The following is a 456814-nucleotide window of genomic DNA, read 5'->3' as shown; positions in this document are numbered from 1 at the left end:
ACGCGGGCGTCGTCGGAGTCGGGCAGCCGCCAGTGGGCGCACAGCACCCGCGAGACGCCGAACTCCTTGATCAGGTCCGCCATCCCGTCGAGGTTGCGCGGCGCGGGCCGGCCGGCGCGGTAGGTCGCGCGTGCCAGCGCGTCGTAGAGGTCGCGCGGCTCGCGCACGGGCGTGGTGATGATGATCGGGTTACGCATGAAGCGGGTGTGGGTCTGGGTCATGGCAGGTTCAGGCGTCCGGGATCTCGCAGAAGGATTCGTAGTGGTCGGCGGTGTAGTACCAGGTCTCCGGGTCCTCGGCGGGGTCGCCGCCGGTGACGATCCGGCGCGCGCCCCGGTGGTCGAGCCCCGGCGTGTCCACGGTGTACTCACGGTAGTGGTCGCGGTCCTGATCCGGAAGTCGCCCCTCGTAGTTGCCGAAGCGCGTGCCGTCGTTGTCCGGGTGCTCGAACGGGCCGCCGGCGCGCACGTCGGCGACGGTGTCCGCGGCCTCGTCCGGCAGGGTGTCCAGGGGGCAGGTCTCCATTGCCGACGTCCCGTCGGTCCCCGTGGCGCGCGGAGTCGCCGTGGCTGCGCCGCCGCCGTGGCCGGCGGCGGTGGTGGAGGCGGGCTGTGCGCCGTCGCCGGAGCCCAGGTCGATGCCGAACCAGGCGGCCGCGACGGCGACGGCGAGGCCGGCGGCACCGGCCAGCCAGCCGGTCGAGGAACGTCGAGACATGGCGATATCTTTACACACGCACCCCGCGGTTCCGGCATCCGGCCCGCGCACCGGGCGGGCGCGCGCCCGGGTATCCTCGGGTGCCATGGGTAAGGGACGGATACCGGAGCGCGACATCCAGGCGATCCGGGAGCGTACCCCCATCGAGGAGATCGTGGGGGAGTACGTGCAGCTCAAGCCGGGGGGAACGGACTCGCTGAAGGGACTGAGCCCCTTCAAGGACGAGCGCACCCCGTCCTTCCACGTGCGCCCCAACCGCGGCTACTACCACTGCTTCTCCACGGGCAAGGGCGGTGACGTCTTCTCCTTCCTGATGGAGATGGAGCACCTGACCTTCCCCGAGGCGGTCGAGGTGTGCGCGGAGAAGATCGGCTACCAGATCAACTACGAGGGCGGCTCGCCCGGCCGCCGCGAGGAGCCGGGCACCCGCCAGCGCCTCATCGCCGCGAACAAGGCGGCCCACCAGTTCTACCGGGAGCGCCTGGAGACCCCGGAGGCCGCGCCGGGCCGGGAGTTCCTGCTGGGCCGAGGCTTCTCGCGCGAGCACATCTACGGCTTCGAGTGCGGCTACGCGCCGGGCGGCTGGGACACGCTGACCAAGGAACTGCTGCGCCGCGGCTTCGACTACAAGACGCTCGAGGCGGCGGGGCTGTCCAAGATGGGCCGGCGCGGGCCGATCGACGCGTTCTCGCGCCGGCTGCTGTGGCCGATCAAGAACATGTCCGGCGACGTCATCGGATTCGGGGCGCGCAAGCTCTTCGACGACGACCGCATGGGCAAGTACATGAACACCCAGAACACGCTGCTCTACGACAAGTCGAAGGTGCTCTTCGGGCTGGACCAGGCCAAGAAGTCCATCGCCGCGGGCCACCAGGCGGTGGTGGTGGAGGGCTACACGGACGTGATGGCCATGCACGCCGCCGGGGTGAACACGGCCGTGGCCGCCTGCGGCACCGCCTTCGGCGAGGAGCACCTGCGCATCCTGCGCCGGCTGATGCTGGATGACAGCTACTTCCGCGGCGAGCTGATCTACACCTTCGACGGCGACGAGGCCGGCCAGAAGGCCGCGATGCGCGCCTTCGCCGGCGACCAGAAGTTCACCGGGCAGTCCTTCGTGGCCGTCGCCCCGGACGGGATGGACCCGTGCGACCTGCGCCTGGCCAAGGGCAACTCCGCGGTGCGCGACCTGATCGCGGACCGGGTGCCCATGTTCGAGTTCGTGGTGCGCTCGCTGCTCTCCCAGTACTCGCTGGACACCGTCGAGGGCCGCCTGCAGGCCCTGCGCCGCACCGTGCCCGTGGTCGCGGGCATCCGGGACCGCGCGTTGCAGACGGAGTACGCCCGGCAGCTGGCCGGCTGGGTCGGCTGGTCCGACACCGACGACGTGCTCGCCCAGGTGCGCGCCGAAGCGCGCCGCCCCAAGCAGCAGGAGCAGCCGCACCGCGCGCGCCGCTTCGAGAACCAGGAGCCGCAGGCCGTCCCGCAGGTGCCGGAGGTCCCGGCGCCGAACCCGCGGGACCCGGTGCTGTGGCCGGAGCGCGAGTCGCTGAAGCTGGCGCTGCAGTACCCGGAGCTGGCGGGCGCCTACTTCGACGGGCTGGACCCGGAGACCTTCCGCCACCCGGCCTACAAGATGGTGCGCGAGGCCGTCCGCGAGGCCGGCGGCTGCGAGCACGGCGCGGCCGGGGTGGACTGGATCGCCGCGGTGGCCGACCGGATGACGGATCTGGGCGGGCGCTCGCTGGTCTCCGAGCTGGCGGTGGAGGACATCCACGTCGACCCGGAGGAGCTGGCCCACTACGCGGACGCGGTGCTCTCGCGGCTGCAGGAGGTGCGCGTGGGCAACGAGATCGCGCAGCTGAAGGGGGAGCTGCAGCGGATGCGGCCCAGCGACGACGAAGTGACCTACAACTCGATGTTCGCGGACCTGGTGGCCCTGGAGCAGGCGCGCCGGGACCTCAACGACCGGGCGTTCCGCACCACCGGGCCGTTCGACCGGTGAGGGGCCGGGGATGGCCGGCCTGGCTGGTCGGGCCTAGTCCTCGTCGGGTTCGAGGACGGTGGAACCGTCGTCGCGGCGGAGGTTCTTCACCTCGCGCATGCGCGGGTTCGGGTCGAGCCGGTTCGCGATGGCCTTGCGCGCGGAATTGACGGCGGAGCGGGTGACCGGGGAGTTGACGGCGGTCTGGTAGCCGCGCTTGATCTGGTCGAAACGCTTGCGGCCGGCCTTGGTGCCGAAGACGTATCCCGCGGCGGCGCCGATGACGAACTGGATCATGTGGTGGCGGTTCCTCGCTGATGGTCGACGGTGGGGTGCGACCGCAAGTCTAACGGGTGGCGCCCCGCGGGGTGCGGGGCCCGCTAGCTCTCGCAGGCGACGCCGTCGCCGTCGCGGTCGAGCTTGCTCGCGTACTGGGGACTGCCGGCGAGAATGTTGGAGTAGCCGGCCGCGCGGGCCTCGGAGCAGTTGGCGAAGCCGCCGACCGCGGCGGGGGCCGGAGCCTCGTAGGCGGGTGCGGGCGGTTCGTAGGCCGGCTCGGGTGCCACGTAGGCGGGATCGGGCGCGTCGGCGTCGCCGAGGTCCGCGAAACCGGCGCGGACGACGTTGTCGGTGGGCTCCTCGACGGCGGTCTCGGCCGTGGGCTCGGGGGTCTCCGACTCCTCCGAGGTGGTGGGCTCGGTGGTGATCGTGGTGGCTTCGGTGGACGAAGTGGCGGTCGCCGAGGGCGAGGTCGAAGTCTCGTCCGCCGTGTATTCCGTGCCTACATCATCGGGGACGAGGGCAACGGCCACGGCGAACAGCGCGAAGCTGGACAGGGTGACAAGTCCCCAGTGTCGTTTCAGCTGCGGGGCTCCGACTGCGGCGGCGCGCCGGGACCGCAACTCGTGGATCGTGAACCATGCGCCGGGCAGTACGAGTGTGAGTCCAACGAAAAAGTTCGGCAGCCACTGCATGTGCACACTGTCGATGATGGTGAAGGTGCCGAAGGCCAGCGCCGCGGCGGCCAGGAGTTTCTTCCACAGGGGGGTGTGCCAGTTGGTTTGCACCGGTTTCCTTTCCGGAGGCCAGGCCGGAGTATGCCTGGAATATAAATATTTCTTACATTATAACCCACTGTGCGGTTCCTGGATAGAGTCTGTGTTTCCGAATCGGCAAATAAAAAGCCCGGCCGCCTGTTCGGGAACAGGCGGCCGGGCTTCTTCGTGAGCTCCCCCAACTGGGCTCGAACCAGTGACCTTTCGATTAACAGTCGAACGCTCTGCCAGCTGAGCTATAGGGGATCACGTTGCTCTCGGCAACGGAGAGTTACTATAGACGTTGGCTCGAAAGGCGGGCAAATCAGCAGGCAGAGACGTTATTCGGGGCTCGTCAGGACCAGCCGTGACCGGGGGTGAAGCGCATGCGCAGCGCCTCGTCGACGGCCGAGTCGGGGGAGTTGAGGTCGGCCACGCGCATCCAGGACATGTCGACGTGGTCCGGGGTGATCTCCGCCAGCGCGTAGCCGTGCGCGTCGAGGTCGACGTGCTGGATGTGCGGGTTCTCGTGGCGCAGCACGGACTCGGCCGCGTGGGACAGCGCGTTGTCCACCGGCAGCTTGAGCATCTCGTCGACGTTGGGCGCCGAGATCGACGAGCAGATCAGCTCCGCGCCGATCTCGTGGCCGTCGTGGCGCACGGAGTGGGCCCACTCGGAGTGGATGTCGCCGGTGACGAACAGGATGTTGGGGTCGATGCCGTCGAGCACGTCGAGCAGCCGGTCGCGCTCGGCCGAGTAGCCGTCCCACTGGTCGCCGTTGAGCGGCAGGCCGTCCCCGGTCCGGCCCGAGAGGAAGTCCGCCACCGAGGAGGTGTCCGGGTTGTCGCGCAGCCCCAGCAGCGTCATCGGGCTGAACATGATGGAGTTGCCCATCACCAGCCACCGCGCCTTCGAGCCGCGGGCCTGCTCGGCGACCCAGCCGAACTGCTCGGAGCCCATCATCGTCTCGTTGAGGTCGCCGGAGATCCAGTCGCCGAAGCTCTGCTCCTCGTCGCGGTAGGTGCGCAGATCCATCATCGTCAGGTCCACCAGGTCGCCGAAGGCGAGCTTGCGGTAGAGCTTGCCGCCGGCGGACGGGCTCGTCGCGCGGATCGGCAGCCACTCGTAGTAGGCCTGCATCGCGGCCTGCTGACGCGCGACCCAGCGGCCCTCGGCGCCCTCGGTGTGGTTCTCCGCGCCGTCGCGCCAGGCGTTGTTGGCCACCTCGTGGTCGTCCCAGACGACGACCCACGGGCAGGCGCCGTGCGCGGCCTGGAGGTCGGCGTCGGTGCGGTAGGTGCCGTAGCGGATGCGGTAGTCGGCCAGGTCGAGGATCTCGTGGGCCGGCTCGTGGTTGCGCACCGCGCCGCGCTTGCCCACGTACTCGCCGCGGCCGTACTCGTAGATGTAGTCGCCCAGGAAGATGACCAGGTCGATCTCACCGGCGCGCGCCCGGGCGGAGATGTCGCGGTAGGCGCTGAAGAAGCCCGACTCCCAGTTCGCGCAGGAGGCGACCACGGCGTTGAGCCGCTCGGTCTTCGTCCCGGCGGCCGGGGCGGTCCAGGTGCGCCCGACGGGGCTGGTCTTGCCGGCGTGCTCGCCGTCGGCGACCCGGAAGCCGTAGAAGTAGACCGTGTCCGGCTCCAGCCCGGTGGCGTCGACGTGGACGGTGTGGTCGATGGCCGCCGAGGTCTCCGCGGTGCCGGTGGCGACGACGTCGGAGAGCTCCTCGTCGCGGGCCACGGTCCACTCGACGGTGACCGGGTCGCCCACGCCGGAGCCGGGCAGGGCCTCCGGGGTCGGGGTCACGCGCGTCCAGAGGATGACGGCGGAGTCGGTCGGGTCGCCCGAGGCGACACCGTGGCCGAACGGGATCTCGACGCCGGGGTTCTCGGTGGGCTCGAGCTTCTGGGAGGAACCGAAGAACTCGTCGACGGAGCTGCCGGAGCTCTGGGCGTGAGCGGGGTGGCCTGACCGACCACACCGACACCTGCGGCGACGGCGGAGGCGGACAGGAATTTACGACGGGAATACTGCGACATGCAGCTCATCGTGGGCCCGCCGGGGGAGCCCCTCAACCGGGGCGGAACAGGTGAAGAAAGAATTCACCGGGATTTCACTGCGGGGTCATTCCCGGTAGAAAACCAAGGTCAGGACGCCAAGTCAGGGACATCCCGGGGTTGACCGGGGAGCCCGGGGCCTCCACGTTGTCGACGCGCAGCCAGGTCATCGCCACGGCCTCCGGGGTGATCGTGGCGACCGCGTAGCCGTGGGAGTCGAGGTCGACGTGGCGCACGTCGGGGTTCGCTGCGCGCAGCCGGGCCTCGGCCGCGCGCGAGAACGGAGAGTGCGCCGGCATGCGCAGCTTGTCGTCGACGTTGGGCGCGGAGACGGAGGAGCAGACCAGCTCGGCGCCGATCTCCCGGCCCTCGCAGGTGATCGAGTTCGCCCACTCAGAGTGGATGTCGCCGGTCAGGAAGAGCACCGGGGTGTGGTCCTCGGCCAGCTCGCGCAGCAGACGGTCGCGCTCGGCGGCGTAGCCGTCCCACTGGTCCAGGTTCATCGGCACACCCGCGGCCGAGCGGGCCCCGAGGAACTCCGCGACCACGGCCGTCGCGTCGTCGCGGCGCACCTCCGCCAGGTCGAGCGGGGCGATCATCACCGAGTTGCCCATGACGTTCCAGCGCGTGTGCGAACGGTCCAGCACCCCGCGCACCCAGTCGAACTGCTCGGCGCCGAGCATCGTGGCCTCCTCGCGGGCGGCCGCCAGACCCCGGTAGCCGGGCGGCTGGTCGCGGTAGGTGCGCAGGTCCATCATCGTCAGCTCGACCAGGTCGCCGAAGGTCAGGCTGCGGTAGAGGTGGCCCTCCCGCGAGGGGCTGGTCGCCCGGATGGGCAGCCACTCGAAGTAGGCCTGCATCGCAGCGTCCCGACGCTCGGGCCACGGCCCGTGCGCCCCCTCGTGGTGCGCGTCCGCGCCGTCGCGCCAGGCGTCGTTGGCCAGCTCGTGGTCGTCCCAGACCACCACCCACGGGCAGGCCGCGTGCGCGGCGCGCAGGTCCGGGTCCGTGCGGTAGTGGCCGTGCCGGATGCGGTAGGCGGTGAGGTCCGTCAGCTCCTCGGCCGGCTCGTGGTGCCGGGTCACCCCCGTCTTGCCCGGGTAGTCGCCGCGGGCGAACTCGTAGATGTAGTCGCCGAGGAAGACCACCACGTCGATCTCGCCCCCGCGCGCCCGCTCGGCCATGTCGCGGTAGGCGCTGAAGAAGCCGGACTCCCAGTTCGCGCAGGAGGCCACCGCCAGGCGCAGCGAGTCGAGCGGCGCGCCGGGGGACGGCGCGGTCCACGTACGTCCCGTCGGGCTGACCGCGCCGGCGAACGCGCCGTCGTCGATGATGAAGCGGTAGTAGTACACGCGCGCCGGGGCCAGGCCCCGCGCGTCGACGTGGACGGTGTGGTCGACGGCGGCCGAGGTGTGCGCGGTGCCGGCGGCGACGACGCGGGTGAAGTCCTCGTCCTCGGAGACCTGCCAGGCGACGGTGACCGGGACGCCGACCCCGGAGCCGGGCAGGGCCTCGACGGAGGGGGTGACCCGGGTCCAGAGAATGACCGAGTCCGCCAGCGGGTCGCCCGAGGCCACGCCGTGGGCGAAGGGGACGTCGGCGGGGATGTCGACCTCGAGCGGGCGCGGGCTCGCCCCGCCGCGGACCGCGTCGGCTTCGACGGCCATCTTCCCCGCGCCCAGCGCACAGGCGATGCCGGTGCCCGTGATCGCCGCCGACTGCAGGAAGCGGCGGCGGGGCAGCGGGCGCGGTGCGTGGCTCACGTCTGCACACCATCGCCCCGGTCCCGGGGCACTGCAACCGGGGCGGCGGAAGTTGGGCGAGGATTCACCGGAGTTTCAGGTGCCGGTCGTTTTCCGGGCCGCGGGGCGGCGCCGATATACTGCCCGCGGGGCTATAGCTCAGTCGGTCAGAGCATCAGACTCATAATCTGTCGGTCGCGGGTTCGAGCCCCGCTGGCCCCACCACTTCATGTCCCCCGTCCATGACGGGGAAATTGTTTTCCTCTGTGATCTTCGCGTGGCACGTGTTAACGTTGTGACCGTCTCAGCCGAAATAGAGGCGTGACCCATGTCCGCTCCAGCTGGCGCCCAGGTGCGTCCGGGGAGCGGTCACCAGCACGAGACGACGAGGTGGCAGATGCGAAAGACCGTTGACCAGAAGAAGCGCCGTGGCGGCATGCGCCGCGCGTTCGCCGCGACCGCGGCGGGCCTGATGGCGGCCGCCGGGGCCCTGGCGGCCGCGCCGACGGCCTCCGCGGCCCCGGGCGGCGTGGGCTACGTCGCTTTCGGCGACTCCTACGCGGCCAACCCGACCATCGGCGAGCAGCTCGCCGGCTTCACGCAGCCCGACCGCTGCGGCCAGGGCGCCGACGCCTACCCGGTGCGCCTCGGTAACAAGCTCGGTATGAGCACCGCCAACGCGGCCTGCAACGGCGTGAGCATCAACGGCATGGCCGGCCCCGGTCTGGGCTTCACCGCCGACCGCGCCGCCGCCCGCGGCCAGCTCGGCGACAACACCCGCCTGGTCACCATCACCGTCGGCGGCGCCGAGGGCTGGAACCTGGCGCTGGCGGACCGCCGCGACTTCGGCGTCACCAACGGCGGGGACTTCCTGAACTACCAGGAGTTCGTCAACCGCATGCGCGGGCCGCTGAACACGATCCGCCACCACGCCCCGAACGCGCGGACCCTCTTCGTCGGCTACCCGGCCGTGGGCAACGACCGCGGCGAGGTCTGCCTGATCAACGCCGACGTCCCGCCGGAGCTGGGCACCCCGAACATCGCCGCGCCCGTGCCCACCAACGCCACCGGCTTCCTCAACAAGCTGGACAACATCGCCCGCGACGCCGCCGGCGAGCTGGGCTACGAGTACGTCGAGACCCGTCGCGCCGGCACCGACACCTGCGCGCCCACGCCCAACCGCTGGGTCCACGGTGTGCTCGACAGTCAGATGCAGCAGATGACGTTCCACCCGTCCGACAACGGCAACGAGGCGATCGCCCAGATCACCGCGGACCACGTCCGCTAGTCACCCCGCCGGCACCTCCCGGCCCCGACACCGCCCGTGGGCTCCCCGAGCCCGCGGGCGGTTGTGCGTGTCGCGGGGAAAGGGAGGGGCGGGGCACCCGGGGTCAGGAGCCCTGTTCCGGGATCATCCCGAGGATCGCCTCGGTCAGCGACGTCCGCTGCTCCGGGGTGAGGGAGTAGAGGTGGGCGTGGTCGTGCAGCCACAGCCCCTCGGCGGCCAGCAGCACCAGGTAGGCGGAGTCGACCGCGGGGTCGGAACCGACGTCCTCGGGCGCCGGCGACCAGCGGCGGTCGACCTCGCGCCAGACGTTCTCGAAGTCGGGGTGGCTCGCCGCGTCCAGCTGCACGAGCAGATCCGCCCGTGTCGCCGAGCCCGAGAGGGAGAGCACCAGCGCGCGCAGCCGCGCGGTGGGGGAGACGTCCGCGGCGGGGGCGCCCGCGGCGTCGACAAGCTCTCTCTCCCACTCCTCGGCGAGATGGCGGTGCACGCCGAGCATCAGCTCGTGGCGCGACGGGAAGTGGTAGATCAGCCCGGACTTGCTCACCCCGGTGGCCTGGGAGAGCGAGTCGTAGGTGACCGCATCCAGGCCGTCGGCGTCGATCATCTCGACGGCGGTCTCGAGGATCTGCTCGCGCTTACTCGGCCTCACGGGCCTCGACCTCCTTCGGGTTTCCGGCGAAGCACCAGGCCGTAACGGCGGCCGCGACGAGCGCGATCACCGCGGACAGGCTCAGGACGGTCAGGTAGGACGAATCGTAGGCGGCGGTGGCGGCCTCCGCGAAGACGGGGTGGTCCACGCCGTGGTTGACGTCGTGGGCGACCTCGGCCGGCGCGCGCAGCGCGTAGATCGCCGGCATCAGCGAGCCGAGGACCGAGACGGCCAGCAGGCTGCCGAACTCGTAGGAGACGGCCTCGACGGAGGAGGCCATGCCCGCCCGGGAGAACGGCGCGGAGCCGACGATGGCGGTCGAGGACACGCTCATCACGCTGCCGGCGCCGAAGCCGGTGACCGCCAGGAAGCCGGCGAAGACCCACAGCGGGGTGTCGCCCATCGTGAGCACGGCGCCGGCGACACCGACGGCCATCAGCAGGAAGCCGCCGGTGATCAGGGTGCGGAAGCCCACGCGGTGCAGCACCGAGCCGCCGATGACGGAGGCGGGGATCGCCGCGACGGCGGCGGTGGCCACCAGCAGGCCGGCGTCGAGCGGGGAGAAGTCCGCCGAGATCTGGAAGCGCTGGGTGGTCAGCAGCTCCGCGCCGGCGAGCGCGAACATCGCGCCCACTGCGGCGACGGCGCCGCCGGAGAACATGCGGTTGCGGAAGATCGAGGCCTCCAGCAGCGGCTCACGGCCGGCCGCACGCAGCGCACGCTGGCGCACGGCGAAGGCGGCACCGCCGACCAGGGCGCAGACGACGGCCGCGGCGATCAGCCAGCCGGAGCGCGCCGGGTTCGCTGACTCCTTGATCGTCATGACCAGGCCGACCATGGCGACCAGGGCGAAGGCGGAGGAGACGGCGTCCCAGCGCTTCTCCGGGCGCGGCATGTTCGGCGGGCCGATCAGCAGGGTCGCCACGATGATCACGACGGCCACGGGCACGTTGATCAGGAAGACCGAGCCCCACCAGAACATCTCGAGCAGCAGCCCGCCGAGGACGGGGCCGGCGGCGGCGCCGACGACGGAGACCGCGCCCCAGATGCCGATGGCGGTGTTGCGCTCCCGGGGGTCCGGGAAGGTCACGCGCACCAGCGCCAGGGTGGCCGGCAGCATCGCGGCCGCGCCCAGGCCCAGCACCGCGCGGGCGGCGATGAGGAACCACGCGGAGGGGGAGAACGCCGCGGCCAGTGAGCCGACCGTGAACAGCGAGACGCCGATGAGGAAGATCAGCCGGTGGCCGATCTTGTCGCCCAGCGTGCCGGTGCCGAGCAGCAGCCCGGAGAGCACGAGCGGGTAGGCGTTGATGATCCACAGGCCCTGCAGCTCCGTGGTGTGCAGCTCGTCGCGGAGGACGGGCAGGGCGGTGTAGAGGATCGAGTTGTCGGCGCCGACGAGGAAGAGCCCCAGGCTGATCACGGCGAGGAAGCCCCAGCGCTGGGCGGGGGTGGTCGTCTGTGCGGGCGTGGTGCGCTTCGTGGTGTTCGTCGGGGTCGTCGCGTTCATCGCGTCCGGCGCGGTGTTCGTGGTCGTCATTTCCTTCTCCTGGGACTTCACCTTCTGAGTCGGGTTGATGTGTTGACGGCGAGTAACTGTAACAAACGTTCGGTACAGTTGTCGACGCGGCCCACCGCCCCGTGAGCGGGGACACGCGCCGCTACGATGGTGACCATGAGCCTGCTGCACCCGTTGGAGAACTGGCCCGTCGACAACCTCGCCGCCGCCGTCACCGACGGTGAGACGGTGCTCGCTGAGACGGGTGACACCTCCCGTGTCTTCGAGCTGGCCAGCGTGACCAAGCTGCTGTCCGCCTACGGGGTGCTCATGGCCGTCGAGGAGGGCGTCTTCGAGCTCGACACCCCCTGCGGGCCGGAGGGCTCGACCGTGCGTCACCTGCTCGCGCACGCCTCCGGCGTCGGATTCCGCGACCCCGAGCCCGAGCGGGCGGTGGGGGAGCGGCGCCTCTACTCCTCGGCCGGCTTCGAGATCCTCGCCGACGCGGTGGGGCGGGAGACCGGCATCGAGTTCCCCGACTACCTCGCCGAGGGTGTCTTCGAGCCGCTGGGCATGTCCGCCACGGAGCTGCACGGCTCGGCCGGCCACGGCGCCGTCTCGACGGTCGCGGACCTGACCGCCTTCGCCGAGGAACTCGCCCACCCGAGGCTGCTGGCCGCCGAGACGCTCGAGGAGGCGTTCAGTCCGCAGTTCCCCGAGCTCAACGGCATGGTGCCGGGCTACGGCTTCCACAAGCCCTGCCTGTGGGGCCTCGGCTTCGAGATCGCCGACCGCAAGTCGCCCCATTGGACCGGGCCGGACATGCCGCGCGAGACCGTCGGGCACTTCGGCATGTCCGGCACCTACCTGTGGGCCGTGCCCGCCGTCGGGCGCTTCGCTGACCTGCCCGGCGCCGGCACCGCCATGGTCGCGCTGACCGACCGCCGCTTCCAGGACTGGGTCAAACCACTGTGGGAGCGCACCAATGAGTACATCTGGCAGGAGCTGCAGCGCGGGCGTTGAGCGGCCGGGGCGGCGCGTGTGAGGGGCGCGGGCGCCGCGTGTGAGTGACACGCCGCGCCGCACAGGCGCGCACCAGCGTTCACACGAGTCTCAAGTGGCACTTGAGTAAACGGGGGATCAAGTGTCACTTGACTGTTGCCGCGCCACGGGGATGCCCCGGACAATCGGGGCACACGACCGGTACGCGAGATCGTTGGGGAAGACGAACCTCGTCTTGCGCCGCAGACGCGGCGTTCCACCGGACATGTGAGGGGACATCCCCGTGACAATGATGATGACCGCACCGTCGACGTGCCGGCACCGCCCGGCCGACGCCCCGGTGCCGCTCGTCCACGCCGTGCTGCGCATCGCGGGCATGCCCGTGCGCCTGCGCCGCGACGTCGAGGCGCTCATGGTCGAGCACCTGCCCACCCAGGGATCGTGGGTGGCACCCGGCACCGACCCGCTCGAGGCCGACTGGTGCACCCGCTGGCGCCGCGAGGGCGCCGGACGCACCGGCTGCCGTCAGGTGCTCACCGCGCCGGCCGCCGAGCTACGCGCCTTCGACCGTGCCCTGCGTGGGCTGGCCGAGGCCGCGTCCTTCGACGCCACACTCACCCGCGCACGCTGAAGGGCCGCCGCGGCCGGCGGCCCGCTGAATTTAATCGTCCGTCGGGAACGGCTCGTGGAAGGAGCCGTCGCCGAACGGGTCGTCCCAGCGCTCGGCGAGCTCGGCGATCGAGTCGATCATGGCGGTCGGCCGGTAGGGGTAGCGGCCGACCTCGGCGTCGTCGGAGATGCCCGAGCGCACCAGGATCGTGCGCATGCCGGCCTCCAGACCGGACTTGACGTCGGTGTCCATGCGGTCGCCGATCATCACGGTGCGCTCCGAGTGCGCGCCGATGGTGTTGAGCGCCGAGCGCATCATGATCGGGTTCGGCTTGCCGATGTAGTAGGGCTCGCGGCCCGTCGCCGCGGTGATCAGCGAGGCGACCGCGCCCGTGGCCGGCAGCACGCCCTGCGGGGCCGGGCCCGTGACGTCCGGGTTGGTGCAGATGAAGCGGGCGCCGCCGCGGATCAGGTTGATGGCGGTGGTGATCGCCTCGAAGGAGTAGGTGCGCGTCTCGCCGAGCACCACGAACTCGGGGTCGACGTCGGTGAGGATCCAGCCGGCCTCGTGCACGCCGGTGGTCAGGCCCGCCTCGCCGACGACGTAGGCGGTGCCGCGCTCGGACTGGCGGTGCAGGAAGTCCGAGGTCGCCGTCGCCGAGGTCCAGATGCGCTCCGGGGGCACGTCCAGGCCCTGGGCCAGCAGGCGCGCCGAGAGGTCGCGCGGGGTCTGGATGGAGTTGTTCGTCAGCACCATGAAGTTGACGTCGTTGTCCACCAGCGCCTTGAGGAACCGGTCGGCGCCGGGGATCATCTCCCCCTCCTTGATCAGCACGCCGTCCATGTCGCTCAGATACGAGATGTGAGATGTCATGTGACCATTGTGCCCCGAACGGCGACGCCGCGCGCACCCGTGGGGTACGCGCGGCGTCGGAAATCACTGACCGGGAAGGTGGCGGCCTGCGTTACCTGGCGGGGGCCAGCTTGGCCAGCTCGGAGTTGATCGCGTCGACGGAGGCCTTCGCGTCGCCGAGCAGCATGTCCGTGTTCTCGTTGAAGAACAGCGGGTTCTGCACGCCGGCGTAGCCGGAGCCCATCGAGCGCTTGAACACGATGACCTTCTCCGCGTCCCAGACCTTGAGCACGGGCATGCCCTCGATGGGGGAGCCGGGCTCGTAGGCGACCGGGTTGACCGTGTCGTTGGCGCCGATGACCAGCACCACGTCGACGTCGCCGAAGTCGTCGTTGACCTCGTCCATCTCGTGGACGATCGGGTAGGGCACCTTGGCCTCGGCCAGCAGCACGTTCATGTGGCCCGGCAGGCGGCCGGCGACCGGGTGGATGGCGAAGGTGACGTCCACGCCCGCCTTGCGCAGCGTGTCGGTCAGCTGGGCGACCGGGTACTGCGCCTGGGCGACGGCCATGCCGTAGCCGGGGGTGATGACGACCTTCTTCGCGCCCAGCAGCGCCTGCGCGGTCTCGGCCACGGTGGTCTCCGTGTGCGTGCCGTAGTCGTGCTCGGCTGCCGTGGCCGAGCCGGTGCCGAAGCCGCCCAGGATCACGGCCGCGAACGAGCGGTTCATCGCCTGGCACATGATGTAGGACAGGTAGGCGCCCGAGGAGCCGACCAGCGCGCCGGTGATGATCAGCAGCGGGTTGGCCAGCATGAAGCCGGCGGCCGCGGCGGCCCAGCCCGAGTAGGAGTTGAGCATCGAGACCACCACGGGCATGTCGCCGCCGCCGATGGCCGCGACCAGGTGCAGGCCCAGCAGCAGCGCGAGCACGGTCATCACCGCGAGGCTGACCACCGCGGGGGTGGACCCGCCGTCACCGGCGATGAACAGGCCCATGCCGACGAGGCTGACGACGATGACCGTCAGGTTGAGCAGGTTGCGCCCGGGCAGGGTCAGCGGGGCGCCCTTGATCTTCCCGGAGAGCTTCAGGTAGGCGATGATCGAGCCGGTGAAGGTCACCGCGCCGATGAAGATGCCCAGGTAGACCTCGCCGAGGTGGAAGGACTCCATCTCCGCGGAGACGTCCTGCGGGTGCAGCCAGGAGTTGAAGCCGATGAGCACCGCCGCGAGACCGACGAAGGAGTGCAGCAGCGCGATCAGCTGCGGCATGCCGGTCATCTCGACCTTCTTGGCCATCGGCACGCCGATCAGCGCGCCGACGAGCATGGCCACCGCGATGAGCAGCAGCGTGGTCATCGCCGAGCGGTACTCGCCCGGGTTCTCGTGCGACTGCACCAGTGCCTTGGCCACGGTGGCCACCAGCGCGACGGTCATGCCGGTCGCGCCGAGGGTGTTGCCGCGCTGGGCGGTCTCGTTCCTGGACAGGCCCGCCAGCGCCAGGATGAACAGCACGGCGGCGACCAGGTAGGCCAGGGTGGTGATCCGCCCGGTCCAGTCGGACAGCGCGGTGGTGGTCTCGGACGTCGTGGCGCCGAGTGCGTAGAGGACGTGGGTCATCTCAGGCCTCCTGCCGGAACATGGCGAGCATGCGGTGGGTCACCGTGAAGCCGCCGAAGATGTTGATGCTGGCGATCACGATCGCGATGAACGCGAGGACCGAGACCGCGAGGTTGGCCGAGCCGACCTGGAGCACCGCGCCGACGAGGATGATGCCGGAGACGGCGTTGGTCTCGCTCATCAGCGGGGTGTGCAGGGAGTGGGTCACGGCGGTGATCACGTAGAAGCCGACGACGACCGCCAGCATGAGCACCAGGTAGTCCGCGGAGACCTCCGCGGGGCTGGCCAGGACCAGTGCCACGCCCAGCAGGCCGCCGAGCCAGGCCCACCAGCGGTGCGGCTTGCTTTCCGACGCCTCGTCGGCCGCACCGTCGCCGGCACCTGCGGCGTCGGCGGCCGGGGCGGGCCTCGGGGCGGCGGAGACCTTCACCGGGGGTGCGGGGAACAGCGTGGTTGCCACCGGGGCGCCGGCGCCGGAGGCGCCGTCGCCGTTGGCCGCGGCGTACGCGGCGACGGCGCCCTGCGCGGCGTCGTCAAGCTCTTCCTCACCCGCGGTGACCTCGGGGCCGCGGGTGGAGGCGGTCAGGGTGATCTGGCGGACGATCTCGTCGCCGAGGTCCAGGATGGCCCGGCCGTCCTTGTGCGGGGTGATCAGCTTGAACAGGTTGACCACGTTCTGGCCGTAGAGCTGCGAGGCCTGGCCGGGCAGGCGGCCGGCGAGATCCGTGTAGCCGATGATCGTGACGCCGCCCTCGGTGACGGTCACCTCGCCGGGCACGGTCAGCTCGCAGTTGCCGCCGTTGGCGGCGGCCATGTCCACGATCACGGACCCGGGCTTCATCGCCGCGACGTCGGCGGCCGTGAGCAGCACCGGGGAGGTGCGGCCCGGGATGTTCGCGGTGGTGATCACGATGTCGGCGGCGGCCGACTGCTCCGCGTAGAGCTTCGCCGCGGCGGCCGCCTGGTCGGCGGTCATCTCCTTGGCGTAGCCGTCCTCGGACTTCTCGGCGGCCGCGGGGATGGCGACGAACTCGGCGCCCATCGACTCGACCTGCTCGGCGACCTCGGGGCGCAGGTCGGTGGCTTTCACCACCGCGCCCATCGAGTTCGCCGTGCCGATGGCGGCCAGACCCGCCACGCCGGCGCCGATGACGTAGACGGTGGCCGGGTCGACCTTGCCGGCCGCGGTGACCTGGCCGGTGAACAGGCGGCCGAAGTTCGCGGCGGCCTCGATCACGGCGCGGTAGCCCGCGATATTCGCCATGGAGGAGAGCACGTCCATCGACTGCGCGCGCGAGATGCGCGGCACGGCGTCCATGGCCAGGGCGGTCAGGTCCGCCGCGGCCAGCTGGTCGATGAGCTCGGCGTTGCGGCGCGGGGCCATCCGGGCGATGAGCGTGGCACCCGGACGCATCCGGGAGCGGTACTCGGCCGGCGGGGTGTCCAGGCACGTGACGATGTCGGCGGACCAGACGTCCTCGCCGGTGAGGCGGGCGCCCGCCGACTCGTAGGCGGCGTCGGTGTAGGCGGCCCGGGCGCCGGCGCCGCGTTCGACGTCGACCTCGAATCCGAGCTTCACCAGCTTTCGCACGGTGTCCGGGGTGGCGGACACCAGCGGCTGATCGGGATCGGGCTCCCGCGGGATTCCGATGCGCATGCGTTCTCCTTGCGTTCGCGTCTTGTCGCTCCGACGCGGCGCTTGATGTCAGACGACCGCGTCTCACCTGGGAGTATATGCCGGTGTCGTGAACGAAAATAGTAGGGGGACGAGGAAGTGAGCGCGCTCACGCAGGCTCGGGGGCCGCCCGCGGGACACGTGCCCGGTTCGGGGGCGGGCCGGGCACGGTGGAGGGGGTGCGTGGTGCCCGACGCCGTGTGGCCGGTGGGTAGTACCACGGGGGTCGGGGTTTTCGGGTGGTCCGGTGGTCCGCGGGCTACTCGGCGGGGGAGCGGTGCTCGGCCAGGTGGTCCAGGCCCTCGCCGACGTTGCCGAAGCCCGCGACCGTCTTGTCCGCCAGGCGCACCCCGAAGGTCTCCTCCGCGCGCACGGTCAGCTCGATCAGGCTCAGCGAGTCCACGCCCAGGTCCTCGCGCAGGCGGGACTCCCGGGTGACCTCGCCGGCCTCGACGCCGGCGACGTCCTCGACCAGCGCGGCGAACTCGGCGAGCAGGGGATCCGCGCCCGCGCGCGGGTCGGCCTTGGCCTGCGCCTTCGCGGACTTCTTCCCGTCGCCGGTCGAGGTGGCGGCCGCGCCCTCGGCGGCCTCGCCGGAGTCGTCGGCGTCGAGGGGCACCTCCGTGTTGAACTTCGCGGCCAGCTGCGCCGCCAGATCTCCCATCGCGGTGCGTCCTCCTCGGTCTGCTGCGGGTTCTCCCGGGCGGGGTCCACCCGGGCGCGGGGTCTTCCGCGCGTCGAACCCCACTGTACGGGGCGCAGGCGGGCGGGTTCGGTCGGGTTGGGCCGGGTGCGGTCGGCAAAATGTGGACCAAGTTCGCCGCGCCCCCGCGTTTGCCCAGGACAGATCCGGCCGGACGGAAACTTGGTCCACATTTTGTCGGCTGCGGGGGACGGCGGCTGCGCAGGTAAGATCTCCGGTGATGCAACTGCTAGACAAGACGATCGCGCTGACCCGCTCCTGGGCGCTGCGCCTGACCCCCGGCGGGCGGCGCCGCATCGCCCTCGAGCACGGTGCGCTGCACTCCCACGACCGCCGCCCGGGGCTGACCGACGTCACCGACTCCGGCTTCGCCGCCTCCTCCGACGGGATCATGGTGCGCTGGGAGACCACCGGGCCCGCCGCCGACGAGCCCGCGCGCGCGACCGTGCTCTTCCTGCACGGCTTCACGCTGGCGGGCGACTCCTTCTACCTGCAGGCCGAGCACCTGCGCGAGAGCCACCCCGACGTGCGCTGCGTGTGCCCGGACCTGCGCGGTCACGGACGGACCGGCAAGACCGACCCCGACCTGTGCACCGTCGACGGGCTCGCCGACGACGCCCTGGCGGCGCTCGCCGACGCCGACCACACCGGCGCCCCGCTGATCCTGGTCGGCCACTCCCTCGGTGGGCTGGCCGTGTTCAACCTGCTGCGGCGCGCGCCCGCGGAGGTCCGCCGCCGCGTCGCCGGCGTGGTGGTCGTGGCCACCTCCATCGAGGCGCTCTCGGACCAGGGCGTGCCGCAGCTGCTGGCCTCCCCGGCCGCCGACGCCGTCTACAACGCCGCCGAGGCGAGCCCCGAGGAGGCCGAGTGGCTGCGCGAGGAGGTCACCAAGATGATCGCGCCCGGCCTGGCCGTCGGCGTCTTCCGCCGGCCGACGGACTACGAGCTCATCGAGTTCCACGCCGCGATGATCCACGAGACCCCGCTGGAGACCTTCGTCGGCTTCTTCGACTCCCTGCAGAGCCACGACGAGCTCGAGGCCGGCCCGGCGCTGGCCGGGGTGCCCGGCTTCGTGATCACCGGCACCGGGGACGTGGTCACCCCGGGCGAGCAGGCGGACCGCATCCAGGAGGTCTGGCCCGAGGCGAAGCGCATCGACGCCTTCGGCTCCGGCCACATGGTCGTCCTCGAGGCGCCGGCCGTGGTGAACAAGGCCCTCGACGTGCTCGTCGGGGCCCTGCCGGAGCGGCGGGCCCCGGCGAAGTAGACCGGCCCGCGCCCTATCCGTGCCCGCCGCGGCCGGCGGAGACCAGCTGCAGCGAACTGGTGGCCAGGGTGCCGACCACGGTCACCAGCGGGCGGCCCGGCTCCGGGGCGGCGACGTCCATCGTCGAGGACGCCCCGCCCAGCTCGCGGGCGCGCAGCACCGCGCGCGCCCCGCGGGGCACCACGATCTCGACGCGCGAGCCGACGACGTCGAGCTCGACGACCGCCGAGGGCGCCTCGAAGTACGCCTCGGACATGTCGAGCAGCAGGTGCGAGGCGCGCACCTGCCAGCGCGAGTGCACCGGCACCGTCCACGCACCCGCACGTCGCACGGACCGGGGCGGAGGCGCGGGCGTCGGAAATCGCGCCGCAGGACGCGCGGGGTCGAGCGCCGGCGCCGCGGCACGGGTGGGGATGCCCAGGCAGGCGTCGATGTAGGCCGCGCGCGAGGGCACGCCCGGGCCCGGAAAGCCGCCGCCGGGGGCCGGCGGGTACAGCGCCGCGGGCGGGACCGGGCGGCGCGGCGGCGGGGGCGGGGCGATGTAGCGGGCCCAGATGGCGCCGAGCTCGGCGGCGTCGTCGGTCTCCCAGATCCGGGTGACCACGCGGTCGAACTCGGCGATGTCCAGCCGACCCGCGCCCACGGCGCGGGTCAGCGCCTGCTGCATCCGTTCGCGCTCCCGGTCGGAGGGGCGCTGTGGGTCGAACTCCATGGGATACAGCTTAGGGCGAAGTCCCTAGGCCCGGGTCGGGTCGTCCAGGTGGAACTTCTCGGCGGCGTCGGCGGCCACGCGCACGTCGATCTCGCCCTCGCGGGCCAGGCCGGCGAGCACGGCGACGACCACGCTGGGCGCGTCCGTGTTGAAGAAGCGGCGCGCGGCCGGGCGGGTGTCGGAGAAGCCGAAGCCGTCGGTGCCCAGCACCGTGTAGTCGCCCGGCACGAAGGCGCGGATCTGCTCCTGCAGGTCCGTGGCGAAGTCGGAGACCGCCACGTACGGGCCGGCCGCCTTCTTCAGCTGGCTGGTGGCGAAGGGCTCCGGGGCCTTCTCCGCCGGGTGCTGCAGGGCGTGCTTGTTGATGCGCGCGCCCTCGCGGGCCAGCTCGACCCAGGAGGTCACCGAGAAGATGTTGGCGCGCACCGAGTACTCGGCGGCCAGGATCTTCTGCGCCTCCAGGGCGGCCTGCATGCCGATGCCGGAGGCCAGGATGGAGGCCTCGTGCTCGGCGCCGTCCGCGCCCTCGATCCCGGAGCCGTCCGAGTAGCGGTAGATGCCGCGGTGCAGGCCCTCGACGTCGAGGTCCTCCGGCTCGGCCGGCTGGTGGGTCGGCTCGTTGTAGATCGTCAGGTAGTAGATGACGTTCTCGCCGCCGTCCGGGCCGTACATGCGGTCGATGCCGCGGTGGACCAGGTGGGCGATCTCGAAGGCGAAGGCCGGGTCGTAGGAGACCACGGCCGGGTTGGTCGAGGCCAGGACCTGCGAGTGGCCGTCCATGTGCTGCAGGCCCTCGCCGGTCAGCGTGGTGCGCCCGGCCGTGGCGCCCAGCAGGAAGCCGCGCGCCATCTGGTCGCCCGCCGCCCAGATCGAGTCACCGGTGCGCTGGAACCCGAACATCGAGTAGAAGATGTAGATCGGGATCATCGCCAGGCCCTCGGTGGCGTAGCTGGTGCCCGCGGCGATGAAGCTGGCCACGGAGCCGGCCTCGCTGATGCCCTCGTGCAGGATCTGGCCGTCGGTGGCCTCGCGGTAGGACAGCATCAGGTCGTGGTCGACCGGCACGTAGTTCTGGCCGTGCGGGTTGTAGATCTTCAGCGTCGGGAACCAGGAGTCCATGCCGAAGGTGCGCGCCTCGTCCGGGATGATCGGCACCAGGCGCTCCTTGAGCGTCTTGTCGCGCATCAGGTCCTTGAAGGTGCGCACGGTGGCCATGGTGGTGGCCACCTCCTGCTTGCCGGAGCCCTTGCGCGCGCTCTTGAGCTTGTCCAACGGCGGGACCTCGAGCGGCTCGTACTCGGTGCGGCGCTCGGGCAGGTAGCCGCCGAGCTCCTTGCGGCGCTCCTTCATGTAGCGGATGACCTCGTCGTCCTCGCCGGGGTGGAAGTACGGCGGCAGGGTCGGGTCCTTCTCCAGGTCCGAGTCGGAGATCGGGATGTCCTGCTTGTCTCGGAAGAGCTTGAGGTCGTCGAGGGTCAGCTTCTTCATCTGGTGGGTCGCGTTGCGGCCCTCGAAGTTGTGGCCCAGCCCGTAGCCCTTGATGGTGTGGGCGAGGATGACCGTCGGGCGGTCCTTGGTCTCCATCGCGCGCTTGTAGGCGGCGTAGATCTTGCGGTAGTCGTGGCCGCCGCGGCGCAGCGCCCAGATCTCCTCGTCGGTCATGTCCTCGACCAGCTTGAGGGTGCGCGGGTCGCGGCCGAAGAAGTGCTCGCGCACGTAGGCGCCGTCGTTGGCCTTGAAGGTCTGGTAGTCGCCGTCCGGGGTGGAGTTCATGATCTCCACCAGGGCGCCTTCCTTGTCCTTGTCCAGCAGCTCGTCCCACTCGCGGCCCCAGATCACCTTGATCACGGACCAGCCGGCGCCGCGGAAGAAGCTCTCCAGCTCCTGGATGATCTGCGTGTTGCCGCGCACCGGGCCGTCGAGGCGCTGCAGGTTGCAATTGACCACGAAGGTCAGGTTGTCCAGGTTGTTCAGCGCGGCCTGGTGGATGGCGCCGCGGGACTCGGGCTCGTCCATCTCGCCGTCGCCGAGGAAGGCCCACACGTGCTGCTGCGAGGTGTCCCTCAGCCCGCGGTTGTGCAGGTAGCGGTTGAAGCGCGCCTGGTAGATGGCGTCCAGCGGGCCCAGGCCCATGGACACGGTGGGGAATTCCCAGAAGCCCGGCATGCCGTGCGGGTGCGGGTAGCTGGGCAGTCCGCCCTGGGGCCGGGAGACCTCCTGGCGGAAGCCGTCGAGGTCGTCCTCGGTCAGGCGGCCCTCGAGGAAGGCGCGGGCGTACATGCCCGGGGAGGCGTGGCCCTGGAAGAAGACCTGGTCGCCGCCGCCGGGGTGGTCCTTGCCGCGGAAGAAGTGGTTGAAGCCGACCTCGTAGAGGGGGGCGGCGCCGGCGTAGGTGGAGATGTGGCCGCCGACCCCGATCTCGGGGCGCTGGGCGCGGTGCACCATGATCGCGGCGTTCCAGCGGATCCAGCGGCGGTAGCGCTTCTCCACCTCCTCGTCGCCGGGGAACTCGGGCTCGGAGGTGGTGGGGATGGTGTTGACGAAGTCGGTCGACAGCATCGGCGGCAGCGGCACGCGCTTGGCCGAGGCACGCTCGAGCAGGCGCAGCATGAGGAAGCGCGCACGTTCGGGGGTGGCGTGCTCGAGCAGACCGTCGAGCGAGTCCATCCACTCGCGGGTCTCCTCCGGGTCGGAGTCGCTGAGGTAGGAGGCGACGCCGTCGCGGATGATGGCGAAGTTGGTGTCGTCGGCGCGTGAGCCGCCGAGGGGGCTGTCGGCCATGGGTTTTCCTCTTTCGGGTTTGGTACAACCTATTCGCCCCGAGCCTAGCGATTCCTCGCGCGCGGGCGCGGGAGCGAGCTCCGGGGGTGATGCGGGTGGGGCGCACCGGGCGTGTGGTGTTGCGGACTCTGCCGATCGGGGGTTCAGCCTGTATCCTGCGAGAAAAGACATTCCGCCCGCGCCCCGGCACGTCCGCGGTGTGGGCTCAACCACAAAGGAAGGATCTTCAACGGTGGCCGACGAGTACGCCCGCCAGCTCGACATCACCCGCGGGCAGGTCGTGCAGGAGGTGGGCTGGGACGAGGACGCCGACAGCTCCATCTCAGAGTCAATCGAGAGTGTTCTGGGGGAGAACCTGCTCGAGGACGACACCGACGAGATCTGCGACGTGGTGTTGATGTGGTTCCGGGACGAGGACGGCGACCTGGTCGACGGCCTGGTCGACGCCGTGCGTCCGCTCGACGAGTCCGGCCGCGTCTGGCTGATGACCCCGGCGACCGGGCGTCCCGGCGCGATCGAGACCGGCGTGATCGCCGAGTCCGCGCAGCTGGCCGGCCTGGTCCAGACCGCCTCGGAGCGCCTCGGCGACTGGCAGGGCTCCTGCCTCGTCCAGCGCGGCTCGACCCGCAAGTAGGGCGGGAGGGGCCCGTGTTAATCTCGACGGGTCCTTTCAGGCGCCCCTAGCTCAGTTGGGAGAGCACTCGGTTTACACCCGAGCGGTCGGCGGTTCGAGTCCGTCGGGGCGCACCAGTTGAACGCCTAGAACCGTTCCTCGTCGCGGCGGGCGAACTTCGCGTAGTCGTCGTGGCGCGCCCCGCCGTAGCGGTCCGCCACGCTGCGCGAGTGCTCGTGCGTCTTCGTGTCGGCCGGCGGCTCCGAGAGATCGTCGTCGTCCCAGAGCATGTCGTTGAAGCGCGCGCGTGCCCCGCGCCGCGTCCGCTTGCCGACGTCGCGCCCCTCGCCGTCGCCGCCGTCCGCACCGTCGGCGTCCGGGCCTGCGCCTGCGGCGCCGGCCATCTCGGACTCCTCGTCGTCGACGCGGCGGCGTTCCTTGAGCTCGGCCCAGATGAAGTAGCCCAGGCCGGCCGGGGCCATGATGCCGAAGGCGATCCACTGCAGTCCGTAGGACAGGTGCGAGCCGCGGTCCAGCTTCGGGATCGGCATCGGATTGAGCACGCCGGGCTGGTCCTCGTCGGACAGTTGCACGAAGTCCCGGCCCAGTTCCACGTCGGTGGCCTGCGAGATCTGGCCGGTGTCGATGCCGTAGACCTGCAGGTGGCCCTCCCCCTCCATCGGCGCGCGGTCCGGGGTGGCCTCGTTGCGCCGGGCCACGGCGGTGACGGTCACCTCGCCGTCGGGGGCGGCGGAGAAGTCGGGGACCTCGGCGCCGCGGGCCTGCTGCCAGCCGCGGTTGACCAGCACGAGGCGGCCGTCGTCCATCTGCAGCGGGGTGAGCACCTGGACGGAGGGGGTGCCCTCCACCGGGCGCATGCGCAGCACGGTCTCGGCGTCGGGCACGTAGTGCCCGGTCACCGTCACACGGCGCCATTCGTCGTCCTCGGCGACGGCGCCGTCGGCGTCGAAAATCTCGTCGTAGGGCACCGGGTCGGTGTGGAAGGCGGTCTCGATGCGCTCGTTGCGCTCGCCGATCGCCTCGTTCTTGCCCAGCTGCCAGGGCGCCAGGAAGGTGAAGGCGAAGTAGGAGAAGGCGATGATGAGCACGGCGGCGAGGAACCACCCGGGCTTGAGGAAGGCCGAGAGGGCGGAGCCGCGGCGGCGTCCCCGCGGCGTCTTTCGGTCACTCGTCGTGCTGCTCACGGTCCCCGAGCCTACCCGGGGTACGCGCCCGCCCCGATTCCGAGGCGGCTCAGTCGTCGAGGCGGGCGCGGGCCCAGTCGAGGATGCCGGGCACGGCCGCGGTGATCTCGTCGTAGGTGACGGTGAAGCCCTCGGGCCCGCCGTAGTAGGGGTCGTCGACGGACGCGTTCTCGTCCGCGGCGGGGTCGAAGGAACGCAGCAGGCGGATCTTCGACGGTTCCGCGCCGCGGGCCTTGAGCTCGGCTCGGTGGTTGGCGGCCAGGGCGACGATGAGGTCGGCCTCCGCGTCCGCCGGGCCGAACTGGTGGGCCCGGAAGTCCTCCGAGTCGTGTCCGTGGGCGGCCAGCTCGGCGCGGGCGCGGTCGTCGGCGTGCTGGCCGATGTGCCAGCCGCCGATGCCGCAGGAGTCGACGCGCACGCGGTCCGCGAGCCCGGCCTCGGCGAGGGCGTCGCGGGTGATGATCTCCGCCATGGGGGAGCGGCAGATGTTGCCGGTGCACACGAAGGAGATGTGCAGGGGCTTCTCATCGGGTGTGGTCATGGACGATCCTCTCCAGGTCAGCGGGGTCGGCGGCGACGGCGTTGGCGTGGGCGCGCTCGGCGTCGGTGCCGTAGCCCCAGGCCACGGCCACCGAGTCGATGCCGAAGGCGCGCGCGCCGTCGAAGTCGTGGATGCGGTCGCCGATCATCAGCGCCGGCGGGTTCGGGCCCTCGAGCCCGAGGTTGGCCAGGGTGTGCTCGAGCACGGCGGTCTTGGTGCGCCGCGGCCCGTCCTCCTGGGCGGCGCCGAGGAAGTCGATGTGGTCGAGCAGGCCGAAGTGCTCCAGGGTGATGCGGGCGAAATGCTCGCCCTTGGAGGTCGCGGTGGCCAGCACCAGGCCCTCCTCGTGCCAGCCGGCCAGCAGCTCCGCGACGCCGGGGAAAGGGCTGGCCTCAAGCCACCCGCCGCCGGCGGCGTAGTCGAGGTAGGCCTTCAGGCCCGCGGGCACCTGCTCTGCGGGCACCCCGGCGGCGGCCAGCGTCTCCTCCATCGGGGGACCGGCGATGCCGGCGAGGAAGGCCTCGTCCGGGTGCGGGTGGCCCAGGGTGTCCAGGGCGTGCAGGAGACCGGCGCGCACCCCGGGGAAGGTGTCGACCAGGGTGCCGTCGAGGTCCAGCAGCAGATGGCTCACGCGTCTCACGGGTCTCCAGCATGGCAGAAACCCCACGGCGGCGTCGTTCGGGGCGGTCGCGGGGCACCGCTAGACTGGCCACGGAATCCGGAGGGCCGCCCGGAACGGACGGGCCGGCCGAGGACACAGACAGGGAGGACGCAGACCATGGCGACCACGGCAACCGTCGAGACGATCCGCGCGGTCCTCGACGAGGCCTACCCGCCCCGGCTCGCCGAGAGCTGGGACCGGGTCGGCCTGATCTGCGGCGACCCCGGGGCGAAGGTGGACAAGGTCGCCTTCGCCCTCGAGTGCACCCAGGAGGTCGCCGAGCGTGCGGTGGCCATCGGCGCGGACATGCTGGTGGTCCACCACCCGCTGCTGCTGCGCGGGACGAGCACCGTCGCCGCCGACACCCCCAAGGGCAAGGTGCTGCACACCCTCATCCGCGGCGGGGTCGCGCTCTTCGCCGCCCACACCAACGCCGACTCCGCCCGCCCCGGCGTCAACGACCGCCTCGCCGAGCTGCTCGGGGTCCACCCCGGCGCGCCGATCGTCGCGGCCGAGGACGCCGGCGGCGCGGCCCTGCTCGACCACTGGGGCGTGCACGTGCCGCCGGCGGACCTGAAGAAGGTCACCGACGCGCTCTTCGCCGCCGGTGCCGGCGAGGTCGGCGACTACTCCCACTGCGCCTTCGCCGTCGAGGGCACCGGGCAGTTCCGCCCCGAGCAGGGCGCCGACCCGACCGAGGGCGAAGTCGGCGAGCTCCACTCCGCGGAGGAGACCCGCGTGGTCTTCACCGCGCCGCGGGCGCGCAGGCGTCAGCTGATCACCGCGCTGCGCGCCGCGCACCCCTACGAGGAGCCGGCCTTCGACATCGTGGAGATGGCCCCGACCGGCGACCCGGAGAAGCTGCCCGGCCTGGGCCGCGTCGGCGAGCTCGACCGGCCGATGCCGCTCAAGGAGTTCGTCCAGCGCGTGGCCGACCGCCTGCCCGAGACCGTCTGGGGCGTGCGCGCCGCCGGCGACCCCGAGCGGATCGTGCGTCGGGTCGCCGTCTCCTCGGGCGCCGGCGACAGCTTCCTCGACGCCGTGCGCGGGCTCGACGTGGACGTCTACGTCACCTCGGACCTGCGCCACCACCCCGTCGACGAGTACCTGCGCGCCGGGGGCCCGGCCGTGGTGGACACCGCCCACTGGGCCAGCGAGTTCCCCTGGACCGGCCAGGCCGCCGAGCTGATCGCCGGGCGCACCGGGGTGGCCACCGAGATCATCGGCCTGCGCACCGACCCCTGGACGCTGTCGGCGCACCCGGCAAACCCGGAAGCCTAGGCCCGGGCCCGCGCCGGACTGGACCGGCAGGTAACCCAAGTAATTCCAAGTATCCGAGAAACCCACAACCCGCAGAAAAGGACCACACTGACCGTGAAACTCGACCCCGCCGCCCAGCAGCGTCTGCTCCAGCTGGCCGATCTCGAGCGCCGCATCGCCGCCGGCGGCGACGCCCCGCAGCAGACCGAGGAGGACAAGGAGCTGGCCAAGCTCACCGAGCGCCGCAACCGCGCCCAGCGCTCCGCCGCCTCGGCCAAGCTGGCCGTCACCGACATGGAGGCGGAGATCCTGCGCATCCAGGAGGACGAGCGCCGCCTGCGCGCCCGGGAGCGTGACGACAAGCGGCAGCTGACCGCCGAGACCGACAAGGAGAAGCGCCGCGACCTCGAGCACGACCGCTACGCGGCCAAGTCGCGCATCGCGGACCTGATGGGCGAGCTCATGGAGTGCCACAACGAGGTCCACGCCCTGCGCGGCAACTACGACCGCCAGGTCCAGGACCTTCAGGAGCTGGAGAAGAAGGTCGCCGAGGCCGAGGCCGCCGCCGGCGCCGCCCCCGCCCCGGAGGACCCCTCGGCCCGCGTCGACGAGCTGCGCGAGGGCCTCGACGCCGAGGTGCTGGCCGCCTACGACTCGCGGCGCGCCGAGAACAACGTCGGGGTGGCCCGCTTCAACGGCCGCTCCTGCTCCGGCTGCTACATGGTGCTGCCCGCCGCCGACCGCTCGCGCATCGCCGCCGCGCCGGCCGATGAGCTCCCCGAGTGCCCGAACTGCGGCACCTACCTCGTGCGGGGCGTCGCCTGATGGCCGCGGACCTGCTGCGGGTCCAGGCCGACGGCGGCTCCCGGGGCAACCCCGGCGTGGCCGGCTGCGGCTCGATCGTCTCCGACCCCGCCACCGGTGCGGTGCTGCGCCGCATCGCCTGGGTGGTGGGCAAGAAGGCCAGCAACAACGTCGCCGAGTACCAGGGCCTGATCAACGGGCTTTCCGCCGCCGCCGAGCTGGGCGCACGGGCCGTCGAGGTGCGCATGGACTCCAAGCTCGTCGTCGAGCAGATGTCCGGGCGTTGGAAGATCAAGCACCCCGACATGAAGAAGCTCGCCATGGAGGCGAACCGCATCGCCGCCGGCTTCGACTCGGTCAGCTACACCTGGGTGCCGCGCAAGGAGAACGCCGAGGCCGACGAGCTGGCCAACAAGGCCATGGACGCCGCCAAGGCCGGCCACGCCGTCGGCGAGATCGCCGCGGAGTCCACCGGCGGGGCCGGGGCGGGGGAGCAGCCCGCGCCGGAGGGGGCCCCCAGCGGACCCGAGCGCTGGCGCGCGCCGGGCGGGACGACCACCCGCCTGATCCTGCTGCGCCACGGCCAGACCGCCTACTCGGCGGCCGGCTACTACTCCGGGCACGCCAACCCGGCCCTGACCGAGACCGGCCGCAGGCAGGCCGCCGCGGCCGCCGAGCTCATCCGCGCCCGCGGCGGGATCGACGCCGTCGTCTGCTCGCCGCTCGAGCGGGCCCGCGAGACCGCCCAGTTCTGCGCCGACGCCCTCTCGCTCGAGGTGGACGTCGACGAGGGCCTCATCGAGGTCGACTTCGGTGACTTCGAGGGCCTGACCTTCACCCAGGCCCACGAGCGCGCGGGCGAGGTCCACACCGACTGGCTGGCCGACCCCACGATCGCCCCGCCCAACGGCGAGTCGCTGGCCGACCTGCACAAGCGCGTCTCGCGCTGGCTCGACGGCGTGCTCGAGAAGTACGCCGGGCAGACCGTGCTCGCGGTCTCGCACGTCAACCCGATCAAGTCCGTGCTGGCCAACGCGCTCGGCGGCGACGCGCACACCTTCGGCCACGTCTTCCTGGACCTCGCCGGGGTCTCGGTGGTCGAGTTCACCGACGGCGCCGGAACGGTGCGCGCCGTCAACGTCACCGGCGGCCTGCCGCGGTGAGTGGCGCGCGGCGTCGGAAATTGACGACGTCGCGTCGCGCCGACGTCGCGCGCAACCGCCCCCGGGTGCGGCGCGCGGCGTCGGAAATTGAAGAAGAAGTGGGGCGAATGAGCCGGCCGGTAAGCCGGATTCTGTCGTCCCCCGCCTGACGGCGGGGGCCGCGGGAACCATCCATCTGGGTCGACCGTCGCCGGCCGCCTCAAGCAGCTACCTGCGGACTCGGGCGAGCAGCCCTCGAACGTCCGCTCCCGGCCCACCCGAAGGTGGGACCTCGGTGCCTTGCTCCCGGTGGGGTTTACCTGGCCGGGCCAGTCACCTGACCCGCCGGTGCGCTCTTACCGCACCCTTTCACCCTTACCGCGCCGGCGAACCGACGCGGCGGTCTGCTCTCTGTTGCACTGTGCCCTCGGGTCACCCCGGGTTGCCGTTAGCAACCACCGTGCTCTGCGGAGTCCGGACTTTCCTCGACGTGTGCGCCTGACCGGTGAAACCGGCCGGTTCGCTGCGCCGCGGCTCCCGTGGGCCGACTCATTCGCGGTGAACCAGAGTACCCCCGCACCCGGCCGCGGACCGCATCCGGGGCTCGGGGGCGCGACGGCACAGGTGAGGCGGGCCTTCCCGCGAAGGGTTTGCGGTCATTGTGCAAACCCTTTACCATTGCGCCGTACGCCGGTTTGCGCTCATTGTGCAAACCCCTCCATCGGCTGCAAGAGGCGGCCGTGGGGGAGGGCAGGACCGGGTAACCGACTTTTCCGAGAAGGACACGCATGTCGAAATTCCTCTACAAGGTGGGCCGCACGGCCTACCGACTGAAATGGCCGTTCCTGGCCGTGTGGCTGATACTCCTGGTCGCCGTGGCCGGGCTGGCCGGAGCCTTCGCCAAGACACCGTCGGACAGCTTCAACATCCCGGGCCTGCAGGCCGTCGAGACCCAGGAGAAGATGCAGGAGTACTTCCCCGAGGCCGGCGACGCGATCAACGAGCCCACCGGCTCGGTCGTCATCAAGGCCGAGGACGGAACCCTCGCCGACCCCGAGAACTCCCGGGCCGTCGACGCGCTGATCGAGGATCTGCGCGACACCGGTGCCCTGCACGAGACCGAGGACCAGCCGATGGTCAACCCGGTCATGGCCGACGCGGGCATGCGTCAGCAGATGACGCAGCAGCTGTCCGCCCAGGGCGTGCCCGAGCCCAAGATCGAGAAGGACATCGCCGCGGTCAGCCCGTTGAGCCCGGACAAGACCACCGGCACCATCCGGGTGGCCTTCGACGCGGAGTCCTCGATGGACATCCCCTCCGACGAGCTGCACAGCGTCATGGACGTGCTCAACGAGCACAACGGCCAGGACGGCCTCGAGGTCTCCTACAACGGCAACGCCTTCAACGGCGAGCGTGAGCTCGACATGACCTCGGAGCTGATCGGTCTGGCCGTGGCGGCCCTGGTCCTCCTGGTCACCTTCGGCTCCATGGTCGCCGCCGGCATGCCGCTGGTCACCGCCGTGGTCGGCGTGGCCCTCGGCGTGCTGGGCGTGCGCCTGTGCACCGCCTTCTCGACCGACATCAACGAGATGACTCCGACGCTGGCCTCCATGATCGGCCTGGCCGTCGGCATCGACTACGCGCTGTTCATCACCTCGCGCTTCCGCAACGAACTGATCGCCGCGGCCGGCGCCTACGACACCGACCCCAAGGGCGTGGCGAAACTGCTGCGTGGGCTGAGCAGGGACCAGCGCGCGCACGCGATGGGTGTGGCCACCGGCACCGCGGGCACCTCCGTCGTCTTCGCCGGCACCACCGTGCTCATCGCCCTGGCGGCGCTGTCCATCATCAACATCCCGTTCCTGACGGCGATGGCCCTGGCCGCCGCCGCGACCGTCGCCATCGCCGTGCTGGTCGCCGTGACCTTCCTGCCCGCCCTGCTGGGGCTCATGGGCACCCGTGCCTTCGCCGGTCGAGTGCCCGGGCCGAAGGTCCCGGACCCCGAGGACGAGAAGCCGACCATGGGTCTGCTGTGGGTGCGCAAGGTCCGCGCCCACCCGTGGCTGGCGCTCGGTGCCGGCGTGATCGTGCTCGGCCTCCTGGCCATCCCGGCGGCCAACATGCGCCTGGCGATGCCTACCGACGGCTCGGCGACGCTGGGCTCGCCGCAGCGCACCGCCTACGAGACCACGTCCGACGCCTTCGGCGACGGCCGCAACGCCCCGATGATCGCGCTGGTCGAGGCGCCGGAGGACGAGGGCGCGGACGCGGATGCCACCCAGAAGAACATGGCCGTCTACGGACAGGCCGTCGAGGACTTCTCCCGGATCGACGGCGTGGAGAACGCCCAGATCGTCGGCGTCTCCGAGAAGGGCGATGCCGCCCAGGTGCTGATCACGCCGACCGGTGGCGCCACCGACGAGGAGACCTCGCAGACTCTGGTGGACCTGCGCGCCCACGAGGCGGACTTCCACGGGGAGACCGGTGCCAGCTACGGCATCACCGGCGCCACCCCGATCTTCGACGACATGTCCGAGCGCCTCGCCGACGTGCTCATCCCCTACATCGCCATCGTGCTGGTGCTCGCCTTCCTGGTGCTCATGCTCGTCTTCCGCTCGATCTGGGTGCCGCTGATCGCCGCGCTCGGCTTCGGGCTGTCGGTGGCCGCGACCTTCGGCGTGACCGTGGCTCTCTTCCAGGAGGGCTGGGGCGGCATCGTCGAGGACCCGCAGCCGCTGCTGAGCTTCCTGCCGATCATGCTCATCGGGCTGGTCTTCGGCCTGGCGATGGACTACGAGGTCTTCCTGGTCACCCGCATGCGCGAGGGCTACCACCGCGGCAAGACCGCCGGCAACGTCACCGCCAACGGCTTCAAGCACGGCGCCCGCGTGGTCACGGCCGCCGCACTGATCATGACCAGCGTGTTCGCGGCCTTCGCCCTGCAGGACATGCCTTTCATCAAGACCATGGGCTTCGCTCTGGCGGCGGCCATCGTCTTCGACGCCTTCGTGGTGCGCATGATGATCATCCCCGCCACGATGTTCCTCCTCGGCGACCGAGCGTGGTGGCTGCCCAAGTGGATCGACCGCATCCTGCCCAACATCGACATCGAGGGCGAGGGGCTCAAGGACCTCGAGCCGCCGGTGGCGGCCTCCGAGGACGCTGCCGGGGCGGGCGAGGGCAAGCCCGGCGACGGTGGCAGCACCGCGGTCTCGGCCGGGGACGGGGGCACCGGCCAGCGCTGACGTTGTTACGCCCGCGTAGTATTGATGGTCACGTAAAACGGGCCCGGAGACGGGCCGGAGGAGGAGAACCGGCATGGCCGGACTGTGGGAGACCAAGAAAGCCGCGACGCGCGCCGCGATCATCGAATCGGCCGCACGCATCCTGTTCGAGCGCGGCACCGAGGCCCTGACCGTCGCGGCCATCGCAGAGGAGGCCGGCGTCTCGCCGCGCACCTTCCACAACTACTTCTCCTCCCGAGAGGACGCGCTCCTCGAGTACGTCGTCGGCCAGGTCACGCTGCTCATCGACGAGCTGCGCGGCGCCCCGAAGGATCAGCCACTGCTGGCGGCCCTGGAGGAGGCGACCGTCTGCGGGCTGACCGCCCGCGAGGGTGAGCCGGGGCCGCTGTCCGCGATCGTGCGCGTCAGCGAGGTGCTCAACTTCTCGCTGCCGGAGGATGCGCGCGTGCGTGTCCGCGAGCAGGTCGAACAGCCGCTGCTGGCCCTGGTCGCTGAGCGCGACCCGGAGCTGCCGGAGCTCGAGGCCCGCGTGCTCATCGGCGCCGCCGGTGCCGCCGCCGGCGCGGCGGCCCACACCTACACCGACCTGATCGAGGCCGGGAAACCGGCGGACCCCAAGCAGCTGGTGCGCCGCGCCTTCGCGATGCTCGGCTCGATCCCGGTGTAGGAAGGCCCGCCCGGCCCGGACACACCGGCGCCCGGTGTCACCTCCGCGTGGAGTGGCACCGGGCGCTCTCGTCTGTGCCGGCTACCTACTTCTCGGCGGCGTCATCCTCGAGCGCCGCCGGTGATCCGGAGCCCAGCTCGACGACGAGCGGGGAGCCCGTGGCGGCCCCGGTGAGCTTCGCGGCGAATTCCTCGACGCTCAGCGCGGACTCGCCCTCGGCGGGGAGCACCGCCAGGGCGGCCTCGTCGGTGGCCAGGCAGCAGACACGGGCCACACGTGCCCCGGCCGAGCGGGCGGCCGCCGAGACCCGGCCCGGCTCCGGGGCGGCCGAGTAACGCGAGGCCTGGTCCAGGTCGGACTCGGCGAGCAGCTCCAGGGCGTCGTCGACGTGCCGGGAGCGCAGGGCCGCGCCCAGGCGCAGGGCGCGGGCGGTCTCGCGCTCCCAGAAGCCCAGCCACTCGCGGGCCTCGTCGGTCTCCGGGGTGCCCTCGGTGCCGTGCACCTCGTGGACGGCGTCGAGCCAGTCGGCGGTGCGCGCGTTCGCGTCCGGCAGCCGGCGCAGCGAGTCGGTGCCGAAGGCGTGCGTGGCGTGGTCCAGGAAGCGGCGACGCGCCCGCACCACGGGAACGCCCTTGCCGCGGCGGGCGGGCGCGCCCGCCTGGTCGGCGACGACGACCGCGGTCAGCCCGCGGCTGAAGGGGGAGACCACCGGTGCGGCCGAACCGTCCGAGTAGTCGATGACCGTCAGGGAGTCGGCACGCCCGCGCAGCGCGACGGTGTGCCGGGCCCGCATGGCAGGAACCTCGGAGAACGTCGCCACACCCTGGGTGCAGGCCTCGGCCAGCTTCGCGCGGCCGGGCACGTCGTCGACGGCCTGCGCGTCGAGCGAGTGCAGCGTGAGGGCGAGCGCGACGTCGGCCGCCGAGAGCGCGCCGAGTCCGGCGTCGGCCGGGATGTCGGAGCAGACGGTGACGTCCAGCCCGGAGGTCTCGCGGGGGATCTGCTGGCGGTGCAGCAGGGTCCAGGCGACCCCGCCGAAGCGCACCGCGATGCCGCCGGAGGGAGCCGGCGGCTCGATCTCGCGGCCCTCCTCGTCGATCTCCGGCTCCTGCTCGGCGGCGAGCTTGTCCAGGGTCTCGAAGTCGGTGGCGTCGGTGACGGTGCCCTCCGGGCCGGTGTACTCCACGGTGACCTTGCCGTCACTGCGCGGGCTGACGGCCAGGCCGGCGCGCAGGACGGAGGTGGCGAAGACGACCGCGCCGCCGTAGTAGTCGGCGGCCTCGCCGAGCACCGGGAAGGTCCCCGGCGCCGAGGCGGTCGCCCGCGGGGCGGAGCCGGTGCGCGCGGTGTGGCGGCGGGCGGCCTCGGCGGCGAGCTCGGCGCCGCGCGGGTCGGTGCTGGTGAAGTCAGGTTCGTGGGACATCTACGGGGGAAGCCTCCGGGAACGGCGGTGGGGGTCGGGCCGTCCATGAGGCGGCGCCGGACCGGGACGGGTCCACTCTAACCGCGGGTAGGCTGGCGGCGGATCAACCCCGACGGAAAGGATCAGCCATGGCCGCCCAGGACGACAAGTTCTACTTCGATCCCGCCACCGGCGAGGTCACCCAGGGCAAGACCGGTTCCTGGGAGAACCGGATGGGCCCCTACGACACCGAGGCCGAGGCCCGTGAGGCCCTCAAGACCGCCGCCGAGCGCAACGAGGAGTTCGACGAGCAGGACAAGGCCTGGGAGGGCGAGGAGGACTGACGCGGAAACGCCGGCGCGCATCACGGGGGAGCGGGCGCGCCGGCGTCGGGGACCAGTCGGCTGAGCGTCAGCCGGCGATCGACTTCTTGAAGCGGCGGTAGGCCTTGCGGGTCTTGTCGCGGCGGGCGTCGGCCTGCTCGGCGACCTCGCCGAAGCGCTGCATCTCCGCCTGGTAGAGCACCCCGTAGCCGAAGGTGTCCACGCCCCGGCGGGCCGCCTGGCGGGCGCGGCGGTGGATGACCGCCGCGGTGTCGTCGGCCACGGCCGCCTGGCCGAGCACGGCGACCAGCTTGCCGGCCTGCTCCTCGAGCCGGCTGCCGCGGTAGGGGGTCAGGCGGCGGGCCAGCGTGGCCGCGGTCTGCAGCGTCTGGGTGGCCACGAGCATCTCGCCGAAGAGCTGCGCGAGCTCACGGTGCGTGCCCGCCGGGTCGTCGATGGTGTCCAGCGCGTCGCGGCGCAGGTTGCGGAACTCGATGTAGGCGCGCTTGATCTCGCGGACGATGATCGCCGTGGCCTTGATCCGCTCGGCGCGCTCGGGGGTCGGCGGGGCGGAGAGCACCTCGTCGAGGTCGTCGAGCACGGCCAGGTAGTCCTCCGACTCCAGGGCCGCGACGACGCGACCGCGCGAGCGGGTCAGCCGCGAGCGCGTCGCCTGGGTCAGCCTGCCCGGGGCGTCGTCGCCGACCAGGCCGGTCTGGTCCTCGTCGAGGAGCAGGCGCATGCGCTTGTCCACCTCGTGGGCGCGGTCGGCGTCCTCGAGCACGCGTGCCAGCGCCGCCAGACGTGCGGCGTCGTGCAGCAGGTGGTCCAGGCGCTCGTCGCCGGCCTCGGAGTTGACGAAGAGATCGGCGAACAGGCTGATCAGGCTGCGGATCTCGCGGGTGGCGGTCAGCATGTCACGCATCGCCGAGGCCCGGCCGGTGCGCGCGCCGGGATCGGCGGCCAGGAGACGGCCGCGGGCCTCGACGAGGGCGGTGAGGATGCCCGCGAAGGGGTCGTCCTCGGCGTTCGGGCTCTCGAACTCGGTCGGCCGCGGCGGCACCGGCGCGGTCTTCATGGTGGAGCCGAGGGCGCGCACCAGCTTCGACGGCGAGTCGGAGACGCGCGCGCCCACGCTGGCGAAGACCTCGGTGCCGGACTCGAGCACGCCGCGGCCCACGGCGGTGCCCGCCGTCTCCGAGGTCAGCTCGAGGTCCCACTCGCGCCAGGAGGTCGTCTCCCCGCCCTCGAGGAGCGCCTCGGCGTCGACGCGGTCGTCGCAGAAGTGGGCCACGGGGTGGCCGTCGGGGCCCAGGAGCACGGACTCGCGGCGGTGGTTGTCCACCTCGGCGACCGGGACCAGCGGCTGGGCGCGCACGATCGCGCGCACCCGCTGGACCAGCGAGTCCGGCACGGTCTCACCGTCGGGCGACTCGTCGAGCGCGGCGCCGATCTCCATGCGGCCCTCGCGGCCGGGCAGCTTGAGGTGCCAGCCGTCGTCGTGGCCGCCGGTGCGCCGGCGCAGGGTGATCTTCTCGCGGGCCAGGCGCAGGTCCGGGGTGTCGAAGTAGAGCGCCTTGAGGAAGTACTCGTCGGTGTCGCCGACGAGGTCGATCTCCGCGATGCGGGTCAGATCCGGCACCTCGGTCGCGGCCGGGGCCGCATAGGTCTGTTCGATCTCCAGGAAGGTGCTCACCTCAGCACCCACCACCTTTCCCGTCTCATGCGTGCGTCTGAATCTGAGTTCTCCGCCTCCGATGTTAGCGGCCCGGCGGCCCGCCGGCCCCGCCGCGCTCAGGCCGCCCGCGTGGACCCCGCCCCGGAGCCGGGGACGTCGTCCGGGACACCGCCGGGCAGCGCGTGCGGTCCGTGCACCCCGGCGGAGTCGCCGCCGAGCCGGCTGCGCTCGGCCGCCCGCCAGCCGTCGAGGTAGCCGGCGGAGTCCCGCGCGGACAGCGACATCGTCGACGTCTGCGGGAAGGCCTCGGTGCAGGCGTCCTCGGCGCGCCGGGCCCGGTCGGCGAGCACCGGCAGGGCGGCGGCGGTGTCGCGTCCGTCCACGGTGGCCTCCACGGTCACCTGCTTCTCGGCCTCGGCCAGCAGCTCGCCGATGTGGCGGGCGTAGGAGACCTGGAAGGAGCGTCGGTAGGCGGAGGTGGCCCGCCGGGCCGCGGCCGCCCGCGCGCCCGGGCCGGTGGTCATGAAGTGGGCGCGCTGCCGGTTGAGGCTGGCGAAGAGGTCGACGACGTGGTCGAGGTCGTCCGGGGCCCCGAAGACGGCGACGATGCCGCAGCGGTGCACCAGCACACACCGGCAGGAGCTCGCGGCGGCGACGTTGACCAGCAGCAGGAACTGGTGGCGCACCCAGGGCGAGTCCAGGTAGACCCGCGCCTCGGCGACCGCGGGGCCGTCCCCGCCGGAGCCGCCCGACCCGCCGGCACCACCGGAACCGCCGGCGTCGATCGAGTCGATCAGGTGGCGCCGGCGCAGCCGGTGGGCCGCGGCCGTCAGCGACTCGGCCTCGGCCGGGTAGTTCGTCGAGGCCGCCTTGTCCAGCAGGGCGCGCACCCGCCGGGCGATCTTCTCGGCGGCCGGGGAGAGTCGCCCGCCCGAGGGGGCGGTCGGCGCCGCGCCCAGGTGGACCTGGGTGCGCGTCAGCGCCAGGCGCAGGTCCTCTAGCGCGGGAACGCTCAGCTTCGGCTCGGCGACCGGTTCGACCTCGCGCAGCCACAGCTCGCGCATCGGCCAGGGCACCTCGACGCCGAGGTTGCCCGCGGCGACGAAGCAGAGGTGACCGACCTGGGGCCCGCACAGGTGGCGCAGGTCGCCGGGGCGCCAGCCGCGCGCCGCCGCGTCGCGCACCGCGTCCAGGCAGTCCTCCCACAGCCGCCAGCGGTAGCGGTCCGCCTCGTCGAAGAGGCCGGAACCGCCCAGGGGATCGAAGGGGTCGAAGGGGGAGGAGTCGAAAGAATCAGAGAAGGAGTCGAAGAAACCGGTGGGGTCGAAGTCGGCGGTGTGGTCCGTGTCGTCCGTGTGCATTTCTGCCTCGCTCGGGTGTTCGGTGGAATGTGCGGACAAGCCTCATTGAACTGCACGGGCGTGACATGCCACCCCCATGTGTTCGAACGGTGACGGGAACGCGTCGCGCACGCAGGCGCGACGTCGTCAAGCGGCCACCCCCGCGCACCGGGGGCCAGTAGGGTGGGGGACATGGACAGCCAACAGGAATTCGTGCTGCGCAAGGTCGAGGAACGCGACGTCCGGTTCATCCGGTTGTGGTTCACCGACATCCAGGGCTACCTGAAGTCGGTGATGATGTCGCCGTCCGAGCTCGAGGGCGCCTTCGAGGAGGGCGTGGGCTTCGACGGCTCCTCGGTCGAGGGCTTCGCGCGCCTCTCCGAGGCCGACACGATCCTGCGTCCGGACCCCTCGACCTTCCAGCTGATGCCCTTCGACCGGGACCAGCCGGAGATCCGGGCGGCGCGGATGTTCTGCGACATCTCCATGCCGGACGGCCAGCCCTCGCTCTCGGACCCGCGCCAGGTGCTGCGCCGCCAGGTGCAGTCCGCCGCGGCCGACGGCTTCGACTGCATGATCTCCCCGGAGATCGAGTTCTTCCTGCTCAAGCTCCCCGAGGGCCGCCTCGACCAGGCGCTGCCCACCGACAACGGCGGCTACTTCGACCAGGCCAGCCAGAACGAGGTGCCCAAGTTCCGCCGCGAGGCGATGGTGGCGCTCGAGTCGATGGGCATCGCCACCGAGTTCTCCCACCACGAGACCGCGCCCGGCCAGCAGGAGATCGACCTGCGCCACGCGGACGCGCTGACCATGGCGGACAACATCATGACCTTCCGCTACGTGGTCAAGCAGGTCGCCACCGCCAACGGGGTGCGCGCCAGCTTCATGCCCAAGCCCTTCAAGGCGTTCGCGGGCTCGGCGATGCACTCGCACATGTCCCTCTTCGAGGGTGAGGCCAACGCCTTCCACGACCCGGACGACGAGTTCTCGCTGTCGGTGACGGCCAAGCAGTTCATCGCCGGCATCCTGCGCCACGCCCCGGAGATCTCCGCGGTGACCAACCAGTGGGTCAACTCCTACAAGCGCATCATGTTCGGCAACGAGGCGCCCACGGCCGCGACCTGGGGTGTCTCCAACCGCTCCGCGCTGGTGCGCGTGCCCACCTACCGGCTGACCAAGGAGGAGTCGCGCCGGGTCGAGGTGCGCAGCATCGACGCCGGCTGCAACCCCTACCTGACCTACGCGGTGCTGCTCGGCGCGGGCCTGAAGGGCATCCGCGAGGAGTACGAGCTCGAGGACCCGGCGGAGGACAACATCTCGCTGCTCTCCCGCCGCGAGCGCCGCGCGATGGGCTACGTCGACCTGCCGCGCTCCCTGGACCACGCGCTGAAGAAGTTCGAGTCCAGCGAGCTGATGGCCGAGATCCTCGGCGAGCACGTCTACGAGTACTTCCTGCGCGCCAAGTGGGACGAGTGGCACCGCTACCAGGAGCAGATCACCTCCTGGGAGCTGTCCCGCCTGCTGGACTACTGAGGGAGGTCTTCGCGCAGATGGCGACCGAACGCGCCCGCACCCCGCGCGCCGCCGTGCTCGGGCTGACCGGCCCGCACGCGACCGAGGACCTCGCCGACCTCGGCTGGGACGACGGCGCCCACAACGACCTGCTCTGGGCGATGGCCGGCTGCGGCGACCCCGACCTCGCGCTCAACACCACCGTGCGCCTCGTCGCCGCGATTGCCGACGCCGCGGGTGACGCCGATGCGGCCCCTCCCGCGGGCGTGGACAGCGCCGGCGCCGCCGGCGCCCGTGAACTGACTGAGGCCCTCGCCGCCGACGAGGCCCTGCGCGTGCGCTTTTTCGCGCTGCTCGGCGGCTCGGCCGCGCTCGGCGACCACCTGGTGGCCCACGCCGCGCGCTGGCGCGAGCTGCTCGGTGAGCTGCCCGACCGCGCCGAGATGCTGCGCTCCATGCTCACCGCGGTCGACGCCCGCCCGGCCGAGTTCGCCGAGCCCGCCGCCGACGGGCGCGGGGACCCGGCCGCGGAGAGCCTGGAGACCGCCGGTACCTACCGCGCCGGGCTGACCGGACCGGAGGCCGGCCGCGCGCTCAAGGTGGCCTACCGCGACCTGCTCACCCGCGTGGCGGCCCACGACCTTGCCGGAACCTACCCGACCACCAAGCGCCACCCCGGCGGTCCCACCCTGCCGTTCACCACCGTGACCGGCCTGCTCAGCGACCTCGCCGACGCGGCGCTCACGGCCGCCCTCGCCGTGGCGGTGGCGAGCGTCTTCAAGGACGCCCCGCTCGACGGGCGCCTGGCGGTGATCGCCATGGGCAAGTGCGGCGCGCGCGAGCTGAACTACATCTCGGATGTCGACGTCGTCTTCGTCGTCGACGAGGTCACCCCGAAGCTGACCCGCCTGGCCGGCGAGTTCGCCCGCATCGGCTCGAAGTGCTTCTTCGACGTCGACGCCAACCTGCGTCCCGAGGGCCGCTCCGGCGCGCTGGTGCGCACGCTCGACTCGCACGTGACCTACTACAGGCGCTGGGCGGAGACCTGGGAGTTCCAGGCGCTGCTGAAGAACCGCCCGCAGACCGGCTACCTGCCGCTCGGCGAGGACTACCACGAGCAGCTCGCCCCGATGATCTGGGCGGCCAGCCAGCGCGACGACTTCGTCGACGACGTCCAGGCCATGCGCTCCCGCGTCCTCGAGTCGGTGCCCGCCGACCTGAAGGACCGCGAGCTCAAGCTCGGCCGCGGGGGCCTGCGCGACGTCGAGTTCGCGATCCAGCTGCTGCAGATGGTCCACGGCCGTTCCGACGAGTCGCTGCGCACCACCGCCACCGTCGACGCGCTCGGCGAGCTGGTCCGCGGCGGCTACGTCGGCCGCGAGGACGGCCACGACCTGCGCGACGCCTACGTCTTCATCCGCACCCTCGAGCACCGCCTGCAGCTGCACCGGCTGCGGCGCACCCACACCCTGCCGGAGCCCGGCGACCAGGACGCCTGGATCTGGCTGGCGCGTACGGCCGGCTTCGCCCCGGACGCCGACGGCGACTCCGCCGACCACCTCTCCCACGAGCTGCGGCGGGTGCGCCGGCTCGTCTCTGAGCTGCACTCGCGCCTGTTCTACCGCCCGCTGCTCAAGAGCGTGGTCACGCTAACCGTCGACGCGCTCAAGCTCTCCCCGGACGCGGCGAAGCTGCAGCTGGGCGCGCTGGGCTACAAGTTCCCGGGCCGCGCCTTCGAGCATCTACAGGCCCTGGCCGCCGGCTCCACGCGCAAGGCGAAGATCCAGGCGCTGCTGCTGCCGACCCTGATGGACTGGCTGGGCGACACCGCGGACCCGGACTCCGGCCTGCTCAACTACCGCAAGCTCTCCGAGGCCGCCTACACCCGCCGCTGGTTCCTGCGGCTCCTGCGCGACGAGGGCGTCGTCGGCCAGCGCCTCATGCACATCCTGGGCACCTCCCAGTTCACCGCGGACCTGATCATCGCCAACCCGGACATCGTGCGCATGCTCGGCGACGGGGCCGCGGGCCCGAAGCTGACCGACACCTCGAGCGAGACCGTCGCCCGCTCCCTGGTCGCCGCCTCCAAGCGGCACGCCGACCCGGACCGCGCCATCGGGGTCGCCCGGTCGCTGCGGCGCACCGAGCTGGCCCGCATCGCCGCGGCCGACCTGCTCGGCTTCCTCGACGTCCCCGAGGTGTGCCGGGCGCTCTCCGCGATCTGGGAGGCGGTGCTCGACGCCGCCATCCGCGCCGAGGTGCGCGCCCGGCTGGCCGCCGACGGGGCCGAGGAGCCGCCGGCGCGCATCGCCGTGATCAGCATGGGCCGCCTCGGCGGCGCGGAGCTGGGCTACGGCTCGGACGCCGACGTCCTCTTCGTCGCCGAGCCCGCCGCGGGTGTCGACGACGCCGAGGCCGTCAAGTGGGCCGTGGAGGTCTGCGACTCGATGCGCGCCCGGCTGGCCAGACCCTCCCAGGACCCGCCGCTGGACGTCGACCTGGGCCTGCGCCCGGAGGGGCGCAGCGGCCCCACGGTGCGCACGGTGGAGAGCTACCGGCGCTACTACACGCAGTGGGGCGAGGTCTGGGAGACCGTCGCACTGCTGCGCGCGGCCCCGGTGGCCGGCGACCCCGAGGTCGCCCGCGCCTTCCTCGAGGTCATCGACCCGGTGCGCTACCCCGAGGGCGGGGCCTCGCAGGCCACCCTGCGCGAGGTGCGCCGGATGAAGGCCCGCATCGACGACGAGCGCCTGCCCCGCGGCGCGGACCGCAGCACCCACACCAAGCTGGGTCGCGGCGGACTGACCGACGTGGAGTGGACCGTCCAGCTGCTCATCCTCGAGCACGCGCACGAGTGCCCGCGGCTGCACAACACCTCCACCCTGGAGTGCCTCGAGGTGCTCAAGGAGGAGGAGATCCTCGACGCCGCCGACGCCGACCGGCTGCGCGACGCCTGGATCGCGGCGACGCACGCGCGCAACGCCCTGGTGCTCGCCCGCGGCAAGCGCATCGACCAGCTGCCCCAGCCGGGCCCGCAGCTGGTGGCCGTCGCCGCGGCCGCCGGTTGGGCGCCCAACGAGTACCAGCAGTTCCTCGAGGACTACCTGAGGCGCACCCGCCGGGCGCGCAAGGTGGTCGACCGCGTCTTCTGGGGTGAGGACACCCTCGAGCCCTAGCGCGGCCGCCTGGAGCGGGGCGCCTCCGGGGCGGGGTGGGGGAGGACCCTGATCTTTCCCCGGTCGTCCGCTCACCGGCTGCCGGGGACTCCGGGCGCGGATACGCTCGGGTGCATGAGCCTCTCTTTGACCGTGGACCTGAACACCGCGACCCTCGCCGACCTCGAGGCGCTGGTCGCCGCCGCCCGAACCGCCGGGGTCTCCACCGGAGCCTCGGTGACCCTCGACGGCGACTCCCAGACGCTGACCGTCGTCGCCGACCAGCCCACCTCGGCCACCGGCTCCGCGCGCCACGCGGAGCGCCCGGGTGACGGGGAGAACTCCCGCGAGTTCCCGACGCTGACCGCGGACAACATCGGCGGCGTGGGCGAGGCCGCCGTGCGCAGCGTCATCGACATCCTCACCGGCCGCCAGGAGCCCCCGCGCCGCTGAAGTGCGGAAGTAGATTACCGCCTAGTCGTCGGACTGCTCGATGAAGCGGACCTCGCGGCCGGTGCCACCGGCCGGGGCGGCCGGGGTGCGGCGCGAGACCGCGATGCGCGATCCGAGCATGCCGATCACGCCGATGACCATGATGACCAGGAGCGCGATCCAGCCAACCTGGAAGTCGGCCCAGGTGTAGTCCTGGTGCCCGCCCGCGGAGTGGTCGAGCAGGAAGCCCATCGCCTCGGCGGCGACCATCGTGGCGACGAAGCCGCCCATGTTGCCCAGGCCGGTGCCGGTGGCGACCGCCTCACGCGGCATGCGCTCGCGGACGTAGTCGAAGCCGAAGTTGGACACCGGGGTGGTCGCGCCGAGCATGACGTTCATCAGGATCGCCGCGGTGAACCCGCGCGGGGCGTCGGAGGAGAACAGGTAGATCCAGAAGGCGAAGCTGACGGCCACCGCGATGAACACGGCGATGTCGCGGCGTGCACCCATACGGGCGGAGACCATGCCGTGGAACGGGCCCGCCAGGATGATCACGATCGTGTTGACCGTCAGGGCGGTACCGGCCTGGGCGCCGGAGAGGCCCATGCCCAGGGTCATCAGCGGCACACCCCACAGCAGGGTGAAGGTGGCCTGCGGGACCATCGAGGTGAAGTGGATGAAGAAGGCCTGCCAGCACACCGAGCTGGTGATCACGGCCTTGATCCGGGTCCGCAGCGAGGGGCCGTGGGCCTTGGTGCCGTCGGCGTCCTTCGGGCCGTGGGCGTCCTCGACCGGGTCGGGGCTGTCCGAGACGGCGACGGCCGCGGCCAGGCCGACCAGGACGGTGACCGAGCCCAGGGAGACGAAGGAGACGACCCAGCCGTCGCCGACCAGCAGCGCGAGGAAGGGCACGGCGGAGACGAACTGGCCCAGCTGGCCGAGGCCGGCGGAAAGCTGCGCGAACACGGGGGCGTGGCGCATCGGGAACCAGTAGGGCAGCAGGCGCATGACCGAGAGGAACGCCGTCGCGTCGCCGCCGCCGATGAGCACGCGGGCGATGATGGCCACCCAGTAGTTGGCCGTGACGCCCAGCAGCACCTGGCCCAGGCCCATGATCAGGGCGCCGGCGATGAGCAGGCGGCGCGGCCCGAACCGGTCGATCAACAGCCCGGTCGGGATCTGGGCGGCCGCGTAGACACCGACCTGAACGGCGGTGAAGACGGCGATGCGTGAGGCGTCGACCTCGAAGCGGTCGATGGCCTCCACGCCAGCCACACCGAAGGAGGTGCGGCTGGCGATGGCGGCGATGTAGACGGAGACCGCCGCACCCCAGACGATGAGGGCGCGGGCGGTGATCTTCTCTCTGGGGTGTGGACGGGTCCGGTTTTTCGCGGTTGTTTGTTGATCGGTCACGGTTCAATCACACTAGACCTTGACATCAGACGACAGACGCTTGGGGTGGCGGAAACGCTAATTGCCGCGCTCGGCGGGTATAGGTGTACCGAATATATCCCGCAGAGCATGAGTCTGCCGGGGGATCGTCGGGGCCAGACGGGGGAGTGGCGGAGGTTTCGTCCGGAAGTGTCGTGGGGGACGTGTTGTCCTGGTACCTTGTGACCCAAATAACTGCAAGAATATTAATACGTGGTTGCTGAGCGATGGTGCCGTCACGTCGGTGTCGGTTTACCGGAGCGGTGGGTTCGCGCTCACGGCGGCCGCGGGTTCATCCCCGGTGACGGGGAAGAATTCGCTCGACCCTGCTGAAAGGAAGGCCGGAGATGGCCCACTACAACCTCTACGAGTCGATCGGACTGGACCGCCGATGGTCCAGTGATCAGTTGGCGGCGGAGATATCGCGTCGTCTGGGCACGGGGATGGTCGGTAACCCAGGAGGTGCCGACGAGCTGCGGGTGGCGCTCGGCATCGTCGCCGACCCCTCGCGGCGTGCCCGCTACGACGCGATTCTCGACGACCCGGGGCACCCTGATCTGCGGATGGAGGATCTGCGGCGGCTCGCCTTCGGGGAGGCCGGCGGCGAGTCCGCCCCCGGTGTCGGCGGCCAGTCCGCTCCCGGTGGCGGATGGGAGGCGCGCCACCCGCAGGGCGGGGCCGGGCAGCCCCGGCAGCAGTGGTCGCAGCAGCCGCAGCAGCCTGGGGCCACAGACTGGTCAGGTCGCGACCGGTCCTCGTCCGCGGGGGACGCGGCCACGGCGACGGCGGCGAAGCCCCGCAAACGGCGGGCGATGTCCTGGCGCTCGAAGCTCTTGGCCGTCGCCGTGGTCCTGGCGTTGGTGTGCCTGCTCGTCATCGGGCTGATCCTGTGGATCGCCCGAGGCGGTGGCTCCGATGGCGGCAAGCCGGTGAAGATGACGGAGAAGCTGGTCTCTCAGGAGACGGACCGGGACCGCGTCGACTGGATCAACGAGAACTACGACGAGCAGCTCATTGCGGATTGGCGCGGCGAAAAGAACGCCCTGGACGCCGAGGATCTCAATGAAGATTACACCGAATATGTCGGTGACGGATCCGCCGTCGTCGTCGCGGACACGGATATCACGAATCTCACGAATCTCCTTTTCAAGGTCGACGGCGAGTCGTACATGGAGGCCGCCGAAACCGCGACCGGGGTGACCGAAATTCACATGGTCGGAGTGGGCGAGAGCGAAGACGGGGCGCCCGAGGCAATGGTCAGTTTCGGGAAAAAGGACGGCGAATGGTATCTCCTCGACATCGAAAAGGCCGTGGAAGGGCCGCTCTAGGCCGGTGGTGACCGGACACTCATGCGCCGGATTTGTCAGCAATCCCAAATAACCCCCTTTGTCCTTCGAGAGGAATTCCTGAGATGGCCCACTACAACCTCTATGAGTCGATCGGGCTGGACCGCCGGTGGTCCAGTGAGCAGCTCGCGGCGGAGATCTCCCGGCGCCTGAATAGCGGAGAGGCCGGCAACCCCGGCGGTGTCGATGAGCTGCGGGTGGCGCTCGGCATCTTCGCCGACCCGGCGCGGCGTGCGCGCTACGACGCGATTCTCGACGACCCGTCTCAGTCGGACCTGGGTATCAGCGGTCTGCGGCGGCTCGCCGCCGGGGACGCGGTCGGCCAGATCGGCCCCGGGGGCGGGGACGCCGCGCCGGGTCAGCCCGGACAGTCCCGGCAGCCCCGGCAACCGCAGTACGTGGGGCGGCCGTGCGGACAGCAGACTGAGTCTGTGGGGCAGAGCTCCGGTGCGGAGAGCGACAGGCCCCGGGGCGGGCGCAGCGGGTCCTGGCGCACGAAACTCCTGGTCGCCGCCGTGGTCGTCGTGCTGGTCTGTCTGCTTGTCCTGGGGTTGGTCCTGTGGGTCGCGCGAGGCGGCGGCTCGGGCGGCGGCAAGTCGGAGAAGTTGGCGGAGGAGCTGATCGCCCAGGAGACGGACCGCGACCGGGTCGACTGGCTCAGGGAGCACTACGACGAAGAACTGGCGCGCGACATTCAGGGGAAAGTCGCCGTCGTCCCGGACGCCGACGCGGTCAACGATCAGTATGTCGACCTGGCCGGTTCCGGTTCCATCGACATCCTCGGGGTCGAGGATTACGGTCCGTTCCTCAATGTGTCCCTGAACGTCGGGGGTCAGCCGGGGATGGAAGGTTTCGAATCAGAGTACGGGGTCACCGCCTACGACGTGGTGGGGCTGGGGGACGCTTCCACCGGTGAGCTCGAGGTCGTGCTCATCTTTGGGGAGAGGGACGGGGAATGGCGGTTATTCTCCGCGAGTGCGCCCGGGGAAGTCGGCTTCGGCGACGATTCCTCGGGTCTGCTTTTCTGACGGTTTCACGTCCAGGAGACACCCCGTCTTCGTGGGCTGACTGCCGCCGCGCGCTGCGACCGGATACTCGAGGGCTCGGACCAACCTGAGCTTCGCGTCGGCGGCCTCAGTACTTTCGCCCGGGGGTGGCGGTAACCCGGCGAGCGTCTGCATGCGTGGATTGTGACCGCGTGAGCTGTTAACCTGTGGCCCAAATCAAATTCCGCTGAAAATCTCCGACGTCCCCACTGTGGGGAGGACTCCGCACGCGGCAGGACATCGCGCCGGCACGGCCTTAGCGTCCGTAGATGTCAGCTCCAATGAACAACGCACTGCCCTGAAGGGAGAGCCGTCGATGGCCCACTACAACCTCTATGAGTCGATAGGGCTGGATCGTGCCCGACCCAGCGAGGAGCTTGCGGAGGAGATCCGGCGTCGGCTGAACGCCGGGGACACCGGCAACCCGGGTGGCGCGGATGAGCTGCAGGTGGCTCTCGACATCTTCTCCGAGCCGAGCCGGCGTTCGCACTACGACACGATTCTCGACGACCCGGATCAGCCCGAGCTGCGCATCAGCGGCCTGCGCAAGATCGCCGCCGAGGGCGGCTCCGGCGCTGCGGAGGCGGCCGGTGCCGCCTCCGGCAACGGTTCCGGGGCCGGCTCCACCGTGAGCCCGCAGGAATCGCAGCAGGATCAGCAGCAGGCCGCGTCGGGGCAGTTCCCGCAATTTGGCCAGTACGGCCAGCCGCAGCCGGGTCAGTACCAGCAGTTCGCCCAGCCTCAGGCGGGCCAGCAGTTCGGGCAGGCGCAACAGGGCCAGTACGGCCAGTTCGGCCAGCCGCAGCCGGGCCAGTACCAGCAGTACGGCCAGCCCCAGCAGGGCCAGTACGGCCAGTTCGGCCAGCCGCAGCAGGGGCAGTACCAGCAGTACGGCCAGCCGGGGCAGCAGCCCCGGCAGTCCGCGGTCGCGGGGGCGAAGAACGCCTTCTCCGGCGTCGGGCAGAAGCTGTCCGGAGCGACCGGCAACCTCAAGGGCGAGTACGCGCGCTCCTCTGGCAAGGCGATCGCCGTCACCGCCGTGGCGACTGCGTTGGTCTGCCTGCTCGTCTTCGGCCTGGTGTGGTGGCTCGTCGGCGGCAGCGGCACGGGCGGAGGCAAGCCCGTGAAGATGGCCGAGGAGTTCATCTCCAAGGGCACCGACCGGGACCGTGTCGACTGGCTCAACGAGCACTTTGACCCCGACCTGGCGGAAGACCTGTTCGGGGGAGAGGGCGGATGGGAGGAATCCCCGAGTTCCGAGGACTTCAACGATGTCTACACCGACGCCGTGGGGGCCGGATCGGTCCAGGTCGTCGGTGACGGTGACTATGGTTCTTCGATGAATCTCATGGGGTCGGTTGACGATAAGACGTTCATGGAGGCTGTCGAATCAGAGACCGGTATCACCGCGCTGCATGTGGTCGGTGTGGGTAACGGTGAGACCGACGTGCCCAAGGCCTGGCTGATGTTCGCTCAGGTGGACGGCGACTGGCGCGTACTTTTCCCTGCGGAGGCTCAGGAGGCTGACGACTTGGAGGACGTCATCGCCTTTTAGCTTCAGGGGATGCGCGTTCCCAGGCTGGTACCTGAGGGGACGGGGCGCGTGCTGATCTTGCGGCATTCGACTGCTGACCGGCAGCACAGATTTAGAGTCGCCTGCGCTTTCCGCCCTTTCAGAGGTGGGGACAGTTCCCCGTACCGGGAGGATTCCGGCCCGTCGGTTCTGTAAATTCCTGAAAAGCCAGTCCAAATGAATTGCTTGAATCTTTGAAAGGATGGCCAACGATGGCCCACTACAACCTCTATGAGTCGCTCGGTCTGGACCGAGCCAAGCCCAGCGAGGAGCTGGCGGCGGAGATCTCCCGTCGGCTGAACGACGGCGACACCGGGAACCCGGGTGGCGCGGATGAGCTGCAGGTGGCTCTCGACATCTTCTCCGAGCCGAGCCGGCGTGCCCGCTACGACGCGATCCTCGACGACCCGAGCCAGCCCGAGCTGCGCATCGGTGGTCTGCGCCAGATCGCGACGGAGGCCGGCGGCCCCGCCGCCGAAGACCCGCAGGGGCCGTCGCAGGATCCGCAGATGGGGCAGCAGCCCGCGTCCGGACAGTTCCAGCAGTTCGGCCAGCCGCAGCCGGGCCAGCAGTTCGGCCAGCCGCAGCCGGGCCAGCCGGGCCAGCAGTTCGGCCAGCCGCAGCCGGGCCAGCCCCAGCAGAGCCAGCAGTCCGGTTTCTCGGGGCAGGCCGCCACCGCCGCCGCCGGCGCGAAGAAGGCTTTCGCCGACGCAGGCGAGAAGCTCTCCGGCGCCTCCGAGAACCTCAAGGGCGAGTACGCGAAGTCCTCGCGCAAGGCGATCATCGTCACCGCCGTCGTGACGGCGGTGGCCTGCCTGCTCGCCTTCGGGCTCTTCTCCTGGATCACCGGTGGGTCCGGAGGCGACAAGCCCGTGAAGATGGCCAAGGAGTTCGTCAAGAAGGACACCGACCGGGACCGCGTCGACTGGATCAACGAGCACTTCGACGCCAGCTTCACCGAGAAGCTGACCGACAACGAGTACGACGCCGAGGAGCTCAACGACTACTACACGGACTTCGTCGGTGTCGGTTCCGCCGACGTCCTCGAGGACGTCGACTACGGCGCGTACCGGGAAGTCACCATGACCGTGGACGATCAGCCGTTCTTCGAGACCGCGGAGTCCGAGGCCGGGATCACCGAGGTGCACAGGGTGTCCGTGGGGGACAAGGACTCCGGTGTGCCGAAGGCCTATCTCACGTTCCTGAAGCGGGACGGCGACTGGTACTTTGCGAACGTGAACAAGGTCCGTGAAGCCGATGCCCTCTCCGGCAGAATCGACTAGGGTACCGCGCCGTATCGGCCTCTGAGCACCCTTAATCCAGAAAGTGACGGCCACGCATGAGCACGCACGACTACTACCGCAGCCTCGGGCTTGACCCCGCGGCCGACTCGGCGAGCCTGGTCCGGGAGATCGGCCGGCTCGAGTGGGGAGCCGACGCCCGCCGGCCCGAGCGTGCTCAGGAGCTGCATCAGGCCCGTCACATCCTCGGCGACCCCGACCGCCGCGCGCGCTACGACGCGCTGCTGGCCGAGGAACGCCGCCGCGCGGCCGCGCCCCGGGGCGGTGCCACTGCGGCCGGCGCGACGGCAGCGGGCGCAACGGCTGCGGGAACGCCTGCGGGCCAGGTTGCCGCGACCAACTCCTTCGCCGCGGCCCCACCCGCGCCGCACACCTCGCCCGCCCCGGAGCAGGAGAAAAACGAGGAGAAGAAGGAATCCAAGCGCCGCGGGCTGCTGCCCGTCATCGCCGGCACTGCGCTGGCCACCGCGGCCGTGTGCGCGCTCATCGGCGCCGGCGCCTGGTGGGCGACCGGCAGTGAGAGCGGCGGCGACGGCGAGACGGCCGCATCGGAGACGGTCACGGAGACGGTGACCACCACGGCGTCGCCAAGCGAGGCGCCGGACGACGCGCGCCTGGGTGAGGTGCGCGCGCTCGCCGAGGAGTTCGTGGGGCTGCGCGAACGCGATCAGATCGAGGGCTTCATCCGCGCCCACGGCGTGCCCAACCAGTTGGACAAGCAGGTCGACCACCACCTCGGCGAGGACAAGGACTTCTCGCCGGAGGCCGTCTTCGGCACGCCCGAGCCGAAGGTGCTCGACGTGGTCGACGCGACGCCGAACTTCGCCACCCGCTACGCCGTCGAGGGCGTGCCCGCGGCGCAGTCGCTCGCCGACCACGGCGTGACCGCGCTCTACCTGGTCACCGTCGGCAACGCCGGCAACGACCAGGAGACCGCCTCGCTGGCCTTCATGGAGCGCGACGGCGGGCTGCAGTACATCCGGGTCGGCCGGCCCGCCCAGACGTTCACCCCCGAGGACATGGACCACGTGTTCAGCGAGGACGGCGACCTCGGCGCCGTGGAGTTCTAGAGTCACGCGACGACGGCGGGCCGGCGACGCCGCCCGCGGAAGGACAGAGAAGGAAGCATGAGTCAGCAGGGATGGGGCCGCGGGCCGCAGGCCGAGGACGGCGGACCCGACGAGTGGCACAACACCACGCCGGCCCAGGACGCCCCGCCGACCGTGCAGGGGCCCGTCACCCCGCCCGAGGACCAGTTCGCCCGTGACCTGCGCGAGCGCGGCACGGTCATCCTGGACAAGATCGGCGAAGGCGGCATGGGCCGCATCTACCTCGGCCGCGACGAGAACCTCGACCGCAAGGTCGCCGTCAAGCGGCTGATCGAGGAGGTCGGCTCCGACGATGAGAACCGGCGCCGCTTCCAGCAGGAGATGCGCACGCTGGCCAAGATCAACCACTCCGCGGTCGTCGACATCTACGACGGCGGCGTGACCCCGCACGGCGAGGCGTACTTCACCATGGAGTACATCCCGGGCACCAACCTCAACGACCAGATCCGCAGCCGCAAGGAGTGGGACTCGCCGTTCACCGTCGCCGAGACGGTGCGGCTGCTGCGCCCCATCGCCGGCGCCCTGGACCACATCCACACCCGGATCAGCCCGCCGGTGATCCACCGCGACGTCAAGCCGGGCAACATCCTCATCCCCGGCGGCCGCGGGCGCGACGTGGCCAGCATGCTCACCGACTTCGGCATCAGCCTGACCCCGGAGTCGACCCGGGTCACCCAGCTCTCCGCGATCATCGGCACCGATGGCTACCTGGCGCCCGAGCTCTACCCGGGCAAGGAGGCCGGCCGCCAGGGGGTCATCCACCCGCAGCCCTCGGCGAACACGGACAACTACGCGCTGGCGCTCATCGCCTTCGAGATGCTCACCCTGGTGCAGCTCAAGGACACCATGACCCAGTCGCAGTGGCTCTACGACCGCAGCTTCCCGGACATCTCGGAGCTGCGCTTCGCCGAGAAGGAGGAGCCCCACCGCGAGGCCGTCCGCGGCGTCCTCGAGCGCGCGCTCTCCCAGGTCCCGGCCCGGCGCTACAGCAGCGCCGTCGAGTTCATCGACAACCTGGCCCGCGCCGGCGCCCAGGGCGGCGACTCCGCCGGCCAGCGCCGCTCGCGCAGCCCGCGTGCCTACCCGCCCCAGCACGACGTGCCCACCCGCATCGAGCCCGCCGTCGCCCCGGGCACCCGACCCGCGCCGACCGCGCCCGCGGCATTCACCGGCACCGCCCAGGCCGTCGGCCAGCCGCGGCGCAGGAGCGGCGCCGGAATCATCGCCGGCATCGCCGCGGTGGCGGTGCTGGCCGCCGGCGGCGTCGGCGCCTGGTGGGTCCTCTCGCACCCGAAGTGGTCCGGGCAGGACCGCTCCGTGGCCGCCGCCTTCGACAACATCACCGGCGAACGCGAGGGCCGCGGCGACTGGTCCGAGGTCAGCTGCCACAGCGCCGCCCCGGACGAGGGGCAGGCCGCGAAGATCGTCTGCTCCGGCGACGGGCTCGGCGTCACCCTGGCCGACTACGGCGACCAGAACACCCGCGACCGCTACGTCGAGGGCGAGGCCGTGCAGCTGGGCAACGACCAGTGCACCGTCGACGTGGTCGACGTCGACACCACCGACGGCAGCGCGTACGTGATGCTGCCGGGTGCGGAGCGCTCCCGCTTCCTGGCTATGGTGTGGGGTGACCGAGCCGACTCGATGAAGAACAGGATCCCCATATGCTGAGCAGCCAGCCCGCCGGCACGGAGAGCGCCGGCTCTCCGCTGCTGCGACTCGATGACCTGATCGGCCAGTCCACGGTCGTCGAGGCGCCGCAGGAACTCATCGTCGGGCGTGCCGGCAACTTCGTCGTCGGTGAGGACGACCAGTTCCTGCACCGTCGCCTGCTGCACTTCTGGTGCAGTGCGAACCAGTGGATGGTCAAGAACGTCGGCAGCCGCGTGCCCGTGGACATCGAGCCGCGCAGCCGCGGCAGCTTCGCGCGCACCGACCTGGGCCCGGGCGCGCAGACCCCGTTGGCCCCCGGCGCCTCCGCCATCGTCTTCTCCACCTCGGAGCGCACCTACGAGCTGCACGTCGACGTCTACACCCCCGGTGTCCACGGCCCCCGCTCCACGTACACGCCGGACACGGCCACCGCGACCGTCGGCAAGCACGTGCCCAACCAAGAGCAGCTCAAACTGATGCAGGCGCTGGCCGCGCCCCTGGCGCGCCAGCCCGGCACGGACGACTCCGCCATCCCGGACGTGGCCACCGTCGCCCGGCAGCTCGGCTGGACGGAGAAGAAGGTCAACTCCAAGATCGACTACCTGTGCCGCAGCATCGAGAAGTCCGGTCCGCCGATGCCCAAGCCCTACCGCATCTCGCTGGCGCGCTACGCCTACGAGATGGGCTACCTCAGCTAGCCCGGGACACAGAGACGCCGACACCCCGCACCGGATCCGGTGCGGGGTGTCGGCGTCTTTCCGGCAGGCGCTGGGCCGGGCCCGGCCCCCGGACGTGTGCCGGGCGGCTCAGGCGACGGCCCGGTCCGGGGCCTGCAGATGACTACTGGGCGTTGTGGTCCGAGGTCCCCTTGTCGTCGCCCTCGGCGACCTCACCGGAGACCGGCTTGGCGTCGGAGCCGCCGCGCTGCTGCGGCTGCTCGTAGAAGCCGTACTGGCCGCCCTGCTGGCCCTGCGGGGCGCCGTACTGGCCCTGCGGGGCGCCGTACTGCTGGCCGCCGTACTGGGCCTGAGGGTTGCCGTACTGCTGGCCACCGTACGGCTGGCCCTGCGGGCCGCCGAACTGCGCCTGCGGGTTGCCGTACTGGCCCTGCGGGCCGCCGTACGGCTGACCGCCGAACTGCGGGCCGCCGAACTGCTGCTGGGTGAATCCACCCTGCGGGTTGTACTGGCTGGCGCCGCCGGCGGCGCCGATGCGGTTCTGGAAGCCCTCGGTGTTGCTGCCGTAGGCCATGTCCCAAGACTGACCGCCCGCGGAGGCGGAGTAGATGATCTCGTTGGCCTTCTCGCGGAACTCCTCCAGGGTGGAGGCCTCGACGAAGGAGACGGTCGCCTCGGTGGTGCCGCCGCCGTTGTTGGTGATCTCCAGCGAGGAGAGCACGCTGTTGGCGGACAGGAAGCCGAAGATGAGGGCGAGCAGCAGCATCATCAGGGCGGCGCCCACGGACTCCTCGAACATGTTGATGGAGCCGAAGAGGAAGCACACGGCGACGAACGCGAAGAGGAGCAGGGGACCGACCTTGACCGTCCTGCTGGTGGTGGTGCCGGCGATGGCACCGATGGGCATCGAACGCTCCTGGAAGCCCATCGGGATGATCCCGAGGAAGGAGTTCGGGGCCTTGATCAGCAGGCGCTTGTTGGTCACCAGCATGGTCGACCTCAGCCAGTAAAACAGGAGGTTGGGGCGGAAGTCCCGGGCGTACAGGCCCTGCTCGCCGGGGGCGAGCTTGATGTTGTTGCTTACGCTCATATCGAGTCCTTTCGAGGTCGTCTTCGCGCGTCTGTGCCGTCGCGGGGCACAACAGCTGTCATCTCGTTGAAAACAGACTGAGTAGGAGTGTAGAGGGTGGTGCTTATCCGGGCGAACGGGCTACGGAACGGTCCCCACGTTGCGCCTTCACCGCGCCGCCCGCCTAGGGGTGCCGTCGCGGCGAACCACTAGACTCGGTGACGTGAAATACATCTCCACGCGTGACGCCTCCCGCACCCCCGCGACCTTCACCGACATCCTGCTCGGCGGCCTGGCCCCGGACGGCGGCCTCTACCTGCCGGCCGAGTACCCGCAGGTGGACGCGGAGACGCTGGAGAAGTGGCGCGCCCTGCTCACCGGGGACGGCTACGCGGCGCTGGCCGCGGAGATCCTCAAGCTCTTCGTCGACGACATCCCGGCCGCCGACATCGAGGCCATCACCGCGCGGGCCTACCGCACCCCCGTCTTCGACGACGAGGAGATCGTGCCGGTCACCCCGCTCGACGACGGCGTGCACCTCGGCCACCTCTCCCAGGGCCCCACGGCGGCGTTCAAGGACATGGCCATGCAGCTGCTCGGCGAGCTCTTCGAGTACGAGCTGGCCCGCCGCGAGACGACGCTGAATATTTTGGGCGCCACCTCCGGCGACACCGGCTCGTCCGCCGAGTACGCCATGCGCGGGCGCACCGGGATCCGCGTCTTCATGCTCACCCCGGCCGGGCGGATGACCCCCTTCCAGCAGGCGCAGATGTTCGGCCTGGACGACCCGAACATCTTCAACATCGCCCTCGACGGCGTCTTCGACGACTGCCAGGACGTGGTCAAGGCCGTCTCGGCGGACGCCGACTTCAAGGCCCGTCACCACATCGGCGCGGTCAACTCCATCAACTGGGCGCGCCTGATGGCCCAGGTGGTCTACTACTTCTCCTGCTGGCTCAAGCTCACCGACGGCCCCGGCCAGAAGGTCTCCTTCTGCGTGCCCACCGGCAACTTCGGCGACATCTGCGCCGGTCACATCGCCCGCCAGATGGGCCTGCCGATCGACCGCCTGATCGTGGCGACCAACGAGAACGACGTCCTCGACGAGTTCTTCCGCACCGGCCGCTACCGCCCGCGCTCCTCGGCGGAGACGCAGGCGACCTCGAGTCCGTCGATGGACATCTCGCGCGCGTCCAACTTCGAGCGCTTCATCTTCGACTTGAACGGCCGCGACGCCGGGCTCACCGCCGAGCTGTTCGGGCGACGTGTGCGCGAGGGCGGCTTCGAGCTTGACGACGCCGCGGTGCGCCGCGCGGCGGACGAGTACGGGTTTGCGTCGGGTTCCTCCACGCACGCCGACCGCCTGGCGACCATCCGCGAGACCCACGAGAAGCTGGGCGTGATGCTGGACCCGCACACCGCCGACGGCGTGCACGTCGCCCGCGGGCTGCGCGACGAGATCGACTCGCCGATCGTGTGCCTGGAGACGGCGCTGCCGGTGAAGTTCTCCGAGACGATCCGCGAGGCCACCGGGCTCGAGCCCGAGGTGCCGGAGCGTTTCGCCGGGATCATGGACGCCGGGCGGCACGTCACCGACATGCCCAACGACGCCGAGGCCGTCAAGAAGTTCATCGAGGACTCGATCGCCGCCCACGACGCGCGGTAGCGGCAGGGCAGGCGGCGTCCGGGCGGGTCGGTGGACCCGCTGCGGGGCGCGGCGGGCCCGTAGCGCCGCTGCCTGCGGGGTCCGCGAAGCCCGCGTGGGCGGGCGCGCGCCCCGGTAGGGTGGGCTGCCTGAAGGCCGCCGCGACGCGGCCGACGTCAAGCGAAGAGGAGAGGCGAGACCATGGCGCAGGAACGATTCGCAGGCCCGGAGTACTTCACCGAGTTCGACCCGGAGCGCTTCGCGGCGCAGCTGACCGGTGGGCTGCTCGGCCAGGACGAGCCCGAGACGCAGAACCCGGAGACCGCGGAGGGCGCGGGGGACGCCGGGGCCGCTGAGGAGTCCGGGGCCGATGGGGAGGCCGGCGCCGCGGAGTCCTCGGACAGCTCCGACGGCGAGGTCCGCGTCGGAGCCGACGGCGAGGCCCGCGTCAGCGGTGAGGACCGCGACGACTCCGGCGAGGCCGAGGTCGAGGACGGGGAGCGCGCCTGATGGCCCGGCACAAGGACACCGGGGCACTTGCTGATCTGCTCAGCGGGCTGGCCGCCGATGTCGACGGGCTGATCGGCGCCGTCGTCGTCGAGCTGTCCGGCTCCACCCGCCTGGCCGGCGGGGGAGAGGCCGAACCGGCCGCCGACGCCGTGGCCGCCCTGGCACGGGCGACGACGTCGGTGGCGCTGAGCACGGGAGCCGGCGAGCGCGTCGGGACAGAGCCGGGCGCCCCGGAGGTGCCGGAGCAGACGGTTGACGCCCTGGTGCGTGCCGGCGACCGTCTCACCCTCGTCGTACCGGCCGGCCGCGAGGTCGCCCTCGGCGTGGTGGTCGAGGCCGCGGCCGTGGACCCCGCGGTGCTGCGCTGGGTGGTCGCCCGGCACCTCGAGCAGACCCCGCTGGCCGAGGCCGCGGAAGCTGAGCTGGCCGCCGCCCCCGCGCGGGACCGGAGGGAGATCCCGCCGGCGGGGGAACCCGTGCCTGCACCGGGTGGTGACTACGAGTTCTCCGTGCCCCCGCGTCTGGATGAGGTGCATCCCACTGAGGAGGATTCGACGAAGGAGCCGTCGGGGGAAGAACACGAGACTGAATCCACGGCGCCGGTGAACTCCGGGTGGGGAACCGCGGGCGAGGCCCAGGGGAACGCGACGCCGCAGGTTGCGGCGGAGGAGAGCACGCCTGCTGCGGGCGGTGACGGCGCGCGGCTCGTCGAGCCCGAACCGCTGACCGAGCAGCGCGGCGAAAAATTCGACTTCGAGAGCTGGCTGGCCGACTACCGCGCCGGCGGCGAGAAAGAGGACTGAGCACGAATGGGAACTCCGGACTTCGTCGTGGAGCTGCGCAAGAAGATCGGGCACGACCACCTGTGGATGCCCGGTGTGACCGCGATCGTGGTGCGTGACGTGCCCGCGGGCGCGCCGCTGGGGGCGACGCCGAAGATCCTGCTGGTCAAGCGTTCGGACAACGGCCAGTGGACGCCGGTGACCGGGATCGTGGACCCCGGCGAGGACCCGGACGTGGCCGCGATCCGCGAGGTCAAGGAGGAGACCGGCCTGGACGCCAAGGTCGAGGCGCTGCTCGGCGTCGGTGCCGTCGGGCCCACCGAGTACCCCAACGGGGACCGTGCCAGCTACATGGACACCTGCCTGCGTCTCTCGGTCCCCGAGGACGCCGAGCCGGTGGTCGGGGACGAGGAGTCCACCGAGGTCGGCTGGTTCGAGGCGATGCACCTGCCGGTCACCAACCCGCGCCTGCGGATGGCGTGCGGCGACGCGGTGGCCCAGCTGCGCCACCCCGAGGGTTTCGAGACCCGGATCGGCTGGCACAAGCGCGGTCAGCCGGGGCGTACCGCCTACTGAGGCGGGCCCGCGTACCGGGACGGGCTCACGGCGGGGGTGCCGGGGCCGGCGAACCGGAAAGGTCGCGCATCGGGTGCGCCCGTCCTGCTCGCACGGGCGCGTGGATGATTCCTCGTTCTGGCCGCGCCATTTCGGGTCGGACCATTTAAGATAAGCGCACGGCACTGAATTTCGCGGTCCCCCTGCGGGGACCGTGTCCGTGAACCTCCGTCTGCGCAACGAAAGGTCCGAAACCATGGCGCGTAAGCACCTGTCCCGCACACTGGCCGGCGTGATCGCGGCGAGCGCGATCATCGCCGCCCCGACGGGCGTCGGCGCGACCGCCGTGGTGTCGGCCGAGGAGATCAGCGGTGCGGTGGGCGCCGGGGCGCAGGACGCCGGGAAGCCCTCGGCCGCCCCTGAGCCGGTCAGGTACGAGGATCTCCGGAAGGGCCCGGACACCGAGCGCCCCGAGCTGACCGTCGAGAAGGACACCCCGGCCGCGGAGATCGTCGTCAAGGTCGCCGGCGTGGAGAAGGGCGACTGGGTCGCCTTCAGCTACTTCCTGGACGAGGAGAAGGACGCGGAGGGGAAGGCCCCCGAGCACAACGTGCTCAGTGACGAGGACGAGGCTGCGCGGGCCGAGGCTGCACAGAACAGCGAGGGCATTGAGCCGGCCGGCACCTGGTGGCAGGCGGGCGAGAAGAACGAGATCCGGCTGCCGGCGGACAAGCTGCCGGAGACCGGCAAGTACACGCTCGTCGCGCAGGGGGCCAAGGACGCCGAGGCCCCCGAGCGGGAAAAGGCGGTCGGCTGGCACGAGGTGACCGCGGAGGAGCTGCCGGAAGTCCCCCGTGAGTCGGAGCCGAACACCCCCGACCCCGTCGCGCCGGGTTCCACCACGCCCACGACGACCACCGGGGAGGACGGTGGGGTCACCCCGGGAACCCTCGACGGCACCGTCGGGGCCATCCTCGAGATGTTCGGCACCGCGGTGGACTTCGGCCAGGAGATCAACTCGGCCCAGTCGCCGGAGTCCACCGCGAACTCGACGAAGAGCTCCAGGTCGACCGCGGCGAACGCGCCGGGTGACGAGACCCGTGCGGAGTCGACCTCCGGCGGCTCCGACCCGCAGGAGCCGGAGCCCGGCCGCGCCCGTGCGACCTCCGGCGGCTCGACGTCGGGCGGTCCGGCCTCCGGTGGCTCGAACTCCAACGGCTCGGCCTCCAGCGGCGCGGGCTCCAAGTCCTCGGGATCCGGCTCGAAGGCCGCCGCTAAGTCGGGCAAGTCCTCGAACTCCGGTAAGTCGGGCAAGTCCGGTAAGTCCGCCAAGGCGACGAAGGCGAAGTCCGGCAAGTCGACCAAGGCCGAGAAGGCCGGCTCCAAGCCGGAGAAGGCCGCGAAGAACCCGGTCGAGACCACCGACGAGCTCAAGAGCTCCAACGCCCACGGCGTCAAGGGCGCCCTCGAGGGCGACCGGATGCTGCTGACCGTCCCGGAGGCCGAGGCCGGCGACTGGCTCTACGTCTACGTCTTCAGCGACGACAAGGCCCCGGAGGGCCTGGGCTGGATGAAGGTCGACAAGAACAAGCAGATCAGCGTCGACACCTCGGACCTGGGGCCGGGCGTGCACAAGTTCGCCCTGGTCAACGAGGACGACAAGCTCGTCGGCTGGAACGGCGTGCAGTTCCCCGACGAGGCACAGGACGGCGCGGCCGAGAAGAACGTCGCCCCGCAGGCCGAGTCCGAGGTCATGATGGGCGCGTCCGACTGGTCCCTGATCGCCGGTTCCCTCGGCATCGTCGCGCTCTCCGCGTTGGGCGCCTTCGTCTGGTGGCGCACCCGCACCCTGGGTTAGCACCCGGCCCCGCCCGGTTCGGTCTGGTCCGACCCGGGCATCATCTTTCCCGCCGACACCGCGATCCCGACGCACAACCCACAACCAAGGAAACGAAAATGTACCGCTCAACAGGATGACTCCGCACCTCCGTCCCTCCGTCGCCCTCGGCGTCGTCACGGCGTCGCTCACCGCGGCCCTCACCGGCCCCGTCACCGCCGTGGCCTCGGCGGCCGAGGCGACGGCCTCGCCGGAGGGGATCCTGGCCGCGGACGGGGCCGGTCACTTCCCGGTGCTGGGGCTGACCATCGGTGCCTGCATCCTTGTCGTGGGCCTGGCGGCCGTGGCCGCGTTCGTCTACATCAAGCGCCGCGAGCTGCAGGCCGCTGAAAAAGCCGCGGCAGCGGAGCCTGACGGCTACCCGGCCGAGGAACTCGACGGCTACCCGGCCCCGGAGGACGGCGCCTACTCCGACGCGCACCCCGACGAACACCCGGGCGCCCACGGTTGGGCCGCCGAGGGCGGGGCGAGCCGCGTCGTGCCGCGCGACCCGGACACGACCCGGTTCGACAGCCCCGACGGGCGGTAGCGCGCCGGAACGCAGACGCGCGACGGTCCCGCGGTGCAGTGCACCGCGGGACCGTCGTCAATTTACCGGGGCTCTAGCAGTCGTAGTAGAGCTCGTACTCCAGCGTCGTCGGCCGCTGGCGGGCCGGCTGGATCTCGGTGTCGTACTTCTCCCGGATGTAGGTGTCGATGAGGTCCTCGGTGAAGACGTCGCCGTCGGTGAGGAACTCGTGGTCCTCGGCCAGGGCGTCGAGCGCCTGGGAGAGCGAGGCCGGCACCGTCGGGATGCCCGCGGCCTCCTCCGGCTCCAGCTCGTAGAGGTCCTTGTCCACCGCCTCGCCCGGGTCGATGCGGTTCTTGATGCCGTCCAGACCCGCCATCATCATCGCCGTCAGACCCAGGTACGGGTTGCCCGAGGGATCCGGCGCGCGGAACTCGATGCGCTTGGCCTTCGGCGCGGAACCGGCGGCCGGGATGCGGATGGCCGCCGAGCGGTTGCGCTGCGAGTAGGCCAGGTTGATCGGCGCCTCCGAACCCGGCACCAGGCGGTGGTAGGAGTTCAGCGTCGGGTTGGTGAACGCCAGCACCGCGCTGCCGTGGGCCAGCAGGCCGCCGATGTAGTGGCGGGCGGTCTCGGAGAGCCCGCCGTAGCCGTTCTCGTCGTAGAACAGCGGCTCGCCGTCCTTGTAGAGCGCCTGGTGGGCGTGCATGCCGGAGCCGCCGTCGCCGTCGAGGGGCTTCGGCATGAAGGTGGCCGAACGCCCGTTGCGCTTGGCGGTGTTCTTGACCACGTACTTGAACTTCTGCAGGTCATCGGCCGCGTGCAGCAGGGTGTTGAAGCGGTAGTTGATCTCCTGCTGGCCGCCCGAGCCGACCTCGTGGTGGGCGCGCTCGACGTCGAAGCCGATCTGCTCGAGCGTCTCCGAGATCTCGTCGCGCAGGTCCTGCAGGTGGTCGTAGGGGGCCACCGGGAAGTAGCCGCCGTTGGTGCGCACCTTGTGGCCCAGGTTGCGCGAGCCGTCCGGGTTGTGCTCCGCGCCGGTGTTCCACCAGCCCTCCTCGGACTCCACCTGGTGGAAGGAGGCGTTGGTCTGGGTGTCGTAGCGCACCGAGTCGAAGATGTAGAACTCCGCCTCGAGGCCGAAGGTGCAGGTGTCCGCGATGCCCGTGGCCGTAAGGTGCTCCTCGGCCTTGCGCGCGATGTTGCGCGGGTCGCGGGAGAACGGCTCGCGGGTGAACGGGTCGTGGACGAAGAACTGCATGTTCAGCGTCTTCGACTTGCGGAACGGGTCGATGACCGCGGTCGACAGGTCCGGCAGCAGCATCATGTCGGACGCCTCGATCGAGGTGTAGCCGGCGATCGAGGAACCGTCGAAGGCCACGCCGTTGTGGAGCGACTCCTCCGAGATCTGGTCGGCCGGCACGGACAGGTGCTGCTCGATGCCGGGCACGTCGGTGAAGCGGACGTCGATCCAGTTGACGTCGTTGTCACGGATGTAGGCGATGAGTTCTTCCGGTGTGGAGAAGTTCACGGTGATCAGTGCCCCGGTCGGGGGCTGCGTTCCTTTCGGGAAGCGTCGGGTGCAGGTGTGCTTATATCCACAGGCTAATGATGCGCGCCGGGCGAGGCCCCCGGTCGGGTGTGACGGGGCCTCACCCGGCGGGCGGGGAACGGGCCTCAGGAGAGGACCGGGTTCTCCCAGAGGTTGAGCTTGGTGCCGATGCCCTTCTCGAGCGCGTGCTCGTAGAGGTCGTGGGCCCACGCGACGTCCTCGACGGGCATGCCGCCGATGGAGTAGCAGAAGATCTGCTCGTCGTTCTCGCGGCCCGGGGCCTTGCCCTGGGCGATGTCGCCCATGTTGACCAGCTTCTCGGCCGGCAGCGTGCCCTCCTCGCACATGTCCCACCAGCGGTTGCCGGGGATGCCCAGCAGCTGCTCGTAAGTGACGTCCGGGCCGTTCTCGTGGAACCACTCGCGGTAGAGGCCGTCGAAGTCGAGCACCAGGTTGGCCTCGTCGGAGGTGATGAAGTCGTCGTCCAGGCGGGCGGCGGCCGGCATGAGCAGCAGCGCGCCCGGCTTGATCCACTCGCGCTTGAAGTAGGGGAAGCCCGACGGGCCCTCGTCCGAGGTCGACGTGCCGGCGATGACGATGTCCGAGCCCTCGATGGCGGCCTGCTCGCTGTCGACGATCTCGACGGCGACGTCCGGGAAGTTCCCGCGGAACCAGTCCGCCGCCCGCTTGGTCGAGCCCTCGCTGCGGCCCTTGATCTTGACCTTGTTGATCGACGGGCGCTGGGAGACCGCGGCGGCGAAGATCGTGCGGCTCATGACGCCGGGCCCGATCACGCCGACGGTCTCGGCGTTCTCGACGGCCAGGTGCCTGACGCCGACGCCCGGCACGGCGCCGGTGCGGTAGGCGGAGAGCAGGTTGGCGGACATGATGGCCTTCGGTGCGCCGGTGACGGCGTCGTTGAGCACGAAGACGTGGATGGAGCGCGGCAGGCCGTGCTCGCGGTTCTCCACGTTGGAGCCGTACCACTTCACGCCGGCGCTGCGGAAGCGTCCGCCCAGGTAGGCGGGCATCGCCATGAAGCGGCGGTCCGGGCCGTCGGCCGGCATGCCCTCGTGCTCGGGGTTCGCGGGGAAGTTGATCTGGGCGCCGTGCGAGTTCGCGGAGGCACCGGCCATCCGGTAGTCGCCGTTGGCCAGGAGGATCAGGACCTCCTCCATCGCCGACACGCAGGCCGCGGAGTCGGTCACGCCGGCCTCGATCATGTCGGGCTCGGAGAGGTAGAGGAAGTCGATGCGGGGAGCTTCGGGGAATCCAGAGGTCACGCGATAACTTTCCGTGGGTGCGGCAGGGCGCGACGCGCCTCGGCCGGGGTGTTATCCGGCTCGGCGGGGTCTCCGGTTTCCGGGGCAGCGCCTGCTCGGGCTCTCACCCGGGGCGCGCCCCGTCGGCCGTTCGGCGCGTGGCGTCCCTGCCTGATTGGCTAGTTCGTCCGCCGGACGATCTCTCAACCGCCGTCATTCACGTTAACGCATAAATCCAGTACACGTTTGTGAAAATTCGCTGATCGGGCGCTAACCCCCTGTTGAGGCATGAAATATATGCATGGTGAACGTATACCCATTAACGGGGGTGATTGGGCGTATCCGGCACCCTGGGGCGGGTTCAAACCCCGGGGGCGGGAGGGGTGATCGTGCTGAAACCGGCCCCGCGGCCCGCTTCGGGCGATAGGCTGTTGGCCATGCGTATCGGAATTATTGGCGCCGGCGCGGTCGGCGGCCTGTTCGCGGCCCGGCTGGCGGAATCGGGCGCGGACGTCGCCGTCGTCGCCCGGGGCGAGACCCTGGAACGGATCAACGGCGAGGGACTCACCCTCATCCACGGCGGCGGGGAGCTGACGGTCCAGGTTCCCGCGGCCGAGAGCTTCGACGAGCTCGGCGACGTCGACGTCGCCGTGCTCGCCACCAAGGTGCTGCCCGGGCAGGAGAAGTTCCCCGGCGTGCCCGAGGGGGTGCCGGTGGCGCTGACCCAGAACTCCGTCGAGGTCCCGCACCTGGCCGCCGATGCCTTCGGCGCCGGGCACGTGTGGCCGGGCGTGGTGCGCGGCTTCATGATCCACCGCGGCCCCGGCGTGGTCGAGCTTGCCGACGGCCCGTTGAACTACCACGTGGGTACCTTCGACGGGGAGCCCGACGAGCGCGTCGACGCACTCGCGCGCCTGCTCACCGACGCCGGCATCCCCGCCAAGGTTTACCCGGACATCTGGGTCGACGTGTGGACGAAGGCCATGTTCGTCACCCCGTTCGGCGCGCTGGGCGCGGCGGCCGAGCGCCCGCTGGGCTACGTGCGCACCGAGCTGCGCGACCAGTACACCGCGCTGCTCGAGGAGGCCGCGCGTGTGGCCTGGGCCAGCGGGGTGGACCTGCCCGACGACGCGGTGGCCCGCCAGCTGGGCTTCGCCGACTCGCTCGACGCGGAGGCCACGACCTCGATGCAGCGCGACTACCTCGCCGGACGAGTCAACGAGCTGGACTCGCAGGCCGGGGCCGTGCGCCGGCTCGGGGAGCGGTACAAGGAGCCCACACCGCTCTTCGACCAGCTGCAGGGAATCCTCGAGGCGCGCTTCGGGCGTGACTGAGGTTCTTCGCCGAGGCTCCGTGCCGGCGCGCGGGGCACCGGCCCCGCCCCCTCACGCAAACCGCGCGAGGTAGCGCCCCGTCGCCGAGTCCGCGTTCGCCGCGACGTCGCGCGGCGTGCCCTCGGCGACCACGCGCCCGCCGTCGGAACCCGCGCCCGGGCCCAGGTCGATGACGTGGTCCGCGCGCGTGATCACCGCCGGGTTGTGCTCGACGACGATCACCGTCGCCCCGGCGTCGACCAGCCGGTCGAAGAGTCCGACCAGCACGCCCGCGTCGGCGACGTGCAGGCCCGTCGTCGGCTCGTCGAGGACGAAGAGCGTGGCCTTCTCGTTGAGGTGCGAGGCCAGCTTGAGCCGCTGCCGCTCGCCGCCCGAGAGGGTCGTCAGCGGCTGCCCCAGGCGCACGTAGCCCAAGCCCACATCCACCAGATAGCCCGCGATCCGTGCCGCGGCCGGCACGCGGTGGTCGGCGTCGGCGAAGAACCCCGCGGCCTCGGCGGCCGGCAGGTCGAGGACCTCGGCGATGTCCAGCCCTCCGAAGCGGTGCTCGAGCACCGCCGCGTCGAAGCGCCGGCCCTCGCAGACCTCGCAGGGCACGTCCACGCCCTGCATGAAGCCTAAGTCCACGTAGACCACCCCGGCGCCGTTGCAGTTCTGGCACGCGCCGTCGGAGTTGGGGGAGAAGAGCGCGGGCTTGACCCCGTTCTCCTTGGCGAAGGCCTTGCGGATCGGGTCCAGCGCCCCGGTGTAGGTCGCCGGGTTGGACCGCCGCGAGCCGGAGATGGGCGACTGGTCGACCCACACGGTCTTCTCGTCCGGCTCGATCGCCGCCAGCAGCGAGGACTTGCCGGAGCCGGCCACGCCCGTGATCGCCGTCAGCGTCCCGCGCGGCACGTCCACGTCGAGGTCGTGCAGGTTGTTCGTCGCCGCCCCGCGGATCTCCAGCACCCCGTCGCCGGGGCGGCACTCCGCGTCGGCCTTGAGCTCGTAGCCGACGTCCATGTGCCGGCCGGTGACGGTGTCGGCGCGGCGCAGCTCGTCGACGGTGCCCTCGAAGACGATCTCGCCGCCGGCCGAGCCCGCGCCCGGGCCGAGCTCGACGACGCGGTCGGCGATCTCGATGGTCTGCGGGCGGTGCTCGACCACCAGCACCGTGTTGCCCTTGTCCCGCAGTCTGAGCAGCAGCGTGTCCAGGCGCTCCACGTCGGCCGGGTGCAGGCCCGCGGTGGGCTCGTCGAAGACGTAGGTGACGTCGCTGAGCGCGGAGCCGACGTGGCGGATCATCTTGATGCGCTGCGCCTCGCCGCCCGAGAGCGTCGAGGCAGGCCTGTCGAGCGTGAGGTAGCCCAGGCCGACGGTGACGAAGTTGTCCAGCGTCTCCCGGATCGCCCGCACCAGCGGAGCCGAGGACGGGGCGTCGAGCCCGCCGAGCCACCCGGCGAGCTCGCGGACCTCCATCGCGCACAGCTCGGCGATGTTCTTTCCCGCGATCCGCGACTCGAGCGCGTGCGGCGCCAGGCGCGTGCCGCCGCAGTCCGGGCAGGGCCCCATGGTCACCGCGCGGTCGACGAACTCGCGCATCGCCTTCTGCAGCCCCGAGCGCTCCTTGGTGAGCACCGACTTGGTCAGCTTCGGGATCAGCCCCTCGTAGGTGGAGTTGTGCCCCAGGTAGTTCATCCGTCGCGGCTCGGCCCACAGCAGCAGGTCGCGCTGCTCGTCGGTGAACTCCCCGACCGGCACGTCGGTGGGGTAGAGGCCGGAGTCGGCGTACTGGCGCAGGCTCCAGGAGCCGGGCTTGTAGCCGGGCACCTTCACGGCGCCGTCGTCGAGGGAGAGCGCCGCGTCCACCACCTCGTCGACGTCGAACACCCCCGCCCAGCCGGTGCCCTCGCACGTCGGGCACATGCCACCCGTACGCCGGAAGTTCTTCAGCACCTTCTTGCGCCCGCGGGCGTCGGTAATCGCGCCGCCGCCGCTGACGCTGGGCACGTTGAAGGAGTAGGCGCCGGGGCCGCCGGCGTTGGGCTCGGCGATGTGCGAGTAGAGCACGCGCAGCATCGCGGTGACGTCGGTGGCCGTGCCGACGGTGGAGCGCGGGTTGGCGCCCAGCTGCTCCTGACTGACGACGATCGCGGTGGTCAGCCCCTCGAGCGCGTCGACGTCCGGGCGCGCGAGCGTGGGCATGAAGCCCTGCACGAAGGTCGAGTAGGTGTCGTTGATCAGCCGCCGCGACTCGGCGGCGACGGTGTCGAAGACCAGGGAGGATTTCCCGGAGCCGGAGACCCCGGCGAAGACGGTCAGGCGCCGCTTCGGGATGTCCAGGCTGACGTGGCGCAGGTTGTTCTCGTTGGCTCCGCGCACAGAAATGAGGTCGTGGGCGTCGGCGGGCTTCGCGGGCTCATTCACCCGCGCGAGCCTACCGTCGCGCCACGACCTCCGCGCGCCGTCTAGCAGTCGAAGTACATCTCGAACTCCTGCGGGGTCGGCCGCAGGCGCACCGGGGTGATCTCGTTGTCGTACTTGTAGCTGATGTAGGTGTCCACCAGGTCCTCGGTGAAGACGTCGCCTTCGGTGAGGAACTCGTTGTCCTCCTCGAGGGCCTTCAGCGAGGCCTCCAGCGAGGTCGGCGCCTGCGGGATGGACTTGGCCTCCTCGGGCGGCAGCTCGTAGAGGTCCTTGTCCACCGGGGCGTGCGGCTCGATGCGGTTCTTGATGCCGTCGAGGCCGGCGAGCATCATCGCGGCCAGGCCCAGGTACGGGTTGCCCGAGGGGTCCGGGGCGCGGAACTCGATGCGCTTGGCCTTGGGGTTGGAGCCGGTGATCGGGATGCGCACGGCCGCCGAGCGGTTGCGCTGCGAGTAGACCAGGTTGATCGGGGCCTCGAAGCCGGGCACCAGGCGGTGGTAGGAGTTCAGCGTCGGGTTGGTGAACGCCAGCACGGCCGGGGCGTGGGAGAGGATGCCGCCGATGTAGTAGCGGGCGGTGTCCGAGAGGCCCGCGTAACCGGACTCGTCGTGGAACAGCGGCTTGCCGTCCTTCCACAGCGACTGGTGGGCGTGCATGCCGGAGCCGTTGTCACCGGCGAGCGGCTTGGGCATGAAGGTCGCGGCCTGGCCCATGCGGTGCGCGGTGTTCTTGACGATGTACTTGAAGGTCTGCAGGTCGTCCGCCGCGTGCAGCAGGGTGTTGAAGCGGTAGTTGATCTCCTGCTGGCCGCCGGTGCCAACCTCGTGGTGGAAGCGCTCGATGTCGAAGCCGGAGTCCTTGAGCACGCGCACCATGGCGTCGCGGGCCTCGGTGGTGCGGTCGTACGGCGGCACCGGGAAGTAGCCGCCCTTGACGCGGGTCTGCTGGCCCAGGTTCGGGGTGCCGTCCGGGTTGGTCTCCTCGCCGCGGTTCCACCAGCCCTCCTCCGAGTCGACCTCGAAGAAGGCCTTGTTGATCTCGGTGGAGTAGCGCACCTTGTCGAAGAGGTAGAACTCGGCCTCGAGGCCGAAGCTGCAGGTGTCGGCGATGCCGGTGGCGGCCAGGTACTCCTCGGCCTTGCGGGCGACGTTGCGCGGGTCGCGCGAGAACGGCTCGCGGGTGAACGGGTCGTGGACGAAGAACTGGATGTTCAGCGTCTTCGAGGTGCGGAACGGGTCGATCTTGGCCGTGGCCAGGTCCGGCAGGAGGTTCATGTCGGACTCGTCGATGGTGGTGAACCCGCGGATCGATGAGCCGTCGAAGGCGAGGCCCTCCTCGATCGCGTCCTCGTCGAAGAGGTCTGCGGGGATGGTGAAGTGCTGTTCGACACCGGGGACGTCGGTGAAACGGACGTCGACGAACTCGACCTCCTCGTCTTTGATGAACTTCAGGACGTCTTCGGTCGAATTGAAGGCCACGGTCTCTCCTTGCCAGGGATGTTCTGCGCTCTGCGGCGCAGGGCGGACGGTTCGTGGGCCCGAGTATAGGGGGTTAACTGTCGCGCGACTAAAAATTCTTCCGTCCGCGACGGGCTCACCCGTCCAGGGTATCGCGCGAACGTCGCGCACGGGGCACCGGCCACCCCCGCGGTTTCGGGCGTGCATTAGCCTGGTGGGCATGACTCAACCGCGCCGCAGCTGGCTCGACGGGCCGGCGATCCCCTCCGAGTACGAGAGCGAGTCCCGCGTCTCCGCCTACCCCGGCGAGCTGCTGGGACTGCCGGAGCACGGCCCGGGCGCCCTGGCGAGCGTCACCCGCCGCGCGGGCGGCGTGCTCATCGACTGGGTGATCTGCTGGATCCTCGGCGGCTTCACCCACATGTTCTCCGAGTGGCTGGGCACGGCGACCTACACCTACCTGTACTTCCTGCTGCTCGGCTTCGCCTCGTGCCTGTTCTTCGCGCGCACGCCCGGCCAGGCGGTGCTCGGCATGGGCGTCGCGCGCGTCGACGAGCCCGGCCAGCGCGTCGGCCTGTGGCGCTCGGCGGTGCGCGTGCTGATGACCGGCACGATCTTCCTGGCCGCCATGGTCGACTCCGACGGGCGCGGCGTCCACGACCGCGTCACCGGCACCGCGGTCATCCGCGGCTAGGCGTTCGCAGAAAAGATTGACGACGTCGCGCGGCGCGACGTGGCGAAGACCCCGCCGGGGGAGTGCTTCTCCCGGCGGGGTCTCCGTCTGTCTGGGGCCGCGTGAGCGGCGGACGCGCGTTACTTGTTCTTGTTGCGCTCCTGGGCGCGGCGGGCGCGGCGGTTCATGCCCGAGACCTTCGCGCCCTTGGGCAGCGGGCCCTTGGGCAGGCCGGCCATCGGGTTGGCCCCGGCGCCGTGGTTGTCCATCGCCTCGATGCGGGCGTTGATGGGGTAGACGTCGTTCTTCTTGTAGTTGCGCGGCAGCTTGATCATCTCGCGCTGCAGGCGCTTGAGCGGCACCTGGCCCTCGCCGTCGCCGACGAAGAGCTCGTAGACCGGCACGCCGCCGACCAGGCGGTTGAGGCGGCGCTTCTGCTGGGCCATCAGCGGCTTGAGGCGGTGCGGCTCGCCCTCGCCGACGAGCACGATGCCCGGCACGCCGACGACGCGGTGCACGGCGTCGAGATGGGTGGTCATGGCCACCGAGGTCTTGGTGAACCAGACGACGCCGACGGTGTTGCGCATGTTCTCCAGCGCCCAGCCGGCGGCGCCGGGGGAGTCCTGCGCCTTGTCGTAGACGGAGCTCTCGATGCGGCGGGTCATCACCCACAGCGCGGCGAGGACGCCGAGCAGCAGGCCGATGACGAGCATGAACCACCTGCCACCGGTGAACGAGCCGATGACGAAGAGCAGCACCGCCGGGACGACGACGGCCAGCAGCATCAGCGGGATCAGCCACTTGTCCTGCTTGCGCTGGATGTTGAAGGCCTGCCACAGCTGGGTGACGTTCTGCCTGCGCTTGGCGCGCTTGGCCTTCGACTCTTCCTTCTTCGCCGCCTTGTCCGCGGCCTTCTTCGCGTCTGCCATGCCCTCAACAATAGGGGATGGGCCCCGGCGCGAGGCCGGGGCCCATGGTCCGCGGGTTAACCGCGGGATCAGGCGCGCGCGTGCGCGTGGCGGCGCGACTCGGCGGAGACGACCGTGGAGTCGGCGTCCTCGGAGGGGCCGTACTTGTCCAGCAGGGTGCTCGCCTCCTGGGCGGTTGAGCCCTGCGAGGTCTCCTTGAGGTGGCTCAGGTTCTCCGGCAGCTCCAGGCCACGGGCCTCCATCGCCTGGGCGTAGAGACGCCCGGCGCGGTAGGAGGAGCGCACCAGGGGGCCGGACATGACCGCGCCGAAGCCCATCTCGTAGGCGGCGTCGGAGTAGGCGACGAACTCCTCGGGCTTCACCCACCGGTCGATCGGGTGGTACAGCGGGCCCGGGCGCAGGTACTGGGTGATGGTGATGATGTCGCAGCCGGCCGAGTGCAGGTCGCGCAGGGCCTCGATGACCTCGTCGTAGGTCTCGCCCATGCCCAGGATCAGGTTGGACTTGGTGATCAGCCCGAAGTCGCGGGCGGCGCGGATGACCTCCAGCGAGCGCTCGTAGCGGAACGCCGGGCGGATGCGCTTGAAGATGCGCGGCACGGTCTCGACGTTGTGCGCGAAGACCTCGGGGCGGGCCTCGAAGACCTCGGCGAGCAGGTCCGGCTTGCCGGAGAAGTCCGGGGTGAGGTTCTCCACGCCGGTGTGCGGGTTGAGCTCGTGGATCTGGCGGACGACCTCGGCGTAGAGCCAGGCGCCCTCGTCGGGCAGGTCGTCGCGCGTGACACCCGTGATCGTCGAGTAGTTCAGCTTCATGTCGCGCACGGACTCGGCCACACGGCGCGGCTCGTCGCGGTCCAGCGGCTCCGGCTTGGCGGAGTTGATCATGCAGAAGTCACAACGCCGCGAGCAGTTGGCGCCGCCGATCAGGAACGTCGCCTCGCGCGACTCCCAACACTCGTGGATGTTGGGGCAACCGGCCTCCTGACAGACGGTGTGCAGCTCGGCGCCCTGGACACGGTTCTTCATGTCCTGGTACTGCGGCCCGTTCTTGACCTGGTTGCGGATCCAGCGGGGCTTGTGCTCGATCGGGGTCTTCGAGTTGCGCGCCTCGATGCGCAGCAACCTGCGTCCTTCCGGTGCTGAAGTAGTCACGGACTCAACCTTACATATTTGTGGTCATGGTCAACATCGCCCCTCGCGTCAGTGGTGCGCGCGGTGGGCGTGGTTGCGGTGCGGCAGGCCCTTGGTGGGGTCCGGCGCGGATCCGAAGGAGTGGTCGGCCACGCGCAGCCGACCCTCGAGAGCGTCGACGAGGTCGCCGAGCAGCGGCTCGGTCATCTCCTCGACGCTGACGTCGCGGCCCAGCTCCTCGGAGAGCGTGGTCACCCCGGCGTCCCGGATGCCGCACGGGACGATGTGGTGGTAGTACTCCAGGGTGTTCGAGCAGTTCAGGGCCAGCCCGTGCATGGTCACCCCGTGGGTGACACGGATGCCGAGGGCCGCGACCTTCCGGTCCGGCCGGTGCAGCGAGGCACCCGCCCCGTCGCCGGCCGCTCTCGCCTCCGGTGCGGCCGCACTCCCGGGTGCGGATTCGTTCCCCTCCGGTGCGGGGGCGTCAGCGCCCGCACCCGTGGTGAGGATCGTGCCCGGCAGCGCGCCGGGTTCGGTGGAGACGTGCCCGCCGGCGTCGTCGGGGTCGGCGGGCACCCACACCCCCGAGCGGCCGTCGATGCGGCCCGCGCCCGGCACGCCCACGCGGCGCACCGTCTGGATGAGCGCCTCCTCGAGGCGGCGCACGTAGTCGACCACGTCGACGGGGTCGGCCAGCTCGATGATGGGGTAGACCACCAGCTGTCCCTCGCCGTGCCAGGTGATGCGCCCGCCGCGGTCGACGTCGATGACCGGCAGGCCGTTGTCGGGCAGGTCCTCCGGCTGCGTGCGCTTGCCGGCGGTGTAGGTGCTCGGGTGCTCGAGCACGAGGATCACGTCGCCGATCTCCCCGCGGTGGCGGGCGGCGGCGAGGTCGGCCTGCAGGTGCCAGGCCTCGAGGTAGTCCACCGTGCCGAGCCTGCGGATCTCCGGCGGCTCGGAGGAGGAACGGATGGAGCGGTCGGCGGGGAAGAACGGGTCACGTGGCGCGGTCATGATGTGTCTCAGGTTACGCGCAGGGCCCGACGCCGACGGCGCCGGGCCCTGCGGGGCAGAGGGTCGGGGAAGGCGTTACTCGACGCCGTTGTTGGAGGCGTAGGTCGCGGCGTCGACGAGCTCGCCGACCTCGTCGACCTCGACCTCGTAGAGCCATCCCTCGCCGAACGGGTCGTCGTTGATGACCTCGTAGTTGTCGTGCACGTCCTCGTTGACGGCGGTGACGGTGCCGGTGACGGGCGAGTAGAGGTCGGAGACCGACTTGGTGGACTCGATCTCGCCGCAGGGCTCGCCGGCGGTGACGGTGTCGCCGACCTCGGGCAGCTCGGCGAAGACGACCTCGCCGAGGCGCTCGGTGGCCACGGAGGTCACGCCGACCTTGACGGTCTTGCCCACCGCCTCGTCGGCGGCGGCGTCGATCCACTCGTGCTCGGCGGAGTAGGAGAAGTTCTCGGGCAGGGAGCTCATGGGAAAACCTTTCTGGTGGTGCCTGGAGGCAAGCTTATCGGTGCGCGGGCGCTCAGTTGCGCTTGCGGGAGTAGAAGGGGGTCTCGGCGACGGTGAAGGGGTACTCGCGGCCGCGGATGACCATGGTGACCTCGGTGCCGGGCTCGGCCAGCCCACGGTCGATGTAGCCCAGCGCGATCGGGTGGCCCAGGGTCGGGGAGGGCTGGCCGGAGGTCACGGTGCCCACCTCCTCGCCGTCGGAGTTGACCACGGTCGCGCCCTCGCGGGCGGCGCGGCGCTGCCCGGAGGTGAAACCGACGAGCACCCGGGCGGGCGGCGCGGCGTCGACAAGCACGCGCCCGAAGAAGTCGCCCTCCTTCTTCTTGCTCACCAGCACGCCGAGCCCGGCGGCCAGCGGGGTCACCTCGCGGGAGAGCTCGTGGCCGTAGAGCGGCATGGCCGCCTCGAGGCGCAGCGAGTCGCGCGCGGCCAGGCCGCAGGGGGTCAGCCCCTCGCCGCCGGCGGCGACGGCCGCGTCCCAGACCTTTTCGGCGTGCTCGGCGGGGAAGATCAGCTCGAAGCCGTCCTCGCCGGTGTAGCCGGTGCGCGCGACCAGGACGTTTTCCACGCCCGCCACGGTCAACGGCACCCCGGCGTAGTAGCGCAGCTCGGCGACGGCGGCGTGGTCGGCCTCGGCCACGAGCCGGCGCACGATCCCCTCGGAGTCCGGGCCCTGCACGGCCACCAGGGCCGTCGCCTCGGTCTCGTCGGCGATCTCCACGTCGAAGCCCTCGGCGCGCTCGGCGAAGGCGGCCGCGACGTGCGGGGTGTTCGCGGCGTTGGGCACGACGAGGAACTCCTCCTCGCCGAGGCGGTAGGTGATCAGGTCGTCGATCACGCCGCCGTCGGCGTCGACGACCATGGAGTACTTCGCCTTGCCGACCTTCATCGCCGAGAGCTTCGAGATGAGCGCGTAGTCGAGGAACTCGGCGGCCTGGGCGCCGCGCACGCGCAGCTCGCCCATGTGGGACAGGTCGAAGATGCCGGCGGCCCCGCGCACGGCGCGGTGCTCGTCGAGCTCGTTGCCGTACTTCAGCGGCATCTGCCAGCCGCCGAAGTCGGTGAAGGTGGCGCCCAGCTCTTCGTGCCGGGAGGCCAGCGGACTGTGCTTGGACTCGGTCATTGCTCTCCTCGTGGTGGTTCGGGTGGGTCGGTGCGCGTCAGGCCTCGGCGTCCTCGTCGCCGGAGACGTCGAAGGCCTCCGGCGGCGGGCAGGAGCAGACGAGGTGGCGGTCGCCGTAGGCCTCGTCGATGCGGCGCACCGGCGGGAAGTACTTGTCGCGGTACAGCGAGTCGACCGGCCAGGCCGCCTGGCGGCGGGTGAACGGGTGCGGCCACTCGTCGGCGCCCACGGCCGCGGCGGTGAACGGCGCCTGGGCCAGCACCGACTCCTCGTGGGAGACCTTGCCGTCGATGATCTCCTGGATCTCGGCGCGGATGGAGCGCATCGCGGTGATGAAGCGGTCCAGCTCGCCGAGGTCCTCGGACTCGGTCGGCTCGACCATCAGCGTGCCGGCGACCGGGAAGGCCAGGGTCGGCGCGTGGAAGCCGTAGTCGACCAGGCGCTTGCACACGTCGGCGGCCGTGACCCCGGAGGCGTCCGTCAGCTCGCGCAGGTCCAGGATGCACTCGTGGGCGACGAGCCCGGAGGGGCCGGTGTAGAGCACCGGGAAGGACCCGTGGAGCTCCTCGGCGACGTAGTTGGCCGCCAGGATCGCGTGCGCGGAGTTGCGCCGCAGGCCCTGGGTGCCGCTCATGGCCAGGTAGGCCCAGCTGATCGGCAGCACGCCGGCGGAGCCGAAGAGGGTGCCCACCATCGGCACACCCTCGTCGACGGCGGCCGGGCCCACCCCGGCGGTCGTCGGGTCGGTCGGCAGGAAGTCGACCAGGTGCTCGGCGACGCCGATGGGGCCCACACCCGGGCCACCGCCGCCGTGCGGGATGGAGAAGGTCTTGTGCAGGTTCAGGTGGCTGACGTCGCCGCCGAAGCGGCCCGGGCGCGCGATGCCCGACAGCGCGTTCATGTTCGCGCCGTCGATGTAGACCTGCCCGCCCACGCCGTGGACCAGGTCGCAGACGTGGGTGACGTTCTCCTCGAAGACGCCGTGCGTCGACGGGTAGGTGATCATGATCGCCGCGACGTGCTCGCCGTGCTTGTCCAGCTTGGCCTTCAGGTCCTCGACGTCGATCGAGCCGTCCTCGGCGCTGTCGACCACGACGACCTTCAGGTGCGCCAGCGCCGCCGAGGCCGCGTTGGTGCCGTGCGCGGAGGAGGGCACCAGGCAGATGTCGCGCTCGTGGTCGCCGCGCGAGACGTGGTAGCGGCGGATGGCCAAAAGCCCCGCCAGCTCACCCATGGAGCCGGAGTTGGGCTGCAGCGAGACCGCCGCGTAGCCGGTGATGTCCACCAGCCAGCCGGTCAGCTCGTCGATGAGCGCCTTCCAGCCGGGCGTGAAGCGCGCCGGGGTGTAGGGGTGGACGTTCGCGAAGCCGGGCCAGGAGATCGCCTCCATGCCGGCGGCCGGGTTGAGCTTCATGGTGCACGAGCCCAGCGGGATCATCGTGCGGTCCAGCGCGAGGTCCTTGTCGGAGAGCCGGCGCAGGTAGCGCATCATCTGCGTCTCCGAGTGGATGGAGCGGAAGATCGGGTGCTCCAGCGTCGGCGTGGTGCGCCGCAGCGACTCCGGGATGCTTGCCGACGTCGCGTCCGCCCCCGCGGCGGTTCCGGCACCCTCGGCGCCGTCCCCGGCGCCGTCGCGCGGCGACGGCGCGCCAAAGGCATCGGCGAGCACCGCGACGTCGGCAATCGTGGCGGACTCGCCGAAGGAGACGGCCACGGCGTCGTCGTCGAGCGGGCGCACCAGGTAGCCGGCCTCGGCCAGGGCGTCGGTGACGGCGTGGGCGCGACCGGGCACCTCGACGGTCACGGTGTCGAAGAAGTCGGCGTGGCGCACGGTGGCGTCCTCGGCGGCCTCGATCGCGGCGGCGAAGGCGACCGCACGGGCGTGGACGTCCCCGGCGATGGCCTTGAGCCCCTCGGCGCCGTGGTAGACGGCGTACATCGAGGCGGTCACGGCCAGCAGCGCCTGGGCGGTGCAGATGTTGCTGGTGGCGCGCTCGCGGCGGATGTGCTGCTCGCGGGTCTGCAGCGCCAGGCGGTAGGCGGGCATGCCGGCGGCGTCCTTGGACACGCCGACCAGGCGGCCGGGCATCTTGCGCTTGAGCTTGTCGGTGACCGACATGAAGCCCGCGTGCGGTCCGCCGTAGAAGAGCGGCACGCCGAAGCGCTGGGAGGAGCCGACGGCGATGTCGGCGCCCAGGGTGGCCGGCGACTCGGTCAGCTGCAGGGCCAGCAGGTCGCAGGCCAGGGTGACCAGGCCGCCGCGGCCGTGCATCTCCTCGATCGCGCCGCGCGGGTCGACCAGGTCGCCCTCGGTGCCCGGGTAGGCGATCACGGAGCCGGCCCAGCCCTCGCCGACCAGCGGGGCCGTCGCGTCGCCGACCTCGACCTCGAGGGCCAGGGCGCGGGCGCGCTCGGCGGCCACGGCGAGCACCTGCGGGTGCAGGCGGGAGTCGAGCAGCACGCGGGTGCCCTTGCGCTGGGCGCGGGCCATCAGGCCGACGGCCTCGGCGACGGAGGTCGCCTCGTCGAGCAGCGAGGCGTTGGCCACGGGCAGGCCGGTCAGCTCGGAGACCATCGTCTGGAAGTTGAGCAGGGCCTCAAGGCGGCCCTGGGAGATCTCCGGCTGGTAGGGCGTGTAGGCGGTGTACCAGCCCGGGTCCTCGAGCACCCCGCGGCGGATCACTGGCGGGGTCAGAGTGTCGGAGAAGCCCTGGCCGTAGAAGGCGCGCAGGACCGTGTTGGCCTCCGCGTAACCGCGCAGCTTGGCCTGGGCGTCCGCCTCGGAGAGCGGCTCGCCGATCTCCGGGACCGTGTCGGAGTTGTCGCGGCCGACGGCCGCGGGCAGGGCCGCACTGATCAGCGCCTCCAGGTCCGGTTGGCCCACCGCGGCCAACATCGCCGCGGTCTCCTTCTGGTCGGGGCCGATGTGGCGGGAGGTGTAGGCGCTTGTCATGGCGGTCTGAGGGCTCCTTCGCGACGTGCGGTGACGCGCGCCGGGCGGACCGGACGGGCGGACCCGACGGCCCGCGGGGCGCGGCGTCGTGTGGACTGGTCCGAATTCTACCGCCGTGGAGTGTCACCGGGAGCACGTTTCAGTCACGGGTGTGGGCGCGGTCCCGGTGTGCGGTCGGGCTTTCCGCCCCGTGCGCTGGGGCGGGGACGCCGGGCGTCGTGGGGTGCGCCGTGTGCGGGCGCCGGGCACGGGGCACCCGGGTGTGGGGGAGTGGCGGGGCGGAGACGCGGAACGCCCGCCGGGGACGCGCCCCTCCGAGGTGGGGGCGGTCACCCGACGGGCGTCAGGTGCCTCGCGCGGGGGCGCCGGTGGGCGCCGGCCGCGCGGTGCGGTGGATCAGAGGTCGAGGTCGCCCTCGAAGTCCGCGGTCTCCAGGCGGTCCTTGACCGTGGTCATGAACCGGCCGGCGTCCGCGCCGTCGACCAGCTGGTGGTCGTAGGTCAGCGGCAGGTAGGCGACCTGGCGGATCGCGATGGAGTCCAGGCCGTCGTCGGAGACGACCACCGGGCGCTTGGAGATCACGCCGGTGCCCATGATGCCCGCCTGCGGCGGCACCAGGATCGGGGTGTCGGTCAGGGCGCCCTCGGAGCCGATGTTGGTGATGGTGAAGGTGCCGCCCGACAGGTCGTCCGGGCGCAGCTTGCGGTTGCGCGCGCGGTCGGCGATGTCGACGATGGCCTTCGCCAGCTCCGGCAGGCTCAGCTTCTCCGCGCCGTGGATGACCGGGGAGAGCAGGCCCTGCTCGGTGTCCACGGCGATGGAGAGGTTCACGCCGTCGTGGTAGGTGATCTCCTTGGTCTCCGCGTTGTAGGACGCGTTGACGTTCGGGTGGGCCACCAGGGCCTCGACGACGGCCTTGGCGAAGAACGGCAGGTAGGTCAGGTTGACGCCGTACTTCTCCTGGAAGGCCGGCTTGCTGGCCTTGCGCAGCGCGGCCACGTCGGTCATGTCGACCTCGTGGACCTGGGTGAGCTGGGCGGTCTGCTGCAGGGCCTCCACGGTGCGGGCCGCGGTGACCTGGCGGATGCGGTTGGCCTTCTGGGTGGTGCCGCGCAGCTTGGCCTTCTCCGGGTCGACGGACTTGGTCGAGGCGGCCGAGCCCTTCTTCTCCGGCTTGGCCTCGCCGGCGTCCTCGCCGCCCTCGGCGGCGGCCAGCACGTCCTGCTTGCGGATGCGGCCGCCGATGCCGGTGCCCTCGACCGTGTTCAGGTCGACGCCGTGCTTCTCGGCCAGCTTGCGCACCAGCGGGGTGACGTAGGGGACCTTGCCGGAGGTGGCGGACTTCTTCTCGCCCTTGTCCTCCTCGGTCTCCTTCGCCTCAGCCTTCTCCTGCTTCGGCTCGTCCTTCTCCCCGGACTTCTCCGCCTTCGGCTCCTCCTTCTTCTCCTCCTTGGGTGCCTCCTTCTCCTCGGGCTCCTCGGACTTGTCGTCGTCGGAGTCATCGGAATCGTCGGAGGCCGGGGCGGCGTCGGCGTCGCCGACGCGGGCGATCACGTCGCCGACGTCGACGGTGTCGTCCTCCTCGGCGAGGATCTCGAGCAGGGTGCCGGAGACCGGGGAGGGGACCTCGGTGTCGACCTTGTCGGTGGAGACCTCGAGCAGCGGCTCGTCCTCCTCGACGGTGTCGCCGACGTTCTTGAGCCACTGGGTGATGGTGCCCTCGGTGACGGACTCGCCGAGCTCGGGCATGGCGACGTCGGTGGCGTCGCCGGAACCGGAGGACTTCTTCGGCTCCTCCTTCTTCTCCTCCTTGGGCTCGTCCTTCTCCTCGGGCTCCTCGGACTTGTCGTCGTCGGAGTCATCGGAATCGTCGGAGGCCGGGGCGGCGTCGGCGTCGCCGACGCGGGCGATCACGTCGCCGACGTCGACGGTGTCGTCCTCCTCGGCGAGGATCTCGAGCAGGGTGCCGGAGACCGGGGAGGGGACCTCGGTGTCGACCTTGTCGGTGGAGACCTCGAGCAGCGGCTCGTCCTCCTCGACGGTGTCGCCGACGTTCTTGAGCCACTGGGTGATGGTGCCCTCGGTGACGGACTCGCCGAGCTCGGGCATGGCGACGTCGGTGGCGTCGCCGGAACCGGAGGACTTCTTCGGGGCCGGCTTCCCGTCGGCGTCGTCCTTGCCCTCGGACTTGTCCTCCGCGGGCTCCTCCTTCTCCTCGGCCTTACCGGAGTCGTCGGAACCGGAGGGCTCCTCGCCCTCCTCACCGATGACGGCGATGACGTCGCCGACGTCGACGGTGTCGTCCTCGTCCGCCTTGATCTCGAGCAGGACGCCCGCGGCCGGCGACGGGATCTCGGTGTCGACCTTGTCGGTGGAGACCTCGAGCAGCGGCTCATCCTCGGCGACGGTGTCGCCGACGTTCTTCAGCCATTGGGTGATGGTGCCTTCGGTGACGGATTCGCCCAATTCGGGCATCTCTACGGAGAACGCCATGTTCTGTCAGACTCCTCGGAAAGTCGTGTGGTTCATGCTGTGACTAATACCCTTTACCGTACCCGGTCACCCACAGGGGTGTTGTGTGACGGCCCCACCAGGGCGCGGTGGGAGGTAGGCGCAGTCGCCTACAATCGTAGGTCGTGTTCAACATCTTCGGCCGCTCGCGCCGCTCAAGCAGCCTGCGCCCGCCCCGCGCCCCCGGCGACACGATCCGGAAGGCCGACGCCGACCGCCTCGTGGCCTGGTGCCGGGGCCGCGGGCCGGTCGAGGCGTTCGTCGAACCGGAGACGATGCTCAACGAGATGTCGGTGGTCCTCGTCGCCCCCGACGGCGAGTTCACCCGCCGCCCGATCGGCGGGCCGAAGGGCATCGACGCCGTGTCCAAGCTGCTCGGGGTGCCCGTCTGGGACGTCGAGGAGACCGGCTACCCGCAGCGCATGCGCGAGCGCATCGAGCGCGACCGCATCCTGCGCAAGCGGGCCGAACAGCGCGAACGCCGCGCCCGGTTCGAGCGCGGCGAGGACCCGGGGGCTCCCTGACCGGGTGGGATCCGACCCGGGCCCGGCCGGGCAGGGCCTGACGGGGCGAGACCTCCCCGGGCGAGCCCGGACGGGCCCGGCCCCGGGGGCCCGAGACCGGTCAGCGCGCGGCGAGCTCCTCGGCCAGCGCGATGAAGGTGCGCACCGGGGTGCCGGTGGCGCGCTTGGGCGTGTAGCCGTGGGGCGCGCCGGTGTTGTACGAGGGGCCGGCGACGTCCACGTGCGCCCACTCGAGGCCCTCGGGGACGAAGCGGGAGAGGTACATCGCGGCGTAGAGCATGCCGCCGTCGCGCGAGTTGGGGGAGTTGCGGATGTCGGCCACCGGCGAGACGACGGCCTCCTCGTGCTCCTCGAGCAGCGGCATGGCCCAGGCGTTCTCGCCGATCTCGCGGCCCAGGGCGGCCACGCGGTCGCGCAGCTCCTCGGTGCCCATCACACCGGCGGTGCGGTTGCCCAGCGCGACGATCTGCGCGCCGGTCAGCGTCGAGGTCTCCACCAGGTAGTCCGGCTCGCCCTCGGCGGCGCGCGCGATGGCGTCGGCCAGGACCACGCGCCCCTCCGCGTCGGTGTTGATGATCTCGGAGGTGATCCCGCCGTAGTGGGTGATCACGTCGCCCGGGCGCGTCGCCGAGCCCGAGGGCATGTTCTCCGCCAGCGCCACCGTCGCGGTGACCTCGACGTCGAGGTTGAGCCGGGCGGCGGCGAAGACGGCGGCGGCCGCGGCGGCCGAACCGCCCATGTCGGAGATCATGTTCTCCATCGTCTTGGCGGGCTTGAGCGAGATGCCGCCGGTGTCGAAGGTGATGCCCTTGCCCACCAGCGCCAGCTTCGGGGTGGACTTCTTCTTTTTCTTCGGCTTCCAGCGCAGCTCGACCACACGCGGCTCGCGCGCCGAGCCCTGCCCGACGGCCAGCACGCCGCCGAAGCCCTGCTTGCGCAGCGCCTTGGCGTCGAGCACCTCCGCCTTGACGCCGTACTCCTCGGCGGTGGCCGCCAGGATGTCGGCGTAGACGGCGGGGTAGAGGCGGTTGGCCGGGGTGTTGACCAGGTCGCGCACCAGGACCGCCGACTCGGCGGTGACCTGGCCGGCGACGAACTCCTTCTTCGCGCCCTTCCAGTCGGCCACGAAGGTCACGCCCGGCGCCTTCGCGCCCGCGGCCTTGAAGCCGGTGTAGCGGTAGGAGCCGAGCAGCCAGCCCTCGACGGCGGCGCGCAGCCCGAAGTCGCCGAGCGTGGTGGCCACCGCGGAGAACTCCGGCTCGGCGGCGGTCAGGGTGCGGGCGACGGTGCCGGCCGCGCGGCGCAGCACCTCGTCGTCGAGCTCGTCGGCGGCCCCCAGGCCCACCGCGATCACGGCGGCGGGCAGCGCGGCGTCGTAACCGGTCTCGCCCTCGGCGGGGGCGGCGACGCGGGTGACCTCGCCGGCCTCGCCGGTGGCGCCGACGGCCTCGATGCGGGCGAGCAGCGCCTCGAGCGTCTCGGCGCCGAGGAACTCCGGCGCGGGCAGCTCGACGGTCTCGCCGGCCGCGGCGACCGGGGCCTTCTCGGCCTCCTCCCGGTCGCCGTCGGCCTCGGCGTCGGCCGGGGCCTCGCCGCCGGCGCGGAAGAGCGGCAGCACCAGCGCCTCGGCCTTCTTGGGGACCTTCTTGCCCTGACGGGGCGCGGCGACGGCGCCGGTCGCGGGGAGAGCGGAATCGGACACGGGGTGACCTCCGTTGATTGTCGACGTCTCGTGGGTCACCCCAGCCTATCCGGCGTGGCGTGGGCGCGTTTTCGGCGTCCCTGTTGTTCCACTGGATGGGACGGGGCACCCCCTTTTGTCCCACCGCTGGTGAGCGTGCCGAAAGCAGGGGAGTACGGTGACCGTATGGCTCTCGAATTCAGTATTCACCGCACCGAAAACCCCACCCCTGACGCCGAGCGCGAGAAGATCCTCGAGGATCCCGCCTTCGGTCAGGTCTTCACCGACCACATGGTCCACATCCAGTGGACCGAGGACAAGGGCTGGCACAACGCGGAGGTCGTCCCCTTCGCCAACTTCTCCATCTCCCCGGCGGCCAACGTCCTGCACTACGGCCAGGCCATCTTCGAGGGGCTGAAGGCCTACCGTCTGCCCGACGGTTCCATCGCCACCTTCCGCCCCGAGCAGAACGCGCGCCGCATGCAGAACTCCGCGCGCCGCCTGAACATGCCGGGCCTTCCGGAGGAGGACTTCCTGGAGGCCGTCCGCCTGCTCGTCGACGTCGACCGTGACTGGGTCCCCGCCGCGGGCGGCGAGGCCTCCCTCTACCTGCGCCCGGTCATGTTCGCCACCGAGCCGACCCTGGGCGTCCACTCCTCGAAGTGCTACTCAATGTACTTCATCGCCTCGCCCTCGGGCGCCTACTTCACCGGCGGGGTCAAGCCCGTCAGCGTCTGGATCTGCGAGGACTACGTCCGCGCCGCCCCGGGCGGCACCGGCGCGGCCAAGTGCGCCGGCAACTACGCGGCCAGCCTGCTGGCCCAGACCCAGGCCGCCGAGAAGGGCTGCGACCAGGTTGTCTGGCTGGACGCCATCGAGCGCAAGTACATCGAGGAGATGGGCGGCATGAACCTCATGTTCGTCTACGGCACCGAGGCCGAGGGCAACGTCCGCGTGGTCACCCCGGCGCTGTCCGGCTCCCTGCTGCCGGGCGTCACCCGTGCCTCGCTGCTGCAGGTCGCCGAGGACCTGGGCTACGAGACCTCCGAGGAGCGCATCACCGTCGACCAGTGGCGCCAGGACGTCGCCGACGGCAAGATGACCGAGGCCCTGGCCTGCGGCACCGCCGCCGTCCTGACCCCGGTCGGCCGCGTCCTGTCCAAGGAGGGCGAGTTCGACGTCAACGACAACGAGGCCGGCGAGGTCACGATGAAGCTGCGTGAGGCCCTGACCTCCATCCAGCACGGTGAGGCCGAGGACACCCACGGCTGGAGCTACGAGCTGGTCCCCGCCGACAAGTAGCCCGCGCAGAATCGGCGGAAAGACTGAACCGGCGGAAGGACCGAGGCCCCGGGTCACACTGATCCGGGGCCTCTTCCGTGTCTCTTGCGTGGCCGTGTTTCTTCCGCGGCGCGGGACGCCCGCGAAGGTCGAGCGCGGCGCGGGGCGCGTGGACGTCGGCCCCAGTACCCCGGCGCCGGTCGGTCACTCGGGGGAGCCCGGACCACCCGGTTCCTCGAGCTCTCCCGGCTCCCCGGCCCCCTCGGGCTCGGGCAGCTCGCAGCCCGAGGCGATCCGCGCGGCGGCGCGCGCGACGGGGAGCGTCTGCAGGGCCGCGGTGCCCAGCCCGAGCGGGGCGTTCATGGCGAAGAGCGCCTGCAGACCCAGCCGCCGCAGCGCCAGCAGGTGTGCCGGCGCGGGCGTGAGCCTGCCGGCCAGCAGCCACTCGCGGGTCCCGGGGGCCAGCGAGTCGGCGCACACGGCCGCCACGGCCGAGGCCGTCGTGTCCAGGATGACCGGGGTGCGCCGCACCGCGGCCTGCGCGATGAACCCGGCGGCGGCCACCAGGTCGCAGCCGCCGGCCACGCGCAGCACGTCGCCGACGGAGTCCGCCACCTCGCGCGCCCGGAACATCGCGTCGCGCAGCACGGTGACGTTGCGCGACCAGCGCCGGTCGTCGGTGCCGGTGGCGCCGAATCCGAAGAGTGCCACCGGCTCGGTGCGCGTGACGGCGCCCAGCACGGCCAGCGCCGCGGTCTCCGCGCCCACGCCCAGCACCGCGGTCGAGAGCACCCCGCGGCCGCGGTCGACGGCCTCGTCGGCCAGGTCGCGGCCCAGCTCGAGGGCCGCCTGATACTCCTCGGCGGTCATCGCGTCCTCGACGTCGATGAACCCGCAGCCGTTGCGCACGCGCTCGCTGGCGTCCACGCCGTCGACGGTGCCGCGCAACGCGACGTCGACGAGCCGGACGTGGCAGCCGGCGGCCTCGGCGAAGACGGTCGTCGGCGAGGCGCCCGCGGCCAGCGTCTCGGCCAGGCGGCGGGTCGCGTCGGCGCGGTGCCAGGCGCGGAAGCGGTCGGCGACGCCGTGCTCGGCGGCGAAGACCACGAGCTCGGCCTCGCCGATCTCACCGGGCGGGACCTGACCGGAGCAGGCGGCGAAGAAGGCGGCGACGTCGGCGAGCCGACCCAGCTCGTCCACGGTCACCGGGGAGGCCGGGGAGGCGGCGTTGCGCAGCAGGCGCCGCATCCGCCGGTAGGCGGCCGTGTCGGGTGCGGTCACCTCGCCGAAGGTCACCGGGCCCGCGGCGGAGGCGGAAGGGACCTGGCCGGTGGAACCACCGGGGGCGTCGGAAATCGGGTCAGCCACGCCAGACTCCTAGACGTTCGCGCCGATCTCCACGCGCGGGCGCGGGGTGCGCCAGCGCCGCGGCTGCGTGGCGCGCGAGTAGGCGTACATGCCCAGCCCGAAGCCGGTCGCCGAGGTGCCGGGGAAGCGGTCGCGCACCGCGGCGTTCGCGCGGCGGCCCAGCCAGACGCCCTCGAGGAAGAAGATAACGATGAGCGCCATGGCGAACAGCGAGGCCGCGGCCGCGATCTTCGGAGCGGCGTTGGAGATCAGCATGAACACCAGCAGGATCAGGGCCGCGGGCATGACGTAGTTGTTGGCGAAGCGCCGCGCGTCGACCCAGTCACGCACGAAGCGGCGCTCCTCGCCGCGGTCGCGCTCGAGCAGGTAACGCTCGTCGCCGGCGTCCATGCGCGCCTGCGCCTCGCGCTGGCGGGAGCGGTTGGCCTCGCGCTCCTTGCGCTTGTGCTCCTTCCACTCCTCCTTGGTCATGGACGCCTTGAGCTTCTTGCGCTCGGCGCGGGCCTGCGCCGGAGTCGTCGGCGCCATGGACTCGCCGCGGATCACGCCACGGGCGAGCTCCTGGTCGCGACGCTTCGGGGTCGCGTGCCCCTTCTTCGGGGTGTAGCCGGGGTCGTGCTCGGCCTTCTCTGCCTGGGCCGCGGCCTCGTCGGCGGCGTCGGCCTCGTGGCCCGCCTCGGCGGCCGTGGCGCCGGTGTCGTCGTTCTTCTGCCAGGGGAATTTCACGCCCACCAGGTTACAAGCCGCGCACGGCGAAGTGGCTGCGGGGCCGGGACGGTGTTTTCTCCGGGTGGAGACGGGTATGGTTTAGCGCAGTGGGGCCGCCGCCCGGCCCGGCACCCGGACCAGCGCCCGGGTCACCGCCGGAGTCGGAGCACCCGCCGGGCAGGGACCGGCCCCGAAGTGAACGTCTTCCAGTTTTCCAGGAGCTTGCCATGACTGCACCGTCCACCGAGACCGGCGTGACCCTGACCGACGCCGCCGCCGCGAAGGCGAAGGCCCTGCTCGAGCAGGAGGGCCGCGACGACCTCTCCCTGCGCATCGCCGTCCAGCCCGGCGGTTGCGCCGGCCTGCGCTACCAGCTCTACTTCGACGACCGCACCCTCGACGGCGACAAGGTCGACGTCTTCGGCGGCGTGAACCTCGTCGTCGACCGGATGTCCGTGCCCTACCTGGCCGGCGCGACCATCGACTTCGCCGACACCATCGAGCAGCAGGGCTTCACCATCGACAACCCGAACGTCGGCGGTTCCTGCGCCTGCGGCGACTCCTTCCACTGACATGTGCCCGCGCGGCGTCGTCAATTGACGACGCCGCGCGCCGACGCCGGGCGGTACCGCCCGGCGTGGGTGGATGCGCGCTGCGCGCGCGAAAAACCCGGCGTTCCTGTGACGGGGCGCCGGGTTTTTGTGTGCCCTGGCCCGGACCCGGCCCGGGGTCGGTCGGGGCCGGGGGAGCGGGTCGGGACCCGGCGGGTGCCGGGCCGGGGGAGCGTGCAGCTAGATGTCGACCGGATAGTCCGGGGTGTCGATCTGCGGTTGGATGCGGTCCTCGACGAAGATGCCGTGCCAGATCATGAAGGCCAGCACCGTCCAGATGCGCCGCGAGTGGTCGGAGACGCCGTCGCGGTGCTCCTTGAGCATCTCCAGGACGGCCTTCTTGTCGAAGATGTCCTCGGTCTGCGAGGCGTTGATCTGGTCCTGCGCCCAGCCGTAGAGCTCGTCGCCGGCCAGCCAGTGGCGCATCGGCACCGGGAAGCCCAGCTTGCGGCGGTGCAGCACGTGGGCCGGGACGATCTGCTCGAGGGCCTTGCGCAGCGCGTACTTGGTCGTGCCGTGCGAGACCTTCAGGTCGTAGGGCAGCGACTCGGCCACCCGGAAGACCTCCTTGTCCAGGAACGGCACGCGCAGCTCCAGGGAGTTGGCCATGTTGATCTTGTCGGCCTTGACCAGGATGTCGCCGCGCATCCAGGTGAACAGGTCCAGGTGCTGCATGCGCGCGACCGGGTCCATGTCCTGCGACTGCGCGTAGATCGGGCGGGTGACCTCGCGGTGGTCCCACTCGCGCTTCGCCCACGGGATCACGCGCTGCATCTGCTCGAAGTTGAAGGAGCGCGCGTTGCCGTAGTAGCGGTCCTCCATCGGCATGGTGCCGCGCTCGAGCAGTGACTTGCCCTTCATGCCCTCGGGCAGCACGGTCGAGAGCTTGCGCAGCCCCTTGAGCAGGGGAGAGGGCATCTTCTCGAAGGGCTTCAGGGAGAGCGGCTCCTTGTAGATGGTGTAGCCGCCGAAGAGCTCGTCGGCGCCCTCGCCGGAGAGCACGACCTTGACGTGCTTGCGCGCCTCGGCGGCGACGAAGTACAGCGGCACCAGGGAGGGGTCGGCGACCGGGTCGTCGAGGTACCACATGATCTTCGGCACTGCGTCCGCGTACTCCTCCGGGGAGACGATCTTGACGTGGTGCTCGACGCCGATGGCCTCGGCGGACTCGGCGGCGACGTCGACCTCGGAGTAGCCCTCGCGCTCGAAGCCGGTGGTGAAGGTCAGCAGGTCCGGGTTGTGGCGCTTGGCCAGCGCGGCGATCGCGGTGGAGTCGATGCCGCCGGAGAGGAAGGAGCCGACGGTGACGTCCGCGCGCATGTGCTTGGCCACGGAGTCCTCGAGCACGTTGGCGATGCGGTCGAAGACCTGCTGCTCGGAGTCGTGGGCGACCGGGGTGGTCTTGAACTGCGGGCGGAAGTAGCGGCGCTGGACCAGCACGCCACCCGGGGTCAGCGTGGCCGAGCAGCCCGACTCGAGGCGGCGGATGCCGGTGTGCAGGCTCTCCGGCTCCGGGACGTACTGCAGGTCGACGTAGTGCTCGACGGCACGGCGGTCGATGCTGAGGTCGGTGCCCATGTCCTCGGCGAGGGCGAGCAGGCACTTCTTCTCGGAGGCGAAGGCCGTGCCGGCGGGCGTGGTGGCGAAGAACAGCGGCTTGATGCCGAACTGGTCGCGGGCGAGGAACATCGTGCGCTTGCGGGCGTCCCACACCGCGAAGGCGAACATGCCGCGCAGGTGCTCGACGACGTCCTCGCCCCACAGGTGGTAGCCGGCGACGATCGTCTCGGAGTCACCGGTGGTGTGCAGGGGCAGACCGGCGGCGGCCAGCTCCTCGCGCAGCTCGATGTAGTTGTAGATCTCGCCGTTGAAGGTGAGCGTGTAGCGCTGCGGGTCGTCCTCGGGGCCCCACACCAGCGGCTGGTGGGAGTGCTCGAGGTCGATGATGGACAGCCGGTTGAACCCGAAGACGACGTCCTCGTCGTTCCAGGTGTCCGTGCCGTCGGGCCCGCGGTGGCGCATGCACGGCAGCGCCTCCCGGACGGCGTCGACATGGGTCGCCGCCGACCCGTCGGAGGTCAGGAGGCCGAGCAGACCGCACATAGGGCAATGGTTCCTTCCTGAGGGGGACAGGTTCTTTCCGTCCGATGATGGCACGAGGGCGCGACGCGGGCCTAAAGGCGCGCCCGCCCGGCCCGCCCGGGCCGTGCAGTTCCGCCCGGAGTCGCGGGCGGTCCCGGACGACCCGGGACAGGGGTGCTGAAACTTTGAGGTGGCCCGGCTACACCCGAAAGGATCCCCACACGGGTGCAAACTTCCGATTGATCTCTGCCTACGTCCCCCAGATGTGCGCGCGCGGCGTTAGGCCTGACACCTGTGCAATCGTCTCACCTGTGCAAATACCGGCATTCTCACGGTCGGGCATCAGCGTGGTTTCAGCTCGGGTATCGACTATCCTCCTGATTAGGAACGTTGAGATGTGTCCTCTACAGCTGCGTAGAAAAGAAAGGCAGACACACGTGGAACAGCGAAACAGGCGGGGTCTCGGCCGGAAGGCCGCGGTCGGCGCGCTGATCGGCGCCGCCGGCATGACTCTCGCGGGCTGTGACGTCCAGCCCCCGGAGCCGGTCTCGAACCTCCTGCACATGGGGTGGCCGGAAGGCATCACCCCGGAGGCTCACGAGATGTACAACTTCTGGATCTGGGTCTGGGTCGTCGCCTGGACGATCGGCATCATCATGTGGGGCATCTTCCTCTGGGGGATCTTCCGCTGGGGTGCCAAGCGCGCCGAGAAGAACGGCAAGGGCGAGTTCCCGAAGCAGCTCCAGTACAACATCCCGCTGGAGCTCGTGCTGACGGCCGTGCCGATCGTCATCGTCATGGCCCTGTTCTTCTTCACCGTGCAGACCCAGCAGAAGGTCGTCGCGATGGACAAGGACCCGAAGGTCGCCGTCGACGTCACCGGCTTCCAGTGGAACTGGAAGTTCGGCTACGCCGAGGTCGCCGCGGACCTCTCGCCGACCGGCCAGGACTGGGACGGTACCGACGAGGAGCGCCAGGCCCAGGCGGACGCCAGCGAGTACGACCGCGACGAGAACGGCGAGATCAGCACCGAGCACGGTGACAACCCGATCCACGGCCGTTCGAAGAAGGACCTGTCCTACCTCGACTACGACACCGTCGAGACCCTCGGCACCACCGAGGAGGTCCCGGTGCTGGTCCTCCCGACCAACACCCCGATCGAGTTCCGACTCGCCTCCGGCGACGTCTCCCACTCGTTCTGGATCCCGGAGTTCCTCTTCAAGCGCGACGTCTACGCGCACCCGGACGCGAACCAGCAGCAGCGTGCCTTCCAGATCGAGGGCATCGAGCAGGAGGGCGCCTTCGTCGGCCGTTGCGCCGAGATGTGCGGCACCTACCACGCCATGATGAACTTCGAGCTGCGCGCCGTGTCGCCGGAGGACTTCACCGAGTACATGAAGTTCCGCACCGAGAACCCGGAGGCCCCGAACTCCGAGGCCCTCAAGCACATCGGTCAGGAGCCGTACGCGACCTCGACGCACCCGTTCAACTCGGACCGCACCGGCACCCGCGAGGGTGACAACGCCGTCGACCACAACCAGAACGCGTAAGGGGCGAGGAGAAGAGCAATGAAGGCTTCAGCAAAGATCATGTACGGGCTGTCGGCGTTCCTGCTGCTGATGCTCGTGATCTACATCTTCGCGACCATGTACGTGCAGGACGACGGCTACGTCCGCGGCCTCGAGTGGGCCGGCGTGGTCGCCCTGACCCTCTCCTTCGGTCTGACCACCATGCTCGGCGTCTACCTCCACTTCACGGAGCGTCACGTCGACGTCCTCCCCGAGGACTGGGAAGAGGCCGAGATGGAGGACGGCTCCGGCGTGCTGGGCTTCTTCAGCCCGAGCTCGATCTGGCCGCTGGCCATGACCGGCGCGATCCTCGTGCTGGGTCTCGGCATCATCTACATGCACTACTGGATGATCGCCCTCGGCGCGGTGCTGCTGATCTACACCGGCGCCATGATGAACCTCCAGTACGGCGTGCCGAAGGAGAAGCACTAGAGGCCTGACGCCCGGGCGGGCACCCGCCCTGGCACGGCCACGCAGCTGTCGGCCCGGCACCCGTCGCCGGGCCCCGAGGACCGGGCCCCGGTTACCGTGACACACGGAGACCGGGGCCCGGTCCTTTCGCTTGCCGACGTCCCGTCGGTCACCGTCGCCGGCACCGTGCGGGTGGGCGTAAAGGCCCGGGCGTTGTCGCGTGACGTTTCGATGGCACGGATGCGCGCCGGCGGTGTACGTCGCGCAGTGTCGTCGGCAATCGGGGTGGCGGCGCGGACGGTGAGGATGCGCGCCTGCGCCGTTCCGCGCGCGGCGTCGGCAATTGGGGCGCGGGCGCCGACGGTGAGAATTCGCGCGCGCCGTTCCGCGCGCGGCGTCGGCAAGCGGGGTGTGGACGCCGACGGTGAGGATGCGCGCCTGCGCCGTTCCGCGCGCGGCGTCGGCAATTGGGACGGCGGGGGAGGAGAGAGGGCTGACGTCACGCCCGGACGTGCACCCGTCGTGGTGGCTCCGGGGGACTGCGGGACCCCTCGGGAAAGCCAGACGGCCCGGTCAGGGGCGCAAAAGAGGTCCGGGCGGAAAGGATGAGACACGGGGTTGGGCACGTGCTCGTCTGAAAGAATGATAAGCGGGGGTTAGCCGAAAGTAGGAGAACCCCGAACCAGTTCCCGAAAAAACTATGAGGTATATCACGCTGTAATGGCTTGCGGAACGGGTGCAAATCTGAGGCCTGAAAAGCTCAAACTGGTTTCCGGGTGGGAAACTCCCGGCCGGGTCCGGAATGTTCGTTCATGACCTGCGTCGATGAGTGGTCGGATGCGGGGACGAAGAAGTTCCCGTCGGCCCCGATGAAAAATTTCCGGGCCCGCGGGTCGTGTCAACCTGAAAACGCCCTGTGAGGGAGGTCCGTGGAGTGGGGGATACGACGTGACTGGCCCGTGGATTCCAGCCATACTTGAGGGCGTGACGAGCGCAATTTCTAACCCAGGTGCGACGGAACGCGAGCGCGTGCCGGCGCTGAACCGACCGAACATGGTCAGTGTCGGCACCATCGTGTTCCTTTCGCAGGAACTGATGTTCTTTGCCGGACTGTTCGCGATGTACTTCACCGCGCGCGCCAACGGCCAATCGGGTGACTGGGAGTACCAGACCAGCCACCTGACCGTGTGGTACGCGGCGGTCATCACGATCATCCTGGTCTCCTCCTCGGTGACCTCGCAGTTCGGCGTCTTCGCCGCGGAAAGGGGTGACGTTTACGGACTGCGGCGCTGGTACGCCGTGACGATCCTCCTCGGCGTGATCTTCCTCTGCATGCAGGGCTACGAGTACGCCGAGCTGATCATGGAGGGCGTGACGATCCCGAGCAGCGTGTTCGCCTCGGTCTTCTTCATCACGACCGGCTTCCACGCCGCCCACGTGCTGGCCGGTGTGGTCGCCTTCGTGGTCGTGCTGCTGCGCGTCGCGAAGTCGAAGTTCACGCCGGCGCAGGCGACCGCCGCCATGGTGGTCTCCTACTACTGGCACTTCGTCGACGTCATCTGGATCGGCCTGTTCCTCATCGTCTACGTGATCCAGTAGACGGGGCCGCCCCGGGCGCCTTCACTGCGGCACCCGCGGCCCCCGCCGAAATCAGCGACCAAGACTCTGAAAGCTAAAGGGAAACGATGGATACCACTCCCAAGAACCCCGCGCAGGCCGCGGAAGCGCCCGCGCCGGCGAAGAAGACGCGCTCGCGTCGTCGCGCGCGGCGGGCCGTCGGCGGTGCCCTCGCGCTCACCATCGGCCTGACCGGCGCCGGCGTCCTCGCCAGCGCCCTCACCCCGGACGCGCAGCAGGCCACCGCCCAGCAGGATGATCAGGCGATCATCCAGGAGGGCAAGGACATCTACGACGTCGCGTGCATCACCTGCCACGGCGCCAACCTCCAGGGTGTGCCGGACCGCGGCCCGTCCCTCATCGGCGTCGGCGCCGGCGCGACCTACTTCCAGGTCCACTCCGGCCGCATGCCGATGATGTCGAACGACGCCCAGGCCGAGCGCAAGACCCCGCGTTACACCGAGGACCAGGCTCTGGCCATGGCCGCCTACGTCGCGGCCAACGGCGGCGGCCCCGAGCTCGTCTACAACGAGGACGGCTCGATCGCCATGGAGGAGCTCCGCGGCGCGAACTACGACGGGCAGATTCAGCCCGAGGACGTCGCGCGCGGCTCCGAGCTCTTCCGTCTGAACTGCGCCTCCTGCCACAACTTCACCGGTCGCGGCGGCGCGCTCTCCTCCGGTAAGTACGCCCCCGAGCTCGACCCGGCCAACGAGCAGGAGATCTACCAGGCCATGCTGACCGGCCCGCAGAACATGCCGAAGTTCTCGGACCGCCAGCTGTCCGCCGACGAGAAGAAGGACATCATCGCCTTCATCAAGTCGGCCAAGGAGACCCCGAACCCGGGCGGCTGGTCGCTGGGCGGCCTCGGCCCGGTCTCTGAGGGCTTCTTCATGTGGTTCGTGGGCCTGATGGTCCTCATCTCCGCTGCTATCTGGATTGGAACGCGCTCATGAGCGACAAGAACAACACCTACACGGAGCGCGAACTCGAGGCGATGAGCAACGACGAGCTCGCCCGGCTGGGCACCGAGCTCGACGACGTGACCGTCGCCTACCGCAAGGAGCGCTTCCCGGTCGCGAACGACCCCGCCGAGAAGCGGGCCGCGACCCTGCTGAACGTCTGGCTGACGATCGCGATCGTCTCCGGCCTCGCCTTCCTGGCCGTCTACCTCTTCTGGCCCTGGCACTACAAGGGCCACGGGGACGAGGGCCTGTGGATGTACACCTTCTACACGCCGCTGCTCGGCCTGACCGCCGGTCTGTGCATCGTGTCGCTGGGCATCTACCTCGTCCAGTTCCAGAAGAAGTTCATCCCCGAGGAGATCTCGGTGCAGCGCCGTCACGACGGCCCCTCCGACGAGGTGGACCGCCGCACGATCACCGCGCTGCTGAACGACTCCTGGCAGACCTCCACCCTGGGCCGCCGCAAGGCGATGCAGGGCCTGCTCGGCGTCGGCGCCGTGGTCGCCGGTCTGGTGATCATCGCCCCGCTGGGCGGCATGATCAAGAACCCGTGGAAGCGCCGCGAGATGGACTACCACGGCGACGGCACCCTGTGGACCTCCGGCTGGACGCTGCACGAGAAGGGCGTCAAGCTCTACCTCGGCCGCGACACCGGTGCGGTCGCCGAGGAGCACACCTCGGACACCGGCACGCACATGACCACCCAGGGCATCTCCCGTCTGGTCCGCGTCCGCCCCGAGGACCTCGCCGCCGGCGGCATGGAGACCGTCTTCCCGCTCGCCGAGGAGGACGTCAACGACGGTGACAAGTACGACAAGAAGCGTGACGTCTACGAGCACCACATGCACTCCATCCACGGCCCGCGCAACGCGGTCATGCTGATCCGTCTGCGTTCCCAGGACGCGGCTCGGGTCATCGAGCGTGAGGGCCAGGAGGACTTCCACTACGGCGACTACTACGCCTACTCGAAGATCTGCACCCACATCGGCTGCCCGACCTCGCTGTACGAGGCGCAGACCAACCGCATTCTCTGCCCGTGCCACCAGTCGCAGTTCGACGCGCTGCACTACGGTAAGCCGGTCTTCGGTCCGGCCGCCCGTGCGCTGCCGCAGCTGCCGATCACCGTGGACGAGGAAGGTTACCTCGTCGCGGAAGACAACTTCGCCGAACCTGTCGGCCCGGCCTTCTGGGAGCGTGAGTCCTAATGAGCAACAAGCTCGCCGAAATCGGCAACAACATCGACTCGCGGTACACAGCCGCGGCCGGCATGCGCCGGCAGATCAACAAGGTCTTTCCGACGCACTGGTCCTTCCTGCTCGGTGAGATCGCCCTCTACAGCTTCATCGTCCTGCTGCTGACGGGTGTCTACCTGACGCTCTTCTTCGACCCGTCGATCACCAAGGTGATCTACGACGGCGCCTACCTGCCGCTCAATGGCGTCGAGATGTCGCGCGCCTACGAGACCGCCCTGAACATCTCCTTCGAGGTGCGCGGTGGCCTCTTCATCCGCCAGATGCACCACTGGGCGGCCCTGCTGTTCATGTTCTCGATGGTCGCGCACATGCTGCGCATCTTCTTCACCGGTGCGTTCCGTCGCCCGCGTGAGGCCAACTGGATCATCGGCTGCACCCTGCTGATCCTCGGCATGGCCGAGGGCTTCATGGGCTACTCCCTGCCGGACGACCTGCTCTCCGGCGTCGGCCTGCGCATCATGTCCGCCATCGTCGTCGGCCTGCCGATCATCGGCACCTGGCTGCACTGGCTGATCTTCGGCGGGGACTTCCCCTCCGAGCTGATGCTGGACCGCTTCTACATCGCCCACGTGCTGCTGATCCCGGCCATCCTGCTCGGCCTCATCGCCGCGCACCTGGCCCTGGTCTGGTACCAGAAGCACACCCAGTTCCCGGGCGCCGGCCGCACCGAGAACAACGTCGTCGGCATCCGCATCATGCCGGTGTTCGCCGTCAAGTCCGTCGGCTTCGGCCTGCTGACCTTCGGCGCCCTGGCCCTGATGGCCGGCCTGACGACCATCAACGCGATCTGGAACCTGGGGCCGTACAACCCCTCGCAGGTCTCCGCTGGTTCGCAGCCTGACATCTACATGCTGTGGACGGACGGCGCGGCCCGTGTCATGCCGGCCTGGGAGCTCTACCTCTTCGGCTACACCATCCCGGGCGTGTTCTGGGTGGCGCTGCTCGCCGGCGCCATGGTCGTCCTGCTGATCGCCTACCCGTTCATCGAGAAGAAGACCACGGGCGACGACGCGCACCACAACCTGCTGCAGCGTCCCCGCGACGTCCCGGTCCGCTCGGGCCTGGGCGCCATGGCCCTGACCTTCTTCATCCTGCTGACTCTCTCGGGCGGCAACGACCTGATCGCGTTCCACTTCCAGATCTCGCTGAACGCGATGACCTGGTTCGGCCGCATCGGCCTGCTGGTCCTGCCCCCGATCGCCTACTTCGTCACCTACCGGATCTGCATCGGTCTGCAGCGTTCCGACCGCGAGGTCCTGGAGCACGGCATCGAGACCGGCACGATCCTGCAGATGCCGAACGGTGCCTTCATCGAGGTCCACCAGCCGCTGGGCCCGGTCGACGAGAACGGCCACCCGGTCCCGCTGCCGTACGCCGGCGCCAAGGTGCCGAAGCAGCTCAACCGCCTCGGCTTCGCCGACAGCGAGACCACCGGCATCTTCTCCGCGGACCCGGAGGACATCCAGCGCCGCAAGCGCGAGATCCGCAAGGAGAACGAGCGCGAGGAGCACCAGATGCTCGAGCGCCTCAACGAGGCCAACCGCGAGGCCGACCGGTCCCGCGGCGAGGACGTCGACCACTAAGCGTCGAGCGCCCGTCACCGACCCCGTCACCCGCCTTTCCGGCGGGGGACGGGGTTTCCTCGTGTGTGGGGGAGGCGGGACCTGTCGTGGCAGTGGGGGCCGATGTCGGTGCATCCGGCGGGCAGGTGGTCTCTCCGGGTGTGGGCGAGGGGTGGGGTTTGGCGTGAGGCGGGGACGGTGGATTGTCCTGTGGTGCGGGGATGGGCTCGGGATGGGGGTGGGGTGCGGCGGGGAAGTGAGCTCAGTTCTCAGGGGCAACGGGGCGGGGATGAGCGTGTGGGGGCGGTCCGCGTCGGGTATCGGCGGCGATGCCTATGCGCGGATGGGACACGTGGTGTCGTTCTATCCGGGTATGCGCTGGTAGAAGCTGATCTGTCGAAAACACTTGCGATCGAACGTACGTGCCTGTAAGTTGGTGGGCAGACAAGGACAGTTCGGGGGAATTCAATCGGTCGCAACGCGGCCGCCCCCGGTATCGAGGCCCCGGGAGGTGACCCCGATGACCGTGACCGCTTCTACTCTCGCCGGTGCCGCCCGTGCTGGGCGGGAGACTCCGCGTGTCCGGCGGGTCGCCTCTCTGGTGGAGACGATCTCGGGAGCCTACGAGGAGCTCGCGGACCTGATTGACCCGTCCGTGGAGGCCCGCGAACTCACCGCGATGCTGCCCTCTCTGATCGACCTGGAGAAGACGCAGGGGTCCAAGGCCGCTGTGGATCACGCCGTGGCCCATCTCGCCGGTCTGTATCACGCGGGCAACCTGACGGGTACGCGGCGCGTGGACCTCTTTCTTGCGGAGATCTTCGACCTGACCCGTCGCGAGGCCCGTGCTCGCGTCGACGGAGCGGAAAACATCTACGGTCCGGCCCGTCCGGCGGGGCCCGCTCCGGATCAGGGGACTGATGGTCCGGATGCGGCCGGCTCGGCCTCGGAACCGGGGTCGGATGCCTCCGGGCCGGATGAGGCTTGGGGATCGGGCGAGGATCCCGGTCCGGGGGACCAGCCGGGATCCGCCGGCGCGGCCGGGGCCGGGAATGCCACCGAAGACGACGCCGCCCCCGGTGGGGCCGGCACGGACGCGGAGGACGCCGCCGAGCGTGCCCGCAAACAGCGCGAGGAACGCGAGCGCGCCGAGCGGGAACGAGAAGAAGCGGAGCGGGCTGAGCGCGCACGTAAAGAGAAGGAAGAGGCCGAGCGGAAGAAGGCTGAGCGACGGGCCGCAGAGGAGCGCCGGCGCAAGGCTGAGGCCGACCGCCGGGAGGCCAACCGTCGGGCCCGTGAGAAGAAGCTCGCGACCGAGAAGCTGCGCATCATCAACAACGAGCTGCGCAGCCTCAGGGACGGCGCCGGCGTCGGCGCGGAGGAACTGCGCCGCCTCGCTGTGGAGGAGGCCGACAAACGCGGACCGGAGGATCTGCGCGACTGGCTGCGTGCCCGAGTCGCCGAGGCCAACGGTGCCTTCCGTGATCCGCTGACCGCCTACATGGACCGTTGGCTCTGGATGTCGGAGCCCGACGCGGACGGCGGCGCCTGGATCAAGGGCTACATCCCGCCGGCCACCGTGGCCGTCCTCAAGCACCTCTTCATCAAGGCGAGGCCGGGCTTCGACCGACCGGGCGAGGGCGATGAGACCGTGGATCTCTCCGGACTGTCCATTCCGGGCCTGCCCGGCGTCGCCGCTAAGCACGGCCCCGGCCGCGCCGAGCGTGGTGTGCCGGACCGGCGCACCCCGGGCCAGCGCAGGGCGGACCTGTTCCTGCACATGGCCACCGCCTACGCGTCGGGCCAGACCCGCAACACCGGGTGCGCGAGCATCGTCGCCTCGCTCGTCGCGGAGGACCTCACGAACATCGACATGGCCGCCGGCACGGCGGTGACGGATCCGCAGGCCGCCAGCCGACTCTGGGGGACGACCTTCCCGACGAACACCGGGGTGAAGGTCAGCCTCTTCGACCTGATGGCTCTCAAGGCAGGGGCGCACGACTTCGTGGTCCTGCACGGAACCGACGGCAACCCGCTGATCGCGGGTAGGGCACGAAGACCGGCGAGCTTCGTCCAGAAAGTCGCGGTACTCGCCAGAGACCAGGTCTGTTCCTATCCGGGGTGTACTGCGTCAGCCGACGAGTCCGAACTTCATCACCTGGTCGCATGGTTGAACGGCGGGCGCACCGACATCGAGAACCTGACGTTCCGATGTAAGGACCACCACGGAGACAATAACGACAAGCGGGACAGGTATGCCTCGCGCGGCTGGGCCGAGCGGGACCCGGAGACCGGGCGAGTGGGGCACACCCCACCGGCCGCGTCCTCGGACACGACCAACGTGATCGTCAACGAGACCGAGAGGGCGTCGACATCCGCCGGCGAGCGGATCAGGAGGAAGCACCAGAAGAAGTCTGTCTTCGACGAAGGAGAGGCGTGGATGGCCGACTACGAGGACTATCTCGCCGAGAAGGACGCCGAGGAGGCGGGAAAGGACGCGGCCGGCGACTACGGGGCGGGTGCATCCGGATGGTCCGGTGGTGCCGTCAGGCGGCTCTACGGAGAGAATGACAACTTCGACGACGCCGGCCCCGAAGACGGGGAGCGCGGCGGGGGAGCGCCGGGCAGCGGAGGCCGTGGCCCGGACGACGGGCAGCCGACCCCCTTCAGCGCCTGAGGCTCAGCGTCTGAGGAGGGGTCGCGTCGTGGAGCGCCCGGAATGCGACAGGATCCAACGCGACAGGATCCAACGCGACAGGATCGGACGGCATCGTTGCGTAACCGGAGGAGGGGCTGCAAGCGTCGTGGGGAGTGCTCCCCGAGGCGGCCGAAAAGGTCCAGTTTGAAGCCCTGCAGGACATGTGTGACGAAGCGCACAATATTCGTTTGGATGCATGCCCGCACAATTTCGCCGACGCGCATGTGTGCGCGGCGTCGTCAATTTTCCACGCCGTTAACGCAGTACACGGGCCTATTTCGCTGATGTGTCAGCGGAAGTGGGGTCTGCGGCCGGGTTCGGTATAGGAAGTGTCGCGGTTTGGTAACGGACCGATAACGGCTTCAGGTTTGCGTGTCGGTTGGACACGACTTGTTGCCGTTTCGTAACCTGATCGAGACCTTGCCGCCGGGGGAACGCCCCGGATGCATGAAACGAACGAAGAAGCCAAGCCGCGCTCCGCGAAGAACCAACAACCTTCGGGACCGGTACGCGAGAGCAAGACTTGAGATTGGGAGAATCATTCGTGGCTAAGCACCGTCGGCAGAACAAGACCACCCGCCGTATCGCCATCGCCTCCACCGCCGTCGCGATGGGCGCCACCGCCATCAGCCCCGCCGTCGCGGGCGCCGCTGAGGTCCAGATCCCGGAGACCGGCTACACCGTCGACGTCCCGGGCCTCGAGAACGTTCCGGGCGTCCAGGATGTCCCGGGCTACAGCGACTACGTCGTCCAGAACAACACCGCCGGCGGCTCGTCCGCCCCGGCCGCTCCGGCCTCGGAGGGCCAGCGCATCGTCGAGATCGCGCAGTCCAAGATCGGCGCGCCGTACGTCTACGGCGCCTCCGGCCCGAACGCCTTCGACTGCTCCGGGTTCACCTCCTGGGTCTACGCCCAGGTCGGCAAGCAGATCCCGCGCACCTCGCAGGCCCAGGCCTCCGCGGGCACCCCGGTCGCCTACAACGACCTGCAGCCGGGTGACATCGTCTCCTTCTACGGCGGTGCCTCCCACGTGGGCATCTACATCGGTGACGGCAAGATCATCGACGCCCTGAACTCCGGCACCCCGGTCGGCGTCCGCACGCTCGACTACATGCCGTTCAACAACGCGGTCCGCTTCTAAGAATCAGGACCTTGCGTCACTGACGCCGCCGGTCGAGGCAAGCGACCGGAAGGCGTCCGGCAGGCCCCCGCATCCCGGGTACATCCCGGGGCGCGGGGGTTTCGTGCTGTCCGGTGTCCCGCGCCCTGGAGGCGCCTTGTCCGGTTGCCGTCGGTCCATGCCGCGAGCGCGCCGGCCGTGTGGCGGGGTCCCGGGTGTTCCTTCGGCGCACTCCTTATGCTCCCGGTGCCCCTCGACGCACCACTCCGCAGCGCCTTGCAGCACTCGCCCCGCAGCACGGACGGGGTCGCCTGCACCACCCCTCTGACCTCAACTTTCACACGGGTCACGACGTTGCAGTTCCCGTTAACGATATGGGACTTCGCAGGCTATAGTCTCTATTTGTTCACGCATAGGGTCCCCGCCCCGGAACTGCCGGAGCCCGGCCGCCGCAGGTGGCCCGGTCGACCACGGCGGACCCGCGTGCCCCTAGTTTTCATTCCGCCTTCCCGGAGGTAGCCCCGTGAGCTCTCACTTCATTCGACGCGGCCTGTCCGTCGTCGGCGTCCTCGCCGTCCTCGGCGGCTCTGCCCACGTCGCCCAGGCTGACGAGGTCGACGACCTCCTCGCCGAGATGGACGAGCTCTCCCAGGAGGCCTCCGCGAAGAACGAGGAGGTCAAGGACCTCGAGGGCAAGGTCGAGGAGTCCCGCCGCAGCCTCGGCGAGCTCGACGGCAAGGTCGCCGCGACCCGTGAGGCCGCCGACCGTGCCCAGGCCGCCGAGCGGGACGCCCGCAACGGCGTCGACCTGGTCGCCGGCTCCCGTTACCGCGGCAGCTCCACCGGAGACGCCGTGAGCGTGCTCGGCGCCGACAACCCGCAGATGGCCCTCGACCGCTCCGCCTACCTGTCCACCCTGGGCCGCCAGGCCGAGAAGTCGGTCAAGGCCCTCGAGGACGCCACCGCGACCGCCGACCGGGAGCGCGACCGCGCCGCCCGCGCCCGCGCGGAGGCCGAGTACCGCAGCAACCGCCTGGCCAGCCAGCTCGAGGACCTCAACGAGGAGAAGGAGCAGCTCGACGCGCGCACCGCCGAGCTCACCGAGCGCATCGACGGCCTCGACGAGGAGGCCCGCGCCCGCTGGGAGGGCAAGTACGGCCCGCTCGCCCCGATCCTCGACCCGGCCGCCGCCGAGGGCGTGGTCGGCGCGGCGCTGAGCAAGCTCGGCGCGCCCTACAGCTGGGGTGCGGCCGGTCCCGACGCCTTCGACTGCTCCGGCCTGATGTTCTGGGCCTACCAGCAGCAGGGCAAGTCGATCCCGCGCACCTCGCAGGCCCAGATCGCCGGCGGCACGCCCGTCTCGCGCGCGGACCTGCAGCCCGGCGACATCGTCGGCTACTACCCGGGCGTGACCCACGTCGGCATGTACATCGGCAACGGCCAGGTCGTCCACGCCTCGGACTACGGCATCCCGGTCCAGGTCGTCTCCGTCGACTCGATGCCCTTCGCCGGCGCCGCCCGCTACTGACCCGAACCCGCTCCGGAGGCTCGCACAGACTGCATGTCCAAGGTCCTGCTGGTCACCAACGACTTCCCGCCGACCGTCGGCGGCATCCAGTCCTACCTGCGTGACTTCGTCGAGCATCTCGGCGCCGACGAGATCGCCGTCTTCGCCTCCACCCAGGACGCCGAGGCCGCCCGCGCCCACGACGCCGCCGTCGGCTACCGCGTGCACCGCTGGCCCCGCCGCGTCATGCTGCCCACCCCGGCCACCGCGCGCGAGATGGCCCGTGTGATCGCCGAGGAGCGCGCCGAGACCGTCTGGTTCGGCGCCGCCGCGCCCCTGGGTCTGCTTGCCGACGCCGCCCGCAACGCCGGCGCCCGCCGCGTCGTCGCCACCACCCACGGCCACGAGGTCGGCTGGTCCATGCTGCCGGGCGCGCGCCAGCTGCTGCGCCGCATCTTCCGCCGCGCGGACGTGGTCACCTACATCTCCGACTACACCCGCCGCCGACTCGCCCGCCTGCTGCGCGGCGCCGAGCTCGTCCACCTGCCCTCCGGTGTGGACACCGGCCTGTTCCACCCGATTGACGACGCCGCGCGCGCCGACGTCCGCGCCGACTTCGGCGTCGGCGTCGATGCGCCGTTGGTGGTGGTCATCTCCCGCCTGGTGCCGCGCAAGGGCCAGGACCAGCTGATCCGTGCGTGGCCGGCCGTGCGTGCGCAGGTGCCCGGCGCCCGCCTGCTCGTCGTCGGCCGTGGCCGCTACGAATCCACCCTGCGGGTGCTCGCGCGCCGCGCGGGCGAGGGCGTGGAGCTGACCGGCCCGCTCGACTTCGACCGCATGCGCGCCTTGCTCGCCGCCGCGGACGTCGCGGCCATGCCCGCGCGCACCCGCTTCGGCGGCCTCGACGTCGAGGGCCTCGGCATCGTCTACCTCGAGGCGCAGTCCAGCGGCGTGCCCGTGCTCGCCGGGCGTTCCGGAGGTGCCCCCGAGACCGTCACCCCGGAGACCGGGGTCGTCGTCGACGGCCGCGACCTGCCCGCGATCGAGGAGGCGCTCGTCGGGCTGCTCTCGGATCCGCATCGCCGCGCGCGGATGGGACGGGCCGGTCGCGCCCACGCCGAGGGTGCCTGGAGCCGCGGTGAGATGGACCGTCGTCTGCGCCGGGCGTTGGGGCTGGGGGAGGGCCCTGGCCTATAATTTCCACTTTGACCGAACGCGACCCCGCCCGCCGCGGGATCCGGAGGCGAACGGAAACCCTGACCCGACCGGAAAGGCCGACCCGCACATGACCGCGAGCCCGCGCACCGACGCCCAGGCCCTCAAAGGCCTCACCGTCGGCTTCGACATCGGGGGCACCAACCTGCGCGCCGCCGTCGTCGACGCCGCCGGCCGCATCGTCGACTCCGCGGCCATGGCCTCCTCGGGGACCGCCAGTGGCCTCGAGGACGGCATCGTCCGCCTCGTCGACGAGCTCTCCGCGCGCAACCGCATCGAGGCCGTCGGCGTCGCGATCGCCGGCTTCCTCGACGCCGAGTGTGAGACCGTGCGCTTCGCCCCGCACCTGCCCTGGCGCGACGCCCCGGTGCGCCGCACCCTGGCCGACCGCCTGGGCCTTCCGGTGCGCCTCGAGCACGACGCGAACTCCGCGGCCTGGGGCGAGTACCGCTTCGGCGCCGCGAAGGGGGTGCGCGACTGGGTGCTCTTCGCCGTGGGCACCGGCATCGGCACCGCCCAGATGCACGACGGCGAGATCTTCCGCGGCGCCTACGGCACCGCCCCCGAGCTCGGCCACCTGACCGTGGTGCCGGGCGGGCGGCGCTGCCCCTGCGGCAAGCTCGGCTGCCTGGAGCGCTACTGCTCGGGCACCGCGCTCGTCGTCAGTGCGGTCGAGATCGTCCATTCGCACCGCTTCCACGGCTCCGAGCTGGCCGAACACGTCCGCCGCGACCCCGCCGCGGTCACCGGCGAGCAGGTCATGGCCGCCGCCCGCGCCGGCGACCCGGCCGGCAAGGCCGTCGTCGACGACTTCTCCGACTGGCTCGGCCAGGGGCTCTCCGTGATCGGCGACCTCTTCGACCCGGAGCTGATCCTCCTCGGTGGCGGGGTCTCCCGCGACGCCGACCTCTACCTGCCCGAGTCGATCGAGTCCTTCGAGTCCGGCGTGGTGGGCACCGGATACCGGCCCACCGCACGCGTGGCAGTCGCGGAGCTGGGCGCCGACGCGGGTATGATCGGTGTGTCCGATCTGGCGCGTCGCGCCGCGCGACCGTGACCTGGTTCGTGCGACCATGTGGCCAACGCGGCCGCGTCGCAGGAGCACGGGGCCGCGCGGGCACGTGACCCAAGGAGCGCAACGCGTGCACTCCGACCGCCGAAACCCCCGCGCCGGCGCGGGGCAACGAGGGAGAGCTATGCATAACAAGTGGTACTGGACGTTCAAGTACATCCTGATGGGACCGTTCCTGCGGGTGTGGAACCGTCCGGTCCTGGAGAACGGCCAGAACATCCCGGAGGAGGGCTCCGCGATCCTGGCCTCCTCGCACCAGGCGGTCATGGACTCCTTCTACTTCCCGCTGCTGTGCGACCGCCAGCTGACCCACCCGGCCAAGAAGGAGTACTTCACCGGCAAGGGGATCAAGGGCGCCGTCAAGCGGTGGTTCTTCACCACCGTCGGCCAGGTCCCCGTCGACCGTCAGGCCAAGGACGCCGGCGAGACGATGGCCGCGGCCGCCCAGAAGGTCTTCGACCGCGGCGACCTGTTCTGCGTCTACCCGGAGGGCACCCGCTCGCCCGACGGCCGCATCTACAAGGGCCACACCGGCATGGCGCGCATCGCCCTGGCCACCGGCGAGATCATCATCCCGGTCGGCATGGTCGACACCCGCAAGGCCAACCCGATCGGCACCACCTTCCCGCGGCCCCACAAGGTGCGCGCGATCGTCGGCGCCGGCATCGACCCGCTGGCCTGGGCGCGCAACCGCCGCATGGACCCCGCGGACCATGAGACCGCCCGCGCGCTGACCGACTACGTCATGCACACGCTCTCCAAGATCACCGGCTACGAGTACGTCGACGCCTACGCCTCCGAGGTGCGCGCCTCGCTCGAGGCCGGCAAGGGCTACCCCGCCGGCACCGAGCCGAAGGGCGACCCGGCCGCCCGCCGCCCCGGCCACTACCCGAAGAACGGCGAGCACGCCGCCCGGGACGCGGAGAAGGCCGCCGAGAACGGCGCCGAGAAGGACGCCGACTAGGGCGCACCGGCCACGCCGGTGCCGGTCACACCACCCACGCCGGCACCGGAGCGGGCGGTGGGGAACACTCCCCACAGTGACGCGCACGAGGCCCCGCACCGGCCCGCGCACCCCGCCCACCAGGGCGTTCGCCCACGCGGATAAAGCGGCCCGCATGCCCCGGGCCCGCCGAGCCGTTTTCCCCGCAAGGGTTCCTGCGGCTATCCTGTGACCCACGCACGGCGCCGCATGCGCCGCCGCATGTCCAGCACAGCCACCTTAAGGGGAGCCCTCATGATCCACGCGTCCCGGCCCGCCACCGGGCCCTCCGCAGTGGCTCCTGAGCGCAAGAAAGTGCGCCTGGCCTGGCCGGACGTGGCCAAGGGGCTGTCGATCATCGGCGTGGTCGTCCTGCACGTCTGCCTCGAGGTCCCCAACGGCATGGAGACCGCGCTCGCGGGCGTCAACCACGTCCTCGACCCGCTGCGGATGTGCCTGTTCTTCCTGGTCAGCGGCCTCTTTTCGGCGAAGGTCATGCGGATGTCCTTCAGCGAGCTCTTCTGCCGCCGCCTCTGGTTCTTCATCGTGCCCTACGTGCTGTGGACGCCGGTCGAGATGTCGCTGAAGCGCCGCCAGTGGGAGCTCCTCTTCGACCAGGAGATGCCCGGGCCCTGGACCTATGTCGGGGCGGTCTTCTCCAGCGAGAACATGTACTGGTTCCTCTGGGCACTGATCGCCTTCAACATCTTCCTGTGGGCCACCCGCCGCCTGCCGCGGTGGGCCGCCCTCGCCCTGACGCTGACCCCGCTGCTGATCCTGCCGCTCAACCAGGAGTTCACCGCGGTCGCCCAGGCGATCATGTTCCTGCCCGTGTTCATGGTCGGCGTCCACTTCAGCCTGGCCATCCGCCAGTTCGCCACCGAGCCGGTCGCCCCGGTCAAGGTCGTGGCCTCCGTCGCGCTCTACATCGCCGGCTTCGGTGCCTACGCGGTGTGGCGCCTGGTCGCCGACTTCGGCCTCGACCCGGTGGCCTGGCCGCTGTGGCCGGGCGCGTTCGTCCGCCCCGACGAGATGTGGATCGTCGTGCGTGCCGTCGGCCAGATGCTCATGCTCCCGGCCGCGGTCCTCGGCGCGCTCGCGCTGTCGAAGATCCCGTTCGTCTCGGGCTTCCTCCAGTTCGTCGGCCGCCACACCCTGCCGATCTACCTGGGCCACCCGATCGCCCTGACGCTGGTGTTCACCCCGATGTTCCTGGCCACCGACGGCATGGAGATCGGCACCGGCGGCGGCGAGTTCGCCACCCGCACCGGGGTGTGGCTGGCCGTCGGCATGGTCGCCGCCGCGGTGGGCTCCTTCGCCCTCTGGGCGCTGGCCCGGGTGCCCGTGATCGGCTGGTCGCTCAAGCCGCCGGCCATCGAGCCACTGCGGCAGCGTATCCTCGCCCGGGCGCACCGGCACCACAGCGCCCGGGAGGACTCCGCGGGCACGCAGCGAATCGGACAGTCCACCGGGAGGCGGGAACATGACTGACAAGGCCAAGAGGATCCTGATCGTCCGGCTGGCCCTCGTCGTGGTCTTCACGCTGGCCTACGTCATCCTCGCCGCCCTCGAGTTCCACAAGGAGCTCGTCGGCTCGGTCGCGGTGGTCCTCATCATCGCCGCGATGTTCGTGCCCGTCCCCGGCGAGCGCACCCGGGAGAGCTGAATCCCCGCAATTGACGACGCCCGCGGTGGTCACCGCGGGCGTTTCCCTCGCTCTGGGCGCGTCGTGCGTGCCCGTCGGTGTCGCCATCCGGCTCCACGTGGGGGTGCCGGGCCTGCGTCGCCTGCCGGTTACGCGGTGGGTGCCGGGCCTGCGTCGCCTGCCGGTTACGCGGTGGGCGCCGGGCCTGCGTCGCCTGCCGGTTACGCGGTGGACGCCGGGCCTGCGCCGCCTGCCGGCTACGCGGTAGGCGCCGGGCCTGCTCCGTTTACCGGTTACGCGGTGGACGCCGAGCGTGCGGCGTCTGCCGCCTGCTCGCCGCGAGAGGCCCCCGGCCGGAGCAGCACGCGCGGGCTGAGCAACGCCAGCACGATCAGCGCCACGGCCAGCAGCAGGTAGCTGGAGCCGGCCAGGTGCTGCCAGATCGACCAGGTCATCTCGACGTTGTTGCCGCGCGGCAGCCAGGTGTGCGGCTGCACGGCCATGGCCAGCACGGCCAGCCCGGCCCAGACCCGCCCGGCCGTCGTGCCCGAGAGCGCGGTGACGAGGGCGGCGGGGATCAGCCACACCCAGTGGTGCGACCAGGAGACCGGCGAGCACACCAGCGCGACCAGCGAGACGAGCACGAGCGTTCCCGGGGCCGCCCCGCCCGGCACCGCGCGCTCCGCGGCGGCGTCGCCATCGGCGCCAACGTCGGCGGCACCGGCGCCGGCGTTGGCAGCACCGGGGTCGGCGTCCGCCGCGATCCCGGCCCCGGGCACAGCCGCCGTCGCAGGGCTCGCCGCAGCGCTCGCCCCAGCGTTCCGGGACCGACGGGCGAGAAGAATCCCGGAGACGGTGACCGCGGCGATCGTGGCGGCCACGGCCACCAGCCACACCCCGGTCTGCTGGTCGCCGGTCAGCCGCACGATCGCGCCGGTGGCCGACTGGTTGGTCGAGTACGCCAGCCCGCCGATGCGCTCCGGGGAGCCGAGCGCGGAGAACCAGTACTCCCTCCACACCGCGAAGTTCGGCAGCGCGGACAACAGCGTCAGCGCCACGGCGGTGGCCACCATGCGCGCCGCGGCGGCCCAGTCGCGGCGCAGCAGGAAGTACAGGCCGAACACGGCGGGGGTCAGCTTCACCGCCGCGGCCAGACCCGCCAGCATCCCGCGCGGCACGCGCCCGGGGCCCAGGGCGTCATAGGCGACGAGCCCCATCAGCAGGATGTTGATCTGACCGAAGTCGAAGGTCTGCGAGGCGGGCTCCAGGAACGCGCACACGGGCGCGGCGACCAGCGCCCAGCGGCGCGACGCGACGTCGGAAAGCGGGGTGGCGGAACGCAGGAACAGCGCGATGACCGCCCACAGCACCACGGCGCTCGCCAGGTTCAGCAGCGCGCCGCCGAGGCCGACGGGCAGCAGCCGCAGCGGAGCGAACAGCGCGGCAGCCAGCGGGGGATAGGTGAAGGGCAGCACGATGTCCTGGGTCTCGAAGCCCATCGAGTAGATCGGCAGGCCCTCGGCGTAGGCGGCGCCGCCGCCGCGGTAGACGCCGAAGTCCACCAGCCGGCGCCACACGAGCCCCTCGCCGCCGCGCAGCGCGCGCATGTCGGTCATCCAGTAGACGGCGACGATGACGGCGGCGACCGTACCGGCGGTCAGCAGCCCACGCGGCGGCCCGGCGATGGGGTGGTCGCGGCGGGCGGTGGGCTTGGGGGCGGGAACGGTGCTCACCAGGGTGAGTATAGGGCGAACGCCGGCGTCCGACGACGCCCCGGGTCGGCGTCCGACGACGTCTCGGCCCGGCGGGGCCGCGTGCCGGACCGCGGACCGATCGCGCGCCTCGTCGTCCACGCACCGGGACGCGGCCGCTAGACTGTGAGCACGGCCATCGTCTCCGGCCCCGCAGCGGGGCGGGTGGAGCGGCCGAGCCGCCGAGACGAGACACGGACGACGAGTAAAGGAAGCGGGCGGGCCGTTGCGGTACTTCTACGACACCGAGTTCCTGGAGGACGGTCGGGTCATCGAGCTGGTCTCCATCGGTGTGGTCGCCGAGGACGGCCGCGAGTTCTACGCCGTCTCCACCGAATTCGACCCGTCCCGGGCCAACCCGTGGGTGCGCGAGCACGTGCTGCCGCAGCTGCCCCCGCCCGAGGACCGCGCGTGGCGCCCGCGCGCCCGCATCCGTAATGACCTGATGGAGTTCCTCACCTCCGGCGAGGGCGTGCCGCGCCGCGAACGGCTGCACCCCGAGCTGTGGGCCTGGGTCGGCGCCTACGACCACGTCGTGCTTGCCCAGCTGTGGGGTGACATGTCCGGGCTGCCGCGCTCGATGCCGCGCTACACCCGCGAGCTCAAGCAGCTCTGGGAGATGGCCGGCCGGCCCAGCCTGCCCGACCCGCCGCGCGGCACCCACGACGCCCTGGTCGACGCCCGGTTCAACCTGGTCAAGTTCCGCCGCTGCGTGGCCGCCCTGCCCCTGGGCGAGGACAACCGGGTGCTGCGCGGGGGCGCGCACCCCGGCCACTCCGGACAGGCCTGAGCGGGACAGGCCTGAGGCGGACACGCCTGAGCCACCGTGGCGGGCCTGAGCCGCCGGGGCGGGCCCTCGGGCACACCCGCGGGGGCGGCGCCGGGTGACGCGGTTGATTCCTTTCGGGGCCAACATGCTTTAATGAATCGCGTGAGCTGGACTGTAGACATCCCCAAAGAAGCCCTGCCGGATCTGCCGCCGTTGCCGGACGGCATCAGGGAGGCGTGGGAGGACGTCATCTCCCGCGAGGCCCACCAGCAGCCGAGCTGGGACCGGCGCGACGCCGACCAGGTGCGCAAGATCCTCGAGTCGGTGCCGCCCGTGGTCGTCGCCCCCGAGGTCTACGGCCTGAAGAAGCAGCTGGCCGACGTCGCCAACGGCAAGGCCTTCCTGCTGCAGGGCGGCGACTGCGCCGAGACCTTCGAGTCGAACACCGAGCCGCACATCCGCGCCAACATCAAGACGCTGCTCCAGATGGCGGTCGTGCTGACCTACGGCGCGTCGACCCCGGTCATCAAGGTCGCCCGCATCGCCGGCCAGTACGCCAAGCCGCGTTCCTCGGACCGCGACGCCAACGGGCTGCTCAACTACCGCGGCGACATCGTCAACGGCGTGGCCCCCACCGAGGAGGCCCGCCGCCACGACCCGGCCCGCATGGTGCGCGCCTACGCCAACGCCGGCGCCGCGATGAACCTCGTGCGCGCCCTGACCGCCTCGGGCACCGCGGACCTCTACCGGGTCACCGAGTGGAACCGCCAGTTCGTCGCCAAGTCCTCGGCCGGCGCGCGCTACGAGGCGCTGGCCAAGGAGATCGAGCGCGGCCTGCGCTTCATGCAGGCCTGCCAGGTCGACGACTCCTCGCTGCGCACCGCGGAGGTCTTCTGCTCCCACGAGGCCCTGCTGGCCGACTACGAGCGCGCCATGCTGCGCCTGCACGAGGACGAGGAGGGCCACCTGCGCCTGTGGGACCTCTCCGCCCACCAGCTGTGGATCGGCGAGCGCACCCGCGGCCTCGACGACTTCCACATCAACTTCGCCGCCCTGATCGCCAACCCGGTCGGCCTGAAGATCGGCCCGACGATCACCCCGGAGGAGGCCGTCGCCTACGCCGACCGCATCGACCCGAACTACGAGCCCGGCCGCCTGACCTTCGTCTCGCGCATGGGCTACGACAAGGTCCGCGAGGTCCTGCCGGGCATCGTCAAGGCCGTCGAGGAGTCGGGCCACAAGGTCGTCTGGCAGTGCGACCCGATGCACGGCAACACCTTCACCGCCTCCAACGGCTACAAGACCCGTCACTTCGACAAGATCCTCGACGAGGCCCAGGGCTTCTTCGAGGTGCACCGCAGCCTGGGCACGCACCCGGGCGGCCTGCACATCGAGCTGACCGGTGAGGACGTCACCGAGTGCCTCGGCGGCGCCGAGGACATCACCGACGTCGACCTGCCCGGCCGCTACGAGTCCGCCGTCGACCCGCGCCTGAACACCCAGCAGTCCCTCGAGCTGGCCTTCCTGGTCGCCGAGATGCTGCGTCGTTAGGCGCGGCGGGCCCCGCCCCGTCGTGTGGGGCCCAATTGACGACGCCGGCGGTGCGCGCGTGTGCGTGCACCGCCGGCGTCGTCGCGTCCGGGGTGCCTGGGGCACCCCGGAGGTGTCCTAGTCGCCGGTGGTGGATAGGTTGACCGTGTCGTCGGGGGAGGCGGTGCCGCCGGCGCGCGGCGACTGGCGGTAGACCCGGCCGCCGCCGGAGGCCGGCGAGGGCTTCAGCCCCGCCTCCTCGATCGCCTCGCGGGCGTCGGCGGCCTTCTTGCCCACCACGCGCGGCACCTTCACCTTGCCCGGCAGCGTCACGGTGACCTGCGGGTCGGCCGGGTCGACAAGGTCGCCTGCCGAGGGGGAGACCGCCAGCACCTCGTCGGCGCTGTCGGCGGTGCGCGAGTCGTCGCGCTCGACGTTGACGGTCAGCCCGGCGTCGGCGAGCTTCGTGCGCGCCGTGTCGATCTTCTCGCCGACGACGTCCGGGACCTCGACGGCGTTGGAGACCGTCAGCTGCACCGAGGACCCGCGCGTGGTGGCGGTGCCCGTCGGCGGGTCGGTGGAGATGACGTGGCCGGCCGGGGTCTCCGCGTCGAACTTCTCGGTCATCCCGGAGACCTTCAGCCCCGCGCCCTCGAGCACGTCGGTGGCCTGCCCGGTGGACATGCCCGCCACGTGCGGGACCTCCACCGGGGCGGGGCCCTTGCTCAGGTGCAGCGTGACCGTCGAGCCGACCGGCACGGCGTTGCCGGCGGCCGGCTCGGTCCTGGCCAGGTCGCCCTCGGCGACGTCGTCGGAGTGGACCTCCTCGCCGTACTCCCAGTTCAGCGTGCGCTCGGTGAGCAGCTGCTGGTAGCGCGCCGGGTTCGCGCCCTCCTGGATCTCGGGCACGGTGGGCCGGCCCTGGGAGACGAGCACGGTGACCTCCCGGCCGCGGACCTCGCGGTCGGGGAAGTCCGGCTCGGTGCCCGTGGAGAAGTCGACGGGGATGTCGTCGTCGTAGACCTCGCGGGTGACCGCGGAGAAGCCGGCCTGCTCGACCTGGGCGACCGCGCTCGAGCGGTCGAGCCCGATGACCTGGGGGATCTCCCCGTAGCGGCCCGAGCCCAGCCACCAGCCGCCCAGGGCGACGGCGGCGAGGATGACCGCGACCACGGTCAGCCAGGCGGCCAGCCGCCAGGGCGAACGGTTCGACAGCGGCTTCTCCGCGCGCGTCGCCCGGCCCTCCTCGTCGGGGAGGGCGTCGTCGTGGTCCGCGGGGAGGTCGCCGGCGTAGCGGTCCGGGTGGCGGTCGTCGTAGGGGCCGCCGTAGCCGTCCGCGCCGGCCGCGGGGTAGCCGGCGGTGCCGTGCTCCGGGTAGCCGGGGCCGCGGCCGTCGGCGCCGTAGGGGTCGCCGGCCGCCGGCAGCAGCGCGGTGCCGTAGCCGCCCGGACCCGGGCCCACCGGTCCGCCGGGCGCGTCGGGGCCGCCCCAGTCCGCGTCGCGCGGATCGCGGGAGTCGCGGTCCCCGGGGCCGTGCCCGTCGGCGTCGTAGCCGTCGGGGTCATAGGTCTCGGCCCTGTAGCCCTCCGCGTCGTAGCCCTCGGCGTCGAAGACCGTCTCGTCGCGCCCGCCGAAGCGGTCGTCGTCCAGGGCGTCCTCGTCCGCGCCGTCCCCGCCGTCGGCGGCGAGCAGCGTCGTGTCGTCCTCGGAGCCCGGGGCCCGCCTGTCCGGGTCACGGAAGCTCAGCACACTGGTCGGGGCGAGCACCCCGGCCAGCCCGGTGGTGTCCGTGGGCACGGCCGCCGCGCGGTGCGCGGCGGCGTCGTGGGGCACGGGCACGCGGAAGGTCGGCAGCGACAGCTCCCGCGCGACGTCGTCAAGCGCCTCCAGGAACTCGGAGGCGTCCCGGAAGCGCTGCTCGGGTTCGCGCACGGTGGCGCCGGCGACGAGCTCGTCGAAGAGCCCCGGCACACCGCTGATGCGGCTGGACGGGGCGGGCACGTCGTCGTCGAGACGTGCGTAGGCGTGCTCGAGGGCCGTCCCGCCGCTGAACGGCGTGGTGCCGGTGAGCAGCTCGAAGAGCATCACGCCGGCGGAGTAGACGTCGCTGGCCGGGGTCAGCTCGTCGCCGCGCACCTGCTCGGGGGAGAGGTAGGCGGCCGTGCCGACGATCTTGTCGGTGCGGCCGGTGGCCACGCTCGCTGCGCGCACCAGGCCGAAGTCGGCGAGCTTGACCGAGTGGTCCGCGCCGATGAGCACGTTGTCCGGCTTGAGGTCGCGGTGGATCATGTCCGCCGAGTGCGCGGCGGCCAGCCCCGTGAGCACCGAGCGCATCACCGCGGCGGCCGCGTGCGGGGGCATCGGCCCGCGCTCGGCGAGCAGCTCGCGCAGGGTGCCGCCCGTGATCAGCTCCATGACCAGGAAGATCACGTCGCCGTCGGAACCGAAGTCGTAGACGCCGACGAGGTTGGGGTGCGTCAGCTGCGCCATCGCGCGGGCCTCGCGGCGGAAGCGGTGGCGGAAGACGGGGTCGTCGACGTAGCGGTCGTCCATCACCTTCACGGCGACCGCGCGTGCGAGGCGCATGTCCACGCAGCGGTAGACGGTGGACATGCCGCCGCGCGCGATGGGGTGGTCGATGCGGTACCGCCCCTCGAGCATGTCGCCGATCTCGAGATGACTCATGGCTACCAGTATGGGGGACGGCGCCGCCGCGGCAAACACCGGAGGCGGGCCGCGCGGCGGGCGCACAGTTTAGAATCGGTGCCGTGAGTATCCAGACAACCTCCCGTGACGCCCTGCCCGCCGACGAGCCGTTGCTCCTCCTCGAGGAGGCCGCCGAGCGCCTCGACGTGCCGGTCACCAGGGTCATCGACCTGCTCAAGGAGCACAAGATCATCGCCGTGCGCGCCGACGGCGCCACCGCCGTGCCCGAGGCCTTCTTCGACGCCGAGCGCGTCAACAAGTTCGTGCCCGGCGTCATCGCGCTGCTCTCCGACGGCGGCTACGACGACGAGGCCATCCTGCGCCACCTCTTCACCGAGGACGACACCCTGCCCGGGCGCCCCGTCGACGCCCTGCACGGGCACAAGGCCCGCGAGGTCATGCGCCGCGCCCAGGCGATGGCGTTCTAGCCTCGCCTCAGCCCTGGCCTAGCGTGCGCCGGCGTCGGTCTTCCCGGCGCCGGTTTTCCCGGCCCCGGGTCGGGCGGGGGCCTGCTTTCCGACGCCGCGCGTCGGCGCGGCGTTGACGGGGGAGCGGTCCGGCACCGCGAGCGCACCCACGGCGACCCAGGCGCACAGCGCGGCGATCGCCATGAAGGCCACGTTGTAGAGCTGGTGGTTGCCCGAGCCGGTGAAGGCGACGGCGAGCACCACCGAGACACCGGCGGTCCACTGCACCAGCGCGCGCGGCACCGGGGTGACCGCGATGAGGGTCAGCAGGCTGGCGTAGTACCAGGGCAGCGAGACCGCGTTGAAGACGAAGGCGACCGCGTAGGCCACGGCGATGCCGCGGACGGCCTGTCGGTCGGTCTCGCGGAAGAGCCACCAGACCACGACCAGGCCGAGCAGCATCAGCACGCTGCCGATCGTGCGGAAGACGCCGAGCGGCGCGTTGAAGGTGAACGAGTCGTCGAGCACGCGCACGCTGTCGGTGACCAGGCCGGCCAGGAGCGACGGCAGGCTCAGCGGGTTGATCACCTTCGAGTTGCCGGAGATCTCCGCGAGCCAGCCCCAGGACGCGCCCGAGGCCCAGGTCACCAGGGAGATCACCGCGACAGTGCCGGCCGTGCACGCCGCGCCGGCGCCGAGGAACGCGCCGAAGGCCCGGCCGCGCGGGATCGCCGAGAGCGGCAGGTCGGCGACGTCGGGGTCGGTGGCGGTGTCGGGGGAGGACGCGGTGGTGCTGTCGGTGGTGTCGGGGGCGGTGGAGTCCGGGCCGGTGGCGCGCCGGGCGGTGTCCGAGTCGGTGACGCGCCGGGTCAGCCTGGTGCCCAGGTGGCGGGTGGCCAGCCAGACGACGAAGGGCAGCGCGATCGCGGCGGTCGCCTTCAGCGAGACTGCCACGGCGATCAGCGCCACGCCGGCGACGAAGCGCCGGTCGAGCGCGGCGACCAGCCCCAGGCTGACCAGCCCGACCATCAGCGACTCGTTGTGCATGCCGCCGACCATGTGCAGCACCATCACCGGGTTGGCCGCGCCCAGCCAGGTCGCCAGCGCGGGGTCGGCGCCCAGCCGGGCCGCGATGCGCGGCACGGCCCACAGGATCGCGGCCATGCCCACCACGGAGACCAGCTTGTAGAGCACGACGCCGGCCGTGATGTTGTCGCCGACCAGGCGCGTGATGCCCTCGCCGAGCCACAGATGCAGCGGCCCGTAGGGGGTGGTGGTGTTGCGCCAGTCGTGCGAGACCTCGAGCAGCATCGGCCCCGGGTTGGCGGCCGCGCCCTGCGTGTAGGGGTCGAAGCCGTCGCGCAGCATCGCGCCCTGCATCAGGTACGAGTAGACGTCGCGCGAGAGGATCGGGGCCGCCAGGAGCAGCGGCAGCGTCCACGCCGTGGTGGCGCGCACCACCGCGCCCAGGCGGCGGTCGTCGGCGAGCGGCCCCAGGAAGGTGCGGGCGAGATTTCCGACGCCGCGCGCGTCGCCGTCGGCTGCGTCAGCGCCGGCGTCTGCGCGCCCGGCGAAGACGGTGCGCCGCCCCGCGAGGATCCAGGCGGGGACCAGCAGGAAGATGCCCAGCCACAGGATCGAGCCGCACACCCCGGCCGCGTGCCCGTAGGCGAGCACGTTGAGGCCCAGGGCGTCGAGCACCCCGCCGCGGTTGCGGATGGCGCCCGCCCCGAAGGAGGACGCGGCGATCAGCACGGTGGCCACCGTGCCGAGGATCATCGGCGAGGGCAGGCGGTCCAGGAGGGCGCCGAAGCGTGCCGGCACGCCGACCGGCGAGGCGCTCACCGGTGGCGGGCGGTGGCGCGCACCGCCAGGTCGGAGAGCACGTCGCAGGTCTCGGCGGGCAGGCCGTCGAGGTGCGCGAGGCCGGACTCGAGCAGCGCGCCGATGCGCTCCTCGACCTGCTCGCGCGCGCCCGTGGCCGCGATCGCGTCGGTGACCCGGGCGATGACCTCGGGGTCCGCCGAGCCGATGCCGGCGCGCAGCCGGGCGGCGGCCTCCGGATCGGAGGCGTCGGCGCTGACCAGCGCCAGGGCCAGCAGCACCGTGCGTTTGCCCTCACGGATGTCGTCGCCGGCCGGCTTGCCGGTGACCTCCGGGTCGCCGAAGACACCGAGGAGGTCGTCGCGCAGCTGGAAGGCGACGCCGACGTCGCGGCCGTAGCCGCGCAGCTTGTCGACGGTCGCGTCGTCCGCCCCGGCGAGTGCCGCACCGAGGTGCAGGGGGCGCTCGATGGTGTAGGCCGCCGTCTTGAAGCGGTTGACGGCGTCGGCGTCGGCGGGGTCCTCGCTGCCCAGCGCCTCGAGGGCGATGTCGAGCAGCTGGCCGCCGATGACCTCGGTGCGCATCGCGCGCCAGGGCTCGCGCACGCGGCGCAGCGCGGCGTCGGAGAGCCCGGAGTCCTGCAGCATGTCCTCGGCCCACACCAGGGCGAGGTCGCCGGTGAGGATCGCGGCAGACTCGCCGAAGTGGCCGGCGTCGCCGAGCCAGGCGCCGTCGTGGTGGCGGCGCTCGACGGCGCGGTGCACCGTGGGCGCGCCGCGGCGGGTGTCCGAGGCGTCGATGATGTCGTCGTGGATGAGCGCGCAGGCCTGGATGAACTCCAGGGAGCTGACCGCGCGCAGCACGACCTGCGGGTCCTCGTCGCCGGCGAGCCCGTCGGCGGCGGTGAAGCCGACCCAGCCGTAGAGGGGGCGCACGCGCTTGCCGCCGCCGAGGACGAAGCGGCTCAGGTGCCCGACGGCGCGGGCGACCGGCTCGCCGACCTTCGCGGCGTCGGGGGTGCGGGCGGAGATGTACTCGCGCAGGACCTCCGTGACCGCGGCGGGTACCTCGGCGGGCCGGAGAGTGCGGGCGTCCGGTGTCGTCATGGCTTTCAGCTGCCGTCCTTTCCCGGGGGAGCCGCCACGCGGGGCGTCAGCGGCGGGGTTGGTCCGCCCCCAAACTTACCGGGTGACCCGGCAGGGGCAGCGGAGCCCCCAGCACGGCGAAGCGGCGCGAGTCTCCGTCGAAACGGAAGTCGCGCAGCACGTCGCTGAAACCGGCCGAGCGGTAGAGGTGGAAGGCCGCGTTGGCCTCGTTCTCCACCTCCGGGGTGGACAGCAGGACGTGCGGGTGCGGCTGGTTCCACACCAGCTCGCGCAGCAGCCCGCGCCCGGTGCCGCGGGACTGGCGGCGCGGGTCGACGTGGATCTCGGCCAGCTCGAAGTAGTCGCGGCCCAGGTCCTCCAGGCCGCGGGGCTTCAGGCCCCGCATCACCTGGCGGTGCCACCACACCCGTGGGGTGCCGGAGAAGCCGTAGGCCATGCCGGTGATGAACTCGCCGCGCTCGGTCCTCTCGGTGGCGATGACGCTGGTGAAGCCAGCCAGGCGGCACTCCTGGCGCCACACGGCGATACGCCCGGAGCGGATGGCGGGGTCGTAGCCCATCGCGTCGATGTAGATGTCCACGAGTTCGGGGGCGAGCAGATGGAACTCGGGAACCGTCAGGCGGCGCAGGGATACGGTCATGGGCCCATGCAACCACGGCCGGCGGCCCCGCGGCACGTGAGGGGGTGGGGGAGGCCGGGGTGGCGGGGTGTTTATTCGAACGGAATCGAACATGTGTGTGAACTCGCGGGCGGCTGTGTCGCGGTGGGGGAATACCGTCTACGACATAAGGAAAACCGCAGAAGAGAGCACGAAAGAAAGCGACGAGGTGACCCACGATGCCGCAGCTGATCTCCGCCACCGCCTACCGTTCGAACCGTCCGTCGCGCTCGGCGCTGTTCCTCGCGAAGGCCTCCCGCCTGATGGCCCAGGCGGCCCGCGAGCGCGCCGCCGGGCGCCTGCGCGAGGCTCTCGAGTACGCCTACCAGGCCGGCCTGCGGGCGGCCGGCGCCCGGGTGGCCGACTCCCCGGTCGCCGGGCGGCGCCGCCTGCCCACCGGGGCCTGGGACCGGCTGAGTCTGGTTGGGCCGGGGGAGAAGGTGTGGGCCAAACGTCTTTCGGGGTATTCGACATTGCGGTCCCGTGTGCTCTCGGGGCTAGAATCGGGGGTGGACAAGGTCGTGGTCGACGAGCTGATCGCCGCGGTCGCTGACTTCATCGCCGAGATCGAGTACGGCGAGGGGGATCTCGCCGCCGCCTGAGACTCATCGGGCGCGGCGGGAACTTTCCACCTCGGTCGGGCGTTGTGTCCAGTGACCGACGTCCCGGCCAAGAACTCACGTGGAGGAATTGTGGCGCTTTCTGAGCAGGAACAGCAGACGCTGCGCGAGATCGAGGAGTCACTGCTCGCCGACGACCCCAAGTTCGGGTCGTCGGTCGGTGACGACTCCGGCTTCACCGGGGGTGCCCCGGGTGGGTCGATCACCCTGCGCGGTGTGGCTCTCGGCGTGCTCGGACTTCTGATGCTGCTCGGCGGCGCGATGCTCGCCCAGCAGTCCCTGTGGTTCATCGCGCTGAGCGTCGCCGGCTTCCTCGTGATGCTCGGCTCCGGCATCTGGATGCTGCGCGGCGGCGGCGCGGGTGGCCGCGCGCGGACCTCTTCGCGTTCTGGGGCCCGCTCGCGCACCCGCGCGGCCACGGGCGGGGGCCGGCGCGGCTCCGGTTTCAGCCAGCGCATGGAGGATGACTTCCGCCGCCGCTTCGAGGGACGCTGACCCCTTAGAGCTTCCTGGAGCTTCCCGTCCGTTCATGAGGACGGCTTTCCTGACTGGTCGATGACGAGATGTTATCGGCCGGTTTTTTTCATGCGTTGAGGTGCCGGCCGTCCGGGGCGCCCGCCGCCCGGGGCGCCGGCTGCCCCGGATGCCGGCTGCCCGGGGCGCCGGCGGTCGGGGATGTCGGGCGTTCGGGGATGCCGGCCGTCCGGGGCGCCCGCCACGGAGCTCTCGGCGCTGGTCGCGGCCGCGCCCCACTTCGCCCCACCCGGATCCCCCACTTTGCCCCACCTCCCGCTCCTCGCCGGCGCGCGTGACGTCTCGTGCGTCCGGGTTTCCGGCCCGCGCCGCCCCGATCGACGGCTTTCCTGGGCTTTTGGGCCATGCAATCTGTTGTGGAAGCTGGCTCGTGGGGATTTTTGACGGCAGTGGGGGAGTTGGTGCGAGACCGAGCGCAATGTGTCGATGTTAAAGATGCGGCTAATGTGACTGAAGTGATTTGAGGTGACGCGCCCGCCCCACTTCGATTTACATACTCCTAGCTGCAGCTACGTTAAATGACGTCGCTGTAGTTCGCGCTCCCTCTCGTTCTGGTGGGGGGAAGTGGGTTAAAGTGGGGCCCAGCGGTTGGTGGTGGTCGATCCGACTCCGCCTCCGTGGAAGAACAACCGGATCCTCTTTATCGGCGAGCGAAGGCAGGTGGTGCCGGGATGTTCCTCGGTACCTACACGCCCAAACTCGACGACAAAGGGCGGCTGACCCTGCCGGCGAAGTTCCGTGACGAGCTCGCCGGTGGGCTGATGATCACCAAGGGGCAGGACCACAGTCTCGCGGTCTACCCCCGCGAGGAGTTCGCGGCCCGCGCCCGTAAGGCCGCCGCGGTCTCCCGTACGAGCCCCCAGGCCCGTGCATTCATCAGGAACCTGGCCGCCAGCGCCGACGAGCAGCGCCCGGACGGGCACGGGCGGATCACGCTCTCGGCGGCGCACCGCGAGTACGCGGGCCTGACGAAGGACTGCGTGGTCATCGGTTCGGTCGACTTCCTCGAGATCTGGGACTCCGAGTCCTGGGCCGCCTACCAGCGGGAGACGGAGGACGCCTTCTCGGCCGCGGACGCCGACGACGTCCTCGGCGGCCTGCTGTAGACAACTGCACACCGACCCGCGGAGCGCGTGCACGGGCTCCGTCCGGGGTCGACCGGCTCTGGTGTACTTCCCCGACATCAGAACGGTCCCCCGGGCGGGGCCCTGGACGCACCCCGCGAGCCCCGCGGCCCAGGCGACCACACCGCCACAGCCACCCACCACCACCAAGAAACTTCAGCCGACCAGCACGGACAGCAACCGAGTCCACGGACATCCGTGGCCCGGACCCGGGAGAGGGGGAGAACGACCATGACGAAGCACCACGCCGCCGGCACCGACACGGCCGGGGCGCACGAGACCGACGCGGAGGACTACGCCGCCGCGCTGACCGCCAACCGTGGTCACGTCCCCGTGATGATCGACCGGATCACCGACCTGCTGCGCCCCGCCGTCGAGGCGGCGGGCGCGGACGCCGTGCTCGTCGACGCCACCCTCGGCGCCGGCGGGCACACGCTGCGCCTTCTCGAGGAGTTTCCGCAGCTCAACATCATCGGCCTCGACCGCGACACCCAGGCGCTCGGCGAGGCGTGCGAGCGGCTAGCCCGCTTCGGCGCGCGCTTCGAGGCGTATCACACCCGCTTCGACGGGCTCGGCGAGGTCGCCGACGGTCTGCGCGGCCCGTGGCTCCCGGGGGAGATTGACGACGCCGCGCCGGAGGACGTCGCCGCTCCCGGCCCCGTGGCGCGCATCGCCGCCGAGCACGGCCTGGCCGGCGTGCTCTTCGACCTGGGCGTGTCCTCCATGCAGCTGGACCGCCCCGAGCGGGGCTTCGCCTACCGGGTCGACGCCCCGCTCGACATGCGCATGGACCAGAGCGGCGGGATCACCGCCGCCGACGTGCTCAACACCTACGACCACGGTCGGCTGGCCCACGTGCTCAAGACCTACGGTGACGAGCGCTTCGCGGGCAAGATCGCCTCGGCGGTCCTGCGCGAGCGTGAGCGCGAGCCCTTCACCACCTCCGGCCGCCTGGTCGAGCTCCTCTACGAGACGATCCCGGCGCCCGCCCGGCGCACCGGCGGTCACCCCGCCAAGCGCACCTTCCAGGCCCTGCGCGTCGAGGTCAACGGTGAGCTCGACGCCCTCGAGGCGGCCATCCCCGCGGCGACCGACCGGCTGCACCCCGGCGGCCGTGCGGTGCTCATGAGCTACCAGTCCCTGGAGGACCGCATCGTCAAGCACGCGGTGCGCGAGCTGACCACGTCCACGACCCCGCCCGGGCTGCCCGTCGACCTGCCGGGCACCGCCCCGGACTTCCGCGCCGTCACCCACGGCGCTGAGAAGGCCGACGAGGCGGAGACCGCCGCCAACCCGCGTGCCGCCTCGGTACGCGTCCGTGCCCTGGAACGCCTCAACCCCGAGGGAGAGACCCGATGAGCCCGACTTCCGTCACGTCGCGTCCCCGTACCGCCGCCGGCACGGCGTACGCGCCCCCGCGGCCCCGCCACGACGAGCGCCCGCGCCGCACCGTCCCGGCCCCCGAGCCCAGCCCCGGGCGTCGCGGGCGCCTCGACCGGCACGGCGCCACCCGCCGGCCGTCCGGGCGTCTCGGCTCCCGCCAGGTCGTCTCGGTCCGCGGGCGGCGCGTGGCCACCCAGCGTGCCGACCCGCGCTGGTGGCGCATGGTCACCCTCGCGTTCTGCATGCTCATCGCCGGCGTCGGCGTGTCCATGTGGCTCTCAGGGCTCAGCACCCAGCAGACCTTCGAGATCCAGCAGCTGACCGCCCGGGAGGCGGAGCTGGACAACCGGATCGAGACCCTGGACCGCGACCTCGAGGACGCCCGCTCCACCGCGGGGCTGGCCGAGCGTGCCGCCGGCGAGAAGCTCGGCGTGCCGCTGCAGGCCGGGGTCCTCGCCGTCGACGAGAACGGAGAGGTCTCCGAGCGTCGCCCGGCGGAGCAGGAGACGCGGCCTATCATTGACGTCAACGGGGACAGCCCCCGCGGTAAGGCCGCCTCCAGCAGCCCGGACAAGACGCAGGGGCTCTCCGAGAACCTCGCGCCGGTCCCGCAGGGGCAGACCCCGGGGCAGGCCGAGGCCGGCGACAACCCCGCCGCCCGGTCCAACCCGGTGCCGTACCAGGCGGGCATCGCCCGCTGAGGGGCGCGTCGCGTCCATTCCGACAGAGGACCATCGAGTAGGCCGAGTGAGGTGACCAAGGGGCTGTGACGTCCTGGGACACGCGGGGAGGCCGCCGCCGACCGGGCCGGCCCCGCACACACAAGGCGGCGCTGGACAAGCGCCTGATGTGGGCGACCGTCGCGGTCGTCGTCGCGGTTCTCGCGCTGATCGGCAGGCTCGCCTGGGTGCAGGTCGTCTGGGGCCCGGCCCTGGCAGAGCAGGCCCACGAGCAGCGCGCCCGCGTCTACGTCGAGCCCGCCCGCCGCGGCGAGATCACCGACCGCTCCGGGACCCCGATGGCCTACACCATGCAGGCCCGTTCGCTGACCGTCTCGCCGGACCTGCTGCGCAAGGAGCTGCGCGAGCAGGACTTCAACGAGATGCGTGCCGCCGGCGCGACCGAGGGGGTCAGCGAGGAGGAGGTCGCCCGCCGGCTCGACGACTCCGTCGAGAAGACCCTGCGCGAGATGGCGGACCAGATCCCCGAGATGATCGCCGCGAGCTCCTCCGACGACGCCGAGACGCCGGGAGCCGCCGACCCGGACGACCGGGACTCCGACGAGAAGGACCCGGAGCGGAACTCCGACCGGGACGACAAGTCCGACCGGGACAACAAGGACAAGGACTCCGAGAAGAAGGGCTCCGAGAAGGACGACGAGGCCTCCGGCGAGGTCGACCCCGACGAGATCCTCGACAAGCTGCACGCCGACACCCACTACGAGGTGCTCGTGCGCAACGTCGACCCGGACGTCGCCACGGAGATCGCCGCGCGCTTCCACGGTGTGGCCGCCGACCACCAGGACGTGCGTCAGTACCCGAACGGCGCGGTGGGCGACAACGTCGTCGGCCGCGTGTCCATGGACGGCCAGGGCCAGTTCGGCCTCGAGGCCTCCGCGGACGCGACGCTGACCGGCATCAACGGCCGCACCACCGAGGACGTCTCCACCGACGGCCAGGTCATCCCCGGCACGCTGCGCGACGCGGTGCCCGCCGAGGACGGCGAGAGCGTCTCGCTGACCCTGGACCTCGAGCTGCAGACCTACGTCCAGCAGCTCCTTGAGCAGGCCAAGGCCAACTCCGGGGCCAAGTCCGCCGAGGCCGTCGTCCTCGACGCGCACACCGCGGAGATCCTCGCGATGGCCAACACCGGCACCATCGACCCCAACGGCGACGTCGAGAAGCAGGTCGAGCAGGGCAAGGACTTCGAGAACCCCACGATCTCCGCGCCCTTCGAGCCGGGCTCGGTGGCCAAGATCATGACGGCCGCCGCGGCGATCGAGGAGGGCGAGACCACCCCGGACGAGGTCCACCAGGTCCCCGGGACCATCGACATGGCCGGCGTGACCGTCCGCGACGCATGGGACCACGGCACCGTGCCCTACACGACCACCGGCATCTTCGGTAAGTCCTCCAACGTGGGCACGCTGATGCTGGCCCAGCGCGTCGGCGAGGACAGGTTCGCCGACTACCTCAACCGCTTCGGCATCGGCCAGCCCACCGGCGTCGAGCTGCCCAACGAGTCCGCCGGTCTCCTGCCGACCCGCGAGCAGTGGTCGGGCGGCACCTTCGCCAACCTGCCCATCGGCCAGGGCATGTCCGTGACGGCACTGCAGATGGCCGGCGTCTTCCAGGCGCTGGCCAACGGCGGCGAGCGCGTCGAGCCGCGGATCATCCGCGAGGTCACCGGCCCCGACGGCCAGGTCCGCGAGCAGGAGGCCCCGGCCACCACCCGCGTGGTCAGCCCCGAGACGGCCCGCACCGTCATCGACATGTTCCGTGCGGTCACCCAGGAGGACCCGTCCGGCAACCAGCAGGGCACCGGCGCCAACGGCGCGATCGAGGGCTACCAGACCTCCGGCAAGACCGGCACCGCCCAGAAGATCGACCCGGACACCGGCGCGTACTCGATGTCGGACTACTGGATCACCTTCGGCGGCGTCGCCCCGGCCGACGACCCCCGCTACGTCATCGCGGTCATGGTCGACGACCCGGACCGCGGCGTCGAGCCCGGCGGCTCGGGCGGCCAGTCGGCCGCCCCGATCTACCGGGACATCGGCTCCTGGCTGCTCAACCGGGACAACGTCCCGCTGTCCAAACCCATGGAGGGCAGGCTGGTACTGCAGGCCGGCTGAACCGGCTACAATTTCCGCGCCCCGAAACCCCGGGCACCCGCCCCAAACCAATTCGTCCCGTCAGATACACACCCGGATCGTCTGGAGGAAGACCGTGGCAGAAACCCTCACCCGCATAGCCGAGACCGCCGGAGCCGTCATTCACGCCCCCGGCGGCGCGGAGGTCTGCGGCGACGTCGAGGTCTCCGGGGTGGACCTGGTCTCGGACCGGCTCAACGAGGGCGACCTCTTCGCCGCGCTGCCCGGCACCCACACCCACGGCGCCGTCTTCGCCGCCGAGACCCCGGCCGCCGCGATCCTCACCGACGCCGCCGGCGCCGGGATCCTCCGCGAGGCCGGCGAGACCCGGCCGGTCCTCGAGGTCGCCGACGTCCGCGCGGTCCTCGGCGACGTCGCCGCCGAGCTCTACGGCCACCCCTCCCGCGGCTTCACCGTCATCGGGGTGACCGGCACCTCCGGCAAGACCACCGTCAGCTACCTCGTCGAGGCGGGCCTGATGGCCGCCGGCGCGAAGGTCGGCCTGATCGGCACCACGGGCACCCGCATCGACGGCCGCAAGATCCCCACCTCCCTGACCACCCCGGAGGCGCCGACCCTGCAGGCGCTCTTCCGCCGCATGGCCGACGAGGGCGTGACCCACCTGGTCATGGAGGTCTCCAGCCACGCGCTGGCCCTGCGCCGCGTGCTCGGCGTCGACTTCGACGTCGCCGGCTTCACCAACCTCTCCCAGGACCACCTCGACTTCCACCCGACGATGGAGGACTACTTCCAGGCCAAGGCCCTCCTCTTCGACCCGGCCTCGCCGATGTCCGCCCACCGCGCCGTCGTCTGCGTCGACGACGACTGGGGCGCGCGCATGGCCGGCCTCTGCCCGGACACCCTCACCGTGGCCACCCACGGCCAGGCGGGCGACGTCACCGTCGGCGAGGTCACCGCGGCCGCCGACGGCTCCCAGGACTTCGAGCTGACTATTTCCGACGCCGCGCCCCGCGGCGTCCACCTGCCCCTGCCGGGTGCGTTCAACGTGGCGAACGCGTCGCTGGCGATCGCGCTCGCCGAGCGCTGCGGCGTCGACCTCGACCGCTTCATCGCCGGGCTGGGCGGCGTCTCGGTGCCGGGGCGCATGCAGCGCGTCGACCGCGGCCAGGACTTCATCGCCGTCGTCGACTACGCCCACAAGCCGGGCGCGCTGGCCGAGGTGCTCGACACCCTGGACCACCAGGTCGACGGCCGGGTGGCCGTCGTCCTCGGCGCCGGCGGCGAGCGTGACCACTCCAAGCGCCCCCTGATGGGTGCGGAGGCGGCCAAGGGCGCCGACCTCGTCGTGGTCACCGACGACAACCCCCGCGACGAGGACCCCGCGCCGATCCGCGCGGCCGTCGTCGAGGGGGCGCGCGGTGTCACCGGCGGCCGGGCCACGGAGATCCGCGAGATCGGCTCGCGCCGCGAGGCCATCCGCGCCGCCGTGGCCTGGGCCCGGCCCGGCGACGCCGTGATCGTCGCCGGCAAGGGACACGAGACCGGACAGCTGGTCCGCGGGGTGACCCACCCCTTCGACGACCGCGAGGAACTCGCCGCCGCGCTCGAGGCGCGCGCGGACGGGACCCGCGCGGATGAGACCCGCGCGGATGCACCGGATGCCGCGGGTAGCGCGGATGCCCCGGACGCGGCTGATGTAAAGGAGAACGACCGATGATCGAGCTGACACTCGCCGAGGTCGCCGACGCCGTCGGCGGCACCCTCCACGACGGGGCGGACCCCGAGGCCCGGGTGACCGGGCCGGTGGAGTTCGACTCCCGCAAGATCGCCCCCGGCGGGCTCTTCCTGGCCCTGCCGGGCGCGCGTGTCGACGGCCACGACTTCGCCGCGCAGGCCGTCAACGAGGGCGGCGCCGTCGCCGCGCTGACGGCCCGCCCCGTCGGCGTACCCGCGGTCGTCGTCGAGCCGAAGGGCCCGGGCGACGCCACGGCCGAGGCCTACGCCAACGACGCCGACGGCTCGGCCACCGCGGTCATCGACGCCCTCGGCGCGCTGGCCCGCCGCGTCGTCGACACGCTCGCGAGCCCGGAGCGCCCCGCATCCGAGCGCCTGACCGTCGTCGGCGTGACCGGCTCGGCCGGCAAGACCTCCACCAAGGACCTCATCGCCTCGGTGCTGCGCCGCTCTGGCTCCACCGTGGCACCCCCGGGCAGCTTCAACAACGAGATCGGCCACCCCTACACCGCACTGCGCTGCACGGAGGAGACCCGGTACCTGGTCGCCGAGATGTCCGCGCGCAACATCGGCCACATCGCCCACCTGGCGCGCATCGCCCCGCCGGCCGTGGGTGTGGAGCTCAACGTCGGCACCGCGCACCTCGGCGAGTTCGGCTCGCGCGAGAACATCGCCCGCGCCAAGGGCGAGCTCGTCGAGGCGCTGCCGGCCGCCGACGCCGGGGGAGTGGCCGTGCTCAACGGCGACGACCCCTTCGTCGCCGCGATGGCCCCGCGCACCCGGGCGCGCGTGGTGACCTTCTCGGCCTCCGAGCCGCCCGCCCCGGGCGCGGTCTACACCGCCTCCGACATCACGCTCGACGACGTCGCGCGCGCCTCCTTCACCTTCGGGGTGCGCGGCGCCGACGGCACCGTGGAGAGCCACCCGGTGCGCCTGCGCGTCTTCGGCGCCCACCAGGTCTCGAACGCCCTGGCCGCCGCCGCGGTCGGCGTCGAGTCCGGCATCGCGCCGGCCGAGGTGGCCGCCGCGCTCAGCGAGCACGTCACCGCCAGCGCCAACCGCATGGACGTCCACACCCGCGCCGACGGGGTGACACTCATCAACGACGCGTACAACGCCAACCCCGACTCGATGCGCGCCGGCATCGCCGCCCTCGCCTACACGGCGGCGGCCCGCCCGGAGGCGAAGAGCTGGGCCGTGCTCGGCGAGATGGCCGAGCTCGGCGGCGACGCCCTGACCGAGCACGCCCGCATCGGCGAGGAGCTCGAGCGCTACCGCGTCGACCACCTCGTCACCGTCGGCGACTCGGAACCCGTCGCCGAGCTCGCGCGCGCCGCCCAGGCGCGCGGCATCACCACCCAACGGGTGGGGGACGCCGAGGCGGCGGCCGCGGTCGTCGGCAAGCAACTGCGCCCGGGCGACGTCGTGCTCGTCAAGGCGTCCAACTCGCAGGGCCTGTGGCACGTGGCCGCGGCCTTGCAGGGACCGCCGGAAGCCCCCGGCGGCGGCGCTGCTAAGACTATTGACGGCAAGAACTAGCTAGACGAGAAGGTTTACCCGTGACCCAGATCATCATTGCGGCGACGATCAGCTTCCTCGTCTCGATATTCACCACCCCGGTGCTGATCCGCTACTTCAGCTCCGAGGGCCTCGGCCAGGAGATCCGCGAGGAGGGCCCCGCCTCCCACCTGCGCAAGCGCGGCACGCCCACGATGGGCGGCATCGCCGTGCTGCTCGGCATCGTCTGCGGCTACTTCGCCACGGCGATCTACGGGCTGGCCACCGGGCGCGACGCCGTGACCGCCAGCGGCCTGCTCGTCCTCGGTCTGACGCTGGCGCTGGGGCTGGTCGGCTTCCTCGACGACTTCATCAAGCTCTTCCGGCACCGCAACCTGGGCCTGAACAAGACCGCCAAGCTCACCTCGCAGATCGCCATCGGCGTCATCTTCGCCGTGCTGATCCTGCTCTTCCCGGACGAGCAGGGCATCACCCCGGCCAGCACGAACCTGTCCTTCATCCGCGACATCCCGACCGCCGACATCGCCTTCGGCGGCGGCGTCGGGCTGGTCGTCTTCGTCATCTTCATCCTGCTGCTCACCGCCGCCTGGTCGAACGCCGTCAACCTCACCGACGGCCTCGACGGCCTGGCCGCCGGCGCCACGAGCCTGGTCATGGGCGCCTACACGATCCTGACCTTCTGGCAGTACCGCAACTCCTGCGGCGAGACCGTCGTGCCCGGCTGCTACGTCGTGCGCGACCCGCTGGACCTCTCGGTGCTCGCGGCCGCCGGCCTCGGCGCCTGCATGGGCTTCCTGTGGTGGAACGCCGCGCCGGCCAAGATCTTCATGGGCGACACCGGCTCGCTGGCCCTCGGCGGCCTGGTCGCCGGGCTGTCGGTCGCCTCGCGCACCGAGCTGCTGATGGTCGTCATCGGCGCCCTGTTCGTCATGGAGGTCACCTCCGTGGTCATCCAGGTCGCCGTGTTCAAGACCACCGGGCGCCGCTTCTTCCGCATGGCGCCGTTCCACCACCACTTCGAGAACGGCGGCTGGGCCGAGACGACCGTGACGATCCGCTTCTGGCTGATCGCCGCGATGGCCGTCGGGCTCGGCATGTCGATCTTCTACGGCGAGTGGCTCAACGCCGCCGGCGAGGGCGGCCTGATCGACGCCCTGGCCGTCGCCCCGACCGCCTGGGGAGTGGTCTAGATGCTGCCCCGCCACGTGCTCGTCGCCGGCGCCGGGGTCTCCGGGGCCGGCGCCGCCCGTCTGCTCGCCGGCATCGGGGTGGCCGTCACCGTCGCCGACGACAACGCCGCCGCCCGCGAGCGGCTGCTCGCCTCGATTGCCGACGTCGCGCCCGGCGACGGGCGCGCACAGGTGCGCGCCTGCGCCCTGGACGAGGCGCGGGACCGCTTCGCCGAGTTCGACCTCGTGGTCACCTCGCCGGGCTGGCGGCCCGACTCGCCGCTTTTGGTGGCGGCCGCCGAGGCCGGCCTCGACGTCATCGGCGACGTCGAGATGGCCTGGCGCCTCGACCGCGCCGGCCACTTCGGTGCGCCGCGGCGCTGGCTCGCGGTGACCGGCACCAACGGCAAGACCACGACGACGGGCATGCTCGCCGCCTGCATGCAGGCCGCCGGCGAGCGCGCCGTGGCCGTGGGCAACATCGGCGTCGCCGTGGCCGACGCGCTGGACGGGGAGGAGCGCGTCGACGTGCTCGTCGCCGAGCTGTCCAGCTTCCAGCTGCACTGGGCGCCGACGCTCACGCCGGACGCCGGGGTGCTGCTCAACCTCGCCGACGACCACCTCGACTGGCACGGCAGCTTCGCCGCCTACGCCGCGGCGAAGGCGCGCGTGCTGCGCGGGCCCGTCGCGGTGGCGGGTGTCGACGACGCCCACGTGCGCGAGCTGCTCGCGGGAGACGCCGGCGCCTCTTCTGCCGACGCCTCTCCCGCCGCACCCGCAGACGCTGTGTCCGACGCACCGGCCGCCGATGCCGGCGACGCACCGCGCCGCTTCATCGGCTTCACCCTCGCCGCGCCCGAGCCGGGCCAGGTCGGCGTGGTCGACGGCCGCATCGTCGACCACACCGGCGCCGAGCCCGTGGACATCGCCCCGACCGAGGGCATCGACCCGCCCGGCCCGGCCGGCGTGCTCGACGCGCTGGCCGCCACCGCCGTGGCCCGCAGCCAGGGGGTCGCCCCGGCCGCGATCGCCGAGGCGCTCGCCGGCTTCCACGTCGCCCGCCACCGCGGCCAGACCGTGCTCGTCGCCGACGACGTGCGCTGGGTCGACAACTCCAAGGCCACCAACCCGCACGCCGCGGTCGCCGCCCTCAAGGGCGTGGACCGGGTCGTCTGGATCGCCGGCGGCCAGCTCAAGGGCGCCCACGTCGACGACATGGTCGCCGCGCTCGCCCCGCACCTCGACGCCGCGGTCCTCCTCGGCGTCGACCGGGCCATCCTGGCCGAGGCCCTGGCGCGCCTCGCCCCGCAGGTGCCCGTCGAGACCGTGGCGACCACCGACCCCGAGGCCGCCATGACCGAGGTCTGCCGGGCCGCCGCCCGCCACGCCCGGCGTGGCGGAACCGTCGCGCTGGCGCCCGCCGCGGCATCCTTGGACATGTACACGGGCATGGGCCAGCGCGGGGACCTCTTCGCGGCGGCCGCCCGCCAGGTCACCGGGAAGGACGGGCCCAGATGAGTCTGACGAAGAAGGTCTCCGACGGCCTCTCCGCGCTGGACAGCCGGCCGGGTCTCGACTACCTGATGATCCGGCTGACGGTGCTGCTGCTCACCGGCATCGGCGTCGTGATGGTCATGTCCAGCTCGATGACCTGGTCGGTCATCGAGGGTTCGTCGGTCTGGGGCGGCGCGGCCCGCCAGACCGCGATGGTCTTCGCCGGCCTCGTGGCCTTCTGGGCGATGCTCAAGATTCCGCCGCGGCGCCTGCGTTCGGCCGCCTGGTGGCTGCTCGGCATCGCCGTCCTGCTGCTGGTGGCCGTGCTCATCCCGGGCCTCGGCACGGGCCGCGAGGAGGTCGGCTCCCAGTCCTGGCTGGTCCTCGGCCCCCTGCGCCTGCAGCCCTCGGAGGCCGCGAAGATCGCCGTGGCCATCTTCGGCGCCCACCTGCTGGCCGACCGCCGCCCGCGCGGGCTCGGCCTGCGCAGCCCCTTCACGATCTTCATCGCCATCGGCGTCGGCATGACGCTGCTGATCATGGCCGAGGGCGACCTCGGCATGGCCGTCGCCTTCGCCCTCGTCGTCGGCTTCGTGCTGATCTTCGCCGGCGTGGACAAACGCTGGCTGATCGGCCTGATCGGCGCCGGCGCGCTCACCATGGTCGCCGTCTTCGCCGGCGGCGGCTTCCGCTCGCACCGCTTCCACGTCTACTTCGACGCCCTCTTCGGCCGCTTCACCGACACCCGCGGCACGGCGTTCCAGTCCTACCAGGGCTTCCTCTCGCTGGCCGACGGCTCCGTCGGCGGCGTCGGCCTGGGCCAGTCGCGCGCGAAGTGGTTCTACCTGCCCGAGGCCCGCAACGACTTCATCTTCGCCATCATCGGCGAGGAGCTCGGTCTGTGGGGCGGCGCGCTGGTGATCATCCTCTTCGGCACGCTCGGCTTCTTCGGCCTGCGCACCGCGCTGCGCGCCGCGGACCACTACCAGGCGCTGCTCGCCGGGACGCTGACGGCCACGGTCGTCAGCCAGGCCTTCATCAACATCGGCTACGTCGTCGGCGTCCTGCCGGTCACGGGCATCCAGCTGCCGCTGATCTCCGCGGGCGGCACCTCCGCGATCATCACGCTGGCGGCGATGGGCATCCTCGCCAACATCGCCCGCCACGAGCCGGCCGCCGTCTCCGCGATGCAGTCCTACGGCCGCCCCGTCTTCGACCGCCTGCTGTTCATCAGCGAGCCCGACACACCCGCCGCCCGCCGCGACGGTTCCCGACGCCCGCGCCGCACCCGCGGCGAGGCACTGACCTCCGGCCGGCGCAGCCGGATTGACGACGCCCCGGTGCGCGCCGGCGCGCGCACGGGCTCCCGCTCCGGCGCTGGTTCCGACGACGCCGGAGCCGCCCGCGCCACGCGCTCCCGTTCGGGCCGCTCCGGCCACTCCGGTGCCGCGGGCGACGCCCGCGGCACGCGCGGAGGGCGCGGTCGGTCGGGCACGGGCGACCGACGGGACGTCGGCAATCGAACGCGCAACGCACCCACGAGCCAAAGGAGATACCACCGATCATGAAGCACGTCCTCGTCGCCGGCGGCGGCACCGCCGGGCACATCGAGCCCGCGCTGGCCGTCGCCGACGCGCTGAGCGCGCGCGGGGCGACCGTCGAGGCGCTCGGCACCACGCGCGGTCTGGAGACCGACCTGGTGCCCGCGCGCGGCTACCGGCTGCGGCTGATCGACCCGGTGCCCATCCCGCGCAAGCTCTCCGCGGACCTGTTCAAGGTCCCCGGGCGCGTGAGCAGGGCCGTGCGCCAGACCCGCGAGATCCTGCGCGAGGGTGACTTCGACGCCGTCGTCGGCTTCGGCGGCTACGTCGCCGCGCCGGCCTACATGGCCGCGCGCACGCTGAAGATCCCGTTCTACGTCCACGAGGCCAACGCGCGCGCCGGCATGGCCAACAAGCTCGGCGTGCGCCTCGGCGGCGTGGGCTTCAACGCGGTGGCCGACTCGGGCATGCCCGGCGAGGTCGTCGGCATCCCGGTGCGCCGGGACCTCACCGGCGACCGCAGCGGCGAGGCCGCCGCGCGCGGGCGTGAAAAGTGGGGCCTCGACGAGGAGCGCTCCACGCTGCTGGTCACCGGCGGTTCGCAGGGCGCGGTGCACCTCAACGCCGCGCTCGCCGACGCGCTGCCGGAGATCCTCGGCGAGGGCTTCCAGGTGCTGCACGCCTACGGCAAGAAGAACGACGCGCCCGAGCCCGCCGAGCACTACACGGCCGTGCCCTACATCGAGGACATGGCGGCGGCCTACGCGGTGGCGGACCTGGTGGTCTGCCGCTCGGGCGCGATGACCGTCGCCGAGGTCACCGCCGCCGGGCTGCCGGCGGTCTACGTTCCGCTGCCGCACGGCAACGGCGAGCAGGGCCTCAACGCCGCCGACGTCGTCGCCGCGGGCGGTGCGCGCCTGATCGCCGACGCCGACATGACCGGCGAGGTGCTCGCCGAACAGGTCAAGGAGATCCTCGGCCGACCGGACATCTACCAGGACATGCGCAACGCCGCGCACGCCACCGGCGAGGAGGGCGCGGCCGACCGCATCGCCGCACGCGTGCTCGCCGACCTCGGGGCGGCGGAAGGGAAGGACGCTTAAGACATGGCCGAACACCACGACATCTCCCGGGTCCACTTCGTGGGCATCGGCGGGGCCGGCATGTCCGGCCTGGCGCACATCCTCCTCGAGCGCGGCGGGGTCGTCTCCGGCTCCGACCGCTCCGACGGGGAGAACCTGCGCTGGCTGGAGTCCCTCGGCGCGCACGTGGCCGTGGGGCACTCCGCGTCGAACCTGGAGCTCGCCGGGCAGGCGCCGACGGCGGTGGTGACCTCCTTCGCCGCCATCCCGCAGGACAACCCCGAGCTGGTCGCCGCGCGCGAGCGGGGCATCCCCGTGCTGCGCCGCTCCGACCTGCTGGCCGAGCTGCTGGCCGGGCACAACCAGGTGCTCGTGGCCGGCACGCACGGCAAGACCTCGACGAGCTCCTTCGTCGTCGCCGCGATGACCGCCGCCGGGCTGGACCCCAGCTTCGCCGTGGGCGGGGTGCTCGGCTCGACGGGCACGAACTCGCACCAGGGCTCGGGGCCGGACTTCGTCGCCGAGGCCGACGAGTCGGACGCCTCGCTTTTGAGCTACCGCCCGGACATCGCGGTGGTGACCAACATCGAGCCGGACCACCTGGACTACTTCGGCGACGCCGCCAGCTACTTCCAGGTCTTCGAGGACTTCTGCGACCTGCTCGGCCCCGAGGGCACCCTGGTCGCCTGCCTGGACGACCCGCACGCCGGGGGACTGGCGGCGCGCCGCCACCACCAGGGCGTGCGCGTGGCCGCCTACGGCACCGCGCGGGCCGCCGCCGAGCACCCGCACGTGCCGCGCCTGGCGCGCATCCTGGCCACCGAGCACACCGCCTCGGGCACGCTGGCGCGGGTGGAGCTGGACGGCACGACCGTCGAGTTCACCGTGCACACCCCGGGCGAGCACATGGTGCTCAACGCCACCGGCGCGCTGGTCGCCGGCTACCTGTGCGGCGGCGAGCCGGAGAAGCTGGCCGCCGGCATCACCGCGTCCTCCGGGGTGCACCGGCGCTTCGAGTCGCACGGTGTGGTGCCCTCCGGGCGCTGCGCCGGCGCCGAGGTCTTCGACGACTACGCCCACCACCCGACCGAGGTCGACGCCGTGCTGCGCGCCGCGCGCGCCCGGGTCGAGGCCCGCGGCTCGGGGCGCGTGGTCGTGGCCTTCCAGCCGCACCTGTACTCGCGCACCGCGGAGTTCGCCGACGAGTTCGCCGAGGCGCTCTCGCTGGCCGACGCCGTCGTCGTCCTCGACGTCTACGCCGCCCGCGAGGAGCCGGTCGACGGTGTGGACGGCGGGCTGATCGCCGGGAAGGTCGACGGCGCGGTCTTCGAACCGGACGCCGCGGCCGTGCCCGCGCGCGTGGCCGAGCTGGCGGGCCCGGGCGACGTGGTGATCACCATGGGCGCCGGCTCCGTGACGAAGCTGGCCGACCCGGTCTACCGCGCGCTCGCTGGTGAGGGCGCCGGTGAGGAAGCCGGCGCGGCGGGTGCGACGGCTGCCGCCGACGCCGACGCCGACTCCGCCGGGGCCGCTGGCTCCGGGGCCGGCCACGACGTCGCCGACACCGACTCCGCCGGGGCCGCTGGCTCCGGGGCCGGCCACGACGTCGCCGACACCGACTCCGCCGGAGCTGCCCGGTGAGGCGCCGGGTGACCCTGATCGTCGCGGCCGTGGTGGCCGTGGCGGTGCTCGCGGGCGTGGCCGTGTGGGCCTTCCCGGTCTTCACGGTGCGCGACATCGAGGTCGAGGGCAACACGAACGTCGCGGCCGAGCAGGTCGTCGAGGCCACCGGCGTCGGTGAGGGCGAGAACCTCGTGCGCGTGGACACCACGGCCGCAGCCGGCGGCGTGGCTTCCCTGCCGTGGGTGCGCCAGGCCACCGTGGGCCGCCACCTGCCGGGGACGCTGAAGGTCACGGTCGTCGAGCGCACGGCCGTGCTCAAGAGCGGCGACAAACTCATCGACGACCAGGGTGAGGAGTTCAGCGTGGACAACCCGCCCGAGGGGATCCTCGAGGCCGAGGGCGAGGCCGCCGCGGCCCCCGAGGTCGCGGAGGCCGCCGTCGCGCTCGACCCGGAAACCCGCGGGCAGATGGCCAAGGTCTCGGCCGCCTCGCCGGAGGAGATCACCTTCCACACGAAGGACGGCCGCGAGGTCTACTGGGGCTCGGCCGAGGCCGCCCACGACAAGGCCCTGGCCACCCGCACCGTGCTCAAGCGCGAGGGCCAGCACTGGAACGTCTCCAACCCGCAGCTGGTCACGGTCCGCTAGCAGCAGGCGCCGGAGATGGGCCGTCGGGGGAGGGGCGCGCACCCCCTCGCGGGCACCGCGCCGCACGCCGCGGCGGCGCGCAACACGCTCCGCACCCGCCCCGCGCCTGCCCCGCACCCACGCCGCGCGGAACCGCGCACCTGCACGGACGGGACGTCGGAAAGCGGCAGGGTACAACCCTCAAGTAGTCATTGAGGGTAGCGACACGCCCACGAAATGTCCCCCAATTTCGCCCCGCTATCGCGGAAGATGGGGAGCGAACCGCCGGACGTCTTTGGCCGGCCGAGAAGCGTAGTCCCGAAGAATTAGCGAAAGGCGAGCCAGAAGCACATGACCTCTCCGAACAACTACCTCGCCGTCATCAAGGTCGTCGGCGTCGGCGGCGGCGGAGTCAACGCCGTCAACCGCATGATCGAGGAGGGCCTGAAGGGCGTCGAGTTCATCGCCGTCAACACGGACTCCCAGGCCCTGATGTTCTCCGACGCGGACGTCAAGCTCGACATCGGCCGCGAGGCCACCCGCGGGCTCGGCGCCGGCGCAAACCCGGAGGTCGGCCGCGGCTCCGCCGAGGACCACAAGAGCGAGATCGAGGAGTCCCTCAAGGGCGCCGACATGGTCTTCGTCACCGCCGGCGAGGGCGGCGGCACGGGCACCGGCGCCGCGCCGGTCGTCGCGGGCATCGCCAAGAAGATGGGCGCGCTGACCATCGGCGTGGTCACCCGCCCGTTCAAGTTCGAGGGCAAGCGCCGTACGCGCCAGGCCTACGACGGCATCGACAACCTGCGCGAGGTCTGCGACACCGTCATCGTCATCCCGAACGACCGCCTGCTGCAGCTCGGCGACGCCTCGCTGTCCATGATGGAGGCCTTCCGCGCCGCCGACGAGGTCCTGCACAACGGCGTCCAGGGCATCACCAGCCTGATCACCACCCCGGGCGTGATCAACGTCGACTTCGCCGACGTCCGCTCCGTGATGGCCAACGCCGGCTCCGCCCTGATGGGCGTCGGCTCCTCGCGGGGCGACAACCGCGTGATGGCCGCCGCCGAGCAGGCCATCAACTCGCCGCTGCTCGAGTCCACCATGGACGGCGCGACCGGCGTGCTGCTCTCCATCGCCGGCGGCTCCGACCTGGGCATGATGGAGGTCAACGAGGCCGCCAGCATGGTCCAGGAGCAGGCCGACGACGACGTCAACCTGATCTTCGGCACCATCATCGACGACAACCTGGGCGACGAGGTCCGCGTGACCATCGTCGCGACGGGTTTCGACGCCGCCAACAACCAGGTGGCTGAGGGCGGCGCGGCCGGCGCCGGCGCGGCTGCTTCGGGTGCCGACGCCGCGCAGCACGGCGCGGGTGCTGCCGGTGCGGCCGGCGTTGGTGCCGGTGCTGGCGTTGGTGCCGGCGCGGGCGAGTCCCGCCCCGCCGCGGACCCGACCCCGGCCCCGCGCGGCTCGCTCTTCGCCGACCGCGGCCGTCACCACCGCAGCGACGAGGGCATGTTCACCGGCTCCGACGACTGGCAGGCCCCGCGCCGCGAGGAGCGGCCCGCCGCCCGCCCGGCCGAGCCGGCCGACGAGGACGACCTGGACGTCCCGGACTTCCTGCGCTGAGTCGCAGCCGCCGAGCCGTTGAGCCGCTGACGCCATGCTGAGGCACCTGTTCACCGCGCGCGCCGGGGGTGTCTCCGCGGCGCCGTACGACTCGCTCAACCTCGGCCACCACGTCGGCGACGACCCGGCGGCCGTGGCCGCCAACCGGGCGCGCCTCGGGGTGGACCCGGAACGCATCGTGTGGATGGACCAGGTCCACTCCACGACGGTGCGCGTCGTCGACGCCCCGGCCGCCGCGCCCCTCCCGGCCACCGACGCCGTGGTCACCGACCGCCCGGGCGTGGTGCTCGCCGTGCTCGTCGCGGACTGCGTGCCCGTGCTGCTCGGCGACGCCGAGGCCGGCGTGGTCGCCGCCGTGCACGCCGGACGCAAGGGCGCGGCCGGCGGCATCGTGCCCGCCGCCCTGGAGACGATGGTCTCCCTGGGCGCGCGGCCCGAGCGCGTGACCGCCTGGCTCGGCCCGGCCGCAGGGGGCGCCAGCTACGAGGTTCCCGCCGCGATGGCCGCCGACGTCGAGCGCACCCTGCCCGGCTCGCGCTCGACCACCTCGGCCGGCACGTGCGGGCTGGACCTGCGCCGCGGCCTGGCCGCCCAGCTGCGCGCCGCCGGCGTCGCCGAGATCCACGTAGACTCCGCCGACACGATCACGGACGCGCGTTACTTCTCCCACCGGCGTGAGGGCACCACCGGCCGGCAGGCGGGACTGGTGTGGTGCGAGAGAGGACTGCAAGATGACCGAGATTGACGACGTCGCGCCCGAACGCGCCGCAGAGCTGCGTGCGGCGTTGGCGCGGGTGAAGGACCGTGTCTCCGACGCCGAGCGCGCCGCCGGGCGCGAGCCCGGCTCCGTGCGCCTTTTGCCGGTCTCCAAGTTCCACCCGGTCGGCGACATCGCCGCGCTGGCCGCGGCGGGCGTGGAGTCCTTCGGCGAGAACCGCGAGCAGGAGGCCCGCGAGAAGGCCGCCGCGCTGCCCGGGGTGAAGTTCCACATGATCGGCCAGATCCAGACCAAGAAGGCCAACTCGGTGGCCCGCTGGGCGGCCGTCGTCGAGTCCGTGGACTCGGTGCGTCTGGCCGGGAAGCTGGACCGGGGCGTCGCGCTGGCCGTCGAACGCGGCGAGCGCGCCGAGGGCGAGCTGCCCTGCCTGGTGCAGTGGTCCGCCGACGGCGACCCCGAGCGCGGCGGCGTTCCCGACGCCGACCTGGACGCGGTGTGCGCCGCCGTCGCGGACGCGGCGCACCTGCGCCTCGCGGGGCTGATGTGCGTGCCCCCGTTGGGCGCCGACGCCGAGGAGACCTTCACGCGGGCACGCGCGATCGTCGATAATTTGGGCGACGGGATGATCCTGTCGGCCGGCATGTCCGCGGACCTCGAGGCCGCGGTCGCGGCGGGCAGCGATCTCGTGCGTGTCGGAACCGGCATCTTCGGGCCGCGCCCGTTAGCCTGAGAACCGACCAATCGCCCTGCCAGCGAGAACAACCAGAAACCCGACCAGAAAAAGGGGAGAAGATGTCGATCATCAGGAGCGCCCGGGAGTTCTTCGGCCTCACGCCGATGGACGAGATCGCGGACGACGAGTACTACGCCGACGAGCCGCGCGAGACCGAGCGCGAGCACTACTCGGCGCACCGCGAGCCGGCCGCGGCCTACGAGCCGCGCCGCTACGACTACCAGCGCCGCGTCGCCGTGGTGCCGGTCGTGCTGACCTCCTACCGCCAGGCCTCCCGCGTCGGCGAGCCGTTCCGTGACGGCGACGCCGTCGTCTTCGACATCTCCGGCATGGAGCAGAAGGAGGCGACCCGCATCGTCGACTTCGCCGCCGGCATCTGCTTCGCCCTGGAGGGCAAGATGGTCAAGATCGCCCCGCGCGTCTTCGCCGTGACGCCCAAGGGCGCCGACGTCGACCAGGCCGAGCTCGAGCGCGCGGCCCGCGTCCGCTGACGCGGACCGATCGCTGATAGGGTGGCGCCTCGTGGAAACCGTCGGAGTGCTGCTGCTGTTTTTGATCGGTCTTTTCCAGCTGGTGCTGGTGGTGCGGATCATCATCGAGATGATCCACTCCTTTTCCCGGCAATTCGCCCCGCCGCGCTGGTTTTACCCGGTCGCTGAACCGATGTTCCGGATCACCGATCCGCCGGTGAAGGCGCTGCGCAGAATTATTCCCCCGCTGCGTATGGGTGGGGTGGCGCTGGACATTTCCGTCATCGTCCTTTTCATCATCCTCCAGCTGATTACCTTGCTGGTGAGGCTGATCTTCTTCCCCGTCCCGGGAATCACGGCCTAGCTTTCGCGTGGCCTCCGGGCGGCGTGTTGGTTGGCGAGACGGGTCAATATCAACTAAAGATTAAAGGGGAAGCCCCTGCTTTCCCACTGTTGCCGACGGTACACTGTCGGGGTAGACACGTAAGATATTCACAAACAACCGGTGCGGGCCTGGCAGCTTGCACTCCGTGAACCGAAGGGAACGCCCATGCCGCTGACACCAGCTGATGTGCACAACGTCGCTTTCAGTAAGCCGCCGATCGGCAAGCGTGGCTACAACGAGGACGAGGTCGACCAGTTCCTCGACCTCGTGGAGGACACCCTCGCCCAGTACCAGGACGAGAACGAGGACCTCCGTCAGCGGGTGAGCGAGCTGCAGTCCGGCGAGGGCAAGGGCGCCGCCGCGACCCCGACGCCGGCCCCGGCCACCAAGGCCGAGGACAAGGTCGACGAGGCCGCCCTGCGCAAGGAGATCGAGCAGAAGCTGCGCGCCGAATACGACACGAAGCTCGCCGACGCCAAGAAGGCCGCCGACCAGGCCAAGGCCGACGCCGACAAGGCCCGCAAGGACGCCGAGGAGGCCCGCAAGTCCGCCGCCTCCGCCGGCGAGCAGAAGGCCGCCGCCCCGGCCGCCGCTGCCGCTCCGGCCGCCGCCGGCGCCGCCGGTGGTGCCGCGACCGCGGAGACCCACATGCAGGCCGCCAAGGTCCTCAGCCTGGCCCAGGAGATGGCCGACCGCCTCACCTCCGAGGCCCAGGCCGACTCCTCCTCGATGCTCGAGGAGGCGCGCACCTCCGCCGAGAAGCAGATCTCGGACGCCGAGTCCCGCGCCAAGACCCTGGTCTCCGACGCCGAGAAGAAGGCCGAGCAGACCACCTCCGAGGCGAACTCCCGCGCCCAGGCGCAGATCCGCCAGGCCGAGGAGAAGGCCGCGTCCCTGCAGAAGGACGCCGAGCGCAAGCACAACGAGATCATGACCACGGTCAAGCAGCAGCAGAACGCGCTGGAGACCCGCATCGCCGAGCTGCGCACCTTCGAGCGCGAGTACCGCACCCGCCTGAAGACCCTGCTGCAGTCCCAGCTGGACGAGCTGGACTCCCGCGGCAGCGCGGCCCCGAACGCCAACGAGGGCGCCGAGAACTAGCGCACGCCTCGCTCTGCGGCCCGGCAGGTGGATGTCCACCGCCGGGCCTTCGGCGTGTTCGGGGGTATCCCGTTTCCTCCGGGGGAATGGTGCCGGGTCCGCAGTGCGTGGGCGTGCCAGGCCCGGCAGGTGGATCTCCATCGCCGGGACTTCGGCGTGACCGCGGCAGTGCGGTCCCGCGCGGGCGGTTTGCGGTCCCGTGGCTGTCTCCTGTCTTCCGGTCCGACGCGGCGCTTGCGCCACGGCAGTCCGTCCGTACGCCGCGTGAGCGGGTCCATCGCGCTAATCTCGAGGTAGCCCCGAAATACCGCCGAACACCCCGAGGAGAGGCCCCCGATGACGAGCGTCGTGCTGCTTTTGGCCTGCATTTCATTCGTGCTCTTCGTCGCCGTCGTGGCCACCAACAACACCGTCCTCGTGGTGCTGATGTTCATCTCCCTGGCCGCCGCGGTGGCCCTGTGGCTCGTCGACCTGATCAGGGTGCGCCGTAACCGGCCCGGCCGGAGCGCCCAGAGCGCCCAGAGCGCCCGGAGCGCCCGCGCCGCGAGCAGCTCGCGCAACGGCGGCGAAACCGGTCACTGAAGCCAACGCGGAGCCTGCCGCGCCCGAAGCTCCCGGAGCGGCGCTGAAGCCGGCCGCTGAGGCCACCGCGGATCCCCATGCACCCGCCGCCGGCCACCCCCGGCGGCGTCGAGGACGGCGATCAGCCCTCCATGGGCTACACTGTTCGCCATCACGGGCAGTGAGCCGGCCATCACCGGGGAGCCTTCCGGAAGAACGTCCGCGCCGCGCGAGCGGCGCAGGCAAGTAGAACCGGACGGGTGGGAACCGTCATCTTCCTCCACAAACGAAGCGGCCGCACCACGGTGCGGCAAGCGGGGTGGTACCGCGGGCCGCACACGGCCCGTCCCCGCGGTCGTCGGAAAGCAATGTGGAGGAAGCGATGAGCAAGCAAGACGTGGGGCACGCCTACCCCAAGGTCGACATGACGGACGGGTCCACCCGCTTCGCCGAGATGGAGACCAACGTCCTGGCCTACTGGGACAAGGACGACACCTTCCGGGAGTCGCTGCGCCAGCGTGAGGGCCAGCCCGACTACGTCTTCTACGACGGCCCGCCCTTCGCCAACGGCCTGCCGCACTACGGGCACCTGCTCACCGGCTACGTCAAGGACATCGTCCCGCGCTACAAGACCATGCGCGGCTACCACGTCCCGCGCGTCTTCGGCTGGGACACCCACGGCCTGCCCGCCGAGCTCGAGGCCGAGAAGCAGCTCGGCATCACCGACAAGGGCCAGGTCGAGGACATGGGGCTCGCGGAGTTCAACGACTACTGCGCCAAGTCCGTGCTCGCCTACACCGACGAGTGGCAGGAGTACGTCACCCGCCAGGCCCGCTGGGTCGACTTCGAGGGCGGCTACAAGACGATGGACCTGAGCTACATGGAGTCCGTCATCTGGGCCTTCAAGCAGCTCTACGACAAGGGCCTGATCTACCAGGGCTTCCGCGTGCTGCCGTACTCCTGGGCCGAGCACACCCCGCTGTCCAACCAGGAGACCCGCCTCGACGACTCCTACAAGATGCGCCAGGACCCCACCCTGACCGTCACCATGCCGCTGACCGGCGCCTGGGAGGGCACCGCCGGCGTCAAGACCTGGGCCGAGCACCCGGAGCTGCACGACGCAGCCGCCATCGCCTGGACCACCACCCCCTGGACCCTGCCGTCGAACCTGGCGCTGGCCGTCCACCCCGAGGTCACCTACGAGCTCGTCCGCGTCGGCGAGAAGACCTCCGTCGCCGAGTTCGCCGGCGCGAAGCTGCTCGTCGCCGCCGAGCTGCGCGACTCCTACGCCAAGGAGTTCGGCGGGGACGCCGAGGTCCTCGGCAGCTTCACCGGCGCGGACCTGGTCGGCCTGACCTACAAGCCGGTCTTCGGCCACTTCGCCGATCGTGCCGAGTCGGGCGCCTTCCGCGTGCTGGCCGCCGACTACGTCACCACCGAGGACGGCACCGGCATCGTCCACACCGCCCCGGCCTTCGGTGAGGACGACATGAACGTCTGCAACGACAACGACATCGACCTGGTCATCCCGGTCGACATGGACGGCAAGTTCACCTCGATGGTCCCCGAGTACGAGGGCCAGCTGGTCTTCGACGCCAACAAGGAGATCATCCGCGACCTCAAGGCCGCCGGCCGCGTGCTGCGCCACCAGACCATCGAGCACTCCTACCCGCACTCGTGGCGCTCCGGCCAGCCGCTGATCTACATGGCGCTGCCGAGCTGGTTCATCTCCGTGACGAAGTTCCGCGACCTGATGGTCGAGCTCAACCACGAGCAGATCGAGTGGATCCCGGACCACGTGCGCGACGGGCAGTTCGGCAAGTGGCTCGAGGGCGCGCGCGACTGGAACATCTCGCGCTCGCGCTACTGGGGCTCGCCGATCCCGGCGTGGGTCTCGGACAACCCGGAGTACCCGCGCGTGGACGTCTACGGCTCCCTCGACGAGCTCGAGGCCGACTTCGGCGTGCGCCCGACCTCGCTGCACCGCCCCTACATCGACGAGCTGACCCGCCCGAACCCGGACGACCCGACGGGCAAGTCCACCATGCGCCGCGTCACCGACGTCCTCGACGTCTGGTTCGACTCCGGCTCCATGCCGTTCGCGCAGAAGCACTACCCGTTCGAGAACAAGGACTGGTTCGAGACCCACTCGCCGGCCGACTTCATCGTCGAGTACATCGGCCAGACCCGCGGCTGGTTCTACGTCATGCACGCGCTGTCGACGGCGCTGTTCGGCCGCCCGGCCTACAAGAAGGTCGTCGCCCACGGCATCGTGCTGGGCAACGACGGGCTGAAGATGTCGAAGTCGAAGGGCAACTACCCGAACGTCAACGAGGTCTTCGACCGCGACGGCTCGGACGCCATGCGCTGGTTCCTGATGAGCTCGCCGATCCTGCGCGGCGGCAACCTGATCGTCACCGAGCAGGGCATCCGCGAGGGCGTGCGCCAGGCGCTGCTGCCGATGTGGAACGCCTACTCCTTCCTGCGGCTGTACTCCTCGAAGCCGGCCGAGTGGTCCGTGGACTCCACCAACGTGCTGGACCGCTACATCCTGGCCAAGCTCCACGACGTCGTCGCCGGCGTGCGCGACGCGCTCGACGCGACGGACATCTCGCGGGCCTGCGACGAGGTGCGCTGGTTCTGCGACGCGCTGACGAACTGGTACGTGCGCCGCTCCCGCGACCGCTTCTGGGCGGGCGACGACGACTTCCCGGAGGCCTTCAACACCCTGTACACGGTGCTGGAGACCCTGACGCGCACCGCGGCGCCGCTGCTGCCGATGGTCTCCGAGGTCATCTGGCGCGGCCTGACCGGCGGGCGCTCGGTGCACCTGACGGACTTCCCGGACCCGGAGAAGATCCCGGCCGACGCCGACCTGGTCGCGGCCATGGACGCGGCCCGCGCGGTGTGCAGCGCGGCGTCGTCGATCCGCAAGGCGCACAAGCTGCGCAACCGTCTGCCGCTGGCGAAGCTGACCGTCGCGCTGCCGGACACCGCGGCGCTCGAGCCGTTCGCCGACGTCATCCGCGACGAGGTCAACGTCAAGAACGTCGAGTTCACCGACGACGTCGACTCGGTGGGCTCCTTCCAGGTCGTCGTCAACGCGAAGGTCGCCGGCCCGCGCCTGGGCGGCGACGTGCAGAAGGCGATCAAGGCCGTCAAGGCGGGCAACTACACCCGCGAGGGCGGCGACGTCATCGCCGACGGCGTGCGCCTGAGCGGCGACGAGTACACCGAGCGCCTGGTCGCGGAGAACCCGGACTCCACCGCGCGCGTCGAGGGACTCGACGGCCTGGTCGTGCTCGACATGGAGCTGACCGAGGAGCTCGAGTCCGAGGGCTGGGCCGCCGACGTGGTCCGCGGCCTGCAGGACGCGCGCAAGGCCGCCGGGCTCGAGGTCTCCGACCGCATCTCGGTCGAGCTGGCCGTGCCGGAGGAGAAGGCCGAGTGGGCGCACCGCCACGAGTCCTGGATCGCCGAGGAGGTGCTGGCGACCTCGTTTGAGGTGGTCACCGGCGGTATCGGCGAGGACGCGCACGAGGTCATCGACGGCGTCTCCGCGGCGATCGCGAAGGCCTAGCGTCGGCTTGAGCGCAGCGCCTTAAGTGCAATGGCTTAAGCGCAATCGCCCGGAGCCGAGGCCGGGCGCTCCGGCAGGGGCGCTCCACTGACGGGGCGGGATGTTGCTGTGAACATCCCGCCCCGTTTTTCAATTGCCGACGCCGCGCCTTCCGCCACTTGGCGCCCGACTCCCGCCGGGTGCGATGGGGCGTGGCGCGCCACCTGCGGCGCGCGGCAACGGGCGTGATGCCGCTCGCAGGTCGCGCTGCCCGCGCAACGCAGGCCGCGCCGACCGGAGCGCAACGCCCTCCGCAACCGGGGGCGCCGGGCGGGGCGTACGGGACGTCGGCAATCGGGGGAGTGAATATAACTGCGCCCAAAATAGACTGCTTGGTACGTCTCGGGGTGATAATCGCAGGCATGACAGTCTCCAGTCGACCAGGCGTCGCACCCGCGCGCGACGAACACGCAGCGGAGACCGCGGGCTACCGCCGCGACCTCAAGCACCGCCACATCCAGATGATCGCCCTGGGCGGGGCGCTCGGCACGGGGCTCTTCCTCGGCGCCGGCGGCCGCCTGCACGCCGGCGGGCCCGGGCTCGCGATCGTCTACGCCGTGTGCGGGCTCATCGGCTACCTGATGCTGCGCTCGCTCGGCGAGATGGTCGTCCACCGGCCGACCTCCGGGTCCTTCGCCAGCTACTCGCGCGAGTTCCTCGGCGACAAGGCGGCGTTCTTCGCCGGCTGGATCTACTTCATGGCGTGGGTGACCGTCGGCATCGCCGAGCTGACCGCCATCGCCGTCTACCTGCGCTACTGGCCCGTCTTCCAGTCCGTGCCGCAGTGGGCGTTGGTGGCCGTGGCACTCGTCGTGGTGGTCGGGGTGAACCTCACCGGGGTGAAGGTCTTCGGTGAGGCGGAGTTCTGGTTCGCGTTCATCAAGGTCGCCGCGCTCGTGGTCTTCATAGTCGTCGGCGTGGCCGTGATCGTCACCGGGCACCACGTCGGCGGGCACGAACCCGGGCTGGCCACGCTCGCCGAGGGCGGCGGATGGTTCCCCAACGGGGTGGTGCCGCTGGTCGTGATGACCCAGGGCGTGATCTTCGCCTACGCGGGCATCGACATGATCGGCGTGGCCGCCGGCGAGACCGAGAACCCCGCCCGCGAGATCCCGCGCGCGATCAACACGACCGTCTGGCGCATCGTGCTCTTCTACGTCGGCAGCGTCTTCCTGCTCGCCGTGCTGCTGCCCGCGGAGGTCTACTCCGGCGACGAGAGCCCGTTCGTCACGTTCATGACCGCGCTCGGGGTGCCGGGCGCCGGCGACATCATGAACCTGGTCGTGCTCACCGCCGCGCTCTCCAGCGTCAACGCCGGGCTCTACGCCACCGCGCGCATCCTCAAGCCGCTGGCGCACACCGGTTCCGCGCCGGCGTTCCTGGGTCGCATGTCGCCCACCGGTGTGCCGCGCAACGGCGTGTGGCTGACCGCCGGGCTGATGGTCGCGGGCATCGTGCTCAACTACGTCGTGCCGCACCAGGCCTTCGAGATCGTGCTGAACCTGGGCTCGGTGGGGATCCTGGGGATGTGGCTGATGATCGTGGCCAGCCACGCCGGGATGATGCGCGACGTGCGCGCCGGGCGGCTCGAGCGGCCGGCCTTCCGCAACCCGCTGGGCACGGCGAGCGACGTGATCGTCGGCGCCTTCCTGCTCGGGGTGGTCGTGCTCATGGGCTTCGACTACCCGGTGGGCACGTGGACGCTGGCCACGGCCGCCGTCGCGCTGCCGCCGCTGTTCGCCGGCGGGTGGTGGGCGCTGCACCGGCGGCGGTGACGCGGGGCGTCCGCGGCGGTCCAGCCCGCCCCGGGCCCCGCGCCCGTGCGCCCCTCGGCCGCTTTCCGGATCAGGCGCGCCCGACCTGCTCGAGCAGCGCGTCCACGGTCGCCGCGGTGCCCTTCTCGTGCAGGGAGGTCAGCGCCCGGGAGTAGGCCTCGGTGAACCGCGGCTCGTCGACCAGGTCCCCGAAGACCTCGCGGTCGCGCAGGAACGCCAGGACGTCCTCGTGGTTGTGCTGGGCGGTCTCGTGCAGGCGGTCGGCCATCCGGTCGACGATGGTGATCTCGTCGCCCTCCTCGTCGACGCCCTCGGCGTAGCGGGCCCAGCTGGCGACGATCGCCGCGGAGAGCTCGATCGGGCGGTCGGCCGCGAGGTTCTCGCGCACCACCGGCAGCAGCCACTTGGGGATGCGGTCCGAGGACTCGGCGCACAGGCGCGCGACGGTGTCCTTGACGGCGATGTTGCCGAACCGGGAGATCAGCTCGTGCCGGTAGGCGTCCAGGTCGACGCCCGGCAGCGGGCGCAGCGACGGGGTGCCCTCGAGCTCCATGTAGGCGAGCAGGAACTTGGGGAAGCGCTCGTCGTTCATCACCTCGTGCACCAGGCGGTGGCCGGCGAGGTAGCCGAAGTAGCACAGGCCCTGGTGGGAGGCGTTGAGCAGGCGCAGCTTCATCAGCTCGTAGGGCACGACGTCGGAGACGACCTCGACGCCCACGTGCTCGTAGGCCGGGCGCCCGTCGACGAAGTTGTCCTCGAGGACCCACTGGGTGAAGTCCTCGCAGACCACGGGCCAGGCGTCCTCGTAGCCGTGCGTGGAGACGACGTCGGCGCGGTCGCCGTCGGTGGTCTCCGGGGTGATGCGGTCGACCATGGAGTTCGGGAAGGGCACCTCGGCGTCGATCCAGGTGGCGAGGTCCTCGTCGACCGCGCGGGCGAAGGCCTGGAACATGCGCTCGGCCATGTGCCCGTTGCCCTGGATGTTGTCGCAGCTCATCACGGTGAACGGGGTGGTGCCGGCGGCGCGCCGGGCGGCGAGCGCGGCGGTGACCAGGCCGAAGAAGGTGCGCAGGTGGCCGGTCTCGCCGCGCTTGAGGTCCGCGATGTCGGCGGCGACGTGCTCGTCGTCGTAGTCGAACTCGCCGTGGACGTGGTCGAAGTTGTAGCCGCCCTCGGTCACGGTCAGCGACACGATGCGGATGGCGGGGTCGGTGAGCCGGTCGACGGCGGCCTGGGGGTCGTCGGGTGCGAAGACGTAGTCGATGATCGAGCCGATGACGCGGGCGTGCTCGCCGCCGTCGGGGGCCTTCTCGGTCAGGGTGTAGAGGTGGTCCTGGCCGGCGAGGGCGTCGCGCATCTTCGAGTCGGAGGGCATGACGCCCATGCCGACGATGCCGAAGTCGAGCGCCTCGCCCTTGTTCATCAGCTCGTCGAGGTAGCGGGCCTGGTGCGCGCGGTGGAAGCCGCCGACGCCGAAGTGGACGATGCCGGGGGTGACGGCGGAGCGGTCGTAGCCGGGCACGTCGATGCCCTTGGCGGCGAGCTCGGGGAGCAGGGCGTTGGAGAGGCGGGGGGTGTTCATGTGGATTGACTCCTCAGGAGTTCTGGTGGGGTTAATTGGCGACGTCGCTCAGCTCGGCGTCGGCGGGGACGCCGTCGAAGCCGGGTTGGGTGCCACGCAGGGCGTGGCCCATGAACGCCGAGATGACGTAGAGGACGACGAAGATGATGACCAGGCCGGTGTTGCCCACGAGCGGGTGGAAGACCGCCACGAGCGCGGGTCCGGCGGCGACGGCGGCGCCGATGCCGAGGTTGTAGGTCGACATGGCCGCGCCGGGGCGCTCGGGCATCAGGGAGACGGCGATGGCGGACAGGGGGACGAAGCCGGCCAGGGCGACGCCGAAGAGGGCGCCGGCGACGAGGGTGGCGCCGAAGGCGACGGAGTCGGCGACGCCGGCGCGGGTGAGCGACAGGGGCACGAAGTAGACCAGGGCCATCGTGACCGCGCAGAAGACGGAGCCGGACCACACGCAGGTCCGCGACCAGCCGATGCGGTCGCCCAGCCGGCCGTTGACCGGGTTGAAGGGCAGGTTGACCGCGTAGATCACGGTGGTCAGCAGCAGGAACCAGTGCAGCGGCCAGTCCAGCACCTCGGTGAAGTACGCGGGGAAGAAGATGGCCATCGCGTAGGTGGGGATGGAGTTGATCGTGCGGATGTAGGTCACGAAGCGGGCCCGACGGTCGCGGGCGAGCAGCCGGAACCCGGCGCCGAGCGTGGCGGCGGTGTCGGAGGGGTCGTCGACGAGCGGGTGCCGGCCGATGCGCTCGCGCACGCCGATGAGGGCGCACAGGGAGCCGATGATGACCAGGCACAGCGAGACCCACAGGGTCTGGTAGAAGTCCAGGTCGAACATCTGCATCGAGATCGTCGCCGTCAGGGCGCCCAGGGTGGGCAGGCCGGCGGAGAAGGCGACGTAGAACCAGCCCACGCCGGTGCCGAGCTGGCGGGCGGGTGATACGGCGGTGATCCAGACCAGGAACCCGTAGGCGAACAGCGGGTAGCCGAAGCCGCGGATGCCGTAGGTGAGGAAGATCAGCGCGGTGTTCGAGCTGGTCAGCGCCAGGGTGAGGAAGGCCAGCTCGAAGACGACCCAGATCGAGGCGCCCAGGGTCATGACCTTGCGCGGTCCCCACAGGTCGGAGAGCGCCGCGGCGAAGAACGCGGCGATCGCCACGGCGACGCCGTAGACGGTGACCAGGGTGCCTGCGCTCGAGACGGTGAATCCGTGCTCGGAGCTGAGGAAGGGTTCGAGGATGTTTGTCTCGACGCCGTCGCCGATCATGAAGATCGCGAGGCCGACGAAGCCCCAGACCAGGGGGCGGGGGAGCCCGAGCTTCTCGAGGACGCCGCCGTCGGCGGGTGTCTCCTGGCTCTGGGCGGAGATGGGTTGCGCCATGTTCTGCTCCGCGGTGTGTTCCGGTGGATGGTGTTGTGTGCGCTGCGCTAGGGGTCATCGTGCCACGTTCATCACAAAAGTCAACATCCGAGTAACAGAAAATGTGGGAAACCGGTGGTGAAGTGTTGAAAAGATGAGTGAATTTGTGGAAGGGGTGTGGTTCGCTGTGACTGTGGTGTTAAATGGGGACAGGAGGTTGTACGCAGTGACCAAACCCTTGACCGGACCCGAGGCCCGCCGGGCCGAGATGGTCGACCGGATCAACGCCGCCGGTGCGATCCGCGTCGATCAGCTGGCGGACCTGTTCCAGGTCAGCGCCATGACGGTCCACCGCGACCTGGAGGCCCTCGACGCCTCGGGCCAGGTCGAGCGTGTCCGCGGCGGCGCCCGCGCCGTGTCCGGGCAGTTGACCGAGCGCGACGTGGCCCAGCGACGCACCCTCAACGTCACGGCCAAGCAGCGTCTGGCCGAGGCCACCGCTGAGCTGATCGGGGAGGGGGAGGTGATCGCGCTCGACGACTCGACCACGGTGGAGGCCCTCGGACCGCTGCTCGTGGACAAGGCGCCGTCGGCCGTGATCACCCACTCCCTCGGACTGATCACCTACTTCGCGCACCAGGCCCCCCAGGTGCCGTTGATCGGGCTCGGCGGCAGGTACGTCGCGGGCACCGACTCGTTCCTCGGCCAGGCCACCGCGCGCCAGACGGAGGAGCTTTCGGCGGATGTCTCGGTGGTCTCGACGACGAGCGTCCGCGGCGGCGGGCTCTACCACCCGGACGAGGACGCCGCTCTGACGAAGGCCGCTTGCGTGCGGCTCGGCCGACGGCGGATCCTCGTCGCGGACGCCTCCAAGTTCGGCGCCGCCGGACTCTACTTCGTGACCGGCCTGGACGCCTTCGACGACGTGGTCGTCGAGGACGACCTCACCGACCGGGCCGCCGAGATGCTCGCCGCCTCCGGCGCGAGGATCCACCGCGTCCCGGTCCCGACCGGCCCTGACAGACCGTGACCGACCCTGACCACCGCCAGGTCCTGCGTACCTCCCAAACCACCTCCCGGGAGCGGGACCGGAACGCCACCGGACGGTCCCCGGACCGCGACCGTGACCGGGCCGCGACCGTGCCCGCCGCGGACCACGCTTGGCCCATTGCCGTACCGCCCGGGCCACGCCCGCCGCGGACCGTGACCGTGACCGTGCGCGGACCGTGCCCCGCCGCGGACCGCGCCCGCCCCATCGCTGTACCGCCCGGGCCACGCCCGCCAAGGACACGGCCCCGCACAATTGAAGACGACTGACCCACCGCCCCTCCCAAGACGACCAAGGAACCAGTGATGTCCAGCTACGTTCTCGGAATCGACTCGTCAACCCAGTCCTGCAAGGCCCTCCTCGTCGACGTGGACACCGGCCAGGTCATCGAGGAGTCGCGCGCCGCGCACCCCGAAGGCACCCAGGTTGATCCCCGCGCCTGGGTCGACGCGATGAAGCAGGCGGCCGGCCCGCTGCTCGACCGCGCCGACGCCGTGGCGGTCGCCGGCCAGCAGCACGGCATGGTACCGCTCGACGCGGACGGCGAGGTCGTCCGGGACGCGATGCTGTGGAACGACACCTCCTCCGCCGCCCAGGCCGAGACCCTCGTCGAGGAGCTGGGCGGGCCGGAGGCCTGCGCGGACCAGACCGGCAGCGTGTTCGTCGCCTCGATCACGGGCACGAAGCTGCGCTGGCTGCGGGACAACGAGCCGGACAACGCCGCGCGCACGGCCGCCGTGCTGCTCCCGCACGACTATCTGACCTGGCACCTCGGCGGGTGCGCCGAATACACCACGGACCACGGCGACGCCTCCGGCACGGGGTACTACGACACCCGCAACCGCCGCTTCGTCCCGGAGCTCGCCGAGCGCTACCTCGGCCACGCGATCGACCTGCCGCGCATCGCCGAGCCCTCGGAGCAGGTGGGCACCACCGCCTCGGGCGCCGTCGTGGCGGCCGGCACCGGGGACAACATGGCGGCCGCGCTCGGGCTCGGGCTGCAGCCGGGCGACGTCTGCGTCTCCCTCGGCACCTCGGGTGTGGCCAGCGCCGTCGTCGACGACAGCGTCCACGACCCGACCGGCATGGTGACCGGCTTCTGCGACGCCACGGGCCGCTACCTGCCCCTGGCCTGCACGCTCAACGGTGCCCGGGTGTTCGACTTCGCGGCCCGCACGCTGGGTGTGGGCCACGAGGAGCTCTCGGAGATGGCGCTGGCGGCCGAACCCGGTTCGCACGGCGTGGTGCTGCTGCCGTACTTCGACGGTGAGCGCACCCCGAACCGGCCGAACGCGACCGGTGTCTTCAGCGGCCTGACCACGGCCACCGGCCGCGAGGACATCGCCCGGGCCGCGTTCGAGGGCGTGCTGTGCTCCATGCGCGACGCGGTCGAGGCCCTCGCCGCGGCCACCGGAACCCCGACCCGCCGCATCCTCCTCATCGGCGGCGCCGCCCGCGCGGCGGCCGCCCGCCGGATCGCGCCCGCCGTGTTCGGCGTGCCCGTCGTGGCCCCGGAGCCGGCGGAGTACGTCGCGCTGGGCGCGGCGCGTCAGGCGGCGTGGGCGCTCACGGGCGCCGAGGAGCCGCCGCGGTGGCGGACGTTCGAGGAGAGCGTCTACGAGGCGGAGCCGGACGAGGCGACCTTCGCCCGCTACGCCCGGCTGCGGGAGGCCACCGCCGGCTGGTGACCCACCCCCGCCCCGATACCCTGGGGGCATGCAGCGCTGGGTCCTCCACATCGACATGGACGCGTTCTTCGCGTCCTGCGAGCAGCTGACCCGGCCCACCCTGCGCGGCCGGCCCGTCCTCGTCGGCGGGGTGTCGGGCCGCGGCGTGGTCGCGGGCGCGTCCTACGAGGCCCGCCGCTACGGCGCCCACTCCGCGATGCCGATGCACCGGGCCACCGCGCTGGTCGGTGCGAAGGCCGTGCTCGTCGCCCCGCGCCGCATCGTCTACTCCACGGCCTCGCGCCGCGTCTTCGCCACGGTGGCGCGCTTCGTGCCGGCCGACAAGATCGAGCAGCTGTCCATCGACGAGGCCTTCCTCGAGCCGCCCGCCCTGGTCGGCGCCACGGCCGAGGAGGTCACGGAGTGGGCCGAGCAGCTGCGCGCCGCGATCCGCGAGGAGACCGGCCTGCCGGCGTCGGTGGGCGCGGGCTCGGGCAAGCAGTTCGCCAAGATCGGCTCCGGCGAGGCCAAGCCCGACGGCCACCGCGTCATCCCGCACGCCGAGGAGCTCGACTTCCTGCACCCGCTCGCCGTCGACAAGCTCTGGGGCGTCGGCCCCGTGACGGGTGCGAAGCTGCGCACCGCCGGGGTGGAGACGATCGGGGACCTGGCGGCGATGTCGCGCCGGGAGGTCGAGCTGACCCTGGGTGCGACCGTGGGCGTGCAGCTGTGGGAGCTGGCGCGCGGCCACGACGACCGCCCCGTCGAGCCGCGCGCCGAGGCCAAGTCCGTCTCCGCCGAGCACACCTACCCGCGCGACCTGGTCACGCGCGCGCAGGTCGACGCCGCGGTGGAGAGGGCCGCCGAGGACGCGCACCGTCGCCTGCTCAACGACGGCCGCGGGGCGCGCACCGTCACGGTCAAGTTGCGCATGGCGGACTTCCACATCGAGTCCCGCTCAGCGACGCTGGGCCACGCCACCGACGACGAGGCGACGCTGGGCGCGGTCGCGCGCCGGCTGACGCGCTACCCGGACGAGGTCGGCCCGGTGCGCCTGGTCGGGGTGGGTTACTCCGGCCTGGAGGACGCGCGCCAGGACGTGCTCTTTCCGGAGCTCGACGAGCTGCTGGTGGCCACGCCGGTCAGCACCTCGGCCACGGACGACTACGAGGTGGGCGCGGCGGCCCCGGCCGACGGCGCCGGCCTGGAGATCACCGTGGAGTCCGAGGCCGCCGAGAGCGGCTGGCGGGCCACGGAGGACGTGGTGCACAGCGAGTTCGGCCACGGCTGGGTGCAGGGCACGGGCTCCGGGGTGGTCACGGTGCGCTTCGAGACGCGCGCCTCGGGGCCGGGCCGGGCGCGCACCTTCGCCGTCGACGACCCGGACCTCGCCCCGGGCGACCCCCTGGACTCGCTGGACTGGGGTGACTGGCTCGCCGCGCAGGAGGAGCAGGAGGAGTGAGAGGCGAAAATATCTTCATGCGTCACTCGCGTGTACCCTGTTAACGGAAATCTCCCCGGTGGCGCCGCCGGGGAAGGACTGAACCGAGGAGAGATCTTGAAGTTTTCCACGATCACCGCCGCGGCCGTCGTCGTCGGACTCGGCCTGACCCTGAGCGCCTGCTCGGACGACTCCGACAACGGCGAGTCCACCTCGTCGTCCGAGGCCACCTCGTCGGCGACGCAGGCCAGCGTCGAGCCGCCGACCGCCGAGGAGCTCAACGCGGTGCTGCAGCGTGCCACCGACCCGAACGTGCCGCTGGAGGAGAAGACCCAGACCGTCCAGGGCGGCGAGACCGCCCCGGAGCTCTTCGACGTCATGACCGCCTCGCAGCAGGACTCGGGCGCGAAGTTCACCGTGGTCGACCCGATCCTGCCGGGCTACACCCCGGAGTACGTCATCGCGAAGGTCGTCTTCAGCGTGCCGGACCAGGAGGACCAGGTCGCCGAGGACGTCGAGTTCGTCCACGAGGACGGCGTCTGGAAGCTCTCCCAGTCCTGGGCGTGCATGCTGATCTCCAACACCGTCGAGCCGGAGCAGGTCCCCGCGATGTGCCAGGGTGACGCCCCGGCCGAGGACCCGGTCGACGGCCCGGTCGAGGGCGCCCCGGAGGGCGAGGCCCCCGCGGAGGCCCCGGCCGAGGGTGCCCCGGAGGGGGCTCCCGCCGAGGAGGCCCCGGCTGAGGCGCCCGCCGAGGCTCCCGCCGAGGAGGCCCCGGCGCAGTAGTCACCGCCCCGCCACGTCGTCGCTTGCCGACGTCGCGTCCCACCCGGCCCTGCGTACCTTGCGGTACGCGGGGCCTTCGGCGTTTTGCGCTGTCCCGGCTTCAGAGACCCCCGGGCACAGCGTCTTCTGGCTTAGAGCCCCTGGCTTCTGACGGCCGTGACGGCGACAGGGCGCCATGCTGGGGGGGTGTCCCTATGTCAGGTGTCAACTCCGGCGCCGACTCCACGATGTGATGTTGTGTGGGCTTTGGGGGTGCCGGTTTTCGGGCACGCCTAGGCGCCGGACCCCTGGGGCCCGGCGGGGCTCGGCATGATCAGGAGTGGCTCAAGCCGCTATCTGCTCATGACGTGGTGGGATTTCGCGGAAGTATTCCCGGTTTTTCAGCATCGCGAAAATGACGTTGCACCGCCTGCGTGCAAGACACATCACCGCTGCGTTGTGGCGTTTTCCTTCTGCGCGTTTGCGTTCGTAGTACTGGCGTGAGGGCCTATGGCTTCGTAGTGAGGCGAACGCCGAGTAGAACAGTGCGTTCTTGAGGGTCTTATTGCCGCTTCGTGCGGGGTGTTCTCCCCGGATCGACGAGCCGGATATTCGACTGACCGGCGCAATACCGGCGTAGGCAGCCAGGTGTGCAGCATCCGGGAAATCCGATCCGTCGCCGACGGTCAGGAGGATTTTCGCGGCTGTCTTGATGCCGACGCCGGGCATGGACATCAAGACCTCAGCTAAAGGGTGGTCGGCGACCATCTCCTCGACTTCTGCTGCGATGGCGGCTCGTTGCTCCAGAAGGGACTGGATGTGGTGCGCGAGTGCCGGAAGCACGGTTTCAGCGGCTTTCGTCCCGGGAACGGTGACTGTCTGTGCATCCAGGGCAGTGAAGATCTGGTCGACCAGATCACTGACGTCCTGCTTGCTGCGGGCGGCAAGCCACTTTGCCACACGTGCTGGGCCTGCCTTCTTCAATCCTGACGGTCCCCGATAGTGCGCGAGGAGCTGGAGGATGAGCGGATGAGCCAGCTTCGGGCCTATGACCTGTTCCAGTGGCGGATGGATCTGTGTGAGAAGTCCACGTGCGCGGTTGCGGGCTCGGGTGGTGTCTTTGGCAAGGTCTTCGTCGAAGCCGGCGAGGACTTTCAGGGCGCTGAGCATTTCGTCGTTGTGGTCGACGGCCCTCAGCGTGTGAGGCATGCATCGGGCGGTGTCAGCGATGATGAATGCGTCCTTGCGGTCAGTTTTTGACTTTCCGCCGTAGAGGTCAGCGGCTTTTCGCATGGCCAGGCCGGGAAGGTACGCCACATCGACGTTGCAGTCGCGGGCTACAGCGACGGGAAGTGCGCCGATGGTGTTGGGCTGGTCGACGATGACGAGGACTCGACCGTATGTGTCTTTGAGTTCGGTGAACAGCGACCTGAGTGCTGATTCGTCTTGTGCGAGAGCTTTGTCGTAGATCTTCGTGCCGTCGGTGGTGAGGCCGCAGGCGTGGTGGGAGGTTTTACCGACGTCGATTCCGAGGAAGACGTCGGCAGGTGAGCCGGCCATGATGGTCTTTCCGGTCGTTCGGATAGTGCCGGTCGCCGGTCATGACGTCTGCAGCAGGCACCCACGTTACGTTGAGACCTCGATACCGACTGGTGAAAATCGGTGGGCCGTGTCCCTATTAGCTGTCGGCAGATGTCTCTGTCCCCGGTGGCAACACCCCCCGGATCATGGAGGTGACAGGGGCGGATAGCCATGCCGGGTCCAGCGACCATCCCCATTATCGGGGACAGTCTCAAGGTAACGGGGGGGGGGAGAGAGAGAAGCAGGGGCGAAGCGGGAGTCAGGCGCGGCCGTCGACCGGCTCGAGGTGCAGCACCTTGCCCTGCCAGCGGCGGCGCACCCAGCGGTCGTGGGTGGCCATGAGCACGGTGCCCTCGAAGTCGGCGAGCGCGTCCTCGAGCTCCTCGGCCAGGGCCAGCGAGAGGTGGTTCGTCGGCTCGTCGAGAAGCAGCAGGTCCGGGGGAGAGGCGAGCACCGCGCCGAGGGCCACGCGGCGGCGCTGACCGAAGGACAGGGCCCGCAGCGGGCGCGCCGCGTCCTCCTCGGAGAGCAGCCCCAGCTCGGTCAGCGTCGGCGGCGTCTTCGCCCGCTTCGACCGGCCCCACGGCCCCTTGGCGACCTCGCGCTCGAAGGCCACCGCCGCCGGCAGGTCCAGGTCCTCCCAGTGGTCGTCCTGGCGCAGCCGGGCGATCGTGACCTCCTCGGGGATGCGCACCTCGCCCGCGGTCGGCGCCACGGTGCCCTCGATCACCGAGAGCAGCGTCGACTTGCCCGCCCCGTTGGGCCCCTCGATCAGCCAGTGCGCGCCGGGCTGCACTTTCAGGTTCACCGGCGCCAGCCGCCCGGCCACCGCCACCGAACGCGCCGTGACCGCCGGCTCGCCGAGGCTGGCCAGGTGACTGTCCGGCACGCCGCGGAAACGCAGCCGCTCCGGCGGCGCCGGGATCTCGTCGCGCTCCAGGTCCGCCAGCCGCGACTTCGCCGAGCGCACCCGCGCCCCGACCGTCTTGGCCGCCCGGTCCGCCTGGAACTTCGCTGCCATGCGCACCTCGGACTTGGCCACCTGCGAGTGGAAGACGTCCTCGCCGGTCTGCCGCGCGCGCGACTCGAGCCGCTCGCGCTCCTGCTCCTGGGCGTTGTAGCGCTCCCGCCACAGCCGCCGCGCCTTCTCGCGCGCCTTCAGGTAGTCGGAGAACCCGCCGCCGAAGAGCGTGTCCTGGCGCGTCAGCCCCTCCTCGGCACGCCCCTCCGGGTCCAGCGAGGGGTCCATGTCCACGATGGAGTCGGCCACCTCGTCGAGGAAGTAACGGTCGTGGCTGGCCACCAGCACCGGCCCGGGGAAGGCCCGCAGCTCGTCGATGAGGAAGTCCACCGCGTCGTCGTCGAGGTGGTTCGTCGGCTCGTCGAGCACCATCGCGTCCAGCGGCCGCAGCAGCAGCGCCGCCAGCGCGAAGCGGCGACGCTGCCCGCCGGACAGGTCGCCCAGCGGCGTCTTCAGGTCGACGCCGGCCAGGCCCAGCCCGGCGAGCACCTCGGCGATGCGGGCGTCCAACTCCCACACACCCGCCTCGGCCGCACGGGCCAGTGCGGCGTCGAAGGCCGCGGCGTCGTCAATCCCGGCGGTGCCGGCGGCCATCGCCTCGGACAGCCGCGTGATCTCGGCCTCGATGCCGCGCAGCTCGGCGACGGCGGCGTCGATGAGCTCGTGCGCCGGCGCGGTGGCCGGCAGCGAGGTCTCCTGCTCCATGAAGCCGGTCACCGGTGGGCGCACCACCGAGCCGGTGTCGCGGTGGCGCTGCTTGCTGATCAGCGAGATCAGCGTCGACTTGCCGCTGCCGTTCTCGCCGATCAGCCCGATCACGCGGCCGGCGGGCACGGTGAACGTGACGTCCGTGAGCACGCGGTGGGTGGGGTAGGAGAAGCCCACCCCGTCCAGCTTGATGTGGTGGTACCTGGTCTCGGTCACGGTTCCTGCCGTTCTAGCCGAAGGAGAGGGCGGTGGTGGTGTCCTGCATGACCCGGGCGTCGCCGTCGCCGCCGTAGGTCACGCGGGTGGTCGCGGCCACGGTGCCGGCCACCGGCAGCGGGCGGGTCAGATCGACGCTCAGCGAACCACTCGAGGACGTGTTGGAGTGCAGCACCCGCAGCTCGCCGTCCGGGGCGTCGGGCACCCCGGACATGTCGAGCGCGCCGACGGCCGGGCGCTGCTGGACGGCCACGGACAGCTCGACGCGGTCGCCGTCGACGGAGTCCAGCGTGTAGGTCGTCGTCTGCAGCAGCGTCGACTGGCCGGTCACCCGCGAGTCGACGGTCCAGGAGGCGCCGGGGCCGACGGGGTCGGCGGGGAAGACGACCGGCAGCGAGACGATGCCCATCACGGCGTCCTCGGCGGCGGCGCGGGTGTCGTCGTCGGCGTCGACGGGCGGGGCGAGGCGCACGGTGGAGACCTTGCCGGAGGCCTCCGCGGTCCAACCCGCCTCGAAGCCGGCCGCGCCGGGCAGGTCCTCGGTCTCGCCGAGGCGGAACTGGACGCGGCGGGAGCCGTTGTCCTCCGCGGCGGCCTCGGTCGTGGCGGCCGTGAGCGGCAGGGCGGTCGTCTCCAGGCCCTCCGCGTCGAGGCCGTCGGGCGCGGCGGGCGCGGCCGGGTCGGCCTGTTCGGCGGGGGCGACCGACTGCGCGAAGCCGCGTGCGACCGTCGCCGTCGTCTCCTGCGCCGGATTGTCGACGTCGCGGAACTCCAGGTTGGCGCGCGGCTCGGCGCCCGCGTCCTGGACGGTGACGCGCACGGGGTCGACCTCGAGGCCGACGGCCTGCTCGGTGCGGGTGTCGTCGTCGGGCAGACCCGCCTCCGAGCCGCAGCCGGCCAGGGCGAGGCTCAGCGACGCCGCCAGGGCGACCAGGGCGCGACGGCGCGGGAATTGCGGTCGAGAGGTTTCAGACACGGTGACTAATTTACCGTGCGTGCCGGGTGCGGTTGGCCACGGGCGCACCGCGGCGGTGATAATGGTCGCGTGAGTACGAAGCCGAGAGAGAACGGGGGCGGATACGCCGCCATGATGGCCGCGGTGGTGGTCGCCGTCGCCGTGGTCGACCAGTTGGTCAAGACGCTGATGCTCGGGTGGCTGGAACCCGGGCAGCCGGTGGCGGTGATCGGCGACTGGTTCCGCTTCACGCTCCTGTTCAACTCCGGTGCGGCCTTCTCCATGGGCAGCGACTCGACCTGGCTGTTCACCTGCATCCAGATCGCGTTCGTCGTCGGCGTGGCCGTCGCCGCGCCGCGGGTGCACGACCGCTGGACGGCGGTGGGGCTGGCCCTGATCGCCGGGGGAGCGGCCGGCAACCTCGTCGACCGGCTCTTCCGCGAGCCCGCGTTCTTCGTCGGGCACGTCGTCGACTTCATCTCCGTGGGCGACTTCGCGGTGTTCAACCTCGCCGACTCCGCGATCACGGTCGGCGTGGCCGTCTTCGTGCTGGGCATGTTCTTCGGCGAGCAGGCCGGCGAGCATCCGGACGGTGTGGACGAGGACGCCACCGCCCCCGCTGACACCGCCGATGACAATGACGCCGAGGGAGAGGAGCCCGCCCGTGCGTGAGGTCCGCCAACTTCCCGTCCCCGAGGGCCTGGCCGGCATGCGCGCCGACGCCGGCGTCGCCCGCCTCTTCGGCGTCTCACGCGCCGTCGCGGCACAACTCGCGGAGGACGGTGATGTGCTCGTCGAAAATTCCCCCGTGGGCAAGTCCGCCCGCCTGACCGAGGGCGCCTGGCTGGAGGTCACCCTCCCGGAGCCGGCGCGCCCGCTCGAGGCCGAGACGCCGCGCGAGGTCGAGGGCATGGACATCCTGTACTCGGACGCGGACGTCATCGCCGTCAACAAGCCGGTGGGCGTGGCCGCGCACCCGACCGTCGGCTGGGACGGGCCCACCGTCACCGGCGGGCTGGCCGCGGCGGGCTTCCGCATCTCCACCTCGGGTCCGCCGGAGCGCAAGGGCATCGTCCAGCGCCTGGACGTGGGCACCTCCGGGGTGATGGTCGTGGCCGCCAGCGAGCGCGGCTACTCGGTGCTCAAGCGTGCCTTCCGCGAGCGCACGGTCGCCAAGACGTACCACGCGCTGGTGCAGGGCCACCCGGACCCGTTCAACGGCACGGTCGACGCGCCGATCGGCCGCCACCCGAAGGCCGGCTGGCGCTTCGCGGTGGTCTCCGACGGCAAGCCGGCGGTCACGCACTACAAGACGCTGGAGGCCTTCCCGGAGGCGACGCTGCTGGAGGTGCACCTGGAGACGGGCCGCACGCACCAGATCCGCGTGCACATGTCGGCGCTGCGCCACCCGTGCGTGGGCGACCCGATGTACGGCGGCGACCCGAAGCTCGCCGAGCGTCTCGGGCTGAACCACCAGTGGCTGCACGCGGTGTGCCTGGGCTTCGACCACCCGGCCGACGGCCGCCGCATGGAGATCACCGCGCCGTATCCGGAGGATCTCTCCCGGGCGCTGGAGATGGTCCGGCGGTGAGGCGGGGCGTCGTCGCCGCGGCGGTGCTGGCGCTGATCGCCCTGGCGGTGGTGCTGCTCGCGTCGCGTTCGGACCTGACCGACCGCCCGGACCCGGTCAACGGAGACCAGCTGGGCATGGAGTCCTACGAGTCCGCGGCGGACTACCGTTCGCGGGCCGCCGACTCGCTTGCCGAGGCCCCCGCCGACCAACCCGTGTGGGCGCTGGTGACCTTCGCCGCGCCGCTGGACGCGCGGGCCGCGGACGAGGCGACCCGTGGGCTGGACCGGGTCTCGGCCGTCGTGGCCCACGAGGCCGGACTGATCGAGGTCCCCGAACCCGTCGCCGGCGCCACCCGCGCCGACGTCTTCGCCCGCGAGCTGGCCCGCGCCCCGTTCGAGGCCGACCGACTGGACGGCGTCGTCGCCTACGACGACGGTTCCGCGTTGCGTGCGCTCACCCGGATTGACGACGTCGCGGTGGTCGAGGCCCTGCCCTCCGATGCGGCGTGGGGCCGCATCGGCGTGCGCCCCGTCGTCCTGCACTGACCGCGCTGCGCTGACCTCGCTGCACTGACCGCGCTGACTGTGCCGGCTGACCGCGGTGCTCCGATTGAGCCGGTTGGCTGTTCGATGCCGACTGAACGCGCTGGCTGGGTGCGCTGACCTCAGCGACGTTTCGGTCCCGGGGATGGGCCTGTAGGTGCGCCGATTGCAGGTACACTGAACCCCGGGGCCCGTACGGAAGACCCGGTCTGGAGATCTGCCGTCAAGTGGGGTCGAGGCGTCAGCGCCGGATTACGCCTCTCCGGGAGAGCTGCGCCTGCCTTGGAAGAGGCACCGATTCCGGGCAGGCGGGGTTCCCGTCCCCCCCCCTGAAAGAACCGGTGCGGGTGTCTGGGCTCCGCGCGGCTGACGCAGGGCTGGCTGGCGCACTGCGCCCTGTGGCCCTGTCAGCGCAAGTTCTTGCGGCTCCGCGCGCCGGGAGTGGCTGACTCCAGTCGGTGCGCCGGGGGCTGCTGACTCCAGTCGGTGCGGCCGGCGCGGCTGGCTCCAGCAGGGGCGGGCTGGTGACTTCGGGCGTGCCGGATTCCCGGTTCTCCGTCGTGGAAGAGCCGGTCCGGGTGTCTGCGCTCGGCGCGGTTGACGCAGGGCTGAGTGGCGCACTGCGCCCTCCGGACCGGTCAGCGCAAGTCTTTGCGGCTCCGCGCGCCGGCCGTGCCGGGCGCGGCTGACTCCGGTCGGTGCGTCGGGTACGGCTGGCTCCGGTCGGTCGCCGGGCGCGGCTGGTGCAGCTGACTCCGGCCGGTGCAGTCGGCGCGGCGGGTCAGGCGGCGGCGAGGGCCTCGGTACGGGCATTCAGGATTCGGCGCGCCATCGTCGGCGTGTCGTCCCGCTGCCGCCTCCCGCCGGGCAGCCGCCGGTAGACGTCGAGTCCGTCCGACTCGATGCGGCCGTGCCGGGCGGGGGCGTCCGGGTCGTCGTCGTTGGCGGCGTTGTGCCAGGGGCACAGCAGCACCAGGTTGTCCAGGTTGGTCATCCCGCCGCGGGCGAAGCTGTCCTTGTGGTGCGCCTCGCTGTAGACGCCCGGCCGGTTGCACTCCGGGTGGGCGCAGACCCCGTAGACCTGCTGGAGGATCTCCCGTTGCTTGGGCGAGGCGAAGCGCTCCAGCCGGTAGAGGTCGACCGGCCCTGACACCGGGTGGACCAGCACGGCCCGGTCGACAACCGCGCGGTCCCGGAGCATGAGCCGGACGAACTCGGAACCGGTCATCCGGGCGCCGTCGGAGGCGAGCAGTTCGACGTCGTCGCCGTCGCCCCCGAGAATCCGGGTGTGCTCGTCGAGCACGATGCCGACGCCCGCGTGGTAGACGGTCTCCGGGACCCCCTCGGCGAGGACCTCCACGAAGGCCTCGCCGAGAGCGAACCGGTCGATCCGGTCCTCCTCGGTGCGCTCGTCGGGCCGGGCGTCGGCCTGCCCGTCAGCGTCGGCAGCGGTGCCGGTGGCCGCAGCTGTGTTTGTGGCGGCGCCGGAGCCGTCGCCCCGGGTACCCGGCTGAGCACCCGGCTGGGCGTCCGACCCGGCCGTGGTCCGGGCGAGGTTCCGGCGGGCCTTCTCGACTGCCGCCCGGTAGACCCCGGCGACCTGGGTTGAGGAGCCGTGGAAGATGAGCCCGGGGCCGCGCGTCCTCGAGTTGATCAGGCGCAGTGACGGGCGTCGCTCCGGCTCCGGGGCATCCGGCCCGTTGAACTCAAGAAGCAGGCGTTCGCAGGCCTCCTTGACCGCCTGGTGGTTGCCGGCCGTGCCGCAGGCCCGGGTACGGAATCCCCAGGCCCGGCGCTGGTCGGAGACCCTGCGCGCGTAGTTCTCGATCATGTCGAGGGTGGCCAGGGAGTGGCGGTTCTCGCGGGCCGCGGCGATCGCCGGGGAAGTGGTCCGGTTCGCGGGGAAGTAGACGCCGGCGATCCGCGCGATCTTCTGCGCGTCCGCGGGCACGACGCCGAGGTCGATGAGCCGGTGCCGGCTCAGGCCGGCGGCGGCCTCGGCGACGGCGATGCCCCGGCCGGTGACTTCGATGTATTGGTCGAGCGGGTTCATGGGACCCAGCATCCCGGCCGCGGCCCCGCCCCGCGAGAGCGCGGCTGCGCGGCTGTGGAACACACGCGGGCATCCACACCCCGGCCAGCCCCGCACTGGCGGCGCCCGGCTGTCTCAGCTAGAAGAGGGCGAGGGACGAGTCCAGGGAACCCGCGAGCCGGATCGCCGGAACTCGGAGGCCCGAAAGCCGCAGGGCCCGGCGACAGTCCGTCAGCGGCTCTTACCCCCACCGCTTCTACTCGGACAGGGACGCTCACACAGGCATTTCGCTGCGGCGTCCGTGTCTGCTGTGTCTGCGTGCGGCCGACGGCGGTGTGGACACCTGTGGTGCACGCCAGGAGAAGCAGCGGTGCGGAAAAGACCGGCGGCTTCCGCACAGCGGCGCTGGGTCGACGTGAGCGCGGAAACAGAGAGATGAGGCAGGGGCGCGAAGGTCTGCGCGAGAAGGAGGAGGGGCCTTAACTCGGGCGCGCGGTGTCGGCACGCGCGGCGTCGTCAATCGGGGCGGCACCCGCGCGCCGGGTGCGTCGGGCACGACGGGCGGTGCGCGCGACGTCGGCAATGAATACGGCGACGGCCACCCAGATGATGACGAAGCCCGCCCAGCGCGCCGCGCTGAGCTGCTCATCGACCACGAACAGCGCCCACAGCATCTGCATCGTCGGCGTGAGGAACTGCAGCATGCCGATCGTCGCCAGAGGCAGGCGGTGCGCCGCCGCGCCGAAGAGCAGCAGCGGCAGCGCCGTCACCACGCCGGAGACCGCGAGCAGCACCGCATTCGTCGCACCCGCGTTGCCGAACGTCGCCTGCCCGCCCACGGCGAGCACCGCCAGATACACCGCCGCCACCGGCGTGAGCACCAGCGTCTCCGCCGTCAACGACGCCGCCGACGACACCGTCACCTTCTTCTTGATCAGCCCGTAGCAGCCGAAGGTGAGCGCCAGGCCGACGCCCATCACCGGCGGCTGCTCGCTGAGCACCGCCAACCACACCACACCGACCGCAGCGATGCCCACCGCCGCCGTCTGCGCCGGCCGCAGCCGCTCATTGAGGAAGAGCACCCCCAGCAGCACACTGACGATCGGGTTGATGAAGTAGCCCAGCGCGGCGTCGGCGACGTGGCCCGAGTTGACCGCGATGACGTAGATCAGCCAGTTGCCCGCCACGACCACACCCGCCAGCGCCATGCGCGCCCACTGCGCCCGTCCGGCCGCACGCAGCTCGCGCCACCCGCGCGTCACCGCGAGCACCAGCACCATCAGCAGCGCCGTCCACACGATGCGGTGGGCGAGGATCTCCAGCGGCCCCGCGGGCAGCAGCAGCGGGAAGAAGGCCGGGAAAATGCCCCACAACAGGTAGGCAAGGACACCGAAGAGCATGGCCGTGATCGTACTTGCGCGCATCGATACACTGGCTGCCATGGTCAAAAAATCGGGCTTCGTCCACCTGCACAACCACACCGAATACTCCATGCTCGACGGCATGGCGAAGGTGGACATGCTCGCCGAGGAGGCCGTCCGCCAGGGCATGCCCGCGGTGGGCATCACCGACCACGGCAACATGTTCGGCACCGACAACTTCTACCGCACCATGACCAAGGCCGGGATCAAGCCGATCATCGGCATCGAGACCTACATGGCCCCCGAGAGCCGCTTCAACAAGAAGCGCATCCGCTGGGGCGAGCCGCACCAGAAGTCCGACGACGTCTCCGCCTCCGGCGCCTACCTGCACCAGACCATGCTCGCCGAGAACGCCACCGGCCTGCACAACCTGTTCAAGCTCTCCTCGCTGGCCTCCTACGAGGGCCAGCTGGGCAAGTGGCCGCGCATGGACGCCGAGCTGATCGCCGAGCACGCCGAGGGCATCATCGCCACCACCGGCTGCCCCTCCGGCGACGTGCAGACCCACCTGCGCCTCGGCCAGTTCGACGCCGCCGTCGAGGCCGCCGCCAAGTGGCAGGACATCTACGGCAAGGACAACTTCTTCCTCGAGCTGATGGACCACGACCTCGACATCGAGCAGCGCGTGCGCCGCGAGCTCCTCGAGGTCGGCCGCAAGCTCAACCTGCCGCCCCTGGTGACCAACGACTGCCACTACGTGCTGCAGTCCCAGGCCGGCCCCCACGAGGCCATGCTCTGCGTCCAGACCGGCAAGACCCTGCACGACCCGGACCGCTTCAAGTTCAACGGCCCCGAGTACTACCTGAAGACCGCCGAACAGATGCGCGAGATGTTCGACGACATCGTGCCCGACGGCTGCGACAACACCCTCTGGATCGCCGAGCGCGTCGGCGACTACTCGGAGCTGTGGGAGGAGCACCCCCACGACCGCATGCCGATCGCCGACGTCCCGGAGGGCTACACCCCGACCTCCTGGCTGACCGAGGAGGTCATGCGCGGGCTGGCCAACCGCTTCCCGGGCGGCGAGGTGCCCGAGAAGTACACCGAGCGCGCCAAGTACGAGATCGGCGTCATCGACATGAAGGGCTACCCGTCCTACTTCCTCATCGTCGCCGAGCTGATCAAGCACGCCCGCAAGGTCGGCATCCGCGTCGGGCCGGGCCGTGGCTCGGCCGCCGGCTCCCTGGTCGCCTACGCGCTGACCATCACCAACATCGACCCGATGGAGCACGACCTCCTCTTCGAGCGATTCCTCAACCCGGAGCGCCCCTCCGCACCGGATATCGACATCGACTTCGACGACCGCCGCCGCGAGGAGATGATCCGCTACGCCGCCGACCGCTGGGGCGCCGACAAGATCGCCCAGGTGATCACCTTCGGCACCGTCAAGACCAAGCAGGCGCTGAAGGACTCCGCGCGCGTGCAGTTCGGCCAGCCCGGCTACCAGATGGCCGACCGCATCACCAAGGCCCTGCCGCCGGCGATTATGGCCAAGGACATCCCGCTGCACGGCATCACCGACCCGGAGCACGAGCGCTACGCGGAGGCCGGCGAGGTGCGCAGCCTCATCGAGTCCGACCCGGATGTGCGCAAGATCTACGACACCGCCCTCGGCCTCGAGGGCGTGGTCCGCCAGGCCGGCGTCCACGCCTGCGCGGTGATCATGGCCTCGGTGCCGCTGATGGACCACATCCCGATGTGGCAGCGCCCGGCCGACGGCGCGATCATCACCGGCTGGGACTACCCGGCCTGCGAGGCCATCGGCCTGCTGAAGATGGACTTCCTGGGCCTGCGCAACCTGACCGTGCTGGGCGACGCCGTGGAGAACATCAAGAAGAACCGCGGCGAGGAGATCCACCTCGAGAAGCTGGTCACCGACGACCCGAAGGTCTACGAGCTGCTCGGCCGCGGCGACACGCTCGGCATCTTCCAGCTCGACGGCGGCGGCATGCAGGAGTTGCTCAAGCGCATGAAGCCGACGGGTTTCAAGGACATCGTCGCCTCCCTGGCCCTCTACCGCCCGGGCCCGATGGGCGTCAACGCCCACTTCGACTACGCCGACCGCAAGAACGGCCGCAAGCCGATGACCCCGATCCACCCGGAGCTCGAGGAGCCGCTGCACGACATCCTGGAGGAGACCTACGGTCTGATCGTCTACCAGGAGCAGATCATGCGTATCTCGCAGAAGGTGGCCAACTACACCGCCGGCGAGGCCGACAACTTCCGTAAGGCCATGGGCAAGAAGAAGCCCGAGGTCCTGGCGAAGCAGTACGAGAAGTTCGCCGGCGGCATGAAGGACAACGGCTACTCCAAGGACGCCATCGACGCGCTGTGGGGCACCATCGAGCCGTTCGCCTCCTACGCGTTCAACAAGTCCCACGCCGCGGGCTACGGCCTGGTCAGCTACTGGACGGCCTACCTGAAGGCGAACTACACCGCCGAGTACATGGCCGCGCTTCTGTCCTCGGTGGCCAGCAACAAGGACAAGTCGGCCCTCTACCTCTCGGACTGCCGCCACCTGGGCATCCGCGTGCTCTCCCCGGACGTCAACGAGTCCGAGGACGACTTCATGGCCGTCGGCGAGGACATCCGCTTCGGCCTCGGCGCGATCCGCAACGTCGGCCACGACGTCGTCGCCGGCATCGTGCGCGCCCGCCAGGAGAAGGGCGCCTACCGGGACTTCTCCGACTACCTGGAGAAGATCGACCTGGTCGCCTGCAACAAGCGCGTCACCGAGTCCCTGATCAAGGCCGGCGCCTTCGACTCGATGGACCTGCCGCGCAAGGGGCTGGCGCTCATCCACGAGGACGCCGTCGACGCGGTGACCTCCACGAAGAAGGCGGCCGACCGCGGCCAGTTCGACCTCTTCGCGGGCCTCGGCGGCGGGGAGGAGGCCTCGGCGGTGGACAACGTCTTCGCCGTGGACGTCCCCGACGAGGAGTGGGACCGCAAGCACAAGCTCGCCCTGGAGCGCGAGATGCTGGGCCTCTACGTCTCGGGCCACCCGCTCGACGGCTTCGAGGAGGCGCTCAACGCGCAGACGGACACCCCGATCACGAAGATCATCTCCGGGGAGGTCCACGACCGCCAGGAGCTGGTCATCGGCGGCATCATCTCGGCGGTGGACCGGCGCTTCTCCAAGAAGGACGGCTCGCCCTGGGCGATCGTCACGGTGGAGGACCACAACGGCGCCTCGGCCGAGATCCTGGTGTTCAACAAGGTCTATTCGCTGGTGGCCCCGCAGATCGTCGAGGACAACATCATCCTCGCCCGCGTGCACGTCAACGTGCGCGACGACCGCATGAGCCTCTTCTGCGACGACCTGAAGGTCCCGGACCTGGGCGCAGGCAACGGCCGCGGCCTGCCGCTGCGCCTGACGATGCGCACCGACCAGTGCACGCTGACCAACATCGCGAAGCTCAAGCACGTGCTGCAGCGCAACCCCGGTGACAGCGACGTCTACCTCAACCTGACCAACGGCTCGGACAGCGAGCTGCTGGTGCTCGACGAGCACCTCCGCGTCGAACGCTCGACCTCCCTGATGGGCGACCTCAAGGCGTCGATGGGCCCCGGCATCCTCGGCTGACGCTGAATTGCCGACGCCCCGTCGGTCGCCGTGCGCGGTCCGGCGCGGCGTGGGCGTCGGGACAACAAGAAGCGGGCGCCCCGGGTGGGGCGCCCGCTTCCGGGCTCTCAGGCTTTCAGGCTCTCAAGCTTGGAGAGGCGTGGGCCGGTGGATCGGGGGCGGGGAGCAGGGCGTTGCCGGCCCCGGGCGCTGGGCGCTGCCGGGCCGGTGGTGCGCTGCCGGCCCCGGGCCCGGTGCCCACGGCGGCTCCCGGCCTCCGCGCGCGGCGGCGCCAGGCTCCCGCCCGCGGTACCCCGCAGCGACCCGTGCTTACGTGCCTACTTGCTGGTGTCGGGCTCGGCGTTGACGTCGAACTTCGCCTCGTCGAGGCCCAGCGCGTCGCGCACCGTGAAGAAGAGGTCGGTCTGGTCGGTCAGGCCGGTCACGTTCGCGGCACCGGGGCCGAAGGCGGCGATGCGCAGCTGCGCGCCGGTGTGCGACTGGTCGGTGACGTCCAGGTTCTCGCTGGTGGCGTAGCCGACGGTCATCTCGGCGCCGTCCTTGGTGACGAGCTTGCGTGACAGGCCCGGGTAGACCGCGGCGCGGACCTCCTCCTCGGACTTGCCGGACTCCTCGGCCATCTCCTTGATGTCCTCGTCGGAGACGTTGCCGATGACCTGGCTGGTGTGCGCGTGGTCGGCGGTGACGACGACGAGGGTCTCGCCGTCCTCGGCCGCGAAGTTCAGGGCCTCCTGCACGGCCTCGTCGAGGTCGACGGTCTCACCGATCTGGCCGCAGGGGTTGGCGGCGTGGTCCTGCTTGTCGATGCTGGCGCCCTCGACCTGCAGGAAGAAGCCGTTCTCGTTGCCCTTGAGCAGGTCGATGGCCTTGGAGGTCATGTCGGCCAGCTTCGGGATGTCGTCGGTGCGCTCCGGGTTGTCGGTGCACTTGGCGGCCTCGTCGAGGTAGCCCTCCTTCTCGGCCTTCGGGCCCTCCCAGCGCACGGGCATGTTGCCCTCGGAGAACAGGCCCAGCACCGGGGAGTCCTGGTTGGCCTCGGTGATCTTGTCGAGCTCCTCGGCGTTGGTCGGCAGCTGGTAGCCGCGCTCCTCGGCCTGCTCGCGGAGGGTCTTGCCCTCCCACTCGCCGGCCTTGGCCTTCTGGTCGAAGCTCTCGGAGCCGCCGCCGAGCACGACGTCGGCGCGGGTGTTGAGCATCTGCTCGGAGATCGAGCCGCGGCCGCCCTTGTCCAGCAGGTCGTCGCCGCACTTGTCGGCGTCCTCCGGGCCGTAGCACTTGCGCTTCTCCACGTGGGCCAGCTGGACGGCCGGGGTGGCGTCCTGGATCTCGGCGGTGGAGACGTCGCCGGTGGCCAGGCCGTTGGCCTTGGCGATCTCGAGCAGGTTGGCCTGCGGGTTGTTGTCGGCGTCGACGGAGATGGCGCCGTTGAAGGTCTTGGTGCCGGTCGCCCACGCGGAGCCGGAGGCCGCCGAGTCGGTGACGTAGTTCGGCGTCTTGTCGTCCTTGTTCAGCGAGTAGTGGGTGTACTGGCCGGTCACGGGCAGGGTGTCGATGCCGGCGAAGTCGCCGCCGGCGCCCTCGGCGTAGTTGCGGGCCACGGTGATCTCGGAGTCGCCCATGCCGTCGCCGATGAGCAGGATGACGTTCTTGGCGTCCGACTTCTCGATCGCCTTCTGCAGCATGGCGGCCTGGTCGCCGTCGATGCGGCGGGCGCCGCCGTGGGTGGCGATGTCGCCGTCGGCGGAACGGTCGGCGAGCAGCTCACCGGCCTCGCCCTCGCGGGTGTCCGCGACCTGGGCGCCGGAGGCGTCCGTGCTCCCCTCGGACCCGGAGTCGTCCGCGCAGGCGGTCAGGGTCACGGCCAGGGCGGCGGCCGACAGGCCGGCGAGGGTCGTGCGCAGGGTCTTGTGCTTCACTTGTGCTCCCGTTCGATTCAGATTCTGGAGGTCTCGGCACGGGCTGGGTGCAACGGGTGCACCCGGTCTTCTGCCTCATTACACGGTGAACCCCCGCTGTGAACGCTTACTGAAAGTAAATTGAAAAGCCAGTGAACTTCGCGGCTACACTGTGGCTGCGTAACCTGCGGCACTCACGGCGCCCACCGGGACGTCGGAAATCGCCCGCACCCGAAACGGAGAGGAACTCGCCCTTGACCACGCGCATCCGCACCACCCACGTCGGCTCGCTGCCGCGCACCCCGCAGCTGCTGGAGGCGAACAACCGCCGCCACGCCGGCGAGATCGGCGACGAGGAGTTCCAGGAGATCCTGCAGGCCTCCGTCGACGAGGTCGTCGCCCGCCAGGTCGAGCTGGGCATCGACATCGTCAACGACGGCGAGTACGGCCACATCACCTCCGGCGCCGTCGACTACGGAGCCTGGTGGAACTACATCTTCTCCCGCCTCGGCGGTCTGACCATGACCGAGGAGGACCGCTGGGCCAACCAGGACGTCGTGCGCTCCACCCCGGGCAACATCAAGCTGACCAGCTTCGCCGACCGCCGCGACCGCGCCCGCTTCAGCGAGGCCTACGCCGACCCGGACTCCGGCATCTTCACCGGCCGTGCCAAGGTGGGCAACCCCAAGTTCACCGGTGAGATCACCTACGCCGGCGGCGACGAGGTCGCCCGCGACACCTCCCTGCTGCGCCACGCCGTCGACGCCGCCGGTGCCCAGGCCGGCTTCATCGCCGCGATCTCCCCGGGTGCCGCCGCGCGCCTGAAGGACGAGCACTACGGCGACGATACCGCCGTGGTCAACGCCTGCGCGGCCGCCCTGCACGAGGAGTACAAGGCCATCACCGACGCCGGCTTCACCGTGCAGCTCGACGCGCCGGACCTGGCCGAGGCCTGGGACCAGATCAACCCGGAGCCGTCCGTCGAGGACTACCGCGCCTGGCTGCGCATCCGCATCGACGCCATCAACGACGCCCTGGCCGGCCTGCCCGTCGAGCAGACCCGCCTGCACATCTGCTGGGGCTCCTGGCACGGCCCGCACACCACCGACGTGCCGTTCGCGGACATCATCGACGAGATCCTGCGCGCGAAGGTCGGCGGCTACTCCTTCGAGGGCGCCTCGCCGCGCCACGCCCACGAGTGGCGCGTCTGGCAGGACCACGAGCTGCCCGAGAACACCCTGATCTACCCGGGTGTCGTCTCGCACTCGATGAACGCCGTCGAGCACCCGCGCCTGGTCGCCGACCGCATCCTGCAGTTCGCCGAGCTCGTCGGCCCGGAGCGCGTCGTCGCCTCCACCGACTGCGGCCTGGGCGGGCGCCTGCACCGCCAGATCGCCTGGGCGAAGCTGGAGTCCCTGGTCGAGGGCGCGCGCATCGCCTCCGAGGAGCTCTAGAAGCCCGTCAATTGCCGACGTCCCGTCGGTCGCCCGGGCGCGTTCCGCCGCGCTCGGGTGCTGGGCTGGGCGGGGCGGCGCGAGGCTGCGGCTTCGCGCCGGTGATGCCTGTCCACGGCTTGGACGGGCGTGCCCCGGGCATGACGGCTGATCCGCACAGCAGAAAGGCGCGGAGCGTTTCGCTCCGCGCCTTCTGTGTGTCTGTGGGCCGTCGGTCCGGGCCGACGGCCTCCGGGGTGTCCTAGATCTTCAGGGCGCCCTTGATGTCGTTGATCAGGTTCGGGTTCAGCTTGAAGATGAACCCGACGACGCCGGCCACCGCGGTCAGGACGGCGAGGACGGCGTTGAAGATGCCGAGGCCCTTGTCGAACTCGGGCGAGGGGAAGATCCAGTTCTTCATGTCGCCGTTCTCGCACACCTTCCGGGCCGACTCACCCTTGTAGGCGTTGCCGTTGATCGTGACCGACTTCCCGGCGAATTCCGAGGCGGCGAACTCCTCATCAGACATTCCCTGAGTTGCATCGCAGAACGCCTTGAACTCCGGGTTCGCCTCGAAAGCGGTCTCCGAGGAGCTGGAGTTGGAGGAGCTGTCGCCCGGGGCCGGGGGCTCGGGGCTGTTGGTCGGGGTCGGATCACCGGCCGGCTTGCCGTTCTCTCCGGAGGAGGTGGCGCCGTCGGCCGGGTCGCCCGGCTCCGAGGTGGTAGAGGTGGCGGCGGTCGTCGTGGAGGCGGTCTCCTCGGCGGAGCTCTGCGCGGTGGCGGCGACGGGGCTGAGCAGCGAGCAGGCGGTCACGGCGGCGGTGGCCAGCGCGAGGCCGGTGCGGCGGCGGAAGTTCTTCACGGTGGTGGTTCCTCTCGAAGGTGTCGTGGTCGCCGGCTTTCGCGGTGACTCGGGGTCCGGCTCGGTCCGCGGGGCACGCGGGCGGCTCCGCCGGGGGCTGGTTCCGGAGAAGCACCCTACCAGGGTTCTCCTAAGCCATAAACAGGAAAGATCATTCCCCCGGAAACGCTCCCCCGGGAACTAAAGGTGGGCCTGCGACCCCCGTGCGCGGGGGCGCGGTTAGAATCTCCTCCATGACTGAGACGCGCACCACTGACGAGACCCCGGCCTTCGACCCCGTCCACGCGGCCGACATTCAGCAGGCCCAGGCGCGCATCTCCGCGGTCATCGCCCCGACCCCGCTGCAGTACTGCCCGCGCCTGTCGGAGGCCGTGGGCGCCCAGGTCTTCCTCAAGCGCGAGGACCTGCAGGACGTGCGCAGCTACAAGATCCGCGGCGCCTATAACGCCGTCAGCCAGCTCAGCCCGGAGGACCGCAGCGCCGGCATCGTCGCGGCCTCGGCCGGCAACCACGCCCAGGGCGTCGCCTACGCCTGCAAGGCGCTGGGCATCCGCGGCAAGATCTTCGTGCCGGTCCAGACGCCGAAGCAGAAGCGCGACCGGATCCGCGTCCACGGCGGCGACGCCGTGGAGCTGGTGGTCACCGGCAACAACTTCGACGAGGCCGCCGACGCCGCGCGTGCCGACGCCGCCGAGCGCGGCGCCGTGGTGGTCGAGCCCTTCGCCGCCCGCGACACCGTCATCGGGCAGGGCACCGTCGCCGCGGAGATCCTCTCCCAGCTCTCGGCCCAGGGCAAGACCCTGGACACCATCTACGTGCCGGTCGGCGGCGCCGGTCTGCTCGCGGGCGTGACCAGCTACCTGGCCGACATGTCGCCGCGCACCGGCGTCGTCGCCGTCGAGCCCTCCGGGGCGGCCAGCCTGACCGCGGCCCTGGCCGCCGGCCACCCGGTCACCCTCGAGGCCGTCGACCCCTTCGTCGACGGTGCGGCCGTCAAGCGCATCGGCGACATCAACTTCGGCATCGTCGAGCGCAACCTCTCCCGCGTGCACGTCACCGACGTCTCCGAGGGTGCGGTGTGCACCGAGATGCTGGACCTCTACCAGAACGAGGGCATCATCGCCGAGCCCGCCGGCGCGCTGTCGGTGGCCGCCCTCAAGACCGTCGACGTCGCCCCGGGCGCGACCGTGGTCTGCATCATCTCCGGCGGCAACAACGACGTCCTGCGCTACAACGAGGTCATGGAGCGCTCGCTGGTGCACCGCGGACTGCGCCACTACTTCCTGGTCAACTTCCCGCAGGAGCCCGGCCAGCTGCGCCACTTCCTCAACGAGATCCTCGGCCCGGACGACGACATCACCCGCTTCGAGTACCTCAAGCGCAACAACCGCGACACCGGCGCCGCGCTCGTCGGCCTGGAGCTGGGCCGCGCCTCCGATCTGGAGGGCCTGCTCGAGCGCATGGACGAGTCCCCGATCGACTGCCGGCAGCTCCACCCGGGCACCCCGGAGTACTCCTTCCTCATCTGAGGAACGCCACCGGGGAGGAATGACCGTCCCCCGACCGGGCTCGAACCAGCGCTTGGTCGAGGAGCTCCCCGGGGGAGGCGGCGGCGCCGAGCTCGCGAGGCGCCACCGCCCTCAGCGCAGCAGGACCGCGAACTCCCAGGGTCCGAGCCGGGTCTCCTCCGCGCCGACCTCGGGCTCGGTGAAGGAGTAGCGCAGCTCGCCGCCGAAGGGCACCGTGACCGGTTCGGGGGAGAAGTTGCCCACGAGCGTCCACTCGCGCCCGTCCGGCGCGGTGCGGTGCATGGCCACCCACCCGTGCTCCAGGGCCACGGCCTCGGGCGCAGCGTCGACGGCAGCCCCGGCACCCGCGCCCGAACCGGCGCCTGCGCCGGCAGCGGTCGCGTCGCCCGCAAGCCGCACGGTGGCCGTCACGGCGTGGTCGACGCGCACGTCGGAAAGCACGCCCGAGGCGCAGCCGAGCTCGCGTCGCAGCCGCAGCAGCTCGCGCACGGCGGCGACGATGCCCCGCTGGGCGCCGTCAAGCTCCCAGTCCAGCTTCGCCGAGGCGAACGTCTCCTCGGCGGCCGGGTCGGCGATCGTGTCCGGGTCCCAGCCCGAGGAGGCGAACTCGCGCATCCGGCCGGTGCGCGTGGCCTCGAGCAGCCCCGGGTCGGTGTGCGAGGCGAAGAAGGGGAAGGGCTGGCGCGCGCCGAACTCCTCGCCCATGAAGATCATCGGCGTGAACTCCGAGAGGTAGACGAACGCGCACTTGAGCAGGTGCTGCGTCGGGGTGATGCGCTCGGCGGCGCGGTCGCCGGCCGCCCGGTTGCCCGTCTGGTCGTGGGTGGTGGTGTAGGTGACGAAGCGCGCCCCGGGCATTCGCGTGCGGTCGAAGCCGCGGCCGTGCGAGCGCCCGCGGTGCAGCGAGTAGTCGCCGGTGAAGCGGTACGCCTCGCTCAGCGTGCGCGCCAGGTCGCCCACGCGCCCGTAGTCGCGGTAGTAGCCGTACTGCTCGCCCTCGGTCAGCGTGTGCAGGCAGTGGTGGACGTCGTCGAGCCACTGCGCGTCGAGCCCGTAGCCGAGGTCCTCGACCGGGGTGATCAGGCGCGGGTCGTTGAGGTCGCTCTCGGCGATGACGCAGCGCGGCACGCCGGTGCGCGCGGCGACGTCGCGCGCGACGTCGGCGATCTGCTCCAGCACGGAGACCGCGCCCCGGTCGTCGAGCGAGTGCACCGCGTCCAGGCGCACGCCGTCGACGTGGAACTCCTCGAGCCACTGGCGGGTGGCGTCGAGGATGAAGCGGCGCACCTCGTCTGAGCCCGGGCCCATCAGGTTGACCACGTCGCCCCAGTCGGTCGCCGCGCCCGTGGTGTAGGGCCCGAAGAAGCCGGTGTAGTTGCCGTCGGGGCCGAAGTGGTTGAACACCAGGTCCATGACCACCGCGACGCCCTCGGCGTGCGCGGCGTCGACGAAGGCCTTCAGTCCCGCCGGCCCACCGTAGGCCTCGTGGACGGCGAACCAGCTGACCGGGTCGTAGCCCCAGTTGCGCTCGCCGCCGAAGGGCTGGACGGGCATCAGCTCCACCGCGGTGACCCCCAGCTCGCGCAGGTGCGCGAGCTTTCCGACGGCCGCGTCGAAGGTGCCGTCGGCGGTGAAGGCGCCGACATGCAGCTCGTAGAGCACCTGGCCGGGCAGCGGGCGGCCGGTCCAGGCGTCGTCGGTCCAGTCGAAGTCGGCGGCCACGACCTCGGAGAAGCCGTGCACGCCGTCGGGCTGGCGGCGCGAGCGCGGGTCCGGCAGCAGGATGGACCACTCGGGCTCGGGTGCTACGGCGTCGGCCGGGGCGGTGGCGGGCGCCGGCGTGGACTCCGCGGCGGCGGGGGAGGCCGGGTCCGCGGCGTCCTCGGCACCGGCCGGCTCGGTGGCGACCTGGAAGGCGTAGCGGCGCCCCGGGGTCGGCGCGGGCGCGTCGGCCGGCGGGACGAACCAGTCGCCGGCGGCGCGCTCGAGCTCCACGCGCTCGCCGTCGGGGTCGTCGAGGACCAGCCGGACGCGGTCGGCGTCCGGGGCCCAGACGGAGAAGATCGGGTGGCGGTCGGGTGCGGTGGGGCGGCTCATGGGCTCCACCCTAAAAGACCGCGCCCGCCGGGTGTGGCGGGCGCGGGGACGCCGGGCGGGAAAGTGCGGCGGACCGGGGTCGGTCCGGGCCCGGAAACGCCGAGGCCCACCCGGTCTGCGTAGGCCGGTCCGGGCGCGGGCGGCGCGAGGCCCGGACACGCCGAGGCCCACCCCGTCTGCGTAGGCCGGTCCGGGCGCGGGCGGCGCGAGGTGCCGTCCCGGGGCCGCCGGCCCGGCAGCCCGGATCAGCTGTTGGCCAGGGCGGCGGTGGCGGCCTTGTCGATGCGGCCGAAGTTGTAGTACGCCGCGCAGGCGCCCTCGGGCGAGACCATGCAAGTGCCGATCGGGGTGTCCGGCGTGCACGCGGTGCCGAAGACCTTGCACTGCCAGGGCTTGATGCGCCCGGTGAGCACGGAGCCGCACTCGCAGGCGACCGGGTCGGCCACGCGGTCGTCCGGGACGTCGAAGATGCGCTCGGCGTCGAAGTCGGCGTAGGCCTCGGAGATGCCGAAGCCCGAGTTCGGCAGCCAGCCCAGACCGCGCCACTCGAAGGAGTCGCGCACGGTGAAGACCTCGTCGAAGAGGCGCTGGGCGGCGACGTTGCCCTGGCCGGTGACCACGCGCGAGTACTGGTTGCCCACGCTGGCCTCGCCGCGGGCGACCTGCCCGGAGACGAACTGCTCGAGCAGCATGGCCACCGACTGCAGGATGTCCAGCGGCTCGAAGCCGGCCACCGCGACCGGCAGGTTGAACTCCTCGGCCAAAAAGTCGAAGGCCTTCGTGCCCACGATGGTGGCCACGTGGCCGGGCCCAATGAAGGCGTCGACCTCGGTCTCGCCGCCGTCGGCGATCGCGCGCAGCGGCGGCTCGATGGTGACGTGGTTGGAGAACACCGAGAAGTTCTTCACCCCGCGCGCCTTGGCGGTGCGCAGCGTGACGGCAGTCGACGGCGCGGTCGTCTCGAAGCCGACGGCGAAGTAGACGACCTTGCGGTCCGGGTTCTCCTGGGCCAGCTTCAGCGCGTCCAGCGGCGAGTAGACGAAGCGCACGTCGCAGCCGCGGGCGCGGGCCTGCAGCAGCGACTCGTCGGAACCCGGCACGCGCATCATGTCGCCGAAGGTGGTCAGCATGACGTCGTCCTGGCGGGCCAGCCACAGCGCGTCGTCGACGCGGCCCATCGGGATCACGCAGACCGGGCAGCCCGGCCCGTGGACCAGGTCGATGTTGTCGGGCAGGAGGTTCTCCAGCCCGTAGCGGTAGATGGTGTGGGTGTGGCCGCCGCAGATCTCCATGATCTTGATCGGGCGGTCCAGCTTGGCCGCGTCGTGCTCGATGCGCTTGAGCAGGGCGCGCGCCGCGGCCGGGTCGCGGAACTCGTCGACGAACTTCACTTGCAGTGCACCTTCCTGGAAAGGGGCGGAAACGGGAAACGGTGGGGCGCCGGGGCGCGGGGCCGCCCGGCGGGGGGGCAGGGCCTGCGGCGCATATCGCGCCGCGGGGCGTCGGACCCCGGGGCGCCGGCCACGCACCACGGGTGCGGGGCGGCGACGGGGAGGGGCGCGACGTCGGAAAGCGGGCCGGATGGAGGGTCCGGCCCGCGGGGTCAGTCGATTCTGGATGTCGAGAACGAGTCGAGCTCGTCCTCGTAGGTGTTGGCGCCGAGCTGCCGGATCTGCTGCAGCGTCGTCGTCGCCTCGTCCTCGTCGATCTTGCTCAGGGCGAAGCCGACGTGGACGAGCACCCATTCGCCGACGTCGAGGCCCTCGTCGACGAGCAGATCAGTGGAGATGACGCGGTTGACGCCGCCGATGGTGACGGTGGCGCGGCCGGGGTCCTTCATCTCGACGATCTGAGCGGGCACTCCGAGGCACATGTGCAACCTCCTCAAGGTTTTCTGGACTACCGTCGAGCCTAACACCGAACCCCGTTATCTCCCGAGAAAGGCCGTGAGTAAGCGTGGAACCGAAAAACCGCATCAACCAGGACGAGGAGCGCGTCAACGACAACATCGCGCGGGTGCGGCGTCACCCCGGCCGGCTGAAGGACGACCACATCACGCTGTCCCACGGCGCGGGCGGCAAGCAGTCGACCACGCTGCTGGACCGGCTGTTCTTCGACGTCTACGGCAACGAGCTGCTCGACCAGGGCGGCGACTCCGCGGTCGTGGACCTGCCGGGCCTTCTGGCCGACGCGCAGGCCGAGGGCGCCAAGCTCGCCTTCACCACCGACTCCTACGTGGTCAACCCCATCGAGTTCCCCGGCGGCTCCATCGGTGAGCTCGCCGTCAACGGCACCGTCAACGACCTCTCGGTCGCCGGCGCGGACCCGAAGCTGATCTCGGTGTCCTTCATCCTCGAGGAGGGCCTCGAGGTCGCCACGCTGCGCCGCGTGGCCGAGGCCGTGCGCGACGCCGCCGCCGAGGCCGGCGTGACCATCGCCACCGGTGACACGAAGGTCGTCCCGCGCGGGGCCGCCGACCACCTCTACATCACCACCGCGGGCGTGGGCGTGATCCCGGCGGGGCGCGACACCGGCTTCGGCAAGGTGCAGGTCGGTGACCGGATCCTGCTGTCCGGCCCGATCGCGGACCACGGCATGGCCGTGATGATGGCGCGCGGCGACCTCGCCCTGGACGCGCCGATCGCCTCCGACACCCGCGCGGTCAACAAGCTGACCGCCGCGCTCCTCGAGGCCGTGCCCGACACCCGCTGGATGCGCGACGCCACCCGCGGCGGCGTGGCCACCGTGGCCAACGAGCTGGCCGACGCCACCGGCCTGGGCGTCGCCTTCGAGGACGAGGCCATCCCGGTGCGCGACATGACGCGCGCCGCCTGCGACGTGCTGGGCATCGACCCGCTCTACGTCGCCAACGAGGGCACCTTCCTGGCGGTGGTGCCGAAGGACTCCGCCGACGCCGCCGTCGAGGCCGTGCGCGCCGCCGGTGCGCCCGAGGCCCGCCTGGTCGGCCGCATCGTCGAGGAGCCCGCCGCCTCCGTGGTGCTGGTCACCGGCTTCGGCGGCGCGCGCATGGTGGACAAGCTCGCCGGCGACCCGCTGCCGCGCATCTGCTGATTGTGCTTGACGACGCCCGCGGTGCGCGCCGGTGCGCGGTGCCGTGCGGCGTCCGGCGGCGTGATTGCCGACGCCCGCGGTGCGCGCCGGTGCGCGGTTTCGTGCGGCGCGGCGGGGTGCCGCGCCCGGTGGCACGTCAGCTGAGGCGGGCGAAGTCGTCCACGCCGGCGCGGGCGGCGGCCGCCTGGCCCAGTGCGAGCCCGCCGTCGTTGGCGGGCACCGTGCGGTGCTCGAGGAGCTCGAGGCCGCGGGCGGAGAGGGCGGCGGCGAGGTTGCCGACGAAGAGCCGGTTGAGTGCGCAGCCTCCGGTCACACCGACGACGCGCGTGCCGGCCTTCTCGGCCGCGGCCGCAAGACGCGCGGCGAAGAGCTCCGCGAGACCCCGGTGGAAGGCCCGGGCGCGTTCGGCGACGGGCGTGGAGCGTCCGGCCACCGCCGCGAGCAGCGCGGCGACGGCCTCGCGGTCGTCGTCGGGCGTGCGGTCTGCGCGGGCAGGGGAGTGGGCCGGTGCGTCTGCCTGGTTCCCGGTCGCTTGGGGCGCGCCGGGCTCCGCCGGCTCGGCGCCGGGCCGCGTGACGCCGTCCTCCGCGGCCCCCGCGCTGTGCGCCTGTCGGGCGAGGGCCTCGAACTCCATGGCCGCCTGGCCCTCGTGGGTGACCGGGCCGGTGAACGCGCCCGAGAGGAACGCCGCGGCGTCGAAGAGCCGGCCCGCCGAGGAGCACTCCACCGTCCCCGTGCCCGAGGCCAGCTGCGAGTCGACCAGCCGCAGCTCGGCGGCGTCGACCCCGGCGAAGCAGTCGGCCTCCGCGACCGCGGCGGCCAGGCGCCTGCGGGCCGTGCCTGCCGTGCCGTCCGTGCCGTCCGCGCCGTCCGTTCCGCCCGCGTCACCCGCTCCGCCGGCGTCACATACCTCGGCGCCGTCACCGGCGCCGACACCGGTACCGCCGGCCAGCGCCGCGACGAGCCCGCGGGCCAGCCGCCACGGGTTGCGCACCGCCTTGTCGCCGCCGGCCATCCGGAAGACCGGCAGGTGCCAGGCGCGCGACCAGTCCGGCCCGCCCGCGTCGACCGAGAGCACCTCGCCGCCCCACACCGTGGCGTCCGTGCCGAAGCCGGTGCCGTCGACCACGGCGACCACCGCCGGGCCGGTCACCCCGTGCTCGGCCAGCAGCGAGCGCGCGTGCGCGTGGTGGTGCTGCACGCCGATCAGCGGCACGTCGTGCTCCTCGGCGAAGCGCTCCGCCCGCGCCCGGGTCGAGTAGCCCGGGTGCAGGTCGCAGGCCACCGCCGTCGGGGCGGCCCGCTGCATGGTCAGCATGTCCGCCGTCGAGGCGTCGAAGGCCCGCCGCCCGGCCAGCGAGGCCATGTCGCCCAGGTGACCGGCCACGTTCGCGCGCTCGCCCACGGCGAGCGTGAAGGCGTTCTTCAACTCCCCGCCCACGGCGAGCACGCACGCGACGTCGGCCGGCGCGGCGTCGTCAAGCGGCAGGGTGAGCGGCAACGGGGCGAACCCACGCCCGCGGCGCACGGGGCGGGTGCCGCGGAAGACGGAGTCCTCGACGGGCAGGTGGATGGGGCGGTCGTGCAGGACGAAGAGGTCGACCAGGCGGGAAAGCTTCGCGCGCGCGGCGTCGTTGGTGTGGCAGACCGGCTCGCCGGGCACGTTGCCGGAGGTCGCGATGACGGGGCGGTCGACCAGCAGCTCGTGCAGCGGGGAGTAGGGACGCATCACGCCGACCTCGCCCAGGCGCGGGGCCACACCGGGGGCCAGCGCGCCCAGGTCGCGGCCGATGACGATGGGTGCGGCCGGCGAGTGGACGAGCTCGAGCTCGGCGTCGGTGAAGCCGGCGACCTCCTCGGGGCGCGGGGCCATCACGGCGAAGGGCTTGTCCGGGCGGTGCTTGCGCTCGCGCAGCAAGGCGACCGCCGCGGGGTTGCGGGCGTCGGCGAGCAGGTGGAAGCCGCCGATGCCCTTGACCGCCAGCACGCCGCCGCGGTCGAGCTCGGCGCGGGCGAGGTCGAACAGCTCGTCCGGGTCGCCGTCGCGGCGGACCCCGTCGCGCTCCAGCCACATCGTCGGTCCGCAGTCCGGGCAGGCGACCGGCTGGGCGTGGAAGCGGCGGTCGAGCGGGTCGGCGTACTCGGCCGCGCAGCGCGGGCACATCTCGAATCTCGCCATCGTCGTGTTCGGCCGGTCGTAGGGCAGGTCCGTGATGATCGAGTAGCGCGGCCCGCAGTTGGTGCACGTGATGAACGGGTGGTGGTAGCGGCGGTCGGCGGGGTCGTGCAGCTCGGCCAGACAGTCCGGGCACGTCGCCGAGTCCGGGGGGATGAGCGTGCGCTCGCCGGCGGTCCGCTCGGACGCCACGATGCGGAAGATCTCCTCCCCCTCAACGGGGGAGACCGGGGTCTCACGCCGGCCTGTGATCTTGGCCAAGGGGGGTAGTGCCCCGAGCGCCTCGTCGAGGAAGGCGTGGACCGCCTCACGCGTGCCCTGGGCCTCGATGAAGACCTCGCGGTCGTCGTTGCCCACCAGTCCCGTGACCGGGTGGCGCGCCGCCGTGCGCGCGATGTGCGGGCGGAAGCCCACCCCCTGCACGACGCCGGTGACCAGGGTGCGGACGCGGATGATCTGGGCCATGGTCCCCGAGCCTAGCCGGGGCGTGCACCCGCACCCGGGGACGGCCGATAGGGTCTGGGGCGTGCATGAAGTCGCGTTGAGCAACCAGCTGGCGGGGGTGGTCCGCCGCGCCGCGGGCGGGCGCCGGGTCACCGGCGTGCACCTGAAAATCGGCGCCCTGCGGCAGGTCGTGCCCGAGACCCTGCGCTGGGCCTGGGGCTTCGTCATCGACGGCACCGACCTGGCCGACGCCGAGCTCGAGGTCGAGTGGATCCCGCTGGTCATCGAGTGCGCCAACGGGCACGTCACCGAGGTGACCGGGCAGCTCGACCTGACCTGCCCGGAGTGCCCCGCGAAGACCACTATCGTGGGCGGGGAAGAGTTCACCGTCGTGGACATCGAGGTCGCCTGAGACCCCTGCGAAGACGTCACCGGCGGGGACTGCCAACTCAGAGGTCTTTGGGCGCCCCGCGCCCGGGAGGGATGTTTTCCATGGGACGTTTCCACCGCCACGCCGACGGCACCGTGCACGAGCACCACCACGACCACGGCCATGACCACGGCCACGCTCACGATCACACCCACGACCACGACCACGACGTGATCGTCCACCACGACGACCACCGCGACGTCGGCGACCACTCCGGCTACGAGACCGGCCGCGAGCGCATCGACGTGCTCGAGGACATCTTCTCGGAGAACGACCGGCTGGCCGCCGCCAACCGCAAGGCCTTCGACGACAACTCGGTGACCTGCGTGAATCTGATGAGCTCGCCGGGCGCGGGCAAGACGACCCTGCTGCGCCACACCCTGGCCGCGGCCCAGGACCGCCTGCGCGTCGGCGTGATCGAGGGCGACATCGAGACCGACATCGACGCCGAGAAGCTCGGCGGCTTCGGCGCCCAGGTCTCCCTGCTCAACACCGGTGCCGGCTTCGGCGGCGAGTGCCACCTGGACGCGCCCATGGTCGCCCACGCCCTCGAGGGCCTGGATTTGTCCACCCTCGACCTGGTGCTGGTCGAGAACGTGGGCAACTTGGTCTGCCCGGCGGAGTTCGAGGTCGGCGCCCACCGCCGCGCCATGATCGCCTCCGTGACCGAGGGCGAGGACAAGCCGGTCAAGTACCCGGTGATGTTCCGCTCCGTGGAGGTCGTCGTGGTCAACAAGATGGATCTCATGCCGCACCTGGACTTCGACATGGAGCTCTTCCGGGCCAACCTGGAGAAGGTCAACCCGGGCGTGCAGGTCATCGAGTGCTCGGCGCGCACCGGCGAGGGCGTCGACGAGTGGCTCGCCTGGCTCGACCCGCGCCTGGCGCAGTAGCCACGGACCGGGGGGGGGCCGGGCGGCACCCGGGCGGGCTCCGGACCGGGCCCCGGCCACACCGGCCCGGACCCGGCGCTCCCGGGCCGGGTCGCTGACCGCAGTTTCTTAGGACACCCAGCCCAAACTGCGTATCTTCGGTTCTGTCAGAACCTATCAACGCTGATAACCTGGGTTTGTGTATGTGCGGTTACCGCACCCCCTGTTCGGGGGCGGGCGGTCTCACCGCGGTTTCCCCACAACAGAATGAGGTTCGCAACATCATGGATCTTGCACACGTGTGGCGGGGCGGAACCCTGCTGGAGAACCTGGAGCGGCAGGGGGTGAAGCGCCGCAACTTCATGCAGCTGTGCGCCGCCATGGCGGGGCTGTTCGCGGTGGGCCGCCCGGACCCGGCCTACGCCAATGAGGAGGAGACGGACAAGATCGCCGAGGCCCTCGGCGGCGCCGACAAGCCGCTGGTCGCCTGGCTGCAGCTGCAGGAGTGCACCGGCTGCATGGAGTCCCTGCTGCGCTCGGGCTCGTCGACCGTCGAGGACCTGGTGCTCAACCAGCTGTCCATGAACTACAACGAGCTGATCATGGCCGCCGCCGGCACCGCGGCCGACGAGGCGCTCTACGACATGTTCAAGGAGCCGCACATCCTGGTGGTCAACGGCTCGGTGCCCACCAAGGAGAACGGCGCCTACTGCACGATCGCCGGCAAGTCCGCCGAGCAGATCCTGCTCGACGCCGCCGAGAACGCCACCGTGGTGCTCGCCGTGGGGGCCTGCGCCGTGTGGGGCTCGGTCCAGGCCGCCAACCCGAACCCCTCGGGTGCCGTCGGAGTGGACCAGATCATCAAGGACAAGCCCGTCATCCAGGTCGCCGGCTGCCCGCCGATCGGCGAGGTCATCACCGCGACCATCACCTACCTGCTCACCTACGGCCGGCCGCCGGAGGTCGACAGCCAGGGCCGCCCGAAGTTCGCCTACGACCAGCGCATCCACGACTCCTGCGAGCGCCGCCCGCACTTCGACGCCGGCCAGTTCGTCCGCGCCTTCGACGACGAGGGCGCCCGCAACGGCTGGTGCCTCTACGAGGTCGGCTGCAAGGGCCCGTCCACCTACGCGCCCTGCCCGATCGTGCAGTGGAACATGAAGACCAGCTGGCCCATCGGCGCCGGCCACCCGTGCATCGGCTGCACCGAGAAGGACTTCTTCGACAAGTTCACCCCGTTCTACGAGGTGCTGCCGAATATCCCGGGCCTCGGTGTCGAGGCCTCCGCGGAGAAGGTCGGCCTGGGCCTGCTCGGCGTCGCCGGCGCGGGCGTGGCCGTCCACGGCGCGATCACCGCCTTCAAGTCCATCGGCGTGCGCCGCGAGTCCGGCGAGGTCGAGCTGCTCGCCGCCTTCGGCGAGGAGAACGGGAAACAGCCCGCCGGTGCGACGGCGAACACGATTGACGACGCCGCGTCGCCCGACGCGGGCGGTTCCGGCGCCCACGGCGTGGGCGGACCCGACGGTGTGACCGGCCCCGGCAGCGACGGCGCGAAGTAGAGGAGACCCGAGAACAATGGCAGAACGCATCGTCGTCGACCCGATCACCCGCATCGAGGGCCACCTGCGCATCGAGCTGGAGACGGAGAACGACAAGATCACCGACGCGTGGTCCGAGACCACGCAGTACCGCGGCATCGAGGACATCTGCCGCGGGCGCGACCCGCGCGACGTCTGGGCCTTCGTCGGCCGCATCTGCGGCGTGTGCACGGCCGTGCACTCGATCGCCTCGGTGCACGCCGTCGAGGACGCGATCGGCTCGCGGCCCCCGGAGCAGGCGCAGCTCATCCGCGACATGGTGCTCAGCTCCCAGGAGCTGCACGATCACGTCGTGCACTTCTACCACCTGCACGCCCTGGACTGGGTCAACGTGGTCGCCGCCGCCGAGGCGGACCCGAAGAAGACCGTCGAGTTCGCCCAGTCGATCGGCTCGAAGTGGAAGCTGAACTCCGAGGAGAAGTTCACCCAGGTCAAGAACACCCTCCAGGAGATCCTGGACTCCGGCCAGCTGTCGGTGTTCACCAACGGCTACTGGGAGCACCCGGACTACCGGCTGCCCCCGGAGGCGAACCTGATGGCCGTGTCCCACTACCTGGACGCGCTGCAGTTCCAGCGTTCGATCATCCGCATCAACACCGTCTTCGGCGGCAAGAACCCGCACCCGAACTTCCTGGTCGGCGGCATGGCCTGCTCGATCGACACGGAGAAGTCCGAGACGGTCAACCAGGTGCAGATCGACAAGATCCGCCAGTGGATCGAGGAGATCCACGAGTTCGTCAACGACTGCTACCTCCCGGACGCCCTGGCGATCATGGGCGTCTACAAGGACTACTTCGACATCGGGGCGGCGGCCCCGAACTTCCTGGCCGTCGGCATGGCCGGCACCGCCTACGTCGGCCACGACCTGCAGCAGCCGGTCTCGCTGGGCGACGACGGGGTGCGCCCCGGCGTCATCCTCGACGGCGACTACTCCAAGGTCCACCCGCTGGATCCGGACCTGATCAAGGAGTACATCTCCTCGGCCTGGTTCAGCTACGAGGAGGGCAACGACGTCGGCCTGCACCCCTCGGTCGGCGAGACTACGGCCGACTACACCGGCCCGGAGCCGCCCTACGAGTGGCTCGCGCACGCCGACGACGGGCGCTACACCTTCTCCAAGGCGCCGCGGTACGACGGCCGCCCCACCCAGGTCGGCCCGATCTCGCGCGTGCTCAGCGCCTACATCCAGGGCCACAAGCGCACGAAGGAGCTCGTCGACTCCGCGCTCAAGAAGTACGACATCAAGGTCTCCCAGCTGAACTCGACGGCCGGGCGCACACTGGCGCGCGCGGTGGAGTCGGTGACGGCCGCCGAGAAGCTGCGCGACGAGATCTTCCCCAAGTTCATCGACAACCTGCGCGGCGGGGACTTCGACGTCTTCGACAAGACCCACTGGGAGCCGAGCTCCTGGCCCGAGGAGGCCGACGGCTTCGCCATCGTCGAGGTCGCCCGCGGCTGCCTGAGCCACTGGGTCACCGTCAAGGACAAGAAGGTGGCCAACTACCAGGCCGTCGTGCCGACGACCTGGCTGGCCGGCGGCCGTGACCCGGAGGGCAACCGCGGCCCCTACGAGGAGTCGCTGGCCGGCGGCCACCCGCTGGTCGACCCGAAGCAGCCGCTCGAGGTCCTGCGCACCATCCACTCCTTCGACCCGTGCATGGCCTGCGGCGTCCACCTGCTGGACCCGGAGGGCAACGAGATATTCCAGGTGATGACAGAATGACCTCCTCGCTGCGCCGGGCGGCCTCGGACGCCCCCGCGATCCGCGTCTACCAGGCCTTCGCCCTGTCCCGGCTGGCGCCCACGGAGGTGCTCGCCGCCGCGGCCGCCGCGCCGGCGGGCTCCGACGACCCGGTCGACCGGGCGCTGGTCGGCTCGCTGCGCGCGAACCGTCAGGGCGTGGAGCCGGAGATCGTCCCGGACGACAAGTTCACCCCGGCGACCCCGGAGCGGCGCTACTCGCGCGCCGACATGGAGGACCGCGTGATCCTGCGCGGCGACCTCGAGTCGGTGGCCGAGGTCGCGGAGATGACCGGCGCCCAGCGCCGCCTGCTCAACCGCAACGTCCGCTCGATGGGCCGGATGGGCCGGCGCTGCCTCGGCGTGGCCGTGGCGGAGAAGGACCTGCTGGGCAACGTCGGGCCGATGCAGATGCAGGGCTTCGTGGCCATGTCCGTGGTCAAGGAGTCCGAGCTGGCCCGCGCCGTGGACAACAACACCCCGGAGTGGGTGCGCGTGGAGGTCTGGCCGACCGCCCTGCGCTGGCAGCACTGGATCAACCTGGCGCTGATCATCGCGCTGACGGTGACCGGCTACTTCATCATGGACCCGTTCTTCGGGCCCGACCCGGCCGCCGACACCGGCTTCCTGATGGGCTGGATCCGCTTCGCCCACATCGCCTGCGGCTTCGCCTGGTGCGTGCTGGCGCTGTGGCGGGTCTGGCTGCTGTGCGTGGCCAAGACCCGGCAGAACCGGTGGCGCTCCCTGTGGCCGATCTACAACATGGAGGACGCCAAGAACATGCTGCGCACGGCGCAGCACTACCTGTTCCTCGGCAAGGGACCGGCGCCCCTCTACGTCGGCCACAACGCGCTGCAGCAGTTCGCCTACACGGGCATCTACGCGCTCTCGGTCGTCCAGATCTTCACCGGCCTGGCGCTCTACGCGCTGCCCAAGCCGTCGGTCTGGTACTGGGACATCGTGCGCCTGCCGGTGGACCTGCTGGGCATCCCGTGGGTGCGCCTGATCCACGCGGCGATCATGTTCATCATCTGGGCGTTCGTGATCCTGCACGTCTACCTGGTCATCCGCGCCGACTCGGTGGAGAAGCACTCCGGCCTGTCCGCCATGCTCAACGGCGGCTACTGGCTGCACCGCGACGCCAACCCGGTCGACGGCCCGAGGATCGGCTGACGTGACCGTCCCCGGCAAGATCACCTGCCTGGCGGTGGGCAACACCATCATGGGCGACGACGGCATCGGCCAGGCGCTCCTCGAGCTCGTCCAGGACCGCGGCCCGGCCGGCGTGGACTACGTCGACGGGGCGATCGCGGGCCTGGAGCTGCTCGGCGAGTTCCAGGACGCCGAGCGCCTGCTGGTGCTCGACGCCGTGGCCGGCCCCGGCGTACCCGGCGAGGCCGTGCGGCTCGAGGGGGCGGACATCCGCCGCTTCATCCCGCAGAACGTCTCGCCGCACCAGGTGGGGCTGATGGACCTCTTCGGCGCGGCGCGCCTGCTCAACGACGAGCCGGACGAGCTGGTCGTCGTCGGGGTGGTCGCCGAGAAGATCGAGCTGGAGGTCGGCCTCACCGAGACCGCCCGCAGCGGTCTCGAGGCCGCTGCACAGCTCGCCCTCGACCAGCTCGCCGCCTGGACCTCGGGGCCCGCCGGCGCGGACGTCGAAGCCGCTGACGCTGACTGCACGGCCCGCGGTGACGGCACGGCCGGCGCTGACGGCGCGGCCGGCGCAGACGTCCCCGCTCAGTCCTCCGGGCCTGCCGCGCCGGAACCGCCGTCCCCGTCGGCGACGTCGACCCAGTCGAGCGTGAACTCGCGTCCGTGACGCAGGTCGGCGGTCGGGGTGTGGCAGACCGGGCAGGTCAGGTCGAAGAACTCGTCGATCTCCCGCTCGGTGGCGCACTGAGGGCAGTACACCGTCGCCGGCACGTCCGTGACCTCGAGGCGCGCGCCCTCGCACACGGTGCCCGCCCGCGCCACCGGCCACGCCCCGTGCAGCGCCTCGAGCACCACCCCGGAGCGGCGTCCCACGGTCAGGCCGACGGCCTCGACGGCGCGCCCGCCGGCGCTCGACTCGACGGCGGAGACCACCCCGGTCAGAAGACTCAGCTCATGCATGCCCCCATCCTAGGAACCGGAGCCTCCCTAGGATCGCGGGCAGGGGACGGGCGCCCCGGGACCCGCGCCGCGCGCCACCCCAGCAACACACCCGGCCCCGTGAGAGGAAGGACCCGGAAGCGATGACAAAGAAACTCCGCGTCGACCAGCTCGTCGACCCGGCCGGTGCGGTGGTGCACGTGCGCCACGAAGCCGCCGGTCAGATCGACGAGGCGGCCTTTGACCTGAGCGGCTTCCCGCGGGTGGACCCGATGCTCGTCGGGCGCACGACCGCGGAGGTTCCGCAGCTGGTCACCCGCCTGTGCGGCCTGTGCCCGGTCACCCACCACCTCGCCGCGATGCGCGCCCTCGACGACCTCGCGGGGATCGCGGTCCCGCCGCGCGCGCAGGCGGTGCGCTCGCTGCTGCACCACGGCTCGGTGCTCGACACGCTCGCCCCGAAGCTGCTGTTCACCCACCGTGAGCTGGCGGTGGAGCTCAAGCGCTTCGGCAAGCAGGTGCTCAAGGCCGCCGGCTGCCCCGGTCACTTCCCGGACGTCGCCGTGCCGGGCGGGGTGAACAACGACGCCGACACCTCGCTTGTCGACGTCGCGGTGCTCGCCGACCTGCGCGAACGTGCCGCCGACCTGCCGGGGCTCGCCGCCCCGGCCTTCGACGGCGCCGCCGACGTCTACCTCTGCGACGAAAACGGCGCCTGGGACCCGCTCGGTGCGTTCTTCGTCGTGGTCGCCGGCGAGACCCGCGAGATCCGCCCGGTCGTCGAGTTCCCCGAGCGGGTGCGCGAGTCGCGCCCGGGGGCGACCTCGCCGCGCCCGGAGGTGCTCCTCGGCGAAGACTGGCTGCCCTACCGCGTGGGGCCCGCCGCCCGGGTAACCAGCGGCGACCGCTTCGGCGTGGCCGACAGCCTCGACGGCGTGGCCGCCGCGCTCGAGAAGCTCGGCGGCCCCGCGGACGCGCCGGGTACGGAGTCGCACGCGCGGGACGCGGACTCGCACGCGCGGGACGCGCGGGCGTCGGAAAGCACGCCGGGCGACGCCGACGCGGCGCTGCGCGCCGGCGGCGACCACGACGACGTCGTCAAGCGTGCCGGGCGCGGCGTGGGCCTGGTCGACGGGCCGCGCGGGCTGCTCGCGCACGTCTTCGACGTCGACGCCGAGGGAAGGCTCACCGGCTGCTGGATCCTCACGCCCACCGCGCAGAACGAGCCGTGGCTGGCGGCGATGCTCACCGACGCGGCGCGCTCCGGCGCCGGGGAGGAGGGCATGGAACAGGCGATCCGCACGGCCGACCCGTGCCTGCCGTGCTCCTCGGCGCCGCCCGGGGCGATGCACGTGGAGGTCGCTACGATGGAACCCGGAGAAAAGGAGTAAGCGTATGTGCCTGGGAATCCCCGGAAAGGTGATCAAGACCGGTGAGGGCCTGATGCCGATGGGCCTCATCGACGTCGTCGGCGACGAGCGGCCCTGCTGCTTCGCCTACACCCCCGAGGTCGAGGTCGGCGACTTCGTGATGTTCCAGCACGGCTTCGCCGTCGACACCGTCGAGAAGGCCGAGGCCGAGGAGACGCTGCGCACCATACACGAGTTCGACATGCTCGGCGGATGAGCTCCTACCTGCTGCCCGTCGCGGGCGAGACGTTCCGCGGCGAAGACGAGATCAAGCGCTCCCGGTTCATCTGCCTGATCCGCCGGGTGCGAAACGAGGATGAGGCCCGAGCCTTCATCGACGCCACGCGCGCCGAGTTCCCGGACGCGCGCCACCACTGCTCGGCGTTCATCCACCACGTCGACGACGCCAACCCGGTCGAGCGCTCCTCCGACGACGGCGAGCCCTCCGGCACCGCCGGGCGCCCCATGCTCGAGCAGCTCAAAGGCTCCGGGATGCTGGATGTGGCCGCGGTGGTCGTGCGCTACTTCGGCGGGGTCAAGCTCGGCGCCGGCGGGCTGGTGCACGCCTACTCCAACGCCGTGGGCGACCTGCTGCCGAAGGTGCCGCGGGTCAGGCGGGTGCGCCGGCGTCTGTTCACCGTCGAGCTGCCGCATGCCGAGGCCGGCCGCGTCGAGGCCGACCTGCGCGCCCGCGGGGTCACCGTCACCGACGTCGCCTACGGAGCGGCGGTCACCCTGACCCTGGCCTGCGACCTCGACGGGGTCGAGGCGCTCTTCGCCACCCTCGCCGCGGTCACCGCCGGCGGGGCCGAGCCCGCCGAGGCCGGCACCGCCTGGATCGAGGTGCCGGTTTAAGGCGTGCGGCCCGCGGGCGGGGGAGCGGATAGAATCGTGCGCATGAGCATGCAGCGCTACCCCCGCAACCCCATCGAGGCCCGCAAGACCGCCGTGCGAACCTACTCGCGCAACGCCGCGGTCTGCGTCGGCGGCGGCGTGGTCGGCGGCATCGCGCTCGGCCTGCTGTTCACCAGCTGGACCTGGCTGATCATCGGCCTGGTCGTCGCGGTGGTCGGCGGCGGGTACTACTGGTCGCGGATCCGGAAGATCGTCAACCACAAGGACCAGTACTAAGACAGGGACGGCGCTCCGGCGTGGGCGCGGCGCGGGCGTCAAGCGCAGATGTCTGGGCCCTCGGGCCCAGATGTGACGGAGGATCGGACGATGGCGAAGAACGGCGGGGGACCCGGACGCGGGGAGCCCTCGGGGCTGCCGGTGCGCATCGACGTGTGGGTGTGGGCCGTGCGGCTGATCAAGACCAGGTCGGCGGCCGGCCAGGCCTGCCGGGCCGGGCACGTCAAGCTCAACGGGGCCTCGGTCAAGCCCGCCCAGCAGGTGGTGCCGGGCGACCGGGTGCGCGTGTGGGCCAACCACCACGAGGTCGACGTCGAGGTCACCGCGACCGTGCGCACGCGGGTCTCCGCACCCGTGGCGCGCAGCTGCTACATCGACCACACCCCGCCGCCCCCGCCGAAGGAGATCCTGGCGAGCATGCCGGTGCGCGACCGGGGCGCCGGGCGCCCGACGAAGAAGGAGCGCCGCGAGCTGGACCGGCTGCGCGGGCACTCCAGCCGCGACCGGCGGCGCTGACGCCCGCGCCGCGCCCCGGTGCCCCGGCCCGTCCTCCGGGAGGGGTATAACGGGCCGCATGACCAATCCCGCTGCGGCTACCGACACCTCCGACGAACGCGTCATCCGCGTCTGCGGCCTGATCGCCCGTCGCGACGACGGCGCGGTGCTGCAGGTGCGCAAGCGCGGCAGCGGGAAGTTCCAGTTCCCCGGCGGCAAGCCCGAGGCCGGCGAGAGCGAGGCCGAGACCATCCTGCGCGAGTGCGCCGAGGAGATCGGCTGCACCCCGGACCGGGAACGCATGGTGCGCCTGGGCAGCCTCTCGGCCCCGGCGGCCAACGAACCCGGCTTCACGGTGCGCGGCGAGCTGTGGCTGACCGACGAGGTCCTCGACGCCCGCCCGGACTCCGAGATCGCCGAGGCCCGCTGGCTCACCCCCGCCGAGCGCGAGGGACTCGAGCTCGCCCAGCTCTCGCGCACCGCGCTGGCGGGCCTGGATCGGCTGCGCGCCTGTGGCACGGCGACCGTCTACGCCGGCTCCGCCGAGGGCGTCGACCCGCGCGGCCGCACTCTGGCCGCGGGCCTGGGCGCAGGCCTCGCACGCGCCGGGGTGGAGGTCGCCTACGGCGGCGGTGCCGTCGGCCTGATGGGAGTGCTCGGTGACGCGGTGGTCGACCACGGCGGCCGCCTGCGCGGGATCATGCCGGACAGCATGATCGACGCCGAGATCGCGCACCCGCGCCTGAGCGAGCTGACGCGCACCCCCGACATGGCCGCCCGCAAGGCCGCGCTGCGCGAGGCCGCCGGGGTCGTCTTCGTGCTGCCGGGCGGCTCGGGCACCCTCGACGAGTTCTTCGAGACCTGGACCCTGCAGCAGCTCGGCAGCTTCCCGCACCCGATCGTGCTGCTGGGCACGGCCTACTGGACCCCGCTGGTCGACTACCTGCGCACCGTCGTCGGCGCCGGGTTCCTCTCGGGGAGGTACCTCGACCGCCTCATCGTCGCCGACGACCTCGCCTCCGCGGGCGCCGCGCTCACACAGTGGCAGACACCGGCGCCGAAGTACCCGCGCTAGGGGAGGGCGCCGAGGCAGCCGGGGTCCGGCCCGAACCGGGGTCGCGTCACCGAGGCCCGCCGGGCCGGGTTCCGCCCCGCCGGGCCCTAGGGCATGTTCGCCCGCAGCGCCTTGAGTCGACGCCGCAGCCGGCCGGGCCGCTGCCCGGGACGCCGGCCGGTCTCCCCGGTGCGCTCGATGTGCTTCTCGCCGAAGCGCGCCAGCAGCAGGTCGTCGATCAGGCGCACCTGGCCGGGCCGGTAACGGTAGGCCATCGCATGGCGCACCGCGTCGACGTCGGCGGCGGTGAGCAGCCGGCGCAGCTGGCCGACGGTGGTGATCCCGTTGGCGGCCAGCAGCTGGTTGAGCCACGGGTAGTCGTCGGACCGCGGCCGCGGGTAGCGCGTGCCGCCGACCACGGCGAGCACCCCGGGCAGCGTCTCCGGGGTCAGCTCGACGTCGTCGGCGGCGTCGACCTCGGCGCCCTGGATCGCGGCGATCTGGTCGAACTGCTGGTCCGCCAGCTCGATCAGGCCCGCGGCCAGGGTGAAGGCCCGGTCGACGCGCGGGTCGATGCCGTCGACGCCGGACTTGTAGCGGATGTCGTGCTCGAACTCGGCCCAGGCGTGCTGCAGCACGGTGCGGATCTGCACCTCGAAGGTCATCCCGGTGTACGCGTCGAGCTCGACGGCCTCGTGCGCGGTCTCGTCGACGGCGAGCACCAGGTGGTGCGAGCCGTAGCCGAAGGAGCCGGCGATGCGGGTCTCGGCGGTCTTGTCGACGCTGCGGCGCACGGTGAACGACTCGGTGAGCGTGTCGACGGCGCGCGGGATCTCCGTGGAGTGGAAGACCGTCACGCGCACGCCGACGACGTCGTGGATGTCCGTCCACGGCTCCGGGTAGGACGGCGTGCCGTCCTCACGGGTGCGCCGGGCCTTGTCCTTGAGCGAGCGCCACGTCTTCACACGCGCGACGACGCGGTCGAAGGTGACGCCGGCGTCGGTGAGCAGCTCCTCGATGGCGTCGGCGAACTCGACCTCGGCGTCGGGGTGGCGCCGCCGGAACTCGTGGTAGCGGTTGCCCAGCTCGGCGATGGTCTGGTCGTCCTGCTTGACGACGCCCGCGCCCGTCCCGCCCGGCGCACCCGTTGCGCGGGCTGCGCTTTTGCCGCCGCGGTTGCCCGCGGCGGGGGCTGCACCGGAAGGGGCGCTGTCCGCCTTGCTCTTCGCCTTGCCGGCCTCGGTGGGGGTGTTCGTCGGCCTGCCCTTGGCCTTGCCGGGAGCCTTGCCGGAGGACTTCCCGGAGGAACTCCCGGGGGCCTTGGCAGAGGGCTTGGGACCCCGGCCGGTCCTGCGCACGGCGCGGGCCGCCGCGGCCTTCTTGCGGTCCTTCTTCTTCGCGCCGGCCATCTAGGCCTTCGCCTCCCGGGCGGCGTCGGTGTCCGCGTCGGCGGGCACGAGGACCGCCGTGGGCAGCGCGGCGAAGAGCTCGGCGGCGTCGACGGTGCCGGAGAAGGTGCGCCCGGTGATCTTCTCGGTCCACTCGCCCTCGGGCAGGGTGACCGTGGTGCCGCGCCAGCCGCCGCGGTAGGCCAGCGACAGCGGGCGGCGCACCGCCAGCGCGATGACGCTGACCTTCGGCGGCTCCGGCTCGTCGAGGCCCTCCTCGCCGACGATGTCGGCGGCGTCCACGGCCTCGCCGCGGGCCATGCCGATCACGTGCGCGATGCCCGGGCCCTCGGCGAAGACGGCCTGGTAGTCGCCCTCGACGAAGGCCTCCGGGAAGGCGTGGCGCACCGTCAGCGCGGTGTGGGTGACGTACTGCTTGACCCGGTCCGGCGAGTCGAGCGCCGCGTGCCAGGCGGGGAAGACCTCCTCGATGAGCCCGCTCGGCTGCTTTTGCTCCTCGCCGGCGTCGGCGACGGTGCCGTCGGCCGCGGCGTCGGCACGCGCGGCGTCGTCAATCGCGTCGCCGGCGGCCAGGGCGGCGAAGTCGGGCGCGCCCGTGGCCAGGGTCTGCGCGCGGGCGGTGTAGTCGACGAAGCGGCGGTTGTCCGGGTCGACCAGCGAGCGGTCGACGTACTCGGTGCCCTGGTAGACGTCCGGGACGCCGGGACCGAGCAGCTGCAGGACCTTGCGGCCCAGGCTGACGGTGAGCGCGCCGTCGTCGAGCGCGGCGACAAAGGCCGTGATGCGGCTGGTCACCGGGCCGTCGACGAGCACGTCGATCCAGTCGAGCACGTTGGTCTCGAAGGCGGAGTCCTGGTCGAACCAGGTGGTGTGCACGCCCGCCTCGCGGACGGCCTTGAGCGCGTAGTCGCGCAGGCGCCCGCGCAGTTTCTCGGTGACCTGCCCGTCGGCCGGCCAGACACCGATGATGTTCTGCAGCAGGAAGTGGCCCGTGGCCGCGTCCGGGGCCGGCACCACGGAGGTGACCTCGCCGACGAACTCGGCGAAGTCGTTGGGGAACTCCGAGAGCTCGATGATGCGCGCGCGGGTGTCCTCGCTGCGCTTGGTGTCGTGGGTGGTCAGCGTCGTCATCGCGCGCGGCCACAGGCGGGCGCGCTCCTGCTGGAGCAGGTGGAACTCGGCCGCTGAGACGCCGAAGCGCCCGGGCGCGCCGCCGACCTCCTGCAGGGGGACCAGCCGGCAGGCCCGGTAGAACAGCGTGTCCTCGACACCCTTGGCCATGACGGCGCCGCAGACCTGGGCGAAGCGGGTCATCGCCTCGCCGTCGTCGGCCAGCAGCGCCGCGGAGATCAGGTCGAGGGCGTCCCGGCGCGAGGGGAAGCGCTGCGACATCTCCGCGACCACGGTGGCCGTCACGCGCGACAGCGACAGGTAGTCCGCGCGGTAGACGGGCATGGCGGCGACCAGGTGCATGATCGTGGAGACCAGGCGGTCCTCGGAGACGTTGGAGCCGGCGGTGGAGAAGTTGTCGCGGCGGATGGCCCGGGCCAGGCGGCGCACCTCGGCGGCGAGCTCGAACTCGGCCACCCCGTGCTTGAGCTGGTGCTCGCTGGCCTCGATGGCCTGCGCGTTCCAGGTGGAGCCGGACTGCTCGAGGGCGAGCATGGACAGCGAGTCCTCGGCGGCGCGGTTGACGAAGACCCCGTCGAGCTCGCGCAGCGCGTCGTAGCCGGTGGTGCCGTCGGCGGGCAGGCGGGCGTCGAGCGGCTCGTCGACGCCGAGGATCTTCTCGACGACCAGCCAGCGCTCCGGGCCGATCAGGCGGCGCAGGCGGCGCAGGTACTGGAACGGGTTGGCCATGCCGTCCGGGTGGTCCACGCGCACGCCGTCGATGAGGCCCTCGCGGCACAGCTGGCGCAGCACCCGGTGGCTGGCGCGGAAGACCTTCGGGTCCTCCTGGCGGATGCCCGCCAGCCCGTTGACGGAGAAGAACCGGCGGTAGGAGATGACCCCCTCGCGCCAGTACATCAGCCGGTAGTGCTGGCGGGAGTGCACGGCCACCGGGTCGTCGTCCGGGCCCGAGCAGGTGCCGGGGGCGACGGGGAAGACGTTGTCGTAGTAGGCGAGCACGACGTCGTCGGAGCCGTCCTCGGCGGCGCGCTCCTCGAGGCCGGCCGGGTAGGCGTCGTCGCCGCGGGCGACGAGCGTGAGCGCCTCGACGTCGTCCGGCGAGCCGAGCACCGGCAGGCCGAGGCGGCCGTCGGCGCCGTTGTCGTCGTGCCAGTCGATGTCGAAGAAGTCCTCCCAGGCGGAGTCGCGCCCGTGCTTGAGCGTGTCCCACCACCAGGGGTTCAGGTAGGCGGTGTCCACGCCGAGGTGGTTGGGCACCAGGTCGACGATCACCCCCATGCCGGCCTCGCGGGCGGCGGCGGACAGGCGACGCAGCCCCTCGATGCCGCCGAGGGCCGGGTTGACCTCGGTGGGGTCGACGACGTCGTAGCCGTGGTTGGACTCGGCCGGGGCGGACAGGATGGGGGAGAGGTAGAGGTGGCTGATCCCGAGGTCCTTCAGGTACGGGATCTGCGCGCGGGCGTCGTCGAAGGTGAAGGCGCGTCCGGCCCCGTCGGGGTCGGCGGCGGGCCCGCGCAGCTGCAGGCGGTAGGTGGCGGTGATGTCTCGGTTGACCACGTCGGCTCAACAATCCTTCCCATGCGATCCTTACTCCCTCACAGGCTAGTGGCCACCGCGGCGGCGTGTCCGGAGACGAGCCGCGGGAAGCCGCGGGCGTACTCGATGAACCGCCCGCTCAGCGCCGTTTTCCCGGCCTGCTTGGCCTCGGCGCGGGCCCAGTCGCCCAGGGCGTGCGCCCCGATTTCCGACGTCGCGACGAGCACCCCGCGGCGCGGGGCGACGTAGCGCGGTGTGGCGCCCGTGAGGCGGTGCAGATGCGCGTGCAGCACGGCGAAGGTGCGCGGGTGGGCCAGCCAGGCGGTGGGGTCGGTGCCGCCGTGGACGGCGACCTGGAGCGCGCCGGGCGGGGCGTGCGTGCACAGCCGGGTGGCCGGGCGGGTGAGGAAGCGCAGCCCGTACTCGGTGCGCGCGGCGGCCAGCAGCGTCTCGCAGGCGACCAGCCACGCGCGGTGCAGGCTCAGTCCCGCGGCGGCGAGGTCCCCGTGGGCGGCCGGACGGCCGTCGATGCGCATCCCGGCGGTCAGCTCCCGGGAGAGCGCGACGGTGGCACGCCGGCGGGCGAAGGCGGCCTCGCCGAGGCCGGGCACGCGCGCGGGTGCGGCGATCAGCTCGGGCACCAGGCGCGGTGGGTTGCGCGTCGGGGGCTGCGGCGCGTCGGCCGGCGGGCGGTGCGGGTGGGGTGGGCCCGGCGGCGGGCGGTGCAGGCCTGCCGGGCGGTGCGGGGACGGGTGCACGGGGACTCCTCGGATCGGGTGCTCTCACCCGTATCCGACTGCCCGCACCCGCCCGGCGGTTCCCGCGGTGGTGGCACGGGGCTGGTGGCACCCCCGGGGCCCGGTGCGTCTAGAAGGGCGGTTCCTCGTCGAGGCCGAGGGCGGCCAGCAGGTCGGCGGCGGGCCAGATCTGGATCTCCTGGCCCTTCTCCTGCAGCTCGCGGGCGCGCTTCTCCTTGGAGGTCGTCGAGGCCCAGGAGCCGACGACCAGGATGGTCGTCTTCTTGGTGACGTTCTTGCCGATCTTCGCGCCGTGGTGGGCCAGGCCCGCCCACAGCTGCCCCTTGTCGAAGGGCTCGAAGTCACCGGTCAGGGTGACGTTCTCGCCGAAGAGCACGCCCTCGGGGTCGGCGTCCGGGTTCGGCTCCGGGATCGTGTCCGGGGTGGCCACCGCGGCCCAGGGCGCCGGCCCGCGCGAGCCGCCGGACTTCCCGCCTTTCTTTCCGCCGGACTTGCCGGACTTGCCGCCCTTGCCCGAGCCGGAGGACTCGTTGCGCGCGGTCGCCGAGAGCTCGGCGGTGGAGATCAGGGCCTCCTGGACGGCGTTCGAGGTCTCGGCCTCGGCGGTCCCGGAACCCGAACCGGCCTCGGCCCCGGCGGCGGAGGCACCGGTGTCAGCGGCGCCGGCCGTTGAGTCGCCGGAGCTCTTCGCCCTCGAACCGGAGGACTTCGCGGTCTCCGCCGCGGCCCCGGAATCAGTCTTGGAATCGGCGCCGTCGCCCGCGCCGGCCAGGGCACGGCGCTGGGCGGCCACGGCCGCACCGGAGAGATCGTGCAGGACCGGGTAGACGGTGCCGTCGGCACGCACCTCGCCGAGGGTGAGCCCCCGGTCGTGGAAGAGGTCGGCGACGTCCCCGCCGTGCCCGAAGGAACGCGCCAGGCCCGCCAGCACGCCCGCCACGCGCGCCGGGCCCTCGCCCTGCACGCCGAGCGCCTCGGCCAGCCCGGAGAGCGTGTGGTCCTCGGCCGGCGGGTCCAGGCGGGCGGCGCGGGCCAGTGCCAGCGTGCAGCCGAAGGACACGGGGCCGGAGATCAGACCCGCGCGCACCAGCTCGCCGAGGACCAGCTGGGCGTTGTGGGTCACCAGCACACGGGAGCCGAGCGCGTCGGCAAGCCCTGCGGCGTCGGAGATCTCCTTCTCCTCCCCGGCGACGCCGTCGGCGACCTCGGCCACGGCCACGGACTCCACCGGGCCGGAGTTGCCGTCGCGCAGACGCACGTCGGCGACCACGCAGTCGAGCCCCGGCACCGGGATCGCGGCGGCGTCGTCGGCCGGGGTCTCGCCGCGCACGGCCGCGCGCACGGCCTCGGCGAAGAACTCGGCCTCCGCGCCCTGGTGCGGCGCGAAGCGCACCGCCACCGTCCCGTCGGCGCAGGTCAGTCGCACCGCACCGGGGAGGTACTCGTCCGGGGCGACGAGCGCGACGTCGTCAATCCCCGATACGTCGAGCACACGCTCCGGCGCCCCCGCCAGGGAGGCGGCCAGGAGAGTGCGGGTGAGCGTGACCTTCTCGCGGGTCACGGTGAGGGTGGCGTCGAGAGCGGGAATCACGCACTACAGACTACATCGACTCCTTCTTCGGGCGATCCGGGTCGTCCTCGCCGAAGTCGGGCGCGGCGGTCTGCTTGAGCACGATCGTCGAGCGCGCCGGGACGGTCAGGGTCGTCTCCGCGGCCCACTCCGTCTCCTTGTCCGAGGGCACACCCTCCGGCTCCGTGGTGTCGACCATCAGCTGCCAGCCGCGGCCGAGCTCGCGGCGCGGCAGGGTGAAGTCGATGTCCTCGTAATGGGCGTTGAACATCATCAGGAAGGAGTCGTCCACGATGCGGTTGCCGTGGCGGTCCGGCTCCTCGATGTTGTTGCCGTTGAGGTAGACCATCAGGGCCTTGCCGAACTGGAAGTTCCAGTCGTCCTGGGTCATCATCGTGCCGTTCGGCACCAGCCACGCGATGTCGCGGTCCAGCGCGTCCGTGCCCAGCGGGCCGCCGGCGAAGAACCGGCGGCGGTGGAAGACCGGGTGGTGGTCGCGGATCTCGACCAGCCGGCGGGTGAAGCTGTGCAGCGCCGCATTGTCCTCGAGCTGCTGCCAGTCCATCCAGGCGATCTCGTTGTCCTGGCAGTAGACGTTGTTGTTGCCGCCCTGCGTGCGCGCCATCTCGTCGCCGTGGCTGATCATCGGCGTGCCCTGGCTGAGCAGCAGGGTCGTCATGAAGTTGCGGATCTGCTGGCGGCGCAGGTCCAGGATCTCCTTGTCGTCGGTCGGGCCCTCGGTGCCGCAGTTCCAGGAGCGGTTGTGGCTCTCGCCGTCGCGGTTGTCCTCGCCGTTGGCCTCGTTGTGCTTGTCGTTGTAGCTCACCAGGTCATGCATGGTGAACCCGTCGTGGGCCGTGATGAAGTTGATCGAGGCGGTCGGGCGGCGGTCGTTGTGGTCGTAGAGGTCCGAGGAACCGGTCAGACGCGAGGCGAACTCGCCCAGCGTCGACGGCTCGCCGCGCCAGAAGTCGCGGACCGTGTCGCGGTACTTGCCGTTCCACTCCGACCACAGCGACGGGAAGTTGCCCACCTGGTAGCCGTTCTCGCCGACGTCCCAGGGCTCGGCGATCAGCTTGACCCGGGAGACGATCGGGTCCTGCTGGACCAGGTCGAAGAAGGTGGCCAGGCGGTCGACGTCGCCGAACTCGCGGGCCAGGGTGGAGGCCAGGTCGAAGCGGAAGCCGTCGACGTGCATCTCGGTGACCCAGTAGCGCAGCGAGTCCATGATCAGCTGCAGCGAGTGCGGGTCGCGCACGTTGAAGGAGTTGCCGGTGCCCGTGTAGTCCATGTAGTGGCGCGGGTCGTCCTCGACCAGGCGGTAGTAGGCGCTGTTGTCGATGCCGCGGAAGCTCAGCGTCGGGCCCATGTGATTGCCCTCGGCGGTGTGGTTGTAGACCACGTCGAGAATGATCTCCATGCCCGCGTTGTGGTACGCGCGCACCATCGACTTGAACTCGGCCACCGCGCCGCCCGGCTCCGCGGAGTGGGCGTAGTGCTGCTCCGGGGCGAAGAAGCCCAGGGTGTTGTAGCCCCAGTAGTTGCGCAGGCCCAGCTCACGCAGCCGGTCGTCCTGGTAGAACTGGTGCACCGGCATCAGCTCGACTGCGGTGACACCCAGGTCCTTCAGGTAGTTGATCACGGACTGGTGCGCCATGCCGGCGTAGGTGCCGCGCAGGTGCTCCGGGACGTCCGGGTGCGTGGCCGTCATGCCCTTGACGTGGGTCTCGTAGATGACGGTGTGGTGGTCCGGGATGCGCGGGTGCTTGTCGCCCTCCCAGTTGTAGTAGGGGTTGATGACCACCGAGAGCATGGTGTGGCCCAGCGAGTCATCCTCGTTGCGGCCCTCCGGGTTGTCCGGGTCGTTGATGTCGTAGGAGAACAGGGATGCGTCGCCGTCGTACTCGCCGTCGAAGGCCTTCGAGTACGGGTCGACGAGCAGCTTGCTCGGGTCGCAGCGGTGGCCGGCGTCCGGGTCGTAGGGGCCGTGGACGCGGTAGCCGTAGCGCTGGCCGGGCTGGATTCCCGGGATGTAGCAGTGCCAGTTGTGGTTGTCGGTCTCGGTGAGTTCGACGCGGGTCTCCGCGCCGTCCTCGTCGATGAGGCAGAGCTCTACTTTGTCCGCGATCCGGGAAAAGATGGAGAAGTTCGTTCCGGAGCCGTCGTAGGTGGCGCCGAGCGGCTGCGGGTTGCCGGGCCAGATAGACAGCGACGGGTTGCTCTGTGAGTGCATGTCACCGATTTTAGTCGCAGATCCCGGCCTAAATCGATTCGGCGTGCGGGCTCGTGGCCCGTTCTCGGTGGCGGATGCCGTGGTAGCGGGCCTGGACGCCGGTGCCCGTGGGGTGCGCGGGGCCCGGCGTGTCGGGGCGCGGGTGCGGCGCGCGGGCCCCGGCGTAATGGGGGAGGGGCGTGTCCCGTGTCAATGCGCGGCGGGGGAAGGCGGGGGTGCCGCTATTGCGCGGCGCCGGCGAGGATCGTGGCCACGCCACGGTCGAAGGCGGCCGCGGCGGCCTCCTCGTCCACCGGTTCGCCGTCGGCGTCGGCGGCCAGCTGGCGGGCGGCCTGCTCGGAGACCACCGCGCCGATGCCGAAGTGCAGCAGCACCAGCGCTGCGTCCGGGTCCACGCCCTCGGCGGCGACGGCCGCGGAGACGCGCTCGAGCACCTCCGCCTGCAACGGCGGGGTGGACAGCGCGGAGGAGACGACGTCGGCGCCGTCGCGGTGGGCGAGCACCGCGGAGCGGAAGCTGCGCAGCAGGTCGCCGACGGCGGGGGCCTCGGACCGCTCCCCGTCGGGGTCCAGCACGGGTGCGAGGATGCTGCGCGCCATCGCGGCGATGAGCTCCTGCTTGTTGCTCAGGTGCCAGTAGAGCGCGCCCGGGGCGACGTCGAGGGCGCCGGCGACGCGACGCATCGTGACGTCGGCGAGCCCGTACGCGTCCAGGAGCTCGAGCGCGGTGTCGAGGATGAGGGAACGGTTCAGGGCCACACCGACAGTTTACGCGCAGAACGTCCCCGGAGAACCGCGGTCGGGGCTGGTATGGTCAGCGGCGCACATAAATCAGCGGACCTCGCGCGGGCGTCCGCCTCGGAGAAACGGAAGCCGGTTCACAGATGCTCACTTCCCACCGCACCAGGATCCTGGCCGTCGTCACCGCCGCCGCCCTCACCCTGACGGCCTGCGGCGGCGACGACGCAGCGGACACCGCCGCCCAGGCCGGCTCGACCGAAAGCACCGGCGGCGCGGTCCTGCACGACGGTGACGGCAACGCCGCCGACGGCGACGGGAACGCCGACGGCCGGGACGACAAGGGGGCGAAGGTCGGCAGCAAGGCCGGCTCGGGCGCCGAGGGCTCCGGCTCGGGCGACGGCGAGGTTCCGCAGGTGGGTAACCCGTTGGAGGGCGATCTGCAGATCGAGAAGCAGGAGCCGGTCGACGGCGAGGCCGCCGGTGAGCAGGACGCCGCGGAGATCACCGCCGTCATCGACAGCTACTTCGGCGCCCTCGGTAACCCGGACACCAAGGTCTCCGACCTGGCCGGCACCATCATCGACAACTCCTGCTCGGCGGTACTCGACGCGGCCGGAGGCCCCGAGGAGATCCGGAACGCCTACTCCGTGGACGCCACGCTGGGCGAGGCCGGCATGCCTGGCGGCACCCACACCGTCGAGGACGTCCGCGTCGACGGCGACAACGCCTCGGCCTTCGTGAACTTGACTATGGGAGGCGCCCAGGAGTCCAATTACGTGCGCCTCGTGCGTGAAGACGGCCGGTGGCTGATGTGCGACAGGTAGTCAACGCCGCGGCCGCCGTCTTCGCGGTCGCCGTCACCGCCTACGCGCTGCTCGGCGCGGTCTCCGGCCTGGTGCGTCCGACCTTCAGTCTGGACCCCGAGGGCGTGGCCGCCGGGGTCGGTGCGCCCTTCGGCTTCTGGATCGCGCTCGTCGGGCTGGTCTGCGTGACCGCGGCCCTGTGTGCCCTGGCGACCTACCGTCTCTTCCCGCGCGTCCGCGGCATCGCGATGCTGCTGTGGACCGCCGTCGTCGCGGTCGTGGGCACCCGCGTGTTCGCCGCGACCGGCGATCTGGTCGCCTACTGGCTGGCGGATCCGCCCGGGCGGCTGCCGGTCTCCCTGACCCCGGGCACGGTGACCTTTGTCGCCGCCGCCTTCTGCGCGGCGATCTTCTACTGGTGCGCCGGGCTCGTCGACCTCGAGCCGGAGCCGAAGGGCCCGGAGGGGTCGAAGGATGAGACCCGGGCCGGTGACGCAGACGGGGACGGGAAGGTCGCGGTCGGCGCAGGCGCCGTCTCACCCGCTGGCTCCACCGCCCGTGGACCCGCCGGCGCCCCCACCGACGGCGCCACCACCGCCGGCGCCACCGTGGACCGCTCCGACGTCTCCGACGTTCCCGGCGGCTCCGCCCGCCGGGAGGCCTAGAACCCCGGGCCGCGGCGCCGCAGCGCGCCGACCCCGCCGAGCTCGGTGGAGACCGTGTGCACCGCGCGCAGCACGGCCGCGATCCCGCCCGTGACCGCCCCGTGCAGCTGCGCGGGGTTGAGCCCGGCCGTCACCGCCAGCGCGAATTCCGTGCGCACCTCGAGGCCCGCCTCGGCGCGGCTGGTGAACGCGCGGGTCAGCGCGGAGACCGCCGTCCAGTCGTTGCACACCAGCCGCGCGCGCAGCTCCTCCTCGACGCCGGGGCCGGGGCCCCAGTGCGCGGTGATCAGCAGGTGCGGGCCCTCCTCGAGGGTCAGCCCCACCAGGGTCGCGCCCACCCAGGCGGCCACCACGTCCGGGCCCGCCCAGGTGGCGGGCACGCCCTCGGCGGCCAGCAGCCCGAGCAGGCGGTCCGGGGTCACCGGGCTCGTCTCCCGCGGCGCCACGGCCCCGTCCGGGGTGGCCAGCAGGTACGGCGGCGCCTCGGTGCCGCCCGGCGGCGGGGCGGCCAGCGCCACGGCGTCCATGTCGAAGGCCGTCGCCTCGTCCGCGTCGTCGCCGGTGTTCGTCCCGGTCTCCCGCAGCGCGGGGAAGCGGGCGGCCAGTGCGTCGACGGCCAGCTGGGCGGCGGTCAGCTCCAGCCCGACGGCCTCGGCGAGCTGTTCGTCGGTCAACCCCGCGGCCACCGGCACCGCGGCCCGGCCGTGCACGGCCAGGGAGCCGTCGCCGTTGTGGCGGAAGTAGAGGGAGGGGCTGATGCGGGTGCGGTTCCACGCGTCGATCTCCGCGGCCAGGTCCGTGGCCTCCTCCAGCGGCAGGTCCGCGCGGGCCTGGCTGGCCAGCACCAGCAGCGGGGTGCCGCCGGGGCTGGTCAGGTAGGCCAGCGTGCGGTGGTGGGGGAAGGGGATGAGCAAGCGGTCGTGCTCGGCGTAGTAGTGGTACCCGAAGCTGGCGGCTGCGGCGTTGAGTCGGGCCAGGGTGACGCGCGCGGGGGTGCGCCGCGGCGGGCGGTGTCGGTGGGGCACGGGGTCCTCCTCGGGGGTCCGGAGGGGCGGACGGGGGATCGTGTTCCTGGTCGAAACATCACTCTAGTGTCCCCGCGGGGGTGGGTGTGGCGTTTCATGCAACCCCCGGTCCATACAATGAGGCCTGTCACTGTCAACGAGGAATTTGTCCCCTGAGAGGTGGAGTCCCCAATCATGCTCACCGTCACGGACCTGACCGGCCGCGAGCCGGGCGTAGCCGAGCTGCGCCGGGTGCTGCCGCGCGGCGGCACCGACGTCGCCGCGGTCCTGCCCAAGGTCCAGCCCATCGTCGAAGACGTCCGTTCCCGCGGCGCCGAGGCCGCCCTCGAGCTCGGCGAGCGCTTCGACCATGTGCGCCCGGGGTCCGTGCGCGTGCCACGTGAGATCGTCGACGCCGCGGTGGCCGCCCTCCCGGACGACGTGCGCGCCGCGTTGGAGCAGGCCATCGAGCGCATCCGCAAGGTGCACGCCGAGCAGGTGCCGGCCCCGCACACCACCACGCTCGCCGAGGGCGCGGAGGTCACCGAGGTCTTCCACCCGATCGAGCGGGTGGGCCTCTACGTGCCCGGCGGCAAGGCCGTCTACCCCTCCAGCGTGCTGATGAACGTCATCCCCGCCCAGGAGGCCGGCGTGTCCACCCTGGTGGTGGCCTCCCCGCCGCAGGTGGACAACGACGGCTGGCCGAACCCGACGGTGCTGGCCGCCTGCTCGCTGCTCGGCGTCGACGAGGTCTGGGCCACCGGTGGCGCGCAGGCCGTGGCCCTGCTGGCGTACGGCGACGAAGCCGCAGGCCTCGAGCCGGTGGACATGGTCACCGGCCCCGGCAACATCTTCGTCACCGCCGCCAAGCGCCTGGTGCGCGGTGTCGTCGGCACCGACGCCGAGGCCGGCCCCACCGAGATCGCGGTGCTCGCCGACGACTCGGCCGACCCGGTCTATGTCGCCTACGACCTGATCAGCCAGGCCGAGCACGACCCGATGGCCGCGAGCGTGCTCATCACCGACTCCCGTGAGCTGGCCGAGGCCGTCGACCGCGAGATCGAGCGGCGCTACACCGTCACCCTCAACGCCGAGCGCGTGGCCGAGGCGCTCACCGGAGCCCAGTCCGGCATCGTGCTCGTCGACGACGTCGACGCCGGCGTGCGCGTGGCCGACGCCTACGCCGCCGAGCACCTCGAGGTGCACACCCGCAACGCCCGCGAGGTCGCCGAGCGCGTGCGCCACGCCGGTGCGATCTTCGTCGGCCCCTACTCGCCGGTGCCGCTGGGCGACTACGCCGCCGGCTCCAACCACGTGCTGCCGACCTCCGGCACCGCGCGCTTCAGCGCGGGGCTGAGCTCGCACACCTTCCTGCGCCCGGTCAACCTCATCGAGTACAGCGCCGACGCGCTCGCCGAGATCGCCGGCACCATCGTCACCCTGGCCGACGTCGAGCGCCTGCCCGCCCACGGCGAGGCCGTGCGCGCCCGCGGTGCCGGGACGGGCGCCGACGCGGGCACCGCCGACGACGCGGAGGGGGAGAAGTAGATGGGGACCGACAACGCGAACCGCCACCTGCCGGGCACCGTCGCCGCCGGGGTCGGCCTCGAGGCGCTGCCGCTGCGCGAGGAGCTGCGCGGGCAGAGCCCCTACGGCGCCCCGCAGCTGGACGTGCCGGTCAGGCTGAACACCAACGAGAACCCCTACCCGCCGTCGAAGGCGCTCGTCGACGACCTCGTCGCCGAGGTCGCCCGCCTCGGCGCCACGCTCAACCGCTACCCGGAGCGCGACGCCGTCGAGCTGCGCGACGCCCTGGCCGCCTACGTCAGCGGGCAGACCGGCGTGGCCGTCACCCGCGACAACGTCTGGGCCGCCAACGGCTCCAACGAGGTCCTCCAGCAGCTGCTGCAGGCCTTCGGCGGGCCGGGCCGCAGCGTGCTGGGCTTTCAGCCGAGCTACTCGATGCACCCGATCCTGGCCGCCGGCACGCAGACCGAGTTCATCGACTGCCCGCGCGGGGCGGACTTCCGCATCGACGCCGAGGCCGCGCTGGCCGCCATCGCCGAGCACGCCCCGGACATCGTCTTCGTCACGACCCCGAACAACCCGACCGGCGAGGTCACCGACCTCGACGTCATCGAGCGCATCATCGCCGCCGCGCCGGGCATCGTCGTCGTCGACGAGGCCTACATGGAGTTCTCCGACAGCCCCTCGTCGTGCACGCTGCTGGCGAAGTACCCGACCAAGCTCGTCGTCTCGCGCACCATGTCCAAGGCCTTCGACTTCGCCGGCGGGCGCCTCGGCTACTTCGTGGCCGCCCCCGCCTTCGTCGAGGCCGTCATGCTCGTGCGCCTGCCGTACCACCTCTCGGTGCTCTCGCAGGCCGCCGCGCTCGTCGCGCTGCGCCACAGCGACGAGACCCTGGCGACCGTGGCCAAGCTCTCCGCCGAGCGCGACCGCGTGGCCGCGAAGCTCACCGAGCTGGGCTACCGGGTCCAGGACAGCGCGTCGAACTTCATCTTCTTCGGCGACTTCGCCGACCAGCACGCCGTCTTCGAGGCCTTCCTCGAGCGCGGGGTGCTCATCCGCGACGTCGGCGCGACCGGTCACCTGCGCGTGACCGTCGGCCTGCCCGAGGAGAACGACACCTTCCTGGCCGTGGCCGCCGACCTCGCCCACCACGGCGTCGGCAATGACGACGACCCCCACGCACAAGGAGCCGCACAGTGACCGCACACCGCACCGCCGCCGCGCACCGCAGGACCGGCGAGACCGACATCTCCGTCGAGCTGGACCTCGACGGCACCGGCGTCAGCCGCATCGACACCGGCCTGCCGTTCTTCGACCACATGCTCACCGCCTTCGCCACCCACGGCGCCTTCGACCTGACGGTCACCGCGGAGGGCGACACCGAGGTCGACGCCCACCACACCGTGGAGGACACCGCGATCGTGCTCGGCCAGGTCCTCGCCGAGGCCGTCGGCGACAAGGCCGGCATCCGCCGCTTCGGCCAGCGCCAGCTGCCCATGGACGAGACCCTGGTCGAGGCCGTCGTCGACTTCTCCGGCCGCCCCTACTTCGTGATGACCGGCGAGCCGGAGCACATGGTCCACCAGGTCATCGGCGGCCACTACGCCACCGTGATCAACCGGCACTTCTTCGAGTCGCTGGCCCTGAACTCGCGGATCACCCTGCACGTGATCTGCCACTACGGCCGCGACCCGCACCACATCACGGAGGCGGAGTACAAGGCCGTGGCCCGTGCGCTGCGCGAGGCCACCGAGCACGACCCGCGCGTGCACGGGGTGCCCTCGACGAAGGGGGCCCTGTAACCCGTGGGCACGACTGCTACAGTTGCGGCGGTCCTCGCCGCGGCGGAGGAGACCGACCAGGCCAGCCCCTGGCCGATCTACTTCATGTTCGCCGTGGCGGGTCTCATGGTCGGGGCGACGATCTCGGCCTACCAGAATGACGCGAAGAAACTCACCGTCTTCTGCGCCCTGGTCGCGGCGGCGGCCGTGGCGGCGGCGGTGGTCATGCTGATCGGAGGAGTGAGGTAAGTGGCTGTGCAGGCTCTGTCCCGTGCTGAGATCGAGAAGCTCGACAGCATCTGGAAGAGCCCCGGCTACATACCCACCCTCCTCGCCGTCGCCTGCGCCTTCGGCAGCTGGTCCGTCCTGCTGCCGGTGGTGCCGCTGGCGGTGATCGACTCCGGCGGCTCGGAGACCCTGGCCGGCTGGACCACCGGCGCGTTCATCGTGACCACGGTGGCCACCCAGGTCTTCACCCCGCGGCTGTTGCGCCGCTTCGGCTACACCCCGGTGATGGCCGTGGCCGCCTTCCTGCTCGGCGTGCCCGCCCTGGGCTACATGCTCGGCATGTCCGCCGGGCCCGCCCTGGGCTTCTCCGCCCTGCGCGGCTTCGGCTTCGGCGCGCTGACCGTCGCCGAGTCCGCCCTGATCGCCGAGCTGGTGCCCGTGCGCTTCCTGGGCAAGGCCTCCGGCATGCTCGGCGTCTTCCTCGGCGTGAGCCAGATGCTCTGCCTGCCGCTGGGCCTGGCCCTGGTCAACGCCGGCCTCGGCTACAACTCCAGCTACATCGTCGGCGCGGTCATCGCCGTCGGCGCGGCGCTGCTGTGCCTGCGCATCCCCGCGGTGCGTCCCGGCGGCGAGGACAGCAGCGAGCCCTCGGCCTACGAGCACATCGACGAGTCCGGCCCGAAGGTGCCCACCTGGAAGCTGGTGACCGTGCCCGCGGCCGCCATCATGACCGTCTCGATGTCCTTCGGCGCGGTCTCGACGTTCCTGCCGGCCGCGGTCAAGGAGCTCGACCCGGTCACCGGTGCGGTCATCGGCGGCTTCATGCTCTCGATCGTCGGCGGCGCCTCGATGGTCTTCCGCTACGCCTCGGGTGTCATCGCGGACCGCCGCGGCATGCCCGGCTCCACGATGCGCCCCGGCCAGGCCCTGGCCGTGGTCGGCGTGGCGCTGATGGCCGTGGTCATGTTCGCCGACTGGTCGGTGTGGTGGCTCGTGGTCGCGGCGATCTGCTTCGGCGGCGGCTTCGGCGTGGTGCAGAACGAGGCGCTGCTGACGATGTTCATGCGCCTGCCGCGCTCCCGGGTCTCGGACGCCTCCGCGATCTGGAACGGCGCCTACGACTCCGGAACCGGCGTCGGCTCCGTCATCTTCGGCATGGTCGCCGCCGGCGCGGCCTACTCCGACGCCTTCGCGATGGGCGCGGCCGTGATCGCCCTGGGCCTGCTGCTCACCTTCGCCGACGCCGTGCTGGGCCGCCACCGCATCGCCGAGCACTCCAACACCCGTGCGCGCCTGCGCCAGGTGCCGGTGGCGCGCCGGGCGGTGCGTGGCGCGCGTGCTTTACGACGTCGCGCGGCCGACGCCCCCGTCGACGTCGCCGCCCTGCTGCGCCGCCGCCCGCCGCGCCCCGGCTGGAAGGAGCGCGAGGACGGCGAGGGCGGGGACGACTCGGCCGCTCGGCGCGACTGACCGCCAACTTCGTCGCGCCGCGCCTGTGCGCCGGCGCCGCGTGGCGCGACGTCGGCAATCGCGCTACTCCTCGAGCTCCGCGAGCAGCGCGTTGGGCGCCTCGAGCTCGCCCTCGCGCCAGGCCTCCACACCCTCGCGCACGGCGAGTGCGGCGACCACCAGCGCGGCGACCGGGTCGGCCCACCACCAGCCGAGCAGCGCGTTGGCCAGCAGGCCCACCAGCACCGTCACCGACAGGTAGAGGCACAGCAGCAGCTGGCGCGAATCGGCCATGACGCTGGCCGAGCCCAGCTCGCGGCCGGTGCGGAACTCGACGAAGGCCAGCGCGGGCATGACCAGGATGCTGGCCACCGTGATCGCGATGCCCAGCCGGCTGTGCTCGGGGGCGGCCCCGCCGCTCAGGGTGAGCACCGAGTCGACGGCGACGTAGGCCGCGAGCGCGAAGAAGGCGAGCGCCACCGCGCGGACGGTGACCTTCTCGCGGGCCTCCGGGTTCCTCGCGGAGAACTGCCAGGCCACGGCCACCGCGGAGGCGACCTCGATGACCGAGTCCAGCCCGAAGGCGATCAGCGCGCCCGAGGAGGCCCCGGCGCCGGCGGCCAGCGAGACCAGCGCCTCGACGACGTTGTAGCTGATCGTGACCGCCACGATCAGGCGCACCCGCCGGTTCAGGCGGGCGCGGCGCGCCGGGGCGAGGGCGACGCGCGGGCCGCGCGCGGCGTGCGGGGACCGCGGGGCGGGGGATGCGGGCTGATCTGCGGTGGACACGCCCCAGATCCTAGGCCGCGCCGGGGACGGGGGCGCGGGCGGCCCGGCGGGCGCGCCGACTAAGATCCCACGCATGCAGGAGTGCCCCGAGAACCAGACCGCCGACCGGCAGCACGCGCCGCACCGTAGGAGCGTGGTGCTCCTCGACTACGGGGCGGGCAACCTCCGCTCCGCCGAGCGCGCCCTCGAGCGCGCCGGAGCCGAGGTGACCGTGACCTCCGACCCGAAGCTCGCCGTCGCGGCCGACGGGCTCGTCGTGCCCGGCGTGGGCGCCTTCTCCGCGTGCATGGCCGGCCTCAACGCCGTGCACGGCCCGCGCGTGATCGGCCAGCGCCTCGCCGGCGGCCGCCCGGTGCTGGGCATCTGCGTCGGGCTCCAGGTCATGTTCGACTACGGCGAGGAGCACGGCGAGCACGCGAGGGGCTGCGGGCAGTGGCCGGGCACCGTCGAGAAGCTGCACAGCGCGATCCTGCCGCACATGGGCTGGAACACCGTCGAGGTCGCCGAGGGCTCCGAGATGTTCGCGGGCGTCGCCGACGAGCGCTTCTACTTCGTGCACTCCTACGGCGTGCGCGACTGGGAGCTGGTCACCGACGGGCTGACCGAGGCGCCGAAGGTGCACTGGGCCAGCCACGGCGGCGACCGCTTCGTTGCCGCCGTCGAGAACGGCCCGCTGTGGGCCACGCAGTTCCACCCGGAGAAGTCCGGCGACGCCGGGGCCGCGCTGCTGCGCAACTGGCTGGCGAGCTTCTAGAACCCCGATTGCCGACGTCGCGCCACGCGCCGTCGGCGCGTACCTGCGGCGCCGTGCACTCGGCGGGGTCGTCGGTGCCTAGGCGGGCCCGACGGGGTCCCCGGAGAGCGCCCCGGCGACGTGGTAGGCCTGGCCGACGTGCTGGATGGCGTCGTCGACCAGCGAGACCAGCCGCACCCCGCGGGTGACCGGCGGGTCCCAACGGTTGTCGATGACCTCGTCGAGGTCGGCCTCGCTCAGGCCGCGGGCGTAGGCGTCGAAGGCGTCGCAGACGGCGTCGAGGTAGGCCACGAGCAGGCCCTGGTCCCCGACGTGGATCGTGCGGGCCTGCTCGGGGGTGTGGCCGAGGCCGAAGTCGTCGTCCGAGTCCGGCAGCCCGAAGCGGGTGTCGAAGCCCTGCGCGGACCAGACCTGGCCCTTCTCGGTCAGCTCGGCGAGCTGGACGTCGATCTCGCGGGCGGCGTGCCAGAGCAGCCAGGCGATCGAGTTGGGGTGGCCGGCCGGGTGGGCGTTGAGCTCTCCGGCGTCGAGGTCGGGCAGCGCGTGCGCGGCCAGGCGCGGCCGCGAGGCGAACTCGCGCAGGATGTCGAGGGCGTTCATGAGGTGCTCCTTTCGCCGGCCCCGCTGGGCGGGGCGGGGGTCGTGGTGCGGGGGGACCGGCGCGGCACCCGGGGGAAACCGGAGGCCCGGGCGGCCCGGGTGGGGTGAGGCTCAGAGGCTCTCGACGAAGTCGCGCGCGATCTCGGCGGGCTCGGCCCGCTCGTCTCCGACGTTACGCAGGTTGAACTCGCGCAGCCGCTCGGTCGTCAGCGCGGCGCTGACCCGGTCGAGCACGGCGACGGCTTCCTCCGGCAGGGCGTCGGCCCGGTAGAGCGGGGTGACGTTCTCCGGGTTGACCAGGCCCTCCGGGTCCTCGAGGGTGACCGTGTCGACCTCGTCTCCGTCCGAGTCCAGGGCCGGCGAGGTGGTGAAGATGTTGGCCACGTCGACCTGCCCGTCGCGCAGGGCGGTCACGGTCAGCGGGCCGCCGGAGTCGGAGATCAGCCGGTACTCGATGGAGTCGGCCGGCACCCCGTAGACGCGCTCCATGCCCTCGGCGTTGAAGGAGCGCCCGGTGATCTCCGGGTTCGCCGCCCAGCGCACCGGGTCCAGCTTGGCCAGGTCGGCCAGGGTGCGCAGGCCGTGCTCCTCGGCGGTCTCGGGCAGCACGCGGAAGGAGTCGGCGTTCTCGCCCGGGGCCGGCTGCGCGATCGCCAGGCCGGCGGGCAGCGCCCCGGCGGCCTGCCCGGCCAGCTCGTCGGTGTCCGTGCCCGGGGTGACGTCGACGCCGTAGTAGACGGCCAGCGCCCCGAGGTACTCGGGGAAGACGTCGACGTCGCCGGACTCCAGTGCGGAGGTGTAGACCTCGCGCGAGCCGATGCCGGAGGAGACCTCGGCGTCGAAACCGGCCTCGTTCAGCGCCTCGGCGTAGATGTGGCCGAGGATGTCGGACTCCGGGAAGTTCGCGGTGCCGACGACGATCGTGCCGTCCCCGCCGCGGCCGGCGGTGGCCTCGGTGGAGGTCGGGTCGGTGCTCAGGCAGGCGGTCAGCGCGAGCGCGAGCACGGCGCCCAGCGCGGTGCCGAGGAGCGCGCGCAGGCGGCGCGCCGGGCCCGGCCGGCGTGGGTGGTGGTCTGCGCGGCCGGGGCGCGGGCGTGCGGTGTGCCGGTGCGTGGGGGAGTGGTGCTCGGTCACGGGTTTGCTCCTTCGGGTGCGGCGGTGCGCGGGCGCACGGCGCGCTGCACACCCGCCAGGGCGAGGTCGATGACGAGGGCCGCGGCGATGATCACGAGTGCGCCGGCGACCATCGTCGAGTAGCTCTGCACGGCCAGGCCGTCCAGGATCAGCCGGCCCAGCCCGCCGAGCCCGATGTAGGCGGCCACCGTGGTGGTGGCCATGACCTGCACCATCGCCGAGCGCACACCGCCGACGATCGTCGGGGCGGCCAGCGGCAGCTCGACCCCGCGCACGATCTGGCTCTCGGTGTGGCCGACGGCGCGCGCGGCGTCGACGATCTCGGCCGGCACCGAGGCCATCCCGGAGAAGGCGTTGGCCAGCACGGCCGGCACGGCCAGGATCACCAGCACGACGGTCGTCGGCACCAGCGGCAGGCTCACCCCGACGGTCAGCTCCACGGTCAGGAAGGTCAGCAGGCCAAGGGCCGGCATGGCGCGCAGCGCGCCGGTGAGCGCCAGCAGCGCGGAGGAGCCGCGGCGTCGGTGGCCGAGCCACAGGCCCACCGGCAGGGCGAGCAGGCACGCGGCGGCGAGCGCCAGGAAGGCGTAGAGCAGGTGCTCGCCGAGGCGGCCGAGCAGCATGCCCGTGTTCTCCGGGTCGAACAGGAAACGCAGGGCGTCGAGGAAGAAGATCACTTGGACGCCGCCTTCGCACCCCACGGCATCAGCACGCGCCCGGCGGCGACCAGCACGGCGTCGAAAATCAACGCCAGCACCACGGTGCCGATGACCCCGGTGAGGATCTCGGTGGGGAAGGAGCGCGCGAAGCCCTCGGTGAACAGCGTGCCCAGCGACTCGACGCCGATCAGCGCGCCGACGGAGACCAGCGCGATCGTGGAGGCCGAGACCACGCGCACCCCGCCGAGGATGACGGGGCCGGCCAGGGGGAGTTCCACCTGGAACACCCGCTGGGCGGGGCTGAAGCCGAGGGCCTCGGCGGTGGTGCGCGCGGTGGCGTCCACGGAGTCGAAGCCGTCGGCGCAGGTGCGCACGAGGAGCGCGACCCCGTAGGCGGTCAGCGCGACGACGACGTTGGCCGGGGCGATGATCGAGGTGTCCAGGAACAGCGGCATGAGGATGAACAGCACCAGCGAGGGCACGGCGTAGACCAGTCCGGCGGCGGTGACCACCACGTCGCGCCAGCGCCTCGCGCGGTGGGCGGCCCAGCCCAGCGGGAGGGCGATGACCGTGGCGGCCAGGACGGCCGGGGCGGCCAGGCCGGCGTGGGTCAGGGCGAGGCCGGCCAGTTCGGGGGCGTTGTCGGCGATCCAGTCGAGCCTCACGGGCGCCCGCCCCCGTCGAGGGTGCCGATGACCCGGCCGCGCGCGTCGCGCACCACCCGGCCGGCGTCGTCGAGGTGCAGGCGGCGGGCGTCGGCGCCGACGAAGGCGCGCACGTGGTCGCTGGCCGGGGCCGTCAGCAGCTCCTCCGGGGTGCCTTCCTGCTCGATGCGCCCGCCGGCGGAGAGCAGCAGGATACGGTCGGCCAGGCGGAAGGCCTCGGACATGTCGTGGGTGACCAGCACGACCGTCTTGCGCAGCCGGGACTGCAGCTCGGCGAGCAGGTCCTGCAGGCTGCGGCGCACCACCGGGTCGACGGCGCCGAAGGGCTCGTCCATCAGCAGGATGTGCGGGTCGTGGGCCAGTGCGCGCGCCACGCCGACGCGCTGGGCCTGCCCGCCGGAGAGCTCGCCGGGGTAGCGGCGCAGCAGGTCCACGGGCAGCTCGACCATGCGGGCCAGCTCCTCGACGCCGTGGGCCGGTTCGGTGCCGGTCAGCTTCGGCACGGTCAGGATGTTGGCCTCGACGGTGCGGTGGGGCAAAAGGCCCGAGCCCTGGATGACGTATCCGATGGAGCGGCGCAGCTCGACCGCGTCGAGGTCCGCGACGTCGCGGCCGTCGACCTCGACGGTGCCCGAGGTCGGGGTGACCATGCGGTTCACGGTGCGCAGCACGGTGGTCTTGCCGGAGCCGGAGGCGCCCACCAGGGCGGTGACCGAGGCGTCGGGGAACCGGCAGCTGACCGCCTCGACGGCGGGGGAGGGTGTACCGGGGTAGGCGACGGTGACGTCGCGGAGCTCGATCAAGAGGTAAGACCCGTCTGTGTTCGGAGACTGCGCGCGGATCCCGGTGGGGCCGGGGCGCGCATGCGTGTCCCGCCACGCTAGCACCGTGGGGGCACCGTGGGGCCGGGTCGACGTTTCCGCCCACGGGCCCACCCCCGGCGGCTACGATGAGTCGCATGACTTTCGAGCTCCTGCCCGCAGTGGACGTCGTCGGTGGCCAGGCCGTGCGCCTGGAGAAGGGCGCCGCCGGCACCGAGAAGTCCTACGGTGACCCGCTGGCCGCGGCCCTGGCCTGGCAGGAGCAGGGCGCGAACTGGCTGCACTTCGTCGACCTCGACGCGGCCTTCGGGCGCGGCTCCAACCACGAGCTGATGGCGCGCATCACCGGCGAGCTGGACATCAACGTCGAGCTGACCGGCGGCATCCGCGACGACGCCTCCCTCGAGCGCGCCCTGGGCACCGGGGCGGCGCGCGTGAACATCGGCACGGCCGCACTGGAGAACCCGGAGTGGATCGCCCGGGTGCTCGGCGAGTACGGCGACCGGGTGGCCGTGGACCTGGCCGTCCTCGAGGAGGAGGGCCGCTGGCGGACCCGCACCAAGGGCTGGGTCGACGACGCCGGCGACCTGTGGGAGGAGCTCGAGCGCCTCGACGCCGACGGCTGCACCCGCTTCGTGGTCACCGACGTCTCCACCGACGGCATGCTCAGCGGGCCCAACGTCGACCTGCTGCGCGACGTCTCCGCGGCCACCGACGCCGCCGTGACCGCCTCGGGCGGGGTGGCCACCCTCGACCACGTCCGCCAGCTGGCGGGACTTCTCGACGAGGGCATCGACGCCGCGATCGTCGGCAAGGCGCTCTACGAGGACCGCTTCACGCTCGCCGACGCCCTGGCGGCCGCCGCAGAGGCCGCCGAGGCCGCCGGGGCCGCCGGGGCCGCGGGCGCCGAGACCACCGCCGCGGAGCCCACCGCGGCGGAATGACACGTACCGGAGACGAGGACGAGGACCATGGCCGCGAAGGACACGGAGAGCGCTGAGACCGACCTGCCGGGCATGCTGGCGGTGGCCGTCGACGCGGTGAAGTCCGCCGAGGAGGTCTTCCTCGACCGGCTCGGCGCCCCGCCGAGCGTGGCCAAGGGCGAGCACGACTTCGCCACCCAGGCCGACCTGGACATCGAGTCGCTGCTGCGCGTGCGCCTCGGGGCCACCGGCATCCCGGTGCTCGGCGAGGAGGGCGGCGGCGACGTCCACGCCGAGCGCACCTGGGTCGTCGACCCGATCGACGGCACCGCCAACTACTCGGTGGGCAACCCCATGGCCGCGATCCTGGTCTCGCTGCTCGTCCACGGCCAGCCCGTCGTCGCGGTGACCTCCATCCCGGTGGTCGGCCGGCGCCTGGCCGTCACCGAGGGCGGGCCGATCACCGTCAACGGCGAGGAGATCACCCCGGACCCGAACCCGGACGAGATCCCCGCCCAGGTCGGCTTCTCCTCGGTGGCCTCGCCCAGCGGCTCCGAGTTCTCCTCGCACTTCCGCCAGGACCTGCTCGCCGAGCTGGCCAGCACCTTCCTGCGCCCGCGCATCACCGGATCGGTGGGTGTGGACCTCGCCTTCACCGCCACCGGGACCTTCGGCGGGGCGCTGTCGCTCTCGCCGCACCCGTGGGACAACGCCGCGGGCGTGCTGCTGGCCCGGGCCGCCGGGCGCCGGGTCACCGACATCCACGGCGAGGAGTGGACCCCCGACTCGCGCGAGGTTGTCGCGGGTGCGCCGGCCTCGCACGAGGCCATCTTGACTACGATTGCCAGGGTCAGAGAGCGCGGCGGCCGCTGAACCGCCGCATCCGGCGGGCCCGGCCCGCCGCGTCACACCGCCGAGGAGCAGAAGGAGGAAGCCATGTCGCTGGCCGTGCGGGTCATCCCGTGTCTCGACGTCGACGAGGGCCGCGTGGTCAAGGGGGTCAACTTCGAGAACCTGCGTGACGCGGGCGACCCGGTCGAGCTGGCCGCCCGCTACGACGCCGAGGGGGCCGACGAGCTGACCTTCCTCGACGTCTCGGCCTCCAAGGCCGGGCGCGGCACGATGCTGGAGGTGGTGCGTCGCACCGCCGAGCAGGTCTTCATCCCCCTGACCGTCGGCGGCGGGGTGCGCAGCGTCGCGGACGTGCGCGAGCTGCTGCGCGCCGGGGCCGACAAGGTCTCGGTCAACACGGCCGCGATCAAGAACCCGGACCTGGTCGCCGAGCTCTCGCGCACCTTCGGCGCCCAGTGCATCGTGCTCTCCGTCGACGCCCGCCGCGTGCCGGTCGACGGCGAGCCGCAGCCCAGCGGCTTCGAGGTGACCACCCACGGCGGCACCCGCTCGGCGGACATCGACGCCGTCGAGTGGGCGCGGCGCGGCGCCGAGCTGGGCGCCGGCGAGATCCTGCTGAACTCCATGGACGCCGACGGCACCAAGGACGGCTTCGACCTCGAGCTGCTGCGCGCCGTGCGCGCCGCCGTGAGTGTCCCGGTCATCGCCTCGGGCGGTGCCGGCAAGGCCGCGGACTTCCCGCCGGCCGTGGCCGCGGGCGCGGACGCCGTGCTCGCCGCCTCGATCTTCCACTTCGGCGAGGTCACCATCGGCGAGGTCAAGGACGCCCTCGCCGCGGCCGGACAGGAGGTGCGCCGATGAGCACGAACCCCGCGGACTTCGAGCTGGACCCGGCCATCGCCGGGCGGGTGCGCTTCAACGACGCCGGCCTCGTGCCGGTGGTGGTTCAGGCCCACGGTTCCGGCGAGGTGCTCATGATGGCCTGGATGGACGCCCACGCGCTGGCGCACACCATCGCCACGCGCAGGGGCACCTACTGGTCGCGCTCGCGCGGCGAGTACTGGATCAAGGGTCTGACCTCGGGGCACACCCAGTACGTCCACCAGGTGCGCCTCGACTGCGACGGCGACACCGTGCTCATGGTCGTCGACCAGAAGGGCGGGGCCTGCCACACCGGCGACCGCACCTGCTTCGACGCCGACGAGCTGCTGGGGGAGGAGTAGGACCGTGGCCGAAGAGATTTCCGACGCCGCGCGTGACGACGCCGCGGGCACAGTCGACGCGGCCGACGCGGGCGCCGGGGACGGCGCCGATGGCGCCGCCGCCGGCGCCGCCACGACCGGAGTCGCCGAGAAGAAGACCGCCAACCGCGGCGCGCTCGGCGTCTCCCTCGGCGGCCTGATCGTCTGGCTGGGCTCGCGGCTGACCTGGGTCAGCGTGGACAGCTTCGACGACAAACTGGGACAGACCCACCACGACATTGTCGGCGGCTCCTGGGCCACCGAGCTGACCGTCGCGGCGCTGCTGCTCGTCGCGGCCGCCGCCGGCAGCTTCGTGCTGCGCCGGGTGGGCCGCCGCGTCGTCGGCGTGATCGCTGCGCTCATCGCCGCCGCCGTCGCCTGGATCCCGCTGAGCCTGCTGCTCGGTGGGCCGGACCCCGACCGCGTCTTCGGGCTCCTGACCTCCGGGGCGGACAGCCAGCGCGCCGACGACCCCGTCGCGCTGAACTCCTGGGCGGAGCTCACCGACGTCCAGCTCGACGCCCTCGGCCCCTCGATCGCCCTGGCCGGCGCCGCCCTGGCGCTGTTGGCCGCCGTGCTCATCGTCGTGCGCCCGGGCACCGACGCGCCCAAGCGCACCCGCTTCGCCCGCGGCAACCAGCGCCGCGCGCGGGTGACCCGGGACCTCGAGGAGGACCCCGAGTCCGGCCGGGTGCTCTGGGACGCCCTCGACGCGGACATCGATCCCACGGACCGCTGAACTACTGGTGTGGCCCACCGTCACCGACAGCCCCTCGCACAGCGCGAGGGGCTGATTTCGTGGCGGGGCAGTCGCCGGGATAGTATTCGAGACGAACCAGACAGTGTCCCCAGTCACGTCCCACCCCGGGCGTGGCGGAGAGGAGCCGGCGATGTCGACGTCCGTGGCCGTGGAGCATGTCTTCGCACACGCCCGCCTCGAACTCGCACGTCGGGAGCGCGCGGTGCCCTTCCGGGAGATCAAGGCCGCCTCCCGCGACTGCGCGCCGGCCCGCGACGGCCTGGCCGCACTCCTCGAGGGCGGCTGCTCCGTGATCCCCGAGATCAAGCGGCACAGCCCGGGCCAGGGCCGGCTGCGTGACCTGGACACGAAGGCGGCGGGCGTGCTCGCCGCCGAGCTCGAGGAGGCCGGCGCCGGGATGCTGGCCGTGCAGACCGAGCCGCACCGCTTCGCCGGGTCGCTGGAGGACCTCGCCGCCGTCTCCGCGGCCGTGGCGGTGCCCGTGATGGTCCGCGACCTGATCTTCGACCCGTACCAGATCCACGAGGCCCGCGTCCACGGCGCCGACGTCATCCCGCTGATCGCCGACTACCTGGACGCCGACCGCCTGGCCGCCCTCGTCGACCGGGCCGCCTCGCTGGGCATGACCCCCATGGTCGAGGCCCGCACCTACCCGGCCCTCGAGCGGGCCCTGGCCGCCGGCGCCGAGGTCGTCGGCGTCGACGCGCGCGACCCGGTCACCGGCGAGGTCGACCGCGGCCTGCTCGCCGAGATCACCACCGGACTGCCCGAGTCCGTCGCCCGCGTGGCGCTGTCCGGCGTGCGCTCGGCGCGCGACGTGCTCGCCTACGCCTCGGCCGGCGCCGACGCCGTGGTGGTCGGTCAGACCGTGATGACCGACGAGGACCCGGCCGCCTGCGTGCGCACCCTCTCCGCGGCCGGCAACCACCCGGCCTGCCCCCGGCGCGTGACCGCCCGGTAGGGCACAATGGCGAGTCGTGCACACCGATTACCTCGCCAACATCCCCTCGCCCCCGCAGGGCGTCTGGCACCTCGGGCCGATCCCCGTGCGCGCCTACGCGCTGTGCATCATCACGGGCATCCTCGTCGCTCTCTGGCTGACGCTGCGCCGCTACCGCGCCCGCGGCGGCGACCCGGACATGATCTGGGACTCCGCCATCGTGGTCATCATCGCCGGCGTCATCGGCGGCCGGGCCTACCACGTCATCTCGCACTGGCCGGACTACTTCGGCGCGGACGCTGACCCCTGGGCCTGGGCCAAGATCACGGAGGGCGGCCTGGCGATCATCGGCGCGGTCCTGCTCGGCGGGCTGGCCATCTGGGTCTTCTACCGCTGGCGCGGCGTGCCGGTGGCCCCCTTCGCCGACGCGGTGGCCCCGGGCCTGATCCTCGCGCAGGGCATCGGGCGCTTCGGCAACTGGTTCAACCAGGAGCTCTACGGCCGGCCCACGGACGTGCCCTGGGCGCTCGACCTCTACTACCGCGTCGACGCCGAGGGGAACTTCGCGCCGCTGACCGGGCGCTCCACCGGTGAGGTCATCGCCTCGGTGCACCCGACCTTCCTCTACGAGTCGCTCTGGAACGTCGGTGCCTTCCTGCTGCTGCTCTGGCTGGACCGCCGCCTGCGCCTCGGCCACGGCCGCGTCTTCGCGCTCTACCTCGTCCTCTACGGCCTGGGTCGTTCCTGGGTCGAGCTGATGCGCACCGACCCCGCCCAGCACATCCTGGGCATGCGCGTGAACTCGTTTGCCGCGCTGGTCTTCATCGTCGTCGGCCTCGTCGCCTTCCTGCTGCTGCCGCGCGGCCGCGAGTCCGGCAGGGAGGTGCTCGGGAACCGCCCCGCGCCCGGCACCGCCGAGGAGGGCAGGGAGATTGACGACGCCGCGTCGGGCCCCGCAGGCGCCGACCGTGCGGCCGGCGCGGGCGTCGGGGAACCCGCCGCCCCGGGGGCGGCGAGCGCCGCGGGGGAGGCAACCACGACGGCGCACGGCGCCGACGCCGCGGGCGTCGGCAATTCCGCCGGGGCAAAGCAGACACGAACGGACGGAACCGGGAAAGAACGGTAGGCTCCGGGGTGCCCAAGGAAACGGGCACAGACCGGGCCCGAAACGGCCGAACAGGCTTCCTGCGGACTGAAAAACGTGACAGTAGCAACACAATCGGGCATCATCGTGACCGATCGGGCAGTCGCTCGTATGGAAACCCACAACGGAAAGCAGTAGGTTGGAGCTCGTGGATAGAAGAACCAAGATCGTTTGCACGCTCGGTCCCGCCGTCGCCAGCCAGGAGGGCATCCTGGAGCTGGTCGAGGCGGGCATGAATGTCGCCCGCATGAACTTCTCGCACGGCGACCACCCTGACCACAAGCAGAACTACGAGTGGGTCCGCGAGGCCACGGACAAGACCGGCCGCGCCGTCGGTATCCTGGCCGACCTCCAGGGCCCCAAGATCCGTCTGGGCCGGTTCAAGGAGACCGAGACGGAGTGGAAGAACGGCGAGATCGTCCGGATCACCATCGACGACGTCGAGGGCACCCACGACCGCGTCTCCACCACCTACAAGGGCCTGGCGCGCGACGCCAAGCCCGGTGACCGCCTGCTCGTCGACGACGGCAAGGTCGCCCTCGTCTGCAAGGAGGTCGACGGCAACGACGTCGTCTGCGAGGTCGTCGAGGGCGGCCCCGTCTCCAACAACAAGGGCGTCTCGCTGCCCGGCATGGACATCTCCGTGCCGGCCCTGTCCGAGAAGGACAAGGCGGACCTGCGCTACGCGCTGAAGCTCGGAGTCGACCTCGTCGCCCTGTCCTTCGTGCGCTCCCCGGCGGACGTCGACCTGGTCCACGAGATCATGGACGAGGTCGGCCGCCGCGTGCCGGTCATCGCCAAGCTCGAGAAGCCGGAGGCGGTCGACGCCCTGGAGTCCATCGTGCTGGCCTTCGACGGCATCATGATCGCCCGTGGTGACCTCGGCGTCGAGGTCCCGCTCGAGGAGGTGCCGCTGTTCCAGAAGCGCGCCATCCAGATCGCCCGCGAGAACGCCAAGCCGGTCATCGTCGCCACCCAGATGCTGGACTCGATGATCAACAACTCGCGCCCGACCCGCGCCGAGGCCTCCGACGTCGCCAACGCCGTCCTCGACGGCGCCGACGCGGTCATGCTCTCCGGCGAGACCTCGGTGGGCGTCAACCCGCAGCACACCGTGCGCACCATGGCCCGCATCGTCCGCGAGGCGGAGCACGGCGGCTCGGTGCCCCCGCTGGCCCACATCCCGCGCACCAAGCGCGGCGTGATCTCCTTCTCGGCCCGCGACATCGCCGAGCGTCTCAACGCCCGCGCGCTGGTCGCGTTCACCTCCTCCGGTGACACCGCCCGCCGCCTGGCCCGCCTGCACTCGCACCTGCCGCTGCTGGTGTTCACCCCGGATCCCTCGGTCCGTTCGCAGCTGGCCCTGAGCTGGGGCGCGGAGACCTTCCTGACCCGCAAGGTCGCCTCCACCGACGAGATGATCGTCGAGATCAACGAGAACCTGCTCAAGATGAGCGAGTACGACCGCGAGGACATGATGGTCATCGTGGCCGGCACCCCGCCCGGAATCAAGGGCAACACCAACATGATCCACGTGCACCTGCTCGGCGAGGACTTCTCCGCCGGCGCCGCCGTGGACGCCGACCGCAAGTAGGTCGGAAAGCCGGCCGCAGGCAGGTCGGCAGGCCCACGTCCCCCTCACCCCCGGGTGAGCGGGCACGGGTCTGAACACGAAGAGAGGGGCCCCTCACGGGGCCCCTCTTTTCATGTCCGGGGGTCCACCCGGCGCCCGGTCACGAGCGGGGCAGGGCCGCCGCACCGCGGTGCGGGGCGGCGGTGCGGGGGAGGACTAGTCCCACTCGAGCGGGGTCGGCTCCAGGTGCCAGACCTCGCGGGCGTAGTCGGCGATGGTGCGGTCGGAGGAGAACCGGCCGGAGGCGCAGATGTTCACCCAGCACATCCGGGCCCAGTGGTCCGGGTCGGCGACGTAGTCGGCGGCCATCCGGTCGCGGGTCTCGCGGTAGTCCGCGAAGTCGCCGAGCACGTAGTAGGTGTCCGGCTCGTTGTAGCCGTCGCCCAGCAGCGAGCGGCGCAGGTCGGCGAACCAGCCGGAACCGGAGTCGTCGAGCAGCTCGCCGGTCAACGCGTCGAGCACGCGGCGCAGGCCCGGGGTGGCGTCGGCCACGGCGTTCGGGTCGTAGCTCTCGCGCAGGCCCGGCAGCTCGTCCTCCTTGGCACCGAAGATGTAGGCGTTGTCGTCGCCGACGGCGTCGAGGATCTCGACGTTGGCGCCGTCCAGGGTGCCCAGGGTCAGCGCGCCGTTCATCATGAACTTCATGTTCGAGGTGCCCGAGGCCTCCTTGCCGGCCGTCGAGATCTGCTCGGAGACGTCCGCGGCCGGGATGATGTGCTCGGCCGGGGAGACGTTGTAGTTGTGCACGAAGACGACGCTGAGGTACTTCGAGACCTCCTCGTCGTTGTTGACCAGGCGGGCGATCTCGTTGATCAGCTTGATGATCGCCTTGGCCCGGATGTAGCCCGGGGCGGCCTTCGCGCCAAAGATGAAGGTGCGCTTGGGCACGTCGCGCTCGCCGTCGACCTTGATGCGGAAGTACAGGTCGAGGATGTAGAGCGCGTTGAGCAGCTGGCGCTTGTACTCGTGCAGGCGCTTGATCTGCACGTCGAAGATCGAGTCGGGGTCGATCTCCACGCCCTCGCGCTCGGCGACCCACTCGGCGAAGTCGGCCTTGTTGGCCGCCTTGATCTCGCGCAGGCGCTTCATCGTCGCGGCGTCCTCGGCCAGCGGGGCGAGCTTGGCCAGCTCGGTCAGGTCGGTGACCCAGGCGTCGGAGCCGGCGGCCTCGGTCAGCAGCCCGGCCAGGCGCGGGTTGCACATGCGCAGCCAGCGGCGCGGGGTCACGCCGTTGGTCTTGTTGTTGAACTTCTCCGGCCAGATGCCGTGCCAGTCGGCCAGCGTCTCGCGCTTGATGATCTCGGTGTGCAGCGCGGCGACGCCGTTGATCGAGTAGGAGGCGTAGCAGGCGATCCAGGCCATGCGGACCTTGCCGTCCTGGACCGGGGCGATCCGCGCGATCTGGCCCTCGTCGATGTCGCGGCCGCGCATGTCCTCGCGGAAGCGGCGGTCGATCTCGCAGACCAGCTCCCAGACGCGGTGGAAGAGCGTCTGGAAGATCGAGACGTCCCACTGCTCGAGGGCCTCGGTGAGCACGGTGTGGTTGGTGTAGGCGAAGGTCTTCGTGACCACGCCCCAGGCGTCGTCCCAGCTCATGTGGTAGTCGTCGAGCAGGATGCGCAGCAGCTCCGGGATGGCGAGCACCGGGTGGGTGTCGTTGAGCTGCACGCAGTTGTACTCGGCGAAGCCGCGGAGGTCCTCGCCGTGGTTGTGCACGTAGTTGGCCACCATCGACTGCAGGGACGCGGAGACGAAGAAGTACTGCTGGCGCACGCGCAGCACCTTGCCCTGGTAGGTGGTGTCGTTCGGGTAGAGCACGCGGCAGATGTCTGAGACCTTCTCGCGCTCCAGGATCGCGTCGGTGAACCGCTGCGAGTTGAAGGCGTCGTAGTCGAACTCGGTCATCGGCTCGGCGTTCCACAGCCGCAGGGTGCCCACGTTGTCGGTGCCGTAGCCGGTGATCGGCATGTCGTGGGGCACGGCGCGCACCGTCATGTCGTCGAAGTGGACGATGCGCTGCTGGCTGTGGCGGCGGAAGGTGAAGGCGTAGCCGTCGTCGCGCCAGGCGTCCGGGGACTCCTTCTGGAAGCCGTCCTCGAAGGACTGGCGGAACAGGCCGTAGCGGTAGAGCAGCCCGTAGCCGGTCACGGGGTAGTCCTGGGTGACCGCGGAGTCGAGGAAGCAGGCGGCCAGGCGGCCCAGGCCGCCGTTGCCCAGCGCGGCGTCGTACTCGGCCTCGAGCACGTCGGCCAGCTCGCGGCCGTCCTTCGCCACGGCCTCGCGGGCCTCCTCGACGAGGCCGAGGTTGGTCAGGTTGTTCAGCAGGGCGCGGCCCATGAGGAACTCGGCGGAGAAGTAGTGCTGCTGGCGGCCGCGGCTGTAGGTCAGGTCGGTGGCCTCCCAACGGTCGGCGATCTGGTCCATGACCGCACGCGACAGGCCGAACCAGTACTTGCGGTTCGTCGCGTCGGCGGGGGAGGTGCCGGCGGCGCCGCGCACGTGGCCGGGCAGCGCCTCAGGCAGGCTGGGGATCGGGGACGGGTGGGACATCAGTTGCTCCTGCTCTCACGGTTAACGGGACGTGTCAGCGAACGCGTCCAGGGTAGCCCGCCCCCGCGGGTTGTGCTCGGCGACGGGGGGTGGCCGGGCTCAGTTGTGGTTGCCCAGGTAGGTCAGCACCGCGGCGGCCGCGGCGCGGGTGGCCGAGGAGACCGTCGGCTCGTAGTCCGGCAGGAAGGTCGACATGTGGTTGACCGGCACGTCGGTGTCGACGGTGCCGCCGTGCACGGCCGCGTCCCACTGCTCGCGCGGGGTGCAGCCGACCAGCCAGAACAGGTAGGGCGCCCCGAAGGCGCGGGGGATGTGCGAGAAGTCCTCGGAGACCGTGGAGCGCTCCGCGTCGACGGAGTCCGGCCCGAAGACGGCGTCGAAGACCGGGCGCACCCGCTCGAAGACCTCCTTCGAGTTGTCCGTGAGCTCCGCGTGCGAGAAGTACTCGAAGCGCGGCGGCTCCGGGCAGCCGGAGGCCTCGCACTCGGCGTGGACGACCCGGCGGATGCCGGAGTAGACGCGGCGCTTGACCGTGTCGTCGTAGAAGCGGCAGTTCAGGGTCAGCTCCGCGGTGTCCGGGATGATGTTGTTGGTGGTGCCGGCGTGCACCTTGCCCACCGAGATCACGGCGAAGTCGTTGGGGTCGACCTCGCGGCCGACCAAGCCCTGCAGCCGGATGATGACCATCGCGGCGACATAGGTCGGGTCGATGGCCTTGTGCGGCATCGAACCGTGGGCGCTGCGCCCGGTGATGGTGATCGTCACCGAGTCCGCGGCGGCGAGCTGGCCGCCGGGCATCGTCTGCACCTCGCCGGCGCGGCCGGGCATGATGTGCTGGCCGAAGCAGACGTCCGGGGCGGGGATGCGCCGGGCCAGGCCGTCGGCGAGCATCGCGTCGGCGCCGGTGCCGATCTCCTCGGAGGGCTGGAAGAGCGCCAGGAAGGTGCCGGACCAGGAGTCGCGGTTGTCGTCGAGCAGCTCGCAGGCGCCCAGCAGGGCGGTGGTGTGCATGTCGTGGCCGCAGGCGTGCATCACCGGCACGGTCGAGCCGTCCGGGCGCGCCTGCACGCGCGTCGAGGCGTAGGGCACCCCGGTGGTCTCCTTGACCGGCAGGGCGTCGAAGTCGGCGCGGAAGAGCGCGGTCGGCCCGGGGCCGTTGCGGAAGACGGCGACGATGCCGAAGCCGCCGATCGGCTGCACGATCTCGCAGTCGAGGTTCTCCAGCCGGCCGAGGATCTTCTGCGACGTCGCGCGCTCGAGCCCGGAGAGTTCCGGGTGCTCGTGCAGGTCCTCGTAGAGGGCGCGCTGGAAGCTCAGGTCGGTCTTCGCGTTCGCGAGCAGGTGGGCGGGGGTCAGGCTCATGCCTCGGGTCTGCCTTCCGGTCTGTTCGTGGTCGGCGACCACTATAGAGGCAGCACGGCCCACGGGACCAGGAAGTGACGACGCATGCGACGCCCCTGACGTGCGCGGGAAGGGGAGACCTCCGGCGCGCGGCGCCCCGCGCCGCGCGGGGCGCGGGACGGGTGCGGGGTCCGCCCGCGGCGAGCGGCGCGACGTCGGAAATCGAGCCCCTAAGGCAGCAGCGGGTTGTAGCGCAGGGAGTTGGGCTCCACGTGGCATTCGGTGCCGATGCGCAGGTCCTGGGCGATGCGGCCCTCGCCGCGCAGGCGGATCATCGCCGTGGTGACGCGGTCGCGGATGTTCTCCGGGGAGAGCGTGTTGACGTAGATCTTCGTGCCGCCCTCGAAGCCGGCGAGCGTGGAGACGCGCCACTTGATCATCACGCGCCAGGGCATCGGCACGTCGAGGTCGACGGGCTTGTGGTGCCACTCCTCGTTGCACGGCACGTCCGGGCCCGTGGCGGCGTGGCAGGCGTGCAGCATGTCGCTCATCGCGCGGACCTCGGAGGCGTCCTGCAGCCAGGGCTCGGCGACCGCCGACTTCGAGAAGACCTCGATGGTGGGGTAGCGGTGGCCGAAGCCGGCGAAGCAGACCACGTGCTGGTTCTCCGCGATGATCAGGTTGTGGTAGTTCGCGTAGTCGACCGCCCACTCGTTGTACATGTTGTAGTTCGAGCGCAGGTGCGAGATCTCCAGCTCGGACTGCACGCCGCGCTCGTCGATGGCCACCAGCTGCTTATGCAGGTGGTCGAAGCTGGCGCCGGCGGGCTTGAGCCAGTTCTGGAAGACGGCGACGTAGCGGGCGTAGCGGTTGTGCTCGTAGATCTCCGCCATCGAGTCGACCGTGAAGCGGATGAAGGCGGCGTGCTCGTCCGGGGTCAGCGTGCCCGAGGAGGCCAACTGGGAGGTGTCCCCGGCGCCGTCGACGAAGTGGCGCCGGCCGATGACCAGGTCGTGGCCGCCGCCGAAGAAGGCGTCGCCGAGCTCGAGCAGGCGCTCCTCGGGCAGGTCCGGGTCCTGGCCGGCGGCCTTGAGCTTGTTCTGCACGGTGGCCAGCACGTGCTCACGCCCGCCCGGGGCGGAGAGGTACTGCTCGCGGCGGGCCAGCTGCGCGGCGTCCATGCGGTAGTCGTAGTTCTCGCGCCAGTAGTCGTAGGAGACGATCTCGAAGAGGTTGGGCACCCGGCGGAACTCCGGGACCGTCTCGGTGAGCTGGTCCGGGGTCACCCCGCGCACGATGCGCCAGTGGTCGTCCTCGCGGATCATCCGGGCCTTCTCCGGCGGGGTCTGCAGCAGGCGTTCGGCGCAGAAGGCGCAGGAGTCCTCGCGGTTGGCGTCGGTGACCGGCTCCGGGTCGGCCTGCGGGCGCGAGAGCGGCCGGTTGCCGCGGCCCGGCACCGTCCAGACCTCGGTGCCGGTGAACGGATTGACCTGCTTGATGGTGCCGTCGGCCATCACGTTCAGCGGGTTGTGCCGCGGAATGTAGGGGCTATTCATGGTCCACCTTTCCGGTTATGCTCTGGGGCCATGCCACAGATTCAGTTCGACGTCCTCGTCCCCGCGGACCGTGCGGAGGCCCTCCAGGAGCGGTTCGCCGACGCGGGGGAGAAGCTGGCCGCGGCCGGTGTCCTCGAGGCGATGCCGGTCGAGTCCACGCAGGCCCGGCTGCAGGCCGGGGTCGCCGATCAGCTAAGGCAAACGTACCGCGATCAGCACCAGGGCCGCGACCTGGAGAACGCGGAGGTGGTGCGCTACCTCATGCGCCCCGAGGGGTTCTCCGGCTCCGTCAACCAGCTGACGATGGCGCTCTCGCGCCTGCTCACCCCGGCCGCCGAGCTGCCGGACGACCCGGTGCTGCTCGAGAACGAGACCGCCCACGAGCTGCCCGCCGTCTACCCCTGGACGGTGGAGATCTTCCGGTAGGCCTCGGCCACCCGGGCGCCGGCCGCGCGCAGTGCGTCGGCGTCCTTCGAGCCCGTCTCCTCGACGAGGCTGCCGGCCGGCAGCGCGCCGCGGGCCGCCGCGTCCGCGCGGCCGCAGACCACCGCGAGGTGCGCGCCCTCGGCGCGCTCGAGCCCGGCGAGCGTGCCGACGACCTTGCCGGTGAAGCTCTGCGCGTCCAGGGAACCCTCGCCGGTGATGACCAGGTCGGCGGAGGCGACGGCGTCCTCGAGACCCAGCGACGCGGCGACGACGGGCGCGCCGGGCAGGATCCGCGGGTCCGGGTTGCCCAGGAGCCGTGCCAGCCAGGTCAGGCAGACCGGCACGCCGCCGGCCGCGCCCGCGCCGGGGGTGGTCGGGTCGAACTCGAGGACCTTGCAGAGGTGGGCGAGCGACTCGTCGAGCAGTTCGACGTCGTCCGCGGCCGCGCCCTTCTGCGGGCCGAAGACCCGCGCGGCGCCCTCGGGGCCGGTCACCGGGGCCGTGACGTCGGTGAGCAGGACGAACTCCATGGCGCCGGCGTCCGTGTTGAGCCGGGCGGTGTCCACGGACTCGACGGCGCTGAGCCAGCCGCCGCCCTTGGGCACGGGCAGGCCGCGGCGGTCGAGCAGGCGCGCGCCGAGCGCGACGAGGATCCCGCTGCCGCCGTCGACGGTGCCGGAGCCGCCCAGGGCGAGCACCACGCGCTGGGCGCCGCGGGTGCGCGCGTCGGCGATGAGCACGCCGGTGCCGTAGGTGTCGCCGGTCAGCGGCACGGGGCGGTCGGCCACGGCGGGCAGGCCGGAGGCGGCGGCGACGTCGATGTAGGCGGTGGCCGCCGCGGCGTCGTAGACGTAGGCGGCCTCGGTCAGCCGCCCGGCGGCGTCGGTGGTGGGCAGGGTGACGGTCTCGCCGGTGAAGCGGGCGGCGGTGCCCTCGCCGCCGTCGGCCATGGGGGCGAGGGTGATCTCGGCGTCGGGGAGCACCTCGCGCACGCCGGCGCCGATGAGTTCGGCGGCGGCGTCGGCGTCGAAGGTGCCCTTGAACGAGTCGGGGGCGATGACGACCCGGGCGCCCCCGGTCGCGGGGCGCGGGGTCTCGGGGTGCCGGTCAGCGGGATTGTTCACGTCCTCCATTGTTACGCACGAGGGTATGTGACCAGCATCACGCAGTTTTTGTCGGTCGTTTGACCGGTATTTTGGTGCAGGTCAAACGGCCTTGTGTCATAATCAGTCGCGTCCACAGCCACACCGGGCGTCTCAGGGCGACGCGTTTTCACGCGGTCGCCGGGCGTGCGGGAAGAGACCCCAAGGAAGGACCGTCAGGACATGAACGTCGACGAACAGGTTTCCAGCTACTACGACCTCCTGCTCAAGCGCAACGCCGGCGAGCCGGAGTTCCACCAGGCCGTCGCCGAGGTGCTCGACTCGCTCAAGATCGTGCTCGAGAAGGACTCGCACTACGGCGACTACGGCCTGATCCAGCGCCTCTGCGAGCCGGAGCGCCAGCTGATCTTCCGTGTGCCGTGGGTCGACGACAACGGCGACGTCCAGATCAACCGCGGCTTCCGCGTCCAGTTCAACTCCGCCCTCGGGCCCTACAAGGGCGGCCTGCGCTTCCACCCCTCGGTCAACCTGGGCATCATCAAGTTCCTGGGCTTCGAGCAGATCTTCAAGAACTCCCTGACCGGCCTGCCCATCGGCGGCGGCAAGGGCGGCTCGGACTTCGACCCGAAGGGCAAGTCCGACGCCGAGGTCATGCGCTTCTGCCAGTCCTTCATGACCGAGCTGTCCCGCCACATCGGCGAGTACCGCGACGTGCCCGCCGGTGACATCGGCGTCGGCGCCCGCGAGATCGGCTACCTCTTCGGCCAGTACCGTCGCCTGGTCAACCAGCACGAGTCCGGCGTGCTCACCGGCAAGGGCCTGACCTGGGGCGGCTCCCTGGTGCGCACCGAGGCCACCGGCTACGGCCTGGTCTACCTGACCCAGGAGATGATGGCCGCCCACGGCGAGTCCTTCTCCGGCTCCAAGGTCACCGTCTCCGGCTCCGGCAACGTGGCCATCTACGCCATCGAGAAGGCCCAGGAGCTCGGCGCCACCGTCATCGGATTCTCCGACTCCTCCGGCTGGGTCGAGTGCCCGGACGGCGTCGACGTCGAGCTGCTCAAGGAGGTCAAGGAGGTCCGCCGCGGCCGCGTCGCCGACTACGTCTCCGAGGCCGAGGGCGCGACCCTGCACACCGACGGCTCCATCTGGGACAAGCCCTGCGACGTGGCCCTGCCGTGCGCCACCCAGAACGAGCTCGACGGCGAGCACGCCGAGCACCTGTTCAACAACGGCTGCCGCTTCGTCGCCGAGGGCGCGAACATGCCCTCGACCGCCGACGCCATCGAGGTCTTCCGCGAGAAGGGCGTCCACTTCGCCCCGGGCAAGGCCGCCAACGCCGGCGGCGTGGCCACCTCCGCGCTCGAGATGCAGCAGAACGCCACCCGTGACTCCTGGAGCTTCGAGTACACGGACCAGCGCCTGCACAAGATCATGTCCAACATCTTCCGCCATACCGCCGACGCCGCCGCCGAGTACGGCCGCGAGGGCGACTACGTGGTGGGCGCGAACATCGCCGGCTTCAAGAAGGTCGCCGACGCCATGCTCGCCCAGGGCGTGATCTAGGTCCGGGGCGTGATCGAACAGTAGGGAACGGTCCGCACGGACCCGGAAAATGCGGCGCGGCGCGGGGAGAACCCCGCGCCGCGCCGGTACGCTTGGGGCCATGTACCGCGTGTTTGAAGCTCTCGATGAACTGGTCCAGACCGTGGAGCAGGCCTACGGCGTGCCCATGACCTCCAACTGCATGGTGCCGCGCAACGACGTGTTGGCGCTTCTCGACGACATGCGCAACGCGCTGCCCGTCGAGATCGACGACGCCCAGGACGTCCTCGACCGCCGCGACGAACTGATCCGTGGCGCCGAGGAGCGCGCCCAGCAGATCGTCTCCGACGCCGAGCACGAGGCCAACGACATCGTCGGCTCCGCCCACGAGGAGAGCGAGAACATGCTCGCCGACGCGCAGACCCGCTCGACCACGATGGTCTCGCGCGCCCAGGAGGAGGCCGAGCAGACCGTCTCCCACGCCCGCGCCGAGGCCGAGGACACCGTCGCCCGCGCCCAGTCCGAGTCCGACCGCCTGGTCAAGGAGGGCAACGCCTCCTACCAGCGCAGCGTCGACGAGGGTCTGGCCGAGCAGAAGCGCCTGGTCTCCGAGTCCGAGGTCGCCCGCCGCGCCGAGGAGGAGGCCCACCGCGTGGTCGAGGCCGCCCACTCCGAGTCGCGCCAGCTGCGCCAGGAGTGCGACGAGTTCGTCGACGGCAAGCTCGCCGACTTTGAGGAGACCCTCTCCGGGGTCCTGCGCACCGTCTCCAGCGACCGCGCCGCCCTGCGCCGCGGCGCCGGCGCCTCCGGCGGCGCCCAGCGCGGCGACCGCTCGATCGGTGCCTCCGGGGCCGCCGGCACGCGGGGCCCGAGCCGCGGCGGATACGACTACGACTACGACGAACGTGACTGGTCGCAGCCGCGTCGCGAGGGGTAGGATCGTCGGCCGTTATGGATTCCCCGTTCATCTTCGACGTCTCCGGTCTCGACGGAGGCCGTGAGCGTCAGACCCGCACCGCACCCGCCCCCGAACGCATCGGCGTGGCGATGATCGCCGTGCCCCAGGGCGCCGAGGTCACCGTCGACGCCGACCTGACCGACCTGGGCACCGGCGTGCAGGTCCTCGCCGACGTCACCGCGCCGCTCGAGGGCCAGTGCTCGCGCTGCCTGCGCGAGCTGCACCGCGAGGGCGACTTCCACGTCGAGCAGTTCTTCGCCTACGACGCCGACGTCTTCACCGAGTCCGGCGACGCCCCCGAGGACGGAGAGGACGACGAGGACGACCTCCCGCCGCTCGTCGTTGAGGAGCGCGTCGACCTGACCCAGGCCGTCACCGACGAGATCGGCCTCAACCTGCCCTTCAGCCCCGTCTGCGAGGACGGCTGCGAGGACTCGGACTCCGAGGTCCCCGCGCCCGACGGCATCGCCGGCGAGTACCAGGGCACCGACCCGCGCTGGTCCGGGCTGGAGAAGTTCCTGTGAGCCGGCGCCGCAGCCAGCGGCCCACCGGCGTCGAGGCGCTCGAGGCCGCCTACGCGGCCGTCGACCACACCCCGCTGCTCGAGGCACTGGGCGTCGAGGTCGACGACGAGCACCTGCGCCTGGCACTGACCCACCGCTCCTTCGCCAACGAGAACGGCACGCTGCCGAACAACGAGCGCCTCGAGTTTCTCGGCGACGCCGTGCTCGGTCTGTCCGTGGCCGGCGAGCTCTACGAGCGCTACCCCTCGCGCCCCGAGTCAGACATCTCCAAGATGCGCGCCTCGATCGTCTCGCGCTACGGCTGCGCGGACATCGCCCGCGAGATCGACCTGGGCAGCCACATCCTGCTGGGCAAGGGCGAGCAGTCCACCGAGGGCCGCACCAAGGAGTCCATCCTGGCCGACACCACCGAGGCCGTCCTCGGTGCCGTCTACCGCCAGCACGGCTTCGAGACCGCCCGGAAGGTGGTGCTGCGCCTCTTCGGCGAGAAGATCGCCACCGCCACCGCCCAGGGCCACCACCAGGACTGGAAGACCGCGCTGCAGGAACGCCTCGCCGAGCTCAAGCTCGAGATGCCCGTCTACGCCGCCGAGTCGACCGGCCCCGAGCACGACCTGACCTTCACCGCCACCGCCAGCGTGCGCGGCGTGGAGCTCGGCCGCGGCGTGGGCCACAACAAGAAGCTCGCGGAGCAGGAGGCGGCCCACCGGGCCTGGACGGCGCTGCGCGAGCGCGCCACCGTCCTGGCCCTGCACATGGGCGAGGATGCCTGAGCTGCCCGAGGTCGAGGTCGTCCGGCGCGGCCTCGCCGAACACCTCACCGGGCGCACGATTGACGACGTCGCGGTGCGCTACCCACGGGCGGTACGTCGCTGCGCCGAGCCACGCGACGTCGCCGATCGTCTCGACGGCGCGCGCGTGCGCGCCGTGGAACGCCGCGGGAAGTTCCTCTGGCTCGACCTGGACGGGGCCGTCGACGACTGCCTGCTGGTCCACCTCGGCATGAGCGGGCAGATGCTCATCAAACCCGCCGGCACCGGCGCGGAGGACCCCAACTTCACGCACCTGCGCATCCGGGCGCGTATCGGCGGGCCGGAGGAGCGCGAGCTGTGGTTCGTCGACCAGCGCACCTTCGGCTACTGGTGGCCGTGCGCGCTCACCCTCGGCAGGGCCGGGCGCGCGGTGCCCGAACCCGTGGCGCACATCGCCGCCGACCTGCTCGAGGACTCCTTCGACGCGCCGGCCGTGGCCGCGCTGCTGAAGACGAAGCGCACCGAGATCAAGCGCCTGCTGCTCAACCAGGAGATCCTGAGCGGCATCGGCAACATCTACGCCGACGAGATGCTCTTCGCCGCCCGCATCCACCCGCGCCAGCGCGCCGACCGGGTCGCCCTGCCCCGGCTGATCGAGCTGCTCGCCTGCGGGCGCGCCGTCATGGAGCGCGCCCTCGGGCAGGGCGGGACCTCGTTCGACTCGCTCTACGTCAACGTCAACGGCCGCAGCGGCTACTTCTCCCGCTCGCTGAACGTCTACGGCAGGGCCGGCGAGCCCTGCCGGCGCTGCGGCACGCCGGTGATCCGGGAGACCTTCATGAACCGATCCAGTCACCTCTGCCCGACCTGTCAGCGGAGACACTGAGCTCGACGGATTACGATTCTGGTTCATGGAATCTCTCGTCAACGCCGTACAGGCGTTCAACGACAAGTTCTGGTACCTGGTGATGTTCCTGCTCATCGGGTCGGGCCTTGTCTACTGCTGGCGCACCGTCGTCGTGCAGATCCGCTACGTGCCGGACATGCTCAAGGCCGTCACCGAGTCCCCCTCGGAGATCTCCGAGGGGCAGAAGGGCATCTCCGCCTTCAAGGCCTTCACCATCTCCGCGGCCTCGCGCGTGGGCACCGGTAACGTCGCCGGCGTGGCCATCGCCGTGGCCACCGGCGGGCCGGGCGCGGTGTTCTGGATGTGGCTGCTGGCCATCGTCGGCGGCGCGACCTCGTTCATCGAGTCGACCGTCGCCCAGGTCTTCAAGGAGCGCGACGCCGCCTCCTACCGCGGCGGCCCGGCCTACTACATGACCAAGGCCCTGCACTGGCGCCCGCTGGCGGTCGTCTTCGCCGTGGTCATCTGCGTGACCTACGGCTTCGTCTTCAACGCCGTGCAGTCGAACTCCATCACCGAGGCCATCGGCCAGTCCGCCGGCAACGACTCGACGGGCCTCAAGGTCGGCGTCGGCCTCGTGCTCGCCGCGGCCACCGGAATCGTCATCTTCGGCGGCGTGCAGCGCATCGCCACCGTCACCCAGACGATCGTGCCGGTCATGGCCGTCGCCTACATCATCGTCGCCTTCATCGTCATCGGCCTGAACATCGGCGAGATCCCCGGCATGATCGAGGACATCGTGCTCAGCGCCTTCGGCATCCGCGAGTTCGCCGGCGCCACCCTCGGCGCGGTGATCCAGCAGGGCATCCGCCGCGGCCTGTTCTCCAACGAGGCCGGCATGGGCTCGGTGCCCAACGCCGCCGCGACCGCGAGCGTGTCCCACCCGGTCAAGCAGGGCCTGATCCAGACCCTCGGCGTCTACTTCGACACCCTGGTCGTCTGCTCGGCCACCGCCTTCATCATCCTGCTGGCCGCCCCGGACCTCAACAGCGAGGAGGGCGGCATGCAGCTGACCCAGGCCGCGCTCTCCGACTCCGTCGGTGGCTGGGGCATCCACTTCCTGACCGTGCTGATCATCTTCCTGGCCTTCTCCTCGGTGGTGGGCAACTACTACTACGGCGAGTCCAACATCGGCTACATGGTCGGGCGCACCAACTCCACGACCCTGCAGGTCTTCCGCGCGCTCGTCGTCCTCTGCGTCTTCGGCGGCGCCATCGGCTCGGTGCCGCTGGTCTGGTCGCTGGCCGACGTCTTCTCCGGCCTGATGGCCACCATCAACCTCGTCGCCCTCTTCCCGCTGGCCGGCGTGGCCGTGGCCCTGCTGCGCCACTACGCCGTGCAGCGCCGCGCCGGGCTCAACCCGGTCTTCCGCCGCGAGGACCTGCCGCGCGACACCCTCGGCTGGGAGGAGATGGGCACCTGGGACGGCTCCGACCCGATCACCGAGCGCTCCGCCGAGTACGAGTCCCTCGACTACGGCTGGAAGACCGCCGGGGAGACGGAGGCGGGCCGATGAGTGCGACGCGCCTGACCGCCTTCGTCCACGGCCACGTCCAGGGCGTGGGCTTCCGCTGGTGGACCCGCTCCCGGGCCCTCGAGCTGGGCCTGGCCGGCTCCGCGAGCAACCTCGTCGACGGGCGCGTCTGCGTCGTCGCCGAGGGGGAGCGGGACACCTGCGAGCGCCTGCTCGAGCTGCTGCGCGAGGAGCCGACGACGACCGGCCGGCCCGGTTCCGTCGAGCTCGTCGTCGAACAGTGGGGCGAGCCGAAGGGCGCCGAGGGCTTCCGCGAGCGCTGACCGGCACCGCCGCGCGCGGCCCGGCTACCATCTGCTGACCATGGGACGCCATCACCACCGCCCGACGGCGAGCCGTACCGCCCACGCCGCAGACGCGGGCGTCGACAAGCACGCAGAAACCCCCGCCCGCCCGCACGGGCACGCCCACGCTCACGGGCACTCCGGGCCCCCGGACTCCCGCCCGCTGCGCGAGCGGCTCGACCCGCGCACCACGGCCTGGACCCCGTCGCGGGTCGTGCTGGCCGTGGTCCTCTTCCTCGGCGCCGTGGCCACCGCCGTCGCGCTCGTGGTCCAGTGGCCCTCCGGCGAGGCGCCCACGCCCGCCGGCGACTTCTCCGAGGCCTCCCCGCTGGGCGTGGAGACCCAGGACGGCACCGTCGCCGAGAGCCTGACCGCGGCGTGCACCACGCAGGCGATCGGTACCGTCCTCGACGTCATCCCCGCCGGCATCGACCAGGTGCCGGCCGGCCAGGAGTCGTGCCACGTCGTCGCCGTGGACATCCACTCCGGCCCCGACTCCGGCCGCCGCACGCTGCTGACCGACGCCGCCGCCAGCGGCGCGGAGGGCGCGGCGCACCTGCAGAGCGGCGACGAGGTCCGCCTGGCCGTGCACACGGGCGCCGACGGCACGCGCACCTACGGCTTCCAGGACTTCCACCGCACCGGCGCCTTCTGGTTCTGGCTGCTGCTCGCCCTCGCCGGCATCGCCGTCGTCGGCGCCTGGCGCGGCGTGCGCGCCGTGCTCGGCCTGGCCGTCACCCTCGGCGTGATCGGGGTCTTCCTCCTGCCGGCGCTCGCCCGCGGCGAGTCCCCGGTGCCCGCGGCGATCACCGCCTGCGCGGCCGTGCTCTACCTGGTGCTCTTCCTCGTCCACGGGGCGAACTGGAAGACCGCCTCCGCCCTCGGCGGGACGCTCACGGCGATGCTGCTCGGCGTCGGCGTCGCCCAGCTGGCCATCGGCACCAACCGGCTGCGGGGGCTCGGCGACGAGAACAACCTGCAGGTGCTGCTCTACCTGCCCGGCATCGAGATCACCGGGCTCTTGACCGCCGGGTTCATCCTGGGCACCCTCGGCGTGCTCAACGACGTCACCGTCGCCCAGTCCGCCACCATCGCCGAGCTGCGCGAGCTCGATCCGGGCGCCTCGCGCTGGCAGCTGTTCACCCGCGCCCTGCGCGTCGGCCGCGACCACCTGGCCAGCACCGTCTACACCCTCGTGCTCTCCTACGCCGGCGCCGCGTTGCCGCTGCTGGTGCTCCTCGGGGTGTCCGGGCGCGGGCTGGCGGAGATCCTGACCTCCGACACGATGGCCACCGAGGTGATGCGCTCGGTGACCGGCTCGCTCGCGCTCGTCGCCGCGGTGCCGCTGACCACCCTGATCGCCGCCTGGACCGTCGGGGCGCCCCGGCCCGCCCGCGCGGCCCGCTGAGCCTGCGTAGGGCCCCGGTCCGGCTGCTATCCTGGGAACACCATGCACCTGAAATCGCTGACCCTGAAGGGCTTCAAGTCCTTCGCGTCGGCGACCACACTCAAACTCGAGCCGGGCATCTGCGCGGTGGTCGGCCCCAATGGCTCGGGCAAGTCCAACGTGGTCGACGCCCTGGCCTGGGTGATGGGCGAGCAGGGCGCGAAGACCCTGCGCGGGTCCTCCATGCAGGACGTCATCTTCGCCGGCGCCGGCGACCGCGGGCCGCTCGGGCGCGCCGAGGTCACCCTGACCATCGACAACCACGACGGCCGGCTGCCCATCGAGTACTCCGAGGTCTCCGTGACCCGCCGCATGTTCCGCGACGGCGCCAGCGAGTACGAGATCAACGGCTCGCGCGCCCGCCTGATGGACGTGCGCGAGCTGCTCAGCGACACCGGCATCGGCCGCGAGATGCACATCATCGTCGGCCAGGGCAAGCTCGCCGAGATCCTCGACTCGCGCCCCGAGGAGCGCCGCGCCTACATCGAGGAGGCCGCCGGCGTGCTCAAGCACCGGCGCCGCAAGGAGAAGGCCCAGCGCAAGCTCGAGAACATGCAGGGCAACCTCGACCGCCTGCGGGACCTGACCGACGAGCTCTCCCGCCAGCTCGGGCCCCTGGCCCGCCAGGCCGAGGCCGCCAAGCGCGCCGCGACCGTCCAGGCCACCGTCCGGGAGGCCCGCCTGGCCCTGGCCGGCCACGAGGTCACCCGCGTGCGCGCGGCCCTCGAGAGCGCCGAGGCCGCCCACGAGCGCACGCGGCTGGCCGCCGCCGAGTCCGAGGAGCAGCTGGCCGAGGCCGCTGCCGCCCGCGAGACCGCGGAGGCCGCCGTCGCCGAGGCGGAACCGGCCGCCGAGGCCGCCCAGCAGCTCTGGTTCCGCCTGTCCACCCTGGCCGAGCGCGTCTCGGCGACCCTGCGCGTGGCCGAGGAGCGCGCCCGCGCCGGCGGCGGCGAGGACTACCACGGCGAGGACCCCGACGAGATCCTCGCCCGCGCCGAGGCCGCCGACCAGAAGAGCAGGGCCGCCGAGGCCGAGGCCGCCACCGCCGAGGCCCGCCTGGAGGCCGTGCGCGAGGAACTCGACGCCGCCGAGGAGGCCTACCGCGACGCCGAGGAGGAGCACCTGGCCCAGGTGCGCGCCGTGGCCGACCGCCGCGAGGGAGTGGTGCGCCTGCTGGCCGCCGAGGAGTCCCTGGCCGCCCGCGTCGGGGAGCTCGACGCCGAGATCACCCGCGCCGAGGAGCGCGAGGCCGCCGCCAAGGAGCGCGCCGGGGCCTCCGCCGCGGAACTGGCGACCGCCGACGCCGCCGTGGCCGAGGCCGGTGGCGCCCGCGAGCCGCTGCAGGCCGCCGCCGAGAACGCCGCCGCCGAGCGGGAGTCCGCCGAGAAGCGCCTCGAGCAGCTGCGCGAGACCCAGCGCGAGCGCTCCGGCGCGGTCTACGCGCTGCGCTCGCGCATCGAGACCCTGCGCGACTCCGAGACCGGCGCCGACGCCGCCGACAGCCTCGACGGATTCAGCCCCCTGGCGGGCCTGATCACGCCCGAGCCCGGCACCGAGACCGCCGTGGCCGCCGCCCTGGGCGACCACGCCGAGGCCCTGGCCGGACATGTCGGGGAGAACACGTACTCGTCGTTTTCCGACGGCGCCCTGGCGCGCACCACGCTCATCGACACCGACCGCGCGGGTGGCACCTGGCGCATGGACGCCGACCTGCCCAAGGAGGCCACCTGGCTGCTCGACCACATTGAGCTGGCGGAGGGCGCCCGGGCGGCGGTGACCCGCCTGCTTGCCGACGTCGTGCTGGTCGCCGACGCGCGTGCGGCGCGCGGCGTCGTCGACTCGGACCCGCGCCTGCGCGCGGTGACACCGGCCGGCGAGCTCTTCGGCGAGGGCTGGGCCCGCCTGGGCCGCGAGCGGCCCGGCGCCGTCGAGGTCGCCGGCCAGATCGCCCGGGCCGAGGAGGAGCTCGCCGCCGCCGAGGCCAGCCTCGAGGAGCTCGCGGGCACGCTCGAGGGTGCGCGCCAGGCCGCCGAGGAGGCCGGCGTGGACGCCGCCGCCGCGACCGCCGAGCTGCGCGACCACGACGCCGCGGCCCGCTCGGCGGCCCGCGAGGCGGAGAACCTGAGGAAACGCGCCGCCGCCGACGCCCGGGCCGCCGAGACCGCCCGCGGCCAGGCCGAGACCGCGCGCACCCGCCGAGACGAGGCCCGTAAGGAACTCGAGACGACCCGCGACCGCCTGGCGCGCGCCGAGGACGACGAGGCCCCCGAGGAGCCGTCGACGGCCGCGCGCGACGAGGCGGCCGCCGTGCTCGAGCAGGTCCGCGCCATGGAGGTCGAGGCCCGCCTCGCGCTGCGCTCCGCACAGGACCGCGCCGGCCAGGTCGCCGGGCGCGGCGACCAGCTGCGCCGCCAGGCCGAGGCCGAGAAGGCCGCCCGTGCCCGCCACGAGCGCGCCGTCGCCGCGCGCCGGGCCCGCCGCGAGCTGGCCGCCGCCGTCGCCGAGTCCGCGGGGGAACTGGCCGAGCGGGTGGCCGCCGCCACCGGCCGGGCCGCGGCGGACCGTGACGCCGCAGCCGAGCGGCGCACCCTGGCCCAGGCGCACCAGAACGAGGCGCGCCGGGCCGAGCAGTCCGCCCGCAGCGAGCGCGACCGGCGCTCCCAGGCCGCCCACGAGGCCGAGATCAAGCTCAGCCAGGCCCAGGTGCGCGCCGACGAGACCGAGCACACCACCGTCGAGCGCCTCGGCGTGCCGGTGGCCGACCTGCTCGCCGAGCACACCCCGGGCGAGGACTTCGATCTCGCCGCCGAGCGCAAGCGGCTCAAGCAGGCCGAGAAGGACCTCGGCGCCCTGGGCAAGGTCAACCCGCTGGCGCTCGAGGAGTACAAGGCCCTCGAGGAGCGCCACAGCTTCCTGGCTACCCAGCTCGCCGACGTCGAGGAGGCCCGCGACGACCTGCGCGGGGTCATCGAGGACGTCGACGCACGCATCCTGCAGCTGTTCACCGACGCCTGGCACGACGTGGAGAAGGAGTTCCCGCGGGTCTTCGCCACCCTCTTCCCGGGCGGCGAGGGCCGGCTGGTGCTCACCGACCCGGAGGACATGCTGGGCACCGGCATCGAGCTGGAGGCCCGCCCGCCGGGCAAGAAGGTGCGCAAGCTCTCGCTGCTCTCCGGCGGCGAGAAGTCGCTGACCGCGCTGGCGATGCTCGTGGCGATCTTCCGGGCCCGGCCGAGCCCCTTCTACGTCCTCGACGAGGTCGAGGCCGCCCTCGACGACGTCAACCTGCGCCGCCTGATCAACCTGCTCGTCGAGCTGCGCGCGGACTCCCAGCTGATCGTGATCACCCACCAGAAGGCCACGATGGACGTGGCCAACGTGCTCTACGGGGTGACCATGCGCGGCGACGGCGTCACGCGCGTGATCAGCCAGCGCATGCAGCCCGCCGGCTGGACCGGCCCGGAGGGACCCGGCGCCGCAGAGCCCGGCGCCGCCGCGGCGGGGGAGACCGCCCCGGGTGCCCGGCCCCAGGCACCGAACTAGGCTCGTGAGGCATGCCCCGCGGCCCCGTCCGGGCCGCCGCCACAACTGAACGAGAACAACCGCAGACACCACAGACAAGGAGCCCGTATTCCATGAGCGCCGGCCGCCCCGCCGAGGCCACCCCCTTCGCAGATCCCACCGACACCCTGCTGGGCTGGGCGTCCCGCAGCGAGCTGACCTTCGGTGAGGCGATGGCCGCCCACCCGTGGTTCCCCGCGGCCGGCTACACCGACGACCAGCTCGAGCGCACCGAGCGCCTCTACGGCATCTTCCTGGCCCGCCAGGTCGCCGCGGGCGCCGGGCTGTCCGACCTGCTCGCCGTCACCCCCGCCCTGGCGTGCGCGACGCTCATCGCGCGGGCCGGCCGCCTGCACGAGCCCGACGCCCTGGCCGGGGAGTACCTCGCCGGCCTCGGCCTCGAGGGCACCGGGGAGCAGGAGAGCCTCATCGCCGAGTTCGCCGACGGCCTTCCCTCCCGCGTCGGCCTCGAGGCACCCGAGGCCGCCACCCCGACCGAGGTGCTCGCCCTGCACGCCGGGGTCAGCGCCGCCGAGGTGCCCGGCCTGCTCGAGGTCCTCGACGCCGCCTCGCCGGCCGCGGACGCCGACGCGGAGGCCCTGGTCGCGGACCTGGCCGGGCGTGCCGAGGACCTGCCGCTGACCGCCGCCGTCATGCGGACCGCGCCCGAGCGCGGCCGCGAACTCGTCGCCGGCATCGAGGCCGTGCGCGCCTTCAGCTTGGCGCACCCGACCTCCTGGCTCGACCGCGACCGCTCCGGGCTCGAGCCCGCCCTGCCGCGCCGCGTGGAGCTGGCCGTCGTCGCCGAGCTGCGCGAGCGTCCCGTCGGCACGCCCGAGCGCGCCACGGCCGTCGGCGTCGCCCCGCGCGAGCTGCGCCCGCGCCTGATTTTCGACGCCGTGCGCGACCGCGTCTGCCTGCGCCTGCCGGAGCAGCGCGTGGCCGCCGCACCGGGCGCCGACGACGCCGAGCCGCAGGTGACCTGGCGGGTCACCCAGGGCGGCACCACCCGCGTCTTCCGCACCCAGCGCCCCTGGGGCGAGGAGGTCTACGCCGAGGCCCTCGACGTCGCCGTCGAGCAGCCGGTGCGCGAGGTCACCGTCGCCGACACCACCAACGGCATCACCTGGGTCGTCGACGTGGTCGACGGCGAGGACCCCGCCCTGATCTTCGCGTCCAACGGCCAGGACCTCTCGGACAAGGCCTCGCTGCACCACTCCCGGATGACGGTGCTGGTGCCCGCCGACGCCCGCCTGGTCGACGTCGTCACCGGCGAGGACCTGCCCGTGACGGACTCCGGCGAGATCCAGGGCTGGGCCGGTTGGGAGCACCGCGTCATCGACGCCTCCCAGGCCGCCAGCCTGCAGGTCGTGCGCGCCGGCAAGGAGCCCAGCGCCATGCTGCCGCTGCGCTCGGTCGACCCGCGCCAGCGCGTGCGCTTCGTCCACCCCGCCGAGCCCGTCGCGGGCCTGCGCACCCACAACCGCCTGCCGGTCAACCCGGCCGGGCTGATCGCCGAGTTCCCGCCGACGCTCTCGGGCCGCGACGAGATCTGGCAGCTGTCCATCTCGGCCTACGCCGGCGTCGGCGAGCCCGCCGAGGAGATCGCCGAGCCCGAGCCGCTCGAGGTGCCGGCCGAGGGCGGCGAGTTCGCCGTCTTCGACCCCGAGGCCTACGACTCGCCGTGGGTCGGCGAGTACCTGGTGCGCCTGAAGGGCCCGCGCAACGAGTCCTTCCGCCACCGCTACGCCGTGGTCGAGGGCCTGGGCCTCACCGGCGAGGTCGAGGGCGAGACCGCCGTGCGTATCCCCGCCGGCGCCGGGCTGTCGGTGGTGCACGGGCGCATCACCTGCGGCGAGAAGGAGTTCACCGCCGAGCCCGCCGAGCCGGTCGTCCCGGCCACCGAGGCCGGCTGCGAGATCGTCTTCGCCACCGCCGACGGCGACCGCCTGCCGCTGATCTGGGCGCCCGAGGCGCTGCGCTTCGAGCTGGCCCTGACCACCGAGCCGCCGCAGTGGCGCACCAGCCGCATCTGGCTGAACTCCCGCGAGCTCGACCCCGCCGGCAGCCTGCGCGTGCGTGCCGGACGGGGCCTGAAGGACGTCAAGGTCACCGTGCGCAACCGGCACGGCTCGCCGGTGCGCACCGAGACTCTCGGGCTCGAGGACCCGGTGACCTACTCGACCGCCACGGCCGGCATCGCGCACGCGGTGGCCGTCATGCCCGAGGGCCGCATCGACCTGGAGTGGACCGATCCGGCCGCGGGCCGGCGCGTCTCGGTGGCGCTCGCCCGGGTCAGCTCCGTGCCGCACGCCACCTCGGTCACCGTCGAGGACGGCGAGCTCGTCTTCGCCGACCTGGCCGCCGACCGGGACCTGGCCGCCTGGGTGTGGCCGGCGACCGCCCCGTGGGCCCCGGCGCGCACCGTCGGAAATCTCGCGGAGCGCACCGCACTGCCGGAGGGCATCGTCGGCGCCGGCGAGCTGACCGTGCAGCTGCACTCGGCCGACCCGTTCTCCGCGCTGCGCGCGCCCGAGCGCCCGGCCGCCGGTGCGCTCACCGCCGAGCAGGACGGCTACCTGACCGACCAGTCGGAGGCCCTGACCGCGCTGTCGGCGTTCTTCTCCGGGGCCACCGAGGAGCCGCCGGCCGGCGGCGAGGTGCTGCCGGTGATCTGGGACCACTTCGGCGCCACCCCGCGCGAGCGGGAGGTCGCCCGCAGCGTCTTCCAGGCCGAGCCGGCCCGCGCGCTGCTGGCGCTGTCGGCCTCGCTGGTGCCCGCGCACCTGCAGCCCGGCCGGATGATCTCCTCGGGCCTGGTCACCCTGCCGATGACCGGCGGCGAGGAGGTCTCGGAGCCGGGCCGGCACCGCTCCGCGTGGATCTCGACGATGCTCACCCTCGGCGAGCTCTCCGAGGCCATCGGCGAGGGGGCGGCCGGCCAGGACGCCGTGCGTGGGCTGCTGTCCCGCCTCGAGGAGCTGGCCGGCCACCGCCTGGTGGAGACCGTGCTGACCGGCCGCGACGCCACACTGGACACCGCGGTGATCGACAGCTCGACGGTGCGCATCAGCCACATGGACCCCGCGCAGCAGGAGCAGCTGATCAAGATGTTCTTCGCCAGCGCGGACATCGTGCCCGGCCCGGCGATGGACGACGGCCAGCGGCTCATGGCGGTCTTCGAGACGTTCCGCCGCCGTGAGGAGCTCACCGAGATCGTCGCCAGCGAGGGCCTGATCAAGCCGGCCGTCTCGCTGCTGCGTGCGGTGCGCGGCGCCAACCGCGGGCTGTACTCGGCCGCGCGCGTGCGCTTCGACAAGATCGACGGAGTCAACACCGAGGACCGAGGCAACGCCTGGGCCCTGGCCCCGGTGGTCTCACTGGTCTTCGCGCTGGCCGCTCGCCTGCACGCCCACGAGATGCTGGGCAAGTCGGCGAAGCTGGACCAGGCCGCCGAGGGCTGGGCGCAGCTCGCCGACGTCGTGCCGGACCTCGTCACCGGCGACCTGATGTCCGCCGAGGCGATGGTCATCGCGGCGAAGGCGGCGCGGGCGGCCCGCTGATCGGGGCGCCGGGGCGGGGCACGCGCCCCGTCCCGGTCACCGGAGGGGACTCACGGTGCGGGGCGGGGGCCTCGTGCTGCGCGGGGGCGGGTGGACCTGCCATCATGGGGCCATGACGAACTCGACCATCCTCATCATCGGCGGCATCGTCCTTGCCGTCGTCATCATTCTTCTCATCGCGCTTGTCGTCATCGGGCGCAAGCGCGGTGAGTCCAAGACGGTCTCCTTCACCCCGAAGGAGGAGAAGGAGGAGCCGAAGGAGCTGACCCAGCAGGAGAAGTCCGGCAACTACCAGGCCAAGGGCGGCTTCAACTTCGCCGCCGGCGGGGGAGCGGCCCCGGGCGCGGCGGTCAGCGACTTCACCGGGGAGAAGAAGGCGGAGAAGCAGCCCGTCGCGGAGGCAGCCCCGAAGCCGGAACCGAAGAAGGCTGAGCCCGAGAAGATTGAGCCGGTCGAGAAGGAGGCCGCGGCCGAGAAGCCGGAGGTCCCGGAGCCGAAGGCCGAGCCGAAGAAGGCGGAGAAGCATGCGGCTGAGAAGGCCGAGCCGGTCGAGAAGAAGGCCGAGCCGGTCGAGGAGAAGAAGCCGGAGCCGAAGGTCGTCGACGAGAAGGAGCCCGAGGTCCCGGAGTCGAAGGCCGGGCAGCCTGCGGCTGAGAAGGCCGAGAAGACTGAGACCACCGCTGAGCCGGTCGAGGATAAGCCCGAGCCGGAGAGGTCGGAGCCGAAGATCGTAGAGGAGAAGGAGCCCGAGGTCCCGGACTCCGACGTCGAGGCGCGGGCCGCCGACACGGCCGAGGCGGACGAGGCCGAGACCGGCAAGGGCGCCGCGGGTGCCGCAGCTGCCGGTGCTGCGGGCGCAGCCGGCGTCGCCGGTGCCGCCGCTACGGCGGGGGAAACCTCCGCCGAGGAGAAGGATGAGGCCGAGCCCGCTGAGCCGGAGACCCCGGTCGAGCCAGAGACTGACGCTTCCGCCGAGGAGAGCCCGGAGGAGATCGCCGACGCCGCCGCCGACGAGGCCTCCACCGAGGACGGCTCGGCCACCGAGGCCGAGGCCGAGGAGGCCGCCGCCGCTGCCGCCGCCACCGCAGGCGCCGCCGAGGAGGCCCGCGAGTCCACCGAGGTCCCCGCCGAGCCCGCCGCCTCCCCGGAGCCGGAGGAGCCGGTCGAGGAGATCGCCCCGGCCGCCGGCCGCCTGGGCCGCCTGCGCGGCCGCCTGTCGCGCTCGCAGAACATGATCGGCAAGTCCGTGCTCGGCATCCTCTCCGCCGGCGACCTCGACGAGGACGCCTGGGAGGAGATCGAGGACACGCTGATCATGGCGGACCTGGGCACCAAGGTGACCATGGAGGCCGTCGACAAGCTGCGCGAGCGCATCGCCGAGCGCGGTGTCTCCAGCGAGGACGAGGCCCGCGCCATGCTGCGCGAGGTGCTCATCGAGGTCGGCCGCCCCGAGCTCGACCGCTCCATCAAGGCCATGCCCTACGACGGCAAGCCCGCCGTGGTGCTCATGGTCGGCGTCAACGGCACCGGCAAGACCACCACTACCGGCAAGCTCGGCCGCGTGCTCGTCTCCATGGGCCACAAGGTCCTCTTCGGCGCCGCCGACACCTTCCGTGCGGCCGCCGCCGACCAGCTGGAGACCTGGGGCCGCCGCGTCGGTGCCACCACCGTGCGCGGCGACGAGGGCGCCGACCCGGCCTCCGTGGCCTTCGACGCCGTGGCCCGCGGCATCGAGGAGCACGCCGACGTCGTGCTCGTCGACACCGCCGGCCGCCTGCACACCTCGGTCGGCCTGATGGACCAGCTCGGCAAGGTCAAGCGCGTCGTCGAGAAGCGCGCCAAGGTCGACGAGGTGCTGCTCGTGCTCGACGCGACCGTCGGCCAGAACGGCCTGATGCAGGCGCGCACCTTCCGCGACGTCGTCGACATCACCGGCGTGGTGCTCACCAAGCTCGACGGCACCGCCAAGGGCGGCATCGTCTTCCAGGTCCAGGAGGAGCTCGGCGTGCCCGTCAAGCTCGTCGGCCTGGGGGAGGGCGCCGACGACCTGGCGCCCTTCGAGGTCGAGGGCTTCGTCGACGCGCTGCTCGGCTGAGAGCCACCCCGTCGGCGACCCGGCCGACAGGCCCGCCGGGCGGCCCACCCGCTGACCGGCGCGCCTCCGGACAACCACCCGCAGAGTGACATGACGCACACTCTGCGGGTTTTGTCTTCGGCGATAAACCTATAGACCTACAGTTAGAAACCGCCAAGCCATCCCGACCAGGAGGAAAGACCATGAACCCCACCGAACTGGCGGCCGCGACCGGCGACTCCGCCTGGATGCTGGTCGCGGCGTCACTCGTGCTGCTGATGACGCCCGCCCTCGCGTTCTTCTACGGCGGCATGACCGGCAGGGCCGCCACCCTGAACATGATGATGATGTCCTTCGGCGCCCTCGGCGTGGTCGCCGTCGTCTACGTGCTGTGGGGCTGGTCGATGTCCTACGGCACCCGCTCCATCGCCGGGGTGGTCGCCGACCCCTTCGAGTTCTTCGGACTCCGCGGCACCGTCACCGACGATGCGGGGGAGTACCTCACCGGCGCCAACGGCTACGCCAACATCATCGACGTCGGCTTCCAGCTGACCTTCGCCGTGATCTCCACGGCGATCATCTCCGGCGCGCTGGCCGGCCGCGTGCGCTTCAGCACCTGGCTGACCTTCACCGCCCTGTGGAGCACCTTCGTCTACTTCCCGCTGGCCCACATGGTCTGGGGCGGCGGCCTGCTCTCCGGCGCCCCCGGCTCCCTGGCCGCCGCGCTCTTCGGCGCCGACGCCGAGGGAGAGGCCCTCATCGAGCCCATCGACTTCGCCGGGGGCACGGTCGTTCACATCTCCGCCGGCACCGCCGCCCTCGTGCTCGCGCTCGTCGTCGGCAGGCGCCGCGGCTTCCCCGGCAAGGTCTCCCGGCCCTCCTCGCTGCCGCTGGTCATGCTGGGTGCCGCACTGCTGTGGTTCGGCTGGTTCGGCTTCAACGGCGGCTCCGCCTTCGCCGCCGACGGCCTGGCCGGCCTGGCCTGGCTGAACACCACCGTCGCCGCGGCCGCGGCGATGCTCGGCTGGCTCGCCTGCGAGCGCCTGCGCGACGGCCGGCCCACCAGCCTCGGCGCCGCATCCGGCGTGGTCGCGGGACTCGTCGCCGTCACCCCGGCCGCCGGTGACCTCGTGCCGGCCACCGCGGTGCTGCTCGGCGCGGTCGGCGGCGTGCTCGCCTGTCTCGGCGTCGGCCTGAAGTACCGCTTCGGCTACGACGACTCCCTCGACGTCGTCGGCGTCCACCTGGTCGCCGGGCTCTGGGGCACCGTCGGCGTCGGCTTCATCGCCACCGACACCGGCCTGTTCACCGGCGGCGGCGTCGACGGCCTGAAGCTGCTGGCCGTCCAGGTCATCATCGCCGTCGTCGCCGTGCTCTTCGCCGGCGCCGTCACCGCCGTCATCGCCCTGGCGCTGGCCAAGACCGTCGGCTGGCGCGTCGACGCCGAGGCCGAGCACGACGGCATCGACCTCGCCGAGCACGCCGAGTCCGCCCGCGACCTCGGCGGCGAGCGCCCCGGCACCTCCCGTGGGGCCCTCGGCGCCCCGGTAGAATCGAAGACCACGGTCCCGACCGCCCCCGCCGTGCCGCGGGAAGTGCCGGCCACCGGCCGCGACGAGCGCGACGCCTGAGCCGCAGCAGAGTCCACCTCGAGAACAGGAGCCAGTACCGCCATGAAGCTAGTCACCGCGATCGTCAAGCCGTTCACCCTCACCGACATCCGCGCCGCCCTCGACCAGGCCGATGTCCACGGCATGACGGTCACCGAGGTCCAGGGCTACGGCCAGCAGCGCGGCCACACCGAGGTCTACCGCGGCGCGGAGTACGCCACCGACTTCGTGCCCAAGGTCAAGGTCGAGGTCCTCGTCGCCGACGACCAGGTCGCCGACGCCCTCGACGCGATCACGCAGGCCGCCTACACCGGCAAGGTCGGCGACGGCAAGGTCTGGGTCAGCCCCGTCGACCGGGTGGTGCGCGTGCGCACCGGCGAGGTCGACGACGACGCCCTGTGACCGCGTGACGACGTCGCGCCACACCCCGGCCCGCGCCCACGGCGCGGGCCGTACCGCACCCGCCGCCGAGGGCGCGGGGCCCGCGACGGCGACCGACGCGGCGTCGGCAATCGAACGCCGCAGGCTCGCCGGCCTCGAGCTGCCCGAAGGCACCGCGCTGGCGGCCACCGGCTCGCTCGCCCGCGGTGAGCTGACCGGCCACTCCGACCTGGACCTGGTGCTCATCCACCGTCCCGGCGCCGCACCGGACGCCGACGCCGTCGAGGCCGTCTGGGACGCCGCCCGGGCCTCCGGGCGCCACGTCGACCACGCGCTGCGCACCCCGGCCGAGAACGCCGAGGTGCTCGCCGCCGAGCCGACCGCCGCGCTCGCGCTGCTCGACCTGGCGCCCGTGGCCGGGGAGACCGCCCTGGTCGAGGAGGCCCGCCGGCTCGTGCTCACCGCCTGGCGCCGCGAGCTGCCCCGGCGCCTCGACGCGGTGCTCGACGCCGCCATCGGGAGGTGGCGCCGCTCCGGCTCCGTGGTCGCCATGACCCGCCCCGACGTCAAGCACGGCCGCGGGGGCCTGCGCGACCACGAGCTGCTGCGCGCCCTGGCGCTGGCCAACCTCTGCGACGCGCCGGCGCTCTCCGCCGAGCGTGACCTGCTGCTGCGCGTGCGCGCCGCCCTGCACCGCGTGGCCCGGCGCCGCCGCGACATCCTCGACCCCGAGTTCGCCGCCGACATCGCCGTCGAGCTCGGCTTCGCCGACCGCTTCGACCTCGCCCGCGGGGTCGCCGACGCCGGGCGGGCCATCGACGCCGCCCTGACCGCCGCCGTGACCGCCAGCCGCGACGTGCTGCGGACCCCGACACGGAGCGCCCCGCGCCGCCCGCTCGACGTCGACGTCGTCGAGTCCGGCGGGCAGGTGCGCCTGGCGCGCAACGCGGATCTCGCCGACCCGGGCCTGCCGCTGCGCGTGGCCGCCGTCTCCGCGCGCACCGGCCTGCCCGTCCCGGCGGCGATTTGGGACCGGCTCGCTGACGCCCCGGGCCTGCCGGAGCGACTGCCCAAGCCCGTCGCCGCCGACCTGGTCGCCGCCCTGTCCTCGCCGCTGCGCACCGCCGAGAACATCGCCGCACTCGACGCCCGCGGCCTGTGGGCGCCGCTGGTGCCCGAGTGGGACCGCATCCGCGGGCTCATGCCGCGCGAGCGCACCCACGTCCACACCGTCGAGCGCCACACCCTCGAGACCGTCGCCGGTTGCGCACGCGCCGCCATCCACGTCTCGCGACCGGACCTGCTGCTGATCGCCGGGCTCTACCACGACGTCGGCAAGGGCACCGGGCGCCCGCACGCCGCCGTCGGCGCCGAGGCCGTCGCCAGATTCGCCGGGCGCCTCGGCCTGCCGCTGCGCGACCGCTCCTGCCTGCAGACCGTCGTCGCCGAGCACTCCACCATCGCGCGCATCGCCGCCCGCCGCGACCCGAACGACCCCGCCGCCCTCGGCGAGCTCCTCGACGCCACCGCCCACGACCTGCGCACCATCGAACTGCTCGCCGCGCTCGTCGAGGCCGACTCGAAGGCGACCGGGCCCGGGGTGTGGACCCGCCAGCTCGCGCTGTGCCGCGACACGCTGCTCGCCGCCGCGCGCCGCAGGCTCTCGCGCTTCACCCCTCTCGCCCCGGTCGTCTCCGCGCCGGCCGACGGCGAGATGTCACTGGTGCCGCGCGGGGCGGGCCGCGGCGTGCTGCACTGGCGCGGCCGGCCGGGCGAGCTGTCCCGCCTGGTGGCCGTGTGCAACGCCCTGGCCTGGGTGATCGACCAGGCGCGCTGCCGTATCGACCCCGAGGGTCTCCTGGTCACCGAGCTTGAAGTGCGCGGCAGCGTCGGCGGGCGCCTCGACCTGCCCGGCTTCCGGCAGGCCTTCCTCTCCGGGGTGCACACCACCCCGCCGGTGCCCGCGCCCGGGCCCGTCGCCGTCTCCTGGGAGGGCCGCTTCGTCGACGTGCACACCCGCGACCGACCCGGCGTGCTGGCCGTGCTCGCCGACGTCCTGCCCGAATTCGAGTGGCTGACCCTGACGACGGCCGGGGCCACCGTCACCGCGCGCGCGGCGTTGCGGGCCCGGCCCGGCGTGGCCGAGAGACCCACGCTTGACGACGCCATGCGGGCCGCGCTGGGCGGAATGTGACCGGTCCCGGTCGCGGCGGCTACCATGGGTAGGCAATTCGCTTGAGGAGCCACGACCACGAGGGAGCGTAACCACACGTGTTTGAGTCACTGTCCGATCGTCTCGCAGGGGCGCTCAAGGGCATCCGGGGCAAGGGCAAGCTGACCGAGGCGGACATCAACGCCACCGCCCGGGAGATCCGCCTGGCCCTCCTGGAGGCCGACGTCTCGCTGCCGGTCGTCCGCGGCTTCATCAAGCGCATCAAGCAGCGCGCCGCCGGCTCCGAGGTCTCGCAGGCCCTCAACCCGGCCCAGCAGGTCATCAAGATCGTCAACGAGGAGCTCACCGACATCCTCGGCGGCGAGACCCGCCGGCTGAACCTGGCCAAGCGCCCGCCGACGGTCATCATGCTCGCCGGCCTGCAGGGCGCCGGTAAGACCACCCTGGCCGGCAAGCTCGCCCGCCACCTGGCCAAGCAGGGCCACACCCCGATGCTGGTGGCCTGTGACCTGCAGCGCCCGGGCGCGGTCCAGCAGCTGCAGATCGTCGGCGAGCGCGCCGGGGTGCCCACCTTCGCCCCGGAGCCCGGCGCCACGCTCGACTCCGCCAACGAGGAGGAGGCCCACTCGGGCACCGTCTCCCACGGTGACCCGGTCGCCGTCGCGCGCGCCGGTGTCGAGGAGGCACGGCGCACCCAGCACGACGTCGTCATCGTGGACACCGCCGGCCGCCTGGGCATCGACGAGACCCTGATGACCCAGGCCCGCGACATCCGCGACGCCGTCGAACCCGACGAGGTCCTCTTCGTCATCGACGCGATGATCGGTCAGGACGCGGTGACCACCGCCGAGGCCTTCCGCGACGGCGTGGACTTCACCGGCGTGGTGCTCACCAAGCTCGACGGCGACGCCCGCGGCGGTGCCGCCCTGTCGATCCGCGAGGTCACCGGCAAGCCGGTCATGTTCGCCTCCACCGGCGAGAAGCTCGACGACTTCGACGTCTTCCACCCGGAGCGCATGGCCAGCCGCATCCTGGGCATGGGCGACGTGCTCACGCTCATCGAGCAGGCCGAGGGCATGGTCGACGAGCAGACCGCCCAGAAGACCGCGCAGAAGATCGGCACCGGCGAGCTGACCCTCGAGGACTTCCTCGATCAGATGCTGATGATCCGCAAGATGGGTCCGCTGGGCAACCTGCTCAAGATGCTGCCCGGCGGCAAGCAGATGGACCAGATGGCCGACATGGTCGACGAGAAGCAGCTCGACCGCATCCAGGCCATCATCCGCGGCATGACCCCGGCCGAGCGTGACAACCCCAAGATCCTCAACGCCTCGCGCCGCAAGCGCATCGCCAACGGCTCGGGCGTGAAGGTCTCCGACGTCAACCAGCTGGTCGACCGCTTCTTCGAGGCCAAGAAGATGATGGGCAAGATGGCCGGCCAGTTCGGCATGGGCGGCTCCAAGCGCAGCGCCACCAAGAAGCGCCCGAAGGGACGCAAGAACAAGAAGGGCAAGCGCAAGGGCGGCGGCCGCAAGGCCCCGCAGATGCCGGGCATGGGCGGCGGCATGCCGAGCATGGCCGAGCTGCAGAAGATGCAGGAGCAGATGGGCGGCGGCATGCCCGGGATGGGCGGCGGCATGCCGGGTCTGGGCAAGATGGGCATGCCCAAGATGCCCAAGGGCATGGAGAACATCGACCTGGACAACCTCGACTTCGGCCAGGGCAAGAAGAAGTAACTCGGCGAGCCACCGGTGTGGGGGCTCGGCCTGCGGCCTCCCGGCTTCCCAGACAGTGAAAGGCGCCACCTGCGGTGTGCAGGTGGCGCCTTTCCCGTGGGTCGTGGCGGTCGGGGCCGTCAGGCGCCCGGCCGGGGTGGCCCGGCCGGCCGCGGTGCCCGGGCTAGCCGGGGTGGCCCGGCCGGCCGCAGTGGGTCACTGCTTGGCGATGCCGTAGGAGTCGTAGAGCTTCACCTCGCGCTCCCCGCCGCCGTGGAGGTCACCCTCGACGAAGTAGAAGTCGATCTTGAAGTTCTCCGGGGTCACGGTGTAGACCGCGAAGGTCTGCAGCTGCGACTGGCGGTCGTTCTCGTGCGACTCGGCGAAGCGGTCGACCTGGTTGGGCTGCTCGGCGACGTCGTAGAGGCCGTTCCAGAGGTCGACGTCCTCCTCGCTCATCCAGTCCAGCTTCGGACGCACGTGGTGGACGTGGTCGGCGCCCTTCTGGTAGATCGCGTCGTAGTTCTTCGTGCCCGAGGTGTTCGGGATGACGTAGGTGACGCCGTCCGGGTTGACGTGGTGCTCGACGCCGTCGATCTCCCTCTTCTCGGTGTCCTCGACCTCGCCGTAGGCGTAGTTGTCCGGGGTGTAGACCAGCGACTTGGTGCGCGTCAGGTTGTGGTCGTGGCCCTGCATGACCACGTCGACGTCGAGCTCGTCGGCGAGCTTGACGAACTCCTCGCGGGTGACCTGCACGTCCTCGTCCTGCAGCGCGTGGTAGGACGCCGAGTAGACGGGCTTGTGGTAGGCCAGCACGATCCAGTCGGCGCCGTCGGCGCGGGCCTGCTCGATGTCGGCCCTGGCCCACTCCATCTGCTCGGCGCCGATGGCGCCCTCCTCCGGGTTGTCGTCCGACTTCTTGTTGTCGTTGGTGTTCAGGACGACGAAGTGGGCGCCGGCGTAGTCGTAGGAGTAGTAGGAGCCGCCGTCGACGGCGTCGTTGGCCGCCGGGACGTTGGTGTGCTCGTTGAAGGCGGTGGTGTCCAGCTCGTCCTGCCAGCCGACGGTGTACTCGTCGTGGTTGCCCGCGGTGTAGGCGTGCGGCAGGTTCATGTTGGACTCGCGCGACATGTCCAGGTTGTCGACCCACTCGTCCTCGACCTGCGCGATCTCGACGAAGTCGCCGGTGTGCAGGGCGAAGTCGGCGTCCGGGGCGACCTCCATGGCGTGGGCCAGGGTGTCGGCGCCGTAGGCGGCCTCGTTGTTGACGTTGGCGTTCCAGTAGGCGTTCTGGGTGTCGGTGTAGTGGATGAACTGGAACTCGTCGGTGTCCGCGCTGGCGGTGCGGAAGGATCCGGTCTCGGTGAAGCCCTCCTCCTCGCTGCCGAGCTGGAAGTAGTACTGCGTGTCCGGCTCGAGCCCCGTGGCGGTGGCCTTGTTCGTGTGCTCCTGGACCTCCTGCAGCCCCAGGTAGCCCAGGTCGCTGCCCTCGGCGGTCCACTGGGTGTTCTCCAGGGTGATCTGCTCGTCGGTGAAGTAGCCGAGGACCTCCTCGGGCTCGCCGGCGTCGTCGAGCAGGAACTCGCCCTCCTCGTCCGTGGTCACCGAGGCGTAGATGTAGTGGCCGTCGGCGTCGCGCTCGGCGTACTCGGAGGTGACCTCGGCGGTCTCGGCGGGGAACTCCCGGGCGTCGGCGAGGTCCTCGGAGGTGGACACGCGCACCATGGGGGAGTCCGTGGCGTCGGTGGTGTACCAGTTGAAGGACATCGAGGTCGAGGGGTCCTCGGGGATGTTCATCGCCACGCGGTTCGGCTCGTTGTTCTCCTCGACCTCGGCGACCTCCGGCTTGGTGTCGCTCAGCTCGATCAGGTCGAGGCCGTTGCGCTCGCCGTAGACCGGGTCGACCTCGGCGCCGGCCGAGGTGGTGGTCTCCTGGGACTGCTCGGGGTCGGTGCCGGAGCAGCCGACGAGGACGGCCGCGGCGGTGACCACTGCGGCGGTGGTCCGCCAGGGACGGAGGGTGGTGGACATGGGTGGGCTCCTGTCTGTGTCAAAGGCTGGGGTCCACCTGAAAATTATTGCCGATTAAGGTTCCGGCCAGCTTTCCCGAAGGTCGACGGGAAGTGAACGCTCGGTGCCCGTCAGGTTGCCCGTATTCTGTGCTCAGGTTCCCCCTCGGCAGGGACGGCGGGGCTGTCTACGAACCCGCCCGGCGCCGGTCGACCACCTTTCCGGTGAACGGCAGCGCGATCCAGGCTCCGACGCCGGCAAAAGGTGCGGCGGTCCGGGGCTAGAGCATGTCCTCCGGGCAGACCCCGTTGCGGTCGCGCGCGAAGCGGTCGGCACCGGCGCGCAGCAGCATGTCGACGATCTGCGAGTCCGGCAGGTTGTGGGCGCAGGCCTGCCACAGCGCGGTGCGTCCGTCGTTGTCGCGGGCCTCGAGGTCGGCGCCCGCGGCCAGGAGCTGCTCGACGACGGCCTCGGCGCCCGCACGGGCGCCGTGGTGCAGGGCGGTGGCCCCCGCGACGTCGGCAAGCGTCACGTCCGCGCCGCGGTCCAGCAGGGCGGCGGCGACGAAGAGGTTGTCCCGGCCGGCGGCCAGCATCAGGGCCGTGCGCCCGTCGGTGGTCCGCGCGTCCACCCCGGAGGTGGCCAGCAGGCGTTCGAGGCCCGCGATATCCGCGGTGAGCACCAGAGACTCGAGGCGGGAGTCGTCGACGTAGCGGATCACCGCGTAGCCGCGGCGGGCGGCGGGAAGCAAGCTCACGCGTGCATATGTTACCCCTGTGCGCAGGCGATTTCCATGCTCGCGCGGGCGCGGGTATCCTTGGTCGGGTTGTGTGCCGTTACGTGGCGCGCACACCCCTGCGTCATCGCCGCAACCGACCCCGGTCGGCCGGCCTGATCACGGCGCAGGTTAATCCCAAGGGTTGAACCGGCCCGCCGGAGAAGACGGCGGGTGTCCGAACTGCCCAGTGACCAGAAAGGTGGCCCCTTCATGGCCGTCAAGCTCAAGCTGCAGCGCATCGGTAAGCTGCGCACCCCGCACTACCGCATCATCGTCGCCGACGCCCGCTCCAAGCGCGGTGGCAAGGCGATCGAGAACCTCGGCATCTACCAGCCGAAGGTCGAGCCCTCCTACATCCGCCTCGACTCCGAGCGCGTCCAGTACTGGCTCGGCGTCGGCGCCCAGCCGACCGAGCCCGTGCTCGCCATCCTGAAGGTGACCGGCGACTGGCAGAAGTTCAAGGGCCTGCCGGGCGCCGAGGGCACCTACAAGGAGCCGGAGGCCAAGCCGTCCAAGCTGGACCTGTTCAACGCCGCCCTCTCCGAGGCCAACAACGGCCCGTCCGCCGAGGAGGTCCTCGAGGCCAAGCGCAAGGAGCGCGAGGCCGCCGAGGCCAAGGCCGCCGCCGAGAAGGAGGCCGAGGAGAAGGCCGCCGCCGAGGCCGCCAAGGCTGAGGAGGCCGCCGAGGCCTCCGAGTCCGAGGAGTCCACCGAGGAGGCCGAGGAGAAGTCCGAGTAGAGGATTTCCCCGGCTCCGGGTGCACCCCGGGACCGAGAACAAGGGCCGCAGGTTGTTCCTGCGGCCCTTTTCCGTGCGCTCAGTCCGTGGTGTCCGTCGCGTCCTCGGCGTCGTCTGTGTCGCGCGCGCCTGCCGCACCCGGGGCGTCCGGTGCCTCCGGGTCCCGCGGCACCGAGTGCCGCTCGCCGGTGAGCATGCTCAGCAGGAACACCGACTCGCCCTCGTTGTCGGCCGGGGCCTCGATCCAGTGCACCAGTCCGGCGGGCATGTGCACCACCACCCCGGGCACCAGGTCGACGACCTGCCCGCAGCCGCACTCGCAGCCGTAGCGCACGTGGCCGGTCAGGCACTGCACCGTGATCGGGTGGGCCGCCGAGTGCCGGATCATCGACTGGCCGGGGCGGAAGCGCATCGCGATCAGGTTGACCCCGTCGCCCTCGAGCAGGCGCTGGACGGCCGGCCGGTTGCCCGTGCGCGGCGCCGGGGCGAGCGCGGGCACGTCGTAGACGGTCATGTCGTGCACGGCGCCGGCGGCCGGCGCCCCGAAGGTCCCCGGGGTGAACTCGGGTACGCCGGGCCTAGGCATCCTCGGCCTCCGTCCCGCTTTCCGACGCCCCGTCGCCCGCCGTGGGCGTTTCCGTCGCCGTGGGTGCGTCCGTCGCCGTGGGCGCGTCGTCGTCGCGGCGACGCAGGACGGCGCCGATGGCGGCGAGGTGCCCGGCGTGGTCGGAGAAGGTCTTGCGCATGGCCAGCACGCGGGTGCGGATCTCGCGGTCGCGCAGCACGTTGAACACGATCCGGGCGGTGCCGGCCAGGCCCTCGTCGGCGAGCACGCGGCGCGGCTCGAGCAGCGACATCGGCGCGCGGTAGGTGTCCACGACCTCGAAGCCGGCCTCCTCGGCCAGGTGCGACCACTCCGCGAAGGTCAGGGGGCGGGCGTTGACCTTGATCGCGCGGGCCAGCCGCTTGCGGATGTCGGTCTTGACCTCGTCCGCCAGGTCGTCGGGGGCCAGGGCGAGCTCGTGGATCGCGTAGAGGCCGCCGGGGCGCAGCAGCCGGTGGGCCTCGGCCATGATGGCCGACTTGTGCCGGTCGGTCTGCATGGTCAGCATGGCCTCGCCGATCACGGCGTCGGCGCAGCCGGACTCCAGCCCGGTCGACTCGGCGTCGGCGACGACGAGGCGGTGGTCGGCCACCGCGGCGTCGTCGAGCAACGCGCGCACGTGGGCCAGGGCGTCGGCGTCGGAGTCGACGCCGGTGTAGGAGCCGGGGGCGGCGGCGAGCATCTCGCGGGCGGTCACCCCCAGTCCCGGGGCGAACTCGACGACGTCGCGGCCGGCGAGGTCGAGGTGGTCGAGCAGCCAGTCGGTGGTCTCGCGCCCGCCGGGGCGCAGGACCTTCTTGCCCACGCGGGCGAGCAGCCAGTGTCCGGACGCGTGGGCGGCGTCGCGGTCGGCCTGGGGCAGGGGAGCGGTGGTGTCCATGAGGTTTACCTTACCCCGGGAAAGCCATTTAACCCCCATACAGGCGTGGAAAAGATCTGCCGGGGCGCACACGACGACGCCCGGCCCCCGCGTGCGGGGACCGGGCGTCGTCGGCGTCTTCCGGCGGTGGCCGGCGGCCGGAGGGTCGGTCAGTCACGACCGACCGGCCGGCGGGCCGTGGACCTTACTTCCCGCCGCGCGGGGCGGTGGTGTGGTCCCGGGCGGTCTCGCCCTCGGCGTAGAGCGGCATGTCCGCCTTCGCCTTGTAGAACGGCGCGTTGTTCGGCGCCAGCGGCTTGCGGCCGCGGATGAGGTCGGCGGCCTTCTCGGCGACCATCATCGTCGGCGCGTAGATGTTGCCGTTGGTGATGTTCGGGAAGACGGAGGCGTCGACCACGTAGAGGTTCTCGGTGCCGTGCACGCCCATGGTGTCCGGGTCGACGACGGCCATCGGGTCGGAGGCCGGCCCCAGCTTCGCGGTGCAGGAGGGGTGCAGCGCGGTCTCGGCGTCGTTGCGGACCCACTCGAGGATGTCCTCGTCGGACTCGACGTCCTTGCCGGGCGAGATCTCGTAGTCCCAGTACTCGCGCATCGCCTTGGTGTCGAGCAGGCGGCGGGAGACCCGCACGGCCTCGACCCACTCGCGGCGGTCCTGCTCGGTGCGCAGGTAGTTGAACAGGATCGACGGCTTCTTGCGCGGGTCCTTGCTCGTGATGCGCACGTGGCCCTTGGTGTCGGAGTACATCGGGCCGACGTGGAACTGGAAGCCGTGGTCGGAGTCCGACTTCGTGCCGTCGTAGCGGATGGCCGCCGGCAGGAAGTGGAACATCAGGTTCGGGTAGTCCTCGTCGTCGTTGGAGCGGGCGAAGCCGCCGCCCTCGAAGTGCGAGGAGGCCACCGGGCCGGTCTTGGACAGGATCCACTGCAGGCCGATGAAGGGACGCTTCCACAGCTTCAGGGCCGGCTGGATCGAGACGGGCTTGGTCACGTTGTACTGGATGTAGACCTCGAGGTGGTCCTGGAGGTTCTCGCCGACGCCGGGCAGGTCGGAGACGACGTCGATGCCGTTGGGCTCCAGCAGCTCCCGGTCGCCGACGCCGGAGAGCTGCAGCAGCTGCGGGGTGTTGAAGGCGCCGCCGCAGAGGATGACCTTGTCGGCGGTCACGCGGCGCTTCCTGCCCTTCCACTCGTACTCGACGCCGACGGCCTTGGTGCCCTCGAAGAGCACCTTGGTGGTGAAGGCGCGGGTGCGCACCTCGAGGTTGTCGCGGTCCTTGACCGGGTACAGGTAGGCGCGGGGGGCGGAGAGGCGCTTGCCCTTGTGGATGTCACGGTCGAAGGGGGCGAAGCCCTCCTGGCGGTAGCCATTGACGTCGTTGGTCAGGTTGTAGCCGGCCTCCTGCACGGAGCGGAAGAAGGCCTGGAACAGCGGGGAGGTGGCCGGACCGCGGGTCAGCTTCAGCGGGCCGTCGTGGCCGCGGCGCGGGTCGTCCGGGTCGGCGGCCAGCGCGGTCTCCATCTTGTTGAAGTAGGGCAGGCAGTGGGCGTAGTCCCAGTTCTCCATGCCCTCGTGGTTGCCCCACTTCTCGTAGTCCATGGGGTTGCCGCGCTGGAAGATCATGCCGTTGATGGAGCTCGAACCACCCAGCACCTTGCCGCGCGCGTGGTAGATGCGCCGGCCGTTCATCTCCGGCTCCGGCTCGGACTCGTAGCCCCAGTCGTAGTGCTTGTTGCCGATGGGGAACGAGAAGGCCGCCGGCATGTGGATGTAGAGGTCCCACCAGGAGTCCGGACGGCCGGCCTCGAGGACGAGCACGTCGGTCTCGGGGTCCTCGGTGAGTCGGTTGGCGATCACCGAGCCCGCGGAGCCGCCGCCGACGACGATCGCGTCGCGGTGCTTGTCCTGGATGAACTCGTAGTCCTCGGACTTGCCGGTCAGCTTGCTGAAGAAGTTCGAGATTGCGCTCATGCGTTCCTTCCGTTGGCTGTAGAGGGACGGCGATTACCCGGACGCAATTCTGCGGGTCACGCCCGGTCGGTCGTAGTCGCCGGAAGCGTTCCTTCTCGCGCTTTTCGCGCGATTGGACAAGGTACTACTTTAATCCAAATGGGCCTATATGTCAACTATAGAAGCCTGGGGTGCTGGCTATAAGGCCTGGTTAGAACATACTTCCGCGCGGATGGTCGCCGGCGTCGGCGCAGGCAGCGTCGTAAATTTCCATGGTCATCCACGCGCATTGTGGCGTGTTTAACGCAAGGTAAACACACGGCATAAAAAGTGTGAATGCAATCGGAAACACGGGAAATTGACGACGCCCCCGGCCGGGCGCGCGGTCACCGTCGGCGCGGGCGGTGCGGGTAGCATTGCGGGACATGGAACTGAGGATCGGACGGGTGGTCAAGACCCACGGAATCCGCGGCGAGGTCGTCGTCGACCCGACCACGGACGCCCCCGAGGAGCGCTTCGCCGTCGGTGGGCACCTCGTCGGACGCCAGCACGGGCGCACCCACGAGCTGACCGTCGTCGGCGTGCGCCCGCACAAGGGGCGCCTGCTCGTCAGCTTCGAGGAGATCGCCGACCGCACCGCCGCCGAGAGCCTGCGCGGCACCCAGTTCTTCGCCGCCCCGCGCGAGGACCCCGACGACGACGGCTACTACGACCACCAGCTCGAGGGCCTGGCCGTGCTGCGCGACGGCGAGCGCGTCGGCACCGTCACCGGTGTCACCCACGCCCCGGCGCAGAACCTGCTCGAGATCGAGTTGGCCGCAGGCGGCGAGGCGCTGGTGCCGTTCGTCGCCGACATCGTCCCCGAGGTCGACCTGGACGCCGGGACGCTGACCGTCGACCCGCCGGAGGGCCTGCTCGACCTCTAGGGCGGCTAGACTGCGCCACGTGCGCCTCGACGTCATCACCATCTTCCCCGATTACCTCGACCCCCTGCGCCACGCCCTGCTGGGCAAGGCCATCGAGCAGGGCCGCCTGTCGGTCGGCGTGCACGACCTGCGCGACTGGGCGCCGGGCGTGCACCAGTCCGTCGACGACTCGCCCTACGGCGGCGGGCCCGGCATGGTCATGAAACCGGAGGTGTGGGGCCCGGCCCTCGACGACGTCGCCGCCGGGCGCGCCGGCCAAGAGCTGGCCAGCGCCGAGCCGCACCGCGACGCCGCGCGCCACGACGAGCTCAACGGCGTCGCCCCGCAGGCCTACCCCGGCGAGAACGCCGACCTGCCGCTGCTGATCGTGCCGACGCCTGCGGGTCGCCCCTTCACCCAGGCCGACGCGCGCGCCTGGTCCGCCGAGGACCACATCGTCTTCGCCTGCGGGCGCTACGAGGGCATCGACCAGCGCGTCATCGACGACGCCGCCGCCCGCTACCGCGTGCGCGAGGTCTCCATCGGCGACTACGTGCTCATCGGCGGCGAGGTCGCCGCCCTCGTCATCGCCGAGGCCGTCGTGCGGCTGATCCCCGGCGTGCTGGGCAACCGGCGCAGCCACGAGGAGGACAGTTTCTCCGACGGGCTGCTCGAGGGGCCCTGCTACACCAAGCCGCGCAGCTGGCGCGGGCTCGACGTGCCCGAGGTGCTCTTCTCCGGCGACCACGCCCGCGTCGACCGCTGGCACCGCGAGCGCTCCCTGGAGCGCACCTGGCGGCGCCGGCCTGAGCTTCTCGACGCCGTGGAACTCACCGCGGCGGACAGGGACTTCCTCGCGGGGCTCGCCGAGGCCGACGCGGAGGCGGCGGCTCCCGCTGAGGGCGACGCCAGCCGCGCGGTGCACTGCAGTCTGCAGCTGCTCATCCCGCCGGTCGAGTGGCCGGCGATCGCCGAGGCGATGCCGGACAAACTCGCCGCCGCGGGTGTCACGGGCGCGCAGGTCTGGGCCGCCGAGACCGACTTCACCTGCGAGCCGGACAACATGCTGGTCACTGAGTACGCCCAGCGCGAGGGCCACCCGCCGATCGCCGAGGTGCTCCACCGGGTGACCGTCACCGGCACCACCGGGCTGGAGCTCCGCGAGGTGACCAGGGCCGTCGTCGCCGCCCTTCCGGAGGGCGCCTACTGGTACGGCTCCTCCTACGAGGGCGCGGCGGACCCGGAGGCCGGCGACGCCGGCTCGGCCGCCTGCGCCTGGCAGGCCGAAGACTGACCTTGGGCGGCTGACCGGGGGCCGCCCGCCCGGTGGGCTACCGTGCGCGGCGCCGGTGGCGGCGCACGGCCTGGCGGTTGGCGCACGCCGGCGAGCAGTAGCGCTGGGTGCGGTTGCGTGAGCGGTCCGCGAAGACCGTCCGGCAGCCCTCGGCCGCGCAGGTCGCGATCGCGTCGGTGCCGCGCTCGATGAGGAACAGCGCGGTGCCCACCGAGAGCATCGTGCACACGATCCGCGCCGTCGACGCCGGTGCCGGACGGTAGTGCAGGTGCCAGCCGTCACGGGCGTGGTCGGTCAGCTGCGGCGGGCCCGCCCAGGCCGCCAAAAGCTCGTTGACCCGCCCGATCCGGGCGGCCTCGTCCGTGCCGGGGTCCGGCACCGCGGCCCAGGAGTCGAGGAAGTCCAACACCTGCCCGAGGTCCTTCTGTGTCGTCTCCTCCTCGAGGTTCAGTCCGTGCTCGGCGCAGACCGCGTCGAGCTCGGCGGGGGAGGAGGGCGGCTGATTGTGCAGCGCACAGGCGAGAACGACCGCGTCCGAGCCGTAAGGGTTGATATGCATAATGCCATTACACCAGACTGAGGCCCATGACTGAAGTACTTGCCGCGGGACTGCCCTGGGAGGGCTCCCTCGGGGACGCGGGCCTGTGGCTCGCCCTGCTGGCCCTGCTCGCCGTCGGCGTCGCCGCCGGCATCGTCGACGCCACCACCGGTGGCGGCGGCATGCTGCAGATTCCGGCGCTGTTCGCCCTGGCCGGCCCCGGCGCCGGCGCGGTCGCGCCGATCATGGCGCTCAACAAGGTCTCCGCCGCGGTGGGAAACGCCGTCTCCTTCACCCGCTTCCGACGCACGGAGGGTGTGGCCAGCCCGGACCGGCGCACCACGGCGGTGGCGCTCGGGGCGGGCCTTCCCGGCGTGATCGCCGGCGTGTGGCTGGCCAGCAGGCTCGACACCGACCAGTTCACCCCGCTCCTGGTGGCCTCGCTGGTCGTCGTGCTCGCCTACGTGCTGCTCATCCAGCCCCGCGTGCGCGTGCCCGAGCGCGCCGGGGCGCCGACGGCCGGGGTGCTCGCCGGGATGGCCGGCGGTGTGATCGTGCTCGGCTTCTACGACGGCCTGCTGGGGCCGGCCACCGGCAGTATCCTCATCCTCGTCATGCAGTTCGTGCTCGGTGCGGGACTGCGCACCGGCCTGGCCACCGCGAAGCTGGTCCAGCTGCTGTTCAACCTGACCGGCGCGATCTCCTACGCGCTGGTGGCGATGCCCGCGCTCGCCGCGGTGGTCGCGCTCTCGGCGGGCAACGCCGTCGGCGGCTGGCTGGGCACCCGGATCGTCGCGCGCATCGACGACCGCGTGCTGCGCCTGCTCGTCGCCGCCGGCGTGGCCGGTGCCATCGTGCTGACGGTCACGACTCATTGAGGTCCCGAGGCGCTGAGACCGCGGCTCGGGTGACGGTCGGTGGGGGATTCGGCCGGCACGGCCCCGGCCCTCAGACCTGCGAGTGCCGGGGGAGCGGCGCGCCGCGCCGATGCGGAAGGGAAGATCAACGCTTCCGAATGTGTCCGAAATGACGTGGGATCGTGTCCGGTTGATTTCCGGATGCCTGTTAAATCGAAATAACATTGACAGGCACTGTTAATCGACCCGAAAGCGAGCTTCCATGCTGGCTTCAATCCTCGACCCCACCTCCGGGGTCGCCATCGTGCTGCAGATCCTGGTGATCCTCGGCTGTCTGCTGACGGGCACCCGCTTCGGCGGCATCGGGCTGGGCCTCATCTCCGGTATCGGCCTGGTCATCCTCGTCTTCCTCTTCGGCCTGGCCCCCGGCGAGCCGCCGGTGTCGGTGATGCTGACCATCGTCGCCGTCATCGGGTGTGCGGCCACCCTGCAACAGGGCAAGGGCCTCGACGTGATGATGCAGTTCGCCGAGAAACTGCTGCGCAAGAAGCCGGAGATGGTCACCATCCTGGCGCCGATCACCACCTGGTCGCTGACCGTGCTGTGCGGCACCGGCCACGTCGTCTACACGATGTTCCCGATCATCCAGGACATCGCGCTGAAGAAGGGCATCCGCCCCGAGCGCCCCATGGCCGTCTCCTCGACCGCCGCGCAGATGGGCATCACCGCCTCCCCGGTCTCGGTGGCCACCGTCTCGCTGGCCTCCATCCTCGCGGAGAACGCCGGGATCACCCACGTCTCCTTCTCCATCCCGCAGATCCTCATGGTCGCCATGCCGGCCTCCCTGTCCGGCGTGCTGCTCGCCGCGCTGTGGTCGATGCGCCGCGGCAAGGACCTGGACAAGGACCCGGCCTTCCAGGAGCGCATGAAGGACCCGGAGTTCGCCGCCCAGCTCGAGGGCCAGGGCCAGACCCTGATCGGCAAGACCTTCCCGCCGTCGGCCTACCGGGCCGTGTGGATCTTCTTCACCGTCATCGTCCTCGTGGTCATCCTCGGCGCCTTCGAGGGCCTGCGCCCGTCGTTCCCGGACGACGACGGTGCGGCCAAGCCGCTGTCGATGAACCTGGTCATCCAGATGCTCATGCTCGTCGGCGGCGCGGTGATCCTGCTGGCCTGCAAGGTCGACCACAAGAAGATCGCCTCGACGGCCGTCTTCAAGGCCGGCATGACCGCCGTGTTCTCCGTCTTCGGTGTCGCCTGGATGGCGGACACGTTCTTCTCGGCGCACCTCGACCAGCTCACCGACGTCCTCGGTGAGGTCGTCGCAGCCGCCCCGTGGACCTACGCGCTGGCCCTGCTGATCACCTCGAAGCTGGTCAACTCCCAGGGCGCCGCCCTGGTCGCCATCGCCCCGATCGGTCTGGCCCTCGGCGTGGACCCCGTGGTCGTCATCGGCTTCTACGGCGCCGCCTACGGCTACTGGATCCTGCCGACCTACCCCTCGGACCTGGCCTGCATCGGCTTCGACACCACGGGCACCACGCGCATCGGCAAGTTCGTGATCAACCACTCGTTCCTGATCCCGGGGGCGATCTGCGTGTTCACCTCCTGCGTCGTCGGCTCCGGCCTGGCGCAGCTGCTGCTCTAGGCTCTCGCCCCCGCGTAGCGGTTGAGCACCGCGGCCGCGCCCTCGGGGTCCGAGCAGGTCGCCGCGAAGGTGCGCCCGCCGGTCAGTCGCAGGCGCAGTGCCGTGCCGCCGCGGGTGACCAGGGCGGTGGCCCCGGGCTGGGTGCGGTAACCCCAGCCGCCCCACTGGCCGGGGCGCAGCTCGAAGACCTCGGCGCTCTCGATCTCGGCGGCCGGCACCAGCGAGTCCGGCCAGCCGAAGATCCCGGTGTAGTGCAGGCCCGCGGCGTCCGCCCGCAGCCGCCAGCCGCCGGCGAAGAGCACGGCCGCGACCGTCAGCGCCGTCGCGCCCAGCGCGAACAGGCTCGCGGTCACGATGGTCAGCGCCACCATGGCGAGGACCAGCACGACGAGGAAGGCGCGCATCCCGGCGGGGTAGACCGCCGCGCCGGCCCACGCCACCGCCCCGCCCGCCGGCACCTCGGCGGGCGCGGGCGTGCGCGCGGCGTCGTCAATCGTGGGCCTCGGGGGAACGAGGCCGATGAACACCGCCAACCCCACACCGAAGAGCAGGGTGGCGGCGAAGTCGGAGAACTCCAGCCGGGCCGCGGCGGCGTCGGGGAGTCCCGCATTGGCCGTCGCGATGCCGACCTGGACCGCCGAGGTCACGCCCAGGCTGAAGGCCCAGGTCGCGGTGATCCACCGGCTGCTCGCCACGCGGGCGGTGGCGACGAAGGCGGCCAGGAGCAGCACGTTGAGTGCGAGCATGCCGGCCCAGGCGGCCCAGGGGGCCGCGAAGCCGTCGGCCACGCCCTGCAGGTCGAAGTGAATGGCGGCGGGGTCGGGCGACTGCGGCACGCGCAGGGCCGACCAGACGGCGGCGCCGGCGACGACGAGCGCGCCGAGTCCTCCGGTGACCAGCGGGTATCGGGCGGTGAATGTCATGACAGTCCTTTCCGGTGCAGCAGCTGCACCACGTCATCGAGGGAGGCGTCGGCGGCACGGGCGGCGTCGGCCAGCCGTGCGGCGAGCGCGTCGAGGTCGGGGTCGGTCGAGGGGGCCTGCGGGGCTGGGGAAGGGGCGGGGCTGCGCGCGGGGGTCGGTGCGGGAGTCTGTGTGGCATCCCGTGCGGGCGCCGGTGCGGCCGCACGCACCACGGCCCCGCGGCCGCGGCGCAGGTCGATCAGGCCCTCGTCGCGCAGCAGCCGGTAGGCCTGCAGCGTGGTGTTGCGGTTGACGTCCAGCGAGCGGGCGAGCTGCGCGGCGGTGGGCAGCCTCTCGCCGCGGGCGAGCGTGCCGTCGCGGATCTGGGCCGCGGTCTGCAGCGCGATCTGCCGGTAGATCGGCGTGGGGTCGGAGGGGTCGGTGCGGATGATCACGGGGACAAGTATAGATGAACTAGTACAACTAGTTCAATAGTCACTTTCGGTGGTACGCACCCCGGACGCACCCCGGACGCACCCCGGACGCATCCCGGACGCATCCCGGACGCACCCCGGACGCACGCCGGACGCACGCCGGGCGCCCCGCGCGCACCCGCGCGAGCCCGGGAATCGTGCGGCCCCTAGAATCACCCCAATGATCTCCACCCGTATCGCAGAGGAACTCGGGGTGCGCACCGACCAGGTCGACGCCGCCCTCGCGCTGCTCGACGAGGGCAACACCGTGCCCTTCATCGCCCGCTACCGCAAGGAGGCCACCGGCGGCCTCGACGACACCCAGCTGCGCCGCCTCGAGGAACGCGCCACGTACCTGCGCGAACTCGAGGAGCGCAAGGAGACAGTGCTCGCCGCCATCGAGGAGCAGGGCAAGCTGACCGACACCCTGCGCGGGCTGATCGCCGCCTGCGAGACCAAGGCACGCCTGGAGGACCTCTACCGGCCGTTCAAGAAGCGCCGCAAGACGCGTGCCGACAAGGCCCGCGAGGCGGGACTCGCCCCGCTGGTGGAGAAGCTCATCGCCGAGCCCGGCGCCGACCCGGCCGCGCTGGCCGAGGCCTTCACCACCGACGGCTACGAGGACACGGCCGCCGCGCTCGAGGGCGCGCGCGACATCCTCGTCGACGACCTGGCCATGGACGCCGACCTGGTCGGCGAGGTGCGCGAGGAGTTCTACTCCCGCGGCACCGTCAGCTCCGGGGTCATCGAGGGCAAGGAACAGGAGGGCCAGAAGTACCGGGACTACTTCGAGTTCTCCGAGCCGTTGACCGAGCTGCCCGGCCACCGCATCCTCGCGCTGCTGCGCGGCGAGAAGGAGGGCGTGCTCCACCTCGGCCTCGACGGCGGCGACGAGACCTTCTACACCGGGCTGATCGCCCGCCGCGCCGAGCTGCCCGTCGAGAGTTCCGGCTGGCTTTCCGACGCCGTGGGCTTCGGGTGGCGCACCAAGCTCGCCGTGAGCGCGGGACTGGACGCGCGCATGCGCCTGCGCGAGCGCGCCGAGGACGACGCGCTGGGCATCTTCGCGACCAACCTGCGCGACGTGCTGCTGGCCGCCCCGGCCGGCCAGCGCGCCGTGCTGGGGCTGGACCCCGGCTACCGCAACGGCGTCAAGTGCGCCGTCGTCGACGCCACCGGCAAGGTGCTCGACACCGTCGTCGTCCACCCGCACGCCCCGCAGAACCGCTGGGACGCCGCCCGCGACACCCTGGCCGGCCTCGCCGCCGAGCACGGCGTCGAGCTGATCGCCGTGGGCAACGGCACCGCCTCGCGCGAGTCCGACAAGCTGGCCGGCGAGGTCGCCGACCTCATCGCCGCCGCCGGCGGCACGCGGCCGACCCCGGTGGTGGTCAGCGAGTCCGGCGCCTCGGTCTACTCGGCCAGCGAGGTCGCCGCCGCCGAGTTCCCGGACATGGACGTCGCCCTGCGCGGCGCGGTCTCCATCGCCCGCCGCCTGCAGGACCCGCTCGCCGAGCTGGTCAAGGTCGACCCGAAGGCCATCGGTGTGGGCCAGTACCAGCACGACGTCAACCAGACCCGGCTCGCCCACACCCTCGACGACGTCGTCGAGGACGCCGTCAACGGCGTCGGCGTGGACCTCAACACCGCCTCGGTGCCGCTGCTCGAGCGCGTCGCAGGCATCTCGGCGACCGTGGCCGGCAACATCGTCGCCTACCGCGACGAGCACGGCAGCTTCACCACCCGCAAGGAGCTGGGCAAGGTTCCGCGCCTGGGGCCGAAGGCCTTCGAGCAGTCCGCGGGCTTCCTGCGCATCAACAACGGCACCGACCCGCTGGACGCCTCGGCCGTGCACCCGGAGGCCTACCCGGTGGTGCGCCGCATCGCCGAGGCCACCGGCCTGGGCGTGGCCGAGCTGATCGGCAAGAGTGACGTGCTCAAGAAGCTCAAGCCCGCCGACTTCGCCGACGAGCGCTTCGGCGTGCCCACGGTCACCGACATCATCGCCGAGCTGGACAAGCCCGGCCGCGACCCGCGCCCGGAGTTCCGCACCGCCGAGTTCCGCGAGGGCGTAGAGAAGGTCTCCGACCTGACCCCGGGCATGGTGCTCGAGGGCACCGTGACCAACGTCGCCGCCTTCGGCGCCTTCGTCGACGTGGGCGTCCACCAGGACGGCCTGGTGCACGTCTCGGCGATGTCGCGGTCCTTCGTCGAGGACCCGCACGACGTCGTCCACTCCGGCCAGGTGGTCAAGGTCAAGGTCATGGACGTCGACGTCGAGCGCCAGCGCATCGGGCTCTCCCTGCGCCTGGACGACGAGCCCGGTGAGGACAACCGGAAAGGCAGGGGCTCCCGCCGCGGCGGCCGTTCGGGGGAGAAGAACTCCGGCGCCGGCGCCGGCGGGCGGGGCAACTCCCGTGGCAACGGCCGCGGCAGGAACGGCTCGCGCGGCAACGGGCGAGGCAAGGGCCGCGGCGGAAACGGACGCGGCAACGGCCGGTCGGGTCGCGGTCGCGGCGGCAACTCCGGCGGCGGCGCGATGGCCGACGCCCTCAAGCGCGCCGGGCTCGCCGACTAGGCGGTGCCGCGCAGGCTCAGCGCTGCGCGGCCGTCCCGCCGGGCAGGCTGACGATCTCGACGCCGTCGAGCTCGACGTTGTCTGCGACCATCCCGCTGCGCACCCCCGAGGCGCAGTAGACGACGACCTTCTCGGCCGTCCCCACCGCCTCGGCCAGCGCGTCCGGGTTCAGTCTGGAGAGCGGCAGCTTGACCGACTCGCAGTCGAGGTCCTCGACGAGCACCTCGTGCGGCTCGCGCACGTCGACGGCCACGGCCTCTCCGGCGCGCACCTCGTCGAGCAGACGGCGCGCCTCGGCGCGCCCGGGGTCGAGCGCGACGTCGTCAATCGAGGCCGCGCACGCCGCACCGTAGAAGTCGCGCACACCCGTCACCGGCTCGCGCGCGGTGTCGGCGCGTACGGTGAGCGCGCGCACGGTGCCGGCCAGCGCGTCGTAGTTGAGCACGCGGCCCGGTGTGGACGCGGGCTCCCCGTCGGGGCGGGTGAGGCCTGTGAGGTACTTGACCGCCTCGGTGGCCATGAGGTTTCCCACCACGGCCGTGGTCGCGCCCAGCACGCCGGCGGTCGCGCAGTCGGGGGCGGAGGCGGCGTCGGGCTGCTCGGGGAAGAAGTCGCGCAGGCCCACCCCGCGGCCTGCGGCGCTGCCCGGCCCGGAGTGCCACAGCGCGGCCTGTCCGGCGAAGCGCAGCACCGTGCCCCACACCAGCGGGGTACCGGTGGCCTCGCAGGCGTCGGCCGAGAGGTACTTGGTGGCGAAGGTGTCCGAGCCGTCGATGACCAGGTCCGCCGCGCCGCACTCGGCGAGAGCGTTCCCGGTGGTCAGCCGGTTCTGATCGGCGTCGACGACGATGCCCGGCTGCAGGGCGGCCAGCCGCTCGGCGGCGACCTCGACCTTGGGGCGGCCGACGTCGCCGGCGCCGAAGAGGACCTGGCGGTGGATGTTGGTGAGGTCCACCGTGTCGTCGTCGAGGAGCCGGATGTGGCCGACCCCGACGGCGGTCAGCGACTGCATCAGCGGGCAGCCCAGGCCGCCGGCGCCGATGACCAGCACGCGCGCCTCGTGGAGGCGTTCCTGCTGGGCGGCGGTGATCAGGTTGAGCTGGCGGGCCACCCGGCGCAGCTCGTCTTCCTCGGTCGTCATCGCCTGCCCCCTAGAGCACCTGGTCGGCCCAGCTGGCCAGGCCCTCGAAGCTGGAGGAGGCACGCGCGTGCTCGCGCTGCGGGATGCGGCCGGCGGTGCGCGCCAGGCGGCCGGCCTCCACGGCGTGGCGCATCGCGCGCGCCATGGCCACCGGGTCCTGGCAGCGGTTGATCGCGCTGGCCAGCAGCACGCCGTCGCAGCCGAGCTCCATCGCGCGGGCGGCGTCGGAGGCCGTGCCCACCCCGGCGTCGAGGATGACGGGCACGTCCTGGCGGTGGGCCTCGGCGCAGATCAACTCGATGTTGTGCGGGTTGAGGATGCCCAGCCCGGTGCCGATCGGCGAGCCCAGCGGCATCACGGCCGCGACCCCCACACCGGCGAGGTGGCGGGCGACGACTGGGTCGTCCGGGCAGTAGGCCAGCACGGTGAAGCCCTCGGCGACGAGGAGCTCGCAGGAATCGATGAGCTCGACGGCGTCCGGCAGCAGGGTGTGCTCGTCGGCGATGACCTCGGCCTTGATCCAGTCGGTGCCCAGCGCCTCGCGGGCGAGCTTGGCGGTGGTCACCGCGTCGCGGGCGGTGCGGCAGCCGGCGGTGTTGGGCAGCGGGGCGATGCCGAGGCGGCGCAGCATCTCGAAGACGCTCTCGCCGCCGCCGGTGGCCGCGGAGTGCCGCCGCATGGCCACGGTGGTCAGCTGGGTGCCGCTGGCCACCAGCGACTCCTCGAGGATGGCCTGCGAGGTCGCCCCGCCGGTGCCCATGATCAGGTGCGAGTGGAACTGCTTGTCGGCGATGGTGAGCATTCTTAACCTCCCTGGACGGCGGTGAGCACGTCGACGCGCTCGCCCTCGTTGATGCGGCGGTCCCACCCGGAGGCGGGCACGACCTCGCCGTCGACGGCGACGGCCACACCGGTGCGGGTGCCGACCTCGGCGTCGACGAGCTCGGCGACGGTGAGCGGCTCGCCCTCGCGGGGCTCGTCGTTGACCGTGTAGTGGATCATGGTGCTGTCTGGCTCCTTCTTCTGTGTTTTAGCGGCGCGGGTCGCAGGCGGCGATGAGTTCGGGGGCGTCGGCGCCCAGCGCCATCTCGGCGCCGACGGCCGCGCCCAGTGCGGTCAGCAGGATGCCGTGGCGGAAGTACCCGGTGGAGATCACGAGGTTCCTCCCCTCCCGGCCCAGATACGGCAGGTCGTCCGGGGTGCCCGGCCGCGCGCCGGTGCCCCACTCGACCATGCCGGCCTCCTCGAGGCAGGGCGCGACGCGGCAGGCGTCGCGCAGCAGGTCGCGCACGGCGAACAGCGGGGTGTCCGCGCGGTGGTCCTCGCGGCTGGTCGCCCCGATGGCGATGCGGCCCTCGGCGCGCGGGATCAGGTAGATCGGCCGGTCCTCAACGAAGCCGCGCACCACGCGGGTGATCAGCTCCTCGCCGTGCGGCGCGGCGGCGATGAGGATGTCGCCGTAGACCGGGCGCAGTTGCAGCGGCGCGTGGACATTTTCGATTTCCGACGCCCCGAGCCCCGCCGCGAGCACGACCGAGTCACCGTCGGCGACGGGCAGCGTGTGCGACTCCGTGCGCACGGCGGTCACCGCGGCGTCCGGGGAGCCTTCGTCGCCCCGGACGAGGGCGAGGGCCTTCTCGGCGACGAACTCGACGCCGCGGGAGGTCAGGGCGTCGACGAGTGCCTCGGCGAACTGGCGCGGGGCCACCTCGTGGTCGCCGGGGATGGAGACGGCACCGGCCAGGTTGGGCGAGAGCCCCGGCTCGAGGCGGCGGGCCTCGCGCACGGTGATGCGCTCGACGGTCATCTCGTGGGCCGACTGGTGGGCGGCCAGCTCCGCCAGGTGGGTGGCGTCGGCGCGGTCGGCGGCGACGACGAGAGTGCCGTCGGTGCGGTGGCCGGTCGGCAGGTCCGTGGCGGCGGCGACCCGCTCGACGAGATCCGGGTAGCGCGCCGCGGAGTCGAGCATGAGCGGGTAGAGCGGCTCCTGGCGGTACTGCACCTCGGCGACCGGGGCGAGCATGCCGCCGGCGAAGTGGGTGGCTTGGCCGGCCGGGGCCGGGTCGACGACGGTGACGCCCGCCCCGCGCTCGGTCAGCTCGAAGGCGGTCGCCAGGCCGACCAGGCCCGCGCCGATGACGGTGACGTGGCTCATCGGGATTCCTCGTTTCCGTTTCCGTCGGCCCCGCCGGGGGCGCCGGCACCCGCGGGGGAGAAGGCCCTCACGATGCGCGCGGCGTAACCGGCCGGGTCCCCGGCGTTCATCAGGGCGCGCACCACGGCGACCCCGGCGACCCCGGTGGCGGCCAGGGCGGGGGCGTCCTCGGCGGTCACCGAGCCGATGGCGACCATGGGCACGGCGGAGAGCTCCGCGAGCTCCCGGTAGGCCTCGACGCCCAGCGGCTCGCGCCCGGAGTCCTTCGTCGGGGTGGGCTTGTACGGCCCGCAGCCGACGTAGTCGATCAGCCCTGCCGCGGCGTGCACGTTCGCGGCCTCGACGAGCTCGCGGGTGCCGGTGGTCAGCCCGATGACCGCGTCCTCGCCGAGCAGGCGGCGCACGTCGGCCACCGGCAGGTCGGACTGGCCGACGTGGACGCCGTGGACGTTCTCGCCGCGGGCCATGGCTGCGGCGGCGACGTCGACGCGGTCGTCGACGAGGACCTTCGTGGCGGGGTTGGCCTCGGCGACGGCGCGGGCGACCGAGACGGTCAGTTCGAGCAGGTCGCCGGCGTCGATGGGCTTGGAGCGCACCTGGACCACCCCGGCGCCGCCGCGGGCGGCCGCCGCGGCGACCTCGGTGATGTGCTCCGGGGTGCCCGCCCCGGTGACCAGGTAGCATCTCAGGTCTGGTTCTGCGGCCACGACGGCCCGACCTCTCTTCCTCCGCCGGTGCTGGCCGGACAGGTTCAAACGGTATCGCGCGCCGCACGCGCTCTCTCAGCCCCTGGGGCCGCCGGTGTGACCGGGGCAGGGCTCCCGTGGATTTCTGGTTGCGATGGGCAAGTGTAGGCCCGATGTCCGTGATTTGTCCGCGAGCCTGCGGTTATGGCACAATGTCCCAGTTCCATGTAGCGGATACGAACCGGTCGAGCCTCACCGCCGCCAGGGTCCTCTGTCCAGACTCATCGAAGGATTTCAATGAACATTCTTGACAAGGTCGACGCAGCCCAGCTGCGCGACGACATCCCCGACTTCCGCCCGGGCGACACCGTCGCCGTCGACGTGAAGGTCATCGAGGGCTCCACCGAGCGCACCCAGCTCTTCACCGGCGTCGTCATCCGCCGCCAGGGCTCGGGCATCCGTGAGACCTTCACCGTGCGCAAGGTCTCCTTCGGCATCGCCGTGGAGCGCACCTTCCCGGTGCACTCGCCGAACCTGGCCTCGATCAAGGTCGAGCGTCGCGGCAAGGTCCGCCGTGCGAAGCTGTACTACCTGCGCAACCTGCGCGGCAAGGCGGCCCGCATCAAGGAGCGCCGCTAAGCGCGAGCTGGCCGGGTACTTCCCGGCCCACAGAATCACCCCGTCGCCGGACTCCGGTCCGGCGGCGGGGTTTTCGCGTGCCCGGGCCCGGGCGGAAAGCCCCCGCGATCCCGGCGGCGGCGCGTCGGAGCCGTCGCCTACTGCATGAGCTGGCGGCTGGCGAGCTCCTGGTAGACCTCGTTTCCGGCCATCAGCTCGTGGTGGGTGCCGCGGCCGACCACGCGGCCCCCGTCGAGGACGATGATCTGGTCGGCGTCGGTGACCGTGGACAGCCGGTGGGCGATGACGACCACGCTGCGGCCGCGGGAGGCGGTGGCCAGGGCGTCGAGGATGAGCTGCTCGTTCATGGAGTCCACCGCACTGGTCGGCTCGTCGAGCAGCAGCAGCGGGGCCTCGGCCAGCAGCATGCGCGCCAGGGCGAGGCGCTGGCGCTGGCCGCCCGAGAGCGTCATGCCGCGCTCGCCGAGGACGGTGTCCAGCCCGCCGCGCTCGCGCAGCGGGCCGTCGAGCCCGACCTGCTCGAGGACGTGCCAGCACTGCTCGTCGGTGGCGTTCTCGGCGACCAGCTGCAGGTTCTCGCGCACGGTGCCGGCGAGCACCGCGGCCTCCTGCTCGACGTAGCCGATCGCCGCGCGCAGCGCGGCCGGGTCGAGCCCGGCGGTGTCGCGCCCGGCGACGAGCACGCGCCCGGAGTCGGGGGAGTAGAAGCGCTCGATGAGCGCCAGCGCGGTGGACTTGCCGGCGCCCGAGGGGCCGACGAGCGCGGTGGTGGTGCCGGCCGGCACGGTGAAGGAGACGTCGTGCAGCACCACGGTGCGGGCGCCTCCGGCGTCCACACCGGAACCGGGGACCGCACCCGTGTCCGCGCCACCGTCGGCGCGCGCGGCGTCGTCAATCTCCTCTTCCTCCTCGCCCGTGGGCGCGTAGGAGAAGCAGACGCGGTCGAACTCGACGGCCGGGGCGCCGGGCACCGGCTCGAGCGCGGCGCCGGTCTCGGACTCGACGGGCTCGCCGAGGATGCGCTGGATGCGCTCGATCGCGCCCATCGCCTGGCGCACGGTGGTCACCGCGCCGAAGACCTGGCCGAGCGGCGAGGCCAGCATGAACAGGTAGAGCACGAAGGAGACGAGGTCGGCGACGGTGATGGCGCCGGCGGCCACGCGCATGCCGCCGATGCCGAGCACGGCCAGGAACGCCGCCTGCAGGGCCAGGCCGGTGGCGGGGAAGAGCATGCCCTCGACCTTGGCGACGTCGCGGCCGTGCCCGAAGGCCCGTCGGGCGTCCCCGCCCAGGGCGGTCTCGATGCGGCGTTGGGCGCGCGCTCCGGCCGCGCGGATGGTGCGCACGGCGACGAGCGCGCGCTCGAGGCCGGCGCCCAGCTCGCCGACGGACTTCTGGGCGGCCTTCGTCGAGCGCTGGATCTTGCCCGAGGCCACGACCACGGCCAGCAGCGCGAGTGCGACCACGGTCAGCACCACGGCGAGCATCACGACGTCGATGAGCCCCATGAGCACCACGGAGCCGACCATGGTCACCGCGCTGCCGACCGCGCCGACCAGCCCGCCGGTGAACGCGGAGCGCACCAGGGTGGTGTCTGCGCCCACGCGGGTGACCAGGTCGCCGGTGCGCAGCCGGTCGTAGGCCGTGACCGGCAGGCGCAGCACGCGGTCGATCAGGCGGGTGCGGGTGTCGTAGACGGCGGACTCGGCGGTGCGCGTCATCACGTAGATGGACGCGCCGTCGGCCACGGAGCCGACCGCCAGGAGCGCGACGAGGATGCCGGCGCGCCCGGCGACCCCGTCGGGGAAGTCGGCGATCATCTGGTTGACCACCAGGGGCTGGACCAGGGCGACCACGGAGCTGACCAGGCTGAGGGCCACCGCGAAGGCCAGGGCGCCGCGGTGGTGGGCGAGCATGCCCAGCAGCGTGACAAAGGGTCTCGTTCGCATTCCGCGAATGCTAGTCCGCGAATACCGGGACCGCCGCCCGTGGCTGCTAGAGTTGCCGGGCGTGAGTGCAGCAGCAGCCGAGAACGCCGCCGAGAGCGGGACCGCCGGGCAGGACGAGGGCGCCAAGAAGGAGCTGCCCTGGTTCGTGGAGATCCCCCTGGTGATCGTCGCCACGTTCCTGGTGATCTTCCTCGTGCAGACCTTCATCGGCCGGATCTACCTGATCCCCTCGGCCTCGATGGAGCCCACGCTGCACGGCTGCGCTGGCTGCACCGGCGACCGCATCGTCGTCGAGAAGATCTCCTACTACGCCTCCGACCCGGAGCCCGGCGACGTCGTCGTCTTCGCCGGCACCGACTCCTGGAACGAGACGTTCACCTCCCAGCGCTCGGAGAACGCCGTGGTGCGCGGCCTGCAGAACGTCGGCGCGCTCGTCGGCCTGGTGGCCCCGGACGAGAACGACCTGGTCAAGCGCATCGTCGCCACCGGCGGGCAGACCGTCAGCTGCCAGGAGGGCGACCCCTCGGTGATGGTCGACGGCAAACCGACCGACCAGTCCTTCACCCTGCAGCCCCCGCAGTACCCGGTGGACCCGAACACCGGCTCCACCGAGTGCGGCGGCGACTACTTCGGCCCGCTGACCGTGCCGGAGGGCAACGTCTTCGTCATGGGCGACAACCGCACCAACTCCCAGGACTCCCGCTACCACATCGGCGACGAGTACCAGGGCACGATCCCCGAGGACAACATCCGCGGCAAGGTCGTCGCCCGCGTGTGGCCGCCCTCGCGCATCGGCGGCGTCGAGCACGCCGACCTGCAGGCTGCGGCGAACTAGGCGCGGGGGACACGCGGCGAGCATGCGCCGACTGACCCAGATGCGCACCCACGAGGTCGCGCTGTGCCGCGCCGGGCTGGGGCCGGTGGCGGGCGTCGACGAGGCCGGCCGCGGCGCGTGCGCCGGGCCGTTGACGGTGGCCGCCTGCGTGCTGCCCGAGCGCACCTTCCCGCAGCTGAAGGAACTGACCGACTCGAAGAAGCTCACGCCCAAGGCCCGCGAGCGGCTCTTCCCGCTCATCCAGAAGGCCGCGCTGGCCTGGTCGGTGGTGCACATCCCCGCCGCCGAGTGCGACTCGCGCGGCGTGCAGCGCGCCAACCTCGCCGGCATGCGCCGGGCCGTCGCGCTGCTCGACGTCGCGCCCGGCTACGTGCTCACCGACGCCTGGTACGTCGCCGGGCTGACCTCGCCGCACCTGCCGGTCATCGGCGGGGACGCCACCTGCCGCTGCATCGCCGCGGCCAGCGTGCTGGCGAAGGTCTCGCGCGACCGGCTGATGGCCCGGCTCGACGAGACCTACCCGGGCTACGGCTTCGCCGGGCACAAGGGCTACGGGACACGCGCGCACATGGACGCGGTGCGCCGCCACGGCGCGAGCCCGGTCCACCGTTACACTTATGCCAATGTCGCGGCCGCCAACCGCGAGTTCTTGCAGCACGGGAAGGACGGTTCAGCCCCATGAGCGCTGAGGATCTGGACAACTACGAGGCAGAGGTCGAGCTCTCCCTCTACCGGGAGTACCGCGACGTCGTCAGCCAGTTCTCCTACGTCGTGGAGACCGAGCGCCGCTTCTACCTGGCCAACGCCGTCGAGCTGATCCCGCACACCAAGGACGGCGACGTCTACTACGAGGTGCGCATGTCCGACGCCTGGGTGTGGGACATGTACCGCCCGGCGCGCTTCGTGCGCTACGTCCGCGTGATCACCTACAAGGACGTCAACATCGAGGAGCTCGACAAGCCGGACTTCGTGCTCCCCGAGCAGTAGCCCGCCGCGGGACCCGCCCGCACCCCGGACCCGACGCAGCCTGCGCTGCGCCGGGTCCTTTCGCTGTCCGCCGGCGATTGTGCCGCGGGGCGGCGTCGGTGCAACTCGCCCGTGGCGGGCCTGTGTACGGCGCCGGGTTGTCCACAGAATTGCCGACGCCGCGTCGCGCCCCGACTGCGTCCCCGCCAGGGTGGTGCGTGGACAACGACCGCACACTCAACGGGGGAGCAGATGATGACCACCAGACCACGACCGCGCCCGACGGGGCCGCCCGCGCAGGCCGTGCTCGGGCGCCGCGGCGAGGACCACGTCGCCGCGGCCTACGAGAGGGGCGGGGCGCGCGTGCTGGGCCAGAACGTGCGCGAGGGCCGCGACGAGATCGACCTGATCGCCGAGGAGGAAGACGGCACCGTCGTCTTCGTCGAGGTCAAGACGCGGCGCGGCAGGGGCTTCGGCGGGGCGGAGGCCGTCACCGCCGCCAAGCTGCGCCGCATGCGCCGTGCGGCGGCCGCCTGGCTCGCCGAGCGGGCCTGGGTCCAGGTGCGCCTGGACGTCGTCGAGGTGGTGGTCGCCGGCGACGGCACCGCCGCGCTGACCCGCTTCAAGGGGGTCGATGAGGGTGCATGAGGCGGCAGGGAGACTCGGGCGCACCCGCACGGTCGCGCTCGACGGGGTGGACGCCCACCTGGTCACCGTCGAGGCGAACATCGGGCCCGGGCTGCCCGGCGTGCACGTCGTCGGGATGGGCGACACCGCCGTGCGCGAGTCTCGCGACCGGATCCGCACGGCGGTGACCAACAGCGGGCTGGACTGGCCGCGCAGCAAGATCGTCGTCTCGATGTCACCGGCCGACCTGCCCAAGGCCGGCTCCCAGTTCGACCTCGCCATGGCGCTGGCCGTGCTCAGCGGCGCCGAACGCGGCCGCGGGGAGAACCGGCTGCGCGCGGCGATGGCCATCGGCGAGATCGGGCTGGACGGCACCGTGCGCGAGGTCCCCGGCGCGCTGCCGGCCGCGCTCGCGGCCCGCGCCCACGGCCTGGACACGGTCATCGTGCCGCCGGGCAACGCCGCCGAGGCCTCCGTGCTCGCCTCGGTCGAGGTGCTCGTCGCCCCGACCCTGGCCGCCGCGTGGGACTGGGCCCGCGGCCGCGCCGAGCTGCCGCGCGCCGGGCTGCCCGGGGACCCCGGGGGATCGGGTGCAGGTTCGGGTGCAGGTTCGGGCGCCGGTGGCTCGGGCGACGGCGGATCGGGCGCGGGCCCGGGCGGGCTGAGTGGGCTGAGTGGGCTGCGCGCCGTCGGGGGCGCCCGGCTGCCGGATCTGGCGGACGTCGCCGGCCAGCCCGAGGCGCGCCTGGCCCTCGAGGTCGCGGCCGCCGGCGGGCACCACATGATGATGGTCGGTCCGCCGGGCTCGGGGAAGTCGATGCTCGCCGAGCGTCTGCCCGGGATCCTGCCGCCGCTTTCCGAGGGCGAGATGATCGAGGCGACCGTGGTGCACTCGGTGGCCGCCGCCACCGGCGCGGGACCCGTGACCCACCCGCCGTTTGTCGCCCCGCACCACACCGTCACCCGCGCGGCCCTCCTCGGCGGGGGAGCGGGCCACCCGCGGCCCGGGGCGGTCAGCCTCGCCCACCGCGGGGTGCTCTTCCTCGACGAGGTCTCCGAGGTGCCCGCCGCCGTGCTCGACGGGCTGCGCCAGCCGCTGGAGACCGGCGAGGTGCACCTGCTGCGCGCTCGCAGCCGGGTCACCCTGCCCGCCGGCTTCCAGCTGGTGCTCGCCGCCAACCCGTGCCGCTGCGGGGCCGCCGAGCCCGCCGCCTGCCGCTGCAGCCCGGCCGAACGGGCCCGCTACCTGTCCAACCTCTCCGGCCCCCTGCGCGATCGCCTCGACATCTTCGTGCGCACCCGCGTCACCGGCACCCTGAGCGCGCCGACCGGCGAGTCCAGCGCGGCGGTGGCCGAGCGGGTCGCCGCCGCACGCGAACGCGCCGCCGCCCGCTGGGCCGGGCCGGAGAAGACCGGACCGGAGTGGGCCGGTCGGCGCGTGCCGGGGCCGGTCCTGCGCCGCCGCTTCCCGGCCAGCGAGGAGGCCATGGCGCTGCTGGAGGCCTTCCTCGCCGAGGGCTCGGTCAGCCAACGTGGCGTCGACCGGACCCTGCGGCTGGCCTGGACGCTGGCGGACCTCGAGGAGGACGACCGGCCGGGGCTCGACCACGTCCACCGCGCCGTGGCGCTGCACGCCCCGGCCGCCGACCTGACGGAGGCCGCATGAGCACCGACGAGACCGGAGCCCGCCCTCCGGGCGGCGACCCGCACGCCGAGCTGCTCGCCTGGGCCTATCTCAGCCGCGTGATCGAGGGCCCCTCGCGCGCGCTGCAGTCGCTCCTCGATGCCGGCTGGACCGCCCGCGACATCGCCGCGGGCGTGCGCACCCGTGACCCCGCGGTGGGCGGGCTGATCAAGGAGACCGCCGCCCGCCACCGCCAGTGCCACCCGGAGGCCGACCTCGAGGCCGCCGCCGCGGTGGGCGCCCGGCTGATCCACCCCGGGCACCCCGACTGGCCGGCCGCCGAACTCGACTCCGCCTTCGGGTTCGCCGCGCGGCAGGCGGGCGGGCGCGCCGACGCCGTGGCCCCGCACGCGCTGTGGGTGCGCGGCGGCTCGCCGGCCGGGTTGTGCGCCCAGGCCGTCGCCCTGGTGGGCACCCGGGCGATCTCCCGCTACGGCGCCGAGGTCACAGGCTCCCTCGCCCGCGGCATGGCCGGCCACCGCTGGACGGTCGTCTCCGGCGGGGCGCTCGGCGTGGACGCCGTGGCCCACAACGCCGCGCTCGACGCCGGGGGATCGACCGTGGTCGTGGCCGCCTGCGGCATCGACGTCGACTACCCGCGCCGGCACGCCCGACTCTTCGATCGCGTCGCCGAGAACGGCGCCGTGGTCACCGAGTACCCGCCCGGGGCCACCCCGCACCGCCACCGGTTCCTCACCCGCAACCGTCTGGTCGCCGCGCTCAGCCTCGGCACCGTGGTCACCGAGGCCGCCTGGCGCTCCGGCGCGCTGAACACGCTGAGCTGGGCCGAGCACCTGGGTCGGGTGTGCATGGCCGTGCCCGGGCCGGTGACCACCGCGGGCTCGGTGGGCTGCCACGAGCGCATCCGCACCCGCGCCGCCGAGCTGGTCACGAGTGCCGACGACGTGCGCGCCCTCGTCGGCCCGGCGGGCACCCCGGACTCGGCCGGGCAGTACGAGCTCGACTTCGGCCCCGACCCCGTCCAGCGCCTCGACCGCAACCAGCTGCGGGTCTTCGACGCGCTCGAGCCGGGCACGGGACGCAGGGCAGGGGAGATCGCCGCGACCGCGGGCCTGCCGCTGCCGTTGACCGTGCACCTGCTCGTCGATCTCATGCGCGCCGGGCTGGTGCGCCTGGAAGGGGAGCTCTGGCACCGCGGCCAGCTACCATGAGCCCCATGGGTGCACACGAGTCACAGATCGAGGCGGCGGCGGGCGACTTCGCCGAATACCAGGAACTCGTCCTGGGCCGCTCGCCGGCGACCGTGCGCTCGTACCACTCCGACCTGGTGGACCTGGCCGGCGTGATCCCCACCTTCGCCGAGTTCACTCTCGAGAACCTGCGCGCCTGGCTCGGCGAGGCCGCCCACCGGGGGCTCGCCCGTTCCACGCTGGCCCGGCGCACCGCCAGCGCGCGGGCCTTCTCCACCTGGGCGGTGCGCCACGGTCACCTCGAGCGCGACGTGGCCGTGCGCCTGTCGACCCCCGCGCCGAAGCGCCACCTGCCGCACGTGCTCAGCGAGAACCAGGCCCGCGAGGTCCTCGACGCCGGCGACGCCGCCGCGGGATCAAGAGAGGCCGGGCCCGAGGAGCTGCGGGATGCGGCGATCCTCGAGCTGCTCTACGCCACCGGCATCCGCGTCAGCGAGCTCACCGGCCTGGACGTCGACGACGTGGACCTGAAATCCGGCACCCTGCGGGTGACCGGTAAGGGCGACAAGCAGCGCACCGCGCCCTTCGGCAGGCCCGCCGCCGCGGCGCTCACGGCCTGGCTGGACCGGGGGCGTCCGCGGCTCATCCGCCCGGAAAAAACAGGGCGTGCGGCCGACCGGCACGCGGTCTTCTTCGGCGTGCGCGGCGGGCGGATCACCGACCGCCAGGTCCGCCGCGTGGTCTCCGCGGCCGTCGAGGCCGTCGGCGCCGGCGAGGCCAGCCCCCACGACCTGCGCCACTCCGCGGCCACCCACCTGCTCGAGGGCGGGGCGGACCTGCGCGAGGTCCAGGAGCTGCTCGGCCACTCCTCGATGCAGACCACGCAGATCTACACCCACGTCTCCACCAACCGGCTCAGGCGCGTCTACCAGCAGGCCCATCCCCGGGCCTGAGGGGCTTGAGCCGGATGACGGCCGCCTCGAGAAGCGCCAGCGGATCGACGTAGGCGGTCGGCGAGTCGATGGGGCGCGCTCCCCAGTGCAGTCCGTCATGGGCCTGATTCCCGACGGCCCCGCCGGAGTCGCCGGGCCCGGCGCCGTCTGACCGGCCGCCTGCCGAGCCGTCGCCTGTCTGATCCCGCCCCGGCGTCGTGGCGACCAGCACCCCGATGCGCTCGCCGCCGGCGACCTCCTGCCCGCGGCGCACCGACGCACGCACCGGCTGGTAGGTCGTGCGCAACCCGTCGGCGTGGTCGATCGAGACCACCGGCGTGCCCGCGACCTGGCCCGCGAAGGCGACCGTGCCGGCCGCCGCCGCGAGCACCGGGGCGCCGGGCGCGGCCGCCAGGTCCACCCCACGGTGGCCGGGCAGCCAGTCGTGGGCCGGCGGGTCGAAGCCCCGGGTCACCCGCGAGGGCGTGCGCCCGCCCGTCAGCGGGTCCGAGTAGCGCACGGTGCTCCGTGTGGGTGCCGCGGCGTCGGCGGCCAGACGGTGAGCATCGGAGGCGTGGGTGGCGAGGGGAGCCACGGGCTCGGCGGCAGGGGAGCAGACGGCCGGGGAACCGGCGGACGGGGAAGAGAATGGGATGGAGAAGGGGCGGGAGGCCGCGGCCGGAGTGGCGGACGAGGCGGCCAGGGCCACGACCGTCACGGCCGAGACCGCGGTGCGCAGCGCGCGCCGGGCGGCGGCGCGTGCGCCGCCGCGTGAGAATGAGTGCTCCATGCCCGCAAGCCAAGCGGGAACCGCCCACGGCGGCCAGCGCGGCGTCGTCAATCTGTGGAGACCGGGGGAGGAGAAACGGGAGATACGGGTGTGACTGACGCCTGTGGATCCCGGCGCGCGCCGTTTGGCCTGGGGCGATCCGGCAGGTATTATCGCGCGCAGCAGTGTGCTCTCCGGGCGCGCTGACTACGCTGCGGCACCCGCACGCAGGCTCTGAGAGTCTGCGACCCGAGGGCCCGACACGGTCCCCGACCTCGACGGTCGGGGCGTTGGGTTTGGGCGCGGGGGTCGCCAGGGCGCAGGACAAAGACACAAATCCTGTCGCGCAAAGACAACCAAAACCCAAAAAGAGAAAGGGAAGAACCCATGGCAGTCGTTACCATGCGCGAGCTTCTCGATGCCGGTGTCCACTTCGGCCACCAGACGCGTCGCTGGAACCCGAAGATGCGTCGTCACATCTTCACCGACCGCAACGGCATCTACATCATCGACCTGCAGCAGACGCTGACCTACATCGACGAGGCCTACGAGTTCGTCAAGGAGACCGTCGCCCACGGCGGCAACATCCTGTTCGTCGGCACCAAGAAGCAGGCCCAGGAGGCCGTGCAGGAAGAGGCCGAGCGCGTCGGGATGCCGTACGTCAACCACCGCTGGCTCGGTGGCATGCTGACCAACTTCCAGACCGTCTCCAAGCGCCTGCACCGCATGAAGGAGCTGCAGGCCATGGACGCCGCCGAGGACGGCTACCTCGGCCGCACCAAGAAGGAAGTCCTGATGCTCACCCGCGAGCGCACCAAGCTGGAGCGCGTCCTGGGCGGCATCTCGGACATGACCAAGGTCCCCTCCGCCCTGTGGATCGTCGACACCAACAAGGAGCACATCGCCGTCGCCGAGGCGCGCAAGCTCAACATCCCGGTCGTCGCCATCCTCGACACCAACTGCGACCCCGACGAGGTCACCTACCCGATCCCGGGCAACGACGACGCGATCCGCTCCGTCAAGCTGCTGACCCACATCGTCGGCGAGGCCGTCGTCGAGGGCAAGAAGGCCCGCGAGGAGCGTCAGCTCGCCGCCGCCCGTGAGGCCGCCGGCGACACCGACGAGAAGGCCGCCGCCGACGCCAAGGACGCCGCCAAGGCCGATGAGAAGGCCGCCGAGGCCCCCGCCGAGAACGACGGCGCCGAGGCCAAGCAGGGCGAGTAGCCCTCGGCTAGCATGGCCACCCGGTAAACCCTTTTTCACGAACTAGGAGGATCGCCCGCCAATGGCGAACTACACCGCTGCGGATGTCAAGAAGCTGCGCGAGAAGACCGGCTCCGGGATGCTCGACTGCAAGAAGGCGCTCGACGAGACCTCGGGCGACTTCGAGAAGGCCGTCGAGATCCTGCGCGTCAAGGGCGCGAAGGACGTGGGCAAGCGCGCCGAGCGCAACGCCCTCGAGGGTCTGATCGCCGTCTCCGGCAACACCATGATCGAGGTCAACTCCGAGACCGACTTCGTGGCCAAGAACGCCGAGTTCAAGGAGACCGCGCAGAAGATCGCCGACGCCGCCGCCGCGGCCAAGGCCAACAGCGCCGAGGAGCTCAACGAGGTCCAGGTCGAGGGCCAGTCCGCCCACGACTACCTCGAGGCCCTCTCCGCCAAGATCGGCGAGAAGCTGCAGCTGCGCCGTGCCGCCACCGTCGAGGGCGAGCACGTCTCCGTCTACCTGCACCAGCGCTCGGCGGACCTGCCGCCGGCCGTCGGTGTGCTCGTGGCCTACACCGGTGAGGGCGAGGACGCCGAGGCCGGCGCCCACGCCGCCGCCATGCAGGTCGCCGCGCTGAAGGCGAAGTACCTCTCCCGCGAGGACGTCCCCGCCGACGTCGTCGAGAAGGAGCGCGGCATCGCCGAGAAGATCACCCGCGAGGAGGGCAAGCCCGAGAAGGCGATCCCGAAGATCGTGGAGGGTCGTCTCAACGGCTTCTACAAGGACGCCGTGCTGCTGGACCAGCCGTCCGTGGCCGACAACAAGAAGACCGTCAAGCAGGTCGCCGACGAGGCCGGCGTGACCCTCACCGGGTTCGCCCGCTTCGAGGTCGGCCAGGAGTAAGTCCGGCCCGGCCGCTTTTCGCGGGGAACACTCCCCGTAAATCCCGACGCGGCGGTGGCGAGTGTCATAGGGTGCGCCCTATGCCCGCCACCGCCGCGTCTTCGATTTCCGACGCCCCCGCAGCGCCCTCCGTGCCTGCGTCCCCCTCCGCCGTCGCGCCTGCGCGCCGCCGCGGCCTGATCCCGCGCCTGCCCGCCCTCGACGGGCTGCGCGGCGTCGCCGTGGTGGCCGTGGTGCTCTACCACTTCTTCGGCGACGCCCTGCCGGGCGGCTACCTGGGCGTGGACGTCTTCTTCGTCCTCTCCGGCTTCCTGATCACCAGCCTGCTGGTGCGCGAGCGCACCGGCACCGGGCGGATCAACCTGAAACGCTTCTGGCTCAAGCGTGCCCGGCGCATCCTGCCGGCGGCCGTCTTCGTCGCCACCGTCACCGCCGTGGTGGCCGGCTTCGTCGGCGGTGACCGCACCGTCGGGCTGGACCGGCAGTACCTGAGCTCGCTGTTCTTCTTCAACAACTGGGCCCAGATCATCGCCTCGAAGTCCTACTTCGCCTCCGGGGGAGCGGAGATCTTCGCCCACTACTGGTCGCTGTCGGTCGAGGAGCAGTTCTACCTCGTCTGGCCGCTGGTCATCCTCGCCGTCGTCGCCCTGGCGGGCGCGCGCCGGCTGCGGGCGGCGGCCATCGGCTGCGTGGTCGCCGCGCTCGCCTCGGCGGCGTGGATGGCCACGCTCTTCGACCCGGCCGAGGACCCCTCGCGCGTCTACTACGGCACCGACACCCACGCCTTCGGCCTGCTCTTCGGCGCGGCCGCCGCGCTGTGGCTGTGCTCCCAGGAGCGCGGCGGGCTGATCTGGCGCCGGCGCGCGGGCAACTGGCCCCTGGCGGCCGCCGCCGTGGTCATCGTCGGCATGGTGGCCCTGCCGGACTCGAGCCCCGTGGCCTACCGCGGCGGCATCGTCGCCGTCTCCGCGGCCACGGCGCTGCTGATCGTGGGCCTGGCCGGCCGTCAGCCGCTGCTGACCACGGTGCTGGCCAACCCGGTGCTGCGCCGCCTCGGCGCGGTCTCCTTCAGCCTGTACCTGTGGCACTGGCCCGTCGTCGTCATCACCGACGAGCTGCTGCCGGACTGGGCCACCCGGACCGGCGTCGGCATCATCGCGCTGCCGATCTCCTACCTGCTCGCCGAGATCACCTTCACCTACGTCGAGGAGCCGCTGCGCCGGCGCGGCTACCGGGCCGTCTTCGGCCCGCGCGTGCGGAGCACGGCGATCGCAGCCCTCGTCGCCGTCGTCGCCGTCACGACCGCCCTGGTCAAGGCCCCGGACCAGACCGGCCTGGAGGCCGACCTGCAGGCCGCGGCCCAGCGCCAGGCGGAGAACGCGCAGCCGGCGCGCCCCGTGCCCGCCGACGACGGCGACGCCGCCACCGCCGACGCGGGCTCGAAAGTCGCCCCGGACAAGCGGCGGATGCCCGCCGGCGACCGGATGACCGCCGTCGGCGACTCCGTCATGCTCGCCTCGATGGACGCGCTGCAGACCGAGTTCCCCGGCATCTACGTCGACGGGGCGGTCTCCAGGCACTGGATGGACGCCCCCGGCATCCTCGACGACCTCGACGCCCAGGGCGCGCTCGGGGACGTGGTCGTGCTCGGCTTCGGCACCAACGGTCCCTCCGACGGCGCCGGCGACGAGCAGCTCCTCGACCGCGTCCTCGACCGGCTCGGCGAGGACCGCACCGTGGTGCTCGTCCTGCCCTACGGCGACCGCTGGTACATGCCCGACGCCGAGAGCGAGGTGCGCGAGGAGGCGGACCGGCGGCCCAACGTCTTCGTCGCCGACTGGTGCCACGCCGCCAAGGCCGACCAGTCGAAGCTGCGCGAGGACCTCGTCCACCCGACCCCGGAGGGGGCGTCGGCCTACGCGCACGCCGTGCGCACCGCCCTGGAGCACTGGCGGGCGGGCGACCGCACGGTGCCCGGGGTCTGCGGGGTCTGACGCGGCCGGGGCGGCACTCGGGACACGGGTCGCAGCGCGGTAGGATGTCCGCGAGGCGCAGACCGCCCGGCAGTGACCGACCACCAGGTAAATAAGGAGCCGACAGTGACCCTCTCGGACGAGACGACCCGCCAGCGCACCGGATACAAGCGGGTGATGCTCAAACTGGGCGGTGAGATGTTCGGCGGCGGACAGGTCGGCATCGACCCCGACGTCGTCGAGAACGTCGCCCGGCAGATCGCCGAGGTCGCCAACGCCGGCACCGAGGTCGCCGTCGTCATCGGCGGCGGCAACTTCTTCCGCGGCGCCCAGCTGCAGCAGCGCGGCATGGACCGCGCCCGCTCCGACTACATGGGCATGCTCGGCACCGTGATGAACTGCCTGGCCCTGCAGGACTTCCTGCTCCAGGAGGGCGTCGAGTGCCGCGTGCAGACCGCCATCAACATGGCGCAGATCGCCGAGCCCTACCTGCCGCTGCGCGCCGCCCGCCACCTGGAGAAGGGCCGCGTGGTCATCTTCGGCGCCGGCATGGGCATGCCGTACTTCTCCACCGACACCACCGCCGCCCAGCGCGCCCTCGAGATCGGCTGCGAGGTGCTGCTGATGGCCAAGGCCGTCGACGGCGTCTACTCCGCCGACCCGCGCGTGGACTCGAACGCCGAGCTCTTCGACGAGATCACCCCGCGCGAGGTCATCGAGCGCGGCCTGAAGGTCGCTGACGCCACCGCGTTCAGCCTGTGCATGGACAACAACATGCCGATCCTGGTGTTCAACCTGCTCACCGAGGGCAACATCGCGCGCGCCGTCAGCGGTGAGCGCATCGGGACCCTGGTGCAGTCCTGATAGATTTGTCCTGTACGCGAAAACCCTCCGAACCGAGACGTAAGGACCTGATTTTCCGATGATCGACGACATTCTGCTGGACTCCGAGGAGCGCATGGAGGCCACGGTCGAGCACACCCGCGAGGACCTGACCACCATCCGTACCGGCCGCGCCAACCCCTCGATGTTCAACGGGGTCATCGCCGAGTACTACGGGGTGCCGACGCCGATCACCCAGATGTCCACCATCTCGGTGCCGGAGCCGCGCATGCTGCTGATCAAGCCCTACGAGCCCTCCGTGATGGAGGAGATCGAGAAGGCCATCCGCAACTCCGACCTCGGCGTGAACCCGACCAACGACGGCCAGGTGCTGCGCGTGACCGTGCCGCAGCTGACCGAGGAGCGCCGCCGTGAGATGGTCAAGGTGGCCAAGGCCAAGGGCGAGGACGGCAAGATCGCCATCCGCAACATCCGCCGCAAGGGCATGGAGCAGCTCAAGAAGCTCCAGAAGGACGGCGACGCCGGCGAGGACGAGGTCCAGGCCGCCGAGAAGGAGCTCGACAAGCTCACCCACACCGAGGTCGAGAAGATCGACGAGCTCGTCGAGGCCAAGGAAGGCGAGCTGATGGAGGTCTAGCCTCCGCCACACCCCGGCCGCACCCGCGGCCGGGCACCGGCCAGCCGAACGGCCGGGAACCGGTTACCCCGGTGTCCGGGGAACGTGAGAACCAGTCAGCCGCAGCGTCGGCTGCCGGGGGAGACCTCGCGGACGAGAACCACAAAGGAGCCAGCTCAGGTGAGTGAGACCCCCAGCGGGCAGCCGGGGCGGGCGAAGGCCCGCACGACGCCCGAGGCCGCACCGGCCAAGGCCCGCCGCCTCGGCTTCCGGCCGAAGAACTCCGCCGGACGCGACCTGAAGAAGGCCATCGCCGTCGGCGTGGGGCTCGGCCTGCTGGTGCTCATCGCGGCCCTGACCGGGCCGTTCGCCTGGTACCCGCTGGTGGCCGCCGCCGCGGGCCTGGCGACCTGGGAGGTCTGCAGCCGGCTGCGCGAGCACGGCTACGTGGTCCACCCGATCACGCTCATCGTCGGCGGGCAGGTCATGCTCTGGGCCTCCTGGCCCTTCGGGGTGACCGGCATCGCCACCGGCTTCGTCGCCGCGGCGCTGGTGGTCATGTTCGGTCGGCTCTTCCACCGCGGGCGCAACCACGCCCCGGAGAACTACCTGCGCGACACCGGCGTCTCCCTGTTCGTGCTGACGTGGGTGCCGCTCTTCGCCGCCTTCGCCGCGATGATCTCGCGCCTCGGCGGCCCCCACCTCGACGCCGGCGCGTTCATCATCACCTTCGTCGTCTGCGTCATCGCCTCCGACACCGGCGGCTACGTCACCGGCGTGCTCTTCGGCTCGCACCCCCTGGCCCCGGCCGTGAGCCCCAACAAGTCCGTCGAGGGCTTCGTCGGCTCCGTGGTCTGGGCCGCGGTGGCCGGCACGCTGCTGGTCTGGCTGCTGCTCGACCACGCCTGGTACCTGGGCCTGGCCCTCGGCGCGCTGATGGCCGTGTGCGCCACGCTCGGGGACCTGGTGGAGTCGCAGTTCAAGCGCGACCTGAAGATCAAGGACATGTCGGGTCTGCTGCCCGGCCACGGCGGCCTGATGGACCGCCTCGACGGGCTGCTGCCCGCGGCGATGGTCAGCTGGCTGCTGCTCAGCGTCATCGCCTGAGCCACGGGACCTGCGGCCACGCCGCGCGACCTCCGACCGCGCAGCCGGATACGGAAGCTACCCGCGCTTGGCGGCGCGGCGCAGCTCGAACATCCGCACCCCGCCGACCAGCGCCATGATCAGCGCGCCGACGATGGCGGCCAGCAGGAAGCCCACGCCCGAGGGCACGGAGAACTCCCAGGCGAACAGCTTCAGCTCGACGGCCTCGGGGTTCTGCATGATGAAGACGAGCAGCAGGATCAGCAGCAGTGCGCCGATGATCATCGCCACCCAGGTCGACCCGGCGATCGTGCGGCCGGTCCCGCGCGGCTCCTCGTGGCGCTCCTCCCGGGGCTCGGGGCGGTCAGCGTGCTCCGCCTGGTCGGCGCGCCCACCGCGCTGTGCGCCCTCGGCGAGCGTGCCCTCGTCCCGGACCACCGGGGCGTCGGAAATCGGGTCGGGCGAGGCGGGCGCGCCCGGCGTCACCGCTCCGTCGTGGCCGGCGGGAACGGTCCCGGGGTAGGCGTCGGAGGCGGGGGAGAAGGCGTCGTCGGCGCCGCGGTCTGTGGGGTAACTGTTCGTCATGGCTCCATTGTGCCCGAGCGCGATTCGAAAACGGGGCCTCGGGGTGTGAGAATGGGGCCACTATGGCTACTCCCGTTCCCCTGCAGTTCGCCGCCCCCAAGCGCGGCATGCCGCCGAAGCACTTCGCCGACCTCTCCGAGGACGCGCGCATCGAGGCGCTCGCCGAGCTCGGCCTGCCCAAGTTCCGCGCCGACCAGATCGCCCGCCACTACTACGTGCGCCACGAGGCCGACCCGCGGACGATGACGGATCTTCCCGCCGCCGCCCGCGAGGAGGTCGCCGAGAAGCTCTTCCCGCAGCTGATGCAGCCGCTGCGCCACCTGACCACCGACGACGGCGAGACCCGCAAGACGCTGTGGCGCCTGCACGACGCCACGCTGCTCGAGAGCGTGCTCATGCGCTACCCGGGCCGGGCGACCCTGTGCGTGTCCTCCCAGGCCGGCTGCGGCATGAACTGCCCGTTCTGCGCCACCGGCCAGGGTGGCCTGGACCGCAACCTGTCCACCGGCGAGATCGTCGACCAGGTGCGCAACGCCGCGGCGACGATGGCCGCCGAGGGCAAGCGCCTGTCCAACGTCGTCTTCATGGGCATGGGTGAGCCGCTGGCGAACTACAAGCGCGTCGTCTCCGCCGTGCGCCAGATCACCGCGCCCGGCCCGCACGGCTTCGGCATCTCCCAGCGCGGCGTGACCGTCTCCACCGTGGGCCTGGCCCCGGCGATCCGCCGCCTGGCCGACGAGGAGCTCTCCGTGCGCCTCGCCGTCTCGCTGCACACCCCGGACGACGAGCTGCGCGACACCCTGGTGCCGGTCAACAACCGCTGGCCGGTCGCCGAGGTCCTCGACGCCGCCCGCTACTACGCGGACAAGTCCGGCCGGCGCGTCTCCATCGAGTACGCGCTGATCCGCGACAAGAACGACCAGCCCTGGCGCGCGGACATGCTGGGCAAGAAGCTGCACAAGGCGCTCGGCCCCAAGGTGCACGTCAACGTCATCCCGCTGAACCCGACCCCGGGCAGCGAGTGGGACGCCTCGCCGAAGGAGCGCCAGGACGAGTTCGTCCGCCGCGTGATCGCCCAGGGCGTGCCGTGCACGGTGCGCGACACCAAGGGCTCGGAGATCGCCGCGGCCTGCGGCCAGCTCAAGGCCGACGAGCAGCAGTCCGCCTGACGCACACCGCAAAACGGTCCCCCGTCCACCGACAAGGTGGGCGGGGGACCGTCGTCTGCACGAGGCGCGCGGCGCGCGCGGTGCCTAGTGCCTCTCGGTCGCGGCGTGCTCGCCGGACTCGGTCACGGCGTGCGCGGCCGGGGCCTCGGCCTCGGGCAGGCGGCGCAGGTCCGCGACGCGGGAGGGCTCGATGTTCAGCGAGCGCAGCTCCGAGTCGGACAGGTCGGCGTAGGCGCCGGACAGGGTGGCCTGGTCGTAGGCCCAGTCGGGCTCCTGGTGGCCGACCGGCTTGTTGCGGGCCGACAGGGTGCGCACCTGGCTCAGCTTCGGCTGGAAGAGCAGCAGGAGCAGGCCGAGGGCGATGACGACGGCGAAGCCGTTGAGCCAGATGGTCTCGACGTGGCCGCGGTGGTTGCCGAAGTTCATCGCGAGCAGGAAGATCACGGAGATCCAGCCGGCCAGCTGGATGGCGCGGTTGCCGATGCCGTGCCAGCCCCACGCCGCGGAGGGCTCGTCGAGGGTGGACACGCCGTTGTAGATCTCGGCCTTGGGCTCGTGGTTACCTGCCACGGTGCAATCTCCTTTGCGCGCGCTGGGAAAAGCTCGTTCTTCGCGTCCATTCTGCCACACGGAGGGCTGAAACCGGCCACGGGACCGACCTTGGAATAGGCCCGGTCATTCTTTCGTCTGCCCCCTCCCGGGGCGGATGGGCGGCGACGGCGGGGCACGTGCGGTGCCCGTACGTTCCATTGACGACGTCCCGCCGCACCCCGTGGGCGTACCCCTGACGGCGGGTGCGTGGCGGCCGCGCGGGGCGCGGCCGTGGTGCGGCTGCGGTGTGGCCGGGGCGCGGCTGCGGTGTGTCCGGGGCGCGGCTGCGGTGTGCCCGGGGCACGGCCGCGTGGGGCGGGCGAAGATGGAACAATGGTCGCCGTGACTGAGCAGAACAGGAAACGCATCGTCCTTCTGGGCTCCACCGGATCCATCGGCACGCAGGCCCTCGAGGTCGTCTCCGAGCACCCCGAGCGCTTCGAGGTCGTCGGCATCGCCGCCGGCGGCGGCAACCCCGGGGCCCTGGCCGAACAGGCCGAGACCCTGGGGCTGGCCCCGGAGCGGGTGGCCGTGGCCGACGAGTCGGCCGCCCGCCGCGTCGCCGACCGCCTCGGCGGCGAGGTCATCGCCGGCGCCGACGCCGCCCGCGTGCTCGTCGAGGAGACCGCCGGCGAGGTCGACACCGTGCTCAACGGCATGGTCGGCTCGCAGGGCCTGCCCGCCACGCTGGCCACCATCGACTCCGGGGCCACCCTGGCGCTGGCCAACAAGGAGTCCCTCGTCGCCGGCGGCCGGCTGGTCACCAGGCGCGCGAAGCCCGGCCAGATCGTTCCGGTCGACTCCGAGCACTCCGCGATGGCGCAGGCCATGCGCGGCGGCTCGCGCGCCGAGGTCGCCCGCCTGGTGCTCACCGCCTCCGGCGGGCCGTTCCGCGGCTGGGACCGCCGCCGCATGTGGCCGGTCACCCCGGAGCAGGCCGGCAAGCACCCGGTGTGGTCGATGGGCCAGATGAACACGCTCAACTCCGCCACCCTGGTCAACAAGGGCCTGGAGCTGATCGAGGCGACGCTGCTCTTCGACGTCGCCCCCGACGCCGTCGACGTGGTGGTCCACCCGCAGTCGATCATCCACTCCATGGTCACCTTCGCCGACGGCGTCACCATCGCCGAGGCCTCGCGGCCCTCGATGCGCCTGCCGATCTCGCTGGCGCTCGGCTGGCCGGACCGCGTGCCCGAGGTCGAGCCCTTCCTCGACTTCGGCAGCACCTACTCCTGGGACTTCGCGCCGCTGGACAACAAGAACTTCCCGGCCGTGGAGCTGGCCCGCGAGATGGCCCGCCGCGGTGGGACCTGGCCGGCGGTCTACAACGCCGCCAACGAGGAGGCCGCCGACGCCTTCCTCAACGGGCGCCTGCGCTTCCCGCAGATCGTCGACGTCGTCGAGGAGGTCGTCGAGGGCGCCGGGGACTTCGCCGGCGAGCCGCGCGACGTCGAGGACGTCTACGCCGCGGAGCGCACCGCGCGCGAGCGTGCCCGGGCGGCCGCGGAGAAGGCGGCCGGCTAGGTGGTCGCCTACATCGCCGGGGTGGCGCTGTTCGCCCTGGGCATCGCGGTCACCATCGCGCTGCACGAGGCGGGCCACCTGGTGGCGGCCCGCAGCTTCGGCATGCGCGTGCGCCGCTACATGATCGGCTTCGGCCCCGAGGTCTTCTCGAGGAAGATCGGGCAGACCCGCTACGGCGTGTGCGCGCTGCCGCTCGGCGGCTTCTGCGAGATCGCCGGCATGACGGCCCTCGACGAGGTCACCGAGGACGAGGAGCCCTACGCCATGCGCAACCAGGCCCGCTGGAAGCGGGTCGTGGTGCTGCTCGGCGGGATCCTGATGAACCTGCTGATCGGCCTCACCATCCTCTACGGGGTGGCCGTCACCAGCGGCATCCCCAACCCCTACGCCGACCGCACCGCCGTGGTCGGCGAGGTGCTGCCCGACGGCACCGCCGCGGCCGCCGACATCGAGGAAGGCGACCGGATCCTGGCCGTCGACGGCGAGGAGATCCCGGACTTCCTGACCCTGCGCGAGACGGTTCGTGAGATGCCCGGCGGCGACGCCGAGCTGACCGTCGAGCGCGACGGCGCCCGGCGCACGGTCGACGTCGACGTCGCCGACGCCGGGGGAGTGGGCGCGGTCGGCCTGGTCGGCGCCCCGGTGCCCGAGGCCGTCAAGCGCTTCGGGCCCCTGGAGGCCGTGCCCGCCACCGGCGCCTACACCGGCGAGCTGCTCCAGGGCACGCTGACCGCGCTGGGCAAGCTGCCCGCCCAGATCCCCGGGGTGGTCGCCAGCATCTTCGGCGGCGAGCGCTCCCAGGAGTCGCCGATGAGCGTCGTCGGCGCCTCGCGCGTGGGCGGCGAGCTGGTCGAGCGTTCCCTGTGGGACGTCTTCTGGATGATGCTGGCCTCGCTGAACTTCTTCCTGGCGCTGTTCAACCTCATCCCGCTGCCGCCCTTCGACGGCGGGCACGTCGCCGTCGTCATCTGGGAGGCCGTGCGCGACCGGGTGCGCGCCCTGCGCGGGCTGCCGCCGGCCGGCCCGGCCGACTACACCCGGCTGCTGCCGCTGACCTACGCCGTCGGCGCCGCGCTGCTGGCGCTCGGCGCGGTGGTCATCGTCGCCGACGTGGTCAACCCGGTGCGCCTCTTCGGCTGAGGTCCGGGGCCCGGTAGGGACCCCGCCCGTGAGCCCGGTCGCGGCGCGCGCCCGCCGCGGCCCGGCCTCCCGACCCGCGTTGCCGCCGGGCGGTAGAATCGGCGCGAACCCGTTTGATCCAAGGAGCATGCACAGTGTCGAATACCGTCGGTCTCGGACTCCCCGACGCACCGCCGCCCACCCTGGCCCCGCGCCGCAAGACCCGCCAGCTCATGGTCGGTGACGTCGGCGTCGGCTCCGACTATCCGGTCTCCGTGCAGTCGATGACCACGACGCGCACCCACGACGTCAACGCGACGCTGCAGCAGATCGCCCAGCTGACGGCGACCGGCTGCGACATCGTGCGCGTCGCCTGCCCGAAGACGGTGGACGCCGACGCGCTGCCCGCGATCGCGAAGAAGTCGCCGATCCCGGTCATCGCGGACATCCACTTCCAGCCGAAGTACATCTTCGCCGCCATCGACGCCGGCTGCGCGGCCGTGCGCGTCAACCCGGGTAACATCCGCGAGTTCGACGGCCGCGTCAAGGAGGTCGCCAAGGCCGCCGGTGACGCCGGCGTGCCGATCCGCATCGGCGTCAACGCCGGTTCGCTGGACAAGCGCCTGCTGGAGAAGTACGGCAAGGCCACCCCGGAGGCGCTGGTCGAGTCCGCCATCTGGGAGGCCGGTCTCTTCGAGGAGTACGGCTTCGGCGACATCGCCATCTCCGTCAAGCACAACGACCCGGTCGTCATGGTCGAGGCCTACCGTCAGCTGGCCGCCAAGACCGACTACCCGCTGCACCTGGGCGTCACCGAGGCCGGCCCGGCCTTCCAGGGCACCATCAAGTCCTCCGTGGCCTTCGGCTGGCTGCTCGGCTCCGGCATCGGCGACACCATCCGTGTCTCCCTGTCCGCCGACCCGGTCGAGGAGATCAAGGTCGGCGACCAGATCCTGCAGTCGCTCAACCTGCGCCAGCGCGGCCTCGAGATCGTCTCCTGCCCGTCCTGCGGACGCGCCCAGGTGGACGTCTACACCCTGGCCGAGGAGGTCACCGCCGGCATGGAGGGCCTCGACATCCCGCTGCGCGTCGCCGTGATGGGCTGCGTGGTCAACGGCCCGGGCGAGGCCCGCGACGCCGACCTCGGCGTGGCCTCCGGCAACGGCAAGGGCCAGATCTTCGTCAAGGGCGAGGTCATCAAGACCGTGCCCGAGTCCAAGATCGTCGAGACCCTGCTCGAGGAGGCCCAGCGCCTCGCCGAGGACATGGACCCCGACGAGCTGGCCGCCGCCCAGAACAACGGCGCCGGCCCGTCCGTGCGCGTCACGGGGTAGCACCGTGCGCAGGCTGCTGGCGTTTCTCCTCACCGCGGCCCTCGCCGCCGCGGGCCTGGTCGCCTGCACCCCGAAGCCGCCGTCGGCCGAACCGGTCGCGGCGGACTTCCTGGCGGCGCTGGCCGAGGCCGACCTCGACACGGTGGCAGGCCTCGTCGACGCGCCCGACGAGGCCCGGGCCGCGACCGAGCAGACCTGGTCGGGGCTGCAGGCCGAGGGGCTCGACGCCGAGCTGACCGGGCTGGACACGCCCGAGTCGACCGACGCGGCCACCGCGACCGCGCACGCCCGCCTGACCTGGCACCTGCCGCGCGGGCGCGACTTCGCCTACGACACGGACGTGCACCTGCAGCGCGAGGAGCGCGACTGGACCGTGCACTGGCAGCCGACCGTGCTGCACCCGCGCCTGGGCGCCCACCAGCACCTCGAGCTGCGCCCGGTCGTCGCCGAGAAGGCGAGCGTCGTCAGTTCCGACGGCGTCGCCCTGCTCACCCCCGGCGTGCGCCACCGCCTGCTCGTCGACGGCTCGAAGACCGACACCCCCGGCAGGCTGGCCCGGGAGGTCACCGAGGCCCTGCACGCCGCCGACGTCGACGCCGGCGGCGACCCGGCCGAGCTGGAGAAGAACCTGCGCGAGACCGACGGGCCCTACTCGGTGGCGATGCTCGACGACGCCGCCGCCGACGCCGTCGCCGGGCGCTTCGCCGGCGACGCCGCGGTCACCCTCAACGACGAGGCCGCGATGGTCACCCCGGAGCCGGGCTTCGCCCCGGACATCCTCTCGCGCGTGCGCGCCACCGTCGGCGACGAGCTCGACGGCGCGAACGGCTGGCGGGTTGCCGTGGTCAACCCCGAGGGCAACGAGCTTGACGACGTCGAGCACCACGACGCCCGGCTGGCACCCGCGGTGCGCGTGAGCATCGACCACTCCGTCCAGCTGGCCGCCCAGCGTGCGCTGGAGGCGCACGCGGAGCAGAAGGCCGTGATCGTGGCCGTGCGGCCCTCCAACGGCGACATCCTCGCCGTGGCCCAGACCCCGGAGGCCGACAAGGACGGCGACATCGCCCTGACCGGGCAGTACCCGCCCGGCTCGGTGTTCAAGATGATCACCGCCACCGCCGGTGTCGCCGACGAGGGGCTGACTCCCGACTCGACGGTCCCGTGCCCGGGCACGATGGACATCTACGGGCGCACCGTGACCAACTACAACGCCTCCGGTGTGGGCGACACCTCGCTGGAGACCGCCTTCGCCCGTTCCTGCAACACCACCTTCGCCGACATCTCGACCAAGCTGGAGCCCGGCCGGCTCGAGCACACCGCCAAGCAGTTCGGCCTGGGACTCAGCTACGACATCCCCGGCCTGGAGACGGTCACCGGCACAGTGCCCTTCGGCGAGACCCCGCTGGACCGCACCGAGTCCGGTTACGGCCAGGGCCTCGACCTGGCCAGCCCCTTCGGCCTGGCCATGGCCGCGGCCACCGCGGCCGCCGGGCGCACCCCCACCCCGCAGCTGGTCGCCGGGCGCGAGACCACGGTCGACGAGCGGATCGATCCGCCGGACCCGGAGGCGATCGCGGCGCTGCAGCGCATGATGCGCACCGTGGTCACCAACGGCACGGCCGCCGGCATGAGCGCCGGGGGAGAGATCCACGGCAAGACCGGTGAGGCCGAGGTCAACGACGGCTCGCACGCCTGGTTCGCCGGCTACCGCGACGACATCGCCTTCGCCACCCTCGTCGTCTACGGCGGCGGCTCGGAGACCTCGGTGGCCATCACCGACGAGTTCTTCCGGCACCTCGACGGCGACGCGCAGTCCGAGGAGATCGGCGCGGCACCCGGGGAGGCCACGGAGCCGTAGCCGGTATTACGATGAGGTCCATGACCGAACGTGCGAAGCTGACTGAAGGCAAGCCCACCCCCATCCGGACCGTCCCGGAGTCCATCGAGCGACCCGAGTACGCCTGGAAGGACGAGGTCCAGGAGAACGTGGGCGAGCCCTTCGTCCAGACCCCGGAGACCATCGAGGCGATGCGTGAGGCCTCGGAGATCGCCGCCAACGCGCTGGCCGCCGCCGGCGCGGCCGTCGCCCCGGGCGTGACCACCGACGAGATCGACCGCGTCGCCCACGACTACATGTGTGACCACGGCGCCTACCCGTCCACCCTGGGCTACCGCGGCTTCCCCAAGTCCTGCTGCGTCTCGCTCAACGAGATCGTCTGCCACGGCATCCCGGACTCGACCGTCATCGAGGACGGCGACATCGTCAACATCGACGTCACCGCCTACAAGAACGGCGTGCACGGCGACACCAACGCCACCTTCCTGTCCGGTGACGTCTCCGAGGAGCACAAGCTGCTCGTCGAGCGCACCAGGGAGGCCATGATGCGCGGCATCAAGGTCGCCAAGCCGGGCCGCGAGATCAACGTCATCGGCCGCGTCATCGAGAGCTACGCCAAGCGCTTCGGATACAACGTCGTCACCGACTTCACCGGCCACGGCGTCGGGCCGACCTTCCACAACGGCCTGGTGGTGCTGCACTACGACTCGGAGGCCTACCGCGACGTCCTCGAGCCGGGCATGACCCTGACCATCGAGCCGATGATCAACCTCGGCGACCTGGCCTACGACATCTGGGACAACGGCTGGACCGTGCAGAACCGCGACGGCAAGTTCACCGCCCAGTTCGAGCACACCCTGGTCATCACCGAGGACGGCAACGAGATCCTCACCCTGCCCACCGAGACCTTCTGATCCGGTGAGCGCCCCGGCGCCCTCGTGGCCGCCCGGGGCACGCGAAAGACCCGCCGCGCACTCGCGCGGCGGGTCTGTTCTTTCGGTGGAAGTCGGCCCTGTGTCCGGAGGGGAGTTAGCCGGGCAGGATGCCGTTGTACTTCAGCCAGTTGACGGCGCCGATGATGCCGCCGATGACGGTGCCGACGACACCGGCGAGGGTCACCGCGTACCAGGTCTTGTTGGCGTTGGAGACCTTGTTCCAGTTCTTCTCGTCGCCGAGCATGTTTGCGCCGTTGTTTTCATCGCTCTGGTTGCGATCGTCTGCGGCGTCCGGGATGCGCTCGCCCTTTTCGTCGTTGTAGGAGTTGCCGAAGTTCCCGACGTTCTCGGTGGCGGTGGTGACGTCGTCGTTCGGGGCGCCGGGGTTGGAGTCCTCGGCGGAGGCGACGGTGGTGCCGGTCAGGGTGACGGCGGCGGCGGTGGCGACGGCCACGGCCGCGGTGCGGAAGGAACGCATGGGGTTCTTGTCCTTTACCTTTCGGGTCGTGTGGTGGTGCGGAGCGGGGCGCCGCGATTTAGCCGTGGTTGATGAAGTTGGCGATCGGGCCGACGATCAGGCCGATGAAGGAGCCGATGGCGCCGAGGACGGTGCCGGCGAAGAGAACCTTGGCCCAGACCGGGGCGTTGTCGATCTTCGCGGAGTCATCCTCGGAGGAGGTGACGAAGCCGTTGAAGTCGAAGGGCTTATCCTTCTCCATGTTCTCGCCGACCTGCGAGGAGAGGCTCGGGCCCTGCTGGGGGGCCTCCTCGGCGGCGGAGGCGACGGACATGCCCGACACGGTCAGGGCGAGGGCGGCGGCGCCGGCGACTGCGGCGCGACGGATGGAACGCATGAGAAACTTCCTTAGCGTCGGAGTGGTCAGGTTTCGGGCGGCGCCCGGGGTGAACCCGGGCGGGCAAAACCATAATAAAAAGGTTATTGAACGCTGTGAGTTCTCAGCCGCGATTTTTCTGCCGCCGGCCCGGGACTAATCCGCGAAATCCAGCCCGAGCAGGGCGTTCTCCACGACCTCCGGCAGTGCCGGGTGAATCCAATACTGGCCCCGGGCCAGCTCGCGCACGTCCAGGTCGAAGGCCATCGCGGTGACCTCGGTCTGGATCAGCGTCGGCGCCTGGGCGCCCAGGATGTGCGCGCCGAGCAGGCGTCCGCTGCCGCGGTCGGCGATCAGCTTGACCACCCCGACGTGCTCGTCCATCGCCCAGCCGTAGGCGACGTCGCCGTACTCCTGGACCTTGACCGTGAGCTCGCGGCCGGACTCGCGCGCCTCCTGCTCCGTCAGGCCCACCGAGGCGATCTGCGGGTGGGTGAACACCGCCGCCGGCACGGCCTCGTGCGGCATGCGGCGCAGGTCCCCGGGGTGCAGCAGGTTGTGCTGCACGGCGCGCGCCTCCGCGTTGGCGACGTGCTTGAGCATGTACGGCGAGGAGACGTCGCCGAGCGCCCACACGCCCTCGGCGCTGACGGAACGGCCGTACTCGTCGACGACCACGCGCCCGCCGTCGACCTCCACGCCGCCGGCGGCGGCCTCGAGGAGGTCGCCGTTGGGCACCCGGCCGGTGGCCACCAGCACCTCGTCGGCGGTGATCCTCTCACCACCGGTGACCTCGACCTCGACGGCGCCGTCCGCGGCGTCGGCAAGCGAGACCACCTCGGTGTGGTAGCGGATGTCGAAGCGCTCGCGAGCGGCGTCGTTGAAGCGCCCGACGAGCTCCTCGTCGAGGTGGCGCAGGGCCGCGCCGGAGCGCACGAGCACGGTCACCTTCGTGCCCAGCGAGGCGAAGACATGGGCGAACTCCATGGCGATGTAGCCGCCGCCGACGATGACCAGGCGCTCCGGGCGCTCGGGGAGCCGCATGACGTCCTCGTTGGTGCGGTAGCGCACGCCCGAGGAGGCGATCTGTTCCGGGATCACCGGGCGCGAGCCGACGGCGAGCACGATCTGCCGCCCGGCGATCTCCTCGTCGCCGACGCGCAGCGTGCGCGGCCCGCAGAAGACGGCGTGCCCGGCGTAGACGTCGATGTTGGGGGTGCGGTCCCCGCGGCGGTACTCCTCGCCGCCGGCGGCGATCGGGTCGACCTTCTCGGCGAAGACGCGGCGCTGGATGTCGCGCCAGTCCACGGACTTCAGGTCCAGCTCGACGCCCAGGCGGCGGGCGTCGGCGGCCTCGGCGGCGACCTCGGCGGGGTAGACGAACATCTTCGTCGGGATGCAGCCGACGTTCAGGCAGGTGCCGCCGAAGCGGCCCTCCTCGACGATGGCGATGGACATCCCGTCGAAGCCCTCGTCCGGGATGGAGTTACCCGAACCGGTGCCGACGATGATCAGGTCGTAGGTCTTCATCTGCTCCTCGTTCCTCGGCCAGGCCCCGGGGTCTCCCGCGGCCGCCCCACCATTGTGGCCGGTTTCAGCGCGCGGTGTCGTCCGCGGAGCCGGGGCCGGCCGCGTCGGTGTCATCGCCGCCGGTGACGCGGTCGAGGAAGCCGGTGGTCTCGGTCAGCGCCTGCTCCAGAGCCAGCGGCAGGGAGAGGTAGACGTCGTGGCGGGCCCCCGGCACGGGGACCACCTCGGCGGCGTCGCCCAGGGACTCGGCCACCGGCCAGATGGCCTCGACGTCGAGGACGGTGTCCGCCGTGTCCGACGCCGCCGAGTAGGGACGGCCCAGCCAGGAGCGGTCCGAGGTGAGCGTGAGCACCGGCAGGTGCAGGTCGAGCCCGCCGCGCAGCTGCTCCATGCCGCGCACGACCGCCAGCAGCCAGCCCGCGTACTTCGGGGTGCCGGCCACGGGCTTGTAGCGCTCGTCGAAGTCCCAGTCGGCGGCGATGGACTCGCCGTAGGCGTTGAGGTCGCCGCCGGGCAGCGCCATGCCCGGGCGCAGCCGGCCGAGCACGTGGGCCGCCCCGGCGATCAGCGGGCTGCGCGCGCCGTACTGCAGCGCCAGCCACGGGCTGTCCAGGACCATGCCCGCGACCCGGCGGGCCAGCTCCGGGCGGGCCCGGCGCAGCCAGTCGAACCAGAGCACGGCGATCAACCCGCCGGTCGAGTGCGCCATCGGCACGACGCTCGGGTGCCGGGCGGCGACGTGATCGAGCGCAGCGGTCAGCTCCGGGTGGTAGTGGCGCAGGTCGCTGGTGTAGTGCCAGCGCTGCCCGCGGCGGTGGGAGCGGCCGCACTTGCGCAGGTCCAGCGCGTAGAAGGCGTAGCCGGCCTCGGCCAGGTGGGCGGCCAGGTGGTCCTGGAAGAAGTAGTCGGTCATGCCGTGGATCCACAGCACCGCCGGGCCGTCGGTGACGGGGGTGCGCCGCACGAGCGTGGCCACCGCCTCGCCCTCGCCGTCGGGGTCGGGGCCGAGGCGCAGCGTCGCGCTCTCGAAGTCCGGGCCGAGGATGTCGGGGGCCCACGGTTGCCACATCGTGTCGGTCATGGCCGTTGAGTGTACCGGCCCCGGCCGGGGTGGGCGGGGGTGCGGTGTAGCGGAGCAGCCAGGGGGTGGGCCATTTGACCCCGGTCACTCCGGTACGGCGTAAGCTGGCTGTGACAAGGTCAGCCATCCCGGTCTGCCCAGCCCTGGTCCCGGTGTTCCCGTCCGGGCGGGCGACCGACAGTCCATGTGAGGGGAAGACAAAGGTGTCAGAAACCGCAAAGATCACCGACGAGGTCGATGTCGCACTCATCGGTGCGGGCATCGTGAGTACGACGCTCGGCGCGATGCTCCGGGAGCTGCAGCCCGACTGGACCCAGATGGTCCTGGAGCGCCTCGACGGCCCGGCCCTCGAGTCGTCCTCGCCCTGGAACAACGCGGGCACCGGCCACTCGGCCCTGTGCGAGCTGAACTACACCCCGGAGAAGAACGGCCTGCTGGACATCACCAAGGCCGTCAACATCAACGAGAAGTTCCAGGTCTCGCGTCAGTTCTGGAGCCACCAGGTCGAGCACGGCGTGCTGGGCGACCCGAAGGAGTTCATCAACCCGGTCCCGCACGTCTCGCTGGCGCAGGGCCAGGAGCAGGTCGACTACCTGCGCCGCCGCTATGACACCCTGCGTGAGCACACCCTCTTCCCGGGCATGCAGTTCACCGACGACAAGGACGTCTTCTCGGAGAAGCTGCCGCTGATGGCCAAGGGCCGCGACTTCTCCGAGCCGGTCGCCATCTCCTGGACCGAGGCCGGCACCGACATCAACTACGGTGCCCTGACCCGCCAGTTCGTCGCCCACGCCGAGAAGGCCGGCACCGAGTTCCGCTACGGCCACGAGGTCACCCGCATCCGTCCGGACGGCGACAAGTGGATCGTGTACTACAAGAACGTCCACACCGGCGACCGCAAGGCCGTGCGCGCCAACTTCGTCTTCGTCGGTGCCGGCGGCTACGCGCTGGACCTGCTGCGCTCCGCCGGCCTCAACGAGGTCCGCGGCATCGCCGGCTTCCCGATCTCCGGCATGTGGCTGCGCTGCACCAACCCGGAGCTCATCGAGCAGCACCGCGCCAAGGTCTACGGCAAGGCCCGCGTCGGCGCCCCGCCGATGTCCGTGCCGCACCTGGACACCCGCGTCATCGACGGGGAGAAGGGCCTGCTGTTCGGCCCCTACGGCGGCTGGACCCCGAAGTTCCTCAAGAAGGGTTCCTACCTGGACCTGTTCAAGTCGATCCGCCCGGACAACATCCCCAGCTACCTGGGTGTGGCCGTCCAGGAGTTCGACCTGACCAAGTACCTGATCAGCGAGGTCACCAAGAACTTCGACGCGCGCATGGAGACCCTGCGCGAGTACATGCCGACCGCCGAGGGCAAGGACTGGGAGCTCATCGTCGCCGGCCAGCGCGTGCAGGTCATCCGCCCCGCGCCGGCCCCGCGCTTCGGCTCCCTGGAGTTCGGCACCGCCGTGATCAACAACTCCGAGGGCTCCATCGCCGGTCTGCTCGGCGCCTCCCCGGGCGCCTCCATCGCCCCGGCGGCGATGCTGGAGCTGCTCGAGCGCTGCTTCGGCGAGCGCATGATCGACTGGTCCGACAAGCTGCACGAGCTCATCCCGTCCTACGGCCGCAAGTTCGCCGTCGAGCCGGAGCTCTTCGCCGAGACCTGGGAGCGCACCCAGAACACGCTGCAGCTCAACCGCTGAGCGCACGAGAAAACGGCCCCCGCGAGATGCGGGGGCCGTTGTCATGTCCGGGCCGGTGCCGGGGCCCGGGGGAGGGGCGCTGCCGACCGGCCCCGTCCGGCGGTGCCGGAGGTCGCTCAGCGCCCCGGTGACACCGCTGCCTCAGGCGCGGCGCTTGAGGAAGAACTCGGGGTCGATCGTGCGCGCGCCGATGACGTCCTCGGCGGTCTGGCCGATGTTCTCGTAGAAGCGGCCGAGCTCCGAGGAGACCTCGCGGCCGGGCAGCAGCTCGCGGTCCTCGCCGGCCTCGTCGGAGGCCGCGCGCACGACGGTGCGCACCACGTCGCGGTGCTCCTCGGCGAAGTCCGCGGTGACGATGACACCCAGCGAGGGCAGCCGCGGCAGCGAGCCGGTGGTGCGCGCCCACTCGTCCTGCAGCTTGAACAGGTGGTTGAGGTCGGTGTCGGTGGCGGCGTAGGTCAGCATCGCGGCGGCCTCGCCCTCGTCGACGGCGGCCTGCGCGGCGGCGGTGTCCGCCACGTGCATGATCTCGGTGTCCTGCAGCTCGTTGCGGTCGAGGATGTGGCGCAGCGCCAGCGTCGGCACCGAGTCCTCGGGCAGGGCGGTGGCGATCTTCTCGCCGGCCAGCTCGCCGGTCCACTGCGAGGCGTCGTTCGGGTCCTCGGGGGTCTCGCCGAGACCGGCGACCACCAGCGGCTGCCAGAAGGTGGCGCCCGCCAGCCTGATGTCCGCGCCCTCGTGGAAGGCGCGCGCGGCCTTCTGCACCGGGGCGACGACGATGTCGTGCTCGCCGTCGGCCAGCAGGTGGTCGGTCTCGGAATCGTCGGCCCAGGTGTCGATCGCGACGTCGTCGGCGGCCTCGCGCACCGCCTCGCTGTCGGCGACCTTCTGCGCGAACTCGGGCACGCCGCGCAGCTCGGGCACGGCGGCGGTGAGCCGCTCGACGTGGTCGGGGGCGGCCTCGGTGGTCTCGGTGGTCTGGGTGGTCTCGGTGGCGGTCGCGGAGGACGTCGTGGTCTCCTCCTGGGCGCCCTCACCGCCGCAGGCGGCGAGGAGGGCCCCGGAGGCGCAGACGGCGGTGATCAGTGCGAGACGCTTGGGGAACATGCGGGCCTTTCGGGAACGTGACAGCTTGTCCGCCCATCACTCTAAGGCCGCGCCGAGCCGCCGCGCCAACAGGGGCACACAGCGGGCTAACATGTGTTCCCATGGTTTCCCCCACGGTGCCGGAAGACAACCCTGAAGTGCCCGCCACGCGCGGTCGCGTCACCCTCGTCGGCGGCGGTCCCGGAGCCTGGGACCTGATCACCGTGCGCGGCATGCACGCGCTCCAGGACGCCGACGTCATCCTCACCGACCACCTCGGCCCCACCGCCGAGCTGGACCGGCTGTGCGACACGGCGGGAAAAGAGATTGTCGACGTCGCGAAGTTGCCGTATTCGCGCAAGGTCGCCCAGGAGACCACGAACCGTCTCATGGTGGAGCACGCCCGGGCGGGCAGGAACGTCGTGCGCCTCAAGGGCGGCGACCCCTTCGTCTTCGGGCGCGGTTCCGAGGAGGTGCGCGCGTGTGCGCGCGCCGGGGTCGCCTGCACGGTGGTGCCCGGCGTGACCAGTGCGGTGGCCGTGCCCGCCGCCGTGGGCGTGCCCGTCACCGAGCGCGGGGTGGTGCACTCCTTCACCGTCGTCAGCGGGCACCTCGCCCCGGGTGACGCGCGCAGCCTGGTCGACTGGCACGCGCTGGCCGCCGCCGGCGGCACCGTCTGCGTGATCATGGGCGTGCGCCACGCCGCCGAGATCGCCGCCGCCCTCGCCGAGGGCGGTATGGCCGCCGGCACCCCGGCGTGCGTGATCCAGGAGGGCACCACCGCCCGCGAGCGCGTCTTTTACTGCACCCTGGGCACGCTGGGGGAGACGATGGAGCGCGAGCGGGTCGCCTCCCCGGCCGTCTACGTCATCGGCGAGGTCGCCGCCCGGCGGTGACCCACGCGGCGTCGGCAGTCGCGCCGGCGCCGCTCAGCGCTCGACGGTGAGGATCACCTGGTGGGGCGCCGACTTCGGCGGGTTCTCGTCCACCCGCGCGTCCAGGCCCGCCGCGCGGGCCACGCGCACCACGCCGGCGGCGTCGTCCGGCTCGTCGGGGCACCCGGCCAGCACCCGGGCCAGCTCGCCCTTGTAGTGCTTGTTGAAGTGGCTGACCACCTTGCCCTCCGGGGTCTCCACGCGCACCGTCACCGCCTCGCGGAAACGGCCCAGCTGCTGGTAGGCGCCGCTGCGCAGGTCCACCACCAGCCCGTCGAGCGCCTCGAGCTCGGCGGTGATCGCCTTGCCCCAGCGCGACCTGAGCGTGCGCCCGCCCAGCTTGTTGCCCGCCGAGAGGCGGTAGTGGGGGATGAGGTCGTTCGCGCGCACCAGCCCGAACAACGCCGAGCCGACCGCCAGGCGGGACCGCGCGGCGCCGGAGAGCGACGGCGCGTCGAGCGCGTCAAAGAGCACGCCGGTGTAGCGCTCGATGGCCGGCATCGTGGGCGCCTCGGCCAGCTCGCGGTTGGCCTCGGCCTCGCCACGCAGCCGCCCGGAGATGCCGAGCACCTCGAGTGCGGTGTCGACGTCGAGGGAGCTCAGCTCCGCGATCAGCTCGCGGCGCACGGGGTTGAGGCCGGGGAAGGACAGCGACGCCACGTCGAGCGGGGCGCCGGAGCCGCCGGGGGCCTTGGTCTCGGAGGGAGGCAGCACGATCAACACGGCTCCCCAGACTACGTCCCCGCCCCGCGGCGGGGTGCGGGTAGAGTTCCCAGACATGATCACACGCCTTTCGACGCTGTTCCTGCGCACCCTCCGCGAGGATCCGGCGGACGCCGAAGTACCCAGTCACAAGCTGCTCGTGCGCGCGGGCTACATCCGCCGCGTCGCGCCGGGCGTGTACTCCTGGCTGCCGCTGGGGCTGAAGGCCTTCCGCGCCGTCGAGAACGTCGTGCGCGAGGAGATGGACCGCATCGGCGCCCAGGAGCTCCTCTTCCCGGCGCTGCTGCCGCGCGAGCCCTACGAGACCACCGACCGGTGGACCGAGTACGGCGACGCCCTGCTGCGCCTGAAGGACCGCAAGGGCAACGACATGCTGCTCGGGCCGACCCACGAGGAGATGTTCGCCCTCACCGTCAAGGACCTCTACAACTCGTACAAGGACTTCCCGGTCACCCTGTACCAGATCCAGACGAAGTACCGCGACGAGGAGCGCCCGCGCGCCGGGATCCTGCGCGGCCGCGAGTTCACCATGAAGGACTCGTACTCCTTCGACATGACCGACGAGGGCCTCGACGAGTCCTACGCGAAGCACCGCGAGGCCTACCAGCGCATCTTCGACCGCCTCGGCGTGGACTACGCCATCTGCCACGCGACCTCGGGCGCGATGGGCGGCTCGGCCAGCGAGGAGTTCCTGGCCGTCTCGGACAACGGCGAGGACACCTTCGTGCGCGCCACCGAGGGCGACTACGCGGCCAACGTCGAGGCCGTGGTCACCCCGCACCCCGCCGAGCGCGAGGTCGAGGGCCTGCCCGAGATGACCGTCCACGAGACCCCGGATGCCGCGACCATGGACACCCTGGTGGAGTGGGCGCGCTCGGCCGGCGTGACCGTCGACGGCCGCGACGTCGAGCTGACCGACACGCTGAAGTGCCTGGTGGTCAAGGTCACCGAGCCCGGCGGCGAGCCGGAGCTGACCGGCGTGCTGCTGCCCGGCGACCGCGAGGCCGACATGAAGCGCCTCGAGGCCGCCCTCGAGCCCGCCGAGGTCGAGCTGGCCGGCGAGGAGGACTTCGCCGCCAACCCGTTCCTGGTCAAGGGCTACGTCGGCCCCGTCGGGCTGGCCGCCAACGGCGTGCGCGTGCTCGCCGATCCGCGCGTGGTGCGCGGCACCACCTGGATCACGGGTGCCGACGCCCCGCAGCGCCACGCCGTGGGCGTGGTGTGCGGCCGCGACTTCACCCCGGACGGCTACGTCGAGGCCGCCGAGATCCGCGAGGGCGACCCGGCCCCCGAGGGCCACGGCACGCTCACGCTGGAGCGCGGCATCGAGATCGGCCACATCTTCCAGCTCGGCCGCAAGTACACCGAGGCCTTCGACGTGAAGATCCTCGACGAGAACGGCAAGCGCGTCGTGCCCACCATGGGCTCCTACGGCATCGGCGTCTCCCGCCTGCTGGCCGTCCTCGCCGAGCAGCGCCACGACGAGAAGGGTCTGAACTGGCCGGTCTCCGTGGCGCCCTACCCGGTGCACGTCGTCGCCGCGAACAAGGACCCGGAGGCCGTCGAGGCCGCCGGCCGCCTGGCCGAGAAGCTCTCGGCGGCGGGCCTGGACGTGCTCTTCGACGACCGGAAAAAGGTCAGCCCCGGCGTGAAGTTCAAGGACGCCGAGCTGCTGGGCATGCCCTTCATCGCGATCCTGGGCCGCGGCTTCGCCGAGGGCCACGTGGAGCTGCGCGAGCGCGGCGGCGAGACCCGCAACGTGCCGGTCGACTCCGCGGTCGAGGACATCCTCGCCGCCGTCGAGGAGGCCCGCTGATGCGTCGCTTCATGATCGCCCTGCTCGGCGGTGCGGGCGTGCTGCACTTCCTCAAGCCCGAGCCCTTCGACTCGATCGTGCCCGCCGCCCTGCCCGGCTCGGCGCGGGCCTACACCTACGCCTCGGGCGTGGCCGAGCTCGGCTGCGCCGCGGCGATGGCCTGCCCGGACGAGAAGGTGCGCCGCTACGGCGGCCTGGCCACCGCGGCGCTGATGACCGCGGTCTTCCCCGCGAACGTCGAGATGGCCCGCCAGTGGACCCGCGCCGGCAAGGGCCCGGGCTGGCTGGCCGTGGCCTACGGCCGGCTGCCCCTGCAGCTGCCGCTCATCTGGTCGGGTTGGTCAGTCTGGCGTTCGCCGCGCCGCTGACCACCACCGCGCGCACGGCGTCGGCCTCGACGCCGGCGGCCGTGCGCGTCCACAGCGCCGCCGTGTCCTCGGCGGCCCGCGCCGGCAGCTCGGCCGGCGCCACCTCGAACTCGTAGCCGGTCGCGGGGGAGGGCACCGGCGCGTCGGCCTGCTCCAGCAGCGCCGTGAGCACGGCCGCGCGCCGGTCGCTGGCGGCGACCAGGGCGTCCTGCGGGCCCGCCCACGCCGCGGCCGAGGTCAGCCCGTAGCGCAGCGCCTGTTCCCAGGAGAGCAGCTCGCGCAGCGCCTCGGCGTCCCCTTCGGTCAGGCCCTCGACGGAGACGTCCTCCGGATCCGGCAGGGCCACGTCCGTGGCACCGGGCTCGTTCTCGGCGACGGCGAGGTCCACCGCCTGGGCGGCGACGAGGTCCGCGGACTCCTCGGGCACCTCGTCGACGGCGTCGACGGTCGCCTTGAGCCCCGCCGGCACCACGCCGTCGGTGGTGCGCTCGACCGCGCAGCTCTCCGGCAGCGGCTCACCGCATAGGCGCTCGACCTCGTCGAATAGCTGGTCGGCCTGCCGCGCGCGCAGCGGGGAGTCGGACTCCTCGGCGGCGGCGAGCGTGCCGCGCGCCAGCTCGAGCACCGCGGCGTCGGGACGCGGCCCCAGGACCGAGCACGACGTCGCGCCGAGCGCGCAGGCGACGAGCACGGCGGCGGTCAGCGCCCGGCGGCGGGCGGTCAGGCGGTGCGGGCGGGTGCGGCGGGTGCTACGGGTACGGGCGGGGGAGGTCACGAACCGGCATGCTACCCGCGGCGGATAGTGTTGGGGCCATGGCATTCCCGACCGCCGCAGAACTGTCCGAACTGCTCGCCCCCGCCGTCGCCGACTTCGGTCTCGACCTCGAGAACGTCAAGGCGACCCCCGCGGGCAAGAAGTCCGTCATCGCCGTCGCCGTCGACGCCGACGAGCGGCCCGACCTCGACCGCCTCGAGGAGGTCTCCAAGAGACTCTCCGACCTCCTCGACGCCGCCGAGGAGCGAGGCGAGCTGCGCCTGGGCGCCGGCTACACGCTGCAGGTGACCACGCCCGGGATCGACACCCCGCTGACGGCCCCGCGCCACTGGCGGCGCAACCGCCACCGGCTCGTCGAGCTGACCGCGGAGGGGGAGACCCCGCAGACCTGGCGCATCGGGCCGCTCGACGCCGCCGAGGAGACCGTCGCGCTCGTCGGCGCGGACCTGTCGGTGCGCCTGCTCAAGGTGGCGGATTCACCGCGCGCGGTCGTTCAGGTAGAATTCTCCTCTGCCCCGGAGCAGGAGACCGAACTGACCGGGGCGGATTTTGAGTCGCTGAACACCGTCACGCGAAAGGACGACAAGTGAATATCGACATCGACGCGCTGCGCACGATCGAGAAGGACAAGGACATCCCCGTAGGGGACATGCTCGAGACGATCGCCGGGGCGCTGCTGGGCGCCTACCGCGAGTTCCGCGGGACCACGGCGACGGAGCGCTCCGCTGCCCGCGTCGACATCGACTCCGCCAGCGGCGACGTGGCCGTGATCGTCACCGAGCGTGACGAGGACGGCGAGGTCGTCGAGGAGTACGACGACACCCCCACGAACTTCTCCCGCGTCGGCGCCCACGCCGTGCGCGAGGCCATCGTGCGCCGCCTGCGCGAGGCCGAGACCGGCCAGGCCTACGAGGCCTACCAGGAGATCGTCGGCACCGTGGTCAGCGGCGTCGTCCAGGCCGACGCCACGGCCAACTCCCGCGGCATCGTCGTCGTCGAGCTCGGCACCGAGCTCGACAGCCAGGACGGCATCCTGCTGCCCGCCGAGCAGATCCCGGGCGAGGAGCTCAAGCACGGCGACCGCGTGCGCACCTACGTCGTCGGCGTCTCCCGCGGCCCGCGCAACCTGCAGATCCAGCTCTCGCGCACCCACCCGGAGCTGATCCGCGGCCTGTTCGCCCTCGAGGTCCCCGAGATCGCCGAGGGCTCCGTCGAGGTCGTCGGCATCGCCCGCGAGGCCGGCCACCGCACCAAGATGGCCGTCGCCGGCAAGGTCAAGGGCCTCAACGCGAAGGGCGCCTGCATCGGCCCGCGCGGCCAGCGCGTGCGCAACGTCATGGCCGAGCTCGCCGGCGAGAAGATCGACATCATCGACTACTCGGAGGACCCGGCCACCTACGTCGGCAACGCCCTGGCCCCGTCCAAGGTCGTGCGCGTCGAGGTCACCGACGCCGAGGCGCACGCCGCCCGGGTGACCGTGCCGGACTACCAGCTCTCGCTGGCCATCGGCCGCGAGGGCCAGAACGCCCGCCTGGCCGCGCGTCTCACCGGCTGGAAGATCGACATCCACTCCGACATCGAGGAGTGAGCCGCCGAGCGGCCTGAGTGACGGCCCGTGACCCCGTGCGGACGCCGGGGCGCGGGCCGCGCGCATGCCCGGGGAGACGGACCCCGACGGGGTGAACCCCGGCGAACCGGCGGTGAACGGACGTTGAACCCGCGCTGAAGGGGCGGCCGTCCCCGGCGACCGGGGCGAGTACAGATTCGCTGATTGATGGCGTAGAATGTTCCGCGGCCCACGTGCGAGAAGAGAAGGGAGCGGTACGGAAGAGGATGCCGGTACGTACCTGTGTCGCCACGCATCAGCGAAAGGCGGACACCGAACTGCTCCGGCTGGTCGTCGATCCCTCCGACCCGGACCGCATCATTCCCGATCCGCGCCGCCGCCTCCCCGGCCGCGGCGCCTGGATCACCCCCGATCTCGACGCACTGGACCTTGCTTGCCAGCGCCGTGCGATTCAGCGCGCGCTCAGGGTGTCCGCCGAAACGGACACCGGCCAGGTCCGCGAATACCTGGCCGATCCCGACCTGAAAAGGAAGACCGATCCCTGATGAGCACCCGATGAAGCATCAGCGATGAACATCATCAACACAGGCTGGGAGCCGGAAGGCAGGGACCTTCTCGGCTTCTAGCACAGAGTTAGAGGAGAGAAGTGCCCGGAAAGTTACGCGTACACGAGCTGGCGAAACAGCTCGGTGTAACCAGCAAGGAACTGCTCGCCACGCTTAAGGAGCAGGGCGAGTTCGTCAAGACCGCCTCGTCCACCATCGAACCGCCGGTGGTGCGCAAGATGCGTGGCATCTACGAGGCGAAGCAGCCGGAGAAGTCGGACGAGAAGTCCGCTCCGGCCAAGAAGCCTGCCCAGGGCAAGAAGCCCGGCCAGGCACCGAAGCCCGGCCAGGGGGCCAAGAAGGCCGCCCCGAAGCCGGGTCAGGCCCCGAAGCCCGGCCAGGCCGCCGCCAAGAAGGCCGCGCCCAAGCCGGGCCAGGCCGCCCCGAAGCCGGGCCAGGCGCCGAAGCCCGGCCAGGCCGAGGCGAAGAAGTCCACCCCGAAGCCCGGCCAGGCCCCCAAGCCCGGCCAGGCCGAGGCGAAGAAGTCCGCCCCGAAGCCGGGGCAGGGTCAGCACGGCCAGCACGGTCAGCACCGTGGCGACGGCCACGGTCACGGCAAGTCCGCCCCGAAGCCGGGCGCGATGCCGCGTCCGCGCGGCGGTCAGCCCAAGCCGGGCCCGCGCCCGGGCGCCAAGGCGCCGCGCGTGGCCAACAACCCGTTCTCGACCGGCCGCAACGAGCGTCCGGCCCCGCGTCCGGGCGGCACCGGCGGCGCCAAGAAGCGCGGCTCCGGCTCCGGTTCCGGCGGCAACGGCGGCGGCAAGCGGCCGACGCCGGCCATGATGCCGTCCCACCCGAGCCCCGGCCAGATGCCGGCGAAGTCCGCCACCGGCGGGCGTCGCGGCGGCCGTGGCGGTCGGCGAGGCGGCCCGGGCGGCCACGGTGGCCCTCCGGGTGGTTTCCGCGGCGGCCGGGGCGGTCGTCGCGGCGGTACCGCGGGTGCCTTCGGGCGTCCGGGCGGCCCGCCGCGTCGTCGTCGCAAGTCGAAGCGGCAGAAGCGGCACGAGTACGAGGCGATGAAGGCCCCGAAGGTCGTCGGCGGTGTGCACCTGCCCGACGGCAAGGGCAAGACGCTGCGGCTGCGCCGTGGCGCTTCCCTGTCGGACTTCGCCGAGAAGATCGGCACCGAGGCCTCGTCGCTCGTCCAGGCGCTGTTCAACCTGGGTGAGATGGTCACCGCGACCGCCAGCGTCTCCGACGAGACGCTGCAGCTGCTCGGCGACGAGATGAACTACAAGGTCGAGGTCGTCTCCCCGGAGGACGAGGACCGCGAGCTCCTCGAGTCCTTCGACCTGCAGTTCGGCGAGGACGAGGGCACCGAGGACGACCTCGAGCGTCGTCCTCCGGTGGTCACCGTCATGGGTCACGTCGACCACGGCAAGACCCGCCTGCTGGACGCCATCCGCCACAGCAACGTGGGCAAGGGCGAGGCCGGCGGCATCACCCAGGGCATCGGCGCCTACCAGGTCGACGTGGACGTCGACGACCGGGAGCGCACGATCACGTTCCTGGACACCCCGGGTCACGAGGCGTTCACCGCCATGCGTGCCCGCGGCGCCGAGTCGACGGACATCGCGGTCCTGGTCGTCGCGGCCGACGACGGCGTCATGCCGCAGACGGTCGAGGCGATCAACCACGCCAAGGCGGCCGACGTGCCGATCGTGGTCGCGGTCAACAAGATCGACAAGCCGGAGGCCCAGCCGGAGCGCATCCGCGGGCAGCTGACCGAGTACGGCCTGGTGCCGGAGGAGTACGGCGGCGACACCATGTTCGTCGACATCTCCGCCAAGCAGGCCCAGAACATCGACAAGCTGCTCGAGGCCGTCCTGCTGACCGCCGACGCGGCGCTGGACCTGCGCGCCAACCCGGAGATGGACGCCCAGGGTGTCGCCATCGAGGCGCACCTGGACCGCGGCCGTGGTCCGGTGGCCACCGTCATCGTCCAGCGCGGCACGCTGCGCGTCGGCGACTCCATCGTCGCCGGCGACACCTACGGCCGCGTGCGCCGCATGCTCGACGAGTACGGCGAGGACGTCGAGGAGGCCGGTCCGTCGCGGCCGGTCCAGGTCCAGGGCCTCAACGGGGTCCCGGGCGCCGGCGACAACCTGCTCGTCGTCGAGGACGACCGCGTGGCGCGTCAGATCGCCAACCAGCGTGACGCGCGCCGCCGTTCGGCCGAGGCCGCCAAGCGCCGCAAGCGCGTCTCCCTCGAGGACCTGGACAAGGTGCTCAAGGAGACCTCGACGCTCAACCTCATCCTCAAGGGCGACAACGCCGGTTCGGTGGAGGCCCTGGAGGACGCCCTGCTCAAGATCGAGGTGGACGACGAGGTCGAGCTGAACATCATCGACCGCGGCGTCGGTGCGGTCACGCAGACCAACGTCTCGCTGGCCGCCGCCTCGGACGCGGTGATCATCGCGTTCAACGTCCGTTCCGAGGGCAAGGCGACCGAGGAGGCCAACGCCGAGGGCGTGGACATCCGGTACTACACCGTGATCTACCAGGCCATCGACGAGGTCGAGGCGGCCCTGAAGGGCATGCTCAAGCCGGTCTACGAGGACCGCGACCTGGGCGAGGCGGAGATCCGTCAGCTGTTCAAGGCCTCCGCCGTCGGCCTCATCGCCGGCTGCATGGTCGAGACCGGCAAGGTCCGCCGTGGCGCGACCGTGCGCCTGGTCCGCGACGGCAACGTCATCGCGGAGAAGGCGACCATCGAGTCGCTGCGCCGCGGCAAGGACGACGCCACCGAGGTCACGGCCGGCTACGAGTGCGGCATGGTGCTCAGCTACCCGGACATCGCCGTCGGCGACAAGATCCAGGTCTTCGAGACCGTGGAGGTCCCGCGCGAGGCCTGATCGAGGCCGTGGGCGCGTGACCGAGAGGGCCGGTGCCGGCTTTCCCTGAGCGGGGGAGCGGGCGCCGGCCCTCCCGCATGCCCGCAGCCGTGCGGGCCGGCTGACGCGGCCCGGCGACGGGCGGCGACCTGGTGGCCGCCCGCGGGCGGGGGCGGCTAGACTGGCGCGGTACTGAACTCCGCCACCGAAAGGGGACCGACCATGGCCGATTCCGCCCGCGCGGGCCGCATGGCCAAGCGCATCCAGACGATCGTCGCCACCGCTCTGGAGCGTGAGATCAAGGACCCCCGCGTCAACCTGGTGACGGTCACCGACACCCGCCTGACCGGCGACCTGCACGACGCCACCGTCTACTACACGGTGCGCGGCGAGGGCATCGACGACGAGCCCGACACCGAGCGAGCCGCCGCCGGTCTGGCCGCCGCGCGCGGCCAGCTGCGCAAGCTGGTCGGCGACCAGCTCAGCGTCCGCTTCACCCCGACGCTGAGCTTCGAGCTCGACGCCGTGCCGGAGTCGAGCGCGCGCATGGAGGAGCTGCTGGCGCGCGCCCGCGCCCGCGACGAGGAGCTGGCCCGCACCCGCGAGGGGGCCCGGCCGGCCGGCGAGGCCGACCCCTACCGCCACGACGAGAACTGACGCCATGGCGTCCGGCACGCTTGCCGACGTCGCGTCGGCGATCCGTGGGGCGCGCACGGTCACCGTCGTCGCGCACCTGCGCCCCGACGCCGACGCCGTCGGCTCGGTCACCGCGTCCGTCGCCGCGCTGCGCCGCCTCGGGCTTGACGCCCGCGGCCAGATCGGCCAGGACGCGGCCGTCGAGGCGCACCTGCTGACGATCCCCGGCGCCGACGAGGTCACCTGCTCGCGCGAGCTCCTGCCCGCCGATCTCTACCTCGTGCTCGACTGCGCCTCCCTGGACCGCACCGGACACCTGGCCGGGCAGCTCGAGGAGCGCAGGGACCGGGTCGTCTGCGTCGACCACCACGAGTCGAACCCCGGCTTCGGCGGGCTGAACCTGATCGTTCCCGAGGCCGAGTCGACCACCACGATCCTCGCGGACCTCTTCGCCGAGCTCGGCGTCGACGACACCGAGCCCGACATCGCCCACGGGCTCTACGCCGGGCTGGTCACCGACACCGGCAGCTTCCGCTGGGGTGGCGCACGCATGCACGAGCTCGGCGGGCGCTGGCTGTCCGCCGGACTCGACCCGCGCCGGATCGCCGCCGAGCTCATGGACGCCGTCAGCGTCGACGACCTGACCATGATCGGCCGGGTGCTGTCCACCAGCCGCATGCACGACGTCGACGGGCTCGGCGTGGCCACCCTCGTCGCCGACAGCGCGGAGGTGCAGGGCCACCCGAAGTCCGCCCTCGAGGTCGTCATCGACATGGTCACCGCCGTGCGCGGGGCCACCGTGGCCGCCGTGCTCAAGGAGCTGTACCCCGGCCACTGGTCGGTCTCCCTGCGCGCCCCGCGCGCCGACGTCTCCCACCTGGCAGTCCACCTGGGCGGCGGCGGGCACCGCGCCTCGGCCGGATACACCTCGCCGGGCACGGCGGAGTCCGTCATCGCCGAGCTGCTGGAGGGGGTGCGCACGTGTCGCGACGAGCTGTAGCCGACCGGGACGAGGCGGCCCGCGAGGGCGCCGCCGCCCCCGAGGTCTCGGCCCGCACGATCTTCGGGCTGGCTCTGCCGGCCCTCGGCGTGCTCGCGGCCACCCCGCTCTACCTGCTGCTGGACACGGCCGTCGTCGGCCGCCTCGGCGGCTTCGAGCTGGCCGCCCTCGGCGCCGGGACCACCATCCAGGCGCAGGTGACCACCCAGCTGACCTTCCTCAGCTACGGCACCACCGCGCGCGCCTCCCGCCTCTACGGCGAGGGGCGGCGCTCCGCCGCCATCGCCGAGGGCGTGCAGGCCACCTGGGTCGCCGTCGGCGTGGGTCTTTTGCTCGCGCTGATCATCGAGCTGTTCGCCCCGGTCTTCGCCGGCTGGCTGACCGGCTCGCCGGACGTCGCCGCGGAGGCCGCGCACTGGATGCGCGTGGCCGCCCTGTCGATCCCGCTGACCCTGATCGTCATGGCCGGCAACGGCTGGCTGCGCGGCATCCAGGACACCCGCCGCCCGCTCTACTTCACCCTGGCCGGCGTCATCCCCGGCGCCGTGCTCGTGCCCTACCTGGTCGGGCACTTCGGCCTGGTCGGCTCCGCGTGGGCCAACGTGTGCGGCACCGCCATCACCTCGACGTGCTTCCTGATCGCCCTGGGGCGCGCCCACTCCGGCGGCTGGCGGCCGCGCTGGGACGTCATCCGCCGCCAGCTGGTGCTCGGCCGCGACCTCATCGTGCGCTCGCTGAGCTTCCAGGTCGCCTTTCTCTCGGCGGCCGCGGTCGCCGCCCGGTTCGGCACCGCGTCGCTGGCCTCCCACCAGGTCATGCTCCAGCTGTGGAACTTCATCACCCTGGTGCTCGACTCGCTGGCCATCGCGGCCCAGACGCTCACGGGCGCCGCCCTCGGCGCCGGGACCGTCGAGGCGGCGCGGCGCACCGGCCGGCGCATCACCGGGTACTCCGTGGCCTTCGCCGGCGTGCTCGGCGTCGTCTTCGCCCTGGGCGCGGGCGTGATCCCGAGGATCTTCACCTCCGACGCCGCGGTCCTCGAGGCCATCGCCGGGCCCTGGTGGCTGATGATCGTCATGATCGTCATGGGCGGGGTCGTCTTCGCCCTCGACGGCGTGCTGCTCGGCGCCTCCGACGCGGTCTTCCTGCGCAACGCCACCATCCTCGCCGTGCTCCTGGGCTTCCTGCCCGGGGTGTGGATCTCCTTCGCCGTCGACGGCGGGCTGACCGGCGTGTGGTGCGGCCTGGTGGCCTTCATCGGCCTGCGCATGGCCGCCGTGTGGTGGCGCTTCCGGTCGATGCGGTGGGCGGTGACCTAGACAGATGACGCAACGGACGCTCTGGGCGGTCTCGGACCTGCACGCCGCGGTGCGCGCGAACCGCGCCCGGCTGGCCGAGCTCAGCCCCGACAACCCCCGCGACTGGCTGATCGTCGCCGGGGACGTCGCCGAGCGCCCCGCCGTGGTCACCGAGATCCTCGCCGAGCTGGCCGGCCGCTACGCGAAGGTCATCTGGGTGCCCGGCAACCACGAGCTCTTCGCCCGCTCCACCGACCGCGCCCGCGGCCGGCAGCGCTACGACGAGCTCGTCCAGGCCTGCCGCGCCCTCGGCGTGGTCACCCCGGAGGACCGCTACCCCGTCTTCGACGGGGTGACGGTCTGCCCGCTGTTCACCCTCTACGACTACTCGTTCCGGGTCGCCGGGCTCTCCGTCGAGGAGGCCCTGGCCCGGGCCCGGGCACGCCAGATCGTGATGACCGACGAGTACTCGATCGCCCCCTTCGTCGACGTGCGCGCGTGGTGCTGGGACCGCCTGGCCTACTCGGTGCGCAGGCTCTCCCGGGTGACCGGTCCGACCGTGCTGGTCAACCACTGGCCGCTGGTCCAGGAGCCGACGCTGCGCATGGCGCTGCCGGAGCTGGCCCTGTGGTGCGGCACCCGGCACACCCGGGACTGGGCGCGCCGCTACAACGCCCGCGCCGTCGTCTACGGCCACCTGCACATGCCGGGCACACTCACCGTCGACGGCGTCGAGCACCACGAGGTCTCCCTGGGCTATCCCCGCGAGTGGCGCCCCCGCGGGGGGCAGGCCCCGCCCTGGCCCTACCCGCTGCTGCACGAGGGGAGGACGCCATGAGCCACCACGGACTCTTCGCCCCCGAGCTCTTCCCGGCGCACGCCTCCTACTGCTACGTCATCACGGAGAAGTCGCCGCCGCAGCCGAGCCTGGAGAACTACCTCGACCTGCACCCGCTCGAGCAGGCGCTCGTCTCACACGCGGTGGCCAAGCGCAAGGCCGAGTTCGGCGACGCCCGCTGGTGCGCCCACACCGCGCTCGCGGACCTCGGGGGACCGGGGGACCCCATCCTGCGCGGCGAGCGGGGGATGCCGCTGTGGCCGACCGGCTACACCGGTTCGATCACCCACACCGACGGGCTGCGCGCGGCGGTGGCCGTGGAGAGCTCCCGCGCCGTCTCGGTCGGCCTCGACGCCGAGCCCAACGAGCCGCTCGGCGACGACGTCCTCGGCGCCATCGCCCGACCGGGGGAGATCTCCCGGCTCGACCGGCTGCGCGCGGCCGGGGTGGCCAACCCGGACCGGCTGCTCTTCTGCGCCAAGGAGGCCACCTACAAGGCCTGGTTCCCCCTGACCCGGCGCTTCCTCGAGTTCGACCAGGCCGAGATCGACCTGCGCGCCGACGGCACGTTCCTGTCGTATCTGCTGGTGCGCCCGACCCCGGTGCCCTTCATCGAGGGCCGCTGGGAGGAGGCCGAGGGCTTCGTGGTGGCGACCACCGCCGTGCGCCGCATCGTCTCGCGGCGCTACCTGCACGCCTGAGCGCCGGCCCGGCCCCCTAGAGCGTCGACGGCCGCGCGACGAAGACGGTCGCCAGCGCCCCGCCGCGCTCGGCGACCAGCGCGACCGCCCGCCCGTCCGGGCCCACCGCCGCGTGCACCCCGTCCAACCCGCGGGCCTTGAGCCGCTTGCCCTGCGAGAGCGCGGTGTACTCCTCAGCGTCGACGGGCAGGGTGGGGTAGCAGCGCGTCATCGCCTCGTCGACGCTCAGCGAGAGCGCCGGCTGCTCCGCCAGCTCCTCGAGCGTCACGGCGTCGGCCAGCGTGAACGGGCCGACCTCGGTGCGCCGCAGCCGGGTCAGGTGGCCGCCGAGGTCGCGGGCCAGCGCCCGGATGTACGTGCCCGTCGAGCAGTCGACCTCCACCTCGACGTCGTCGCCGGCGCGGGAGAGCACGTCGAAGCGGCTGACCGTGACCGGGCGGGCCGGAAGCTCGACGTCCTCGCCGGCGCGGGCGCGCGCGTAGGCGCGCCGGCCGTCGACCTTGATCGCGGAGACCGTGGCGGGGACCTGCATGATGTCGCCGGTGAGGTCGGCGACCGCGGCGACCAGCGCGGCGTCGTCAAGCGGGGTCGTGCGCGCGGTGGTCTCGCCCTCGGCGTCATCGGTCGTGGTGCGCTCGCCGAGGCGCACGGTCGCCGAGTAGGACTTCGTCGCCGCGGTCAGGTGGGCGAGGAACTTCGTGCCGCGGTTGACGCCCAGCACGAGCACGCCGGTGGCCATCGGGTCGAGCGTGCCGGCGTGGCCCACCTTGCGGGTGCCCATCGCGCGCCGCACCTTGGCGACGACGTCGTGGGAGGACATGCCGGCCGGCTTGTCCACGACGACGAGGCCGGAGTCGGCCAGGGGGTCGGCGGACGCGGCGGGGGAGGAGGAAGCAGTCATGGGCACGAGTCTAGAAAGCGCGCGTGATGCTCTAGTCTGGTGGGCGTGACTGTGTGGTACGGAATGAGCAGTGTGCCCTCCGACCTGGCGGGGTGCGTGGTGACCATCGGCGTCTTCGACGGCGTCCACCGCGGGCACCGCGCCCTGGTCGGGGCGGCCGTCGCGCGCGCCCGCGAGCTCGGCGTGCGCTGCGTGATGTGCACCTTCGACCCGCACCCGATCTCCGTCTTCCTGCCGGACAAGGCGCCCACGCAGCTGACCAGCCTCGACGAGCGCGTCCGGCTGGCCGGCGAGCTCGGCGTCGACGACGTGCTGGTGGTCAACTTCACCCGCGAGCTCGCCGGGCTCGACGCCCGGCACTACTTCCGCTCGTTGATTTGCGACGTCCTGCGCGCCCGCGCCGTCTTCGTCGGCGAGAACTTCACCTTCGGCCGCGACGCGGCGGGCACCTCGCGGACGCTGTGCGAGCTGGGTCAGGAGTACGGCGTGGAGGTGGAGGTCGTCGACCTCGTCCACGACGGCGGGCGCCGGCTGTGCTCCTCGCTGGTGCGCGAGTACCTCGCCGCCGGCGACGTCGCGGGCGCGGACTGGGTGCTCGGCCGCGACTTCTCGGTGACCGCCAAGATCGTGCACGGCGCCGGGCGCGGGGGAGCCCAGCTGGGCTACCCGACGGCCAACCAGTACTTCCCGGAGTCGATGGCCCTGCCCGCCGACGGGGTCTACGCCGGCTGGCTCACGGTGGTCGACGAGGGTCCGGTCGACGGCGACATGGAGCCCGGGGTGCGCTACCCGGCGGCGATCTCCGTGGGCACCAACCCGACCTTCGGTGAGGACCCGCGCAGTGTGGAGAGCTTCGTCATCGGCCGCGACGCCGACCTCTACGGGCACACCGCCCGCGTCGAGTTCGTCGCCCACCTGCGCGACATGGTCAAGTTCAACGGCGTCGACGAGCTGCTCGAGGCGATGGGCCGCGACGTGCGGCGCACCAGGGAGATCCTCGGCGTCGACTGACCCCTCCGGCCCGTCGGGCCGGCTGATCCGCGCGGCGTCGGCGGTTAGACTGGGGCGCCATGACGAAGAAGATCATCCTGGACCTGGACACCGGCGTCGACGACGCCCTCGCGCTCGCCTACGCCCTCGGCTCGCCGGAGCTCGAGCTCATCGGCGTGACCGGCACCTACGGCAACGTGCTCGTCGAGCAGGGCGTGGCCAACGACCTCGCGCTGCTGGACCTCTTCGGCCACCCCGAGGTGCCCGTCTACGCCGGCCTGCCGCACGCCGGCGACCGTGACGGCTTCGAGGTCCTGGAGATCTCCTCGTTCATCCACGGCGCCAACGGCGTCGGCGACGTCGAGCTGCCCGCCGCCACGCGCGGCCCGGAGGAGAAGTCCGCCGTGGACTTCCTCGTCGAGTCCGTCCGCGAGCACGGCGACGACCTGGTCATCGTGCCCACCGGCCCGTCGACCAACATCGCGGCGGCCATCGAGGCCGACCCGGAGTTCGCGGAGAAGGCCCACATCGTGCTCATGGGCGGCGCGCTGACCGTGCCCGGCAACGTCAGCGCCTGGGCCGAGGCCAACATCAACCAGGACCCGGCGGCCAGCGACCTGATGTTCCGCCGCGCCAGGGACGTCACCATGGTCGGCCTGGACGTCACCCTCCAGACCCTGCTGACCTACGAGGACACCGCCAAGTGGCGCGAGCTGGGCACCGAGGCGGCCACCAAGCTGGCCGACATCACGGACTACTACATCAAGGCCTACGAGACGACCGCCCCGTACCTGGGCGGCTGCGGCCTGCACGACCCGCTGGCCGTGGGCGTGGCCGTCGACGAGTCCCTGGTCGACCTCCTGCCCGTCAACATGAAGGTCGACACCGAGGGCGAGACCCGCGGGCGCACCATCGGCGACGAGGAGCGCCTCTCCGAGAAGGAGAAGACCGCGCGCGTGGCCGTCGGCGTCGACGCCGAGCGCTTCCTGGCCGAGCTCATGGAGCGCATCGGCCGCGTGCTCGCGGATTAGGCCGCCCGCCCGGGGCCGTGCTAGCCTGGTCGACGGTCTTTGACGCGACTGCGGTCCACAGCAGTCCGACCCGCCCGCCGCGCGCCGGTTCGCCGCCGCCGCGGGCAGCACTTTCATGTGGACTGAAATAGAGGAGATATTCTCATGGCTCTGAGCACCGAGAAGAAGCGCGAGATCCTGACCGAGTTCGGTCTGCACGAGACCGACACCGGCTCCCCGGAGGCCCAGGTGGCCCTGCTGACCGAGCGCATCAGCAACCTGACCGAGCACCTGAAGACCCACCACCACGACCACCACTCGCGTCGTGGCCTGCTGCTCATGGTCGGTCGCCGCCGCGGCCTGCTGAAGTACCTGGCCGAGACCAACATCGACCGCTACCGCGACCTGATCAAGCGTCTGGGCCTGCGCCGCTAGGCTCCACCCGCTTGAAGGACCCCGTCACCCACCTGGTGGGCGGCGGGGTCTTCGCGTGCCGGGTGATACAGTGGTCGGCGTCGTAAGCAGAGACTATGCACAGCACACGACCGGCGGCACCGATGATCGCCGAACCACGATCCCTAAGGAGGGGACCTTTCTTGGCTAAGAAGAAGAACGCCCGTACGAGCCAGCCGAAGCCCGACAACAACGTCGAGTTCGACTTCGACGACGACTTCGACATCCACACCGCCATCGCCGTCCTGGACAACGGCGACTTCGGCACCCGCGAGCTCCGGTTCGAGACCGGCCAGCTGGCCCGCCAGGCCGGCGGCTCGGTGACGACCTACCTCGACGAGGACACGATGCTGCTGGCCACCACCACCGCGTCGTCCAAGCCGCGCGAGGGCATCGACTTCTTCCCGCTGACCGTCGACGTCGAGGAGCGGATGTACGCCGCCGGGCGCATCCCCGGCTCGTTCTTCCGCCGCGAGGGCCGCCCCTCGACCGACGCCATCCTGGCCTGCCGCCTGATCGACCGCCCGCTGCGCCCGACCTTCGTCAAGGGCCTGCGCAACGAGGTCCAGGTCGTCATCACCGTCATGTCCCAGGACCCCGACGAGTTCTACGACGTCGTCGCCATCAACGGCGCCTCCGCCGCCACCCAGCTGTCCGGCCTGCCGGTCTCCGGCCCGGTCGGCGGCGTGCGCATGGCGCTGATCGTCGACGAGGACCACGAGGACGGCCAGTGGGTCGCCTTCCCGAACGCCGAGCAGCACGAGAACGCCCTGTTCGAGCTCGTCGTCGCCGGCCGCATCGTCGAGCGCGAGGAGAACGGCCGCACCGTCGAGGACGTCGCCGTGATGATGGTCGAGGCCGGCGCCGGTGAGCACGTCGTCGCCCGCGTCGACGACGGCGCCCCGGCCCCGACCGAGGAGATCGTCGCCGGTGGCCTCGAGGCCGCCAAGCCCTTCATCGAGACCCTGTGCCGCGCCCAGGCCGGCCTGACCGAGCGCGCGGGCAAGGACACCCGCGAGTTCCCGCTCTTCCCGGACTACACCGACGAGGTGTTCAAGAAGGTCGAGAAGAAGGCCGCCAAGAAGCTGCGCGAGCTGCTGACCATCCCGGGCAAGCAGGACCGCGACGACGCGACCAACGAGTACATGGTCGAGGTCGAGCGCCAGCTGCTCGGCGACGAGCCGGACGCCGACGAGGCCAAGGCCGTGCGCGCCGCCTACAACGCGCTGATGAAGCAGATCGTGCGCTCCATGATCCTGCGCGACGGCTTCCGCATCGACGGCCGTTCCACCACGGACATCCGTGACCTGGGCGTCGAGGTCGACCTGGTCCCGCGCGCCCACGGCTCCGCCCTCTTCGAGCGCGGCGAGACCCAGATCCTGGGCGTGACCACCCTGGACATGCTCAAGATGGAGCAGCACATCGACTCGCTGTCCCCGGTGACCTCGAAGCGCTACATCCACCACTACAACTTCCCGCCGTACTCCACCGGCGAGACGGGCCGCGTGGGCTCCCCGAAGCGCCGCGAGATCGGCCACGGCGCGCTCGCCGAGCGTGCCCTGCTGCCGGTGATCCCCTCGCGCGAGGAGTTCCCCTACGCCATCCGTCAGGTCTCCGAGGCCCTGGGCTCCAACGGCTCGACCTCGATGGGCTCCGTGTGCGCCTCGACGCTCTCCCTGCTCAACGCGGGTGTGCCGCTGAAGGCGCCGGTCGCCGGCATCGCCATGGGCCTGGTCTCCGGTGAGGTCGACGGCGAGACCGAGTACGTCGCGCTGACCGACATCCTCGGCGCCGAGGACGCGTTCGGCGACATGGACTTCAAGGTCGCCGGCACCGCCGACTTCGTCACCGCCCTGCAGCTGGACACCAAGCTCGACGGCATCCCCTCGAAGGTCCTGGCCGCCGCGCTGCGCCAGGCCCGCGAGGCCCGCCACACCATCCTGGACACGATGGCCGAGGTCATCGACGGCCCGGACGAGATGAACGAGCTGGCCCCGCGCATCGAGACGCTGTCCATCCCGGTCAACAAGATCGGTGAGCTGATCGGACCGAAGGGCAAGACGATCAACGCGATCACCGAGGAGACCGGCGCCGACGTCTCCATCGAGGACGACGGCACCGTCTACGTCTCCGCGACCGGCGGCAAGGCCGCCGAGGCCGCGATCGAGAAGATCAACGCCATCGCCAACCCGCAGCTGCCCAAGGTCGGCGAGCGCTACCTGGGCACCGTGGTCAAGACCGTCGCCTTCGGCGCGTTCGTCTCCCTGACCCCGGGCCGCGACGGCCTGATCCACATCTCGAAGCTCGGCGGCGACAAGCGCATCGACAAGGTCGAGGACGTCATCAACGTCGGCGACACCGTCGAGGTCGAGATCGCCGACATCGACAACCGCGGCAAGATCTCCCTGGTCCCGGTCGACGAGGACTGATCACCCACCGCAACGGAAATTGCCGACGTCGCGCAGCGCGACGTCGGCAATTTTCCTTATGGACCCGGTGTCGGTCCCGTCAGGGGCCGGCACCCGGAGGGCGCTACGACTGGAAGTCGATGACGAGGCGGGTGGGGTTCTGCAGCGTCGTCACCGTGTAGGGGCGCTCGCGGTCCAGGCCGATGACGTACTGGGCGTCGGCCTCGAAGACGCCCTCGTGGTTGACGCCCGCGATGTAGCCGGCCGGGCCCGCGGCGGGGCCGACCTCGGGGGCGGAGTCGGGGTCCGCGTAGTCGATCTCCACGCCGTTGATCATCACGTTGAGCGCGACCTGGCCGGGGTAGTCCAGCGCGTGGCCGGAGGCCTGCTGGGCGGGCTTTTTCGTGTAGGCCGTGTGCCAGCCCGGCTCGCCGTCGCCGGCGAACTCGAAGACGACGCGGTCGTAGCCGTCGTGCTCGCCGACGCGGGTGTCGACGATGCTCAGGCCCGGCATCTTGTCCGGCATGAACTCCTTGTCCCCGGTGCCGGCCTCGGCGAAGGCCGCCTCGTCCGGGGCGTCGTCGGCGGGGGCGGAGCTCTCCGGGGCCTCGCTGGTCGAGGGGCCGGACTGCGTTTCGGGGGAGGCGGCGATGGTGGTCAGCTCGGCCTGGGTCGAGGTCGTCTGCGACCCGCCGTCCCCGTCACCCGAGCAGCCGGTGAGCACCAGGGCGGTGGCCCCGAGAGCGGCGACGACGGCGGTGGTGCGGTGGTGGTCGCGGTGAAGGTGTGCTCTCAGTGTCATAAGTCCAGGGTACGCGAGGGGAGCGCCGGACGCGGGCGATCGGCGCGCCTGGCCTAGACTGGCGGGGCAGAAAGACGTTGGACCCGATCGATCGAGGAGGACACAGATGACGGTCAAGGTGGGAGTGCTCGGCGCGCGGGGTCGCGTCGGTTCGGTGATGGCCCAGGCCGTGCGCGACGCGGAGGACCTGGAGCTGGTCGCGGAGGTCGACCACGACGACGACCTGCAGGTGCTCGTCGACAACGGCGCGGAGGTCGTCATCGACTTCACCGTGCCGGACGCCGTGATGGGCAACCTCGAGTTCTGCGTCACCCACGGCATCCACGCCGTGGTGGGCACCACCGGCTTCACCGCCGAGCGCGTCGAGAAGGTGCGCTCCTGGTGCGAGGCCAACCCGGCCACCGGCGTGCTCATCGCCCCGAACTTCGCCGTCTCCGCGGTGCTGACCATGGCCTTCGCCCGCCAGGCCGCCCGCTTCTTCGACTCCGCCGAGGTCGTGGAGTTCCACCACCCGAACAAGCTGGACGCCCCCTCGGGCACCGCCGTGCACACCGCCGAGGGCATCGCCGCCGCCCGCCGCGAGGCCGGCATGCCCCCGGCGCCCGACGCGACCGCCCAGGCCCTCGACGGCGCCCGCGGCGCCGACGTCGACGGGGTGCCGGTGCACGCCGTGCGCATGCAGGGCATGAACGCCCACGAGGAGGTCATCTTCGGCTCGCAGGGCCAGACCTTGACCATCCGCCAGGACTCCTACGACCGCACCTCCTTCGTGCCCGGCGTGCTGCTGGGTGTGCGCGAGGTCGCCGCCCACCCGGGCCTGACCGTCGGACTCGACTCCTACCTGGGGCTGTAGAAAGTGGCACGTTCCGCTTCGCTCGACGTGCAGCTGATCGCCTGCACCAGTTTCACCCCGCCGGCCGACGTCGACTGGGCCGCCGACGAGACGGCCACCGACGCCGAGGCGCTCATCGAGTTCGCCGGACGGGCCTGCTACGAGACCTTCGACAAGCCGAACCCGCGCACCCGCGCCAACGCCGCCTACCTGCACCACGTGCTCGAGGTCGGCCACACGGCGCTGCTCGAGCACGCCACGGCGACGCTCTACGTGCGCGGCCTGTCGCGCTCGGCCAGCCACGAGCTGGTGCGCCACCGGCACTTCTCCTTCTCCCAGCTCTCGCAGCGCTTCGTGCACGCGGGCGACGCCGAGGTGGTGGTCCCGCCGCTGATCGTGGAGGACGAGGAGCTCAACCGCCTGATGATGCGCGCCGTCGACGAGTCGCGCTTCGCCTACAACGAGCTGCTCGACGCCCTCGAGGAGCGCCTCGAGGGCGAGCCGAACGCGCTGCTGCGCAAGAAGCAGGCCCGGCAGGCCGCCCGCGCGGTGCTGCCCAACGCCACCGAGACCCGGCTGCTGGTCACCGGCAACTTCCGGGCCTGGCGCCACTTCATCGGCATGCGCGCCACCGAGCACGCCGACGTCGAGATCCGCTCGCTGGCGGTGGCCTGCCTGAAGCTGCTGCGCGAGAACGCCCCGGTGGTCTTCTCCGACTTCGAGATCTCCCGGTTGGCCGACGGCTCCGAGATGGCCACCAGCCCCTACGTCACCGACTTCTGAGTCGGCGGCCGCTGGGGAGGGGCGGCGCGCCCGGGGCGGGCCGGTGCGGCCCCGGGAGCGCGAGCCAGGTACTCTGTTGCCCATGAGTACAGGTTTGACAGCAAAGAACGGTGCCGACGTCTTCGGCACCGTCTGCGTCGCGATGGTCACGCCGTTCGACGCGGACGGTAACCTCGACCTCGAGGCCGGCCGCAAGCTCGCGGCCCACCTCGTCGACAAGGGGTGCGACGGCCTGGTACTCGCCGGCACGACCGGCGAGTCGCCGACCACCACCGTCGAGGAGAAGCTGTCCCTGCTCAAGGCGGTCAAGGACGAGGTGGGCGACCGCGCCCGCGTCATCGCCGGTGCGGGCACGAACAACACCCGCGCCTCGGTCGAGCTGGCCAAGGCCTCCGCCGAGGCCGGCGCCGACACGCTGCTCGTGGTCACGCCCTACTACTCGAAGCCCTCCCAGGAGGGTGTCTACCTGCACTTCAAGGCGGTGGCCGCGGCCACCGACCTGCCGGTGTGCCTCTACGACATCCCCGGTCGATCCGGCATCCCGATCACCTCGGAGACCATCCGCCGCCTCGCCGAGCTGGACACCGTCCAGGCCGTCAAGGACGCGAAGGGTAACGTCTCCGCCGCGACCCGCCTCATCGGCGAGACCGGCCTGGCCTGGTACTCGGGGGACGACCCCCTGAACCTGCCGTGGCTGTCCGTCGGTGCGAGCGGCTTCATCTCCGTGATCGGGCACGTGGCCCCCGCGCAGCTGCGCGAGATCTACGACGCCTTCGACGACGGCGACCTCGTCCGTGCCCGCACCATCAACGCCCAACTGAATCCGCTGGTCCAGGCGCAGGCCCGTCTGGGCGGCGTCGCCATGGCCAAGGCCGCCCTGCGTCTGCAGGGCATCGAGGTCGGCGATCCGCGCCTCCCCATCCCCGCCCCCACGGCGGCGGAGGTGGACCAGCTCCGAGAAGACATGCAGAAAGCTGGAGTCCTATAAATATGAGTGAGTCCCGTAACCGCGCCCGGAAGGTGACCCGCAAGGCCGGTCCGCCGGAGAAGAACTCCGACGCCGCGCCCGCCTTCAAGGCGCCCGCCGGCGACGGCGGTAACGGTAACGGCAACGGCCACGGCAAGAACGGCGGCCGCGGCAACGGTGGCAAGGGCCACGGCAACGGCAACGGCGGCAACGGCCACGCGAACGGCAACCACGGCAACGGGGGCAACGGCAACGGCCGCGGCAACCGCAAGGGCCGGGGCCGTCGCGGCGGCCGGGGCAACCGCGGCCAGCGCAACCCCGTGAAGTCGATGCAGGGCGCCGACCTGACCAAGCGTCTGCCGGAGCCGCCGAAGGCCCCGAAGAACGGCCTGCGCATCTACGCGCTGGGCGGCATCTCCGAGATCGGCCGCAACATGACGGTCTTCGAGTACAACAACCGCATCCTCATCGTGGACTGCGGCGTGCTCTTCCCGTCCTCCGGCGAGCCGGGCGTGGACCTGATCCTGCCCGACTTCGGCCCCATCGAGGACAAGCTGGACCGCGTCGAGGCCCTCGTGATCACCCACGGTCACGAGGACCACATCGGTGCCATCCCGTGGCTGCTCAAGCTGCGTCCGAACCTGCCGATCATCGGCAGCAAGTTCACGCTGGCCCTGATCGCCGCCAAGTGCAAGGAGCACCGTCAGCGGCCGAAGCTGATCGAGGTCACGGACACCTCCGAGGAGAACCGCGGGCCGTTCAACCTGCGTTTCTGGAACGTCAACCACTCGATCCCGGACTGCCTGGGCATCGCCATCAAGACGGGCGCCGGCCTGGTCATCCACACCGGTGACATCAAGCTGGACCAGACCCCGACCGGCGGCAAGCCGACCGACCTGCCGGCGCTGTCGCGCTTCGGCGACGAGGGCGTCGACCTGATGCTCTGCGACTCGACGAACTCGACCACCCCGGGCGTCTCCGCCTCCGAGGCCGAGATCCGCCCGACGCTGAACCGGCTGATCACCGAGGCCAAGCAGCGCGTCATCCTCGCGTCCTTCGCCTCGAACGTCTACCGCGTGCAGGCCGCCGTCGACGCCGCCGTGGCCGCCGGCCGCAAGGTCGCCTTCAACGGCCGCTCGATGATCCGCAACATGGAGATCGCCGAGCGCATGGGCTACCTCAAGGCCCCGCGCGGCACCATCGTCTCCATCGACGACGCCTCGAAGATGGCCCCGCACAAGGTCGTGCTGATCACCACCGGCACGCAGGGCGAGCCGATGGCCGCCCTGTCGCGCATGGCCCGCCGTGAGCACCGCCAGATCACCGTCCGCGACGGCGACCTGATCATCCTGTCCTCGTCGCTGGTCCCGGGCAACGAGGAGGCCGTCTTCGGCGTGATCAACATGCTCGCGCAGATCGGCGCGACCGTGGTCACCAGCCGCGACGCGAAGGTGCACACCTCCGGTCACGGCTACGCCGGCGAGCTGCTCTTCCTCTGGAACGCCGCCCGCCCGCGCAACGCGATGCCGGTCCACGGCGAGTGGCGCCACCTGCGCGCCAACAAGCAGCTGGCCATCTCGACCGGCGTGCCCGAGGACCGCACGGTGCTCGCGCAGAACGGCGTCGTCGTCGACCTCGTCGACGGCCGCGCCCGCGTCGTCGGCCAGATCCCGGTCGGCCACCTCTACGTGGACGGCACCACGATGGGCGAGGTCGACGCCGACGTGCTCGCCGACCGCACCTCGCTGGGCACGGGCGGCGTGGTCGACATCACCGCCGTGATCGACAACCGCACCGGCCGCCTGCTCGAGGCGCCCATGGTCCAGACCAAGGGCTTCTCCGAGGACGACCGCGGCATGGTCCCGGACGTCCGGGAGCTCGTCGAGAACACGATGAACGACCTCGCGGCCGAGGGCGAGAACGACCCCTACCGCATGGTCCGCCAGCTGCGCCGCAAGGTCTCCCGCTTCGTGGAGCAGAAGTGGCGCCGCGAGCCGATGGTCCTGCCGACGGTCATCCCGATGACCGGCGAGTCCGTCGAGCCCGTCACCGACGAGGACATCGAGGCCTCCCGGGAGTCGCTCTAAGCGGCGGTAGGGTGGGGCCATGACTTTCGCCATGGCCGAACGCCGCCGTCTGGCCGAGCTCCTGCTGGAGCTCGGGCCGGACGCCCCCACGCTCTGCGAGGGCTGGACCACCCGAGACCTCGCCGCGCACCTCTACGTGCGCGAACACCGCCCGGACGCGGCGGCGGGAATGTTCCTGCCGCCCGCGTCCGGGCATCTGCGTTCCGTGACCGCCGACGTGCTCGGCGGCGACTACGCGCAGACCGTGCGCGACTGGGCCGCCGGCGCCCCGCGCTGGAACCCGATGCACTGGCTGGACCGGGCGGTCAACACCGCCGAGAACTTCGTCCACCACGAGGACGTCCGCCGCGCCGACGGCACCGCCCGCCCGCGCGACTTCTCGCGCGTGGTCGACGACGAGCTGTGGGCCGCCGTGGGCCGGATGGGCACCATGCTGCTGCGCTCGTCGGGGAAGCCCGTCATCCTCACCGCGCCGGAGCGCACGCCCGTGGTCGCCGCGCGGGCCCGTGGGGTCGCCGAGCGCGGCGACGACGTCGTGCGCGTCACCGGCGAGCCCGGGGAGCTGCTGTTGTGGGCGTTCGGGCGCGACGCGGTCGACGTCGAGATCAGCGGCGATGAGGACGCTGTGAAACGATCAAGTCTCTGACCTTTACCTCACGACACCCCGTGTGTCTGGTGTGAATGGTGGGGCACCGGCAACTAGAGTGAACGGCATGACAGTGAGCAGTTCCACGCACCGTTCGGAGCGGACGGCCCGCTCGGGCCCGTCGACGCGCCGGCCCCCGCGGGCCCGGCGTCGCGACCGGGACCCCGGCACGACCACCACGTCCGCCTTCCGCGCTGCCGACACCTCCGAAGAGAGGACCGGCAGCGCCTTTCGTGCTGTGGGATCGATGCTCCGCTTCGGGGGCCGCGGCCCGCGCCGCGAGGACCCCGTCGAGGAACCGGCCGAGGACAAGAGGAAGAAGAGGAAGTCCCGCCAGATGACCACCGAGGAGGCCCCTCGCGAGGACGAGACCGAACCGGCGGAGGCCGGTGACCGCACCGACGCCGTCGCGCTGACCCTGATCGGCCTGGCCGTCGTCATCGGCGCCTCCGTCTGGCTGGACATCGCCGGACCCGTCGGCGCCGCGATCGCCACCGGCGTGCAGCTGGTCATCGGCGCCGGCGCCTTCGTGCTGCCCGTCGCCCTCGTCGCGCTCGCCGTGGCCATGATGGCCGGCGCGCTCGACCTGCGGTCCACCCCGCTGCGCGCGACCGGCGGCGCCGTGCTCATCGTCGTCGCCATGCTCGGCCTGATCCACATCTTCGCCGGCGACCCGGCCGACTGGGCCGCGCGCAAGGACGCCGGCGGCGCCGTCGGCCTGCTCGTCGGCGGCCTGCTCACCGGCGGCTTCAACGTCGTGGCCGTCCCGCTGCTCATCCTCGTGATCATCTGGGGCGCCCTCTGCGTCACCGGCATCACCGTGCGCGAGGCCTGGGACTACCTCGTCGCGGCCGTCCGGGGCTCCCTCGACGCCGGCCGCGTCGACGGGGACGCCGACGACGACATCTACGGCGGCGTCGACGGCGAGCTCGAGCGCCGCGCCGGCGGCGGCGAGCCGCGCGCCGTCCACCCGGGGGAGGCGGAGACGTCGCAGCCGCGCGCCCGCCGCAAGCCCGCGCGACGTCGTCAAGCGAAGCGCCGCCCCAGCCCCATGGAGGCCTACCCGGTCGCCGGGGACGAGAACGCCTCCTCCGCGCAGTACACGCTCTTCGACGGCGGCGCCTCCGAGGCCGACACCGGCGAGATCCCGGTCGTCGACGCCCCGGCCGCGCAGGAGAACGAGCCCCGCGTGCTGCCCGCGCAGCAGCCGGCCCGCAAGCCGAAGAAGATGGCGGCCGAGAGCGCCGCGCCGCAGCAGGCGCCCCAGCAGAGCGCCGCCGCCCGGCAGGGTACCGGCGACGCCGTCGACCAGGCGCGCGAGGCCATGCGCCAGGCCATCGTCGCGCGCTCGGGCATCGACGCCGCCGCCGTGCCCGCCTCCACGCCCAAGAGCGAGGCGCAGCCCAAGCCGGAGCAGCCCGTGGAGCAGCGCAGCCCCGTCGGCGAGGCCGACTACGAGCTGCCGCCGACCAGCCTGCTCGTCGACGGCGACCCGCCGAAGACCCGCTCCGCGGTCAACGACCGCATGATCGAGGCGATCACCGAGGTCTTCGCCGAGTTCCACGTCGACGCCGCCGTCACCGGCTTCTCGCGCGGCCCGACGGTCACCCGCTACGAGGTGGAGCTGGGCCCGGGCGTGAAGGTCTCCAAGATCACCAACCTGCAGTCCAACCTCGCCTACGCGGTGGCCACCGACAACGTCCGCCTGCTCACCCCGATCCCCGGCAAGTCCGCCGTGGGCATCGAGGTGCCCAACACGGACCGCGAGCTGGTGCGCCTGGCCGACGTCCTCAACGCGCCGGCGGTGGCCGGCAACCACGACCCGATGCTCATCGGGCTGGGCAAGGACATCGAGGGCGACTTCATCTCGGCGTCCGTGCAGAAGATGCCGCACCTGCTGGTCGCGGGCTCCACCGGCTCCGGTAAGTCGGCCTTCGTCAACTCCATGCTGGTCTCGCTGCTCACGCGCGCCACCCCGGAGGAGGTCCGCCTGATCCTGGTGGACCCGAAGATGGTCGAGCTCACCCCTTACGAGGGCATCCCGCACCTGATCACCCCGATCATCACCCAGCCGAAGAAGGCCTCGGCGGCCCTGCAGTGGCTCGTCGAGGAGATGGAGCAGCGCTACCTGGACATGAAGTCCGCGCGCGTGCGCCACATCAAGGACTTCAACCGCAAGGTCCGCTCCGGCGAGGTCACCGCCCCGGCCGGCTCGCAGCGCGAGTACCACCCGTACCCGTTCATCGTCTGCGTGGTCGACGAGCTGGCCGACCTGATGATGACGGCGCCGAAGGAGATCGAGGACTCGATCGTGCGCATCACCCAGAAGGCGCGCGCGGCCGGCATCCACCTGGTGCTGGCCACCCAGCGCCCCTCGGTGGACGTGGTCACCGGCCTGATCAAGACCAACGTGCCCTCGCGCCTGGCCTTCGCCACCTCCTCGCTGACCGACTCGCGCGTCATCCTGGACCAGGGCGGCGCCGAGAAGCTCATCGGCATGGGCGACGCCCTGTTCATCCCGCAGGGCGCCGGCAAGCCGCAGCGCCTCCAGGGCGCCTTCGTCACCGACGACGAGATCCAGCGCGTCGTCGACGCCACCAAGGCGCAGGCCGAGCCGCACTACGCCGAGGGCGTCACGGAGGACAAGCAGTCCGACGCGAAGAAGGAGATCGACGAGGAGATCGGCAAGGACATGGACGACCTCCTCGAGGCCGTCGAGCTCGTCGTCACCTCGCAGCTGGGGTCCACCTCGATGCTGCAGCGCAAGCTGCGCGTCGGCTTCGCCAAGGCCGGCCGCCTGATGGATCTCATGGAGACCCGCGGCGTCGTCGGCCCCTCGCAGGGCTCCAAGGCCCGTGACGTGCTGGTCAAGCCCGAGGAGCTCGACACGATCATCTGGATGATCAAGGGCGCCGACCCCGCCGAGGCGCCCAAGGAGGTCGAGGAGGCGTCGACTGACGACGCCGCGTCGGGCGCCGCCGGCGGTTCCGGTGACGTGCGCGTCGTGGACGCCGCCGGCCACAACCCCTCGGGCGGGGCGGTGTGACCGGGGCTGCGTGAGCCCGCCGGGTGCCCGTACGGGCACCCGGCATGTAGGATGATCCCCCATGGAGGGGAGTACCCCGCCCCACGGTCCTCATCGTCAGCACGGCGCCACCCTCGGCGCCCGGTAGGGCCGGCTCGCGCGGCGAGTGGGGGAGACCTCCGGTTATCCAGCGACTTCGCGACCGGAGGTTTGTGTCTCTATGACTGTCCCGTTCTGGATCTGGGCGGTCACCATCGTGGTGATCCTCGGGTTCTTCGTCTTCGACTTCTACTCCCACGTGCGCACCCCGCACGAGCCCTCGATCAAGGAGGCGGCCTGGTGGTCGGCCTTCTACGTCGCCCTGGCGCTCGCCTTCGGCGTCTTCGTCTACGCGGTCTGGACCCACCAGCACGGCGTCGAGTTCCTCACCGGCTACGTCACCGAGAAGGCGCTGAGCGTCGACAACCTCTTCGTCTTCGCGCTGATCATGGGCGCGTTCCAGATCCCGCGCAAGTACCAGCAGAAGGTGCTGCTCATCGGCATCGCGCTGGCGCTCTTCTTCCGCCTGCTGTTCATCCTCGCCGGCGCCGCGGTGATCGAGGCCTGGTCGGACGTCTTCTACATCTTCGGCATCTTCCTGCTGGTCACCGCGGCCAAGATGGTCATCGACGAGGTGCGCGACGCCCCGCCGACCGACCCCAACGACATGTGGGTCATCAAGATGCTGCGCAAGGTCGTGCCGGTCACCTCGGGCTACGAGAGGGACCACCTGATCGTCCACAAGAAGGGCCAGCACGCCTTCACCCCGCTCATGGTGGCGCTCATCGCCATCGGCCTGATCGACGTGCTCTTCGCCCTCGACTCGATCCCGGCGATCTACGGCATCACCACCGAGGCCTACCTGGTGTTCACCACCAACGCGTTCTCGCTGCTGGGCCTGCGGCAGATGTACTTCCTGCTCGACGGCCTGCTCGACCGTTTGGTGTACCTGTCCTACGGCCTGTCGGTCATCCTGGGCTTCATCGGCGTCAAGCTGCTGCTGCACGCCCTCCACGAGAACAACCTGCCGTTCATCAACGGCGGTGACAACATCACGGCCGCCCCCGAGGTCGGCACGGAGTTCTCGCTGATCTTCATCGTGGTCGTGCTCACGGTCACGGTCGTCGCGTCGATCTGGAAGAACAAGCGCGACGAGGCCCAGGGCGGCGTCGACACCCGGGCCAAGGCCCCCACGGACTGACGCGGGGGCCGGGGCGCCTAGCCCCAGATGTTGAGCACCGGGTTCCAGGGGCGCACGGTGCGCTTGGTGATCAGCCCGGCGAGGGTGAACGGGTCGGCGTCCATCACCTTCTCCGCGTCGGCGACGCCGGCGCCGTCGTCGAGGGAGATCACGATCAGCGCGCCGCCCTCGGCGTCGGTGAACGGGCCGGAGCCGATCAGGCGGCCGGAGTCGAGCAGGGAGCGCAGGAACTTCCGGTGCTCGGGCCGGGTCTCGGCGACGGCGGGGTTCTCGGGGTCGTACTCGTAGAGGACTGCGAAGGTGTTCATGGGGGAAATCCTAGACCCGGGTAGGGTGGTGGGCGTGTCCACGTCCCCATCGCCCGCCGCAGGGCCGAGCAATTTCAACCTGCCCAATGTGCTGACCAGCCTGCGCATCCTGTTCGTGCCGGTCTTCGCGTGGCTCGTGCTGCGCTCCGGTGGCGAGGAGCTCGGCTGGATGTGGGCGGCCTTCGTCCTCTTCGTCGCGCTGATGATCACCGACAAGCTCGACGGCGACATCGCGCGCGCCCGCGGCCTGATCACCGACTTCGGCAAGATCGCCGACCCGATCGCCGACAAGGCGCTGATGATCACCGCGCTGGTCTGCCTGAACCTGACCGCCGGGCTGAGCTGGTGGGCCACCGGCATCATCGTCGTGCGCGAGCTGGGCATCACCGTCTGGCGGATGGTGCAGCTGCGCCGCGGCCGCGTGGTGCCCGCCTCCAAGGGTGGCAAGATCAAGACCGCCCTGCAGTCGCTGGCCGTGGGCCTCTACCTGTGCCCGCTGCCCGACTGGATGGCCTGGCCCTCGCGCGCGGTGATGTGGGCGGCCGTCCTGGTCACCGCAGTCACCGGCATCCAGTACCTGGTCGACTCGCACCGCGAGAACAAGGCCGGCGCGCGGTGAGCCGCGCTGAAGGGATCCTGCGCGCGCTGGGGGAGCGCGGGGAGACCCTCGGCTTCTGCGAGTCGCTGACGGCCGGCCTGGCCTGCGCGACGGTCGCCGACGTCCCCGGCGCCTCCGCCGTGCTGCGCGGCGGGCTGGTCACCTACGCCACCGACCTGAAGGGCAGCCTGGCGCTTGTCGACGCCGCGGTGCTCACCCAGCACGGTCCCGTCGCCGCCGAGACGGCGGCGGGCATGGCCGAGGGCGCACGCGAGCGCCTCGGCTGCGACTGGGCGGTGTCGTTGACGGGGGTGGCGGGCCCCGAGCCCCAGGACGGTCACCCGGTCGGCGAGGTCCATCTGGGCCTGGCGCACGCTGGGGAGGCCACGCGCACCCGGCGGGTGGACCTGGACGGCTCGCGCGCGCAGATCCGGGCGGCGGCCGTGGACGCGGCGCTCGGCTTCCTGGCCGAGGCGCTCGCGCTCTAGTTTCCTACTTCTTGCTCTGCTTACTCGGCAAGCCTTACTCGGCCGGCCTTACTCGGCCGGCAGCTCGGTGAGTTCCTCGACGGCCTCGTCGATGGCCTCCCCGATGGCCATGGAGCCGGCGGCCTCGATGAGGACGTCCGCCAGCGAGACGCCGAGTCCGTGGCAGACGGCGGCGAGCAGTTCGGAGGAGGCCTCCTTGCGGCCGCGCTCGATCTCGGAGAGGTAGCCGGGGGAGACCCGGGCGGTCTCGGCGAGCTCGCGCAGGGTGACGTTGCGGTCGCGGCGGAATCCGCGCAGCGCCTCGCCGAGAGCGGCACGCAGGAGCGGCTCGGGGCGGCGCCGGCGGGTGTGCGCGGGCGCCTGGGCGGTCATTACGGCGGTATCGGTGAGCATCACTATCCACAACGGTCCGGACGCCGGTTTTGTTCCCGGCTTGTGTTCCCGGCGGTGTTTTGTCCCGGCGGTGGTTTATCATGGGGGCAATTCAGACCGCCGACCGAAGCAGGAGGCCGACCACTCTCATGGCGAACCCGTTCAAGAAGTTCTGGAACTACCTCATGGCGCTGTTCGACAACAAGATCGAGGAGAACGCCGACCCGAAGGTGCAGATCCAGCAGGCCATGGAGGAGGCGCAGCGTCAGCACCAGGAGCTCTCGCAGCAGGCCGCCGCCGTGATCGGCAATCAGCGCCAGCTCGAGATGCAGCTCAACCGCCGCCTCGGGGAGATCGAGAAGCTGCAGGCCAACACCAAGCAGGCCCTCAAGCTCGCCGACAAGGCGCGTGCGGACGGCGACGAGCGCAAGGCCGTCGAGTACGAGAACGCCGCCGAGGCCTTCGCCGCCCAGCTGGTCACCGCCGAGCAGTCGGTCGAGGACACCAAGCAGCTGCACGACCAGGCGATCCGCCAGGCCGAGCAGGCCAAGGCCGCCGTCGAGCGCAACGCCGCCCAGCTCCAGCAGAAGGTCGCCGAGCGCTCCAAGCTGCTCAGCCAGCTCGAGCAGGCCAAGATGCAGGAGAAGGTCGCCGAGTCCGTCCAGTCGATGAACTCGCTGACCCAGCAGGGCTCCTCGCCGAACCTGGACCAGGTCCGCGAGAAGATCGAGCGCCGCTACGCCAACGCCCTGGGCCAGGCCGAGCTCGCGGAGAACTCCGTCGAGGCCCGCATGGCCGAGGTCCAGCAGGCCGGTGTCCAGATGGCCGGCCACTCGCGGCTCGAGCAGATCCGCGCGGAGATGAACGGCGGGAACGAGGTCACCTCGGGCCAGCAGCGCGAGGCGATCGAGGGCGGCGCCCCGGACACCTCGAACGTCAGCGAGGACGCCGTCGCCCGCCGCATGCGCGAGCTGCGCGGCGAGTAGTCCACCGCAGGTAGTTCACCGCAGGGGCCGCTCAGTCACCCGCGCCGCGGGCGGCGAGCGCCTCGGCGAGTGCGCGGGCGCGCCGCAGCGAGCGCACGATGACGGGGGTGGCCACGGCGGTCAGCGAGAAGCCGGCGCCGCGGGCCCGGCGGGCGTCGAGGACGTCGCCGACGGTGGCCAGCTGCAGGGGGATCAGCCGCAGCGTCAGCGAGAGCGCCAGCGCGATGTTCTCGGCCGGCACGCCGTAGCGCTTCAGCGGGCGCAGCCCGCCCTCCACGGCGTCGAGGAGCTCCTCGATGGTCGTGGTCAGCGGGAGCAGTCCCGCGCCCATGATCGAGCAGGCCAGCAGCCCCACGGTCACCGCCCCGGTGACCAGGTCGTTCTGCCACCACTGGAAGGCGCCGAGCACCAGCAGCAGGGGCAGCGGGGCCGCGATCTGCGCCCACGCTGCCGCCCACGGGATGCGGGCGACGAGGTAGCCGGCCGCCACGAGGACGGCGCAGATGGCCACCCCGACCGGGCTGCGCCCGAAGATGGTGGCCAGCAGGATGAAGAGGGTCACCACGACCAGCTTCAGGCCCGCGCCGGCGCGGTGGATGACCGTGTCGCCCGGCACGTGCACACCCAGCGGCACCGCGCGGGGCATCATCCGCATGCGTGCCATCAGCGCTCCATGTCCGCGACGTAGCGCGCGATGGTCTCGCGTGGGTCCCCGTCGGCGACGATCCCGCCGTCGCCCAGGTAGATCACCCGGTCGGCGTCGGCGACCAGGTCGAGGTCGTGGGTGACCACGATCAGCTGCTGGTCGAGCCCGGCGAAGACGTCGTGGATCATGCGGCGGTTGCGCAGGTCCAGCAGCGTCGTCGGCTCGTCGGCGATGACGGTCTCCGGCTCGGTGACGAGCACGGCGGTCAGCGCCAGCAGCTGCTTCTGCCCGCCCGAGAGCAGGTGCGGGGACTGGTCGGCGTGGCCGGCCAGGCCGAAGCGCTCCAACGCCGCGCGTGCCCGCTCGCGCCGCTCGGCGCGGGGCAGCCGCATCCGCCGCAGGGAGAACGCGACGTCGTCAATCACGCTGGGCATGACGATCTGGTTGTCCGCGTCGGAGAAGATGAACCCGACCTTGCGGCGCACCTCGCGGCCGTCCTCGACCGGGTCGAGGCCGTCGACGCGCACGGTGCCGGAGGTCGGCTCGCCCAGGCCGTTGATCAGGCGGGCGAGCGTCGACTTGCCGGAGCCGTTGGCTCCGATGACCCCGATCCGGTGCTCGGTGAGACTGAGGGAGACGTGGTCGAGGACGAGGCGTTCCTCGAACTCGACCGAGACGTCAGTGAACTCGATCGCGGGCATCGGTGTCCCGGGCGCGGTTGGGGCGACGCAGCAGGTCGGGGAAGGCGGCGTGGACGCCGAGGGCGACGATGACCATCACGACGCACTTGAGGGTGTCCGGCAGCAGGAAGGGGATCTGGCCGCCGGCCGCGGCGGCCAGGCCGATGCGCGAGCTGATCATCAGGCCCACGATGCCGCAGGCGTACTGGGTGAGCAGCGCGAGGGCCGCGGCGAGGATGAACCAGCCGATCTGCTCGCCCCGGCGGCCCGGGCGGGCGCGGTAGGCGATCAGGCCGGCGACGAAGGCGGAGATGAGGTAGCCGACGATGTAGCCGACGGTCGGGCCGCCCAGGGCGCTGATGACGGTGCGGCCGCCCGCGAGCACGGGCAGGACCAGGCCGATGACGAGGAAGAGGGCGACGGAGAGGAAGCCGCGGCGCGCGCCGAGCACGAGGCCGGCGAGGATGATGACGGCGTTCTGGAGCACGATCGGCACGCCGAGGGCGCCGACCGGGATGGAGACGAAGGCGAATACGATGATCAGGGCCGCGAAGACGGCGCAGTACGCGACGTCGAGAAGTTTGTTTCTCTGAGACATGTGAACAGCGTACAATGAACGCCGTTTAAGTGGAATCCCGGGGGCCGCGGACGCGCGTGCGTGTCGCGCCGTATGATCGTGCCCATGCGACTGACCGCCTTCCACCGCCTCGTCGCCGACGAGTTCGGCACCGAGAGCGGCGACTTCATCCTCCACTCCCACGTGCTCGCCGACCACGGCGCGACCGCTGAACAGTTGCTCGAGAGCGGGGTGGACCCGCGCGAGATCTGGCTGGCCCTGTGCACCGACTTCGAGGTGCCCGAGGAGCGTCGGCTCGGCCGCGACGACTGAGCGGCGTGTCGCGTTGAATTCGAACAGGCGTGCGTGTACGTTCGAACGCGACGCCCGGGACGGTCCCGCCACGCGGTTAGTGTGTGGAGCCGTACGGACCTGTCGGAGGGTCTAAGAGAGGTGAGGGGTGGCCGCGGCCGCCCCGGACACCCGATTGACGAGAAGAAGAGGCACCCCAAGAATGGCGAAGACGACCAAGAAGAAGGCCGCCGCTGCCGACGACCGGCAGAAGGCGCTCGACGCGGCCCTGGCGCAGATCGAGAAGGGCTACGGCAAGGGCGCGGTGATGCGCCTGGGCGACGAGAGCCGCCCGCCGATCAGCGCGATCTCCTCGGGCAACACGGCCATCGACGTCGCGCTCGGCGTCGGCGGTTTCCCGCGCGGCCGCGTCGTCGAGGTCTACGGCCCGGAGTCCTCGGGTAAGACCACCGTCGCGCTGCACGCGATCGCCTCGGCGCAGAAGGAGGGCGGCATCGCCGCCTTCATCGACGCCGAGCACGCGCTCGACCCCGAGTACGCCCGCGCCCTCGGCGTGGACACCGACGCCCTGCTCGTCTCCCAGCCGGACACCGGTGAGCAGGCCCTCGAGATCGCCGACATGCTCGTGCGCTCCGGGGCCATCGACATCATCGTCATCGACTCGGTGGCGGCCCTGACCCCGAAGGCCGAGATCGAGGGCGAGATGGGCGACAGCCACGTCGGCCTGCAGGCCCGCCTGATGAGCCAGGCGCTGCGCAAGATGGCCGGCGCCCTCTACAACTCCGGCACCACCGCCATCTTCATCAACCAGCTGCGCGAGAAGATCGGCGTCATGTTCGGCTCGCCGGAGACCACCACCGGCGGCAAGGCGCTGAAGTTCTACGCCTCCGTGCGCTGCGACGTCCGCCGCATCCAGACCCTCAAGGACGGCCAGGACGCCATCGGCAACCGCACCCGCCTCAAGGTGGTCAAGAACAAGGTCTCCCCGCCGTTCAAGATCGCCGAGTTCGACATCATCTACGGCGAGGGCATCTCGCGCGAGTCCTCGATCATCGACCTCGGCGTCGAGCAGGGCATCGTCAAGAAGTCCGGCTCCTGGTTCACCTACGAGGGCGACCAGCTCGGCCAGGGCAAGGAGAAGGTGCGCCTCTCGCTCAAGGAGAACAAGGAGCTCGCCGACGAGATCGAGCACAAAATCTTCGTCAAGCTCGGCGTGGGCAAGTACGCACAGGAGAAGGAGGCGGAGAACGCCGAGGGCGGGGACTCCGACGCGCTCTCCGACGAGCCGGTCGACGTCGTGCCCAACGTCGACTTCGACGACGAATAACCCGTGGCACCGGACCCCGAACGCCTCGCCCGCGCCGTGGCCGCCCTCGAGGCGGCCGCCGCGGGCGCGAACCCGATCCTCGACGAGACCGAGGAGGAGGCCAAGGCCGCGGTCCGCGAGCGGGCCCTCGGCCTGCTAGACCAGCGAGCCCGCTCCCGCGCCGAGCTGCGCGGGCGGCTCAAGGACAAGGACTTCGACTCCGACGTCATCGACGCCGTGCTCGACGACCTCGCCGGCGCGGGCCTGATCGATGACGCCGCCTTCGCGCGCGAGTGGGTGCGCCAGCGCGCCTCCCGCCGCGGCAAGTCGCGGCGCATGCTCGACCACGAGCTCGAGCGCAAGGGGGTCGGCGCCGGCGAGCGGGCGGCCGCCCTCGACCAGATCGACCCCGAGGACGAGCGGGAGCGCGCGCTCACCCTCGCCCGCAAGAAGGCCCGCTCCGTGCGCGAGGTGCCGGCCGACCGCCGCGAGCGCGACAAGGCGCTGCGCCGCATCGTCGGCGTGCTCGCCCGCCGCGGCTTCCCCGAGGGCATGTCCCTCGCGCTGGCCCGCCAGGCCCTCGACGAGCGCCTCGGGGAGCTCGACTAGTCCTCGGGACCGGCGGGGGAGACCCCGGCCGCGTCGCCCAGGTTCTTCTCGATCAGCTCCGCGATCTCGCCGTTCTCCTGCATCTCGCGCAGCGCGTCGTCGACGGCCTCCGCCCCGGCCTCGTCGCCGGGTGCCAGCCCGATGCCGTAGTGCTCCACGCTCAGCGGCTCCGTCGAGTTCCTCCGGTGCAGCTCCGTCATCCGCAGCCGCGAGGGCTGCTGGTCCGCGTAGCCGGCGAGCACCGCCGCGTCCGTGGTCACCGCGTCGACCTCGCCCGAGCGCAGGGCGCTGACGCAGTCGGAGTAGGTGGGCAGCTCCCGCAGCCGCACCCCGGGGATCTCCTGCTGGACGGTCTGCGCCGGCGTCGAGCCCGTCACCGAGCACAGCGTGCGGCCCTCGAGGTCCGCCGGCCCGTCGACGTCGCCGTCGACCTCCACCAGCAGGGCCTGGTGGGTCAGCAGGTACGGCCCGGCGAACTGCACCGAGCGGGCGCGCTCCTCGTTGATGGTGTAGCTGGCCACGACCATGTTGACCCGGCCCTGCCGCAGCGAGGTCTCGCGCCGGCCCGTCGGCGTCTCGGTCCAGGTGATCCGCGGGGGCTCCCAGCCCCGGTCCTCGGCGACGCGACTGAGCACGCGGTCGGCGATCTCGACGTCGAGGCCGCGCATCGTGCCGTCGGGCTCGCGCAGGCCCAGCCCCGGCTGGTCGTACTTGACGCCGACGGCCACGGTGCCCGCGCGCATGTCGGCCAGCAGGCCGTCCTCCGGTTCCTCGGCGCAGGCGGTCAGCGCGGTCAGGGCCGCTACGCAGGCCACGAGCGCCGCGGGCGCCGCGGGCGCCTTCGCCGTCATCGCATCCACCTTCCGGGCCGGGAGTCGGTTCCACTCCAATGTAGCCGCCCTCAACCGCGGCGCCCGGCCCGGACCTTCCGTTCGACGAACTCGGCGACCCCGGTCAGCGCCCAGTTGATCAGGATCATCACCACGGCGACCACCACCAGCGCCGCGAAGTAGTTGCTGTTGAAGGACGCCGACTGGATGCCCTGGCGCACGATCTCGATGTAGGTGACCTGGTAGCCCAGCGCCGAGTCCTTCAGCGCGATGACCATCTGGGAGATGATCGCGGGCAGCATCGCGGCCACGGCCTGGGGCAGCAGCACGCTGAAGGTCGCCTGGTTCTCGTTCAGTCCCAGCGCCCGGGCCGCCTCGTGCTGTCCGCGCGGCAGCGAGCGGATGCCCGAGCGCAGCACCTCCGCGATGACGGAGCCGTTGTAGAGCGTCAGCGCGACGACGACCGCGGCGAAGGCGAGCTGGTCAGCCGGCACCAGGCGGTAGAAGGAGAACACCGCGTAGCAGAAGATGATCAGCAGCAGCACGGGGATCGCGCGGAAGAACTCGACGACCACCGCGCACGGCAGGCTCACCCACCGGTGCCGGGAGAGCCGGCCCAGCCCGAAGACGGTGCCGAAGACGAGCGCGAGCAGGATCGAGGCGAACGCAGAGCGCAGCATGCCCCACAGGCCGGGCAGCAGGTAGGTCCGCCAGGTGTCCGCCGCCAGGAACGGCGTCCACCTCTCGGCCGCGAGCTGGCCGCGGCCGGCGAGGATGACGAGCACCCACGCCGTCAGCCCCGCCAGCACCGCGGCGGCGATGACGGTCAGCGCCAGGTTGATACGCCGGCCCCGGGGCCCGGGGCGTCGTAGAGGACGGTCGCGCTCATCGCTTCACCGCCCATCGCTCGGCCAGCCGGCCCAGCCCGAGGCCCATCGGCAGGGTGAGCACGAGGAAGCCCAGGGCGAAGACGCCGAAGATGAGGAAACTCAGGTTCGCGTGGTTCTCGATCTGCGACTTCATCAGCAGCGAGGCCTCGGCCACGCCGATCACCGAGGCGATCGTCGTGTTCTTGGTCAGCGCGATCAGGGTGTTGCCCAGCGGCACCACCGCGGCCCGCCAGGCCTGCGGGAAGACGACCTGCCCGAAGACCTGTCCGAAGCTCAGTCCGAGCGCCCGGGCGGCCTCGGCCTGCCCGACGTGCACGGTGTTGACACCCGAGCGCAGCGACTCGGCGACGAAGCAGGCGGTGTAGGCGATGAAGCCGAGCACCGCCAGCCGGAAGTTCGTGTCCGCCAGGAAGGTGGCCGACTCCCGGTCGGCGACCTGCAGGCCCAGGTTCTGGTGCAGCCCGAAGGAGCAGAAGAGCACCACCAGGGTCAGCGGCGTGTTGCGCACGACGGTCACGTAGGAGGTGGCCGCGCCGCGCAGGACGGCGATCGGGCTGACGCGCATGGCGGTCAGCACCACCCCGAGCAGCAGCGCCCCGGCACCGGAGTAGACCGTCAGCTTGACGGTCGTCCAGAAGGCCGGCAGCAGCTGGCTGCCCATCGACTCGAGCAGGGCGTCCATCGGTGGGCCTACCCGTCCAGGAAGGACAGGTCGCCGACCGAGCCCTCGACCACGCCCTCGGTGCCGCCCAGGTTCTCCTCGACCAGGCGGGTCCACTCGCCGGAGGAGATCAGCTCCTCGAGTGCGGCATTGATTGCGTCGGTGGCCTCCTGGTCGTCCTTCTTCAGCCCGACGCCGTAGTACTCGTCGGTGAACGGCTCACCGTCCGAGCCGGTCAGCTCCACCAGGCGGAACTCGCCGGGGCGCTGCGCCGAGTAGCCGCCGAGGATCGTCGCGTCCGTGGTCATCGCGTCGACGCTGCCGTTGCCGAGCGCCTCGACGCAGCCGGAGTAGGTGTCGTACTCCTGCAGCTGGACGCCGGGCAGCTCGTCCTTGACGGTCTGCGCCGGGGTGGAGCCGGTCACCGAGCACAGGATCTTGCCGTCGAGGTCCTCGAGCGACTGGATCTCCCGGTCGGCCTCCGTGACCAGCAGCGCCTGGTGGGTCAGCAGGTAGGGCCCGCCGAAGTTCACGGACTCCGAGCGGCCCTTGTTGATGGAGTAGGTCGCCGCGATCATGTCGACCTGCCCGTTCTGGATCAGCGTCTCGCGCTGCGCGGACGGGGTCTCGGTCCACTCGATCTGCGGGGCGTCCCAGCCCTTGGCCTCGGCGATGTGCTCGACGACGTACTCGGCGACGTCGACGTCGAGGCCGCTCATCGAGCCGTCCGGGGCGCGCATGCCGAGGCCCGGCTGGTCGTACTTCGTGCCGACCTTGACCGTCCCGACCTCGATGGCGGCGAGCAGGCCGGCGCCGCCCCCGCCGCCGCAGGCGGCGAGGGAGGTCGCACCCAGGGCGAGGGCGGCGACGACGGCGAGGTGGCGGGGGCGTCGGAAATTACGGGGGTGCATGGGGTCTCCTTTTCTCAGTGCGCCAGGATCTTGCCGAGGAAGTCGCGGGCGCGGCTCGAGCGGGGGCGCTCGAAGAACTCGTCGGGGTGGGCGTCCTCGGCGATCTCGCCGTCGGCCATGAAGAGCACGCGGTCGGCGGCCCGGCGGGCGAAGCCCATCTCGTGGGTGACGCAGACCATGGTCATGCCCGTGCCGGCGAGGTCCCGCATGACGTCGAGGACCTCGCCCACCATCTCCGGGTCGAGCGCCGAGGTGGGCTCGTCGAAGAGCATCAGCTTCGGCTCCATCGCCAACGCGCGGGCGATGGCGACGCGCTGCTGCTGGCCGCCGGAGAGCTCGGTGGGGAACTTGCCGGCCTGGTCGGCGATCCCGACGCGGTCCAGCAGCCGCAGCGCGCGCTCCTCGGCCGCGGCCTTGTCCAGGCCGCGGACCTTGCGGGGGCCGAGCGTGACGTTGCCGAGGATGCTCAGGTGGGGGAAGAGGTTGAACTGCTGGAAGACCATGCCGATGTCGGCGCGCAGGCGGGTCAGCGCGCGGCCCTCCTCGGGCAGCGGGCGGCCGTCGATCTCGATGGCGCCGCCGTCGATGGTCTCCAGGCGGTTGATCGTGCGGCACAGCGTCGACTTGCCGGAGCCGGAGGGGCCGAGCACGACGACGACCTGGCCGCGGGGGACGTCGACGGAGATGTCCTTGAGCGCGCGGAAGTCGCCGAAGCGCTTCGCCACGCCGGACATCCGCACCATCGGGGTGTCCTGGCTCACAATGTCTGTCATGGGTTAAACGTACTACAGCAAAACCATTACGGGGGCGAAAATTCGGGTCTTTTCATCGATCCGCGCGAAATTGGGCTCGACCTGCCCCGCCCCTAGAATGTGCACCCGTGGAATCCCAGACGCTCCGCACCTACGAGGTGCGCACCTTCGGCTGCCAGATGAACGTGCACGACTCCGAGCGCCTCTCCGGCCTGCTCGAATCCGCCGGCTACCGGCGCGCCGGCGAGGACACCGAGCCCGACCTCGTCGTCTTCAACACCTGCGCGGTGCGCGAGAACGCCGACAACCGCCTCTACGGCACCCTCGGCCAGCTCAAGCCGGTCAAGGAGAACCACCCCGGCATGCAGATCGCCGTCGGCGGCTGCCTCGCCCAGAAGGACCGCGACCACGTCGTCGACCGCGCACCCTGGGTCGACGTCGTCTTCGGCACCCACAACATGGGCTCCCTGCCGACCCTGCTCGAGCGCGCCGCGCACAACGACCGCGCCGAGGTCGAGATCGTCGACGCCCTCGAGGAGTTCCCCTCCGTGCTGCCGGCGCGCCGCGAGTCCAACTACTCCGGGTGGGTGTCCATCTCCGTCGGCTGCAACAACACGTGCACCTTCTGCATCGTGCCCTCGCTGCGGGGCAAGGAGGCCGACCGCCGCCCCGGCGACATCCTCGCCGAGGTCAAGGCCCTGGTCGACCAGGGCGTCACCGAGATCACCCTGCTCGGCCAGAACGTCAACGCCTACGGTGTGCACTTCGTCGACGAGTCGCTCGAGCGCGACCGCAGCGCCTTCTCCAAGCTGCTGCGCGCCTGCGGCGAGATCGAGGGCCTCGAGCGCCTGCGCTTCACCTCGCCGCACCCCGCCGAGTTCACCGACGACGTCATCGACGCCATGGCCGAGACCCCGGCGGTCTGCCCGAGCCTGCACATGCCCCTGCAGTCCGGCTCCGACCGCGTGCTCAAGGCGATGCGGCGCAGCTACCGGACCAGGAAGTTCCTGGGCATCCTCGACAAGGTCCGCGAGCGCATCCCGCACGCGGCGATCACCACCGACATCATCGTCGGCTTCCCCGGCGAGACCGAGGAGGACTTCCAGGCCACCCTCGACGTCGTCGAGCGCGCCCGCTTCTCCTCGGCCTTCACCTTCCAGTACTCCCCGCGCCCGGGCACCCCGGCCGCGGAGATGGCGGACCAGATCCCCAAGGAGGTCGTCCAGGAGCGCTACGAGCGCCTCGTCTCCCTCCAGGACCGCATCGCCGCCGAGGAGAACGCGAAGCTCGTCGGCCACGAGGTCGAGCTGATCGTCCAGGAGTCCGGCGGCCGCCGCGACAACGAGACCCACCGCCTGTCCGGGCGCGCCCGCGACGGCCGCCTGGTGCACTTCGACCCCGCCGGGGCCGAGGGGGAGATCCGCCCCGGCGACGTGGTCACCGTCGAGGTCACCGAGGCCAAGCCCTACTTCCTGCTCGCCGACTCCGGCGTGCGCACCCACCGCCGCACCCGCGCCGGCGACATGGCCGCCGCCGGTGAGAAGCCCGCCACCGTCGGCCTCGGCCTGCCCGGCATCGGCGGCTAGGGTGAGGGACATGTCCGAGAACACCGCACCGAACGAGCCCTCCGCCCGCGAGCCCTCCGCCCGCGAGCTGGCCCAGCGCGAGAAGGTCTCCGCCCGCCACGTGGAGCTGGGCGGCGCCTACTTTGTCCTGCTCGGCGCCACGGTGGTCTACTTCGTCACCCTGCTGCTGCCGCAGGTCACCGGCGTGCAGGGCTGGCAGGTGGTCACTTTCAGCGGCACCGCGGCCGACGCCGGGGTCAAGCTGACCGAGTACGTCTTCGCGGTGCTGTGCCTGCTGGGCATCGGCGTGTTCACCACGGCGACACTCATCACCCGGCGCACCGCCCTGGCGCTGATCGCCTGGATGATCACCACCGTCGCGGTGGCCTACTCGCTGCTCGCCGTCTGGCTGCGCCTGCAGCGCCCCGGCTCCGAGGCCGACGTCACCCTCGGCGTGGGCACCTACCTGATGATCGCGGTGGTCATCGTCGCCTTCGTGGCCTACGCGATGACCGTGCTGCGCCGCTCGCCCGAACAGCGCGAGCTCGCCCGCGCCCGCGCCGAGACCGACGACGTCGACGAGGTCGCCCGCGCCCAGCGCGAGGCCAGCCGGAACCCGGGGGACAACCCGCTGCTCGTCGACGACCGCCGCGACCGCTCGCGCCGCCGCGCGCAGCGCCGAGCGCAGAACACCGAGAACAAGACCGACTAGAGGCGCAGCTCGAAGGAGCCCAGCCGTGCCAGCTCGCGCGCCCCGAGCCGCCGCGCCAGCCCGGCGGCGGCCGGGTCGTCGGGGGAGTAGGTCAGGAAGAACCCGCCCTCGCCGAGCGCGAGCAGTGCGCGCGTGACGCGCGTGCCCAGCCCCGATTGACGACGCCCGCGCGCCACCACCGTGGTGCCGTGCTCGGCGACGTCGGCGCGTTGCCCGGCGGTGCGGTAGGCCTCCGCCAGTGCGACCGGCCGGCCGTTTTCGACGAGCACCGTCATCACCCCGTGGGTGCCCTCGGCCGCCAGGCGCGCCCGGGTGCGCTCGAGGCGGGCGCGGTCCCACGGCTCCGGCGCGACGGCCAGGGCCCCGTGGGCGCTGTCGGCGTCGTCGACGGCGAAGAGCGCGCAGACGCCCTCGACCAGTTCCTCGGGCACGGCGAGGTCCTCGACCACCACCACGCCGGGGTCCGGGGCGCCGCCGAAGTCGGCGACGGCCTGCACCTCGGTCAGCGCGTGCGCGAAGCCGCAGGCCTCGAACAGCCCGCCGAAGCGCGGGTCGCGGGTGAACGCCTGCAGGGTGTCGCGCCCGGCGGCGCGGGCCACGCCCGCGGCGGCGTCGACCAGGCACTGAACCGCCTCGGCGAGCTGCGGGACGTCGTCAAGCGGGGTCGGCGCCGGCGGGCACAGCCCGACGTCGGGCACGATCTCCACGGCGGCGAGGCGCCGGGCGTCCTCGGCCGGCAGGATCACGTGCGCGAAGCCGGCGGCCTCGGCGTCGGGGTCGGCCATCAGCGGCAGCCCGAACTCGCCGACGGCGGCCGGGCCGGGCTGGTCGACGAGCGCGAGCAGCACCGAGCGTGGGGCGAGCGGGTCGCCGCCGACGAGCTGGGTGTGCACGTCCTCGACGGCGACGGCCGCCGCCGGGGTGCCCGTGGCCTCCTGGGCCAGCAGGTTCGCGGTGAAGCAGAAGGTGCGCACGGCGTCCTCGGCGCCCGGCGGCACCTGGACGGCGCGCAACTCAGCGGTCCTCGAGCGCCTCGGCGGCGGTCTCGGCCCAGGCGGACCACTGGGCGGCCTGCGCGCGCAGCTGCTCCGCCTTCTTCGCGTCGCCGCGCTCCTCGGCCTGCTCGGCCTGGGCCGTGAGCTCGTCGACGCGGCGGGTGAACTGCGCGGCGCGCTCCTGGGCCTCGGGGTCGGTGCGGCGCCACTTCGATCGCTCGGCGTCGGTGACCCGCTTCTCCAGGCCGGCGATCTTGTCCTCGAGCTCCCGCATGCGGGACTTGGGCACGTAGCCGATCTCGTCCCACTTCTCCTGCAGCTCGGTCAGCTTCGCGCGGGCCTGGTCGAGGTTCTTGTCCGGGTCGATCAGGGGCTCGTACTCGGCGATGAGCGCGTCCTTGGCCTCGCCGTTGGCCGCGAACTCGCGGTCCTTCTCCGCGTTGACGGCGTCGCGCGCGCCGAAGAACTTGTCCTGCGCGGCGCGGAACTGCTCCCAGAGCCTGTCGTCGGCCTCCCGCGGCGCGCGCCCGGCGGCCTTCCACTCCTGCATCAGGTCGCGGTAGGCGCGCGCGGTCTCGCGCCACTCGGTGGAGTCCTGCAGCGCGACGGCGCGCTCGACGAGCTCCTCCTTGCGGCGCTTGGCGGCTGCGCGGCCCCGGTCGAGCTCGGCGAAGTGGGCGCCGCGGCGGCGGTGGAAGGCGTCGCGGGCGCGCGCGTAGCGCTTCCACAGCCGGTCGTCGGTGGCGCGGTCGATGCCGCGGATCTTCTTCCACTCCTCGAGGATGGCGCGGATGCGGTCGCCGGCGGCCTTCCACTGCGTGGAGTTCTCCGCGATGTCCTCGGTCTCCGCGATCAGCTTCTCCTTGGCGGCGACGGCCTCCTCGCGGCGCCGCTTGCGCGACTCCTCGACGCGGCCCTTCGCGTCGCCCGCCTCCCGGCGGATGCGGCCCAGGCGTGCGCGCAGCGCCTCGATGTCGCCGATGACGGCGGCCTCGTCGAGGCCCTCGGCCAGCGTGGCGGCCTGCGCGCGGATGGCGTCGGCGTCCTCGGGGTGGCTCGACAGGCGCGACTCGAGCACGGCGACCTCGGTGACCAGGTCGTCGTAGCGGCCCGCGAAGTGGCGCAGCCCCTCCTCGGGCGTGCCCGCCTGCCACTGCCCGATCTCGCGCTCGCCGTCCGCCGTGACCAGGTAGACGGTGCCGTCCTCGGCGACGCGCCCGAAGCGGTGCGGGTCCTGCGCCGGCGCGGGCTTCGGCGTCGGCTTCGGCTTCGGGGTCGCCGCGGGCCGCGCGAGATCGCCGGGGGTGGGGATCCGGCCCGGCATCGCGCCGGGGGTGGGCCGCGGCGACGGGGTGGGCGTGCCGGGGGTCGGGTCAGTCATGCGTCTGTCTCCTTCGGTGGAGGTCAGTGCCGCGGGCGGGGCCCGCGACCGGGTCGACGGGTGGGGCAGGGGCGGTGCGCCCCGTTGCCAACAATCTAGCCGGTTAGGCTCGAGGCATGCACGCGACAATCGTGGCCATGCCGGGAAGCCCGGCCCTCGTCCCCGAGCTCGCGCCGCGCGACGAGCCCGCCCGGCGCCTCGCCGCCGGTGTGCGCGCCCTCGTCACCGCCGACCGCCCGCTCGACCTCGTCGGCTCCCGCGACCGGCGGTGGTACACCGCCCGCACCGGCTCCCTCGGCGCCTGGGGCGCACCGCAGGTGCGGCACGACGTCGGCAATTACCTCCCCGAGCTGGTGCAACGCTCAATTGTCGACGTCCCGGTGCGCGCCGCGCGCGGTTCCCTGGACCGTCCCGACCCGGAGGCGCTCACCCTGCTCGCCCTGGACGGCTCGGCGGGGCTGACCGCGCGCGCCCCGCTCGCGCTCCTCGACGGCGCGGCCGAGGCCGACGCCTGGTGCCGCGCGCTGCTCGCCGGCGAGGCCCCCGAGCCGTGGTCGGCCGCGGACCTGCGCGCCGCCGGCGTGCTCGAGCCCGAGCTGTGGCTCGAGCTGGCGGGGTTCCCCGTCGTCGACGCCGAGCTCGTCGACGCCGACACCACCACGGGCGTCGGGCGCTACCTCGCGCGCCTGACGGTGGAGGTCGGGTAAATGGTCTCCTCCTCTGTTTCTGCAGGCGCCGAGGGCTCCGAGGGTGCCGAGGGCTCCGAGGGCTTCGAGGGCTCCGTGGGCGCCGCCGGCGCCGCGCCGCGCCCGGTCGCCGTCGTGGGGCCGACGGCCTCCGGCAAGTCGGAGCTCGGCCTCGCGCTCGCCGAACACCTCGGCGGCGAGGTGGTCAACGTCGACTCCATGCAGCTCTACCGCGGCATGGACATCGGCACCGCCAAGCTCACCGTCGCCGAGCGCCGCGGCATCCCGCACCACCAGCTCGACGTCCTCGACGTCACCGAGCCCGCCTCCGTGGCCCGCTACCAGCGCGAGGCCGCCGCCGACGTCGAGGCGATCCGCGGGCGTGGGCGGGTGCCCGTGCTCGTCGGCGGGTCGATGCTCTACTACCAGGCCCTCGTGGACAACTTCACCTTCCCGCCCACCGATCCGGAGGTGCGCGGCCGGTACCTGGCCCGCCTCGAGGAGCTCGGCGCGCCGGGCCTGCACACCGAGCTCGAGCGCGTCGACCCGGAGGCCGCGCGCGTGATCGAGGACAACGACGGGCGGCGCATCGCCCGCGCCCTCGAGGTCGTCGAGCTGACCGGGCGGCCCTTCGCCGCCAGCCAGCCGCCGCGCGACCAGCCTCCCCGCTGGGGCACGCGGATCCTGGGGCTTTCCACCGAGAGCGCCTGGCTCAACGACCGCATCGCCCGGCGCACCCGCGCCATGTTCGACTCCGGGCTCGTCGAGGAGGTCGACCGCCTCGTGGCCGCGGGGCTGCAGCGCGAGTCGACCGCCGGTCGGGCCATCGGCTACGCGCAGGTGCTCGACATGCGCGCCGGGCTGCTCAGCGCGGAGGAGGCCGTCGAGCGCACCGAGTCCGGCACGCGGCGCTACGTGCGCCGGCAGCGCTCCTGGTTCCGCCGGGACAAGCGCATCCGGTGGTTGGACGCCGCGGGCGACCCGCTGGGCGAGGCGCTGGCTGTCCTCGATGTGCGCCAGGCCTGATCTAGACTCGGAGCGGTGAACGCTGAGTCTGCTTCTTCTGTCTCTGACGCCTCGAACGCCTCTAACGCTTCGAACGCTTCGAACGCGGTCGTGACGCCCTTCGCCAAGGGCCACGGCACCGAGAACGACTTCGTCATCGTCTCCGACCCCGACGCCGCGGTGGCGTTCCCGCCCGAGCGCGTCGCCGCCGTGTGCGACCGCCGCGCCGGCATCGGCGGCGACGGCCTGCTGCGCGTGGTGCGCGCCGGGGCTCTCGTGGCCGCCGGCGAGATCCCCGCGCTGCCCGAGGGCGTCGCCGGGGACGACTGGTTCATGGACTACCGCAACGCCGACGGCTCGGTCGCCGAGATGTGCGGCAACGGCGTGCGCGTCTTCGCCCACTGGCTGCGCTCGCGCGGGCTCGTCGACACCGACGAGTTCACCGTGGGCACGCGCGCCGGGGCCCGCCAGGTGCGCGTCCTCGAGTGCTCGGAGTACGACGCGCGCGTCAGCGTGCGCATGGGTGCGGCGACCGTGACCGGGGTGTCGACGGCACGGATGGGGGACTTCGACTTCGCCGGGCTCGGCGTCGACGTCGGCAACCCGCACCTGGCGGCCGTGCTGCCGGACGCGGACGCGGCGACGATCCGGGATCTGGCGCTGTGCGCGCCCGAGTTCGACCCCGAGTTCTTCCCGGCCGGCGTCAACGTCGAGGTGCTCACCCCGCTTTCCGACGGCGCGGTCACCATGCGTGTGTGGGAGCGCGGCGTGGGCGAGACCCGCTCCTGCGGTACCGGCACCGTCGCCGCGGCGACGGCCGCGCTCGCCGACGCCGGCGTGGCCACCGGTGCGGTCACCGTCCGGGTGCCCGGCGGTGAGGTCGTCGTCGAGATCGAGGAGACGGGGGAGCGGGGGCAGCAGGGTGCTGGTCGTGCTGAGGGCGCTGAAGGCGCTCCCGCCGTCGAGGCGACGCTCACCGGCCCGTCCCGCATCGTCGCCACCGGCGAGATGGTGCTCTAGCAGTTTTCGGGGGCCGGGGCCGGGCGGCGCAGTGATCTACTGCGGCTGTGCCGTCCCCGGATGCATGTCCGCCCCAAGATGGCGGTGCAGTGATCTACCGCCAGCCTTGAGTCGACCGCCGCGCCCCACCGGTCCCGAGAGCCTGCCGACCGCTGGCACCCGATGCAGTAACTCACTGCAAGGACCGCCCGGGCCCTCGAGTGCCGGCCTCGAGATCGCAACGCAGTAACCCCCGCAATACCCGGGCTGGCACCCGCGACACCACGGGCCTCCTCCATCTCGGCACCGATGCAGTGACCTACTGCAATCCCCATCAAGTCCCGCGGATGCTGGTGTTGGGACGGTGGTGCAGCGATCCACTCCGGGATCCGGCCGGCACCGGCGAGGCCACAGACCGTCGCCCACTCAACCCCGGCGCACTGATCTACTGCCGGATCCGCCAGTCGGTCGTTTCAATCGCCCCTCGAGCCCGGCGCAGTGACCTACTGCAGTCCCCATCCAGCCCCGCCGATGGCGACTTCGGAACGTCGGCGCAATGACCTACTGCAACCACCATCCGGGACCCGCCCAAGCCAAGCTCACGACCCAAATTCGAACGCATAATCGACCCGTGTCACACCCCTCCACTACACTGAAACCCGAACACACAAGACACAACAAAACGCCAGCACACACCACATAACCAGGGGGTAGAAAGGACCATGAGACACCACCGGGGACAACGAAAAGGCCACCACAAAGGATCGAACACCCACATCAAAAAGAGGCTCGGAATCCCCCAAGCCCGCCGCACGGCCATCGGGCAGGAGACCAGCCGGCGCCAACGCATCGCCGCCAAGAAAATCAAGACCCGACTCCGCGCCCGCCAAGCCGCCCGTAACCGACGCGAGGCGGAACTGCGCCTGATGCGGGCCAACCGGTGGCGGAAAAACCAGGCCCCCGCAGGACACATCCCACAAAAAGACGGCACCAACCCACCCAACTACTTCTCGAATACCGACCAGACCGACCCCGTGGCCGTGAAAAGCCAATTGAAGCGACGCCTCGACTACGAGATCTGGATGGACAACCAACCCCGCGCCGACGAGACCATCACCGCCTACTCGACACGCATGGCCGCCTCCACCGCAGTCAGCCGCTACACGATCAAAGACTCCTACGTGACCTCGCTCGGCGCCTACATCGACAAACTGCCCCGTCTGAAGGCACTGCAGGAGATGCTCTTCCACATCGAGGTCACCTCCCTTCGCACCATCGGCGCTGCCGTCATGGCCGTGAAAGACCCCGAGATCCTGGACCGCATCGATGAAGGCATCACCGACTTTCTGACCCCGACCGCACCGAGGCAGGCGTTGCCGACGACCTCGAAGATCAGCGACAAGATCAACGAACTGGTCAACCTCTACGACCCCGAGATCCGCTTGCCCCGCGACTTCGACGACGACGGCACACCCGCACCGATACCCGGCATCTTCGAGACCGACGACTCGATTGCCGGGGTGACCGAGTACCGCATCACCCTGCCCGATGATCAGGCCAGCATCCTCAACGCCGTGCTGCAGACGAAATCCATCTCCGATGGGACGAGTCTGACCCAGGCGTTCTACGACACGTTGACCGACAACACCACCGTCACGGTCACCAAGTGGGTCTACCAGGCCGGTGATCTGACCGAAGCGCCGATGTGGCTGCCCGGTGCCGGCTGGCTGTCGCCTGCCGCGCAGGCCCGCTGGGAGGAGATGGTCACCGTCGTCAAAGACGCCACCGTGGGCCGGCAGGAGGAAACCGCCGCCCATGACCCGACGATGGGGTTGGACGCCTGGGTTACGGGTGTGCACGCGGACTGTTCTGGTCCGTCGTCGACGACGAAGACACCGGCCACGCAGTTCGAGCACCGGATCCCTCACGAGGAGGGCGGGGCCACGGCACTGGATAATGCCTCTCGGGTGTCGCAGCACTGGCACAACCTGAAGACCGACGGGCAGGTCAAATACCTCCACGATCCGGTGTCGGGGATGACGGTGTGGTTGTTGCCGGGCAACATCTTCCAGGTCAGCGTCCCGGACGGGCCTCTGACACCGGGTGGGGCGCGTCTTGCGATGACGGTGGCGGAGCACCGCCGGCAGGCTGAGGAGCGGGCCAGGGCTCGGGGTGAGGCGGACCGGGCAGCGCATAACGAAAAGATCGGTTACGACCCGGCCGCCCCGGTGCCCTTCTGACCCGGTCCGGTTATGGAGCATCGGGGCCGTTCTGGGACACCTGGCCGGCGGCACCGGTTCCGTTCTGACCCGGTGCCCGCAGACAAAGAGCACCGCGCAACCGCGGGGTCGGTCGCCGACGGCGACCGACGGGACGTCGGAAATCGAAGGAGAGGAGAAATCAGTGCATGTCTTCGGCGGTGACGTCGACCATGTAGTCGGCGATGCCGGCCGGGTCGGCGAGGAAGTCCTCCATGGCCTGGAAGGCGACGGTGTCTGTGACCCGGTCGCGGTGACGGATGCCCGCCTCGCGGTCGATCTCCCAGATGGCCGCGCCCGGGACCGCGGTGACGATCGGGGAGTGGGTGGCGACGATGACCTGCGCGCCCAGCTCGGCGATCTGGTGGAGCTCGGCCATCAGAGCCATCTGGCGCACGGCCGAGAGACCGGACTCGGGCTCGTCGAGGATGTAGAGCCCCGACGCGTGGAAGGCCTCCCGGATGACGTGGGCGACGGACTGGCCGTGCGACATCGCGTTGATGTCGCGCACTCCCGGCCCGTCCGCACCGAGCTCGCGGCCGACGCGGTGGTGCGACTCGGCGCGCAGGAACCAACCGGCCATCGGGCGGTTGGTCATCAGCGCCGCCGCCCGGCCGAAGAGGTGGTTCTCTGCGGCGGGTCCGGGGTTGCCGGTCCAGGGGCCGCCGTGCGTCGGGAAGCGGCAGCTGTAGGCGAGCGCCTCGAGGAAGGTCGACTTGCCGGTCCCGTTCTCGCCGGTGATGACCGTGACCGGGGAGGAGAAGGACAGGGTGCGCCCGGCCGAGACCGTGCGGAACACCGGCAGCTGCATCACCCAATCCGGGACCGGGGGAGCGGATGCCGCGCGCGGCGAGTCCGAAGACAGCAGGTAGAAGCCGTCGACGAAGAGGCCGGGATGGTTGCGCAGGGCACTCATGGACGACCCTCGTCGTCGGTGAGGAAGGCCGCGGTGCCGGCGGGGTCCGCGATGAACTCGCGGGTCGCGGTGACCGCCTCCATGGCGTCGAAGTCGGTGGGCTCGAGCCGGCCGTCGCGCAGTTCGAGCAGCTGTGCGCCGGGCACGGCCATCAGGACGGGGGAGTGGGTGACCACGATGAACTGGGCGCCCGCCGCGGCCAGATTCGCGATGTGGCCCAGGAGCTCCAGCTGGCGGAAGACGGAGAGACCGGCTTCGGGCTCGTCGAGGATGAACAGTCCGTCGCCGTGGAAGCGTTTCGAGACCAGGCCCATGAGGGATTCGCCGTGGCTGAGCTCCGTCAGCTGCAGCTGCGTGCCGAGCCCCGCGTAGTAGCGGACCGTGTCGAGGTGGGTCTCGCCACGCAGGAACCAGCCGTCGCGCGGGTTGTGCCGGCGGGTGAGCACGATGTGCCCGGAGAGCGGGGAGACCGTCTGCTCCGAGCCGTACTGGCGGGCGTTGCGGGAGCCGCCCATGGCGTCGAAGCCCGCCGCGACGGCGACGGCCTCGACGAGGGTGGACTTGCCGGAGCCGTTCTCCCCGCCGATGACGGTGACCGGGCGGGTCAGCTCGAGCGGCTCGCGCTCGAGTGCGCGGGTCAGTGGCAGCCCGGCGAGGTATCCGGGCAGGTCGGCGGCGGGGCAGGACAGGCGCACCGACGTGACAAACGCCGGGCCCGGGCCACCCCGGCCGCGCGAGCCGCCGACGCCCGAGCCGCCGACCGTGGAGCTGACGCCCGAGCCGCCGACCATGGAACCGTCAGTAGTCCTGCTCGGGCACCTGGACCTCGCCGAGGGCGGAGAGCTCCTCGACGGTGTCGTAGTCCTTCTCCTCGCCGGTGCCCGGCATCTTGATCATCTCGACGTCCGCGATGAGCTCGCGGGCGGCGACGTCGCGCGCGCCGCCGTGCGTGGCGGCCACACCGTCGAGCGCCTTGCGCAGCGCCGGGGTGCGCCACAGCTGGCAGAGGTGCTGCAGCTGGCCGTCGTCCGACTCGACGACGGCGACGTCGGCGTCCTTGGCGCGCTCGAGGGTGCGGTAGAGCGGGGCGATCAGCGCCGGCGCGTGCGGGGCGTCGACGGTGAGCACCATGGTGTAGCGGCAGGTGGCGTCGAAGGCCGCGGCGATGCCGGCGACGGGGCCACCGCCCGCGGGCTTCTCACTGACCTGGCGGATGCCCTCGGGCAGATCGAGGATCTCGCTCGGCGAGACCACCGTGACGATCTCCGGCCCGGGCAGCTGACGCAGGACCGCGTCGATCAGGCGCACGCCGCCGACGCGCACGAGCGCCTTGTCGACGTTGCCCATGCGCTTGCCCTGCCCACCGGCGAGGACGATGGCGTGGATGCTGGACATTTAAGACTCCTCCGTTCGGCCTGGCATCGGACGCGACCAGTCGCCCGACCTGCCCCCTGATTTTGCCACGATCGCGCAGGTGCGGATGTAGGCGGAGCGGTCGACGCCCTTGACCATGTCGATCACGGCCAGACAGGCGACGGTCACGCTCGTCAGCGCCTCCATTTCGACCCCGGTGCGGTCCGCGGTGCGCACGGTGGCGGACACCGCGACGTGGTCGTCCTCGATCGAGAGGTCGACCACGCAGCCGTGCACCCCGATCACGTGCGCCAGCGGCAGCAGGTCCGGGACCTTCTTCGCCGCCGAGATCCCCGCGATGCGGGCGGTGGCGAGCACGTCGCCCTTGGGCACCGTGCCGTCGCGCAGCGCGGCGAGGATGTCGGGTGAGCAGGCGACCTCGCCCCGGGCGGTGGCCGAGCGCACGGTCGGCGTCTTGGCGGTGACGTCCACCATGCGGGCCTGCCCCCGGGAGTCGATGTGGGTCAACTGGGGTTCGCGAGGTTCGGAACTGGTCATGGGCACCGAGTCTAGCGGGCGCGCAGCACGACGGTGGCCGCGTCCGGGCGCGCGACCGCGAGGCCGTCGGCCCCCGCGAGCGCGCCGACCATGTGGGAGCCGCGGGCCGCCGACATCCGGGCCACACCCGCGGCCCAGTCGAGGCGCACCGGAGCCGCGGAGACACCCCCGTGACGCGGTGCGAGCTCCCCGTCGAGGGGGAGCGCGCACCGGGGCAGCTCCTCGAGCGAACCCACGGCGGGCATCCCCGCGAGGCGGCGCACGGCGGGGGCGACGAAGAGCACGGCCGAGGTCCACGCGGCCACGGGGTTGCCGGGCAGGCAGACCACCGGCGTGTCGCCCCAGAGCCCGGCGCCCTGCGGCTTTCCGGGGTGCATGGCCAGCGGGTGGAAGTCCATCCGCGCGCGCCCGTCTGCGGTGGCGGCGCGCCCCAGCTCCTTGACCACGTCGAAGGCCCCGGCCGAGATGCCGCCGGCGGTGACGATCAGGTCGCAGCCGGCGGCCGCCTGATCGAGGACCGCGGCGAGCGTGGCGGTGTCGTCGCGGCAGTGCGCGGCGCTGACCTCGGCGCCGAAGTCGGTGATCAGGCGGGTGAGCATCGGCCCGTTGGAGTCGGGGATGCGCCACGGCTCGGGGCGGGCGTCGGGCGCGGTCTCGTCGCCGGTGGTCACCACGCACACCCGCGGCACCGGCCGGGCGGTGACGGACTCGACCCCGCAGGAGACGAGCGTGGCGAGCGTCCCGGCGTCGAGCGGCAGCCCCGCGGGCACGGCGACGTCACCCGCGCGCAGGTGCTCGCCGGCGTGCCGGATGTTCGTGCGGCCTGCGTTCAGCGCGGTGACGGTGACGTGGGCGGGCAGCGCCACGCGCGGGGCGTCGGTGTCCTCGACGGGGACCACGGCGACGTCGTCGTCGCAGGCGGGCACCACCGCGCCGGTCATGATGCGCACGGCGGCGCCGGGTGGGATGACGACGGGCGGGTGGCCGGCGGGGATGTCCCCGGCGACGGGGAGGCGCGTGCCGACGGCGAGGTCGCGCACGCGGGCGACGTAACCGTCGACGGCGGAGACGTCGGCGGGCGGCACCGCGCGCAGGGCGCGCGCGGCGTCGGCAATTACCCGGCGGCTATCGGCGCCGGCGACGGCGACGGTGCGCCCGGGCAGGGGAGAGACGAGTTCCTGCACGGCGCGCAGGTGATTGACGACGTCGCGCCGGTGCGGCTGGGTGGGCATCGTGCGCTAGCCGCCGATCGCGGACATGGGGCGGTCCGGCTGGATGAAGGAGGGCTCGTCGATGCCGTGGCCGGGCAGCTTCGCCCACATCACGGCGCGCCACGCGTCGGCGAGCTCGGAGTCGGTGGCGCCGGCGCGCATGAGGTCGCGCAGCGAGGTCTCCTCGCGGGCGAACAGGCAGTTGCGCACGGCGCCGTCGGTGGTCAGGCGGGTGCGGTCGCAGGTGCCGCAGAACGGGTGGCTCACGGAGGCGATCACGCCGATGCGGCCGCTGACCCGTGGGTCCTCGCGGTCGACGGCGTCCCAGACGGCCGCGGGTGCGGAGCCGCGCGGCTCGGCGGCGGGGGTGAGCTCGAAGCGGGTGCGCAGGTCGGCGAGGATGTCCTCGGCGGTGACCATGCGCGCGCGGTCCCACTGGTCCGGCGGGCCCAGCGGCATCTGCTCGATGAAGCGCAGCTCGAGGCCGCGCTCGAGGGCGAAGGCGGCCAGGGAGACGATGTCGTGGTCGTTGATGCCGGGCATGATCACCGTGTTGATCTTGACCGGGGTCAGCCCCGCGTCGAGGGCGCCCTGGATGCCGCGCAGGACCCCGGCGTGGCGGTCGCGGCGGGTCAGCCGGCGGTAGTGCTCGGGGTCGAGGGTGTCCAGGGAGATGTTGACGCGGTCGAGGCCGGCGGCGGCCAGGCGGGCGGCGCGCTTGTCGAGGCCCAGGCCGTTGGTGGTGATCGCGGTCTGCGGGGCGGTGCCGGAGTCGGTGCGCAGGCGCTTGGTCGCGGCGACGATGTCCTCGAGCGAGCGGCGCAGCAGCGGCTCGCCGCCGGTGAAGCGGACCTGGCGGATGCCGAGGTCCTCGACGGCGATGCGGATCAGGCGCAGGGTCTCGGAGTCGTCGAGGGTCTCGGCGGTGGGGAACCACTCGAGGCCCTCGGCGGGCATGCAGTAGGTGCAGCGCAGGTTGCAGCGGTCGGTCAGAGACACGCGGAGGTCGCGGGCGACGCGGCCGTAACGGTCCTCGAGGGGGAGGACCTGGAGAGAGGTGCTGTCTCGGGTCATGGTCCCTCCAATGATAAGTCCGGTCGAGTCGGAATTAAAGGAACCTCTCCTCGGGCGGCGGGCCGGAGGGCTCGCCGGTGCCGTGGTAGCTCTCCGGCGGGGTGATGCGCTCGACGGCGAGCCGGATCAGTGCCTCGTCGTGGGCGTGGTTCTGCAGGTGGCGGTGGATGAGCAGGCCCTCGTAGAGCGAGTCGAGGACCAGCGTCGTCGGCCAGTCGAAGTGGCGGGACATCGCCTCGCGGCAGCGGCGCACCCAGCGCAGGAAGATCGCCCGGTAGCGCGGGGCGCGCAGGGCCAGGGCGTAGATCTCGATGGACAGCGAGACGCCGCGCTCGGCGACGGTGGACTCGCTGGTCAGCGCGGAGACGACGGCCTCGCGGGCGGAGGCGAGGTCGTCGGCGGCGGCGAAGGCGGTGCGGAACTCGGCGGCGGAGAGGTCGGTGAAGCGGAGGAAGGCCTCGGCGATGAGGTCCTCGCGGCCGTCGAAGTAGTAGGTGAGCGAGCCGAGGGGCACGCCGGCGCGGGCGGCGATCTTGCGCAGCGAGGTGCCCTCGACGCCGTCGTCGGCGATCACGTCGAGGGCGGCGTCGATGATGCGGTCGCGCCGCCCCGGGTCGTGCCGGGGGTTGCGCGGGGCGGGCGCGTCAGGGTCCATAAGGGTCCACGCTACCCGGGTCGGTCAGGCCGGGGTGTTCGGCGGGACCTCCTCGGCCGTCGGCGCCTCGCTGCGGCGCCGAGAGGTGCGGTAGGCCAGCCAGATGCCGTAGAGGCCGACGACGGCCCAGACGAACTCGGTGACGAAGAGGCCGACGTTGAAGGGCTTGATGGCGGTGTAGACGAAGGCCGCGCCGCCGAGGAAGTTCAGGCCCTGGTAGATGTAGGAGTCCGACTTGAGCAGGCCGAAGTTGAGGCCGGCGAAGGCGATGACGAACAGCGCGCCGCCGATGAGGCCGATGACGTAGGATCCGGCGAGAGTTTCCATGGGATGCCTTTCTTGAGGTGAGGGACGGGGGATCAGTTGACGCGCGCGGGCGTCTCGGCGGCGCGGCGCTTGCGCCAGATCTTGAAGATGCCGTAGAAGCCGATGAGGCTCCAGATCACCTCGGTGAGGAAGACGCCCATGTTGATCGGCTCGGTGACGAAGGCGGAGTAGGCCAGGAAGCCTGCGCCGATGGCGTTGAGCCACTGGTAGGTGTAGTGCTCGGCGGTCAGCTTGCCCAGGGTGAGCAGCGCGAAGCCGGCGAGGAGGGCGACGGAGGCGATCAGCCCCGTCACGGTCATGACATCGAGTTCCATGATGTTCCTTTCTGGGTGAGGCCGGTGGGCCTCAGCGGTCGTTGTGTTCGGCGTGCCGGCGCTTCTCGGGGCGGCGGTAGTCCTCGACGGTCGGCAGGGCCAGCGCGCGCAGCGTGTCGGTCATGCCGGCGAAGTCGGCGTCGAAGGCGTGCAGGCTCTCGAGCTGGTCGGTGCGCAGCCTGCCCTCCTTCTCGAGGTACTTCAGCCGGGGGTACCGGCCGGCCAGCAGCAGGCCGAAGTCGACGCCGAGGTCGCGCTGGCCCTCCGTGGTCGGCCCGCCGCCGGCGTCGGCGAAGCGGCGGACGTCGGCGAGTGTGTCGTGCAGCATGCGCAGGTCGCGGTCGACGCCCGGCTCGGAGCCGTCCTCGGTGGCGTAGGAGTCGACGCCGGTGCGCGACGGGCCGGTCTCGGTGTCGCGCCAGCGGCGCATCCGCAGCGTGTCGGTGGCCAGCACCGGCTCGTTGAGCTCGAGCACCTTCGCGTCGGGCTCGCCGGTCAGCTGCCCCTGGCTCATGCGGATGAAGGTGTGCCGGCGGCGCATGTCGGGGCGCAGGCAGCGCAGGCCGACGGCGAAGGCGTCGAGGTCCTCGCGGGTGAAGTTCCAGCCGAGGTAGCGGGCGACGGGCAGGATCTCGTAGTCGTCGGGCCCGGTGCCCGGGAAGCCGAAGCCGGTCTCCTCGATGTAGGCGCGCACCCGCTCGCGGGCGGCGTCGTCGAGGATCATGTCCTCGTGGACGGGATACATGTGCTCTGACTCCTTCTAGATCATCTGCATGCGGTCGTAGTCGTCGTTGTCCTCGAACCAGCCGCCGCGGCCCTTGCCGACGATGTCGTAGCGGTTGACCACGTCGATGCGCTCGACCCACTTGATGGAGCGGAAGCCGGTGGAGATCTCCTGCCGGATGCGCATCGGGGCGCCGTTCTCGATCGGCACGTTCTTTCCGTTGAGCGAGATGGCGACCAGGGTCTGCGGCTGGTTGGCCTCGACCATGGGCGCGGACTCGTAGTAGAAGCCCTCGTCGTAGACGGCGTCGTCGCGGCCCATGTTCTGGAAGCTCTGGAAGACGACGTCGGTCGCACCCGGCAGCGGGCGGGCCAGGTCGAGGATCGTCTTGAGCGGCACGCCGCCCCACTCACCGACCGAGGAGAAGCCCTGCACGCAGTTGTGCATGGTCACCTGGGAATGGTCCTTGGCCAGTTCGCGCAGGTCCCGCATGGACAGCACCATCGGGCGCTCCACGTAGCCGCCGATCTCGAGGTAGTAGTCGTCCTCGTAGTTGTTGGCCACCATCGCGGTGTACTCGTCGATCTCCGGCGGGCAGCCCGAGCCGCGGAATAGGCGGCCGGTCTTGAAGCCGGTGAAGTCCTGGCGGCTGGGCAGCTTGATCAGCCGGCGGGTCAGCGGGCGCACCAGCGTGTTGTTGAGCCGGCGCACGAGGTGCGGCTTGTGCAGCGAGGTCTTGGTGGCGATCACGTGGAGGAAGACCACGAAGGCGAGCAGCGCGGTGAAGATGACGCCGCCGGCGACCGGGGAGTCCGAGTGGCCGAAGACCATCTTGGAGACCTCGTGGCCGTAGCCGTGCATGATGACCATCGCGACGTGGATGACGATGAACACCAGGTAGATGATCAGGCCCCAGAAGTGCAGGGTGCGGATGACCTGGCGGCCGCCGAGGGCCTTGGTGACCCGCGGCCAGTGCGTGTTGACGGCCGGGGCCTGGAAGAGGCCGGTGAAGATCATGAAGGCCGGCAGGATCAGCATCACGAAGGCGTAGGAGAGCTGCTGCACCGAGTTGAAGGGCATGCCGTCCTGCGCGTGCGGGATCTGGAAGGCCAGGTAGTGCACCACGTCGTCGAGGGCCTGCGGGAAGACGTCCCAGCTCTGCGGGACGTAGCGGCGCCACTGGCCGGTGACGGCCAGCAGGACGTAGTAGATGAGGAAGCAGGTGACGTAGCCGGTCACCATGATGAAGTGCCAGTAGCGGCCCTGGCCGAGCTTGCCGTAGCCGGGCAGCGAGACGATCGGGGAGTAGTTCTCGTACTCCGCGCCGACCGCGTAGTACTTGTGCTTCGGCTTCTCCTTCACCGTGAACTGGGCCCAGTGCTCACCGGGCTGGTTCTGCACCTTGCGGTGCAGGCGCGGGTAGGTGCCCAGGATCTCGATGCCCGAGCGGATGAAGAAGGTGACGAAGATGATGTTGAGGAAGTGCTCGGCACGCAGCCACCAGGGAAATCCGAATTCCATTGTCTCTTTCTCCTTCGGGCTCTCAGTCCGTGAAGCCCTGGTCGTCGGGCCAGGCGACGATCATGCCGTAGTTGATGGCCCAGTTGAGCACCCAGTAGGCGACGGAGGCGAGCATCATCGTGTTCCAGCACGCCGCCAGCTCGACGCTCGCGCCGTTCCAGACGTAGGGCGCGTCGCCGAAGAGCCCGCCGACGTAGACGAGCACGGCGACGGTGGCCACGAGGCTGCCGTAGTCCCAGATGCGCATCCGGGTGCACAGGCCGAGCGCGAGGTAGACGGCGGCCAGTGCCGCCACCGCCCACAGCGCGAACCCGGCCCCGGGGAAGGGGAGGTGGTCGGAGAGCGCCACGGCCACCGCGGTGCCGCCGATGACGGCGACGACGATCAACAGCAGCGCCTTGGTCAGGCGCGGCAGGTTGATCCGGATGTAGCGCAGGAACGGCGCGCGCTCCCGGCCCGGCGGGATGTGGTGGAACACATCCTCGGTGGCGTTGGGGGTGCCGACCGCGTTGATCTCTTTCATGGGGCGACCCTTTTCCAGTCAGTCCGTCCCCCGGGACGTCCACGCGCGGCGGCTGATGCGCCGGGGTTTATCAACGACGTTTCCCGTGGGGCTTGACACATCGGAGTCTAAGGCCGAATCCCAGGGCATGCATAGTGTACGAGCGTACAAATGTCCAGGTGAGCGCAGTTGCAGAAGGCATGAAAAAGCCCCCGGCCGAAAAGCCGGGGGATTGGCACGGGTGAGTCCGTGAAAAGGGGTCAGTCGACGACGATGACCATGAGGTCGCGGGGGCCGTGCACGCCCTCGACGCGGACGAGCTCGATGTCCGAGGTCGCCGAGGGACCGGAGATCATGGTCACGGGCAGCTCGGGGTCGAGGCGGTCGACCATCTCGGGCACGCCGTAGACCACGGTGTCCATGTGCACGATGCACACGTGCCGGTCCGGCACCAGCGTCAGGGCACGGCGGCCGTTGGTCGCGTTGGACTGCAGGCAGATCGTGCCCGTCTGCGCGCACGAGACGTGCGAGTCGGTGACCACCGCGTCGACGGCGTCGAGCTCGCGCGGGTCGGAGTCGCGGGAGTCCGGGGTGCACTCGGCGTCGACCTCGGCGAAGAGGCCGGTGTCCAGCCCCTCCGCGTAACGCACGGTGTGTGCGCCGCGCTCGGAGAGCACGCGGGCCAGGGTGGCCGGCAGCTCCTCGGAGCTCGAGCGGGTCACGTCGGCGCGGTAGTCGACGAGGCGTCCGATGAGCAGCTCACGCAGCTCGTCGCGGCCCATCTCGGAGGTCGTGTTGTACTCGCGGGGCACCTCGACCTCGGCCGGGGTGTGCGAGAGCTGCTGGGCGTCGCGGACCCGCTGGAGGATCTCGCGCTTGGCGTCGGCGTTGCGGCGCTCCTCGGCGGTGGTCATCGGTTCTCCTCCTCGTTGTCCTGCGCGTTGTCCTGTTCGGCGGACTCGTCGCCGGCGTCCTGCGCTTCGGCGGGCATGCCCTCGCGGCGGGCCTCGTCGAGCAGCTCGCGCGCCTCGTCGGAGTTCCACCAGGAGCGGAAGGACTTCTTCGGGGGCACGGCGGTGTCGCGCACGTCGGTCCAGCCGGACATGAAGCTCGGCAGGTGGGTGATGGTCTTGTCGAACCCGCCGAGCACGCGGCCGAGGAAGATCCGCTGCATGACGGCGTTCCACAGCTTCGGGTGGCCCATGGCCACGCCCGCGGCGTCGAGCAGGGCGCCCTCGATCTTCGGCCGGTGGTTCTCGACCTTCTGGTGGCGCAGCTCGACCAGGATGTCCGTGATCGGGATCTTGACCGGGCAGACGCTGTCGCAGCGCCCGCACAGCGAGGACGCGTAGGGCAGTGAGGCCGAGGGGTCGTCGGTGGAGTCGATGCCGGTCAGCTGCGGCGTGATGATCGCGCCGATCGGGCCCGGGTAGACGGAGCCGTAGGAGTGGCCGCCCGCGCGCTCGTAGACGGGGCAGACGTTCAGGCACGCCGAGCAGCGGATGCACTTGAGCGCCTCGCGGCCGATCTCGTTGGCCATCGCGTGGGTGCGGCCGTTGTCGAGGATGACGACGTGGAAGTCCTGCGGGCCGTCGCCCTCGGTGGTGCCGGACCACAGCGAGGTGTAGGGGTTCATCCGCTCGCCGGTCGAGGAACGCGGCAGCAGCTGGAGGAAGACGCCGAGGTCGGAGAAGCGCGGCAGCAGCTTCTCGATGCCCATCACGGAGATCAGGGTCTCCGGCAGGGTCAGGCACATGCGGCCGTTGCCCTCGGACTCGACGATGGAGACCGTGCCGGTCTCCGCGACACCGAAGTTGCAGCCGGAGATGGCGACCTTGGCGCGCATGAACTGCTCGCGCAGGAAGAGGCGGGAGGCCTCGGCCAGCTCGGGCGGGTTCGCGGGCAGCGACTCGTCGGTGTTGGGCATCTCGCGCACGAAGATGTCGCGGATCTCCGCGCGGTTGCGGTGCAGCGCGGGCACGACGATGTGGGAGGGGCGGTCGTGGCCGAGCTGGACGATCAGCTCCGCCAGGTCCGTCTCCCGGGCGTGGATGCCGGACTCCTCGAGGACCTCGTTGAGCGCGATCTCCTGGGTGGCCATCGACTTGATCTTGACCACGTCGGTCTCGCCGGTGGCCTTGACCAGGTCGGTGACGATCCGGCCGGCCTCGGCGGCGTCGCGGGCCCAGTGGACGTGGCCGCCGCGGGCGGTGACGGCCGCCTCGAACTGCTCGAGCAGCTCGGGCAGGTGGGCGGCGACCTCCTGCTTGATCGCGGAGCCGGCGTCGCGCAGCTGCTCCCAGTCGTCGCACTCGGAGACGACGCGGGCGCGCTTGGCGCGGATCGAGGTGGTGGCGTGGTGCAGGTTGCGCCGCTTGGTGGCGTTGTCCAGCTCGGTGTGGGCGGCGGTGGTGAAGCCGACGTCGCCGCGCAGGGCGCTGGGGGAGTGGGAGGCGACCGGCGGCATGGCCGGGCGGCCGAGGTTGACGACGCTCACAGCATGGCCTCCCTCTGGTAGGCGGCGCGCTCGGGGGTCCACGGGTGCTCGCGGGTGGAGGCGAGGATCTCGGCCATGTGCACGGCACGGATGCCGGTGCGCTGGCGCGAGAGGGCGCCGACGATGTTCATCAGGCAGGAGGAGTCGCCGGCGGTGACGTACTCGGCGCCGGTGGACTTGATGTTGCGGACCTTGTCCGAGACCATCGCCGCGGAGACCTCGGCGTTCTTGACGGAGAAGGTGCCGCCGAAGCCGCAGCACTCCTCGTGGTTGGGCAGGTCGACCAGCTCGAGGCCCTCGACGGCGTTGAGCAGCCGGTAGGGCTTGTCGCCGACCTCGATGAAGCGCAGCGAGTGGCAGGAGGCGTGGTAGGTCACGCGGTGCGGGAACCAGGCGCCCAGGTCGGTGCGCTGCTCGACGTCGCAGAGGAACTCGCACAGCTCGTAGGTCTTGTCGGCGGCGCGGTGGGCGCCGTCGACGAGGGCGGAGTCGCCGTAGCGCTCCGCGATGCGCACGTGCTGTTCGCGCACGGCGCCCGCGCAGGAGCCCGAGGGGGCGACCACGCAGTCGATGGACGGGTCGGCGAAGGCGTCGGCGTAGGTGCGGATGATCGGCACCGCCTCACGCTGGTAGCCGGTGTTGATGTGCATCTGTCCGCAGCAGGTCTGGCCCTCGGGGAAGACGACCTCGTGACCCAGGCGGGTCAGCAGGATCGCCGTCGCCTTGTGGGCGTCCGGGAAGAGTGCGTCGCCGATGCACGTGGAGAAGAGCGCGATGCGCATGTGAGCGGCTCCTGGAGAGTATTCGGCGTGAAGACGGACGTCCGCTCCGCCGAACTCGCCGGGGTCGTCGTGAGACGTCTGCGACGGGGGTGGTGGGGTGGGCGTCCGGGTCCTTGGGGCACCCCCGACTCTAGCGCAGAATTAGTTGACATGCCCGCGGGTCAGGCCCGCCACCTGGGCTTATTAATGCAACGACGGTGTTGCGTTATTCCGTTTGCGATCGAAGATAATGTCCGGGTGGTTCCGTTTCGGCTACCCCGGCGGGGGTGGCGCCCCGGGTGTGACGTGCGCCGCCGAGCCGGGCGCCGCGCCCCCGCACGGGCCCCGGGGGACGCCGCCGAGGGGGTGACCGGGGTCAAAGATAGGGACCATGCGATTTTTCCGACGCCCCGGTCGTGCCGGACGCGCGCGACCTGTGCGTTAGAATCTGCGCCCATGACACCTGCAGCCCTCGGAGAACTCATCGGCACCACGGCCTCGGCCGTCTTCGCCGACCACAACCTCGATACCGCGGTGCTCCCGGAGACCGTGACCGTCGAGCGGCCGCGCAACCCGGAGCACGGCGACTACGCCACCAACCTGGCCCTGCAGGTGGCCAAGAAGGCCGGCGTCAACCCGCGCGAACTCGCCGGCTGGCTGGCCGACGCACTCGGCGCGGACGACGCCGTCGCCTCCGCCGAGGTCGCCGGACCCGGCTTCCTCAACATCCGCCTGGCCGCGGCCGCCCAGGGCGAGATCGTCGCCCGCATCCGGGAGGCCGGCGCGCGGTTCGGCCACGCGGACACCTACGCGGGCAGCCGCATCAACCTCGAGTTCGTCTCCGCCAACCCGACGGGGCCGATCCACCTGGGCGGCACCCGCTGGGCCGCCGTCGGCGACTCCCTGGGCCGCGTGCTCGAGGCCGCCGGCGCCGAGGTCACCCGCGAGTACTACTTCAACGACCACGGCCGCCAGATCGACCGCTTCGCGCGCTCGCTGGTGGCCGCGGCGAAGGGGGAGCCGACCCCGGAGGACGGCTACGGCGGCGCCTACATCGCCGACATCGCCCGACGCGTCGTCGACAAGCGCCCCGACGCGCTCGAGCACGGGCCGGAGGAGACGCAGGAGATCTTCCGCGCCGAGGGCGTGGAGATGATGTTCGCCCACATCAAGTCCTCCCTGCACGAGTTCGGCACCGACTTCGACGTCTTCTTCCACGAGAACTCGCTGTTCGAGTCCGGCGCCGTCGACGCCGCGATCCAGAAGCTGAAGGACAACGGCGAGCTCTACCTCGCCGACGGCGCCTGGTGGCTGCGCTCGACCGACTTCGGCGACGACAAGGACCGCGTCGTCATCAAGTCCGACGGCGACGCCGCCTACATCGCGGGCGACATCGCCTACATCGGCGACAAGATCGGCCGCGGCCACGACCTGTGCATCTACATGCTCGGCGCCGACCACCACGGCTACATCGCCCGCCTCAAGGCGGCCGCCGTGGCCCTGGGCTACCGCGCCGAGCAGGTCGAGGTGCTCATCGGCCAGATGGTCAACCTGCTGCGCGACGGGCAGGCGGTCAAGATGTCCAAGCGCGCCGGCACCGTGATCACCCTCGACGACCTCGTCGAGGCGATCGGCGTCGACGCCGCGCGCTACGCGATGATCCGCTCCTCGGTGGACAGCTCGCTGGACATCGACCTGGACCTGTGGGCCTCGCAGTCCAACGACAACCCCGTCTACTACGTCCAGTACGCCCACGCGCGCCTGTGCTCGCTGGACCGCAAGGCCGCCGAGACCGGCGTCGAGCTGCCGGCGGCCGACCTCGCCGCGCTCACCCACGAGCGCGAGGGCGAGCTCATCCGCACCCTCGGCGAGTTCCCGGCCGTGGTCACCGCCGCCGCGGAGCTGCGCGAGCCGCACCGTGTCGCCCGCTACGCCGAGCGCCTGGCCGGTGTCTTCCACCGCTTCTACGACAACTGCCCGATCCTGCCGAAGGCGGACGAGGAGCCCACGGCCCGGCACGCCGCGCGCCTCGAGCTGGCGCGCGCGTCGCGTCAGGTGCTCGCCAACGCCCTCGACCTGCTCGGCGTGACCGCGCCGGAGCGGATGTAGAGGGGGACGCCAGGTGACCGTCCCGAAGAACATACCGGAGTCCGTCCGCCAGACCGTCGCGGCGTTCAAGGCCCAGGGCCGCACGGCCGAGGAGGCCTTCAACGAGCTGCCGGCGAACGTCTGGCCGACCAACGCGCGCCGCCAGGAGGACGGCGTGGTCACGGTCGCGGGCGTCCCGCTGCCCGAGATCGTCGAGGAGTACGGCGCGCCCGTCGTGGTCGTCGACGAGGCCGACTTCCGCCTGCGCGCCCGCCAGCTGGCCCGCGCCTTCGGCGGCCCGGACCACGTGCACTACGCGGCCAAGGCGTTCCTGACCCGCCAGATCGCCCGCTGGGTCGACGAGGAGGGCCTGAGCCTCGACGTCGCGAGCGCCGGCGAGCTGGCCATCGCGCTGGCCTCCGGCTTCCCCGCCGCGCGCATCACCGTGCACGGCAACAACAAGACGCGCGGCTTCCTCGAGGAGTGCGTGCGCGCCGGCGTCGGCCACGTGGTGCTGGACTCGCCCGGTGAGCTGCACATGCTTGACGACGTCGCGCGTGGCGCCGGTGCGGTCCAGTCCGTGCTGGTGCGCGTCACCCCCGGCGTGGAGGCGCACACCCACGAGTTCATCGCGACCTCGCACGAGGACCAGAAGTTCGGCTTCTCGCTGGCCTCGGGCGCGGCCTTCGGGGCCGTGCGCGACGCGCTGGCGGCCGAGGGACTGCACCTCGACGGGTTGCACTGCCACGTCGGCTCGCAGGTCTTCGACGCCGAGGGCTTCTCCCTGGCCGCCCAGCGCGTGCTGGGGCTGCTCGGCCGCGTCGTCGACGAGCTGGGCCCGGAGTACGGCGGGCGCGAGGCCCTGGCCGAGGAGCTGAGCCTGCTCGACCTCGGCGGCGGCTTCGGCATCGCCTACACCGCCGAGGAGGACCCGCTGGACGTCGCCGGTGTCGCCCGCGACATGCTCTCGCAGGTCGCCGCGCACGCGGAGGCCTCCGGGGTGCCGGCGCCGAAGGTGATGGTCGAGCCCGGCCGCGCGATCGTCGGCCCCTCGGCCGTGACCGTCTACGAGGTCGGCACCGTCAAGGACGTGCCGATCGACGAGGGCATCACGCGGCGCTACCTGGCCGTCAGCGGCGGCATGTCGGACAACATCCGCCCGATGCTCTACGACGCCAACTACGACGCCCGTCTGGTCAACCGCTTCGCCGAGGGCGAGGCCGTCGCCGGGCGCGTCGTCGGCTCGCACTGCGAGTCCGGCGACATCCTCGTCCACGACCTGATGGTCCCGGACGACGTCGGGGTCGGCGACCTGGTCGCCCTGGCCGCCACGGGCGCGTACTGCCTGGCGATGTCGTCGAACTACAACGCCGCCTGCCGCCCGCCGGTGGTCGTCGTCGACGGGGGAGAGGCACGCCTGATGGTGCGCCGTGAGACCGTCGACGACCTCATGGCCCGCGAGGTCCTCTGAGGCTCCGAGGGCCCCTGACGGGCCCCTGCGTCGTGCAAAATGAACAGCATGGTCTATAGTGTCGGGACATACCCGTATCGACGCTTGAGGCAGGAGAGAGATGACGACGCAGCAGCATGACGCCGCCCGGTACCCGACGGCGGCGGCCCGCGAGAATCGTCCGGTGGGCATCGCCCTGCTGGGCTACGGCACGGTCGGTTCCGAGGTCCTGCGGCTGATGACCGAGAACTCCGAGGCTCTCGAGCACCGCATCGAAGGGCCCTTCGAGCTGAAGGGCGTGGCGGTCTCGGACGCGTCGAAGCCCCGCGAGGGCGTGGACCCGGAGCTGATCACCGAGGACGCGCGCAGCCTGGTGCTGCGGGACGACGTCGACGTCGTCGTCGAGGTCATCGGCGGCATCGACTACCCGCGCGAGCTCGTGCTCTCCGCGCTCAACGCGGGCAAGTCCGTGGTCACAGCGAACAAGGCCCTGGTCGCCGCGCACGCCGACGAGCTGGCCGCCGCCGCGGACGCCAACAACGTCGACCTCTTCTACGAGGCCGCCGTCGCCGCCGCGATCCCGGTGGTCAACATGCTGCGCCGCTCGCTGGCCGGCGACCAGATCCGCCGGATCTCCGGCATCGTCAACGGCACCACGAACTTCATCCTCGACGCCATGGACGCCACCGGCGCCGACTACGAGGCCGCCCTGGCCGAGGCGACCCGCCTGGGCTACGCCGAGGCCGACCCGACGGCCGACGTCGAGGGCCATGACGCGGCGAGCAAGGCCGCGATCCTGGCCTCGATGGGCTTCTACACCCGCGTGCGCTTCTCCGACGTGAGCTGCGAGGGCATCACCGGCGTGACCGCCGAGGACATCGAGGCGGCCAAGGCCGCCGGAGACACCATCAAGCTGCTGGCAATCTGCGAGAAGATCACCGGAGAGGACGGCACCGTGTCCGTATCCGCCCGCGTCCACCCGACGCTCGTGCCGCGGGAGCACCCGCTGGCCAGCGTGTCCGGCTCCTACAACGCCGTGTTCGTCGAGGCCGAGGGCGCCGGCGACCTGATGTTCTACGGCAACGGCGCCGGCGGCGCCCCCACCGCCTCGGCCGTGCTCGGCGACGTCGTCGGCGCGGCGCGCAACAAGTACCTCGGCGGCCACGCCCCGAAGGACCTGACCTACGCGGACCTGCCGATCGCGGACCCGGGCGACGTGCCCACCCGCTACCACATCGACCTGCGCGTCCACGACCGCGTCGGCGTGCTGGCGGACCTGGCGCGCACCTGCGCCTCGCGCGGTATCTCGCTGCGCACCGTGCGCCAGGAGGAGGGCTACGAGGTCGACGGCCACGAGGCCGCCCGTCTGATCCTGGTCACCCACACCGCCCGCGAGCACGACCTCGCCGACTTCGTCGCGGACCTGAAGGCCCACGACGACGTCCTGGCGGTCAAGTCGGTCATCCGGCTGGCCGAGTAGCGGCGGCCGGGCGAAGCGCGAGCAGAGCGAGCAGAGGAGGAGCGAGAGACATGGCAGTGGAACTCGAGGTCGGGCGCGCCGTCACCGTGCGCGTGCCCGGCTCCTCGGCGAACCTGGGCCCCGGATTCGACACGATGGGCCTGGCGCTGGACATCCACGACACCGTCGAGGTCGAGGTCATCGACTCCGGCCTGGAGATCGAGATCCACGGCGAGGGCGCGGCCGACCTGCCGCGCGACGCCTCGCACCTGGTGGTCAAGGCGATCAACGCGGGCCTCAACGCCGCGGACGTCACCGCCCCGGGTCTGCGGGTGACCTGCACGAACACTATCCCGCAGTCGCGCGGGCTCGGGTCCTCGGCCGCCGCGGCCGCCGCCGGTGTGCTCGCCGCGAACGGCCTGGCGGACTCCCCGCTCAGCGAGGAGCAGCTCGTCCAGCTGGCCAGCGCCTTCGAGGGCCACCCGGACAACGCCGGCGCCTCGGTGCTCGGCGGCGGCGTGGTCTCCTGGACCGAGATCCCCGTCGACGGCGTGAGCCAGCCGGTCTACCGGGCCGTGCGCATCCCCGTTGACGAGCGGATCCGCGCGACCGTGCTCGTGCCGTCCTTCCACGCCTCCACCCAGGCCGTGCGCCGCGTGCTGCCCAGCCACGTCACGCACACCGACGCCCGGTTCAACGTCTCGCGCACGGCGGTGCTCTCCGTCGCGCTGCAGGCGCACCCGGAGCTGCTCTGGGAGGGCACCCGCGACCGGCTGCACCAGCCGTACCGCGCGGACGTGCTGCCCGTGACCGCGGAGTGGGTCAACCGCCTGCGCAACCGCGGCTGGGCGGCCTATCTCTCGGGCGCCGGCCCGACCTGTGCGGTGCTGTCCACCGAGCCGGTGGACCCCGCGCTTCTCGACGCGGCCCGCGAGGAGGGCCTCAGCGTCTACGAGCTCTCCGTGGCCGGCGGCCCGACGGTCACCCCGTCCCGGGCCTGACTGATCAGGGCCCGAGTGACCGGGCCCGGACGGACTAGGGCCGCACGCAGAGGGTGCAGCGGCCCTTCTCGGTCAGGGGCAGCATCGTCGTCTGCGCGGTCGAGGTGGCGCCGAAGTACTCCTCGATGAATCCCTCGTGGATCGCGCAGACGACGGGGGAGGGGGCCGCCTCGCCGGCGACGAAGGGGCAGGCGCGCAGCGAGACCACGCGCGTGCCCTCGGGGGTCTCCTCGGTGAGGTCGCCGCGCGACTCCGGCTCGTCGGCCGGGTCGAAACCGAGCTGACGCAGCCGCTGGACCAGCTGGTCGAAGGCGGCGTCCGCGCCGACGCGGCCGCCCTCGTCGGCGAGCGTCATCTTGCGCGCCCACCGCCGCCCGATGCGGTGCGCGGTGGCGAAGCGCTCCTCGGGGTCCGGGGTGCGGGCGGTCAGGTCGTCCGCCATGATCTCGATGAGCGAGAGGTACTCGCGGGCGATGGCCCGGTTGTCGGGCAGCCGGGCGGAGAAGAGGATCGTCGGGCGGCCGCGGCCGTGGATGGGGGCGGTGGCCGTGTGCACGGCGCGGTGGGCGAGCAGCTCGTCGAGGTGTCCGCGCACGGTGTTGGCGTGCATGCCGAGGATCTCGGAGAGCTGGGCGACCGAGACGCCGCCGGGGTGCTCGCGCAGGGCGGCCAGGACCTCGCGCTGCTTGGGGCTCAGCGGCAGGGCCTCGGAGAACAGCTCGGTGGCGGGCCGCGGTGCCCGGCGGCGGGCGGGAGCTCCGGTACGCATACCTTTTATCGTACCCCGGACGAAACAGGGGTCAGCGCTTGCCCGGGCCCTTGAGGGCGACGACGTCGTAGTCGCCGGCGGCCAGGTGGGCGCGCAGATCCTTCTTGTCGAACTTGCCCACCGAGGTCTTGTCGATGTGGCGCACGAAGGTCCAGTACTCCGGGAGCATCCAGCTGGGCAGCTGGTTGCGCAGCCGGTCGCGCAGCATCTCCGCGGTCCCGGCGTCCTGCGGGACGTCGGGGTGGACGACGGTGACCACCAGCGGGCGTTCGCCCCACTTGTCGTCCGGGTAGCCGATGATGGCGGCCTCGACGACCTCGGGGGACTCCATGACCATGTTCTCCACCCCGGCCGAGTAGATCCACTCGCCGCCGGAGCGGATGACGTCGCGGGCGCGGTCGTGGACGGTCAGGTAGCCGTCCTCGGTGACCGAGCCGACGTCGCCGGTGCGCAGCCACCCGTCGGCGGTGAACTGGACCTCCGGGGTCTCGGCGGCGCGCCCGTCGGCACCCGCGCTGTCGGCGCCGACGTAGTAGGAGCCGGCCACCAGGGGGCCGCGCACCTGGATCTCGCCCTGGTTACGGTCGGTGGCGGAGACGACGCGGCCGTCGTTGACCACGCGGTAGTCCACGGTGGCGGGGAAGCGGCCCTGGCTGGTGCGGTAGGTCCAGCGCGCCTCGCCGGAGGCGCCGGCCGGCGGGCGGGCCACCGAGCCGACCGTGGAGGTCTCCGTCATGCCCCACACGTGCACGACGTCCACGCCGTAGCGCTCCTCCCACATCGACAGCAGCACCGGCGGGGCCTGGGAGCCGCCGACGAAGATCTCGGTCAGGCTCATCCGCTCCGGCGGGTTGTGCATGTAGTGCACGAGCAGCTGCATCCACACCGTGGGCACGCCGTGGGCCACGCGCGGGTGCGTCGCGGCGATCAGCTCGGCCAGTGTCTCGCCGGAGACGTCGGCGTCGGGCAGCACCAGCGGGGTGCCCGCCATGAACGCCGCGAAGGGCACCGCCCAGCTGAGCACGTGGTAGATGGGCACGCAGCACAGGAAGCTCTGGCCGTTGGAGACGGCCATCGAGTCCGTGCCCAGCAGCGTCAGCGCCGTCAGGTAGAGCGAGCGGTGGGAGTAGGCCACGCCGCGCGGCTCGCCGCCGGTGCCGGTGGAGTAGCACAGGGCCGCGGCGTCGTTCTCGTCGGGCACGGGCCACGCGTAACGGGTGGCGCGACCGTCGAGAAGCGCCTCGTAGGAGTGGACGCTCACCCCCTCGGGCAGCTCCACGTCCGGCAGCTCGGTGCCGATGAAGACGACGTGGCGCACCCCGGGGCAGCCCTCGAGGACCTCGGCGAGGCGGTCGGCCAGCCGCGGGTCGGCGATGACGACCTGGTCCTCGGCGTCGTTGACGATGTGCCGGATCTGGCTGACCATCAGCTGCTTGTTCAGCGGGTTGAAGACGGCGCCCATGCACGGCACGGCGAACATCGTCTCCAGGTGCTCGGCGCAGTTGTGCATCAGGGAGGCCACCCGCGCGTCGCCGGAGACCCCCAGCTCATCGCGCAGGGCGTGGGCCAGCGCGGCGGCGCGGGCGGCGATTTGGGCGAAGGTGGTCTCCTCGCCCCGGCCGTTCTTCCACGTGGTCACGCGGGTCCGGCCGTGCACCGAGGCGCCGTAGGAGAGGATGCGGGCCACGGACAGTGGTATGTCCTGCATCGTCGACTGCATGTGCCCCACACTACCGCCGGGGGCCGAAGTTCCACCGTCGTGGTGCCATGCGTTAGACTTGTCGCCGGATTGGCCGGGTGCCCGCCCGTATGTGGGGGCCCGCCCCCTCCCGGGGCAGTTGCCCGACCCGCGCGCGGAACTTGAGCGGCGGGGACGGAGGGGAGTCACGGCCGACCGGCATCGTCAGGCCCGAGGGGCGCACCGGGGTGCGCCCGTACGCGATTTTCCGGGCCGCGAGAAGTCTCCACCCGGGCCGCGCGCGCCGCGTCTCCACCGCCGTGGGCCGCACCCGGAGCCACGAAAGGACATCTGTGACGACACTGGACAGCACCACCCCTGCCGCCGGCGGGGACCTCGCCGGAATGCGCATCCCCGAACTGAAGGCCATGGCCGCCGGGATGGGCATCAAGGGGTTGTCGGGCAAGCGCAAGGCCGACATCATCGCCGCGATCCGGGCCGGGGGTGGCGGGCAGGTGTCCGCGAAGCAGTCGACGAAGAGACAGGACCAGGACCGAGCCGTGGACAACGAGAGCAACGAGAACAAGGGCCGCGACGAGGGCCGCGGCGACGACCGGGGCGGGCAGCAGGACGGCCGGCAGGGCGGTCAGCAGGACGGCCAGGGTCGCAAGGACGGCCAGAAGGACGGCCAGAAGGACGGACAGAACCACTACGAGTCCCGCTCCCAGGCGCGTCGCGCCCGCCGCAACCGTGCCCGTCAGGCCCAGCGCGAGCAGGAGAACCAGGACAACGGTTCCCGCGGCGGCCAGAACGACGGCGGCCACGACAACAACGGCGGCGGCAACAACAACGGTCATGGTGACGGCCAGAACCACGGCGGCCACAACGACGGCAACCACGGCAAGGGCCGCCGCCGCGAGCGTCGTCGCCGCGGGCGTCGCAACCGCGACGGCAACAACAACCAGAACAACCAGAACAACGGCAACCAGAACCAGCAGGGCGGCCGCAACCAGAACCCCGAGGACCTCGAGCCGGTCGCGGGCATCCTGGACATCGTCGACAACAACGTCGCCTTCGTGCGCACCACGGGCTACCACCCCTCGGAGAAGGACGTCTACGTCCCCAACCAGCTGATCAAGCGCTGCGGGCTGCGCTCCGGCGACGCCGTGACCGGCCGGATCTCCGCCGGCGGCGCCCAGGTGCGCGGCCGCGGCCGCAACCGCCAGAAGTTCAGCAACCTCGCCCACGTCGAGACCGTCAACGGCCTGAGTGTGGAGGACGCCCGCCAGCGGCCCGACTTCGCCAAGCTGACCCCGCTGTACCCGAACCAGCGCCTGCGCCTCGAGACCGAGCAGAAGGTCCTGACCACCCGCGTGATCGACCTGATCATGCCGATCGGCAAGGGCCAGCGCGCGCTGATCGTCTCCCCGCCGAAGGCCGGCAAGACCACCATCCTGCAGAACGTGGCCAACGCGATCTCGACGAACAACCCGGAGTGCCACCTCATGGTCGTCCTCGTCGACGAGCGCCCCGAGGAGGTCACGGACATGCAGCGCAGCGTCAACGGCGAGGTCATCGCCTCGACGTTCGACCGGCCGCCGAGCGAGCACACCGCCGTCGCGGAGCTGGCCGTCGAGCGCGCCAAGCGCCTCGTCGAGCAGGGCAAGGACGTCGTGATCCTGCTCGACTCGATCACCCGCCTGGGCCGTGCCTACAACAACTCCTCGCCGGCCTCGGGCCGCATCCTCTCCGGCGGCGTGGACTCCAACGCCCTCTACCCGCCGAAGCGCTTCCTGGGCGCCGCGCGCAACATCGAGCACGGCGGCAGCCTGACGATCATCGCCACCGCCATGGTGGAGACCGGCTCGGCCGGCGACACCGTGATCTTCGAGGAGTTCAAGGGCACCGGCAACGCCGAGCTCAAGCTCGACCGCAAGATCTCCGAGCGCCGCGTCTTCCCGGCCGTCGACGTCGGACCGTCCGGCACCCGCAAGGACGAGCTGCTGCTCGCCCCCGAGGAGGCCCGCCTGGTGCACAAGCTGCGCCGGATCCTGGCCGCCCTGGACAACCAGGCCGCGATCGACCTGCTGATCAAGCAGCTGAAGAAGACCAAGAGCAACGGCGAGTTCCTCATGCAGGTCGCCTCGAGCGCCCCGATGGCCGCCGACAAGGACGTGGAGGACTACCTGTGAGCACCGAATCCACCCGCGTCGACGACGTCCTGTCCGAGTACCAGGGCATCGAGGCCCAGATGGCGGACCCGTCCCTGGCCGGCGACCAGGACGCCTTCCGCCGCCTGTCCAAGCGCTACGCCGAGCTCAAGCCGATCGTGCAGGCCCACGAGGAGCACGAGAAGGTCGTCGCCGACCTGGCCGACGCCCGCGAGCTGGCCCACGAGGACCACGACTTCGCCGCCGAGGCCGAGCGCCTGGCCGCCCGCGAGGTCGAGCTCGAGGAGAAGCTGGCCGACCTGCTCGCCCCGCGCGACCCGCACGACGGCGACGACATCATCATGGAGGTCAAGGCCGGCGCCGGCGGCGAGGAGGCCGCGCTCTTCGCCGGCGACCTGGTGCGCATGTACGAGAAGTTCGCCGACAAGCACGGCTTCGTCTACGAGGTCCTCGACCTTGCGGAGTCGGATCTGGGCGGCGTGAAGGACATGACGCTGTCGATCCGCTCGCGGCACCCGGGCCGCGACGGCGCGTGGAGCGTCTTCAAGTTCGAGGGCGGCGTCCACCGCGTCCAGCGCATCCCCGTGACCGAGTCGCAGGGCCGCATCCAGACCTCGGCGGCCGGCGTGCTCGTCTACCCGGAGCCCGAGGAGGTCGGCGAGGTCGAGATCGAGGACAAGGACCTGCGCGTCGACGTCTACCGTTCCTCCGGCAAGGGCGGCCAGGGCGTCAACACGACGGACTCGGCCGTGCGCATCACCCACCTGCCCACCGGCATCGTGGTGACCTGCCAGAAGGAGCGCTCCCAGATCCAGAACAAGGCCCGCGCCATGCAGGTGCTGGCCGCCCGCCTGCAGCAGATGCAGGAGGAGGCCGCGGAGGCCGAGGCCGCCGAGGGCCGCGCCGCCCAGGTGCGCACGATGGACCGCTCCGAGCGCATCCGCACCTACAACTGGCCGGAGAACCGCATCTCCGACCACCGCATCGGCTTCAAGGCCAACAACCTGGACCAGGTCCTCGACGGCAACCTCGACGACCTCTTCGACGCCCTGCGCACCGCCGAGCGCGCCGAGCGTCTCGAGGCCGAGTGACCGGCACCTGGCGCGCCGAGCTGCGGGCCGCCGCCGAGCGGCTCGGGGCCGCCGGCATCGAGTCGCCCGCCACCGACGTGCGGCTGCTGGCCGCGCACCTGGCCGGCTGCGCGCCGCTGGAGGTCGGCTTCCTCGACGCCGCGCCCGCGGGCTTCGCCGAGGCGCTGGCCCGCCGGGAGCGCCGCGAGCCGCTGCAGCACATCACCGGCACCGCCGCCTTCGGCCCGCTCGACATCGCGGTCGGGCCCGGCGTCTTCATCCCGCGCCCCGAGACCGAGGTGCTCGCCGACTGGGCGGTGCGCCGCCTGCGCGGCGTGCGCGCACCCAAGGTGGTGGACCTGTGCACCGGTTCCGGCGCCCTGGCCTGCTACATCGCCCACGAGATTGACGACGTCGCGGTGGTCGCCGTCGAGCTCTCCGCCGACGCGGCCGCGTGGGCGCGCCGCACCGTGGCGGACAACGCGCTGGGCGGGCGCGTCACCGTGGTCGAGGGCGACGCGACCGACGCCGGGCTGCTCGCGGAGCTGGCCGGCGCCGTCGACGCCGTGGTGTGCAACCCGCCGTACGTGCCGGCCGCCGGGCCGGTGGCCCCGGAGGTCGACGCCGACCCGGACGTCGCCGTCTACGGCGGGGAGTCCGGCATGGACGTCATCGAGAGGCTCCTGGACCCGGTCGCGCGCCTGCTGCGCCCCGGCGGGGTCTTCGGCGTCGAGCACGACGACACGACCGCGGAGCGGACCGCGGCGCTCGTGGACGCCACCGGCCGGTTCACCCCGGCGGAGCACCTGTGCGACCTGGCGGGGCGGGAGCGCTTCGTCACGGCCGCTAGACTGTGAGTCCGCGTCCGGGAGGTCCGGACGCGGCAGAGCCAGAAGAGACGAGGGACCCACGTGGGAAACATCTACAGCTGTCTCGACGCCGCGAAGCGACGCGACGCCGTGCGGGCCGCGGCCGAGGCCGCCCGCTCCGGTGAGCTGGTGGTCACCCCGACCGACACCGTCTACGGCATCGGCGCGGACGCCTTCAACAACCCGGCGGTGGCCGCGCTGCTGGCCGCCAAGCACCGCGGACCGGACTACCCGGTGCCCGTGCTCGTCGGCTCCTGGGACACCGTCGCCGGCCTGACCTCCGGCGTCGACGGGCGCACCCGGGCCCTGGTCGAGGCCTTCTGGCCGGGCGGGCTCTCGCTCGTCGTGCCCGAGGCGCCCTCGCTGCCCTGGGACCTCGGCGACACCCGCGGCACCGTGATGGTGCGCATGCCCAACCACCCGGTGGCCCTGCAGCTGCTGCGCGAGGTCGGCCCGATGGCCGTCTCCTCGGCCAACATCCACGGCCACCCGGCGCCGACCTCGGCGGCCGCGGCGCGCCAGCAGCTCGGCGACTCCGTGTCCGTCTACCTCGACGCCGGGGAGGCGACCATCGGCGAGCCCTCGACGATCGTCGACATGTCCGGCACGACCCCGCGCATCCTGCGCGCCGGCGCGGTGCCGGGGGAGCGCATCGCCGAGGTCCTCGGGCTCACGCCCGAGTCCATCGGGGCCGCGGCTGAGGGCGAGAACGCGGCCGAGGCTGCGGCTGACGCCGCAGCGGGGGATAAGGAATAACCCGTGGGCGTCGGTGTGGCGGGCGTTCCCCTGCGCGAGCTCGGACTCGTGCTCCTCGTGGGCGCCGCGGTGACCTTCCTGGTCACCGGGCTGATCCGCTACGCCCTCGTGCGCACCGGCCGGATCGCGGAGATCCGCAAGCGCGACGTGCACACCCAGCCGACCCCGCAGCTCGGCGGGGTGGCGATGTTCACCGGCTTCGGCGCCGCCGTCTACCTGGCCAGCCAGCTGCCCGCGCTCACCCGCGGGTTTTTGCCCGTGACCCCGGAGATGAGCGCGGTGATCTGGGCCGGCTTCGTCATCGTCGCCGTCGGCGCCATCGACGACCTCTACGAGCTCGACGCGCTGACCAAGCTCGTCGGGCAGATCCTCGGCGCCGTCGTGATGAGCCTGCTGGGCCTGAACTGGACGCTCCTCTACGTCCCGGTGGGGGAGGGCACCACCGTGGTCCTCGACCAGGTCCAGTCCACGGTCTTGACAACGGTGTTCACCGTGCTGCTCGTCAACGCGCTGAACTTCGTCGACGGGCTCGACGGCCTGGCCGCCGGGCTCGGCGCGATCGCCGGCGGCGCGCTGCTGCTGTACTCGCTGACCGTCCTGCACGACCAGGGCGGGGCCGTGGCCGCCTACCCGCCGGCTATCATCGCCGCGGGCCTGGTGGGCATCTGCCTGGGCTTCCTGCCGCACAACTTCGAACCCTCACGCATCTTCATGGGCGACTCCGGGGCCATGCTCATCGGCCTGCTGCTCGCGGCGGCCGCGACCTCGACCTCCGGCAAGATCAACATGTCGCTCTACGGCACCGTGGACATGATCGCCCTGGCCAGCCCCATCATCGTGGTGGCGGCCGCCGTCTTCGTGCCCGTGCTCGACCTCGTGCTCGCCGTCGTGCGCCGCGTCTCGGCGGGGCGCTCGCCCTTCGCCGCCGACCGGATGCACCTGCACCATCGCCTCCTGCGACTGGGCCACACCCACCGGCGCACGGCGCTGGTGCTGTACCTGTGGTGCTCCGTCTTCGCCTTTGGGGCGGTGTCCTTCTCCGTGGTCCCGCCGCCCGTGGCGGCGGGCGCCACCGCTTTCGCGCTCGTGCTCGCCGCGGCGGCCACCCTCGTGCCCCTGCGCGACGGCCGCATCGGGCCGGGCAGGCACCGCGCCGGCTGAGCGCGACGTCGGTAAGCGGTAGTGTTGACGGGCGTGAACGACACCGTAAACGACGCCCCCATCAACGAAGGCGACCACGACGACCCGCGCCGGCCCCTGCAGAGGGCGGTGCGCCAGGGCGGCGTCGCGCTGCTCGCGGTCACGGTCGTGTCCCTGGTCGCCTGGGGGTGGGCACGTGACCTGCCCGGCATCTGGGGGGTCCTGATCGGCGCCGCGATCGGCGGCGGGTTCGTTCTGCTCACCGCACTGAGCGTGCTGCTGACCTCGGGCACCTCGGCCGCCACCACCGGGGCGGTGGTGCTGGGCGGCTGGCTGCTCAAGCTCGGCGTGCTCGTCGTCGTGCTGTTCGTGCTGCGTGGCATGGACTTCTACGACACCTGGGCGTTCTTCGTCACCGTGGTCGTCGCCCTGGTCATCGTGCTCGCCTGCGAGGCCTACGCGGTGATCACCACCCGGGTCACCTACCTCTCGGAGAAGGGCTGAGGACCATCCGGGCACGCGCGCGCCCGGGCCGGGGGGGATTTCGGGGGTGAGTCCAGTCGGACAAACACACAGTGGGCTGATAGCCTGTTACGCGGGTCGCCTCAGCGTGGGCCAACGGAACCGTCTCCGACGGGGCCGGTTCTCCGACGTTGGGGCCTGTTCCCCTGCGGCCATTCCGGGATGAGCGACGGAGTCACGGTGGCCGCGGACTGACTGGCACGACCTCCATCGCACCGTGCGGAGCCCGCCGGCCGCCGCACGGCCCCTAGAACGGGAGAGAACGCTGAGCGTTACGACACTGGCCATGAAGGGGGAGTTTCACGCCCCCGAACTGGACCATGAATTTTTCCCGGGGTACATGAAAGACGGCGAGGCCCACAATCTCATCTTCACGGGCTTCGCCGACGGCTGGTTTGCACTGGACCGCCTGATGATCGTCCGCCTGATCATGGCGGCGGTCCTGGTGGTCTTCTTCCTTGTCGCCATGCGGAACCCGAAGATCGTTCCGCGTGGGGTGCAGAACGTCGCCGAGATCGCGCTCGACTTCGTGCGCGTGCACGTCGCGGAGGACATCCTCGGTAAGAAGGAGGGGCGTCGGTTCCTGCCGATCATCGCCACCATCTTCTTCACCGTCCTCGTGATGAACCTGGCGACGATCATTCCGGGCCTCAACATCTCGCCGAACGCGCGCATCGGTATGCCGTTGACGCTGGCGGTCGTTGGGTACATCGCGATGATCTACGCGGGGAGCAAGGAGTACGGCTTCGGCAAGTACATGAAGTCCTCGCTGATCGTCCCGAACCTCCCGTGGCCCCTCCACTTCCTGGTGGTGCCCATCGAGGCCTTCTCGACGTTCGTCATGCGGCCGGTCACCCTGACCCTCCGTCTGATGGCGAACTTCCTGGCCGGTCACCTCATCCTGGTCCTGCTCTACAGCGCCACGAACTTCTTCTTCTGGCAGCTGAATGCCTGGACCGCGATGTCGGGGCTGACCATCGTCGCGGCGATTCTGTTCACGCTCTACGAGTGCATCATCATCTTCCTGCAGGCGTACATCTTCGCCCTGCTGGTCGCGGTGTACATCGAGCTGTCGCTGCACGCGGACTCGCACTGACAAGGCGCGAACCACGCGGTCAACTTCATAACCCCAAGAGCACACACCTCGTCCGGGGCCAGGAACAACAGGGCCCGGACACCAAGAAAGGGAACGACTTTCTCATGAACGACATCATCCTCGCTCAGGCCGACGCCGCCGCTGCCGCCACCCCGCACCTCGGTGCCATCGGCTACGGCATCGCCACCATCGGGCCGGGCCTCGGCATCGGCATCCTCGTCGGCAAGGCCCTGGAGGGCATGGCCCGCCAGCCCGAGATGGCCGGCCAGCTGCGTACCACCATGTTCCTGGGCATCGCGTTCGTCGAGGCCCTGGCCCTGATCGGCCTGGTGGCCGGCTTCCTGTTCACCAGCCTGTAAGAACACACGCAGCAGCACGAAGAACGGATTCACATGACGAACGTCATCACCTACCTTGCGGCGGAGACGTTGCCCCTCGAGTCGGGCAACTCGATCCTCCTGCCCAAGCCCTACGACATCGTCTGGTCCATCATTCCGCTGCTGGTCATCCTCTTCATCTTCTGGAAGTGGATCCTTCCGAAGTTCCAGGAGGTCCTGACCGAGCGTGAGGACCGGATCGAGGGCGGTATCCAGCGCGCCGAGGCCGCCCAGGCCGAGGCGAAGGCCGCCCTGGAGAAGTACAACGCCCAGCTGTCCGAGGCCCGTGCCGAGGCCAACGAGATCCGCGAGCAGGCGCGTGAGCGCGGCAAGCAGATCCAGGCCGAGATGCGGGCGGAGGCGAGCGAGGAGTCCTCGCGCATCGTCGCCTCCGGCGAGAAGCAGCTCGAGGCCTCCCGACAGAGCGTGATCGCCGAGCTGCGTCAGGAGATGGGGCAGAACTCGATCAACCTGGCCGAGCGTCTGCTCGGCGGCGAGCTGTCGGACGCCACCAAGCGCTCCGGCACGATCGACTCGTTCCTGTCGGACCTGGACAGCCTCCCGGCAGGGAAGTGAGTGGGTAGTATGCACGCAGCAAGCCGCGACGCACTGTCGCATTCCTTTGTGAGCCTCGACGCGATCGTCGGTGACGACGTCGCCGCCGCGGCCACGACGGGCACCGAGCTCTTCGAGGTCGTCGAACTCCTCGACGGGAACCGCCAGCTGCGCGTCGCCCTGGCCGACCAGGCCGCCGACGCCGAGTCGCGCACCCGGCTGGTCGACGACGTCTTCGGCGGCAAGGTCGCAGGCACCACCCTCGACGCCGTGAAGGCGGCCGCGGGCCGTACCTGGTCGACGCCGCGACAGTTCCGCACCGGTCTGGTCGCGATCGGCCGCCGCGCGATCTTCCGCGCCGCGAAGGCCGAGGACCAGCTCGGACAGGTCGAGGACGAGCTCTTCCAGCTCGCCCGCCTGCTGGAGCGGGAGCCGCGGCTCACGCAGCTGCTGAGCGACGCCACGGTCGACGGTGACCGCCGGCGTTCGCTGGCCGCATCCGTCCTCTACGGCAAGGTGTCCAAGTACACCGAGGCCCTCGTCCTCCAGGTCGTGGGCCGCCCCGAGCACGGTCCGGTCGACGACGTCGACGCGCTCGTCGCCGAGGCCGCGGAGTTCTCCGGCCGGGAGGTCGCCCACGTGGTCTCCGCCGGCGAACTGGATGACCGGCAGCGCCAGGCGCTGGCCGAGAAGCTGGGCCGTGTCTACGGCCGGGACATCTCGGTGCACACCCAGGTCGACGAGTCGCTCCTGGGCGGCGCCACCGTCAAGGTGGGCGACGAGCGGATCGACGGTTCCCTGCGGGGCCGCCTGAACCGCCTCCGCGCCCAGATGGTCTAGTGCGGACGCTTGACTTTTAAAGATATTGAACGAAACTACCGAGAGCAGGAAGAACATGGCGGAGCTGACGATCTCCTCCGATGAGATCCGTAGCGCGATAGCGAACTACACCTCGAGCTTCTCCGCGGAGGCCTCCCGAGAGGAGGTCGGCGTGGTCGTCTCGGCCGCGGACGGCATTGCCCAGGTTTCGGGCCTGCCTTCCGTTATGGCCAACGAGCTCGTCGAGTTCCCCGGCGGCGTCATCGGCGTCGCGCAGAACCTCGACACCGACACCATCGGTGTCGTTGTCCTGGGCAACTTCGAGGAACTTGAAGAGGGCGACGAGGTCAAGAGGACCGGCGAGGTCCTGTCCATCCCGGTCGGCGAGGACTTCCTCGGCCGGGTCGTCAACCCGCTGGGCCAGCCGATCGACGGCCTGGGCCCGGTGGAGAGCGAAGAGGACCGCGTGCTGGAGCTGCAGGCCCCGACGGTGCTGCAGCGCCAGCCCGTCGAGGAGCCGATGCAGACCGGCATCAAGGCCATCGACGCGATGACCCCGATCGGCCGTGGTCAGCGACAGCTGATCATCGGCGACCGTAAGACCGGCAAGACCGCGGTGTGCATCGACACCATCCTCAACCAGAAGGCCAACTGGGAGTCCGGCGACAAGGACAAGCAGGTCCGCTGCATCTACGTCGCCATCGGCCAGAAGGGCACCACGATCGCCGGCGTGCGCCACACGCTCGAGGAGCACGGCGCCCTGGACTACACCACGATCGTGGCCGCCCCGGCGTCCGACTCCGCGGGCTTCAAGTGGCTGGCGCCCTTCGCGGGTGCCGCCCTGGGCCAGCACTGGATGTACCAGGGCTACCACGTCCTGGTCATCTACGATGACCTGACCAAGCAGGCCGAGGCCTACCGCGCCATCTCGCTGCTGCTGCGCCGTCCGCCGGGACGCGAGGCGTACCCCGGTGACGTGTTCTACCTGCACTCCCGTCTGCTGGAGCGCGCGGCCAAGCTCTCCGACGACATGGGCGCCGGCTCGCTGACCGCCCTGCCGATCATCGAGACCAAGGCCAACGACGTCTCGGCGTTCATCCCGACCAACGTCATCTCGATCACCGACGGCCAGGTCTTCCTGGAGTCGGACCTGTTCAACCAGGGCGTCCGCCCGGCCATCAACGTCGGTGTCTCCGTCTCCCGTGTCGGTGGCGCCGCCCAGACCAAGGGCATGAAGAAGGTCGCCGGCTCGCTGCGACTCGACCTGGCCGCGTACCGCGACCTCGAGGCCTTCGCCACCTTCGCCTCCGACCTGGACTCCGCGTCCAAGGCCCAGCTGGAGCGTGGCCAGCGCCTCGTCGAGCTGCTCAAGCAGCCGGAGAGCTCCCCGCAGGCCGTCGAGTTCCAGATGGTCTCGATCTACCTCGCCAACGAGGGCTTCTTCGACGTCGTTCCCGTCGAGGACGTGCGCCGCTTCGAGGCGGAGCTGCAGGAGTACCTGCGCCAGCACACCCCGGAGGTCTACGAGCAGATCGACGGCGGCAGCCCGCTGTCCGACGAGTCCAAGGCCGCCCTGGCCCGCGGTGCCGAGGAGTTCACCAAGACCTTCCAGGCCTCCGACGGCCGCCCCGTGGTCAACGACCCGGAGGTCGACGCGCTGGACCAGAGCGAGATCGAGAAGAACAAGCTCACGGTCTCCCGCAAGAAGACCAGCAACTAGTCGGGGAGGACGCATGACCCACGAGATGATGAAGGAAAGGAGGGACGTTATCCATGGCTAATCTTCGCGAACTGCGCGACCGCATCCGGTCCGTGAACTCGACCAAGAAGATCACCAAGGCCCAGGAGCTGATCGCGACCTCGCGCATCACCAAGGCACAGAACCGCATGAACGCTTCCGTGCCCTACGCCGAGGAGATCCAGAAGGTCGTGGAGCGTCTCGCCAGCGCGTCCTCTCTCGACCACCCGATGCTCAGCGACGACGGCGGCAAGGTCGCCGCGGTGCTCGTGATCTCGTCTGATCGCGGCATGTGCGGCGGCTACAACCACAACGTCTTCAAGAAGACGGCCGAGCTGACCAAGATGCTCGAGGAGGCCGGCTACGAGGTCGTCCTCTACGTGACCGGATCCAAGGGAATCGGTTACTACCAGTTCCGCGGCACGGAGCTGGCGGGCGCCTGGAGCGGGTTCTCGCAGGACCCGAACTGGGACATCACCCACGACGTGCGCCGGCACATGATCGACGGCTTCCTCGCCGGTTCGGCCGGGACCGCGAAGGCCCGCGAGGGCCTGAACGACCCCGAGCAGGACGGCGTGCGCGGCTTCGACCAGGTGCACGTGGTCTACACCGAGTTCAAGTCGATGCTCTCGCAGGTGGCGCGTGCGCACCAGCTGCTGCCCATCGAGCCGGTCATCGAGAACGAGGACTTCGAGCTGGGCGACGGCATCCTGGAGGACGCCGGCGATCAGCCCGAGCCCGACTACGACTTCGAGCCGGACCCGGACACGCTGCTCGAGGCGCTGCTGCCCAAGTACGTCTCGCGCTCGCTGTTCTCGATGTTCCTCGAGTCGGCGGCCTCCGAGTCGGCCTCGCGGCGCACCGCCATGAAGTCGGCGACGGACAACGCCACTGAGCTGGTCAACAACCTCTCGCGCGTGGCCAACCAGGCCCGTCAGGCGCAGATCACGCAGGAAATCACAGAGATCGTCGGTGGCGCTGGCGCGCTCGCCGAAAGCGGAGAAAGAGACTGATTATGAGTACAGCTCTCAACGAGCATGAAGCACAGCAGGCGACGGCCGCTGGCCGCGTCGTGCGCGTCATCGGTGCTGTCGTCGACGTGGAGTTCCCGCGCGGCGAGCTGCCGGCACTGTACAACGCGCTGAAGGTCGAGGTCACCCTCCCGGCCGTCGCCAAGACCATCACCCTCGAGGTGGCGCAGCACCTGGGCGACAACCTGGTGCGCACCATCTCCATGGCCCCGACCGACGGCCTGGTCCGTGGCGTCGAGGTCACCGACACCGGCAAGCCGATCTCGGTGCCGGTCGGCGACGTGGTCAAGGGCCACGTCTTCAACGCCCTGGGCGACTGCCTGGACGCACCGGAGCTCAACGACGACGAGTCGATCGAGCGCTGGGGCATCCACCGCGACCCGCCGCCCTTCGACCAGCTCGAGGGCAAGACCGAGATCCTGGAGACGGGCATCAAGGTCATCGACCTGCTGACCCCGTACGTCAAGGGCGGCAAGATCGGCCTGTTCGGCGGCGCCGGCGTGGGCAAGACGGTGCTCATCCAGGAGATGATCACCCGTATCGCCCGCGAGTTCTCCGGTACGTCGGTCTTTTCCGGCGTCGGTGAGCGCACCCGTGAGGGCACGGACCTCTTCCTCGAGATGGAGGAGATGGGCGTGCTCCAGGACACCGCGCTGGTGTTCGGTCAGATGGACGAGCCGCCGGGAGTCCGTATGCGCGTCGCCCTGTCCGGCCTGACCATGGCGGAGTACTTCCGTGACGTGCAGCACCAGGACGTGCTGCTGTTCATCGACAACATCTTCCGCTTCACGCAGGCCGGCTCCGAGGTGTCGACCCTGCTGGGCCGCATGCCGTCGGCCGTCGGTTACCAGCCGACCCTGGCCGACGAGATGGGCGTCCTGCAGGAGCGCATCACCTCGACCAAGGGCCGTTCGATCACCTCGCTGCAGGCCGTCTACGTGCCTGCGGACGACTACACCGACCCGGCCCCGGCGACCACGTTCGCCCACCTGGACGCGACCACCGAGCTCGACCGCGGCATCGCCTCGAAGGGCATCTACCCCGCGGTGAACCCGCTGACCTCGACCTCCCGCATCCTGGAGCCGTCGATCGTCGGCGAGCACCACTACGAGGTGGCGCAGCGCGTGATCAACATCCTCCAGAAGAACAAGGAGCTCCAGGACATCATCGCGATCCTGGGCATGGACGAGCTGTCCGAGGAGGACAAGATCACCGTCCAGCGTGCCCGTCGCATCGAGCGCTTCCTGGGCCAGAACTTCTTCGTGGCCCAGAAGTTCACGGGCCTGGAGGGCTCCTACGTCCCGCTGAAGGACACCATCGACGCCTTCGAGCGCATCTGCGACGGCGAGTACGACAACTACCCGGAGCAGGCCTTCAACGGCCTCGGTGGCCTGGACGACGTCGAGGCGGCCTACAAGAAGATGACCGAGAAGTAGGGGGTCGCCATGGCTGACATCACCGTGGAACTGGTCTCCGTGGAACGGAAGCTGTGGTCGGGTAAGGCCACGATCCTGACCGCGCAGACCACCGAGGGTGAGATCGGCGTGCTGCCCGGGCACGAGCCGATGCTCGGCCAGCTGGCCGAGAACGGCGTCGTGACGGTCCGACCCGTCGACGGCGACCGCCGCGTCGCCGCCGTGCAGGGCGGATTCCTGTCCGTCTCCCAGGAGAAGGTCACGGTCCTGGCCGACTGGGCCGAGTGGGCCGACGAGGTCGACCGGACCCAGGCCGAGGCCGACGCCGACTCCGACGACGAGATGGTTCGCGGCCGCGGCCAGGCCGCCCTGCGCGCGCAACAGCGCCTGCAGGAGGCCTAGAGAGCCCCGGTACACCTTTGGGACCACCCCGTCCCCGCCACCGGCGGGGGCGGGGTGGTTCTTTGTCGCGTGCGCGATAGACTTGCCCAAAGGGATCCGGGAGGTCCGTGGCAGGCTCGCGTAAAGGAGTTCCCCGAGTGACGGTCGTTGTCTGGGTGTTCGTGGCGGTTCTGGTCGTCGGTGCGGCGCTCGCCGCACGCCGGTTCCTGCTGCTGCGCTCGACGGGGGCGACCGTGGTCCTGCGCCGGCTGCCCGCCACCGGAGCCCACGGCTGGCGCCACGGCCTGGTCCGCTACGACGGGGACTTCCTGCACTACTACAAGCTGCGCTCGATCGCGCCGGGGCCCGACTCGACCTTCCACCGCGTGGAGATCACGCTGGGACGGCGCCGCGAGCTGACCCCGAGCGAGGCCGCGTTCATGCCCGACGGCCACCACGTGCTGTCCTTCCGCAGCGCCGGCGCCGAGTGGGAGATCGCCTGCGCCCCGCACGCCGAGATGGGCTTCACCGCCTGGCTGGAGTCGGCCCCGGACGTCCGCCAGGAGCGCCCGGACTTCCACCGCCTGCGCGCCCGCATCCGCCGGGAGCGCCGCGAACGCGGGCGCTGAGCCCCGCGGCACGCCGGGCGGAGTCCGCCGGGTACCCTGGTGCACCATGCGTCTCGTCATCGCCCGTTGCTCCGTGGACTACGTCGGCCGCCTGGAGGCCCACCTGCCCCCGGCCGACCGTCTGCTGATGCTCAAGGCCGACGGCTCGGTCTCGGTGCACGCCGACGACCGCGCCTACAAGCCGCTGAACTGGATGACGCCGCCGTGCACGGTGCACACCTCCGAGATCGTCGACGCCGACGGCGAGGACACCGGCGAGGAGCTCTGGGTGGTGGAGAACCCCAAGGGAGAGCAGCTGCGCATCACCGTCGAGAAGATCCACGCGGAACTCTCGCGAGACCTCGGCGAGGACCCCGGCCTGGTCAAGGACGGCGTGGAGGCCCACCTCCAGGAGCTGCTCGCCGAGCAGATCGAGGAGCTGGGCGCCGGCTACACCCTCATCCGCCGCGAGTACCCGACCGCGATCGGCCCGGTGGACATCCTGGCCCGCGACGCGGACGGGCACACCGTGGCCGTGGAGATCAAGCGCCGCGGCAACATCGACGGCGTCGAGCAGCTGACCCGCTACCTCGAGCTGCTCAACCGCGACGCGCTGCTCGCCCCGGTCGCCGGCGTCTTCGCCGCCCAGGAGATCAAGCCGCAGGCGCGCACCCTGGCCGAGGACCGCGGCATCCGCTGCCAGATCCTCGACTACGCGAAGATGCGCGGCACCGAGTCCGACGAGCTGAGGCTGTTCTAGATGCCGCGGCACAACCGGCGCGGCCGCGTCGAGCCGCGTCCCGTGCCCGCCCTGTGGTCCAACCGGGTCACCGGCCCGGGCGGCGGCGACTTCGAGATGCGGCCCGTGACGGCCGACCGCGCGCACAAGCGCTACACCTGCCCGCACTGCATGGGCCCGATCGCGCCCGGGGTGGCGCACGTGGTCGCCTGGCCGCGCCACGACCCGGAGTCGCGGCGCCACTGGCACTCCGGCTGCTGGCACCGGGCCGCCCGCACCCGCGGGTAGGACCCGTGCCCCGCGGGTAGGGTGGGGCCCATGATCATCGCCTTTTCCGTGGCGCCCACCGAGACCCCGAACGCGGAGGCGGAGATGTCCGCCGCCGTCGCCGAGGCCGTCCGCGTGGTGCGCGAGTCGGGTCTGCCCAACGAGACCAACGCCATGTTCACCCTCCTGGAGGGGGAGTGGGACGAGGTCATGGACGTCGTCCGCCGCGCCTGCGAGGCCGTCGCCGCGGTCTCCCCGCGCGTCTCGCTCGTGCTGAAGGCGGACATCCGCCCGGGCTACACCGACCGCATCCACGGCAAGGTCGAATCGCTGGAACGCCACCTCAAGGAGGACTGACTTGACCGCACCCGACCGTTTCACCTCCCGCGCCGTCGACCTGGGGCAGCTTGCCGACGCCGCGCGCGACCGCCAGGCGGACAAGGCCGGCGTCGCCGCGTACGTGGAGTTGACCCCCGACAACGCCGAGCGCGAGATGGTGCGCCGCTCCACCCAGGTGCCCGTCGTGGTGCTCGTGGGCACCGCCCGCAGCCCCGAGTCCGAGCAGCTGCGCGCCGACCTGCGCGCCCTGGCCGAGGGCCAGGAGCAGACCGCCTTCGTCTTCGGCTACCTGGACGCCGACGCCCAGGCCCGCCTGGCGCAGGCCCTGGGCGTGCAGGGCCTGCCCACCGTGCTGGCGCTCGCCGCCGGCCGGCCCGTGGCCAGCTTCCAGGGCGGCCAGCCCGCCGAGCAGCTGCGCGGCTGGGTCGGCGCGCTCGTCGAGCAGGTCGGCCCGCAGCTCGAGGGGCTGCCGGCCGACGGCGGGGAAGAGGAGGCCGACGACCCGCGCTTCACCGCGGCCGAGGAGCTCATCGCCGCCGGTGACCCCGCGGCGGCGGTCGAGGCCTACCAGGCCATCGTCGACGCCGAGCCGGGCAACACGCGGGCGCGCCAGGCGCGCGACAACGCGAAGCTGCTCGTTCGCCTGGCGGAGCACACGGAGCCCGGCGCCGACCCGGTGTCGGACGCCGACGCCGACCCCCGCGACGTCGGCAAGCAGTTCGCCGCGGCGGACGCCGAGGTCGCCGCGGGCGCGCCGGAGCGCGCCTTCGAGCGCCTCATCGCGCTGCTGACCACGTCGGCCGGCGACGAGCGCGACCGCGTGCGCGACCGGCTCGTCGAACTGTTCGCCCTCTTCGACGCGGGCGACGAGCGCGTCATCGCCGCGCGCACGAAGATGGCCAGCGCGCTGTTCTAGCGCCACCGACGGCGCCGGGGCGGCGCCGACCGCCCCGGCGGGGGGGGGGGATCAGTCGCGCACCAGGCGGTACCACTGCACCGACTGCGCCGGCAGGTGCAGGGTCACGGAGTGGGCGAAGCCGTCGTACTCCCGCTCGGGGGCCTCGACGAACTCGTCGAGCGGGTTGCCCGCGCCCTCGTAGGCGGCGTCGTCGGTGTTGAGCACCAGCTCCCAGCGCCCGCCGAAGGGCACGCCCAGGCGGTAGCCCAGGTGCGAGGAGCCGGACATGTTGACCACCGCGAGCAGCGCCGAGCCGTCCGCGCCGTGGCGGACGTAGGCGAGCACGTTGTGGGTGAAGTCGTCCGACTTGACCCACTGGAAGCCCGCCGGGTCCGAGTCCCGGCTGTAGAGCGCCGGCAGGGTGGGGTAGAGGCCGTTGACGTCGTCGATCAGGCGGCGGATACCGCGGTGGTACTCGCCCTCCCAGCCCTCCATCTGCCCGAAGGGCACGCCGATGCCGTCGTTCCACTCGTCGGCCTGGCCGAACTCCTGGCCCTGGAAGAGCAGGTTCTTGCCGGGGTGGGAGAACATGTAGCCGTAGAGGGTGCGCAGGCCCGCGGCCTTGTTCCAGGCGTCGCCCGGCATGCGCTGCCACAGCGAGCCCTTGCCGTGGACGACCTCGTCGTGGGAGAACGGCAGGATGTAGTGCTCCGAGTAGGCGTAGATCATCGAGAAGGTGATCTCGTTGTGGTGGTAGGAGCGGTGCACCGGGTCGAGCGAGAAGTACTCGAGGGTGTCGTTCATCCAGCCCATGTTCCACTTGAAGTCGAAGCCCAGCCCGCCGTCGTAGGTCGGGGTGGTCACCCCCGGCCAGGAGGTCGACTCCTCGGCGATGGTCAGCACGCCGGGGAAGGTCTTGTGCACGGTGGCGTTGGTCTCCTGGAGGAACTGCACGGCGTCGAGGTTCTCGCGGCCGCCGTACTGGTTGGGCAGCCACTCGCCGTCGTTGCGCGAGTAGTCCAGGTAGAGCATCGAGGCCACCGCGTCGACGCGCAGGCCGTCGATGTGGAACTCCTCGACCCAGTACAGGGCGTTGGCCACCAGGAAGTTGCGCACCTCGGCGCGGCCCCAGTCGAAGACGAAGGTGCCCCAGTCGCGCTGCTCGCCGCGGCGCCAGTCCGGGTGCTCGTAGAGGGCCTGGCCGTCGAAGCGGGCCAGCGCCCACTCGTCGCGCGGGAAGTGCCCGGGCACCCAGTCGACGAGCACGCCCACGCCGGCGCGGTGGCAGGCGTCGACGAGCGCGCGCAGCTGGTCCGGCGAACCCCAGCGCGAGGTCGGGGCGTAGTAGCCGGTGACCTGGTAGCCCCAGGAGCCGCCGAAGGGGTGCTCGGCGACCGGCATGAGCTCGATGTGGGTGAAGCCGTGCTCGACGACGTAGTCGACCAGCTCGGTCGCGGCGCGCTCGTAGTTCATGCCCTCGCGCCAGGAGCCGAGGTGGACCTCGTAGACGCTCATCGGCGCGGTGGTGTGGTCGGTCTGCTCACGCTCGGCGACCCAGGCGGAGTCGTGCCACTCGTAGTCGGACTCGGCGACCTTGGAGGCCGTCGCCGGCGGCACCTCGGCGGCCTTGGCCATCGGGTCGGCCTTGTCGCGGCGGGTGCCGTCCTGGGCGAGCACGGCGAACTTGTAGGTCGCGCCGGCGGCCACCCCGGGGATGAACAGCTCCCACACGCCCGAGGAGCCCAGCGAACGCATCGGGTGCTGGTCGGCGTTCCAGCCGTTGAAGTCGCCGATGACGGCCACCGAGCGGGCGTTGGGCGCCCACACGGCGAAGGCGGTGCCCACGACGTGGCCGAGGGCCGTGTCGTAGCGGCGCACGTTGGCGCCGAGCACCTTCCAGAGCCGCTCGTGGCGGCCCTCGCCGATCAGGTAGATGTCCAGCTCACCGAGGGTGGGCAGGAAGTGGTACGGGTCGGCCAGGACCACCGGCTCGGCCCCCGGCCAGGTGACCTTGAGCCGGTAGTCCAGCGAGCGGCGCGAGTCGAGGCCGGCGGCCCAGATGTCGTGGCCGAGGGGGATCATCTCGACGCTGTCGCCGTCGTAGAGCAGCTCGACCTTCTCGGCACCGACCTGACGGGTGCGCACCACGGAGCCGTCCTCCGTCTCGTGCCAGCCGTAGAAGTCGTGCGGCGCCCAGTGACTCTGCGTGAGCAGCAGGTCGAGGTCGGAGTCGGGGATGCCGAGGTCGTGTTCGTGCATGGTGGGTCGTCTTTCCGTTGTGTTCTCGGATGTCGGGGTGCCGGCGGCGCCCGGCGCACGCCGGGCGCGGGGCCGGTCAGGGGCGGTAGTCGTGGACCTCGCGGTAGGCCAGGCGCTCGCGGCGCTCCTCGGGGACCTGCGGCAGGGCCAGGATGTGGGCGACGTCGGCCTGCGGGCTCAGCCGCACGAAGTTGCGGTCCGACCAGCGCCAGTGGGAGCCGGTGACCAGGTCGTGGACGGGGAAGTCGCCCTCGGCGTCGAGGCCGAGGACCTCGCGGTCGACGGTCACGGTGCCCTCCTGCGGGTTGCGCGGGTCGAGGTTGACCACCACCAGCACGGCGTCGCCGGTGACCGGGTCGGTCTTGCTGTAGGCGATGATCTGGTCGTTGTCGACCTCGTGCAGGTGCAGGGTGCGCAGCTGCTGCAGGGCCGGGCGCTCGCCGCGGATCCAGTTCAGCAGCGCGATGAACGGCTCGAGCGAGTCGCCGCGGGCGGCCGCGCCCTCGAAGTCGCGGGGGCGCAGCTCGTACTTCTCGCTGTCCAGGTACTCCTCGCTGCCCGGGCGCACGGCCTCGTGCTCGTAGAGCTCGAAGCCGGAGTAGACGCCCCACAGCGGCGAGATCGTCGCCGCCAGCGCCGCGCGGATGGCGAAGGCCGCCCGCCCGCCGTACTGCAGGGACTCGTGCAGGATGTCCGGGGTGTTGACGAAGAGGTTGGGCCGCGAGACGTCCGCGTTGTCGAGCGTCTGGCCGATGAACTCGGTGAGCTCGCGCTTCGTCGTCTTCCACGTGAAGTAGGTGTAGGACTGCGAGAAGCCCACCTTGGACAGCCCGTAGAGGCGCGCCGGGCGGGTGAAGGCCTCGGCCAGGAAGATCACCTCGGGGTGCTCCTCGTGCACCGTGGAGATCAGCCAGTGCCAGAAGTTGACCGGCTTGGTGTGCGGGTTGTCCACGCGGAAGGTGTGCACGCCGTGGCCGATCCAGAACTCCACCACCCGCAGGATCTCGTGGTAGATGCCCTCCGGGTCGTTGTCGAAGTTGAGCGGGTAGATGTCCTGGTACTTCTTCGGCGGGTTCTCCGCGTAGGCGATGGTGCCGTCGGGCAGCACGGTGAAGAACTCCGGGTGGCTCTTCGCCCACGGGTGGTCCGGGGCGGCCTGCAGCGCCAGGTCGATGGCGACCTCGAGGCCGAGCTCGTCGGCGCGGGCGACCAGCGCGTCGAAGTCGTCGAGCGTGCCCAGGCGCGGGTGCACCGCGTCGTGGCCGCCGTCCGCGGAGCCGATGGCCCACGGCGAGCCGACGTCCTCGGGGCCCGGGGTCAGGGTGTTGTTGCGGCCCTTGCGGTTGACCTCGCCGATCGGGTGGATCGGCGGGAAGTAGACGGTGTCGAAGCCCATGGCGCGCACCCGGTCGAGGGCCGCGGCGGTGGTGGCGAAGGTGCCGTGGACGGGGTGGCCGGCCTCGTCCCAGCCGCCGGTGGAGCGCGGGAAGAGCTCGTACCACGAGCTGAACAGGGCCTTCCTCCGCTCGACGCGGACCGGGCGCTCCTCGGAGACGACGATCATGTCGCGCAGCGGCTCGGCGTCGAGGATGCGGCGGGTCTGGTCGTCGAGGGCGATCAGGCTGCGGTCGTAGGGGTGGCCCTCGGAGGCCAGCGCGTCCGCGGCGCTGCGCAGGCGGGTGCGTGCGCCGTGGTCGGAGGTGTTGAGCGCGGCGCGCTCGAAGAGCTCCGCGCCGTGGCGCAGGTCGTTGTCGAGCTCCTCGGCGCTCTGCCCGGCGCCCATCTTCTTGGTCACCGCGTTGCGCCACGTCGCGATCGGGTCCGACCACGCCTCGACGCGGTACCACCAGTCGCCCTCCCGGTCCGGCACGAAGACGCCGTGGTGGTTGTCCGGGTTCTGCGGCTCCGGGACCATCGGGTGGGCGGTGGTGACCCCGTCGGGGTCCGTGACCTGGAGGGTGGCGGCCACGGCGTCGTGGCCCTCCCGCCAGACGAGTGCGAAGACGGGGACCATCTCGCCGACGACGGCCTTGGCCGGCAGCCTCCCCATCGTGATCGTGGGCCTGATGTCGTCCAAGCCGAGCCGGGCGACGGGGTCAGCGGGGTCTGTCATCTCGGCGTCTCCACCTTCCAGTGACGTGGGCTCTTACCTCCTCCGAGCCTAGCGGAGCGACGCCGGGCACACATGCGGCCGCGCGCGGCACGCGCAATGGCACAATGGGGGTGTGAGTGAATCGAGTGAGGATCTTCTGATCGACTTCCGCGGCGTGACCTTCGCCCGCGGCGGGCGCACGCTGGTCGGCCCCGTGGACTGGCAGGTTGAGCTCGACGAGCGCTGGGTGATCATCGGGCCCAACGGTGCGGGCAAGACCACACTGGTGCGCATGGCCGCGGCCGAGGAGTTCCCCTCCTCGGGGGAGGCCTGGGTGCTCGGCGAGAAGATCGGGCGCACCGACATGCGCGACCTGCGCGCCGGCATCGGCATCTCCTCCTCGGCCGTGGCCCACCGCATCCCGGACCGCGAGAAGGTTGGCGACCTCGTCGTCTCGGCCGGCTACGCGATCCTCGGCCGCTGGCGCGAGGAGTACGACGAGCAGGACTTCGACCGGGCCAACGACATCCTCGAGGAGCTCGGCGCCCTGCACCTGCGCGACCGCTCCTGGGGCACGCTCTCCGAGGGCGAGCGCAAGCGCGTCATGGTCGCCCGCGCCCTGATGATCGACCCCGAGCTGCTCATCCTCGACGAGCCGACCGCGGGCATGGACCTCGGCGGGCGCGAGGACCTCGTCGCCTACCTCGCCCAGCTGGCCATGGACCCGGACGCCCCGGCGACCGTGATGATCACCCACCACGTCGAGGAGATCCCCCAGGGCTTCACCCACGCCCTGCTCCTCGACGAGGGCGAGGTCGTCGCCCAGGGCCTCTTCGACGACGTGATGACCAGCGAGAACCTCTCCAAGGCCTTCCACCAGCCGATCCAGCTCGACCGCGTCGGCGAGCGGTACTTCGCGCGCCGGGTGCGCACGGGCGGGGCCCACCGCTCGCGGGCGGACCGCTAGGCGGAGGCGGGGGAGATGCCGCAGAACTCCGGCGTCGGCGGCTCGCGCCTGGCGGCCACCGTGCTGCTCGTGCGCGACGGCCGGCAGGGACTCGAGGTGTGGGTCCAGGAGCGCGTGTCCACCATGCCCAACTACCCGGGCATGACCGTCTTCCCGGGCGGCGGGGTGGACCGGCGCGACTTCGCGCTCGTCGACGAGAACGAGGACGGCGTCGAGGACCTGTGGTCCGGCCGCCCGCTCGAGGACACCGCCGACGTGCTCGGCGTGCCCACCCAGCAGGCCCGCGCCCTCGTCTTCGCCGCCGTGCGCGAGCTCTTCGAGGAGACCGGCACCCTGCTCGCCGTCCACCGCAACCGCACCACGGTGGCCGACGCGACGCCCTTCCACGCCGACCGGCTGGCGCTCGAGTCCCACCGGCTCTCCCTGACGCAGGTGCTCCACCGCGGCAAGCTGCGCGTGCACTCCGACATGCTGCGCCCCTGGGCGCGCTGGGTGGGCACCTCCGAGCGCGGCAACACCTTCGACAACACCTCGTTCCTGGCCGTGCACCCGGTCGGCCAGGAACCCGACGGGCGGTCCTCGGAGACCGACTCCGCCGGCTGGTTCCCGCCCTCGCTGCTCATCGACGGCTGGCGCACCGGCCTGGTCCGCCTGGTCATCCCGACCTGGGCGCAGCTCAAGCGCCTCGCGGACTGCCGCACCGTCGCCGAGGCGCTCGCCGAGGCCGAGCACTCGGACATGACCCCGGTCGTCGGCGACCCCGTCGACGACCCGCGCTACCGGGAGTTCTTCACCATCGACCGCCCCGACCGCATCTGAGGAATCACCGATGGCCTACTCGCGCGCCGAGGCGCGCTTCATCACCGAACGCTTCGCCGAGGTCGACGACGCCGCCGCCGGACTCGACCTGAGCCGGCGCACCGTACTGAAGGACACCGAGGTGCTGCGCGCCCGCTTCGGCGAGTTCGGCCGCGCGGCCACGGAACTGGCCCAGTGCCGGCGGCGCCTGCCCGGCTGGCTCACCGACGACGAGTCGCGCCAGCAGGCCACCCACCCCGCCGTCGCCGCCGAGCGCGCCCGGATCATCGCCGGGGCCGGCGCGCAGACCGTCTTCGACGTCACCTGCTCGATCGGCGGGGAGGGCCGGGCCGTGACCGCCGCCGGCATGCGCTACGTCGGCTCCGACCTCGACCACGTGCGCCTCCTGCTCGCCCGGCACAACGTTCCCGGGGGCTCCTTCCTGCGCGCCGACGCCCTGCACCCGCCGCACACCGGGGGCGTCGTCGTCGCCGACCCCGCCCGGCGCGCCGGGGGACGGCGCATCACCGACCCCGCCCGCCTCATCCCGCCGCTGCCGGACCTGCTCGCCGCCCACCGCGGCCGGGAGCTGGCCGTCAAGTGCGCGCCGGGCATCGACTACTCCGACTGGGACGGGCTGGTCACCGTCGTCAGCGTCGACGGCGCGGTCAAGGAGGCCTGCCTGTACACCCCGGGCTTCGGCCGGGGCCGGCGCGCCGTGGCGGTCAAGACCGCCGCGGACGGGACCGTCACGGCCGTCGACCGCATCGACTCGGACGCGGACGACGAGGTCGGCGTCGGCGAACCCGGGCGCTACATCCTCGAGCCCGACGGGGCCGTCGTGCGCGCCGGGCTGGTCGCGCACTGGGCGCACCGCGAGGGGCTGTGGATGCTCGACAGCCACATCGCGTTCCTGACCGGCGAGCGGATCCCGGCCGGGTCGAGCGGGTTTGAATTCATCGAGGCGGTGCCGCTGAAGAAGCTGCGCGCCACGCTGGCCGCGCACGACGCCGGTTCCGTGGAGATCCTGGTCCGCGGGGTGGACGTCGACCCGGACCGGCTGCGCAAGAAGCTCAGGCTGCGCGGCACCAGGCCCATGGCGGTGGTCATCGCCCGCGTCGGCGACTCGGCCCGGGCCCACGTCTGCGCGGGCCGGGTACACTGTCCGCCGTAATTCGAGCAAACACAAGTACCTACACAGTGAAGGAGCCTCATGCCCACGATCGTGGCTCTGGTCAAGAACGTGCCGGACACCTGGTCGACCAAGAAGCTCAGCGACGACCACACCCTCGACCGCGACGCCGTAGACGAGGTCCTCGACGAGGTCAACGAGTACTCCGTGGAGGCCGCGCTGCGGCTGCGTGAGTCCGACCCCGACGCCGGCTGGCGGGTCATCGCCCTGACCGTCGGCCCGGCCGGCGCCGACGAGGCGCTGCGCCGCGCCATCGCCATGGGCGCCGACGACGCCGTGCACGTCCTGGACGACGCCCTCGCCGGCTCCGACGTCCTGGGCACCGCCTGGACGGTCGCCGCGGCCGTCGCCAAGCTCGACGACGTCCGCCTCATCGTTGCCGGCGGCGCCTCCTCGGACGGCGCCGTGGGCGCCCTGCCAGGCATCGTCGCCGAGTACCGCCAGTGCCCGGCGCTCACCGAGCTGCGCGCCGTCGCGCTCGAGGGCGACACGATCACCGGCACCCGCGAGGACGCCCACGGGCACTGGGAGCTCTCCGCGCCGCTGCCGGCGGTCGTCTCGGTCACCGACAAGGCCGACAAGCCGCGCTTCCCCAAGTTCAAGGGGCTGATGGCCGCCAAGAAGCACGAGATCACCACCTGGGACCTCGCCGCGATCGGCGTGACCCCGGAGCAGGTCGGCCTCGAGCACGCGGCGACCCGCGTCACGGGCGCCAACGAGCGCGCCGCGCGCACCGCCGGCGAGACCGTCCGCGGCCCCGAGTCGGCCGCGAAGGTCCTGGCCTTCCTCGACGACGAGAACCTGCTGTAAGGAGAGCACACCACATGTCCAACGCATACGTACTGGTCGAGCACTCCGGCGGCGAGCTCGACGCCGTCACCGGCGAACTGATCACCGCCGCCCGCGTCTTCGGCGACGTCACCGCCGTCGTCGTCGGCGCCCCGGGCACCGCGGCCCCGCTGGGCGGACGGCTCGGCGAGCTGGGCGCGGCCACCGTCGTGGCCGCCGAGTCCGCCGACCACGACGCCCGCCTGATCCTGCCCGAGGTCGACGCCGTGTCCATCCTGGCCGCGCAGAACCCGGCCCCGATCCTGGTGGCCGCCGGCCCCACCGGCAACGAGATCGCCGGCCGCCTGGCCGCCCGCCTGGCCTCCGGCGTGCTCACCGACGTCACCGGCGTCAACGCCGACGGCTCGGCCAACCACTCCATCTTCGGCGACCAGGTGCAGGTCTCCGCCGTCGTCGGCGGCACCAGCCCCATCTACGCGCTGCGCCCCGGCGTCGTCGACGCCCTGCCGCAGCAGGCGGCGGGCACCCTCCAGAACCTGCCGCTGCCGGCCGCCGGCGCCAAGGACGTCACCGTCACCTCCTTCACCCCGGCCACCCGCGGCACCCGCCCCGAGCTGACGCAGGCCAAGGTCGTCGTCGCCGGCGGGCGCGGCGTGGGCTCCGAGGAGGCCTTCCACGACGTCGTCGAGCGGCTCGCCGACGCCCTGGGCGGCGCCGTGGGTGCCACCCGTGACGCCGTCGACCTGGGCTACTACGACGCCCAGTTCCAGATCGGCCAGACCGGTGTCAACGTCTCGCCGGACCTCTACATCGGCCTGGGCATCTCGGGTGCCATCCAGCACCTGTCCGGCATGCAGACCGCCGGCAAGATCGTCGCGGTCAACACCGACGAGGACGCCCCGATCTTCCAGGTCGCGGACCTGGGCGTGGTCGGCGACCTCTTCGAGGTCGTGCCCGAGCTGATCGACGAGCTGGAGGCGCGCAAGTGACGGCCGCGGGGGCGGGGGAGCACTACCTGGACCACGCCGCCACGACGCCGATGCGCCAGTGCGCCGTCGACGCGTGGGTGCGTCACGCGCGCGACCTCAACCCCGGCGGCCAGTACGCCGCCGGCCGGGCCGCCCGCCACGCGCTCGACGAGGCCCGCGAGGCCGTCGCCGCCGCGCTCGGCGCCGACCCGGTCGAGGTGATCTTCACCGGCGCCGGCTCCGAGGCCGACAACATCGCCGTGCAGGGCCTCTACCGCGCCGGGGTGGCCGCCGGCCGCCCGGCGCGCGTGGTGGCCAGCCAGCTGGAGCACTCGGCGGTCTTCCAGACCGTGCGCCACCTCGGCGCCGAGGTCGTCGACCTGCCCGTCGACGAGGGCGGCCGCGTCAGTGACCTCACCGCGCTTGCGGAGCCGGCCGCGGTGGCCGCGTGCATGCTCGCCAACAACGAGACCGGCGCGATCCAGCCGGTGGACAAGGTCATCGCCGCCGCCGACGTGGCCGGCACCCCGGTGCACATCGACGCCGTGCAGGCCGTGGGCAAGGTCGCCGTGGACTTCCACGCCATGGGTGCGACGACGCTGGCGGCCAGCGGCCACAAGTTCGGCGGGCCCCGCGGCGTGGGCGTGCTGCTGGCGCGGCGCTCCCCGGCGCCCGAGGCCGTCGTCTTCGGCGGCGGCCAGGAGCGCGGCCTGCGCCCCGGCACCAACGACGTCGCCGGTGCCGCGGCCTTCGCCGCCGCGCTCACCGAGGCGCTCGCCGAGCGCGAGGCGGAGAACGCCCGCGTGGCCGCGCTGCGCGACCGGCTGCGCGAGGGCATCCTCGCGCGTGTCGACGACGTGCGCGTCAACACCACCGAGCCCGCGCTGCCCGGCCACCTGTCGGTGTCCTTCCCGGGCGCGGAGGGCGACAGCCTGATCATGCTGCTCGACGCCGCGGGCGTCGCCGCGGCGACCGGCTCCGCGTGCTCGAGCGGGGTCAACCGGGCCAGCCGCGTGCTGCTGGCCGCGGGCGTGCCGGAGGCCACCGCGCGGGGCACCCTGCGCTTCAGTCTGGGACACACCTCGACCGACGCCGACGTCGACCGCGTGCTCGCGGTGCTGCCCGACGTGGTCACCCGCGCCCGCGCGGCGGGCATGGCCTAGCAGGCCACCGGCCCGGTCCGCGGCCGGTTCCGCAGCCGGGTCACAGCCAACCCCCGGCAATCCCGTGGCCGACTCGCGGGCTACCCGCGCGATTCCCCCGGAATGGGCGCGTACACCTTAGCGGGTGAACACGGAGAAGATCCTCAACTGGCCCCTGCTGGGCGGGGCAGCCGAGGTCGTCGTCTGCATCTGCCTGGCACTCGGGGTGCTCCTGGCGCTGGTCGCGCTGGCCACCGCGCGCGCACGCCGCGGACGGCAGGGTCACGGCCCGCGCCGCGGCCGCCGCCTCGCACTCGCCCTCGGCTCCGCCGCCGGGGTGACCGTCCTGGTCTGGCTGGTCCTCGAGGTCGTCTGGAAGCCCTTCGGGGAGCCGACCTCGTGGATCGTCTACGCCGTGTGGGGCCTGGTGCTCCTCGGCCTGACCGCGCTCGCGCTGGCCGCCGGGCGCCGCCTCCCGGCCACCGTGGCCGTGGTGGTCCTCGTCCTCGGCGCGCTCGGGGCGACGAACGTGGTCTTCCAGCAGTACCCGACGCTGCGCTCGCTGCACCCGGTGCCGGCGGCGAAGGAGATGGACTGGGCGGAGTTCAAGGCCACCACCCAGCCGCCGCAGGAGGACGGCCGCGACATCGGCGCGCTCGTCCACGTCGACCTGCCCTCGGGCACCGACTTCACCGCGCGCCAGGCCCTGGCCTACGTGCCACCGGCCTACTGGCACAGCCCCCAGCACCGCCTGCCGGTGCTCATGCTCATGGCCGGCAACCCCGGCTCGCCCGAGCAGTGGTTCGACTCCGGGACCGCCGGCGAGACCGCCGACGCCTGGCAGGCCGCCCACGACGGGGTGAGCCCGATCGTCGTCAGCGTCGACGGCACCGGCTCGCTGACCGGCAACCCGGGCTGCACGGGCGCCTCGCGCGAGTACGTCACCGACACCGCGCCGGATCTCATCGCCCGGCGCTTCCGCGTGGACCCGGACCGCTCGCACTGGACGATCGGAGGCCTGAGCTACGGCGGCACCTGCGCGCTGCAGGTGGTCACCAACTCCCCGGACGCCTTCGGCAGCTTCCTGGACTTCTCCGGGCAGGCCGAGCCCTCGTTGGGTGACCACGCCCGCACCGTCGCGGAGCTCTTCGGCGGCGACGAGGCCGCCTTCCGCGCCGAGAACCCCGCCGACCTGCTCAAGGCGAAACGCTACGACGGCATCGCCGGGCGTTTCGTCGCAGGCTCCTCGGACCACGAGGCGACCGCCGCGCTGAAGGACCTGAGCCGGGCGGCGGAGCAGGCCGGCATGGACGTCGGGTACACCGAGGTCCCCGGCGGGCACGACTTCGGCGTCTGGCGCGCCGCGCTGCGCGGCAACTTCGACTTCGTGGCACAGCGAGGGGGACTGGAATGAGCGGGATGAAGACGATGACGAAGACCGTGGCGACGATGCTGCGGACCGTGGCAGGTCGCGCGCCGGTGAGCCTCGCGCTCATCGCCGTGATGTGGCTGGCCCAGCTCCTCGACCCCGACCTGCTGGCCGTGCGCGCCCCTTATGAGCTCGCCGACTGGCACGTCGTGACCAGCGGAGTGACCTCGGCGAGCGCGATCGGCACCGCGATGTGCACCCTGCTGGTGCTCGGACTCGCAGTGCCCGCCGAGCTCGCCCTGGGCCGGCGCGTCTTCCCCCTGGCCGTGGCCGGCATGCAGCTGGTGGCCACGCCGGTCGGGCTGATGGCCGCCCGCGCCGTCGAGGAGACCGACCTCAACCGCTGGGGTGCGGACCTCGACTCCGGTGCGCTGCTCTCCCCGCTGGGCTGGATCCTCGGCGTCGGCGTGCTCGGCGCGGCGCGGCTCCCGCTGCTGTGGCGCCGCCGCCTGACCACGGCCGCGGTCGCGCTGTCGCTGACGACGGTGCTCTACGCCGGCACGCTTTCCGACGTCGTGGGGCTCACCGCCGTGGTCCTGGCACTGGTGCTGCGCTGCCAGGGCGGCGTGCGCGACCCGCGCGGGCTGTCCGTGCACGAGACGCGCGTGCTGGTGGCCACCGTCCTCCTGTGCGTCGCGCTGGGCCCGCTGGTCACCCGGCTCAACCCGCACGCCGGCGGACCCCTGGTCGAGGCCGGCTTCTTCGCCTGGGGCGAGGTCGCCTGGCACGCCGCCTGGCTTCTGGTCAGCGCCGTGATCGCCCTCGGCGTGGTGCGCGGGCGCCGGATGGCCTGGTGGATGGCCCTGGCGACCAACGCGGTGACCGCGGCGCTGGTGCTGCTGCGCGTGACCGTGCTGCTCGGCGACCTGGACTGGGGTGCGGGCTGGTGGATCAACATCGTGCTGATCCTCGCGCCCTGGCTGACCGCGATCGTCGTGCTGCTGGTCACGCGCAGGGCCTTCACCGTGGCCGTGCGCGGGCGCAGGCTCGTCCAGCTCCTGGCCGTGGTGGCCGTGGCCGCCGTGGTCGCCTTCGTCGTCGATTCCACCGGGCTGTTCTGGGTGTGCGTGAGCCTGGCCGCCTACGCCGCGCTGGTCAGCGTCCCCGAGATCTCCCGGGCCGGCGACCGTGACCGTGCCCTGGCCATCCTGCGGGAGGGCACCGGCGACCACCTGCAGCAGATGACCGTCTGGGACGGCAACCGCTACTGGTTCGCCCCCGACGGATCCGCCTTCGTCGCCTACCGGGTCTCCCACGGGGTGGCCGTCACCGTCGGCGAGCCCGTCTTCGCCGCCGGGCGGACCGGTGCCGCGGACACGGTCGCCGCCGGCTTCGAGGAGTTCGCCGGCGACCAGGGCTGGACGCCCGTCTGGTACTCGGTGGGCGAGGACTTCGCCGCGGGCCGGGAACCCGCCGGCTACAAGCGCCTGCACGTCGCCGACGAGTCGATCCTTTTGACCTCGGACGCCGGGTTCCGCGGCAAGCGCTTCCAGAACATCCGCACCGCGCGCAACCACGCGAAGAAGGAGGGCGTGACCGCGAAGTGGACCACCTGGGCCGAGGCCGGGGTGGTGCTGCGCGAGCAGATCGAGGCGCTCTCCGAGCAGTGGGCCGCCACCAAGGCGCTGCCCGAGATGGGCTTCACCCTCGGCGGCGTGGCCGAGCTCGCGGACCCGGACACCCGCATCCTGGTCGCCCTCGACGCCTCCGGCCGCGTGCAGGGGGTGACCTCCTGGCTGCCCGTGCGCGTCGAGGGGCGCGTGATCGGGCTGACCCTGGACATGATGCGCCGCGACTCGGAGGGCTTCCGCCCGGTCATCGAGTTCCTGCTCTCCGAGGCGCTGCTGGGCGCGGCGGCCGAGGAGATGGACTGGATCTCGCTCTCCGGCGCCCCGCTGGCCACCGACAGCGCGGCCGACGGCATGCTCGACAAGGCGCTCAACCAGGTCGGCGGGCTCATCGAGCCGCTCTACGGCTTCCGCTCGCTGGCGGCCTCCAAGGCCAAGTTCCACCCCGAGCACCGCCGCTGGTACCTGCTCTACGCCGACGAGGTGCGCCTGCCGGCCGTGGGCCTGGCCGTCTGCTCGTGCTACCTGCCGGGGCTGAGGGTGCGCGACGCCGTGGGTGCGGTACGGCAGTGGGCCGGGGCGGGACGTCGTTAATCGCGCGCCGCAGGCGCGTCGTGGCGCGCCCGGCCGCCGGAGCGGAAGCGCTCCACCCACGCCCCGGCGTGGTACTGGGCGGGGACGGCGCCGCCGAGCAGCTCGCGGGTGAGATCCGGGTCGCGGTCGGCCGGCAGCGGGGTGTCGGAGCCGACGAGCACGATGTTGCCGTAGCGCCGCCCCTTGAGCATCGGGGGATCGGCGACGACGGCGAGGTGGTCGAAGACCTCGGCCATGCCGGCCAGCTCGGCGCGCGCACCGGTCAGGTCCGAGTGGTCGCCGCAGTTGGCCACGTACAACCCGCCGGGCACCAGGGTGCGCGCGCAGGCGGCGAAGAACCCGGTGGTGGTCAGCGGCTCGGGCGTGACCGCGTCGGCGAAGACGTCGCGCACGATGACGTCGCGGGTCGCCGGGCGCAGGGAGTCGACGACCTCGCGGGCCTCGCCGACGCGGATCTTGACCGTCGGCGAGCGCGGGATGTCGAAGACCTCGCGTACCAGCTTCGCCAGGGCGGCGTCGATCTCGACGACGGTGTGCCGCGAGCGCGGGTAGACCGCCGCCAGGAAACGAGGCAGTGAGCAGCCGGCCCCGCCCAGGTGGGTCACGCGCAGCTTGTTCGCGTCCAGGTGGGCGTCGACGAAGCGCTGGACCACCGCGGCGATCCAACGCATGTACTCGAAGTCGAGGTGCAGCGGGCGGCCGACGGCGACGTGGCTGGAGGGCACCCCGTTGAGGTAGAGGGTGAAGGCGTCGTCGAGCTGGTCGTCGGGCACCAGGCGGGCGGTGCCGGTGTCGACCTCGTACTCGGGGATCTCGTGGCGGGACAAGGTGAATGCTCCAGATCGGTCAGGCGTGGGTGTCGAGCAGGTGCTCGCGCAGATAGGGCAGGGTGAAACGGAGGAAACCGTAGTCGGCCGGGGTGACCAGGTCGGCGTCGATGAGCGCGCGGCGCCGCGTCGAGATGCCGTTGGGGGCGACCCCGAGCTCCGCGGCGATGTCCCCGGTGGCGGCCCGGCCGTCCGCGTCGGCCACCCGGGCCATCGCGACGAGGAAGGCCAGCTGGGAGTCCGGCATGCCGTGCAGCGAGGGCGCGTGGACCTGCCGGCCCATCCGGGAGACGGCGTGCGGCAGGATCGCCTCCACGGTCCCGGCGGTGATCTCCGCGGACTCCTCGAGGCTGGCCTGCGCCCAGGCCAGGGAGCCGAGCAGCTGGATCAGGTAGGGGTAGCCGTGGGCGCGTGCGGCGATGAGCTCGACGGCCTCGGACGTGATCTCCCGTCCGCCGGCCGCGACGGTCTCGGCGACGGCGGCCGCCGACTCCTCGGCGGTGACGGGGCCGAGGGTGACCAGCTCGGCGCGGCGCAGGAAGGTCGTGCCCGGGTGCTGCAGCAGCGCGGTGATGCCCGCGGGCAGCCCGGCGGCGAGGAAGGCGACGTCGTGGCTGTCGCGCACCAGGTCCTGCACCGCCGTGGCCACCGCGCGCAGGTGCTCGGGGTCGGCGGACTGGACCTCGTCGACGCTGATGACGATGCCGGTGCCGTGGGTGCGCAGCCGCTCGGCGAGCGTGCGCAGCACGGAGATCAGCGTGGCGGCCGGGCGGTGCTCCGGCTCGGTGGTCTCCGTGCGCACCGAGCCGAGCCCGGCGATCGAGGCGCCGGTGATGCGGCGCGCCGGGCGGTCCTCGTCGAGGGCGGCCAGCGCCCGGGGGATCTCCGTGGCCGTCAGGTCGGTGAGCATGTCCGCCCCCGGGTAGGCGCGCAGCACGATCCAGCCCTGCGTGCGGGCGGCCTCCTCGAGCTCGTTGAGCAGCACGGTCTTGCCGGAGCCGCGCGGGCCGGAGACCAGCATCGTGCGCAGCGGGCTGCCGGGGCCCTCGAGGAGCGCCAGCGGGAACCCGGAGAGCAGGTCGCCCCGCCCGGCCAGCACCAGCGGAGAGACCCCGAAGGAGGGGCGGAACGGGTTGGGTTGCGGGGTGGGCATGCCGCTCAGAGCTCCTTGCCGTCGGCTGTCGTGATTGTCGTCGGCTGGTGTCGTCTGACGTCGTCCCGGGGAGTGCGGCGGGCGCCGCGAACGGACGTGGTGCGAACGGACGTGGTGCGGACGGACGTGGTGTGGTCGTGGTGCGGTCGGATCCGGTGGAATCCGGCCTCCGGGATAGATCTTATAGATCTCGCGCGGCCTTGTAGATCTTGTAGATCTGATAGATCTGGCACGCCGGGGTAGATCCGGTAGAACTTCCGGTGCGCGGTAGATCCGGTAGATCGGGCGCGCCGGGGTAGAGCCGGCAGATCCACGACCACCTTGGCCGCCCGCCGTGGACGGCGATAGACTCGGCGGGTCACGCGGGCCCGGAGACGGCCCGCGGTGGAAAGGGGAGAGGAGAGCACATGAAGGTCATCGCCGCGATGAGCGGCGGGGTCGACTCGGCGGTCGCCGCCGCCCGCGCCAAGGACGCCGGCCACGAGGTCGTCGGCGTCCACCTCGCCCTGTCCCGCGACCCGCAGTCCGTGCGCGAGTCCTCGCGCGGGTGCTGCTCGCTGGAGGACTCCGCCGACGCGCGCCGGGTCTGCGACAAGATCGGCATCCCCTTCTACATCTGGGACTTCTCGGACCGCTTCCAGGCCGACGTCATCGACGACTTCGTCGACTCCTACGCCCGCGGCGAGACACCCAACCCCTGCCTGCGCTGCAACGAGAAGATCAAGTTCGCCGCCCTGCTCGAGCGCGCCCTCGCCCTCGGCTTCGACGCCGTGGCCACCGGCCACTACGCCCGCATCGACGCCGACGGCCACCTGCTGCGCTCCACCGACGACAAGAAGGACCAGTCCTACGTGCTCGGCGTGCTCTCCGCCGAGGAGCTGGCCCACTGCTACTTCCCGGTCGGCGACACCCCCAAGCCCGAGATCCGCGCCGAGGCCGCCGCGCGCGGCTTCTCCGTGGCCAAGAAGCCGGACAGCTACGACATCTGCTTCATCCCGGACGGCGACACCAAGGCCTTCCTCGGCCGCCACATCGGCATGCGCCCCGGCATGATCGTCGACCAGGAGGGCACGAAGCTGCGCGAGCACGACGGCGCCTACGGCTTCACCATCGGCCAGCGCAAGGGCCTGGACATCAAGTCCCCGGCCGCCGACGGCCGCCCGCGCTACGTCACGGGCATCGACGCGGCCACCGGCACCGTCACCGTCGGCCCCCGCGAGGCCCTGCAGGTCACCGAGATCGAGGCCGACCGGCTGAAGAGCCTGCACGAGGACTTCCGCGGCTCGCTCGACTGTGAGGTGCAGGTGCGCGCCCACGGCGGCATCGTCGCCTGCCACGCCGCGATCGACGGCGACCGCATGCGCCTCACACTCGCCGAGCCGCTCTCCGGGGTCGCGCCCGGCCAGGCCGCCGTGCTCTACGCGCGCGACGCGGTGCTCGGCTCCGGCACGATCGTGGCGGCGCGATGACCGCGGCAAGCCGCGCGCTCGGCCTCGGGGCCCTGCCGGGCGAGCGCCTCGACGACGCGACCGGTGTGATCGCCGCCGGCGGGCGCTGGCACGTGCCACAGTTGCCGCAGCGCGGGGTGCTTGACGACGCCGCGGTGCGCACCGTCGCGCTCCTCGACGGCGTGCATGCGGACCTGGGCCCGCGCGGCTGGGTGCTCTCCGCGCGACCGCAGCGCGCGAGCTGGGACGCCCGCGACCGGGTGGCCCGCGACCTCGACTGGCTCGAGGAGAACTGGGCCGGGGTGCCGTGGCTGAAGACCCAGCTGCTGGGGCCCTGGTCGCTGGCCTGCGAGCTGGAACTGCCCAACGGCCACCGCGCGCTGACCGACCGCGGGGCCGTGCGCGACCTGACCGAGGCGCTGGCCGGGGCGGCCGCCGCGCACGCCGCCGACCTCGTCGCCCGCTTCGGGCTGGCGGCCGCGGACGTCGCGGTCCAGCTCGACGAGCCGTGGCTCTCCGACGTCGTGGCCGGTCGGGTGCCCGGCACCCACCGCTTCGACGAGATCCGCGCGGTGCCCGCCGAGATCGCCCGCGCCGGGCTGGCCACGGTCGCCGACGCCGCGCGGGCGACGGCGGACGAGGACCACCCGCGCGAGATGCTGCTCAACGCGACCGGGCAGGACTTGGGCGCCGCCGGCGACGACTCGGCGGCCTGGGGCTTTTCCGGCACGCTGCTGCTCGACCCGCGGGGCCTTAGCCCCGCCGGGCTCGACGCACTGGGCGCGCGCCTGGACGCGGGCTCGCGCACGGGTGTGCGCGGGGCGTCGGCGCGCGACGTCGTCAATCTCCTGTCCCGGCTCGGGCTGCGGGAGTCCGCCGGGCTGGTCGACGTGGTCGCAGCCCCCGCGGAGGACCCGGCCGCGGCGCGGGCGGCCTATGCGCGGGCGGCCTCGGCGGCGAAGTCGCTGAACTAGACGGCTGCGCCTAGTCGCGGTCGAGCTCGTGCGGGTCGCGGGCGGTGAGCGAGATCACCGCGGCCGCCGCGGTGGCCACCGCCGCCAGGCTGAGCGCGACGCCGAAGGGGACACCGGAGGGCTCGGCGGCGCCCGCGGCGGCCTCGGCGGCCAGGCCGATCTGGAGCACCGCGCCGATGGCGGCGGTGCCGAGCACCGCGCCGAGCTGGCGGGTGGTGTTGTAGACCCCGGAGCCGGCGCCGAGCAGGTCGGGCGGCAGGTCACCCATGGTGATGCGCGAGTTCGGCGCCCAGACGAAGGCGTTGCCCACCCCGATCCCGACCAGCGCCAGGCCGATGAGGATCAGCGATCCGGAGGCGGACATCGCGGCGCACAGCAGGGTGATGCCGGCCGACAGCACGGCGAAGCCGGCCGCGCACAGCCGGGCCGGGTTGTGGCGGTCGACCAGGCGGCCGACGACGGGGGAGAGGGCGGCCGAGACGCCGGCCTGGCAGATCATCATCAGCCCGGACGTCAGCGGGGAGAGGTGGTGGACCTGCTGGAAGTAGAGCATCAGCGGCAGCGGGATGCCCGCGACGGTCATGCCCATCATGAAGATGCTCGCGTTGCCGCCGGAGAAGTTGCGGTTTCTGAACACCCGCAGCGGCACCAGCGGCTCGAGGCCGCGGCGCTCGGCGCGGCGCTGCTGGGCGAAAAAGACCGCGCCGACGACGAGGCCCGCGGCGACGACGGCGAAGATCCAGGGAGCCCAGCCGGCGCCCTGGCCCTGCTGAAGGCCGAAGACGAGCAGGAAGACCGCCACCAGGGAGAGCAGCACCGAGGTCGCGTCGAGGCGGCGCTCCAGGCGCGGGAACTCGGGCACCACCCGCCACGCGAAGGCCACGACGGCCACGCCGATGGGCACGTTGATGAAGAAGACCCACTGCCAGCCCCACAGCTGGGTGATGATCCCGCCGAAGATCGGCCCGGCCATGCCCGCCAGCCCCGCGGTCGCGCCCCAGACGCCGAGCGCGGTGCCCAGGTGCGAGCGCGGGAAGATGCGGTTGATCACGCTCATCGTCTGGGGGCTCAGCATCGCCGCGGACAGGCCCTGCACCCCGCGCGCGACGATCAGCGCGGTCATGCCCGGGGCCAGCCCGCAGGCCAGGGAGCTGACGGTGAACAGGCACATGCCCGCGCAGTACATCGTGCGCGGGCCGAAGCGGTCGCCGAGGCGCCCGGTGAACAGCAGCGGCACGGCGAAGCAGAGCAAGTAGACGGAGGTGACCCAGATGACCTGGTTGTAGCTGGCGGACATCTCCGCCTGGATGTGCGGGGTGGCCACCGCGACGATGGTCTGGTCCAGAAGCATCATGAAGAAGCCGACGCAGAGGACCACCAGCGCCGGCCAGCAGCGCTCGAGCGGCAGGGGCAGGTCCTCGTCGCGGACGACGTCGTGGTGGGTGGGGCTCACCCGGGACATTGTGCCAGGTGCGGGTCAGGCGGGGTCGTCTCTCGCGTCCTTTCTGCGGGCGTCCTCCTCGAAGCCGTGGGCGGCCTTCTCGAAGCCGCTGGTGCCGAGCCAGCCTGCGATGCCGATCGAGAGGGCGAAGAGCAGGGCGACGACCCAGCTGTCGTACATGTCGGTGACCGTGAAGATGATGAAGGTGGCCAGGAAGGCCAGGAGGCCGAAGTAGGGGGCGAAGGAGCCGGTCTTCTTCCGGGGCTTGTTCTCGTTCTCGGACATGTTCTCTTCTCCTATTCGTCGGTGGCCAGGATGAGGGTCAGGAGCGCGACCACGCGCGCGGGGCGCACGTGGTGGGCGCCGGCGGGGGACTTGCCGGTCCAGCCGGCGGCGTGCAGCGCGCCGAGGTGGTGGTAGGCGGCTCCGGTGGAGGAGACGGCGCCCTCCTCGACGAGCTCGGCGGCCGTCGCCGGCGCCTCGAGCAGGCGGCGCAGGATGCGGGTGCGCACCGGGTGGGCCACGGCTGCCAGGCGCTCGGCGGCGTCGTCCCAGTCGCCCTCGGTGAGATAGGCGGTCTCGCGCTCCCACTGGTAGCTGTAGGAGGCCCCACCGACGCGCACGTCGCCGGCGTAGAGCACGGAGCCGCCCGGCAGCGGCAAGTGCTCGCGCAGGCCGCGGACGGCCCAGGGCAGAAGATCGGGGTCGTCCGCGTCGCGGTCGGGCTCGTGCGCCTCGGCGCCGGCGGGACCGGCGGCCTCGAGGCGGGCGACACGGTCCTCGAGCTCGGCCAGGCGTTCGGTCAGATTCTGGTGCGGGGCGGTGATGGCGGGGCTCCTTCCGGGTCGTCCGGGGTCGATCGGGTTCTCGGGCGGTGCCGGGTGTGCGGCCTCGCTGTTCCAAGAATACAGAATTACAGAATTGTGACAACCGGAGCGCGTGAAAAGCGCGTGAAAAAACCGCCGCCCGGGCTGCGGGCGGCGGTGGAGGGGGAGGGGTCAGGCGCGCTCGGCTGTGTAGCCGGCCTCCTCGACGGCGGCGAGCACGTCGGCGTCGGCGACCTCGGTGTCGGCGGTGACGGTCAGGTGGCCGTCGGTGCGCGAGACGTCCACGGCGGTCACGCCGGTGATCTCGCCGACCTCCTCGCGCACGGCGTTCTCGCAGTGCTCGCAGGTCATACCGGTGACGGTGTAGTTCTGGGTGGCCATGGGTGGGGTCCTTTCCGGGCGGGGTCGACTGTCTTCTCTGCCTGTGGACTATACCCCCTGGGGGTATGGCGCGCCACGGGGCGGGACGCGCCGAGGGGCGCGGCGCGACGTCGGCAATTGAAAGGGCGTCAGCCCTGCATGGGCCAGGAGGTGGTCACGTCGGAGGCGTCGCGCCCGCGGGACTCGAGGTACTTGCGGAACTCGGTCTGGATCTCGTGGTAGCCCACGGCCTGGAACTCCATGAGCTCCTCGGCGTCCATCTCGACCAGGTCGGGCCAGATACGCACCTGCTTCCAGGCGATGCGCGCGGCGGCCAGCGCGTCCGAGGTCGCCTCGTGGGCGTTGTCGATGCGCACCCCGTAGTGCTCGCACAGGTCGGAGAGCCGACGACGGCCCTTGCGGTAGCGGTCCTTGATCTTGTCGATGACGAACGGGTCGTAGACCGTGCCGGTGACCGTGAAGTCACTGGTCAGGTGGCGCAGGACCGTCAGGTCGTAGGTGGCGTTGTAGACGATGAGGTTCAGCCCGTCGCGCCAGCCGGCCTGGATGGTCTCCACGGTCTCGTCGAGCACCTCGTCGTGGGGACGGCCGTGCTCGCGGGCGTACTCGGTGGTGATGCCGTGGACCTTCTGCGCGCCCTCGGGGATCTCGACGCCGGGGTCGGCGAGGATCTCGCTGGGGTGGGCGCCGGAGGAGTCGATGCGCACCATGGCGGAGGTGACGATGCGCGCCTCGTGGGGGTTGGCCGAGGTGGTCTCCAGGTCGAAGGAGAGCATGGCCGCCGGGTCGAAGTTCGTCATGCCGCCCACCCTAGCGGGCGGGTTCGACGGAGCCTGCGGCGCGGCGCGGGGCGCGCGCCGGGCACGCGTCGGGCACGCGCCGGGTGGCGCGGGCCGGGGCGCGCCCGCGCGGCTAGACTCGGTGCCCGTGACTGAGAGAGACACCGACATCCGCGCGACCTGGCAGCGGCTCGCCGACGAGGTGCGCCGGCACCGCGAGCTCTACTACAACGAGCAGCCGGAGATCCCGGACGCCGACTTCGACGCGCTGTTCCGCCGCCTGCAGGAGCTCGAGGCCGCCCACCCCGAGCTCGCCGTGCCGGACAGCCCGACCATGCAGGTCGGCGCGCCGACGCCCACCGACGGCGCCTTCGCCGACGTCGAGCACCCCGAGCAGATGTACTCGCTGGACAACGTCTTCTCCGCCGAGGAGCTCGGCGACTGGCTCACCCGCACCCCGGCGGAGACCTACCTGACCGAGCTGAAGATCGACGGGCTGTCGATCGACCTGATCTACCGCGACGGCGTGCTCGAGCGCGCCGCCACCCGCGGCGACGGCCGCGTCGGCGAGGAGATCACCGCCAACGCCCGCGTCATCGAGGACATCCCGCACGAGCTGGCCGCCACGGAGGAGTTCCCCGTGCCGGCCATGGTGGAGATCCGCGGCGAGGTCTTCATCGCCGTCGAGGACTTCGCCGAGATCAACGCCGAGCGCGTCGCCCTGGAGAAGAAGCCCTTCGCCAACCCGCGCAACGCGGCGGCCGGCTCGCTGCGCCAGAAGAACCCCGAGGAGGTGCGCAAGCGCCGCCTGCGCATGATCTGCCACGGCATCGGCGCGCGCGAGGGCTTCGCGCCCGAGTCCCAGCACGAGGCCTACCGGGCGCTCGCGGCCTGGGGGCTGCCCGTCTCGCCCTACACGCGCCCCGTGCACTCGCAGAAGGAGGTCCAGGAGCGGGTGGCCTACTGGGCCGACCACCGCCACGACGCCCTGCACGAGATGGACGGCCTGGTGGTCAAGGTCGACTCCCTGGCCGAGCAGCGCTCCTACGGCGCGACCAGCCGCGCGCCGCGCTGGGCGATCGCCTACAAGTACCCGCCCGAGGAGGTCACCACCGAGCTGCTCGACGTCCGCGTCGGCGTGGGCCGCACCGGACGCGTCACCCCCTTCGCCGTGATGCGGCCGGTCAAGGTCGCCGGCTCCACGGTCGCGATGGCCACCCTGCACAACCAGACCGAGGTGCGCCGCAAGGGCGTGCTCATCGGCGACACCGTGGTCATCCGCAAGGCCGGCGAGGTCATCCCCGAGGTCCTTGGGCCCGTCGCCGACCGCCGCGACGGCACCGAGCGCGCCTTCGTCTTCCCCACGCTGTGCCCGGCCTGCGGCACGCGCCTGGCCCCGCAGAAGGAGGACGACGCCGACTGGCGCTGCCCGAACACCCGCCACTGCCCGGCGCAGCTCTCCGCGCGCCTGGAGTACCTGGCCGGCCGCGGCGCCTTCGACATCGAGGCGCTCGGCGAGCGCGGCGCCCAGGACCTGATCCGCAACGCCGTCATCGCCGACGAGTCCGGGCTCTTCGACCTCGACGAGGAGGCCCTGAAGCGTTCGCAGGTCTACACGAAGAAGAACGGCGAGATCAACGCCCAGGGCGAGAAGCTCCTGGCCAACCTCGCCTCCGCGCGCGAGACCGACCTGTGGCGCGTCATCGTCGCGCTGTCCATCCGGCACGTCGGCCCCACCGCCGCGCGCGCCCTGGCGGCGCGCCTGCACTCCCTGAAGGCGATTGACGACGCCCCGGTGGAGACGTTGGCGGAGATCGACGGCGTGGGCGGGGTGATCGCCCGGAGCGTGAAGGACTGGTTCGCCGTCGACTGGCACCGCCGCATCGTCGAGGCGTGGGCCGCGGCCGGGGTCACCGTCGAGGAGGAGCCCGGCGAGACCGCCGAGCAGACCCTCGAGGGGCTGACCGTGGTGGTCACCGGGACCCTGGAGAACTACTCGCGCGACTCCGCCAAGGAGGCCATCATCGCCCGTGGTGGCAAGGCCGCCGGTTCGGTGTCGAAGAAGACCGACTTCGTCGTCGCCGGGCCCGGTGCGGGCTCGAAGGAGACCAAGGCGCGCGAACTGGGCGTGCCGCTGCTCGACGAGGCCGGCTTCGAGAAGCTGCTCGCCGGCGGCGCCGAGGCCGTGACCGGGGCCGGGGAGGCCGCGGACGACGCCGGGGCCGAGAGCGAGTAGCCGGGCCGCCTAGTCGGCGGCCGAGAGGATCGCGCCGCAGACCTTGGCCAGGTGGCCGAGCTGGCTGACCTCGCCGGCCAGGTAGTCCGGGCCGGCGGTGCGCGCGACCACGACCACGAAGTCGGTGCCCGGCAGGGGAGCGGCCGCCAGCACGGAGTCGAGCAGCGACCAGGTCTCCGGGATCCAGTCCTCGGTGTCGGGGTTGAGGATGCGCGGCGCGTTGACCGGGATCGACTCGTGCGCCCGGCCGTCGTCGGCCGGGGCCGCCTGCGAGGCTGCCACCCGGGTCACCGGCGCGCTCGCGCGCAGCACCAGCGCCCAGGTCGAGCTCATCGAGCGCGGCAGCACGCCCACGAGCACCTCGAGGGCGCGGCGCGGGTTGTCGGCGTGCTCGGCGACCTCGGAGAGCATCACGATCTGCCCGCGGCGGTCCACCCGGCCCGCGAACGGGCGGATCGAGTCGACCAGCACCCCCTCGGCGTCCTGCGCGGCGGAGACGATGACGTCGGCCATCACGTCCTTCGGGACCGTGACCACGATGTCGTCCATGACGGTGCCGTCGGGCAGTGTCTCGACGACGTCCACCGAGTTGATGTTCGCGCCCGAGCGGCCCAGCGAGCGGGCGAGCTCACCGAGGGCGCCGGGCTCGTCGGGGAGGAGCACGCGGATCAGGTAGGACATGGGGTCGACCTTTCGGCCTGTCCCGGACGCGGGCGCGCCGGGACGCACAGATGAGAGAAATCGTTCGGCCCCCGATCATAACGGAGCGCCCGGCGCCCGGGCGGGATTGTCCACGGCCTGTCCCGGCACGGGCGGCGGGGTGCATTAGGATGGCCAGGGTCAGAAAGGGACCGGCGTGACCGGTCAGTCGAGCGAAGGATGGGATTGCACGTGCCTGACATTTCCCGCGAGGAGGTCGCCCACCTGGCGAAGCTCTCGCAGCTGGCGCTGAGTGACGAGGAGATCGAGCACTTCGCCACCCAGATCGACCAGATCGTCGAGACCGTCTCCAAGGTGCGCCAGGTCGACACCGAGGGCGTGGAGCCGATGAGCCACCCCCAGTCGATCACCACCGCGATGCGCCCCGACGAGGTCAAGCCCTCGCTGACGGCCGAGCAGGCCGTCGACCAGGCGCCCAACGCCGAGGACGAGCAGTTCGTCGTCCCGCAGATCCTGGGGGAGGAGTAGTCGGATGAGCGAAGCGACCAACCTGACCGCGATGACCGCCGCCGAGCTGGCGGAGAAGATCCACAATCGCGAGGTCTCCTCGCGTGAGGTCACCCAGGCCCACCTCGACCGCATCGCCGAGGTCGACGGGGACATCCACGCCTTCCTGCACGTCGGCTCCGAGGCCGCCCTGGCCGCCGCCGACGCGGTGGACAAGGCCCTGGACGCCGGCGAGCAGCCGGCCTCCCCGCTGGCCGGCGTGCCGCTGGCCCTCAAGGACAACCTGGTGACCACGGACGCGCCGACCACGGCCGGCTCGAAGATGCTCGACGGCTACCTGAGCCCCTACGACGCCACCGTGACCGCGCGCCTGCGCGCCGCCGGCATCCCGATCCTGGGCAAGACCAACATGGACGAGTTCGCCATGGGCTCGTCGACGGAGAACTCGGCCTTCGGCCCGACGAAGAACCCGCAGGACACCGCCCGCACCCCGGGCGGCTCCGGCGGCGGCACCGCGGCGGCCCTGGCCGCCAACGAGGCCCCGATCGGCATCGGCTCGGACACCGGCGGCTCGGTGCGTCAGCCGGCGGCCCTGACCGACACCGTGGGCGTCAAGCCCACCTACGGCCAGGTCTCCCGCTACGGCCTGATCGCCTGCGCCTCCTCGCTGGACCAGGTCGGCCCGGCCGCGCGTTCGGTGCTCGACGCCGCGCTGCTGCACGAGGTCATCGCCGGCCACGACCCGATGGACGCCACCAGCGTCGACCGCGAGGTCCCGGGCGTGGTCGCCGCGGCCCGCCAGGGCGCGAACGGTGACCTGAAGGGTGTCAAGGTCGGCGTCGTCGCCCAGCTCAACGGCGGCGAGGGCTTCCAGCCCGGCGTGGTCGAGAGCTACCGCGCCGCACTCAAGCAGCTCGAGGCCCAGGGCGCCGAGCTCGTCGAGGTCGACTGCCCGCGCTTCGCCGACGCGCTCAACGCCTACTACCTGATCATGCCGTGCGAGGTCTCCTCGAACCTGGCGCGCTTCGACGGCATGCGCTACGGCCACCGCGGCGGCGACGACGGGCGCCACTCGGCGGCCGAGGTCATGGCCATCTCGCGTGCCGAGGGCTTCGGCCCCGAGGTCAAGCGCCGCATCATGCTGGGCACCTACGCGCTGTCGGTGGGCTACTACGACGCCTACTACCTGCAGGCCCAGCGCGTGCGCACGCTGGTCGCCCAGGACTTCGCCCGCGCCTACGAGAAGGTCGACGTCCTGGCCACCCCGACGACCCCGACCACCGCCTTCAAGCTGGGCGAGAAGGTCGAGGACCCGCTGGAGATGTACGCCTTCGACCTGTGCACCCTGCCGCTGAACCTCGCCGGCCAGGCGGGCATGTCGCTGCCGGGCGACCGCGCCTCCGACACCGGCCTGCCGGTCGGCCTGCAGCTGATGGCCCCGGCCTTCGCCGACGACCGCCTCTACCGCGTCGGCGCCGCCTTCGAGGCCGGCCGCAAGTAAGAGAGATTGCCGACGCCGCGCGCGTGACCCCGGGGTGCACACCCCGGGGTGCACACCCCGGGGTTTTCGCGTACCCGGCGTTTGTCCGGCTCGCCCGGCGGGCCCGGTGCTCGCCCGTCGCGACCCATGGGCGCTTTCTGATTTGTGAGGGTAGGGTGGCCTTCCAATCGAAAGGAGGCTCCCGTGAGCGAGACCCGGAGCGACCAGACCAGGAAGCCGGGCGGTCCCGGCCGGAGAAAGAAGAGCCGGCGTGCCACGCCCGCGACGGTGACCGGGCGCGAGCGCCTCTCGCCGGAGATGATCCGGCTGAACTTCGACTGCCCCGGCATCCGGGGCGCCGAGCTGCCCTTCACCGACCACTACGTCAAGCTGCTCTTCGTGCCCGAGGACGCCGGCTACGCCTGGCCCTTCGACCTCGCCGAGGTCCGCGAGACCCGCCCGCGCACCGAACACCCCGTCATGCGCACCTACACGCTGCGCAACATCGACACCGACAACGGCGCCTTCGACATCGACTTCGTCGTCCACGGCGCGGACGGGGTGGCCGGGCCCTGGGCCGAGCGCGCCGAGATCGGCGAGGTCATCCCCTTCGCAGGCCCCGGAGGGGCCTGGGCGCCGCGCCCCGGCGCGGCGCGCCATGTCCTCGTCGGCGATGAGTCCGCACTGCCGGCGGTGGCCGCGGGCGTCGGAAAGCTCTCCGACGACGACGTGGCGGACGTCTTCCTGGAGGTCTCCGGTGAAGACGCCCACGTTGCCCTGCCGGTGAGAGAATCCGTGCGCGTGCACTGGGTCCACCGCGGCGACGCCACCCCCGGCACCCGCCTGGTCGAGGCCGTGCGCGCCGCCGGGGCGGACGCGGACGAGGACTGCGAGTGGTTCGTGCACGGGGTCGCCGAAATGGTGCGTGAACTGCGCCGATTCCTCTTCGTCGACGCTGGGGTTGCGCGCGACAAGGTGAGCATCTCCGGCTACTGGCGCCTCGGCATGGTCGAGGACGAGTGGCAGGCCTCCAAGCGTGAGTTCACCGCCGCGGCCGAGGCCGCCGAGGCGGCGGGCATCCCCGGCAACCGTTAGACTGTGAGCCATGCGTATTGCCACTCTCACCTCCGGCGGTGACTGCCCCGGACTCAACGCCGTCATCCGCGGAATCGTGCGTACGGCCAACTCCGAGTTCGGGTCCACGGTCGTCGGCTACGAGGACGGCTGGGTCGGCCTGCTCGAGGACCGGCGCGTCCAGCTCTACGACGACGAGTTCATCGACCGCCTCCTGCTGCGTGGCGGCACCATCCTGGGCACCGGCCGTCTGCACCCGGACAAGTTCAAGGCCGGCATCGACCAGATCAAGGCGAACCTCGCGGACGCCGGCATCGACGCGCTGATCCCGATCGGCGGCGAGGGCACGCTCAAGGGCGCGCAGTGGCTCGCCCAGAACGGCATCCCCGTCGTCGGCGTGCCGAAGACGATCGACAACGACGTCAACGGCACCGACTTCACCTTCGGCTTCGACACCGCCGTGGCCGTGGCCACCGACGCCGTCGACCGCCTGCACACCACGGCCGAGTCGCACAACCGCGTGATGATCGTCGAGGTCATGGGCCGCCACGTCGGCTGGATCGCGCTGCACGCCGGCATGGCCGGCGGCGCGCACTATACGATCATCCCCGAGGTGCCCTTCGACATCGCGGACGTGTGCAAGGCCATGGAGCGCCGCTTCCAGCTCGGCGAGAAGTACGGCATCATCGTCGTCGCCGAGGGCGCGCTGCCCGCCGAGGGCACCATGGAGCTGCGCGAGGGCGAGATCGACCAGTTCGGCCACAAGACCTTCACCGGCATCGGCCAGCAGGTCGCCGACGAGATCCACAAGCGCCTCGGCCACGACGTGCGCACCACCGTGCTGGGCCACATCCAGCGCGGCGGCACCCCGACCGCCTTCGACCGCGTGCTCGCCACCCGCTACGGCGTCGGCGCGGTGCGTGCGGTCCAGGCCGGGCAGTTCGGCAAGACCGTCGCCCTGCACGGCGAGAACATCGAGCTGATCGACCTCGAGGAGGCCGTCGGCCACCTGAAGAAGGTGCCCGAGGAGCGCTACCGCACCGCCCAGGCGATGTTCGGCTGAGTGGCTGAGCTGATTGGCTGATCCGGATCAGCGGCCGGCGGAGCAGGACCCGAAGACGCCGGGAGAGGGGGCCTCGGGTGGCGGCTCCGGGCGTGCCCGCTCGCGCAGGCGCGGCCGTGGCCGCCGGGGGAGACGCGGCCGCGGACGTGGCCGGGCTTCGGCGACCCCGGAGAACGAGGGCCGCGGGAGGTCCGGGTCGCAGAAGTCGGATTCCCGGAAGTCTTCCTCGCGGAAGTCTGATTCGCGGAAGTCTGATTCGCAACGGTCCGGGCGCCGTGGCAACGGCGCGGGGGACTCCGGGCGCCGGAAGTCCGGGCGCTCCCGGAAACCCGCCTCCAGGCCCCAGGCCGGTGAGCTGCACGGCGGCTCGCGCGGGCGCGGGGGAGTCAAGAGACGCACCCCGGTCCCCGAGGCCACCAGCGGCGTGCCCGAGGAGGCGCTGCCCGTCGCCCTCACCGGCGGGCCCGCCGAGGCCCCGGAGGGCACCGTCTACTCCGTCTCCGCCGGCTTCGCCGTGGGCCGCAACCGCCGCGGCAAGGTCGAGATGCGCTTCAGCGCCGTCACCCTCGTCGACGGGAAGGAGTGGTGGTGGTCGACCCGGCGCGTGTGCGACCCCTCGCCCTACCGCTTCCGCCGCGGGCGCCGGCTCAACGTGCTGCGCATCGACGAGTGGCGCAGCTCCCGCAAGCGCCGCCGCGACGGCGAGCCGATCTGGGCGAGCCTGACCTCCATCCTGGCGGAGTGGACCCGCGCCTGCGACCAGCTACGGGCCATGGGCCTGCGCGTCCACCAGATCGTGGGCAACCTGCTCTACGGCTACACCATCGCCACCCCGGGCGCCCTGGAGCGCGGCCTGGCCGCCACCCGCGCCCTCGAGCTGGCCGTCGACCGCATGCCCGAGCAGGACCGGGGCCTGAGCGCACTGAGCGGCGGGCGACGCCCCCGCGGCGCGGCCGGCAAGGTCACCTACGACGAGTGGGGCTACCCCGTCGGGGTGACCGGCCTAGAGGAGCGCTACGAGGGCCGCGTGGTCGCCGCCGTCGACGCCTCGCTGCTCGACGAGGGCAGCCCGCAGGCCATCTTCGGCGCCGTGGTCAACTCCGAGGGCTGGTGCCGGGTCAAGCAGTTCCCGCACGCGCGCACCAGCAACCGCGCCGAGAAGGAGGCGCTCAGCTGGGCGCTGACGGTCATCCGGCGCCGCTCCGGGGCACCCGCCCCGCTGCTGCTGGCCGACAGTGCGGACACCGTGGCGACGACCGCCCCGCCCAAGGGCACCCGCGGCAGGGCCGTCGTGCGTTGGGTGCCCGGCCATCTGGGCCACCCGCTCAACGAGGGCGCCCACCACCTCGCCTTCGGCGCCAACCGGGCGTTCCTGCTCGGTCGCCTCGACGAGTTCCACCGCGAGATCCGCCCCCTGATCGCCGCCGAGGCCAAGCGCCAGTGGCGCCGCTACCGCCAGGGCCAGTCGGTCTCGGTGACGCCCTACCGCAGGATCCTGGAGCGCGCGGGCCTCGTCGAGAAGAACTGAGGCCGCCGGGCTCCGCCCGCGGGCGGCGCACCGAGGGCGGCGCACCGCGGGGCGCGCCTGTCCGCCCGGGCATCGGCCGACCCCACGCGGGGGTGGCCCACCCCACACCGTCCCGGCCGCGCAAAATTGTTTTAGAACAGGGAAGATAATTCCTTGTTGAACAATGTCCGCCCAGGTCACCGGGGTCGAAAATTTCGGGGACGCACGGCGCGGAATTAACATCGGTTCATGGCTACTCAGAACAGACCAAGCGAGGATCGCGCGGCGTACGTCGCCGCGCTCGGCTTTCCCGTCCTCGTCATTATCGGGGGTCTGGTCGGCTTCGCCTTCCCTGAGGCCGCCCACACCCTGGCGCCGGCGACCAACTACCTGCTCGGCGTGATCATGTTCGGCATGGGGCTGACCATGCGCGGCGCGGACTTCATCCTCGTCGCCCGCCGCCCCCTCCCGGTGCTCATCGGCGTGGTGGCGCAGTTCGTCATCATGCCCGCCGTCGCCGTGGTCGTCGTCCACCTGCTCGGTCTGCCCGCTGAGATCGCCGCCGGCGTCATCCTCGTCGGATGCGCCCCCGGTGGCACCTCCTCCAACGTCGTCAGCTACCTCTCCCGCGGCGACGTCGCCCTCTCGGTGACCATGACCAGCGTCTCCACGCTGCTCGCCCCGGTCTTCACCCCGCTGCTGACCCTGTGGCTGGCCGGCCAGTACATGCCGGTCGACGCCGGCAAGATGGCCTGGTCCATCGTCCAGGTCGTCCTCGTGCCCGTCCTGCTCGGCCTGATCGTGCGCAAGCTCGCCGGCGGCTTCGTCGAGCGCGTCCTGCCGGCCATGCCGTGGGTCTCCGTCGCCGCGATCTCGACCATCGTCGCCATCGTGGTCGCCGGCTCCCGCGACGCGATCACCACCGCCGGGCTGACCGTGCTCGTCGCCGTCGTGCTGCACAACGGCCTGGGCTACCTGCTCGGCTGGGCCACCGGCCGTCTCACCGGCCAGCCCGAGCAGGCGCGGCGCACCCTGGCCATCGAGGTCGGCATGCAGAACTCCGGTCTGGCCGCGGGCCTGGCCGCGCAGTACATGAGCCCGCTCTCCGCGCTGCCGGCCGCCGTCTTCTCCGTCTGGCACAACCTGTCCGGGGCGCTCCTGGCCGCGCTGTGCCGCCGTGTCGACCACGGCCACGCAACCAACCGGACCCCGGCGGAGACCCCGGCGCAGCCCGCGCCCGTCACCGCCGACTGACCCGTCGATTTCCGACGCCGCGCCTGCCTCAGGCGCGGCGTTTTCCTCGCGCGCCTGCCCTGCGTGCGCCGGGGGCGGGGGAGTGCCTCAGCCCAGGGGGCGCAGCGCGCGGCCGGTGGCCCCGGCCGCGAAGAGCCAGTTGGCGGCTAGCAGCACCAGGGCGGTGACGGAGTAGACCTCCCAACCGGCGGCGCCGGTGACCGCGGCGAGCTGGTGGCTGCCCATCACGCAGGTGCCCACCGGGAAGGTCAGCCCCCACCAGTTGGGATGGAAGCCCATCCCGTGCCGCAGCCCCCGGACCACGGTCACGTACGCGTAGGTCCCCAGAACGGCGGCGAGGGTGAGCATCACCGTGCCCCACACGAGCGCCGGGCCGTGCCAGGCGTCGTGGACGGCCGAGATGTGCTGGGCGGCGAAGGTGGACTGCCCGCACACGCCCAGCGGGATGAACGCGGTGCACGAGGTGCCCACCGGCGGAAAGCCCGGCAACGTGCGCGCGTAGACCACCGCGAACAGCGGCAGTGCCACGACCGCGGCCACGATGAAACAGAGGACCGCGACCGTGCCCATGAAGGCGGGGAAGACGGTGTGCTCGGCCAGCCCCGCCGCCGCGGCCGCGGAGACCATCGGGGTCACCGGCACCAGGCCGTGGGCGAAGACCGGCGGCTGCATACGCCGGACGTTGAGCGCGATGAGCACCAGGAAGCCGAAGCCGACCGCGGTGCCCACGACCCAGCAGGCGAGATCGACCCACCAGGACCAGGGACGGTCGACGATCAGTCCGGTGGCCTGACCGAGCGCCATGACCCCCATGCCCAGCATCCCCCAGGAGGACAGTGCGGCCGGGGCGAGGTTCTCGGCCAGCTCGTGCGGGCGCCGGGCCAGGCGCCAGGCGAAGCCGCCGAGGAGCACCACGGCCACGATCCAGGCGAGTGCGAGCACCGGCCAGGCCACGGCCGGCAGCCCGTGGGCGAAGGTCGCGGACGCGAGGATCGAGGTGCCCATGAGCATGCCGAACCATGCGGGGCCTACGGCGGGAAGTCGCATGCCGACCAGTATCCGCACGCGGCGCAGGAAACGGAACGAATGAAATTTTGGGCACCCACAAGCAGATCTTGTGGCTAGACTGCGTGCCATGCTTGACGCCGTACCGGACCTGCGCTCGCTGGCCGTGCTCGTCGCCGTGGCCGACGAGGGCTCCTTCGGCGCCGCCGCGCGCCGGCTGGAAACCAGCCAGCAGGCCGTCTCCGAGCGGGTGCGCCGCGCCGAGGCCGCCTGCCGGCTGACCCTCTTCCACCGCACGCCCACCGGCGCGCACCCCACCCCGGCGGGTGCGGGCATCATCCGGCAGGCCCGCCGGGTGCTCGAGACCGCCCGGGAGTTCGCCGAGGTCACCGAGGCCCAGCGCGACCCCGACCACGCCATCGCGCACGTCGCCGCCTCGCAGACAGTGCTCGACCACTACATCCCGCGCTGGCTCGCGGCCGCGGGAGCCGACCACCCGGGTCTGCGCTTCCGCGTCGACGGCGGCAACTCGCGCGCGGTGGCCGAGGCGGTCGCCCGCGGCGAGACCACGCTCGGCTTCATCGAGTCGCTCAGCGTGCCGGCCTCGGCGGCGGGGGAGCTGACGGTCGCCGTGGTCACCGTCGACGAGCTCGTGCTCGCCGTGCCCGCCGGACACGCGTGGGCCGGGGGAGCGGTGGACCGGGAGACGGTGCGGGCGACCCCGCTGATCGTGCGCGAGACGGGCTCGGGCAGCCGCGAGGTCGCCGAGACGCGGCTCGGGCCCCTGGTGCCGCCGCGCGCGGAGCTGGCCGAGCAGGCCGCGCTGCCCGCGGCCGTGCGGGCGCTGGGCGGCCCCGGCATCGTGCCGGCCGCCGCCCTGGCCGGGGCGGATGACCTGCGCGCCGTGCGGGTCGACGGGGTGGCCATGACCCGGCCGATCCGTGCGGTGTGGCGCCGGGGCGGACGCCCGCGCGGCGCGGTCGCGCTGCTTCTCGACGCCGCGCGCACCGTGCGGTGAGCGGGCGCTAGACTGTGTGACCATGACTGCCGCGATGTATGACCTGATGGACTTCGACGAGGTCCTGGAGACCTTCGATCCCGTGATGGGCCTGGAGGTCCACGTCGAGCTGGCCACCGAGACCAAGATGTTCTCGGCCTCGTCCGCCCACTTCGGCGCCGCGCCGAACACCCACGTCGACCCGACCTCCCTGGGTCTTCCCGGCGCCCTCCCGGTGGTCAACGCCAAGGGCGTCGAGTGGGCCATCAAGATCGGCCTCGCGCTCAACTGCGAGATCGCCGAGTCCTCGCGCTTCGCCCGGAAGAACTACTACTACCCGGACCAGCCGAAGAACTACCAGATCTCCCAGTACGACGAGCCGATCGCCCACGACGGCTACCTCGACGTCGTCCTCGACGACGGCACCGAGTGGCGCGTGGAGATCGAGCGCGCCCACATGGAGGAGGACACCGGCAAGCTGACCCACATCGGCGGCGAGGGCGGCCGCATCCGCGGTGCCACGAAGTCGCTGGTGGACTGCAACCGCGCCGGCGTGCCGCTCATCGAGATCGTCACCAAGCCCATCGAGGGCGCCGGCGAGCGCGCCCCCGAGGTCGCCCGCTGCTACGTCGCCGCCCTGCGCGACCTGGTCAAGGCCCTCGGGGTCTCCGATGCGCGCATGGACCAGGGCTCGATGCGCTGCGACGCCAACCTCTCCCTGCGCCCGATCGGCCGGGAGGAGTTCGGCACCCGCACCGAGACGAAGAACATCAACTCGCTGAAGTCCGTCGAGCAGGCCATCCGCTTCGAGATGCAGCGCCAGGCCGCCGCCATCCAGAACGGCGAGGAGATCGTCCAGGAGACCCGCCACTACCAGGAGGCCGACGGTTCGACCGCCAAGGGCCGCCCGAAGGAGACCAGCGAGGACTACCGCTACTTCAACGACCCGGACCTGCCGCCGGTCATCGCCCCGCGCGAGTGGGTCGAGGAGATCCGCGCCAGCCTGCCGGAGCTGCCCTGGGTGCGCCGCGCGCGCATCCAGGAGGGGTGGAAGCTCTCCGACGAGGAGATGCGCGACCTGGTCAACACCGGCGCGCTCGACCTCGTCGTCGAGACCGTCGAGCACGGCGCCAGCGCCGACGAGGCCCGCTCCTGGTGGGGCTCCTACCTGACCGGCAAGGCCAATGAGGCCGGCGTCGAGCTCGCCGCCGTCGGCATGGAGCCGAAGCAGGTCGCGCGCGTGGCCGAGCTGGTCCGCGAGGGCAAGCTGACCACCAAGCTGGCCCGTCAGGCCGTCGACGGCGTCATCGCCGGCGAGGGTGACGTCGACGAGGTCGTCGCCGCCCGCGGCCTCGAGGTCGTCCGCGACGACGGTGCGATCGAGAAGGCCGTCGACGACGCCCTGGCCGCCAACCCGGACATCGTGGAGAAGTACCGCGCCGGCAACAAGAAGGTCACCGGCGCCATCGTCGGCGCCGTCATGAAGGCCACCCGCGGCAAGGCCGACCCGAAGCAGGTCAACCAGCTCATCGCCAAGAAGCTGAGCTAGACCCGAAGCACCCGCCCGCCCGGCGGCCCCGGCACCGCGCCGGGGGCGCCGGGTTTCCGCGTATCAGGGTGAATTTATCCGTGGCCTGCGCGACAGCTCGGGCGGGCGGCGTTATGAAATCGTTACAAACCTGCATATATGTGCCGGTGGCACTGGTCATAACGGTGGATAGGTGGCCCAAACCTACTCAAATCCGTGATGTTAACTGGGTGTTTCATGGGTGCCTCGCTATGGTGAGCCAGGTTGCGCGGGAGCCCGCCGCGCCGACGACGCCTGTTTCTGTTCCCTACAGCGGCCCGCGGGCGGGGTCGTACGAGGACCATTCACTCCAGTGAACGTCAGACGCACAATCTCCATCGCACTCGCCTTCGTCGGCCTGCTGGTCGGCGCCGGCTTCGCCACCGGGGCGGAGGTGATCCAGTACTTCCTCTCGCACGGCTCCGCCGGGCTCTGGGGCGCGCTGATGGCCGGTGTGATCATGTCCGTCGCCGGCGCCGTCATCCTGCAGCTGGGCAGCTACTTCCTGGCCGACCAGCACAACCGCGTCTTCCGTAACGTCGCCCACCCGGTCGTGTCGAAGTTCCTCGACATCTCCGTGATGGTCACCCTCTTCGCCTTCGGCTTCGTCATGCTCGCCGGTGCGGGCTCCAACGTGGAGCAGCAGTTCGGCATCCCGGCCTGGCTCGGCTCGGGCATCATGACCGCCCTGGTGATCTTCGTCGGCATGTTCGACGTCGACAAGGTCAGCGAGGTCATCTCCGCGATCACCCCGGCGATCATCATCGCCGTGGTCGTCGTCTTCGTCTACACCATGTTCAACCTGCCCGGCGACTTCTCCGGGCTGAGCGACGTCGCCCTGCAGCAGGACTCCCCGATCTCGCCCTGGTGGCTCTCCGCCCTGAACTACTGCGGCCTCGCCCTGATCCTGGGCGTGTCGATGTGCCTGGTCATCGGCGGCAACTACGCGTCCCCGAAGGAGGCCGGCGTCGGCGGCCTGTCCGGCGGCATCCTCTACATGGTCCTGATGCTCATGGCCGCGACCTCGCTGTACCTGAACATGGAGGCCGTCGGAGACTCCGACGTCCCGATGCTCGCGATGTTCGAGAACATGCACCCGATCGCCGGCTTCCTGATGTCGCTGGTCATCTTCGCGATGATCTTCAACACCTGCATCGGCATGTTCTACGCGCTGGGCAAGCGCATCACCGTCGGCCAGGAGGACCGCTACCGGCCGTACTACATCGTGCTCTGCCTGATCGGCTACGTGGTCAGCTTCATCGGCTTCGACTCCCTGATGAGCTCCGTCTACCCGATCATCGGCTGGCTGGGCATGGCCCTCGTCGTCGTCCTGGTCGCCTGGTGGATCAAGAACCGCAAGCGCATCTACGAGGAGATCTCCCGCCGCGAGCGCATCTACGAGCTGGCCTACAACCGCGAGCACCCCGACGAGGACTTCAGCCGCGCCGACGCGAAGGAGCTCGACGAGGCCCTCGGTGACTCCTCCGTGACGTCCGACTCCCTGCGCGAGACCATCGTCGTCGAGGTCGCCGACGACCTGCTCAACGACGAGGAGGTCGACTACGAGCCGGAGGGCAAGGTCGCCCAGCTCCTCGACGAGTCCGAGAAGTCCGATTTCTCGCTGGAGGACTCCGATAAGGCCGACGCCGAGGCCGCGGACGCCGACACCGCCACCGACGGTGCGGAGACCGGCGACGCCGGCTCGCACGTCGTCGGCAATAAGTAGCGCGGCACAACGCACGGCCGTCACCTGCGCGTGCACGGTGACGAGACGGGCGTCGGGAATCAATCAGATTCCCGGCGCCCGTTTTCGCCGCGGGGGAGGGCCCGGCGTGCCTACACTTGACGGACCTATGTGGACCAAAGTGATCAAGATCGCCCTCGCCTTCGTCGGCATCATCGTCGGCGCCGGCTTCGCCACCGGCCAGGAGACCGTGCAGTACTTCGCCTCCTTCGGCACCCTGGGAATCGTGGGGGCGGTGGTGTGCGGGCTGATCATCGCCGTCGGCGGCATGATCATCCTCCAGCTGGGTACCTTCCACCTCGCCGACGAGCACCGCCAGGTCTTCGACGTGATCACCAACCGGTGGCTGGCCCGCTTCCTCGACGCCGGGGTGATGCTGACCGTCTTCTCGCTCGGCTTCATCATGCTCGCCGGCGCCGGGGCCACCCTCAACCAGGAGCTCGGCTGGCCGACCTGGGCCGGCTCCACCGTGCTGCTGGTCATGGTGCTCGCCGTCGGCTTCCTCGACGTCGACCGCGTCTCCGCGCTGATCGGCTCGATCACCCCGTTGATGATGGCGCTGATCCTCTTCGCCTTCGGCTACGTGCTGCTCACCCAGCTGCCCGCCGACCACGCGCTGCTCGCCGAGGTCGCCGAACGCCAGGTCTCGCCGATGCCCAACTGGTGGCTCGCGGCCGTCAACAACGCGGGCATGTGCCTGATGATGGGCGTGTCCATGACCCTGGTCATCGGCGGCAACTACCTGGACCCGAAGGTCACCGGCCTGGGCGGGCTGCTCGGCGGGGTGGCCTACATGGTGCTGCTGGTGATGATCACCGTGCTGGTCTACCTCGCGCTGCCGCTGACCGAGGGCTCGGACGTGCCGACCGTGGCGCTGCTCGGCCAGATCCACCCGGCGCTCGGCGTCATCAGCGTCGTCGTGGTCTTCCTGATGATCTACAACACCGCCATCGGCATGTTCTACGCGCTGGGCCGCCGGCTCTCGCGCAACCGCCCGAACCGCTTCCCGGTCTACTTCGTCGCCGTGGTGCTCGCGGGCTTCGCCGTCAGCTTCGTCGGTTTCGCGGACCTGATCAGCGTGATGTTCCCCGTGCTCGGCTACCTCGGCCTCGTGCTGGTGGCCGTCATGGTGGTCACCTACCTGCGCCACCGAGGCGAGATCGCCGTCGAGTCGCGCCGCCGCGTGCTCATCCGCGCGCTCTTCGTGCGCCGCGGGGAGCTCAGCGCCGCCGAGACGCGGCGCATGGACGCGTTGGTGGCCGCCTCCGGCATTGACGACGCCGCGCTGCTCGACGCCGTGCGTGACGACGTCGACGGGGAGGACGGCGGCGAGGACAATGGGACCCATGACCTACCAACCGAGAAGTGACCGCTACGACGACATGCTCTACCGCCGCGTGGGCCGCTCCGGGCTGAAGCTGCCCGCGGTCTCGCTGGGCTTCTGGCACAACTTCGGCGACGACAAGCCGCTCCACCGCCAGGCCGCCATCATGCACCGCGCCTTCGACCGCGGGGTGACCCACTTCGACCTGGCCAACAACTACGGCCCGCCCAACGGCTCGGCCGAGGAGAACGTCGGGCGCATCCTCGCCCGCGACTTCGCCCGCCACCGCGACGAGCTGATCATCTCCTCGAAGGCCGGCTGGGTGATGAACGACAGCCCGTACGGCTTCGGCGGCTCGCGCAAGTACCTGATGAGCTCGCTGGACGCCTCCCTGAAGCGCCTCGGGCTCGACTACGTCGACATCTTCTACCACCACCGCCCGGACCCGGAGACCCCGCTGGAGGAGACCATGCGCGCCCTGCGCGACATCGTCGCCCAGGGCAAGGCGCTCTACGTCGGCATCTCCTCCTACGGGCCCGAGCTGACCCGCGAGGCCGTGGAGATCATGGAGCGCGAGGGCTGCCCGCTGACCATCCACCAGCCCAGCTACTCAATCCTCAACCGCTGGGTCGAGCATCCCGGCGAGGCCGGCGAGAGCCTGCTCGACGCGGCGGCCGGCTCCGGACTCGGGGTCATCGCCTTCTCGCCGCTGGCGCAGGGACTGCTCACCGACCGCTACCTCGACGGGGTGCCCGCCGGCTCGCGGGCGGCGGCCGGCAAGTCGCTCAGCTCCGAGATGCTCAGCGAGGACAACCTCGCGATGGTGCGCCGCCTCAACGAGATCGCGGAGCGGCGCGGCCAGACGCTCGCCCAGATGGCGATCGCCTGGATCCTGCGCGACCAGGGCGAGGCCACGGTGACCTCCGCTCTGGTGGGCGCGTCCTCGGTCGAGCAGCTCGACGCGAACATCGACGCGCTGGGCAACCTCGAGTTCAGCGCGGACGAGCTCGCCGAGATCGACGCCGCCGCCCACGACGCCGGCATCAACATCTGGGCCGGCGCCACGGCCTCGCGCACCCACCGCTGAGGCGGGACGCCGGGCGCGGGGCGCGGGGCACTGGGCGCGGGGCAGCGGGCGCGCGCCGTGCGCGCCCGGGCGTCACGCGCGGCGTCGGTAAGCGAACGCGGCCAGGCCGAACAGGCCGAGCGCGGCGACGAACCACCACGCCACGCCCGCGCCGCCGGACTCGGGCAGCGTGCCCTTGCGCACGTCGGCGACCTGGAGGAGCACCACGGTCGAGTCGTCCTCGTCGACCGTGCTGTCACCGACGGTTACCAGGCCCCCGCGCGCGCCCTCGGCCAGCGTGACCTCGGCCCCGGAGTCCGGGTAGGCGATCTCGAAGGCGACCGGCGCGGGCATCAGCTCGAAGCCGTGGGGCGCCCGGGTCTCGATGAGCAGGTAGCGCCGCCCCGGCTCCAGCGGGGTGTCCGTGGACAGGTAGGACTGCCCCTCCAGCGTGCGGACCCGGGTGAACGAGGCGACCAGCTCGCCCGTCTCAGCGTCGTGGATCTCGAAGGCGTGGTCCGCCTCGATGGCCAGGGCGTTGCCGTCGGTGTCCGTCTTGGCCACGGCGATGTCGACGCGGTCGGAGGGCACGTCGTCGCAGGCCCAGGCGCTCGCCTCATCGCCGTCGAAGGCGACGGTGGCCTCGTTGAACAGGCCCTGTCCTGCGCCCGCGGCCGTGGCCGTGCAGGCGGCGGTCTCCGGGTCGGTGACCCGGCCCGAGTAGTCGACGGTGACGCGGTAGCGCAGTGACCCGCCCGCCGGGATCGTCGTGCCCGCGTCCGCGAGACGGATGGCGCCGTCGCGGAGCTCGACCGGGGAGCCGTCGACGAGCACGGAGGAGATCTTCAGCCCCTCGGCGAAGACGGGGCGGTCCGTCACCTCGACCTCCTGCTCGACGTCGGCCGGGTTGGTCACGGTGACCTCGTAGGAGATCTGCCCGCGGGACGTCTGCTCCGGGTCGGTGGTCTTCTCGATCTTCGGCGCCGGCAGGTCCGGGACCTCGATCGGCGCGCAGGCGTCGGCCTCGTCCTCCATGCCCGCCGGTGCGGTCACCCTCGCCGCGTTGTAGAACCCGTGCCCGGCGGCGTCGTCACCGATCACGCACTGCAGGCGGTGGGACTGCTTGGCGCCACGCGGATCCCGCAGACGCCATTCGACGACGACGGTGTACCCGCGCGTCGCGCCCGGCTCGATCGTCACCGGCTCCTCGGTGGTGCCGGCCACGGGGAATGTCCCGTCCGCCGCGGGACGGACCTCGGTGCCGTCGACGGTGAGGCGTCCGGTCTCGACGTCGTCGGCGAAGGCGGGGGAGTCGGTCACCACGACCGGGAGGCTCGACTTGTTCGGGTTGGTGACCTCCACGCGGTAGGCGACCGTGCCCGAGCGCCCGCCGGCGGCGACGGTGGACTGCTCCGGCAGGTGGGTCTTGGTGATCTCCGGGCCCTCGACCGGTTCCATCGAGCCGCAGGCCGTGGCCTCCTTCACCGGGGCGGTGTTGCCGCCGCCGTCGCGCTCGGCCGGGCTGACGATAACCCTGTTGAACAGGCCGTTCGCTGGATCGCCGGTGCACTTGAGCTCGGCGTTGACCGTCTCGTCGAGGGCACGGTCGAAGAAGACGCGCACCCGGTAGGTCTCCGTGGCCCCCGCGGCCAGGGTCCGGTCCTCGAAGAGGACGAACTGGCCGTCCTGGTCGGGCACGCCCTTCCAGCCGACCCCGGAGGGCCCGTCGACGACCTCGATGCTCTCCGGTCGGGCCGCGCGGGTGAACTCCGGGCGGTCGACCAGCCGGTAGCCGGTGTCGAGGTCGGTGTTGTTGGTGACCTTGATGTCGTACTCCGCGAAGTCCCGGCCGGACTCCTCGTCGTGGCCGACGCCCTGGAAGAACTTCTCCAGGTCGAAGAATTCGGTGCGGGCGTACCAGAGCGGGCGGAACTTCGCGTGGAGGTAGCCGTTGTAGGAGTTGACGCGGTAGAAGCCGTTGCCGTCGCTCACCTCACCCGCGACGCCGCCCTCGGTGGTGCCGACCCGGATGACGGTGCGGGTCCAGCCGGGGGTCGGGATCGCTACGCGGAACCGGCCGACCCCGCCCTCTCTGTTGATCTTGTTCCACTGGTTGTTGACCTGGGCCTGGTTCATCGACCGGGTGATGCCCATGTCCTCGAGGTTGAGGAAGTTGATGTTGAAGGTCGAGACACCGGCGGCGGAATTCAGCCAGACGCCCAGCTTGTCGTCGGGCGAGATCATCAGCATCTGCAGCGGCCCGCCGATGCCGGGGACCTGGACGTACTTCCAGCCCGGGTCGTCGGTGTTGAGCACGCCGTCGACGAAGATCTGGAAGCCGGGCTTGCCCGTGCGGCGGTAGTTCAGGGCGAAGTCCATCCGCGCGTTGGTGCCCGAGGGGCTGTACATGCCGCCCTGCCAGGAGCCGTCGGAGCGCCCACCGCCGATGAGGAACTCGTCGGCGCGGTAGGCCGGGAACTGCGTGCCTTTGCCCTTCTCCTGCCAGGCCCACTGCACGTGGTCGCGGCTGAAGAAGTAGCCCTGCTCGTCGACCCGGTAGACCGGGCAGTCGCTGCCGCCGGCCCAACCGGTGTCGGTGAAGCCCGGGCCGCGCACGCCGCGGTCCGGCATGGTGCGCCCGCCGTATCCGGCGGCGCACCAGTTCCGGTGCCGGATCGGGTAGGTGTAGTTCTTGTCGTTGTAGGTGTTCGTACCCGGGTTCTGCTCGTGCTGCTCGCCGAAGTCCGGGTCGTTGAGCGGCCCGCGGTACGGCGTGGCGCCGTAGTTCTGCTTGGTGTCGGTGGAGCCGACGTGCTCGGTCGGCGGGATGACGGCCACCTCGGGGGTATCGGGTGCCGAGTTCACCGCGGCCGGGCGGCCGGTCGACTCGCCGGCGGCGAAGAGCTGGACCTGGCGGTCCTGCTCCTCGGGCTGCGGGTAGTCGAAGGCGTCCTTCTCGGCCTGCGGGTTGAACTGCCACGTGCCGTCCTCAGCCGCCGGCTGGCCCTCGTCGTCGACGAGCAGGTAGCTGACCTCGATGCGCTCGCCCGCGGTGGCGCCGATCGCCGCGATGTCGAGCGAGATCAGGTCGTGGCCGAGCTCGCCGTCGTCGTTGTGGAACGCCGCGGGCACGTCCCGCCCGCCGATCTTCGCCTCGGCCACCCCGAAGAGCGGCGTGGAGGCGTCGGTGCGCTCGAAGGTGAGCATGCCGGCGGCCACCGGCGTGCCCTCCGTACCGGCGAGCGTGCCGGAGATGACCCATCGGCCGTCCTCCTCGCCCGCGTCGACCGACAGCGAGGCCGGGTCGATCGGGCTGACGAGGCCCTGCACGGCGCGGGCGGCGTCGGTGAGGCCCGCCGCGTCGTCGGTCGCCGACGCCGCGTCGTCGCCGAAGGCGCCGTCGGCGGTGCCGGCGGTGCCGGCGGTGTCCGCGTCTGGTACGAGGGAGGCAGTCGATTCCCCGGCGGTGGCGGCGGGATCGGCGGTTTCCTGGCCGACGGCGGCCGAAGGAGCCATGAGCAGCATCGCCGCAGCGAGGGCGGCGGCCTTGAGGATGCCTCGACGCGGTGTCATGCGCGCGGTCCTTTCCGGTTGGGGCGGTAGGTCATCGCTGCTGGTTCCTTTCGGTACGGCGGCGGATGAGGATGAGCAGTCCGGCGAGGAACAAGAGGGCGCCGAGGACGATGACGCGCCAGGAGTCCGCGCCCGTGCGGGCGAGGTCGCTGCGGGTGCCGTCGTCCTGTGCCGGGGTCTGGGCGGGCGGGGTGGGCTGGCCCTGCGGGACGGGGATGCCCGGGCCGGGGACCGGGACCGGAACCTCCGGGGTGGGCTCCGGCGGCGTCGGGTCGATCCGCGTCGGGGACAGGGTGGGCTCCTCCGGGGTCGGCTCCGGCGGCGTCGGGACGGTCCGCGTCGGGGACAGGGAGGGGTCCTCCGGGGTAGGGGTGGGGGACTCGGGGGTCACGGTGTCCTCGGGCGGTGTGGTCGGTTCCTCCTCGAAGCGCACCCGCGTCTCGTTGGTCGGCACACCCGGGCGGGTGTCCGGCGAGAACGGCGGGTAGCCGTCGACGATGAGGTAGCCGCGGTTGCGCAGCACCTTGTCGGCCGGCACGGACTCGATGAGGACGGTGAACACCCAGTTGACCGTCACCTGAGGGTTCCCCGCGCGCAGCGCGGCGAGGCGGGCCAGCCCGGAGTCGGTCAGATCCATGCGCGCGACCTTCTGCCCGCCGGTCTCCTCGACAGTGACGGTGAAGTCTCCGGCGTCGAGGTAGGTGGAGGCCTCGCTCCAGTCCTTGGTGGCGTCGACCAGGATGACCTTGTCGGAGTCGGTCACGTGGCTGGACGCGGGATCGAGCGGGTCGTGGATGGAGACCCGGCTGATGGTGCCGTCGCGGTAGGGCGCGGGCACCGTGGCGGTGATTCCGTAGCTGAGCTGTTGGCCGGGGCGGCCGTAGTGGGTGCCGGCGGCCTTGCGGGCGGTGAGCTTCTGGTCCTTGGCGTTCACCGAGACCGAGTAGTTCCAGCCGCTCCGGGACTGCGCGTCGGTGGAGGGCACGGCCACGATGAACGGCTCGGCCACCGACCAGTTCTTCTCCGCCGCGGAGCCGGGCTGTTCGGTGACGTGGTAGAGCCCCAGGGGCAGGTCGGTGAAGACTGCTACGCCGTCCTCTCCGGTGGTGGCCTCGTACGCCTCGCCCAGGCGCCCCGATTCCGGGGCGTCGGAGATGAAGTCGGTCGCCGAGAGGCGCTCGGCCTCCCGCCAGCCGTCGGCGGTGGTCAGATCCACCCCGTCGATGCGGCGGGCCTCGAAGACGGCGCCGGCGGCGGGTTCCTTCGGCGGGGCCTCGCCGCCGCGCTGCGGATCGCCGTACTCGGTGAACGGGTCGCCGAGGGCCTTGGTGATCCGCAGCTCACCGGTGCGCGAGGCGTCGATGAGGGCCGGGTCGCCGCCGGCCGACGGTCCGGCCGCCGCCGGGGTCGGGACGAGCAGTGCGAGCAGGATCGCGGCGACGGCGACGACGGCGAAGAGTGCCGTCACCGGGCGCCACGTGCTCGGGCGGTCAGTTCTCATGCGGTGTCTCCTCCTCGGCGGAGTTCCGCTCGGCACCGGCGGCGCGCTTCCTGCGGGCCCGCCAGGCGCGGTAGGCGATGAACGCGAGCACGGCGACCACGACCACGAGCACCGCGGTCATCCACCACTGCCAGGGCCGGTGGGTCTGGGTGAACACGCCCTCGTCCTCCGGGTCCAGTGGCACGCGCTGGCCGGTGAGCAGCAGGCGGTGGGAGTTGATGCCGTAGGGGGTGCAGGTGATCAGGGTGACCTGGTCCTTGCCGGCCTCGGGGACCAGCGACTCGGTCTCCTCGGGCAGGACCACGCGGATGTCGTCGATCTGGTACTTCATGCGCTGGCCGGTGACGTCCAGGTAGAAGGAGTCCCCCTCGTGGACGTCGGTGAGGTTGTCCCACAACGTCGAGGCGGACAGCCCGGTGTGGCCGGTGAGCACGGCGTGCGTGGCCTCGCCGCCGACCGGCAGCGAGGAGCCGTAGAGGTGGCCGATGCCCTTCTGCAGGGTGTCCTCGCGGGTGCCGTGGTAGATCGGCAGGTCGGACTGGATGGACGGGATGATGACGCGCCCCATCACCTCATCCAGGGAAAGTTCTTCGAGGTAGGCGCGGTAGTCCTCGTTGTCGTCGGTGATGCGCGCGAGCCAGGGGTCCAGGATCGGGGCCCCCTGGTGCTCGGCGTTCCACCGGTGGGCGCTCTCCAACGCGGCCTGCCGTTCCTCGACGGTGGTCCGGTCGTTGATGCGCTCGGTGTATGCGTAAGCCTGGTCGGACTGCTGGACGTTGGCCACCACGGTCGCGACGACCGGGTAGAGCACCACCAGCAGCCCGGCGAGAACGAGGAGGAGGGGCACGAGCTTGCCGCCGCGGTGGCCTCGGGCACGACGGTGACGCCCGCCGTCTGCGGGCTGGTCCCCACGTGGGGTGTCGACTGCGACAGTCATCGGCGCATTCTCCGTCCTCGTCGGCCCCGGCCTGCGCGTCGCGCGGACCGGGGACTTCGTCGGTGTGTCTTAGGCGTTCTCGCGGCGCTTGGACACGTAGTAGTAGCCGCCGCCGATGACGACGAGCAGGCCGCCGGCGGCCAGGATCAGCCAGATGCCGTTGCCACCGGTCAGGGGCAGCTCGAAGCCGGCGTTGCGCTGGACGTCCTTGACGGTCACGTTGGTCAGGCCGACGGTCTCGGTGGCGCCCTTGTTGACCACGAAGTAGATCGCGTCGGCCTGCAGCTCGTGGCCCTGCGGGGCCGTGGTCTCAACCAGGCAGTAACCGGTTACCATCCTTGCCGTCGACGAAGTCGTTGACGTGCAGGCCGTTGACGCGGGCCTCACCGTTGGCCTCTGTGGTCACGCCTTTGCGGATCGGACCGCCCTCGAGATTGTCCTTCTGCTTTTCGCCGTCGGCGGCCTCGTTGCAGCGGTACACGTCGAAGACGGCGCCCTGGAGCCCCGTCTCGCCGGTGTCCTGCTTGACGATCTTGACGTTGCCGAAGTAGGACTTCGGCTTGTCCTCCGGCTCCGGCGGGTTCTCCGGCGGCTCGCCCGGAACGTCCGGGTCCTCCGGGCTGCCGTCCGGGTTCTCGATGACGGTGAAGGAGTTGTCGACCGGGCCGGTCTCGTCGCCCTCGATCTCCTTGACCTTCATCGACAGCTTGACCTGGACCTTGCGGGCGTCACCTTTGAGCGCGTCCAGCTTGGCGCGGCCGGCCTCGGTGAAGATCACGTAGAGCCGCCCGGTCTCGTTCTGGACGGCGACGGTGTAGTCGGTGCCCTGGGTGAACGGCTGACCGCCGGCGGTCACGGAGGTGACGGATTCGGCGTTCGCCTCGAGGCGGTTGGCGTCGAAGAGGTCGACGATCTGGAAGCGGCCGAACTTCTGGTAGTCCGGCAGTGTGGTGGTCAGCGTGTAGTCGACGTCGTCGCCGGCGTTCTTGTTGGCGTCGACGACCGTCTTGGTCATCTCGGTCTCGAAGGGCTGGTTCTTCGGATAGATGTGGATGTTGTACATCCACGCGTTGCGGTCCTGCGGGTTGGTCATCGGCACGGTGACGAAGAACGGGGTGGAGCGGTTGTGGCCCTCCGGCGCGACGGTCTCCGTGACGCGGTACAGGCCCAGCGGCAGGTTCTCGAACGTGGCCTGACCGTTCTCACCGGTGGTCAGCTCGACGCCCGTCTCGACTTTAAGGGTGGGATCGTTGACCGCGTCGGTGCCGCCCTTGGCCAGCCTCTCGGCGGCGAGCCAGCCCTCGGCGGTGGTCAGGTCGATGTCGCTGACACGCTCGACCTTGAACACGGCGCCCGCGAGGTCGGTGCCCGGGACGCCCCCGTCTTCTCGAGGCCGTCGTTGGCGACGCCGGTGGTGTCGCTGGACTTCTTGTGGATGGTCAGGCTACCGGTCCTGGTCGAGTCCACGGTGGCCGCGGCTGCGGCGGCGTCCTGGGTGCCCTCGGTCTGGGCCAGGACCGGGGTGGCGGCCATGCCGGCACCACTGACGACGAAGGCCGACGCGACGGCGGCGACCAGCGTCTTCTTGAATACGTTCATGTTCTTCCTCATCCTTCGGGGGACGCACGTGCACGTCGGGGTAGGGGTCCGTCTGGGTTTCGTGTGCGGGGGCGCGCCCGGCCGAGACCGCTGATTCTCGGGGGATGTCCGTGCGTCGGGCCGTCCCGCAGGTTCGCCTGTGTGTCCGTGAATGGTGCTTGAGTGCCACCGGAGATGTCTGCGCTGCAGACATAACCGCCGACGCATCGACCCTAAGGAAGATCAAAGGGTGCGGCAAGATTTCGTTAAGTAAAAAATATGCCGCAGCACAGTAAAAGTGCCGCGGCGGTGCAAAAATATCGCCCTACGCAAGCTAAGCGCTTTCAGAAAAAAGAATAAGCAGCGAATATATAAAAAATGAATATGTTTAACAGGTGGTCGGATGAGGTGCTGTGATGTGTATCCTATGCCCCGAGAGGGGTGGGCCAATAGTTTGAAAATGTGGGGAGAGGTCTTGCCGCACTGAAAGATGTTCAATAAAGTGTGCGGGTTGACCATATCACGGCCAACTTGGTATATGCTGTCCGTCCTCCGTGGCCGCCGCACGAGGCGGCGGCCGTCACATGGTGACCAGGCGCCAGACCAGGTAGACGAGGATGACGCCGAAGACGCCGTTGAGCACCCGCCACACCTTCGGGCTGGACAGCGGCCTGGAGAGCAGCCCGGCGCCGTAGCCGACGCCGATGTACCACACCGCGGAGGCACCGAGGCAGCCGGTGATGAACCACCATGCGCCCGGGTCGCCGTACTGCTGCGCGATGCCACCGATCATCACGAGACTGTCCAGGTAGGCACCCGGGTTGAGCCAGGTCAGCGCGATCGCGGCGAGCATCGGCTTGAACCAGGTCGGACGGTTCTTGCCCGTGCGGAGCGCTCCGTCCTGCGCACCGCCGTCGTGCGGGGTGCGCGGGGCGGTGCCGCGCTCGCGGGTGTCCACCGCCGTCGAGCCGGTCCAGTTGCCGTCGGCCGTGCCGCCGCTTGCCGACGTCGCGCCGCTCGCCGTCGCCTGCGCACTCGCCGTCGCACCCGTCGCCGTGTCCGCGGCCCGGGCGGCCTCGGCGGTCTGCGGCTCGGCCTCCTCGATCACCGAGAGGGGCTGTTCGCGCTCCTTCTTCGGGCGCAGGCAGTCGCGGAAGGAGGCGAAGGCGAACCAGGCCAGGTAGACCGCGCCCACCCAGCGCAGCACGTCGAGCGCGGCGGGGAAGGTCTCGGTCAGCTTGCCCACGCCGAGCACTCCGGCGATGAAGAGGATGACGTCGGAGAGCAGGCAGACCGTCACGACGGCCGTGATGCCCTCGCGTCGGATGCCCTGCTTGATCAGCAGGATGTTCTGCGGGCCCATCGCGACGATCAGAGAGATGCCCAGCAGGAAGCCGGCGAGGACGACGGAAATCACGGACGTGGTCATGGCCCAGAGTGTGCCGCCGGGGCGCATTGAAGTCCAGGTAAGCGTTGTGAAGCTGATGAAGAACTGCTTAACCGCGGATTCCGGGCCCGTGCCTTCCCGCTGGCCCGGCGGCCGCGACCTCCGCTGCTGCGCCAGGGGACTATGTCAGAGCTCACATCCGCGGATGCATTAGGCTGGCGCGGGTGAACCCGACGCACCTGGAGACCCTGCTCGCCCTCGTCGAGGAGGGCAGCTTCGAGGCCGCCGCCGCGGCGCTCGGCGTGTCCCCCTCGGCGGTCAGCCAGCGGGTCAAGGCCATGGAGCGCGACGCGGGGCGTGTGCTCGTGCGCCGCACCAGCCCGGTCGGGGTGACCGACGCCGGCGAGGTGCTCGTCCAGGCCGCCCGCCGCATGGCCCTGCTGCAGGCGGAGGCCGAGTCGCAGCTGAGCGGCCGGCTCGAGCGCGTGCCGCTGTCGGTGGCCGTCAACGCCGACTCGCTGGCCACCTGGTTCCGTCCCGTCTTCGCGGCCGCGGCCGCCTGGGGTGACGTCGCCCTGCGCCTGCGTGTCGAGGACGAGGCGCACACCCTCGCGCTGCTGCGTCGCGGCGACGTGATCGGCGCCGTGACCCGCGAGCCGCGTGCCGTCTCCGGCTGCGAGGTCGTGGGCCTCGGGGTGATGCGCTACCGCGCGGTGGCCACCCCGGAGCTGCGGGCGCGGTACTCGACCCACGAGGGCATGGACTGGGCGCACATGCCGGCGCTGCGTTTCGGGCCCACCGACGCGCTCCAGGACGACGACTTGACCGGCCGGCTCGGCCGGCGCGTGCCGCGGCGGCGCCGGATCAGCCACGTGCCCAGCTCGGAGGCCTTCGTCGAGGCCGCCCGGGCCGGGCTCGGCTGGGCGCTGCTCGCGGAGCCGCAGGCGCGCCCGCTGCTGCTCGCGCGCGAGCTGGTCGCCCTCGACGACCAGGTCCTCGAGGTGCCGCTGTACTGGCAGTGCTGGCGCCTCGAGTCCCGCGTGCTCGGCCAGCTGACCGACGCCGTGGTCGCCGCGGCGGCCGAGATAAACTGAGTGGCCCGCGGACCCCTAAGCGGACAAGTCCGGGTTCTTGACTTCCTCGCCCGCGGGCACCGGCCCGGGCAGGGTCACGCCCTCGGCGAAGGGGGTGCCGGGCAGCTCCTCGCGTCCGTGCGGGGTGTTCAGGCCGGTCATGTCCGGGCCCAGCGGCACCACACCGGTGGGGTTGACGTCGGTGTGCACCGCGTAATAGTGCTGCTTGATCTCGAGGATGTCGGTGGTGTCGCCGAATCCGGGGGTCTGCCACAGGTCGCGCAGGTAGCCCCACAGCGCGGGCATCTCGGTGATCTTGTTGCGCGAGGCCTTGAAGTGACCGTGGTAGACGGGGTCGAAGCGCACCAGGGTGGGGTAGAGGTAGATGTCCGCGAGCGTGATGTGCCCGCCGACCAGGTAGCGGCTCTCGCTCAACCTTTCCTCGAGCCAGTCGAGTGCGGTCCACAGCCGGTGGTAGGCGGACTCGTAGGCCTCCTGAGAGCCGGCGAAGCCGCAGCGGTAGACGCCGTTGTTGACCTCGGTGTAGACCCGCTTGGAAACCGCGTCGATCTCCTCGCGCAGTTCGGCGGGGTAGAGGTCCGGCGCGCCCTCGCGCGCCAGCCCGCGCCACTGGTCGTTGAAGTCGACGGGGATGGTGGGGAAGTCGTTGGTGACCACCTTGCCGCTGGCGACCTCGACGAGCGCGGGCACGGTGATCCCGCGCGGGTACTCGGGGAAGCGCGCGAGGTAGGCGTCCTGCAGGCGCGGGATGCGCAGCACGGGATCCACCCCCTCGGGGTCCAGGTCGAAGCGCCAGGAGCGCTTGTCGTGGGTGGGGCCGGCCAGGCCCAGCGAGATCGCGTCCTCGAGGCCCAGCAGGCGGCGGGTGATGATGGTGCGGTGCGCCCACGGGCAGGCCCGCGCGCCGATGAGCCGGTAGCGGCCGGCCTCGACGGGCCAGTCGAAGGCGCCGTCCTCGCGGGGGCGCGGCGCGGAGCCCGGCGCCAGTTCGGCGGTCAGGCGGTCGGTGATGTAGGTCGTGTCGCGGACGAACTCGCCGTCCGGCGAGGCGTTCTTCGCGTCGCCGGCCCAGTCCTCCTCGTGTGCCACGGTGCAGACTCCCTTCTAGGTGATATGTCAACAAAGATAGCTTGACGACGTCGCGCCTGCAAGGGGTTTGCGTGGATTCGAACGGTCGTGCGGGTGGTGGCGCCGCGCGTCGCGCGGCGTTGTTAACGTCTCATTCACCATGAAGAAGTTCCTCATCGCGCTCTCGGCGGTCTTCGTCCTCGCCCTGGCCATCGCCGCGAAGGACGCCCCGCCCCCGGGTGCCGAGCGCGAGGTGCAGACCACCGCCGTGAAGGCCCCTGCCACGCAGCCGACGGCGACGGAGACGGAGACGCCGGCGGGGGAGACGTCGGAAAGCGGGGTCGCGCCGGGCGCGACGCAGCCGCCGACGCCGCTTCCCGGGACGTCGGCGAGCGAGGTGGCCGACGACGGCGCCTTCGCGCTGCTCGCCGGCCTCGAGGTCAAGGGCAAGGCGCCGCGCACCGGCTACGAGCGCGAGGCGTTCGGGCAGCGGTGGAGCGACGACGTCACCGTCGAGTTCGGCCACAACGGCTGCGACACGCGCAACGACATCCTGCGCCGCGACCTGCGCGAGCTCGAGGTGCGCCCGGGCACGCACGGGTGCGTGGCGCAGACGGGGTTCCTCGACGAGCCCTACACGGGGCAGGTGCGCCGCTTCGACCGCGGCACCGACGAGGCCTCGCGCATCCACATCGACCACGTGGTCGCGCTGGCCAACGCGTGGGAGACCGGCGCGCAGTTCTGGGACGGGGACACCCGGCGCAACTTCGCCAACGACCCGCGCAACCTGCTGGCCGTCGACGGCCCGGCCAACCAGTCGAAGGGCGCCGGCGACGCCGCGACCTGGCAGCCGCCGAACAAGGCCTTCCGCTGCGACTACGCCAGCCGCCAGGTCGAGGTGAAGGCCGCCTACGGGCTGTGGGTCACCCCGGCGGAGAAGGCCGCCCTCGAGCGCGAACTCGGGCGCTGCCCCTCCCGCGCGGCAGCCCCGTGAGAAGGTCTTCACCGCCTAATCTGTGGGACATGAGCGAGAAAAACGACCGGGCCGGATCCCAGCCGCTCGACGACGACTTCGACGACCTGGACCTGCCCACCTACGACCCCGACAAAGACGCCAAGACCTCCCGCCCCGTCCGCGGCGGCTCGACTGCCGCCTCGTCTCGCCTGAGCCGGCGCGACGCCGACACGGCGGACGAGGCCGACAAGGGCACGGACGCCCGCAAGGGCGACGAGGCCGGGTCCTCCCGCCCGCGGCGCCGCCCGCGCCGGACGGACCCCTACGCCCGCACCGGCCGCGCCGCGCCGCAGTCCATCCCGCCGCGTGACCCGGAGCCGGAGAAGCGCGCGGCCGCCGAGCCCGCCGCCGACTCCGCCGAGACCGAGTTCCTCGACCGGCCGGCCGCCGGTGCCGGTGCCGCCGGTGCCGCCGCAGGTGCCGCGGGCGCCAAGGGGTCGGGCGCGAAGAGCGGATCCACGCGCGCCAAGCGGACGGACCGATCCGAGCCGCTGGCCTCCGACGCGCCGACGAGCACCCGCGACGAGCGCCGCGGCCTGCGTGGCCTGCGCGACCGCCGCGACGCGGAGGAGGCCCCGGAGACGACGGTGATGCCGGCCGGCGACTCCACCGAGCCCCTCGACATCGGCCCGACCGCCGCCGGCGCGGGTGCCGGAGCGGCCGGTGCGGGTGCCGGTGCCGGCGCCGCGACCGTCGCCGACGAGCGCGCGCTGGACGACGAGGAGGTCACCGCCCCCGGGGACCTCGGCGGACTCGAGGAGGAGCCGCTGGACGCCACGCGCCGCGGCACCACCGACTTCGGTCTGTTCCTGCTGCGCCTGTTCGTCTCGGCGTTTCTGATCCTGCACTCGGTGACCGTCTTCTTCCGCCTCGACGGCGGCGACGGGCTGGCCGGCCTGGAGGCCGACTTCGCCAACTACGCCTGGTCGGGCGCGCTGTCGGTGGCCGTGCCGGCCGCCGAGCTCGCCGCCGGCGTCTTCCTGCTGCTCGGCCTGATCACCCCGCTGTTCGCGGCGGTGGGCGTCGTGGCCGTCGGCTTCGCCGCCCTGCACGAGATCTTCAATTCCGGCGTCGGCCTCGACGTGTTCAACTGGCCGGCCGAGGTCTGGCTGCCGCTGGTGCTCGGCGGGGCGCTGATCGCCCTGCAGTTCACCGGTCCCGGCACCTGGTCGGTCGACCGCCCGCGCGGCTGGGCCCGTCGCCCGCTGGCCAGCTCGTGGATCTTCATCGTCGTCGCCGTCGTGGCGCTCGGCGCCCTGTGGTGGTTCGGCGCGGGGGTCAACCCGTTCTGATCCGGCGCCTCGTCTGATCCGGTACGTCGAGACGCTCCGGCCGCCGGGCCCCGCGCCCGCGGCGAAGTGAAAGACGCCGGCCCGTTTCGGGCCGGCGTCTTCGTGTGTCCGGGTGCGCCTCCGGGGCGCCTGGGTGGCCGGGATGGCGGGTCAGCGGGCGGCCGTGGCGCCCGAGGCCCCTGTGGTGTCCGGGGCGTCGGCTGCCGCGGCCGGGGCGTCGGTGTGCGTGTCCGCCGGGTCTCGGACCAGGTGGACGGTGAGCACGGCCAGGAAGGCGAGGGCCAGCCAGACCGAGTCGCTGACGAGGATGCGGGCGAGAAGGCTCAGCTCGGTGAAGTCGATGCCGTCGCCGTAGGCCCACTTGAGCGGCCTGGTCAGCAGCAGCAGCGCCCACAGGCCCACCACGGCGGCCACGCCGCGGGCCGGCCGGGCCGTCGAGAGCACCCGGTAGGCGGCCACGGGGAAGAGCAGGCCGAGCCAGACCCAGTGGTGCGACCAGCTGATCGGGGAGATCAGCAGCATCACCAGTGCGTTGACCAGCCAGGCGTCGGTGTCCCAGCCGCGTGCGATCAGCCGGTGCATCAGCCAGGCGCCCCAGGCGATGACCGCCAGGGAGAGCACCAGCCAGAGGACGTTGACCAGCGTGTCGTTGGCGGTGAGCCACTCGCGCGTCGGCGCGAAGCGCATGATCATCGCCTTGATCGAGCTGTTGGAGGTGTAGGTCGGGTCCACGCCGATCTCGCCGCCGCCGCCCATGCCGAGCAGGATGTCGCCGAAGAACTCCCTGGTCTGGTCCCAGCGCACCACCGCACCGAGCGCGGTGGCGACCAGCGCGGAGACCGCGGCCGTCAGGATCGGCCGGATCTGGCGTTTGACCAGGAAGTACAGCAGCATCGCCGCCGGCGAGAGCTTGATGGCCACCGCCAGGCCGATCAGCCAACCCTGCGGCAGGTACCGCTTGCGCGGCACCAGGTCGAGGACGACCAGCGCCATGATGACGACGTTGATCTGTGCGAACTCCCCGTTGAGCACCAGCGGCTCGAGCACCATCACCGCGGGCCAGGAGACAGCCGTCAGCGGCAGCACCCAGTCGCGCTCGCGCACCACGGCGCGCAGCACGAGGTGGAGGCACAGCAGGACCAGCAGCCCGGAGAGGACGACCATCAGGTCGCCGGCGGCGCGGTGGCTGAGCCAGCCCGGCGCGAAGGGGGAGAGGGCCAGCGCCCCGAAGGGCGGGTAGATGAACGGCAGCTTGATGCCGTCGACGTCCATCATCTGCGAGTAGAGCTCGCCGCCGGAGAGGAAGGCGCGCACGCCCTCCCGGTAGACGGCCATGTCCAGCGCGTAGTCGAGGACGCGGGTGTCCTCCGGGTAGGCGAAGGCCCGGACGCGTTGGGCGGTGACCGCCAGCCCGGTCGCCATTCCGATGAGGATGACGAGGCGGCGCAGGACGGCCACGGGTGCCGGGTGGGCGGGCGGGGCCGTGCCGGCGCCCGGCGTATCGGGGGCGTCCGGCGCGGTGCGGGAATCCGTGGTGCTCGAGTTGTCCGGCATGGGTAGATAGATTACCGCCCGCGGGTCTGCGCCCGCCGACCGGCGCGCGTGGGCGCACCCGCCGCCCGCGCGCGGGGCGGCGACGGGGCCGTCCCCCGGGGGAGTGACGGGAGCCGGTTAGCTCTCGTCGGGCAGCCGGCGCACCGCACCCTTGTCGGCCGAGGTGGCCATCGCGGCGTAGGCGCGCAGCGCGCGGGAGACCTTGCGCGGGCGGTCGACCGGGGTCCACGGCTTCTCACGGGCCTCCATGGCGGCGCGCCGCTTCGCGATCTCCGCGTCGTCGAGGTCCAGGTTGATCTCGCGGCCGTGGACGTCGATGGAGATCGGGTCGCCGTTCTCGATCAGGCCGATCAGACCGCCGTGGGCGGCCTCCGGGGACATGTGGCCCACGGACAGGCCCGAGGAACCGCCGGAGAAGCGGCCGTCGGTGATCAGCGCGCACTTCTTGGCCAGCCCGGAGCCCTTCAGGAAGGACGTCGGGTGCAGCATCTCCTGCATGCCCGGCCCGCCGGAGGGCCCCTCGTAGCGGATGACCAGGACCTCGCCGGGGACGATGTCGCGGTTGAGGATGCCGGAGACCGCCTCCTCCTGGGACTCGAAGACGTGCGCGGGGCCGGTGAACTTCCACAGCGACTGGTCGACGCCGGCGGACTTGATCACCGCGCCGTCGGGGGCGAGGTTGCCGCGCAGGATGACCAGGCCGCCGTCGGCGGTGTAGGCGTGCTCGACGTCGTGGATGCAGCCGTCGACCGGGTCGACGTCCAGCTCGTCCCAGCGGTTGTCCTGGGAGAACGGCTCGGTGGTGCGCACCCCGCCCGGGGCGGCGTGGTAGAGCTCGACGGCCTCGTCGATGGCCTTGCCGCCGCGAATGTCCCAGTCGTCCAGCCACTCGTCGAGGCTCGGGTAGGCCACGGTGTGGACGTCCTCGTGGAGCTTTCCGGCGCGGCGCAGCTCGCCGAGGATGGCGGGGATGCCGCCGGCGCGGTGGACGTCCTCCATGTGGTAGTTCGAGTTCGGCGCGACCTTGGACAGGCACGGGATGTCGTAGGACAGCGCGTCGATGTCGGACAGGTCGAAGTCGACCTCCCCCTCCTGGGCGGCGGCCAGGATGTGCAGGACCGTGTTGGTCGAGCCGCCCATCGCCATGTCCAGCGACATGGCGTTCTGGAAGGCGTGCTTGGTGGCGATGGAGCGCGGCAGGACGGACTCGTCCTCCCGGCCGTAGTAGCGGTCGCACAGCTCGACGACGCGGCGGCCGGCCTCCTCGAAGAGGCGGCGGCGCGCGGCGTGGGTGGCCAGCGTGGAGCCGTTGCCCGGCAGCGACAGGCCGAGCGCCTCGGTCAGGCAGTTCATCGAGTTGGCGGTGAACATGCCGGAGCACGACCCGCAGGTGGGGCAGGCGAAGTTCTCCACCTGGGCCAGGCCCTCGTCGGAGACCTGGTCGCTGGCGGAGGCGGACATCGCGGTGATCAGGTCGGTCGGGGCGTGGGCCACGCCGTCGACGACGACGGCCTTGCCGGCCTCCATCGGGCCGCCGGAGACGAAGACGGCGGGGATGTTCAGCCGCATGGCGGCGTTGAGCATGCCCGGGGTGATCTTGTCGCAGTTGGAGATGCACACCATCGCGTCGGCGGTGTGGGCGTTGACCATGTACTCGACCGAGTCGGCGATGATCTCGCGGCTGGGCAGCGAGTAGAGCATGCCGCCGTGGCCCATGGCGATGCCGTCGTCGACGGCGATGGTGTTGAACTCCTTGGGCACGCCGCCGGCGGCGCGCACGGCGTCGGCGACGATCTCGCCGACGTTCTTCAGGTGGACGTGGCCGGGCACGAACTGGGTGTAGGAGTTGACGATCGCGACGATCGGCTTGCCGAACTCGTGCTCGCCGGTGCCGGTGGCGCGCCACAGGGCGCGGGCGCCGGCCGCCGAGCGGCCGACCGTGGTGACTTTGGAACGCAGGGGAAACACTTCAGGGCTCCTGACTGGGGCGGGAGAGGATATGGGTGGGTGTCGGGCGGGCGTGGCGTGCGCCGCGCGCGGGGTGCGCGGGCGACGGGTCGCGTCGGGAGGAGACGCGCGGTGCGCGGGGCACACCGGGCGTCCGGGGTCGGGGACAGCCTGCGGGGGCTAGCCGCGGGCCTCGGGCCGGTCGGCCTCGGCGGGGGCGCGGTGGCCCTCGCCGGGGCGGCCGGCCTCGCCTAGGTCCCCGGCGGCCCGGGAGGACCCGGATACCCGGGTGCTCCCGGAGCCGTGGGCGATCTCGGTGCCCTCGGACTCCTGGGCGTCGCCGGCGGCGGCCGAGGCCATGGGGCGTACCCGGCCGGCGTCGACGAGCGCGGCGAACTCCTCGCGGGTGACCAGGCGCTGGGTGCCGTCGGCGCGGGTGATGGTGACCATGTCGTCCACGGCCTCGCGCGCGGCGCTCAGCGCGTCGGTAATTCGTCCGCCCGACGCCTCGGCGAGGGCGGGGATCGAGTTGAAGGTGACCGCGGGCAGGACGAACTCGGAGCCGTCCTCGAGGCGGGCGACGGCGCGCGGGCCGGTGAAGCCGACGCCGGCCAGCTCGTCCCAGGAGGCCGAGCGGGCGGCGCGGAAGGCGTAGCGGGCGGTGATCCCCTCGGCGCCGACGCGGGTGCGGGCGCGCAGGATCCACCACAGGTACGCGGCGGGGAAGATGAGTGTCCAGCCGAGCGCCAGCGGCGCCGACCCGATCGGGATGAGCATGATCACGGTCATGATCGCGCCGACGAGCAGGTGCGTGCGCTCGGGACGGAAGTCGACGGGGCGCTCGGCTGCGGAAGTCATGACGGCAATACTAGTCAGCCGTCGCGCCGCCCCCGACTCCGGACCCCGACCGCGCGTCGGGGTCGGCCTGGTCGCCGGTCGGCTCGGCGGGCTGCTCGGTCGGGGCGACACTGGTCTGGCCGTTCTGGTTCGGCGAGCGGTCCTGCTGGTCGGGCCGCTGCGGCTCGGTCTGCCCGGCGCCCTCGCCCGGGGTCGCGGTGGCCTGGTCCTCGGGGGTCTGCTCGGCCGTGCCGGCGGTGGTGGTCGGCTGCGTGGTCTCCGGGTAGGACTCCTCGACGGTCTGCTCCTGCGTGGTCTCCGGGGTGGAGCTGACCGTGTCGTCGGTGCGCGGGGCGAGCCACCCGTCGGATCCCTCCCAGCCCTCGCCGGTCTGCACCGTCGAGGCCCACAGGAAGAGCAGCACGGCCATCGCCACGCCGAGCAACGTGGTCGAGGGGCGCACCCGCCCGCCGAGGCTGAGCAGCCCGGTGTGGCGTTCCGCCTCGGCGTCCTCGTCGAGGGCGTCCTCGCCGGCCTGCTTCTGGGCCGCGGGGTCGTCCTCGGGGGAGACCGGCGAGACGGGCCGGGCCTCCGGGCCCGAGTGGGCGGGCATGGCGCGGGTCTGCGCGTCGATTTCCGACGTCGCGCCCTCCCCGTCGCCGGTGCCGTGCGACGGGGCTGCGGCGTGCGCGGCCGCGCCGCCGGAGGCGGCGACGGTGCCGTTCCCGCCCGCGGTGCCGGGCGCGACGTCGTCAATTGCGGGGGAGTGCCCGTCGCCGGCGGCGTCGCGGCGCTCGGCGGCGGTGAACAGCGCGGTCGGGGGAGCGACGTCGCGGTTGTGCGCCAGGTCGTGGTCGACCGGAGCGCCGGTGAGGCTCGGCGCGGCGCCGTACTCGTCCCAGAACTCGTCGAGGATGGCGGTGCGCATCGCACGCTCGACGGCCCACTGCGCGCCGGCCGAGGAGGTGACCATCAGGCGCACCGACATCGTCCAGGGGGTGCCCACGGTGCTCGGCGGGGTGACGTCGACGGCGGGCTGGACGACGAGCTCGTCGAGGACGTCGTCGCGGATCTCTTCGCGGTGCAGCGCGCGGGCGGCGGCGTCCTCGGCCCGGTCGATGGCCTCCTCGGTCGAGTGCGAGCTGCGCAGCGGGATCGGCATGGTCACCACCGCGCGCGACCAGTACTGCGAGGAGTTCACGCAGACCTTCGGCGTCGAGTTCGGGATGGTGATCGTCTCCTGGGCCAGCGTGCGGATCCGGGTGGCGCGCAGGGTGATGGAGATGACCGTGCCCTCGACCTCCACGCCGGAGCCCTCGAAGCGCACCCAGTCGTTGATGCCGTACTGCTTCTCGGTGAGGATGAAGAACCCGGCGAGGAAGTCGGCGATGATGCTCTGCGCGCCGAGGCCGAGGGCGGCGGAGACGACCGTGGCGGGGATGGCCGCGCCGGCCAGCGAGAAGCCGAGCGTGCTCAGGAAGAAGACCATCAGCAGGAAGTAGGCGACCAGCTGGCCGATGTAGACCGCGGCGGTGGTCAGCGCCAGGGAGGTCTTGCCCTCCTGCTGCTCCTGGGAGTTCTCGATGCGCGTGTTGATCTCGCGGATGAGGAAGCGCCCGAGGCGCGGCACCATCAGCGCGGCGACGGTGATCAGGGCGAGCGTGATGCCCTTGTCGGCGATCCACTGCCACATCACCGTCAGGATGTATCCGATCGGCATGCCGCCCACCCTAGCCGCGGTCCGCGGGTCTACGGCCCCGTCCAGGCGACTCCCGGGAAACCGGTACGCGGCTGACGGCGGGCGGGGTACGGGGGTGCCCCCGTTCCCGCGGGGCGAACGGCGTATCCCACCCCGTGGACCTGCGGTTCCATTCATCGGGAGTGATTGATGTCATGTCTTCCGGGGGTGGGTGACCTGGCTGATTTTGGGCGACTCACCGCACTGTGTATGATGCCTCACATGGACATTATTTGGCTTGTACTCGGAACCGCACGGCGCGTGCCGTAACGGACGTACAAGTCGAGCTCGGCTAGCGCCCCCGGAACGCACCGCCACACGGCGGAGACGATCCGGTCGGGCGCTTTTTCGTTTTTTGTCCAGTCCCACCCGCGGCCCGCGGGCGGGGAGAAGAGATGTGAAGTGGTGAGGAGCCAACAAGACGTGAACGTGGAAGCAGACACCAGGCCCACGGCACCCGCCCCCGGGGCGGGAGGGGCAATCACGGGCGCCCAGGCGATCGTGCGCTCCCTCGAGGAGCTCGGCGTGGACGTCGTCTTCGGCATTCCCGGCGGCGCCGTGCTGCCGCTCTACGACCCCCTGTACTCCTCCGAGAAGGTCCGTCACGTGCTCGTGCGCCACGAGCAGGGGGCCGGGCACGCGGCGGAGGGTTACGCGGTGGCCAGCGGGAAGGTCGGCGTGTGCATCGCGACCTCCGGACCGGGCGCGACCAACCTGGTCACCGCCCTGGCCGACGCGATGCTCGACTCGGTGCCGATCGTGGCGATCACCGGCCAGGTCGGCCGCGGCATGCTCGGCACCGACGCCTTTCAGGAGGCCGACATCCGCGGCGTGACCATGCCCGTGACCAAGCACAACCTCATGGTCACCGACGTCCACGACATCCCCCAGGCGCTGGCCGAGGCCTTCCACCTCGCCGCCACCGGCCGGCCGGGCCCCGTCCTGGTCGACGTGCCCAAGGACGTCCAGAACGCCACGGCCGAGTTCGTCTGGCCGCCCGAGCTGGACCTGCCCGGCTACAAGCCGGTCACCTCCCCGCACTCGCGGCAGGTGCGCCAGGCCGTCGAGATGATCGAGCAGGCGAAGAAGCCCGTGCTCTACGTCGGCGGCGGCGTGATCAAGGCCGACGCCGCGGCCGAGCTGCGCGCCTTCGCCGAGCTGACCGACATCCCCGTGGTGACCACCCTGATGGCGCTGGGGGCCATGCCCACCGACCACGAGCTCTACATGGGCATGCCCGGCATGCACGGCTCGGTGCCGGCGGTCGCGGCCCTGCAGCGCTCCGACCTGCTGATCGCGATCGGTGCCCGCTTCGACGACCGGGTCACCGGCGACGTGGACACCTTCGCGCCCGAGGCGAAGGTCATCCACGCCGACGTCGACCCGGCCGAGATCGGCAAGATCCGCGCCGTCGACGTGCCGATCGTCGGCGACGCGCGCAAGACCCTGGTCAAGCTCGCCGAGACCTTCCGCCACCGCGAGGCGACCACGGACACCGAGGACTGGCGCGACTACCTCGACGGGCTGCGCGAGCGCTTCCCGCGCGGCTACGACGAGCCGGCCGACGGCTCGCTCTCGCCGCAGTACGTCATCGAGACCCTGGCCAAGACGGTCGGTCCGGAGGCCGTCTACGTCTCCGGCGTCGGCCAGCACCAGATGTGGGCGGCGCAGTTCCTCGACTTCGCCCACCCGCGCACCTGGCTGAACTCCGGCGGCCTGGGCACCATGGGCTACGCCGTGCCGGCGGCCCTGGGTGCCAAGGCCGGCCGGCCCGACGCCGAGGTCTGGGCCATCGACGGCGACGGCTGCTTCCAGATGACCAACCAGGAGCTGACCACCGCCGCGGTGGAGGGCATGCCCGTCAAGGTCGCCCTGATCAACAACGGCAACCTGGGCATGGTCCGCCAGTGGCAGACCCTCTTCTACGAGGGCCGCTACTCGAACACCCGCCTGCGCAACCGCGGTGAGTACGTGCCCGACTTCGTCGGCCTGGCCGAGTCCCTCGGCTGCGTCGCGATCCGGGTCACGGACCGGGACCAGGTCGCCCCGGCCATCGAGGAGGCCCGGAGGATCAACGACCGCCCCGTCGTCATCGACTTCATCGTCGGCGAGGACGCCCAGGTCTGGCCGATGATCTCCGCGGGCGCCTCGAACTCGGAGATCCAGTACGCCAAGGGCCTGCGCCCGCTCTTCGACGAGGAGCACTCGGCGGCGGAGGCCCCGGAGACCATCGACGAGACCATCGGCGAGCACCTCGACACGCGTGCGGAGGAGTCGGCCCAGGCCGGGACCTCCGGCGCGGCGGGTGCGGCCGGCAAGAAGAAGGAGGACTGAGCCCCGTGGCACCCACCGCCAACGTCGCGCCGCAGAAGAAGCGCAACATCCTGAGCGTCCTGGTCCAGGACGTCGACGGCATCATCACCCGGGTCTCGGCGATGTTCACCCGGCGCTCCTACAACCTGGTCTCGCTGGTCTCGGCGAAGACCGCGACGGAGGGCATCAACCGCCTGACGATCGTCGTCGACGCCGACGAGAAGAGCATCGAGCAGATCACCAAGCAGCTCAACAAGATCATCCAGGTGCTCAAGGTCCGCCTCCTGGAGGAGGAGTCGACGATCGCCCGGGCGATCCTGATGGTCAAGGTCGACGCCAACAACGAGAACCGGCCCAAGGTCGTCGACGCGGCGAACATCTTCCGCGCCCGCGTCGTCGACGTGGCTCCGGAGTCGGTGGTCATCGAGGCGACCGGCACACCGGGCAAGCTGCGGGCGCTGCTGGACGTCCTCGAGCCCTTCGGGGTCCGCGAGATGATCCAGTCCGGGCAGATCGCGCTCAACCGCGGTCGCAAGGTCCTGGCACCGGCAGAATCAAGCGGCAAAAAGTAATCCCACGTGGCGAGACGACTGTACTGGCGTTTTGCCGAATTATCCCAACCAATGAAATCTCTGGTAGGGTGTATTGTAATTCACGTGTTGTCCGATCGGAACCTTAAAAATTTCCGATCGGGCGGCGCTGAATGCAGACGATCCCTGCCAGACAATGTGTCACCAGAAAGGTGAGTAACTCCCATGGCCATTGACGTTCTCTACGACGCGGACGCTGACCTGTCCATCATCCAGGGCCGCAAGGTCGCCGTCATCGGCTACGGCTCCCAGGGCCACGCCCACGCGCTGAACCTGCGCGACTCCGGCGTCGAGGTCTGCATCGGTCTCCGCGAGGGCTCCAGGTCCGCCGAGAAGGCCCGCGAGGCCGGCTTCGAGGTCAAGTCCAACGCCGAGGCCGCGAAGTGGGCCGACGTCATCATGATCCTGGCGCCCGACACCACCCAGGCGAAGCTGTTCGCCGACGACATCGAGCCGAACCTGGAGCCGGGCAACGCGCTGTTCTTCAGCCACGGCCTGAACATCCACTTCGACCTGATCAAGCCCGCCGACTCCATCACCGTCGGCATGGTCGCACCGAAGGGCCCGGGCCACCTGGTCCGCCGCACCTTCGTCGACGGCAAGGGCGTCCCGATGCTCATCGCCGTCGAGCAGGACCCGGACGGCAACGGCCGCGACCTGGCCCTGAGCTACGCCGCGGCCATCGGCGGTGGCCGCGCCGGCGTCATCCCGACCACCTTCAAGGCCGAGACCGAGACCGACCTCTTCGGCGAGCAGGCCGTCCTGTGCGGTGGCCTGGAGTACCTGATCATGACGGGCTTCGAGGTGCTGACCGAGGCCGGCTACGAGCCGGAGATGGCCTACTTCGAGTGCTGCCACGAGATGAAGCTGATCGTCGACCTGATCTACGAGGGCGGCATCGGCAACATGAACTACTCCTGCTCGGACACCGCCGAGTACGGCGGCTACCTCTCCGGCCCGCGTATCGTCGACGAGGGCGCGAAGGACCGCATGAAGGAGGTCCTCACGGAGATCCAGGACGGCACCTTCGTCAAGCAGCTGCTCAAGAACATCGAGGGCGGCAACAAGGACCTCGAGGCCCGCCGCGCCGAGGTCGCCGCGCACCCGATCGAGAAGACCGGCGCCAAGCTGCGCGACCTGATGAGCTGGGTCAAGAACCCGCTCGACGCGACCGCCTAAGGTCCACCGGGTCCGCCCGGCCCACCGGGCCGGCCGTGCCGGCGCCGCGGGCGCCGGCGGCGCGCACGTGCCGCACCCGCCGGCACGCGCGACGTCGTCAATCACCGACGCCGCGGGGAGTTCACGCTCCCCGCGGCGTCGTCGTGTGTGCGGGGGTCGGTGCCGGGGCGGCGGGGGAGCGGCACGCGTTTTCAATACATTCCCAATAAGGCGGAAAAAGGGTATCCTCAGGGGCATGGACGCCACCGCACACGGCCACGGCGCAGACCACCGCCACGGGCACACGCACGACCACCCCCACGGCCACTCGCACGCCCCGAAGTCGCTGCGCGCCCTGCTCGGTGTGATCACCCTGACCACCGTGATCTTCCTCGCGGAACTCACCGCCGGCTTCGTCTCCGGCTCGCTCGCGCTGCTCTCCGACGCGATGCACATGCTCTCGGACTCCACGGGCCTGATCCTCGCGCTGGTGGCGATGCTCATCGGCCGGCGCGCGCCGTCGAAGCGGGCCACCTACGGCCACCGGCGCGTGGAGGTGCTCGCCGCGCTGGTCAACGCGCTGGCCGTCTCCGCGATCTCCGTCTACATCGTCTACGAGGCCGTGCGCCGCCTGGGCTCGGCCGAAGAGATCGACGTGCCCGTCATGCTGGCCGTGGCCACGATCGGCCTGGTGGCCAACGGCGTCTCCGCGACGATCCTCGTGCGCCGCCAGCACGACAGCCTCAACATGCGCGGCGCCTACCTGCACGTGCTCTCCGACCTGCTGGGCTCGGTGGCCGTCATCGTCGCCGGCGTGGTCATCTGGGTGACCGGATTCACCCCGGCCGACACCATCGCCTCGTTCGTCATCGCCGCGCTGGTGCTGCCGCGCTCCCTGCGGCTCCTCGCCGCCTCCGTCAACGTGCTGCTCGAGCGCGCCCCGGCCGACGTCGACGTCGAGGAGATCGCCGGCGCGCTGGAGGCCGTCGATGGCGTGGTCGCCGTCCATGACCTGCACCTGTGGTCCACCGACGGCACCGACGTGCTGGCGACCTGCCACCTCGTCGTCGACGCGGAGGACATGTACGGCTGCGGCGTGCTCGACGACGCGCAGGACATGCTCGCCGGGCTCGGGGTCACGCACTCGACGATCCAGCTGGAGCAGCCCGGCCACGAGCGCCACGAACACGTCTGTTGACCGACGTCCGGGCCCGGCTACGATTGGTCCCATGGGATTTTCGACCCCGAGCTACGGACTCTCCGACCTCTTCGCCCGCATCGACCGCGGCGACCTCCAGCTGCCCGACTTCCAGCGTGACTACTCCTGGGACGTCGACATGATCCGCTCGCTGCTGGTCACCGTCCTGCGCGGATTCCCCGTGGGCTGCTTCATGGCCCTCGACACGCGCAACATGCCGCTGCGCTTCCGCCCGCGCCCCATCGAGGGCGCCCCGGACACCGGCAACGCGCCCGGCATGCTGCTGCTCGACGGCCAGCAGCGCCTGACCACCCTGTACCACTGCCTCGGCGGCGACGGCTTCGTCGACACCACCGACTTCCGCGGCCGCCCGGTGCGCCGCAAGTTCTACGTCGACGTGCGCCGCGCCGTCGAGGGGGACCTGGTGCCGGACTCCGCGGTCTTCGCCGTCGGCGAGGACGGCCAGATCCGCTCGCACTTCGCCCCTGAGATCCCCGGCGGCCTGCCGGATCAGGAGACCGCTCTGCAGGAGGGCTGCATCCCGGTCTCCGCGCTGCTCGGCGACGACGCGATGAACCTGCTGTTCGACCTGGTCGCGCAGGTCAGCGACGACAACCGCGGCCCGGCCAAGGAGTTCTTCAACTCCGTGGTCTACCCGCTGGCGCGCTACTCCATCCCGATGATCCGCCTCGAGCGCGGCACCGAGAGCACCGGCATCGGCTCGATCTTCGCCCAGGCGAACTCGGCCGGCCTGCAGATGGACGTCTTCGAGCTGCTGACCGCCGTCTTCTCCGCCGAGGACCCGGACTTCTCCTTCGCCGAGGACTGGGCGCGCACCGAGAAGACCCTGCGCGAGTACCCGGCCCTCGACGGCATCGGCCGCAACGAGTTCCTCACCGCCGTGGCGCTCCTGGTCAGCGCCCGCAAGGGCCGCGCCGGCGGCCACCGCGAGGACGTGCTGGCCATGTCGCTGGCCGAGTACCGCGAGGCCGCCCAGGTCGTGCGCGTGACCCTGCGCGAGACCGCCGAGTTCCTGCTGCAGCGCTGCATCCTCTCGCTGTCCCAGGTGCCCTACACCGAGCAGATCATCCCGCTGGCCGTCATCCTGGCGCTGCTGGCCGACCGCGACGACGGCGCGCTGTCCAACACCAAGGCCTGGGACCGCATCAACCGCTGGTTCTGGTCGGGCGTCTTCGGCGAGCTCTACGGCTCGGCCGCCGTGCGCAACCGCATGGCCCGCGACGTCAACGAGGTCACCGCCTGGGTCGCCGGCGAGACCGACGAGGAGCCGAAGACCGTGCGTGACGCGACCTTCCACGAGGACCGTCTGCTCTCGGCCCAGCCGGGCAGCCCGCTGCACCACGGCATCTACGCGCTGTTCATGGGCCGCGGTGCCCGCGACTGGCGCACCGGCGCGACCTTCGACCGCTGGTCCTACGACCAGATGCGCCCGCACTTCACCCGCATCTTCCCGGAGGGCGAGGGTGTCGACGAGCTGCGCGGCGAGAGCGTGGTCAACCGCACCCCGATGTCGCGGCGCACCCAGGTCGTCATCGAGAACCAGACGCCGCCGCGGTACCTGCCGCGCGTGCAGTCGAAGTCGCTGATGGACGACGACGAGTTCGACGAGGTGCTGGCCACCCACGAGATCACCCCGATCTACGTGCTGCGCGGCGACTTCGACGCCTTCTTCGAGGACCGTCGCGAGCGCATCATCGGCATGATCGAGTACGCCATGGGCAAGGAGATCATCCGCGACGGCGAGCTGCTCGGCCGCCACGCCGCCGAGGACGACGGCGAGGAGGGCGAGATTTCCGACGCCGCGACCGTCGCCGGCGCCGCCGAGGGCGCGGCCCGGCGCGGGGGTGCCCACGCCAAGGCCGAGGGTGACCTCGACGAGGCGGCCGAGGCTGACGTCGCCGAGGCCGATAACGAGGCCGAGGGCGTCGAGCCGGAGACCGCCGAGAACGGCGACTCCGGGGAGTAGCCGAGAGATCGGGGGTCGGGCGCGCCGCACGGGGCGGCGGCGCGCCACGGGGGACCGGGGCGTTCCGGCCGGGTACCGGGCCGCCGCGCGGGGATGACGCGCCGCACGGGGCGGACGGCGGGCGCGCGGCGCTTACCGTTAGACTCACGAGACATGTCGACGAACAAGCGCCGCCTCCTCTTCCGCGCCACCTCCGCCACGGCCGCCGCCGCCATCGCGGCGACGGTGTTGACCTCCTGCTCGGACAGTGGGGAGGGCGACGGGTCGGACACGGCCGCCGCGACCTCCGCCGCCTCCGTCGAGGAGGCCGCGGAGCAGAACCGCGACCGCGAGGTCGACGAGCGCTTCGGCGACCGCCCGCAGGTCCTCGCCGACGCCTCCGGCACCGGCGTGGAGTCCAGCGCCCTCTTCTTCGACTCCTCCGAGTCCGTCGTGCTCGCCGGCCCGGATGTGGCCGACCAGCTGCGCGCGGCCTCCGCCGCCGTCGCCGCCCACGCCCCGCTGCTCGAGGTCACCCCCGAGACGGCCGGCGAGGTCGCCGACGAGATCGAGCGTCTGGGCGCGAGCATCGCCGTGACCTTCGGCGACGTCAAGGCCCCCGACGTCGAGGGCCTGACCGTCGTGCGCGCCCCGGCCGGCGAGGACGGCCTGGAGCAGCTGACGAGCCTGAGTTTCGAGCGCACCGAGGTGCCCGCCGACAAGGGTGCGGTGCGTGCGCTCGCCGAGTTCGACGCCGAGAACCCGCAGGAGCTCGCCCCCGGCGCCGGCCTGGAGAACCCCGCGCCCGCCGAGGCCGCGCCGGCCGAGGGTGAGGCCCCCGCCGCTGACGGCGCGGAGGGCTCGCCGGACGCGCAGCCGGCGGAAGACAAGGACGAGAACAAGGACAAGTCCGGCGGCGAGGCGGAGCAGTCCGGGGAGTCGGGCGACGCCGAGGGCGCCCTGCCGGTGTCCACCCCGCGGGAGAACCCGCCGGTGGTCCTGGCCACCCCGGAGTCCCCGGCGGTCGACGTCGCCAACGCTCGCGCCTACGGCGCCGACGTCTACGTCATGGACTACCCGGACCCGCGCGTGAGCGAGGAGGCCTCGAAGGCGGTCGCCGGTCTGGCCGACCGCCCGCTGGTCGCCCTCGGCGCGCAGTTCGGCTCCGCCGAGCGTCTCACCGGCGCCATCGAGGCCTCGGCACGCGAGACCGCGGAGCTGCCCGGCGGCGGCCACCTGGTCTTCCCGGGCCGGCGCATGGTCGCCCTCTACGGCCACCCGTCCGGCGGCGACCTCGGCGTGATGGGCGAGCGCCCGCCGCAGGAGTCGGTCGACTACGTGCGCGGCATCGTCGATCAGTACCAGGCCATCGACGAGGACGAGCCGGTCATCCCGACCTTCGAGATCATCGCGACCGTCGCCAGCGAGTTCCCCGGCGAGGACGGCGACTACTCCAACGAGGCCACCATCGAGGAGCTGACCCCCTGGGTCGACGCGATCACCGACGCCGGCGGCTACGCCGTGCTGGACCTGCAGCCGGGCCGCGGCAACTTCCTGGACCAGGCCAAGCGCTACGAGGAGCTGCTCAAGCGGCCGAACGTCGGCCTGGCTCTCGACCCGGAGTGGCACATGGGACCGGACGAGCTGCCCGCCCAGCGCGTCGGCTCCGTGGAGGCCCACGAGGTCGACGAGGTCTCCGAGTGGCTGGCCCAGCTCGTGCGCGACAACAACCTGCCGCAGAAGGCCTTCGTGGTCCACCAGTTCCAGGTGCAGATGCTGCGCGACCGCGAGCAGATCAACACCGACCACGCCGAGCTGTCCTACGTGCTGCACGCCGACGGCCACGGTGTGCCGGAGCAGAAGTTCGACACCTGGAACGTGCTGCGCCAGGGGCTCGACCCGGTCTGGAACATGGCCTGGAAGAACTTCTTCGACGAGGACCAGCCGATGTTCGACGCGCAGCAGACCTTCGCCGTCGAGCCGCGGCCCTGGTTCATCTCCTACCAGTAGGCGTGCCGGCCACGGGGCGGGGGCGGACCGGTGGGACGGTGTGTCCCACTTCCGGTCGGGGCACCGTTCGTCACTTGCGGGGGAACGCCCCGCCCACCCCGGGGGTGATGGGGGTGAGGTTAACAAGGGGCGGTGCCTGTGATCTGCGATACCGCGCGTAGAGTGAGCCGCGGTCCTTATCGCACGAACACACCATAGGAGACGAGAAGACGTGAGCCGTCCAGTCGTTCTGATCGCCGACAAGCTGGCACCCTCCACCGTGGAGGCACTGGGGGATTCCGTTGAGGTGCGCTGGGTGGACGGTCCGAACCGTCCGGAGC

394 protein-coding genes, 3 tRNA genes, 1 other RNA gene and 3 pseudogenes (2 of these 401 cut by a window edge) are annotated in these 456814 nt (G+C 71.7%); 247 read left to right on the top strand and 154 right to left on the bottom strand.

The window, feature by feature from the left end; translation table 11 throughout:
* On the bottom strand, window positions 1-221 hold the 5' portion of the coding sequence (locus CFRA_RS08505) for a hypothetical protein (RefSeq protein ID WP_245797540.1). It extends 43 nt beyond the left edge of the window; only the first 221 of its 264 coding nucleotides appear in the window; its start codon is at window positions 219-221; its stop codon lies off the left edge, out of view.
* Between the two features lie 7 nt (window positions 222-228).
* Window positions 229-717 carry a guanyl-specific ribonuclease gene (locus CFRA_RS08500; protein WP_075664295.1) on the bottom strand — a complete coding sequence of 163 codons (489 nt, stop codon included), beginning with the start codon at window positions 715-717 and terminating at the stop codon, window positions 229-231.
* Window positions 718-802: 85 nt separating this feature from the next.
* On the opposite strand from CFRA_RS08500, the gene dnaG reads away from it, so the two are divergent.
* Window positions 803-2719, top strand: coding sequence for a DNA primase (dnaG, locus tag CFRA_RS08495; protein ID WP_075664294.1), 1917 nt, complete (start codon window positions 803-805; stop codon window positions 2717-2719).
* A gap of 33 nt (window positions 2720-2752) precedes the next feature.
* Here the strand turns inward: dnaG and CFRA_RS08490 are convergent, their stop codons facing one another.
* The 6 genes from CFRA_RS08490 to CFRA_RS08470 all read right to left on the bottom strand — a co-directional run bounded on the left by CFRA_RS08490 (window position 2753) and on the right by CFRA_RS08470 (window position 7556).
* Window positions 2753-2995 carry a hypothetical protein gene (locus tag CFRA_RS08490; protein WP_075664293.1) on the bottom strand — a complete coding sequence of 81 codons (243 nt, stop codon included), beginning with the start codon at window positions 2993-2995 and terminating at the stop codon, window positions 2753-2755.
* A gap of 83 nt (window positions 2996-3078) precedes the next feature.
* On the bottom strand, window positions 3079-3765 hold the full coding sequence (locus CFRA_RS08485; RefSeq protein ID WP_075664292.1) for an excalibur calcium-binding domain-containing protein: 687 nt from the start codon (window positions 3763-3765) through the stop codon (window positions 3079-3081).
* 161 nt (window positions 3766-3926) lie between these two features.
* Window positions 3927-3999: transfer RNA gene (locus CFRA_RS08480), tRNA-Asn, on the bottom strand.
* Window positions 4000-4087: 88 nt separating this feature from the next.
* Complete coding sequence (locus tag CFRA_RS08475; protein WP_245797538.1) at window positions 4088-5542, bottom strand: alkaline phosphatase D family protein; 1455 nt, start codon at window positions 5540-5542, stop codon at window positions 4088-4090.
* A complete protein-coding gene (locus tag CFRA_RS11900) occupies window positions 5539-5775 on the bottom strand; it encodes a twin-arginine translocation signal domain-containing protein (RefSeq protein ID WP_245797536.1) in 237 nt (78 codons plus the stop codon). The genes CFRA_RS08475 and CFRA_RS11900 overlap by 4 nt, the downstream gene beginning before the upstream one ends.
* A 74-nt stretch (window positions 5776-5849) precedes the next feature.
* Entirely contained in the window at window positions 5850-7556 is a 1707-nt protein-coding gene (locus CFRA_RS08470; protein WP_075664291.1) for an alkaline phosphatase D family protein, read from the bottom strand.
* Window positions 7557-7683: 127 nt separating this feature from the next.
* Between CFRA_RS08470 and CFRA_RS08465 the strand changes: the two genes are divergently transcribed.
* Together CFRA_RS08465 and CFRA_RS08460 are read left to right on the top strand one after the other, a co-directional pair.
* Window positions 7684-7760, top strand: a tRNA-Ile gene (locus CFRA_RS08465).
* A 172-nt stretch (window positions 7761-7932) separates the two neighbouring features.
* Window positions 7933-8823, top strand: a complete 891-nt coding sequence (locus CFRA_RS08460; protein ID WP_169842180.1) for an SGNH/GDSL hydrolase family protein — start codon at window positions 7933-7935, stop codon at window positions 8821-8823.
* 103 nt (window positions 8824-8926) lie between these two features.
* On the opposite strand, the gene CFRA_RS08455 is transcribed toward CFRA_RS08460, so the two are convergent.
* Window positions 8927-9472, bottom strand: a complete 546-nt coding sequence (locus CFRA_RS08455; protein ID WP_075664289.1) for a TetR/AcrR family transcriptional regulator — start codon at window positions 9470-9472, stop codon at window positions 8927-8929.
* On the bottom strand, window positions 9459-10982 hold the full coding sequence (locus CFRA_RS08450) for an MFS transporter (protein WP_075664288.1): 1524 nt from the start codon (window positions 10980-10982) through the stop codon (window positions 9459-9461). Before CFRA_RS08450 ends, CFRA_RS08455 begins: the two co-directional genes overlap by 14 nt.
* A gap of 165 nt (window positions 10983-11147) precedes the next feature.
* On the opposite strand from CFRA_RS08450, the gene CFRA_RS08445 reads away from it, so the two are divergent.
* Together CFRA_RS08445 and CFRA_RS08440 are read left to right on the top strand one after the other, a co-directional pair.
* A complete protein-coding gene (locus CFRA_RS08445; RefSeq protein WP_075664965.1) occupies window positions 11148-11993 on the top strand; it encodes a serine hydrolase domain-containing protein in 846 nt (281 codons plus the stop codon).
* 262 nt (window positions 11994-12255) lie between these two features.
* Window positions 12256-12603: a hypothetical protein gene (locus tag CFRA_RS08440; protein WP_156887995.1), complete on the top strand. Its 348-nt coding sequence runs from the start codon at window positions 12256-12258 to the stop codon at window positions 12601-12603.
* Between the two features lie 30 nt (window positions 12604-12633).
* On the opposite strand, the gene CFRA_RS08435 is transcribed toward CFRA_RS08440, so the two are convergent.
* The 4 genes from CFRA_RS08435 to CFRA_RS11670 form a co-directional block, all read right to left on the bottom strand.
* Window positions 12634-13455, bottom strand: a complete 822-nt coding sequence (locus CFRA_RS08435; RefSeq protein ID WP_075664286.1) for an HAD-IIA family hydrolase — start codon at window positions 13453-13455, stop codon at window positions 12634-12636.
* A gap of 91 nt (window positions 13456-13546) precedes the next feature.
* Window positions 13547-15052 (bottom strand): Re/Si-specific NAD(P)(+) transhydrogenase subunit beta, encoded by a 1506-nt coding sequence (gene pntB / locus CFRA_RS08430; RefSeq protein ID WP_075664285.1) that lies wholly within the window; start codon window positions 15050-15052, stop codon window positions 13547-13549.
* A 1-nt stretch (window position 15053) separates the two neighbouring features.
* Window positions 15054-16709, bottom strand: coding sequence for a Re/Si-specific NAD(P)(+) transhydrogenase subunit alpha (locus tag CFRA_RS08425; RefSeq protein ID WP_075664284.1), 1656 nt, complete (start codon window positions 16707-16709; stop codon window positions 15054-15056).
* A gap of 277 nt (window positions 16710-16986) precedes the next feature.
* Complete coding sequence (locus CFRA_RS11670; RefSeq protein ID WP_075664283.1) at window positions 16987-17391, bottom strand: acyl carrier protein; 405 nt, start codon at window positions 17389-17391, stop codon at window positions 16987-16989.
* 259 nt (window positions 17392-17650) lie between these two features.
* Here CFRA_RS11670 and CFRA_RS08415 point away from each other — a divergent pair, with 259 nt between their 5' ends.
* A complete protein-coding gene (locus CFRA_RS08415; RefSeq protein WP_156887994.1) occupies window positions 17651-18697 on the top strand; it encodes an alpha/beta fold hydrolase in 1047 nt (348 codons plus the stop codon).
* Between the two features lie 13 nt (window positions 18698-18710).
* Here CFRA_RS08415 and CFRA_RS08410 read toward each other — a convergent pair whose 3' ends face one another.
* The gene (locus CFRA_RS08410) at window positions 18711-19409 is read right to left on the bottom strand and encodes a DUF1707 SHOCT-like domain-containing protein (protein WP_075664282.1); all 699 of its coding nucleotides are present in this window, start codon (window positions 19407-19409) and stop codon (window positions 18711-18713) included.
* Window positions 19410-19433: 24 nt separating this feature from the next.
* Window positions 19434-22190, bottom strand: a complete 2757-nt coding sequence (aceE, locus tag CFRA_RS08405; protein WP_075664281.1) for a pyruvate dehydrogenase (acetyl-transferring), homodimeric type — start codon at window positions 22188-22190, stop codon at window positions 19434-19436.
* A 232-nt stretch (window positions 22191-22422) separates the two neighbouring features.
* On the opposite strand from aceE, the gene CFRA_RS11895 reads away from it, so the two are divergent.
* Both CFRA_RS11895 and CFRA_RS08395 read left to right on the top strand, forming a co-directional pair.
* Entirely contained in the window at window positions 22423-22824 is a 402-nt protein-coding gene (locus CFRA_RS11895; protein ID WP_245797533.1) for a DUF3052 domain-containing protein, read from the top strand.
* Between the two features lie 40 nt (window positions 22825-22864).
* Window positions 22865-22940, top strand: a tRNA-Val gene (locus CFRA_RS08395).
* Window positions 22941-22949: 9 nt separating this feature from the next.
* Here CFRA_RS08395 and CFRA_RS08390 read toward each other — a convergent pair.
* The 3 genes from CFRA_RS08390 to CFRA_RS08380 are packed head-to-tail and all read right to left on the bottom strand — an operon-like array spanning window position 22950 to window position 25180.
* The gene (locus CFRA_RS08390) at window positions 22950-24008 is read right to left on the bottom strand and encodes an SURF1 family cytochrome oxidase biogenesis protein (protein ID WP_083666914.1); all 1059 of its coding nucleotides are present in this window, start codon (window positions 24006-24008) and stop codon (window positions 22950-22952) included.
* A gap of 49 nt (window positions 24009-24057) precedes the next feature.
* The gene (locus tag CFRA_RS08385; protein WP_075664279.1) at window positions 24058-24549 is read right to left on the bottom strand and encodes a low molecular weight protein-tyrosine-phosphatase; all 492 of its coding nucleotides are present in this window, start codon (window positions 24547-24549) and stop codon (window positions 24058-24060) included.
* A complete protein-coding gene (locus CFRA_RS08380; RefSeq protein ID WP_156887993.1) occupies window positions 24533-25180 on the bottom strand; it encodes an HAD hydrolase-like protein in 648 nt (215 codons plus the stop codon). Before CFRA_RS08380 ends, CFRA_RS08385 begins: the two co-directional genes overlap by 17 nt.
* A gap of 147 nt (window positions 25181-25327) precedes the next feature.
* Between CFRA_RS08380 and CFRA_RS08375 the strand changes: the two genes are divergently transcribed.
* From CFRA_RS08375 to CFRA_RS08365, 3 genes are all read left to right on the top strand, one after another.
* Window positions 25328-26491 (top strand): Nif3-like dinuclear metal center hexameric protein, encoded by a 1164-nt coding sequence (locus CFRA_RS08375; protein ID WP_075664277.1) that lies wholly within the window; start codon window positions 25328-25330, stop codon window positions 26489-26491.
* 93 nt (window positions 26492-26584) lie between these two features.
* Entirely contained in the window at window positions 26585-27295 is a 711-nt protein-coding gene (locus CFRA_RS08370; RefSeq protein ID WP_075664276.1) for a zinc ribbon domain-containing protein, read from the top strand.
* Window positions 27295-28437 carry a bifunctional RNase H/acid phosphatase gene (locus CFRA_RS08365; RefSeq protein ID WP_075664275.1) on the top strand — a complete coding sequence of 381 codons (1143 nt, stop codon included), beginning with the start codon at window positions 27295-27297 and terminating at the stop codon, window positions 28435-28437. The genes CFRA_RS08370 and CFRA_RS08365 overlap by 1 nt, the downstream gene beginning before the upstream one ends.
* Window positions 28438-28541: 104 nt before the next feature.
* Here the strand turns inward: CFRA_RS08365 and rnpB are convergent.
* An RNA gene (gene rnpB, locus CFRA_RS08360) (RNase P RNA component class A) lies at window positions 28542-28968 on the bottom strand.
* A gap of 236 nt (window positions 28969-29204) precedes the next feature.
* Between rnpB and CFRA_RS08355 the strand changes: the two genes are divergently transcribed.
* Window positions 29205-31661 (top strand): MMPL family transporter, encoded by a 2457-nt coding sequence (locus CFRA_RS08355; protein ID WP_083666913.1) that lies wholly within the window; start codon window positions 29205-29207, stop codon window positions 31659-31661.
* A gap of 73 nt (window positions 31662-31734) precedes the next feature.
* Window positions 31735-32328, top strand: a complete 594-nt coding sequence (locus CFRA_RS08350) for a TetR/AcrR family transcriptional regulator (protein ID WP_075664274.1) — start codon at window positions 31735-31737, stop codon at window positions 32326-32328.
* Between the two features lie 85 nt (window positions 32329-32413).
* Here the strand turns inward: CFRA_RS08350 and CFRA_RS08345 are convergent, their stop codons facing one another.
* The gene (locus tag CFRA_RS08345) at window positions 32414-33751 is read right to left on the bottom strand and encodes a hypothetical protein (RefSeq protein ID WP_075664273.1); all 1338 of its coding nucleotides are present in this window, start codon (window positions 33749-33751) and stop codon (window positions 32414-32416) included.
* A gap of 128 nt (window positions 33752-33879) precedes the next feature.
* Here CFRA_RS08345 and CFRA_RS08340 point away from each other — a divergent pair, with 128 nt between their 5' ends.
* The gene (locus tag CFRA_RS08340) at window positions 33880-34074 is read left to right on the top strand and encodes a hypothetical protein (protein ID WP_075664272.1); all 195 of its coding nucleotides are present in this window, start codon (window positions 33880-33882) and stop codon (window positions 34072-34074) included.
* A 67-nt stretch (window positions 34075-34141) separates the two neighbouring features.
* Here the strand turns inward: CFRA_RS08340 and CFRA_RS08335 are convergent, their stop codons facing one another.
* Together CFRA_RS08335 and CFRA_RS08330 are read right to left on the bottom strand one after the other, a co-directional pair.
* Window positions 34142-35749, bottom strand: coding sequence for a CHAD domain-containing protein (locus CFRA_RS08335; RefSeq protein WP_075664271.1), 1608 nt, complete (start codon window positions 35747-35749; stop codon window positions 34142-34144).
* A gap of 98 nt (window positions 35750-35847) precedes the next feature.
* Window positions 35848-37092 carry a DUF2786 domain-containing protein gene (locus CFRA_RS08330; protein ID WP_075664270.1) on the bottom strand — a complete coding sequence of 415 codons (1245 nt, stop codon included), beginning with the start codon at window positions 37090-37092 and terminating at the stop codon, window positions 35848-35850.
* 171 nt (window positions 37093-37263) lie between these two features.
* Between CFRA_RS08330 and CFRA_RS08325 the strand changes: the two genes are divergently transcribed.
* From CFRA_RS08325 to CFRA_RS08315, 3 genes are all read left to right on the top strand, one after another.
* Window positions 37264-38604, top strand: coding sequence for a glutamine synthetase family protein (locus CFRA_RS08325; RefSeq protein WP_075664269.1), 1341 nt, complete (start codon window positions 37264-37266; stop codon window positions 38602-38604).
* Window positions 38605-38621: 17 nt separating this feature from the next.
* A complete protein-coding gene (locus CFRA_RS08320; RefSeq protein WP_075664268.1) occupies window positions 38622-41759 on the top strand; it encodes a bifunctional [glutamine synthetase] adenylyltransferase/[glutamine synthetase]-adenylyl-L-tyrosine phosphorylase in 3138 nt (1045 codons plus the stop codon).
* A gap of 114 nt (window positions 41760-41873) precedes the next feature.
* Entirely contained in the window at window positions 41874-42191 is a 318-nt protein-coding gene (locus CFRA_RS08315; protein ID WP_075664267.1) for a hypothetical protein, read from the top strand.
* A gap of 21 nt (window positions 42192-42212) precedes the next feature.
* On the opposite strand, the gene CFRA_RS08310 is transcribed toward CFRA_RS08315, so the two are convergent.
* Window positions 42213-43583, bottom strand: a complete 1371-nt coding sequence (locus CFRA_RS08310; protein WP_075664266.1) for an MFS transporter — start codon at window positions 43581-43583, stop codon at window positions 42213-42215.
* A gap of 365 nt (window positions 43584-43948) precedes the next feature.
* Between CFRA_RS08310 and CFRA_RS08305 the strand changes: the two genes are divergently transcribed.
* From CFRA_RS08305 to CFRA_RS08275, 7 genes are all read left to right on the top strand, one after another.
* Window positions 43949-44929 carry a hypothetical protein gene (locus CFRA_RS08305; RefSeq protein ID WP_075664265.1) on the top strand — a complete coding sequence of 327 codons (981 nt, stop codon included), beginning with the start codon at window positions 43949-43951 and terminating at the stop codon, window positions 44927-44929.
* 83 nt (window positions 44930-45012) lie between these two features.
* Window positions 45013-45975, top strand: coding sequence for a hypothetical protein (locus tag CFRA_RS08300; protein WP_075664264.1), 963 nt, complete (start codon window positions 45013-45015; stop codon window positions 45973-45975).
* Between the two features lie 334 nt (window positions 45976-46309).
* Window positions 46310-47548, top strand: coding sequence for a hypothetical protein (locus tag CFRA_RS11740; RefSeq protein ID WP_075664263.1), 1239 nt, complete (start codon window positions 46310-46312; stop codon window positions 47546-47548).
* A gap of 230 nt (window positions 47549-47778) precedes the next feature.
* Entirely contained in the window at window positions 47779-48849 is a 1071-nt protein-coding gene (locus tag CFRA_RS08290) for a hypothetical protein (RefSeq protein ID WP_075664262.1), read from the top strand.
* 56 nt (window positions 48850-48905) lie between these two features.
* Entirely contained in the window at window positions 48906-49937 is a 1032-nt protein-coding gene (locus CFRA_RS08285; RefSeq protein WP_075664261.1) for a hypothetical protein, read from the top strand.
* Window positions 49938-49994: 57 nt separating this feature from the next.
* Window positions 49995-51647, top strand: a complete 1653-nt coding sequence (locus tag CFRA_RS08280) for a serine/threonine-protein kinase (RefSeq protein WP_075664260.1) — start codon at window positions 49995-49997, stop codon at window positions 51645-51647.
* Window positions 51641-52327 carry a hypothetical protein gene (locus CFRA_RS08275; protein ID WP_075664259.1) on the top strand — a complete coding sequence of 229 codons (687 nt, stop codon included), beginning with the start codon at window positions 51641-51643 and terminating at the stop codon, window positions 52325-52327. The genes CFRA_RS08280 and CFRA_RS08275 overlap by 7 nt, the downstream gene beginning before the upstream one ends.
* Window positions 52328-52469: 142 nt before the next feature.
* Here CFRA_RS08275 and CFRA_RS08270 read toward each other — a convergent pair whose 3' ends face one another.
* Complete coding sequence (locus CFRA_RS08270; protein WP_075664258.1) at window positions 52470-53396, bottom strand: hypothetical protein; 927 nt, start codon at window positions 53394-53396, stop codon at window positions 52470-52472.
* Between the two features lie 202 nt (window positions 53397-53598).
* Between CFRA_RS08270 and thrC the strand changes: the two genes are divergently transcribed.
* The 6 genes from thrC to CFRA_RS08240 all read left to right on the top strand — a co-directional run bounded on the left by thrC (window position 53599) and on the right by CFRA_RS08240 (window position 59293).
* Window positions 53599-55041 (top strand): threonine synthase, encoded by a 1443-nt coding sequence (gene thrC, locus CFRA_RS08265; RefSeq protein ID WP_075664257.1) that lies wholly within the window; start codon window positions 53599-53601, stop codon window positions 55039-55041.
* A 180-nt stretch (window positions 55042-55221) separates the two neighbouring features.
* Window positions 55222-55530 (top strand): hypothetical protein, encoded by a 309-nt coding sequence (locus tag CFRA_RS11610; RefSeq protein ID WP_156887992.1) that lies wholly within the window; start codon window positions 55222-55224, stop codon window positions 55528-55530.
* Window positions 55530-56333: a hypothetical protein gene (locus tag CFRA_RS08255; RefSeq protein WP_075664256.1), complete on the top strand. Its 804-nt coding sequence runs from the start codon at window positions 55530-55532 to the stop codon at window positions 56331-56333. The genes CFRA_RS11610 and CFRA_RS08255 overlap by 1 nt, the downstream gene beginning before the upstream one ends.
* A 6-nt stretch (window positions 56334-56339) precedes the next feature.
* Window positions 56340-56888 (top strand): NUDIX hydrolase, encoded by a 549-nt coding sequence (locus tag CFRA_RS08250; protein ID WP_075664255.1) that lies wholly within the window; start codon window positions 56340-56342, stop codon window positions 56886-56888.
* Between the two features lie 235 nt (window positions 56889-57123).
* Window positions 57124-58725: a hypothetical protein gene (locus CFRA_RS08245; protein WP_075664254.1), complete on the top strand. Its 1602-nt coding sequence runs from the start codon at window positions 57124-57126 to the stop codon at window positions 58723-58725.
* A gap of 115 nt (window positions 58726-58840) precedes the next feature.
* Window positions 58841-59293 carry a hypothetical protein gene (locus tag CFRA_RS08240; RefSeq protein ID WP_075664253.1) on the top strand — a complete coding sequence of 151 codons (453 nt, stop codon included), beginning with the start codon at window positions 58841-58843 and terminating at the stop codon, window positions 59291-59293.
* A 73-nt stretch (window positions 59294-59366) separates the two neighbouring features.
* On the opposite strand, the gene glnA (CFRA_RS08235) is transcribed toward CFRA_RS08240, so the two are convergent.
* Together glnA (CFRA_RS08235) and CFRA_RS08230 are read right to left on the bottom strand one after the other, a co-directional pair.
* Window positions 59367-60803, bottom strand: a complete 1437-nt coding sequence (gene glnA, locus CFRA_RS08235; RefSeq protein WP_075664252.1) for a type I glutamate--ammonia ligase — start codon at window positions 60801-60803, stop codon at window positions 59367-59369.
* A gap of 146 nt (window positions 60804-60949) precedes the next feature.
* Entirely contained in the window at window positions 60950-62107 is a 1158-nt protein-coding gene (locus CFRA_RS08230; protein WP_075664251.1) for an ornithine cyclodeaminase family protein, read from the bottom strand.
* A gap of 416 nt (window positions 62108-62523) precedes the next feature.
* Between CFRA_RS08230 and CFRA_RS08225 the strand changes: the two genes are divergently transcribed.
* Window positions 62524-63420, top strand: a complete 897-nt coding sequence (locus tag CFRA_RS08225) for a 2-dehydropantoate 2-reductase (RefSeq protein ID WP_075664250.1) — start codon at window positions 62524-62526, stop codon at window positions 63418-63420.
* Between the two features lie 51 nt (window positions 63421-63471).
* Here the strand turns inward: CFRA_RS08225 and CFRA_RS08220 are convergent, their stop codons facing one another.
* Together CFRA_RS08220 and glnA (CFRA_RS08215) are read right to left on the bottom strand one after the other, a co-directional pair.
* Window positions 63472-65826, bottom strand: a complete 2355-nt coding sequence (locus tag CFRA_RS08220; RefSeq protein WP_075664249.1) for an ATP-binding cassette domain-containing protein — start codon at window positions 65824-65826, stop codon at window positions 63472-63474.
* A 41-nt stretch (window positions 65827-65867) separates the two neighbouring features.
* Window positions 65868-67304, bottom strand: coding sequence for a type I glutamate--ammonia ligase (gene glnA, locus CFRA_RS08215; protein WP_075664248.1), 1437 nt, complete (start codon window positions 67302-67304; stop codon window positions 65868-65870).
* A 199-nt stretch (window positions 67305-67503) separates the two neighbouring features.
* On the opposite strand from glnA (CFRA_RS08215), the gene CFRA_RS08210 reads away from it, so the two are divergent.
* Window positions 67504-67977, top strand: a complete 474-nt coding sequence (locus CFRA_RS08210; protein ID WP_075664247.1) for an RDD family protein — start codon at window positions 67504-67506, stop codon at window positions 67975-67977.
* 119 nt (window positions 67978-68096) lie between these two features.
* Here CFRA_RS08210 and CFRA_RS08205 read toward each other — a convergent pair whose 3' ends face one another.
* From CFRA_RS08205 to sucB, 7 genes are all read right to left on the bottom strand, one after another.
* Window positions 68097-68885 carry a DUF4191 domain-containing protein gene (locus CFRA_RS08205; protein WP_075664246.1) on the bottom strand — a complete coding sequence of 263 codons (789 nt, stop codon included), beginning with the start codon at window positions 68883-68885 and terminating at the stop codon, window positions 68097-68099.
* A gap of 68 nt (window positions 68886-68953) precedes the next feature.
* Window positions 68954-70036 carry a lipoyl synthase gene (lipA, locus tag CFRA_RS08200; protein ID WP_075664245.1) on the bottom strand — a complete coding sequence of 361 codons (1083 nt, stop codon included), beginning with the start codon at window positions 70034-70036 and terminating at the stop codon, window positions 68954-68956.
* A gap of 48 nt (window positions 70037-70084) precedes the next feature.
* Entirely contained in the window at window positions 70085-71029 is a 945-nt protein-coding gene (lipB, locus tag CFRA_RS11890; RefSeq protein ID WP_245797531.1) for a lipoyl(octanoyl) transferase LipB, read from the bottom strand.
* Between the two features lie 75 nt (window positions 71030-71104).
* A complete protein-coding gene (gcvH, locus tag CFRA_RS08185) occupies window positions 71105-71497 on the bottom strand; it encodes a glycine cleavage system protein GcvH (protein WP_075664244.1) in 393 nt (130 codons plus the stop codon).
* A gap of 52 nt (window positions 71498-71549) precedes the next feature.
* Window positions 71550-72659, bottom strand: a complete 1110-nt coding sequence (gene gcvT, locus CFRA_RS08180) for a glycine cleavage system aminomethyltransferase GcvT (protein WP_075664243.1) — start codon at window positions 72657-72659, stop codon at window positions 71550-71552.
* Between the two features lie 37 nt (window positions 72660-72696).
* Window positions 72697-75612, bottom strand: a complete 2916-nt coding sequence (gene gcvP, locus CFRA_RS08175; protein ID WP_075664242.1) for an aminomethyl-transferring glycine dehydrogenase — start codon at window positions 75610-75612, stop codon at window positions 72697-72699.
* 396 nt (window positions 75613-76008) lie between these two features.
* Window positions 76009-78105, bottom strand: coding sequence for a 2-oxoglutarate dehydrogenase, E2 component, dihydrolipoamide succinyltransferase (gene sucB, locus CFRA_RS08170; protein WP_075664241.1), 2097 nt, complete (start codon window positions 78103-78105; stop codon window positions 76009-76011).
* Between the two features lie 143 nt (window positions 78106-78248).
* Between sucB and CFRA_RS08165 the strand changes: the two genes are divergently transcribed.
* Window positions 78249-78647, top strand: coding sequence for an oxidoreductase (locus CFRA_RS08165; protein ID WP_075664240.1), 399 nt, complete (start codon window positions 78249-78251; stop codon window positions 78645-78647).
* Between the two features lie 100 nt (window positions 78648-78747).
* Here the strand turns inward: CFRA_RS08165 and CFRA_RS08160 are convergent, their stop codons facing one another.
* Window positions 78748-80349, bottom strand: a complete 1602-nt coding sequence (locus CFRA_RS08160; protein ID WP_075664239.1) for a leucyl aminopeptidase — start codon at window positions 80347-80349, stop codon at window positions 78748-78750.
* A gap of 165 nt (window positions 80350-80514) precedes the next feature.
* Here CFRA_RS08160 and CFRA_RS08155 point away from each other — a divergent pair, with 165 nt between their 5' ends.
* Window positions 80515-81630, top strand: a complete 1116-nt coding sequence (locus CFRA_RS08155) for a branched-chain amino acid aminotransferase (RefSeq protein ID WP_075664238.1) — start codon at window positions 80515-80517, stop codon at window positions 81628-81630.
* A 183-nt stretch (window positions 81631-81813) separates the two neighbouring features.
* Here the strand turns inward: CFRA_RS08155 and CFRA_RS08150 are convergent, their stop codons facing one another.
* Window positions 81814-82977: a nicotinate-nucleotide--dimethylbenzimidazole phosphoribosyltransferase gene (locus CFRA_RS08150; RefSeq protein WP_083666910.1), complete on the bottom strand. Its 1164-nt coding sequence runs from the start codon at window positions 82975-82977 to the stop codon at window positions 81814-81816.
* A gap of 9 nt (window positions 82978-82986) precedes the next feature.
* Complete coding sequence (locus CFRA_RS08145) at window positions 82987-83703, bottom strand: DUF3043 domain-containing protein (RefSeq protein WP_075664961.1); 717 nt, start codon at window positions 83701-83703, stop codon at window positions 82987-82989.
* 209 nt (window positions 83704-83912) lie between these two features.
* Between CFRA_RS08145 and CFRA_RS08140 the strand changes: the two genes are divergently transcribed.
* Window positions 83913-84257: a HesB/IscA family protein gene (locus tag CFRA_RS08140; RefSeq protein ID WP_075664237.1), complete on the top strand. Its 345-nt coding sequence runs from the start codon at window positions 83913-83915 to the stop codon at window positions 84255-84257.
* Window positions 84258-84476: 219 nt separating this feature from the next.
* Here the strand turns inward: CFRA_RS08140 and asnB are convergent, their stop codons facing one another.
* A complete protein-coding gene (gene asnB, locus CFRA_RS08135; RefSeq protein ID WP_075664236.1) occupies window positions 84477-86399 on the bottom strand; it encodes an asparagine synthase (glutamine-hydrolyzing) in 1923 nt (640 codons plus the stop codon).
* 416 nt (window positions 86400-86815) lie between these two features.
* Here asnB and ctaC point away from each other — a divergent pair, with 416 nt between their 5' ends.
* The 14 genes from ctaC (at window position 86816) to CFRA_RS08065 (ending at window position 104014) form a co-directional block, all read left to right on the top strand.
* Window positions 86816-87928, top strand: coding sequence for an aa3-type cytochrome oxidase subunit II (gene ctaC / locus CFRA_RS08130; protein WP_075664235.1), 1113 nt, complete (start codon window positions 86816-86818; stop codon window positions 87926-87928).
* An 18-nt stretch (window positions 87929-87946) separates the two neighbouring features.
* Entirely contained in the window at window positions 87947-88378 is a 432-nt protein-coding gene (gene ctaF / locus CFRA_RS08125; protein WP_075664234.1) for an aa3-type cytochrome oxidase subunit IV, read from the top strand.
* Between the two features lie 963 nt (window positions 88379-89341).
* Window positions 89342-89956: an aa3-type cytochrome oxidase subunit III gene (gene ctaE, locus CFRA_RS08120; RefSeq protein ID WP_075664233.1), complete on the top strand. Its 615-nt coding sequence runs from the start codon at window positions 89342-89344 to the stop codon at window positions 89954-89956.
* An 86-nt stretch (window positions 89957-90042) separates the two neighbouring features.
* A complete protein-coding gene (gene qcrC, locus CFRA_RS08115; RefSeq protein WP_075664232.1) occupies window positions 90043-90930 on the top strand; it encodes a cytochrome bc1 complex diheme cytochrome c subunit in 888 nt (295 codons plus the stop codon).
* Entirely contained in the window at window positions 90927-92144 is a 1218-nt protein-coding gene (gene qcrA / locus CFRA_RS08110; protein ID WP_075664231.1) for a cytochrome bc1 complex Rieske iron-sulfur subunit, read from the top strand. Before qcrC ends, qcrA begins: the two co-directional genes overlap by 4 nt.
* Window positions 92144-93775, top strand: coding sequence for a cytochrome bc1 complex cytochrome b subunit (gene qcrB / locus CFRA_RS08105; RefSeq protein WP_075664230.1), 1632 nt, complete (start codon window positions 92144-92146; stop codon window positions 93773-93775). The genes qcrA and qcrB overlap by 1 nt, the downstream gene beginning before the upstream one ends.
* A 580-nt stretch (window positions 93776-94355) precedes the next feature.
* Window positions 94356-96431, top strand: a complete 2076-nt coding sequence (locus CFRA_RS08100; protein ID WP_156887990.1) for an HNH endonuclease signature motif containing protein — start codon at window positions 94356-94358, stop codon at window positions 96429-96431.
* A gap of 565 nt (window positions 96432-96996) precedes the next feature.
* The gene (locus tag CFRA_RS08095) at window positions 96997-97593 is read left to right on the top strand and encodes a C40 family peptidase (RefSeq protein ID WP_075664228.1); all 597 of its coding nucleotides are present in this window, start codon (window positions 96997-96999) and stop codon (window positions 97591-97593) included.
* 502 nt (window positions 97594-98095) lie between these two features.
* Window positions 98096-99100 (top strand): NlpC/P60 family protein, encoded by a 1005-nt coding sequence (locus tag CFRA_RS08090; protein ID WP_075664227.1) that lies wholly within the window; start codon window positions 98096-98098, stop codon window positions 99098-99100.
* Between the two features lie 33 nt (window positions 99101-99133).
* The gene (locus CFRA_RS08085; protein ID WP_075664226.1) at window positions 99134-100276 is read left to right on the top strand and encodes a glycosyltransferase family 4 protein; all 1143 of its coding nucleotides are present in this window, start codon (window positions 99134-99136) and stop codon (window positions 100274-100276) included.
* Window positions 100277-100364: 88 nt separating this feature from the next.
* A complete protein-coding gene (locus CFRA_RS08080; protein WP_075664225.1) occupies window positions 100365-101351 on the top strand; it encodes an ROK family protein in 987 nt (328 codons plus the stop codon).
* 139 nt (window positions 101352-101490) lie between these two features.
* Window positions 101491-102330 carry a lysophospholipid acyltransferase family protein gene (locus CFRA_RS08075; protein WP_075664224.1) on the top strand — a complete coding sequence of 280 codons (840 nt, stop codon included), beginning with the start codon at window positions 101491-101493 and terminating at the stop codon, window positions 102328-102330.
* Window positions 102331-102603: 273 nt separating this feature from the next.
* Window positions 102604-103839, top strand: coding sequence for an acyltransferase family protein (locus CFRA_RS08070; RefSeq protein ID WP_169842176.1), 1236 nt, complete (start codon window positions 102604-102606; stop codon window positions 103837-103839).
* The gene (locus CFRA_RS08065; protein WP_075664222.1) at window positions 103832-104014 is read left to right on the top strand and encodes a hypothetical protein; all 183 of its coding nucleotides are present in this window, start codon (window positions 103832-103834) and stop codon (window positions 104012-104014) included. The genes CFRA_RS08070 and CFRA_RS08065 overlap by 8 nt, the downstream gene beginning before the upstream one ends.
* Window positions 104015-104286: 272 nt before the next feature.
* Here CFRA_RS08065 and CFRA_RS08060 read toward each other — a convergent pair whose 3' ends face one another.
* Window positions 104287-105726, bottom strand: a complete 1440-nt coding sequence (locus CFRA_RS08060; protein ID WP_075664221.1) for a glycosyltransferase 87 family protein — start codon at window positions 105724-105726, stop codon at window positions 104287-104289.
* Between the two features lie 244 nt (window positions 105727-105970).
* Here CFRA_RS08060 and CFRA_RS08055 point away from each other — a divergent pair, with 244 nt between their 5' ends.
* Both CFRA_RS08055 and CFRA_RS08050 read left to right on the top strand, forming a co-directional pair.
* Window positions 105971-106534 (top strand): polyadenylate-specific 3'-exoribonuclease AS, encoded by a 564-nt coding sequence (locus CFRA_RS08055; protein ID WP_075664220.1) that lies wholly within the window; start codon window positions 105971-105973, stop codon window positions 106532-106534.
* A gap of 141 nt (window positions 106535-106675) precedes the next feature.
* Window positions 106676-108064 (top strand): class II 3-deoxy-7-phosphoheptulonate synthase, encoded by a 1389-nt coding sequence (locus CFRA_RS08050; RefSeq protein WP_075664219.1) that lies wholly within the window; start codon window positions 106676-106678, stop codon window positions 108062-108064.
* 117 nt (window positions 108065-108181) lie between these two features.
* Here CFRA_RS08050 and CFRA_RS11455 read toward each other — a convergent pair whose 3' ends face one another.
* Entirely contained in the window at window positions 108182-110728 is a 2547-nt protein-coding gene (locus CFRA_RS11455; RefSeq protein WP_083666908.1) for a protein kinase domain-containing protein, read from the bottom strand.
* Between the two features lie 83 nt (window positions 110729-110811).
* On the opposite strand from CFRA_RS11455, the gene CFRA_RS08020 reads away from it, so the two are divergent.
* Entirely contained in the window at window positions 110812-111177 is a 366-nt protein-coding gene (locus CFRA_RS08020) for an Rv2175c family DNA-binding protein (RefSeq protein ID WP_075664218.1), read from the top strand.
* An 18-nt stretch (window positions 111178-111195) separates the two neighbouring features.
* On the opposite strand, the gene CFRA_RS11450 is transcribed toward CFRA_RS08020, so the two are convergent.
* From CFRA_RS11450 to CFRA_RS08005, 3 genes are all read right to left on the bottom strand, one after another.
* Window positions 111196-112935: an alpha-(1->6)-mannopyranosyltransferase A gene (locus CFRA_RS11450; protein WP_083667054.1), complete on the bottom strand. Its 1740-nt coding sequence runs from the start codon at window positions 112933-112935 to the stop codon at window positions 111196-111198.
* Window positions 112936-112997: 62 nt separating this feature from the next.
* Window positions 112998-114086: a polyprenyl synthetase family protein gene (locus tag CFRA_RS08010; protein WP_075664217.1), complete on the bottom strand. Its 1089-nt coding sequence runs from the start codon at window positions 114084-114086 to the stop codon at window positions 112998-113000.
* A gap of 46 nt (window positions 114087-114132) precedes the next feature.
* Entirely contained in the window at window positions 114133-114726 is a 594-nt protein-coding gene (locus CFRA_RS08005; protein WP_075664216.1) for a GNAT family N-acetyltransferase, read from the bottom strand.
* Between the two features lie 197 nt (window positions 114727-114923).
* Between CFRA_RS08005 and CFRA_RS08000 the strand changes: the two genes are divergently transcribed.
* The 23 genes and pseudogenes from CFRA_RS08000 (at window position 114924) to CFRA_RS07890 (ending at window position 143019) form a co-directional block, all read left to right on the top strand.
* Window positions 114924-115346, top strand: a complete 423-nt coding sequence (locus CFRA_RS08000) for an SAV_6107 family HEPN domain-containing protein (protein ID WP_075664215.1) — start codon at window positions 114924-114926, stop codon at window positions 115344-115346.
* 90 nt (window positions 115347-115436) lie between these two features.
* Window positions 115437-115859 (top strand): DUF3040 domain-containing protein, encoded by a 423-nt coding sequence (locus CFRA_RS07995; protein WP_075664214.1) that lies wholly within the window; start codon window positions 115437-115439, stop codon window positions 115857-115859.
* Between the two features lie 710 nt (window positions 115860-116569).
* On the top strand, window positions 116570-117004 hold the full coding sequence (gene mraZ, locus CFRA_RS07990; protein ID WP_075664213.1) for a division/cell wall cluster transcriptional repressor MraZ: 435 nt from the start codon (window positions 116570-116572) through the stop codon (window positions 117002-117004).
* Between the two features lie 354 nt (window positions 117005-117358).
* Complete coding sequence (gene rsmH / locus CFRA_RS07985) at window positions 117359-118381, top strand: 16S rRNA (cytosine(1402)-N(4))-methyltransferase RsmH (protein ID WP_075664960.1); 1023 nt, start codon at window positions 117359-117361, stop codon at window positions 118379-118381.
* The gene (gene ftsL, locus CFRA_RS07980) at window positions 118378-119106 is read left to right on the top strand and encodes a cell division protein FtsL (protein ID WP_156887988.1); all 729 of its coding nucleotides are present in this window, start codon (window positions 118378-118380) and stop codon (window positions 119104-119106) included. Before rsmH ends, ftsL begins: the two co-directional genes overlap by 4 nt.
* A gap of 146 nt (window positions 119107-119252) precedes the next feature.
* Window positions 119253-121259 (top strand): peptidoglycan D,D-transpeptidase FtsI family protein, encoded by a 2007-nt coding sequence (locus CFRA_RS07975; RefSeq protein ID WP_083666906.1) that lies wholly within the window; start codon window positions 119253-119255, stop codon window positions 121257-121259.
* Between the two features lie 94 nt (window positions 121260-121353).
* Window positions 121354-122955 carry a UDP-N-acetylmuramoyl-L-alanyl-D-glutamate--2,6-diaminopimelate ligase gene (locus CFRA_RS07970; protein ID WP_075664212.1) on the top strand — a complete coding sequence of 534 codons (1602 nt, stop codon included), beginning with the start codon at window positions 121354-121356 and terminating at the stop codon, window positions 122953-122955.
* On the top strand, window positions 122952-124511 hold the full coding sequence (locus tag CFRA_RS07965) for a UDP-N-acetylmuramoyl-tripeptide--D-alanyl-D-alanine ligase (protein ID WP_075664211.1): 1560 nt from the start codon (window positions 122952-122954) through the stop codon (window positions 124509-124511). The genes CFRA_RS07970 and CFRA_RS07965 overlap by 4 nt, the downstream gene beginning before the upstream one ends.
* 20 nt (window positions 124512-124531) lie before the next feature.
* Complete coding sequence (gene mraY / locus CFRA_RS07960; protein WP_075664210.1) at window positions 124532-125680, top strand: phospho-N-acetylmuramoyl-pentapeptide-transferase; 1149 nt, start codon at window positions 124532-124534, stop codon at window positions 125678-125680.
* Window positions 125681-127177 (top strand): UDP-N-acetylmuramoyl-L-alanine--D-glutamate ligase, encoded by a 1497-nt coding sequence (murD, locus tag CFRA_RS07955; protein WP_075664209.1) that lies wholly within the window; start codon window positions 125681-125683, stop codon window positions 127175-127177.
* On the top strand, window positions 127174-128721 hold the full coding sequence (locus CFRA_RS07950; RefSeq protein WP_245797529.1) for an FtsW/RodA/SpoVE family cell cycle protein: 1548 nt from the start codon (window positions 127174-127176) through the stop codon (window positions 128719-128721). The genes murD and CFRA_RS07950 overlap by 4 nt, the downstream gene beginning before the upstream one ends.
* On the top strand, window positions 128718-129797 hold the full coding sequence (gene murG, locus CFRA_RS07945; protein WP_075664208.1) for an undecaprenyldiphospho-muramoylpentapeptide beta-N-acetylglucosaminyltransferase: 1080 nt from the start codon (window positions 128718-128720) through the stop codon (window positions 129795-129797). Before CFRA_RS07950 ends, murG begins: the two co-directional genes overlap by 4 nt.
* A gap of 3 nt (window positions 129798-129800) precedes the next feature.
* Window positions 129801-131231 (top strand): annotated as a pseudogene (murC, locus tag CFRA_RS07940) (UDP-N-acetylmuramate--L-alanine ligase); the annotation flags it as partial.
* Between the two features lie 194 nt (window positions 131232-131425).
* On the top strand, window positions 131426-132046 hold the full coding sequence (locus tag CFRA_RS07935; protein WP_245797527.1) for a cell division protein FtsQ/DivIB: 621 nt from the start codon (window positions 131426-131428) through the stop codon (window positions 132044-132046).
* A gap of 330 nt (window positions 132047-132376) precedes the next feature.
* Complete coding sequence (gene ftsZ / locus CFRA_RS07930) at window positions 132377-133657, top strand: cell division protein FtsZ (RefSeq protein WP_075664205.1); 1281 nt, start codon at window positions 132377-132379, stop codon at window positions 133655-133657.
* A 34-nt stretch (window positions 133658-133691) separates the two neighbouring features.
* Window positions 133692-134402 (top strand): peptidoglycan editing factor PgeF, encoded by a 711-nt coding sequence (gene pgeF / locus CFRA_RS07925; protein WP_075664204.1) that lies wholly within the window; start codon window positions 133692-133694, stop codon window positions 134400-134402.
* On the top strand, window positions 134389-135105 hold the full coding sequence (locus tag CFRA_RS07920) for a YggS family pyridoxal phosphate-dependent enzyme (RefSeq protein WP_075664203.1): 717 nt from the start codon (window positions 134389-134391) through the stop codon (window positions 135103-135105). Before pgeF ends, CFRA_RS07920 begins: the two co-directional genes overlap by 14 nt.
* Before the next feature lie 62 nt (window positions 135106-135167).
* Window positions 135168-135599, top strand: a complete 432-nt coding sequence (locus tag CFRA_RS07915; protein WP_075664202.1) for a cell division protein SepF — start codon at window positions 135168-135170, stop codon at window positions 135597-135599.
* A gap of 31 nt (window positions 135600-135630) precedes the next feature.
* Complete coding sequence (locus CFRA_RS07910; protein ID WP_075664201.1) at window positions 135631-135942, top strand: YggT family protein; 312 nt, start codon at window positions 135631-135633, stop codon at window positions 135940-135942.
* Between the two features lie 186 nt (window positions 135943-136128).
* Window positions 136129-137064 (top strand): DivIVA-like cell division protein Wag31, encoded by a 936-nt coding sequence (wag31, locus tag CFRA_RS07905; RefSeq protein WP_075664200.1) that lies wholly within the window; start codon window positions 136129-136131, stop codon window positions 137062-137064.
* Window positions 137065-137400: 336 nt separating this feature from the next.
* Window positions 137401-137646, top strand: coding sequence for a hypothetical protein (locus tag CFRA_RS07900; RefSeq protein ID WP_075664199.1), 246 nt, complete (start codon window positions 137401-137403; stop codon window positions 137644-137646).
* A gap of 361 nt (window positions 137647-138007) precedes the next feature.
* Window positions 138008-141205 (top strand): isoleucine--tRNA ligase, encoded by a 3198-nt coding sequence (gene ileS, locus CFRA_RS07895; protein ID WP_075664198.1) that lies wholly within the window; start codon window positions 138008-138010, stop codon window positions 141203-141205.
* A gap of 401 nt (window positions 141206-141606) precedes the next feature.
* Entirely contained in the window at window positions 141607-143019 is a 1413-nt protein-coding gene (locus tag CFRA_RS07890) for an amino acid permease (protein WP_075664197.1), read from the top strand.
* A 70-nt stretch (window positions 143020-143089) separates the two neighbouring features.
* Here CFRA_RS07890 and CFRA_RS07885 read toward each other — a convergent pair whose 3' ends face one another.
* Window positions 143090-144601 (bottom strand): mannitol dehydrogenase family protein, encoded by a 1512-nt coding sequence (locus CFRA_RS07885; protein WP_075664196.1) that lies wholly within the window; start codon window positions 144599-144601, stop codon window positions 143090-143092.
* Between the two features lie 31 nt (window positions 144602-144632).
* Window positions 144633-145976 carry an RbtT/DalT/CsbX family MFS transporter gene (locus CFRA_RS07880; protein WP_075664195.1) on the bottom strand — a complete coding sequence of 448 codons (1344 nt, stop codon included), beginning with the start codon at window positions 145974-145976 and terminating at the stop codon, window positions 144633-144635.
* 205 nt (window positions 145977-146181) lie between these two features.
* Here CFRA_RS07880 and CFRA_RS07875 point away from each other — a divergent pair, with 205 nt between their 5' ends.
* The 4 genes from CFRA_RS07875 (at window position 146182) to CFRA_RS07860 (ending at window position 150897) form a co-directional block, all read left to right on the top strand.
* Complete coding sequence (locus tag CFRA_RS07875) at window positions 146182-146985, top strand: DeoR/GlpR family DNA-binding transcription regulator (RefSeq protein ID WP_245797525.1); 804 nt, start codon at window positions 146182-146184, stop codon at window positions 146983-146985.
* A gap of 323 nt (window positions 146986-147308) precedes the next feature.
* Complete coding sequence (xylB, locus tag CFRA_RS07870) at window positions 147309-148691, top strand: xylulokinase (protein WP_075664194.1); 1383 nt, start codon at window positions 147309-147311, stop codon at window positions 148689-148691.
* A gap of 28 nt (window positions 148692-148719) precedes the next feature.
* A complete protein-coding gene (locus CFRA_RS07865) occupies window positions 148720-150132 on the top strand; it encodes a DNA polymerase IV (RefSeq protein ID WP_075664193.1) in 1413 nt (470 codons plus the stop codon).
* Window positions 150133-150228: 96 nt separating this feature from the next.
* Window positions 150229-150897, top strand: coding sequence for a WKL family lipoprotein (locus tag CFRA_RS07860; protein ID WP_075664192.1), 669 nt, complete (start codon window positions 150229-150231; stop codon window positions 150895-150897).
* 324 nt (window positions 150898-151221) lie between these two features.
* Here CFRA_RS07860 and CFRA_RS07855 read toward each other — a convergent pair whose 3' ends face one another.
* From CFRA_RS07855 to CFRA_RS07845, 3 genes are all read right to left on the bottom strand, one after another.
* A complete protein-coding gene (locus CFRA_RS07855) occupies window positions 151222-152436 on the bottom strand; it encodes an IS110 family RNA-guided transposase (protein WP_075664191.1) in 1215 nt (404 codons plus the stop codon).
* Between the two features lie 280 nt (window positions 152437-152716).
* Window positions 152717-154402 (bottom strand): ABC-F family ATP-binding cassette domain-containing protein, encoded by a 1686-nt coding sequence (locus CFRA_RS07850; protein WP_075664190.1) that lies wholly within the window; start codon window positions 154400-154402, stop codon window positions 152717-152719.
* 13 nt (window positions 154403-154415) lie between these two features.
* Window positions 154416-155378, bottom strand: a complete 963-nt coding sequence (locus CFRA_RS07845) for a hypothetical protein (protein WP_075664189.1) — start codon at window positions 155376-155378, stop codon at window positions 154416-154418.
* A 111-nt stretch (window positions 155379-155489) separates the two neighbouring features.
* On the opposite strand from CFRA_RS07845, the gene lspA reads away from it, so the two are divergent.
* From lspA to CFRA_RS07830, 3 genes are read left to right on the top strand one after another with little or no spacing between them, the layout of a single operon-like run.
* Complete coding sequence (gene lspA, locus CFRA_RS07840) at window positions 155490-156029, top strand: signal peptidase II (protein WP_075664188.1); 540 nt, start codon at window positions 155490-155492, stop codon at window positions 156027-156029.
* Window positions 155995-156948 (top strand): RluA family pseudouridine synthase, encoded by a 954-nt coding sequence (locus tag CFRA_RS07835; protein ID WP_075664187.1) that lies wholly within the window; start codon window positions 155995-155997, stop codon window positions 156946-156948. The genes lspA and CFRA_RS07835 overlap by 35 nt, the downstream gene beginning before the upstream one ends.
* Window positions 156945-157475, top strand: coding sequence for a hypothetical protein (locus CFRA_RS07830; RefSeq protein ID WP_075664186.1), 531 nt, complete (start codon window positions 156945-156947; stop codon window positions 157473-157475). Before CFRA_RS07835 ends, CFRA_RS07830 begins: the two co-directional genes overlap by 4 nt.
* A 778-nt stretch (window positions 157476-158253) precedes the next feature.
* Here CFRA_RS07830 and CFRA_RS07825 read toward each other — a convergent pair.
* Together CFRA_RS07825 and rarD are read right to left on the bottom strand one after the other, a co-directional pair.
* On the bottom strand, window positions 158254-159525 hold the full coding sequence (locus CFRA_RS07825; protein ID WP_075664185.1) for an HNH endonuclease signature motif containing protein: 1272 nt from the start codon (window positions 159523-159525) through the stop codon (window positions 158254-158256).
* Window positions 159526-159983: 458 nt separating this feature from the next.
* The gene (gene rarD, locus CFRA_RS07820; RefSeq protein ID WP_075664184.1) at window positions 159984-160904 is read right to left on the bottom strand and encodes an EamA family transporter RarD; all 921 of its coding nucleotides are present in this window, start codon (window positions 160902-160904) and stop codon (window positions 159984-159986) included.
* 40 nt (window positions 160905-160944) lie between these two features.
* Between rarD and dnaE the strand changes: the two genes are divergently transcribed.
* Entirely contained in the window at window positions 160945-164511 is a 3567-nt protein-coding gene (dnaE, locus tag CFRA_RS07815; RefSeq protein ID WP_075664956.1) for a DNA polymerase III subunit alpha, read from the top strand.
* 317 nt (window positions 164512-164828) lie between these two features.
* On the opposite strand, the gene phoA is transcribed toward dnaE, so the two are convergent.
* Window positions 164829-166427 carry an alkaline phosphatase gene (phoA, locus tag CFRA_RS07810; RefSeq protein WP_083666905.1) on the bottom strand — a complete coding sequence of 533 codons (1599 nt, stop codon included), beginning with the start codon at window positions 166425-166427 and terminating at the stop codon, window positions 164829-164831.
* Window positions 166428-166660: 233 nt separating this feature from the next.
* Between phoA and CFRA_RS07805 the strand changes: the two genes are divergently transcribed.
* The gene (locus CFRA_RS07805) at window positions 166661-167860 is read left to right on the top strand and encodes a cobalamin-independent methionine synthase II family protein (protein WP_075664183.1); all 1200 of its coding nucleotides are present in this window, start codon (window positions 166661-166663) and stop codon (window positions 167858-167860) included.
* 241 nt (window positions 167861-168101) lie between these two features.
* Here the strand turns inward: CFRA_RS07805 and CFRA_RS07800 are convergent, their stop codons facing one another.
* Entirely contained in the window at window positions 168102-168701 is a 600-nt protein-coding gene (locus tag CFRA_RS07800; RefSeq protein WP_075664182.1) for a hypothetical protein, read from the bottom strand.
* A 233-nt stretch (window positions 168702-168934) separates the two neighbouring features.
* Here CFRA_RS07800 and ilvA point away from each other — a divergent pair, with 233 nt between their 5' ends.
* Window positions 168935-170230 (top strand): threonine ammonia-lyase IlvA, encoded by a 1296-nt coding sequence (gene ilvA, locus CFRA_RS07795; protein ID WP_075664181.1) that lies wholly within the window; start codon window positions 168935-168937, stop codon window positions 170228-170230.
* Window positions 170231-170341: 111 nt separating this feature from the next.
* Here ilvA and treZ read toward each other — a convergent pair whose 3' ends face one another.
* From treZ to CFRA_RS07780, 3 genes are all read right to left on the bottom strand, one after another.
* On the bottom strand, window positions 170342-172327 hold the full coding sequence (treZ, locus tag CFRA_RS07790; protein ID WP_075664180.1) for a malto-oligosyltrehalose trehalohydrolase: 1986 nt from the start codon (window positions 172325-172327) through the stop codon (window positions 170342-170344).
* Between the two features lie 245 nt (window positions 172328-172572).
* Entirely contained in the window at window positions 172573-173718 is a 1146-nt protein-coding gene (hypD, locus tag CFRA_RS07785) for a hydrogenase formation protein HypD (protein ID WP_075664179.1), read from the bottom strand.
* A gap of 212 nt (window positions 173719-173930) precedes the next feature.
* A complete protein-coding gene (locus tag CFRA_RS07780; protein WP_075664178.1) occupies window positions 173931-174200 on the bottom strand; it encodes a HypC/HybG/HupF family hydrogenase formation chaperone in 270 nt (89 codons plus the stop codon).
* A gap of 83 nt (window positions 174201-174283) precedes the next feature.
* On the opposite strand from CFRA_RS07780, the gene hypE reads away from it, so the two are divergent.
* Complete coding sequence (gene hypE, locus CFRA_RS07775) at window positions 174284-175399, top strand: hydrogenase expression/formation protein HypE (protein WP_075664177.1); 1116 nt, start codon at window positions 174284-174286, stop codon at window positions 175397-175399.
* 136 nt (window positions 175400-175535) lie between these two features.
* Here the strand turns inward: hypE and hypF are convergent, their stop codons facing one another.
* A complete protein-coding gene (gene hypF / locus CFRA_RS07770) occupies window positions 175536-178040 on the bottom strand; it encodes a carbamoyltransferase HypF (RefSeq protein WP_075664176.1) in 2505 nt (834 codons plus the stop codon).
* A gap of 61 nt (window positions 178041-178101) precedes the next feature.
* Here hypF and CFRA_RS07765 point away from each other — a divergent pair, with 61 nt between their 5' ends.
* From CFRA_RS07765 to CFRA_RS07740, 6 genes are all read left to right on the top strand, one after another.
* Entirely contained in the window at window positions 178102-178431 is a 330-nt protein-coding gene (locus CFRA_RS07765) for a hydrogenase maturation nickel metallochaperone HypA/HybF (protein WP_075664175.1), read from the top strand.
* An 80-nt stretch (window positions 178432-178511) separates the two neighbouring features.
* On the top strand, window positions 178512-179342 hold the full coding sequence (hypB, locus tag CFRA_RS07760; RefSeq protein WP_075664174.1) for a hydrogenase nickel incorporation protein HypB: 831 nt from the start codon (window positions 178512-178514) through the stop codon (window positions 179340-179342).
* 263 nt (window positions 179343-179605) lie between these two features.
* Window positions 179606-180880 carry a hydrogenase small subunit gene (locus CFRA_RS07755; protein WP_083666903.1) on the top strand — a complete coding sequence of 425 codons (1275 nt, stop codon included), beginning with the start codon at window positions 179606-179608 and terminating at the stop codon, window positions 180878-180880.
* Between the two features lie 16 nt (window positions 180881-180896).
* Window positions 180897-182642: a nickel-dependent hydrogenase large subunit gene (locus CFRA_RS07750; RefSeq protein WP_075664173.1), complete on the top strand. Its 1746-nt coding sequence runs from the start codon at window positions 180897-180899 to the stop codon at window positions 182640-182642.
* Complete coding sequence (gene cybH, locus CFRA_RS07745; RefSeq protein ID WP_075664172.1) at window positions 182639-183832, top strand: Ni/Fe-hydrogenase, b-type cytochrome subunit; 1194 nt, start codon at window positions 182639-182641, stop codon at window positions 183830-183832. The genes CFRA_RS07750 and cybH overlap by 4 nt, the downstream gene beginning before the upstream one ends.
* Before the next feature lies 1 nt (window position 183833).
* Entirely contained in the window at window positions 183834-184481 is a 648-nt protein-coding gene (locus tag CFRA_RS07740) for a hydrogenase maturation protease (RefSeq protein ID WP_075664171.1), read from the top strand.
* Here the strand turns inward: CFRA_RS07740 and CFRA_RS07735 are convergent.
* Window positions 184400-184774, bottom strand: a complete 375-nt coding sequence (locus tag CFRA_RS07735; RefSeq protein WP_075664170.1) for a hydrogenase maturation nickel metallochaperone HypA/HybF — start codon at window positions 184772-184774, stop codon at window positions 184400-184402. The genes CFRA_RS07740 and CFRA_RS07735 overlap by 82 nt on opposite strands.
* A gap of 122 nt (window positions 184775-184896) precedes the next feature.
* Between CFRA_RS07735 and CFRA_RS07730 the strand changes: the two genes are divergently transcribed.
* The 6 genes from CFRA_RS07730 to CFRA_RS07705 all read left to right on the top strand — a co-directional run bounded on the left by CFRA_RS07730 (window position 184897) and on the right by CFRA_RS07705 (window position 188863).
* Complete coding sequence (locus CFRA_RS07730; RefSeq protein WP_075664169.1) at window positions 184897-186144, top strand: nickel-dependent hydrogenase large subunit; 1248 nt, start codon at window positions 184897-184899, stop codon at window positions 186142-186144.
* Window positions 186145-186148: 4 nt separating this feature from the next.
* Entirely contained in the window at window positions 186149-186379 is a 231-nt protein-coding gene (locus tag CFRA_RS07725) for a HypC/HybG/HupF family hydrogenase formation chaperone (protein ID WP_075664168.1), read from the top strand.
* Window positions 186376-187017: an IMPACT family protein gene (locus CFRA_RS07720; RefSeq protein WP_075664167.1), complete on the top strand. Its 642-nt coding sequence runs from the start codon at window positions 186376-186378 to the stop codon at window positions 187015-187017. Before CFRA_RS07725 ends, CFRA_RS07720 begins: the two co-directional genes overlap by 4 nt.
* A 42-nt stretch (window positions 187018-187059) precedes the next feature.
* Window positions 187060-187293, top strand: coding sequence for a hypothetical protein (locus tag CFRA_RS07715; RefSeq protein ID WP_075664166.1), 234 nt, complete (start codon window positions 187060-187062; stop codon window positions 187291-187293).
* Between the two features lie 90 nt (window positions 187294-187383).
* Window positions 187384-187809, top strand: a complete 426-nt coding sequence (locus CFRA_RS07710) for an RNA-binding S4 domain-containing protein (RefSeq protein ID WP_075664165.1) — start codon at window positions 187384-187386, stop codon at window positions 187807-187809.
* A 58-nt stretch (window positions 187810-187867) separates the two neighbouring features.
* Window positions 187868-188863, top strand: a complete 996-nt coding sequence (locus tag CFRA_RS07705) for a TIGR00730 family Rossman fold protein (protein WP_083666902.1) — start codon at window positions 187868-187870, stop codon at window positions 188861-188863.
* 86 nt (window positions 188864-188949) lie between these two features.
* On the opposite strand, the gene CFRA_RS07700 is transcribed toward CFRA_RS07705, so the two are convergent.
* The 6 genes from CFRA_RS07700 to CFRA_RS07675 form a co-directional block, all read right to left on the bottom strand.
* The gene (locus CFRA_RS07700; RefSeq protein ID WP_075664953.1) at window positions 188950-189936 is read right to left on the bottom strand and encodes a GTP pyrophosphokinase; all 987 of its coding nucleotides are present in this window, start codon (window positions 189934-189936) and stop codon (window positions 188950-188952) included.
* Between the two features lie 315 nt (window positions 189937-190251).
* Entirely contained in the window at window positions 190252-192939 is a 2688-nt protein-coding gene (gene treY, locus CFRA_RS07695; protein WP_075664164.1) for a malto-oligosyltrehalose synthase, read from the bottom strand.
* A gap of 38 nt (window positions 192940-192977) precedes the next feature.
* Window positions 192978-193676 (bottom strand): hypothetical protein, encoded by a 699-nt coding sequence (locus tag CFRA_RS07690; RefSeq protein WP_075664163.1) that lies wholly within the window; start codon window positions 193674-193676, stop codon window positions 192978-192980.
* A 109-nt stretch (window positions 193677-193785) separates the two neighbouring features.
* Window positions 193786-195267, bottom strand: a complete 1482-nt coding sequence (locus tag CFRA_RS11885; protein WP_245797521.1) for a hypothetical protein — start codon at window positions 195265-195267, stop codon at window positions 193786-193788.
* 10 nt (window positions 195268-195277) lie between these two features.
* Complete coding sequence (glgX, locus tag CFRA_RS07680) at window positions 195278-197479, bottom strand: glycogen debranching protein GlgX (RefSeq protein ID WP_075664162.1); 2202 nt, start codon at window positions 197477-197479, stop codon at window positions 195278-195280.
* Window positions 197480-197700: 221 nt separating this feature from the next.
* The gene (locus CFRA_RS07675; protein ID WP_075664161.1) at window positions 197701-198237 is read right to left on the bottom strand and encodes a TetR family transcriptional regulator; all 537 of its coding nucleotides are present in this window, start codon (window positions 198235-198237) and stop codon (window positions 197701-197703) included.
* A 125-nt stretch (window positions 198238-198362) separates the two neighbouring features.
* Here CFRA_RS07675 and CFRA_RS07670 point away from each other — a divergent pair, with 125 nt between their 5' ends.
* Window positions 198363-199043, top strand: coding sequence for a nuclear transport factor 2 family protein (locus CFRA_RS07670; RefSeq protein WP_075664160.1), 681 nt, complete (start codon window positions 198363-198365; stop codon window positions 199041-199043).
* On the top strand, window positions 199022-199687 hold the full coding sequence (locus CFRA_RS07665; RefSeq protein ID WP_156887987.1) for a hypothetical protein: 666 nt from the start codon (window positions 199022-199024) through the stop codon (window positions 199685-199687). The genes CFRA_RS07670 and CFRA_RS07665 overlap by 22 nt, the downstream gene beginning before the upstream one ends.
* Here CFRA_RS07665 and CFRA_RS07660 read toward each other — a convergent pair.
* Window positions 199684-200712 (bottom strand): YbjN domain-containing protein, encoded by a 1029-nt coding sequence (locus tag CFRA_RS07660; RefSeq protein WP_075664158.1) that lies wholly within the window; start codon window positions 200710-200712, stop codon window positions 199684-199686. The genes CFRA_RS07665 and CFRA_RS07660 overlap by 4 nt on opposite strands.
* Window positions 200713-200886: 174 nt before the next feature.
* Here CFRA_RS07660 and hisD point away from each other — a divergent pair, with 174 nt between their 5' ends.
* The 5 genes from hisD to CFRA_RS07635 are packed head-to-tail and all read left to right on the top strand — an operon-like array spanning window position 200887 to window position 205700.
* Window positions 200887-202239 carry a histidinol dehydrogenase gene (gene hisD, locus CFRA_RS07655; RefSeq protein WP_075664157.1) on the top strand — a complete coding sequence of 451 codons (1353 nt, stop codon included), beginning with the start codon at window positions 200887-200889 and terminating at the stop codon, window positions 202237-202239.
* Window positions 202240-203421: a histidinol-phosphate transaminase gene (locus CFRA_RS07650; protein ID WP_075664156.1), complete on the top strand. Its 1182-nt coding sequence runs from the start codon at window positions 202240-202242 to the stop codon at window positions 203419-203421.
* Window positions 203418-204023: an imidazoleglycerol-phosphate dehydratase HisB gene (hisB, locus tag CFRA_RS07645; protein ID WP_075664155.1), complete on the top strand. Its 606-nt coding sequence runs from the start codon at window positions 203418-203420 to the stop codon at window positions 204021-204023. The genes CFRA_RS07650 and hisB overlap by 4 nt, the downstream gene beginning before the upstream one ends.
* A 3-nt stretch (window positions 204024-204026) precedes the next feature.
* Window positions 204027-204251 carry a hypothetical protein gene (locus CFRA_RS07640; RefSeq protein WP_075664154.1) on the top strand — a complete coding sequence of 75 codons (225 nt, stop codon included), beginning with the start codon at window positions 204027-204029 and terminating at the stop codon, window positions 204249-204251.
* A complete protein-coding gene (locus tag CFRA_RS07635) occupies window positions 204252-205700 on the top strand; it encodes an MFS transporter (RefSeq protein WP_156887986.1) in 1449 nt (482 codons plus the stop codon).
* A 63-nt stretch (window positions 205701-205763) separates the two neighbouring features.
* Here CFRA_RS07635 and CFRA_RS07630 read toward each other — a convergent pair whose 3' ends face one another.
* On the bottom strand, window positions 205764-206372 hold the full coding sequence (locus tag CFRA_RS07630; protein WP_075664951.1) for a cation efflux transmembrane domain-containing protein: 609 nt from the start codon (window positions 206370-206372) through the stop codon (window positions 205764-205766).
* Window positions 206373-206541: 169 nt separating this feature from the next.
* Here CFRA_RS07630 and hisH point away from each other — a divergent pair, with 169 nt between their 5' ends.
* Complete coding sequence (gene hisH / locus CFRA_RS07625; RefSeq protein WP_075664153.1) at window positions 206542-207222, top strand: imidazole glycerol phosphate synthase subunit HisH; 681 nt, start codon at window positions 206542-206544, stop codon at window positions 207220-207222.
* A gap of 78 nt (window positions 207223-207300) precedes the next feature.
* Here hisH and CFRA_RS07620 read toward each other — a convergent pair whose 3' ends face one another.
* From CFRA_RS07620 to CFRA_RS07600, 5 genes are all read right to left on the bottom strand, one after another.
* Window positions 207301-207822, bottom strand: coding sequence for a mycothiol transferase (locus CFRA_RS07620; RefSeq protein WP_075664152.1), 522 nt, complete (start codon window positions 207820-207822; stop codon window positions 207301-207303).
* A gap of 111 nt (window positions 207823-207933) precedes the next feature.
* On the bottom strand, window positions 207934-208956 hold the full coding sequence (locus CFRA_RS07615) for an ABC transporter substrate-binding protein (protein ID WP_245797519.1): 1023 nt from the start codon (window positions 208954-208956) through the stop codon (window positions 207934-207936).
* Window positions 208953-209633: an ABC transporter permease gene (locus CFRA_RS07610; protein WP_075664151.1), complete on the bottom strand. Its 681-nt coding sequence runs from the start codon at window positions 209631-209633 to the stop codon at window positions 208953-208955. Before CFRA_RS07610 ends, CFRA_RS07615 begins: the two co-directional genes overlap by 4 nt.
* Window positions 209630-210280, bottom strand: coding sequence for an ABC transporter permease (locus tag CFRA_RS07605; RefSeq protein ID WP_075664150.1), 651 nt, complete (start codon window positions 210278-210280; stop codon window positions 209630-209632). The genes CFRA_RS07610 and CFRA_RS07605 overlap by 4 nt, the downstream gene beginning before the upstream one ends.
* The gene (locus CFRA_RS07600) at window positions 210277-211083 is read right to left on the bottom strand and encodes an ATP-binding cassette domain-containing protein (RefSeq protein WP_075664149.1); all 807 of its coding nucleotides are present in this window, start codon (window positions 211081-211083) and stop codon (window positions 210277-210279) included. Before CFRA_RS07600 ends, CFRA_RS07605 begins: the two co-directional genes overlap by 4 nt.
* A gap of 155 nt (window positions 211084-211238) precedes the next feature.
* On the opposite strand from CFRA_RS07600, the gene priA reads away from it, so the two are divergent.
* The 8 genes from priA to pyk all read left to right on the top strand — a co-directional run bounded on the left by priA (window position 211239) and on the right by pyk (window position 218555).
* Entirely contained in the window at window positions 211239-212045 is an 807-nt protein-coding gene (priA, locus tag CFRA_RS07595) for a bifunctional 1-(5-phosphoribosyl)-5-((5-phosphoribosylamino)methylideneamino)imidazole-4-carboxamide isomerase/phosphoribosylanthranilate isomerase PriA (protein WP_083666896.1), read from the top strand.
* A 27-nt stretch (window positions 212046-212072) separates the two neighbouring features.
* A complete protein-coding gene (locus tag CFRA_RS07590; protein WP_075664148.1) occupies window positions 212073-212897 on the top strand; it encodes an inositol monophosphatase family protein in 825 nt (274 codons plus the stop codon).
* A 63-nt stretch (window positions 212898-212960) separates the two neighbouring features.
* Window positions 212961-213737, top strand: coding sequence for an imidazole glycerol phosphate synthase subunit HisF (hisF, locus tag CFRA_RS07585; protein ID WP_075664147.1), 777 nt, complete (start codon window positions 212961-212963; stop codon window positions 213735-213737).
* A complete protein-coding gene (gene hisI, locus CFRA_RS07580; protein WP_075664146.1) occupies window positions 213734-214099 on the top strand; it encodes a phosphoribosyl-AMP cyclohydrolase in 366 nt (121 codons plus the stop codon). Before hisF ends, hisI begins: the two co-directional genes overlap by 4 nt.
* Window positions 214100-214103: 4 nt before the next feature.
* Complete coding sequence (locus tag CFRA_RS07575; RefSeq protein WP_245797517.1) at window positions 214104-214856, top strand: TIGR02234 family membrane protein; 753 nt, start codon at window positions 214104-214106, stop codon at window positions 214854-214856.
* A gap of 151 nt (window positions 214857-215007) precedes the next feature.
* On the top strand, window positions 215008-215838 hold the full coding sequence (locus CFRA_RS07570) for an indole-3-glycerol phosphate synthase TrpC (RefSeq protein WP_075664145.1): 831 nt from the start codon (window positions 215008-215010) through the stop codon (window positions 215836-215838).
* 16 nt (window positions 215839-215854) lie between these two features.
* Window positions 215855-216943 carry a prolipoprotein diacylglyceryl transferase gene (gene lgt, locus CFRA_RS07565; RefSeq protein WP_075664144.1) on the top strand — a complete coding sequence of 363 codons (1089 nt, stop codon included), beginning with the start codon at window positions 215855-215857 and terminating at the stop codon, window positions 216941-216943.
* A gap of 166 nt (window positions 216944-217109) precedes the next feature.
* Window positions 217110-218555, top strand: a complete 1446-nt coding sequence (pyk, locus tag CFRA_RS07560) for a pyruvate kinase (RefSeq protein WP_075664948.1) — start codon at window positions 217110-217112, stop codon at window positions 218553-218555.
* Between the two features lie 195 nt (window positions 218556-218750).
* Here pyk and CFRA_RS07555 read toward each other — a convergent pair whose 3' ends face one another.
* The 3 genes from CFRA_RS07555 to CFRA_RS07545 form a co-directional block, all read right to left on the bottom strand.
* Window positions 218751-221144, bottom strand: coding sequence for a glycogen/starch/alpha-glucan phosphorylase (locus CFRA_RS07555; protein WP_075664143.1), 2394 nt, complete (start codon window positions 221142-221144; stop codon window positions 218751-218753).
* Window positions 221145-221243: 99 nt separating this feature from the next.
* Complete coding sequence (locus CFRA_RS07550) at window positions 221244-222506, bottom strand: amidohydrolase (protein WP_075664142.1); 1263 nt, start codon at window positions 222504-222506, stop codon at window positions 221244-221246.
* A 209-nt stretch (window positions 222507-222715) separates the two neighbouring features.
* The gene (locus CFRA_RS07545; protein ID WP_075664141.1) at window positions 222716-224041 is read right to left on the bottom strand and encodes a DUF4921 family protein; all 1326 of its coding nucleotides are present in this window, start codon (window positions 224039-224041) and stop codon (window positions 222716-222718) included.
* Between the two features lie 30 nt (window positions 224042-224071).
* Between CFRA_RS07545 and CFRA_RS07540 the strand changes: the two genes are divergently transcribed.
* A complete protein-coding gene (locus CFRA_RS07540) occupies window positions 224072-224467 on the top strand; it encodes a hypothetical protein (protein ID WP_075664140.1) in 396 nt (131 codons plus the stop codon).
* Here CFRA_RS07540 and CFRA_RS07535 read toward each other — a convergent pair.
* Window positions 224437-225600 (bottom strand): glycerate kinase, encoded by a 1164-nt coding sequence (locus CFRA_RS07535; protein WP_083666895.1) that lies wholly within the window; start codon window positions 225598-225600, stop codon window positions 224437-224439. The two genes, CFRA_RS07540 and CFRA_RS07535, sit on opposite strands and share 31 nt — an antisense overlap.
* Before the next feature lie 192 nt (window positions 225601-225792).
* Between CFRA_RS07535 and gdhA the strand changes: the two genes are divergently transcribed.
* From gdhA to ffh, 15 genes are all read left to right on the top strand, one after another.
* Window positions 225793-227136: an NADP-specific glutamate dehydrogenase gene (gene gdhA / locus CFRA_RS07530; protein WP_075664138.1), complete on the top strand. Its 1344-nt coding sequence runs from the start codon at window positions 225793-225795 to the stop codon at window positions 227134-227136.
* Between the two features lie 100 nt (window positions 227137-227236).
* Complete coding sequence (locus CFRA_RS07525) at window positions 227237-228052, top strand: F0F1 ATP synthase subunit B family protein (protein WP_075664137.1); 816 nt, start codon at window positions 227237-227239, stop codon at window positions 228050-228052.
* A 14-nt stretch (window positions 228053-228066) separates the two neighbouring features.
* Window positions 228067-228597, top strand: coding sequence for a YceD family protein (locus CFRA_RS07520; RefSeq protein WP_075664136.1), 531 nt, complete (start codon window positions 228067-228069; stop codon window positions 228595-228597).
* Window positions 228594-229370, top strand: coding sequence for a ribonuclease III (gene rnc, locus CFRA_RS07515; protein WP_075664135.1), 777 nt, complete (start codon window positions 228594-228596; stop codon window positions 229368-229370). Before CFRA_RS07520 ends, rnc begins: the two co-directional genes overlap by 4 nt.
* Complete coding sequence (gene mutM, locus CFRA_RS07510; RefSeq protein ID WP_075664134.1) at window positions 229363-230235, top strand: bifunctional DNA-formamidopyrimidine glycosylase/DNA-(apurinic or apyrimidinic site) lyase; 873 nt, start codon at window positions 229363-229365, stop codon at window positions 230233-230235. The genes rnc and mutM overlap by 8 nt, the downstream gene beginning before the upstream one ends.
* 25 nt (window positions 230236-230260) lie before the next feature.
* Window positions 230261-231772, top strand: coding sequence for an alanine/glycine:cation symporter family protein (locus tag CFRA_RS07505; RefSeq protein ID WP_075664133.1), 1512 nt, complete (start codon window positions 230261-230263; stop codon window positions 231770-231772).
* Complete coding sequence (locus CFRA_RS07500) at window positions 231769-232053, top strand: acylphosphatase (RefSeq protein WP_075664132.1); 285 nt, start codon at window positions 231769-231771, stop codon at window positions 232051-232053. Before CFRA_RS07505 ends, CFRA_RS07500 begins: the two co-directional genes overlap by 4 nt.
* Window positions 232054-232093: 40 nt before the next feature.
* Window positions 232094-233482 carry a YibE/F family protein gene (locus CFRA_RS07495; protein ID WP_075664131.1) on the top strand — a complete coding sequence of 463 codons (1389 nt, stop codon included), beginning with the start codon at window positions 232094-232096 and terminating at the stop codon, window positions 233480-233482.
* Between the two features lie 42 nt (window positions 233483-233524).
* Window positions 233525-237064 (top strand): chromosome segregation protein SMC, encoded by a 3540-nt coding sequence (gene smc / locus CFRA_RS07490; RefSeq protein ID WP_075664130.1) that lies wholly within the window; start codon window positions 233525-233527, stop codon window positions 237062-237064.
* A gap of 92 nt (window positions 237065-237156) precedes the next feature.
* Window positions 237157-240645, top strand: a complete 3489-nt coding sequence (locus tag CFRA_RS07485) for a hypothetical protein (protein WP_075664129.1) — start codon at window positions 237157-237159, stop codon at window positions 240643-240645.
* Window positions 240646-240757: 112 nt separating this feature from the next.
* Complete coding sequence (gene ftsY / locus CFRA_RS07480) at window positions 240758-242740, top strand: signal recognition particle-docking protein FtsY (RefSeq protein WP_075664128.1); 1983 nt, start codon at window positions 240758-240760, stop codon at window positions 242738-242740.
* A gap of 182 nt (window positions 242741-242922) precedes the next feature.
* A complete protein-coding gene (locus CFRA_RS07475) occupies window positions 242923-244350 on the top strand; it encodes an ammonium transporter (RefSeq protein WP_075664127.1) in 1428 nt (475 codons plus the stop codon).
* A gap of 42 nt (window positions 244351-244392) precedes the next feature.
* Window positions 244393-244731, top strand: coding sequence for a P-II family nitrogen regulator (locus tag CFRA_RS07470; protein ID WP_075664126.1), 339 nt, complete (start codon window positions 244393-244395; stop codon window positions 244729-244731).
* A gap of 4 nt (window positions 244732-244735) precedes the next feature.
* Complete coding sequence (locus tag CFRA_RS07465) at window positions 244736-246904, top strand: HD domain-containing protein (RefSeq protein WP_245797516.1); 2169 nt, start codon at window positions 244736-244738, stop codon at window positions 246902-246904.
* 77 nt (window positions 246905-246981) lie between these two features.
* Complete coding sequence (gene ffh / locus CFRA_RS07460; protein WP_075664125.1) at window positions 246982-248619, top strand: signal recognition particle protein; 1638 nt, start codon at window positions 246982-246984, stop codon at window positions 248617-248619.
* A gap of 195 nt (window positions 248620-248814) precedes the next feature.
* Here ffh and CFRA_RS07455 read toward each other — a convergent pair whose 3' ends face one another.
* Window positions 248815-250629, bottom strand: a complete 1815-nt coding sequence (locus CFRA_RS07455) for a purple acid phosphatase family protein (protein ID WP_075664124.1) — start codon at window positions 250627-250629, stop codon at window positions 248815-248817.
* Between the two features lie 259 nt (window positions 250630-250888).
* A complete protein-coding gene (locus CFRA_RS07450; protein ID WP_083666894.1) occupies window positions 250889-251365 on the bottom strand; it encodes an ankyrin repeat domain-containing protein in 477 nt (158 codons plus the stop codon).
* A gap of 231 nt (window positions 251366-251596) precedes the next feature.
* On the opposite strand from CFRA_RS07450, the gene rpsP reads away from it, so the two are divergent.
* A complete protein-coding gene (gene rpsP / locus CFRA_RS07445) occupies window positions 251597-252124 on the top strand; it encodes a 30S ribosomal protein S16 (protein ID WP_075664123.1) in 528 nt (175 codons plus the stop codon).
* 79 nt (window positions 252125-252203) lie between these two features.
* On the opposite strand, the gene CFRA_RS07440 is transcribed toward rpsP, so the two are convergent.
* The 3 genes from CFRA_RS07440 to betA form a co-directional block, all read right to left on the bottom strand.
* Entirely contained in the window at window positions 252204-252710 is a 507-nt protein-coding gene (locus CFRA_RS07440) for a cupin domain-containing protein (RefSeq protein WP_075664122.1), read from the bottom strand.
* Entirely contained in the window at window positions 252703-253608 is a 906-nt protein-coding gene (locus CFRA_RS07435) for a class I SAM-dependent methyltransferase (protein WP_075664121.1), read from the bottom strand. The genes CFRA_RS07440 and CFRA_RS07435 overlap by 8 nt, the downstream gene beginning before the upstream one ends.
* Window positions 253609-253792: 184 nt before the next feature.
* Window positions 253793-255577: a choline dehydrogenase gene (betA, locus tag CFRA_RS07430; protein WP_075664120.1), complete on the bottom strand. Its 1785-nt coding sequence runs from the start codon at window positions 255575-255577 to the stop codon at window positions 253793-253795.
* Between the two features lie 404 nt (window positions 255578-255981).
* Between betA and rimM the strand changes: the two genes are divergently transcribed.
* Both rimM and trmD read left to right on the top strand, forming a co-directional pair.
* Entirely contained in the window at window positions 255982-256482 is a 501-nt protein-coding gene (gene rimM / locus CFRA_RS07425) for a ribosome maturation factor RimM (protein ID WP_075664119.1), read from the top strand.
* A 19-nt stretch (window positions 256483-256501) separates the two neighbouring features.
* Window positions 256502-257317 (top strand): annotated as a pseudogene (gene trmD, locus CFRA_RS11880) (tRNA (guanosine(37)-N1)-methyltransferase TrmD); the annotation flags it as partial.
* A gap of 475 nt (window positions 257318-257792) precedes the next feature.
* Here the strand turns inward: trmD and CFRA_RS07415 are convergent.
* On the bottom strand, window positions 257793-258314 hold the full coding sequence (locus tag CFRA_RS07415; RefSeq protein ID WP_075664117.1) for a CGNR zinc finger domain-containing protein: 522 nt from the start codon (window positions 258312-258314) through the stop codon (window positions 257793-257795).
* A gap of 26 nt (window positions 258315-258340) precedes the next feature.
* Between CFRA_RS07415 and CFRA_RS07410 the strand changes: the two genes are divergently transcribed.
* Both CFRA_RS07410 and CFRA_RS07405 read left to right on the top strand, forming a co-directional pair.
* Complete coding sequence (locus CFRA_RS07410; protein WP_075664116.1) at window positions 258341-259171, top strand: sulfite exporter TauE/SafE family protein; 831 nt, start codon at window positions 258341-258343, stop codon at window positions 259169-259171.
* Window positions 259172-259412: 241 nt separating this feature from the next.
* The gene (locus CFRA_RS07405; RefSeq protein WP_075664115.1) at window positions 259413-260798 is read left to right on the top strand and encodes an anaerobic C4-dicarboxylate transporter; all 1386 of its coding nucleotides are present in this window, start codon (window positions 259413-259415) and stop codon (window positions 260796-260798) included.
* Here CFRA_RS07405 and CFRA_RS07400 read toward each other — a convergent pair.
* Window positions 260795-261721, bottom strand: coding sequence for a DUF1648 domain-containing protein (locus CFRA_RS07400; RefSeq protein ID WP_075664114.1), 927 nt, complete (start codon window positions 261719-261721; stop codon window positions 260795-260797). The genes CFRA_RS07405 and CFRA_RS07400 overlap by 4 nt on opposite strands.
* Window positions 261718-262155, bottom strand: coding sequence for a GntR family transcriptional regulator (locus CFRA_RS11975; RefSeq protein WP_075664113.1), 438 nt, complete (start codon window positions 262153-262155; stop codon window positions 261718-261720). Before CFRA_RS11975 ends, CFRA_RS07400 begins: the two co-directional genes overlap by 4 nt.
* A gap of 199 nt (window positions 262156-262354) precedes the next feature.
* Between CFRA_RS11975 and CFRA_RS07390 the strand changes: the two genes are divergently transcribed.
* Entirely contained in the window at window positions 262355-264751 is a 2397-nt protein-coding gene (locus tag CFRA_RS07390) for a Tex family protein (RefSeq protein WP_075664112.1), read from the top strand.
* A gap of 16 nt (window positions 264752-264767) precedes the next feature.
* Here the strand turns inward: CFRA_RS07390 and CFRA_RS07385 are convergent, their stop codons facing one another.
* From CFRA_RS07385 to CFRA_RS07365, 5 genes are read right to left on the bottom strand one after another with little or no spacing between them, the layout of a single operon-like run.
* Window positions 264768-265892, bottom strand: a complete 1125-nt coding sequence (locus tag CFRA_RS07385; protein ID WP_075664111.1) for a ThiF family adenylyltransferase — start codon at window positions 265890-265892, stop codon at window positions 264768-264770.
* A gap of 10 nt (window positions 265893-265902) precedes the next feature.
* On the bottom strand, window positions 265903-266694 hold the full coding sequence (locus tag CFRA_RS07380; RefSeq protein ID WP_075664110.1) for a thiazole synthase: 792 nt from the start codon (window positions 266692-266694) through the stop codon (window positions 265903-265905).
* A 2-nt stretch (window positions 266695-266696) separates the two neighbouring features.
* Window positions 266697-266894 (bottom strand): sulfur carrier protein ThiS, encoded by a 198-nt coding sequence (gene thiS, locus CFRA_RS07375; RefSeq protein WP_075664109.1) that lies wholly within the window; start codon window positions 266892-266894, stop codon window positions 266697-266699.
* 28 nt (window positions 266895-266922) lie between these two features.
* Complete coding sequence (thiO, locus tag CFRA_RS07370) at window positions 266923-268047, bottom strand: glycine oxidase ThiO (RefSeq protein ID WP_075664108.1); 1125 nt, start codon at window positions 268045-268047, stop codon at window positions 266923-266925.
* Window positions 268044-268754 (bottom strand): thiamine phosphate synthase, encoded by a 711-nt coding sequence (locus tag CFRA_RS07365; RefSeq protein WP_075664107.1) that lies wholly within the window; start codon window positions 268752-268754, stop codon window positions 268044-268046. Before CFRA_RS07365 ends, thiO begins: the two co-directional genes overlap by 4 nt.
* Window positions 268755-269030: 276 nt before the next feature.
* Here CFRA_RS07365 and rplS point away from each other — a divergent pair, with 276 nt between their 5' ends.
* A complete protein-coding gene (rplS, locus tag CFRA_RS07360; RefSeq protein WP_075664106.1) occupies window positions 269031-269372 on the top strand; it encodes a 50S ribosomal protein L19 in 342 nt (113 codons plus the stop codon).
* Between the two features lie 137 nt (window positions 269373-269509).
* Here rplS and CFRA_RS07355 read toward each other — a convergent pair whose 3' ends face one another.
* Window positions 269510-271321, bottom strand: a complete 1812-nt coding sequence (locus CFRA_RS07355; RefSeq protein ID WP_075664105.1) for an ABC transporter ATP-binding protein — start codon at window positions 271319-271321, stop codon at window positions 269510-269512.
* A 7-nt stretch (window positions 271322-271328) separates the two neighbouring features.
* Between CFRA_RS07355 and lepB the strand changes: the two genes are divergently transcribed.
* The 7 genes from lepB to CFRA_RS07320 all read left to right on the top strand — a co-directional run bounded on the left by lepB (window position 271329) and on the right by CFRA_RS07320 (window position 277537).
* Entirely contained in the window at window positions 271329-272156 is an 828-nt protein-coding gene (lepB, locus tag CFRA_RS07350) for a signal peptidase I (protein ID WP_083666893.1), read from the top strand.
* Window positions 272157-272178: 22 nt separating this feature from the next.
* Window positions 272179-272838: a ribonuclease HII gene (locus CFRA_RS07345; RefSeq protein WP_075664104.1), complete on the top strand. Its 660-nt coding sequence runs from the start codon at window positions 272179-272181 to the stop codon at window positions 272836-272838.
* Window positions 272835-273143: a DUF2469 domain-containing protein gene (locus CFRA_RS07340; RefSeq protein WP_075664103.1), complete on the top strand. Its 309-nt coding sequence runs from the start codon at window positions 272835-272837 to the stop codon at window positions 273141-273143. Before CFRA_RS07345 ends, CFRA_RS07340 begins: the two co-directional genes overlap by 4 nt.
* Window positions 273144-273377: 234 nt before the next feature.
* On the top strand, window positions 273378-273770 hold the full coding sequence (locus CFRA_RS07335) for a YraN family protein (protein WP_075664944.1): 393 nt from the start codon (window positions 273378-273380) through the stop codon (window positions 273768-273770).
* Window positions 273763-275415, top strand: coding sequence for a YifB family Mg chelatase-like AAA ATPase (locus CFRA_RS07330; protein WP_245797514.1), 1653 nt, complete (start codon window positions 273763-273765; stop codon window positions 275413-275415). Before CFRA_RS07335 ends, CFRA_RS07330 begins: the two co-directional genes overlap by 8 nt.
* The gene (gene dprA, locus CFRA_RS07325; RefSeq protein ID WP_075664101.1) at window positions 275412-276605 is read left to right on the top strand and encodes a DNA-processing protein DprA; all 1194 of its coding nucleotides are present in this window, start codon (window positions 275412-275414) and stop codon (window positions 276603-276605) included. The genes CFRA_RS07330 and dprA overlap by 4 nt, the downstream gene beginning before the upstream one ends.
* 5 nt (window positions 276606-276610) lie before the next feature.
* A complete protein-coding gene (locus CFRA_RS07320; protein WP_415684314.1) occupies window positions 276611-277537 on the top strand; it encodes a tyrosine recombinase XerC in 927 nt (308 codons plus the stop codon).
* Here the strand turns inward: CFRA_RS07320 and CFRA_RS07315 are convergent.
* Window positions 277500-278306, bottom strand: a complete 807-nt coding sequence (locus tag CFRA_RS07315) for a peptidoglycan DD-metalloendopeptidase family protein (protein ID WP_083666892.1) — start codon at window positions 278304-278306, stop codon at window positions 277500-277502. The genes CFRA_RS07320 and CFRA_RS07315 overlap by 38 nt on opposite strands.
* A gap of 366 nt (window positions 278307-278672) precedes the next feature.
* Between CFRA_RS07315 and rpsB the strand changes: the two genes are divergently transcribed.
* From rpsB to CFRA_RS07280, 6 genes are all read left to right on the top strand, one after another.
* Window positions 278673-279509, top strand: a complete 837-nt coding sequence (gene rpsB, locus CFRA_RS07305) for a 30S ribosomal protein S2 (protein ID WP_075664097.1) — start codon at window positions 278673-278675, stop codon at window positions 279507-279509.
* Between the two features lie 61 nt (window positions 279510-279570).
* A complete protein-coding gene (gene tsf / locus CFRA_RS07300; RefSeq protein WP_075664096.1) occupies window positions 279571-280398 on the top strand; it encodes a translation elongation factor Ts in 828 nt (275 codons plus the stop codon).
* Between the two features lie 80 nt (window positions 280399-280478).
* The gene (locus CFRA_RS07295; protein ID WP_075664095.1) at window positions 280479-282392 is read left to right on the top strand and encodes an acyltransferase family protein; all 1914 of its coding nucleotides are present in this window, start codon (window positions 280479-280481) and stop codon (window positions 282390-282392) included.
* Between the two features lie 156 nt (window positions 282393-282548).
* Window positions 282549-283235, top strand: coding sequence for a UMP kinase (pyrH, locus tag CFRA_RS07290; RefSeq protein ID WP_245797758.1), 687 nt, complete (start codon window positions 282549-282551; stop codon window positions 283233-283235).
* A gap of 58 nt (window positions 283236-283293) precedes the next feature.
* A complete protein-coding gene (gene frr, locus CFRA_RS07285; protein WP_075664093.1) occupies window positions 283294-283851 on the top strand; it encodes a ribosome recycling factor in 558 nt (185 codons plus the stop codon).
* A 276-nt stretch (window positions 283852-284127) separates the two neighbouring features.
* Window positions 284128-284937: a phosphatidate cytidylyltransferase gene (locus CFRA_RS07280; protein WP_075664943.1), complete on the top strand. Its 810-nt coding sequence runs from the start codon at window positions 284128-284130 to the stop codon at window positions 284935-284937.
* 57 nt (window positions 284938-284994) lie between these two features.
* Here the strand turns inward: CFRA_RS07280 and CFRA_RS07275 are convergent, their stop codons facing one another.
* A complete protein-coding gene (locus CFRA_RS07275; RefSeq protein ID WP_083666890.1) occupies window positions 284995-285501 on the bottom strand; it encodes a LapA family protein in 507 nt (168 codons plus the stop codon).
* Between the two features lie 62 nt (window positions 285502-285563).
* Here CFRA_RS07275 and rlmN point away from each other — a divergent pair, with 62 nt between their 5' ends.
* Window positions 285564-286670: a dual-specificity RNA methyltransferase RlmN gene (rlmN, locus tag CFRA_RS07270; protein WP_075664092.1), complete on the top strand. Its 1107-nt coding sequence runs from the start codon at window positions 285564-285566 to the stop codon at window positions 286668-286670.
* Between the two features lie 84 nt (window positions 286671-286754).
* Here rlmN and CFRA_RS07265 read toward each other — a convergent pair whose 3' ends face one another.
* Window positions 286755-287240: a DUF2631 domain-containing protein gene (locus CFRA_RS07265; protein ID WP_083666889.1), complete on the bottom strand. Its 486-nt coding sequence runs from the start codon at window positions 287238-287240 to the stop codon at window positions 286755-286757.
* Window positions 287241-287594: 354 nt separating this feature from the next.
* On the opposite strand from CFRA_RS07265, the gene dxr reads away from it, so the two are divergent.
* From dxr to map, 5 genes are all read left to right on the top strand, one after another.
* Entirely contained in the window at window positions 287595-288785 is a 1191-nt protein-coding gene (gene dxr / locus CFRA_RS07260; RefSeq protein WP_075664090.1) for a 1-deoxy-D-xylulose-5-phosphate reductoisomerase, read from the top strand.
* Window positions 288786-289925 (top strand): M50 family metallopeptidase, encoded by a 1140-nt coding sequence (locus CFRA_RS07255; RefSeq protein WP_075664089.1) that lies wholly within the window; start codon window positions 288786-288788, stop codon window positions 289923-289925.
* 134 nt (window positions 289926-290059) lie between these two features.
* A complete protein-coding gene (ispG, locus tag CFRA_RS07250) occupies window positions 290060-291238 on the top strand; it encodes a flavodoxin-dependent (E)-4-hydroxy-3-methylbut-2-enyl-diphosphate synthase (RefSeq protein ID WP_075664088.1) in 1179 nt (392 codons plus the stop codon).
* A gap of 4 nt (window positions 291239-291242) precedes the next feature.
* Window positions 291243-293096, top strand: coding sequence for a penicillin-binding transpeptidase domain-containing protein (locus tag CFRA_RS07245; RefSeq protein WP_075664087.1), 1854 nt, complete (start codon window positions 291243-291245; stop codon window positions 293094-293096).
* 20 nt (window positions 293097-293116) lie between these two features.
* A complete protein-coding gene (gene map / locus CFRA_RS07240; RefSeq protein WP_075664086.1) occupies window positions 293117-293989 on the top strand; it encodes a type I methionyl aminopeptidase in 873 nt (290 codons plus the stop codon).
* Window positions 293990-294104: 115 nt separating this feature from the next.
* Here map and CFRA_RS07235 read toward each other — a convergent pair whose 3' ends face one another.
* The 4 genes from CFRA_RS07235 to CFRA_RS07220 form a co-directional block, all read right to left on the bottom strand.
* Window positions 294105-294488, bottom strand: coding sequence for a hypothetical protein (locus CFRA_RS07235; protein WP_075664085.1), 384 nt, complete (start codon window positions 294486-294488; stop codon window positions 294105-294107).
* A gap of 58 nt (window positions 294489-294546) precedes the next feature.
* On the bottom strand, window positions 294547-294864 hold the full coding sequence (locus CFRA_RS07230) for a hypothetical protein (protein ID WP_075664084.1): 318 nt from the start codon (window positions 294862-294864) through the stop codon (window positions 294547-294549).
* A 135-nt stretch (window positions 294865-294999) separates the two neighbouring features.
* The gene (gene mtr / locus CFRA_RS07225; protein ID WP_075664083.1) at window positions 295000-296373 is read right to left on the bottom strand and encodes a mycothione reductase; all 1374 of its coding nucleotides are present in this window, start codon (window positions 296371-296373) and stop codon (window positions 295000-295002) included.
* A 64-nt stretch (window positions 296374-296437) separates the two neighbouring features.
* The gene (locus tag CFRA_RS07220; protein WP_075664082.1) at window positions 296438-297454 is read right to left on the bottom strand and encodes an alpha/beta fold hydrolase; all 1017 of its coding nucleotides are present in this window, start codon (window positions 297452-297454) and stop codon (window positions 296438-296440) included.
* A 203-nt stretch (window positions 297455-297657) separates the two neighbouring features.
* On the opposite strand from CFRA_RS07220, the gene mqo reads away from it, so the two are divergent.
* Window positions 297658-299145 carry a malate dehydrogenase (quinone) gene (mqo, locus tag CFRA_RS07215; RefSeq protein WP_075664081.1) on the top strand — a complete coding sequence of 496 codons (1488 nt, stop codon included), beginning with the start codon at window positions 297658-297660 and terminating at the stop codon, window positions 299143-299145.
* A gap of 141 nt (window positions 299146-299286) precedes the next feature.
* Here the strand turns inward: mqo and CFRA_RS07210 are convergent, their stop codons facing one another.
* Window positions 299287-300252 carry an ABC transporter substrate-binding protein gene (locus CFRA_RS07210; protein WP_075664080.1) on the bottom strand — a complete coding sequence of 322 codons (966 nt, stop codon included), beginning with the start codon at window positions 300250-300252 and terminating at the stop codon, window positions 299287-299289.
* A gap of 101 nt (window positions 300253-300353) precedes the next feature.
* Here CFRA_RS07210 and cobA point away from each other — a divergent pair, with 101 nt between their 5' ends.
* Window positions 300354-301127 carry a uroporphyrinogen-III C-methyltransferase gene (cobA, locus tag CFRA_RS07205; RefSeq protein ID WP_075664079.1) on the top strand — a complete coding sequence of 258 codons (774 nt, stop codon included), beginning with the start codon at window positions 300354-300356 and terminating at the stop codon, window positions 301125-301127.
* A 33-nt stretch (window positions 301128-301160) separates the two neighbouring features.
* Here the strand turns inward: cobA and yaaA are convergent, their stop codons facing one another.
* Window positions 301161-301889, bottom strand: coding sequence for a peroxide stress protein YaaA (yaaA, locus tag CFRA_RS07200; protein ID WP_075664078.1), 729 nt, complete (start codon window positions 301887-301889; stop codon window positions 301161-301163).
* A 55-nt stretch (window positions 301890-301944) separates the two neighbouring features.
* Here yaaA and CFRA_RS07195 point away from each other — a divergent pair, with 55 nt between their 5' ends.
* Window positions 301945-303705 (top strand): proline--tRNA ligase, encoded by a 1761-nt coding sequence (locus CFRA_RS07195; protein ID WP_075664077.1) that lies wholly within the window; start codon window positions 301945-301947, stop codon window positions 303703-303705.
* A complete protein-coding gene (locus tag CFRA_RS07190; RefSeq protein ID WP_075664076.1) occupies window positions 303705-304073 on the top strand; it encodes a DoxX family protein in 369 nt (122 codons plus the stop codon). Before CFRA_RS07195 ends, CFRA_RS07190 begins: the two co-directional genes overlap by 1 nt.
* Here the strand turns inward: CFRA_RS07190 and CFRA_RS07185 are convergent.
* Window positions 304030-304848 (bottom strand): hypothetical protein, encoded by an 819-nt coding sequence (locus CFRA_RS07185; RefSeq protein WP_075664075.1) that lies wholly within the window; start codon window positions 304846-304848, stop codon window positions 304030-304032. The genes CFRA_RS07190 and CFRA_RS07185 overlap by 44 nt on opposite strands.
* A 38-nt stretch (window positions 304849-304886) precedes the next feature.
* Here CFRA_RS07185 and rimP point away from each other — a divergent pair, with 38 nt between their 5' ends.
* From rimP to CFRA_RS07140, 9 genes are all read left to right on the top strand, one after another.
* Entirely contained in the window at window positions 304887-305438 is a 552-nt protein-coding gene (gene rimP, locus CFRA_RS07180) for a ribosome maturation factor RimP (RefSeq protein WP_075664074.1), read from the top strand.
* Entirely contained in the window at window positions 305435-306436 is a 1002-nt protein-coding gene (nusA, locus tag CFRA_RS07175; protein WP_075664073.1) for a transcription termination factor NusA, read from the top strand. Before rimP ends, nusA begins: the two co-directional genes overlap by 4 nt.
* Before the next feature lie 245 nt (window positions 306437-306681).
* Window positions 306682-306960 (top strand): YlxR family protein, encoded by a 279-nt coding sequence (locus CFRA_RS07170; RefSeq protein ID WP_075664072.1) that lies wholly within the window; start codon window positions 306682-306684, stop codon window positions 306958-306960.
* Window positions 306961-307061: 101 nt separating this feature from the next.
* Window positions 307062-309875 carry a translation initiation factor IF-2 gene (gene infB, locus CFRA_RS07165; protein ID WP_075664071.1) on the top strand — a complete coding sequence of 938 codons (2814 nt, stop codon included), beginning with the start codon at window positions 307062-307064 and terminating at the stop codon, window positions 309873-309875.
* A 201-nt stretch (window positions 309876-310076) separates the two neighbouring features.
* Complete coding sequence (rbfA, locus tag CFRA_RS07160) at window positions 310077-310511, top strand: 30S ribosome-binding factor RbfA (protein WP_075664070.1); 435 nt, start codon at window positions 310077-310079, stop codon at window positions 310509-310511.
* 4 nt (window positions 310512-310515) lie between these two features.
* Entirely contained in the window at window positions 310516-311490 is a 975-nt protein-coding gene (locus CFRA_RS07155; RefSeq protein WP_075664069.1) for a DHH family phosphoesterase, read from the top strand.
* Window positions 311472-312809, top strand: coding sequence for an MATE family efflux transporter (locus tag CFRA_RS07150; protein ID WP_075664068.1), 1338 nt, complete (start codon window positions 311472-311474; stop codon window positions 312807-312809). The genes CFRA_RS07155 and CFRA_RS07150 overlap by 19 nt, the downstream gene beginning before the upstream one ends.
* A 4-nt stretch (window positions 312810-312813) precedes the next feature.
* Entirely contained in the window at window positions 312814-313626 is an 813-nt protein-coding gene (locus tag CFRA_RS07145) for a metallophosphoesterase family protein (RefSeq protein ID WP_075664067.1), read from the top strand.
* Window positions 313623-314327 carry a 4'-phosphopantetheinyl transferase family protein gene (locus CFRA_RS07140; protein WP_075664066.1) on the top strand — a complete coding sequence of 235 codons (705 nt, stop codon included), beginning with the start codon at window positions 313623-313625 and terminating at the stop codon, window positions 314325-314327. The genes CFRA_RS07145 and CFRA_RS07140 overlap by 4 nt, the downstream gene beginning before the upstream one ends.
* 16 nt (window positions 314328-314343) lie before the next feature.
* Here the strand turns inward: CFRA_RS07140 and truB are convergent, their stop codons facing one another.
* Window positions 314344-315228, bottom strand: coding sequence for a tRNA pseudouridine(55) synthase TruB (gene truB, locus CFRA_RS07135; RefSeq protein WP_075664065.1), 885 nt, complete (start codon window positions 315226-315228; stop codon window positions 314344-314346).
* A gap of 45 nt (window positions 315229-315273) precedes the next feature.
* On the opposite strand from truB, the gene CFRA_RS07130 reads away from it, so the two are divergent.
* The 4 genes from CFRA_RS07130 to CFRA_RS07115 all read left to right on the top strand — a co-directional run bounded on the left by CFRA_RS07130 (window position 315274) and on the right by CFRA_RS07115 (window position 320110).
* Entirely contained in the window at window positions 315274-316239 is a 966-nt protein-coding gene (locus CFRA_RS07130; protein WP_075664941.1) for a bifunctional riboflavin kinase/FAD synthetase, read from the top strand.
* A 59-nt stretch (window positions 316240-316298) separates the two neighbouring features.
* Window positions 316299-317249: a nucleoside hydrolase gene (locus tag CFRA_RS07125; protein ID WP_075664064.1), complete on the top strand. Its 951-nt coding sequence runs from the start codon at window positions 316299-316301 to the stop codon at window positions 317247-317249.
* A 144-nt stretch (window positions 317250-317393) separates the two neighbouring features.
* The gene (gene rpsO / locus CFRA_RS07120; RefSeq protein WP_075664063.1) at window positions 317394-317663 is read left to right on the top strand and encodes a 30S ribosomal protein S15; all 270 of its coding nucleotides are present in this window, start codon (window positions 317394-317396) and stop codon (window positions 317661-317663) included.
* Between the two features lie 95 nt (window positions 317664-317758).
* Window positions 317759-320110, top strand: a complete 2352-nt coding sequence (locus CFRA_RS07115) for a polyribonucleotide nucleotidyltransferase (protein ID WP_415684375.1) — start codon at window positions 317759-317761, stop codon at window positions 320108-320110.
* A 103-nt stretch (window positions 320111-320213) separates the two neighbouring features.
* Here CFRA_RS07115 and CFRA_RS07110 read toward each other — a convergent pair whose 3' ends face one another.
* The gene (locus tag CFRA_RS07110; protein WP_075664061.1) at window positions 320214-320891 is read right to left on the bottom strand and encodes an AMIN-like domain-containing (lipo)protein; all 678 of its coding nucleotides are present in this window, start codon (window positions 320889-320891) and stop codon (window positions 320214-320216) included.
* 106 nt (window positions 320892-320997) lie between these two features.
* Between CFRA_RS07110 and dapB the strand changes: the two genes are divergently transcribed.
* The 7 genes from dapB (at window position 320998) to CFRA_RS07075 (ending at window position 330471) form a co-directional block, all read left to right on the top strand.
* Entirely contained in the window at window positions 320998-321744 is a 747-nt protein-coding gene (gene dapB, locus CFRA_RS07105; protein WP_075664060.1) for a 4-hydroxy-tetrahydrodipicolinate reductase, read from the top strand.
* Window positions 321745-321747: 3 nt separating this feature from the next.
* The gene (gene thyX / locus CFRA_RS07100) at window positions 321748-322506 is read left to right on the top strand and encodes an FAD-dependent thymidylate synthase (protein ID WP_075664059.1); all 759 of its coding nucleotides are present in this window, start codon (window positions 321748-321750) and stop codon (window positions 322504-322506) included.
* Between the two features lie 82 nt (window positions 322507-322588).
* On the top strand, window positions 322589-323494 hold the full coding sequence (gene dapA / locus CFRA_RS07095; RefSeq protein WP_075664058.1) for a 4-hydroxy-tetrahydrodipicolinate synthase: 906 nt from the start codon (window positions 322589-322591) through the stop codon (window positions 323492-323494).
* Window positions 323495-323496: 2 nt separating this feature from the next.
* Entirely contained in the window at window positions 323497-325560 is a 2064-nt protein-coding gene (locus CFRA_RS07090) for a ribonuclease J (protein WP_075664057.1), read from the top strand.
* Between the two features lie 19 nt (window positions 325561-325579).
* A complete protein-coding gene (locus tag CFRA_RS07085) occupies window positions 325580-326206 on the top strand; it encodes a TIGR03085 family metal-binding protein (RefSeq protein ID WP_075664056.1) in 627 nt (208 codons plus the stop codon).
* Between the two features lie 67 nt (window positions 326207-326273).
* The gene (locus CFRA_RS07080; protein ID WP_075664940.1) at window positions 326274-329252 is read left to right on the top strand and encodes a DNA translocase FtsK; all 2979 of its coding nucleotides are present in this window, start codon (window positions 326274-326276) and stop codon (window positions 329250-329252) included.
* 199 nt (window positions 329253-329451) lie between these two features.
* On the top strand, window positions 329452-330471 hold the full coding sequence (locus CFRA_RS07075; protein ID WP_075664055.1) for a TerC family protein: 1020 nt from the start codon (window positions 329452-329454) through the stop codon (window positions 330469-330471).
* Between the two features lie 17 nt (window positions 330472-330488).
* Here CFRA_RS07075 and CFRA_RS07070 read toward each other — a convergent pair whose 3' ends face one another.
* Window positions 330489-330779, bottom strand: a complete 291-nt coding sequence (locus CFRA_RS07070; protein ID WP_075664054.1) for a YciI family protein — start codon at window positions 330777-330779, stop codon at window positions 330489-330491.
* Here CFRA_RS07070 and pgsA point away from each other — a divergent pair.
* Both pgsA and CFRA_RS07060 read left to right on the top strand, forming a co-directional pair.
* Window positions 330778-331398, top strand: coding sequence for a CDP-diacylglycerol--glycerol-3-phosphate 3-phosphatidyltransferase (gene pgsA, locus CFRA_RS07065; RefSeq protein WP_156887985.1), 621 nt, complete (start codon window positions 330778-330780; stop codon window positions 331396-331398). The genes CFRA_RS07070 and pgsA overlap by 2 nt on opposite strands.
* The gene (locus CFRA_RS07060; protein WP_075664053.1) at window positions 331395-331865 is read left to right on the top strand and encodes a CinA family protein; all 471 of its coding nucleotides are present in this window, start codon (window positions 331395-331397) and stop codon (window positions 331863-331865) included. The genes pgsA and CFRA_RS07060 overlap by 4 nt, the downstream gene beginning before the upstream one ends.
* A gap of 48 nt (window positions 331866-331913) precedes the next feature.
* Here the strand turns inward: CFRA_RS07060 and CFRA_RS07055 are convergent, their stop codons facing one another.
* Window positions 331914-332258 (bottom strand): helix-turn-helix domain-containing protein, encoded by a 345-nt coding sequence (locus tag CFRA_RS07055; protein WP_075664052.1) that lies wholly within the window; start codon window positions 332256-332258, stop codon window positions 331914-331916.
* A 128-nt stretch (window positions 332259-332386) separates the two neighbouring features.
* On the opposite strand from CFRA_RS07055, the gene CFRA_RS07050 reads away from it, so the two are divergent.
* A complete protein-coding gene (locus CFRA_RS07050) occupies window positions 332387-333223 on the top strand; it encodes a PspA/IM30 family protein (RefSeq protein WP_075664051.1) in 837 nt (278 codons plus the stop codon).
* A gap of 31 nt (window positions 333224-333254) precedes the next feature.
* Here the strand turns inward: CFRA_RS07050 and CFRA_RS07045 are convergent, their stop codons facing one another.
* Genes CFRA_RS07045 through CFRA_RS07035 form a run of 3 tightly spaced genes read right to left on the bottom strand, consistent with a single transcriptional unit; the run spans window position 333255 to window position 335147 of the window.
* Window positions 333255-333887 carry an energy-coupling factor transporter transmembrane component T family protein gene (locus tag CFRA_RS07045; RefSeq protein WP_342743142.1) on the bottom strand — a complete coding sequence of 211 codons (633 nt, stop codon included), beginning with the start codon at window positions 333885-333887 and terminating at the stop codon, window positions 333255-333257.
* Window positions 333887-334570 carry an energy-coupling factor ABC transporter ATP-binding protein gene (locus CFRA_RS07040; protein WP_075664050.1) on the bottom strand — a complete coding sequence of 228 codons (684 nt, stop codon included), beginning with the start codon at window positions 334568-334570 and terminating at the stop codon, window positions 333887-333889. Before CFRA_RS07040 ends, CFRA_RS07045 begins: the two co-directional genes overlap by 1 nt.
* Window positions 334548-335147, bottom strand: coding sequence for a biotin transporter BioY (locus CFRA_RS07035; RefSeq protein WP_075664049.1), 600 nt, complete (start codon window positions 335145-335147; stop codon window positions 334548-334550). The genes CFRA_RS07040 and CFRA_RS07035 overlap by 23 nt, the downstream gene beginning before the upstream one ends.
* 84 nt (window positions 335148-335231) lie before the next feature.
* On the opposite strand from CFRA_RS07035, the gene CFRA_RS07030 reads away from it, so the two are divergent.
* The 3 genes from CFRA_RS07030 (at window position 335232) to CFRA_RS07020 (ending at window position 337332) form a co-directional block, all read left to right on the top strand.
* Window positions 335232-335438: a DUF3046 domain-containing protein gene (locus CFRA_RS07030; RefSeq protein ID WP_075664937.1), complete on the top strand. Its 207-nt coding sequence runs from the start codon at window positions 335232-335234 to the stop codon at window positions 335436-335438.
* A gap of 181 nt (window positions 335439-335619) precedes the next feature.
* Complete coding sequence (recA, locus tag CFRA_RS07025) at window positions 335620-336744, top strand: recombinase RecA (protein WP_075664048.1); 1125 nt, start codon at window positions 335620-335622, stop codon at window positions 336742-336744.
* 3 nt (window positions 336745-336747) lie between these two features.
* Window positions 336748-337332: a regulatory protein RecX gene (locus tag CFRA_RS07020; RefSeq protein WP_075664047.1), complete on the top strand. Its 585-nt coding sequence runs from the start codon at window positions 336748-336750 to the stop codon at window positions 337330-337332.
* Here CFRA_RS07020 and CFRA_RS07015 read toward each other — a convergent pair.
* From CFRA_RS07015 to CFRA_RS06995, 5 genes and pseudogenes are all read right to left on the bottom strand, one after another.
* A complete protein-coding gene (locus tag CFRA_RS07015) occupies window positions 337329-338183 on the bottom strand; it encodes a glutamate ABC transporter substrate-binding protein (protein ID WP_075664046.1) in 855 nt (284 codons plus the stop codon). The genes CFRA_RS07020 and CFRA_RS07015 overlap by 4 nt on opposite strands.
* 59 nt (window positions 338184-338242) lie before the next feature.
* Window positions 338243-339066: pseudogene (locus tag CFRA_RS07010) on the bottom strand (amino acid ABC transporter permease); the annotation flags it as partial.
* The gene (locus CFRA_RS07005; RefSeq protein ID WP_075664044.1) at window positions 339048-339734 is read right to left on the bottom strand and encodes an amino acid ABC transporter permease; all 687 of its coding nucleotides are present in this window, start codon (window positions 339732-339734) and stop codon (window positions 339048-339050) included. The pseudogene CFRA_RS07010 and the gene CFRA_RS07005, both read right to left, overlap by 19 nt.
* An 8-nt stretch (window positions 339735-339742) precedes the next feature.
* On the bottom strand, window positions 339743-340624 hold the full coding sequence (locus tag CFRA_RS07000) for a glutamate ABC transporter substrate-binding protein (RefSeq protein ID WP_075664043.1): 882 nt from the start codon (window positions 340622-340624) through the stop codon (window positions 339743-339745).
* Between the two features lie 14 nt (window positions 340625-340638).
* A complete protein-coding gene (locus CFRA_RS06995; protein WP_156888069.1) occupies window positions 340639-341367 on the bottom strand; it encodes an amino acid ABC transporter ATP-binding protein in 729 nt (242 codons plus the stop codon).
* Window positions 341368-341504: 137 nt separating this feature from the next.
* Here CFRA_RS06995 and miaB point away from each other — a divergent pair, with 137 nt between their 5' ends.
* Window positions 341505-342962, top strand: coding sequence for a tRNA (N6-isopentenyl adenosine(37)-C2)-methylthiotransferase MiaB (gene miaB / locus CFRA_RS06990; RefSeq protein WP_075664041.1), 1458 nt, complete (start codon window positions 341505-341507; stop codon window positions 342960-342962).
* 10 nt (window positions 342963-342972) lie between these two features.
* On the top strand, window positions 342973-343653 hold the full coding sequence (locus CFRA_RS06985) for an Rv2732c family membrane protein (protein WP_075664040.1): 681 nt from the start codon (window positions 342973-342975) through the stop codon (window positions 343651-343653).
* Here the strand turns inward: CFRA_RS06985 and CFRA_RS06980 are convergent.
* Window positions 343650-344666, bottom strand: coding sequence for a GNAT family N-acetyltransferase (locus CFRA_RS06980; RefSeq protein WP_075664039.1), 1017 nt, complete (start codon window positions 344664-344666; stop codon window positions 343650-343652). The genes CFRA_RS06985 and CFRA_RS06980 overlap by 4 nt on opposite strands.
* 1 nt (window position 344667) lies before the next feature.
* Window positions 344668-346029 (bottom strand): DUF349 domain-containing protein, encoded by a 1362-nt coding sequence (locus tag CFRA_RS06975; RefSeq protein WP_075664038.1) that lies wholly within the window; start codon window positions 346027-346029, stop codon window positions 344668-344670.
* A 116-nt stretch (window positions 346030-346145) separates the two neighbouring features.
* Here CFRA_RS06975 and CFRA_RS06970 point away from each other — a divergent pair, with 116 nt between their 5' ends.
* The 4 genes from CFRA_RS06970 (at window position 346146) to CFRA_RS06955 (ending at window position 350959) form a co-directional block, all read left to right on the top strand.
* Window positions 346146-346736 carry a hypothetical protein gene (locus CFRA_RS06970; protein ID WP_075664037.1) on the top strand — a complete coding sequence of 197 codons (591 nt, stop codon included), beginning with the start codon at window positions 346146-346148 and terminating at the stop codon, window positions 346734-346736.
* Complete coding sequence (gene miaA, locus CFRA_RS06965) at window positions 346737-347741, top strand: tRNA (adenosine(37)-N6)-dimethylallyltransferase MiaA (RefSeq protein WP_083666887.1); 1005 nt, start codon at window positions 346737-346739, stop codon at window positions 347739-347741.
* Window positions 347742-347831: 90 nt separating this feature from the next.
* Window positions 347832-348740, top strand: a complete 909-nt coding sequence (gene dapF / locus CFRA_RS06960; protein WP_075664036.1) for a diaminopimelate epimerase — start codon at window positions 347832-347834, stop codon at window positions 348738-348740.
* A 701-nt stretch (window positions 348741-349441) separates the two neighbouring features.
* Window positions 349442-350959 (top strand): hypothetical protein, encoded by a 1518-nt coding sequence (locus tag CFRA_RS06955; protein WP_156887984.1) that lies wholly within the window; start codon window positions 349442-349444, stop codon window positions 350957-350959.
* Window positions 350960-351119: 160 nt separating this feature from the next.
* Here the strand turns inward: CFRA_RS06955 and CFRA_RS06950 are convergent, their stop codons facing one another.
* From CFRA_RS06950 to CFRA_RS06880, 15 genes are all read right to left on the bottom strand, one after another.
* The gene (locus CFRA_RS06950) at window positions 351120-351893 is read right to left on the bottom strand and encodes an AAA family ATPase (protein WP_083666886.1); all 774 of its coding nucleotides are present in this window, start codon (window positions 351891-351893) and stop codon (window positions 351120-351122) included.
* Complete coding sequence (locus CFRA_RS06945) at window positions 351890-352684, bottom strand: AAA family ATPase (protein ID WP_083666885.1); 795 nt, start codon at window positions 352682-352684, stop codon at window positions 351890-351892. The genes CFRA_RS06950 and CFRA_RS06945 overlap by 4 nt, the downstream gene beginning before the upstream one ends.
* Window positions 352685-352691: 7 nt before the next feature.
* The gene (gene mobA / locus CFRA_RS06940; RefSeq protein ID WP_245797511.1) at window positions 352692-353288 is read right to left on the bottom strand and encodes a molybdenum cofactor guanylyltransferase; all 597 of its coding nucleotides are present in this window, start codon (window positions 353286-353288) and stop codon (window positions 352692-352694) included.
* Entirely contained in the window at window positions 353289-353804 is a 516-nt protein-coding gene (gene moaC, locus CFRA_RS06935) for a cyclic pyranopterin monophosphate synthase MoaC (protein WP_075664034.1), read from the bottom strand.
* An 11-nt stretch (window positions 353805-353815) separates the two neighbouring features.
* Window positions 353816-355036, bottom strand: coding sequence for a molybdopterin molybdotransferase MoeA (locus CFRA_RS06930; protein WP_075664033.1), 1221 nt, complete (start codon window positions 355034-355036; stop codon window positions 353816-353818).
* Between the two features lie 6 nt (window positions 355037-355042).
* Window positions 355043-356089 (bottom strand): GTP 3',8-cyclase MoaA, encoded by a 1047-nt coding sequence (moaA, locus tag CFRA_RS06925; protein ID WP_083666884.1) that lies wholly within the window; start codon window positions 356087-356089, stop codon window positions 355043-355045.
* A gap of 34 nt (window positions 356090-356123) precedes the next feature.
* Window positions 356124-356744, bottom strand: a complete 621-nt coding sequence (locus CFRA_RS06920) for a TetR/AcrR family transcriptional regulator (RefSeq protein WP_075664031.1) — start codon at window positions 356742-356744, stop codon at window positions 356124-356126.
* A 24-nt stretch (window positions 356745-356768) separates the two neighbouring features.
* Window positions 356769-357071 (bottom strand): CBU_0592 family membrane protein, encoded by a 303-nt coding sequence (locus CFRA_RS06915; protein WP_075664030.1) that lies wholly within the window; start codon window positions 357069-357071, stop codon window positions 356769-356771.
* A gap of 32 nt (window positions 357072-357103) precedes the next feature.
* Window positions 357104-357385 (bottom strand): CBU_0592 family membrane protein, encoded by a 282-nt coding sequence (locus CFRA_RS06910; protein WP_075664029.1) that lies wholly within the window; start codon window positions 357383-357385, stop codon window positions 357104-357106.
* Between the two features lie 31 nt (window positions 357386-357416).
* Complete coding sequence (locus CFRA_RS06905; RefSeq protein ID WP_075664028.1) at window positions 357417-358130, bottom strand: hypothetical protein; 714 nt, start codon at window positions 358128-358130, stop codon at window positions 357417-357419.
* A gap of 15 nt (window positions 358131-358145) precedes the next feature.
* Window positions 358146-359630, bottom strand: coding sequence for a molybdopterin-dependent oxidoreductase (locus tag CFRA_RS06900; protein WP_075664027.1), 1485 nt, complete (start codon window positions 359628-359630; stop codon window positions 358146-358148).
* 22 nt (window positions 359631-359652) lie between these two features.
* Entirely contained in the window at window positions 359653-360153 is a 501-nt protein-coding gene (locus CFRA_RS06895; protein ID WP_075664026.1) for a hypothetical protein, read from the bottom strand.
* 239 nt (window positions 360154-360392) lie between these two features.
* Complete coding sequence (locus CFRA_RS06890; RefSeq protein WP_075664025.1) at window positions 360393-361046, bottom strand: LutC/YkgG family protein; 654 nt, start codon at window positions 361044-361046, stop codon at window positions 360393-360395.
* Window positions 361043-362599 (bottom strand): LutB/LldF family L-lactate oxidation iron-sulfur protein, encoded by a 1557-nt coding sequence (locus tag CFRA_RS06885; protein WP_075664932.1) that lies wholly within the window; start codon window positions 362597-362599, stop codon window positions 361043-361045. The genes CFRA_RS06890 and CFRA_RS06885 overlap by 4 nt, the downstream gene beginning before the upstream one ends.
* Before the next feature lie 26 nt (window positions 362600-362625).
* Window positions 362626-363411: a (Fe-S)-binding protein gene (locus tag CFRA_RS06880; protein WP_075664024.1), complete on the bottom strand. Its 786-nt coding sequence runs from the start codon at window positions 363409-363411 to the stop codon at window positions 362626-362628.
* 435 nt (window positions 363412-363846) lie between these two features.
* On the opposite strand from CFRA_RS06880, the gene argS reads away from it, so the two are divergent.
* The 4 genes from argS (at window position 363847) to thrB (ending at window position 369388) form a co-directional block, all read left to right on the top strand.
* Window positions 363847-365499 carry an arginine--tRNA ligase gene (gene argS / locus CFRA_RS06875; RefSeq protein WP_075664023.1) on the top strand — a complete coding sequence of 551 codons (1653 nt, stop codon included), beginning with the start codon at window positions 363847-363849 and terminating at the stop codon, window positions 365497-365499.
* Window positions 365500-365530: 31 nt separating this feature from the next.
* Window positions 365531-366949 (top strand): diaminopimelate decarboxylase, encoded by a 1419-nt coding sequence (gene lysA, locus CFRA_RS06870; RefSeq protein ID WP_075664931.1) that lies wholly within the window; start codon window positions 365531-365533, stop codon window positions 366947-366949.
* A gap of 100 nt (window positions 366950-367049) precedes the next feature.
* Window positions 367050-368408 carry a homoserine dehydrogenase gene (locus CFRA_RS06865; RefSeq protein ID WP_075664022.1) on the top strand — a complete coding sequence of 453 codons (1359 nt, stop codon included), beginning with the start codon at window positions 367050-367052 and terminating at the stop codon, window positions 368406-368408.
* A 50-nt stretch (window positions 368409-368458) separates the two neighbouring features.
* The gene (gene thrB, locus CFRA_RS06860) at window positions 368459-369388 is read left to right on the top strand and encodes a homoserine kinase (protein WP_075664021.1); all 930 of its coding nucleotides are present in this window, start codon (window positions 368459-368461) and stop codon (window positions 369386-369388) included.
* A 34-nt stretch (window positions 369389-369422) separates the two neighbouring features.
* Here thrB and CFRA_RS06855 read toward each other — a convergent pair whose 3' ends face one another.
* Together CFRA_RS06855 and CFRA_RS06850 are read right to left on the bottom strand one after the other, a co-directional pair.
* Window positions 369423-370157, bottom strand: coding sequence for a helix-turn-helix transcriptional regulator (locus tag CFRA_RS06855; RefSeq protein ID WP_075664020.1), 735 nt, complete (start codon window positions 370155-370157; stop codon window positions 369423-369425).
* A 31-nt stretch (window positions 370158-370188) separates the two neighbouring features.
* Window positions 370189-371877, bottom strand: a complete 1689-nt coding sequence (locus CFRA_RS06850) for a long-chain fatty-acid--CoA ligase (RefSeq protein ID WP_075664019.1) — start codon at window positions 371875-371877, stop codon at window positions 370189-370191.
* 362 nt (window positions 371878-372239) lie between these two features.
* On the opposite strand from CFRA_RS06850, the gene rho reads away from it, so the two are divergent.
* The 19 genes from rho to CFRA_RS06755 all read left to right on the top strand — a co-directional run bounded on the left by rho (window position 372240) and on the right by CFRA_RS06755 (window position 388644).
* On the top strand, window positions 372240-374027 hold the full coding sequence (gene rho / locus CFRA_RS06845) for a transcription termination factor Rho (protein ID WP_083667047.1): 1788 nt from the start codon (window positions 372240-372242) through the stop codon (window positions 374025-374027).
* On the top strand, window positions 374024-375097 hold the full coding sequence (gene prfA, locus CFRA_RS06840) for a peptide chain release factor 1 (RefSeq protein ID WP_075664018.1): 1074 nt from the start codon (window positions 374024-374026) through the stop codon (window positions 375095-375097). The genes rho and prfA overlap by 4 nt, the downstream gene beginning before the upstream one ends.
* Window positions 375094-375933, top strand: a complete 840-nt coding sequence (gene prmC / locus CFRA_RS06835) for a peptide chain release factor N(5)-glutamine methyltransferase (RefSeq protein ID WP_245797509.1) — start codon at window positions 375094-375096, stop codon at window positions 375931-375933. The genes prfA and prmC overlap by 4 nt, the downstream gene beginning before the upstream one ends.
* A gap of 54 nt (window positions 375934-375987) precedes the next feature.
* Complete coding sequence (locus tag CFRA_RS06830) at window positions 375988-376701, top strand: L-threonylcarbamoyladenylate synthase (protein WP_083666883.1); 714 nt, start codon at window positions 375988-375990, stop codon at window positions 376699-376701.
* A 3-nt stretch (window positions 376702-376704) separates the two neighbouring features.
* Window positions 376705-377862 (top strand): MraY family glycosyltransferase, encoded by a 1158-nt coding sequence (locus CFRA_RS06825; RefSeq protein WP_075664017.1) that lies wholly within the window; start codon window positions 376705-376707, stop codon window positions 377860-377862.
* A gap of 24 nt (window positions 377863-377886) precedes the next feature.
* On the top strand, window positions 377887-378345 hold the full coding sequence (locus tag CFRA_RS06820) for a Cg1360 family ATP-synthase-associated protein (protein ID WP_075664016.1): 459 nt from the start codon (window positions 377887-377889) through the stop codon (window positions 378343-378345).
* 304 nt (window positions 378346-378649) lie between these two features.
* On the top strand, window positions 378650-379459 hold the full coding sequence (atpB, locus tag CFRA_RS06815; RefSeq protein ID WP_075664015.1) for a F0F1 ATP synthase subunit A: 810 nt from the start codon (window positions 378650-378652) through the stop codon (window positions 379457-379459).
* Window positions 379460-379563: 104 nt separating this feature from the next.
* The gene (locus CFRA_RS06810; protein WP_075664014.1) at window positions 379564-379818 is read left to right on the top strand and encodes an ATP synthase F0 subunit C; all 255 of its coding nucleotides are present in this window, start codon (window positions 379564-379566) and stop codon (window positions 379816-379818) included.
* Window positions 379819-379851: 33 nt separating this feature from the next.
* Complete coding sequence (locus CFRA_RS06805; protein ID WP_075664013.1) at window positions 379852-380412, top strand: F0F1 ATP synthase subunit B; 561 nt, start codon at window positions 379852-379854, stop codon at window positions 380410-380412.
* 9 nt (window positions 380413-380421) lie between these two features.
* Window positions 380422-381231: a F0F1 ATP synthase subunit delta gene (locus tag CFRA_RS06800; RefSeq protein WP_075664012.1), complete on the top strand. Its 810-nt coding sequence runs from the start codon at window positions 380422-380424 to the stop codon at window positions 381229-381231.
* A gap of 55 nt (window positions 381232-381286) precedes the next feature.
* Window positions 381287-382930: a F0F1 ATP synthase subunit alpha gene (gene atpA / locus CFRA_RS06795; protein WP_075664011.1), complete on the top strand. Its 1644-nt coding sequence runs from the start codon at window positions 381287-381289 to the stop codon at window positions 382928-382930.
* Between the two features lie 53 nt (window positions 382931-382983).
* The gene (locus CFRA_RS06790) at window positions 382984-383961 is read left to right on the top strand and encodes a F0F1 ATP synthase subunit gamma (protein ID WP_075664010.1); all 978 of its coding nucleotides are present in this window, start codon (window positions 382984-382986) and stop codon (window positions 383959-383961) included.
* Between the two features lie 2 nt (window positions 383962-383963).
* The gene (atpD, locus tag CFRA_RS06785; RefSeq protein WP_075664009.1) at window positions 383964-385415 is read left to right on the top strand and encodes a F0F1 ATP synthase subunit beta; all 1452 of its coding nucleotides are present in this window, start codon (window positions 383964-383966) and stop codon (window positions 385413-385415) included.
* A 9-nt stretch (window positions 385416-385424) separates the two neighbouring features.
* A complete protein-coding gene (locus CFRA_RS06780; RefSeq protein ID WP_075664008.1) occupies window positions 385425-385796 on the top strand; it encodes a F0F1 ATP synthase subunit epsilon in 372 nt (123 codons plus the stop codon).
* Window positions 385797-385933: 137 nt separating this feature from the next.
* On the top strand, window positions 385934-386404 hold the full coding sequence (locus tag CFRA_RS06775; protein ID WP_075664007.1) for a DUF2550 domain-containing protein: 471 nt from the start codon (window positions 385934-385936) through the stop codon (window positions 386402-386404).
* Window positions 386405-386450: 46 nt separating this feature from the next.
* Window positions 386451-387143 carry an endonuclease NucS gene (gene nucS / locus CFRA_RS06770; RefSeq protein ID WP_075664006.1) on the top strand — a complete coding sequence of 231 codons (693 nt, stop codon included), beginning with the start codon at window positions 386451-386453 and terminating at the stop codon, window positions 387141-387143.
* Window positions 387144-387410: a hypothetical protein gene (locus CFRA_RS06765; protein WP_075664005.1), complete on the top strand. Its 267-nt coding sequence runs from the start codon at window positions 387144-387146 to the stop codon at window positions 387408-387410. It abuts the gene before it with no gap.
* A gap of 30 nt (window positions 387411-387440) precedes the next feature.
* Entirely contained in the window at window positions 387441-387746 is a 306-nt protein-coding gene (locus tag CFRA_RS06760; protein WP_075664004.1) for a thiamine-binding protein, read from the top strand.
* Window position 387747: 1 nt separating this feature from the next.
* Window positions 387748-388644 carry a tetratricopeptide repeat protein gene (locus tag CFRA_RS06755; protein WP_075664003.1) on the top strand — a complete coding sequence of 299 codons (897 nt, stop codon included), beginning with the start codon at window positions 387748-387750 and terminating at the stop codon, window positions 388642-388644.
* A 51-nt stretch (window positions 388645-388695) separates the two neighbouring features.
* Here the strand turns inward: CFRA_RS06755 and glgB are convergent, their stop codons facing one another.
* Entirely contained in the window at window positions 388696-390885 is a 2190-nt protein-coding gene (gene glgB / locus CFRA_RS06750) for a 1,4-alpha-glucan branching protein GlgB (protein ID WP_075664002.1), read from the bottom strand.
* 76 nt (window positions 390886-390961) lie between these two features.
* The gene (locus tag CFRA_RS06745; RefSeq protein WP_075664001.1) at window positions 390962-392998 is read right to left on the bottom strand and encodes a maltotransferase domain-containing protein; all 2037 of its coding nucleotides are present in this window, start codon (window positions 392996-392998) and stop codon (window positions 390962-390964) included.
* 112 nt (window positions 392999-393110) lie between these two features.
* Here CFRA_RS06745 and CFRA_RS06740 point away from each other — a divergent pair, with 112 nt between their 5' ends.
* The 8 genes from CFRA_RS06740 (at window position 393111) to CFRA_RS06705 (ending at window position 402424) form a co-directional block, all read left to right on the top strand.
* Window positions 393111-393944: an ABC transporter ATP-binding protein gene (locus CFRA_RS06740; protein WP_075664000.1), complete on the top strand. Its 834-nt coding sequence runs from the start codon at window positions 393111-393113 to the stop codon at window positions 393942-393944.
* Window positions 393945-393959: 15 nt separating this feature from the next.
* Window positions 393960-394763, top strand: coding sequence for an NUDIX hydrolase (locus tag CFRA_RS06735; protein ID WP_075663999.1), 804 nt, complete (start codon window positions 393960-393962; stop codon window positions 394761-394763).
* A 10-nt stretch (window positions 394764-394773) separates the two neighbouring features.
* Window positions 394774-395916 (top strand): THUMP-like domain-containing protein, encoded by a 1143-nt coding sequence (locus CFRA_RS06730; protein ID WP_075663998.1) that lies wholly within the window; start codon window positions 394774-394776, stop codon window positions 395914-395916.
* Window positions 395917-395955: 39 nt separating this feature from the next.
* Window positions 395956-396744, top strand: a complete 789-nt coding sequence (locus tag CFRA_RS06725) for an electron transfer flavoprotein subunit beta/FixA family protein (protein ID WP_075663997.1) — start codon at window positions 395956-395958, stop codon at window positions 396742-396744.
* A 14-nt stretch (window positions 396745-396758) separates the two neighbouring features.
* Complete coding sequence (locus tag CFRA_RS06720; protein ID WP_075663996.1) at window positions 396759-397712, top strand: electron transfer flavoprotein subunit alpha/FixB family protein; 954 nt, start codon at window positions 396759-396761, stop codon at window positions 397710-397712.
* Entirely contained in the window at window positions 397709-398854 is a 1146-nt protein-coding gene (locus CFRA_RS06715) for a cysteine desulfurase family protein (RefSeq protein WP_075663995.1), read from the top strand. Before CFRA_RS06720 ends, CFRA_RS06715 begins: the two co-directional genes overlap by 4 nt.
* Window positions 398855-398978: 124 nt before the next feature.
* The gene (locus tag CFRA_RS06710) at window positions 398979-400247 is read left to right on the top strand and encodes an alpha/beta hydrolase (RefSeq protein WP_245797505.1); all 1269 of its coding nucleotides are present in this window, start codon (window positions 398979-398981) and stop codon (window positions 400245-400247) included.
* Window positions 400244-402424 carry a bifunctional lysylphosphatidylglycerol flippase/synthetase MprF gene (locus CFRA_RS06705; protein WP_156887983.1) on the top strand — a complete coding sequence of 727 codons (2181 nt, stop codon included), beginning with the start codon at window positions 400244-400246 and terminating at the stop codon, window positions 402422-402424. Before CFRA_RS06710 ends, CFRA_RS06705 begins: the two co-directional genes overlap by 4 nt.
* Here the strand turns inward: CFRA_RS06705 and CFRA_RS06700 are convergent.
* Both CFRA_RS06700 and CFRA_RS06695 read right to left on the bottom strand, forming a co-directional pair.
* Window positions 402421-403251, bottom strand: coding sequence for a spermidine synthase (locus CFRA_RS06700; protein ID WP_075663993.1), 831 nt, complete (start codon window positions 403249-403251; stop codon window positions 402421-402423). The genes CFRA_RS06705 and CFRA_RS06700 overlap by 4 nt on opposite strands.
* Window positions 403252-403270: 19 nt before the next feature.
* Window positions 403271-404404, bottom strand: coding sequence for an ATP-binding protein (locus CFRA_RS06695; RefSeq protein ID WP_075663992.1), 1134 nt, complete (start codon window positions 404402-404404; stop codon window positions 403271-403273).
* A 407-nt stretch (window positions 404405-404811) separates the two neighbouring features.
* Here CFRA_RS06695 and mnmA point away from each other — a divergent pair, with 407 nt between their 5' ends.
* Both mnmA and CFRA_RS06685 read left to right on the top strand, forming a co-directional pair.
* Window positions 404812-405873 carry a tRNA 2-thiouridine(34) synthase MnmA gene (mnmA, locus tag CFRA_RS06690; RefSeq protein ID WP_075663991.1) on the top strand — a complete coding sequence of 354 codons (1062 nt, stop codon included), beginning with the start codon at window positions 404812-404814 and terminating at the stop codon, window positions 405871-405873.
* On the top strand, window positions 405870-406826 hold the full coding sequence (locus tag CFRA_RS06685; protein ID WP_075663990.1) for a uroporphyrinogen decarboxylase/cobalamine-independent methonine synthase family protein: 957 nt from the start codon (window positions 405870-405872) through the stop codon (window positions 406824-406826). Before mnmA ends, CFRA_RS06685 begins: the two co-directional genes overlap by 4 nt.
* 10 nt (window positions 406827-406836) lie before the next feature.
* Here CFRA_RS06685 and CFRA_RS06680 read toward each other — a convergent pair whose 3' ends face one another.
* The 5 genes from CFRA_RS06680 to CFRA_RS06660 form a co-directional block, all read right to left on the bottom strand.
* Window positions 406837-408279: a DHA2 family efflux MFS transporter permease subunit gene (locus CFRA_RS06680; RefSeq protein ID WP_245797503.1), complete on the bottom strand. Its 1443-nt coding sequence runs from the start codon at window positions 408277-408279 to the stop codon at window positions 406837-406839.
* 24 nt (window positions 408280-408303) lie between these two features.
* Window positions 408304-408552 carry a hypothetical protein gene (locus CFRA_RS06675; protein WP_075663988.1) on the bottom strand — a complete coding sequence of 83 codons (249 nt, stop codon included), beginning with the start codon at window positions 408550-408552 and terminating at the stop codon, window positions 408304-408306.
* Between the two features lie 11 nt (window positions 408553-408563).
* Complete coding sequence (locus CFRA_RS06670; protein WP_245797501.1) at window positions 408564-408929, bottom strand: ArsR/SmtB family transcription factor; 366 nt, start codon at window positions 408927-408929, stop codon at window positions 408564-408566.
* 336 nt (window positions 408930-409265) lie between these two features.
* The gene (locus tag CFRA_RS06665) at window positions 409266-409475 is read right to left on the bottom strand and encodes a heavy-metal-associated domain-containing protein (RefSeq protein WP_075663986.1); all 210 of its coding nucleotides are present in this window, start codon (window positions 409473-409475) and stop codon (window positions 409266-409268) included.
* A gap of 128 nt (window positions 409476-409603) precedes the next feature.
* Window positions 409604-410275, bottom strand: coding sequence for a 3'-5' exonuclease (locus CFRA_RS06660; protein ID WP_075663985.1), 672 nt, complete (start codon window positions 410273-410275; stop codon window positions 409604-409606).
* A gap of 127 nt (window positions 410276-410402) precedes the next feature.
* Between CFRA_RS06660 and ligA the strand changes: the two genes are divergently transcribed.
* Window positions 410403-412490 carry an NAD-dependent DNA ligase LigA gene (ligA, locus tag CFRA_RS06655; RefSeq protein WP_075663984.1) on the top strand — a complete coding sequence of 696 codons (2088 nt, stop codon included), beginning with the start codon at window positions 410403-410405 and terminating at the stop codon, window positions 412488-412490.
* A 9-nt stretch (window positions 412491-412499) separates the two neighbouring features.
* On the opposite strand, the gene CFRA_RS06650 is transcribed toward ligA, so the two are convergent.
* The gene (locus CFRA_RS06650; protein ID WP_075663983.1) at window positions 412500-413171 is read right to left on the bottom strand and encodes an ACT domain-containing protein; all 672 of its coding nucleotides are present in this window, start codon (window positions 413169-413171) and stop codon (window positions 412500-412502) included.
* Window positions 413172-413381: 210 nt separating this feature from the next.
* On the opposite strand from CFRA_RS06650, the gene gatC reads away from it, so the two are divergent.
* From gatC to CFRA_RS06620, 6 genes are all read left to right on the top strand, one after another.
* Window positions 413382-413678: an Asp-tRNA(Asn)/Glu-tRNA(Gln) amidotransferase subunit GatC gene (gatC, locus tag CFRA_RS06645; RefSeq protein WP_075663982.1), complete on the top strand. Its 297-nt coding sequence runs from the start codon at window positions 413382-413384 to the stop codon at window positions 413676-413678.
* Window positions 413679-413682: 4 nt separating this feature from the next.
* Window positions 413683-415158, top strand: coding sequence for an Asp-tRNA(Asn)/Glu-tRNA(Gln) amidotransferase subunit GatA (gene gatA / locus CFRA_RS06640; RefSeq protein ID WP_075663981.1), 1476 nt, complete (start codon window positions 413683-413685; stop codon window positions 415156-415158).
* 183 nt (window positions 415159-415341) lie between these two features.
* Window positions 415342-416232, top strand: a complete 891-nt coding sequence (locus tag CFRA_RS06635) for a siderophore-interacting protein (RefSeq protein WP_075663980.1) — start codon at window positions 415342-415344, stop codon at window positions 416230-416232.
* 10 nt (window positions 416233-416242) lie between these two features.
* The gene (locus CFRA_RS06630) at window positions 416243-417274 is read left to right on the top strand and encodes a 6-phosphofructokinase (RefSeq protein ID WP_075663979.1); all 1032 of its coding nucleotides are present in this window, start codon (window positions 416243-416245) and stop codon (window positions 417272-417274) included.
* 424 nt (window positions 417275-417698) lie between these two features.
* Window positions 417699-418802, top strand: a complete 1104-nt coding sequence (locus tag CFRA_RS06625; protein WP_075663978.1) for a hypothetical protein — start codon at window positions 417699-417701, stop codon at window positions 418800-418802.
* A 228-nt stretch (window positions 418803-419030) separates the two neighbouring features.
* Window positions 419031-420035 carry a bile acid:sodium symporter family protein gene (locus tag CFRA_RS06620; protein WP_083666882.1) on the top strand — a complete coding sequence of 335 codons (1005 nt, stop codon included), beginning with the start codon at window positions 419031-419033 and terminating at the stop codon, window positions 420033-420035.
* Between the two features lie 87 nt (window positions 420036-420122).
* On the opposite strand, the gene CFRA_RS06615 is transcribed toward CFRA_RS06620, so the two are convergent.
* Window positions 420123-421082, bottom strand: a complete 960-nt coding sequence (locus CFRA_RS06615; RefSeq protein WP_169842174.1) for an SLAC1 family transporter — start codon at window positions 421080-421082, stop codon at window positions 420123-420125.
* Window positions 421083-421170: 88 nt separating this feature from the next.
* On the opposite strand from CFRA_RS06615, the gene CFRA_RS06610 reads away from it, so the two are divergent.
* From CFRA_RS06610 to mgrA, 5 genes are all read left to right on the top strand, one after another.
* Complete coding sequence (locus CFRA_RS06610; RefSeq protein WP_075663976.1) at window positions 421171-422058, top strand: LysR family transcriptional regulator; 888 nt, start codon at window positions 421171-421173, stop codon at window positions 422056-422058.
* Between the two features lie 22 nt (window positions 422059-422080).
* Window positions 422081-423586 (top strand): Asp-tRNA(Asn)/Glu-tRNA(Gln) amidotransferase subunit GatB, encoded by a 1506-nt coding sequence (gene gatB, locus CFRA_RS06605; RefSeq protein ID WP_075663975.1) that lies wholly within the window; start codon window positions 422081-422083, stop codon window positions 423584-423586.
* Between the two features lie 331 nt (window positions 423587-423917).
* Entirely contained in the window at window positions 423918-425330 is a 1413-nt protein-coding gene (locus CFRA_RS06600) for a YkvI family membrane protein (RefSeq protein ID WP_075663974.1), read from the top strand.
* 127 nt (window positions 425331-425457) lie between these two features.
* On the top strand, window positions 425458-426717 hold the full coding sequence (locus tag CFRA_RS06595; RefSeq protein WP_075663973.1) for a YkvI family membrane protein: 1260 nt from the start codon (window positions 425458-425460) through the stop codon (window positions 426715-426717).
* The gene (mgrA, locus tag CFRA_RS06590) at window positions 426686-427759 is read left to right on the top strand and encodes an L-glyceraldehyde 3-phosphate reductase (RefSeq protein WP_075663972.1); all 1074 of its coding nucleotides are present in this window, start codon (window positions 426686-426688) and stop codon (window positions 427757-427759) included. The genes CFRA_RS06595 and mgrA overlap by 32 nt, the downstream gene beginning before the upstream one ends.
* 72 nt (window positions 427760-427831) lie before the next feature.
* On the opposite strand, the gene CFRA_RS06585 is transcribed toward mgrA, so the two are convergent.
* From CFRA_RS06585 to CFRA_RS06555, 7 genes are all read right to left on the bottom strand, one after another.
* Window positions 427832-431311 (bottom strand): hypothetical protein, encoded by a 3480-nt coding sequence (locus tag CFRA_RS06585; protein ID WP_075663971.1) that lies wholly within the window; start codon window positions 431309-431311, stop codon window positions 427832-427834.
* 31 nt (window positions 431312-431342) lie between these two features.
* On the bottom strand, window positions 431343-432812 hold the full coding sequence (locus tag CFRA_RS06580; protein WP_156887981.1) for a SpaH/EbpB family LPXTG-anchored major pilin: 1470 nt from the start codon (window positions 432810-432812) through the stop codon (window positions 431343-431345).
* Window positions 432802-433749, bottom strand: a complete 948-nt coding sequence (locus CFRA_RS06575) for a class C sortase (protein ID WP_075663969.1) — start codon at window positions 433747-433749, stop codon at window positions 432802-432804. Before CFRA_RS06575 ends, CFRA_RS06580 begins: the two co-directional genes overlap by 11 nt.
* A gap of 69 nt (window positions 433750-433818) precedes the next feature.
* Window positions 433819-434085, bottom strand: coding sequence for an LPXTG cell wall anchor domain-containing protein (locus CFRA_RS06570; protein WP_075663968.1), 267 nt, complete (start codon window positions 434083-434085; stop codon window positions 433819-433821).
* Complete coding sequence (locus tag CFRA_RS06565; RefSeq protein WP_075663967.1) at window positions 434060-435097, bottom strand: SpaH/EbpB family LPXTG-anchored major pilin; 1038 nt, start codon at window positions 435095-435097, stop codon at window positions 434060-434062. The genes CFRA_RS06570 and CFRA_RS06565 overlap by 26 nt, the downstream gene beginning before the upstream one ends.
* Window positions 435061-435348: a hypothetical protein gene (locus tag CFRA_RS11605; protein WP_156887980.1), complete on the bottom strand. Its 288-nt coding sequence runs from the start codon at window positions 435346-435348 to the stop codon at window positions 435061-435063. Before CFRA_RS11605 ends, CFRA_RS06565 begins: the two co-directional genes overlap by 37 nt.
* Before the next feature lie 559 nt (window positions 435349-435907).
* On the bottom strand, window positions 435908-436756 hold the full coding sequence (locus CFRA_RS06555; protein ID WP_156887979.1) for a LysE/ArgO family amino acid transporter: 849 nt from the start codon (window positions 436754-436756) through the stop codon (window positions 435908-435910).
* A gap of 182 nt (window positions 436757-436938) precedes the next feature.
* Here CFRA_RS06555 and CFRA_RS06550 point away from each other — a divergent pair, with 182 nt between their 5' ends.
* Window positions 436939-437808 (top strand): LysR family transcriptional regulator ArgP, encoded by an 870-nt coding sequence (locus tag CFRA_RS06550; protein WP_075663965.1) that lies wholly within the window; start codon window positions 436939-436941, stop codon window positions 437806-437808.
* Window positions 437809-437823: 15 nt separating this feature from the next.
* On the opposite strand, the gene CFRA_RS06545 is transcribed toward CFRA_RS06550, so the two are convergent.
* Window positions 437824-438897 carry a glutathione S-transferase family protein gene (locus CFRA_RS06545; RefSeq protein WP_075663964.1) on the bottom strand — a complete coding sequence of 358 codons (1074 nt, stop codon included), beginning with the start codon at window positions 438895-438897 and terminating at the stop codon, window positions 437824-437826.
* A gap of 139 nt (window positions 438898-439036) precedes the next feature.
* Between CFRA_RS06545 and CFRA_RS06540 the strand changes: the two genes are divergently transcribed.
* Together CFRA_RS06540 and CFRA_RS11870 are read left to right on the top strand one after the other, a co-directional pair.
* Entirely contained in the window at window positions 439037-439870 is an 834-nt protein-coding gene (locus tag CFRA_RS06540) for an HNH endonuclease family protein (RefSeq protein WP_075663963.1), read from the top strand.
* Window positions 439871-439899: 29 nt separating this feature from the next.
* Window positions 439900-441183 carry a DoxX family protein gene (locus CFRA_RS11870; RefSeq protein WP_075663962.1) on the top strand — a complete coding sequence of 428 codons (1284 nt, stop codon included), beginning with the start codon at window positions 439900-439902 and terminating at the stop codon, window positions 441181-441183.
* 150 nt (window positions 441184-441333) lie between these two features.
* Here CFRA_RS11870 and CFRA_RS06530 read toward each other — a convergent pair whose 3' ends face one another.
* The 4 genes from CFRA_RS06530 to CFRA_RS06515 all read right to left on the bottom strand — a co-directional run bounded on the left by CFRA_RS06530 (window position 441334) and on the right by CFRA_RS06515 (window position 447241).
* Window positions 441334-442737, bottom strand: coding sequence for a glycosyltransferase family 87 protein (locus tag CFRA_RS06530; protein WP_075663961.1), 1404 nt, complete (start codon window positions 442735-442737; stop codon window positions 441334-441336).
* 117 nt (window positions 442738-442854) lie between these two features.
* Window positions 442855-444705 (bottom strand): dihydroxy-acid dehydratase, encoded by a 1851-nt coding sequence (ilvD, locus tag CFRA_RS06525; protein ID WP_075663960.1) that lies wholly within the window; start codon window positions 444703-444705, stop codon window positions 442855-442857.
* Between the two features lie 159 nt (window positions 444706-444864).
* Window positions 444865-445542: a PH domain-containing protein gene (locus CFRA_RS06520; RefSeq protein WP_075663959.1), complete on the bottom strand. Its 678-nt coding sequence runs from the start codon at window positions 445540-445542 to the stop codon at window positions 444865-444867.
* 10 nt (window positions 445543-445552) lie between these two features.
* Window positions 445553-447241 (bottom strand): mechanosensitive ion channel family protein, encoded by a 1689-nt coding sequence (locus tag CFRA_RS06515; RefSeq protein WP_075664925.1) that lies wholly within the window; start codon window positions 447239-447241, stop codon window positions 445553-445555.
* Between the two features lie 441 nt (window positions 447242-447682).
* On the opposite strand from CFRA_RS06515, the gene CFRA_RS06510 reads away from it, so the two are divergent.
* From CFRA_RS06510 to serA, 7 genes are all read left to right on the top strand, one after another.
* A complete protein-coding gene (locus tag CFRA_RS06510) occupies window positions 447683-449593 on the top strand; it encodes an acetolactate synthase large subunit (protein WP_075663958.1) in 1911 nt (636 codons plus the stop codon).
* A gap of 5 nt (window positions 449594-449598) precedes the next feature.
* Complete coding sequence (gene ilvN, locus CFRA_RS06505) at window positions 449599-450144, top strand: acetolactate synthase small subunit (protein WP_075663957.1); 546 nt, start codon at window positions 449599-449601, stop codon at window positions 450142-450144.
* Window positions 450145-450327: 183 nt separating this feature from the next.
* The gene (ilvC, locus tag CFRA_RS06500; RefSeq protein ID WP_075663956.1) at window positions 450328-451341 is read left to right on the top strand and encodes a ketol-acid reductoisomerase; all 1014 of its coding nucleotides are present in this window, start codon (window positions 450328-450330) and stop codon (window positions 451339-451341) included.
* A 235-nt stretch (window positions 451342-451576) separates the two neighbouring features.
* The gene (locus CFRA_RS06495) at window positions 451577-452518 is read left to right on the top strand and encodes a cation diffusion facilitator family transporter (RefSeq protein ID WP_075663955.1); all 942 of its coding nucleotides are present in this window, start codon (window positions 451577-451579) and stop codon (window positions 452516-452518) included.
* A gap of 31 nt (window positions 452519-452549) precedes the next feature.
* Entirely contained in the window at window positions 452550-454505 is a 1956-nt protein-coding gene (locus CFRA_RS06490) for a GmrSD restriction endonuclease domain-containing protein (protein ID WP_075663954.1), read from the top strand.
* A gap of 153 nt (window positions 454506-454658) precedes the next feature.
* Window positions 454659-456494 carry a hypothetical protein gene (locus tag CFRA_RS06485; RefSeq protein WP_075663953.1) on the top strand — a complete coding sequence of 612 codons (1836 nt, stop codon included), beginning with the start codon at window positions 454659-454661 and terminating at the stop codon, window positions 456492-456494.
* Between the two features lie 211 nt (window positions 456495-456705).
* Window positions 456706-456814, top strand: partial view of a phosphoglycerate dehydrogenase gene (gene serA / locus CFRA_RS06480; protein ID WP_075663952.1) — the 5' portion only. It continues 1478 nt past the right edge of the window; only the first 109 of its 1587 coding nucleotides appear in the window; the start codon lies at window positions 456706-456708; the stop codon falls past the right edge of the window.

Source organism: Corynebacterium frankenforstense DSM 45800, from assembly GCF_001941485.1.
GTDB lineage: Bacteria > Actinomycetota > Actinomycetes > Mycobacteriales > Mycobacteriaceae > Corynebacterium > Corynebacterium frankenforstense.
The sequence above is the reverse complement of the archived record's forward strand: the minus strand, read 5'-3'. Positions and strand labels throughout refer to the sequence as shown.

What these genes read in the sequence shown, in the direction of transcription:
- CFRA_RS08500 (WP_075664295.1), bottom strand. Translation starts at nt 717, where the DNA reads ATGTCTCGACGTTCCTCGACCGGCTGGCTGGCCGGTGCCGCCGGCCTC.
- dnaG (WP_075664294.1), top strand. Translation starts at nt 803, where the DNA reads ATGGGTAAGGGACGGATACCGGAGCGCGACATCCAGGCGATCCGGGAG.
- CFRA_RS08490 (WP_075664293.1), bottom strand. Translation starts at nt 2,995, where the DNA reads ATGATCCAGTTCGTCATCGGCGCCGCCGCGGGATACGTCTTCGGCACC.
- CFRA_RS11900 (WP_245797536.1), bottom strand. Translation starts at nt 5,775, where the DNA reads ATGTCGCAGTATTCCCGTCGTAAATTCCTGTCCGCCTCCGCCGTCGCC.
- CFRA_RS08460 (WP_169842180.1), top strand. Translation starts at nt 7,933, where the DNA reads ATGCGAAAGACCGTTGACCAGAAGAAGCGCCGTGGCGGCATGCGCCGC.
- CFRA_RS08450 (WP_075664288.1), bottom strand. Translation starts at nt 10,982, where the DNA reads ATGAACGCGACGACCCCGACGAACACCACGAAGCGCACCACGCCCGCA.
- CFRA_RS08445 (WP_075664965.1), top strand. Translation starts at nt 11,148, where the DNA reads ATGAGCCTGCTGCACCCGTTGGAGAACTGGCCCGTCGACAACCTCGCC.
- CFRA_RS08435 (WP_075664286.1), bottom strand. Translation starts at nt 13,455, where the DNA reads ATGACATCTCACATCTCGTATCTGAGCGACATGGACGGCGTGCTGATC.
- pntB (WP_075664285.1), bottom strand. Translation starts at nt 15,052, where the DNA reads ATGACCCACGTCCTCTACGCACTCGGCGCCACGACGTCCGAGACCACC.
- CFRA_RS08425 (WP_075664284.1), bottom strand. Translation starts at nt 16,709, where the DNA reads ATGCGCATCGGAATCCCGCGGGAGCCCGATCCCGATCAGCCGCTGGTG.
- CFRA_RS11670 (WP_075664283.1), bottom strand. Translation starts at nt 17,391, where the DNA reads ATGGGAGATCTGGCGGCGCAGCTGGCCGCGAAGTTCAACACGGAGGTG.
- CFRA_RS08415 (WP_156887994.1), top strand. Translation starts at nt 17,651, where the DNA reads ATGCAACTGCTAGACAAGACGATCGCGCTGACCCGCTCCTGGGCGCTG.
- CFRA_RS08410 (WP_075664282.1), bottom strand. Translation starts at nt 19,409, where the DNA reads ATGGAGTTCGACCCACAGCGCCCCTCCGACCGGGAGCGCGAACGGATG.
- aceE (WP_075664281.1), bottom strand. Translation starts at nt 22,190, where the DNA reads ATGGCCGACAGCCCCCTCGGCGGCTCACGCGCCGACGACACCAACTTC.
- CFRA_RS08385 (WP_075664279.1), bottom strand. Translation starts at nt 24,549, where the DNA reads ATGACCACACCCGATGAGAAGCCCCTGCACATCTCCTTCGTGTGCACC.
- CFRA_RS08375 (WP_075664277.1), top strand. Translation starts at nt 25,328, where the DNA reads ATGGCGACCACGGCAACCGTCGAGACGATCCGCGCGGTCCTCGACGAG.
- CFRA_RS08365 (WP_075664275.1), top strand. Translation starts at nt 27,295, where the DNA reads ATGGCCGCGGACCTGCTGCGGGTCCAGGCCGACGGCGGCTCCCGGGGC.
- CFRA_RS08355 (WP_083666913.1), top strand. Translation starts at nt 29,205, where the DNA reads ATGTCGAAATTCCTCTACAAGGTGGGCCGCACGGCCTACCGACTGAAA.
- CFRA_RS08350 (WP_075664274.1), top strand. Translation starts at nt 31,735, where the DNA reads ATGGCCGGACTGTGGGAGACCAAGAAAGCCGCGACGCGCGCCGCGATC.
- CFRA_RS08345 (WP_075664273.1), bottom strand. Translation starts at nt 33,751, where the DNA reads ATGTCCCACGAACCTGACTTCACCAGCACCGACCCGCGCGGCGCCGAG.
- CFRA_RS08340 (WP_075664272.1), top strand. Translation starts at nt 33,880, where the DNA reads ATGGCCGCCCAGGACGACAAGTTCTACTTCGATCCCGCCACCGGCGAG.
- CFRA_RS08330 (WP_075664270.1), bottom strand. Translation starts at nt 37,092, where the DNA reads ATGCACACGGACGACACGGACCACACCGCCGACTTCGACCCCACCGGT.
- CFRA_RS08325 (WP_075664269.1), top strand. Translation starts at nt 37,264, where the DNA reads ATGGACAGCCAACAGGAATTCGTGCTGCGCAAGGTCGAGGAACGCGAC.
- CFRA_RS08320 (WP_075664268.1), top strand. Translation starts at nt 38,622, where the DNA reads ATGGCGACCGAACGCGCCCGCACCCCGCGCGCCGCCGTGCTCGGGCTG.
- CFRA_RS08315 (WP_075664267.1), top strand. Translation starts at nt 41,874, where the DNA reads ATGAGCCTCTCTTTGACCGTGGACCTGAACACCGCGACCCTCGCCGAC.
- CFRA_RS08305 (WP_075664265.1), top strand. Translation starts at nt 43,949, where the DNA reads ATGGCCCACTACAACCTCTACGAGTCGATCGGACTGGACCGCCGATGG.
- CFRA_RS08300 (WP_075664264.1), top strand. Translation starts at nt 45,013, where the DNA reads ATGGCCCACTACAACCTCTATGAGTCGATCGGGCTGGACCGCCGGTGG.
- CFRA_RS11740 (WP_075664263.1), top strand. Translation starts at nt 46,310, where the DNA reads ATGGCCCACTACAACCTCTATGAGTCGATAGGGCTGGATCGTGCCCGA.
- CFRA_RS08290 (WP_075664262.1), top strand. Translation starts at nt 47,779, where the DNA reads ATGGCCCACTACAACCTCTATGAGTCGCTCGGTCTGGACCGAGCCAAG.
- CFRA_RS08285 (WP_075664261.1), top strand. Translation starts at nt 48,906, where the DNA reads ATGAGCACGCACGACTACTACCGCAGCCTCGGGCTTGACCCCGCGGCC.
- CFRA_RS08280 (WP_075664260.1), top strand. Translation starts at nt 49,995, where the DNA reads ATGAGTCAGCAGGGATGGGGCCGCGGGCCGCAGGCCGAGGACGGCGGA.
- CFRA_RS08275 (WP_075664259.1), top strand. Translation starts at nt 51,641, where the DNA reads ATGCTGAGCAGCCAGCCCGCCGGCACGGAGAGCGCCGGCTCTCCGCTG.
- CFRA_RS08270 (WP_075664258.1), bottom strand. Translation starts at nt 53,396, where the DNA reads ATGAGCGTAAGCAACAACATCAAGCTCGCCCCCGGCGAGCAGGGCCTG.
- CFRA_RS11610 (WP_156887992.1), top strand. Translation starts at nt 55,222, where the DNA reads ATGGCGCAGGAACGATTCGCAGGCCCGGAGTACTTCACCGAGTTCGAC.
- CFRA_RS08255 (WP_075664256.1), top strand. Translation starts at nt 55,530, where the DNA reads ATGGCCCGGCACAAGGACACCGGGGCACTTGCTGATCTGCTCAGCGGG.
- CFRA_RS08250 (WP_075664255.1), top strand. Translation starts at nt 56,340, where the DNA reads ATGGGAACTCCGGACTTCGTCGTGGAGCTGCGCAAGAAGATCGGGCAC.
- CFRA_RS08245 (WP_075664254.1), top strand. Translation starts at nt 57,124, where the DNA reads ATGGCGCGTAAGCACCTGTCCCGCACACTGGCCGGCGTGATCGCGGCG.
- CFRA_RS08240 (WP_075664253.1), top strand. Translation starts at nt 58,841, where the DNA reads ATGACTCCGCACCTCCGTCCCTCCGTCGCCCTCGGCGTCGTCACGGCG.
- CFRA_RS08225 (WP_075664250.1), top strand. Translation starts at nt 62,524, where the DNA reads ATGCGTATCGGAATTATTGGCGCCGGCGCGGTCGGCGGCCTGTTCGCG.
- CFRA_RS08210 (WP_075664247.1), top strand. Translation starts at nt 67,504, where the DNA reads ATGACTCAACCGCGCCGCAGCTGGCTCGACGGGCCGGCGATCCCCTCC.
- CFRA_RS08205 (WP_075664246.1), bottom strand. Translation starts at nt 68,885, where the DNA reads ATGGCAGACGCGAAGAAGGCCGCGGACAAGGCGGCGAAGAAGGAAGAG.
- lipB (WP_245797531.1), bottom strand. Translation starts at nt 71,029, where the DNA reads ATGACCGCGCCACGTGACCCGTTCTTCCCCGCCGACCGCTCCATCCGT.
- gcvH (WP_075664244.1), bottom strand. Translation starts at nt 71,497, where the DNA reads ATGAGCTCCCTGCCCGAGAACTTCTCCTACTCCGCCGAGCACGAGTGG.
- gcvT (WP_075664243.1), bottom strand. Translation starts at nt 72,659, where the DNA reads ATGACCGAGTCCAAGCACAGTCCGCTGGCCTCCCGGCACGAAGAGCTG.
- gcvP (WP_075664242.1), bottom strand. Translation starts at nt 75,612, where the DNA reads ATGACAAGCGCCTACACCTCCCGCCACATCGGCCCCGACCAGAAGGAG.
- sucB (WP_075664241.1), bottom strand. Translation starts at nt 78,105, where the DNA reads ATGGCGTTCTCCGTAGAGATGCCCGAATTGGGCGAATCCGTCACCGAA.
- CFRA_RS08155 (WP_075664238.1), top strand. Translation starts at nt 80,515, where the DNA reads ATGGCTCTCGAATTCAGTATTCACCGCACCGAAAACCCCACCCCTGAC.
- CFRA_RS08140 (WP_075664237.1), top strand. Translation starts at nt 83,913, where the DNA reads ATGACTGCACCGTCCACCGAGACCGGCGTGACCCTGACCGACGCCGCC.
- asnB (WP_075664236.1), bottom strand. Translation starts at nt 86,399, where the DNA reads ATGTGCGGTCTGCTCGGCCTCCTGACCTCCGACGGGTCGGCGGCGACC.
- ctaF (WP_075664234.1), top strand. Translation starts at nt 87,947, where the DNA reads ATGAAGGCTTCAGCAAAGATCATGTACGGGCTGTCGGCGTTCCTGCTG.
- qcrC (WP_075664232.1), top strand. Translation starts at nt 90,043, where the DNA reads ATGGATACCACTCCCAAGAACCCCGCGCAGGCCGCGGAAGCGCCCGCG.
- qcrA (WP_075664231.1), top strand. Translation starts at nt 90,927, where the DNA reads ATGAGCGACAAGAACAACACCTACACGGAGCGCGAACTCGAGGCGATG.
- qcrB (WP_075664230.1), top strand. Translation starts at nt 92,144, where the DNA reads ATGAGCAACAAGCTCGCCGAAATCGGCAACAACATCGACTCGCGGTAC.
- CFRA_RS08085 (WP_075664226.1), top strand. Translation starts at nt 99,134, where the DNA reads ATGTCCAAGGTCCTGCTGGTCACCAACGACTTCCCGCCGACCGTCGGC.
- CFRA_RS08080 (WP_075664225.1), top strand. Translation starts at nt 100,365, where the DNA reads ATGACCGCGAGCCCGCGCACCGACGCCCAGGCCCTCAAAGGCCTCACC.
- CFRA_RS08075 (WP_075664224.1), top strand. Translation starts at nt 101,491, where the DNA reads ATGCATAACAAGTGGTACTGGACGTTCAAGTACATCCTGATGGGACCG.
- CFRA_RS08070 (WP_169842176.1), top strand. Translation starts at nt 102,604, where the DNA reads ATGATCCACGCGTCCCGGCCCGCCACCGGGCCCTCCGCAGTGGCTCCT.
- CFRA_RS08065 (WP_075664222.1), top strand. Translation starts at nt 103,832, where the DNA reads ATGACTGACAAGGCCAAGAGGATCCTGATCGTCCGGCTGGCCCTCGTC.
- CFRA_RS11455 (WP_083666908.1), bottom strand. Translation starts at nt 110,728, where the DNA reads ATGAGTCATCTCGAGATCGGCGACATGCTCGAGGGGCGGTACCGCATC.
- CFRA_RS11450 (WP_083667054.1), bottom strand. Translation starts at nt 112,935, where the DNA reads ATGATCCTCGGCACGGTGGCCACCGTGCTGATCGCCGCGTCCTCCTTC.
- CFRA_RS08010 (WP_075664217.1), bottom strand. Translation starts at nt 114,086, where the DNA reads ATGACGACACCGGACGCCCGCACTCTCCGGCCCGCCGAGGTACCCGCC.
- CFRA_RS08005 (WP_075664216.1), bottom strand. Translation starts at nt 114,726, where the DNA reads ATGACCGTATCCCTGCGCCGCCTGACGGTTCCCGAGTTCCATCTGCTC.
- CFRA_RS08000 (WP_075664215.1), top strand. Translation starts at nt 114,924, where the DNA reads ATGCCGCAGCTGATCTCCGCCACCGCCTACCGTTCGAACCGTCCGTCG.
- mraZ (WP_075664213.1), top strand. Translation starts at nt 116,570, where the DNA reads ATGTTCCTCGGTACCTACACGCCCAAACTCGACGACAAAGGGCGGCTG.
- rsmH (WP_075664960.1), top strand. Translation starts at nt 117,359, where the DNA reads ATGATCGACCGGATCACCGACCTGCTGCGCCCCGCCGTCGAGGCGGCG.
- ftsL (WP_156887988.1), top strand. Translation starts at nt 118,378, where the DNA reads ATGAGCCCGACTTCCGTCACGTCGCGTCCCCGTACCGCCGCCGGCACG.
- CFRA_RS07975 (WP_083666906.1), top strand. Translation starts at nt 119,253, where the DNA reads ATGTGGGCGACCGTCGCGGTCGTCGTCGCGGTTCTCGCGCTGATCGGC.
- CFRA_RS07965 (WP_075664211.1), top strand. Translation starts at nt 122,952, where the DNA reads ATGATCGAGCTGACACTCGCCGAGGTCGCCGACGCCGTCGGCGGCACC.
- murD (WP_075664209.1), top strand. Translation starts at nt 125,681, where the DNA reads ATGCTGCCCCGCCACGTGCTCGTCGCCGGCGCCGGGGTCTCCGGGGCC.
- CFRA_RS07950 (WP_245797529.1), top strand. Translation starts at nt 127,174, where the DNA reads ATGAGTCTGACGAAGAAGGTCTCCGACGGCCTCTCCGCGCTGGACAGC.
- murG (WP_075664208.1), top strand. Translation starts at nt 128,718, where the DNA reads ATGAAGCACGTCCTCGTCGCCGGCGGCGGCACCGCCGGGCACATCGAG.
- ftsZ (WP_075664205.1), top strand. Translation starts at nt 132,377, where the DNA reads ATGACCTCTCCGAACAACTACCTCGCCGTCATCAAGGTCGTCGGCGTC.
- pgeF (WP_075664204.1), top strand. Translation starts at nt 133,692, where the DNA reads ATGCTGAGGCACCTGTTCACCGCGCGCGCCGGGGGTGTCTCCGCGGCG.
- CFRA_RS07920 (WP_075664203.1), top strand. Translation starts at nt 134,389, where the DNA reads ATGACCGAGATTGACGACGTCGCGCCCGAACGCGCCGCAGAGCTGCGT.
- CFRA_RS07915 (WP_075664202.1), top strand. Translation starts at nt 135,168, where the DNA reads ATGTCGATCATCAGGAGCGCCCGGGAGTTCTTCGGCCTCACGCCGATG.
- wag31 (WP_075664200.1), top strand. Translation starts at nt 136,129, where the DNA reads ATGCCGCTGACACCAGCTGATGTGCACAACGTCGCTTTCAGTAAGCCG.
- CFRA_RS07900 (WP_075664199.1), top strand. Translation starts at nt 137,401, where the DNA reads ATGACGAGCGTCGTGCTGCTTTTGGCCTGCATTTCATTCGTGCTCTTC.
- ileS (WP_075664198.1), top strand. Translation starts at nt 138,008, where the DNA reads ATGAGCAAGCAAGACGTGGGGCACGCCTACCCCAAGGTCGACATGACG.
- CFRA_RS07890 (WP_075664197.1), top strand. Translation starts at nt 141,607, where the DNA reads ATGACAGTCTCCAGTCGACCAGGCGTCGCACCCGCGCGCGACGAACAC.
- CFRA_RS07885 (WP_075664196.1), bottom strand. Translation starts at nt 144,601, where the DNA reads ATGAACACCCCCCGCCTCTCCAACGCCCTGCTCCCCGAGCTCGCCGCC.
- CFRA_RS07880 (WP_075664195.1), bottom strand. Translation starts at nt 145,976, where the DNA reads ATGGCGCAACCCATCTCCGCCCAGAGCCAGGAGACACCCGCCGACGGC.
- xylB (WP_075664194.1), top strand. Translation starts at nt 147,309, where the DNA reads ATGTCCAGCTACGTTCTCGGAATCGACTCGTCAACCCAGTCCTGCAAG.
- CFRA_RS07865 (WP_075664193.1), top strand. Translation starts at nt 148,720, where the DNA reads ATGCAGCGCTGGGTCCTCCACATCGACATGGACGCGTTCTTCGCGTCC.
- CFRA_RS07855 (WP_075664191.1), bottom strand. Translation starts at nt 152,436, where the DNA reads ATGGCCGGCTCACCTGCCGACGTCTTCCTCGGAATCGACGTCGGTAAA.
- lspA (WP_075664188.1), top strand. Translation starts at nt 155,490, where the DNA reads ATGATGGCCGCGGTGGTGGTCGCCGTCGCCGTGGTCGACCAGTTGGTC.
- CFRA_RS07835 (WP_075664187.1), top strand. Translation starts at nt 155,995, where the DNA reads ATGACGCCGAGGGAGAGGAGCCCGCCCGTGCGTGAGGTCCGCCAACTT.
- CFRA_RS07825 (WP_075664185.1), bottom strand. Translation starts at nt 159,525, where the DNA reads ATGAACCCGCTCGACCAATACATCGAAGTCACCGGCCGGGGCATCGCC.
- rarD (WP_075664184.1), bottom strand. Translation starts at nt 160,904, where the DNA reads ATGCTCTTCGGTGTCCTTGCCTACCTGTTGTGGGGCATTTTCCCGGCC.
- dnaE (WP_075664956.1), top strand. Translation starts at nt 160,945, where the DNA reads ATGGTCAAAAAATCGGGCTTCGTCCACCTGCACAACCACACCGAATAC.
- ilvA (WP_075664181.1), top strand. Translation starts at nt 168,935, where the DNA reads ATGACTGAGACGCGCACCACTGACGAGACCCCGGCCTTCGACCCCGTC.
- treZ (WP_075664180.1), bottom strand. Translation starts at nt 172,327, where the DNA reads ATGAGCCGCCCCACCGCACCCGACCGCCACCCGATCTTCTCCGTCTGG.
- CFRA_RS07780 (WP_075664178.1), bottom strand. Translation starts at nt 174,200, where the DNA reads ATGTGCCTCGGAGTGCCCGCTCAGATCGTCGAGATGAAGGACCCCGGC.
- hypF (WP_075664176.1), bottom strand. Translation starts at nt 178,040, where the DNA reads ATGGCCCAGATCATCCGCGTCCGCACCCTGGTCACCGGCGTCGTGCAG.
- hypB (WP_075664174.1), top strand. Translation starts at nt 178,512, where the DNA reads ATGGGACGTTTCCACCGCCACGCCGACGGCACCGTGCACGAGCACCAC.
- CFRA_RS07755 (WP_083666903.1), top strand. Translation starts at nt 179,606, where the DNA reads ATGGATCTTGCACACGTGTGGCGGGGCGGAACCCTGCTGGAGAACCTG.
- CFRA_RS07750 (WP_075664173.1), top strand. Translation starts at nt 180,897, where the DNA reads ATGGCAGAACGCATCGTCGTCGACCCGATCACCCGCATCGAGGGCCAC.
- cybH (WP_075664172.1), top strand. Translation starts at nt 182,639, where the DNA reads ATGACCTCCTCGCTGCGCCGGGCGGCCTCGGACGCCCCCGCGATCCGC.
- CFRA_RS07735 (WP_075664170.1), bottom strand. Translation starts at nt 184,774, where the DNA reads ATGCATGAGCTGAGTCTTCTGACCGGGGTGGTCTCCGCCGTCGAGTCG.
- CFRA_RS07730 (WP_075664169.1), top strand. Translation starts at nt 184,897, where the DNA reads ATGACAAAGAAACTCCGCGTCGACCAGCTCGTCGACCCGGCCGGTGCG.
- CFRA_RS07725 (WP_075664168.1), top strand. Translation starts at nt 186,149, where the DNA reads ATGTGCCTGGGAATCCCCGGAAAGGTGATCAAGACCGGTGAGGGCCTG.
- CFRA_RS07720 (WP_075664167.1), top strand. Translation starts at nt 186,376, where the DNA reads ATGAGCTCCTACCTGCTGCCCGTCGCGGGCGAGACGTTCCGCGGCGAA.
- CFRA_RS07715 (WP_075664166.1), top strand. Translation starts at nt 187,060, where the DNA reads ATGAGCATGCAGCGCTACCCCCGCAACCCCATCGAGGCCCGCAAGACC.
- CFRA_RS07710 (WP_075664165.1), top strand. Translation starts at nt 187,384, where the DNA reads ATGGCGAAGAACGGCGGGGGACCCGGACGCGGGGAGCCCTCGGGGCTG.
- CFRA_RS07705 (WP_083666902.1), top strand. Translation starts at nt 187,868, where the DNA reads ATGACCAATCCCGCTGCGGCTACCGACACCTCCGACGAACGCGTCATC.
- glgX (WP_075664162.1), bottom strand. Translation starts at nt 197,479, where the DNA reads ATGCACTCACAGAGCAACCCGTCGCTGTCTATCTGGCCCGGCAACCCG.
- CFRA_RS07670 (WP_075664160.1), top strand. Translation starts at nt 198,363, where the DNA reads ATGCTCACTTCCCACCGCACCAGGATCCTGGCCGTCGTCACCGCCGCC.
- hisD (WP_075664157.1), top strand. Translation starts at nt 200,887, where the DNA reads ATGCTCACCGTCACGGACCTGACCGGCCGCGAGCCGGGCGTAGCCGAG.
- CFRA_RS07650 (WP_075664156.1), top strand. Translation starts at nt 202,240, where the DNA reads ATGGGGACCGACAACGCGAACCGCCACCTGCCGGGCACCGTCGCCGCC.
- hisH (WP_075664153.1), top strand. Translation starts at nt 206,542, where the DNA reads ATGCAGGAGTGCCCCGAGAACCAGACCGCCGACCGGCAGCACGCGCCG.
- CFRA_RS07620 (WP_075664152.1), bottom strand. Translation starts at nt 207,822, where the DNA reads ATGAACGCCCTCGACATCCTGCGCGAGTTCGCCTCGCGGCCGCGCCTG.
- priA (WP_083666896.1), top strand. Translation starts at nt 211,239, where the DNA reads ATGACTTTCGAGCTCCTGCCCGCAGTGGACGTCGTCGGTGGCCAGGCC.
- CFRA_RS07590 (WP_075664148.1), top strand. Translation starts at nt 212,073, where the DNA reads ATGGCCGCGAAGGACACGGAGAGCGCTGAGACCGACCTGCCGGGCATG.
- hisF (WP_075664147.1), top strand. Translation starts at nt 212,961, where the DNA reads ATGTCGCTGGCCGTGCGGGTCATCCCGTGTCTCGACGTCGACGAGGGC.
- hisI (WP_075664146.1), top strand. Translation starts at nt 213,734, where the DNA reads ATGAGCACGAACCCCGCGGACTTCGAGCTGGACCCGGCCATCGCCGGG.
- CFRA_RS07570 (WP_075664145.1), top strand. Translation starts at nt 215,008, where the DNA reads ATGTCGACGTCCGTGGCCGTGGAGCATGTCTTCGCACACGCCCGCCTC.
- CFRA_RS07555 (WP_075664143.1), bottom strand. Translation starts at nt 221,144, where the DNA reads ATGTCCCACCCGTCCCCGATCCCCAGCCTGCCTGAGGCGCTGCCCGGC.
- CFRA_RS07550 (WP_075664142.1), bottom strand. Translation starts at nt 222,506, where the DNA reads ATGAGCCTGACCCCCGCCCACCTGCTCGCGAACGCGAAGACCGACCTG.
- CFRA_RS07545 (WP_075664141.1), bottom strand. Translation starts at nt 224,041, where the DNA reads ATGAATAGCCCCTACATTCCGCGGCACAACCCGCTGAACGTGATGGCC.
- CFRA_RS07540 (WP_075664140.1), top strand. Translation starts at nt 224,072, where the DNA reads ATGCCACAGATTCAGTTCGACGTCCTCGTCCCCGCGGACCGTGCGGAG.
- CFRA_RS07535 (WP_083666895.1), bottom strand. Translation starts at nt 225,600, where the DNA reads ATGGAGGACGTGAACAATCCCGCTGACCGGCACCCCGAGACCCCGCGC.
- gdhA (WP_075664138.1), top strand. Translation starts at nt 225,793, where the DNA reads ATGAACGTCGACGAACAGGTTTCCAGCTACTACGACCTCCTGCTCAAG.
- CFRA_RS07525 (WP_075664137.1), top strand. Translation starts at nt 227,237, where the DNA reads ATGTACCGCGTGTTTGAAGCTCTCGATGAACTGGTCCAGACCGTGGAG.
- CFRA_RS07520 (WP_075664136.1), top strand. Translation starts at nt 228,067, where the DNA reads ATGGATTCCCCGTTCATCTTCGACGTCTCCGGTCTCGACGGAGGCCGT.
- mutM (WP_075664134.1), top strand. Translation starts at nt 229,363, where the DNA reads ATGCCTGAGCTGCCCGAGGTCGAGGTCGTCCGGCGCGGCCTCGCCGAA.
- CFRA_RS07505 (WP_075664133.1), top strand. Translation starts at nt 230,261, where the DNA reads ATGGAATCTCTCGTCAACGCCGTACAGGCGTTCAACGACAAGTTCTGG.
- CFRA_RS07500 (WP_075664132.1), top strand. Translation starts at nt 231,769, where the DNA reads ATGAGTGCGACGCGCCTGACCGCCTTCGTCCACGGCCACGTCCAGGGC.
- CFRA_RS07495 (WP_075664131.1), top strand. Translation starts at nt 232,094, where the DNA reads ATGGGACGCCATCACCACCGCCCGACGGCGAGCCGTACCGCCCACGCC.
- smc (WP_075664130.1), top strand. Translation starts at nt 233,525, where the DNA reads ATGCACCTGAAATCGCTGACCCTGAAGGGCTTCAAGTCCTTCGCGTCG.
- CFRA_RS07485 (WP_075664129.1), top strand. Translation starts at nt 237,157, where the DNA reads ATGAGCGCCGGCCGCCCCGCCGAGGCCACCCCCTTCGCAGATCCCACC.
- ftsY (WP_075664128.1), top strand. Translation starts at nt 240,758, where the DNA reads ATGACGAACTCGACCATCCTCATCATCGGCGGCATCGTCCTTGCCGTC.
- CFRA_RS07475 (WP_075664127.1), top strand. Translation starts at nt 242,923, where the DNA reads ATGAACCCCACCGAACTGGCGGCCGCGACCGGCGACTCCGCCTGGATG.
- CFRA_RS07470 (WP_075664126.1), top strand. Translation starts at nt 244,393, where the DNA reads ATGAAGCTAGTCACCGCGATCGTCAAGCCGTTCACCCTCACCGACATC.
- CFRA_RS07455 (WP_075664124.1), bottom strand. Translation starts at nt 250,629, where the DNA reads ATGTCCACCACCCTCCGTCCCTGGCGGACCACCGCCGCAGTGGTCACC.
- rpsP (WP_075664123.1), top strand. Translation starts at nt 251,597, where the DNA reads ATGGCCGTCAAGCTCAAGCTGCAGCGCATCGGTAAGCTGCGCACCCCG.
- CFRA_RS07440 (WP_075664122.1), bottom strand. Translation starts at nt 252,710, where the DNA reads ATGCCTAGGCCCGGCGTACCCGAGTTCACCCCGGGGACCTTCGGGGCG.
- CFRA_RS07435 (WP_075664121.1), bottom strand. Translation starts at nt 253,608, where the DNA reads ATGGACACCACCGCTCCCCTGCCCCAGGCCGACCGCGACGCCGCCCAC.
- betA (WP_075664120.1), bottom strand. Translation starts at nt 255,577, where the DNA reads ATGAGCGCAATCTCGAACTTCTTCAGCAAGCTGACCGGCAAGTCCGAG.
- rimM (WP_075664119.1), top strand. Translation starts at nt 255,982, where the DNA reads ATGGAACTGAGGATCGGACGGGTGGTCAAGACCCACGGAATCCGCGGC.
- CFRA_RS07415 (WP_075664117.1), bottom strand. Translation starts at nt 258,314, where the DNA reads ATGCATATCAACCCTTACGGCTCGGACGCGGTCGTTCTCGCCTGTGCG.
- CFRA_RS07410 (WP_075664116.1), top strand. Translation starts at nt 258,341, where the DNA reads ATGACTGAAGTACTTGCCGCGGGACTGCCCTGGGAGGGCTCCCTCGGG.
- CFRA_RS07405 (WP_075664115.1), top strand. Translation starts at nt 259,413, where the DNA reads ATGCTGGCTTCAATCCTCGACCCCACCTCCGGGGTCGCCATCGTGCTG.
- CFRA_RS07400 (WP_075664114.1), bottom strand. Translation starts at nt 261,721, where the DNA reads ATGACATTCACCGCCCGATACCCGCTGGTCACCGGAGGACTCGGCGCG.
- CFRA_RS07390 (WP_075664112.1), top strand. Translation starts at nt 262,355, where the DNA reads ATGATCTCCACCCGTATCGCAGAGGAACTCGGGGTGCGCACCGACCAG.
- CFRA_RS07385 (WP_075664111.1), bottom strand. Translation starts at nt 265,892, where the DNA reads ATGACGACCGAGGAAGACGAGCTGCGCCGGGTGGCCCGCCAGCTCAAC.
- CFRA_RS07380 (WP_075664110.1), bottom strand. Translation starts at nt 266,694, where the DNA reads ATGCTCACCATCGCCGACAAGCAGTTCCACTCGCACCTGATCATGGGC.
- thiS (WP_075664109.1), bottom strand. Translation starts at nt 266,894, where the DNA reads ATGATCCACTACACGGTCAACGACGAGCCCCGCGAGGGCGAGCCGCTC.
- thiO (WP_075664108.1), bottom strand. Translation starts at nt 268,047, where the DNA reads ATGAGCCACGTCACCGTCATCGGCGCGGGCCTGGTCGGCCTGGCGACC.
- rplS (WP_075664106.1), top strand. Translation starts at nt 269,031, where the DNA reads ATGAACATTCTTGACAAGGTCGACGCAGCCCAGCTGCGCGACGACATC.
- CFRA_RS07355 (WP_075664105.1), bottom strand. Translation starts at nt 271,321, where the DNA reads ATGCGAACGAGACCCTTTGTCACGCTGCTGGGCATGCTCGCCCACCAC.
- lepB (WP_083666893.1), top strand. Translation starts at nt 271,329, where the DNA reads ATGCTAGTCCGCGAATACCGGGACCGCCGCCCGTGGCTGCTAGAGTTG.
- CFRA_RS07345 (WP_075664104.1), top strand. Translation starts at nt 272,179, where the DNA reads ATGCGCCGACTGACCCAGATGCGCACCCACGAGGTCGCGCTGTGCCGC.
- CFRA_RS07340 (WP_075664103.1), top strand. Translation starts at nt 272,835, where the DNA reads ATGAGCGCTGAGGATCTGGACAACTACGAGGCAGAGGTCGAGCTCTCC.
- CFRA_RS07335 (WP_075664944.1), top strand. Translation starts at nt 273,378, where the DNA reads ATGACCACCAGACCACGACCGCGCCCGACGGGGCCGCCCGCGCAGGCC.
- dprA (WP_075664101.1), top strand. Translation starts at nt 275,412, where the DNA reads ATGAGCACCGACGAGACCGGAGCCCGCCCTCCGGGCGGCGACCCGCAC.
- CFRA_RS07320 (WP_415684314.1), top strand. Translation starts at nt 276,611, where the DNA reads ATGGGTGCACACGAGTCACAGATCGAGGCGGCGGCGGGCGACTTCGCC.
- CFRA_RS07315 (WP_083666892.1), bottom strand. Translation starts at nt 278,306, where the DNA reads ATGGAGCACTCATTCTCACGCGGCGGCGCACGCGCCGCCGCCCGGCGC.
- rpsB (WP_075664097.1), top strand. Translation starts at nt 278,673, where the DNA reads ATGGCAGTCGTTACCATGCGCGAGCTTCTCGATGCCGGTGTCCACTTC.
- tsf (WP_075664096.1), top strand. Translation starts at nt 279,571, where the DNA reads ATGGCGAACTACACCGCTGCGGATGTCAAGAAGCTGCGCGAGAAGACC.
- CFRA_RS07295 (WP_075664095.1), top strand. Translation starts at nt 280,479, where the DNA reads ATGCCCGCCACCGCCGCGTCTTCGATTTCCGACGCCCCCGCAGCGCCC.
- pyrH (WP_245797758.1), top strand. Translation starts at nt 282,549, where the DNA reads ATGCTCAAACTGGGCGGTGAGATGTTCGGCGGCGGACAGGTCGGCATC.
- frr (WP_075664093.1), top strand. Translation starts at nt 283,294, where the DNA reads ATGATCGACGACATTCTGCTGGACTCCGAGGAGCGCATGGAGGCCACG.
- CFRA_RS07275 (WP_083666890.1), bottom strand. Translation starts at nt 285,501, where the DNA reads ATGACGAACAGTTACCCCACAGACCGCGGCGCCGACGACGCCTTCTCC.
- rlmN (WP_075664092.1), top strand. Translation starts at nt 285,564, where the DNA reads ATGGCTACTCCCGTTCCCCTGCAGTTCGCCGCCCCCAAGCGCGGCATG.
- dxr (WP_075664090.1), top strand. Translation starts at nt 287,595, where the DNA reads ATGGTCGCCGTGACTGAGCAGAACAGGAAACGCATCGTCCTTCTGGGC.
- map (WP_075664086.1), top strand. Translation starts at nt 293,117, where the DNA reads ATGACCGAACGTGCGAAGCTGACTGAAGGCAAGCCCACCCCCATCCGG.
- CFRA_RS07235 (WP_075664085.1), bottom strand. Translation starts at nt 294,488, where the DNA reads ATGCGTTCCTTCCGCACCGCGGCCGTGGCCGTCGCCACCGCCGCCGCC.
- CFRA_RS07230 (WP_075664084.1), bottom strand. Translation starts at nt 294,864, where the DNA reads ATGCGTTCCATCCGTCGCGCCGCAGTCGCCGGCGCCGCCGCCCTCGCC.
- mtr (WP_075664083.1), bottom strand. Translation starts at nt 296,373, where the DNA reads ATGAAGACCTACGACCTGATCATCGTCGGCACCGGTTCGGGTAACTCC.
- CFRA_RS07220 (WP_075664082.1), bottom strand. Translation starts at nt 297,454, where the DNA reads ATGACCGACACGATGTGGCAACCGTGGGCCCCCGACATCCTCGGCCCG.
- CFRA_RS07210 (WP_075664080.1), bottom strand. Translation starts at nt 300,252, where the DNA reads ATGTTCCCCAAGCGTCTCGCACTGATCACCGCCGTCTGCGCCTCCGGG.
- cobA (WP_075664079.1), top strand. Translation starts at nt 300,354, where the DNA reads ATGGTTTCCCCCACGGTGCCGGAAGACAACCCTGAAGTGCCCGCCACG.
- CFRA_RS07195 (WP_075664077.1), top strand. Translation starts at nt 301,945, where the DNA reads ATGATCACACGCCTTTCGACGCTGTTCCTGCGCACCCTCCGCGAGGAT.
- CFRA_RS07190 (WP_075664076.1), top strand. Translation starts at nt 303,705, where the DNA reads ATGCGTCGCTTCATGATCGCCCTGCTCGGCGGTGCGGGCGTGCTGCAC.
- rimP (WP_075664074.1), top strand. Translation starts at nt 304,887, where the DNA reads ATGGCATTCCCGACCGCCGCAGAACTGTCCGAACTGCTCGCCCCCGCC.
- CFRA_RS07170 (WP_075664072.1), top strand. Translation starts at nt 306,682, where the DNA reads ATGCCGGTACGTACCTGTGTCGCCACGCATCAGCGAAAGGCGGACACC.
- rbfA (WP_075664070.1), top strand. Translation starts at nt 310,077, where the DNA reads ATGGCCGATTCCGCCCGCGCGGGCCGCATGGCCAAGCGCATCCAGACG.
- CFRA_RS07155 (WP_075664069.1), top strand. Translation starts at nt 310,516, where the DNA reads ATGGCGTCCGGCACGCTTGCCGACGTCGCGTCGGCGATCCGTGGGGCG.
- CFRA_RS07145 (WP_075664067.1), top strand. Translation starts at nt 312,814, where the DNA reads ATGACGCAACGGACGCTCTGGGCGGTCTCGGACCTGCACGCCGCGGTG.
- CFRA_RS07140 (WP_075664066.1), top strand. Translation starts at nt 313,623, where the DNA reads ATGAGCCACCACGGACTCTTCGCCCCCGAGCTCTTCCCGGCGCACGCC.
- truB (WP_075664065.1), bottom strand. Translation starts at nt 315,228, where the DNA reads ATGACTGCTTCCTCCTCCCCCGCCGCGTCCGCCGACCCCCTGGCCGAC.
- CFRA_RS07125 (WP_075664064.1), top strand. Translation starts at nt 316,299, where the DNA reads ATGACGAAGAAGATCATCCTGGACCTGGACACCGGCGTCGACGACGCC.
- rpsO (WP_075664063.1), top strand. Translation starts at nt 317,394, where the DNA reads ATGGCTCTGAGCACCGAGAAGAAGCGCGAGATCCTGACCGAGTTCGGT.
- CFRA_RS07115 (WP_415684375.1), top strand. Translation starts at nt 317,759, where the DNA reads ATGCACAGCACACGACCGGCGGCACCGATGATCGCCGAACCACGATCC.
- CFRA_RS07110 (WP_075664061.1), bottom strand. Translation starts at nt 320,891, where the DNA reads ATGACACTGAGAGCACACCTTCACCGCGACCACCACCGCACCACCGCC.
- dapB (WP_075664060.1), top strand. Translation starts at nt 320,998, where the DNA reads ATGACGGTCAAGGTGGGAGTGCTCGGCGCGCGGGGTCGCGTCGGTTCG.
- dapA (WP_075664058.1), top strand. Translation starts at nt 322,589, where the DNA reads ATGAGTACAGGTTTGACAGCAAAGAACGGTGCCGACGTCTTCGGCACC.
- CFRA_RS07090 (WP_075664057.1), top strand. Translation starts at nt 323,497, where the DNA reads ATGAGTGAGTCCCGTAACCGCGCCCGGAAGGTGACCCGCAAGGCCGGT.
- CFRA_RS07085 (WP_075664056.1), top strand. Translation starts at nt 325,580, where the DNA reads ATGACTTTCGCCATGGCCGAACGCCGCCGTCTGGCCGAGCTCCTGCTG.
- CFRA_RS07080 (WP_075664940.1), top strand. Translation starts at nt 326,274, where the DNA reads ATGACAGTGAGCAGTTCCACGCACCGTTCGGAGCGGACGGCCCGCTCG.
- CFRA_RS07075 (WP_075664055.1), top strand. Translation starts at nt 329,452, where the DNA reads ATGACTGTCCCGTTCTGGATCTGGGCGGTCACCATCGTGGTGATCCTC.
- pgsA (WP_156887985.1), top strand. Translation starts at nt 330,778, where the DNA reads ATGGGGGAAATCCTAGACCCGGGTAGGGTGGTGGGCGTGTCCACGTCC.
- CFRA_RS07070 (WP_075664054.1), bottom strand. Translation starts at nt 330,779, where the DNA reads ATGAACACCTTCGCAGTCCTCTACGAGTACGACCCCGAGAACCCCGCC.
- CFRA_RS07055 (WP_075664052.1), bottom strand. Translation starts at nt 332,258, where the DNA reads ATGCTCACCGATACCGCCGTAATGACCGCCCAGGCGCCCGCGCACACC.
- CFRA_RS07050 (WP_075664051.1), top strand. Translation starts at nt 332,387, where the DNA reads ATGGCGAACCCGTTCAAGAAGTTCTGGAACTACCTCATGGCGCTGTTC.
- CFRA_RS07045 (WP_342743142.1), bottom strand. Translation starts at nt 333,887, where the DNA reads ATGGCACGCATGCGGATGATGCCCCGCGCGGTGCCGCTGGGTGTGCAC.
- CFRA_RS07040 (WP_075664050.1), bottom strand. Translation starts at nt 334,570, where the DNA reads ATGCCCGCGATCGAGTTCACTGACGTCTCGGTCGAGTTCGAGGAACGC.
- CFRA_RS07035 (WP_075664049.1), bottom strand. Translation starts at nt 335,147, where the DNA reads ATGTCTCAGAGAAACAAACTTCTCGACGTCGCGTACTGCGCCGTCTTC.
- CFRA_RS07030 (WP_075664937.1), top strand. Translation starts at nt 335,232, where the DNA reads ATGCGACTGACCGCCTTCCACCGCCTCGTCGCCGACGAGTTCGGCACC.
- recA (WP_075664048.1), top strand. Translation starts at nt 335,620, where the DNA reads ATGGCGAAGACGACCAAGAAGAAGGCCGCCGCTGCCGACGACCGGCAG.
- CFRA_RS07015 (WP_075664046.1), bottom strand. Translation starts at nt 338,183, where the DNA reads ATGACGGCGAAGGCGCCCGCGGCGCCCGCGGCGCTCGTGGCCTGCGTA.
- CFRA_RS07005 (WP_075664044.1), bottom strand. Translation starts at nt 339,734, where the DNA reads ATGGACGCCCTGCTCGAGTCGATGGGCAGCCAGCTGCTGCCGGCCTTC.
- CFRA_RS07000 (WP_075664043.1), bottom strand. Translation starts at nt 340,624, where the DNA reads ATGCACCCCCGTAATTTCCGACGCCCCCGCCACCTCGCCGTCGTCGCC.
- CFRA_RS06995 (WP_156888069.1), bottom strand. Translation starts at nt 341,367, where the DNA reads ATGGTGCGGATGTCCGGCGTGGCGAAGCGCTTCGGCGACTTCCGCGCG.
- CFRA_RS06985 (WP_075664040.1), top strand. Translation starts at nt 342,973, where the DNA reads ATGTCCGAGAACACCGCACCGAACGAGCCCTCCGCCCGCGAGCCCTCC.
- CFRA_RS06975 (WP_075664038.1), bottom strand. Translation starts at nt 346,029, where the DNA reads ATGACTGACCCGACCCCCGGCACGCCCACCCCGTCGCCGCGGCCCACC.
- CFRA_RS06970 (WP_075664037.1), top strand. Translation starts at nt 346,146, where the DNA reads ATGCACGCGACAATCGTGGCCATGCCGGGAAGCCCGGCCCTCGTCCCC.
- miaA (WP_083666887.1), top strand. Translation starts at nt 346,737, where the DNA reads ATGGTCTCCTCCTCTGTTTCTGCAGGCGCCGAGGGCTCCGAGGGTGCC.
- CFRA_RS06955 (WP_156887984.1), top strand. Translation starts at nt 349,442, where the DNA reads ATGAGACACCACCGGGGACAACGAAAAGGCCACCACAAAGGATCGAAC.
- CFRA_RS06950 (WP_083666886.1), bottom strand. Translation starts at nt 351,893, where the DNA reads ATGAGTGCCCTGCGCAACCATCCCGGCCTCTTCGTCGACGGCTTCTAC.
- CFRA_RS06945 (WP_083666885.1), bottom strand. Translation starts at nt 352,684, where the DNA reads ATGGTCGGCGGCTCGGGCGTCAGCTCCACGGTCGGCGGCTCGGGCGTC.
- mobA (WP_245797511.1), bottom strand. Translation starts at nt 353,288, where the DNA reads ATGTCCAGCATCCACGCCATCGTCCTCGCCGGTGGGCAGGGCAAGCGC.
- moaC (WP_075664034.1), bottom strand. Translation starts at nt 353,804, where the DNA reads ATGACCAGTTCCGAACCTCGCGAACCCCAGTTGACCCACATCGACTCC.
- CFRA_RS06930 (WP_075664033.1), bottom strand. Translation starts at nt 355,036, where the DNA reads ATGCCCACCCAGCCGCACCGGCGCGACGTCGTCAATCACCTGCGCGCC.
- moaA (WP_083666884.1), bottom strand. Translation starts at nt 356,089, where the DNA reads ATGACCCGAGACAGCACCTCTCTCCAGGTCCTCCCCCTCGAGGACCGT.
- CFRA_RS06920 (WP_075664031.1), bottom strand. Translation starts at nt 356,744, where the DNA reads ATGGACCCTGACGCGCCCGCCCCGCGCAACCCCCGGCACGACCCGGGG.
- CFRA_RS06915 (WP_075664030.1), bottom strand. Translation starts at nt 357,071, where the DNA reads ATGGAAACTCTCGCCGGATCCTACGTCATCGGCCTCATCGGCGGCGCG.
- CFRA_RS06910 (WP_075664029.1), bottom strand. Translation starts at nt 357,385, where the DNA reads ATGGAACTCGATGTCATGACCGTGACGGGGCTGATCGCCTCCGTCGCC.
- CFRA_RS06905 (WP_075664028.1), bottom strand. Translation starts at nt 358,130, where the DNA reads ATGTATCCCGTCCACGAGGACATGATCCTCGACGACGCCGCCCGCGAG.
- CFRA_RS06900 (WP_075664027.1), bottom strand. Translation starts at nt 359,630, where the DNA reads ATGGAATTCGGATTTCCCTGGTGGCTGCGTGCCGAGCACTTCCTCAAC.
- CFRA_RS06895 (WP_075664026.1), bottom strand. Translation starts at nt 360,153, where the DNA reads ATGAAAGAGATCAACGCGGTCGGCACCCCCAACGCCACCGAGGATGTG.
- CFRA_RS06890 (WP_075664025.1), bottom strand. Translation starts at nt 361,046, where the DNA reads ATGACCACCGCCGAGGAGCGCCGCAACGCCGACGCCAAGCGCGAGATC.
- CFRA_RS06885 (WP_075664932.1), bottom strand. Translation starts at nt 362,599, where the DNA reads ATGCCGCCGGTCGCCTCCCACTCCCCCAGCGCCCTGCGCGGCGACGTC.
- CFRA_RS06880 (WP_075664024.1), bottom strand. Translation starts at nt 363,411, where the DNA reads ATGCGCATCGCGCTCTTCTCCACGTGCATCGGCGACGCACTCTTCCCG.
- argS (WP_075664023.1), top strand. Translation starts at nt 363,847, where the DNA reads ATGACACCTGCAGCCCTCGGAGAACTCATCGGCACCACGGCCTCGGCC.
- CFRA_RS06865 (WP_075664022.1), top strand. Translation starts at nt 367,050, where the DNA reads ATGACGACGCAGCAGCATGACGCCGCCCGGTACCCGACGGCGGCGGCC.
- thrB (WP_075664021.1), top strand. Translation starts at nt 368,459, where the DNA reads ATGGCAGTGGAACTCGAGGTCGGGCGCGCCGTCACCGTGCGCGTGCCC.
- CFRA_RS06855 (WP_075664020.1), bottom strand. Translation starts at nt 370,157, where the DNA reads ATGCGTACCGGAGCTCCCGCCCGCCGCCGGGCACCGCGGCCCGCCACC.
- CFRA_RS06850 (WP_075664019.1), bottom strand. Translation starts at nt 371,877, where the DNA reads ATGCAGTCGACGATGCAGGACATACCACTGTCCGTGGCCCGCATCCTC.
- rho (WP_083667047.1), top strand. Translation starts at nt 372,240, where the DNA reads ATGCGCATCCCCGAACTGAAGGCCATGGCCGCCGGGATGGGCATCAAG.
- atpB (WP_075664015.1), top strand. Translation starts at nt 378,650, where the DNA reads ATGAAGGGGGAGTTTCACGCCCCCGAACTGGACCATGAATTTTTCCCG.
- CFRA_RS06810 (WP_075664014.1), top strand. Translation starts at nt 379,564, where the DNA reads ATGAACGACATCATCCTCGCTCAGGCCGACGCCGCCGCTGCCGCCACC.
- CFRA_RS06805 (WP_075664013.1), top strand. Translation starts at nt 379,852, where the DNA reads ATGACGAACGTCATCACCTACCTTGCGGCGGAGACGTTGCCCCTCGAG.
- CFRA_RS06800 (WP_075664012.1), top strand. Translation starts at nt 380,422, where the DNA reads ATGCACGCAGCAAGCCGCGACGCACTGTCGCATTCCTTTGTGAGCCTC.
- atpA (WP_075664011.1), top strand. Translation starts at nt 381,287, where the DNA reads ATGGCGGAGCTGACGATCTCCTCCGATGAGATCCGTAGCGCGATAGCG.
- CFRA_RS06790 (WP_075664010.1), top strand. Translation starts at nt 382,984, where the DNA reads ATGGCTAATCTTCGCGAACTGCGCGACCGCATCCGGTCCGTGAACTCG.
- atpD (WP_075664009.1), top strand. Translation starts at nt 383,964, where the DNA reads ATGAGTACAGCTCTCAACGAGCATGAAGCACAGCAGGCGACGGCCGCT.
- CFRA_RS06780 (WP_075664008.1), top strand. Translation starts at nt 385,425, where the DNA reads ATGGCTGACATCACCGTGGAACTGGTCTCCGTGGAACGGAAGCTGTGG.
- nucS (WP_075664006.1), top strand. Translation starts at nt 386,451, where the DNA reads ATGCGTCTCGTCATCGCCCGTTGCTCCGTGGACTACGTCGGCCGCCTG.
- CFRA_RS06765 (WP_075664005.1), top strand. Translation starts at nt 387,144, where the DNA reads ATGCCGCGGCACAACCGGCGCGGCCGCGTCGAGCCGCGTCCCGTGCCC.
- CFRA_RS06760 (WP_075664004.1), top strand. Translation starts at nt 387,441, where the DNA reads ATGATCATCGCCTTTTCCGTGGCGCCCACCGAGACCCCGAACGCGGAG.
- glgB (WP_075664002.1), bottom strand. Translation starts at nt 390,885, where the DNA reads ATGCACGAACACGACCTCGGCATCCCCGACTCCGACCTCGACCTGCTG.
- CFRA_RS06745 (WP_075664001.1), bottom strand. Translation starts at nt 392,998, where the DNA reads ATGACAGACCCCGCTGACCCCGTCGCCCGGCTCGGCTTGGACGACATC.
- CFRA_RS06735 (WP_075663999.1), top strand. Translation starts at nt 393,960, where the DNA reads ATGCCGCAGAACTCCGGCGTCGGCGGCTCGCGCCTGGCGGCCACCGTG.
- CFRA_RS06730 (WP_075663998.1), top strand. Translation starts at nt 394,774, where the DNA reads ATGGCCTACTCGCGCGCCGAGGCGCGCTTCATCACCGAACGCTTCGCC.
- CFRA_RS06725 (WP_075663997.1), top strand. Translation starts at nt 395,956, where the DNA reads ATGCCCACGATCGTGGCTCTGGTCAAGAACGTGCCGGACACCTGGTCG.
- CFRA_RS06720 (WP_075663996.1), top strand. Translation starts at nt 396,759, where the DNA reads ATGTCCAACGCATACGTACTGGTCGAGCACTCCGGCGGCGAGCTCGAC.
- CFRA_RS06705 (WP_156887983.1), top strand. Translation starts at nt 400,244, where the DNA reads ATGAGCGGGATGAAGACGATGACGAAGACCGTGGCGACGATGCTGCGG.
- CFRA_RS06695 (WP_075663992.1), bottom strand. Translation starts at nt 404,404, where the DNA reads ATGCCCACCCCGCAACCCAACCCGTTCCGCCCCTCCTTCGGGGTCTCT.
- mnmA (WP_075663991.1), top strand. Translation starts at nt 404,812, where the DNA reads ATGAAGGTCATCGCCGCGATGAGCGGCGGGGTCGACTCGGCGGTCGCC.
- CFRA_RS06685 (WP_075663990.1), top strand. Translation starts at nt 405,870, where the DNA reads ATGACCGCGGCAAGCCGCGCGCTCGGCCTCGGGGCCCTGCCGGGCGAG.
- CFRA_RS06675 (WP_075663988.1), bottom strand. Translation starts at nt 408,552, where the DNA reads ATGTCCGAGAACGAGAACAAGCCCCGGAAGAAGACCGGCTCCTTCGCC.
- CFRA_RS06665 (WP_075663986.1), bottom strand. Translation starts at nt 409,475, where the DNA reads ATGGCCACCCAGAACTACACCGTCACCGGTATGACCTGCGAGCACTGC.
- CFRA_RS06660 (WP_075663985.1), bottom strand. Translation starts at nt 410,275, where the DNA reads ATGACGAACTTCGACCCGGCGGCCATGCTCTCCTTCGACCTGGAGACC.
- CFRA_RS06650 (WP_075663983.1), bottom strand. Translation starts at nt 413,171, where the DNA reads ATGTCCTACCTGATCCGCGTGCTCCTCCCCGACGAGCCCGGCGCCCTC.
- gatA (WP_075663981.1), top strand. Translation starts at nt 413,683, where the DNA reads ATGAGCGAAGCGACCAACCTGACCGCGATGACCGCCGCCGAGCTGGCG.
- CFRA_RS06630 (WP_075663979.1), top strand. Translation starts at nt 416,243, where the DNA reads ATGCGTATTGCCACTCTCACCTCCGGCGGTGACTGCCCCGGACTCAAC.
- CFRA_RS06620 (WP_083666882.1), top strand. Translation starts at nt 419,031, where the DNA reads ATGGCTACTCAGAACAGACCAAGCGAGGATCGCGCGGCGTACGTCGCC.
- CFRA_RS06615 (WP_169842174.1), bottom strand. Translation starts at nt 421,082, where the DNA reads ATGCGACTTCCCGCCGTAGGCCCCGCATGGTTCGGCATGCTCATGGGC.
- CFRA_RS06610 (WP_075663976.1), top strand. Translation starts at nt 421,171, where the DNA reads ATGCTTGACGCCGTACCGGACCTGCGCTCGCTGGCCGTGCTCGTCGCC.
- gatB (WP_075663975.1), top strand. Translation starts at nt 422,081, where the DNA reads ATGACTGCCGCGATGTATGACCTGATGGACTTCGACGAGGTCCTGGAG.
- CFRA_RS06595 (WP_075663973.1), top strand. Translation starts at nt 425,458, where the DNA reads ATGTGGACCAAAGTGATCAAGATCGCCCTCGCCTTCGTCGGCATCATC.
- mgrA (WP_075663972.1), top strand. Translation starts at nt 426,686, where the DNA reads ATGGGACCCATGACCTACCAACCGAGAAGTGACCGCTACGACGACATG.
- CFRA_RS06585 (WP_075663971.1), bottom strand. Translation starts at nt 431,311, where the DNA reads ATGACACCGCGTCGAGGCATCCTCAAGGCCGCCGCCCTCGCTGCGGCG.
- CFRA_RS06580 (WP_156887981.1), bottom strand. Translation starts at nt 432,812, where the DNA reads ATGAGAACTGACCGCCCGAGCACGTGGCGCCCGGTGACGGCACTCTTC.
- CFRA_RS06575 (WP_075663969.1), bottom strand. Translation starts at nt 433,749, where the DNA reads ATGACTGTCGCAGTCGACACCCCACGTGGGGACCAGCCCGCAGACGGC.
- CFRA_RS06570 (WP_075663968.1), bottom strand. Translation starts at nt 434,085, where the DNA reads ATGGTAACCGGTTACTGCCTGGTTGAGACCACGGCCCCGCAGGGCCAC.
- CFRA_RS11605 (WP_156887980.1), bottom strand. Translation starts at nt 435,348, where the DNA reads ATGAACGTATTCAAGAAGACGCTGGTCGCCGCCGTCGCGTCGGCCTTC.
- CFRA_RS06555 (WP_156887979.1), bottom strand. Translation starts at nt 436,756, where the DNA reads ATGACCACGTCCGTGATTTCCGTCGTCCTCGCCGGCTTCCTGCTGGGC.
- CFRA_RS06540 (WP_075663963.1), top strand. Translation starts at nt 439,037, where the DNA reads ATGAAGAAGTTCCTCATCGCGCTCTCGGCGGTCTTCGTCCTCGCCCTG.
- CFRA_RS11870 (WP_075663962.1), top strand. Translation starts at nt 439,900, where the DNA reads ATGAGCGAGAAAAACGACCGGGCCGGATCCCAGCCGCTCGACGACGAC.
- CFRA_RS06530 (WP_075663961.1), bottom strand. Translation starts at nt 442,737, where the DNA reads ATGCCGGACAACTCGAGCACCACGGATTCCCGCACCGCGCCGGACGCC.
- CFRA_RS06520 (WP_075663959.1), bottom strand. Translation starts at nt 445,542, where the DNA reads ATGACTTCCGCAGCCGAGCGCCCCGTCGACTTCCGTCCCGAGCGCACG.
- CFRA_RS06515 (WP_075664925.1), bottom strand. Translation starts at nt 447,241, where the DNA reads ATGCCGATCGGATACATCCTGACGGTGATGTGGCAGTGGATCGCCGAC.
- ilvC (WP_075663956.1), top strand. Translation starts at nt 450,328, where the DNA reads ATGGCCATTGACGTTCTCTACGACGCGGACGCTGACCTGTCCATCATC.
- CFRA_RS06495 (WP_075663955.1), top strand. Translation starts at nt 451,577, where the DNA reads ATGGACGCCACCGCACACGGCCACGGCGCAGACCACCGCCACGGGCAC.
- CFRA_RS06490 (WP_075663954.1), top strand. Translation starts at nt 452,550, where the DNA reads ATGGGATTTTCGACCCCGAGCTACGGACTCTCCGACCTCTTCGCCCGC.
- CFRA_RS06485 (WP_075663953.1), top strand. Translation starts at nt 454,659, where the DNA reads ATGTCGACGAACAAGCGCCGCCTCCTCTTCCGCGCCACCTCCGCCACG.